The organism is Mycobacterium sp. 012931 (assembly GCF_000419295.1).
Taxonomy (GTDB): domain Bacteria; phylum Actinomycetota; class Actinomycetes; order Mycobacteriales; family Mycobacteriaceae; genus Mycobacterium; species Mycobacterium marinum.
Genome location: NZ_AOPX01000001.1, coordinates 3,458,912 through 3,920,284, shown reverse-complemented (window position 1 = coordinate 3,920,284; position 461,373 = coordinate 3,458,912). Strand labels below are relative to the sequence as shown.

At 65.0% G+C, this 461,373-nt stretch carries 353 protein-coding genes, 1 tRNA gene, 45 pseudogenes and 4 riboswitches (2 of these 403 only partly in view); of the genes and pseudogenes, 241 read left to right on the top strand and 158 right to left on the bottom strand.

Annotated features, from left to right (window positions below; translation table 11 throughout):
• Window positions 1-416, bottom strand: partial view of an alpha/beta hydrolase family protein gene (locus tag MMSP_RS17200; RefSeq protein WP_020787666.1) — the beginning only. Its footprint begins 1,030 nt before the window's first position; 416 of the gene's 1,446 nt are visible here — the first part of the coding sequence; it begins with the start codon at window positions 414-416; the stop codon falls past the left edge of the window.
• Between the two features lie 43 nt (window positions 417-459).
• Window positions 460-3,777 carry a bifunctional lysylphosphatidylglycerol synthetase/lysine--tRNA ligase LysX gene (lysX, locus tag MMSP_RS17195; protein WP_020787665.1) on the bottom strand — a complete coding sequence of 1,106 codons (3,318 nt, stop codon included), beginning with the start codon at window positions 3,775-3,777 and terminating at the stop codon, window positions 460-462.
• A gap of 428 nt (window positions 3,778-4,205) precedes the next feature.
• Here lysX and infC point away from each other — a divergent pair, with 428 nt between their 5' ends.
• The 4 genes from infC to MMSP_RS17175 all read left to right on the top strand — a co-directional run bounded on the left by infC (window position 4,206) and on the right by MMSP_RS17175 (window position 6,383).
• Window positions 4,206-4,793, top strand: a complete 588-nt coding sequence (gene infC, locus MMSP_RS17190; protein WP_084472603.1) for a translation initiation factor IF-3 — start codon at window positions 4,206-4,208, stop codon at window positions 4,791-4,793.
• A 30-nt stretch (window positions 4,794-4,823) separates the two neighbouring features.
• Window positions 4,824-5,018: a 50S ribosomal protein L35 gene (gene rpmI / locus MMSP_RS17185; RefSeq protein WP_011739748.1), complete on the top strand. Its 195-nt coding sequence runs from the start codon at window positions 4,824-4,826 to the stop codon at window positions 5,016-5,018.
• Window positions 5,019-5,088: 70 nt separating this feature from the next.
• Entirely contained in the window at window positions 5,089-5,478 is a 390-nt protein-coding gene (gene rplT / locus MMSP_RS17180; protein WP_012394192.1) for a 50S ribosomal protein L20, read from the top strand.
• A 119-nt stretch (window positions 5,479-5,597) separates the two neighbouring features.
• A complete protein-coding gene (locus tag MMSP_RS17175; RefSeq protein ID WP_036427376.1) occupies window positions 5,598-6,383 on the top strand; it encodes an RNA methyltransferase in 786 nt (261 codons plus the stop codon).
• Between the two features lie 3 nt (window positions 6,384-6,386).
• Here MMSP_RS17175 and MMSP_RS17170 read toward each other — a convergent pair whose 3' ends face one another.
• Window positions 6,387-7,427, bottom strand: coding sequence for an oxygenase MpaB family protein (locus MMSP_RS17170; protein ID WP_020787663.1), 1,041 nt, complete (start codon window positions 7,425-7,427; stop codon window positions 6,387-6,389).
• A gap of 353 nt (window positions 7,428-7,780) precedes the next feature.
• Between MMSP_RS17170 and MMSP_RS17165 the strand changes: the two genes are divergently transcribed.
• The 23 genes and pseudogenes from MMSP_RS17165 (at window position 7,781) to MMSP_RS17045 (ending at window position 51,210) form a co-directional block, all read left to right on the top strand.
• Window positions 7,781-8,722, top strand: coding sequence for a PE family protein (locus MMSP_RS17165; RefSeq protein ID WP_020787662.1), 942 nt, complete (start codon window positions 7,781-7,783; stop codon window positions 8,720-8,722).
• A gap of 110 nt (window positions 8,723-8,832) precedes the next feature.
• On the top strand, window positions 8,833-9,744 hold the full coding sequence (locus MMSP_RS17160; RefSeq protein WP_197716255.1) for an adenylate/guanylate cyclase domain-containing protein: 912 nt from the start codon (window positions 8,833-8,835) through the stop codon (window positions 9,742-9,744).
• 9 nt (window positions 9,745-9,753) lie between these two features.
• Window positions 9,754-10,536 carry a rhomboid-like protein gene (locus MMSP_RS17155; RefSeq protein ID WP_015355968.1) on the top strand — a complete coding sequence of 261 codons (783 nt, stop codon included), beginning with the start codon at window positions 9,754-9,756 and terminating at the stop codon, window positions 10,534-10,536.
• A 257-nt stretch (window positions 10,537-10,793) separates the two neighbouring features.
• On the top strand, window positions 10,794-11,837 hold the full coding sequence (pheS, locus tag MMSP_RS17150) for a phenylalanine--tRNA ligase subunit alpha (protein WP_020787660.1): 1,044 nt from the start codon (window positions 10,794-10,796) through the stop codon (window positions 11,835-11,837).
• A complete protein-coding gene (pheT, locus tag MMSP_RS17145) occupies window positions 11,837-14,326 on the top strand; it encodes a phenylalanine--tRNA ligase subunit beta (protein WP_020787659.1) in 2,490 nt (829 codons plus the stop codon). The genes pheS and pheT overlap by 1 nt, the downstream gene beginning before the upstream one ends.
• A 235-nt stretch (window positions 14,327-14,561) precedes the next feature.
• A complete protein-coding gene (locus tag MMSP_RS17140; protein ID WP_020787658.1) occupies window positions 14,562-16,475 on the top strand; it encodes a PE family protein in 1,914 nt (637 codons plus the stop codon).
• 293 nt (window positions 16,476-16,768) lie between these two features.
• Entirely contained in the window at window positions 16,769-18,439 is a 1,671-nt protein-coding gene (locus tag MMSP_RS17135) for a PE family protein (protein WP_020787657.1), read from the top strand.
• 286 nt (window positions 18,440-18,725) lie between these two features.
• On the top strand, window positions 18,726-20,570 hold the full coding sequence (locus MMSP_RS17130; protein WP_020787656.1) for a PE family protein: 1,845 nt from the start codon (window positions 18,726-18,728) through the stop codon (window positions 20,568-20,570).
• Window positions 20,571-21,515: 945 nt separating this feature from the next.
• A complete protein-coding gene (locus tag MMSP_RS17120) occupies window positions 21,516-22,436 on the top strand; it encodes a PE family protein (RefSeq protein WP_106407436.1) in 921 nt (306 codons plus the stop codon).
• Between the two features lie 12 nt (window positions 22,437-22,448).
• Window positions 22,449-24,203: a hypothetical protein gene (locus MMSP_RS28730; protein ID WP_020787654.1), complete on the top strand. Its 1,755-nt coding sequence runs from the start codon at window positions 22,449-22,451 to the stop codon at window positions 24,201-24,203.
• Between the two features lie 91 nt (window positions 24,204-24,294).
• Window positions 24,295-25,347: an N-acetyl-gamma-glutamyl-phosphate reductase gene (gene argC, locus MMSP_RS17110; RefSeq protein ID WP_020787653.1), complete on the top strand. Its 1,053-nt coding sequence runs from the start codon at window positions 24,295-24,297 to the stop codon at window positions 25,345-25,347.
• Between the two features lie 72 nt (window positions 25,348-25,419).
• Window positions 25,420-26,634 carry a bifunctional glutamate N-acetyltransferase/amino-acid acetyltransferase ArgJ gene (gene argJ, locus MMSP_RS17105; protein WP_015355962.1) on the top strand — a complete coding sequence of 405 codons (1,215 nt, stop codon included), beginning with the start codon at window positions 25,420-25,422 and terminating at the stop codon, window positions 26,632-26,634.
• Complete coding sequence (argB, locus tag MMSP_RS17100) at window positions 26,631-27,512, top strand: acetylglutamate kinase (RefSeq protein WP_020787652.1); 882 nt, start codon at window positions 26,631-26,633, stop codon at window positions 27,510-27,512. The genes argJ and argB overlap by 4 nt, the downstream gene beginning before the upstream one ends.
• Window positions 27,509-28,699, top strand: coding sequence for an acetylornithine transaminase (locus MMSP_RS17095; RefSeq protein ID WP_020787651.1), 1,191 nt, complete (start codon window positions 27,509-27,511; stop codon window positions 28,697-28,699). The genes argB and MMSP_RS17095 overlap by 4 nt, the downstream gene beginning before the upstream one ends.
• A complete protein-coding gene (argF, locus tag MMSP_RS17090) occupies window positions 28,696-29,622 on the top strand; it encodes an ornithine carbamoyltransferase (protein WP_015355959.1) in 927 nt (308 codons plus the stop codon). The genes MMSP_RS17095 and argF overlap by 4 nt, the downstream gene beginning before the upstream one ends.
• Window positions 29,619-30,119: an arginine repressor gene (locus MMSP_RS17085; protein ID WP_011739767.1), complete on the top strand. Its 501-nt coding sequence runs from the start codon at window positions 29,619-29,621 to the stop codon at window positions 30,117-30,119. Before argF ends, MMSP_RS17085 begins: the two co-directional genes overlap by 4 nt.
• Before the next feature lie 48 nt (window positions 30,120-30,167).
• Entirely contained in the window at window positions 30,168-31,364 is a 1,197-nt protein-coding gene (locus MMSP_RS17080) for an argininosuccinate synthase (RefSeq protein WP_020787650.1), read from the top strand.
• A 94-nt stretch (window positions 31,365-31,458) separates the two neighbouring features.
• A complete protein-coding gene (argH, locus tag MMSP_RS17075) occupies window positions 31,459-32,871 on the top strand; it encodes an argininosuccinate lyase (protein WP_015355957.1) in 1,413 nt (470 codons plus the stop codon).
• A gap of 103 nt (window positions 32,872-32,974) precedes the next feature.
• A pseudogene (locus MMSP_RS17070) lies at window positions 32,975-34,036 on the top strand (type III polyketide synthase).
• 134 nt (window positions 34,037-34,170) lie between these two features.
• Window positions 34,171-40,533: pseudogene (locus MMSP_RS17065) on the top strand (SDR family NAD(P)-dependent oxidoreductase).
• A 20-nt stretch (window positions 40,534-40,553) separates the two neighbouring features.
• Window positions 40,554-46,899 (top strand): annotated as a pseudogene (locus tag MMSP_RS17060) (SDR family NAD(P)-dependent oxidoreductase).
• 5 nt (window positions 46,900-46,904) lie between these two features.
• Window positions 46,905-49,994, top strand: a complete 3,090-nt coding sequence (locus MMSP_RS17050) for a type I polyketide synthase (RefSeq protein ID WP_036427372.1) — start codon at window positions 46,905-46,907, stop codon at window positions 49,992-49,994.
• 154 nt (window positions 49,995-50,148) lie between these two features.
• Complete coding sequence (locus MMSP_RS17045) at window positions 50,149-51,210, top strand: type III polyketide synthase (protein ID WP_015355952.1); 1,062 nt, start codon at window positions 50,149-50,151, stop codon at window positions 51,208-51,210.
• Here MMSP_RS17045 and MMSP_RS17040 read toward each other — a convergent pair.
• Together MMSP_RS17040 and MMSP_RS17035 are read right to left on the bottom strand one after the other, a co-directional pair.
• A complete protein-coding gene (locus MMSP_RS17040; protein WP_086085350.1) occupies window positions 51,193-52,476 on the bottom strand; it encodes a cytochrome P450 in 1,284 nt (427 codons plus the stop codon). The two genes, MMSP_RS17045 and MMSP_RS17040, sit on opposite strands and share 18 nt — an antisense overlap.
• Window positions 52,477-52,490: 14 nt before the next feature.
• Entirely contained in the window at window positions 52,491-54,260 is a 1,770-nt protein-coding gene (locus MMSP_RS17035; RefSeq protein ID WP_020787641.1) for an ABC-F family ATP-binding cassette domain-containing protein, read from the bottom strand.
• 932 nt (window positions 54,261-55,192) lie between these two features.
• Here MMSP_RS17035 and MMSP_RS29895 point away from each other — a divergent pair.
• The 5 genes and pseudogenes from MMSP_RS29895 to MMSP_RS17010 form a co-directional block, all read left to right on the top strand.
• Window positions 55,193-55,549: pseudogene (locus MMSP_RS29895) on the top strand (FAD-dependent oxidoreductase); the annotation flags it as partial.
• 214 nt (window positions 55,550-55,763) lie between these two features.
• Window positions 55,764-56,438 carry an FAD-dependent oxidoreductase gene (locus tag MMSP_RS28720; protein WP_235065788.1) on the top strand — a complete coding sequence of 225 codons (675 nt, stop codon included), beginning with the start codon at window positions 55,764-55,766 and terminating at the stop codon, window positions 56,436-56,438.
• 146 nt (window positions 56,439-56,584) lie between these two features.
• A complete protein-coding gene (locus MMSP_RS17020) occupies window positions 56,585-59,569 on the top strand; it encodes an acyl-CoA synthetase (protein ID WP_086085345.1) in 2,985 nt (994 codons plus the stop codon).
• A complete protein-coding gene (locus MMSP_RS17015) occupies window positions 59,562-59,795 on the top strand; it encodes a Trm112 family protein (RefSeq protein WP_011739775.1) in 234 nt (77 codons plus the stop codon). The genes MMSP_RS17020 and MMSP_RS17015 overlap by 8 nt, the downstream gene beginning before the upstream one ends.
• Before the next feature lie 109 nt (window positions 59,796-59,904).
• A complete protein-coding gene (locus MMSP_RS17010; protein ID WP_015355946.1) occupies window positions 59,905-60,342 on the top strand; it encodes a VOC family protein in 438 nt (145 codons plus the stop codon).
• Between the two features lie 185 nt (window positions 60,343-60,527).
• On the opposite strand, the pseudogene MMSP_RS29370 reads toward MMSP_RS17010, so the two are convergent.
• The 6 genes and pseudogenes from MMSP_RS29370 to MMSP_RS16985 all read right to left on the bottom strand — a co-directional run bounded on the left by MMSP_RS29370 (window position 60,528) and on the right by MMSP_RS16985 (window position 66,144).
• A pseudogene (locus MMSP_RS29370) lies at window positions 60,528-62,634 on the bottom strand (PE family protein).
• A gap of 395 nt (window positions 62,635-63,029) precedes the next feature.
• A complete protein-coding gene (locus MMSP_RS17000; RefSeq protein WP_036426655.1) occupies window positions 63,030-63,653 on the bottom strand; it encodes a TetR/AcrR family transcriptional regulator in 624 nt (207 codons plus the stop codon).
• 1 nt (window position 63,654) lies between these two features.
• Window positions 63,655-63,894: pseudogene (locus tag MMSP_RS16995) on the bottom strand (antibiotic resistance ABC transporter efflux protein); the annotation flags it as partial.
• Window positions 63,895-64,380: 486 nt separating this feature from the next.
• Window positions 64,381-64,623 (bottom strand): annotated as a pseudogene (locus MMSP_RS26220) (TetR/AcrR family transcriptional regulator); the annotation flags it as partial.
• Window position 64,624: 1 nt separating this feature from the next.
• On the bottom strand, window positions 64,625-65,374 hold the full coding sequence (locus MMSP_RS16990; protein ID WP_235065894.1) for an ABC transporter permease: 750 nt from the start codon (window positions 65,372-65,374) through the stop codon (window positions 64,625-64,627).
• Window positions 65,375-65,376: 2 nt separating this feature from the next.
• A complete protein-coding gene (locus tag MMSP_RS16985; RefSeq protein ID WP_020787631.1) occupies window positions 65,377-66,144 on the bottom strand; it encodes an ABC transporter ATP-binding protein in 768 nt (255 codons plus the stop codon).
• Between the two features lie 59 nt (window positions 66,145-66,203).
• Between MMSP_RS16985 and MMSP_RS16980 the strand changes: the two genes are divergently transcribed.
• Both MMSP_RS16980 and tyrS read left to right on the top strand, forming a co-directional pair.
• Window positions 66,204-66,815 (top strand): DNA-3-methyladenine glycosylase, encoded by a 612-nt coding sequence (locus tag MMSP_RS16980; RefSeq protein ID WP_015355943.1) that lies wholly within the window; start codon window positions 66,204-66,206, stop codon window positions 66,813-66,815.
• A gap of 11 nt (window positions 66,816-66,826) precedes the next feature.
• The gene (gene tyrS / locus MMSP_RS16975; RefSeq protein ID WP_020787630.1) at window positions 66,827-68,119 is read left to right on the top strand and encodes a tyrosine--tRNA ligase; all 1,293 of its coding nucleotides are present in this window, start codon (window positions 66,827-66,829) and stop codon (window positions 68,117-68,119) included.
• An 859-nt stretch (window positions 68,120-68,978) separates the two neighbouring features.
• Here the strand turns inward: tyrS and MMSP_RS28705 are convergent.
• Complete coding sequence (locus MMSP_RS28705) at window positions 68,979-70,688, bottom strand: PE family protein (protein ID WP_235065785.1); 1,710 nt, start codon at window positions 70,686-70,688, stop codon at window positions 68,979-68,981.
• A gap of 341 nt (window positions 70,689-71,029) precedes the next feature.
• Complete coding sequence (locus MMSP_RS26930; protein WP_020787629.1) at window positions 71,030-71,206, bottom strand: hypothetical protein; 177 nt, start codon at window positions 71,204-71,206, stop codon at window positions 71,030-71,032.
• Between the two features lie 97 nt (window positions 71,207-71,303).
• Here MMSP_RS26930 and MMSP_RS27585 point away from each other — a divergent pair.
• Together MMSP_RS27585 and MMSP_RS28700 are read left to right on the top strand one after the other, a co-directional pair.
• A pseudogene (locus MMSP_RS27585) lies at window positions 71,304-71,402 on the top strand (transposase); the annotation flags it as partial.
• A 119-nt stretch (window positions 71,403-71,521) separates the two neighbouring features.
• Window positions 71,522-72,193, top strand: coding sequence for a hypothetical protein (locus tag MMSP_RS28700; RefSeq protein WP_235065784.1), 672 nt, complete (start codon window positions 71,522-71,524; stop codon window positions 72,191-72,193).
• 49 nt (window positions 72,194-72,242) lie between these two features.
• Here the strand turns inward: MMSP_RS28700 and MMSP_RS28695 are convergent, their stop codons facing one another.
• The 4 genes from MMSP_RS28695 to MMSP_RS16940 form a co-directional block, all read right to left on the bottom strand.
• On the bottom strand, window positions 72,243-72,974 hold the full coding sequence (locus MMSP_RS28695; RefSeq protein ID WP_235065919.1) for a hypothetical protein: 732 nt from the start codon (window positions 72,972-72,974) through the stop codon (window positions 72,243-72,245).
• Between the two features lie 581 nt (window positions 72,975-73,555).
• Window positions 73,556-75,289 carry a PE family protein gene (locus tag MMSP_RS29600; RefSeq protein ID WP_020787627.1) on the bottom strand — a complete coding sequence of 578 codons (1,734 nt, stop codon included), beginning with the start codon at window positions 75,287-75,289 and terminating at the stop codon, window positions 73,556-73,558.
• 175 nt (window positions 75,290-75,464) lie between these two features.
• Complete coding sequence (locus tag MMSP_RS16945; RefSeq protein WP_020787626.1) at window positions 75,465-76,958, bottom strand: TfuA-like protein; 1,494 nt, start codon at window positions 76,956-76,958, stop codon at window positions 75,465-75,467.
• On the bottom strand, window positions 76,955-78,217 hold the full coding sequence (locus tag MMSP_RS16940) for a YcaO-like family protein (RefSeq protein ID WP_036426653.1): 1,263 nt from the start codon (window positions 78,215-78,217) through the stop codon (window positions 76,955-76,957). Before MMSP_RS16940 ends, MMSP_RS16945 begins: the two co-directional genes overlap by 4 nt.
• Window positions 78,218-78,859: 642 nt before the next feature.
• Here MMSP_RS16940 and MMSP_RS16935 point away from each other — a divergent pair.
• The 12 genes from MMSP_RS16935 (at window position 78,860) to xerD (ending at window position 90,653) form a co-directional block, all read left to right on the top strand.
• On the top strand, window positions 78,860-79,249 hold the full coding sequence (locus MMSP_RS16935; RefSeq protein WP_012394235.1) for a DUF732 domain-containing protein: 390 nt from the start codon (window positions 78,860-78,862) through the stop codon (window positions 79,247-79,249).
• Window positions 79,250-79,309: 60 nt separating this feature from the next.
• Window positions 79,310-80,143: a tetratricopeptide repeat protein gene (locus MMSP_RS16930; RefSeq protein ID WP_200861950.1), complete on the top strand. Its 834-nt coding sequence runs from the start codon at window positions 79,310-79,312 to the stop codon at window positions 80,141-80,143.
• Between the two features lie 2 nt (window positions 80,144-80,145).
• Complete coding sequence (locus MMSP_RS16925) at window positions 80,146-81,156, top strand: HAD-IIA family hydrolase (RefSeq protein ID WP_020787623.1); 1,011 nt, start codon at window positions 80,146-80,148, stop codon at window positions 81,154-81,156.
• Window positions 81,157-81,180: 24 nt separating this feature from the next.
• Window positions 81,181-81,357 (top strand): hypothetical protein, encoded by a 177-nt coding sequence (locus tag MMSP_RS26925; RefSeq protein WP_012394238.1) that lies wholly within the window; start codon window positions 81,181-81,183, stop codon window positions 81,355-81,357.
• Between the two features lie 7 nt (window positions 81,358-81,364).
• Window positions 81,365-82,210: a TlyA family RNA methyltransferase gene (locus MMSP_RS16920; RefSeq protein WP_020787622.1), complete on the top strand. Its 846-nt coding sequence runs from the start codon at window positions 81,365-81,367 to the stop codon at window positions 82,208-82,210.
• Window positions 82,207-83,130 (top strand): NAD kinase, encoded by a 924-nt coding sequence (locus tag MMSP_RS16915; protein ID WP_015355933.1) that lies wholly within the window; start codon window positions 82,207-82,209, stop codon window positions 83,128-83,130. The genes MMSP_RS16920 and MMSP_RS16915 overlap by 4 nt, the downstream gene beginning before the upstream one ends.
• Before the next feature lie 12 nt (window positions 83,131-83,142).
• On the top strand, window positions 83,143-84,888 hold the full coding sequence (gene recN / locus MMSP_RS16910) for a DNA repair protein RecN (protein WP_020787621.1): 1,746 nt from the start codon (window positions 83,143-83,145) through the stop codon (window positions 84,886-84,888).
• 165 nt (window positions 84,889-85,053) lie between these two features.
• On the top strand, window positions 85,054-86,235 hold the full coding sequence (gene steA, locus MMSP_RS16905; protein ID WP_012394242.1) for a putative cytokinetic ring protein SteA: 1,182 nt from the start codon (window positions 85,054-85,056) through the stop codon (window positions 86,233-86,235).
• A 21-nt stretch (window positions 86,236-86,256) separates the two neighbouring features.
• Window positions 86,257-87,210: a copper transporter gene (locus MMSP_RS16900; protein ID WP_020787620.1), complete on the top strand. Its 954-nt coding sequence runs from the start codon at window positions 86,257-86,259 to the stop codon at window positions 87,208-87,210.
• Window positions 87,211-87,347: 137 nt separating this feature from the next.
• Window positions 87,348-89,099, top strand: a complete 1,752-nt coding sequence (locus tag MMSP_RS16895; protein ID WP_015355929.1) for a CTP synthase — start codon at window positions 87,348-87,350, stop codon at window positions 89,097-89,099.
• Window positions 89,092-89,715, top strand: coding sequence for an NUDIX hydrolase (locus tag MMSP_RS16890; protein WP_011739798.1), 624 nt, complete (start codon window positions 89,092-89,094; stop codon window positions 89,713-89,715). Before MMSP_RS16895 ends, MMSP_RS16890 begins: the two co-directional genes overlap by 8 nt.
• Window positions 89,712-90,653 carry a site-specific tyrosine recombinase XerD gene (xerD, locus tag MMSP_RS16885; RefSeq protein WP_020787619.1) on the top strand — a complete coding sequence of 314 codons (942 nt, stop codon included), beginning with the start codon at window positions 89,712-89,714 and terminating at the stop codon, window positions 90,651-90,653. The genes MMSP_RS16890 and xerD overlap by 4 nt, the downstream gene beginning before the upstream one ends.
• Window positions 90,654-90,659: 6 nt before the next feature.
• Here the strand turns inward: xerD and MMSP_RS16880 are convergent, their stop codons facing one another.
• On the bottom strand, window positions 90,660-91,412 hold the full coding sequence (locus tag MMSP_RS16880) for an O-methyltransferase (RefSeq protein ID WP_020787618.1): 753 nt from the start codon (window positions 91,410-91,412) through the stop codon (window positions 90,660-90,662).
• Between the two features lie 159 nt (window positions 91,413-91,571).
• Between MMSP_RS16880 and MMSP_RS16875 the strand changes: the two are divergent.
• The 7 genes and pseudogenes from MMSP_RS16875 to MMSP_RS16845 all read left to right on the top strand — a co-directional run bounded on the left by MMSP_RS16875 (window position 91,572) and on the right by MMSP_RS16845 (window position 99,518).
• Window positions 91,572-92,798: pseudogene (locus MMSP_RS16875) on the top strand (inositol-3-phosphate synthase).
• A gap of 54 nt (window positions 92,799-92,852) precedes the next feature.
• A complete protein-coding gene (locus MMSP_RS16870) occupies window positions 92,853-93,638 on the top strand; it encodes a transferase (RefSeq protein ID WP_235065781.1) in 786 nt (261 codons plus the stop codon).
• A complete protein-coding gene (locus MMSP_RS16865) occupies window positions 93,638-95,059 on the top strand; it encodes an EboA domain-containing protein (protein ID WP_020787614.1) in 1,422 nt (473 codons plus the stop codon). Before MMSP_RS16870 ends, MMSP_RS16865 begins: the two co-directional genes overlap by 1 nt.
• Window positions 95,056-95,907: a TatD family hydrolase gene (locus tag MMSP_RS16860; RefSeq protein ID WP_015355924.1), complete on the top strand. Its 852-nt coding sequence runs from the start codon at window positions 95,056-95,058 to the stop codon at window positions 95,905-95,907. The genes MMSP_RS16865 and MMSP_RS16860 overlap by 4 nt, the downstream gene beginning before the upstream one ends.
• Complete coding sequence (eboE, locus tag MMSP_RS16855) at window positions 95,907-97,025, top strand: metabolite traffic protein EboE (protein WP_020787613.1); 1,119 nt, start codon at window positions 95,907-95,909, stop codon at window positions 97,023-97,025. The genes MMSP_RS16860 and eboE overlap by 1 nt, the downstream gene beginning before the upstream one ends.
• Window positions 97,022-98,401 (top strand): alkaline phosphatase family protein, encoded by a 1,380-nt coding sequence (locus tag MMSP_RS16850; RefSeq protein ID WP_020787612.1) that lies wholly within the window; start codon window positions 97,022-97,024, stop codon window positions 98,399-98,401. The genes eboE and MMSP_RS16850 overlap by 4 nt, the downstream gene beginning before the upstream one ends.
• Window positions 98,402-98,501: 100 nt before the next feature.
• Window positions 98,502-99,518 (top strand): hypothetical protein, encoded by a 1,017-nt coding sequence (locus tag MMSP_RS16845; protein WP_020787611.1) that lies wholly within the window; start codon window positions 98,502-98,504, stop codon window positions 99,516-99,518.
• A 20-nt stretch (window positions 99,519-99,538) separates the two neighbouring features.
• Here the strand turns inward: MMSP_RS16845 and MMSP_RS16840 are convergent, their stop codons facing one another.
• From MMSP_RS16840 to MMSP_RS27580, 7 genes and pseudogenes are all read right to left on the bottom strand, one after another.
• A complete protein-coding gene (locus MMSP_RS16840) occupies window positions 99,539-101,128 on the bottom strand; it encodes a DHA2 family efflux MFS transporter permease subunit (RefSeq protein ID WP_036427359.1) in 1,590 nt (529 codons plus the stop codon).
• 141 nt (window positions 101,129-101,269) lie between these two features.
• Window positions 101,270-102,448 carry a PPE family protein gene (locus MMSP_RS16835; RefSeq protein WP_020787609.1) on the bottom strand — a complete coding sequence of 393 codons (1,179 nt, stop codon included), beginning with the start codon at window positions 102,446-102,448 and terminating at the stop codon, window positions 101,270-101,272.
• 231 nt (window positions 102,449-102,679) lie between these two features.
• A complete protein-coding gene (locus tag MMSP_RS16830; protein ID WP_235065892.1) occupies window positions 102,680-103,807 on the bottom strand; it encodes a PPE family protein in 1,128 nt (375 codons plus the stop codon).
• A 613-nt stretch (window positions 103,808-104,420) separates the two neighbouring features.
• Window positions 104,421-108,156 (bottom strand): annotated as a pseudogene (locus tag MMSP_RS29890) (amino acid adenylation domain-containing protein).
• 48 nt (window positions 108,157-108,204) lie between these two features.
• The gene (locus tag MMSP_RS16815) at window positions 108,205-108,429 is read right to left on the bottom strand and encodes an MbtH family protein (protein ID WP_011739810.1); all 225 of its coding nucleotides are present in this window, start codon (window positions 108,427-108,429) and stop codon (window positions 108,205-108,207) included.
• Between the two features lie 26 nt (window positions 108,430-108,455).
• Window positions 108,456-109,679: an acyl-CoA dehydrogenase family protein gene (locus MMSP_RS16810; RefSeq protein WP_020787605.1), complete on the bottom strand. Its 1,224-nt coding sequence runs from the start codon at window positions 109,677-109,679 to the stop codon at window positions 108,456-108,458.
• 6 nt (window positions 109,680-109,685) lie between these two features.
• The gene (locus MMSP_RS27580) at window positions 109,686-109,859 is read right to left on the bottom strand and encodes a hypothetical protein (RefSeq protein WP_015355915.1); all 174 of its coding nucleotides are present in this window, start codon (window positions 109,857-109,859) and stop codon (window positions 109,686-109,688) included.
• 972 nt (window positions 109,860-110,831) lie between these two features.
• On the opposite strand from MMSP_RS27580, the gene MMSP_RS16805 reads away from it, so the two are divergent.
• The 8 genes from MMSP_RS16805 (at window position 110,832) to MMSP_RS16770 (ending at window position 117,203) form a co-directional block, all read left to right on the top strand.
• A complete protein-coding gene (locus MMSP_RS16805) occupies window positions 110,832-111,476 on the top strand; it encodes a TenA family transcriptional regulator (RefSeq protein ID WP_235065780.1) in 645 nt (214 codons plus the stop codon).
• 173 nt (window positions 111,477-111,649) lie between these two features.
• Window positions 111,650-112,513 (top strand): ParA family protein, encoded by an 864-nt coding sequence (locus MMSP_RS16800; RefSeq protein ID WP_020787602.1) that lies wholly within the window; start codon window positions 111,650-111,652, stop codon window positions 112,511-112,513.
• Window positions 112,510-113,337: a segregation/condensation protein A gene (locus MMSP_RS16795; protein ID WP_020787601.1), complete on the top strand. Its 828-nt coding sequence runs from the start codon at window positions 112,510-112,512 to the stop codon at window positions 113,335-113,337. The genes MMSP_RS16800 and MMSP_RS16795 overlap by 4 nt, the downstream gene beginning before the upstream one ends.
• Complete coding sequence (scpB, locus tag MMSP_RS16790) at window positions 113,337-114,044, top strand: SMC-Scp complex subunit ScpB (protein ID WP_020787600.1); 708 nt, start codon at window positions 113,337-113,339, stop codon at window positions 114,042-114,044. The genes MMSP_RS16795 and scpB overlap by 1 nt, the downstream gene beginning before the upstream one ends.
• Window positions 114,044-114,805: a pseudouridine synthase gene (locus MMSP_RS16785; protein ID WP_011741053.1), complete on the top strand. Its 762-nt coding sequence runs from the start codon at window positions 114,044-114,046 to the stop codon at window positions 114,803-114,805. The genes scpB and MMSP_RS16785 overlap by 1 nt, the downstream gene beginning before the upstream one ends.
• Window positions 114,806-114,875: 70 nt before the next feature.
• Entirely contained in the window at window positions 114,876-115,604 is a 729-nt protein-coding gene (cmk, locus tag MMSP_RS16780; protein ID WP_020787599.1) for a (d)CMP kinase, read from the top strand.
• Window positions 115,601-117,010: a ribosome biogenesis GTPase Der gene (der, locus tag MMSP_RS16775; protein WP_020787598.1), complete on the top strand. Its 1,410-nt coding sequence runs from the start codon at window positions 115,601-115,603 to the stop codon at window positions 117,008-117,010. The genes cmk and der overlap by 4 nt, the downstream gene beginning before the upstream one ends.
• Window positions 117,011-117,126: 116 nt before the next feature.
• Window positions 117,127-117,203 (top strand) — tRNA-Pro (locus tag MMSP_RS16770).
• On the opposite strand, the gene MMSP_RS26200 is transcribed toward MMSP_RS16770, so the two are convergent.
• The gene (locus MMSP_RS26200) at window positions 117,166-118,929 is read right to left on the bottom strand and encodes a recombinase family protein (protein WP_161628245.1); all 1,764 of its coding nucleotides are present in this window, start codon (window positions 118,927-118,929) and stop codon (window positions 117,166-117,168) included. The two genes, MMSP_RS16770 and MMSP_RS26200, sit on opposite strands and share 38 nt — an antisense overlap.
• 2 nt (window positions 118,930-118,931) lie before the next feature.
• Window positions 118,932-119,378, bottom strand: coding sequence for a helix-turn-helix domain-containing protein (locus MMSP_RS26195; protein WP_235065778.1), 447 nt, complete (start codon window positions 119,376-119,378; stop codon window positions 118,932-118,934).
• A gap of 60 nt (window positions 119,379-119,438) precedes the next feature.
• Here MMSP_RS26195 and MMSP_RS16750 point away from each other — a divergent pair, with 60 nt between their 5' ends.
• The 10 genes from MMSP_RS16750 to MMSP_RS16715 all read left to right on the top strand — a co-directional run bounded on the left by MMSP_RS16750 (window position 119,439) and on the right by MMSP_RS16715 (window position 128,253).
• A complete protein-coding gene (locus MMSP_RS16750; RefSeq protein WP_020787596.1) occupies window positions 119,439-119,771 on the top strand; it encodes a hypothetical protein in 333 nt (110 codons plus the stop codon).
• Between the two features lie 461 nt (window positions 119,772-120,232).
• A complete protein-coding gene (locus MMSP_RS28660; RefSeq protein ID WP_369797358.1) occupies window positions 120,233-121,126 on the top strand; it encodes an N-6 DNA methylase in 894 nt (297 codons plus the stop codon).
• A 93-nt stretch (window positions 121,127-121,219) separates the two neighbouring features.
• Window positions 121,220-121,501 carry a hypothetical protein gene (locus MMSP_RS28655; RefSeq protein ID WP_232022833.1) on the top strand — a complete coding sequence of 94 codons (282 nt, stop codon included), beginning with the start codon at window positions 121,220-121,222 and terminating at the stop codon, window positions 121,499-121,501.
• Between the two features lie 90 nt (window positions 121,502-121,591).
• Window positions 121,592-122,167, top strand: a complete 576-nt coding sequence (locus tag MMSP_RS28650) for a hypothetical protein (RefSeq protein WP_235065775.1) — start codon at window positions 121,592-121,594, stop codon at window positions 122,165-122,167.
• The gene (locus MMSP_RS26190; RefSeq protein ID WP_084472591.1) at window positions 122,164-123,333 is read left to right on the top strand and encodes a restriction endonuclease subunit S; all 1,170 of its coding nucleotides are present in this window, start codon (window positions 122,164-122,166) and stop codon (window positions 123,331-123,333) included. Before MMSP_RS28650 ends, MMSP_RS26190 begins: the two co-directional genes overlap by 4 nt.
• Complete coding sequence (locus MMSP_RS16735; protein WP_020787592.1) at window positions 123,254-123,571, top strand: M48 family metallopeptidase; 318 nt, start codon at window positions 123,254-123,256, stop codon at window positions 123,569-123,571. Before MMSP_RS26190 ends, MMSP_RS16735 begins: the two co-directional genes overlap by 80 nt.
• A 74-nt stretch (window positions 123,572-123,645) precedes the next feature.
• The gene (locus MMSP_RS16730; RefSeq protein WP_020787591.1) at window positions 123,646-125,373 is read left to right on the top strand and encodes a P-loop NTPase fold protein; all 1,728 of its coding nucleotides are present in this window, start codon (window positions 123,646-123,648) and stop codon (window positions 125,371-125,373) included.
• The gene (locus tag MMSP_RS16725) at window positions 125,373-126,245 is read left to right on the top strand and encodes a hypothetical protein (protein WP_036426646.1); all 873 of its coding nucleotides are present in this window, start codon (window positions 125,373-125,375) and stop codon (window positions 126,243-126,245) included. Before MMSP_RS16730 ends, MMSP_RS16725 begins: the two co-directional genes overlap by 1 nt.
• A complete protein-coding gene (locus MMSP_RS16720) occupies window positions 126,242-127,504 on the top strand; it encodes a hypothetical protein (protein WP_036426645.1) in 1,263 nt (420 codons plus the stop codon). Before MMSP_RS16725 ends, MMSP_RS16720 begins: the two co-directional genes overlap by 4 nt.
• Window positions 127,504-128,253, top strand: a complete 750-nt coding sequence (locus MMSP_RS16715) for a TatD family hydrolase (RefSeq protein WP_036426643.1) — start codon at window positions 127,504-127,506, stop codon at window positions 128,251-128,253. Before MMSP_RS16720 ends, MMSP_RS16715 begins: the two co-directional genes overlap by 1 nt.
• 199 nt (window positions 128,254-128,452) lie before the next feature.
• Here MMSP_RS16715 and MMSP_RS16710 read toward each other — a convergent pair whose 3' ends face one another.
• Complete coding sequence (locus MMSP_RS16710; RefSeq protein WP_036426641.1) at window positions 128,453-128,938, bottom strand: helix-turn-helix domain-containing protein; 486 nt, start codon at window positions 128,936-128,938, stop codon at window positions 128,453-128,455.
• A 242-nt stretch (window positions 128,939-129,180) separates the two neighbouring features.
• Here MMSP_RS16710 and MMSP_RS28645 point away from each other — a divergent pair, with 242 nt between their 5' ends.
• Complete coding sequence (locus MMSP_RS28645) at window positions 129,181-129,441, top strand: hypothetical protein (protein ID WP_231507272.1); 261 nt, start codon at window positions 129,181-129,183, stop codon at window positions 129,439-129,441.
• A gap of 88 nt (window positions 129,442-129,529) precedes the next feature.
• Complete coding sequence (locus tag MMSP_RS16700; protein WP_036426639.1) at window positions 129,530-131,062, top strand: adenylate/guanylate cyclase domain-containing protein; 1,533 nt, start codon at window positions 129,530-129,532, stop codon at window positions 131,060-131,062.
• Window positions 131,063-131,783: 721 nt separating this feature from the next.
• Here the strand turns inward: MMSP_RS16700 and MMSP_RS16695 are convergent.
• Window positions 131,784-132,320, bottom strand: a complete 537-nt coding sequence (locus MMSP_RS16695) for a hypothetical protein (protein WP_020787585.1) — start codon at window positions 132,318-132,320, stop codon at window positions 131,784-131,786.
• A gap of 590 nt (window positions 132,321-132,910) precedes the next feature.
• On the opposite strand from MMSP_RS16695, the gene MMSP_RS16685 reads away from it, so the two are divergent.
• Entirely contained in the window at window positions 132,911-134,779 is a 1,869-nt protein-coding gene (locus MMSP_RS16685) for a beta-1,3-glucanase family protein (protein WP_036426638.1), read from the top strand.
• An 82-nt stretch (window positions 134,780-134,861) separates the two neighbouring features.
• Here MMSP_RS16685 and MMSP_RS16680 read toward each other — a convergent pair whose 3' ends face one another.
• The 5 genes from MMSP_RS16680 to MMSP_RS26910 form a co-directional block, all read right to left on the bottom strand.
• Window positions 134,862-135,653, bottom strand: coding sequence for a methyltransferase (locus MMSP_RS16680; protein ID WP_020725152.1), 792 nt, complete (start codon window positions 135,651-135,653; stop codon window positions 134,862-134,864).
• Window positions 135,654-135,872: 219 nt separating this feature from the next.
• Window positions 135,873-136,142 (bottom strand): hypothetical protein, encoded by a 270-nt coding sequence (locus MMSP_RS16670; RefSeq protein WP_015355384.1) that lies wholly within the window; start codon window positions 136,140-136,142, stop codon window positions 135,873-135,875.
• Window positions 136,143-136,204: 62 nt separating this feature from the next.
• Complete coding sequence (locus tag MMSP_RS16665; protein ID WP_020787581.1) at window positions 136,205-136,537, bottom strand: heme-binding protein; 333 nt, start codon at window positions 136,535-136,537, stop codon at window positions 136,205-136,207.
• A gap of 188 nt (window positions 136,538-136,725) precedes the next feature.
• Window positions 136,726-137,370, bottom strand: a complete 645-nt coding sequence (locus MMSP_RS16660; RefSeq protein WP_020787580.1) for a hypothetical protein — start codon at window positions 137,368-137,370, stop codon at window positions 136,726-136,728.
• On the bottom strand, window positions 137,367-137,531 hold the full coding sequence (locus tag MMSP_RS26910) for a hypothetical protein (RefSeq protein ID WP_020787579.1): 165 nt from the start codon (window positions 137,529-137,531) through the stop codon (window positions 137,367-137,369). The genes MMSP_RS16660 and MMSP_RS26910 overlap by 4 nt, the downstream gene beginning before the upstream one ends.
• Before the next feature lie 136 nt (window positions 137,532-137,667).
• On the opposite strand from MMSP_RS26910, the gene MMSP_RS16655 reads away from it, so the two are divergent.
• On the top strand, window positions 137,668-138,861 hold the full coding sequence (locus MMSP_RS16655; protein WP_020787578.1) for an aldose epimerase family protein: 1,194 nt from the start codon (window positions 137,668-137,670) through the stop codon (window positions 138,859-138,861).
• On the opposite strand, the gene MMSP_RS16650 is transcribed toward MMSP_RS16655, so the two are convergent.
• From MMSP_RS16650 to MMSP_RS16640, 3 genes are read right to left on the bottom strand one after another with little or no spacing between them, the layout of a single operon-like run.
• Entirely contained in the window at window positions 138,822-139,628 is an 807-nt protein-coding gene (locus MMSP_RS16650; protein ID WP_020787577.1) for a transglutaminase family protein, read from the bottom strand. The genes MMSP_RS16655 and MMSP_RS16650 overlap by 40 nt on opposite strands.
• 60 nt (window positions 139,629-139,688) lie before the next feature.
• Complete coding sequence (locus tag MMSP_RS16645; RefSeq protein WP_020787576.1) at window positions 139,689-140,711, bottom strand: LLM class flavin-dependent oxidoreductase; 1,023 nt, start codon at window positions 140,709-140,711, stop codon at window positions 139,689-139,691.
• Between the two features lie 8 nt (window positions 140,712-140,719).
• Window positions 140,720-141,532 (bottom strand): GntR family transcriptional regulator, encoded by an 813-nt coding sequence (locus MMSP_RS16640; protein WP_015355389.1) that lies wholly within the window; start codon window positions 141,530-141,532, stop codon window positions 140,720-140,722.
• A 175-nt stretch (window positions 141,533-141,707) separates the two neighbouring features.
• Between MMSP_RS16640 and MMSP_RS16635 the strand changes: the two genes are divergently transcribed.
• Entirely contained in the window at window positions 141,708-142,034 is a 327-nt protein-coding gene (locus MMSP_RS16635; RefSeq protein ID WP_036427354.1) for a putative quinol monooxygenase, read from the top strand.
• On the opposite strand, the gene MMSP_RS16630 is transcribed toward MMSP_RS16635, so the two are convergent.
• Together MMSP_RS16630 and MMSP_RS16625 are read right to left on the bottom strand one after the other, a co-directional pair.
• On the bottom strand, window positions 142,024-142,965 hold the full coding sequence (locus MMSP_RS16630) for an antibiotic biosynthesis monooxygenase (protein ID WP_020787574.1): 942 nt from the start codon (window positions 142,963-142,965) through the stop codon (window positions 142,024-142,026). The genes MMSP_RS16635 and MMSP_RS16630 overlap by 11 nt on opposite strands.
• A 54-nt stretch (window positions 142,966-143,019) precedes the next feature.
• A complete protein-coding gene (locus MMSP_RS16625; RefSeq protein WP_020787573.1) occupies window positions 143,020-143,415 on the bottom strand; it encodes a RidA family protein in 396 nt (131 codons plus the stop codon).
• A gap of 544 nt (window positions 143,416-143,959) precedes the next feature.
• On the opposite strand from MMSP_RS16625, the gene idsB reads away from it, so the two are divergent.
• Together idsB and MMSP_RS16615 are read left to right on the top strand one after the other, a co-directional pair.
• Entirely contained in the window at window positions 143,960-144,946 is a 987-nt protein-coding gene (gene idsB, locus MMSP_RS16620) for a geranylgeranyl diphosphate synthase IdsB (protein WP_036426635.1), read from the top strand.
• The gene (locus MMSP_RS16615) at window positions 144,946-146,301 is read left to right on the top strand and encodes a hypothetical protein (protein WP_036426633.1); all 1,356 of its coding nucleotides are present in this window, start codon (window positions 144,946-144,948) and stop codon (window positions 146,299-146,301) included. The genes idsB and MMSP_RS16615 overlap by 1 nt, the downstream gene beginning before the upstream one ends.
• 41 nt (window positions 146,302-146,342) lie before the next feature.
• Here MMSP_RS16615 and MMSP_RS16610 read toward each other — a convergent pair whose 3' ends face one another.
• The gene (locus MMSP_RS16610) at window positions 146,343-147,215 is read right to left on the bottom strand and encodes an alpha/beta fold hydrolase (protein ID WP_020787570.1); all 873 of its coding nucleotides are present in this window, start codon (window positions 147,213-147,215) and stop codon (window positions 146,343-146,345) included.
• A gap of 185 nt (window positions 147,216-147,400) precedes the next feature.
• Between MMSP_RS16610 and MMSP_RS16605 the strand changes: the two genes are divergently transcribed.
• Window positions 147,401-147,709 (top strand): GlsB/YeaQ/YmgE family stress response membrane protein, encoded by a 309-nt coding sequence (locus tag MMSP_RS16605; protein WP_020787568.1) that lies wholly within the window; start codon window positions 147,401-147,403, stop codon window positions 147,707-147,709.
• 204 nt (window positions 147,710-147,913) lie between these two features.
• Here the strand turns inward: MMSP_RS16605 and MMSP_RS16600 are convergent, their stop codons facing one another.
• Together MMSP_RS16600 and MMSP_RS16595 are read right to left on the bottom strand one after the other, a co-directional pair.
• Window positions 147,914-150,358, bottom strand: a complete 2,445-nt coding sequence (locus tag MMSP_RS16600) for a glycogen/starch/alpha-glucan phosphorylase (RefSeq protein WP_152522491.1) — start codon at window positions 150,356-150,358, stop codon at window positions 147,914-147,916.
• Window positions 150,359-150,565: 207 nt separating this feature from the next.
• Complete coding sequence (locus MMSP_RS16595) at window positions 150,566-151,243, bottom strand: hypothetical protein (protein ID WP_020787565.1); 678 nt, start codon at window positions 151,241-151,243, stop codon at window positions 150,566-150,568.
• 252 nt (window positions 151,244-151,495) lie between these two features.
• Here MMSP_RS16595 and MMSP_RS16590 point away from each other — a divergent pair, with 252 nt between their 5' ends.
• Window positions 151,496-152,482, top strand: coding sequence for a linear amide C-N hydrolase (locus MMSP_RS16590; protein WP_036426631.1), 987 nt, complete (start codon window positions 151,496-151,498; stop codon window positions 152,480-152,482).
• A 168-nt stretch (window positions 152,483-152,650) separates the two neighbouring features.
• Window positions 152,651-154,207 (top strand): succinic semialdehyde dehydrogenase, encoded by a 1,557-nt coding sequence (locus MMSP_RS16585; protein ID WP_020787562.1) that lies wholly within the window; start codon window positions 152,651-152,653, stop codon window positions 154,205-154,207.
• Window positions 154,208-154,210: 3 nt separating this feature from the next.
• Here MMSP_RS16585 and MMSP_RS16580 read toward each other — a convergent pair whose 3' ends face one another.
• Window positions 154,211-155,398, bottom strand: coding sequence for a PD40 domain-containing protein (locus tag MMSP_RS16580; protein WP_174524076.1), 1,188 nt, complete (start codon window positions 155,396-155,398; stop codon window positions 154,211-154,213).
• Between the two features lie 301 nt (window positions 155,399-155,699).
• Entirely contained in the window at window positions 155,700-156,560 is an 861-nt protein-coding gene (locus MMSP_RS16575; protein WP_036427352.1) for a hypothetical protein, read from the bottom strand.
• Window positions 156,561-156,822: 262 nt separating this feature from the next.
• Between MMSP_RS16575 and MMSP_RS16570 the strand changes: the two genes are divergently transcribed.
• Both MMSP_RS16570 and MMSP_RS16565 read left to right on the top strand, forming a co-directional pair.
• Window positions 156,823-158,334, top strand: a complete 1,512-nt coding sequence (locus MMSP_RS16570; RefSeq protein WP_020787560.1) for an MFS transporter — start codon at window positions 156,823-156,825, stop codon at window positions 158,332-158,334.
• 130 nt (window positions 158,335-158,464) lie between these two features.
• Window positions 158,465-159,886 carry a PE family protein gene (locus tag MMSP_RS16565; RefSeq protein WP_036427350.1) on the top strand — a complete coding sequence of 474 codons (1,422 nt, stop codon included), beginning with the start codon at window positions 158,465-158,467 and terminating at the stop codon, window positions 159,884-159,886.
• Between the two features lie 51 nt (window positions 159,887-159,937).
• Here the strand turns inward: MMSP_RS16565 and MMSP_RS16560 are convergent.
• Window positions 159,938-163,259 (bottom strand): annotated as a pseudogene (locus MMSP_RS16560) (protein kinase).
• Between the two features lie 100 nt (window positions 163,260-163,359).
• The gene (locus tag MMSP_RS16555; protein ID WP_011741014.1) at window positions 163,360-163,731 is read right to left on the bottom strand and encodes an STAS/SEC14 domain-containing protein; all 372 of its coding nucleotides are present in this window, start codon (window positions 163,729-163,731) and stop codon (window positions 163,360-163,362) included.
• Window positions 163,732-164,075: 344 nt separating this feature from the next.
• Between MMSP_RS16555 and MMSP_RS16550 the strand changes: the two genes are divergently transcribed.
• From MMSP_RS16550 to MMSP_RS16530, 5 genes and pseudogenes are all read left to right on the top strand, one after another.
• Entirely contained in the window at window positions 164,076-166,532 is a 2,457-nt protein-coding gene (locus tag MMSP_RS16550) for a plasma-membrane proton-efflux P-type ATPase (protein ID WP_020787555.1), read from the top strand.
• The gene (locus MMSP_RS16545) at window positions 166,529-167,896 is read left to right on the top strand and encodes an APC family permease (protein ID WP_015355401.1); all 1,368 of its coding nucleotides are present in this window, start codon (window positions 166,529-166,531) and stop codon (window positions 167,894-167,896) included. Before MMSP_RS16550 ends, MMSP_RS16545 begins: the two co-directional genes overlap by 4 nt.
• Before the next feature lie 92 nt (window positions 167,897-167,988).
• Window positions 167,989-168,726: a hypothetical protein gene (locus MMSP_RS16540; protein WP_036427348.1), complete on the top strand. Its 738-nt coding sequence runs from the start codon at window positions 167,989-167,991 to the stop codon at window positions 168,724-168,726.
• 228 nt (window positions 168,727-168,954) lie between these two features.
• Window positions 168,955-170,781, top strand: a complete 1,827-nt coding sequence (locus MMSP_RS16535; RefSeq protein ID WP_020787552.1) for a serine/threonine protein kinase PknE — start codon at window positions 168,955-168,957, stop codon at window positions 170,779-170,781.
• 69 nt (window positions 170,782-170,850) lie between these two features.
• A pseudogene (locus tag MMSP_RS16530) lies at window positions 170,851-172,121 on the top strand (acyltransferase).
• A 9-nt stretch (window positions 172,122-172,130) separates the two neighbouring features.
• Here MMSP_RS16530 and MMSP_RS16525 read toward each other — a convergent pair.
• Window positions 172,131-173,627 carry a potassium/proton antiporter gene (locus MMSP_RS16525; RefSeq protein ID WP_012394310.1) on the bottom strand — a complete coding sequence of 499 codons (1,497 nt, stop codon included), beginning with the start codon at window positions 173,625-173,627 and terminating at the stop codon, window positions 172,131-172,133.
• Between the two features lie 246 nt (window positions 173,628-173,873).
• Between MMSP_RS16525 and MMSP_RS16520 the strand changes: the two genes are divergently transcribed.
• From MMSP_RS16520 to MMSP_RS16510, 3 genes are all read left to right on the top strand, one after another.
• On the top strand, window positions 173,874-174,596 hold the full coding sequence (locus MMSP_RS16520; protein ID WP_015355406.1) for a TrkA family potassium uptake protein: 723 nt from the start codon (window positions 173,874-173,876) through the stop codon (window positions 174,594-174,596).
• A 69-nt stretch (window positions 174,597-174,665) separates the two neighbouring features.
• Window positions 174,666-177,029 carry a Tex family protein gene (locus MMSP_RS16515; protein ID WP_020787548.1) on the top strand — a complete coding sequence of 788 codons (2,364 nt, stop codon included), beginning with the start codon at window positions 174,666-174,668 and terminating at the stop codon, window positions 177,027-177,029.
• 215 nt (window positions 177,030-177,244) lie between these two features.
• Window positions 177,245-178,714 carry a DUF4185 domain-containing protein gene (locus MMSP_RS16510; protein WP_020787547.1) on the top strand — a complete coding sequence of 490 codons (1,470 nt, stop codon included), beginning with the start codon at window positions 177,245-177,247 and terminating at the stop codon, window positions 178,712-178,714.
• 8 nt (window positions 178,715-178,722) lie between these two features.
• On the opposite strand, the gene MMSP_RS16505 is transcribed toward MMSP_RS16510, so the two are convergent.
• The 5 genes and pseudogenes from MMSP_RS16505 to MMSP_RS16490 form a co-directional block, all read right to left on the bottom strand.
• Window positions 178,723-179,847 carry an FAD-dependent oxidoreductase gene (locus MMSP_RS16505; protein WP_020787546.1) on the bottom strand — a complete coding sequence of 375 codons (1,125 nt, stop codon included), beginning with the start codon at window positions 179,845-179,847 and terminating at the stop codon, window positions 178,723-178,725.
• Window positions 179,844-180,596: pseudogene (locus tag MMSP_RS16500) on the bottom strand (DUF1295 domain-containing protein); the annotation flags it as partial. The gene MMSP_RS16505 and the pseudogene MMSP_RS16500, both read right to left, overlap by 4 nt.
• A gap of 98 nt (window positions 180,597-180,694) precedes the next feature.
• Window positions 180,695-180,862, bottom strand: a complete 168-nt coding sequence (locus MMSP_RS27575) for a hypothetical protein (protein ID WP_020787544.1) — start codon at window positions 180,860-180,862, stop codon at window positions 180,695-180,697.
• 263 nt (window positions 180,863-181,125) lie between these two features.
• Window positions 181,126-181,818 (bottom strand): polyprenyl diphosphate synthase, encoded by a 693-nt coding sequence (gene uppS / locus MMSP_RS16495; protein ID WP_235065773.1) that lies wholly within the window; start codon window positions 181,816-181,818, stop codon window positions 181,126-181,128.
• Window positions 181,819-182,300: 482 nt separating this feature from the next.
• The gene (locus tag MMSP_RS16490; protein ID WP_015355411.1) at window positions 182,301-183,167 is read right to left on the bottom strand and encodes an NYN domain-containing protein; all 867 of its coding nucleotides are present in this window, start codon (window positions 183,165-183,167) and stop codon (window positions 182,301-182,303) included.
• A 271-nt stretch (window positions 183,168-183,438) separates the two neighbouring features.
• Here MMSP_RS16490 and MMSP_RS16485 point away from each other — a divergent pair, with 271 nt between their 5' ends.
• On the top strand, window positions 183,439-184,884 hold the full coding sequence (locus MMSP_RS16485; RefSeq protein WP_012394333.1) for a gamma-aminobutyraldehyde dehydrogenase: 1,446 nt from the start codon (window positions 183,439-183,441) through the stop codon (window positions 184,882-184,884).
• A 57-nt stretch (window positions 184,885-184,941) separates the two neighbouring features.
• On the opposite strand, the gene MMSP_RS16480 is transcribed toward MMSP_RS16485, so the two are convergent.
• A complete protein-coding gene (locus tag MMSP_RS16480; RefSeq protein ID WP_020787542.1) occupies window positions 184,942-186,276 on the bottom strand; it encodes a DUF1254 domain-containing protein in 1,335 nt (444 codons plus the stop codon).
• Window positions 186,277-186,416: 140 nt separating this feature from the next.
• On the opposite strand from MMSP_RS16480, the gene MMSP_RS16475 reads away from it, so the two are divergent.
• The gene (locus MMSP_RS16475) at window positions 186,417-189,050 is read left to right on the top strand and encodes an FHA domain-containing protein (protein WP_036426627.1); all 2,634 of its coding nucleotides are present in this window, start codon (window positions 186,417-186,419) and stop codon (window positions 189,048-189,050) included.
• 33 nt (window positions 189,051-189,083) lie between these two features.
• Here MMSP_RS16475 and MMSP_RS16470 read toward each other — a convergent pair whose 3' ends face one another.
• The 3 genes from MMSP_RS16470 to MMSP_RS16460 form a co-directional block, all read right to left on the bottom strand.
• Window positions 189,084-189,599, bottom strand: coding sequence for a hypothetical protein (locus MMSP_RS16470; RefSeq protein WP_011740986.1), 516 nt, complete (start codon window positions 189,597-189,599; stop codon window positions 189,084-189,086).
• 70 nt (window positions 189,600-189,669) lie between these two features.
• Window positions 189,670-190,611, bottom strand: a complete 942-nt coding sequence (locus MMSP_RS16465; RefSeq protein ID WP_015355427.1) for a M48 family metallopeptidase — start codon at window positions 190,609-190,611, stop codon at window positions 189,670-189,672.
• Window positions 190,612-190,755: 144 nt separating this feature from the next.
• Window positions 190,756-191,277 carry a GNAT family N-acetyltransferase gene (locus tag MMSP_RS16460; protein ID WP_020787540.1) on the bottom strand — a complete coding sequence of 174 codons (522 nt, stop codon included), beginning with the start codon at window positions 191,275-191,277 and terminating at the stop codon, window positions 190,756-190,758.
• 231 nt (window positions 191,278-191,508) lie between these two features.
• On the opposite strand from MMSP_RS16460, the gene MMSP_RS16455 reads away from it, so the two are divergent.
• The 3 genes from MMSP_RS16455 to MMSP_RS16445 are packed head-to-tail and all read left to right on the top strand — an operon-like array spanning window position 191,509 to window position 195,231.
• Entirely contained in the window at window positions 191,509-193,155 is a 1,647-nt protein-coding gene (locus tag MMSP_RS16455; protein ID WP_036426624.1) for a class I adenylate-forming enzyme family protein, read from the top strand.
• Window positions 193,142-193,915 (top strand): class II aldolase/adducin family protein, encoded by a 774-nt coding sequence (locus MMSP_RS16450; RefSeq protein ID WP_020787538.1) that lies wholly within the window; start codon window positions 193,142-193,144, stop codon window positions 193,913-193,915. The genes MMSP_RS16455 and MMSP_RS16450 overlap by 14 nt, the downstream gene beginning before the upstream one ends.
• Window positions 193,916-193,962: 47 nt before the next feature.
• Window positions 193,963-195,231: an amidohydrolase family protein gene (locus MMSP_RS16445; protein WP_020787537.1), complete on the top strand. Its 1,269-nt coding sequence runs from the start codon at window positions 193,963-193,965 to the stop codon at window positions 195,229-195,231.
• A gap of 58 nt (window positions 195,232-195,289) precedes the next feature.
• On the opposite strand, the gene MMSP_RS16440 is transcribed toward MMSP_RS16445, so the two are convergent.
• Window positions 195,290-195,706 (bottom strand): CBS domain-containing protein, encoded by a 417-nt coding sequence (locus MMSP_RS16440; RefSeq protein WP_012394342.1) that lies wholly within the window; start codon window positions 195,704-195,706, stop codon window positions 195,290-195,292.
• A 167-nt stretch (window positions 195,707-195,873) separates the two neighbouring features.
• Between MMSP_RS16440 and MMSP_RS16435 the strand changes: the two genes are divergently transcribed.
• Entirely contained in the window at window positions 195,874-196,824 is a 951-nt protein-coding gene (locus MMSP_RS16435; protein WP_020787536.1) for an alpha/beta hydrolase, read from the top strand.
• Here the strand turns inward: MMSP_RS16435 and MMSP_RS16430 are convergent.
• Window positions 196,821-198,794: pseudogene (locus MMSP_RS16430) on the bottom strand (flavin-containing monooxygenase). The gene MMSP_RS16435 and the pseudogene MMSP_RS16430 overlap by 4 nt on opposite strands.
• A 246-nt stretch (window positions 198,795-199,040) precedes the next feature.
• On the opposite strand from MMSP_RS16430, the gene MMSP_RS16425 reads away from it, so the two are divergent.
• Window positions 199,041-199,838 (top strand): SDR family oxidoreductase, encoded by a 798-nt coding sequence (locus MMSP_RS16425; RefSeq protein ID WP_020787533.1) that lies wholly within the window; start codon window positions 199,041-199,043, stop codon window positions 199,836-199,838.
• A gap of 59 nt (window positions 199,839-199,897) precedes the next feature.
• Window positions 199,898-200,575, top strand: coding sequence for a hypothetical protein (locus tag MMSP_RS16420; RefSeq protein WP_020787532.1), 678 nt, complete (start codon window positions 199,898-199,900; stop codon window positions 200,573-200,575).
• 24 nt (window positions 200,576-200,599) lie between these two features.
• Here MMSP_RS16420 and fadD1 read toward each other — a convergent pair.
• Window positions 200,600-202,193 (bottom strand): annotated as a pseudogene (fadD1, locus tag MMSP_RS16415) (fatty-acid--CoA ligase FadD1).
• Window positions 202,194-203,121: 928 nt separating this feature from the next.
• On the opposite strand from fadD1, the gene MMSP_RS16410 reads away from it, so the two are divergent.
• The 4 genes and pseudogenes from MMSP_RS16410 (at window position 203,122) to MMSP_RS26180 (ending at window position 207,570) form a co-directional block, all read left to right on the top strand.
• Window positions 203,122-204,348 carry an alpha/beta hydrolase gene (locus MMSP_RS16410; protein ID WP_232022845.1) on the top strand — a complete coding sequence of 409 codons (1,227 nt, stop codon included), beginning with the start codon at window positions 203,122-203,124 and terminating at the stop codon, window positions 204,346-204,348.
• 444 nt (window positions 204,349-204,792) lie between these two features.
• A pseudogene (locus tag MMSP_RS16405) lies at window positions 204,793-206,022 on the top strand (FAD-dependent oxidoreductase).
• A gap of 44 nt (window positions 206,023-206,066) precedes the next feature.
• Entirely contained in the window at window positions 206,067-207,065 is a 999-nt protein-coding gene (locus tag MMSP_RS16400) for a Gfo/Idh/MocA family protein (RefSeq protein ID WP_020787524.1), read from the top strand.
• 259 nt (window positions 207,066-207,324) lie between these two features.
• Complete coding sequence (locus MMSP_RS26180) at window positions 207,325-207,570, top strand: hypothetical protein (protein WP_015355439.1); 246 nt, start codon at window positions 207,325-207,327, stop codon at window positions 207,568-207,570.
• 111 nt (window positions 207,571-207,681) lie between these two features.
• Here the strand turns inward: MMSP_RS26180 and MMSP_RS16395 are convergent, their stop codons facing one another.
• From MMSP_RS16395 to MMSP_RS26175, 4 genes are all read right to left on the bottom strand, one after another.
• Window positions 207,682-208,833, bottom strand: coding sequence for a glycosyltransferase (locus MMSP_RS16395; protein ID WP_020787523.1), 1,152 nt, complete (start codon window positions 208,831-208,833; stop codon window positions 207,682-207,684).
• 102 nt (window positions 208,834-208,935) lie between these two features.
• Window positions 208,936-209,805, bottom strand: a complete 870-nt coding sequence (locus tag MMSP_RS16390; protein ID WP_012394352.1) for a DUF4344 domain-containing metallopeptidase — start codon at window positions 209,803-209,805, stop codon at window positions 208,936-208,938.
• A gap of 52 nt (window positions 209,806-209,857) precedes the next feature.
• Window positions 209,858-211,030 (bottom strand): cytochrome P450, encoded by a 1,173-nt coding sequence (locus MMSP_RS16385; protein WP_020787522.1) that lies wholly within the window; start codon window positions 211,028-211,030, stop codon window positions 209,858-209,860.
• Between the two features lie 161 nt (window positions 211,031-211,191).
• Window positions 211,192-211,749, bottom strand: a complete 558-nt coding sequence (locus MMSP_RS26175; RefSeq protein WP_085981915.1) for a hypothetical protein — start codon at window positions 211,747-211,749, stop codon at window positions 211,192-211,194.
• Between MMSP_RS26175 and MMSP_RS28635 the strand changes: the two genes are divergently transcribed.
• From MMSP_RS28635 to MMSP_RS16360, 5 genes are all read left to right on the top strand, one after another.
• The gene (locus MMSP_RS28635) at window positions 211,658-211,843 is read left to right on the top strand and encodes a hypothetical protein (protein WP_020787521.1); all 186 of its coding nucleotides are present in this window, start codon (window positions 211,658-211,660) and stop codon (window positions 211,841-211,843) included. The two genes, MMSP_RS26175 and MMSP_RS28635, sit on opposite strands and share 92 nt — an antisense overlap.
• 198 nt (window positions 211,844-212,041) lie before the next feature.
• Window positions 212,042-212,935 carry an SDR family NAD(P)-dependent oxidoreductase gene (locus MMSP_RS16375; protein ID WP_012394355.1) on the top strand — a complete coding sequence of 298 codons (894 nt, stop codon included), beginning with the start codon at window positions 212,042-212,044 and terminating at the stop codon, window positions 212,933-212,935.
• Window positions 212,936-213,261: 326 nt separating this feature from the next.
• Window positions 213,262-214,656, top strand: coding sequence for a wax ester/triacylglycerol synthase family O-acyltransferase (locus MMSP_RS16370; RefSeq protein WP_020787520.1), 1,395 nt, complete (start codon window positions 213,262-213,264; stop codon window positions 214,654-214,656).
• Between the two features lie 145 nt (window positions 214,657-214,801).
• Entirely contained in the window at window positions 214,802-215,587 is a 786-nt protein-coding gene (locus tag MMSP_RS16365; protein ID WP_012394357.1) for a heavy metal-binding domain-containing protein, read from the top strand.
• The gene (locus MMSP_RS16360; RefSeq protein WP_011740961.1) at window positions 215,587-215,970 is read left to right on the top strand and encodes a DUF5073 family protein; all 384 of its coding nucleotides are present in this window, start codon (window positions 215,587-215,589) and stop codon (window positions 215,968-215,970) included. Before MMSP_RS16365 ends, MMSP_RS16360 begins: the two co-directional genes overlap by 1 nt.
• A gap of 39 nt (window positions 215,971-216,009) precedes the next feature.
• Here the strand turns inward: MMSP_RS16360 and MMSP_RS16355 are convergent, their stop codons facing one another.
• Window positions 216,010-216,468 carry a hypothetical protein gene (locus tag MMSP_RS16355; RefSeq protein WP_012394359.1) on the bottom strand — a complete coding sequence of 153 codons (459 nt, stop codon included), beginning with the start codon at window positions 216,466-216,468 and terminating at the stop codon, window positions 216,010-216,012.
• Between the two features lie 298 nt (window positions 216,469-216,766).
• Here MMSP_RS16355 and MMSP_RS16350 point away from each other — a divergent pair, with 298 nt between their 5' ends.
• Window positions 216,767-217,396 (top strand): TetR/AcrR family transcriptional regulator, encoded by a 630-nt coding sequence (locus MMSP_RS16350; protein ID WP_012394360.1) that lies wholly within the window; start codon window positions 216,767-216,769, stop codon window positions 217,394-217,396.
• Window positions 217,397-217,509: 113 nt separating this feature from the next.
• Here the strand turns inward: MMSP_RS16350 and MMSP_RS16345 are convergent, their stop codons facing one another.
• Entirely contained in the window at window positions 217,510-218,115 is a 606-nt protein-coding gene (locus MMSP_RS16345; protein WP_051153695.1) for a TetR/AcrR family transcriptional regulator, read from the bottom strand.
• A 261-nt stretch (window positions 218,116-218,376) separates the two neighbouring features.
• Between MMSP_RS16345 and MMSP_RS16340 the strand changes: the two genes are divergently transcribed.
• Window positions 218,377-218,922, top strand: a complete 546-nt coding sequence (locus MMSP_RS16340) for a bifunctional 2-polyprenyl-6-hydroxyphenol methylase/3-demethylubiquinol 3-O-methyltransferase UbiG (RefSeq protein WP_036427342.1) — start codon at window positions 218,377-218,379, stop codon at window positions 218,920-218,922.
• A 66-nt stretch (window positions 218,923-218,988) separates the two neighbouring features.
• Here MMSP_RS16340 and MMSP_RS16335 read toward each other — a convergent pair whose 3' ends face one another.
• Complete coding sequence (locus tag MMSP_RS16335) at window positions 218,989-219,363, bottom strand: co-chaperone YbbN (RefSeq protein WP_015355447.1); 375 nt, start codon at window positions 219,361-219,363, stop codon at window positions 218,989-218,991.
• A 136-nt stretch (window positions 219,364-219,499) separates the two neighbouring features.
• On the opposite strand from MMSP_RS16335, the gene MMSP_RS16330 reads away from it, so the two are divergent.
• From MMSP_RS16330 to MMSP_RS29880, 11 genes and pseudogenes are all read left to right on the top strand, one after another.
• Complete coding sequence (locus MMSP_RS16330) at window positions 219,500-219,769, top strand: metal-sensitive transcriptional regulator (RefSeq protein WP_011740966.1); 270 nt, start codon at window positions 219,500-219,502, stop codon at window positions 219,767-219,769.
• Between the two features lie 33 nt (window positions 219,770-219,802).
• A complete protein-coding gene (locus tag MMSP_RS16325; protein WP_012394364.1) occupies window positions 219,803-220,228 on the top strand; it encodes a DUF302 domain-containing protein in 426 nt (141 codons plus the stop codon).
• A 54-nt stretch (window positions 220,229-220,282) separates the two neighbouring features.
• On the top strand, window positions 220,283-220,645 hold the full coding sequence (locus MMSP_RS16320; RefSeq protein ID WP_011740968.1) for a carboxymuconolactone decarboxylase family protein: 363 nt from the start codon (window positions 220,283-220,285) through the stop codon (window positions 220,643-220,645).
• A gap of 196 nt (window positions 220,646-220,841) precedes the next feature.
• A pseudogene (locus MMSP_RS16315) lies at window positions 220,842-222,621 on the top strand (PE family protein).
• 158 nt (window positions 222,622-222,779) lie between these two features.
• A complete protein-coding gene (locus MMSP_RS16310) occupies window positions 222,780-224,021 on the top strand; it encodes an amino acid deaminase/aldolase (RefSeq protein WP_020787516.1) in 1,242 nt (413 codons plus the stop codon).
• 67 nt (window positions 224,022-224,088) lie between these two features.
• The gene (locus MMSP_RS16305) at window positions 224,089-225,294 is read left to right on the top strand and encodes a M28 family metallopeptidase (RefSeq protein WP_020787515.1); all 1,206 of its coding nucleotides are present in this window, start codon (window positions 224,089-224,091) and stop codon (window positions 225,292-225,294) included.
• Window positions 225,291-226,577: a D-arabinono-1,4-lactone oxidase gene (locus tag MMSP_RS16300; protein WP_012394368.1), complete on the top strand. Its 1,287-nt coding sequence runs from the start codon at window positions 225,291-225,293 to the stop codon at window positions 226,575-226,577. The genes MMSP_RS16305 and MMSP_RS16300 overlap by 4 nt, the downstream gene beginning before the upstream one ends.
• A gap of 108 nt (window positions 226,578-226,685) precedes the next feature.
• Window positions 226,686-227,216 (top strand): annotated as a pseudogene (locus MMSP_RS26905) (wax ester/triacylglycerol synthase domain-containing protein); the annotation flags it as partial.
• Window positions 227,190-227,609 carry a wax ester/triacylglycerol synthase domain-containing protein gene (locus MMSP_RS29885; protein ID WP_369797357.1) on the top strand — a complete coding sequence of 140 codons (420 nt, stop codon included), beginning with the start codon at window positions 227,190-227,192 and terminating at the stop codon, window positions 227,607-227,609. The pseudogene MMSP_RS26905 and the gene MMSP_RS29885, both read left to right, overlap by 27 nt.
• Before the next feature lie 330 nt (window positions 227,610-227,939).
• Complete coding sequence (locus tag MMSP_RS29365) at window positions 227,940-231,023, top strand: PE family protein (protein ID WP_369797320.1); 3,084 nt, start codon at window positions 227,940-227,942, stop codon at window positions 231,021-231,023.
• Window positions 230,999-231,814, top strand: coding sequence for a hypothetical protein (locus MMSP_RS29880; protein ID WP_020787512.1), 816 nt, complete (start codon window positions 230,999-231,001; stop codon window positions 231,812-231,814). The genes MMSP_RS29365 and MMSP_RS29880 overlap by 25 nt, the downstream gene beginning before the upstream one ends.
• On the opposite strand, the pseudogene MMSP_RS28610 reads toward MMSP_RS29880, so the two are convergent.
• From MMSP_RS28610 to MMSP_RS16275, 3 genes and pseudogenes are all read right to left on the bottom strand, one after another.
• Window positions 231,811-232,484 (bottom strand): annotated as a pseudogene (locus MMSP_RS28610) (cysteine hydrolase family protein). The gene MMSP_RS29880 and the pseudogene MMSP_RS28610 sit on opposite strands and share 4 nt — an antisense overlap.
• Before the next feature lie 92 nt (window positions 232,485-232,576).
• On the bottom strand, window positions 232,577-233,026 hold the full coding sequence (locus MMSP_RS16280) for a hypothetical protein (protein WP_012394376.1): 450 nt from the start codon (window positions 233,024-233,026) through the stop codon (window positions 232,577-232,579).
• 218 nt (window positions 233,027-233,244) lie between these two features.
• A pseudogene (locus MMSP_RS16275) lies at window positions 233,245-235,077 on the bottom strand (DUF4407 domain-containing protein).
• A 225-nt stretch (window positions 235,078-235,302) separates the two neighbouring features.
• Between MMSP_RS16275 and MMSP_RS16265 the strand changes: the two are divergent.
• Both MMSP_RS16265 and MMSP_RS16260 read left to right on the top strand, forming a co-directional pair.
• Complete coding sequence (locus MMSP_RS16265; RefSeq protein ID WP_012394378.1) at window positions 235,303-235,866, top strand: hypothetical protein; 564 nt, start codon at window positions 235,303-235,305, stop codon at window positions 235,864-235,866.
• A 255-nt stretch (window positions 235,867-236,121) separates the two neighbouring features.
• Window positions 236,122-236,463, top strand: a pseudogene (locus MMSP_RS16260) (SRPBCC family protein).
• A 107-nt stretch (window positions 236,464-236,570) separates the two neighbouring features.
• Here the strand turns inward: MMSP_RS16260 and malQ are convergent.
• Entirely contained in the window at window positions 236,571-238,742 is a 2,172-nt protein-coding gene (gene malQ / locus MMSP_RS16255) for a 4-alpha-glucanotransferase (protein ID WP_036427338.1), read from the bottom strand.
• Window positions 238,743-239,066: 324 nt separating this feature from the next.
• Here malQ and eccB point away from each other — a divergent pair, with 324 nt between their 5' ends.
• The gene (gene eccB / locus MMSP_RS16250; RefSeq protein WP_036426618.1) at window positions 239,067-240,590 is read left to right on the top strand and encodes a type VII secretion protein EccB; all 1,524 of its coding nucleotides are present in this window, start codon (window positions 239,067-239,069) and stop codon (window positions 240,588-240,590) included.
• Window positions 240,587-244,753 carry a type VII secretion protein EccC gene (locus MMSP_RS16245; protein WP_020787503.1) on the top strand — a complete coding sequence of 1,389 codons (4,167 nt, stop codon included), beginning with the start codon at window positions 240,587-240,589 and terminating at the stop codon, window positions 244,751-244,753. The genes eccB and MMSP_RS16245 overlap by 4 nt, the downstream gene beginning before the upstream one ends.
• A 31-nt stretch (window positions 244,754-244,784) precedes the next feature.
• On the opposite strand, the gene MMSP_RS16240 is transcribed toward MMSP_RS16245, so the two are convergent.
• A complete protein-coding gene (locus tag MMSP_RS16240) occupies window positions 244,785-245,960 on the bottom strand; it encodes a cytochrome P450 (RefSeq protein WP_020787502.1) in 1,176 nt (391 codons plus the stop codon).
• A gap of 262 nt (window positions 245,961-246,222) precedes the next feature.
• On the opposite strand from MMSP_RS16240, the gene MMSP_RS16235 reads away from it, so the two are divergent.
• The 21 genes and pseudogenes from MMSP_RS16235 to MMSP_RS16140 all read left to right on the top strand — a co-directional run bounded on the left by MMSP_RS16235 (window position 246,223) and on the right by MMSP_RS16140 (window position 270,685).
• The gene (locus tag MMSP_RS16235) at window positions 246,223-246,417 is read left to right on the top strand and encodes a ferredoxin (RefSeq protein WP_011740946.1); all 195 of its coding nucleotides are present in this window, start codon (window positions 246,223-246,225) and stop codon (window positions 246,415-246,417) included.
• 537 nt (window positions 246,418-246,954) lie between these two features.
• A pseudogene (locus MMSP_RS16230) lies at window positions 246,955-247,899 on the top strand (PPE family protein); the annotation flags it as partial.
• Window positions 247,871-248,212 carry a hypothetical protein gene (locus MMSP_RS29875; protein ID WP_369797356.1) on the top strand — a complete coding sequence of 114 codons (342 nt, stop codon included), beginning with the start codon at window positions 247,871-247,873 and terminating at the stop codon, window positions 248,210-248,212. The pseudogene MMSP_RS16230 and the gene MMSP_RS29875, both read left to right, overlap by 29 nt.
• A 198-nt stretch (window positions 248,213-248,410) precedes the next feature.
• A complete protein-coding gene (locus MMSP_RS16225; RefSeq protein WP_012394386.1) occupies window positions 248,411-248,710 on the top strand; it encodes a PE family protein in 300 nt (99 codons plus the stop codon).
• A gap of 17 nt (window positions 248,711-248,727) precedes the next feature.
• A pseudogene (locus MMSP_RS16220) lies at window positions 248,728-249,948 on the top strand (PPE family protein).
• 73 nt (window positions 249,949-250,021) lie between these two features.
• Entirely contained in the window at window positions 250,022-250,375 is a 354-nt protein-coding gene (locus MMSP_RS16215) for a DUF732 domain-containing protein (protein WP_051153694.1), read from the top strand.
• Between the two features lie 571 nt (window positions 250,376-250,946).
• Entirely contained in the window at window positions 250,947-251,246 is a 300-nt protein-coding gene (locus tag MMSP_RS16210) for a type VII secretion system ESX-5 target PE19 (RefSeq protein ID WP_020787496.1), read from the top strand.
• A 343-nt stretch (window positions 251,247-251,589) separates the two neighbouring features.
• Window positions 251,590-251,886, top strand: coding sequence for a WXG100 family type VII secretion target (locus MMSP_RS16205; RefSeq protein WP_012394389.1), 297 nt, complete (start codon window positions 251,590-251,592; stop codon window positions 251,884-251,886).
• Window positions 251,887-251,937: 51 nt separating this feature from the next.
• Window positions 251,938-252,222 carry a WXG100 family type VII secretion target gene (locus MMSP_RS16200; protein ID WP_011740938.1) on the top strand — a complete coding sequence of 95 codons (285 nt, stop codon included), beginning with the start codon at window positions 251,938-251,940 and terminating at the stop codon, window positions 252,220-252,222.
• 88 nt (window positions 252,223-252,310) lie between these two features.
• Window positions 252,311-253,213, top strand: coding sequence for an ESX secretion-associated protein EspG (locus MMSP_RS16195; RefSeq protein WP_012394390.1), 903 nt, complete (start codon window positions 252,311-252,313; stop codon window positions 253,211-253,213).
• A gap of 285 nt (window positions 253,214-253,498) precedes the next feature.
• Entirely contained in the window at window positions 253,499-255,010 is a 1,512-nt protein-coding gene (eccD, locus tag MMSP_RS16190) for a type VII secretion integral membrane protein EccD (protein WP_012394391.1), read from the top strand.
• Window positions 254,988-256,730, top strand: a complete 1,743-nt coding sequence (gene mycP5, locus MMSP_RS16185; RefSeq protein WP_020787495.1) for a type VII secretion system ESX-5 serine protease mycosin MycP5 — start codon at window positions 254,988-254,990, stop codon at window positions 256,728-256,730. Before eccD ends, mycP5 begins: the two co-directional genes overlap by 23 nt.
• Entirely contained in the window at window positions 256,727-257,938 is a 1,212-nt protein-coding gene (gene eccE, locus MMSP_RS16180) for a type VII secretion protein EccE (protein WP_036426615.1), read from the top strand. Before mycP5 ends, eccE begins: the two co-directional genes overlap by 4 nt.
• Window positions 257,935-259,767 (top strand): type VII secretion system ESX-5 AAA family ATPase EccA5, encoded by a 1,833-nt coding sequence (gene eccA5 / locus MMSP_RS16175; RefSeq protein ID WP_020787493.1) that lies wholly within the window; start codon window positions 257,935-257,937, stop codon window positions 259,765-259,767. Before eccE ends, eccA5 begins: the two co-directional genes overlap by 4 nt.
• A 900-nt stretch (window positions 259,768-260,667) precedes the next feature.
• A pseudogene (locus MMSP_RS16170) lies at window positions 260,668-261,935 on the top strand (PPE family protein).
• 95 nt (window positions 261,936-262,030) lie between these two features.
• Window positions 262,031-263,262 (top strand): annotated as a pseudogene (locus MMSP_RS16165) (PPE family protein).
• A gap of 184 nt (window positions 263,263-263,446) precedes the next feature.
• Window positions 263,447-263,622: riboswitch (M-box (ykoK) riboswitch) on the top strand.
• A gap of 480 nt (window positions 263,623-264,102) precedes the next feature.
• Complete coding sequence (locus MMSP_RS16160; RefSeq protein WP_015355477.1) at window positions 264,103-265,263, top strand: PPE family protein; 1,161 nt, start codon at window positions 264,103-264,105, stop codon at window positions 265,261-265,263.
• Window positions 265,264-266,347: 1,084 nt separating this feature from the next.
• Window positions 266,348-267,636, top strand: a pseudogene (locus MMSP_RS16155) (PPE family protein).
• Between the two features lie 86 nt (window positions 267,637-267,722).
• The gene (locus MMSP_RS16150; protein ID WP_020787485.1) at window positions 267,723-269,129 is read left to right on the top strand and encodes a PPE family protein; all 1,407 of its coding nucleotides are present in this window, start codon (window positions 267,723-267,725) and stop codon (window positions 269,127-269,129) included.
• A 300-nt stretch (window positions 269,130-269,429) separates the two neighbouring features.
• Window positions 269,430-269,749 (top strand): annotated as a pseudogene (locus tag MMSP_RS16145) (DUF732 domain-containing protein).
• 207 nt (window positions 269,750-269,956) lie between these two features.
• On the top strand, window positions 269,957-270,685 hold the full coding sequence (locus MMSP_RS16140; protein WP_012394401.1) for an MgtC/SapB family protein: 729 nt from the start codon (window positions 269,957-269,959) through the stop codon (window positions 270,683-270,685).
• Between the two features lies 1 nt (window position 270,686).
• Here the strand turns inward: MMSP_RS16140 and MMSP_RS16135 are convergent, their stop codons facing one another.
• Both MMSP_RS16135 and MMSP_RS16130 read right to left on the bottom strand, forming a co-directional pair.
• Complete coding sequence (locus MMSP_RS16135; RefSeq protein ID WP_020787483.1) at window positions 270,687-271,886, bottom strand: NAD(P)/FAD-dependent oxidoreductase; 1,200 nt, start codon at window positions 271,884-271,886, stop codon at window positions 270,687-270,689.
• Window positions 271,883-272,413 (bottom strand): alpha/beta hydrolase, encoded by a 531-nt coding sequence (locus MMSP_RS16130; RefSeq protein ID WP_020787482.1) that lies wholly within the window; start codon window positions 272,411-272,413, stop codon window positions 271,883-271,885. The genes MMSP_RS16135 and MMSP_RS16130 overlap by 4 nt, the downstream gene beginning before the upstream one ends.
• 263 nt (window positions 272,414-272,676) lie before the next feature.
• Between MMSP_RS16130 and MMSP_RS16125 the strand changes: the two genes are divergently transcribed.
• From MMSP_RS16125 to MMSP_RS16110, 4 genes are all read left to right on the top strand, one after another.
• Window positions 272,677-273,627 carry a sterol desaturase family protein gene (locus tag MMSP_RS16125; RefSeq protein ID WP_036426612.1) on the top strand — a complete coding sequence of 317 codons (951 nt, stop codon included), beginning with the start codon at window positions 272,677-272,679 and terminating at the stop codon, window positions 273,625-273,627.
• 120 nt (window positions 273,628-273,747) lie between these two features.
• A complete protein-coding gene (locus MMSP_RS16120) occupies window positions 273,748-274,416 on the top strand; it encodes a hypothetical protein (RefSeq protein WP_015355483.1) in 669 nt (222 codons plus the stop codon).
• A 191-nt stretch (window positions 274,417-274,607) separates the two neighbouring features.
• Complete coding sequence (locus MMSP_RS16115; protein ID WP_036426610.1) at window positions 274,608-275,108, top strand: VOC family protein; 501 nt, start codon at window positions 274,608-274,610, stop codon at window positions 275,106-275,108.
• Entirely contained in the window at window positions 275,105-276,640 is a 1,536-nt protein-coding gene (locus tag MMSP_RS16110; RefSeq protein WP_051153795.1) for an FAD-binding protein, read from the top strand. Before MMSP_RS16115 ends, MMSP_RS16110 begins: the two co-directional genes overlap by 4 nt.
• Here the strand turns inward: MMSP_RS16110 and MMSP_RS27570 are convergent.
• Together MMSP_RS27570 and MMSP_RS16100 are read right to left on the bottom strand one after the other, a co-directional pair.
• Window positions 276,633-278,717: pseudogene (locus tag MMSP_RS27570) on the bottom strand (PE family protein). The gene MMSP_RS16110 and the pseudogene MMSP_RS27570 overlap by 8 nt on opposite strands.
• A gap of 566 nt (window positions 278,718-279,283) precedes the next feature.
• Window positions 279,284-281,203 carry an ABC transporter ATP-binding protein/permease gene (locus MMSP_RS16100; protein WP_020787477.1) on the bottom strand — a complete coding sequence of 640 codons (1,920 nt, stop codon included), beginning with the start codon at window positions 281,201-281,203 and terminating at the stop codon, window positions 279,284-279,286.
• Between the two features lie 133 nt (window positions 281,204-281,336).
• Between MMSP_RS16100 and MMSP_RS16095 the strand changes: the two genes are divergently transcribed.
• The 12 genes from MMSP_RS16095 (at window position 281,337) to gcvP (ending at window position 295,096) form a co-directional block, all read left to right on the top strand.
• Entirely contained in the window at window positions 281,337-282,989 is a 1,653-nt protein-coding gene (locus MMSP_RS16095; RefSeq protein WP_036426608.1) for an acetolactate synthase, read from the top strand.
• A 114-nt stretch (window positions 282,990-283,103) separates the two neighbouring features.
• Window positions 283,104-285,440, top strand: coding sequence for an accessory Sec system translocase SecA2 (gene secA2, locus MMSP_RS16090; RefSeq protein WP_020787475.1), 2,337 nt, complete (start codon window positions 283,104-283,106; stop codon window positions 285,438-285,440).
• A gap of 121 nt (window positions 285,441-285,561) precedes the next feature.
• Complete coding sequence (locus MMSP_RS16085) at window positions 285,562-286,191, top strand: CDP-alcohol phosphatidyltransferase family protein (RefSeq protein WP_015355490.1); 630 nt, start codon at window positions 285,562-285,564, stop codon at window positions 286,189-286,191.
• Window positions 286,184-287,104: a DUF881 domain-containing protein gene (locus MMSP_RS16080; protein ID WP_020787474.1), complete on the top strand. Its 921-nt coding sequence runs from the start codon at window positions 286,184-286,186 to the stop codon at window positions 287,102-287,104. The genes MMSP_RS16085 and MMSP_RS16080 overlap by 8 nt, the downstream gene beginning before the upstream one ends.
• Before the next feature lie 61 nt (window positions 287,105-287,165).
• Entirely contained in the window at window positions 287,166-287,498 is a 333-nt protein-coding gene (locus tag MMSP_RS16075; RefSeq protein WP_012394415.1) for a small basic family protein, read from the top strand.
• A gap of 24 nt (window positions 287,499-287,522) precedes the next feature.
• Window positions 287,523-288,413, top strand: a complete 891-nt coding sequence (locus MMSP_RS16070) for a DUF881 domain-containing protein (protein WP_020725256.1) — start codon at window positions 287,523-287,525, stop codon at window positions 288,411-288,413.
• Window positions 288,414-288,447: 34 nt separating this feature from the next.
• Window positions 288,448-288,852: a glycine cleavage system protein GcvH gene (gene gcvH / locus MMSP_RS16065; protein WP_020787473.1), complete on the top strand. Its 405-nt coding sequence runs from the start codon at window positions 288,448-288,450 to the stop codon at window positions 288,850-288,852.
• 266 nt (window positions 288,853-289,118) lie between these two features.
• Complete coding sequence (gene garA / locus MMSP_RS16060) at window positions 289,119-289,598, top strand: glycogen accumulation regulator GarA (RefSeq protein WP_223161427.1); 480 nt, start codon at window positions 289,119-289,121, stop codon at window positions 289,596-289,598.
• Complete coding sequence (locus MMSP_RS16055; RefSeq protein WP_012394419.1) at window positions 289,595-290,350, top strand: MerR family transcriptional regulator; 756 nt, start codon at window positions 289,595-289,597, stop codon at window positions 290,348-290,350. Before garA ends, MMSP_RS16055 begins: the two co-directional genes overlap by 4 nt.
• Before the next feature lie 140 nt (window positions 290,351-290,490).
• Window positions 290,491-290,985 carry a bifunctional nuclease family protein gene (locus MMSP_RS16050; protein WP_012394420.1) on the top strand — a complete coding sequence of 165 codons (495 nt, stop codon included), beginning with the start codon at window positions 290,491-290,493 and terminating at the stop codon, window positions 290,983-290,985.
• A 278-nt stretch (window positions 290,986-291,263) separates the two neighbouring features.
• Complete coding sequence (locus MMSP_RS16045) at window positions 291,264-291,896, top strand: MerR family transcriptional regulator (RefSeq protein ID WP_020787471.1); 633 nt, start codon at window positions 291,264-291,266, stop codon at window positions 291,894-291,896.
• A 72-nt stretch (window positions 291,897-291,968) separates the two neighbouring features.
• Window positions 291,969-292,066, top strand: a riboswitch (glycine riboswitch).
• Window positions 292,067-292,192: riboswitch (glycine riboswitch) on the top strand.
• Window positions 292,193-292,258: 66 nt separating this feature from the next.
• Window positions 292,259-295,096, top strand: a complete 2,838-nt coding sequence (gene gcvP, locus MMSP_RS16040) for an aminomethyl-transferring glycine dehydrogenase (protein ID WP_020787470.1) — start codon at window positions 292,259-292,261, stop codon at window positions 295,094-295,096.
• A 29-nt stretch (window positions 295,097-295,125) separates the two neighbouring features.
• Here the strand turns inward: gcvP and MMSP_RS16035 are convergent, their stop codons facing one another.
• Window positions 295,126-296,439, bottom strand: a complete 1,314-nt coding sequence (locus MMSP_RS16035; RefSeq protein ID WP_020787469.1) for a PE family protein — start codon at window positions 296,437-296,439, stop codon at window positions 295,126-295,128.
• Between MMSP_RS16035 and MMSP_RS16030 the strand changes: the two genes are divergently transcribed.
• Complete coding sequence (locus MMSP_RS16030; protein ID WP_086084991.1) at window positions 296,371-297,189, top strand: alpha/beta fold hydrolase; 819 nt, start codon at window positions 296,371-296,373, stop codon at window positions 297,187-297,189. The genes MMSP_RS16035 and MMSP_RS16030 overlap by 69 nt on opposite strands.
• 29 nt (window positions 297,190-297,218) lie before the next feature.
• Here the strand turns inward: MMSP_RS16030 and MMSP_RS16025 are convergent, their stop codons facing one another.
• The 9 genes from MMSP_RS16025 to MMSP_RS15985 all read right to left on the bottom strand — a co-directional run bounded on the left by MMSP_RS16025 (window position 297,219) and on the right by MMSP_RS15985 (window position 310,621).
• Window positions 297,219-299,423, bottom strand: coding sequence for a substrate-binding domain-containing protein (locus tag MMSP_RS16025; protein WP_036426599.1), 2,205 nt, complete (start codon window positions 299,421-299,423; stop codon window positions 297,219-297,221).
• 50 nt (window positions 299,424-299,473) lie between these two features.
• Window positions 299,474-301,669: a malate synthase G gene (locus MMSP_RS16020; RefSeq protein WP_020787467.1), complete on the bottom strand. Its 2,196-nt coding sequence runs from the start codon at window positions 301,667-301,669 to the stop codon at window positions 299,474-299,476.
• Window positions 301,670-301,887: 218 nt separating this feature from the next.
• A complete protein-coding gene (locus MMSP_RS16015) occupies window positions 301,888-303,390 on the bottom strand; it encodes a PE family protein (RefSeq protein WP_020787466.1) in 1,503 nt (500 codons plus the stop codon).
• A gap of 194 nt (window positions 303,391-303,584) precedes the next feature.
• Window positions 303,585-304,637, bottom strand: a complete 1,053-nt coding sequence (locus tag MMSP_RS16010; protein WP_015355500.1) for a hemolysin family protein — start codon at window positions 304,635-304,637, stop codon at window positions 303,585-303,587.
• Complete coding sequence (locus tag MMSP_RS16005; protein WP_020787465.1) at window positions 304,634-306,016, bottom strand: hemolysin family protein; 1,383 nt, start codon at window positions 306,014-306,016, stop codon at window positions 304,634-304,636. Before MMSP_RS16005 ends, MMSP_RS16010 begins: the two co-directional genes overlap by 4 nt.
• 194 nt (window positions 306,017-306,210) lie before the next feature.
• Window positions 306,211-307,647, bottom strand: coding sequence for a GuaB1 family IMP dehydrogenase-related protein (locus MMSP_RS16000; protein ID WP_020787464.1), 1,437 nt, complete (start codon window positions 307,645-307,647; stop codon window positions 306,211-306,213).
• 31 nt (window positions 307,648-307,678) lie between these two features.
• Window positions 307,679-309,130: an NADP-dependent phosphogluconate dehydrogenase gene (gene gndA / locus MMSP_RS15995; RefSeq protein ID WP_020787463.1), complete on the bottom strand. Its 1,452-nt coding sequence runs from the start codon at window positions 309,128-309,130 to the stop codon at window positions 307,679-307,681.
• 109 nt (window positions 309,131-309,239) lie between these two features.
• Window positions 309,240-310,190, bottom strand: coding sequence for a M56 family metallopeptidase (locus MMSP_RS15990; RefSeq protein ID WP_012394432.1), 951 nt, complete (start codon window positions 310,188-310,190; stop codon window positions 309,240-309,242).
• A gap of 14 nt (window positions 310,191-310,204) precedes the next feature.
• Window positions 310,205-310,621 carry a BlaI/MecI/CopY family transcriptional regulator gene (locus MMSP_RS15985; protein WP_012394433.1) on the bottom strand — a complete coding sequence of 139 codons (417 nt, stop codon included), beginning with the start codon at window positions 310,619-310,621 and terminating at the stop codon, window positions 310,205-310,207.
• A 462-nt stretch (window positions 310,622-311,083) separates the two neighbouring features.
• Between MMSP_RS15985 and MMSP_RS15980 the strand changes: the two genes are divergently transcribed.
• From MMSP_RS15980 to MMSP_RS15950, 7 genes are read left to right on the top strand one after another with little or no spacing between them, the layout of a single operon-like run.
• Window positions 311,084-311,488, top strand: a complete 405-nt coding sequence (locus tag MMSP_RS15980) for a PaaI family thioesterase (protein ID WP_369797355.1) — start codon at window positions 311,084-311,086, stop codon at window positions 311,486-311,488.
• A gap of 59 nt (window positions 311,489-311,547) precedes the next feature.
• Window positions 311,548-311,850 carry an urease subunit gamma gene (locus MMSP_RS15975; protein ID WP_015355503.1) on the top strand — a complete coding sequence of 101 codons (303 nt, stop codon included), beginning with the start codon at window positions 311,548-311,550 and terminating at the stop codon, window positions 311,848-311,850.
• Window positions 311,847-312,158, top strand: a complete 312-nt coding sequence (locus tag MMSP_RS15970; protein WP_011740894.1) for an urease subunit beta — start codon at window positions 311,847-311,849, stop codon at window positions 312,156-312,158. The genes MMSP_RS15975 and MMSP_RS15970 overlap by 4 nt, the downstream gene beginning before the upstream one ends.
• On the top strand, window positions 312,158-313,891 hold the full coding sequence (locus tag MMSP_RS15965) for an urease subunit alpha (RefSeq protein WP_020787461.1): 1,734 nt from the start codon (window positions 312,158-312,160) through the stop codon (window positions 313,889-313,891). Before MMSP_RS15970 ends, MMSP_RS15965 begins: the two co-directional genes overlap by 1 nt.
• On the top strand, window positions 313,891-314,526 hold the full coding sequence (locus MMSP_RS15960) for an urease accessory protein UreF (protein WP_012394437.1): 636 nt from the start codon (window positions 313,891-313,893) through the stop codon (window positions 314,524-314,526). The genes MMSP_RS15965 and MMSP_RS15960 overlap by 1 nt, the downstream gene beginning before the upstream one ends.
• A gap of 10 nt (window positions 314,527-314,536) precedes the next feature.
• Entirely contained in the window at window positions 314,537-315,208 is a 672-nt protein-coding gene (gene ureG / locus MMSP_RS15955; protein ID WP_015355505.1) for an urease accessory protein UreG, read from the top strand.
• A complete protein-coding gene (locus tag MMSP_RS15950) occupies window positions 315,208-315,852 on the top strand; it encodes an urease accessory protein UreD (RefSeq protein WP_012394439.1) in 645 nt (214 codons plus the stop codon). The genes ureG and MMSP_RS15950 overlap by 1 nt, the downstream gene beginning before the upstream one ends.
• Window positions 315,853-315,922: 70 nt before the next feature.
• On the opposite strand, the gene MMSP_RS15945 is transcribed toward MMSP_RS15950, so the two are convergent.
• From MMSP_RS15945 to MMSP_RS15935, 3 genes are all read right to left on the bottom strand, one after another.
• Entirely contained in the window at window positions 315,923-317,308 is a 1,386-nt protein-coding gene (locus MMSP_RS15945) for an NAD(P)/FAD-dependent oxidoreductase (protein ID WP_011740889.1), read from the bottom strand.
• A gap of 163 nt (window positions 317,309-317,471) precedes the next feature.
• Complete coding sequence (locus MMSP_RS15940) at window positions 317,472-318,395, bottom strand: LLM class F420-dependent oxidoreductase (RefSeq protein ID WP_012394440.1); 924 nt, start codon at window positions 318,393-318,395, stop codon at window positions 317,472-317,474.
• A gap of 50 nt (window positions 318,396-318,445) precedes the next feature.
• A complete protein-coding gene (locus MMSP_RS15935) occupies window positions 318,446-319,123 on the bottom strand; it encodes an SDR family oxidoreductase (protein WP_012394441.1) in 678 nt (225 codons plus the stop codon).
• 286 nt (window positions 319,124-319,409) lie between these two features.
• On the opposite strand from MMSP_RS15935, the gene modA reads away from it, so the two are divergent.
• Together modA and MMSP_RS15925 are read left to right on the top strand one after the other, a co-directional pair.
• Window positions 319,410-320,174: a molybdate ABC transporter substrate-binding protein gene (modA, locus tag MMSP_RS15930; RefSeq protein ID WP_015355508.1), complete on the top strand. Its 765-nt coding sequence runs from the start codon at window positions 319,410-319,412 to the stop codon at window positions 320,172-320,174.
• Window positions 320,175-320,183: 9 nt separating this feature from the next.
• A complete protein-coding gene (locus tag MMSP_RS15925) occupies window positions 320,184-320,978 on the top strand; it encodes an ABC transporter permease (protein ID WP_020787460.1) in 795 nt (264 codons plus the stop codon).
• Between the two features lie 11 nt (window positions 320,979-320,989).
• Here MMSP_RS15925 and MMSP_RS15920 read toward each other — a convergent pair whose 3' ends face one another.
• Window positions 320,990-321,823: a class I SAM-dependent methyltransferase gene (locus MMSP_RS15920; protein WP_020787459.1), complete on the bottom strand. Its 834-nt coding sequence runs from the start codon at window positions 321,821-321,823 to the stop codon at window positions 320,990-320,992.
• A 189-nt stretch (window positions 321,824-322,012) separates the two neighbouring features.
• Between MMSP_RS15920 and MMSP_RS15915 the strand changes: the two genes are divergently transcribed.
• From MMSP_RS15915 to MMSP_RS15890, 6 genes are all read left to right on the top strand, one after another.
• Entirely contained in the window at window positions 322,013-323,470 is a 1,458-nt protein-coding gene (locus MMSP_RS15915) for an NAD(P)/FAD-dependent oxidoreductase (protein ID WP_020787458.1), read from the top strand.
• An 11-nt stretch (window positions 323,471-323,481) separates the two neighbouring features.
• Window positions 323,482-323,667 (top strand): hypothetical protein, encoded by a 186-nt coding sequence (locus tag MMSP_RS27565; RefSeq protein ID WP_015355512.1) that lies wholly within the window; start codon window positions 323,482-323,484, stop codon window positions 323,665-323,667.
• Between the two features lie 183 nt (window positions 323,668-323,850).
• Window positions 323,851-324,972 (top strand): sulfate/molybdate ABC transporter ATP-binding protein, encoded by a 1,122-nt coding sequence (locus MMSP_RS15905; RefSeq protein WP_011740881.1) that lies wholly within the window; start codon window positions 323,851-323,853, stop codon window positions 324,970-324,972.
• An 86-nt stretch (window positions 324,973-325,058) separates the two neighbouring features.
• Window positions 325,059-326,039 carry an alanine and proline-rich secreted protein Apa gene (locus MMSP_RS15900; RefSeq protein ID WP_020787457.1) on the top strand — a complete coding sequence of 327 codons (981 nt, stop codon included), beginning with the start codon at window positions 325,059-325,061 and terminating at the stop codon, window positions 326,037-326,039.
• A gap of 155 nt (window positions 326,040-326,194) precedes the next feature.
• Complete coding sequence (locus MMSP_RS15895) at window positions 326,195-326,491, top strand: GlsB/YeaQ/YmgE family stress response membrane protein (protein WP_020725276.1); 297 nt, start codon at window positions 326,195-326,197, stop codon at window positions 326,489-326,491.
• Between the two features lie 65 nt (window positions 326,492-326,556).
• The gene (locus tag MMSP_RS15890) at window positions 326,557-327,585 is read left to right on the top strand and encodes a zinc-binding alcohol dehydrogenase family protein (protein WP_036426594.1); all 1,029 of its coding nucleotides are present in this window, start codon (window positions 326,557-326,559) and stop codon (window positions 327,583-327,585) included.
• Between the two features lie 6 nt (window positions 327,586-327,591).
• Here the strand turns inward: MMSP_RS15890 and MMSP_RS15885 are convergent, their stop codons facing one another.
• From MMSP_RS15885 to MMSP_RS15870, 4 genes and pseudogenes are all read right to left on the bottom strand, one after another.
• Window positions 327,592-328,356 (bottom strand): CPBP family intramembrane glutamic endopeptidase, encoded by a 765-nt coding sequence (locus MMSP_RS15885; RefSeq protein WP_036426592.1) that lies wholly within the window; start codon window positions 328,354-328,356, stop codon window positions 327,592-327,594.
• Window positions 328,357-328,653: 297 nt separating this feature from the next.
• A pseudogene (locus tag MMSP_RS15880) lies at window positions 328,654-329,319 on the bottom strand (MOSC domain-containing protein).
• A 172-nt stretch (window positions 329,320-329,491) separates the two neighbouring features.
• The gene (locus MMSP_RS15875) at window positions 329,492-331,894 is read right to left on the bottom strand and encodes a phosphoketolase (RefSeq protein ID WP_015355518.1); all 2,403 of its coding nucleotides are present in this window, start codon (window positions 331,892-331,894) and stop codon (window positions 329,492-329,494) included.
• A gap of 45 nt (window positions 331,895-331,939) precedes the next feature.
• Window positions 331,940-332,797, bottom strand: a complete 858-nt coding sequence (locus tag MMSP_RS15870) for an SDR family oxidoreductase (RefSeq protein ID WP_020787452.1) — start codon at window positions 332,795-332,797, stop codon at window positions 331,940-331,942.
• Window positions 332,798-332,940: 143 nt separating this feature from the next.
• Between MMSP_RS15870 and MMSP_RS15865 the strand changes: the two genes are divergently transcribed.
• From MMSP_RS15865 to MMSP_RS15850, 4 genes and pseudogenes are all read left to right on the top strand, one after another.
• A complete protein-coding gene (locus MMSP_RS15865) occupies window positions 332,941-333,450 on the top strand; it encodes a GNAT family N-acetyltransferase (RefSeq protein ID WP_015355520.1) in 510 nt (169 codons plus the stop codon).
• A 102-nt stretch (window positions 333,451-333,552) separates the two neighbouring features.
• Window positions 333,553-335,998, top strand: a pseudogene (locus MMSP_RS15860) (CaiB/BaiF CoA transferase family protein).
• 85 nt (window positions 335,999-336,083) lie between these two features.
• Entirely contained in the window at window positions 336,084-337,568 is a 1,485-nt protein-coding gene (locus MMSP_RS15855) for an acetyl-CoA acetyltransferase (RefSeq protein ID WP_020787448.1), read from the top strand.
• Between the two features lie 121 nt (window positions 337,569-337,689).
• The gene (locus MMSP_RS15850) at window positions 337,690-339,789 is read left to right on the top strand and encodes an NAD(P)H-binding protein (protein ID WP_020787447.1); all 2,100 of its coding nucleotides are present in this window, start codon (window positions 337,690-337,692) and stop codon (window positions 339,787-339,789) included.
• A 101-nt stretch (window positions 339,790-339,890) separates the two neighbouring features.
• On the opposite strand, the gene MMSP_RS15845 is transcribed toward MMSP_RS15850, so the two are convergent.
• The 8 genes from MMSP_RS15845 to MMSP_RS15810 form a co-directional block, all read right to left on the bottom strand.
• Complete coding sequence (locus tag MMSP_RS15845) at window positions 339,891-340,337, bottom strand: DMT family transporter (protein ID WP_036426590.1); 447 nt, start codon at window positions 340,335-340,337, stop codon at window positions 339,891-339,893.
• Window positions 340,338-340,460: 123 nt separating this feature from the next.
• A complete protein-coding gene (locus MMSP_RS15840; RefSeq protein WP_015355523.1) occupies window positions 340,461-340,793 on the bottom strand; it encodes a TfoX/Sxy family protein in 333 nt (110 codons plus the stop codon).
• Between the two features lie 2 nt (window positions 340,794-340,795).
• Window positions 340,796-341,185 carry a nitroreductase family deazaflavin-dependent oxidoreductase gene (locus MMSP_RS15835; RefSeq protein WP_011740869.1) on the bottom strand — a complete coding sequence of 130 codons (390 nt, stop codon included), beginning with the start codon at window positions 341,183-341,185 and terminating at the stop codon, window positions 340,796-340,798.
• A gap of 104 nt (window positions 341,186-341,289) precedes the next feature.
• A complete protein-coding gene (lon, locus tag MMSP_RS15830) occupies window positions 341,290-343,632 on the bottom strand; it encodes an endopeptidase La (RefSeq protein ID WP_020787445.1) in 2,343 nt (780 codons plus the stop codon).
• 103 nt (window positions 343,633-343,735) lie between these two features.
• Complete coding sequence (locus MMSP_RS15825; protein ID WP_036426588.1) at window positions 343,736-344,980, bottom strand: alpha-hydroxy acid oxidase; 1,245 nt, start codon at window positions 344,978-344,980, stop codon at window positions 343,736-343,738.
• Window positions 344,981-345,140: 160 nt separating this feature from the next.
• Window positions 345,141-346,448, bottom strand: a complete 1,308-nt coding sequence (locus tag MMSP_RS15820; protein ID WP_020787443.1) for an alpha-amylase family protein — start codon at window positions 346,446-346,448, stop codon at window positions 345,141-345,143.
• Window positions 346,449-346,458: 10 nt separating this feature from the next.
• Window positions 346,459-346,995, bottom strand: coding sequence for an alkyl hydroperoxide reductase (locus tag MMSP_RS15815; protein ID WP_012394462.1), 537 nt, complete (start codon window positions 346,993-346,995; stop codon window positions 346,459-346,461).
• Between the two features lie 40 nt (window positions 346,996-347,035).
• A complete protein-coding gene (locus MMSP_RS15810) occupies window positions 347,036-347,623 on the bottom strand; it encodes a peroxiredoxin (RefSeq protein WP_012394463.1) in 588 nt (195 codons plus the stop codon).
• Between the two features lie 121 nt (window positions 347,624-347,744).
• On the opposite strand from MMSP_RS15810, the gene MMSP_RS15805 reads away from it, so the two are divergent.
• From MMSP_RS15805 to MMSP_RS15790, 4 genes are read left to right on the top strand one after another with little or no spacing between them, the layout of a single operon-like run.
• Window positions 347,745-348,680 (top strand): hydrogen peroxide-inducible genes activator, encoded by a 936-nt coding sequence (locus MMSP_RS15805; protein WP_036426586.1) that lies wholly within the window; start codon window positions 347,745-347,747, stop codon window positions 348,678-348,680.
• Between the two features lie 34 nt (window positions 348,681-348,714).
• Window positions 348,715-349,428: an EthD domain-containing protein gene (locus tag MMSP_RS15800; RefSeq protein WP_020787441.1), complete on the top strand. Its 714-nt coding sequence runs from the start codon at window positions 348,715-348,717 to the stop codon at window positions 349,426-349,428.
• Complete coding sequence (locus tag MMSP_RS15795) at window positions 349,425-349,868, top strand: TIGR03618 family F420-dependent PPOX class oxidoreductase (protein WP_011740861.1); 444 nt, start codon at window positions 349,425-349,427, stop codon at window positions 349,866-349,868. The genes MMSP_RS15800 and MMSP_RS15795 overlap by 4 nt, the downstream gene beginning before the upstream one ends.
• Window positions 349,869-349,877: 9 nt before the next feature.
• Window positions 349,878-350,636, top strand: coding sequence for an enoyl-CoA hydratase/isomerase family protein (locus MMSP_RS15790; RefSeq protein ID WP_020725293.1), 759 nt, complete (start codon window positions 349,878-349,880; stop codon window positions 350,634-350,636).
• Window positions 350,637-350,666: 30 nt separating this feature from the next.
• Here the strand turns inward: MMSP_RS15790 and MMSP_RS15785 are convergent, their stop codons facing one another.
• Window positions 350,667-350,843, bottom strand: coding sequence for a bacterioferritin-associated ferredoxin (locus MMSP_RS15785; protein ID WP_012394467.1), 177 nt, complete (start codon window positions 350,841-350,843; stop codon window positions 350,667-350,669).
• A gap of 307 nt (window positions 350,844-351,150) precedes the next feature.
• Between MMSP_RS15785 and bfr the strand changes: the two genes are divergently transcribed.
• From bfr to MMSP_RS28605, 7 genes are all read left to right on the top strand, one after another.
• A complete protein-coding gene (gene bfr, locus MMSP_RS15780) occupies window positions 351,151-351,630 on the top strand; it encodes a bacterioferritin (RefSeq protein WP_012394468.1) in 480 nt (159 codons plus the stop codon).
• A gap of 440 nt (window positions 351,631-352,070) precedes the next feature.
• A complete protein-coding gene (locus MMSP_RS15775; RefSeq protein WP_036426583.1) occupies window positions 352,071-352,565 on the top strand; it encodes a carboxymuconolactone decarboxylase family protein in 495 nt (164 codons plus the stop codon).
• 48 nt (window positions 352,566-352,613) lie between these two features.
• Window positions 352,614-353,966 carry a glutamine synthetase family protein gene (locus tag MMSP_RS15770; RefSeq protein WP_036426581.1) on the top strand — a complete coding sequence of 451 codons (1,353 nt, stop codon included), beginning with the start codon at window positions 352,614-352,616 and terminating at the stop codon, window positions 353,964-353,966.
• Between the two features lie 3 nt (window positions 353,967-353,969).
• Entirely contained in the window at window positions 353,970-355,124 is a 1,155-nt protein-coding gene (locus MMSP_RS15765) for an amidohydrolase family protein (protein ID WP_020787439.1), read from the top strand.
• Complete coding sequence (locus MMSP_RS15760; protein ID WP_020787438.1) at window positions 355,121-356,527, top strand: amidase; 1,407 nt, start codon at window positions 355,121-355,123, stop codon at window positions 356,525-356,527. The genes MMSP_RS15765 and MMSP_RS15760 overlap by 4 nt, the downstream gene beginning before the upstream one ends.
• Window positions 356,528-357,180: 653 nt before the next feature.
• Window positions 357,181-361,158: a non-ribosomal peptide synthetase gene (locus tag MMSP_RS15755; protein WP_235065772.1), complete on the top strand. Its 3,978-nt coding sequence runs from the start codon at window positions 357,181-357,183 to the stop codon at window positions 361,156-361,158.
• A complete protein-coding gene (locus MMSP_RS28605) occupies window positions 361,052-361,696 on the top strand; it encodes a condensation domain-containing protein (RefSeq protein ID WP_235065770.1) in 645 nt (214 codons plus the stop codon). The genes MMSP_RS15755 and MMSP_RS28605 overlap by 107 nt, the downstream gene beginning before the upstream one ends.
• Before the next feature lie 23 nt (window positions 361,697-361,719).
• Here MMSP_RS28605 and MMSP_RS15750 read toward each other — a convergent pair whose 3' ends face one another.
• The 9 genes and pseudogenes from MMSP_RS15750 to MMSP_RS15710 all read right to left on the bottom strand — a co-directional run bounded on the left by MMSP_RS15750 (window position 361,720) and on the right by MMSP_RS15710 (window position 367,848).
• Complete coding sequence (locus MMSP_RS15750) at window positions 361,720-362,163, bottom strand: nuclear transport factor 2 family protein (protein ID WP_036427328.1); 444 nt, start codon at window positions 362,161-362,163, stop codon at window positions 361,720-361,722.
• A 118-nt stretch (window positions 362,164-362,281) separates the two neighbouring features.
• A pseudogene (locus MMSP_RS15745) lies at window positions 362,282-363,598 on the bottom strand (cytochrome P450).
• Between the two features lie 110 nt (window positions 363,599-363,708).
• On the bottom strand, window positions 363,709-364,131 hold the full coding sequence (locus MMSP_RS15740; RefSeq protein WP_015355536.1) for a lipoprotein LpqH: 423 nt from the start codon (window positions 364,129-364,131) through the stop codon (window positions 363,709-363,711).
• A 41-nt stretch (window positions 364,132-364,172) separates the two neighbouring features.
• Window positions 364,173-365,006, bottom strand: coding sequence for an SDR family oxidoreductase (locus MMSP_RS15735; RefSeq protein WP_020787431.1), 834 nt, complete (start codon window positions 365,004-365,006; stop codon window positions 364,173-364,175).
• 14 nt (window positions 365,007-365,020) lie between these two features.
• On the bottom strand, window positions 365,021-365,479 hold the full coding sequence (locus MMSP_RS15730; protein WP_015355538.1) for an SRPBCC family protein: 459 nt from the start codon (window positions 365,477-365,479) through the stop codon (window positions 365,021-365,023).
• A 55-nt stretch (window positions 365,480-365,534) separates the two neighbouring features.
• On the bottom strand, window positions 365,535-365,948 hold the full coding sequence (locus MMSP_RS15725) for a transglycosylase family protein (protein ID WP_020787430.1): 414 nt from the start codon (window positions 365,946-365,948) through the stop codon (window positions 365,535-365,537).
• Between the two features lie 118 nt (window positions 365,949-366,066).
• Window positions 366,067-366,675 (bottom strand): chorismate mutase, encoded by a 609-nt coding sequence (locus tag MMSP_RS15720; protein WP_011740846.1) that lies wholly within the window; start codon window positions 366,673-366,675, stop codon window positions 366,067-366,069.
• 16 nt (window positions 366,676-366,691) lie between these two features.
• A pseudogene (locus MMSP_RS15715) lies at window positions 366,692-367,538 on the bottom strand (alpha/beta fold hydrolase).
• 79 nt (window positions 367,539-367,617) lie between these two features.
• Window positions 367,618-367,848, bottom strand: coding sequence for a hypothetical protein (locus tag MMSP_RS15710; protein WP_235065766.1), 231 nt, complete (start codon window positions 367,846-367,848; stop codon window positions 367,618-367,620).
• A gap of 76 nt (window positions 367,849-367,924) precedes the next feature.
• Here MMSP_RS15710 and MMSP_RS15705 point away from each other — a divergent pair, with 76 nt between their 5' ends.
• Window positions 367,925-368,413 carry a hypothetical protein gene (locus tag MMSP_RS15705; RefSeq protein ID WP_020787427.1) on the top strand — a complete coding sequence of 163 codons (489 nt, stop codon included), beginning with the start codon at window positions 367,925-367,927 and terminating at the stop codon, window positions 368,411-368,413.
• An 83-nt stretch (window positions 368,414-368,496) separates the two neighbouring features.
• On the opposite strand, the gene ag85B is transcribed toward MMSP_RS15705, so the two are convergent.
• Window positions 368,497-369,474 carry a diacylglycerol acyltransferase/mycolyltransferase Ag85B gene (gene ag85B / locus MMSP_RS15700; RefSeq protein WP_036426578.1) on the bottom strand — a complete coding sequence of 326 codons (978 nt, stop codon included), beginning with the start codon at window positions 369,472-369,474 and terminating at the stop codon, window positions 368,497-368,499.
• A gap of 701 nt (window positions 369,475-370,175) precedes the next feature.
• On the opposite strand from ag85B, the gene MMSP_RS15695 reads away from it, so the two are divergent.
• Window positions 370,176-371,318, top strand: a complete 1,143-nt coding sequence (locus MMSP_RS15695) for a hypothetical protein (protein WP_015355546.1) — start codon at window positions 370,176-370,178, stop codon at window positions 371,316-371,318.
• On the opposite strand, the pseudogene MMSP_RS15690 reads toward MMSP_RS15695, so the two are convergent.
• From MMSP_RS15690 to MMSP_RS15675, 4 genes and pseudogenes are all read right to left on the bottom strand, one after another.
• A pseudogene (locus MMSP_RS15690) lies at window positions 371,282-372,009 on the bottom strand (DUF4389 domain-containing protein). The gene MMSP_RS15695 and the pseudogene MMSP_RS15690 overlap by 37 nt on opposite strands.
• Before the next feature lie 204 nt (window positions 372,010-372,213).
• The gene (locus tag MMSP_RS15685) at window positions 372,214-372,765 is read right to left on the bottom strand and encodes a YceI family protein (RefSeq protein ID WP_051153690.1); all 552 of its coding nucleotides are present in this window, start codon (window positions 372,763-372,765) and stop codon (window positions 372,214-372,216) included.
• 29 nt (window positions 372,766-372,794) lie between these two features.
• The gene (locus tag MMSP_RS15680) at window positions 372,795-373,808 is read right to left on the bottom strand and encodes an alcohol dehydrogenase catalytic domain-containing protein (RefSeq protein WP_020787423.1); all 1,014 of its coding nucleotides are present in this window, start codon (window positions 373,806-373,808) and stop codon (window positions 372,795-372,797) included.
• Window positions 373,809-373,832: 24 nt separating this feature from the next.
• The gene (locus MMSP_RS15675) at window positions 373,833-375,119 is read right to left on the bottom strand and encodes a cytochrome P450 (RefSeq protein WP_020787422.1); all 1,287 of its coding nucleotides are present in this window, start codon (window positions 375,117-375,119) and stop codon (window positions 373,833-373,835) included.
• A gap of 453 nt (window positions 375,120-375,572) precedes the next feature.
• On the opposite strand from MMSP_RS15675, the pseudogene MMSP_RS15670 reads away from it, so the two are divergent.
• The 3 genes and pseudogenes from MMSP_RS15670 to MMSP_RS15660 all read left to right on the top strand — a co-directional run bounded on the left by MMSP_RS15670 (window position 375,573) and on the right by MMSP_RS15660 (window position 376,611).
• Window positions 375,573-375,978 (top strand): annotated as a pseudogene (locus MMSP_RS15670) (hypothetical protein).
• A gap of 17 nt (window positions 375,979-375,995) precedes the next feature.
• Window positions 375,996-376,319 carry a hypothetical protein gene (locus tag MMSP_RS15665; protein ID WP_036426576.1) on the top strand — a complete coding sequence of 108 codons (324 nt, stop codon included), beginning with the start codon at window positions 375,996-375,998 and terminating at the stop codon, window positions 376,317-376,319.
• Window positions 376,320-376,392: 73 nt separating this feature from the next.
• On the top strand, window positions 376,393-376,611 hold the full coding sequence (locus MMSP_RS15660) for a hypothetical protein (RefSeq protein WP_011739344.1): 219 nt from the start codon (window positions 376,393-376,395) through the stop codon (window positions 376,609-376,611).
• Between the two features lie 50 nt (window positions 376,612-376,661).
• Here MMSP_RS15660 and MMSP_RS15655 read toward each other — a convergent pair whose 3' ends face one another.
• Together MMSP_RS15655 and MMSP_RS15650 are read right to left on the bottom strand one after the other, a co-directional pair.
• The gene (locus MMSP_RS15655) at window positions 376,662-377,789 is read right to left on the bottom strand and encodes a nitronate monooxygenase (protein ID WP_020725315.1); all 1,128 of its coding nucleotides are present in this window, start codon (window positions 377,787-377,789) and stop codon (window positions 376,662-376,664) included.
• 149 nt (window positions 377,790-377,938) lie between these two features.
• On the bottom strand, window positions 377,939-378,400 hold the full coding sequence (locus MMSP_RS15650) for a hypothetical protein (RefSeq protein WP_020787419.1): 462 nt from the start codon (window positions 378,398-378,400) through the stop codon (window positions 377,939-377,941).
• A 264-nt stretch (window positions 378,401-378,664) separates the two neighbouring features.
• On the opposite strand from MMSP_RS15650, the pseudogene MMSP_RS29590 reads away from it, so the two are divergent.
• The 3 pseudogenes from MMSP_RS29590 to MMSP_RS15630 all read left to right on the top strand — a co-directional run.
• Window positions 378,665-380,912 (top strand): annotated as a pseudogene (locus MMSP_RS29590) (PE family protein).
• A 164-nt stretch (window positions 380,913-381,076) separates the two neighbouring features.
• Window positions 381,077-383,048: pseudogene (locus MMSP_RS15635) on the top strand (flavin-containing monooxygenase).
• A 10-nt stretch (window positions 383,049-383,058) separates the two neighbouring features.
• Window positions 383,059-384,199 (top strand): annotated as a pseudogene (locus MMSP_RS15630) (alcohol dehydrogenase catalytic domain-containing protein); the annotation flags it as partial.
• Here the strand turns inward: MMSP_RS15630 and MMSP_RS15625 are convergent.
• Both MMSP_RS15625 and dtd read right to left on the bottom strand, forming a co-directional pair.
• Window positions 384,080-384,985, bottom strand: a pseudogene (locus tag MMSP_RS15625) (class I SAM-dependent methyltransferase); the annotation flags it as partial. The pseudogenes MMSP_RS15630 and MMSP_RS15625 overlap by 120 nt on opposite strands.
• A gap of 41 nt (window positions 384,986-385,026) precedes the next feature.
• The gene (gene dtd, locus MMSP_RS15620; RefSeq protein WP_011740834.1) at window positions 385,027-385,458 is read right to left on the bottom strand and encodes a D-aminoacyl-tRNA deacylase; all 432 of its coding nucleotides are present in this window, start codon (window positions 385,456-385,458) and stop codon (window positions 385,027-385,029) included.
• Window positions 385,459-385,754: 296 nt separating this feature from the next.
• On the opposite strand from dtd, the gene MMSP_RS15610 reads away from it, so the two are divergent.
• The gene (locus MMSP_RS15610) at window positions 385,755-386,081 is read left to right on the top strand and encodes an MTH1187 family thiamine-binding protein (RefSeq protein ID WP_012394498.1); all 327 of its coding nucleotides are present in this window, start codon (window positions 385,755-385,757) and stop codon (window positions 386,079-386,081) included.
• Here MMSP_RS15610 and MMSP_RS15605 read toward each other — a convergent pair.
• Together MMSP_RS15605 and MMSP_RS27230 are read right to left on the bottom strand one after the other, a co-directional pair.
• Window positions 386,078-386,572 (bottom strand): macro domain-containing protein, encoded by a 495-nt coding sequence (locus MMSP_RS15605; RefSeq protein WP_020787411.1) that lies wholly within the window; start codon window positions 386,570-386,572, stop codon window positions 386,078-386,080. The genes MMSP_RS15610 and MMSP_RS15605 overlap by 4 nt on opposite strands.
• Window positions 386,573-386,771: 199 nt before the next feature.
• Entirely contained in the window at window positions 386,772-387,077 is a 306-nt protein-coding gene (locus MMSP_RS27230) for a hypothetical protein (protein WP_020787410.1), read from the bottom strand.
• Window positions 387,078-387,202: 125 nt separating this feature from the next.
• On the opposite strand from MMSP_RS27230, the gene MMSP_RS15595 reads away from it, so the two are divergent.
• Complete coding sequence (locus tag MMSP_RS15595; RefSeq protein WP_020787409.1) at window positions 387,203-388,474, top strand: competence/damage-inducible protein A; 1,272 nt, start codon at window positions 387,203-387,205, stop codon at window positions 388,472-388,474.
• 95 nt (window positions 388,475-388,569) lie between these two features.
• On the opposite strand, the gene MMSP_RS15590 is transcribed toward MMSP_RS15595, so the two are convergent.
• On the bottom strand, window positions 388,570-389,838 hold the full coding sequence (locus tag MMSP_RS15590; RefSeq protein WP_036427321.1) for a sialate:H+ symport family MFS transporter: 1,269 nt from the start codon (window positions 389,836-389,838) through the stop codon (window positions 388,570-388,572).
• Window positions 389,839-389,904: 66 nt separating this feature from the next.
• Between MMSP_RS15590 and MMSP_RS15585 the strand changes: the two genes are divergently transcribed.
• From MMSP_RS15585 to MMSP_RS15575, 3 genes are all read left to right on the top strand, one after another.
• Window positions 389,905-390,972, top strand: coding sequence for an amidohydrolase family protein (locus MMSP_RS15585; RefSeq protein WP_020787407.1), 1,068 nt, complete (start codon window positions 389,905-389,907; stop codon window positions 390,970-390,972).
• 16 nt (window positions 390,973-390,988) lie between these two features.
• Window positions 390,989-391,390 (top strand): phage holin family protein, encoded by a 402-nt coding sequence (locus tag MMSP_RS15580; protein WP_015355564.1) that lies wholly within the window; start codon window positions 390,989-390,991, stop codon window positions 391,388-391,390.
• 237 nt (window positions 391,391-391,627) lie between these two features.
• Entirely contained in the window at window positions 391,628-392,059 is a 432-nt protein-coding gene (locus MMSP_RS15575) for an anti-sigma factor antagonist (protein WP_011740808.1), read from the top strand.
• A gap of 14 nt (window positions 392,060-392,073) precedes the next feature.
• Here MMSP_RS15575 and MMSP_RS15570 read toward each other — a convergent pair.
• The 5 genes and pseudogenes from MMSP_RS15570 to MMSP_RS28590 form a co-directional block, all read right to left on the bottom strand.
• Window positions 392,074-393,058: pseudogene (locus MMSP_RS15570) on the bottom strand (FAD-dependent oxidoreductase).
• Between the two features lie 12 nt (window positions 393,059-393,070).
• Window positions 393,071-393,541 (bottom strand): hypothetical protein, encoded by a 471-nt coding sequence (locus tag MMSP_RS15565; protein WP_015355567.1) that lies wholly within the window; start codon window positions 393,539-393,541, stop codon window positions 393,071-393,073.
• A 48-nt stretch (window positions 393,542-393,589) separates the two neighbouring features.
• Window positions 393,590-394,015: a hypothetical protein gene (locus MMSP_RS15560; RefSeq protein WP_015355568.1), complete on the bottom strand. Its 426-nt coding sequence runs from the start codon at window positions 394,013-394,015 to the stop codon at window positions 393,590-393,592.
• Complete coding sequence (locus tag MMSP_RS15555; protein WP_020787403.1) at window positions 394,003-394,728, bottom strand: hypothetical protein; 726 nt, start codon at window positions 394,726-394,728, stop codon at window positions 394,003-394,005. Before MMSP_RS15555 ends, MMSP_RS15560 begins: the two co-directional genes overlap by 13 nt.
• A gap of 756 nt (window positions 394,729-395,484) precedes the next feature.
• Window positions 395,485-395,694 (bottom strand): hypothetical protein, encoded by a 210-nt coding sequence (locus MMSP_RS28590; RefSeq protein ID WP_232022514.1) that lies wholly within the window; start codon window positions 395,692-395,694, stop codon window positions 395,485-395,487.
• A 417-nt stretch (window positions 395,695-396,111) separates the two neighbouring features.
• Here MMSP_RS28590 and MMSP_RS28585 point away from each other — a divergent pair, with 417 nt between their 5' ends.
• Window positions 396,112-396,261: a hypothetical protein gene (locus tag MMSP_RS28585; RefSeq protein WP_232022515.1), complete on the top strand. Its 150-nt coding sequence runs from the start codon at window positions 396,112-396,114 to the stop codon at window positions 396,259-396,261.
• Window positions 396,262-396,296: 35 nt separating this feature from the next.
• Here the strand turns inward: MMSP_RS28585 and MMSP_RS28580 are convergent.
• Together MMSP_RS28580 and MMSP_RS15545 are read right to left on the bottom strand one after the other, a co-directional pair.
• Window positions 396,297-396,707, bottom strand: a pseudogene (locus tag MMSP_RS28580) (PPE family protein); the annotation flags it as partial.
• A 352-nt stretch (window positions 396,708-397,059) separates the two neighbouring features.
• Window positions 397,060-397,659 carry a TetR/AcrR family transcriptional regulator gene (locus MMSP_RS15545; RefSeq protein WP_020787399.1) on the bottom strand — a complete coding sequence of 200 codons (600 nt, stop codon included), beginning with the start codon at window positions 397,657-397,659 and terminating at the stop codon, window positions 397,060-397,062.
• A gap of 114 nt (window positions 397,660-397,773) precedes the next feature.
• On the opposite strand from MMSP_RS15545, the gene MMSP_RS15540 reads away from it, so the two are divergent.
• Window positions 397,774-399,354 carry an NAD(P)/FAD-dependent oxidoreductase gene (locus tag MMSP_RS15540; RefSeq protein ID WP_020787398.1) on the top strand — a complete coding sequence of 527 codons (1,581 nt, stop codon included), beginning with the start codon at window positions 397,774-397,776 and terminating at the stop codon, window positions 399,352-399,354.
• Window positions 399,355-399,404: 50 nt separating this feature from the next.
• Here the strand turns inward: MMSP_RS15540 and MMSP_RS15535 are convergent, their stop codons facing one another.
• From MMSP_RS15535 to MMSP_RS15520, 4 genes are read right to left on the bottom strand one after another with little or no spacing between them, the layout of a single operon-like run.
• On the bottom strand, window positions 399,405-400,409 hold the full coding sequence (locus MMSP_RS15535) for a zinc-binding dehydrogenase (protein ID WP_020787397.1): 1,005 nt from the start codon (window positions 400,407-400,409) through the stop codon (window positions 399,405-399,407).
• 42 nt (window positions 400,410-400,451) lie between these two features.
• Window positions 400,452-400,880, bottom strand: a complete 429-nt coding sequence (locus MMSP_RS15530) for an SRPBCC domain-containing protein (RefSeq protein WP_011740819.1) — start codon at window positions 400,878-400,880, stop codon at window positions 400,452-400,454.
• The gene (locus MMSP_RS15525; protein WP_036426574.1) at window positions 400,877-401,203 is read right to left on the bottom strand and encodes a helix-turn-helix transcriptional regulator; all 327 of its coding nucleotides are present in this window, start codon (window positions 401,201-401,203) and stop codon (window positions 400,877-400,879) included. Before MMSP_RS15525 ends, MMSP_RS15530 begins: the two co-directional genes overlap by 4 nt.
• Before the next feature lie 58 nt (window positions 401,204-401,261).
• The gene (locus MMSP_RS15520; protein WP_235065765.1) at window positions 401,262-402,320 is read right to left on the bottom strand and encodes a hypothetical protein; all 1,059 of its coding nucleotides are present in this window, start codon (window positions 402,318-402,320) and stop codon (window positions 401,262-401,264) included.
• A gap of 115 nt (window positions 402,321-402,435) precedes the next feature.
• Between MMSP_RS15520 and MMSP_RS15515 the strand changes: the two genes are divergently transcribed.
• Window positions 402,436-403,158 (top strand): MBL fold metallo-hydrolase, encoded by a 723-nt coding sequence (locus MMSP_RS15515; RefSeq protein ID WP_020787394.1) that lies wholly within the window; start codon window positions 402,436-402,438, stop codon window positions 403,156-403,158.
• A gap of 6 nt (window positions 403,159-403,164) precedes the next feature.
• Here MMSP_RS15515 and MMSP_RS15510 read toward each other — a convergent pair whose 3' ends face one another.
• Window positions 403,165-403,533, bottom strand: coding sequence for a hypothetical protein (locus MMSP_RS15510; RefSeq protein ID WP_011740823.1), 369 nt, complete (start codon window positions 403,531-403,533; stop codon window positions 403,165-403,167).
• A gap of 134 nt (window positions 403,534-403,667) precedes the next feature.
• Here MMSP_RS15510 and aceA point away from each other — a divergent pair, with 134 nt between their 5' ends.
• Window positions 403,668-405,956 (top strand): isocitrate lyase ICL2, encoded by a 2,289-nt coding sequence (aceA, locus tag MMSP_RS15505; protein ID WP_020787393.1) that lies wholly within the window; start codon window positions 403,668-403,670, stop codon window positions 405,954-405,956.
• 95 nt (window positions 405,957-406,051) lie between these two features.
• Here aceA and MMSP_RS15500 read toward each other — a convergent pair.
• A pseudogene (locus MMSP_RS15500) lies at window positions 406,052-407,941 on the bottom strand (hypothetical protein); the annotation flags it as partial.
• A gap of 694 nt (window positions 407,942-408,635) precedes the next feature.
• Here MMSP_RS15500 and MMSP_RS27560 point away from each other — a divergent pair.
• Both MMSP_RS27560 and MMSP_RS15485 read left to right on the top strand, forming a co-directional pair.
• Window positions 408,636-409,046 (top strand): hypothetical protein, encoded by a 411-nt coding sequence (locus MMSP_RS27560; RefSeq protein ID WP_036426568.1) that lies wholly within the window; start codon window positions 408,636-408,638, stop codon window positions 409,044-409,046.
• 144 nt (window positions 409,047-409,190) lie between these two features.
• Complete coding sequence (locus tag MMSP_RS15485) at window positions 409,191-410,354, top strand: LLM class flavin-dependent oxidoreductase (protein ID WP_020725345.1); 1,164 nt, start codon at window positions 409,191-409,193, stop codon at window positions 410,352-410,354.
• Between the two features lie 58 nt (window positions 410,355-410,412).
• Here MMSP_RS15485 and MMSP_RS15480 read toward each other — a convergent pair whose 3' ends face one another.
• On the bottom strand, window positions 410,413-410,880 hold the full coding sequence (locus MMSP_RS15480; RefSeq protein WP_011740825.1) for an SRPBCC family protein: 468 nt from the start codon (window positions 410,878-410,880) through the stop codon (window positions 410,413-410,415).
• 137 nt (window positions 410,881-411,017) lie between these two features.
• Between MMSP_RS15480 and MMSP_RS15475 the strand changes: the two are divergent.
• The 3 genes and pseudogenes from MMSP_RS15475 (at window position 411,018) to lipD (ending at window position 414,704) form a co-directional block, all read left to right on the top strand.
• Window positions 411,018-411,841: pseudogene (locus MMSP_RS15475) on the top strand (lysophospholipid acyltransferase family protein).
• Window positions 411,842-412,107: 266 nt separating this feature from the next.
• Window positions 412,108-413,301, top strand: a complete 1,194-nt coding sequence (locus MMSP_RS15470; RefSeq protein WP_020787388.1) for a serine hydrolase — start codon at window positions 412,108-412,110, stop codon at window positions 413,299-413,301.
• Between the two features lie 119 nt (window positions 413,302-413,420).
• Entirely contained in the window at window positions 413,421-414,704 is a 1,284-nt protein-coding gene (gene lipD, locus MMSP_RS15465) for a lipase LipD (protein WP_020787387.1), read from the top strand.
• Between the two features lie 20 nt (window positions 414,705-414,724).
• Here lipD and MMSP_RS15460 read toward each other — a convergent pair whose 3' ends face one another.
• From MMSP_RS15460 to MMSP_RS15450, 3 genes are all read right to left on the bottom strand, one after another.
• Entirely contained in the window at window positions 414,725-415,474 is a 750-nt protein-coding gene (locus MMSP_RS15460; protein WP_174524135.1) for a maleylpyruvate isomerase family mycothiol-dependent enzyme, read from the bottom strand.
• A gap of 215 nt (window positions 415,475-415,689) precedes the next feature.
• Complete coding sequence (locus MMSP_RS26135) at window positions 415,690-418,308, bottom strand: TetR family transcriptional regulator (RefSeq protein ID WP_020787385.1); 2,619 nt, start codon at window positions 418,306-418,308, stop codon at window positions 415,690-415,692.
• Window positions 418,309-418,914: 606 nt separating this feature from the next.
• Window positions 418,915-419,295: a hypothetical protein gene (locus MMSP_RS15450; protein WP_015355582.1), complete on the bottom strand. Its 381-nt coding sequence runs from the start codon at window positions 419,293-419,295 to the stop codon at window positions 418,915-418,917.
• 154 nt (window positions 419,296-419,449) lie between these two features.
• Between MMSP_RS15450 and MMSP_RS15445 the strand changes: the two genes are divergently transcribed.
• On the top strand, window positions 419,450-421,324 hold the full coding sequence (locus MMSP_RS15445) for a fatty acyl-AMP ligase (RefSeq protein ID WP_020787383.1): 1,875 nt from the start codon (window positions 419,450-419,452) through the stop codon (window positions 421,322-421,324).
• Window positions 421,325-421,327: 3 nt separating this feature from the next.
• On the opposite strand, the pseudogene MMSP_RS28575 reads toward MMSP_RS15445, so the two are convergent.
• The 5 genes and pseudogenes from MMSP_RS28575 to MMSP_RS15415 form a co-directional block, all read right to left on the bottom strand.
• Window positions 421,328-422,631 (bottom strand): annotated as a pseudogene (locus MMSP_RS28575) (GNAT family N-acetyltransferase).
• A gap of 171 nt (window positions 422,632-422,802) precedes the next feature.
• Window positions 422,803-423,189: pseudogene (locus tag MMSP_RS29870) on the bottom strand (GNAT family N-acetyltransferase); the annotation flags it as partial.
• Between the two features lie 81 nt (window positions 423,190-423,270).
• Window positions 423,271-423,876, bottom strand: coding sequence for a hypothetical protein (locus tag MMSP_RS15425; protein ID WP_036426566.1), 606 nt, complete (start codon window positions 423,874-423,876; stop codon window positions 423,271-423,273).
• Between the two features lie 90 nt (window positions 423,877-423,966).
• Window positions 423,967-424,491 carry a hypothetical protein gene (locus MMSP_RS15420; protein ID WP_235065764.1) on the bottom strand — a complete coding sequence of 175 codons (525 nt, stop codon included), beginning with the start codon at window positions 424,489-424,491 and terminating at the stop codon, window positions 423,967-423,969.
• Window positions 424,492-424,588: 97 nt separating this feature from the next.
• Window positions 424,589-425,068: an MPT63 family protein gene (locus MMSP_RS15415; protein WP_012394541.1), complete on the bottom strand. Its 480-nt coding sequence runs from the start codon at window positions 425,066-425,068 to the stop codon at window positions 424,589-424,591.
• 230 nt (window positions 425,069-425,298) lie between these two features.
• Between MMSP_RS15415 and MMSP_RS15410 the strand changes: the two genes are divergently transcribed.
• The 3 genes from MMSP_RS15410 to MMSP_RS15405 all read left to right on the top strand — a co-directional run bounded on the left by MMSP_RS15410 (window position 425,299) and on the right by MMSP_RS15405 (window position 427,994).
• Complete coding sequence (locus tag MMSP_RS15410; protein ID WP_020787378.1) at window positions 425,299-427,410, top strand: arylsulfatase; 2,112 nt, start codon at window positions 425,299-425,301, stop codon at window positions 427,408-427,410.
• Between the two features lie 25 nt (window positions 427,411-427,435).
• Window positions 427,436-427,615, top strand: coding sequence for a hypothetical protein (locus MMSP_RS28565; RefSeq protein ID WP_020787377.1), 180 nt, complete (start codon window positions 427,436-427,438; stop codon window positions 427,613-427,615).
• 94 nt (window positions 427,616-427,709) lie between these two features.
• Window positions 427,710-427,994 (top strand): GAP family protein, encoded by a 285-nt coding sequence (locus MMSP_RS15405; RefSeq protein WP_235065762.1) that lies wholly within the window; start codon window positions 427,710-427,712, stop codon window positions 427,992-427,994.
• A 36-nt stretch (window positions 427,995-428,030) separates the two neighbouring features.
• On the opposite strand, the gene MMSP_RS15400 is transcribed toward MMSP_RS15405, so the two are convergent.
• Both MMSP_RS15400 and MMSP_RS15395 read right to left on the bottom strand, forming a co-directional pair.
• Entirely contained in the window at window positions 428,031-428,882 is an 852-nt protein-coding gene (locus MMSP_RS15400) for a bile acid:sodium symporter family protein (protein WP_223161554.1), read from the bottom strand.
• 75 nt (window positions 428,883-428,957) lie between these two features.
• On the bottom strand, window positions 428,958-429,956 hold the full coding sequence (locus MMSP_RS15395; RefSeq protein ID WP_020787374.1) for an antibiotic biosynthesis monooxygenase: 999 nt from the start codon (window positions 429,954-429,956) through the stop codon (window positions 428,958-428,960).
• A gap of 389 nt (window positions 429,957-430,345) precedes the next feature.
• Here MMSP_RS15395 and MMSP_RS15390 point away from each other — a divergent pair, with 389 nt between their 5' ends.
• The gene (locus tag MMSP_RS15390) at window positions 430,346-431,695 is read left to right on the top strand and encodes an 8-oxoguanine deaminase (protein WP_020725360.1); all 1,350 of its coding nucleotides are present in this window, start codon (window positions 430,346-430,348) and stop codon (window positions 431,693-431,695) included.
• Between the two features lie 419 nt (window positions 431,696-432,114).
• Here the strand turns inward: MMSP_RS15390 and MMSP_RS15385 are convergent, their stop codons facing one another.
• Window positions 432,115-432,846, bottom strand: coding sequence for a peroxiredoxin (locus MMSP_RS15385; protein WP_020787373.1), 732 nt, complete (start codon window positions 432,844-432,846; stop codon window positions 432,115-432,117).
• Window positions 432,847-433,023: 177 nt separating this feature from the next.
• Between MMSP_RS15385 and MMSP_RS15380 the strand changes: the two genes are divergently transcribed.
• The 3 genes from MMSP_RS15380 to MMSP_RS15370 all read left to right on the top strand — a co-directional run bounded on the left by MMSP_RS15380 (window position 433,024) and on the right by MMSP_RS15370 (window position 435,847).
• Complete coding sequence (locus MMSP_RS15380) at window positions 433,024-434,493, top strand: alpha-L-fucosidase (RefSeq protein ID WP_020787372.1); 1,470 nt, start codon at window positions 433,024-433,026, stop codon at window positions 434,491-434,493.
• A 115-nt stretch (window positions 434,494-434,608) separates the two neighbouring features.
• Window positions 434,609-434,977 (top strand): STAS/SEC14 domain-containing protein, encoded by a 369-nt coding sequence (locus tag MMSP_RS15375; protein ID WP_015355594.1) that lies wholly within the window; start codon window positions 434,609-434,611, stop codon window positions 434,975-434,977.
• A 96-nt stretch (window positions 434,978-435,073) separates the two neighbouring features.
• A complete protein-coding gene (locus tag MMSP_RS15370) occupies window positions 435,074-435,847 on the top strand; it encodes a YqjF family protein (protein ID WP_086085746.1) in 774 nt (257 codons plus the stop codon).
• 47 nt (window positions 435,848-435,894) lie between these two features.
• Here the strand turns inward: MMSP_RS15370 and MMSP_RS15365 are convergent, their stop codons facing one another.
• Window positions 435,895-436,662: an SDR family oxidoreductase gene (locus tag MMSP_RS15365; RefSeq protein ID WP_020787370.1), complete on the bottom strand. Its 768-nt coding sequence runs from the start codon at window positions 436,660-436,662 to the stop codon at window positions 435,895-435,897.
• Between the two features lie 56 nt (window positions 436,663-436,718).
• Here MMSP_RS15365 and MMSP_RS15360 point away from each other — a divergent pair, with 56 nt between their 5' ends.
• Together MMSP_RS15360 and MMSP_RS15355 are read left to right on the top strand one after the other, a co-directional pair.
• Complete coding sequence (locus MMSP_RS15360; RefSeq protein ID WP_020787369.1) at window positions 436,719-437,195, top strand: nuclear transport factor 2 family protein; 477 nt, start codon at window positions 436,719-436,721, stop codon at window positions 437,193-437,195.
• Between the two features lie 31 nt (window positions 437,196-437,226).
• Window positions 437,227-438,081 (top strand): alpha/beta fold hydrolase, encoded by an 855-nt coding sequence (locus MMSP_RS15355; protein ID WP_020725363.1) that lies wholly within the window; start codon window positions 437,227-437,229, stop codon window positions 438,079-438,081.
• A gap of 14 nt (window positions 438,082-438,095) precedes the next feature.
• Here MMSP_RS15355 and MMSP_RS15350 read toward each other — a convergent pair whose 3' ends face one another.
• Complete coding sequence (locus tag MMSP_RS15350; protein ID WP_020787368.1) at window positions 438,096-438,671, bottom strand: dihydrofolate reductase family protein; 576 nt, start codon at window positions 438,669-438,671, stop codon at window positions 438,096-438,098.
• A gap of 151 nt (window positions 438,672-438,822) precedes the next feature.
• On the opposite strand from MMSP_RS15350, the gene MMSP_RS15345 reads away from it, so the two are divergent.
• Window positions 438,823-439,233: a hypothetical protein gene (locus MMSP_RS15345; protein ID WP_020787367.1), complete on the top strand. Its 411-nt coding sequence runs from the start codon at window positions 438,823-438,825 to the stop codon at window positions 439,231-439,233.
• A gap of 56 nt (window positions 439,234-439,289) precedes the next feature.
• On the opposite strand, the gene MMSP_RS15340 is transcribed toward MMSP_RS15345, so the two are convergent.
• The 3 genes from MMSP_RS15340 to MMSP_RS15330 form a co-directional block, all read right to left on the bottom strand.
• Window positions 439,290-440,033: a DJ-1/PfpI family protein gene (locus MMSP_RS15340; RefSeq protein WP_012394556.1), complete on the bottom strand. Its 744-nt coding sequence runs from the start codon at window positions 440,031-440,033 to the stop codon at window positions 439,290-439,292.
• 18 nt (window positions 440,034-440,051) lie between these two features.
• Window positions 440,052-441,002, bottom strand: a complete 951-nt coding sequence (locus tag MMSP_RS15335) for a GlxA family transcriptional regulator (protein WP_020787366.1) — start codon at window positions 441,000-441,002, stop codon at window positions 440,052-440,054.
• A gap of 161 nt (window positions 441,003-441,163) precedes the next feature.
• Entirely contained in the window at window positions 441,164-442,585 is a 1,422-nt protein-coding gene (locus MMSP_RS15330; RefSeq protein ID WP_036427306.1) for a TIGR00366 family protein, read from the bottom strand.
• Window positions 442,586-443,066: 481 nt separating this feature from the next.
• Between MMSP_RS15330 and MMSP_RS15325 the strand changes: the two genes are divergently transcribed.
• The 3 genes from MMSP_RS15325 (at window position 443,067) to tpx (ending at window position 445,346) form a co-directional block, all read left to right on the top strand.
• Entirely contained in the window at window positions 443,067-443,462 is a 396-nt protein-coding gene (locus tag MMSP_RS15325; protein ID WP_020787364.1) for a hypothetical protein, read from the top strand.
• Between the two features lie 216 nt (window positions 443,463-443,678).
• Window positions 443,679-444,761, top strand: coding sequence for a radical SAM protein (locus tag MMSP_RS15320; RefSeq protein ID WP_020787363.1), 1,083 nt, complete (start codon window positions 443,679-443,681; stop codon window positions 444,759-444,761).
• A gap of 87 nt (window positions 444,762-444,848) precedes the next feature.
• Complete coding sequence (gene tpx / locus MMSP_RS15315) at window positions 444,849-445,346, top strand: thiol peroxidase (RefSeq protein ID WP_011740785.1); 498 nt, start codon at window positions 444,849-444,851, stop codon at window positions 445,344-445,346.
• Window positions 445,347-445,367: 21 nt separating this feature from the next.
• Here tpx and MMSP_RS15310 read toward each other — a convergent pair whose 3' ends face one another.
• From MMSP_RS15310 to MMSP_RS15300, 3 genes are read right to left on the bottom strand one after another with little or no spacing between them, the layout of a single operon-like run.
• Window positions 445,368-446,456 (bottom strand): acyl-CoA dehydrogenase family protein, encoded by a 1,089-nt coding sequence (locus MMSP_RS15310; RefSeq protein WP_012394562.1) that lies wholly within the window; start codon window positions 446,454-446,456, stop codon window positions 445,368-445,370.
• Window position 446,457: 1 nt separating this feature from the next.
• Entirely contained in the window at window positions 446,458-447,687 is a 1,230-nt protein-coding gene (locus MMSP_RS15305; RefSeq protein WP_015355606.1) for an acyl-CoA dehydrogenase, read from the bottom strand.
• Window positions 447,688-447,704: 17 nt separating this feature from the next.
• Window positions 447,705-448,655 (bottom strand): enoyl-CoA hydratase, encoded by a 951-nt coding sequence (locus tag MMSP_RS15300; RefSeq protein ID WP_020787362.1) that lies wholly within the window; start codon window positions 448,653-448,655, stop codon window positions 447,705-447,707.
• Between the two features lie 235 nt (window positions 448,656-448,890).
• Here MMSP_RS15300 and MMSP_RS15295 point away from each other — a divergent pair, with 235 nt between their 5' ends.
• The 6 genes and pseudogenes from MMSP_RS15295 (at window position 448,891) to MMSP_RS15270 (ending at window position 456,042) form a co-directional block, all read left to right on the top strand.
• On the top strand, window positions 448,891-450,027 hold the full coding sequence (locus MMSP_RS15295) for an LLM class flavin-dependent oxidoreductase (RefSeq protein WP_020787361.1): 1,137 nt from the start codon (window positions 448,891-448,893) through the stop codon (window positions 450,025-450,027).
• Between the two features lie 27 nt (window positions 450,028-450,054).
• Window positions 450,055-452,574, top strand: a complete 2,520-nt coding sequence (locus tag MMSP_RS15290; protein ID WP_020787360.1) for an FAD-binding oxidoreductase — start codon at window positions 450,055-450,057, stop codon at window positions 452,572-452,574.
• Window positions 452,575-452,585: 11 nt separating this feature from the next.
• A pseudogene (locus MMSP_RS15285) lies at window positions 452,586-453,644 on the top strand (alpha/beta fold hydrolase).
• Window positions 453,641-454,174 (top strand): flavin reductase family protein, encoded by a 534-nt coding sequence (locus tag MMSP_RS15280; RefSeq protein WP_020787358.1) that lies wholly within the window; start codon window positions 453,641-453,643, stop codon window positions 454,172-454,174. Before MMSP_RS15285 ends, MMSP_RS15280 begins: the two are co-directional and overlap by 4 nt.
• A complete protein-coding gene (locus MMSP_RS15275; RefSeq protein ID WP_020787357.1) occupies window positions 454,171-455,268 on the top strand; it encodes a 3,4-dihydroxy-2-butanone-4-phosphate synthase in 1,098 nt (365 codons plus the stop codon). Before MMSP_RS15280 ends, MMSP_RS15275 begins: the two co-directional genes overlap by 4 nt.
• A gap of 3 nt (window positions 455,269-455,271) precedes the next feature.
• Window positions 455,272-456,042 carry an SDR family oxidoreductase gene (locus MMSP_RS15270; protein WP_020787356.1) on the top strand — a complete coding sequence of 257 codons (771 nt, stop codon included), beginning with the start codon at window positions 455,272-455,274 and terminating at the stop codon, window positions 456,040-456,042.
• Window positions 456,043-456,060: 18 nt separating this feature from the next.
• Here MMSP_RS15270 and MMSP_RS15265 read toward each other — a convergent pair whose 3' ends face one another.
• Window positions 456,061-456,870: a YoaK family protein gene (locus MMSP_RS15265; RefSeq protein ID WP_012394571.1), complete on the bottom strand. Its 810-nt coding sequence runs from the start codon at window positions 456,868-456,870 to the stop codon at window positions 456,061-456,063.
• 248 nt (window positions 456,871-457,118) lie between these two features.
• On the opposite strand from MMSP_RS15265, the gene MMSP_RS15260 reads away from it, so the two are divergent.
• Window positions 457,119-457,469, top strand: coding sequence for a winged helix-turn-helix domain-containing protein (locus MMSP_RS15260; RefSeq protein ID WP_012394572.1), 351 nt, complete (start codon window positions 457,119-457,121; stop codon window positions 457,467-457,469).
• Between the two features lie 533 nt (window positions 457,470-458,002).
• A riboswitch (guanidine-III (ykkC-III) riboswitch) is annotated at window positions 458,003-458,068 on the top strand.
• A complete protein-coding gene (locus MMSP_RS15255; protein WP_051153686.1) occupies window positions 458,031-458,393 on the top strand; it encodes a multidrug efflux SMR transporter in 363 nt (120 codons plus the stop codon). (Overlaps the previous riboswitch by 38 nt.)
• A gap of 326 nt (window positions 458,394-458,719) precedes the next feature.
• On the opposite strand, the gene MMSP_RS15250 is transcribed toward MMSP_RS15255, so the two are convergent.
• Window positions 458,720-459,922, bottom strand: a complete 1,203-nt coding sequence (locus MMSP_RS15250) for a TetR/AcrR family transcriptional regulator (RefSeq protein ID WP_020787353.1) — start codon at window positions 459,920-459,922, stop codon at window positions 458,720-458,722.
• Between the two features lie 482 nt (window positions 459,923-460,404).
• On the opposite strand from MMSP_RS15250, the gene MMSP_RS15245 reads away from it, so the two are divergent.
• The gene (locus MMSP_RS15245) at window positions 460,405-460,824 is read left to right on the top strand and encodes an SCP2 sterol-binding domain-containing protein (protein WP_011740773.1); all 420 of its coding nucleotides are present in this window, start codon (window positions 460,405-460,407) and stop codon (window positions 460,822-460,824) included.
• Window positions 460,821-461,373 carry the start of an aldehyde dehydrogenase gene (locus MMSP_RS15240; protein WP_020787352.1) on the top strand. 971 nt of this gene lie beyond the right edge of the window, so only the first 553 of its 1,524 coding nucleotides appear in the window; the start codon lies at window positions 460,821-460,823; the stop codon falls past the right edge of the window. The genes MMSP_RS15245 and MMSP_RS15240 overlap by 4 nt, the downstream gene beginning before the upstream one ends.

Sequence of the window (461,373 nt, the reverse complement as noted above, 5' to 3'; positions counted from 1 at the left end):
TGCACGGTCGGGAAGTAGCCGACCCAGATGTTGAGCCCCAGCGCCGCGCAAAGCGCACAGAGTGGAACTGCGACCAGGGAGGCGGTGCGGCGTCGCCAGCGGGCCCCGCGCCAGCCCACGACCAGCATCGCCGCGGCCACCGCGGTCAACCCGACCCACACCCACAACGCCGCCGGGACGGGCTCATTGGCCAGTGTGCCCAGGTACCAACGGGTTGCCCAGGCCGCTATGGCGCCAAAAATCACGGCCGCGGGTAGTCGCCGCCGAGATCGCCAACCGATGGCAAGCAGCAGCACGATCGCGGTCACGACCTGCACGGTGTCCGGCACCCAACCATGCATCAAAGAGGTGTGAGTACTGGCCAACACGCGCGCCAGGGCAGGCGGCGACGTTGTCACGGTCTCATTGTCAAACATCACCGGCCCCCAACCGCGGGGAATAGCTGTGAGCTGGCTGGGATTAGTGCGGCTTGGCCAGCGGGAACGGGAGCGTTTCACGGATGCTGCGCCCGGTGATCAGCATGACGACCCGGTCGACGCCCATGCCGAGGCCCCCGGTGGGCGGCATCGCGTATTCCATGGCCTGCAGGAAGTCTTCGTCGAGCTGCATCGCTTCGGGATCCCCGCCGGCGGCGAGCAAAGACTGCTCCTCCAAGCGGAGCCGCTGTTCGACGGGGTCGGTGAGCTCGCTGTAGGCGGTACCAAGCTCGACGCCCCAGGCCGCCAGGTCCCAACGTTCGGCGATTCTGGGCTTGCTGCGATGCGGCCGGGTCAGCGGGGACACCGAGGTCGGGAAGTCGAGGTAGAACGTCGGCTGCTCGGTGCGGCTCTCCACCAGGTGTTCGTAGAGCTCCAGCACCACCGCGCCGGCATCCCACTGCGCCCGATAGGGGATGCGTGCGGCGTCGGCCAGCCTGCGCAGGGTGGCCAAGTCGGTATCGGCGTCGATCTGCTCACCGAGGGCCTCTGACACCGCGTCGTGCACGGTCTTGACCGCCCAGACCCCCGAGATGTCCACCGGTTCGAGGCGGCCGCCGCCGGCCGGGCGCATCGCGACGGGTGCACCGTTGGCGGCCTGGGCGGCGTTTTGGATCAGCTCGCGGCAGCTGTCGATCCATACCCGGTAGTCGGCGTGCGCTTGATAGGCCTCCAACAGGGTGAACTCCGGGTTGTGGCTGAAGTCGACGCCCTCATTCCGAAAGGCCCGGCCGAGTTCGAAGACCCGTTCCACCCCGCCGACGCACAGCCGCTTGAGATACAGCTCCGGCGCGATGCGCAAGAACAGGTCCATGGAGTAGGTGTTGATGTGGGTGATGAACGGGCGGGCCGTTGCGCCGCCGTGTACCTGTTGCAGGATGGGTGTCTCGACCTCGATGAACCCCTTGGCGGACAGGGTTTCTCGGACGGAGCGCAGCACCGCGCTGCGGGCCGTGATGAGGGCGCGCGACTCGGCGTTGACAGCGAGGTCTACGTAGCGGGTCCGCACTCGGGCTTCGGGATCGGTCAACCCCTTCCACTTGTTGGGCAAGGGGCGCAGGCACTTACCGATCAGACGCCAGCGGTGCACGATCAGTGATCGCGTTCCGGTCTTGCTCGAACCCATCTGCCCGGTCATCTCGACCAGGTCACCAAGGTCTATGGCCGCGTTGAAATCCGCGGCGCGGCCCTGCTCGAGTCGCGAGTTGTCCAGCAGCACCTGAATCTCGCCGCTCCAGTCGCGCAAGTGCGCGAACAGCACTCCACCGTAGTTGCGTACCCGCAAGATCCGCCCGGATACCGACACGCTCGCCTGGTCGTCGGCGTCCATCGCTTGCGCGACTGTATGAGTGGGCGGTTCGCCCACCGGATAGGCGTCAATGCCGCTGCTGCGCAATTTCTTCAACTTGTTCAGCCGCACCCGGACTTGCTCGGGCAGCCGACGTTGGGGGTCGTAGCCGTCGGCAATTGCCGATTGCCGCAGCCCGCTGACGTCGGGCGCCGATCCGTCATGGTGCAACAAACCGGTGGCCGCCAGCCGTTCGGGGACCGCGGGATGGTGACCGGTGTGCACCTTGTTGCGCCGGCTGAATGGCAATACCAGGAACCCCTCGGCGATCACGGAGGCGACACCCACCTTGGGGATCACCCGCGCGTCCTCATAGCAGGCGTAGCGGGGCACCCATTGCGGCTGATACTTCTGGTTGGATCGGTACAGCGTCTCGATTTGCCACCACTGGGAAAAGAAGACCAGCAGCCAACGCCACAAGCGGGCCACCGGCCCGGCGCCCAATTGGGCGCCTTGCTCGAAAGCCGACCGGAACATCGCGAAGTTCAGCGAGATGCGGCTAATGCCGAGGCCTTCGGCGCGCAGCGCCAGTTCGCTGACCATCAGCTCGATGGTGCCGTTGGGCGATTGCGGAGAACGTCTCATCAGGTCCAGGGAGACCCCGCTGGTACCCCAAGGCACCAGCGACAACATCGCCACTACCAGGTCGTCGGGGTCAAGCGCCTCGACCAACAAGCAGTCGGTGTCGGCCGGGTCGCCGAGGCGGCCGAGCGCCATCGAGAAGCCGCGCTCGGATTCGGTGTCGCGCCAGCCGTCGGCGCGATCGATCGTCTGTTCCATTTCGGCGTCGGAGATATCCCGGTGACGCCGGATGCGCACCGTCAGACCGGCGCGACGTGCCCTGGTCACGGCTTGGCGCACGCCGCGCATGTCGGGGCCGGACAGCGTGAAATCGGCGGGCACCAAGATCGCCTCGTCGCCGAGTTCAAGCGCGTTCAAACCCGCCTCGCGATATGCCTTGGCCCCTTGTGAACTGGCCCCCATCACACCGGGCGACCAACCATAGGTCTGGCACAGCCGTAGCCATGCGTCGATCGCTTGCGGCCACGACCGCGGGTCGCCTACCGGATCGCCACTGGCCAGGCAGACACCGATTTCGACCCGATAGGTGATGGCGGCACGGCCGCTGGAGGCGAATATCACCGACTTGTCGCGACGGGTCGCGAAGTAGCCCAGCGAGTCGCTGTTGCCGTACAGCTCGAGCAACCCCCGGATGGCCGACTCGTCCTCGCCGGTCAACGCGTTGTCGGCACGCTGGGACTGAAACAGCACGATGGTGGCCGCAATTAGGGCGAGAGCGCCGAACAAGCCGAACATGGCGTTGAGGAAGACGTGCGGCCGGCCGGTGAACAGGTCGGGATCGGCCAGGGCGAAGCCGATCACCCGGTTGGCCACGTAGGGCAAACGGTCGTGCGGCGCGAGGGATCCCGGAAACAGCTCGACCAGGCCCCAGGACACCAGGATTCCGATCGCACCACCGGCCACCAGCACCGCGGCCGCCTTGAACAGTGCACCCCTGCGGACCTTGGCCCAGAACTGCCGATATCCCAGCACCAGCACGACGATCGCCACCACGTGTACTGCGAACCCGAGGTTTTCGCCGAAGTTCTGGGCCGCGGTGTTGCCGCCCGCGGCGATGTCGGCGGCGTTGAGGAAAGCCGCCAAGACGACGTTGGTCAGCAGCAGTAGCCAGGCGATCCGTTTACGCGCGGCCAGGGCCGCCGCCAGCAGTGCCAGCACAAAAGACCAGGCGAAGCTGGTGTCGGGAAAATTGAACAGATAACTGTTGATGAATTCTCGGGGAACCTTGATGATCCACCGAACCAGCGGCGAAATGCTGGCCAGCAGTGACAGGGTCGCGATGACCCCGACGGCCCAGCCAGCGGCGGCCGGAACCCAGTCATACCGAGAGATGTGCCTACCCTGCACCGAGCGAGGCTTTGTGACGGTCACAGACCGCGAGGATATTCCTTATGAACCGGAAAATCCCGGCGAAGTGGCAGCCGAGTCCTACCGCCCTGGTGCGCGCGGGTCGGCGGCTGGGTGAGCACATTGTCCGGGTAGAGCGTCGTGGCTGCTAGACTGACGGTCGCGACCATCCCGGCGAAGGCCAGGGACAGTTAAGTGGAGTCCCACTCCCACCGCTAGCCACGAGAACTTTCTCGGTTTTCAAGGTTGTGTGGTCCGGTCACAGGCATCACGAAATTGCCTGTTCTGCGTGTGACGCAGGCGGCTGCAGTAGTCACTACTGGGCCCGCGATCGGTCGGCATTGGGCCCTGCTAGCGCAGGGCTTTTTGCTGATGGCTTGGCATTCCACCGCGTTGATTCCCGCCCGTCCGGGCTCTGACCGCCGTGGAATAAGACCAACCAGGGAGGCCCCATCAGCACTGAGACCCGCGTCAACGAGCGCATTCGCGTACCTGAAGTCCGATTGATCGGCCCAGGAGGGGAGCAGGTAGGCATAGTGCGTATCGAAGACGCACTCCGCGTCGCCGCGGATGCCGACCTCGACCTTGTCGAAGTTGCCCCGAACGCCAGACCACCGGTCTGCAAGATCATGGACTACGGCAAGTACAAGTACGAGGCGGCGCAAAAGGCGCGTGAATCCCGCCGCAACCAGCAGCAGACCGTTGTCAAAGAACAGAAGCTGCGGCCGAAGATCGACGACCATGATTACGAGACCAAAAAGGGCCACGTGATCCGCTTCCTGGAGGCGGGATCGAAGGTCAAGGTCACCATCATGTTCCGCGGGCGCGAGCAGTCCAGGCCGGAGTTGGGCTACCGACTGCTGCAGCGGCTGGGCGCCGATGTCGCCGAGTACGGGTTCGTCGAAACCTCCGCCAAGCAGGACGGGCGCAACATGACGATGGTGCTGGCACCGCACCGCGGCGCAAAGACACGTGCCAGGGCCCGGCATCCTGACGACCCCGTGGCCCATTCGGCCGACGGTGACAACCAACCGAACTAACTCGTTAGCGAATACCAGAACTGAGGAAAAATGCCCAAGGCTAAGACCCACAGCGGGGCCTCGAAGCGCTTCCGGCGTACCGGTACCGGAAAGATTGTCCGGCAGAAGGCCAACCGTCGGCACCTGCTCGAGCACAAGTCGAGCAAGCGAACCCGGCGCCTGGATGGCCGCACCACGGTGGCCGCCAACGACACCAAGCGAGTCAAATCGCTGCTGAATGGCTAACCCGCCGTCTCAAAGACCGGCCGGCGCCAGCACCTGACCAACCACGTCCGAATGAGAGTAGGAACAACCCATGGCACGCGTTAAGCGGGCAGTTAATGCCCACAAGAAGCGGCGCTCAGTCCTAAAAGCCTCGAAAGGCTATCGCGGCCAGCGGTCGCGGCTCTACCGCAAAGCCAAAGAGCAGCAGCTGCATTCACTGAACTACGCCTACCGTGACCGTCGCGCGCGCAAGGGCGAGTTCCGGAAATTGTGGATCTCGCGCATCAATGCGGCCGCGCGTGCCAACGACATCACCTACAACCGGCTGATTCAGGGGCTCAAGGCCGCTGGCGTCGAGGTGGACCGCAAGAACCTGGCTGACATCGCGATCACCGATCCGGCGGCGTTCACCGCGCTGGTCGATGTTGCCCGCGCTGCGTTGCCGGAGGATGTCAACGCCCCCTCCGGAGAGGCTGCTTAACCTGGCGACGATGCGGGCTGTGCCCGGCCCGACGAGGAGCCGGGCACTTTCGTCGCTATCCGGCGACCGCGTATGCCGTGCACGAATCTGAGCGGAGCCGGCCCACCGGCCCCGCTCAGATTCTCACCGAGCGCTCGGCCAGGGTTTCGGCAGCGGCAAAATTGCAGCGCCACGTGGGGCGTCGCCGCACGAGCCGCTTTCTCGCCGAAGGGCCTAACCTCGTCGAGGCCGCGGCGGCGCGCGGGCTGATCCGCGAGCTGTATGTCACCGAGGCCGCCGAGCAACGGCACGAGCCGCTGCTAGCCCGGCAGGATGCGCCGGTCTATGTGGTGACAGAGCGTGCCGCAAAGGCTTTGTCCGACACCGTTACCCCAAGCGGCCTCGTTGCCGTCTGCGAAATGCCGACGACCGGATTGGCGGAGGTACTCAGCGGTGCGCCGCGGCTGGTTGCGGTGGCCGTCGAGATCGGCGAGCCGGGCAACGCGGGCACACTCATCCGCATTGCCGATGCCATGGGGGCCAACGCGGTGGTTCTGGCCGGCAACAGTGTCGATCCCTATAACGGGAAGTGTTTGCGCGCATCGGCCGGCAGCATCTTTGCGATTCCCGTCATCGTCGCGCCTGACACCAGCGCAGCGCTTGGTGCGTTACGTGGGGCCGGTCTACAGGTGCTGGCCAGCGTGCTAGACGGTGAGAAGTCCCTCGACGACATCGACCAACTGCTCGAAGCTCCCACCGCGTGGCTGTTCGGCCCGGAAGCACACGGATTGTCGGCCGAGGTCGCTGCTGCGGCGCATCACCGCGTCCGCATTCCGATGTCTGGGGGAGCGGAGAGCCTCAACGTGGCCGCGGCCGCGGCCATTTGTCTGTATCAGAGCGCCCGGGCATTGAGCAGCGATCGCTGATTCCTAGGCCGCGGTCGTGGTGCGACTCCGACCGCGAGCGGGCCGCAGCCCGGCGATCGAGAGGGTGCTGTGGACCAGCGATCCCGCCCGTTCGAGCAATACCTTGGCCGGGTGGGCGCGTGGCGGGAAGTAATGCATGGGCAGGCCACGGCGATCCGATGGAGGCGCCATGAAACTGGGCGCCTCGACCAGTGGAGCGTCACGTTTGACTCGTCCCTCAGCCCGTCGGTAGGCGGCCAGCGCCCGGGGGTGTAGCCGGATCTCATCGGGCACCGCCAGAAACGCCAGCTCGACGGCCTTGCCGAACAATCGCAACAACACCTCGTCGCCCTGGGTCCAGTGCATGCCCGCCTTCTCACGGACGGCCGGCTCGAACAGGCCGGCGGCAATCCAGCGCTGACCGGCCACCAGCGGTCGGAACAGCTGGTCCCAGATGCCTGTGGGCATGAGTACGAACTTCGGCTTGGGGATGCGCATATTGAAAATGTCGAGGGTGGCCTGATTGATCTCGAGTTCGTCGCGGCCCACCCGCTCCCAGAAATCCTGAAAGTCTTCCCACGTCTCGGGTACCGGGCGCATGCTCATCCCATACATCCGGTACCACTGCACGTGCTCGTCGAACAACTTGCGCTTCTCGGCCTCGGTCAAGCCACCGCAGAAGTATTCGGCCACCTTGACCACCAGCATGAAGAACGTGGCATGTGCCCAGTAGAAGGTTTCCGGATCGAGTGCGTGGTAGCGACGTCCATCGGCGTCCACGCCCTTGATGGTTCGGTGATAACCCTTGATCTGCTGTCCGGTCTGAGCGGCGCGGTCGCCGTCGTAGACCACACCCATGATGGGGTAGACCGACCGGGCCACCCGCTGCAGTGGCTCGCGGAGCAGGATCGAGTGTTCCGTGACGCCAGCGCCCAGCTCGGGATACATGTTTTGGATCGCGCCGATCCACACGCCCATCATCCCGGTGCGCAGGTCGCCGAAGTACTTCCAGGTCAGCGAGTCTGGCCCGAGCGGGTTGGCCGCTGGCGGAGAGGTGGCTGTCATCACGGCCTCCATGCGTTCAATTTGCGCTCACGATAGGCGGTGACAACGCACGTTGTCTACGGTTTCGGCGGATATCCGGCGATGGTGTTACCGAGTGTCCACAGTGGTGTAGCAACGGCGTGATCAGCCTGTTTGTTGTCCAGAAATTCGGTCCCGGCCGCTCCCGTGAGGGCCGCTGACTGGCGGCTGGGGCGGCACCTGAACCGTGGCTGGCCGACATCGCGGGTAGCGGAAATCCGGCCTCGGGGAGAGCTCCCAAGAAATTGTTATAAACAGGACGTTTGCTCGGCTGTACACTAACTTTCGCGGTGTTTAGCTGGTGAATCTTTTGGTCAATCAAGGGAGACAGAGCTATGTCGTTTCTGAACGTGGCGCCCGAAATGGTGGCCGCAGCGGCCGACAATGTGGAAAGCATTGGCTCGGCCCTAACTGCGGCCCAGGCTGCTGCCGCGGCACCGACGATCGAGCTTGTCGCACCCGCGGCCGATGGAGTTTCGATAGCCGTCACCGCTGCATTTGGGTCGGCCGCCGAGGAGTTCCAGGAGCTGGGCGCCCAGGCAGCCGCGTTTCATGAGCAGATCGTCGCCCTGTTGAACACCGCCGCAGCCGCGTATGCCGGCGCCGAAGTCACTGCCAAGCAGGCGTTACTCGGTGTGGTCAATGGGCCAGCCCAGGCGCTACTGGGGCACTCATTGGTTGGGCCGACCGCAGGCGGCTACACCGCCGCCGCGGCCGACGGGACCAGCGGTGGCGTTGTCGGCGCGTTGCTCGGTGACTCACTGTTGGGCGTGCCGTTCAGCGCTCCCTACAGCTTCGATACTCCATTCGGTCCGGTGGCCCGGACGCTGAACGGGACAGCCTCGCCACTGGGAGAAGTCGTCATCGACTCGGGATCGCTCAACGTCCCCCTCCCGCTCCGGCTCGGGGTGAACGCGCTCGGCCCGGCGATCACCACGGCGGCTGCGCTGCAGGCCAGCGGCACGGCATTTTCGGGCGCGGTGCAAAGTGGGGACCTGCTAGGGGCGGCCGGTGCCCTGCTGACAGCTCCCGGCAGCGCGGTGAACGGCTTCCTGTTCGGCCAAACCGCAATATCGCAGATGGTTCCCGCGCCGGACGGGTCTGGATACACGTCGGTGGATGTCAGTGTCCCGGTTGGGGGTCTGCTGGCTCCCACCAGCGTCGCTACGCTCACGTTGACACCGACTAGTGGTGCGCCGACCGCCATTCTCTTGGACGGAAGCAAGTTTGGTGGCCTGATCACGGGCCTCTTGGATGACTTCGTGCCCGGTTTCTAGACGTGTCCAACGCCTCAGATCCACGGTGATCTGGGCGTTTGTTCGGAGGGTGTGACACACCCGCTTGGCCGTCGTTGCCTGGGTCAGCCACCACCACCTACCCTTGCGAGGTGGAAGTCGGCGCTGACAACGGGGATCCCGGCGTGCCCGATGAGACGGCGATCACGCTGGCTGCGACTGCCCCGCGTCGACGCTCTCCGGTCGAGTGGCTGAGATCCACGAACCACAGTCCTGGTGTGGTGGCTTTCGTCCGACGAGCGCGGCGATTATTGCCCGGCGATCCTGAGTTCGGTGATCCGCTATCCACCGCCGGTGACGGCGGTCCCCGTGCCGCGGCGCGGGCCGCCGACCGGCTGCTGGGGGATCGCGATGCCGCATCGCGGGAGGTCAGCCTGAGTGTGCTTCAGGTGTGGCAGGCGTTCACCGAGGCGGTTTCGCGCCGGCCGGCGAATGCGGAGGTGACGCTGGTCTTCACCGATTTGGTGGGTTTCTCGACGTGGTCGCTGCAAGCCGGCGACGACGCGGCCCTGAAATTGCTGCGGCAGGTGGCGCGGGCCGTCGAGCCGCCGTTATTGGATGCCGGTGGACATATCGTCAAGCGCTTGGGTGACGGGATCATGGCGGTGTTCCGCAACCCCACCGTCGCGGTGCGTGCCGTCCTGATTGCTCAAGATGCCGTGAAAGCTGTTGAAGTGGAGGGCTATACGCCGCGAATGCGAGTCGGTATCCACACCGGCCGACCGCAGCGGCTGGCGGCTGACTGGCTCGGAGTCGACGTCAACATCGCAGCTCGGGTGATGGAACGCGCTACCAAGGGCGGCGTCATGATCTCGAGCCCCACCCTGGACTTGATCCCACAAAGCGAGTTGGATGCCATGCGCGTCGTCGCCAAGCGGGCACGCAGGCCGATGTTTGCCGGCAAGCTAACCGGGATTCCGCCGGACTTGGCGATTTATCGCCTCACCACTCGTAAAGACCTGGCAACTATTGGTGACACCGCGGACACAGATTTGCAGGCATAGTAGAAGGCAATGACTTACGCGATTCAGTGGATTTTCGCCATCGTGTGCCGGCTCGCGCGGGTCCGCTTCACGGTCAGCTACCTAGCGGCGCTCGCCTCGGTGAGCATCGCAATGCTGATGCTTGGTCCGCAGGCTCACGAGCGAGTGATTCGCCATGCCAGCACCAACCTGCACAATCTGGCGCATGGCCGCTTGGCAACCCTGTGGAACAGCGCCTTCGTCATCGACGAGGGTCCGCTCTACTTCTGGCTCCCGTGCCTGGCCTGTCTGCTCGCCCTTGCCGAGCTCCACTTGCGCACCGCGCGGCTTACCGTCGCGTTTTTCGTCGGCCATCTAGGGGCGACGCTACTAGTAGCGGCGACGCTTGCCGGTGCGGTCGAGTTCGGTTGGTTGCCCGTTTCGATCGCCCACGTCAGCGACGTCGGTATGAGCTACGGCGCGCTGGCGGTGTTGGGGGCGCTTACCGCGGCAATTTCGCGACGGTGGCGGCCGGCGTGGATTGGCTGGTGGGTTGCCCTGGGCTTGGCGGCTGCGGTCGCCGGCGGCGATTTCACCGACTCGGGTCATGCCGTTTCGTTGTTGCTGGGCATGCTGGTGACCGCGCGCTTCAGGCACCCGATTCGCTGGACTCCCGCGCGCTACGCGTTACTGATGGTCTCGTCGGGGTTCGGTTTCCTGCTATTGGCACATACCCGCTGGACATCGGCGAGTGGGGTGGCGCTGGGGGCGGTGGGTGCGTTGGTCGCATACGGCTTGGCGCGCTGGACAACGATGCGGGTCGCGTCGGCTTAGGCGCAGCGCCGACCGGTAGTGAATGTCTGGGTACAGTGGGGTTCGCTGAAGCGAACCGATCATGACTTATGATCGGCATCTGCGTCGTACCCGTGCCGTGACCCCACCCCGCGATGACGTGGGTCCTTTGAGGACCCACTTGTTGGACGGGGGACGGACTGAGGTGGGTGGCCCCCTGCGGGGTACAAGCACCACTCCCGTGCGGGGGGAAGCCAGGCAGCTATACCCAACCTCGTCAGCAAGGAGAGTGTCGCCGCGTGGGTGATCAACCCGTCGACCTTTCGCCGCAAGGATTGACGAACGTAGTCAAACTTGCCCATCAGGCCTTTGCTTCGGCCGACAACCTGGAGGCATTGGCACGCGCCAAGACCGAGCACCTCGGCGACCGCTCGCCGCTGGCGCTGGCCCGCCAATCCTTGGGCACGCTTCCCAAAGAACAGCGCGCGGACGCCGGTAAGGCGGTGAACCTCGCTCGCGGTGACGCGCAGTGCAGCTATGACGAACGGTTGGCGGTCCTGCGGGCCGAACGTGACGCGGCCGTGTTGGTGGCCGAGCGCATTGACGTCACATTGCCGTCGACCCGGCAGCCGACCGGCGCGCGGCACCCGATCACGATATTGGCCGAGCACATCGCCGACACCTTCATCGCGATGGGATGGGAGCTGGCGGAAGGGCCGGAGGTCGAGACCGAGCAGTTCAACTTCGATGCTCTGAACTTTCCGCCTGATCACCCCGCGCGCAGCGAACAAGACACCTTCTACATCGCGCCGGAGGATTCTCGGCAGTTGCTGCGGACCCATACCTCGCCGATGCAGGTACGGACCTTGCTGGAGCGCGAGTTGCCGGTCTACATCATTTCAATCGGCCGGACATTCCGAACCGACGAGCTCGATGCCACCCACACGCCGGTGTTCCATCAGGTAGAGGGTCTTGCCGTGGACCGTGGGCTGACCATGGCGCACCTACGCGGAACGCTGGATGCCTTTGCCCGCTCGGAATTCGGGCCACTGGCGCGCACCCGAATTCGGCCGCACTTTTTCCCATTCACCGAACCCTCCGCCGAGGTCGATGTATGGTTTGCCAACAAGAAGGGCGGAGCTGACTGGGTGGAATGGGGCGGCTGCGGAATGGTGCATCCAAACGTGTTGCGGGCCGCGGGAATTGATCCAGAAGTGTATTCAGGATTTGCATTCGGTATGGGTCTTGAGCGAACGCTGCAGTTCCGCAATGGAATTCCAGACATGAGGGACATGGTTGAAGGCGACGTCCGGTTCTCGTTGCCGTTCGGGGTTGGTGCCTGATGCGTGTCCCTTATAGCTGGCTGCGTGAGGTTGTTGCGGCCGGTGCGCCGGGGTGGGATGTCTCGCCGGAGGAGCTCGAGCAGGCGCTGGTGCGCATCGGCCACGAAGTCGAAGCGGTGACTCCGGTGGGACCTGTGACCGGGCCGTTGACCGTTGGCCGCGTGATCGAGATTGAAGAGCTCTCCGGGTTCAAGAAGCCGATCCGTGCCTGTAGTGTCGACTTCGGTGAGGGCGAGGGCCGCGAGATTGTTTGTGGCGCAACCAACTTTGCGGTTGGTGACCTGGTCGTAGGGGCCCTGCCCGGCACCATCTTGCCCAGTGGATTCGAGATCGTCGTCCGCAAGACCTATGGCCGCAAATCAAAGGGGATGATGTGCTCGGCGGCCGAACTCGGTCTGGGGGCTGAGCATTCCGGGATCCTGGTGTTGCCGCCCGGAACCGCCCAGCCTGGGGCAGCGGCCGCCGACATCCTGGGTTTTGATGACGTGGTCTTCCATCTGGCCATCACCCCCGACCGTGGTTATTGCATGTCGATCCGCGGTTTGGCCCGTGAGATCGCGTGCGCATTCGACCTGGACTTTGTCGATCCCGCCGATGTCGCACCGTTACCGGCCGAGGGCGAAGCATGGCCGTTGAACGTGCACCCCGAGACCGGCGTGCGCCGGTTTGCGCTGCGTCCCGTCACCGGCATCGACCCGGGCGCTGTGTCGCCATGGTGGCTGCAACGCCGGCTGTTGATGTGCGGTATGCGCGTGACCTCGCCGGCAGTGGATGTGACCAACTACGTGATGCTGGAACTGGGTCACCCGATGCATGCGCACGACCGCAACCGGATCAGCGGGGCGTTCAGTGTGCGCTTTGCCTGGCCCGGGGAAACCGTGGTCACTCTCGACGATGTGGAACGCCGGCTCGATCCCACCGACGTGCTGATCGTCGACGAGGTCGCGACCACCGCGATCGGGGGCGTCATGGGCGCGGCCAGCACCGAGGTGCGCGGCGATTCCACCGATGTGCTGCTCGAGGCGGCGATATGGGACGCCGCCGCGGTATCACGCACGCAGCGGCGACTGCACTTGCCCAGTGAGGCGGCGCGCCGGTACGAACGGTCGGTTGACCCCGCAGTTTCGGTGGCCGCTCTGGATCGCTGTGCGGCGCTGCTCGCCGACATCGCCGGGGGAGCGGTGTCGCCGACGCTGACTGACTGGCGGGGTGACCCGCCGCGCGGTGACTGGTCGCCACCACCGATCCGGATCGACGCTGACCTGCCGGATCGGTTTGCGGGAGTGGTCTACGGCCCGGGCACAACAGCCCGGCGGCTGGCCCAGATCGGTGCTGAGGTGCTTGTCGATGACCAGGCGGCGTTGACCGTGACACCGCCAAGTTGGCGACCGGACCTTCAGCAGCCCGCTGACCTCGTTGAGGAAGTGATGCGGTTGGAGGGGCTCGAGGCTATTCCCTCGGTGCTGCCCTCCGCGCCAGCGGGTCGCGGGCTGACCGCTGGCCAGCGGCGCCGCCGCGCGATCGGAAAGTCGCTGGCACTGTCCGGATTCACCGAGATCCTGCCGACGCCTTTTCTGCCCGCCGGCGTATTTGACCTGTGGGGGCTGGCCGCCGACGATCCGCGACGGGCGACGACAAATGTTGTCAATCCATTGGAAGCCGACCGTCCCCAGCTGGCCACGACATTGCTTCCCGCGCTGCTTGAGGCACTGGGGCGCAACGTCTCCCGGGGTCTGGCAGATGTCGCGCTCTACGCCGTGGCGCAGGTGGTCCAGCCAACTGATCAGACTCGCGGCATCGAGCTAATTCCCGTGCACCGCCGGCCCACCGACGGGGAGATTGCCGCGCTGGATGCGTCCCTGCCCCGCCAACCACAGCACGTCGCTGCGGTGCTGACTGGCCTACGTGAACCGCGGGGACCGTGGGGCCCGGGTCGCGCCGTCGAGGCCGCCGACGCCTTCGAAGCGGTGCGTATCATCGCGCGCGCCAGCGCCGTCGACGTGATGCTGCGGGCCACTCAACACCTGCCGTGGCATCCGGGGCGATGCGCGGAGGTGCTCGTCGGTGAAGCCGTCGTCGGTCACGCCGGCCAGCTGCATCCCGCGGTGATCGAACGGGCCGGCCTGCCGAAGGGCACCTGCGCGCTCGAGCTAAATCTCGACGCGATACCCATTGTCGAAACGCTGCCAGCACTGCGGGTTTCACCCTTTCCCGCGGTGTTCCAGGATCTCAGCCTGGTGGTGGCCGCCGACGTCTCGGCACAGATGGTCGCCGATGCCGTCCGAGACGGTGCCGGAGATCTGCTGGAGGATCTGCAGCTGTTCGACGTCTTTACCGGCCCGCAAATCGGGGACGACCGAAAATCGTTGACCTTCGCGCTGCGGTTCCGCGCACCGGATCGCACGCTGACCGAAGACGACGCGAGCGCGGCACGCGACGCCGCGGTGCAATGCGCTGCCCAGCGAGTCGGCGCCGTGTTGCGCAGCTGAACGATTGACCAGGCGTCGGGTGACCCGGCCACATCCACCCGAGCCGGGGGCACTTTCGTGCCGATTCGCCACGGCCCCCGCACCGGTGCCTTCTGATTCCGCACGCTCCTGTCCGGTTCCGTAGTGAATGCTGTCAGTTCGCTTCGACTTTCGCGCACGTCGCCGTTGCCGCACTAGTTTTGTTCCTGCTTGGTGACCAGCGGTCATCGTCGCAGCGGAGCGAGAGGCAAGCGATATGTCGTTTGTGAATGTGGTGCCAAACACGGTGGCGGCCGCGGCGGGCGATTTGGCGAGCATTCGCTCGGCGCTCAGTGAGGCCACTGCGGCGGCGGGGCCGACGACTGACGTGCTGGCTGCCGGCGGCGACGAGGTATCGACGGCGATCTCGCAGCTATTTGGCGCCCACGGCCAGGAATTCCAGGTCGTGAGCGCCCAACTGAGGGGATTTCACGACCAGCTGGTGAGGTTGATGCGGGCTGGTGCGGCTGCCTATGCCAGCGTCGAGGCCACCGCGCAACAAGACTTGTCCATGGCCGAGCAGGGGCTGGTGAACGCGGTCAACGCGCCTGCCCAGGCGCTGTTGGGGCACCCGATAATCGGCACCGGCGGATCCGGCAGTCAGTCCGCGACCACGGGAACATCGACCTCGGGCGTGACGAGCGGTTCGGTCGCGTCCGGCTCGGCGGCCGGTTCTGTTTCGTCCGGTGCGACCGCTGGCACTGTCTCGGCCGGTGCGACGACCGGTTCGGTTGCCTCCGGTGCGACCGCTGGCACTGTCTCGGCCGGTGCGACGGATGGTGCGGTTACCTCCGGCACTACCGCCTCGTCGTCCGACGGGACGACTGTGTCCGCGGGTGGCGTCGCTGCAACTGACCCCGGCTCCGATGGTGGTGTCGCGGTGAGTGACCCCGGCTCGGATGGCGGTGTCGCGGTGAGTGGGTCTGGTTCCGGCAGCGGCGTTGCGGTGGGCGGCACAGACACGCCAGGGACATCCGCGCCGGCTCCTGTCACCCCAAACACATTCGGCGACGTCGTCGCCGCGCCGTATCAGACGCTGATCTCCAATACGGTCACCAACCTGCAAAGTCTCGACGGCGCCTGGGCGGCCAATCCGGCGCCGTTCCTACATCAGCTGATCGCCAACCAGATGGGCTACGCGCAGACTGCCGCGACTGCGCTGCAAAGCTCAGTCAGCAATTTGCCCGCGGCGTTGGCGCACTTGCCGGCCGATATCCAGCTCGGTACCCACTCCCTAATGGCCGCTGACCCGGGCGCGTTCCTACACTCGCTGGTCACCAATCAGCTCGGCTACGCCCAGACGATCAGCACGGCACTGCAAAGCGCTGCCCATGACTTTGGTACCGGAGCGGCGGCATTGCCGGCGGCTTATCAGGCGGCCTTCCAAGACTTCATGGCCGGCAACGTCAGTGGCGCGGCCGACCATCTCGAATCGGGTTTGGCAAACCTGTTCATCACGGGTCTTGACGTGACTGCCGGTTCGGATGCCGTCCTGAGCATCACTCCGACGGGGACAGTTGGAGACCTCTTGCCGATCTTGGGCATTCCTGGGCAGATGGCGCAGAACTTCACCAACCTGCTGCCAGCCGGATCGGTACCGGAACTGGTATCGCAGAACTTCACCAACATCGTCAACGCCGCCACAAACACGGCCGTTACCTCAACGCTGACCCTCGTCGTAGATCCGAGCAGCCCCACCGGTATCGGGGTGGCCATCGACGCCACTATGGGTTTGCCGTTGGCGTTAGGAGTTGAAGCCCTCGGCGGACCTGTCGATGCGATTGATGCGTTTGGTACCAGCGCGACAGCGTTCGTCACTGCGGCGCAAAGCGGAAACGTCTTGGCGGCGACCGCCGCAGTGCTGGATGCTCCTGCTGTCGTTGCGAATGGCTTGCTCAACGGTCAGTCCACATTCCCGTTGACGATCGACGCATTGGGCATCCCAACGACGCTGAATCTGCCGATGGACGGAATTCTTGTGCCGGCCGGCCCCTACACCGCGACCATTCCGGATCTTGGCGTCACGGCCACCGTCAATGGCACACCGCTTGGCGGCGTTGCACCGGGGCTCCTGACCTTGCTGCCCGAACAGCTTGCCGAGGCGATCGGCGCAAGCCCAGTCACTGACTGAGCTTGCCGCGACGCCCGATCATCGGCGGTGCCGCCAATCTGTCCTTCGTCCTCGCGGGCGCGCCGACCAGCCGTTGAGGTGTTCGCCGTTTGCTTTGACGTGAGTGGGTTCACCTCGCCCCATTTCGTGGGTATCGGACTCCCACAGGATCTGGCCCGGAGCGGAGGGGTCATATCTTAGGGCGCGAGAACAAATTCATCAGTTTTCCAGCGGGTTAATACAGTGCCCTATTAGTCTCGACCTGCCTTGGTGATTATCGGGAGGTCGCCACGGCGGGGCGAGAGGAGCCAAGGATGTCGTTTCTACTTGTGCAGCCGGAGATGGTCAGCGCGGCCACGGAAAGCCTTACGGCAATCCGCTCCGCGTTAGGCGAAGTCAGTGCGGCAGTCGCGGGTCCCACGACCGCGGTGGTGGCCGCCGCCGGTGACGAGGTGTCGGCGGCGATCTCTCAAGTGTTCGGTGCCTATGGGCAGGAATTTCAAGCGCTCAATGCCCAAGCGGCGGCGTTTCAAGCCGAGTTCGAGGGTTTGCTGAATGGCGGCGCTGCGGCATATGTCAGCGCCGAGGCGTTGAACTCTTCGGTCTTCGGGCCGCCGATGCAGGAATTGCTCAAGGTGGTCAATGCGCCGACGCAAATGATGCTGGGACGGTCGCTGATCGCCGACGGGGCCAACGCGACGGTGGCCGGCGGCGATGGCAGGCCCGGTGGAATCTTGATGGGCAAGGGCGGCGACGGGGCGCCCGGCGGCCCCGGTCAGCCCGGCGGTAACGGCGGGGCCGCTGGCTTGATCGGTACCGGCGGTGCCGGAGGCAAGGGAGCGCCGTCTATGCCCGGCGGGCTCGGGGGCCGCGGCGGGTTGCTGTGGGGCGACGGTGGCAAGGGCGGCGATGGCGGTGCTCCGGTGTATGATGCCTGGGGCTATTTGCTTGCTGAAGCCGGTACTGGCGGCGCGGGCGGCTTGCCGGGAATATTCGGTGGGCTGCCGGGAGTTGCGGGCGCCTGGGGCGGTGAGGTGCCTACCGCGCTAGCGGCCCCGATGGTTCTGTCGGCGGCGGCGAGCAGCCCCGCTGCAGTCGGCGGTGCCTACCAGACCCTATTCGACAACACGTGGACCAACCTGCAAGCCATCGGCGCCACCTGGAATGCCGATCCGGCGCCCTTCCTGAGTCAATTCATCGCCAACCAACAGACCTACGCCAATACGGTGTTTACGTCCTTGTCGAACTCGGTCCAAGACTTCGGGGCGGGATTGGTGGCGTTGCCGGCGGCCTACCAGGGGGCCTTCCAAGCACTCATGACCGGCAATGTCAGTGGAGCGGTCGAGATCCTGGGGAAGGGCTACCTCGGTTTGGTCTTTAACGGCTTCGATTACACCAATGTGCCAGTTGTTACCGTGCAGGGCGCCTTGGGTGATCTCCTGCCCATGACCACCATCCCCGGTCAGATTTCGCAGAACATGACCAACGTGCTGCAGACGGTTACCGACACATCGATCATGGCCAACATCTCCTTGTTGAACCCATCGTTCACCACTGGTTTTCCTCTGACGCTTGCTCTTGATGCGCTGGGGGCGCCGATCGTCACCGGTCAGGCAGCTTTGCAAAGTGCGACGACCTTTATTGATGCGGTCCAGGCTGGCGATGTCGCGGGGGCATTCGGTGCCATTGTTGATGCGCCTGCCGTCATCGCCAACGGGTTCCTCAATGGCGAAGGGACGATAACGCTGGATCTGCCGACCTACCTGTCGCCCATTTCTGGAACAGAGTCGTTGACGTCAGCGATCCCGATTGGTGGGATTTTGACTCCGCTGCAGCCTGTGGAGTCGACCATAGTGTTCCGGGTGCTCCCGCATACGCCGCCGGTCACTCAACATATAACCCTCGGTGGTACGGAGTTTGGAGGCCTCATCCCTGGCCTGCAGAGCGCGTCCGCGCAGCTAGCGGATGCGATCAAGCTCAGCTAGTAGATGACGCGAACCTGTCCGTGTGGGCCTCGATGCACGGTCAGGCGCGACGTGGTGGTCGGCTCCGGCGGTGACGGTGTCGCGTTGACTGAGAGCCGCAACCACGGCCATCCGGTTGTCTTGGCATGCCTCGAACAGATTCGTGGCTCCAATCTCCTGCGGCCAATTCTTCGCCTAACAGGTTTGGGGCTGACACCCTCTGGGTACCCGCGCCCTGCGCCGTGCGTCACGCGTTGGGCAACGAGGCAGGGAACGCCGGAGCCCTGGGCAACGAGGGGAGCTGACTATGTCGTTCGTGATCGCTGATCCGGAGATGGTGACGGCAGCGGCGGCAGATTTGGCGGGCATCCGCTCGACGCTCGGGGCGGCCGCAGAGGCGGCCGCAGGGCCAACAACCGGCGTGGCGGCTGCGGCCGCCGATGAGGTATCGGCGGCCATCGCGCACCTCTTCGGTGCGTATGGGCAGGAATTTCAGGCTCTCAACGGCCGAGCGGCAGCGTTTCATGCCGAGCTCGTGCGCTTGTTGAACGGTGGCGCTGCAAGCTATCTGAGTGCCGAGGTCGTCAACGTCGAAGCATTGCTCGGCCAATCGCTGAACGGCGGTGCGGCCGCTGCCGCCGATCCTCTCAGCGGGCTTCTGGGATCGATCCTCGGCACTAGCTCAGGAGGTAGCGGAAGCGTTGGCGGGATCCTCGGTGGTAGCGGGGGGCTGTTGGACCCGATCCTGTTCGGGGGCACTGGTGGGCTCCTTGGCCCGCTGGTGGGGGGCAATGGCGTGCTGACTTCGCTCGTCGGCTCCGGACCTTTGGGCCCGTTCTTCAACGGTGTCGGAGGGGAGATCGGCGTCGTCACATCCGCTCTGATCGGCGGCGACGGCGCCGTGTTGCTGTCTGATCAGATCGGCGGCATCACGGGCGCCCTCACTAGTCTGCCCGGATTGAGCGGCCTGCAGACATTGCTACCGGGTCTGTTCCCGTCCTCCGGGGACACAACCACAACACCTGCGCCTGGCGGTGCCTGGCAGCAACTCTTTGAGAACACCAGCTCGAACCTGAATGCCCTCGGCACAGCATGGTCTGAAGACCCATTCCCGTTGCTGCGTCAGGTGATCGCCAATCAGCAGGGCTATGCGTACACGCTCGGGCAGGATCTCAGCCTCGCGATCCAGAACCTACCCACTGAGCTGGCACACCTGCCGGAAAACATCGAGACCGGGATCCAGGGATTTCTAGCTTTCAACCCCGGCCTCTACGCTCAGCAGTTCGTCGCCGGCACGATGAACGACTTCCACACGATCGGCACGTCGCTCTCGGAAGCGGGTCAGGACCTTCAGATCGGGCTGGCCGGCTTCCCGGCCGACATGCAGCCAGCCTACGAGGCGTTCGCGGCCGGCAACTACAACCTGGCGGTCAACGACGCGACGAAGGCCTTGCTCAATGTCTTCATCACCGGATTCGATACCAGCAACTTGAACGACATCAGATTGCTGGGGCCGGTAGCGGACCTGTTCCCGATCCTGGCCCTCCCCGGGCAGGATGTTCAGGGCTTCAGCAACCTGTTGCCTGCCGGCTCGATTCCCGCGCAGATGACTCACAACCTCGCCAACGTGCTCAATGCGCTTACCGATACCAGCATTTCGACGACGATCTCCGGAACCTTGGATCCGCCCGCACTTGTACTCGACGCCAACTTCGGTCTGCCGTTGTCGATCCTCTTCGGTGTCGCGGGCGCGCCGGTTGCGGGTCTCGACGGACTGGCCACCGCCGGGACAACGATTGGCACTGGCGTAGCAACCGGGAACCCGTTCATGGTGGTCGGTGGCCTAATCGACGCGCCGGCGGTCGTCTTGGACGGCTTCCTCAATGGCGAAACGATTGTCGACATGTCGTTGCCGGTGACCTTCGATGTGCCAGTCCTCGGGCCGCTAAACATACCGGTCGTCATTCACCTTCCCTTCCAAGGGCTTTTGGTTCCGCCGCATCCGTTTACAGCGACGGTGCCGCTGGAGATTCTTGGGGTCGACATCCCAATCAACCTGACGCTCGGTGGCACCCAATTCGGGGGGCTGGTGCCCACGCTGGTGAACTACACGTCCCGGCACCTGGCCAACGCAATAACGCCCGCCGCGTAGTGCCCCCGGCGCCGTCGAAACCTGCAGGTGCTTGCCGGTGATCGTCACTGGCGCGTAAGTCGCTCGGAGCAAATGATTCTGCTCATTCCAATCTCACAGGGTGTGCAGTCGTGGGTCACTTGGCAATGGCTTGATGTGTCCCAGCGAACCTGGGTGACCTGCCTGCTTTGCGCGCAATTGTGGGATAGCGGCCGATCATTTGGGGCCACAGAAATCGTGGGTCGTTTTGGCGTGTCCCGCGCCGCTGCAAGCCGGGAAAAGATGCATAATGTTCGCCGCCGATTCATCGGGTTGCCGAAGGGCTGGCTAGCGGATTGATGCCCGCCTTCGTCATGTGTGGAATAACGGCCTTGCGGTGCAAATCCGAAGGAGGATTGGGGAGCTTGCGGAAAGGGTATTCCCCATAGACTTTTCGACCTTCGGGGTGATCTTCCGTGGCAACGGCCAAGGCCTCGTGACGGCCGCTTGTTGGTACGAGGGCTCCGTTGGGGCGCCCAAAAATGTTCCGCTGCAACGGTAGAACATCTGACATGGGCGTGGTCGGGAGCCCTGGGCGGCGGGGTAGGCGTCCGGGTGGGCGGCTTACGAACTCATCGCCTGGTCGCCCGGTGAAGGCTTTGTCGGGTGAAGTCGGTGTCGCTGAACATTCGCGAAATTTACTCTGCTGCAATTAATTAGCGGCGGCCAAACTATGTGTTGGGGCTGCGGCATCCAGATCTTGATAAAACTCCTGACGGCAGGCAACAGAAGTCGATACCCGGCTTCCGGTGAAATCTGGCCCGGGGTGAAGTCGTTTCGTCAATCAGATTGCCTGGGGTTGGATTCGGACAGGTGAAAACGATGGTTTTCTTGTGTAGTTCTGCCACAGCGGATTACGTTTCTTCTGCCGATGAGATCGGGCCTCTTCGGATCACAGACCGTTCATTCTGCGTGGGGATGATGAACATGTCTTTTGTGACCGCTGTGCCCGAGCTCGTCGAGTCGGCAGCCCAGGACTTGGCAGGAATCCGTTCAGCACTGGTGGAGGCCGCTCAGGCAGTAGCAGTGCCGACCACCGCACTGGCGGCCGCGGGAGAAGATGAGGTATCCGCTGCAATAGCAGCGCTATTCGGCACTTTTGGCCAGGAATATCAAGCAGTCAGTGCACAAGCGGCGTCGTTCCACGAGTCTTTCGTCAGGGTGTTGAGCGGTGCTGCGGCCTCGTACGTGGAAGCTGAGGTAGCCAACGGTGCTGCCCTGCTCGCGGGCGAAAGTGCCGCCGCTGCAGTCAGCGGCGGATTTAGTGGTGGGCTGACGGCCGGACTTAGCGCGGAGTTGGCTCTTCAAGCGGCGAACTCCCTCGCGACAGCTTTCGGCTCCGGAGTTTCCGGTCTTGCGCTGCAGACCGGTGGTGCGCTTGTGTCCGGTCTTGGGACCGGTCTGGTTCAAACCGGCGAGGTCATCGTGTCGGCTGGCCAGGCCTTGCAGAACCTCGGTTCGTTCATGGCGGGCGCTGGTGCTGGGTTGAGCGCTCAAGCCAGTGCGGCCCTCACCCAGGCAATGAATTTGGGTGGCTCACTGAGTGCACAGCTTGGGGCTTCCCTGTCGGGCAACTTCAACCTCGCTCTGCCGGAACTGATCGCGGGATTCAATAATGGGCTGACTGGGCTGATTCAAACCGGCCAGACCATCACGACCAGCCTGATCGGTAGCGCCGGCAGCGGCCTTGGTGCGCTTTTCCAAACCGGCGGAACCGTGCTTACCAACTTCGGGAGCGCCTTGCCCGAATTCGCCGCTCAGCTAAGCGGTGCGATCTCGGCGACCGTTGGCAGCAGCCTGCCCGGCCTCGTCGGTGCGTTCGATAGCGGATTCACCGGCCTGGTCTAGGCGGGCCAGTCCTTGGCGACAAACCTGGCCGGCAGTGTGGGCGGCGGTCTGGATGCGCTCATCCAGACCGGAGAGACCCTGGCAGGCGGCTTGACGGCCAGCCTTAGCGCTCCCGTATTGGCGGCCCAGTTGTCGGCGGCGTTGCAGGCTAGCTTCGGTACGTCGCTGCCAGAGTTGGTTGCTGTATTTACCGGTGGATTGAACGGGCTGGTGCAGGCGGGTCAAACGTTGGCCGCGAATATGGCGGGCAACTTTGGTGGCGGCCTGAGTGGGTTGTTGGAGGCCGGGCAGGTGTTGATGGCCAACCTGGCAGGTGGGTTTAGTCTGCCGGCGTTGGCGGCCCAGATTAGTGCGGCGTTGCAGGCTAGCTTCGGTGCGTCGTTGCCGGAGGCGGTGGCGGCGTTCACGGGTGGGTTGAACGGGTTGGTGCAGGCGGGGCAAACGTTGGCGGCCAACTTGGTTGGCGGGTTTAGCTTGCCGACGCTGGCCGCTGAGTTGTCGGCGGCGTTGCAGGCGAGCTTCGGTGCGTCGTTGCCGGAGGTGGTGGCGGCGTTTACCGGTGGGTTGAACGGGCTGGTGCAGGCGGGACAAAGCCTGGCGGCCAACCTGGCGGGCAGCCTTGGTGGCGGGTTTAACGCGTTGATTGAAGTTGGTCAGGCGTTGGCCGCCAACCTGGTTGGCGGGTTTAGTTTGCCGGCGTTGGCGGCTCAGATTAGTGCGGCGTTGCAGGCCAGCTTCGGTGCCTCGTTCCCGGAGGCGGTGGCCGCATTCACCGGTGGGCTGAACGGGCTGGTGCAGGCGGGCCAAACGTTAGCGGCCAACCTGGCGGGCAGCCTTGGTGGCGGGTTTAACGCGTTGATTGAAGTGGGTCAGGCGTTGGCTGCCAACCTGGTTGGCGGTTTCAGCTTGCCGACGCTGGCGGCCCAGATCAGCGCGGCGTTGCAGGCCAGTCTTGGCACCTCATTCCCCGAGCTGATGGCCGGATTCACCGGTGGCTTCACCGGCTTGCTCCAAACTGGACAATCTCTGGCGGGAAACCTCGTGGATAGCTTTGGCGGCGGACTGGATGCGCTAATCCAGACAGGTCAGAACGTCGCGGCCAATCTTGTCGGCGCCTTCAACGCACCGGCACTGCTAGCCGGATTGAATAGCGGGTTGAACGGACTAGTCCAGACCGGCGCGTCGCTGGCTGGGAACCTGGCGGGAGCCTTTGGTGCAGGCCTGCCGGAGCTTGCTACCCAGCTGTCGGCTGCGTTGTCGGCCAGCCTAAGCGGTGACCTGTCGGCGGAGTTGAGCGCCGCGCTGACGGCGAGCCTTGCCAACACGGCGTCGGGGCTGTTGTCAGGCCTGGCGCAGACCGGTGCAAACCTGGCAGGGGGGATCGGGGGAGGACTGTTAGGTCTGATTGGCACCGGCGAAACCTTGGCGCGCAGCCTCGCAGGAGGTGTTTCCGGCTTGCTGGGCACGGGCGAATCGCTGCTGATGATCTGGCAAAACGCTACGGCAGAGGTGACCGGTGCGCTCAGCGATGCTGTGGTTGCCAGCATCGGTGTTGGTCTGCCCGGGCTGTCACAGGCCGCGGTCACCCTGTCGACAGGCATCGCCAACGCCAGCGTTGGCCTGACCCAGACCGGAGGCGTCATCGTGAGTGCCCTGGATAACGCAGCTCTTGGAATCACCGGAGACATCAGTGCTGCATTGGCCAATCTTCAACTCGCCATCCAGGCGGCGTTGAACGCGAGTTTCGGAGTTCAGGTCGCTGCCTAGCTGGTGCTGACTACCCTTGAGCTAAGTCGTGGTCGCGACACAGGCCAGAATGGATTTGCGAAATATTGCATAACCATGCAAAATCCTCGAAATGGCCCACGCGACCGATGCAATCAGGGTGGCCGTAGCGGGTGCCAGCGGCTATGCAGGCGGTGAGGTCCTTCGCCTTCTGCTGGGGCATCCCGCCTACACCTCGGGACGGCTGACGATCGGGGCGGTGACCGCAGCGGCCAGCGCGGGAAGCGTCCTCGCGGAGCACCATCCGCATCTGTTGCCGCTGGCCCAGCGGATCCTCGAGCCCACCGAGCTCGAGGTGCTCCGCGGACATGACGTGGTATTCCTCGCTTTGCCGCACGGGCATTCGGCGGCGCTGGCCGATCAACTCGGCCCAGAAACTCTGATCATCGACTGTGGGGCCGATTTTCGGCTCACCGATGCGGCGGCTTGGGAGCGGTTCTATGGGTCAGCGCATTCCGGCAGCTGGCCCTACGGACTACCCGAATTGCCGGGTGCTCGGGAGCGGTTGCGTGACACCCGCCGCATAGCGGTTCCGGGTTGCTACCCGACCGCGGCGCTGCTCGCACTGCTGCCCGCGGTGGCCGAGGGCCTCATCGATCCGGCCGTGACGGTGGTCGCCGTTAGCGGTACCTCGGGGGCTGGCCGGGCCGCCAAGACCGACCTGCTCGGCTCGGAAGTCATCGGGTCGGCCCGGGCCTACAACATCGCGGGTGCGCACCGGCATACTCCCGAGATCGCACAAGGCTTGCGCGCGGTCACCGACCGAGACGTCACCGTTTCGTTTACACCGGTTCTTATCCCGACCTCACGTGGCATTCTGGCAACCTGTACCGCGCGTACCCGCTCGCCGATCGCTCGGTTACGGTCAGCCTACGAAAAAGCCTATGAGGCAGAACCTTTTATCTATTTGATGCCGGAGGGTCAGTTGCCCCGCACTGGTGCCGTGATTGGCAGCAACGCGGCGCACATAGCGGTCGCTGTGGATGAAGAAGCCGAGACCTTTGTTGCGATTGCCGCAATCGACAACCTGGTCAAGGGCACTGCCGGGGCCGCCGTGCAGTCGATGAACCTGGCGCTGGGCTGGCCGGAGACAGAAGGGCTCTCAGTGGTCGGGGTGGCGCCATGAACGGCTTCGACGACCAGTTGCCGAGTGACCGGGAGCAAGGACTACCGCCTGGCAGCGGGGAGAGTGACACACATGACTGAAGTTGTCAGCGCCGGGCGGCTGTTGCGTAGTCAAGGCATTACTGCCCCGGCGGGTTTCCGGGCTGCAGGCATCGCGGCTGGGATCAAGGCGTCGGGTGCTCGTGACCTCGCGCTGGTATTCAATGAAGGCCCCGACTACTCAGCCGCCGGCGTGTTCACCCGGAACCAGGTCAAGGCCGCACCGGTGTTATGGACGCAGCAGGCGCTAACGACTGGGCAGCTACGTGCGGTGATCCTCAATTCCGGTGGTGCAAACGCCTGTACTGGCCCCGGCGGCTTCCAGGACACGCACGCCACGGCAGAGGCCGTCGCGGCCGCGTTGTCGGACTGGGGAACAGAGACCGGCGCAGTTGAGGTCGCGGTCTGCTCGACCGGGCTGATCGGCGACCGCCTGCCGATGGACAAGGTGCTTGCCGGTGTCGAACACATCGTGCATGAGCTGCATGGCGGCCTGCACGGCGGCGACGACGCTGCCCACGCCATCATGACCACTGACACCGTCGCCAAACAAGTTGCGCTACATCATCAGAGCAAATGGACTGTCGGTGGGATGGTCAAAGGAGCGGGCATGCTGGCCCCCTCGCTTGCGACCATGCTTTGTGTGCTCACCACCGACGCGGTCGCGAGTTCGGCGGCACTCGAGCAGGCGCTGCGTAGGGCAACCGCGCGTACGTTCGACCGGCTCGACATCGACGGCAGCTGCTCGACCAATGACACGGTGCTCTTGCTGGCATCGGGTGCCAGCGAAATAGCGCCGTCGCAAGCAGATCTCGATGAGGCGGTACTACGAGTTTGCGATGACCTCTGTGCTCAACTGCAGGCTGATGCCGAAGGCGTCACCAAGCGCGTCACCGTCACCGTGAAGGGCGCCGCCACAGAAGAGGACGCACTGATCGCCGCGCGGGTGATCGCTCGTGACAGCTTGGTCAAGACCGCGCTGTTCGGATCCGACCCGAACTGGGGGAGAGTTCTGGCAGCGGTCGGGATGGCCCCCATCACCCTCGACCCCAATCGAATCAGCTTGCTATTCAATGGCTCTGCCGTCTGCATCGACGGCGTTGGTGCCCCGGGCGCGCGTGAGGTGGACCTCTCGGCCACCGATACCTATGTCACCGTCGAACTTGGCGTCGGCGATGCTCACGCGGCAATCCGAACCACCGATCTGTCCCACGCCTACGTCGAAGAGAATTCGGCATACAGCTCATGACGATTGAAACGTTGTCCAACCAGGCCAAGGCCCAAGTGCTGGCCGAAGCGTTGCCCTGGCTCAAGCAGTTGCACGGCAGGGTTGTCGTTATCAAGTACGGCGGCAACGCGATGACCGACGACACATTGCGGCAAGCATTCGCTGCCGACATGGCTTTCCTGCGAAACTGCGGAATTCATCCGGTGGTGGTGCACGGTGGTGGGCCACAGATCACCGCCATGCTTGGCAAGCTCGGCATCGAGGGTGACTTCAAAGGCGGATTCCGGGTCACCACACCGGAAGTCCTCGACGTGGCGCGGATGGTGTTGTTCGGACAGGTCGGTCGCGAATTGGTCAACTTGATCAACGCGCACGGGCCCTATGCGGTGGGGGTCACCGGTGAAGACGCACAGCTGTTCACCGCAGTGCGGCGCAGTGTGAACGTCGACGGTGTCGCTACCGACATCGGCCTGGTCGGTGACGTCGACCATGTCAATGCCGCGGCGCTGATGGATCTCATCGCCGCACATAGGATTCCGGTCATTTCAACACTGGCTCCGGACGCCGAAGGCGTGGTGCACAACATCAACGCGGACACCGCCGCCGCGGCCCTCGCGGAAGCCCTTGGAGCCGAGAAACTTCTGATGCTTACCGATGTGGAAGGCCTCTATACCAGCTGGCCCGAACGGGATTCATTGATCAGAGAAATCGACACGGCGGCTTTGGAACAGTTATTGCCCAGGCTGGAGGCGGGCATGATCCCCAAGGTCGAAGCATGCCTGCGGGCGGTCACCGGTGGGGTGCCCAGCGCGCACGTCATCGACGGGCGTGTTGAACATTGCGTGCTGGTCGAGCTGTTCACCAATGCGGGGACCGGCACCAAGGTGGTGTCCGCATGACGCATACCGAAGACACGCGGGCCCGATGGGAAGCCGTGATGATGAACAACTACGGCACCCCGCCCGTGGCATTGGCCAGTGGCGAAGGCGCGGTAGTTACCGACGTCGACGGTAAGAACTACGTCGACCTGCTGGGCGGCATCGCGGTCAACATACTCGGCCATCGCCACCCCGCCGTCATTGAGGCGGTGACTCAGCAGATGTCGACGTTGGGCCACACCTCCAACTTGTATGCCACCGAGCCCACCATCGCGCTCGCCGAAGAATTGGTCACGCTGCTGGGCGCTGAAGCGCCGGCGCGGGTGTTCTTCTGCAACTCTGGGACCGAGGCCAACGAGGCTGCGTTCAAGCTGTCTCGGCTTACCGGTCGTACGAAACTTGTTGCTGCGCAAGAGGGTTTTCACGGCAGGACGATGGGATCGTTGGCGCTCACCGGACAGCCGGCCAAGCAAGCGCCGTTCGAGCCGTTGCCCGGCTACGTTACTCACGTCCCCTATGGGGATATCGACGCGTTGGCCGCCGCCGTCGACGACGAGACTGCCGCCGTGTTCCTCGAGCCCATCATGGGGGAGAGTGGTGTCGTCGTGCCGCCGGAGGGCTACCTGCTGGCGGCTCGCGAGATCACCGCACGCCACGGCGCGCTGTTGGTGCTCGACGAGGTGCAGACCGGAATCGGCCGCACCGGAGCCTTCTACGCGCACCAGCATGACGGCATTACTCCCGATGTCGTGACACTGGCCAAGGGGCTAGGGGGAGGATTGCCCATTGGGGCGTGTCTGGCCATTGGCCCAGCGGCGGAGTTGCTGACACCGGGGTTGCACGGCAGTACGTTCGGCGGCAACCCGGTTTGTGCCGCGGCGGCGTTGGCGGTGCTGCGGGTAGTGGCCTCCGAAGGTCTGGTGCGCCGCGCCGAAACGCTAGGCAAAACATTCAAACAGGGCGTCGAGTCGTTGAGCCATCCGTTGATCGACCATGTGCGCGGGCGCGGATTGCTCTTGGGCATTGTGCTGGCAGGCCCGCACGCCAAGGCGGCGGACTGGGCCGCGCGCGAAGTCGGCTACCTGGTAAATGGCGCTGCGCCCAACGTTGTCCGGCTCGCGCCACCATTGGTCATTACCGAACCCCAGCTCGAAGGCTTTGTCGCCGCGCTGCCGGGAATCTTGGACAACGCGGGAGCATCAGCATGATCCGACACTTTCTGCGTGATGACGACTTGTCGCCTGCCGAGCAGGCCGAAGTTCTGCAGCTGGCGGCCGAATTGAAGCGGGAACCGTTCAGCCGCCGTCCCCTGGACGGGCCGCGGGGAGTGGCGGTGATCTTCGACAAGAATTCCACCCGCACCCGCTTCTCCTTTGAGATGGGTATCGCCCAGTTGGGTGGGCATGCAGTGGTTGTCGACGGTCGCAGCACCCAGCTGGGCCGCGAGGAGACCCTGCCAGACACCGCAAAAGTGTTGTCTCGCTTTGTTGATGCCATTGTTTGGCGCACCTTCGGCCAGGATCGCCTGCAGGCCATGGCTTCCACTGCGACGGTGCCCGTGGTCAATGCGCTGTCCGACGAGTTCCACCCCTGCCAGGTGCTGGCCGATTTGCAGACCATCACGGAACGTCGGGGCTCCTTGAAAGGCTTGCGGTTGTCCTACTTTGGTGACGGCGCCAACAACATGGCGCATTCACTGATGTTGGGCGGGGTCACCGCGGGCATGCATGTGACAGTTGCCGCTCCCGACGGATTTCACCCCGACCCGTCGGTCGTTGGCGCCGCGGAGCAGCGTGCCGAGACGACCGGTGCCTCGGTGCGGCTCACCGCTGACGCCCACGTGGCCGCGGCCGGCGCCGATGTCCTGGTCACCGATACCTGGACGTCGATGGGCCAGGAAGACGACGGGCTCGACCGCGTCAAGCCCTTCCGTCCATTCCAGGTGAACGAGCAGCTGCTGGCGGCGGCCGATTCCGAAGTCGTTGTGCTGCACTGTCTTCCGGCGCATCGAGGCGACGAGATCACCGACCAGGTGATGGACGGTCCGGCCAGCGCGGTGTGGGACGAGGCGGAGAATCGGCTGCATGCGCAGAAGGCGCTGCTGGTGTGGTTGTTGGAGCGGGGGCGATGAACGGCGCCAAACAAGCACCCGAGATCAGTGTCAATCGCGCTGGTCGGCAGGCCCGAATCGTGGCGATTTTGTCCACGGAGTCGGTGAGCAGTCAAAGTGAATTGGCCGCGTTGCTAGCGGTCCAGGGGATCGAGGCGACCCAGGCTACGTTGTCTCGTGATCTCGAAGAGCTCGGCGCGGTGAAGCTGCGCGGCGCCGATGGTGGGGTGGGTGTCTACGTGGTGCCAGAAGACGGTAGCCCGGTGCGCGGGGTGACTGGGGGCACCGGACGGCTGGCGCGGCTGCTGGGTGAGCTGCTGGTGTCCTCCGATGCCAGCGCCAACCTCGCGGTGCTGCGCACCCCGCCCGGCGGGGCGCACTACTTGGCCAGCGCAATCGATCGTGCGGCGCTACCGTACGTGGTCGGCACCATTGCCGGCGATGACACTGTGTTCGTGGCTGCTCGTGAGCCGATGACCGGGGCCGAGTTGGCAATCGCCTTGGAAAAATTGAAGTAGGACCTGAAATACACTGCTGCCGGTTCTGCGAAATGAAGGAGTTAGTTCATGTCAGAACGCGTCATCCTGGCGTATTCCGGCGGTCTGGACACCTCGGTCGCCATCAGCTGGATAGGCAAGGAGACCGGCCGTGAGGTCGTGGCTGTTGCGATTGACCTCGGCCAGGGTGGCGAGGACATGGAGGTCGTGCGTCAGCGAGCGCTCGATTGCGGTGCCGTCGAGGCGGTCGTGGTCGATGCTCGCGACGAGTTCGCGGAGGGCTACTGCCTGCCCACCATCTTGAACAATGCCCTCTACATGGACCGCTATCCGCTGGTGTCGGCCATCAGCCGGCCGCTGATCGTCAAGCATCTGGTGGAGGCGGCACGCGAGCACGGCGGTGGGATCGTCGCGCACGGGTGCACGGGCAAGGGCAATGACCAGGTGCGATTTGAGGTCGGGTTCGCGTCGCTGGCTCCCGATCTAGAGGTGTTGGCACCGGTTCGCGACTACGCCTGGACCCGGGAGAAGGCGATCGCATTCGCCGAAGAGAACGCGATCCCGATCAACGTCACCAAGCGCTCGCCGTTCTCGATCGACCAAAACGTGTGGGGCCGAGCTGTCGAAACCGGCCTCCTCGAGCACCTGTGGAACGCGCCCACCAAGGACGTCTACTCCTACACCGAAGATCCGACCGTCAACTGGAACACCCCCGATGAGGTGATCGTCGGCTTCGAACGCGGCATGCCGGTGTCGATCGACGGCAACGCGGTCACGATGCTGCAGGCCATCGAGGAGCTCAACCGCCGGGCCGGGGCCCAGGGTGTCGGGCGCCTCGATGTCGTCGAGGACCGCTTGGTGGGCATCAAGAGCCGGGAGATCTACGAGGCGCCCGGGGCCATGGTGCTCATCACGGCCCACGCCGAGCTCGAGCACGTCACCCTCGAGCGTGAGCTGGCCCGATTCAAGCGGCACACCGATCAGCGCTGGGCCGAGCTGGTGTACGACGGACTGTGGTATTCGCCGTTGAAGACCGCGCTGGAGAGCTTTGTCGCCAAGACCCAGGAGCACGTGTCTGGTGAGATCCGGCTGGTGTTGCACGGCGGTCACATCGCCGTCAACGGCCGGCGCAGCGCGGAGTCGCTTTACGACTTCAACCTGGCCACCTACGACGAGGGCGACACCTTCGACCAGTCGGCTGCCAAGGGGTTCGTCTACGTGCACGGCTTGTCGTCCAAACTCTCCGCCCGCCGGGATCTGCAGTGAGCCGCTACTGCCGAGCAGACGCGAAATCGCAGATGCACCGGCGCGTTGGTGCGATTCTGTGTCTGCTCGCGGAGGAAAAGCTCGCGGAGGAAAAGTGAGTACCAATCAGGGATCGCTGTGGGGTGGGCGGTTCGCCGGCGGGCCTTCCGACGCGCTGGCGGCGCTGAGCAAATCCACCCATTTCGACTGGGCCCTGGCCCCCTACGACGTCACCGCATCGCGGGCCCACGCTGTGGTGCTCTTCCGCGCTGGGCTGCTCACCGAGGAGCAGCGCGACGGTCTATTGGCTGGCCTGGACAGCCTGGCCAGCGACGTCGCCGACGGCAGCTTCGGCCCCCTGGTCTCCGATGAGGACGTGCATGCCGCGCTGGAACGCGGATTGATCGAGCGGGTCGGCCCGGACCTCGGCGGCCGCCTGCGGGCCGGCCGATCCCGCAACGATCAAGTCGCCACCCTGTTCCGGATGTGGCTGCGCGACGCGGTGCGCCGGGTGGCCACGGGTGTACTCGAGGTGGTGGCGGCGCTCGGCGATCAGGCGGCCGCGCACCCGACGGCCATCATGCCCGGCAAGACGCACCTGCAGTCCGCCCAACCCATCTTGCTGGCGCACCATCTGCTCGCCCACGCCCATCCGCTGCTGCGCGACGTGGAGCGGATCGTGGACTTCGACAAACGAGCGGCGGTTTCCCCATACGGCTCGGGTGCGCTGGCCGGATCCTCGCTCGGCTTGGACCCCGATGCGATCGCGGCGGATCTGGGTTTCACCACCGCCGCCGACAACTCCGTCGATGCGACCGCCTCGCGCGATTTCGCGGCCGAGGCGGCGTTCGTATTCGCCATGATCGCCGTCGACCTGTCCCGGCTGGCCGAGGACATCATCATCTGGAGCTCGACCGAGTTCGGCTATGTCACCTTGCACGACTCGTGGTCCACCGGCAGCTCGATCATGCCGCAGAAGAAAAACCCGGATATCGCGGAGCTGGCCCGCGGCAAGTCCGGGCGGCTGATTGGCAACCTCACCGGGTTGCTGGCGACCCTGAAAGCCCAGCCCCTGGCCTACAACCGCGACCTGCAGGAAGACAAGGAGCCGGTGTTTGACTCGGTGGTTCAGCTCGAGCTGCTGCTGCCGGCGATGGCGGGCCTGGTGGGGAGCCTGACCTTCGATGTCGAGCGGATGGCCGCGCTGGCGCCTGCGGGCTACACGTTGGCCACCGATGTCGCAGAGTGGTTGGTACGACAAGGCGTCCCCTTTAGGTCCGCGCATGAGGCCGCCGGTGCCGCCGTGCGCACCGCCGAGGAACGCAGCGTCGGCCTCGAGGAGTTGACCGACGACGAACTTGCCGCCATCAGCCCGGAGCTGACACCGCAGGTACGCGACGTATTGACGATTGAGGGATCGGTGTCCGCACGTGATTCCCGCGGAGGCACGGCGCCTAAGCGGGTCGCCGAGCAGCTTCAAATTGTGCGGGAAATCACTGCTCGGCTGGGCCATGAGCTGATGCGCTGAGCGGATTTTGCCGCTGCGGCCCTCGATCGCGAACTAAACTTCGTGTCCTAGGGAATGCATTGAACGTTTCGGCGTTGATGTTCGTGTTGAAGGGGTGGGACCGATGAGCGTCATCGCAGGTGTGTTTGGTGCGTTGCCCCCGCATCGCTACAGTCAGCGCGAACTCACCGAGACGTTCGTCAACATCCCGGACTTTGAGGGCTACGAAGAACTCGTCCGGCAGATACACGCAAACGCAAAGGTCAACAGCCGCCATTTGGCGCTGCCGCTGGAGACGTACCCCAAGCTGAATGACTTCGGTGAGGCCAATGGGATTTTCATCGACAAGGCCGTGGACCTCGGCGTCGAAGCCTTGATGGGGGCACTCGACGAGGCCGGCCTGCAGCCCGAAGACCTCGATGTCCTCATCACCACCACGGTCACCGGCCTGGCGGTGCCATCGTTGGATGCCCGCATCGCCGGACGCGTTGGACTGCGGCTGGACGTGCGACGGGTACCGCTGTTCGGGCTGGGATGTGTGGCCGGTGCCGCCGGTGTGGCCCGTCTCCACGACTATCTGCGCGGTGCTCCCAACGGCATCGCCGCCTTGATCTCCGTCGAGCTGTGTTCACTGACTTTCCCGGGATACAAGCCTTCGGCTGCGGGTCTGGTCGGCAGTGCACTGTTTGCAGACGGTGCCGCCGCGGTGGTGGCGGTCGGAGACGGACGGGCCGAAGAGGTTGGCGCCAGCGGACCCGACATCCTGGATTCGTGCAGCCACCTGTATCCCGATTCGTTGCGCACCATGGGCTACGACGTGGGCTCCGCCGGGTTCGAGCTGGTGCTGTCCAAGGACATCGCGGATGTGGTCGAGGAATATGTGGCCGAGGACGTCACCACCTTCCTGGCCGGCCACGGCCTCAGCGTCACCGACATCGGCGCCTGGGTCACCCATCCCGGTGGCCCCAAGATCATCAACGCGATCACCGAGAGCCTCAACCTGCCTCCGGAGGCGCTGGAGCTGACCTGACGTTCGCTCGGCGAGATCGGCAATCTTTCGTCGGCATCGGTGTTGCATGTGCTGCGGGACACCATTGCCAAACCGCCGCCCAGCGGGAGTCCCGGCCTGATGATGGCGATGGGCCCTGGGTTCTGTTCCGAACTAGTACTGCTGCGTTGGCACTGAACAAACGTGAATTTCTGCTCGATCGGGGATCTAGGACGGGGCTACCGGTGCTTGGCCAGGAGCCGGAAAGGAACAACGCCAGCCGCCGCGCGCCCCTCGCGCCGATTCGCTGAGTAGCTGGAAAGGCGCGTTGTATGGACAGCACCCCAGACGAACTCATCACGGCACTGCGCAAGACACTCAAAGAGAACGAGCGGCTCAAGCGGGAAAACCGTGACCACCTTGCCCAAGCCACAGAGCCCGTCGCGGTGGTCGGGATGGGATGTCGTTACCCGGGTGGCATCGCGACTCCCGAGGGCTTGTGGGAGATGGTGGCCGCCGGACGTGACGTGGTGTCGGATTTCCCGACGGATCGCGGCTGGGATGGGGCGAGTCTGTTCGACCCCGATCCGGACGCGGTGGGTAAGTCATACACCCGCAGCGGTGGATTCCTGACCGACGTCGCTGGTTTTGACGCCGAATTCTTCGGGATAGCGCCCAGCGAAGTGATGGCGATGGATCCCCAGCAGCGACTGTTGCTGGAAGTGTCCTGGGAGGCGTTGGAGCGCACCGGAATCGACCCGACCACGTTGCGCGGATCGCCGACCGGTGTGTTCGTCGGGGTCTTCCACGGCTCGTATGGGGGACAGGGCCGGGTGCCCGGCGACCTCGAGAGATATGGGCTGCGCGGGTCGACGTTGAGTGTGGCGTCGGGCCGAGTGGCCTATGTGCTGGGGTTGGAGGGCCCGGCGGTGTCGGTGGATACCGCGTGTTCGTCCTCACTGGTCGCCTTGCACCTGGCGGTGCAGTCACTGCGGTCGCGTGAGTGCGATTTGGCCCTGGTGGGTGGGGTAACCGTGATGGCCACCCCGGCGATGTTCATCGAATTCAGCCGGCAACGGGCGCTATCGGCCGACGGGCGGTGCAAGGCGTACGCGGGTGCCGCCGACGGGACCGCGTTCTCCGAGGGCGCCGGGGCGCTGGTGCTGGAGCGGCTGACCGATGCACAGCGGTTGGGACATCCGGTGTTGGCCGTGGTGCGGGGTTCGGCGGTCAACCAGGATGGTGCCTCCAACGGGCTCGCGACCCCGAATGGGCCCTCACAGCAGCGAGTGATTCGCGCGGCGCTGGCCAGTGCCCGGCTGGGCGTGGCCGATGTGGATGTGGTCGAAGGCCACGGCACCGGGACCACCTTGGGCGATCCCATTGAGGCCCAGGCGATTTTGGCCACCTATGGGCAGGACCGTACCGGGCCCGGCAAAGAGCCCCTGTGGCTGGGCTCGATCAAATCGAACATGGGGCATACCTCTGCCGCGGCCGGGGTAGCCGGAGTCATCAAGATGACGCTGGCGATGCAGCATGGGGTGCTGCCCCAGACGCTGCATGTGGATGTGCCGACGCCGCATGTGGAATGGTCAGCGGGGTTAGTGTCGTTGCTGACCGAGGCGCGTCCGTGGCCGGAAACCGGGCGTGCGCGTAGGGCAGGGATATCTTCGTTCGGGATCAGCGGCACCAACGCTCACGTCATTCTCGAGCAGGCGCCGGCAGCAGAAGAGGTTGCCGCACAGCACAGAACCGATCTCACCCCGTGGATACTGGCTGCGCGGTCAGCTCCGGCGTTAGTCAACCAGGCACGGCGCCTGGCGCAGTGGGTGAGTGATCGCCCGGATCTCGATGTAGCCGATGTGGGCTGGTCGTTGGCTACCACCAGGTCGGTGTTCGAACATCGGGCGGTGGTGGTGGGCGCCGACCGGACGCAGCTGATTCAGGGGCTCGCGGGCTTTGTCGACGGTGAGCCAGGCGCCGGTGTTGTCGTGGGTCGTGCCCGGCCAGTAGGCAAGACGGTGTTCGTGTTTCCCGGCCAGGGGTCGCAGTGGGTCGGGATGGGCGTCGATCTGCTGGACACCTCGACGGTGTTCGCCGATCAGATGCATCCGTGCGAGAAGGCTCTTGCCGAGTACGTGTCCTGGTCGCTGCTCGATGTCGTGCGGGCGGTGCCGGGTGCTCCGGGGCTGAATCGGGTGGACGTCGTGCAGCCGGTGTTGTGGGCGATCATGGTGTCGCTCGCCGAATTATGGCGTTCCGCAGGGGTGCTTCCCGACGCGGTGATTGGCCATTCGCAAGGCGAGATTGCGGCCGCCTACGTGGCGGGGGCGCTGTCCCTCGAGGATGCGGTGCGGGTGGTCGCGCGGCGCAGCCAGCTGCTGGTGCAGCTCTCCGGTGCCGGCGGGATGGTGTCGCTCGCGTGCGGACTGGAACGCGCCCGCCAGCTAGTGGCGTCGTGGAGCGACCGCTTGAGTATTGCTGCGGTAAACGGCGTTTCAGCGATCGTGGTGTCCGGCGAGGTGGATGCTCTCGATGCCCTGATTGGGCGCTGTGAGGCGGACGATATTCGGGCCCGCAGAATCGACGTCGACTACGCGTCCCATTCCGCTCAGGTGGAGGCGATCCGTGCCGAGTTGGCCGAGGCGCTGGACGGTATCGCGCCCCAATCGACATCGACGGCCTTCATCTCCACGGTCACCGGCGAATTCACCGATACCGCGGGCTTGGACGCCGACTACTGGTATCGCAGCATCCGCCAGACGGTGCAGTTCGAACGGGCTATCCGTACCGCCTTCAACAGCGGGTGCCAAGTCTTCATCGAGTCCAGCCCGCACCCGGTTTTGATGGCCGGCATCGAAGAAACCCTGGCTGGCCAGCAAGACTCCGGCGAAGCGATCGTCATTCCATCGCTGGGGCGCGACGACGGCGGGCTGCAAAGATTCTGGCTATCGGTCGCTCAAGCCCATGTCGCGGGGGTGCGGGTGGACTGGGCCTCGATCATCGGCGCCGGCCGCCGGGTGGCCCTGCCCACCTACGGGTTCCAGCATCGCCGCTTCTGGCTGGGGCAGCTCGATGCCGGTCGTACCGACGTGGGCGGTCTGGGGCAGGCCGGTGCCGCGCATGGCCTACTGGGCGCGGTGGTGGAGCGACCCGATTCGGGTGGGGTGGTCTTGACTGGTCAGCTATCGGTGGCATTGCAGCCATGGCTGGCGGGTCATGCGGTGGCCGGCACGGTGTTGTTCCCGGGTGCGGGCTTTGTCGAGTTGGCGATCCGCGCCGGCGATGAGGTCGGATGCGCGGCAGTGGAAGAACTGACCCTGTCAGCGCCGTTGGTTCTGCCGACCGTCGGCGGAGTGCAACTACAGGTGGTGGTGGGCCCCGCCGACCAGTCGGATCGCCGGACAGTAGAAGTGTATTCCCGCGGCGACCAGTCACTTTCGGAATGGTCATTACATGCCGAAGGCGTACTGGCGCCGGCGGCGGTTGCTTCAGTGGGGCAGTTGACGGCATGGCCACCGGAGGGCGCGACGGCGCTGGACCTCGGCGGTGTGTACGACCGGCTGGCAGCCCGGGGCTACGAATACGGTCCGGCGTTTCGCGGTCTGCAGGCCGTGTGGGAGTCGGGGGACGAAATCTTCGCTGAGGTGGCCCTCCCCGAAGATGCCGGCGCGCAGATCGGCGGTTTCGGCATCCACCCAGCGCTTCTCGATGCGGCACTGCATGCGTTGGTGCTGACCGCGGAGCAGAACCAAACGGTGTTGCCGTTCGCGTGGCAAGGGGTGTCGTTGCACGCTGCCGGAGCCTCGCGCTGTCGAGTCCGGATAGCGCAATCTCGGTCCGGCTCGGTGGCCATGGAACTCGCCGACTCGGTAGGTCTGCCGGTTTTGACGGTGCGGGACCTAGCGTTTCGTCCGGTGTCCGACCAGACGTCATCGGCGGGCACGGCCGGTGGCGGTGGCTTGCTAGAGGTCGCGTGGTCACCGCTGGGCAGGCCCGGCGACGACACCGCCGATATACCGGTGACGTTGTGGGACTTGGCCTCCCAGGTCGAGCTGTCCGCGGGTGCGGTGGAGTCGACATATGTGGCCACCGATGGCGCGTTGGGCGCATTGCAGTCGTGGCTGGCCAGCGACCAACCCGGGGTCTTGGCGGTGGTGACGCACGGCGCGGTAGGACTGGCGGACGAAGACGTGACCGATCTGGCGGGTTCGGCGGTGTGGGGGCTGGTGAGTTCGGCGCAGGCCGAGCATCCTGGTCGCGTCGTACTGGTCGATACCGATGGTTCGGTCGAACTGGGCGCGGTGCTGAATTCCGGTGAGCCGCAGCTGGTGGTGCGTGCGGGCGTGGCCTACCAGGCGCGGTTGAAGCCGGCCGAGTCACTGCTGCGGTTGCCGCCACCGGGCGAGAATTGGCGATTGGTCACCGGCGGCGGTGGCACGTTGGATGACGTGAAGGTGGGCGGCTGTGCGCCGTCGGGGCTGATGACCGGACAGCTGCGGGTCGCAGTGGCCGCCGTGGGCGTCAATTTCCGGGATGTGCTGGTGGCGTTGGGTATGTATCCCGGTGGAGGCGAGCTAGGGGTTGAGGGCGCCGGGATTGTCACCGAGGTCGGGCCCGGCGTTTCCGGGGTGGCCGTCGGCGATGCGGTCATGGGGCTGCTCGGCGTGGTGGGGCCCGAGGCGGTGGTGGATCACCGCTTGGTGACCGCAGTTCCGCCGGGCTGGTCGCTGCAGACGGCCGCCAGTGTCCCGGTGGTGTTCTTGACGGCGTTCTACGGCTTGCGTGTCCTGGCCGAGGTGCGGTCTGGGCAGAAGCTGTTGGTGCACGCGGCCACCGGCGGGGTGGGCATGGCCGCGGTGCAGCTGGCTCAGCTTTGGGGCCTGGAAGTGTTCGCAACGGCCAGCCCAGGAAAATGGGATACGTTGCGGGCAATGGGTTTTGATGATGACCACATCGCCAACTCGCGCACTCTGGAGTTCGAAGAGAAGTTCCGTGCCGGCACCGGTGGAGCCGGAGTGGACGCGGTGCTCAACTCGCTGGCCGGCGAATTTGTCGACGCATCGCTTCGGCTGTTGGTCCCCGGCGGTCGCTTCATCGAGATGGGTAAGACCGATCTTCGTGACCCACAGACGATGGCCGAACAGCATCGCGGCGTTGGGTATCGGGCATTTGATCTCATCGAGGCCGGCCCGGACCTGATCGCGCGGATGCTGGCCGAGCTGAGCCGACTGCTTTGCGCCGAAACCCTGACACCGTTGCCGATCAAGACTTTCGACGTGCGGCTGGCTCGGCAGGCGTATCGCTTTGTCAGCCAGGCTCGTCACATCGGCAAGGTGGTGTTGACACTTCCCGACGAAACCGGTGCGGTACCCGCTGGTGCCCTGGCCGGAGGCACGGTGATCATCACCGGCGGGACGGGCATGGCCGGGACGGCCTTGGCCCGCCATGTTGTGTCCCGTCATCGGGTGGCCAACGTCATCCTGGTCAGTCGGTCCGGCGCGCAGGCCGAAGGGGCCAGCGAGCTGCTCGGCCAATTGCAGGATGCCGGAGCAGAGGCGGCGGTGGTGGCTTGCGATGTCTCCGATCGGGACGCGGTCGCGGAGCTACTAGCGCAAGTGCCGGCACGCTATCCGCTGCGGGGCGTGATTCACGCGGCGGGAGTGCTCGACGACGGGTTGATCGCTTCACTGACCCCGCAGCGGGTCGATACGGTGCTGCGGGCCAAGATCGACGGCGCCTGGAATCTGCATGAGCTGACCCGCGGCCTCAACTTGTCGGCCTTTGTGCTGTTCTCCTCGATGGCCGGGATCATCGGCACCGCCGGACAAGGTAACTATGCGGCGGCCAACAGCTTCCTGGACGGGCTGGCCGTTCACCGGCGCGCGCTCGGCCTGCCGGGTGTGTCGGTGGCTTGGGGCCTTTGGGAACAAGCCAGCGCGATGACTCGCCATCTTGGTGAGCGCGACAAAGCGCGCATGAGCCGGGTGGGGCTGGCAACGTTGTCAACCGAACATGCCCTCGAGCTTTTCGACGCCGCGGTGGTGGCCGACCGAGCCGTTGTGGTGGCCACCCGGCTGGACGCCAACGCGCTCAAGTCCAACAGCGCTGCACTACCGCCGCTGTTGGGCGAGTTGGCCGCTCGCCCCAAGAGACGAGTGATCAGCGACGCCGATGCCGGCGATAACATCGCGGCGGCAACGGGCCTGGTGGCCAGACTGCACGGGCTCAGTGCCGAGCAGCGTCAACGCGAACTCGTCGATGTCGTGTGCAGCAACGCCGCTACCGTGCTGGGGCGCTCCAGCACCGCCGACATCAACGCCCACCGCGCCTTCCAGGAGTTGGGTTTTGACTCACTGACGGCCGTCTAGCTGCGCAACCGGCTCAAAACCGCGACCGGGCTGGCTCTTTCGCCCACGCTGATCTTCGACTACCCAAGCCCCGCAGCCCTGGCCGAACATCTCGGCATCCGTTTGGCCACCGCCACGGCGCAACCCGATCTGATGCGCCGATTCGACGACCTCGCCCGCGAACTCGACAAGCTGATCAACCGACCCGACTGGACCCACGAGGACAAGGGCAAGTTGTCCGGCCGCCTACACGACATCCTGGCCGACCTGTCCGCCGATGACGACATCACCACTGCCAGCGAAAGCCAGCTCTTCGCCATTCTCGACGAAGAACTCGGCTCCTGAAGCCTCTACGAGGAGCAATCTTGACGGAAACCACCAAGCATGTTGATTACCTCAAACGCCTGACCGCGGATCTGCGGCGCACCCGCCGGCGGGTCGCGGAGTTGGAGGACAAGCTCTCCGAGCCGGTGGCGCTGGTTGGCATGGGCTGCCGGTATCCCGGGGGAGCGGATTCTCCGGAATCGTTGTGGGAGATGCTGACCCAAGGCCGCGATGCCGTCTCGGAGTTTCCCTCCGATCGGGGCTGGGATATCGACGCAATGTTCGATCCGGACCCGGACGCGCGTGGCAAGACCTACACACGGCGGGGCGGATTCCTGGCGGATGCCGGAGACTTCGACGCCGGCTTTTTCGGCGTTGGTCCCAACGAGGCCTTGGCGATGGATCCGCAGCAGCGGCTGATGCTGGAAGTCTCGTGGGAGGCTTTGGAGCGCAGCGGGATTGATCCGACCACGTTGCGTGGCTCCGCGACCGGGGTATTCGTGGGAGTGATTCACGCCGGTTATGGCGGCGAAGTCAAAGGTGAGCTGGAAGGATACGGGCTCACCGGTTCGACATTGAGTGTCGCCTCGGGCCGGGTGGCGTATGTGCTGGGGTTGGAGGGGCTGGCGGTGTCGGTGGATACCGCGTGTTCCTCGTCCTTGGTGGCGCTGCATCTGGCGGCGCAGTCATTGCGTTCGCGAGAGTGCGATCTCGCGCTGGTCGGCGGGGTGACAGTGATGGCGACCCCCGCGGCATTTGTGGAGTTCAGCCGGCAGCGAGCGCTGGCCGCCGACGGGTTGTGTAAGGCGTATGCGGGTGCCGCTGACGGCACCACCTGGTCGGAGGGGGCCGGGGTGCTGGTGGTGGAGCGACTGGCCGACGCACAGCGGTTGGGTCACCCGGTGCTGGCAGTCGTGCGGGGCTCGGCGGTCAATCAGGACGGCGCCTCCAACGGTTTGACAGCACCGAATGGGCCGTCACAGCAACGGGTGATTAGGGCGGCGCTGGCCAGCGCTCGGCTGGGGGTGGCCGACGTGGACGTGGTCGAAGGCCACGGCACCGGAACCGTTCTGGGGGATCCGATTGAGGCCGAGGCGATTTTGGCCACCTATGGACAGGACCGCACAGAGCCCCTGTGGCTGGGCTCGATCAAATCCAATATCGGGCACACCTCCGCGGCGGCGGGCGTGGCCGGGCTGATCAAGATGGTGTTGGCGATGCAGCATGGTGTGCTGCCCCAGACGCTGCACGTGGATGTGCCGACGCCGCAGGTGGATTGGTCGGCGGGGGCGGTTTCACTGCTGACCGAGTCACGGCCGTGGCCGGATCTGGGGCGCCCCAGGCGCGCGGGGGTTTCCTCCTTCGGGATCAGCGGAACCAATGCGCATGTGATCCTCGAACAAGCCCCCACCGCCGAACACGATCTCGCCGAGCCTGATCGCGGCGCCCCAACCGTGCCGTGGGTGTTGTCGGCGCGTTCAGCACCGGCGTTGGCGAACCAAGCGCAACGGTTGCTGTCCTGGGCCGAAGAGCATCCAGATCTCGACCCGGTGGATGTGGGCTGGTCGCTGGCCGCAACCCGCTCGCTGTTCGAGCATCGGGCGGTGGTGGTGGGCACCGACCGCACGCAGTTGATGGACGGGCTTGCCGGTGTGGTCGCCGGCGAGCACGGCGCGGGCGCCGTGGTGGGCCGCGCGCGATCGACCGGCAAGACGGTGTTCGTGTTCCCCGGCCAAGGCGCCCAATACCTGGGCATGGGACGCGTTCTGTATGAGCGGTTTTCGGCGTTCCGCACGGCATTCGACGCGGTCGCGGCGGAGTTGGATGCGCACTTGCGGCTACCTCTACGGCAGGTCATGTGGGGCACCGATGAGGGGTTGCTGGAAAGTACAGAGTTCGCGCAGCCTGCGCTGTTCGCGGTGGAGGTCGCGCTCGCTGCCTTGCTGTCACAGCTGGGAGTCGTGCCCGATCTAGTGCTCGGGCATTCGGTTGGCGAGATCTCGGCGGCCCATGTTGCGGGTGTCCTGTCCCTACCCGATGCGGCACGGGTGGTGGCGGCCAGGGGCCGGCTGATGGCTGGGCTAGCGGCGGGTGGGGCAATGGTCGCGGTTGCCGCGTCCGAACAGGAGGTGACGCCGCTGCTGGGGTCCGGGGTTGCGGCGGCGGCGGTCAATGGGCCTGACTCGGTGGTGATTTCAGGCCCGGAAGGCGCCGTCGGCGAGGTGGTGGATCGGATTGCGGCACTGGGACGACGGACGCATCGGCTGGCCGTCTCGCACGCGTTTCACTCGGAGTTGATGGACCCGATGCTGCCGGACTTCGCCGAGGTGTTGAAGGGTGTCTCGGCGAGCCAGCCGCGGATCAGCCTGGTATCCAACGTTACAGGCCAGCTGGCCGAGGCAGGCTACGGATCGGCAGCGTACTGGGTAGAGCATGTACGCAAGCCGGTGCGCTTCGCAGACAGTGTGGCGTTGGCCGAGTCATTGGGAGCCGCCGCCTTCGTCGAGGTGGGGCCTAGCGGCGGCTTGACGGCGTTGGTCGAGCAGTCGTTGACTCGTGAGACGCCAGCGGTCCCGCTGCTGATCAAGGACCGCCCCGAGAACGACGCGCTGCTCCTCGGGCTAGGTCAATTGTTCGCCGATGGTCGAGCTTTGGACTGGCGTGAGGTGTTTGCGGGCTTGGGCGCACAGCGCACGGACCTACCCACCTATGGCTTTGTGCGGCGTCGCTACTGGCTCAAGGAGCTGGGCGTTGACCAGACCAAGCTCACCGGCGCTGGTCTGACAGGTGTCGGTCACCCGCTACTGGGGGCGGTGGTGGAGCGTCCCGATGTGGGGGGACTGGTGCTGACTGGCGTGTTGTCACCAGAACTGCACCCGTGGCTACGCGATCACACGGTGGACGGGGTGGTGCTGTTTCCGGGCGCCGGATTCGTGGAGCTGGCGCTGCGGGCGGGCGATGAGGTCGGCTGCCCGCTGGTACAGGAGTTGACCTTGCTGGCACCGCTGGCGCTGCCGCAGACCGGCACGGTGCGGATGCAGTTGGTCGTCGGCGGCGCCGATGAATCGGGCCGGCGGACCGTGTCGGTGTTTTCGTCGACTGCGGATGGCGATTCGTGGGTGCTGCATGCCGAAGGCGTGCTGCGCGCCAGCGGCGTCGGCCATGGTGTCGACCTGTCGGTGTGGCCGCCGGTGGGCGCATCCGCTGTGGATGTGAGTGACGTCTACGACCGATTCGCTGCCCGTGGTTATGGCTACGGACCGGCATTTCGCGGGTTGCGCTCGGTGTGGCGGCGGGGGCGCGAAATCTATGCGGAGGTGGTCGCTCCCGAGGATGCGACGTTGCAGGGCTTCGGGATCCATCCGGCGGTCCTGGATGCCGCCCTGCATGCCTGGGGGTTCGCCACCGCGACCGATCAATTGATGCTGCCGTTCTCCTGGCAGGGGGTGTCGCTGCATGCGGCGGGGGCGGCGCGGCTGCGGGTACGCATCACCCCGGCGGATGCGGGGTTGGTGTCGGTGGAGCTGGCCGACCCGCGCGGACTGCCGGTGCTATCGGTCAAACAGTTGGTAGTTCGCGCCGTTTCTGGTGAGGCGTTGTCGGCGGCCGTGATTGCGGCCGGAGGCACCATCAGCGGCCGGCTGCTCGAGGTTGCGTGGTCTCCGACATCACCGGAACTCAGCGCGAGCGACTCGGCTCGGGATGTGGTGTTGTGGGAGTCCGGCTCTGCCGACGGTGACGTCGCGGTCGGCCAGCGGGTGAACGAGGCGCTGGCGAAGCTGCAGTCGTGGTTGGCAGGCGATGATCCCGGTGTTCTGGTTGTGCTGACCCGGGGCGCGGTGGGCCTGGCCGGCGAAGGTGTTACCGATTTGGCGGGCGCGGCGGTGTGGGGTCTGACGCGCTCGGCGCAGGCGGAGCATCCGGGGCGCGTGGTACTGGTGGACACCGATGATTCGGTGGACATTGCCGATGCCGTCGCTTGTGGGGATCCGCAATTGGTGGTGCGCTCCGGTGTCGTACATGGGGGCCCGGTTGAGATTCATCGATTCCGGATCAGGGCTGGAACTGCCGGAAGGGCCGTGGCGGTTGGCCGTTGGCGGTGGGGGAACGCTCGAGGATGTGCTGGTGCAGCCGTGTCCTCGAGTGGACCTGGCCGCCGGCCAGGTGCGGGTCGCGGTCGGTGCGGCCGGGGTGAATTTCCGGGACGTGCTGGTGGCGTTGGGGATGTATCCCGGCGGTGGGGCGTTGGGTGCCGAGGGCGCCGGCATGGTCGTCGAGGTTGGCCCCGGAGTGGAGGGCCTGGCCGTTGGCGATGCGGTGATGGGTTTGGTGGGTGTCGTGGGCTCTGAAGCGGTGGTGGATGAGCGGTTGGTGACGACGGTTCCTGCTGGATGGTCGTTGGCCCAGGCCGCAGGTGTACCGGTGGTGTTCCTCACAGCGTTCTACGGGTTGTCGGTGTTGGCCGGTCTCAAAGCCGGCGAGCGGGTACTGATACACGCAGGCGCCGGCGGAGTCGGTGTGGCCGCGGTGGCGCTGGCAAAGTATTGGGGCGCCGAGATTTTCGTGACTGCTAGCCGTGGCAAATGGGATACGTTGCGGGCAATGGGCTTTGATGACGAACACATTGGTGATTCACGCTCGCTGGAGTTCGAGGAGAAGTTCCGCAAGACCAGCGGCGGCGCCGGGGTGGATGTGGTGCTCAACTCGCTGGCCGGTGAGTTCACCGACGCGTCACTGCGATTGTTGGTTTCCGGCGGGCGATTCATCGAGATGGGCAAGACCGACCTGCGCGACCCACAAGCCGTTGCCGACGAGTACCCGGGGGTGAGCTACCGGGCGTTCGACCTGATGGAGGCGGGTCCGGACGCGATCGCGCGGATGCTTTCCGAGGTCGTCGGACTGCTTCAGGAAGGAATTCTAAAAGCACCGCCGCTCAAGCTGTTTGATGTTCGGTCGGCACAGCAGGCCTACCGCTACGTCAGTCAGGCCCGCCACATCGGAAAGGTGGTCTTGACCCTGCCGCAGGGACCGGCCGCGCAATCGGTGTTGTCCGGAGGGACCGTGTTGATCACCGGCGGCACCGGGATGGCCGGGGCAGCAGTGGCCCGGCATCTGGTGCAGCGCTATGGCGTGGGCCACGTCGTGCTGGTCAGCCGGGCTGGAACGCAGGCGCCGGGAATCGCGGATCTGGTTGCCGAACTGCAGCAGGGCGGCGCCCAGGTGTCGGTGACCGCCTGCGATGTGGCTGACCGCGATGCGGTCGCGGCGCTGCTGGCGCAGCTGCCGGACCGCTACCCGCTCAAGGGGATATTCCATGCGGCGGGTGTGCTCGACGACGCGGTGCTCGCCTCCTTGACACCGGATCGGGTGGAGCCGGTGCTGCGGGCCAAGGCAGCCGGAGCCTGGAATCTGCATGAACTGACCCACGGCATGGATCTGGTGGCATTTGTCATGTTCTCGTCGCTGGCCGGCATCGCAGGGGCCCCGGGTCAGGGCAACTACGCCGCCGCCAACGCGTTCTTGGACGGTCTCGCCGCCTACCGGCGCGGCCAGGACCTACCCGCTGTCTCGATCGCTTGGGGACTGTGGGAACAACCCAGCACCATGACGCAACACCTGGGGGATCGGGACCTGGCCCGGATGAGGCAGGTCGGACTCGATCCGCTGAGCACCGAACATGCCTTGCACCTGCTGGATGCCGCGCTGCTCGGCGAGCGCCCCGGCGTGGTGGCTGCCCAGCTCAATGTCGCTGCGCTGAGCGCCAACCCGGAGGTTCCCCCGATCTGGCGTGACTTGGGCACTCGCTCGGTGCGCCGCGTCGTCGACGCCAACGACAACAGTGCCTCGATGACGGCTCTGATCAGCCGCCTGCACACCCTGAGCCCCGAACAACGTAGCCGCGAACTTGTCGACATGATCTGCACCAACGCCGCCACCGTTCTCGGGAACGCCAGCGTCGATATCGATGCCAACAAGCCGTTCCAGGACCTTGGCTTCGACTCGCTGACTGCCGTGGAGCTACGGAACCGCCTCAAAAGCTCGACCGGACTGACACTTTCGCCCACGTTGATCTTCGACTACCCAACCCCGGCGGCACTGGCCGAACACCTCAGCACCCAACTCAGCTCGCTGTCACCCGCTGCCGCCGATGAACAGCCGAACCGGCTGGCTCGGTTCGATGCGGTGGCCCGCGAACTCGACAGCATGATCAACGAGCCCGACTGGACTGCCGAAGACAGGGAACGGGTGTCGAATCGGCTCCACGGCCTGCTGGCCGACTTGACATCCCCGCAGTCGAGGGGGGAAGACCACAGCCACGATGATGACATCAGCTCCGCCAGCGAAAGCGAACTCTTTGCCATCCTGGACGAGGAACTAGGACCGTAGGCGTGATGTCGCGGGCGACGAGTCTGCGCCGGCAGCATGGCGACGGCGATCAAGAGTTCGCATCGGCTGTGGCGATCATCGGAGTGGCATGCAGGTTTCCCGGTGCGGCCAACCCCGGTGAGTTCTGGGAACTGGTGTCTGAGGGGCACGAAGTCGCCAAACCCATTGACCATGTCGGCGACTTCGATGCCGAATTTTTCAATGTGTCACCGCGCGAGGCGGCGGCGATGGACCCACGGCAGCGACTCGCCCTGGAACTGGCATGGGAACTATTCGAAGACGCCCGCATCGTTGCGGAATCCGTGCGCGGCGAGCCCATCGCCGTCTACCTCGGGGCAATGAACGACGACTATGCGTTGCTGACGCTGGACCAGGCCCCGGACAAGCTCGATCACTACTCGTTCGCCGGGGCCAGTCGGGGGCTGATCGCCAACCGGGTTTCCTACGGTTTCGCCCTGCACGGTCCCAGCATGACCGTCGATTGTGGCCAATCGTCCTCGCTGGTCGCGGTGCACCTGGCCCGCGAATACCTGCGCGGCGCAGGTGATGCCACGATGGCGATCGCGGGCGGCATTCACCTCAACTTGGCGAGCGAAACCGGCCGGCTGGAAACAGAGTTCGGAGCTGTGTCGGCCTCTGGCCGCACCTACGCATTCGACGCACGAGCCGACGGCTACGTGCGCAGCGAGGGTGGCGGCCTGGTGCTGCTCAAGCCATTGCGCGCCGCGCTCGAGGACGGAAACAGTATCCGCGCAGTAATTCTGGGCGCCGCCGTGGGCAGCGCTGGGCACACGGCGGGTGGACTGGCAGCTCCCTCGGCCGCCGCGGAAGCCGACGTAATGCGGCGGGCGATGGCCAGCGCCGGCGTCGATCCCAACCAGATCGACTACATCGAGGCACATGGAACCGGCACGCGAATCGGCGACACCACAGAGGCCCAGGCGCTGAGCGAGGTCTTTGCCACACGCGAGACCCCGGTGTGGCTGGGTTCGGTGAAGTCCAATATCGGCCACACCGGCGCTGCCGCCGGAGCCGCGGGCCTGATCAAGACGGTGCTCTCGCTAGAGAATGGCGCAATACCGGCCAGTCTCAACTACGTTGGCGACAGCGCCGGGACAGACATGGAAAGCCATGGCCTGCATGTCAGTACCACACTCACACCTTGGCCGCGCGGAGCCGGGCCCCGCCGGGCCGGGGTGTCGTCGTTCGGCATGGGCGGCACCAATGCGCATGTGATCGTGCAACAGGCTCCGATCCCGCAAGAGGCCGTGGCGGACCCCGACGGTACGGAAGCGACCGTGCCGTGGCTGGTTTCGGCGCGTTCTCGGGCGGCGTTGGCGGGGCAGGCGCAGCGGTTGGCTGCGTGGGTGGCCGAGCTGCCCTCGATCGATGTGGCCGATGTCGGCTGGTCGCTGCTGTCGACGCGGTCCGTGTTCGAGCATCGGGCGGTGCTGGTGGGCGGTGATCGCGGTGGGTTCATGGCGGGGTTAGCGGCCTTAGCCTCAGGCGAACCGGGGGTCAACCTGGTTGCCGGACGTGCCGGCTCGGGGGGCAAGACCGTTCTGGTCTTCCCGGGACAGGGGGCGCAGTGGTTGGGCATGGGACGGGATCTCTATGGCCGGTTCCCCGCGTTCGCCAAGGCTTTTGACACGGTGGCTGACGCGTTGGACGAACACCTTCGCCTTCCGTGGCGAGAAGTGATCTGGGGTGCGGATGCGTCGCTGCTCGAGGGCACCGAATTCGCTCAACCCGCGCTATTCGCCCTGGAAGTCGCGTTGGCTGCGTTGTTGCAGGCCTGCCGCGTGGTCGCCGATCTCGTCATGGGCCATTTGGTCGGAGAGATCTCGGCGGCTCACGTGGCCGGGGTGCTATCGCTGACGGACGCGGCGCGACTGGTGTCGGCGCGGGGTCGGTTGATGGCGCAGCTGCCGCCCGGCGGGGTGATGGTGGCGGTAGCGGCCAGCGCGGCACAGGTGGCGCCGATGCTGGAGGAAGGCGTCAGCATCGCCGCGGTCAACGGGCCGGATTCGGTGGTGATTTCGGGCCCGGAGGCCGCGACAGCCGTGGTAGCGGATCGGCTGACGGGCCAGGGTTGTCGGGCGCACCGGTTGGCGGTCTCACATGCATTCCATTCGGCATTGATGGAGCCGATGATGGCGCAGTTCGGCGCCACGATCAGCGGTATCGTCGCCCACGAGCCGCGGATTGCCCTGGTGTCCAACATGACTGGGCAGCTGGCTGCGGCGGGATACGGAACCGCCAGCTACTGGGTCGAGCATGTGCGCAAACCCGTCCGGTTCGCCGACGGCGTGGCCTTGGCCGAATCATTGGGCGCCGCGACATTCCTCGAAACCGGGCCGAGCGCCGGCCTGGGCACATCAGTTGCGTTGCTGGCCAAGGGTCGTCCGGAAGTCGAATCACTACTCACCGCGATGGGCCAGTTGTACGTCGACGGTGCGGACCTGGACTGGCGGGCGGCGTTCGCCGGTCTGCGCGCCCGGACGGTTACTCTGCCCACATATAGCTTCGCGCGGCAGCGGTTTTGGCTAGGTGAAGGCGCTGGCAGGAAGGCCGATAGCAGCGACGAGTCAGGGCTGCGGCCGCGTTTGGACAGCGTGGATTCCAAGGAGCGCTTTCGTCAACTGGTTGATCTGGTGTGCCTACACGCGGCGATCGCCACCGGCCACTCGAACAGCCACCAGATCGACGCGGAACGTGCCTTCCAAGATCTTGGGTTTGAGTCGATGACCGGGGTGGAACTGCGCAATCGGTTGCGTGCCGTAACCGGCTTAGCGCTGTCGCGAACCATCATTTTTGACTATCCGACGCCAATGGCGCTGGCCCGGCACCTTGATGAACAGCTGTCCGGTGGCAATCACGAAGAATCAGACGACGACAAGATCTGGTCGGTCCTGGGAACCATTCCCGTTCGTGAGCTCAGGCGAAGCGGAATGCTGGACAAGTTATTGCTGTTGGCCGGCCAGGACGAAAGCCCGGCACCCGATGCAGCTGTCAGCGACGATGTCATCGACTCGCTGAGTCCTGAGGCGCTTGTTGCGATGGCGCTCGACTCCGAAGACGACGACCCTGACTGACGAATTTGCGCTGCACAGCACAGATTACGCCGGCATTACTGGTCGCATATGTGACATGTGTTGAATACGTGCGACTTTGCGAGACCCCGAAGATCCGCCTAAACTTCAGTATCGCTACGGGTGGGCTGGCCGATAAGTAATTGAGGGCAGAGCAATGAGCGTTATCGCAGGTGTGTTTGGTGCGTTACCACCGCATCGTTATAGCCAAAGTGAGATCACCGAGTCGTTTCTCGAGTTCCCCGGTCTGCAGGAACATGAAGAGATTGTTCGGCGCATGCATGCCGCGGCGAAGGTCAACAGCCGCCAATTTGTTTTGCCGATCGAGCAATACCCGGCGCTGACCGACTTCGGCGATGCAAACGAGATCTTCATCGAAAAAGCCGTGGATCTTGGCATTGAGGCCCTGATGGGCGCGCTTGACGAGGCGGGATTGACGCCTCAGGACATCGACCTGATCATCACCACGACGGTCACCGGAGTCGCGGTCCCGTCGCTGGATGCCCGGATTGCCGGCCGCCTCGGACTTCGCCCCGACGTACGCCGGATGCCGCTTTTCGGCCTGGGGTGTGTGGCGGGTGCGGCCGGGGTGGCGCGCCTGCATGACTACCTGCGGGGTGCGCCCGACGGCGTCGCGGTGTTGATCGCTGTCGAGTTGTGCTCGCTCACTTATCCGGCCGTCAAACCCACCGTATCGGGCATCGTGGGGACGGCGTTGTTTGGCGACGGCGCAGCGGCCGTGGTCGCCGTCGGCGACCGGCGTGCGGAACAGATTCGTGCCGGCGGCCCTGACATCCTCGACTCGCGCAGCCGCCTGTACCCGGAGTCGCTGGACATCATGGGCTGGGATGTTGGGTCTCACGGGCTGCAGCTGAGGCTGGCTCCGGAATTGACGAATCTGATCGAGGAATACCTGCCAGACGACGTTGATGCCTTCTTGGCCATGCACGATCTGACCAAGAACGACATCGGTGCATGGGTGAGTCACCCGGGCGGTCCCAAGGTCCTCGACGCGATCGCCAACAGCCTCGGGTTGCCCTCGGATGCCCTCGAGCTGACGTGGCGCTCATTGGGCGAAATCGGCAACCTTTCCTCGGCGTCGGTGTTGCACATTCTGCGCGACACCATCGCCAAAGTTCCGCCCAGCGGCAGCCCGGGTCTGATGCTGGCCATGGGCCCCGGATTCTGCGCGGAGCTGGTGTTACTGCGCTGGCACTGAGTCGACGAATTCGACTCTCAAGCCCGGTTTGGGGGCCAGCGCCGCAAAATTGGCCGCGCGGATGCGTTGAGCGGGCAACCTAAGCCTGGTGCGCGCGACTAGCCGGGCGAGCAGCACCACCAGCTCGGTGGTGGCCATCACCGCCCCGATACAGCGGTGCAGTCCGCCGCTGAACGGGATGAACTCATGAGGTGCGGGCTTGCGGTAGTCCGGTGCGGCGGGATCCCAGCGCTGCGGGAGAAACTGTGTGGGATTCGGCCATACTTCGGGGATTCGATGGGTTACGTATGCGCTGAAGATCAGCAGCCGTCCCGAGTTGATCCGGTGCCCGTCGAACCAGAGGTCGCGGATCAGCCGGCGCGCCGAGACCACTCCCGGTGAGTAGAGCCGAAGCGTTTCGTGCACAACGCCATTGAGGTAGGTGAGAGCGCCGAGGGTCTCGGCGCTGGGCGCGGTGCCGCCGAGCACCCGGGCAACCTCGCGGGCCGCCGTCTCCCAGGCGCCGGGCAACGTGAGCAAGGTGTAGGTGGCCCACGCCAGCGCTCCGCTGGTGGTCTCGTAGCCGGCCGCGATGAGCGAAACGATGGAGTCGCGAATCTCGTTGTCGCTCAACGCGCAGCCTTCTTCGGAACGGCCGTTGATCAGTGCGGTCAGCATGCGGTCGTCGGGGCTGGGCTCCGCGCGAGCGTTGGCGATTTCGGCATCGATCAGTTCGTCGATGCGGGTGCGCGCGGCCATCGCGCGCCGCCAACCCGGTGAGTTGAGCCGCTGCTGTAGTTGCATCACCTGGGGCAACCGGTGGGTCAGGTCGATCAGAGGCTGCAGTTGTCGGCCCAGATAGTCCGAATGGGAGGCCAGCCGTGGGCCGAACAGGCTCTCGGTCGTGCTGCGGCGCACCGCGCAACGAAACTCCTGGTAAATGTCCAGTGGTTGCCCTGGCCGCCAGCTGTCGATGACGTTGTCGATGGTGGACACCATGGTGGCGACATAGTCCTGCACGCTTCGGTGCCGCAGTCCGGGCGCCACGATGCTGCGGCGACGGCGGTGATCCTCGCCGTCGCTGACGATCAGTGCGGTCGGTCCATCGACGGGCACCAGGCTCTCGAACGTCTCGCGCCAGCTGAACGCGTCGGCATTGGCGAACACGAACCTGTTCGCCTCGGGGCCCAGCAGATAGACGAAACCGTGGCGCCCGACTCCCGCGTCGATGAATGCGCCACGGCGCCGATATAGCGCCAACAGTGCCTCCCCGGGACGGTAAGGCACCGTCCGGTAGGTGCTCATTCAAGTGTCTCGGAGAGTTTGAGCCAACGCTCCTCGGTCGCGACAACCTCGTCTTCGAGCGCCCGCAACTGCTGGGTCAGCTCGGTGATCCCGACGTGATCGGACTGGTCGTATTCGGCGAGCTCGGTGTGCTTTGCCGCGATGCGTTCGGCCAGACGGGCGAGTTGGCGGTCGAGTGCGGTCAACTCTTTCTCGGCGGCCCGGCGCTGAGCGCCCGACATCGCCTGTGCTGGCGCGGCCGGTTCCTGGCTGGCCTTGGCCGCCGGACGTGCCGCGAGTTGCAGGTATTCGTCGATGCCGCCCGGCAGATGGCGCAGCTGGCCGTCCAGGATCGCGTACTGCTGATCGGTGACTCGTTCGAGCAGATAGCGGTCGTGCGAGACGACGATCATGGTGCCGGCCCAGGAGTCGAGTAGGTCCTCGGCGGCGGTCAGCATGTCGGTGTCGACGTCGTTGGTCGGCTCGTCGAGAAGTAGCACGTTGGGTTCCGACAGCAGGGTGAGCATCAGCTGCAACCGCCGCCGCTGCCCGCCGGAGAGTTCGCTGACTCGCGCGGACAGTTGCCCCTTGGCGAAGCCCAGGCGCTCCAGCAACTGTGTCGGGGTGACTTCGCGCCCGTCGACCTGGTAGTCGGCGCGCAGCCGGCCCAACACATCGGCGATCCGGTCTTCGGCGGCCGAGGCCAGCGCGTCGCCCTGCTGATCAAGCACGGCGAGCCGGACGGTCTTGCCGCGCTTGACGCGACCCGAGTCGGGTTGGATGGTCCCGGCGATCAGCCCCAGCAGGGTGGATTTTCCGGCGCCGTTGGCGCCGACGATGCCGGTGCGCTCACCCGGGCCGATCCGCCACTCGACCTCACGCAGCACCGGGCGGTCACCGTAGGATACCGACACGTCGAGTAGATCGATGACGTCCTTGCCCAGCCTGGCGGTGGCGAGCTTGGCCAGTTCGACGGTGTTGCGCAGCGGCGGCACGTCGGCGATCAGTTGATTTGCGGCCTCGATCCGGAACTTCGGTTTAGAGGTTCGCGCTGGCGGGCCGCGCCGCAACCAGGCCAACTCTTTGCGCATCAGGTTCTGCCGCTTGGCTTCGGCCGTGGCCGCCAGCCGGTCGCGTTCCACTCGCTGCAGCACGTAGGCCGCGTAACTGCCTTCAAAGGGCTCCACGATTCCGTCGTGAACTTCCCAGGTGGTGGTGGCGATCTCGTCGAGAAACCAGCGGTCGTGGGTGACCAGTAGCAGTCCGCCGGTGTTGCGCGCCCAGCGTTGTTGGAGGTGGCTGGCCAGCCAGGTGATTCCTTCGATGTCGAGGTGGTTGGTGGGCTCGTCCAGGGCGATCACATCCCAGTCGCCGATCAGGAGGCGGGCCAGCTGCACACGCCGGCGCTGGCCGCCGCTGAGCGTGCCAACCTTGGCGTGCCAGCCAATGTCGGATACCAGGCCGCTGACCACCTCGCGGATGCGCGCATTGCCGGCCCACTGGTGTTCGGGCTGGTCCCCGACAAGTGTCCAACCGACGGTATGGCTCGGGTCCAGGGTGTCGCTTTGGCTGACCGCGCCGATACGCAAGCCACTGCGGCGGGTCACCCGGCCGGAGTCCGGTTGCAGCTCTCCAGTGAGCAGCCCCAGCAGACTGGACTTGCCGTCCCCATTTCGACCGACGATCCCGATGCGTGCGCCATCGTTGACGCCCAATGTCACCGAGTCGAATATCACCTGAGTCGGATATGCCAGGTGTACGCACTCGGCCCCGAGTAGGTGTGCCACCGGCCCAAAACTACCGGCGAGGATGCCGGTGGCGTGCGTTCGGTCGCCGACCCAACATCGGTCTCCCCGCCGACCGGGGGATGTGCTCGCCGAGAAGGCGGTCGTCGGAGATTTGCTGGGTGGGTCTTGCGCGACACGCCGACCGATGGGTGTGGGTGGGGGAGTGAACGTCGCTTCTTCGCCGAGACGGCGACGTGTTGCGTCGGGGTGGTTGGGTGACTAGGTCGAAGGGATGCTCGGCGGTGGCGACGGGGGAGCGGCCGCCTTCCCGTTATACCCAGTACGGGTACTTGGTATAGCCGAGTTGTGGCGCCGCGCCGTGGCGCCTCCGGTGTTCGCTCGAAAGAACCACGTCAACAGCTCGTATTCGGGGCATGCTGCCGCGCTAGTCCGGGCTGGCCGATTTCGTGCTGGGATATACCCCCTAGGGGTGCTAGTCTGATCGCTGCCATGTGCTTTGAGAGGACTCTCCTGAAACCGTGGCCGCGTTACCTGATCGCCGCGGTCGCCGTCGTTTGGTTGCTCGGGAGCCTCATTGCGCGCCACGGGCGACAGGCCGAGAGTGCCGCTGGTCGGGCACTGCCAAACCTGATCGCCGCGTCCGGTCAACTGTTTGCTGGATCGCCCGGTGTGCGGGCCGCCCGCGATTGCCACTGCGTGCGGCAGGCGCAAGCTTGCCCCGACGCGATACAGCACGGCTGGATAACCGGCGCGGTTGGACCGGGCGTCCTGGTGACCGAGGTCGCGCTGGTCGCTTGGCTGGCTGTAACGGTGTTCTCGGCCACCCGAGGGCCGCCGGGATCGCCTGGGTCCATTCGCCTTGTCATGACCGTTACGGGCCGGAGCATCCTGGCCCGGAACTGCATCTCTCGCCGCTGACCGGTCAGCGTTCGCCGCTGTCCAGGTCCGACGCCGCGTGTTCGCGGCACTTGATGCAGGAAAGAGAATGTCGTGAATCGTGTTGTGGACCGAAGGTGCCACCAGACAAATGCCGGCCCCACTGGGTCGGTGCGTTGTGCCAACGCGAAGCGGGTGTGGTCATGACGCCCGGGGACCGGCCACGGGTCGTGGTCATCGGGGCCGGTGTGAGCGGATGGACCACCGCGATGGTGCTGGCCAAGCGGGGTTGGCAGGTCGTCGTCGCGGCCGACGGGTTCGGCATTGACGCGGTGTCCTCGGCGTCCGGGGCGATGTGGGAGTGGCCGCCGTCGCGGTGCGGCCGCTACCACGACCAGGCGGTATTGGCTCGATACGCGGGTTGGGCGATGCGTTCCTACCTGCGCTTCACCCAGCTCGCCTCGGATCCGGGTACCGGGGTGGGCCTGAGGCCGGCGGTGTACTACTTCGGCCGCCGCATCGAGGACGACCCGATCGAGTTCGCGAAGATGTCCGAGGTGAAGCGATTTGTCCCCGGGTTCGTCCACGACCCGGCGCTGATCGATAGGCACGGCGTCAACCGGGACTCCGGTGTGATCGACGTCTATTCCTACCTGGCACCCACCATTGATACCGACTGGTATCTGGCCTGGCCTGGCCTGGCCTGGCCTGGCCTGGCTTGCTCGCGAGGCCAAGAATGCGGGCGTCTGCGTCGACCGCCGACGGATCTTCGGCCCGCTGATCAATCAGGAAAATCGGCTGCTGACCGAATATCGTGCCGAATTGATCATCAACTGCGCGGGACTGGGCGCGCGAGAGCTGGCCGAGGACACGACCGTGGTTCCGCACCGCGGCGCGCTGCTGCGGGTGCTGCAGGAACGTACCGCGACCTCGCGGGTAACCGCAGCTCACGTGGTGGCAAACGATGCCGCTACCGACCAGCAGAACCTGATCTCGATCGCGCCTCGCGGATCGGATCAGCTGGTGCTGGGCGGGCTCGTCGAGCCGGACCGATACCACACCGAATTGAACCTGGCTGACTATCCGCCGTTGCGCATGATGTTCGATCGCTGCGTCGAGTTCTTGCCGGCATTGCGCAGCGCTGCACCAGACGTGATTCATCCGGTACGGGTCGGGTTGCGCCCCTTCCGCCGCGACGGAGTGCGGCTGGAAGCCCAGCGCGGCACTCGGATCGTGCACAACTACGGTCATGGTGGCGCCGGCATCAGCCTCTCCTGGGGATGTGCCCAGGAGGTTGCCGATCTGGCCTACCGAATATTCGCCAGACAGGGCGTTGCCTGACCCGGATCCGCGCACGTGTGTCCGGCACCGCCGGGACGGGGTCTGCGGGGTCTTTCGGCCGACAAACAGCGTGACCAAAACCGCGCAGCGCGCGTATGTGCCATGATGGCCACGCCTAAGGCCTATGCAGGGAGCACTCAGGAGCAGTGGTGGATCTCAATTTGTCGATGGTCACACGTCCGGTCGAGCGTCTGGTGGCCACCGCCCAGAATGGTTTGGAAGTGCTACGGCTGGGAGGCCTGGAAACGGGCAGCGTCCCATCGCCTTCGCAGATCGTCGAGAGCGTACCCATGTACAAGCTGCGACGATACTTTCCGCCGGACAACCGGCCGGGTCAGCCGCCGGTCGGACCGCCGGTGTTGATGGTGCACCCGATGATGATGTCGGCCGACATGTGGGACGTCACCCGAGAAGAAGGCGCCGTCGGAATCTTGCATGCCCGGGGACTGGACCCCTGGGTCATCGACTTCGGCTCACCCGACAAAGTCGAGGGCGGCATGCGCCGCAACCTCGCCGACCATATCGTGGCGCTCAGTGAAGTCATCGACACGGTCAAGGACACCACCGGCAGCGACGTGCACATCGTCGGGTATTCGCAAGGGGGCATGTTCTGCTATCAGGCCGCCGCGTATCGGCGTTCCAAGAACATCGCCAGCATCGTGGCGTTCGGCTCCCCGGTGGACACCTTGGCGGCTCTGCCGATGGGCATTCCGGCCAACTATGGGGCCGCCATCGCAGACTTCATGGCCGATCACGTCTTCAACCGGCTGGATATCCCAAGTTGGATGGCGCGCGCCGGTTTTCAGATGATGGACCCGCTCAAGACCGCCAAGGCCCGGGTGGATTTCGTGCGTCAGCTGCACGACCGTGAAGCGCTGCTGCCGCGCGAGCAGCAGCGCAAATTCCTCGAGCGCGAGGGGTGGATCGCCTGGTCGGGTCCGGCGATCTCGGAGCTGCTCAAGCAGTTCATTGCGCACAACCGAATGATGACCGGTGGTTTCGCCATCAACGGGCAGATGGTGACACTCACCGATATCACCTGCCCGGTACTGGCGTTCGTCGGCGAAGTCGACGACATCGGGCAGCCGGCGTCGGTGCGCGGTATCCGGCGCGCGGCACCCAACACCGATGTCTACGAATGCCTGATCCGGACGGGCCATTTCGGCCTCGTCGTGGGATCCAGGGCTGCCCAGCAGAGCTGGCCGACCGTCGCTGACTGGGTGAATTGGCTGTCTCGCGACGCAGACAAGCCGGCCAACATCAGCCTGATGGTCGAGCAGCCGGCCGAACACACCGACAGCGGTGTCGCGTTCAGCTCCCGCGTCGCGCACGGCCTCGGGGAGGTCTCGGAGGCGGCGCTGGCCGTGGCTCGCGGTGCGGCTGAGGCGGTCTTTGCGGCCAATAGATCGGTACGCACCCTGGCCGTCGAAACGGTCCGCACGCTGCCGCGCCTGGCTCGACTGGGCCAACTCAATGACCACACCCGAATTTCGCTGGGCCGCATCATCGATGAGCAAGCACGTGACGCACGGCAGGGCGAATTCCTGTTGTTCGACGATCGCGTGCACACCTACGAGGCCGTGAACCGGCGCATCAACAACGTCGTTCGGGGTCTGATCGAAGTCGGTGTGCGACAAGGTGACCGGGTGGGCGTGCTGATGGAGACACGGCCCAGCGCCCTGGTCGCGATCGCGGCGCTGTCCCGGTTGGGGGCGGTGGCGGTGCTGATGCGCCAGGACGTCGACCTGGCCGCCCAGGTTCGGCTCGGGGGAGCGACCGAGATCTTGGCTGACCCAACCAATCTCGCTGCTGCGCGGCAACTGCCGGGGCAGATATTGGTGCTGGGCGGTGGCGAGGCGCGCGATCTGGACCTGCCCGAGGACACCGACGTCATCGACATGGAACAGATCGACCCGGACGCCGTCGAACTGCCCGCCTGGTATCGGCAGAACCCTGGTCTAGCAAGGGATCTGGCCTTTATCGCGTTCAGCGGAATCGGCGGTGAGCTGGTGGCGAAGCAGATCACCAACTATCGCTGGGCGGTGTCGGCTTTTGGAACCGCTTCCACGGCCTCGCTGGACCGCAAGGACACGGTCTATGCGTTGACGCCGCTGCACCACGAGTCCGCGCTGCTGGTCAGCTTGGGCGGTGCGGTTGTTGGAGGCGCCCGCATTGCACTGTCCCGCGGATTGCGGCCCGATCGGTTCCTCAACGAAGTGCGGCGATACGGCGTGACGGTGGTGTCCTACACCTGGGCGATGCTGCGTGACGTGGTCGACAATCCCGAGTTTGCGTTGCACGGTAACCATCCGGTGCGGCTGTTCATCGGCTCTGGGATGCCGACCGGACTCTGGGAGCGCGTCGTCGAGACGTTCGCACCCGCTCACGTCGTCGAATTCTTTGCTACTACCGACGGACAGGCGGTGCTGGCCAACGTGTCCGGCGCCAAGATCGGCAGCAAAGGTCGGCCGTTGCCCGGGGCCGGACGTGTTGAGCTCGGTGCCTACGATGCCGAACACGACCTGATTCTGGAGAACGAGCGTGGCTTCGTGCAGATCGCCGAGGCAAACCAGGTCGGGGTGCTGCTGGCCCAATCCAGAGGGCCCATCGATCCGACGGCCTCGGTCAAACGCGGGGTTTTTGCCCCCGCCGACACCTGGATATCCACCGAATACCTGTTCCGCCGCGACGAGGACGGAGACTTCTGGCTGGTGGGCCGGCGCGGCTCGGTGGCGCGCACCGCGCGCGGGATGATCTATGCCGAACCCGTCACCGACGCGCTCGGCCTCATCGACGCCGTCGACCTTGCGGTCACCTACGAAGTCTCGGTCGGCGAGCATCAGCTCGCGGTATTGGCAGTGACACTGCGCCCGGGCGCGACCATCACGGGAGCCGATCTGACCGATGCCGTGGCCGGCATGCCGATCGGCCTGGGCCCCGACCTCGTGCACGTGGTGCCGACGCTCTCGCTCAGCGCGACTTACCGTCCAACGGTCAGCGCCCTGCGGGCGGCCGGGCTTCCCAAGCCGGGACGCCAGGCGTGGTATTTCGATGCCGACACCAGCGAGTTCCGGCGGTTGACGCCGGCGGTACGTGCCGAACTCAGCGGCGAGGCGCCCGCCGATGCTTGACGAGAAGCTGCTCAAGATCCTGGTATGCCCGGCCGACCGGGGTCCGCTGCTGCTCGTCGAGGACGGCGAACGGGGCCGGCTGCTCTACAACCCGCGGCTACGGCGCGCATATCGGATCGACGACGACATTCCGGTCTTGCTGATCGATCAGGCCCGCGACGTCACCGACGATGAGCACGCTCGCTTCACGGCAGCGGGCTTACCGACAGATTCGCCGGCGGGCTGACGTCGCAACCCGACAATGCGGCGGGGCGTGACTATCGGAGAACGTCCCTACGGCCACAACGAACGCGACGAGGATTCGTGGCTGGGTCCGGCCCGGTAGCGTGCCACGCATGGCCATCAAACTCGAGAATGTCGGCATCGCCGTTCGCGACCTCGAAGCAACGATCTCCTTCTTCACCGACCTCGGTCTCACGGTCGTCGGTCGTGACACGGTCAGTGGTGAATGGGCCGACACTGCCGTCGGCCTTGATGGCAACCACGCCAACATTGCGATGCTCCAGACGCCAGACGGGCACGGTCGTCTCGAGCTCTTCGAGTACATCCACCCACCGGTGATCGAGTCGAAGCCCATGCTGCCCAACGAGATTGGAATGCATCGGGTTGCCTTCTCGGTCGACGATATCGACCAGGCTCTCGAGATTGCCGCGAGGCACGGATGCCGTCCACTACGCGGCGTGGCGACCTATCAGGACATCTATAAGCTCACTTACTTACGCGGTCCCAGCGGCATCATTGTGATGCTCGCCGAGGAGCTGACGGCGCGCTGACATCCGAAATCGGCCCACTTTGGCTGTGCCGCTTACCCATTCGGGGCTCTGAGTTCGTCCAGTAGGGGATCGACTGTCGCGCCGTTGCCGGCCGCACCGCACCGATCGTCTGGCAGCCGGGAGTGTCAGACGCGCACTAGGCGTCGGCGACAACGCTGCGACCTATCGTCGGCCTATCCAGTCGGCTACCCATCCTGACCGGCGGTGCCGGGTGCGCCCTGGTTACCGTCGGCACCGTCGCTGCCATTCACGCCAAAGGTTCCCGCCGCGACACCACCGTCGCCGCCGGCACCGGCGCTACCGCCGTTGCCGGCCGCGCCCCCGGCACCGCCAACACCGGAGCCACCAGCGCTGCCGAGAAAACCTCCCTGGCCCCCCGCGCCGCCGGCAGCGCCCGCGGCCCCGCCATCGCCGCCGTCGCCGCCGTCGCCTCCGACAGCGCCGATATTGCCGCTGACGCTGGGGGTTCCGCCGGCACCTCCAGCCCCGCCGGCACCTCCGGCCCCGCCGGCACCTCCGGCCCCGCCGGCACCTCCGGCCCCGCCGGCACCTCCGGCGCCACCGGTACCGGCGGCGCCACCGTTGCCGCCGAATCCGAATACCGAGCTGGCATTACCGCCGTTGCCGCCGACGCCACCGGTGCCGCCATTGACGCCGACGGTAGTGGTATCGCCGCCGTCGCCGCCGAGCCTACCCTCGGCAGCGATGCCCAAATTGGTCGCAGTGCCGATGCCGCCCCCGCCGCCGCCACCTCCGATGCCGCCCGGTGCGCCGGCTCCGCCGGACCCTCCCGTGCCACCGATACCGCCGGCACCCCCGTTGCCGATCAGCAGCCCACCGTGGCCGCCGGTACCGCCCGCACCGCCGTTGCCGCCATCACCGCCGCCGTTGGAGGCCGAGTTTCCGTTGCCGCCGATACCACCATTGCCGCCGTGGCCCACACCGTCGGCGGACGTGCCGTTGCCGCCGGCCCCGCCAGTGCCACCGGCGCCGCCACCGATGTGGCCATCATGACCGGCGCCTCCATTACCGCCTGTCGCGGAGGGGCCGGTCACGGTGGAGTAGTCGTTTAGCGCATCGCCCCCGCGCCCACCGTCGCCCCCGTTGCCACCGATGGCCGGTCACGGTGGAGTAGTCGTTTAGCGCATTGCCCCCGCGCCCACCGTCGCCCCCGTTGCCACCGATGGCGAAGAGGCCGGCGGCACCCCCGTCACCCCCGTTGCCGCCGATTGCGTTCTGGGTGTTGTGCACCGTCGCGCTCCCGCCGGCACCGCCGGTGCCGCCGTTGAGACTGTCGAGGCTGCCGCCACCGCCCGGACCTCCCGCACCGCCATAGATCTCGGTCGGGGGCGGCGCGGTCGAATGTTCCACATTGGTTCCGGCAGCGCCGGTGGATGCCGTCCCCGAGCCGTGGGAACTGACGCCGTCGATCCCGGCCAGACCGGTACCGCCTTGCCCGCCTGCGCCTCCGGAGCCCAATAGCCCAACCGCGTTGCCGCCGCTACCACCGTGGCCGGCGGAGCCCCCGTTTATGCCCGTTATTCCGGTGCCGCCTTGCCCGCCTGCGCCGCCGTTGCCCCACAGCAGGGCACCATCGCCGCCGGTACCGCCGGTACCGCCGGCCGCGCCGGCACCGCCGAATCCGCCGGTGCCTCCGCTGCCGAATCCCACCCCACCGGCGCCGCCGGAACCGCCGGCGCCACCGGTCCCACCGATGCCCCCGTCCCCGAATAGCCACCCGCCGGCGCCGCCGGTGCCACCGGCCGCGCCGGTGCCGCCCGCCCCTCCGGTGCCACCGGTGCCGATCAGCCCGGCCGCTCCGCCGGAACCGCCGACCTGCCCGGTCGCGCCGGACCCGCCGTTGCCGCCGTTGCCCCACAGCAGCCCGCCATCTCCGCCGTTCGCTCCGGTACCGGCAGCTCCGTCGGTACCGTTGCCGATCAGGTCGCGTCCGAACAGCGTTTGGGCGGGTGCATTCACGGCGTCCAGCAGGAACTCCAACGGTGATGCATTGGCGGCCTCGGCGGTCGCATAGGAGAAGCCGCCGGCGGCAAGGGAGCGAACGAGTTGCTCATGGAACGTCGCCGCTTGCACGCTGAATGCCTGATACTGCTTGGCGTGCGCGCTGAACAGGCCAGCGATCGCTAGCGAGACCTAGTCGGCGGCGGCCGCCAGCACCGAGGTCGTGGGGGCGGCCGCTATGGCATCGGCGGCGCTGATCGTCGACCCTATCGTCGCGATGTCCGCTGCCGCCGCCGTAAGCATCTCGGGTGCTGCGATCAAAAATGACATTGGTTGGCTCCTCTACGCTCGCGAGCGGCGGCCACCCAGTGGTACTCGTCCTGGCCATCGGCAGCCACATCTGCATACCAAATAGTATAGGAATGCATACCGAAAGGTATGAAAGTAGCGGCAACGGGTAAGCACCGCGCCGAGAAGCGGCGCGGCGTTCGGTCTCGAGTCCAGCCTCGGCCCGGCACACCGAGCGCCCAGAAGAAGTGCTGAGAGTCTTGGTGTGCCGGGCTGGCCGGTGTCGGCTGTCGCATCTGGGTGGCGGTAGGTTTTGCCTGGCCGCCCATGGCTAAGCGGTGCCTACTGCAGCGCGGGCGAGGGCCCGGTGTTGTTGGTCGAGCGGTCCCACAGCCTCATCGCTGTCGTCGGCGTCATCGGTGACGAGTGCGCTCGTTTCATGACGCAATCTCCTCTGGCAGCTCACCGGTGAGGTGGCGCTGCAGGGTGGGAGCGATGGCCTGTGCGACCTGGTCGGCCGGCAGTGAGGCGAAGGGCTCGATCTTGACGATGTGGCGAGCCATCACCACTCCCAGCAGCTGAGAGGCCACGAACTGGGCGCGGATCCTGCCGGTTCCGGTGGGGGAGTCGACTCGCGAACCTACTTCGCTTGTCACCACCTCCTGCAGGAAAGAACGCGCCAGATTCGACTCGGTGCCTGCCATCAACGCCCGCAGGGTCGAGACGAGCCCGGTGCCCAGCTCCGAATCCCACAGTGGCAGTAACACGGACGGCAGCTTGAGCCCGAGTTCGTCAACGGGGGTTTCGACAATCTGCTCGAGCACCGCAGTCGGATCGATGGGGATTTGGATGGCGGCAGCGAACAGCTGTTGTTTGGTGCCGTAGTAGTGATGCACAAGAGCGGCATCCACGCCGGCGGCCGCAGCCACCGACCGGACCGAGGTTCGGTCAAGACCATTGAGCGCAAAGAGTTCTCGCGCACAGGTCAGGATGTGTTCCCTGGTGTTTGACGTGCCGATGGGGCGTCCAGGTCGCCGGCGTCCGGTGTTTGTCGTTTCCACGCTAGGGCGTCCGTCGGCGTAGGGCTGCGGCGGCCAGGCAAAGGGATGCGACCGCGAAAACCACCACGACGACGATGTCGCGAAGAGCGATGTAGGTGAGCTCGGGATGAGCTCCCACCTGCTGCAAGGCTTCCAGAGCATAGCTTGCGGGCATGGCGTTGCAAACCCGCTCGAGCAAGGTCGGCACGACTGCAGCAGCGACGATGCTGCCGGCCAGCAGCAATTGCGGCAAACCGGCCAGCATGTCCAGCCGCCGCAGCGGCGTGGTCAGTGCCGGCAGGACCATTGCAACGCTGCGGTGATCGGCATGGAGAGATACGCCTCCTTCAACGACATGCATCCAGTGTCCTTCCGTACTTGGTTCGGGGTGGTGTGCGCCACTAGGCGGCCAGCACGCATCGGCGCAGTGCTCGGCTTCATCCAGGGGATGGCTGGAAATCCGCAATTCGGCAGCCATATCTACCTACCAGATGGTATAGGCGAAGAATACTATTTAGTATAGTGACGTCGGTAACAGCGTCCGGCAGTTCTGGAATTCGTTGCGGTCGACGGCCGATGTCGTGAGCCGGCCGCCCGGGGTGTGCCGTTCCCCAGGTCGGGTGTCCGCATTCGGTGACATCGACTGTCAAAAAGTCGCGGCAAAGGTAAACGCCGCAACGGTTCTCGGCGCGGCATGGGTTCCTGGTCCAGCCTTGGCCCGGCACGCCGAGCGCCCAGAAGAAGTGCTGAGAGTTACGGTCGGATCGATGGGGATTTGGATGGCGGCAGCGAACAGCTGTTGTTTGGTGCCGTAGTAGTGATGCACAAGAGCGGCATCCACGCCGGCGGCCGCAGCCACCGACCGGACCGAGGTTCGGTCAAGACCATTGAGCGCAAAGAGTTCTCGCGCACAGGTCAGGATGTGTTCCCTGGTGTTTGAGGTGCCGGTGGGGCGTCCAGGTCGCCGGCGTCCGGTGTTTGTCGTTTCCACGCTAGGGTGTCCGTCGGCGTAGGGTTGCGGCGGCCAGGCAAAGGGATGCGACCGCGAAAACCACCACGACGACGATGTCGCGAAGAGCGATGTAGGTGAGCTCGGGATGAGCTCCCACCTGCTGCAAGGCTTCCAGAGCATAGCTTGCGGGCATGGCGTTGCTGACCCACTCGAGCCAGGTAGGCATGACCGCACGAGGGACGATGATGCCGGCCAGCAGCAACTGCGGCACCATCACCAAGGGGATGAACTGCACGGCCTGAAACTCCGTGCGGGCGAAGGCACTGAACAACAATCCCAAACCGACTCCCAGAATGGCGTTGACGACTGCGATTACGAAGACCCACACGGGACTGCCCGCGGTGTCGAACCCGAGCAGCCAAAACGAGACGATGCAAGCCACCGTGGCCTGTGCCGCGGCCGCGAGCGAAAATGCTGTGCCGTAACCGGCCAGCATGTCCAGCCGCCGCAGCGGCGTGGTCAGTACCCGCTCCAACGTCCCGGATGCCCGCTCTCGCCGCATCGTGATCGAGGTGATGATGAACATCACGAATAGCGGGAACAGGCCCAACAGGATCAAACACGCGTTGTTGAACGGCGTTTGCGCGCCGGGGCGGTGCGGGGCATTTTCGAACATGAAATACATCAGCGTGATCACCAGCACCGGCACCAGCAGGATCATCGCAACGCTGCGGTGATCGGCGGCGAGCTGACGCAGGATTCGCGTGGTGGTAGCGGTGTAGGCGCGCAGGCCTATTGGGCCTGGTGCGTGGTGGTGTGGCGGCGGATCATGGAGAGAAACGCCTCCTCCAGCGACATGCATCCGGTGTCCTTCCGTAGTTGGGTCGGGGTGGTCTGCGCCACTAGGCGGCCGGCACGCATCAGCAGCAGATCGCCGCAGTGCTCGGCTTCATTCATGACATGACTGGAAATCAGCAATGTCGTTCGGGCGCGGGCTAGCTCGGCAAACTGCTGCCAAAGATCTACGCGCAAAACGGGATCCAGGCCCACCGTAGGTTCGTCGAGGACAAGCAAGGTGGGGTGGCACACCAGCGCGCACGCCAGCGACACCCGGGTTCGCTGTCCGCCGGACAGGTTGGCGCAGTAGTCGGTGCGGTGATCGGTCAGGCCCACTCGCGCGATCGCATCATCGGCGGCTTGCCTGTTGTAGCCGTAGAGGGCGGCGAAGTAACGGACGTTGTCAATGATTCGCAGGTCGTGGTAGATCGCTGGATCTTGTGGCAGATATCCGACCTGGCGGCGCAGCACGGCAGAACCGGCCGGATGACCCAGCACGGTGACGGTTCCCGACGTCACGATCTGGGTGCCGACGATGCTGCGCATCAGGGTGGTCTTACCGCACCCGGATGGCCCGAGCAGGCCGGTGATGGTGCCGCGCGCAATGTCGACCGAGAAGTCGTGCAGCGCGGAGTGTTTGCCGCGGATGACCCGTAGGTGCTTGATGCTGACAGCCGGCTGTGACCCACCTGTTAGCGATTCAACGCGTGTTGAAGTCACCATGCGATGAATAGTCGACCTAGAAGTGGGGGTTTGTCAAGAGGAAGGGCACAATCGCTGCGATGAGCGCTGAGCAACTGCTGGTCGACCCGGTACCTGCCGCACATCGACTGCTCGGGGCGACCATCGCCGCGCGGGGGGTGTGCGGCGTCATCGTCGAGGTCGAGGCCTACGGCGGGGTTCCCGACGGCCCGTGGCCCGACGCGGCGGCCCATTCCTATCGCGGACCCAGTGCGCGCAACCGCGTCATGTTCGGTCCACCCGGTCGGCTCTACACTTACCGCAGCCACGGAATCCACGTATGCGCCAACGTCGCGTGTGGTCCCGACGGTACGGCCGCGGCGGTGCTGCTCAGGGCGTGCGCCATTGGTCGCGGTACCGATGTCGCCCGGTCCCGCCGGGGTGGGCTGGTTGCCACCGCCGCGCTCGGGCGTGGTCCGGGAAACCTGTGTTCGGCGCTAGGGATCACCATGGATGACAACGGGATTGATTTGTTTGACCCGGCCAGTCCGGTGACGCTTCAGCTGCACGAACCGATCGCGGCGGTCTCGGGGCCGCGGGTGGGAGTCAGCCGCGCCGCCGACAGGCCCTGGCGGTTGTGGTCGGCCGACCGTCCGGAGGTGTCGGCGTATCGACGAAGTCCACGAGCACCCGCCCTCGGGGCCAGCGACTAGAGTCTTGCGCGATGTCTTCAAACTCTTCTGGGTCAGCTGGGATCCTCGACGAGCTGGGCTGGCGCGGCTTGATCGCCCAGTCCACCGACCTTGACGCGCTGGCCGCCGACGCACAGCGCCCGCCGCTGACGGTTTATGCCGGTTTCGACCCCACCGCGGCAAGCCTTCACGCCGGACACCTGGTGCCGCTATTGGCGTTGCGGCGATTTCAGCGAGCGGGCCATCGTCCCATCGTGTTGGCGGGTGGGGCCACCGGGATGATCGGCGACCCTCGCGACATCGGTGAGCGCAGTCTCAACGACGCCGATACCGTGGCCAACTGGACCGAGCGGATCCGCGGCCAGCTGGAACGCTTCGTCGACTTCGACGGATCTCCCACCGGCGCGATCGTCGAGAACAACCTCGAATGGACCGCCGCCATGTCGACCGTCGAGTTTCTGCGTGACGTCGGCAAACACTTCTCGGTGAACGTGATGCTGGATCGGGACACGATCCGGCGGCGGCTGGAGGGCGAGGGGATCTCCTACACCGAGTTCAGCTACATGCTGCTGCAGGCCAACGACTACGTCGAACTGCACCGGCGCCACGGCTGCACGCTGCAGATCGGCGGATCGGATCAGTGGGGCAACATCATCGCCGGAGTCCGCCTGGTGCGCCAAAAGTCGGGTGCGGCGGTGCACGTCCTCACGGTCCCGCTGGTGACCGCCGCCGATGGCACCAAGTTCGGCAAATCGACCGGCGGCGGCAGCCTTTGGCTGGACCCCGAGATGACCAGCCCGTACGCCTGGTACCAGTACTTCGTAAACACCGCCGACGCGGATGTGATCCGCTACCTGCGGTGGTTCACGTTCCTGGTTGCCGAGGAACTGACCGAGCTGGAGCAGGCCACCGCCGAGCGGCCCCACCAGCGCGCCGCCCAACGCCGGCTGGCGGCCGAACTCACCACCCTGGTGCATGGGGAGGCGGCCACCGAGGCCGTCGAGCACGCCAGCCGAGCGCTTTTCGGCCATGGCGAGTTGAGCCGGCTCGACGAGGCGACTCTGGGGGCGGCACTGCGCGAGACGAGCATCGCCGAACTCGAACCGGGCACCCCGGACGGCATCGTGGATTTGCTGGTGGCCACCGGGCTTTCGGCCAGCAAGGGCGCGGCGCGGCGCACCATCGGCGAAGGTGGGGTGTCGGTCAACAACATTCGGGTCGAGACCGATGAGTGGGTACCGCAGACATCGGACTTCCTGCACGGCCGCTGGCTGGTGCTGCGCCGTGGCAAGCGGAACATCGCCGGAGTGGAACGCGTCGGCTGAGCCGCTCTTTCCCGGTGAATGAAATGCATAGTCCAGCATTTCTCAAAGCACTGGGCGCTGCGGCTCGGCTATTCGCGGCTTACCGTGAATGCAAACTGGAATTGATTGGAGAGCGGCTTGGTGGGGGACCAGGGAACGCCGGAGCCCTGGGTGGGGGACCAAGCCGGGGGCGCCCAGCGCGGTGGACACCCGATAATTGACTGATAACCGCGCGGCGCGCCTCGTGGTAATTCGAAGCCCGGCTGTCGCGTCGGTGCCGCGCAACGGCGCCGGTGTGTCCAGCGGATAGAACTTCGTTGCCGCCCGCCCGGGTCCGTACTCCATGGCACGCGGCAATGATGTTGGCTGGCAGGCATTTCCGAGGGGTGGCGGGCCGTGCCTTGGTGGGGATCAATACCCCTCGATCAACCGATCCCCACCGTGACAGCGCGTCTCGAGCGATCAGCTCACTCAACGACCTCGTCGGCGCTCAGGCCGGCATAGAAGGCCGAGTAGGTGGTCTCGGTCTCGCGGAAAAGCAGTTCAATGGCCACGTCAAAATTCCCAATCTTCGGTGTGAATTGCCTAAAACAGAATGGTATTTTAGTATTCTGTTCCAGATATCTTTATGGACGCGGATAGTTTAAAACAATATTTGTGATATATGAAATCAATCCGCCGGTTGTGGGAAGTCGTTGTCCCCCAATTGTGGGACGTGATTCGGTGGCCTTATCAATGGGTTTCCACTGATTTTGACTAGCCATGCACGCCTCGGCCGTCTACCGTGAAGGCGCAGGGGCCCAATGGATTTGGCCGTCAAGGAAGTGTCCGATGAGTAGCCGGTAACTGCGCAGCAGTCGTCGGAGCCCGGAAAGCCGGACTAGGGCGGGCCGGCAGGGCCGCCAGCCGCACCGATCAAACCACCGCGACCGCCCGCACCGGCAACCGCGCCGGCCGCGCCGCCATTACCGCCGTCGCCGCCGTCGCCGCCGTGACCACCCTCGCCGGCAACGGATGCCGTCGAGGACGATGAGGTGTTGCCGCCAATCCCGCCAATCCCGCCGGCGCCGCCGGCACCGCCGGTGCCGCCGACCCCGCCGGTGCCCGAGACTCCACCCGCGCCACCGGAACCGATCAACCACCCGCCGTTTCCGCCGTTACCGCCAGTGCCGCCGGCCCCGCCCGTTCCGCCGACCGCGGTCGAGTCTGCTCCATAGCCGCCATCGCCGCCTTGTTGTCCGGTGGCGGTGCCATCGCTACCGCCGATGGCGAATCCGGCGTTACCCCCATCGCCTCCGGTTCCGCCGGCGGCGCCGGCGCCACCCATGCCTCCGGTGCCCCCGACGCCTCCGGTACCACCGTTGCCGAACAGTAGGCCGCCATTGCCGCCCTGGCCGCCGGTCCCTCCCGTGCCGCCGGCGCCGCCGGCGGCACTGCTGGCGAATCCGGCGCCGCCGCGCCCGCCGACCCCACCGACGGCGTCACTCTGGTTGGCATGTCCGTCGCCACCCCAGCCGCCCGCGCCGCCGGCACCACCGGCAACCTGGGCATCGCCCCCGTTGCCGCCATTTCCGCCGGTGGCCGACGGCTGCGGCGCATCGGTCTGACCGGAGGTGTCCCCGCTGCCGCCGTTGCCGCCCATGCCGCCATTGGCGCCGTCGCCGCCCTTGCCGCCCTCTCCGCCCAAGGCGCTGTTCTGGTTGGTGGAGGTTGCGCCGCCACCCTGCCCGCCAACGCCGCCGTTTTGGATGGTGCTGCCCGCGGCGCCTTCCGACCCGTTGCCCCCGGTGAGGGGGTTGGCGGCGGGATCGTCGGTGGTGGTCACATCTTGGCCGGCTGCGCCGGAGTTTGCGGTGTCGAAGACCAGGGGGTTGGAGCCGTTCGTTCCGGCCACACCGGTGCCGCCTTGTCCGCCGGCGCCGCCGCTGCCGAACAGCAAGGCGCTACCACCGTTGCCTCCAGCTCCGGCCATGCCGCCGTTGAAGCCGAGTGTGGCGGTGCCGCCCATTCCGCCGTTGCCGCCGTTGCCGAACAGCAGCCCGCCGGTGCCGCCATTGCCCCCGGCCGAACCGGCGCCGCCGGTTCCACCGTTACCGCCATCGCCGAATAGCCCCGCGGACCCACCGCCGCCGCCGGCTTGGCCGAAATCGCCGGCCGCGCCGTTGCCGCCGTTGCCGATCAAGAGTCCGCCGTCTCGGCCGTCTTGTCCGGGGTAGGTGCCGTTGGAGCCGTTGCCGATCAGCGGACGCCCAAGGATGGCCTGGGTGGGCGCATTGATGAGGTCGAGCAGTGGTTGCAGTGGCGAGGCATTGGTGGCTTCGGCCGTCGCGTACAGGTTTGAACCGCTGGCCAGAATCCGCACGAAGTCGTCGTGAAATGCGGCCATCTGGGAACCCAGCGATTGGCATTGCTGGGCGTGTGCCCCGAACAACGTGGCCACGGCGGTCGACACTTCGTCGGCGGCCGCGGCGGCGACCGCGGTGGTCGACGCCGACGCCGCCGCATTGGCGGCGCTGATCGTCGAACCGATCCCGGCCAGATCGGTTGCTGCCGCCGAAATCAGCTCCGGCGCTGTGATGACAAACGACACAGTGCGCTCCCATCGGTTCATGACGCCCCAGGAAAAAAATTGCCGACGGCGCCCTCGAGAATGGCCACGACAGCCGACTGCAACACGATATAAAGATACGCGCTCTATTGCTGCGATTTCAGCGCAATGGTCAATTTAGACCAACCGGGCGGGCCTCTCGAATTCACCCTATGATGAATTGCTCACGGCCTTTTCTTGTGTTCATGTGCACACATTTTCTAAAACCACCATCGGATGAATTTGTTTTTTTGGTTATCGCGCGCACATCGCGGCGTGTTTCCGGGCATGGCCGGTCATTGGCACTGCGTCGCACTTCGACAGTCTGGGTTGCCTTCGCGCGTTCAGAGCATGGAGTCAATCATCATCTGGGCCGCACCCACATAGCTGGCGCTCACGTCGCTGGTCTCCCGGTAGTCGATGAACGCCGACTGATGGTTCGAGGTGTTCAACAACTCCATGAACACTCCGATGAGGTGGGTAATGCCCAGCTGTGCCGAGAAATCCGCGGTGTAGTTCATCGACGCTGCCTGCTGGAATTTCTCACTCTGCAGGGTCTTGGTCGTGGGTGCCCCAGGGCTCCGGCGTTGTTGATTAGCAGGCTTGTGAGCTGGGTTGATGATCTTTGGTGCCGCGCTATTGGGGCCGGAGTGTAGGCACGGGCTATCTGGAGAACGATCGAGTTGGTTACTGTTCGTCGTTGGTCTGGAGTTGCCCCCCTGGTGGGTGCCCCCATCACGTTCACGTTGGTCAAACCGGTCGAGGGCGCGCTGATCAACTGATTGACATCGCCCTGCAATACCGCGGCGGCATCGGTGCCGTCGGCTGGTTTGACCGTGACGTGTATCGCCGCCGTGTTGTTGGGGTCGAACAGTGTCACCCAGTTCGGACCCCGGTCGGTCAGCGTCCAGCCCGGCGCGGGTGTGATGGAGATGCCGTCCGCGATGGCGATCGCATTCGCCGAGGTCAGCGTGAGTCGTGCACCCCGCACCGCAGGCGGGAGAGCCGTTGGCGGGTTGACGGGTTGGGAGAGGCCGGACCCCGCCGGCGCTGTCGCCTCAGCATGGCCACCGGGCAGCATCGGCGGCAGTTTGGTCCGGCCGGTGGTGCCGCTCAAGACGATCAATGCGGTCACCGCCGCGGCGATCAGGACGATCACCACGATGACCGCGGCGACCGTGACCGGTCGCAGCCGGTGCCCTACCTGCACTCCGTTGCCGGGGAACTGCAGCGGCGGGGGAGTGCGCGGCGGGGTCGCGGGCATCACGGCTGCTGGTTCGGCAGCGGTTGTTGCCCCCACATCGACAGTGGTGTTGCCATCGTCGGGGGCGGGGTGGCGGGCCAGCGCGGCCGTGGCTGTCCCGCAGACCTGGCAGAAGGCGGCCTCGGCCTCGATCATTGCGCCGCAGTGGGCACAGACCTGGCGGGTGCCAGGGGCACGCGCCAACGTGGCGGCACCAGTGAGGGCCGCTTGGGCTTCGGCCAACAGCGAGACATGCAGCGCGTAACGCACGCCGAGCAGTCCGGCCGCGCCCAGCACCAGCGCTGCCAAGGTGGTCAGCACGATGCCACGGGTGCCGTAGGGGGCCAGCAGGACGGTGGCCAAACCGTAAAGCACCAGCAGCGCCAAACCTTTGGCCAGTCCCGAGACGGTATTGACGCCGACCCCGCGCAGCGGCACCAGCGCCATCGCGGCGGCGGTAGCGAAGATGATCGGCTGCAAAAGCCGAGTGTCAGGGCGATGAACGCGACGTGAGCTGGATCCCCGGCGGTAGCCCCGAGGTGGGAGAAGGCGCCGCGTTGTATGGCCACGCTCAGGCCTAGAGAGAACGCGGCCCCGCTTAGCGAGCAGATGGCTACGGCATCGACAGAGTGCCGGAAGGCGCTGCGGGCGGTCACCAGCACAGGCGGAATCAGCACCGCGACAAAGGTCACCGCCGGGACGAGGATGCCCAGTTCCAGGACCTGGGCCATGGTCGGCATCCGATGTCGCGGCGCGGCCAGCAGCACCGGCTTGGTGAGGTGGTGTTCGAGCATCCCGACCCCGACACCGAGTGCCAGAGACGTCAGCAGGGCCAAGCCGAGAACGCTGATCGGCTCGCCACGCCATAAGTCGTGGTCGTGCATATAGGTCAGTACCGCCGCGGGCAGCGCAATGGCGGCCAGTATCAGTGCGACTGAGAGCATTCCGAATGCGGCGGCGATCAACGCCGCCACCAGCGCCAGCCCGATAGCGCCCCGGTAGATGTGGTGGCGTCCCCCGGCCAGGTGCGGCATCAGGGTGCTCACCACCGCCAGCGAACGCACCGGTTCTTCGGGGTGGGCAGCGAAGTGCCGGGACCTCTGAATGGCGGGATGCAAAGGGGTGCCGCAACGAGAGCAGAAGCGTGCCGCCTCAGGGTGTGGTGTCGAGCAATTCGGGCAGTCCATGTCTCTCCTCCCGGCCATCCAGCGACTGGTTGGGTCGAGGCGGCGCTGGCGTCAGCTGACCCGGTCCCCGCCGCGCAGAGAGCAGCGAAGGTGCGCACGGGGGCTCACTGTTTTGCGGCGACTCGAGAAGATCCGTTGCGTCAACTTTGACCGCCGAGTTGGGTGGCCACCGCGGCCTACCGGGGGGCGCGGCATCCATCCTGATGCCGTGATCAAGCCCGATTGCTGGACCCACCTCAACCATCGAACCAGTTAGCCGAGGTAACGGATAGGGGCGGAAGCCCCTAGCGGCGGGCGGCCGCGCGCTACCCGCTGGTTCTCGGCGATCTTGGTCGCGCCGGGCGCGGTGTCGTGCAGTGACGCGCCGATCCGGTTCTAGCTGCGATCCCGCACGTCCGAGATGGCGGCCCCCGGTGGTAGTCGCAGCTGGACCGTTAGGTCTAGCCGTGTTGGCCGGCGTTGCCGGAGGTGCCTGCCACACCGTTGAGCCCAGCGTCACCGTCGACGTGGATCAGACCCTCGGCGATGCCACCGGTGCCGCCGGCCCCGAGGGCGCCACCGGCCCCACCGGCACCGGCTCGGCCGCCGATTCCGGCCGCGCCGTCCACTCCCGAAACCCCGATCAACCCGCCCTGGCCGCCATTTCCGCCGCTGAGCCCGGCAGCACCACCATCGCCGCCGTCCGCGCCGTTGCCGCCGCCGCCGCCGTTGCCGCCGTTGCCGCCGATTCCCGTCGAGTCGGCGCCGGAGCCGCCGTCCCCACCCTCTTGTCCCTGGGCGGCGGTACCGGTGGGGTCGAAGTTTCCAGTCGCGGTGCCGCCGTCTCCGCCAGCGCCTCCGGCGCCGCCCGCGGCACCCGTGCCGCCGGAGCCGCCAACACCCCCGGTTCCCCCTGCGCCGCCATTGCCGACGAGCAGCCCGGCGTTCCCGCCGTTGCCACCGGCGCCGGCCGCGCCGCCATTGCCGCCGGATAGGTCGCTGGCGGCGCCGTTGCCGCCATGGCCGCCCTTGCCGCCGGTGGCCGCTCCGCCCGCTGTCGAGGCGCCCCCGTCCCCGCCAGCGCCACCCGCGCCGCCGGGGCCACTGCCGTTGGCTCCGTTGCCGCCGTTGCCGCCTTGGTTGTTGTCGAAGCCAAATGTGTCCGTCGCCGCTCCGCCGACCCCACCATCGCCGCCGTTGGCGCCTCCGGAGCCCGCGGCACCGCCGTTACCCCCGGTGCCGCCGATTCCCCCGGCGCCGGTCGCTTCGCCGCCGGTTCCTCCGGTGCCGCCGTTCTCACCTGGTGCGCCGTTATCGCCCGTGTGGCCGGAACCGGCGTGACCGTCTCCGGAGAAAGGAGTACCCGAGGCCCCGGTTCCCGCGGTCCCGGTCGGGGTGGGGTTGGTCCCGTCGGTTCCGGCCATGCCGGTGCCGCCCTGCCCGCCGGCGCCGCCATTGCCCAACAGCACCGCGTGGCCGCCGCTGCCGCCCTGCCCCGCGACACCGCCGTTGACGCCAGCCATCCCCACGCCGCCCATCCCGCCGGCACCACCATCGCCCAATAGCAGGCCGCCGGTGCCGCCGCTGCCTCCGGCGGCGCCCGCTCCGCCCACGCCACCCACGCCACCGCCGCCGAACAGCCCGGCGGCGCCTCCCATGCCACCCGCCGCGCCGATGCCGCCGGCGCCACCGTTGCCGGCGGTGCCGATGAGACCGGCGACACCACCGTCGCCGCCGGTTTGACCGGCGGCTCCCGAGCCGCCGTTGCCGCCGTTGCCCCACAGCAATCCGCCGGCCCCGCCGTCGGCGCCGGTTCCGGGAGCACCATCGGTGCCGTTGCCGATCAATGGGCGGCCCAGGAGTGCCTGGGTGGGGGCGTTGACCGCGTTGAGTAGTTCCTGCAGCGGTGATGCGTTCGCGGCCTCGGCGCCGGTATACGCGAGCGCGCCGGTTTTGAGGGTCTGGACGAACTGGTCGTGAAATGCCGCCATGTGGGCACCGAAGGTTTGGTATTCCTGCGCGTAGGTGTCAAATACGTGTGCGACGGCGGTGGATACTTCGTCTGCGGCCGCCGCCGCCACCGAGGTAGTCAGGGCGGACGCGGCGGCATTGGCGGTATTGATAGTCGAGCCGATGCTGGCAAGATCGGTTGCCGCCGCTGCCACCATGTCCGGGGCCGCGATCAAAAATGACACGCTTTACTCCCATCAATTCACTACTCGGTGAATATTTCGCGCCGATTTTCACGCAATCCGAATTATCGGAAGTGAATGATTGTATAGCGAGACTCCGTTGGATATCTGGATTTTTCGAATACGGATCGGCGTCCCGCTGGACGCCAATTCGGTAGCAGATTCCGCCCGAGAGTCGCTAGTGGGCCGGAGGTGACTGGCGTGACTGAACGGGCCCCAGACAGCCGACCTCGATGGCTGGCAACTGGCCGTCGGCAGCGGCTACCGCGTAGACAGTGGCGGCGGTGTAGAAGGCGTCCTCGGTCATCAAGCCACGTTGGGCCAACTCGACCCGATCCACCGGGGTGCCCCATATCGTGCCGAACAGCTGCTTGAGCAGTGCGGGATCCGGGCGACGCAGGTTCAAATGTGGTTTTTGACGAGCCAGCTCATCGCGGCGGGCCACCGCGCGTGCGGCCATGAGGCGCCATTCCGGCAGCCGGGGGTCGCCGCGCAGCAGGTCCAGGAAATGCGCGACGGCAGGCAGGGATCGGGCGAAAAACAAGGTGCGGGTAGTCAGCCGCGCAGACACCGCAACCGCGTCGTCGCCAAGGGCGGAATTTTCTTCGGCGGTCAGCCAATGCGCCCTGACGTGCTCGGGAAAACCTGCGTCGTCGATGATGCCGGTTGCCAATGCGTAGTGGTGGGCGACCGTCTCCAGCGAGAGTTGATAACTGTCGCAGGGGACTTCGGCGGCAGCTAGCGCGGCCCGGTCACCGACGTTGCCGCTGGCGTCGGGGTGGTTCAAACTCCAGTGCCAGGCGGCCACCTGCTCCAATGCGGGCAGGTAGGCCCACCGATCGCTGGCGCACAAGCTCAGCAGCGAAAGTACGTCGATATCGGCAACGTCAATGGCGTCGATCGCGGGCTCGGCGCTCTCCGCGGCGTCCAAAGCCACCGGCGTCGGCGGTGACCAGCGTTGCCGCCAGCGCTCCGACCACACGGTCGGGGGTGGGCCGGGCCGCACGGCGGTACTGGCTTGACCGCGGAGCACTTCTTGAAGCGCGAGCACCGCATCGGCGTGTTTGATGTCCACTCGCAGAGACCTCAACTGCTTTGCCAGATTCTGGCTCTCGCCGGCGCCAACGGTGTCCAGCAGGCGATTCCAGGTCCGCTGGGTAAACGGTGTACTGCGGGCCGTGTCGATCAGCTGATCCGCTAAAGCTGCTGGTAGCAAACCGGATTCGACGGCGTGCGCCAAGGTTTGCCGAATGTTGACCAGCGCATCGACGAAGATGGGATAACCGTCTTCGGGATCGCCGTGCACCATCCCCACCTCGTCGTCTGCTTCCAGCAGCCCGTCCCGATATCCTTCGAAAACCCAGCCGTAACCCTCCATACCGAACGGGTGCAGCTCGGCGGCTCGCAATGCTCCCATGCTGGACGAACCGACGACCCGAATGCCGTCGGAGATCAGGGTCAGCAGTTCCTTGTGACGCACCGATGCCTGCTGGAAGAACAAGCCGTCGACAATGAGCAGCGCATCGCCGGGCCGCAGCCCGTAACCAAGAGCGTGGCCGAACGCGATCGGCGGCACCACCTCAGCGTGGGGCACCACGGCGTGCACGTCGTCGTCGCTGATCGTGGGCCCGGCCGTGACGACGATCCGTCCGCCGGTTGTCGTGAATGTCACTGGTGCTCCTGCAGCGGGGTTCGCATCGGCGAGGCTATCGAAGCGGACAAACCGGGGGCTATCACCTTCACCACCGGAACGCAGGCGTCGGCGAATTCGCAGACGACCGCGAGCGGCTCGGTGCCAGAACGTTTGGTCACCGCGGTCGCTGCGGTGGCCAGCAGCTCGCCCAGCGAGTTGGTGTAGTCGATGTGCCACGCGGTGGGTTCGGCGTCGGGCATCGATTGCATGGATCGGTGCACCGCCGCATAACTGTGAACCCGGGCGAACCGGTGGTAGATCGCTGAGGGCAGGTCCTCGCGGGCTCCGCTGATGGCGGTCAAGCGCGATTGTGCGGCTTCGGTGATCGCCCTGGACAGGGCGACATTGGGGTCATGGTGAAGTCCGCTGCCGCTGAACGGAACTTCCAACATCGGCGACGTCAGCTCGGCGGCGAAGCAATAGAAGCCGTCCCACGTGTCGATGCGAGCGACCTGCACTTCGCTTCCAGCTTGGTGGATCATTTCGACCAATTCGGCGCAGTCGGAGCGGGCGACGTCCTCGAGGGGGACATGGAAAAGGGTCGATCCGGGCTCGGCGGTGGCCATGCCGTGGCGCTCCATAATCTCGTAGAGCGCGTGCACTGTCGCTTCGTGGTAGCTGTTGCCCGAAGCCAATCCGGTGGTGTCCATGCCGAACATCGGAGGTCCCCAGGAATCGTTGACAGCGACATTCACCACGGTGTACAGCCACGGCACGAGGGTCCGTCGGCCGCTCAACAAAGTTGTCGCAACCATCCAGTCGAGCTTGGCCGAAGGGTGATACAGACTGCCTGCCGGCCGGTTGAGGTCGGCTGGGTCGTAGGTCAGCTCCGCCGTGAGATCCCTTGCCGGCGTTGCCAACATGGTGGGCGTGACGTTTTCAGCGTGCCAGTTTTCCAGGGACTCCATCACGGCCGACACCTGAGCGGCCCGGTAAGTGGTGGCTTTTCCCTGGCTCACCGACAAGGTCAGGGAGGCGGGGCGCACCGCCTGCACGGTGGGAATCCCGAGATCGTCGAGCCAGGTCAGGTCGGCGACTCGGGTGATTCCGGCTTGCGCCAGCAGCGGTTGGACCGCCTGCCAGGTTTGATCGGGAGAAATGGTCCGGTGAGTACCGGCTCGATGCCCGATCGTGGTGGGGTCGGCGTGCCCGAGGACTCGAACCGGCCAGTGCGACCAATCCGGACCGTTCGGCTTTTGGGGCAACTGCCGCGTACCAAGCCGGGGAGGTTTGGGCATTGCTTCACGCTACTCAGTTGGAGCCGGCACAGGGGCCATGAAAAGTCGCTGAAAAAGATCCAGCGGGATCTCATCGCGGGGGGGAGGGGGCGGCGATGAGACCCCGCTGGCAGTCGGGGATCAGATGAGCGCTGAGCTCTCTCTGTCTGCTGTGCGAAGTGGTGTTCGGCGGGGATCTCAGTACTTGGGGGGGCGTATGAGATCCCCGCCGATGGTCTATGTAGTTGCTGCCCTTCGGGTGAAGGGGGGGTTCGGCGGGGGCCTCAATACTTGGGGGGGATGGGGGCGAAAGAGGCCCCCGCCGATTGGTCTACTTAGTTGCGGTGCTGGTAGCGGGTTCGTTCTCTTGTTTCGTTCCCGCGCTGAAAACCATTCTGCGGGGGGCGCGACGCCGCTGCTATCCCACAACCAGCTGATTGGAAGGGGAAATTCGGCTCCCCCAACCGCCCGATACTCCTTGTCCCCCGATTGGGGGACAAGGAGCGGCTGTCCTAGCGCCTGGCCCCCTCACCACCTGCGGCAAAACGCGTTAGTGTGCAAACCTTTACCCCACCGAGGCGTGAATGTGACTGTCGTTGAGCACTGTTGTCACACGGTGATTTGTGCGTCCGGAGCTCCACGACTGACAGGTGAAAACGGGTGATGACACAGCAGTCAGACGGTGCACCACGGACCTGCCGCGCGGGCGGACCGGCGCTGGCCCTTCGATTCCTGGCGTTGACCGCCGGGGTGTTCGGGGTGTCGGCGGCCGTGGCGGCTCCGATACACGCAGACATGATGGGCAATGCCTTCCTGACGGCTCTGAACAACGCCGGCATCTCCTACAGTCAGCCCGCCGCAGCCATGGCAATGGGCAGGTCGGTGTGCCCGATGGCGGTGGAGCCAAACGGGACGTTCGAGTCCGTGGTGGCCAGGATGGTCGACAAGAACGGGATGCCCCGCGAGACCGCGGCCGCGTTCACCGTGGTCGCGATAGCGACCTATTGCCCAGCGGTGATCTACCCCCTGCTGCCCAACCGGCTGCAGGCCTGACCCACTGGGCCCATCCGGGCTGATTGTGAGCCTGCCCGGCGTGCCCGTAACCTCTAGCGAGTGGTCGACGACAGGCACGGTCGCGGTGGGCAGCGACGACTGCGATCGGCGTCGGGCGATGCACCACGGCGCGGTCCACGGCGGGATCGTGACGGTTCGTGGTCGGGCCCGGGCCGAGCGCGTCCGGCTCAGCCGCAAAACGCATCCGGTGACGGGACCCGCGCGCGGCCGGAAGGTCCGGCGGCGCCGCCCGGCGTGGACGCCAAGCAACTGGCACCCGAGATCCGGCGTGAATTGAGCACCCTGGATCGGGCGACCGCTGATGCAGTCGCCCGCCACCTGGTGGCAGCCGGAGAGCTGCTCGATGAGGACCCGCAGGCTGCGTTGGCGCACGCGCGTGCGGCTCGGGCGCGCTCCAGCAGGATCGCCGTGGTTCGTGAAGCCGTCGGCATCGCGGCCTATCACTGCGGTGATTGGGGTCAGGCCCTGGCCGAGTTGCGAGCGGCGCGCAGGATGGGCAGCAAGTCCGCGTTGCTGGCGCTGATGGCTGACTGCGAGCGTGGCCTCGGGCGCCCGCAACGGGCCATCGATCTGGCCCGCGGTCCCGAAGCGACGCAGCTCAGCGGTGACGACGCCGACGAGTTGCGGATTGTCGCCGCGGGGGCCCGGGCAGATCTTGGACAGCTGGAGCAGGCGCTGACCCTGTTGTCCACACCGCAGCTGGATCCGGACCGGACCGGCTCGACCGCGGCTCGGCTTTTCTATGCCTACGCCGACACGTTGCTGGCGCTCGGCCGTCGCGACGAGGCGTTGCATTGGTTTCTGCGTTCGGCGGCCGCCGATAGCGAAGGCGTCACCGACGCCGAGGACCGAGTCGACGAACTGTCCGAGTAGCGGTGAAAAACATTGCGCAGGAATATGACTGCCTGCTGATCGACCTGGACGGGACGGTGTTCCGCGGCAGCCAGCCCACCGAAGGCGCGGTTGAGTCGCTGGATGAGGTCACGGCGCGCAAGCTGTTCGTCACCAACAATGCGTCGCGCAGCGCCGGCGAGGTCGCGGTGCACTTGCGCGAGCTCGGCTTCACGGCCACCAGCGAAGACGTTGTCACCAGCGCTCAGAGTGCCGCTCATCTGCTGGCCGCCGCCCTGCCACCGGGTTCGAAGGTACTGGTCGTGGGCGCCGACGCGTTGGCCGACGAAATCAGCGCGGCCGGTCTGCGTCCGGTGCGCCGTTTCGAGGACCAACCCGATGCGGTCGTCCAGGGGCTTTCCCTGACCATCGGGTGGCCCGAGCTTGCCGAGGCGGCGCTGGCCATCCGGGCCGGCGCGTTGTGGGTGGCCGCCAATGTCGACAAAACGCTGCCCACCGAGCGCGGTCTGCTGCCGGGCAACGGATCGTTGGTGGCCGCGCTGCGAACCGCCACCGGCGCACAGCCCCAGGTGGCGGGCAAGCCCGGGCCACAACTGATGAAAGACGCCGTGGGGCGTGGCGACTTCCGTGCTCCGCTGGTGATCGGCGACCGGCTGGACACCGATAGCGAGGGGGCCAACGCCGCCGGGTTGCCCAGTCTCATGGTTCTCACCGGGGTCAGCAGCGCACGGGATGCGGTGCATGCCGATCCCGTTTGCCGGCCCACATATATCGGCCATGACCTGCGCTCGCTGCGCCAGGACCGCGCCACGTTGGCGGTAGCACCGCAGGCCGGCTGGCGAGTGCAGGTCGACGGCGCGGCGGTGACGGTCAGTGCCAACGGCGAGCAGGCGGGCGACGATCTGTCGATCGTCCGTGCCGTCGCGTGCGCGGTGTGGGATGCCCAGTTCGACGGCCGGCCGTTCACCGTGAACGGCGGTGACGACCACGCGTGGGAGGGCCTGCACCGCTGGTCCCTGGTGCACAGCGAGTAGCGGCCAACTAGCGTAGGGAGTCCGATGACTATTGATCCTGACCAAATTCGCACAGAAATCGAATCGCTACTCGCTCAATTGCCCGAGGTCGCGGATGGTGCAAACGGGCCGTCTCTGGCTGAGCTGGAAGACATTGCCCGTCGCCTTTCAGAGGCACACGACGTGTTGTTGCAGGCCTTGGAGTCGGCGGAGAAAGGTTGAGTGCGGCGTGGCACGGCGTACCCGCGTTGACGCCGAGCTGGTGCGCAGGGGACTCGCACGTTCCCGCCAGCAGGCCGCGGAATTGATCAGCGCCGGCAAAGTGCGTATCGATGGCCTGCCGGCGGTGAAGCCGGCCACCGCCGTGGCGGCTACGGCCGCGCTGACGGTTGCTGCCGACAGCGAACGCGGCTGGGTATCACGCGGAGCCCACAAGCTGATCGGTGCCTTGGACGCTTTCGGCATTGACGTGCACGGCCGTCGCTGTCTTGATGCGGGCGCGTCGACCGGGGGGTTCACAGAGGTGCTGTTGGACCGCGGCGCCGCCGAGGTGGTCGCCGCCGACGTCGGGTACGGCCAGCTTGCGTGGTCACTGCGAACGGATCCGCGGGTGATTGTCATCGAGCGGACCAACGTTCGCGATCTTTCCCCGGCGGCCATAGGCGGGCAGGTCGACCTGGTGGTGGCCGATTTGTCGTTCATCTCGCTGACCACGGTGTTGCCCGCGCTGGCTGCGTGTGCTTTGCCGCACGCCGATATCGTTCCGATGGTGAAGCCACAGTTTGAGGTCGGCAAGGGCCAGGTCGATGCTGGCGGAGTGGTGCAAGATCCCGCCCTGCGCGCCGGGGCGGTGCTGTCGGTCGCGCGGCGCGCCGGGGAGCTGGGCTGGCACACCGTCGGTGTCACGGCAAGCCCCCTGCCCGGTCCGTCGGGAAACGTCGAATACTTCCTGTGGCTGCGCGCCCAGACCGATCGGCCGTTGTCCGATGACACGCTCTCGGATGCGATCCAAACTGCCGTGGCCGAAGGTCCGGGCCGAGAACCGGCCGGGCACGCGGAACGAGGCCCGCAGTGACCGCCACCCGTACCGTCCTGCTGGTGGTCCACACCGGGCGCGACGAAGCCACTGAAACCGCACGACGGGTTGAGAAGGTCCTGGGTGACAACGGTATTGCCCTTCGGGTGCTCTCGGCGGAGGCGGTAGACCGGGGGTCGCTGCATCTGGCGCCCGACGACATGCGGGCCTTGGGCATCGATATCGAAGTGGTTGACGCGGATCCGCGCGCCGCCGACGGCTGCGAGTTGGTCTTGGTGCTCGGCGGCGACGGCACCTTCCTGCGGGCCGCTGAGCTGGCCCGCAACGCGCAGATTCCGGTGCTCGGCGTCAACCTGGGGCGGATCGGCTTCCTGGCCGAAGCCGAGGCCGAGGCCATCGACCGGGTGCTCGACCATGTGGTGGCGCGCGACTACCGGGTAGAGGAACGCCTGACGCTGGACGTCGTCGTGCGCAAGGCCGGCTGCGACCTCGAAAAGGGATGGGCGCTCAACGAGGTCAGCCTGGAAAAGGGGCCCCGGCTGGGAGTGCTGGGGGTGGTCGTCGAAATAGATGGGCGATCCGTGTCGGCGTTCGGATGTGACGGGGTGTTGGTGTCGACTCCGACCGGATCCACCGCCTATGCCTTCTCGGCGGGTGGTCCGGTGCTCTGGCCGGATCTGGAAGCGATTCTGGTGGTGCCCAACAACGCCCACGCCCTGTTCGGGAGGCCGATGGTGACCAGCCCCGAAGCCACGATCGCCGTCGAGATCGAGCCGGACGGGCACGACGCCATGGTGTTCTGCGACGGTCGCCGCGAGATGTTGATGCCGGCCGGCAGCCGGCTGGAGGTGACCCGTTGCGATACCCCGGTGAAGTGGGCCCGCCTGGACAGCGCGCCGTTCACCGATCGCCTGGTTCACAAGTTCCGCCTGCCGGTAACCGGCTGGCGCGGGAAATAGCGGCTCGCACCTGTGCTGACCGAGATACGAATTGAATCGCTTGGCGCCATCAGCGCCGCGACCGCGGAGTTCGATCGTGGCCTGACCGTGCTGACCGGCGAGACAGGCACCGGCAAGACGATGGTGGTCACCGGACTGCACCTGCTCGGCGGTGCCCGCGCCGACGCCAACCGGGTTCGCTCGGGTGCTGACCGCGCGATCGTCGAGGGCCGTTTCACCACCGTCGATCTCGACCAGAGCGCGACCGCACACCTGGATCACATGCTCGACGCGTCGGGGGCAGATCGTGACGAGGACGGCAGCGTGATCGCGCTGCGGTCGGTCAGCAGCTCCGGTCCCTCGCGGGCGTATCTGGGCGGGCGCAGCGTGCCGGCCAAGTCGTTAAGCAATTTCACCAACGAACTCCTCGCCCTGCATGGGCAGAACGACCAGCTGCGGCTGATGAGGCCCGAGGAACAGCGCGGGGCGTTGGACCGCTTTGCGACCAGCGCCAGCGCACTACAGCGCTACCGCAAGCTGCGTGACACCTGGCTGTCGGCACGACGCGATCTGCTGGACCGCCGCAACCGGGCCCGAGAGCTGGCCCAGGAGGCGGATCGGCTGCAGTTTGCGCTCGACGAGATCGACACCGTCGACCCGCAGCCCGGGGAAGACGACGCGTTGGTGGCCGACATCGCGCGGCTCTCCGAGCTGGACACCCTGCGCGAGGCCGCGTCGGCGGCGCGCGCCGCGTTGTCGGGCGCATCGGAAGAAGCATTCGGGACCGGTGCCGCCGAGTGTCTGGGCCGGGCCCGAGCGGCCCTGGAATCCAGCGACGACGCCACCCTGCAGGCCCTGGCCAAGCAGGTCAGCGACGCGCTGGCGGTGGTCTCCGATGCGGCCGGGGAACTCGGCTCCTATGTGGATGCCCTACCGGCCGACGCCAGCGCTTTGGACACCAAGCTGGCTCGCCAAGCGCAATTGCGCACGCTGACCCGCAAGTATGCCGCCGACATCGACGGGGTCTTGGCGTGGGCGCAGGACTCACGCGCCCGGCTGGCCGCACTCGACGTGTCCGAGGAAGGTCTGGCAGCGCTGCAACGCCGTGCCGGCGAGCTGGAGCATGAAGTCGCGCAGGCGGCGGCCGAGCTCAGCAAGACGCGGGCCAAGGCGGCCAAGCGGCTGGCCAAGGAGGTCACCGCCGAGCTGTCCGCTTTGGCGATGGCCGATGCCGAATTCACCATCGCCGTCGGCGTCGAGGTGGCTGACGAGGACGATGCCGCCGCGTTGACCTTGCCGACCGGTGAGCGGGTGCGCGCCGGTGGTGACGGCGTCGACCTGGTCGAATTCGGCTTCGCGGCGCACCGTGGAATGACGGTGCTGCCGCTGGCCAAGAGCGCGTCCGGCGGCGAGCTGTCCCGGGTGATGCTGGCGCTCGAGGTCGTGCTGGCGGCATCGGCGGCCGGCGCCACGATGGTTTTCGACGAGGTCGACGCCGGCGTCGGCGGCTGGGCGGCAGTCCAGATCGGGCGCCGCCTGGCGCGGCTGGCGCGCACTCATCAGGTCATCGTCGTCACGCACCTGCCGCAGGTCGCCGCGTACGCCGACGTGCATCTGATGGTGCACTGCACCAAGGGCGGTGCCAGCGAGGTGCGGCGGCTCTCCGACGATGAGCGCGTCGGCGAGCTGGCCCGGATGCTGGCCGGGCTCGGGGAGTCCGACAGCGGTCGTGCGCATGCCCGTGAGCTGCTCGATACCGCGCGGAACGACAAGGATTAGCCGGCGATTAGTTAGCGCGCGTCGCTGTCTTGTTGAAGTACGGCAACAATTCGGCGAACAACCCCGCAATGGGGTTGTGACAGGTGTGACGACATATAACTTATGGGGCTGATGTTACGGCGCGCCTCCCCGCCTAGGCCGCGCTTCACCGACAGAATCGCCCCCATGAAGATGTCTGCGCTTCTGTCCCGTAACACCGCTCGGCCCGGCTTGATCGGCACCGCCCGGGTTGATCGGAATATCGACCGACTGCTGCGCAGGGTGTGTCCCGGTGACATCGTGGTCCTCGATGCGCTGGACCTGGACCGCATTACCGCAGACGCGCTGGTGGAATCCGGTGTGGCCGCCGTCGTCAACGCTTCGTCGTCGGTCTCGGGCCGCTATCCCAACCTGGGCCCCGAGGTGTTGGTCAACAACGGCGTCACCCTCATCGACGAGACCGGGCCGGAGATCTTCAAGAAGGTCAAGGACGGGTCCAAGGTCCGCCTCTACGAGGGCGGCGTGTACTCGGGTGACCGGCGGCTGATCCGCGGCACCGAGCGCACCGATCATGACATTGCCGATCTGATGCGGGAGGCCAAGAGCGGACTGGCTGCCCACCTGGAGGCGTTCGCCGGCAACACAATTGAGTTCATCCGCAGCGAAAGCCCGTTGTTGATCGACGGAATCGGCATTCCCGATATCGACGTCGACATGCGCCGCCGGCACGTGGTGATCGTCGCCGAAGAGCCGAGCGCCGCCGATGATCTGAAGTCTTTGAAGCCGTTCATCAAGGAGTACCAGCCTGTTCTGGTCGGTGTCGGCACCGGCGCTGACGTGTTGCGCAAGGCGGGCTACCGGCCGCAGCTCATCGTCGGCGACCCCGACCAGATCAGCACCGAGGTGCTCAAGTGCGGTGCCCAGGTGGTGTTGCCCGCCGATGCGGACGGCCACGCCCCGGGGCTCGAGCGGATCCAGGATCTCGGGGTCGGTGCGATGACATTTCCCGCCGCCGGCTCGGCCACCGATCTGGCGCTGCTGCTAGCCGATCACCACGGCGCGGCGCTGCTGGTCACCGCCGGTCACAACGCCAACATCGAGACGTTCTTCGACCGCACCCGGGTGCAGAGCAACCCGTCGACCTTCCTGACCCGGCTGCGGGTGGGGGAGAAGCTGGTTGACGCCAAAGCCGTCGCAACGCTGTACCGCAACCACATTTCGGCCGGGGCGATTGCGTTGTTGGCCCTGACGATGCTGATCGCCATCATCGTTGTCTTGTGGGTGTCACGCACCGATGGGGTGGTGGTGCACTGGATCGTCGACTACTGGAACCGCTTCTCCCTTTGGGTGCAGCACCTGGTCACCTAACTTTTCGAGGACGGTGCTTCTATGATCTCGTTACGCCAACACGCGATCTCGCTGGCGGCTGTCTTTCTGGCACTGGCGATCGGGGTGGTGCTGGGTTCGGGCTTCTTCTCGGACACCTTGCTGTCGAGTCTGCGTAACGAGAAGCGCGATCTCTATACGCATATCGGCACTCTCAATGATCAGTGCAACGCTCTCAACGAGAAACTTAGCGCAGCAAACGATTTCGATAATCAGATGCTGGGCCGCATCGTCCATGACGCTCTTGCCGGGAAATCGGTGATCATCTTCCGGACTCCGGATGCCAGTGACGACGACGTCGCCGCGGTGACAAAGATCGTCGCGCAGGCCGGGGGCTCGGTGCCCGGAACCGTGTCGCTGACCCAGGAGTTCGTCGAAGCCAACTCCGCGGAGAAGCTGCGCTCGGTGGTGGACTCGACCGTCCTGCCGCCCGGCACGCAACTGAGCACCAAGCTCGTCGACCAGGGATCGCAGGCCGGGGACTTGCTCGGGATCGCCCTGCTGACCAGTGCCAAACCGGACCCGGCGGCGGGCCCGGGAGTGGACGACGCCCAGCGCGACACCGTGCTGGGCGCCCTGCGGGAAACCGGCTTCATCACCTATCAGCCCAGCGATCACATCGGCGCAGCAAACGCCGCCATCGTGATCACCGGCGGCGCGCTGCCCGCCGATGCCGGCAACCAGGGCGCCAGCGTGGCGCGATTCGCCGCGGCGCTGGCGCCGCACGGGTCCGGCACCGTGCTCGCCGGTCGGGACGGCTCCTCGACCGGCGCCGCGGCCGTCGCGGTGGCCCGGGCCGATGCCGGGATGGCGGCCACCATCAGCACGGTCGACGATGTAGACGCTGCCCCCGGGCGGATCACCACGATCCTTGCCCTGCACGATCTCATCAACGGCGGTCATCCGGGGCAGTACGGCACCGGCCACGGTGCGACGTCGGTCACGGTCGCTCAGTAACTCCACTCGGGCGTGTTATCCGCGGGCTGGCGCTGCGGATGTTAGGGTGGGTTTCCGTGGGTCGGCAGGCCTAGCTGGTTGCGGCTAGGAATGTCCGAAGAATTCAAACCCTGCCCGTCTTCACGGAGGTCGCTCACTTGCGTAGGCATCCGCAAACCGCTACTAAGCACCTCTTCGTCAGCGGTGGTGTCGCTTCTTCACTCGGCAAAGGACTGACGGCAAGCAGCCTCGGTCAGTTGCTGACCGCCCGCGGTCTGCGGGTGACCATGCAGAAGCTCGACCCGTATCTCAATGTCGATCCGGGCACCATGAACCCGTTCCAGCACGGTGAAGTCTTCGTCACCGAAGACGGCGCCGAAACCGACCTCGACGTCGGCCACTATGAGCGATTCCTGGATCGAGACCTGTCCGGGTCGGCGAATGTCACCACCGGGCAGGTCTATTCGACGGTGATCGCCAAGGAGCGCCGTGGCGAGTACCTCGGCGACACGGTTCAGGTGATCCCGCACATCACCGACGAGATCAAGCGGCGCATCATGGCGATGGCCGAGCCCAACGCGGACGGCCGCCGCCCCGATGTCGTCATCACCGAAATCGGCGGCACGGTAGGCGATATCGAATCTCAGCCATTCCTCGAGGCCGCCCGCCAGGTGCGCCACGACCTGGGGCGCGAGAACGTCTTCTTTCTCCATGTGTCGTTGGTCCCGTACCTGGCCCCCTCGGGGGAGCTCAAGACCAAGCCGACCCAGCACTCGGTGGCCGCACTGCGCAGCATCGGTATCACTCCGGACGCACTCATCCTGCGCTGTGACCGTGATGTTCCCGAAGCGCTTAAGAACAAGATCGCCCTGATGTGCGACGTGGACATCGACGGCATCATCTCCACCCCGGACGCGCCCTCGATCTACGACATCCCCAAGGTGTTGCATCGCGAGGAACTCGACGCGTTCGTGGTGCGCCGGCTCAACCTGCCCTTCCGCGACGTCGACTGGACCGAGTGGGACGACTTGCTGCGCCGGGTGCACGAACCAAAGGAAACGGTTCGAATTGCTCTGGTGGGTAAATACGTTGAGCTTTCCGACGCTTACCTGTCGGTCATCGAGGCAATACGGGCCGGCGGATTCAAACATCGGGCCAAGGTCGAAATCAGCTGGGTGGGCTCCGACGACTGCCAGACCGACGGCGGCGTCGCCAGCGCCTTGGGCGACGTCCACGGGGTACTGATTCCCGGCGGGTTCGGTATCCGGGGCATCGAGGGCAAGATCAGCGCCATCAGCTACGCGCGGTCGCGCGGTTTGCCGGTGTTCGGGCTCTGCCTGGGGCTGCAGTGCATTGTGATCGAAGCCGCCCGTTCGGTGGGGCTGACCGAGGCCAATTCGGCCGAGTTCGAACCCGGTACACCCGACCCGGTGATCTCCACGATGGCCGATCAGGAACACATCGTGTCCGGCCAGGCCGATCTGGGCGGCACCATGCGGCTCGGTGCCTATCCCGCCGTATTGGAATCGGGTTCCATTGTGGCCGAGGCATATCAATCGACCAAGGTGTCCGAACGGCACCGGCACCGCTACGAGGTCAACAATGCCTACCGGGAGCGGATTGCCGAAAGTGGGCTGCGCTTCTCGGGGACCTCACCTGACGGCCACTTGGTGGAGTTCGTCGAATATCCGCCCGAGCAACACCCGTTCGTGGTGGGCACCCAGGCTCACCCCGAGCTGAAGAGCCGGCCTACCCGGCCGCATCCGCTGTTCGCCGCGTTCGTCAAGGCGGCTATCGACTACAAAGAGGGCGAGCTGCTGCCGGTGGAGATGCCCGAGCGGGTTTCCAACGGCGCTGAGGGGCGCGATCAGGTCGGGCAGTCGATACCTGAGCCCGCAAACCGTGGCTGAGCACGACTTCGAGACGATCTCGTCCGAAACCTTATATACGGGGGCCATTTTCGCGCTGCGTCGAGATCGGGTGCGGATGCCCGGTGACACCACTGCCGTGCGTGAAGTCATCGAGCATTACGGAGCGGTTGCCATCGTCGCGATGGATGACAACGGCAATATCCCGATGGTCTACCAGTACCGCCACGCGTTCGGGCGGCGGCTGCTGGAACTTCCCGCCGGGCTGCGCGATGCCGCGGGAGAACCCTCCCATGTCACCGCGGCGCGAGAACTGCATGAGGAGGCGGGTCTGCAGGCCGAGCACTGGCAGGTGCTCATCGACCTGGACTCCGCGCCCGGATTCAGCGACGAGTCGGTGCGGGTCTATCTGGCCACCGGGCTCAGCGAAGTCGAGCAGCCCGAGGGGCATCACGAAGAAGCCGATATGACGGTGCGGTGGTTTCCCCTCACCGAGGCGGTGAGCAAGGTGTTCACCGGCGAGATCGTCAACGCCATCGCGGTGGCCGGCGTCTTGGCCGCCCACTCCATCTCCACCGGGCTGGCCCAGCCGCGCCCGCTGGACAGTCCCTGGATCGACAGACCGACGGCGTTCATGGCGCGGAAGAACTCGCGGTGAGCACCCTGACCCTGGACACGCAGTTGCAGGGTTATCTCGACCATTTAGCGATCGAACGTGGCGTTGCCGCCAACACGTTGAGCTCCTACCGGCGGGACCTGCGCCGCTACTCCAAGCACCTCGAAGATCGGGGGATCACCGATTTAGCCAAGGTGGGCGAGGACGATGTGAGCGAGTTCCTGGTCGCCCTGCGACGGGGAGATCCCGAATCCGGAGTGCTCGGGCTGTCGGCGGTGTCGGCGGCCCGAGCGCTGATTGCGGTGCGCGGGTTGCATCGGTTCGCGGCCGCGGAGGGACTGGCCGCGCTGGATGTGGCGCGCGCCGTGCGTCCGCCCACACCGGGCCGAAGGCTGCCCAAGAGTCTGACCATCGATGAGGTGCTGGCCCTGCTCGAAGGTGCCGGTGGCGACAATCCGGCGGACGGCCCGCTGACGCTGCGCAACCGGGCATTGCTGGAGCTGTTGTATTCCACCGGGTCTCGGATCTCCGAGGCGGTCGGACTCGATGTCGACGATATCGATACGCAGGCCAGGACGGTGTTGTTACAGGGCAAGGGCGGTAAGCAGCGGCTGGTGCCGGTGGGGCGTCCCGCGGTACAAGCCTTGGACGCCTATCTGGTGCGCGGACGTCCGGAGCTCGCCCGCCGTGGCCGCGGCACCCCGGCGATTTTCCTCAACGCGCGCGGCGGTCGCCTGTCGCGCCAAAGCGCTTGGAAGGTGTTGCAGGATGCGGCCGAACGTGCCGGCATCACCTCGGGGGTATCGCCGCACATGCTGCGCCATTCGTTTGCGACTCATCTGCTGGAAGGCGGCGCGGATGTCCGGGTGGTGCAGGAGCTTCTGGATCATGCCTCGGTGACAACGACGCAGATCTACACGCTGGTCACCGTGCACGCGCTGCGCGAAGTGTGGGCGGGCGCGCACCCCCGGGCCACCTAGCGCCAGTCACCCCAAGTAGTCGGATTCGAGCACCAGATCCGATACCAGGGTCTGGTACTCGAGGTGGGTCTTGTGCTCGGTGGTGTCCCATAGCGTGCCCTGATGGTGCCGCATGTATTCGTGGTACTCGGGAGCGCCGGGCACCTTGACGTTGTCGGCCACCACGATCGAGCCCCGATGCAGCCACTCCCGGTCCAGGATGCTTTGCAGGTCGTCGAGGTAGGCCTTCTTGTCGTGATCGACAAAGACGAAATCGAGCGCACCGGGGGCGAATCCGTGCTCGGTCGCGAGTGCGTCCAGGGTGCGTCCGCCGTCGCCAATGGTGCCCACGACACATGTCACGCGATCGGCAACGCCGGCATGAGCCCAGATCTGCCGGGCGTTGGCGGCGTTGGCTTCGGCGAGTTCGACGGAGTACACCTTGGCCTGCGGTGCGGCCCGCGCGATCCGCAGCGCGCCATACCCGCAGTAGGTACCCAGCTCCAGCGCCAGTGCCGGATCGGCGCGCCGCACCGCGGCATCGAGTAGTAGTCCCTTCTCGTCGCCGACGTTGACCAGGATGGACTTTTCGTAGGCGAACTTGTCGATGGTGGCCAGCACGTCGTCGATATCGCCGGCGCGGGCATGCGCGAGCACATAGTCGACAGCCGCGGCCTCGCGGCCGTCGCCGACCTGGCCCGTTCTGAGCAGGGTGCGAAATGCCAGCGCCAGGCGCAATACCGACCACCGCAACGGAGCGAAGCGTGCGTTGAGCCTCATCGAGTCCACGCTACCGCTTTCGTGGGCCAGTTGATTTCGTCACATCGCGCGCCATTTGACCAGGCACGTTCGACCTGCGCGGTGTTAGCATCAATTGTTTGGAAAAGCTAGTTTGACACGCCAAATTTTCAAGAAATTGTCGAACAAGTGAGCACGGCTATGAATCGCGATCGCGCCAGATCCGAGGCAACCGCAGGCCAGCGCTGCGGTCTGTGGCTCAGCGGCGCCCGGGGGTCGGTGGCAACTACGTCGATCGTCGGTTTGTATGCGCTGAGCGCGGGTCTGGTATCTGAAACCGGTTGTGTGACTTCGAATGCCGACTTTGCCGACGTGCCGCTGCCGAACTACTCCGATTTTGTGGTGGGCGGACGAGACCTGTCCACCACCTCGTTGGTCAAACGCGCGGAAACCCTGGTTGAAGCCGGACTTCTGCCGCACCAGGTGGTGGCCACACTCTCCGATCGGTTGGCAGCCGCCGACGACGAGATCGTGGGTCCTTCTTGTGTGGCCACGCCGGATCCCTGCAGTGCGGGTGCGAGCACCCAAGCCGAACTGATCGACCGGCTCTGCGATGCGATGGCCTCGTTCGTTTCGCGTCATGGTTTGGATGGTTTGGTTGTCATCGATGTCGCGTCGACCCAGCCGCCGGTTGCCGATCTACCGGAGTATCGCGACCCGCAACTGTTGCGTCTGGCGCTGGGCGAGAAGAACCGAGCGCTGCTGCCGGCGAGTGCGCTGACGGCGCTGGCCGCGATACGTACCGGTGCCGCCTATGCCTGTTTCACGCCGTCGCCGTCTTTGGGTATCCCCGCGCTGCGCCAACTCGCTGCCGAGGCTGACATCAGCTACGCGGGTCAGGATGCCAAGACAGGCCAGACCTTGCTGCGCACGGTGTTGGCGCCGATGTTTGCCAGCCGCGCGATGAACGTTCACTCATGGGCCGGGTCGAACTTGCTGGGGGGCGGTGACGGCGCCACCTTGGCCGACCCGGTCGCGGTGCAGTCCAAGCTCGCCAGCAAGCAGCGCGGCATCCAGCAGATGCTCGGCGGCCATGTCACCGCTCCGCTGCACATCGACTACGTGCCCGATCTGGGGGAAACCAAGGTTGCGTGGGACTTCATCCATGCAACGGGATTTCTGGGCGGCCAGATCACGCTGTAAACTACCTGGTCTGCACCGGATTCCGCGTTGGCTGCGCCGCTGGTTCTCGACGTGGCACGACTTCTGTCGATGGCCCGAATGCGAGGCGCGCAGGGCGTGGTGGGGGAGCTCGGCTTCTTTTTCAAGGAGCCGTGGGGATCCTCGACGCACTCCCTGGCGGCGCAGTACGAAGCACTGCACCAGTGGGCCAACTCCTTCTCGACACCGGATTCAGCTGAGCTGTGAAACCCAAGGCGTACCTCGACCTGATGAGGGCGCCTGCTGCACTTACCGTTCTCGGTGACAGCGTCGTTGGCGCGATGTGGTCAGGACGCCCGTTGGGAGGACGGCGCCTGGCGCTACCGCTGGCATCCGCCCTGTTGTATTGGAGCGGGATGGCGCAAGCGTGACGCCGTTGAGCGTCCCGAGCGTCCGATTCCCTCCGGCGACGTGTCACCCGCGGCGGCGCTGTCGGCGGCCACCATCTTGGCCGCCGCCGGAGTCGCCGCGGCGGCGGCGGCGGGAGGCCGCCGGGGCCTGGCCGCCGCGGGCCGCATCACGCTGTGTGTGGTGGCCTACGACGTGGCTGCCAAGGACACCGCGGCCGGGCCCCTGGTGATGTCGGGCTGCCGGTTCTTCGATGTCATGCTTGGCGCCGCCCCACATTATCGCCGCGCCCTGATTCCCGCCTCGGTCATCGGCCTACACACCACCGCGATCACGGTGCTATCCCGCAGCGAGGTAACGGGATCCGACCGCCGCATGCCGGCTCTGGTAGGAGGTGCCGCTGCGGCGGTGGCGACATCGGCCGTTGCCGCCACAGCCGATGGGCCAGCTGGATACCGCGTGGCGCTGCCGGTTGCGGTCTACTCCTGGGCATTCGGGCCCGGGTTGTGGAACGCGTGGCAGCAACCCACCGCTGAGGCGATTCGCAGCGCGGTACGTAGCGGAATCGCCTCGATGATCGCGGTACAGGCCATGCTGGCCGCGCGCTCACCGCGGTCGCGCACCATGCTTGCGCTGTGCGGTCTTGCTATTGGCCTGCGGCTGAAAGTTTCTGCGCCGAAACCCACCGAGGTGACCTGATGCACGTTGGCTACAACACCAATAGCTTGGCTGATCATCCGATTGCTGAAGCGCTTGCTTTGATCGCCGAAGAGGGTTACAGCGCCGTCGCCTTGACCGTTGGCTATCCGCACGTGCGGCCTATGGACTCCGATCTCGGCGCGCAACTCGATGCACTGGGTTGCCTGCTGGACACATACGGATTGACGGTGGCAATCGAGACGGGCGCCCGCTATCTGCTGGATCCGCACAACAAACACAAACCGTCACTGGTCGATGTCGCCGCGCAGCCGCGCATCGAGTTCTTACAGCGGGCAATCGATATCGCTGCCGAACTGGGGGCAACCTGCGTATCGCTATGGTCAGGATATTCGGTCAGCTACAGTGACGCCGCCACCACGCGTGACCTCTTGCTCAGCAGGCTCTCTCGCCTGGTGGAGTACGCAGACCGCAAGTCGGTCATGCTGGGCTTCGAGCCCGAACCGGGCATGTTTGTGGAAACCGCCCAACAGGCGCTGGGGCTGTGCAGCGAGTTGGGTGATCCTGCGCGACTTGGCATCACGCTCGACGTCGGACACTGCGTGATGACCGAGCCCGCCGGGGCCGAGGCGGCAATCGCGGAACTGGGGGACAAGCTGGTCAACGTCCACCTGGACGACATGACACCGCTCAAACATGAACACCTCGAATTCGGTTACGGCGCACTGGATCTAGGTGCGGTGATGGACGCTCTGCAGGTCGCGGGCTTCGCCGGGGTGGCTTCCGTCGAGCTGCCCCGACACGCCCATGACGCACCCAAGGTGGCGCGCCGCAGCATGAATTCGATCAAGCTTGCCCAGCTGCCCCTGCAGGTTTGCACGTGGATCGCGGAGGCCGCCGCGGTGCTACGGCGGGACCCCGAGAAGGTTCTGGAGCTCTTCTCCGGCGCGCAGTGCCAGATGCCGGCCTCCTCGGATGAGGCTACTGTCTTGGCGCGCGGGCGACTGGTTGCCACTCTGGTGGCCGAAACCCCGGACGTCACCGCGGGCCCGCTGATCGACAAGTTATACCGGTGGGGCGATAGCGACGAGCGCCTCGGCGTCTTCTGCGGTCTCGAGACTGCGGCATCGGAGGAGACGCTGGGGCCCGACGCGACCAGGGTCGGTGTGGGCCTCGCCGAAGATGCCCTGCGGTGCAACGATCCGCGCCTGGTCGCCGCGGCGCTCGGCGGGTTCGGCGCCCGATTCCTGGCCCAGCACAGGTGGCGTGACGGAGTGATGAAGTTGGTCTTCATGGGTGTCCCACTGCGCGGCGTATCGGGCTTGCGCAGTCGCGCTGACACCGAGTTGGGTCGCATGGCTACGGATTACGCAAGTGAACGCGCTGCGGCCGGCCGAATGATCCCGGCCGATGCCCAGCTGCTGCAACGATTGTGTGCTACCGAAGCGGAGGCTTTGAAGTGAGGATCTTCGACCCGCACATCCACATGACATCACGCACCACAGACGACTATGAAGCGATGCATCGAGCGGGTGTGCGCGCGGTCGTCGAACCGGCCTTCTGGCTGGGGCAACCTCGCACCGGCCCGTCCTCATTCATCGACTATTTCGACAGCCTCATCGGCTGGGAACGCTACCGGGCATCACAGTTCGGGATTGCCCACAACTGCACCATCGCGCTCAATCCCAAGGAAGCCAACGACAGTCGATGTCGGGAGGTGCTTGATCAGATCCCGCGGTACCTGTCGAAGAGTGGGGTTGTTGCCGTCGGTGAGATCGGCTACGACTCGATGACCCCGGAGGAAACGGCGGTATTCGAGACACAGTTGGAGATGGCGGCCGAACGTGGTCTTCCTGCGCTCGTTCACACTCCTCACCGCGACAAGCTCGGCGGCACTTTGGCCAGCATCGAAGTGGCCGATCGGGTAGGGATCGACCCTGGCCTGGTACTGCTGGACCACCTCAATGAGGTGACCATTGAACCCGCGCGCGACAGCGGTTGTTGGATGGGCTTCTCCATCTATCCGGATACCAAGATGGACGAAGCACGGATGGTCGTGCTGATGCAGCGGTTTGGACTGGACCGGATGATCGTCAACTCAGCCGCGGATTGGGGGCGATCCGATCCGCTCAAGACGGCCAAGACCGCGCAGGCGATGCTGACCGCGGGCTTCACCGACGACGACGTCGACCGGGTGCTGTGGCGCAATCCCGTCGAGTTCTACAGCCAGAGCGGACAGCTTCGCTTGCTCAGTGATGAGCAGGAGGCGGCGTTTGCCGGCAACACCATCAATCGTGGGGAAAAGCCGTGATGTTGTCCTACTGCAGCAATGTTGTTGCAGCGGAGAACATATCAGCACTAGAACAGCGGCTGGCAACGGTGTTTGCGCCGGCACGCGAACTCGCCGGCGTCGAAACGCTGGGCGTGGGGCTATGGTTACCCGCCCGCACCATGGCCGGCCTGGCCGATGACCCCGCCGCGCGCCGTCGGCTGGCGGCGATTCTGGCGCACCATGGGCTCGCTGTGGTGACCATGAATGCCTTTCCCTATGGCTCCTTCCACGGAACCTCGGTGAAGCACGCCGTGTATCGGCCGGATTGGACGACGCCAGAACGCATTGCCTACACGCGCTGCTGTGCCGAGGTGCTCAGCGAGCTACTCGGCGACACGGACCATGGCACCATTTCGACGCTGCCGTTGGGCTGGGCTGAGCAGTGGAGCGATGAGTCCGAAGCGGCGGCGCTGCGCAACTTGTCGGCGCTCGGCGATGAGCTGCGGCAAATCGAAGAGCACACCGGGCGCCGGATCCGGTTGGCTATCGAACCAGAGCCGGGCTGCGTCATCGGATCTTGTCGGGACGCAATCGAGTGGTTTGGCCGGGCCAACCTGGACCCCCGATACCTGGGTCTGTGCTTGGACACCTGCCACCTGGCCGTGATGCACGAGACCCCGGGCGAGGTAGTGAGCGGGCTGGCCGGAATCGGAGTCGAGGTGGTAAAGATCCAGGCATCCAACGCAATCCAGATTGATGACCTCGCAGACGAGCGTGTGGGGCAAGCCTTTGCCGAGTTGTCGGGGTCGCCGTACCTGCACCAGGTCAACGGTGTCACCGGTGATGGGCAACCGTGGTTTCGTGATGACCTTTCGTTCGCGGACCCGTCGATACCAAGATCGGGTAGTGCCAGGGTGCACTACCACGTTCCGCTTCATCTCGACCCGCCCGCGCCGCTGCGCACCACCTCACACATCCTGGCCGAGGTGATGACCATGTTCAGTAACGGGACGCTGTCAGGGAGGGCCGACGTGGAGGTCGAGACCTATACCTGGGAGGTGCTTCCGGCGTCGCTTCGCAAAGCCAGCCTGGCCGAAGACATCGCCGGCGAGATCGGCTGGCTTGACCAGCTTTTGCGGGTAGGGGATCCGGCGTGACTCAACGGGTACTGCTGATCAACGTGGTGGGGCTCACCGAGCCGCTGCTGCCGAACATGCCCAATCTCGCCGCGTTGGCGGCTCGGGGTGCGATGCGCCATCTGGACCCGGTGTTTCCGGCGGTCACCTGTTCGGTGCAGTCGTCGATGGTCACCGGCTTGATGCCCAATCAGCATGGAATTGTCGGCAACGGCTGGTACTTCCGTGAACTGGGCGAAGTTCTGCTGTGGCGCCAGAGCAATAAGCTGGTTGCGGGGGAGAAGATTTGGGAGACCGCGGCCAGTCGTTTCACTGGATACACTTCGGCGAACGTCGGGTGGTGGTATGCGATGAATGCCAGCAACGATGTGATCGTGACGCCGCGGCCGGTGTATCACCAGGATGGACGCAAGTCCCCGGATTGCTATGTCGTCCCGTCGGACCTGCACGACATCTTGACCGACAAGCTGGGGATGTTTCCGCTGTTCCAGTATTGGGGTCCGACCGCCAACATCACGTCGTCACGCTGGCTGGTGGATGCGTCGATAGAGATTCTGCAGCGCTATTCACCCACCTTGCTCACCGCCTATATTCCGCATCTGGACTACGACTTTCAACGCTACGGCCCGCACTCGGCCGCCGCGAGCACAGCGGCAGCCGATGTCGACACGGCGTTGGGGCCATTGCTGGGCTACGCCGCGGAGCATGACCTGACGACCATCGTCGTCTCCGAGTACGGGATCTCTGCGGCGCAGCGGCCGGTGGACATCAATCGGATGCTCAGGACCGAGGGGTATCTGAGGGTCTACACCCAGCAGGGCCGCGAGTACCTGGATTCTTGGACCTCGCGAGCTTTTGCGGTGGCCGACCATCAAGCGGCGCACGTGTATGTGCGCGATGAGTCCGATATCGCCACAGTGGCCAGCCTGATCAAACGGCTGGACGGGGTGGACGACGTGCTGGATCGAAGCAAGCAGCAGGCGTGGTCGATTGATCACCCCCGGGCCGGAGAGTTGGTGGCTGTCGCCGAACCTGCGGCGTGGTTTACCTACTACTACTGGCTCGATGATGATCGGGCCCCGGAGTTCGCGCCCTGCGTGGACATTCACCGCAAGCCTGGCTATGACCCCGCCGAGCTGTTGATGAACCCCGATGATCGGGCCGCCAAGGCCAAGGCTGCCGCCGCACTCGCCAAGAAGTGGCTGGGGCTTCGCTACACCATGAACGTCATCGCCCTCAACGGTGCCGCGGTGGGAGGCACCCACGGAAGACTTCCCGACTCTGATGAGGAACGGCCCGTGATCATCACGTCTGCCCCGGAACTGTTGGCGGCCACGTCGGGGTGGCTGCCGGTAACCGCCATCCGCGACCTCGTTCTCAACGCCCATGATTCGTAGATACTCGGCCGTGCCAAACGCGTATTTGACGCCACCTTCGCGCGGGTGGCCGATATGAACTCCAGCGGCTGAAGGTGCCATTAATGGGTATGATTATGCGATGACTTCTCGAAAGGGTCTGTCTGGCGGCGCCGCAATAAGCCCGTTGGGTTTGCCGCAAAAGCACGACCTGGAAACGGGCATTCATGCAATGGTGACCGTCGCCAAGTCTGATGGCCTCTCGGAGATGGACGAGAGCCTCCTGGAGGCGGCAAGTAGGTATCTCGCCGATTCCGAATTCGATTGGAAGAAAGTCGCCGATCATCCGGCCGGCCGGAAATTGCTGCCGCTGGGATCCGAGGTGGCTAGACGCTGCGCATTGTTTTTGATGACCGCCGCGATCTTCGCGAAGGGAAAGGTTCAGCTACCTAGGGTCGAGGCGACCCTGAGCATCGCGACAGCGCTGGGCTGCCATGACGGCTTCCTGGACGATCTGCACTACATTGCCCGTGGCCGCGAGTTCATCGGCGGCATCCGAATCAAGGCAAAGCTCATGGGCAGCCATGGCACGTCGCCTATCCAGGTTGCGAAGGGCTTCTGGGACAACATGTCCGGTTATCTCGGGATTTCGACCGACCCCGTGCTGGCTGCGTCCTATCAGAAACTGGGCCTGCTCGAATCCAAGTCGCTCGGACGCGAGCTGTGGGCACACTATGTGCGCAATGGTCTGAGATTTCCGGGGGAGAAGGGAACGACGGGAGAATTCATCGTTCCCCATGACGTCGCACACGTGCTGTCGGCCTATTCGACCGAGCCGCCCGGTGAGATCCTTGCCGGAGCGTTCTCGGCGGGATACAAAGCCCGAAACCCCTTTGCGCCGCTGCTTCTGGTTCTCCTGCAGTTTCAGGCCGGAATAAAGATTGACTTCCGCTCGGAAGTGACGATTTCACAACTCGATCCTGCTGGCTATATGGATGCTTTTCGCCGTGGTCTGGAATGCAATACCGATCTCACATTCGGTAGTTGGGATTGGCGACTCTATTCCGAGGAAGCGGTGGCAGAGATTCGCGAGAAGTTGACGATTCCGCCGCAGGCGGCACCCGCCGTGCAAGGCGGCACCTATACCGAAGTGTTGTGAAGGCCGCTGGGCCAGCCGCGCTACCGATTGACTTCGGTGTCGGAGTGCTCTGCTGGTTGTGGCGGCGGATTCCTCCGGACGGCCGGCGGCTTTTTCGGCAGGAATGCCACCGGGACGAACATCAGCGCGACTAGTCCGACGGCCACCACGAACACCACCGCGTAAGCGTGCGAAAGCTCGTGCATCAGGACGAGGGGGAAGTCTGGGGTGCTGGCTCGTTCGGGCATCAGCGACTGGTCGACCGGGACGCCGCTGCGGGCAGCGTCGGCGCGCAGGCTGTCGATCCGGTGCGCCGCGGAGATGTTTGCGCTGCGGTTGAACTGGCTGGTGAGGATCACCGACATGAGGGCCGTTCCAATGGATGCGGCCACTTGCTGATTGACGTTGATCAGGGTTGAACCCCGAGCGATCTGATGCGGTGTCAGCGTCTGCACCGCCACCGCCGATAGGGGCATCATCGTGGCGCCCATGCCCAGGCCCATGATCGTCAGCCCGGTGACCAGGGTCGGCAGATAGGCGGCATTGAGGGAGACCCCGATGGCGAAGAGGCCCATCCCCGCCGCGATCAGCCCCACGCCGACCATCAGGATCTTTCCGGCCCAACGCTTGTCCATCAATGCGCCGGCGATCGGCATCGTCACCATCGCCCCCAGTCCGCGCGGGACCATGCTCATTCCGGCCTGCATCGGCGTCTGGCCCAGCAGCTCCTGGAAGTAGCTCGGGAATAGCAGCCCCGCCCCGAAGAACGACGCCGCGAACAGAAACATCGCCACGTTGGCGAGCGTGACCACGCGATTGTCGAACAGGCGTAGATCGATCAGCGGATGGTCGGCCCGGTAGAGGGCATGCAACACGAATCCACCGGTGAGCACCAGGCCGACGGCTGCGGGGAGCCAGACATGGCGATCGGCAATGGTGCCGCTTGCGGGCAGGGCCGAGACACCATAGAGGAAGGTCGCCAACCCCGGTGATAGCAGCAGCATCCCGATGACATCGAAAGATTCCGAAGGTTCAGGGCGGTCCTTGGGAAAGACGACGGCGGCAAGACCCACCGTGATCAGCCCGATCGGGAGGTTGATCCAGAAGATCCACTCCCAGCCGAAACGATCGATCAGCCAGCCGCCCAGCACCGGACCGAAGACCGGTCCCAGCAACATGGGAATTCCGAGCACGGCCAATACCCGGCCGAGCCGCGCCGGACCGGCTTCCCGGGTCAGCATGGTCAAAACCAGCGGCATCAGCATCCCGCCGCCGAGACCCTGTATCACTCGAAAAGCGATGAGAGCGGAGATGTTTGGGGCCAACGCACACAGCAGGGACCCGGCGCTGAATGCCAGCAGCGAGGCGATGAAGGGGCGCTTGGTGCCGAACCGATCGGCTACCCAGCCGGCCAGTGGGATCACCGCGGCCAGCGCCAGCGTGTAGCCGGTCATCGTCCAGGCGACGATGGCCTGCGGGGAGTCGAAGGTGGAGACGAAAGTGCGCTGCGCGACGGTGACGACCGTGGTGTCTACGATCGCCATCATCGAGCCAAGGACACAGACTCCGGCGATCTTCAGCAGCCTGGCGTCGAGCTGGTCGGAACTGCCCTGCTGGCCGGTGTCTGGCACGGTTGTGGCTCCTAGCAACTCGCCATCGGCGGACAAGGCCCGTCGCCTCGATGCCGCCTCGAACTCACGGTCATCGGTGGGCGCCGGCCAACGCCGCCGAAGCGACGACGAGCTGGTACCGATGACATGGCGCGGAAAGTGTCAGCCCGCGAACGGTGGCCGTGCCATCACGGTGACCCGGAACCCGTAGCGGGGACCGGCTCCGGCCGCGGCACCGCCGGGGCCGCGGGCCGGCGGCATTCCGCCCAGCAGGCTTCCGGGTGCGGAGGCCTCTGGCGGGTTGACGATGTCGCTGGCCAGGGGGCCGCCCGCACTCACGCTTGGGGGCACGTCGAGGCCCGATCCCGGCCAGGAAGGCGGCACCGACAACTTGCCCAGGGCGGACGCGTTGCCCAGCCCGGCACCGATTGGCCCCGCGCCGCCCAAGGCTGCGGGTGCGGCGCCGGCGGCGGCCTCCGCTGCGCCGGCACCGGCGGCGGCGGCTTCGGCTTCGGGGCCGATCAACCCGAGCGCCCGCTCGGAGGTGATGAGGTAGCTACCGATACCAATCGCGAAGTACGGCAGGCCCACCGTGTTGTAGAACAGCTGGGAAATCGGTAGATACCAGTTGACCAACCAGTCGATCCACGTCGCCGGTGAGGCGGCCGACGTCAGCGCCGAGGCGATCGGCGACGTCAGGCTCGTCAGTGCGTTCGGCAGCTGCGAAATGACTCCGGCCAGCGTGCTCTGCGCCGCGCCCGCCGCGGTGGCCGCGGCGGTGGAGGTGGCATTGGACTGCAGCGCCGAGGCGGCGGGATTGGCGGTTTCCGGCGGCGGGGTGAACGCGGTGATCTTTGTGGCGCTCGCGGAGGACCCCGCGTAGGTGTACATCGCCCTGGCGTCCTGCGCCCACATCTCGGCGTACTGCGCTTCCAGGGAAGCGATCTCGGCGGTGTACTGCCCGTAGATGTTCCGCGCCATCAGGGTCATCAGCTGCATGCGATTGGACGCGATCAGGGGCGGGGGCACCACGCCGGTGAACGCGGCCTCAAACGCGGCGACCGCGGCTTCTGCCTGCTTGGCCGCCTGTTCGGCTTGCACCGCGGTGGAGCGCATCCACGTCACATAGGGCGTGATCGCTTCCAGCATCATCGCGGAGGCCGGTCCGAACCACTCTTCGCCGGATAGCGCCTTGATCACTCGCTCGTAGCCGTCGGCGGTGAACGAGAGCTCGGAAGCCAACCGGTTCCAGGCGGAGGCGGCGGAGACCATCGGCGTCGAGCCCGGCCCGGTGTACATGCGCCCGGAGTTCACCTCCGGTGGCAAAGCCCCAAAATCCATCGCTACGAACTCCTTGCCTTGTCGCGGCCCGCCGTCGAGGCGCTCATGTCCGAACTGATATCGCGCCAATAAATCAGGGATGCCGATCGCAACTCTGATTCACCTATTATTGTCGCCATATCACTTCCTCTTTGCTGCTTTCAAAAATCTTTCGACCGCTATTTGAATTACCTGGCAGTCAAGCCTGAGTCGTTTTTCAATTGTGTGTGCGCGCTCTGTGCACTCTGTGTGCTATCCGGCGTTCGGGGGGCGGCACATCACCCGGAGCCGGGCCCCGTAGCGGCGGCCGAAATTGCGACCCGCCTGACCTTGGTTGCGCGGTGGTACGCCGGTGATCAGGCCCAATAGCCCGATCGTGTCGACCTCCGAATTGGCAGCCGAAAACGCCGTCGACGCTGCCGACGAACCGGGCCAGGTCGGCGGCACCGACATCGGCCCGACCTTGGAGGCCAAAGCGGAGGTGGCAATCGGCGGGGCCCCGCCAAATTGGGCCAACCCGCCCGAGAAGGCGGCAAATCCACCCATGCCGGCGGCACCGGCTACGCCCTCGGCCGCGGCTTCTCCGCTCTTCCACGCCAACGATCCGAATATCGACAGGGCAATCAGAGTGAAGCCGCCGCTGTCGTAGACGAACCCCTCGGCGGTGGTGAACGAGCTCATCAGTTCGATCCAGAGTTCCTGCCACGTCGGCGTCGTCGTCGCTGCGGCACTGGAAGCCTGTTGCCCGAGTCGCGCGGCCGCGCTGGACCTGCCCGCCAGGCTGGCGCTGGACCTCGACACCGTCGTTCCGGAGTTGTTTGCTGTTGCTGCGGCCTGCCTGGCCAACCCGCTTGGATCGCTGGTCTGCGGCGGCAGCGAGAACGGCGCCAAAAGCGAGGCGGTCGCGGAGTTACCTGCGTATTCGTACATCGCCCCGGCGTCTTGCGCCCACATCTCGGCGTAGTGAAGTTCGGTGGCGGCGATCGCCGCCGAATTTTGCCCGAACCAGTTCGTCGCGATCAGTGCGGCCAGCAATGCCCGGTTGCTCGCGATCACCGGCGGCGGCACCGTCAGCGCAAAGGCCATCTCATAGGCCGCGGCCGCGGCGCGGGCTTGAATCCCCGCCTGCTCGGCCACCGATGCGGTCGCACTGAGCCAGCTGGCGAACGGCAGGACGGCGGCCACCATCGACTCCGCGGCCGGACCAAACCACCAGATGCCGGTCAGCTCCGAGATCGCCGAATCGTAGCCGGCCGCGGTGACGTGCAACTCGGCGGCGAGGCTGTCCCATGCGCACGCGGCGGCCAGCAACGACCCGGCTCCCGGGCCGGCATACATGCGACCTGAATTGACCTCGGGAGGCAGTGCGCCATAGTCCAGCACGACTGGTGGGGCGATGTCGCCGACAACACCGGCGGTGGCGGGCGCCGTAGCCAACTCCCGTAGCTCCGCGACCTCGATCGCCCGGTCGGCGGCGAGAAGCAACTCGTCGGCGCCGGTCTCGATCTGCGGCAGCGCAGCGCTACCCCATAGGGCGTTTAACCCAATGGAGAGGTCTAGGGTCATCCAAAACCGCCTAGCGCTTGGGCCGGGTGCTCAGACGCGACATCGTCGTCGCTAAGCAGTTAACGAGTAAAACTATGCCCTACTGCAACTAATATGCCGGGCGGCGTGTTACTAAAGAATCTCGGCCATGTAACAAGTATGTTAATTAGGCTCAAAAATAAGCGCTTTGTCCACCGAATGTTCATGTCGTGTCCACCGGATAGCGAGGACGTGTCCCCCGAACGGGGGACACGTAGATGTCGGTGATGTTAACGACGGTCGGTCTGGCTCAGGATCGGGAGCTGCGGGCAGTCCCGTGTCGCGCCCGGAATTCTAGAATGCGATTCGCTTTTTGTTGTGGATTGGCGCCCGCGTGGCGCCCGGAGAGTCCGTCGATGAGGGCGTCGCCGTTCAACGAAAATGGCTGGCTCGATCGATCGGTAGACCTTCACGGCTGGTCCAGGGCCGCTCGGATCAGGTCACCGAACGTTTTGAGGGCGGCGGGGTTGAGCAGTTCTTCGTGTGTGCAGTTGACGGGGTATTCGGTGACTTCGCCGGCAACATATTGCCGCCAGCATTGCTGAAGGTCGGCGCCGCTGCGGACCGGTTGTGCCGAGAACAGGACCATGCGGCCGGCGAAGATGCCGGGCTGGTGTTGGGCATTGAGTTGTAGGTTGGTGTTCGCGTTGGCAACCATGATCTGCACAAGTCGGCGCGACGGCAGCGCGAATTCCGCGTCTACCTCCTGCTGAATCAACGTCTGTGCTTGGGAGTACGTCAGCGGGCGGCAGTACTGTTCGGCAGCCACTCCGACCGCTTGCAGGATTGCCTCCAAGACGTCGGATTCGCTGACCACCGTGGCGGTGGATGCATCCCGGATGAGGATCGGGTCGAGCGCTATCAGGCGCACCACAACGGCGCCGCGCTGTTGCAGCTCAACGGCAACCTGGTGGGCAGTGACCCCGCCGAACGACCAGCCGAGAAGCTGATAGGGGCCTTCGGGATCGTGAGTTTGGATGGCGTCGGCGTAGGCACTCGCGAGTTCACGAACCGATTCCGGGCCGTCGTGGATCTGCTGCAGACCGACGATCGGGCAATCCAGGTAAGGGCTGAGGTTCCGGTAAGCCCAGCTGATGCCGCCGCCGGGAGGCAAGCAGAAAAGCGGCAGACCGCAACCGTCTTGGAGCACCTCCACGGGCACGATCTCAACCGAACTCTCGGGTGCCCTTAGCTTTTGGGCCAGGGCGCAGACGGTGGGTGCGTCAAATAAGACTCGCACCGCCACATCGGTGTTCAGCGTGGTGTTGATCGCCGAGACCACTCGCATGGCGGATAGGGAGTCGCCGCCGAGGTCGAAGAAGGAGTCGTCGACGCTTACCCGGTCGAGTCCTAGGACCTGGGCATATATTGCGGCCAGGGTTTGTTCGGCGGGGGTGTCGGGGGCTCGGTAGCGTTGGGTGTGGCCGTATTGGACGGCGGGTAGGGCGCGTGTGTCGAGTTTGCCGTTGACGGTCAGTGGCAGTTCGGCGATGGGGATCAGGGCTGTGGGCACCATGTAGTGGGGCAGTTGGGTGGCTAGTGCGGCGCGTAGTTCGGTGGGGTCGGCGTTGCCGGTGAAGTAGCCGACCAGGCGGGGGTCTCCGGGGTGGTCGTGGCGGGCGATGACCACGACTTGGTCGACTCCGGCCATTCGGCTCAGGGCCGCGCCGACTTCGCCGGGCTCGATGCGGAATCCGCGGATTTTGACTTGGTTGTCGGCGCGACCGAGGTAGCGCAGTTGTCCGTCGGTGCCCCACCACACCAGGTCTCCGGTGCGATACATCCGGGTGCCCGGTGTCTGGCCGAATGGGCAGGCGACAAATCGTGTGCCGGTCAGATCTGCCCGACGCCAATACCCAAGGCCGACACCGCCACCGGCGACATACAACTCGCCGACCACCCCGACGGGCACCGGCCGCAACCACCCATCCAAGACGAATAGCGAGGCGCCGGCTACCGGCGAGCCGATCGGTGTGGCTCCAGACCCCGGCACCAGCGGTGAGCTCATCGCCGCGTAGATCGTGGCTTCGGTGGGGCCGTAGGCATTGATCATCGTCCGCCCGGGCGCCCACTGGTCCACCAGGCCCGCCGGGCATGCCTCACCACCGACCACCAGCGTGACCGACTCCAATCCCTGCGGCGACAACGCCGCCGCCGCCGAGGGAGTCTGGGTCAACACTTCGACATGCTCGGCTACCAGCAGGGCGTGCAGTTCGTCGGGGGATTTTGCGGTGTGTTCGGGTACGACGACCAGTCGTGCGCCGGATAGCAGTGCTCCCCAGATTTCCCAGACCGAGACGTCGAAGGAGTAGGAGTGCCATTGGGTCCATACTCGGTTGGGGGAGAACAGGATTGCGGTTGATTGGGGGTCGAAGGAGTTCAGTAGTTGGGTGACGTTGTGGTGGGTGATGCCGACGCCTTTGGGGGTGCCGGTGCTGCCGGAGGTGTAGATGATGTAGGCGAGGTCGTGGGGTGTCGGGGTGCATCGGGTCGATGGGTAGGTAGCCGGCTCCGGTTTTGAGGACGGCCAGGATGGCGATGATCCCGCGGTGTGTTCGTGGTAGTAGCAGTGCGATCAGTTCGCCGGGGCGTGCTCCGAGTGCGGTTAACGCCTGTGCCAGTTGGGTGCTTTGGGCGTCGAGTTGGGCATAGGTTAGGGATACGTCGCCGTCGGTTATGGCGGTTGCCTCTGGTGTGCGTGCGACTTGGGCGGCAAACAACGCCGGCAGTGATCCCGGGGTCGGGACCGCCTTGGTGAGGGCGGCCCGGTTGCCCCAGTCATCAAGACGTTCGTGCTCGTTGGGATCGAGCAGATCAATCAACGACAACCGCCGCCCCGGCTCGGCAGCCATCACCGTCAACACGGCCTGCAACCGGGCAGCGAGGTCTGAGACGTCAAGATCAGCAAATGGCCCGCCGCTTCCCACGGTATGCAGGAAGAGCCGGCCACCATCTTTGGTGAAGACCATGCCGAACTGCTCGCCCTGGGCAAAGCTGAGGATCGTTACTGTGCTGGCAGCGCCGCCGAACGGCGCCAGGGTTACCGACGGCATGAAATTGACACTGACCGCACCGGCCGAATTCTCATTAAACTGCTGGTAGGCGCCGCTTTCCAGGATGTGCATGGGGAAGCGTTGATGCCGCACGGCTTGCTTGATCTGGGACTCCACATGCTGGCAGAAGGCGTTGACCTCGGCATCGGGTGGCACCGTCAACACCAACGGCACAGTGCCGGAAAGCATCCCCGGAATCGTCATCAGTTGTGGGCTTGTCCGCCTGCTGACCGGGAAATCGAGGACTACCTTTGGGCCGCCTTGCCTTTGACGCACCATCAGTGCACATGCCGCGGTGATCACCGACGATCGACGAACACCGGCCAGCTGGGCAAGCTGCTCGGCTCGGTCCACGACCGCAGGGTCAATCTCGACCGACACCGAGGTCGCCGAGGGGCCGCGGTCACCGTCGGCGTGAGCCAGGCTGTGATCCGTTACGCCATCCAGAGTCTCTTTCCAGTAGGCCAGGTCCGCTCGGTAGTCATCGGACTGTTCGTATTCCGCCTCGGCGGCAACCAGGGTCTGCAACGACCCGAAGAACGTTGGTGAAACCGGTGCGCCAGAACTCAACTCGGAATAGACCAGGGCGATCCGATTGACAAGGAGGGCATAGCCGAATCCGTCGACGACCACATGGTGGATGGACACGAAAAGATAGAACTCTTCGGAGGCCACCTGAAAAAGCGCGAACTTGAACAGCGGACCGTTCCACGGCATCGGCTCTCGATGCATCGCCAACCCGCGCCGATTGGCTTCCGCAACGGGATCGGCACAGCTTCTCAGGTCGTGGAATGGAACCTCCAGATTCGGGTAGTCGACCACCTTCTGAACGACATGCCCGTCAGCCTCGATGATGGCGGCCCTTAGCGGTTCGGCCTCACCCACCACCTGCCGAATCGCCTGGCTCAGCAGATCGGGCGTCACCGATCCGGCAATGACTGCGAATCCGCTGTTGTACCACTCCTGCGGCGAACGGCCGATCTCCTGGGAAAACCAGATATCAAGCTGTCCCCGCGTCAGCGCAAACCCCGACTCGGCCGGCTCGAGAGCGCGCCCCGAATCGCGAAGTATTTGGTGGTGATCCACGGTCATCTCTACGTCGTGCCTACCGAAGACCTGTCCGGATCGAAATGTCCGCCATTACGCCGGCTGGTCCCGGGCCAGTCTGTCCCGCAAGCTCTTTGGTCGGATGTCGGGCCAGTTCTGCTCGATGTAGTCCAGACACTCGGCACGCGTGCCCTCGCCATGGACCACCCGCCAGCCTGCTGGCACATCAGCGAAGGTCGGCCACAAGCTGTGCTGCTCTTCGTGGTTGACCAAAACCAAGAAGGTCCCAGCCTCATCGTCGAACGGATTGATACTCACCGGCATTCCCTCTCATGGATTTGACGCTAGGCCCCTACGCCGCGGACCCGTTCCCACTGCCGCAGGGATGCGACATTGCTTGATCCCTCGTCGGCGCGGCTCTCCTGCAACGGTTTCGACGATCGCTCGTGATGGCTCTTGGCTAGTTCACGCGCAATCACGAGCCGCATCGCCTCCTCGGTACCGCCCGCCACGGAGCCGCAGAGAAAGTCGAGCGCACATTGGTAAAGGCGTGCTTCTTCCTGAAGCCCGTAACTGCCGCACAACTCCATCGCGTCAATGCAGCCGTCAAAGCCCGCCTGCATCCCGTACAGCTTGAGCGCCGCGGACTCGAGATCGATGGATTCGTCGCGCAGGTAGCGGTCAAGAGTCGAATGAGCCAACGCGATGGTCATCTGCCTGCTCACCGCCACATCGGAGATACGGCGCTGGATGTGCTGGTGGGTCGCTATCGGCTTGCCGCGAACCTGACGGTTGATCGAGAAGGCGAGCATCTGGTCGAGTACCTGGTCCAAGATGCCGATCGTGCCGAAACCGCTGAGCAGCCGTTCGGGGCCGATGACCCCATGAAGAATTTCGTTACCACGGCCAGCGCCGAGCACATGAATCTTGGGTATCGCGACGCTATCGAATCTGATCGAACCTACCGGCGAGGTGCGCATGCCGGCGGGGGCCAGCGGAGGCGAGCAGTTCACACCGGGCCACGACGATTCCACCAGCACCGCGGACATACCGCCCGTGGCCTCGTCAGCGCACCAGACGAGGATTACGTCGGCGATCGGTGCGTTGGTGATGTGCCATTTGGCGCCGTCGAGGTAGAGGCCGCCAGGACCTCGGCGCAGGCGAGTCTCGGGATGAAAGGCGTCGCTACCGCCGTGGGGCTCCGTTGTCGCGAATGCCAGGATGATCTTCCCTGAAACCGCGGGCGCCAAGTATGCCTCCCGCACCTCCTGGCTGGCGTATTGATCGAGGATGGGAATCGTCAAGATCGCTTGGACGCCCGTGGAGATGTTGAACCCCAGGTGGCACGATCCGCTCGTCAGGCCATGTGTCGCCGCGGCGTAGGTCAATACCTGCCGCTTCATCTGTCCGCCGAGCGCGGCGCGGAACAAGCCGGCGTCAGCAACATCGCACCATAGATCGTGCGGGAATTGCCGCTGTGCCCAGCGTTCTGCCAGCGCGGCACGATGTCGCACCCCGATGGCGTGATACTGATCTCTGATTTGTTCGTACTCGGCCAGCCACTCCACTTGACTTCAACCTCCTTGGTTTTCGCCCGCACGCGGGGGCGCGTCATGGGTACTGCATTCACGCTTCTCATCGACTGAACGCTCGAACACACCGGCGTCGATGAGGGGGAACGCGTGAGCTGTGGTGCTGGTCAGGGTGCCGTGGTCGCTTGCCGTGGGCACCGTGACTTCGGAACTCATGGGTGCCGGCGCCGCATGATGCGCAGCGAGCTGCTTGCCGCCGCCGGCATGTCTTGAAGGCGCAGGGCTCCGGCGTTCCCTGGGGCTCGCCCGAAGCCGCAAATGGTCGCCGCTAATTTTGTGGACCATCAGAAGCTACCTACTATCGCACCGATTGGCGGGTACTGCGTTCGTCGATGATCACCGTATCCGAGGCGCCGGGGCAATGGTGGAGTTTTATTGAAAAACCACATATGTGATTCGGATTTAGCTACGAGAACAGGTCGGCGCGCTGGGGCGGCGACTAATTCAGAACTCGATGAATTATTTGCATCGGGATAATTCGTGACTTGGTGAATTCTAACGCCAATCGCGATGGCTGGTGATTGCCTTCCGAATTATCCCGATCTTGATGCGCCGGGGGGATCATCGCCATCTGTCGCACCTTGGGGTCGACGCGGCGGCGTCTCATCGATCGTTGCAGTCTGGCTGGTTGAGGCGCACCTGGGTCGCCCCCTGGACGGTGTGTCTCACTGCGTAGATGTCTCCTGAGTTGCCGTGCTGTAATAGCAGGTAAAGGCGATTTATGCGCCGCGTTGGGCACGCTGGCGCGACGCTTCACGACCGCGATCGGGCGCGTTGGTCGCGGCGCTGATGCCCGGGGCCAGTTGGGCATGGCCGTCGATTTTCGGGGATGAGAACCGGCCGCTGATTGCCGCCGCCGTTGGGCAAGTCGATCCGCCGGCTCGTCAAGCCGTGTTGGTAATTGGCACATGCCTACTGGCGCTAAGCACATTCCGGCCGGGCAAGAGGGGTGCACCTGGAATTCTTGAAGAGTTAACACGAGACCTTGTCCAGTTATCGACGGACGTGGTTGAATCAGACGCCGTGACGCGGGTTGTCTTTGTAACCGCTATTGGCGAGTTCTAGACGATCTCCTTTGATGTCCGGCGAGCGCCCCGAGGGGAGAAAACAATGAGTAGGTTCGATCGGTTGGTTGCGAGCACCACGGAGATTTATGACAAGCGGATCGATAATCATCCGGGACTGGCGCTGGTGCTGGAGGGGCGAATGAAGCGGGAGCATTACATTCGTTACCTTCGCGAAATGTATCATGTCGTTTGCCATACAACCCGAATTTATTCGCTCGCCGGCGCCCGGCTCGGAAACGAAGATCGGAAACTCCGGGATTGGTTCTTTGATGAATCGCACGAAGAGAACAACCACGACCTGATGGCCGTCAACGATCTGCGGGCCTATGGCGAGGATCCCGAGTGCGTTCTAGCGGAGCCTCCGATGGCTGGGGCGTGGGGCATCATCTCGCAGGGCTACTACCTGGCCACATATGGCAACCCCTTGGGGATACTCGGTGTCGCCAGCGTCACCGAGGCGGTAGGCGCGACCCTCACCGGAGTCGTGGCGCGGGAACTGGTCGAGCAATATGGATTCGAACCGAAACAGACGACGTTTCTGCGGGCGCATTCGGGATTCGACGTCAAACACATCGAAGATGTGAAAAAGGCGGTGAACAACCTGGTCCGAGATTCCGGCTTCGACTCAATCGTCCAGGGTCGTCGCATGACCATCCATTTCTACTCGCAGATGTTCGACGACATCCTGGAGGCGTCGACGGTCTAGCCGCTTTGCCGGTGATCGCGGCCTGACAAGGCATCGCTGACGGCTCCCACCGCCGGGCGAGCGCGATCGGGCATTGATGGTTGCCTGCGGGTCTCCCGGCGCAGGCGGACGCAGCCGTTAGACTTTCCTGCGATGTCCACCCTGACGTGCTTCACAACGCATCGCGATCGGGCATGAACGATCACCCAGACAGCGGTGTCTCGGTCGGCTTGACCGGTAGGCCACCGCGGGCTATCCCAGACCCCAAGCCGCTGAGCTCACACGGGCCCGCCAAGGTCGTTGCGATGTGCAACCAGAAGGGCGGGGTGGGCAAGACCACGTCGACCATCAACCTGGGCGCCGCGCTGGCCGAGTACGACCGACGAGTGCTGCTGGTGGACATGGATCCCCAGGGTGCGCTGTCGGCGGGCCTGGGAGTGGCCCACTACGAGCTGGAAAAGACCATCCACAACGTGCTGGTGGAGCCCCGGGTGTCCGTCGATGACGTGCTCATCCATACCCGGGTGAAGAACCTGGACCTGGTGCCCAGCAACATCGACCTGTCGGCCGCCGAGATTCAGCTGGTCAACGAGGTGGGCCGGGAACAGACGCTGGGGCGGGCGCTCTACCCGGTGCTGGATCGCTACGACTACGTGCTGATCGACTGCCAGCCCTCCCTGGGGCTGCTTACCGTCAATGGGCTGGCCTGCGCCGACGGTGTCGTCATCCCGACCGAATGCGAGTACTTCTCGCTGCGTGGCCTGGCGCTGCTGACCGACACCGTGGAGAAGGTGCGCGACCGGCTGAACCCCAGGCTGGACATCAGCGGCATCCTGCTCACCCGCTATGACCCGCGCACGGTCAACTCCCGGGAGGTCATGGCCCGCGTCGTCGAACGATTCGGTGACCTAGTGTTCGATACCGTGATCACCCGCACGGTTCGTTTCCCGGAGACCAGCGTCGCCGGCGAACCCATTACGACGTGGGCCCCCAAGTCCGCTGGCGCCTTGGCCTATCGCGCGTTGGCCCGTGAGTTCATCGACCGATTCGGCGTGTGAACGGCACCGAGAGCTCAGCGGCGGAACCTCAGAACGGCTACCCGGACAGTTTCCGAGTACGGCTGACCAACTTTGAGGGGCCGTTCGACCTGCTGCTACAGCTGATCTTTGCGCACCGACTCGACGTCACCGAGGTGGCGTTGCACCAGGTCACCGACGACTTCATCGCCTACACCAAAGCCATCGGCGCCCAGCTGGACCTGGAGGAGACCACCGCGTTCTTGGTGGTGGCCGCGACCTTGCTGGACCTCAAGGCGGCGCGGCTACTGCCGGCCGGCCGGATGGACGATGAAGAGGACCTCGCCCTGCTCGAGGTTCGTGACCTGCTCTTTGCCCGGTTGCTGCAGTACCGCGCGTTCAAGCACGTCGCCGAGATGTTCGCCGAGCTGGAGGCCACCGCGCTGCGCAGCTACCCGCGGGGTGTGTCGCTCGAGGATCGCTACGCCACGCTACTTCCCGAGGTGATGCTCGGCGTTGACGCCGAGCGCTTCGCCCAGATCGCCGCGGTCGCGCTGACTCCGCGGCCGGTGCCCACGGTGGCCATCGGGCACCTGCATGAACAGACGGTGTCGGTTCCCGAGCAGGCCAAGCACCTGCTGACCATGCTGGAGTCGCGCGGCACCGGCCAGTGGGCATCGTTTTCGGAGCTGGTGGCCGACTGCACGGCGCCAATGGAGATCGTCGGCCGCTTCCTGGCGCTGCTCGAACTGTATCGGAGCAGGGCGGTAGCATTCGACCAGTCAGAGCCCCTTGGCGTGCTCCAGGTTTCGTGGACCGGGGAACGACCGACCAGCGAAGCCTTGGTAGAAGTGCGAGATCAATAATGACCGAACAAGTACCCGATCCCGAGCTGGGCTCGGAACTGTCCTCGGGCATTCCCGACATCGCCGAGCCCGCCGAGATGGAACCCGAAGAACTCGGCTCGGTGCTGGAGGCGCTGCTGCTGGTGATCGACACCCCAGTGACCGCCGAGACGCTGGCGACGGTGATCGACCAACCGGTGTACCGGGTGGCGGCCAAGCTGCGGCTGATGGCCGACGAACTCATCGAACGCGACAGCGGCATCGACCTGCGGCACAACAGCGAGGGCTGGCGGTTGTACACCTGCTCCCGATTCGCGCCCTATGTGGAGAAGCTGTTGCTCGATGGCGCCCGAACCAAGCTCACCAGGGCGGCTTTGGAGACGCTGGCGGTGGTGGCCTACCGTCAGCCGGTCACGCGGGCGCGGGTGAGCGCGGTGCGCGGGGTCAACGTGGATGCCGTGATGCGAACCCTGCTGGCGCGCGGCCTGATCACCGAGGTGGGCAACGATGAGGACAGCGGTGCGGTGACGTTTGCGACCACCGAGTTGTTCCTGGAGCGGTTGGGGTTGACGTCGCTGACCGAACTGCCCGATATCGCGCCGCTGCTGCCCGACATCGACAGCATCGAGGACCTGAGCGCCTCGCTGGACACCGACCCGCGATTCATGAAACTCGCCGGCACCCAGCCCTCCGATCAGTCGGTGACCTTCGATGTGGACCGAGACTGATGACAGACACCGAGGATTTCGAACAGGAACGCGGCATCCGCCTGCAAAAGGTGTTGTCCCAGGCGGGGATTGCCTCGCGGCGGGCCGCGGAGAAGCTGATCATCGACGGGCGCGTCGAGGTGGATGGCCAGGTGGTCACCGAGCTGGGGACCCGGGTCGACCCGGACACCTCGCTGATCCGGGTCGACGGAGTCCGGGTCATTCTCGATGATTCGCTGGTCTACCTGGCCCTCAACAAGCCGCGCGGCATGCACTCGACCATGTCCGACGACCGCGGCCGGCCGTGTATCGGTGACCTGATCGAGCGCAAGGTCCGGGGCAACAAGAACCTCTTTCACGTCGGGCGGTTGGACGCCGACACCGAAGGGCTGATCCTGCTGACCAACGACGGTGAGCTGGCACACCGGCTGATGCATCCCTCCCACGAGGTGCCCAAGACGTATCTGGCCACCGTCGCCGGGACGGTACCGCGGGGTCTGGGTAAAAAGCTCAGGGCGGGAATCGAATTGGAGGACGGGCCGGTCCGCGTCGACGGATTCGCCGTGGTGGATGCGATACCCGGCAAGACATTGGTACGGGTGACACTGCACGAGGGCCGGAATCGAATCGTGCGCCGGATGCTGGCCGCGGTGGGATTTCCGGTGCAGGCGCTGGTGCGCATCGATATCGGTGGGGTGTCGCTGGGCGAACAGCGCCCGGGCAGTGTCCGGGCGTTACGCCGCGACGAAATCGGCCAGCTGTACAAGGCGGTTGGGCTGTGAGCGGCATGAGCGTATTGAGTGAAACGAGCGGACGAGCGTAGTGAGTGTTGGAACGAGCGGAACGAGCGTAGTGAGTGCCGGAACGAGCGGAACGAGCGGAACGAATGAGCCCGCGCCGGTCGGGTTAGTCGTCGCGATCGACGGCCCGGCCGGCACCGGAAAATCCTCGGTGTCAAGGGGATTGGCTCGCGGTCTGGGATCACGGTTCCTGGACACCGGGGCGATGTACCGGATGGTCACCCTGGCCGTGCTGCGCGCCGGAATCGACCCGGCCGACGAGCAGGCGGTGGCCGATTGCGCGGCGAGCGCGCAATTGTCGGTGGGATACGACCCGGACGCCAGCAAGTTTTTCCTTTCGGGAGAAGACGTTTCCGCCGAGATCCGCGGTGACGACGTGACGCGGGCGGTCTCGGCGGTGTCGGCGGTGTCGTCGGTGCGCCAGCGGCTGGTCAATCTGCAGCGCGCGATGGCCGAGGGGACGGACAGCATCGTCGTGGAGGGCCGCGACATCGGCACCGTGGTGTTCCCCGATGCGCGGGTGAAGATCTTCCTGACCGCGTCGGCCGAGACGCGGGCACGGCGGCGCAACGACCAAAACGTCGCGTCCGGCCTGGCCGACAATTACGAGGCGGTGCTGGCCGATGTGCGTCGGCGCGACCACCTCGACTCGACCCGGGCGGTGTCGCCGTTGCGCGCGGCGGCGGATGCGATCGTCGTCGATACCAGCGAGATGACCGAGGCCGAGGTGATCGCTCATCTGACCGAGTTGGTGACGCAGCGAAGCGGTGCGGCGCGGTGACGCAAGACGGCACCTGGTCCGACGAAAGCGATTGGGAGCTCGACGACGCCGATCTGGCCGACCTGGCCGAGGCCGCGCCTGCCCCGGTGTTGGCGATCGTGGGCCGGCCCAACGTCGGAAAGTCAACCCTGGTCAACAGGATCCTGGGCCGGCGCGAAGCCGTGGTGCAGGACATCCCGGGCGTGACGCGTGACCGCGTCTCCTACGACGCCTTGTGGAATGGACGCCGGTTCGTCGTCCAAGACACCGGGGGATGGGAGCCCGACGCCAAGGGGCTACAGCAGCTGGTGGCCGAGCAGGCGTCGGTGGCGATGCGCACCGCCGACGCGGTGGTCCTGGTGGTCGATGCCACCGTCGGGGCCACCACCGCCGACGAGGCGGCAGCCCGCATCCTGCTGCGCTCGGGCAAACCGGTGTTCCTGGCGGCCAACAAGGTCGACAGCGACAAGGCCGAAGCCGACGCGGCGACCTTGTGGTCGATGGGCCTCGGCGAGCCCCACGCCATCAGCGCCATGCACGGCCGCGGCGTGGCAGATCTGCTCGACACGGTGTTGAAAAAGCTGCCCGAGGTGGCCGAGTCGGTCTCCGCGGGCGGGGGACCGCGGCGGGTGGCGCTGGTCGGCAAGCCCAACGTGGGTAAGAGCTCGCTGCTGAACATGCTGGCCGGCGACGAGCGCTCGGTGGTGCACGACGTCGCGGGCACAACCGTCGATCCGGTGGACTCGCTGATCGAACTGGGCGGCAAGGTGTGGCGGTTCGTCGACACCGCGGGCTTGCGCCGCAAGGTCGGCCAGGCCAGCGGACACGAGTTCTATGCCTCGGTGCGCACGCGCGGGGCCATCGACGCCGCCGAGGTGGTGGTGCTGCTGATCGACGCCTCCCAACCGCTCACCGAACAGGACCTGCGGGTGCTGTCGATGGTGATCGAAGCGGGCCGGGCCGTGGTGCTGGCCTACAACAAGTGGGATCTGGTCGACGAGGACCGGCGCGACCTGCTCGACCGCGAGATCGATCGCGAGCTGGTGCAGATCCGCTGGGCGCAACGGGTCAACATCTCCGCCAAGACCGGACGCGCCGTGCAGAAACTGGTGCCGGCGATGGAGACCGCACTGGCATCCTGGGACACCAGGATCCCGACCGGCCCGTTGAACAGCTGGATCAAAGAGGTGGTGGCGGCCACCCCGCCGCCGGTGCGCGGCGGCAAGCAGCCGCGGATCCTGTTCGCCACCCAGGCCACCGCCCGCCCGCCGACGTTCGTGCTGTTCACCACCGGCTTCCTGGAAGCCGGCTACCGGCGGTTCTTGGAGCGGCGGCTGCGCGAGACGTTCGGGTTCGAGGGCAGCCCCATCCGGATCAATGTTCGGGTCCGCGAAAAGCGGGGGGCCAAGCGCCCCGGCAGGCGCTAGGCCCGCGGACCTGGGCTCGGGCCCAGGTGTCGCGCAGGTCACTCGGGCCTTGCGCGGAGGCGTGGTTGGACTGAGGTAGGCTTTCGACCTGCTGCCGATGCAGACATCGGCGGCAACGGGCTGTGGCGCAGTTTGGTAGCGCACTTGACTGGGGGTCAAGTGGTCGCAGGTTCAAATCCTGTCAGCCCGACCAGAACGTTCTTACTCAAACCAGTGACCGAAAAGATACTGGCCAAGGTGAGCGACTCCGTTCCGGTAGATCTAGGAGCCCCTGCTTGACGGGGGTTTTCTTCATTCATAGCGGCTACTGCGTCGCTCTGAGTCGGGACAGAGTTGCCCTTCGCCCTATGCTGTGCAAACACGTGCGCTGCCTCCTCTAGCTCAGCGAACAGCGGCGTCCTTTGATCGTTGGCAACTTCCGTGTCATCGATGTAGAAGCGCTCATAGAAGGTTTGATTTAGGTGACGACGGACTTCGTTGGGTACGTTCGCGTATAGCGATTGCGGATCTTCGACCAGGTGCAATGCATCGCGGAGCACCGATGCTCCGATTGCCAGCTCTTTACTCGTGCTCGCGAGGCTGGCTTCGATGTTTGCTCGCTCCATCTTCAGCGCGTTGAGCTTGGAGCGAATCTTGTCCCGTGGCATCTCGCCGTCAGCCGCGAGGTCGATGAGCCGTGATTCCCTCACATCGATCTGCTTCAACCGGCGCGTCATGCTGGCGTGCAACTCCCGCGTGTTTGCCTGAGAGTCGCTGACTGTATCCGCCAGGAGCCTCCTCACATCCTGAATGAAATCGTCAGGGAGCCGCAGCGTGGTGTAGTGCTCAGCGATTGCCTTTTCGATGAGTTCGACGCGCAGGTGCGGCAGGTCGCATAATCCCTCTTGATGTCCTCGGCATGCGTAGTACGCGTACTTTCCGCCGTTGCCTGTGACTTCTGTGTAGATCATTCGCGAAGTCCGTCCCGCGTGGTGGCAGCGTTGGCAGAACAGCGCTCCCTTGAGGTAGTGCTGGTGGACGCGATCGCGTTGTCCTCGGGCGCTGCGAGCATGGAGCACGTCTTGGGCGCGGTCGAAGAGAGCTTGACTGACGATTGGTTCGTGGCGACCGGGGTACATATCGCCCTTATAGGTGACAAAGCCTACGTAGTAGGGATCGCTAAGCATTCGGTGCAGTTTCGAGGCTGAGACTGGGGTCCCCTTGGGGGAGCGCCTGTTTGGTCGGGCTGTCAAGCCTAGGTCTGCCATTGTCGCTTCTAGCCGTTCGACGGAGTACTCGCCTGTCGCGTACAGCTCCCAGGCTTTTCGTACGAGCGGTGCTCGTTCCGGGTCTAGGGCGATGGTGTTGATCTGGCGGCCTTCGTAGTCGACACGTACGTTTTTGTAGCCCAATTTGGCGAGTGAGACGGTGCCGCCTGCCTTGGCCTTATTGCGCATTTTCGTCTGGACGTCCAGACCCTGCAGAGTGTTCTGCAGGCCGTTCATGATGTCGAGCATCCCTTCCATGGCCACGGCGGTCGGGCCTTCGCCGAAGTCCTCTTTGGCCGAGACCAGTCGGACGCCGAGCTTCTTGAGTTGTGTCTGGACGATCGCTGCGTCGAAGTGATTGCGGAAAGCGCGCGAGCGCATATAGACGATGACGTACTTGATACCTCGGCGCTGATGGACATACGCCAGTAGTTCTTTGAACACCGGGCGCTCGTCAAGCGTCTTGGCTGAATGCCCGGGCTCTATAAACTCTCGATCGATCTTCACCCCCATGCTGTCTGCCTTGGTACCGGTGACCTCGCGTTGGGTAGTGATGGAATTGCCGTCCGGGTCGATGTCGATCGCCGTGTAGAGCTGCTTCTTGGTGGAGACCCGCAGATATGTCACTGCTAGGTCGAGACTAGGGACGCTGGCGTCATTACGGTCAGTCACGTTCAAGCTCCTTGTGCGAGATCAAAGCTGGGGTCGTACTCGTGGACAACTGCGTCAAAGTGAGTCTCGATCTCCCGCAGCACGTCCTCGGGCAATTTGGGGTATCTCGCACGGAGATACGGCCCGATCGAGGGCAACTCGCCAGCCGCAATCCATCCAACAATCGTGAACAAGTCGATGGCCGGTATACCGAGGACACCTCCGATCGCCCTGAGGCTCTCCGCCTTCGGGGTAGGGATCATGCCTTGCTCGATACGCCATACCGTTCCGCCGTCAACGCCAGCTCGGCTGCCTACTTCAGCTACGCTTAAGCCGGATGCTTTACGCTTATTTTTGAGCAGGTTTATCAGCTGCACTGTTTGTTCTGGTGTCATAATCAGAATTGTCTCCTTTTGTACCCTCCATTGTGCAATGAATTGTTGAATTAATTCAATGGTAGACAATTCCACAACACGTAAAATTAGTGCAGGCTGTCCTGATCGTCGCGCTGCTAACGAGGGGCAATAGATATGAACATCATCGGTTGGGCGGTAATAATCGCCGTCGCGTTGTATGTCATTTATAAGGTGGCTCAGTGGTTTGAGGACGCCTGTTATAGGTGGGGTGAGGAAGAGCGCGAAGAACGTCATAGGCAATGGGATCAGGACGACTTCGAGGACGCGATGGAAGAAGTCGCCTGGCGCGACGAACTGAAGCGCAAGGCAGCCAAGAAGCGCTTCGACGAAGCGCAGCGGGCTATGGCTGAAAATGTCTACGAGCGTCAGGCGTATGAGATAAACAAACGCTTCAACGAACGTCGCGCTGCCGAACGCGATATCGACCTGTTCGGTGATTTCAAGTAAGGAGAAGAAACGATGTGCGAATGTACACCATCACGCGCTGAACTGCTACAGATGCGGTTTAACCACCTTGTAGCCGTCGTGGAGCGTGTACACTCGGCATCCGCTGAAGTACTGCGGAATGCCGTACAGCAGCGGCAGCACGTCCAAGCCGCTGTCGAGTACCGACGCCGTCAGCAGGCAATCAATCCGCCGCAGCCGAACTTTAACGAATTGTTCGGACTGGTGACACCGCGGAAGGTGCGCGAGTATGCGCCTGTAAGGACCCGTATGCGCTGACCCCGAGCGAGAATCGGCTTCATTTAACTAAACAGCGTTATGTTTAGCCTGTAACACATTAAGGGCACCCTTGAATGCGGTGCCCATTTTTTTTGCCTCAGCACGGGCGTCACGCCGGAAAGCCAAATGCCGCATGTAAGGCACGGCTTTCCGGCTCTTTCGTATAGAAGCAGCCCTGGTCGCGAATCCTGGCCAAAGTGGTGGGCATCAACGCCAAGACTCGTCAAGATCAGACCGTTTACGACCCGACGTGTGGCTCTGGCTCGCTGCTGCTCAAGGTGGCCGCCGAAGCCCCGCGTGGTATCACGATCTACGGCCAGGAGAAGGACAACGCTACGTGGGCGTTGTCCAAGATGAATATGTGGCTGCACGGCAACGAGGACGCCGAGATCGCCAAGGGTGACACCATCACTAGTCCGCAGTTCACCAAGGGCGCCGCACTTCGCACCTTTGACTTCGCTGTCGCTAATCCGCCGTTTTCCGTCAAGTCGTGGAACCACGGCCTCGAGAACGACTACGGCCGTTTTGAGTACGGCACGCCACCGGACAAGAACGGTGATTACGCCTTCCTGTTACACGTGTTGAAGTCGCTCAAGAGCACCGGCAAGGCGGCGATCATCCTGCCGCATGGCGTGCTGTTCCGTGGCCATGCCGAGGCTACGATCAGCCGGCGACTGCTCGAACATGGCTTTATCAAAGGGATCATCGGCCTACCTCCAAACCTGTTCTACGGCACCGGCATTCCAGCTTGCATTGTGATACTTGATAAGGAGAATGCGACCGGGCGCACGGGCGTGTTCATGATCGACGCCTCCACGGGTTTCATGAAAGACGGGCCGAAGAACCGCCTGCGCAGCCAGGATATCCACAAGATTGTCGATACGTTCAACAAGCAGGTCGAGATTGAGCGCTACTCGCGCTTGGTGCCGCTCAAGGAGATCGCCGATGCCAAAAACGACTACAACCTGAACATCCCCCGCTACATCGATTCGTCTGCACCCGAGGACATTCAGGACTTACACGCTCATCTGCACGGTGGCATCCCCGATCGTGATCTCGATGCGCTCGATGATTATTAGCAGGCCTTTCCGGGCCTCCGCAGCGTGTTGTTTACCGAGAACCGTCCGGGTTACAGCGATCTCGCAATTGACATCGCAAATGTCCATCAGACGGTGCTTGAGTCTGCCAAGTTCAAGAAATTCGCGCACAAAGTCGATGAAGTGGTCGATGAGTGGTTCGCGGCACGCCGATCGCACTTGGCGAAGATCGACGAGAACACCAAGCCCGCGGAGTTGATCGGTGAGATCAGCGACGACTTGCTGGCACGGTTCAAGTCGATACCACTGCTGGACGAATACGACGTCTACGAGCAGCTGATGACCTACTGGAATGAAACTACGATGCACGACGACGTGTTCATGATCATGAACGACGGCTGGCTCGGTGCGGCTTAGCCCCGCAAGACAATTGAGGACAAAGACCGCAAGCTATCCGAGACACCTGATCTCGTCATGGGCTCCGGTCGCAGCGCCATTAAGTACAAGATGGACTTGGTTCCGCCCGCGCTGATGGTGTCCACCTACTACTACGACACCCAGGCTCAGATCGATGAACTGACCGCAAGGGCCGAGGTCGCAACCCAGGCCGTCGAGGAATACGTCGAGGAGCACGCCGTCGAGGATGGATTGCTGGCGGCGGCGATGGACGAGGACAAGATCACCAAAGCGCTCGCCGCGGCGCGGCTACGCGTCGTTAAGCGCGAGAAATCTGACCCCGATGAGATCAAGGCGCTCGAGCACCTGATCAAGCTCTACGACGCCGACGCAGCGGCCAAGAAAGCAGTCAAGGACGTCCAGGCAAAACTCGATGCCGCCGTGTTGAAGGAGTACGGCAATCTCACCGAAGACGACGATGTGAACTCCCTCGTGCTGGACGAGAAGTGGCATGCGACAGTCAGGAGCCGGATTGCCGGCGAGGTTACGTCACTCGCCCACAACCTGGTGGCGCGTATCCAGCAGCTCGGGGAGCGCTACGCCCAGACGGTCAGCGCGCTCGACTCGGAGCTTGCCGACGTCCAGGCGAAGGTCGCCCAGCACCTTTTAGCGATGGGGGTCAAATGACGACTGGGCTGACACAAGATGACTGGTACCGGGTCACTCTTTCTGACGCGACACGACCGGATGCGCCTATCGGCTACGGCATCGTTCAACCAGGGCCGAATACGCAGGGCGGAGTGCCTGTCGTAGCAATTCGAGATCTTCCAAGGCCCTCGATGGCAAAGTTGCATCGCAGCGCTCCAGCTATCGAAGCTGCCTATCGTAGAAGCCGGGTTGCAGGTGACGATCTACTGGTTTCTGTCAAGGGAACAACCGGACGTATAGGCCTCGTTCCCAAAGGATTTCGTGGAAACATCAGTCGCGATGTCGCGCGGATACGGCTCCGCGCCGAGCATGACCCGGAGTTTTGGTTTCAGCTGCTTCAATCATCTGAAGCTCGGCAGACTTTGAAGAAGGCTGCAGTTGGTTCGACGCGGCAAGAACTATCTATCTTGACTCTCCGCAGTCTTCTGTTCGCAGTCCCTGGCCGTGTTGAGCAACAGGCGATTGCGGCGCGCCTCATGGACACTGATTCGCTGATCTCGACCTTCGAACGCCTCATTGCAAAGAAGCAGGCGATCAAGGAGGGGATGATGCAGCAGCTCCTGACCGGCCGAACAAGGCTGCCCGGGTACGCGAAGCCCTGGCGAGATCTGCACGCCGGGGATGTTGGCTACTTCAAGGGCGGGAGCGGCTTTCCAGTGAGCCATCAGGGAGCAGCGTCTGGCAAGTTTCCGTTCTTCAAGGTCTCTGACATGAACAAGGCGGGAAACCAGCTGTTCATGACTTGGGCGAACAACTACATCTCAGAATCACAGCGCAAACAGATCGGTACGATCGTCATGCCCACCGGCGCAATCGTCTTCGCGAAGGTTGGCGCTGCTGTTTTCCTCGAGCGAAAATGGATCCTTGCTCAGCCAAGTTGTATCGACAACAATATGGCTGCGTTCATGCCGGACACGTCTTCCGCAGATGTTCGCTTCGTTTACTACGTCCTTACAAACTTTCCTATGGCCTCGCTCGTTGCAACGGGCGCACTACCGTCACTCAATGGTCGGCAACTACGGTCCATTCCACTCTCGATGCCCACTCAGGGCTCCGGCGTTCCCTGTGCCGGCACTGATCTCGAAATGGGAGCAAAAGCTCGATCTCAAGGTGCCACGATGGAGCATCCGCCGCATGAAGACTAAGTGGGGATCGTGCAACCGCGAGACCCGACATATCTGGATCAACGTCGAACTCGCCAAGAAGCACCCAGACTGCTTGGAGTACATCCTCGTCCACGAGATGACCCACTACCTTGAACGCAACCACGGCGAGCGCTTTACAACACTCATGGACGGTTTCATGCCCGACTGGCGCAGTCGGCGTGACCAGCTGAACGACGCTCCGCTGGCGGAGGAGGATTGGGAACAGCGCCGTGCTTGAATCAATGAGTGACCATCGGGAGCGCACGCGGCGGTTGGTCCACGTAAACAACTTTCGGGGAGAGCTGCTGCCGCATGACTGACAACGTATTACGCACACCGCTCTGGGACGACAACCCCTCGGAAGTCGATCTGCTGGGCTTCGACGCTGTCGTTGCTCCCATCGTAGATGCCATCGTGGCGGAGGAACTCGATCCACTGACGATTGGGGTTCATGCGAAGTGGGGCGGCGGCAAATCGACCGTGCTGAACCTTATTGACGACGCGCTCTTCGACGTCGACGGTGTCCGCGTAGTCAGTACAAACCCGTGGGAGTTCGATGATCACGAGGATGTCAAGGGCACCATTATCGCGGAAGTGCTCGACGGTTTGCGCGAGCACTTTGATCAAGATGCCGGCCTAACCGAGAAGATCGGAGAGCTGCTCGGGCGGATCAGCTGGTCACGGGTTGGCACAGTCGTGGCGAAAGGAGTTCTCACCCAAACGTTGGACTTCGCGGGCTTGGCGGAGGCCTTGAAGCCGAAGTCGCGCAACTCACCTGAATCGATGGCTGGCTTCAAGACAGAATTTGGCAAGCTGATCGATTCATTGCCGGATACACGACGCATTGTCGTTTTGGTTGATGACCTGGATCGCTGTATGCCCTCCGCGACGGTCGCCACCTTGGAGGCAATCAAGCTCTTTCTCTCCGTGTCTGGCATGGTTTTCGTCATCGCAGCCGATCAGGACATGGTTCGTGATGCCATCGCGATGAACCTCGGGGGGTCGCCGGAGTCCAGCCGATATGCCCAGCGCTACCTCGACAAGATTGTCCAGCTGCCGGCTTCTTTGCCGTTCCTGCCTGCGCATGAGGCAGACGCGTACCTCGGGCTTCTGCTTGCGAAGGCCGGATTGGATGACGACGCATTCACGGCCCTCGTCGCCCACGCGAGCGACCGTCGCAAGGCGAACAAGGTTCCGCTGCTGTCTGAAATGGACGGCCTTGCGGCCAAGCCCGATGACGACACACTCAGACTCGCAAGTCAGCTCGTCCACGGCCTGCGAAGCGACAAGGTCGTCAATCCGCGTGAGATCAAGCGTTTTCTCAACGCTTTTCAAGTCCGAAACCGAATCGCGCAGGCACGCGGCGTAAGCGTTCGTGCGGATGTTCTCGCGAAGCTGCTCTTGCTCGAAGATCGCTTCAGGGTAGATTTCGAGAAGCTGGTCAACACGCCTGATCTGGAGCGAAAAACACTGCTGGACACCTGGCAGAAGTGGGCTTCGGGAGAGGGCAGCGCCAAGCCCGAGGGCGTTTCTGAGGATAGTAGAGAATGGGCTGCGGCTGAGCCCGACCTGTCGTCGGAGAAAATCGGCCCATACCTGACTCTTGCCGCGTCGCTTGCTATTACACGCCAGAGCGGCACGCCGCTTGACGCGGAGCTTGCTGCCCTATTGGCCGAATTGACCGGTGACTCAGAGACTCTGCGACGCACGGCGGTCGACAAACTCGTCGAGCGGTCGGAAGATGATCAGCGCATTGCGATTGAGGCGCTGTTCGCCCAGGCGCGCCGACAAGATGAGGGCGGGTCGACCATCAGCTCGCTTATCGACATCGCGGGAACGGCTCCCGCTCTCGCTCAAGACGTTGCCGCTGGACTGAAAGAGAGCTGCTGGAAGCAGATTGACGTGGGCAATGCCGTCGAGATGGCGAGTTCAAAGGTCCCCGAAATTGCGACCGTGGCGCGACAACTGGCTGAAGACGAGGTGATCGATGCAGAGGTGAGGCAGGCGGCCCTTAACGTGCTCGATGGAGGTACTAATTAATGGGCACTTCAGGCTCGTATGGCGGGAGTGCCAAGCAGGTTTGGAAGGACGCTCGGCAGCAGATTCTTGACCTCCCGCCGGGCGCTGGCAGTGGTGATTCGGGAGGCGGCGAGCAGCCAAGCGAGAAACCTCTGGAAGATCTTTGGGGATCGATCGGTGATGCGCTTGATTCCGACGATCCCTCGCCTCACCGGCCGATAGTCGACGAATCGAAGATCGCGTTACCCGCGCTGATCCCATGGCTCGGCCGCCCCGGCAGAGGGTCCAGCGGCTCTGATGGCGGTAGCGACGGTGGAGGCAACGGACGGGTCCGCTCGGGAGCGGGACGCCAAGGCTCTGGTTCTCGCCGGCAGGTGACTCGGAGTGCTGTACGTGGCGGCGCCGCGCTCGGTGCCGCATACGCCGTTCGTAGGGGCGACGCCGACTACTTGAAGGAGCTTGGGCTCGACCTCACTCGTTTGCAGGGCCTTAGCCCGATACGGCAGTGTGCCGAGATTCTTGACGCGGTGCTCGGAGAAGGCGCTCATCCGGACGAAATGGCACTACGCAAGGCGTCACTTGAGGCTCTCAAAGATGTTCTGACGAAGGGTGAACCACCGGATGAGATGGTGTCGCTGCGGGCTTTCGTTGTGAGCTATGTCTTTGAGGTATCTCTGGTGGAGCTACAGCGACAGGTAAACGAGGGTGCTCTTTCACCTGATGGCGTGGCGAAGAAAGAGCGCACGATCCGTGTCTATCTCGAAAAGCGGGTCCAGAATCTACCTATTCCTGGCGGAGGAGTCATCCAGCCGCGTGATCTGCGAACGCGTGCGGCCGAGCTGACAAAGGAAGTGATTAAGCTGGTGCGAGCACGCGGCGGAGGCACGCCGTGAACCTAGAGGTCCGCCCGGTCCAGTCGCAGCCGATCCACCACGACTTCACGCAAGTTGGGTGGGGAGAGCCAGGGGAGTCCGATTCGGACGTCGACGCGTCGCTGAACGCGTGGCTGTCACAACTCGGTGATGTCAGTGACCGGGTCATCGATCTTGTTCGACTTGCAGGCGCGGCGTACATTGCCGACCGGCTTCGACCCCGTGGCGCCGGCTTCTCCCGAACGATGCGTGTCCATGTCCATCTCACCGATGTCGCAGCGTGGACGCCGCTACTCGCGCAGTTTGAACGATTGCTGGATTGGGTGTCGGGGGATGCGTGGGAACTGAGCGCATCCGATGCCACCGCGCCGCGACCAGTCCTGGGCCAGCAGCCGTTCATCCCGCCCGATGATGTGCCCGACGCCGTCTCACTTCTCAGCGGCGGGCTCGACTCGTTCAGCGGTGCTGTGCTGAAGGGCGCGCCCGGACTGTTCCTCTCGCACACCGACAATCCAACGGTGACTGGCGCCCAGAGGCGCACATGGAATTGGTTGACTAGCAACGGGGTCGAGGGCGAGTGTGTCCGACTCTCGCTGAATGAAGCCAGTCGCAAGCGTGAGAACACAACACGTACTCGTGCACTCCTCTTCTATGCCCTGGCTGTGGCTCTCGCTGATGCTCGTGGCATAGATCGCGTCGAAGTGCCTGAGAACGGGTTTACAGGGCTCAATCTTTCGCTTGGTAACGACAGAGGGGGCGTGTTGTCAACCCGATCCACGCATCCGTGGACCATGCACCTGATGCAAAGACTGCTCGATGACGCTGGGATCGATATTGAACTCGTGAACCCTTACGAATGGCAGACAAAGGGTGAACTGGTGCGGGCAGCGGCGGATGTCTGCCCGGCATTCGCTGAAGGGTTGGTGACAACACTGTCGTGCGCGAAGCTCGACGGGCGGACGTACAAGGGCGGGAATCCTAACTTGAACTGCGGTCTCTGCGTCGCTTGCCTTACACGTAGGGCTTCGATTCGTGCGGCGGGTCTTGAGGACAAGACTCCTTACCTTGCAACGATATTGACCGGCACGTCACTTGACCAGCTTCGCTCCCGACGTGGACTCGATGTCAGGGCAGTTATGAGCCGGGTGGAGGCCGAGATCGACGAATTCACGCTTCTGGAGAATGGTCCGTACCCTGATGACTTTGACCTCTCGGCAGCCGCTGAGCTCTGCCGTCGCGGATTTGCGGAGCTTGCGGTAGTGCTTGCGGAGCTGACGTAGTGGGCCTGCCTAGCTTGGATTGTCACGCGCATGTATCGCCTAGCGTCACGAACCGTCAGATCGCTCAGCTTGGTACGGCAATCGTCTTTGCCATGACCCGGGAGCCCGCGGAGGCAGTCGAGGCCGCGCAACGCCGCGACCACAACATCCTCTGGGGCTGCGGAGCACACCCCTCATACGTCGCGCGTGGCGGAGCTGTCGACCTCGACGAGTTCGCCCGTTGTGCAACGGGCTTTGCCATCGTCGGAGAGATCGGCATGGACCGTCGAAGCGGTAACCTGCATCATCAGGCGGAAGTGTTCGATGCACTACTCGATCGACTCAAGGACGAGCCAGTGCTCTTGTCAGTACACAGCGCAGGCTGCACGGCGGAGGTCGCCAAGATCGTCCGCCTACGCCGGACTCAAGGTGTAATCATGCACTGGTTTTCCGGCCGGCCCGAAGAGGTCGACGAGCTGCTATCGCTTGGGTGCTATTTCTCAGTGAACACAGCCATGCGCCGTGAAATCCTCACCGCTCTGCCGCTAGACCGGCTTCTACCGGAGACCGACTTCCCAGTTGCTCGAAGGCGTACTGGGAGCAAGCCTGGTGACACTGACCAGCTTGAGAAGCTTCTCGCCGAGATCCACGACTCTGATCCAATGCACGTGCGGCGTCAGTTCTACCGAAACCTCAGACGGATGTCTGTCGGCACAGGGGCGATCGATCGAATGCCGATGCACGTAGCGGACTTGCTGCTCGCCGCATAAAGTCGTGCTTCCGATCGGACGTGGCTGGAACCAATTCGCTCATGCGTCGGGGTTAACGATTGCGCCATCGACAGCCGCTACAACGACAAGCGTCCAACTCGGCGCGCCTAAGCTACCAATATGGAGTGAGATCTGCTGCTGGCTGGTCTCGATCTACAGGTATTCCAAGTGCCAAGCGGGAGATTAATCCGAAAGTCGATCAGTGAGCCGCGCGCATCATAATGCCGCGCTCGTGAAGTGCCTTCCAGACGCTGCCCTTACTCTTGCCAAGCTGGTGCGCGATGGCGCGAATGGATAGGCCTTCTTCGACGTAGAGTGTGATAGCTCGGTCGATCTCCCGTTCCGTCATTGGTTGGTAGCGCATGGCGATGCCATGGTCGGCCAAAATCTTGAGCACTCCGCCCTTCGAAACGCCGTAGCGTCGGCAGAGTTCGTTGGTGGAGGTGCCGGAGCGATAGGTGGCAACTAGATCCGTGATGGCGTCGGGAGAGAGTCGCCGGTCAAGCCGATGTGGCCGTGCTGGCGGGTTTGTGCCGGTCAGAGGGCGTTTTGGTGTTGTATCGATCAGTGCAGCCAGTCGACGAAGACCTACTACGTCATGGTTTGAATAGTTTTGCAACAGGCCGACACAAGTCAGCGTGCATTTTTGGCCGTCTGACCGTCCGTTTCCGGTCGTTTGACCCACATGTTTGACCCAAACCAGCTCTGGAAGGCACCCCTAAACCCGTTTGCTGTGCGGCGGACAATCGACCCATGACGTGCGACGGATCTACCGGGGAGCCTCCCGAACCGGTGCAGGCTCGCGGCATCGTTGACCGGGCGACCGGGATTGAGAAAGCCCGCGCCTCTTGTCAGTGGCTCTTTGACGACGCGAAGGAGGTTCTTGGTCGCACGAACGACATGATTTGCGACGGGCACCTTCTTGTGATGGGTCTGGCGAGTCGCGCGGCCGGGTTACACGACGGCGCGGTCCATGCCCTCGGCGCCGACAACCCGTTGGTCGCCTACACACTGTTGCGCTCGTACGTGGAGAACGCTGCCGCGGTGCTTTACGCCAAGGACCACCCGGCCCAGCTTCATAGGATTCTCGGATTTGGTCGTTCACGGCCGGTCAAGGTGGGCACCATCACGAACTACGCGGAGCAAGGCACCGACCGACTCGAATGCCTTGCCGAGCAACCAATTTGACTTTTGTCGGCTCTATTAGCCCAAGGTGACCACTTCGTATAGCTGGAAGTATCCGCAGGTCAAGGCGCTCGGCGTTTAGTCTACCGGCATGGACCGCATCTGGCAGTGGGCGTGGGATCGGTACGGTGCGAGGTACTCGTGGGCGATCTTTACAATCAGTAACCTTACGCTGCTCCCGGTCTGGCTCGTGGCGTCGATGATCATTACCGCTTACGAGCACTCCAATCATTACTTCGAGACGGCTGCTCTCACCGTTGTGGCCGTGCCAGTGCTGGTGTACGCCATCGTTCTTCCTGGCCTAGGCCGACTCCGCTCCGTTGAGCGGTGGGCGGCGGCCCAGCAGGTCGATCGGGCGACAGCTCTGGCGGACACCTACAGGTACGTTCGGGAAACGTTCTTCCGAGCCATGGTCGTCACCGCCGTTTGGGCCACTATCCTTGCGGTCGTTGTCGGTGCGATCGCCGGAGCGACCTGGTGGCGGGTCGTCCAGTACGGCGTATGGGGTGCCGTCCTCGGAGCCACCACCCAGCTGGCCGCGAGCCACAGCTTCTCGGAAGTATCCCTACGGCCAGCGCGGGCCGCGTTAGCCGGTGATACGGGGATCGGTGATTCCCTGCCGCGCTCTCGCCCGACTTTTGCCGCCTGGGCCAACATGTTCATGCTGGGCGTCGCTTTCGTCTTCGCCCTGGCGGGCGCGATGCTGGCGGCTGTGTTCCATCGGGTCGGTGAGGTTCCCCTGCTCGCTGTCGTCATCGCCTTTAGCTTGGCGTTTGGCATGGGGCTGCGGATCACCGTCGGCGCCGGGTTTTCGCCTTCCCTCCAACCGATTCGCGACCTTGCCGAAGGCACCAAACGTGTTGCGGTCGGTGACTACAGCCAACGCTTGCCCGTGGTTCAAGACGATGACCTCGGTGTGCTGGCCGCCTCGTTCAACCGCATGCAGGCCGGTTTGGCCGAGCGGCGACGACTTCACGCCGCGTTCGGCACTTACGTTGATCCAGCTCTGGCGGCCCGACTGCTCGAGCAGGGTGACGATGTGTTCACCGGTGAACGCCGCGAAGTCACCGTGATGTTCATCGACATCCGCGACTTCACCCCATTTGCCGAAGCCAACACCGCCGAGGACACGGTCGCCCGCCTCAACGCGCTGTTCGAGATCGTGGTGCCCGGCGTCGTCGACGTCGGTGGGCACGTGAACAAGTTCCTGGGCGACGGCGCACTGGCTGTTTTCGGGGCACCAAATGACCTTCAGGATCACGCTGACGCCGCACTACGCGCCGCCGTGAAGATTCACCGTCTTGTTGCTGAGCGATTCGGCCAGGAGCTTCGCATCGGCGTTGGGATCAACACCGGCGTGATCATCGCAGGAACCATCGGCGGCGGGGGCAAGCTGGAGTTCACCCTGATTGGTGATGCCGTCAACGTGGCCGCCCGCGTCGAGCAACTCACCAAGACCACCGGTGACACGATCCTGCTCACCCAACAGTGCGTTGATGCTTTGGTGTCGCAACCCCCTGGACTCATCGACCGGGGATTCCATGTGCTGAAAGGGAAAACAGCCGCTGTCCAGGTCTTCGGCCTAGACCAGAAGACCGAGGCGCGAGTCGAACTGGCCCGCTGAGGGAAGAACTTTGGCTGCGGCTTTCGAGACGCTCACGACGAAAGAAATGCGACAGTCGGCCGGCCGGTTAGGTGCGGCGTTGCTGGCGACGGGCCAACACCATCAACGACGGGCCAACACCGTCAATGGGTCAGGTTGTCGTCCTCCGGTGGGTTCATGAAGCTGTTTCGTAGTTGCCCAATGGAGTTGCGAGACCTGTCCAGACGATCGAACGAGTTCCAACACCTGGTCGCCATGCTGACTGCGCTTTCTTCCGACGGGGGCCGTCATCGATGAGTCGGTCGAGTTGATGGAGTGCTGCGGGGGTTGCACGGGTGGTGAAGGCGGTCAGGAAGGTGTCGACGAGGTCTGGGCCGGTGATGGTGGGGCAGGCGATGGTAGCGATCGCTAGGCGGGAATGGTCGTCGATGATGTTGAGGATTTCTGCGCCGCTGTGATCGGCGAAATGCCAGTGTGTGACGTCGGGTTGCCAGCGTCGGAGCGGGTCTTGTTTTTCGGGGGAGGGATCAGTCGGGGACCGAGTTGCCGAACAACGTCAGCCGAACACCGACGCGCCTGCCGCTCTGACTCCGTCGGCCTTGGCGTCGGCGGAGGCCTGACGGTCGCCGCCGCATTCCGGGCCAGTAGACCGTCGCGCGCCGCGCGCCGTCGAGGTCGGCCCGTAACCGCGCAAGATCTAATGCTTGGCCCGTCATGGCCCGACATCACAGGACCTCAGGGATTATTCGGGATCCAGAACGAGGGGGCCTCCTTGGCGGCGACGCGCGACACGGTCTCCGTCAGCGACGGATTCGTTGAGGGCGCGCAGCCGATTCAAGCTGATGTGTGCTTGCCCGTTGGACCCGACGGGTCCCGCAGCGGCGGCAGCGATTTCGAACGGACCGTTGTAGACGACCTCAGGGTGTTCGTCGGACTTGCGCGACAAGCGGAGCACAATCAGGGCCGAGGCATGGTCGTGGGAAGTAGGCCTGATGGCGATGCCGCTGGTGCCGTAGGTGCCCTTGATCTCGACTGCGCGGTGGTCCTCGCTGATCGCATCATGTCCCGGTGTCGACGGCGGCATGAGCGTGATATCGAAGAGCGTCTCGGCCGCAGCTTCTGCCAACGACCCAACGAGGTGTCCGTCGAGGGGAAATTTCCGACCCGGATGCAATAGCTCGAGTTCCTCGACGATCGCGTGCAGGCGGTCGACCAGTGCCGCCGTCCGCTGCATCCGCTCTTCGCGATCCCGCCACTTGCCGCTGGTGGGTGCTGGCATGAGCAGTGTCCTAACTCCAAGGTGTAGTTCGGCCAACACTGCAAACCCTACTGATTTGCCGGTCACCTGAATTGCCCAAGCCTCAGGTTAAAACGACGGGGCGTCCGTCGACCACCACGGCCGTGATGACCAGCTGCGCCATCGACCTGGCTGACCTAGCGAAACGGAGAGATGCTGACGATGTCGCGCGACAGCTGCCAACGATGTCGCGGAATGCGACACGGTCGGCCCGACGAATGAGCGTTTTCGTTTAATGCGTCGCGCTTGAGGTCTGGCCGGTGCGTCGCGGTTGTCTGGCCGACCGCACCGAAAACGCGCCCGGCCGCGACGCCACGATTTCCCCACGCCCAATCGTCACCGGACGCCATTGAACTGCCTTTTCCTCTCGGCAGCGCAGTGCGATCGATTCTTACCGCTGAGATCCGTCTTCCCCGATTCCAGCTTGTCGTCACTGCTCTGGCGTCTGCGTGAGACGAACCCGCGGCGCAGAGCAAAAACGGGCTATCTCAACTTGTGCAACATCGTTGACCTGTGGCCTATCTCTGCAATTGTGGCGGGCAAGCGCACGCGGTTGGTCGGAGGGCACGAGAATGTCATTTGCGATGGTGAGGCCGGAGTGGGTGACCGCGGCAGCATCGGATCTGGCGGGTATCGGGTCATCGGTCGGTGCGGCAAACGCGGCCGCGGCGGGCTCGACCACGGCCGTGCTGGCCGCTGGCGCCGATGAGGTATCGGCGGTGATTGCGGGGTTCTTCGGCACCCACGCACAGGAGTATCAGGCGATCAGTGCGCGGGTGGCGACCTATCACCAGCAGTTTGTGCAAAGCCTCAACGGCTCCGCCGGCGCCTATGCGGCCGCGGAGGCGGCCAGTGCCTCGTCCTTGCAGACCCTCATGCGCGACGCTCTGAACCTCATCAATGCACCCACCAACGCATTGTTGGGACGCCCGCTGATCGGCAACGGCGCCAACGGTGCCCCGGGGACCGGTCAAGCCGGAGGGCCCGGCGGGATCTTGTGGGGTAGCGGCGGTGCTGGCGGGTCCGGGGCGCCCGGGCAGACCGGCGGTGTCGGCGGGGCGGCGGGCTTGTTCGGCAATGGCGGAACCGGTGGCGCGGGCGGAACTGGAGTTACCGGCACGCCTGGCGCCGCGGGCGAGAGCGGCGGTACCGGAGGCACGGGCGGCGTCGGGGGCCAAGTCAACGCCGAAGGCGTGGTCGGTGCCGGCGGTCCGGGCGGCACTGGCGGCGTCGCGGGCGCGGGCGGCGCGGCCGGACTGTTTGGGAGCCCCGGTCACGCGGGCATCGGCGGGCAGACCGGCACCAATGGCGCTGCCGGCGGCGGCGGTTTCGGATTCCGCGAGGACTTCATCAACAACACCGGTCTGCCCGACAACCAGATCTACGTGACCGAAATCGGCCAGACGACACCCGGCCACTGGGCTTGGATCGACCAGAACGGGGTTGCCCACCCCATCGACCACAACGCCGCCGATGCCCCGGGCCACCTGACGAAGGACGGCGTGAACTACGCCAACATGTCGTTCACTCTCGACCAAGCGGGCAACCTGACGACGCCGTCGGAATTTCAGGGCGGCCGGGTATTCATCTCGATGAAGCAGCCGCTCTACATCGCCATCAGCCCCGACAACATGGGCTGGGCGGGTCCCGACCCGGCCAACCCGGCCGATCCGAACTACAGCACCGTCTATGACTGGTATGAGATGACCTTCAACAACGGCGCAATCCCGTTCGGCGGCAACACAACACAGGTGGACCAGTTCGGGTTCCCGTTCTCGGTGACGGTGACCCAGGACTCCAGCGGCTTTGCGGGCACCAGCGGCCTGACGCTGTCGCGGGCTCAGGTGTTCCAGCAGTTTGCGACCACGGTCCCCACGGAGTTCCAGTCACTTGTCGTCCACGATGCCACCGGGGACCCGGTGCGGATCCTGTCCCCGCGGACCGCCCAGCCGGGAGGCCTGTCCACCTGGCTTGATCCATCGATCAATGACTTCTGGACGACCTACCAGACCAACCAGTTCAACTACGACGGGCCCGGGTACACGGTGCAGGGCAGCGTCAACGCCAGCGACCAGTTCGTCTACAGCGTGACCCCCACCGGGGGCAGCTCCACGACCTACACGATGGTCAAGCCGACGACGGCGGAAGTCTTCGCCGCCAATGGCCCGTTCGTGGGCACCGCCCAACAGGGGGCGTTCCTCGCCGAACTCGATGCGGCGTTCAACCGGGGTGTCGCGATCTCGCCCGACCAATGGTCCAACGTCGCCGACTACTACCCGACAGGCGGGCGGTGGAACAACTGGGCGGAGTTCTTCCATTCCGACAGCATCAACAACCTGGCCTACGGCTTCCCTTTCGACGACGTGAACAGCCAGAGTTCGGTGCTGATCCTCGACAACTCTCGGCCGCCGACCGAGCTGTCGTTCAACCTTGGGGGCTGATGCCTCCCAAGGCCGGTGCCAATGGGGCCGGGGCATCGGGGGTCTGTGCTGAGACGAAGCCGCGGAACCGAGCCCCGACTGCTCAGATCACCCCGGGTATCAAGGCTTTTCGCTCGGCGGGGTAGTCGGGGAACTTCTCGCGGTACCACTTCTGCGTGGCGAACGCTCGTGGAACCAGATTGCCTGCCGTGATCGCAAAGATGGCAACCCCGGCCAGCGACCAGGTCAGCAGGGCGAACCCGGCCCAGGCGATCAGCTCGCCCAAGTACGCGGGACTGGTGACGAACCGGAACCCGCCGCCGTAGGGGATCTGGTACTCGGTGGCACCCGGGTTTTTCTTGTCCCGCAGATTGCGCACGATCGACTCCGACCAGACCAGCAGGACGAATCCGGCCAGATACACGAGCGTCCCGAGCAGAAACCGCGGATCGGTCAGCCACTTGGTGCCGTACTGATGCCGGTAGTCGTGGCTGAAGAACGCCCCGTTGAGATATCCGTGCATCGAGGTGATCACCATTCCGGCCGCGAGCACCGAGATGTTGAAGCTGCTGCGCTTTCCCGGCACCTGCCTGATCGACAGGGGGAAGAACCAGCCCCGGTTGCCGTAGTGCAGCAGCCAGATGGCCGCAAGCACCAGCGGCGCGGCATCGAATCGCTGTGGGCCGGTGAGATAGAAGATGGCGAACACCACGGTTGCCGGGATCTCCATCAGCCACCAGCCCAGCTTCGGGTTCAGATTCACCCCGCCCGCGGTGGCGCCGAAGCGACCATAGGGACTCTGCATAAACAAGCCGCCGATGATGACCAACGCTGCGACGGCCAGGGCGATCGTCAAGACGGTGTCATAGGTCGTGTTGCCGGTGTACCAGTTCAATCGAGCTCCTTCCGAGAGCGCCTGGCGCTGCTGAGGACCAACAAGAACACCTTGTACCTCACCGCATCGGCACGGCGCGTGGGGGCCCAGACCCCGCCAGAGGCGCGGGCCTTTGACGGCGCACTCGAGGGTCCATGCCGCACCGGCGCCATCAGGGCGGCCATCAATACCACGGCGTTCGATACCGGTGCGGGCAGCCGCTCGCGAAAAGCTGCGGCGTTACCGTCCGCGCCCCGGCGCACCGACGTGCCCCGGGTTCACCTTGACCTTGGGCAGGTTGATGTTCGGCACCGGGACGTAGGGGATGTTCTCCACCGCGTTGATATTGGGTACGCCAATGTCGACGCTGGTGCAGGCGGACACCCCAACCACGTCGACACAGCGCTCCACGCCGGGGGCGGCGCTGGCGCTGGCGGCGCCCAGCATCGCCGCCGCGGCGGCGGGGGCGGTCGCGAGAATCGCAGCGAGGCTCATCCGTCCGATTCGCATGGCAGTCATCCTTCCGACGGGCCGAGCGGGATCAAAGACCCAACCGCTCGGCGCAGGGGTTATTAGCAGCGACCCTTGAAATCAACCAGCGGCTGACGGATGCCCTGCAGGTCGGCTTTCACCGACGGGTTGGCGTCGAGATAATTCTGCGTGTTCGCGCTCATCGCATCGCGATCCTGGCCCCTGAGACCGGTGAAGAAATCGTTCACGTCGGGATGGTTGAACAGGTAGTCCGCCGTGGCGTTGGAAACACCGGATGCGGTGCGGGCGAGGTCAGCGGCCGTGCAGTTCGCCGGCGGATCCGCAACGGCGATAGCCGCGCTACCGAACAGCAGGGCGGCGCTGAATGCGCCGACTGCGATCCCACGGTGCACCGCTGGGGCTGAGAGTGACATGGCAACCTCCTTCTGAGGTGTGGCTACGCCAACGACACTTCAGTCGGAAACTGCTGGGCACAAAGCGTCGTCGGTTTGTGTCTCGGGCAAGTCCAACACGGCAACCGTGCAGCTCGGGAGTGCCGAAAGTCCCGTACTGCGACGAAATCCGGGTGGAAGAAGTAGTCACTACCGGTGGATTGCCTCGGTCAGGCCAGTCGGAATAGGTAGGCGAACGCGGTCCGGGTGTAGGCGATCTCTCGCCCCTTGCGGCGAATCGCGTCGGGGTCGGCCGCCGTCGGCGTCTTCGGGGTCAGGTAGCTGTCGAGTGCGTCGGTGTCGAAGCGGTAGTGCTCACCGCGGTGGTGAACGGCGGCCACGAGCTCGAGTCGGGGGTCGAGCGCAGCGAGGCTGGCGTCACCGTGGCTGGTGTTGGCCAGGAAGAGGCCTCGGGGTTTGAGGTAGCGCTGGCAGTGGTCCCACAGTGGGCCTGCGTAGAGCGAGATTAGCAGGTCGAAGTGGGCCTGCGCCAGGCCGAGTGCGGTGGTGTAGTCGGCGTGCAGGAAATTCACATCGGGCTCGACGCCGGGGCGGGTGCGATCCCGCAATTCGGCGACGGCGAATTCGTGACTGGCGAAGTAGCGTGCGGCGCGGCGGTCGGTGTCGACGTAGGTAACCGAGGGGATCGCCGTCGAGGGCGAGATGTCGAGATAGCAGCCCGGATACAGTGCCTTCGCCGGCGCCCAGGCCGCTGCGAGGGTTGCGAACAGCCCGGATCTGTCTCCGATGCTCTGCCGGTAGGTCGCCCACGAGGGACCCGCCAGCGAGCGCTTTCCTTGAGGCGGCGGGTTCATGCGATCTCGTCGGGGCGTTCGACGAGTTCGCCGTTGCCGAACTTTGCCCCAGCGCGGACCAGCGCAACCAGATGCGGTGCGTTGACCGCGCGCCAGCGCGACCGGGTGGCCCCGATCAGCCTGTCGTCCCGGTCGCCGGAATCAGAGATTGCGCTGAGCACCCGACGTGCCTTCCCGACCAGCGTTGGCGCGCCGGTCTAGCTTGGAATCATCAAATCGGTCATCCGGGAAGGTACGCGCCTTCCCCCGGCGATCGACAGGTTTCAAGCATTGCTCGTACGAGTGCGAGGAGCGCCCATGCGCGGCAGACGAGGACTTCAACTGATCGCCATCGCCGGGGTGGCGGGCTTGGCGGCGTGCAGCAACACGGCAACCAACCCGCCCACGGGCCGCGGCAATGCATCGACACCGGCAGGGCCGCCGTCGATCACCAGCGAGCCGTTCGGTGAGGTCGATGCGACCCCGGTGAGCCGCTACACGCTCAACAGCGGGCGCGGAATGCGGGTGCGAATCCTGACTTACGGCGGCATCATCCAGTCGATCGAAGTCCCCGATCGCACCGGACGTATCGGCAATGTGGTGCTGGGCTTTCCGACCCTGGCCGGCTACCTGAACAACACCGGATCCGCCAAGACCTATTTCGGCGCGATCATCGGCCGCTACGGCAACCGGATCGCCGGGGGAGTCTTCGCGCTCGACGGCCACGAGTATCACCTGCCCATCAACGACGGCGGTAACAGCCTGCACGGCGGCACCGCCGGATTCGATACCAAGGTGTGGCAGGCCAGTGTGGAAAAAGGCGGTGACAGCGTGGGCTTGAAGCTCCACTATGTCAGTCCCGCAGGAGAAATGGGCTTTCCCGGGGCACTGAGTACAACGGTCACCTACACCCTGGATCAGAACAATCAACTGCGCATCAACTACCACGCCAGCATCGACGCGCCGACCGTGATCAACCTGACCAATCACAGCTACTTCAACCTGGCCGGTGAGGACGCACTTGACGTCTACGGCCACAAGGTCACCATCCATGCCGACAACTACACGCCAATCGACTCCACCCTGATCCCGACCGGGCAGATCACCGCGGTGCGGGGCACGCCGTTCGATTTCACCTCACCGACCGCGATCGGCGCGCACATCACCGACAATGACCCGCAACTGTTGCTGGCCCACGGCTATGACCACAACTGGGTGATCAACCGCGCCGACAACACCGAATTGATCGAGGCGGCCCGGGTGCAGGATCCACAAACGGGGCGCACCCTGACCGTCTCCACCACCGAGCCCGGCGTGCAGTTCTACACATCCAACTTCATCAACGCGACGTTCACCGGCACCAGCGGGCATATCTACCGCCAAGGCGCGGGATTCACGATGGAGACCCAGCACTACCCGGATTCGCCGAATCACCCCGGCTTCCCGAGCACCGAGCTCACCCCGGGTCAGACCTACGACTCGACAACGGTTTTCGGCTTCGGCGCCGAATAGCCAACCCATCGCGGTGGGGCACCGCCGGCGACGCCCCCGGGAACCGCGAAACGCATCACCTGCGCACGCTTGGGGCCCGACCAAAGATCGTCGTCTTCGGCAATCACCTGACGATCTTCGGGTGAGTTCAGCGCCGTGACGACCGCGCGAGCGAGGCGCTCATACCAGTCTGCGACTTCTCGCGGATAGTCGGCGTAGCTGCCATTTTCGCGCAGGATCGGGCCTTCGACGGTATGGATGTCGGTGATCCCGTCGAATTCCTGCGGGTAGGGCTTGCCCAGCCGCGCGGCCGTCGGCGCGTCGATGGTTGCATCCAGCTTGATCCAGCGGCCGTTGAGCAAGGCTTCCCCCAGTGAGTGCCAGGCCAATGGCCGGCCCGGTTTGCCGCCCCACAGCGGGCGAACGCGCGGTGCGAGGAATTCCTTTTCGGGGGAGTCCAGCGTCTGGAAGGCGACGCGCGCGGGCACGCCCGCCGCCCGGGACAACGCCACGAACGAGCTGGCCTTGCCCATACAGAAGGCGACTCCGTGGGTGAGGACGGCGCTGGCGGTGCGCTCTCCGGCCGCCAGATAGCGGAAAGACTCGGCAATGGCGTAGGGGAGATCACGGACATACAAGTAGATCGCCCGGATCCGCTCCACATCGGAGCCTGCCCCGCGGGTGAGTCTCGCGGCGAGCTCGGCCACTACCGGATGGTCGGCGTCGAGATACTCGGTCGATTCCAGATAGGGGCCGGCACCAGTGTTGCGGCCGCTCTTGGCGTGCATGACAGAACCCATCCTTGCCTACTCGGTGAACCGAAAACTGTTGCCAGGCCGGGTAGCGGCTTAGTCGAACGCCGGAAGAACCTCTTGGCCAACGGTATGAATCAAGTCCGACCGTGCGACATCTGGAATGGTGAACAAGAAGGTGTCCACCCCGGACTCGTAGTATTCGTTGATTCGCTCGATGCACCTATCCGCGGGGCCGACGATGAGACCGTCGTAGGGAACCGCCGAGAATTCTGTCCTGATCTGGGCTTCCTGCTCGGCGGAGTCGGTCGGCGCGAGCAGGGCGGTCACCGAGAACCGCAACGTGGTGGGGTCGCGTTGCGCGGTGGCGCAGGCCTGGGCCAGAAAGTCTTTGCGCTGCTTGACTTTCTGCGGCGACCACCACCGCACGTTGATTCCCTGCGCAGAGCGGGCGGCGATGCGGTGAACCCGGTCGCCTTCACCCCCGGCCCACAGCGGTGGATGCGGTGTCTGCACCGGCGGTGGGTCACAGATCGCGCCGTCGAGGGTGTAGAACCGCCCGGAGTACACCGGATCGGGCTGCGTCCAGATCGCTGTGATGACCTCTAGCGCCTCGCCCAGACCGGTGACGCGGTCCCCGACGGGTAAGAACGGGATTCCGTAGGCGGTGAATTCGCGCTCGAACCAGCCGGCGCCCAGGCCGAGGTCCAGGCGCCCCTCGGAGATGATGTCGAGCGTGGCGGCCATCTTGGCCAGCACCGCCGGATGGCGGTAGGAGTTGCACAGCACGCTGGTCCCCAGGCGGATGTAGGTGGTATCGCGGGCCAGTGCGCTAAGCGCTGTCCATGCTTCGAGCAGCGGCATCGTCGCGGGCCGGTCTCGCCCGTCGCGGCGCTCGTGCTCGCCGCTGATGCCGGCCTGCGTGACGTAGTCGTCGGGACTCAGGGTCAAAAAGTGATCGCAGAGCCAAACGGAATCGAAGCCGTAGCTTTCGGCGAGGGTGGATACCCGGACCATGTCGGGATAGTCGCTGATCGCCAGTCCCTGGGTCATCAGCGCCAGGATCAACCCGAACTGGGGGCCGCCGTGTTGTGGCGGGTTGCTGGTGTTTTCGTGCATGGCACCGTCTACCTTTCGGTCATCCCGGCTCGCTGTCCCGGCATCGTCCGAGGCAGGGTGACGCAGAATTCGTATCGCTCGGGGCGATGGTGGAATAGCACCACCTCCAGCGGCTTGTCCCCGTCGGTGTAACTCGTGCGCCGCAGCACCAGAACGGGCGCGCCTTCCGACAAGCCCAGTGCCGCTGCGATTTCCGGGGAGGCTCCGGCCGCCTGAATCTCATGGGTGGCCGAGCTGATGCGCACGCCGAGTCGTTGTTCCCACATCGTGTAGGTGGTCGCGGTCACCGATGTGGCTGAGAGCAGCGGTTCGACGGCGTCGTGGGGCAAATCCGCCGGTAGGTAGCAGGTCACGATCGCCAGCGGTTGATCGGATTCGCTATAGCGGCGCTGAATCCGCAGCACTTCCGAACGCCCCAGGGCGGCACCCACCGACTGGGGCGCCGCGACGACCGCATGGGCCAACACCTCGACGCGGGGCGTCACCCCCCGGCTCAGCAGTACCTCGGTGATCGTCCGGACACCGGACTCCAAGTCCTGTTTCACCGGCTCGGCGACGAACGTCCCCAACCCCTGACGGCGGACCAACCAGCCCTCGTCCTCGAGAATTCCAACCGCGGCGCGCACGGTCGACCTGCTAACACCCGAACGTGCGATCAACTCTTGCTCGGTCGGCAGCCGGCTGCCGGGGGACAGCGCCCGCTCCAGGATCTGCGTCCTCAACAACTCCGCAAGCTGGACACTCGCCGGCACGCTGCCACGGGTGACCCGCAGGTCGGCATCGGCGAGATCGTGTCGGGGGGAATCCTCATCGGACGTCATAAAACGTATTACATCGCACTCGCTCGGGATTCGGGATATGCGCTGGTCATCGGCCATCTCCGCCGCAGCGCCACGGCTGGGCCCTGCAGCTGGAGGCGCAGTCATCATGTAACGTTTATAAACGTTTAGTGACAACGGTGTCAAAGTGACCTCAGCCACCCAACAGGAGGTACCCGTGTCCGCCCCAGTAAGCGTTATCGCGCGATTCGCCCCACTACCGGAAAGGCGTGCTGATCTGCGGGTGCTGCTCGCGGGCATGGTCGGTCCCACTCGATCCGAGGAGGGCTGTCGACGCTACGGCCTCTACGAGGCGCCGCCGGACGGCGAGCTGGTGTTGATCGAGCGCTATGACGATCAGGCCGCCCTGGAACACCACCGCACGACCGAGCATTACCTCAACTACCGTGCCCAACTGAGCGCGTTGTTGGCCAGTCCGATCACCGTCAGCGTGCTCGCGCCCCTCGACGAGGCAGAGGCGAGCAGGCATCGGCTCAGAGAGTGACCAGCGCCCAAAAGCCAAGCAACACCGCATAGAGCACGATGACGAGGATCGTTCCTCGAATCGTGATCCGTGTTGGCACACCCGGATTCAGCCAGAAACTCAGGGCACGGGTGGCAAGCGGCATCAACAGGAAACCGAGAGTGATGGTGCTCAAGATGTTGGAAGTGAAGGTCCGCAAGAAGAACGGGACGCCCTTGTCCTGCAGGTAGGTCATGAGGTAGCTGATGCACATGATCGTGGGGTAGAGCATCAGCAACACGGTCATCGACTGTTTCCAGTTCGGCGTGTTCGCCCCATCGACCTCGTTGAAACTGAACCAACTGCCGAAGGCACTGGGCACCTTGCGCACGACGTTTCGCTCGATGTGTTGGTTGAGTTCAGCCAACAGCTTGGCGCGTGTGTGCGACGTGAGCCATTCGTCGGCGTAGCGCGGCTCGGTGAAGCGATACAAACTGGTCCACGCGCCCCCGTCGTGAGCGGGTTCGAGCAGTTCGTAGCCGGTGAATCCGTCGAAGCACCGCGCCGCCGTTTCGAGGGCCTTTTCCGCGGCGAGAAACTCGGTTTCCCGGCCCGGCCGCGGGGTTGTGCTGGCCACCACCGTGACCACGTGGGCGGCCGGCCGGCCGCCGACCATGGTGTGTTCCTCGGCGGGGGTCTCCAGCAGCCGATCGCCGCGTTCGAGCAACTCGCGGCGCCGTTCGGACTGCATCCAATACGACAGATTTTCCTTGGAATCGAACCGGAAGATGATGACCCAGTCATCATGGATACCGGGCACCGGGGGAATGGTCTCGGTTCCGATGAACCCGGGACTGCTGCTGGTGGCGGCGTCAATCTCGGATTGCCAAGCGCGGTAGGCCTCGACGTGTTCGGGGCGTACCTTGCGAGCCACCACGGCGGTCGCAACGACGCCGCCACCGTAAGGGCTCATCTGCCCGCCTTGAGCCCGTGCCGAACGGGGCGTAACCCGGTGTCGGGCACCGCGCTACGGCCTGCGGGCGACGAAGTCGACCTCGACCAAGGCGTCCAGCGCGAGTGCGGTGACACCAATACAGTTGCGGGCGGGCAGCTTTCCCGGTTCAAAGTAGGACTTATAGACGCCGTTGAACGACTCGTAGTCGCGTTTGAACTCGGTGAGGAAGGCGCGTGTCTGCACCACGTTGCCGAAACCGATGCCCAGCTCGCCGAGCACAATCTCGAGGTTGTGCATCACATTGCGGGTCTGGGCCTCGATCCCGTCCGGTAGCGGCTTCGCGTGGTCGTCGGGATAGTTGGGCATCTGCCCGGTGATCCATAACCAGCCGTCGCTTTCGACAACATGGCTATACGGTGCACACGCGTCAGGCGCCGCGTCGAACATCATGAATGTAGGAATACCCATAGCCTTGCCTCCGCTGCGAATTGTTTGAAAGGCGCGCAATTTGTGGTGGGCTTTTCCGAGCGTAACAGGCCGCCGGTACCGGATGGTATGCGTCGATGACGCAATTGCCGACACCGGAAGGCGCCGCGTCGGGTATCTCGCAACCGGTCCGACGTGGTGCTGGGCGGATCGACCACGCGATCTTGTGTTGCAGGCGTGAGACGGATTGCTGGGGCATTCGGCCTGTTCGCCCAGGTTGGACCGAAGTCGTGAGACACGGCAGGGCGGCCGCCGCCCGGAACCCATGTCAGGTTTGCTGATTGGTCGCGGGGATGGGCTGATATCGATTTAAAATGCTTGGTGAAGGCGCCATTAAAGCCGCCGCAACCCGCCGTCGAGAACCAAGGAATTAATTGAGACGTGTTGTGCACCAATCGGATAATTTTGGCAGGATCCGATGTGGTGATCGAGAGTCGAAAGCCGGTTCGCGGCAAACCGACACACTGGTTGTGAGTTTGCTGGCAACGCTGGGATCTGGACGTTCCCGTGGCGTTGGGGAGGCACGTTGACCGCGGACGGGACTTGTGAGAGCGATGTGCCCGCCGAGGTTGTGCAGCTGTTTTTGAGCAGCGCTCGAGCCGCGTGTGATCCGGTGTTGCGCAGGGCCGTCGAGTCGATGCCGGAACCGTTGGCGACGATGGCCGGCTACCACCTTGGCTGGTGGGATATCGATAGATCCGCCCTAGCAGGATCGTCGGGCACGTTCGTTCGCGCCGCTCTGGTCTGGGCGGCCGCCGCGGCCTGCGGCGGTGATGCCGGCAACGCGGCGCCGATTGCGGCGGCGGTGGAGTTGGTGCACAGCGGCACGTTGCTCCATGACGACGTGATGGCTGGGGAGGTGACCCGCGGCGGCAGGCGCGCGGTGTGGAGTATCTGGGGCATCGACAACGCGATCCTGTTGGGAGATGCGTTGCAGACTGCGGCTATTCGGACCCTGACCGACCTGCCTGACTCGGGCGTGGCGGTCCGGGCGGTCATGCGGTTGGAGACGTCGTGCCTGGACTTGTGTATCGGCTGGTTCGAGGATTGCGCATTCGAATGCGGTCAAGCCGGCCCGGTCGACAGTTACGAGCGGATGGCCGCAGGCAAGACTGCGGCCTTGATCGGTTGTTGTTGCGGTCTAGGCGCTTTGGCCGCCGATGCCGGCGATGCCACGATTGCGGCGTTGGAACGGTTCGGCCGTGAATTGGGTCTGGCGTTCCAATGCGTCAACGACCTTGGCCGCCGTAACGCGACACTGACGGTGGCGGCCGCACTGAACTCACGATCCGAAGCGGCCATCGAACCGGCGGCGCTCTGCCACTCCGGCAGTTTCATGGCAACCGGTGACATCGATCGCGCCGCAACCCTTGTCGACGTTGCCGCGGGACGCCACGCCGTGCAGCGATGCGCCGATCAACGCATTCAAGCGACTGTCGCGGCACTGCCCGATGCCGTGCGATCCCGCGATCTGATCGCGTTGTCGCAACTGATCTGCTGCCGGGAGCGCTGATGGCCGGGGAAAACGCCGTGGACATCGCCAGTTTTCGGCGCAACTCCCACGACGAGGTGCTGGACAACCTCACCAAAGGCATTGCTGGCGTGTTGCAGGATGCATTTGCCGACTCGCCGTGCCGCGACTTCTTCCTGTGGTGCTCGTCGCCGCAGAGTCCGGCGCAGCCCGAATGGCTGCGTCTCAGCGGCAGCGGAGCCACGCATGCGATGACGGAAAAGGTACTTCTGTACTCAATGGAGGACGCCCACGCCGAGCACCTGCTGGGACAAAGCCCCGCCCTAAACACGTACCTGGCTTTCGACGCTGTCGCCAACGATCTGGGCATCGGGCTCGGCATGGATCCTCGCCTCGACGGCCCCCACGAACGGCTGCGGCGCAAACTTGCGACCGATGTCAATCACGCGGCCATCCGTGCGCTATCGAGGCCAAGGCCCGCAGCGCCGATGTTGCTCGCCGATAGCCGCGCGAGCGCTCGTCGCATCGACTTCTTGATTCAGACGCCGAGTGGAGCTGCCTATTCACAGCTGGTCAAGGCCTTCAACGCACAATGCGGCCGGAATGTGCGAGCTGACGTGCGCGCCGCGCTGTGGCCGCTGCTCGTCGGCAACATCATCGCCGCTCGCGGGGTGCTGCGCGCCATCAGGGGACTGCGCTACGCCGAACCGGTGCGGCGCTATCTGCTCGGGCGCTACACCGGCGTCAATCGGATGATCGGCACGGGACTCAGGGGCGGAATCGGCCAGCGGCTGGAAAGCAGCGCCGATGCGATCTTGGCCTCCACCACCCTGGGGTACTACATCGCCTTCCTGCTGGACACACCCGAGTACCGCGACGTGCCGATGGAAGAGATCGATCTGCTCTTGTTCCGCGCACTTTCAGCGTGCAATCGTCTCGTCTGCCTGCTGAGCGACATCGGGCCCGAGTTGTTGAAGAATCAGTCCGGCCGTGAGGATCTGGCGAATCGGATCACCGATGCCACAGCGGCAACGGATTCCAGGTTCGATGAGGTGTTGGCCCGCGTGTGCGCCGACGACCCGATGACCACACGCTTGGAGAAGGACCTCACGCGCCGCCAAACCAATCTGGCTCTCGACTCGCTACATGCCTTGCCGGTGGCCAAGGCGGCGCCGGCCTTCGTCAAGCGATTGAACTATTTTGCCCATGCCTATGGCACGGCGGAGCGGTCGCTGATCGACGCATGTCAGGGTCTGCACCACCTCACCGGGCGTTCCGAGATTTCCAAGCTCGTCCTCAACTTCTTCAGCTTTCACGACTCGGACTACGCGAATTCATACAACTTGGTCGCCGGCGGATACAGCGGGGTTTCGCTGCGCATGGTCCCACCGGCCTAGATCACCGTACCCGCGAAGCGCTTGCCAGAGGCCGGCCGGTCTCAGCCGGGCCGGTGGGCGCAAAGATGCTGCGACACCACGTCGTTGAAGGTCTGCGGGTTTTCCAGGAATGGGAAGTGCGTGCCACCCCGCCGTCCCGGGACCCGGGCAAATTGCGCGCCGGGGATCTGCCGCCACATCCATCGTTGGGAAGCGATCGGCACATTGACCGAGTCGCCGGCCAGCACCAGCGTTGGCAAGCCGATGTGCGCCATCAGCCCGCGCCAGTCATGGGTTGCCACGTCAAAGATCAGGTCGGCGGCGCAGCGGCGGTCCAACGTCTGGCCTTGCTCCACGAGCCAGGCCAATTCATCTGCTCCGATGCCTTCGGAGACAACCTCGGTGACGAAGTCCGGACGCGGGTCATCGCCATCGGCGCGCAGCCGATCAGTGAACGCGAACAGTCCGGTGGGGTCCATCGTCGCTCCGGCCTCGAGAGCCTGGGCACCGGTCCACGCGGGATTTCTTAGCGCGCAGGGCATCTGGTCGACCAGCAGCAGCGAGGCGAGCCGATCGGTACCGAATAGCTCGAGGTAGGACCAGATCACCGCGCACCCCATCGAATGTCCGAGCAGATGGACCTGATCGAGTTGGTGCGTCTGCAATACGGTTCGCAGGTCGGCGGCAAGGCGGTGGATGTGATAGCCGAGCTGGGGGGTTGACGAACGACCGTGCCCGCGATGATCGATCGCCAGCACCCGCCATGTGTGCGACAAACCAGCCAGCTGATGGCGGAAGATCTGTGCGGTGAGCGACCAGCCGGGCAACAACACCAAGGCCGGGCCCTCGCCGGCCGCCGTGTGGCCGATCACGGTGCCGTCGTTGCAGACGGTTTCTCCCACTTCGATCCGGTGGGGCTGCGCAGCGGATTCCATAGGCTTCGACCCTAGGGCCGAGATTCGTTCAACCGGGTGAATTTCTTGCGACCGACGTTTACCGCACATCCGGGCCAGTGCCGGCCGATTCGGATAGCGGTGGGCGGTGTGTACATCGCGCCGACGTTTATGTGGCCGGCGCCGGGGGTATTTCAACTGCACCTGCAAACCCCCTTGGAGGACAGATGACTATCACCGGCGTTATCACTGCAATTCTCATCGGCACGGTAATCGGCGTGCTCGGCCGACTCGTCGTGCCAGGCCGACAATCCATCGGAGTGCTCGTCACCATCCTGGTCGGCGTCGTCTCCGCGTTCATCGGGACCGCGATCGCAAAGGCTGTCGGAATCCCGACCGCGACCAGTGGCGTCGACTGGCTCGAACTGCTGGTCCAGGTCATCGTGGCCGCTGTTGGCGTGGCCGCGGTTGCCTCGCTGATGGGCAGGCGGCACTCCGGCATCACCGGCGGTCGCCGTTCCGGACTGCTGCACTGACAGCCAGCCGACCCGTAATCCCGGCTGATCGTCTACGGCCGGGATTACGGCAGTCCTGCACCGGCTCCGACGGCACCGCGGCGGTCAATAGTCGCTAATGGTGATGCCGCCCAAGGTTATTCAAGGGGGTACCTTGGGCGGCATCCAGTGCGGACGGGAGTGCTCGCCGCGCAGGTGTCGGCCACTCGCCGGCGAGCCGGGCAGTCAGTCCGGGCGGAACCCAATGGTCACCGCGGCGATGTTCCAGATATCGTCGCAATATTCGGCGATCGCCCGATCTGAGGAAAACTTCCCGCTGTAGGCGGAGTTGAGAATCGACTTGCGAGTCCAGCTTTCGGTGTCTTGCCAGGTGTTGCTGACTTCCTGCTGGGCGCGCAGGTAGTCGGCGTAGTCGGCATTGACCAAGAACGGATCCCGCTCGCTCAGGTTGGCGATCAGCGGCGCAAACACCTCGGGGTCACCGCCGGAGAACGCTCCCGAACCAATCAACCCCAGAGCCGCCGAGAGTTCCGCGTTTTCGCGGATGTAGTCCCGGGGACGATAGCCCGCGGCCAAAACCCGCTGCACGTCCTGGACGGTCAGGCCGAACAGGAAGAAATTCTGCGCGCCCACCTGCTCGCGGATCTCGACGTTGGCCCCATCGAGGGTGCCGATGGTCAGTGCACCATTCATCATGAACTTCATGTTGCCCGTGCCGGATGCTTCCTTGCCGGCCGTGGAGATCTGCTCGGAGAGATCGGCCGCCGGATAGATCATCTGGCCGCTTTGCACATTGAAGTTCGGGATGAACGCGACCTTCATCCGGTCGTTGACGTCGGGATCGGAGTTGACGATTTCCGCGACGGAGTTGATCAGTTTGATGATGAGTTTGGCCATGATGTAGCCGGGTGCCGCCTTGCCGCCGAAAATGTATGCGCGCGGAGCGGTTTCCAGATCCGGATTGAGCTTGAGCCGGTGGTAGGCGGTGATGATGTGCAGCACGTTGAGATGCTGGCGCTTGTATTCGTGGATGCGCTTGACCTGGATGTCGAAAAGCCAGTCCGGGTCGAGCTCGATACCGGTGCAGGACCGCACATAATCCGATAGCCGGGCCTTGTTGGTTCGTTTGACGGCCCGCCACCGCTGCTGAAACGCCGGATCACCGGCCAACGGCGCCAGCTCGCTCAAGCGGTCCAGGTTGCGCAACCACCCAGGGCCGAGTGTTTCATCGAGCAGTTTGCGCAGGCCGGGATTGGCCAGGGCAACGAATCGGCGCGGGGTCACCCCGTTGGTCTTGTTGCTGAATCGCTGCGGCCACATCTCGTAGAAGTCTTTGAGCACAGTGGTTTTCAACAGCTCGGAGTGCAGCGCCGCGACACCGTTGACCGCGTGGCTGCCCACGGTCGCCAGATGCGCCATGCGGATGCTGCGGTCGCCGTCCTCGCCGATCAGCGACATCCGCCGGACCCGGTTCTCATCGCCGGGAAACCGTGCCCGTACCTCGTCGAGGAAACGCCGGTTGATCTCGTAGATGATCTCCAGATGTCGCGGCAGGAACCGTTCAAACATCGACAGGGGCCAGGTTTCGAGAGCTTCCCGCAACAGGGTGTGATTGGTGTAGGCCAGCGACGCCACGGTGATCCGCCAGGCCTCCTCCCAATTCAGGTCACGTTCATCGACCAGCAGCCGCATCAGCTCGGCCACGGCGATCGAGGGGTGGGTGTCGTTGAGTTGAATCGCCACGCGGTTGGGCAGCTCCTGCACGGGCAAGCCGGCGAAGTCCTCGAGCAGGTGCAGGATGTCCTGCAGCGAACAGGACACAAAGAAGTACTGCTGGGCCAGCCGCAGTTGTTTGCCGACTTCCGGCTCATCGTTGGGGTAGAGCACCTTGGTGACGGTTTCGGACACCACCTGGTCATCGACCGCCCGGTAGTAGTCGCCGGCGTTGAACGCATCCAGCGCCAGTGACTGGATGGCCCGGGCGCTCCACAGCGTGAGGGTGTTGCAGGTGTTGACTCCGTAGCCCTGAATGGGCGTGCCGTAGTAGACGCCCTTGACCGCGCGCTGGGGAATCCAGCGCACCCGGTATCTGTCCCGCTCATCGATGTAGGACTCGGTGAGGCCGCCCCAGCCGACCCGGTAGTTCAGTTCGGGTTTGACGATCTCCCAGGGATTGCCGTCGGCCAGCCAGTTGTCGGTCTTCTCCACCTGCCAGCCGTCGCGGATCTCCTGGTCGAAGATGCCGAACTCGTAGCGGATCCCGTAGCCGACCGCCGGGCGCTGCAGGGTGGCCAGCGAGTCCAGATAGCAGGCCGCGAGCCGGCCCAACCCTCCATTGCCCAGGCCGGGCTCCTCCTCGCAGGCCAGTACCTCGTCAAAATCTTGCCCCAGCGCGGTCAGCGCGGCGCGCGCCTCCTCCTCGATCTGCAGGTTGAGCAAGTTGTTGCCCAGGTGCGGGCCGAGCAGAAACTCCGCCGACAGGTAACAGGCCACTTTGCGGGAGAGATCCAGATAGGTCTGGGTGGTCTCGATCCAGCGCTGCTGCATCCGATCGCGCACAGCCAGCGCGAGCGCGCGGTAGTAATGCTTGGGCTCCAGCAGGGCCGCGGGACGCCCGAGCGAATAGCGCAGGTGGTCTTCAATCGCCTGACGCAGGGCATCGGAACTCATTCCGGTGCGCACATCGCCGACATTCGTGGCTGCGGTGGCCGCCTGGGCCGCGGGCAGAATGACATCACTCATGGTCGCGCTTCCCCCATTGGTTTCCAGCCGTCCTGATGCCTGCGAGTATCGCACCGGAGCGTGAATCGCTTCATGAATATCTGACGCCGCGACACCGCCGCGGCAGCACGGCGATGGCGGGCAGCGCCGAATCGATCATTCCCGCGGCGTCGGCTTCATCGACCCGATGAAGTAGGTCTCCTGGCCGGTCGGGTATCCGCCGCCGTCGGTGGCGATATGCACGTGGTCGTAGTGGTTGAGCGTTTCGGAGCCGTAGTCCGCCGTCCAGGTCGGCGCTCCGATGCCCGGGTAGATCTTCTGCCTCCAGATCACGTGAAGCACACCCCAGCGCTTGGCGTTGGCCAACGCGTAGCCGGCGATCTGGTTGCCCAGCTCGATTCCCTCGGGGCTGGCGTGGTCGGGGATCATCACGTCGATGGCCAACCCGTTGGGATGCCACTTCAACGGATCCTGCCGGAACCCGCCGATGGTGGTGATCTGGGGAAACAAGACGCTGATGGCGCGGGCCGCCCAGATGGTCTTGACCTGCAACCCACTTTCCGGCGCGACACCGGAGGGCAGGGAGAACTGGAATTCCTGAGCTGTCACAGGCACGTTCGCCGCCAGCGACTGGGCCTCCACCGGACTGGCGGTGTGCGGCGCGCTGACCGGTGCGGGTGCCGGGGATGCGGGGGACACCGGAGCGGCCGCCGGCGGCTCGACGCAACAGGGAGGCTTGGCGTTCTGGGCGTAGATCATGGCGGCCGACAAGGCCAGCGAGGCCGTGAATGCCAACCACCGGCCCCGGCCATTGCCGAAGACGTTAATGCCCACGAAACAGCACTCTAGTGTCGGGTGGGACGGGTGGGACAGTGTTTTGGTCGTTGGTTTTCTGGCTTTGTGCGCCGGCGGATGCTCGACCGGATCGGGCCGGTGCCGCCCGCGGTCTGGTCAGAACTGCGACGGTCCATAATCGGCTTCGACGCCAAAGCATCGGCACCGGTTGGTCGATGACGGCGGTTTGTTCGGGATCAGCTTGACCCAGAACCGGTTTCGGGGTCAGTCGCTTCAGGAACGGGGAGTCGCATGTGTACACGCATTCTCTACAGGACCGGCACGGGGACCTGCGTCACCGGACGCGGCATGGACTGGAACGACCTGGACATGCAAACGGACTGCTGGGTGTTTCCCCGCGGCATGCGCCGCGACGGCGGGGTGGGGGCGGGGTCGATCACGTGGACCTCGAAGTACGGCTCGGTGATCCTGAGCATCTACGACCTGGCGACCTCCGACGGCGTCAACGAAGCGGGGATGGTGGGCAACCTGCTCTACCTGACCGAGTCCGATTACGGCGACCAGGGCGCGCGGTCCAAGCCGACGATCTCGGTGGGGGCCTGGCTGCAGTACCTGCTCGACAATTTCGGCACGGTCGCTGAGGCGGTCGAGGCGATGAGCGCCGATCCGATGACGGTGGTCTCGGCCGACGCGCCGAACGGACGTGCCGCCTCGGTGCATGTCGCGTTGTCCGACGCCGGTGGCGATTCGGCGATCTTCGAGTACCTCGACGCCAAGCTGGTGATCCACCACAGTCGTGACCACACGGTGTTGACGAATTCGCCGGTATTCGAGCAGCAGCTCGCCATCAACACCTACTGGGATCTGATCGGCGGGCACAACATGCTGCCCGGAACCATCACCTCCGCGGACCGCTTTGTGCGCGCCAGCTACGCCCTGAAGGCGTCACCGCAATTCAGTGATCGGCGCCAGGCGGTGGCGGCGGTGTTCTCGCAGATGCGCTCGATCGGAGTACCGCTGGGCATGAGTGACCCCGACAAGCCCAACATCGCGTCCACGTTATGGCGATCGGTGGTCGACCACGACGCTCGGCGCTATTACTTCGACTCGGTGATCAACCCGTCGGTGATCTGGGTCGATCTCGACAAGGTCGATCTGACGCCCGCCGCGCAACCGATGAAGCTCACCGTCGGTGTCCCCGACGATCAGGGCGGCGATGTGTCGCAGAAGTTCGAGCCGGCCGCGCCGTTCCACTTCCTGGCACCGAGTCCGCGCTGAGCGCTGCGCCGCCTCGCGGCCCGACTCGGCGGCGGTGCCCGGCCGGATTCGGGCTACTCGTCGCCATTGGGTTGAGCAAATTCATCGGCGGCTAGTCTGTTGTTATAACTGGCTTACATTTGCCCTATAAATGTCCAACGAATCTGTGCGTCTTCGAGAGGTAGCGATATGCCTGTTCCGTCATCCGCGGTCTTCGAGCGTCTACTGAGCCTTGCCGCGATCAAGGACGTCGATGCTCGTCCGACCCGGACCATCGACGAGGTCTTTACTGGCAAACCGTTGACCACCATCCCGGTCGGCACCGCCGAAGACGTCGAGGCAGCGTTTGCCGAAGCTCGCGCGGCACAGGCCAACTGGGCGAAGCGTCCGGTCAGCGAACGCGCGGAGGTCATCCGCCGCTACCGCGATCTGGTCATCGAGAACCGCGAGTTTCTGATGGACCTGCTGCAGGCCGAGGCGGGCAAGGCGCGCTGGGCGGCGCAGGAGGAAGTCGTCGACCTGGTGGCCAACGCCAACTACTACGCACGCGTGTCCGCGGGCCTGCTAAAGCCCCGCACGGTACAGGCGCTGCTGCCCGGGATCGGCAAGACCACGGTCGGCTACCAGCCCAAAGGCGTGGTCGGGGTGATTTCGCCATGGAATTACCCCATGACGCTCACGGCGTCGGACTCGGTTCCCGCGCTGATCGCGGGTAACGCGGTGGTGCTCAAGCCGGACAGCCAGACGCCGTACTGCGCACTGGCGTGCGCCGAGCTGCTGTACCGGGCCGGCCTGCCGCGCGCGCTGTATGCGATCGTGCCGGGCCCGGGCTCGGTGGTGGGTACCGCGATCGCCGATAACTGCGACTACCTGATGTTCACCGGTTCGTCGGCGACGGGCAGCCGGCTCGCCGAGCACGCCGGCCGTCGGCTCATCGGTTTCTCGGCCGAACTGGGCGGCAAGAACGCGATGATCGTGACGTGCGGCGTCAACCTCGACAAGGTGGCCAAGGCGGCCACCCGCGCCTGCTTCTCCAACGCGGGCCAATTGTGCATCTCGATCGAGCGGATCTACGTCGAGAAAGACATCGCCGACGAGTTCACCCGCAAGTTCGGCGATGCGGTGCGAAGCATGAAGCTCGGTACCGCCTACGACTTCTCGGTCGACATGGGCAGCCTGATCTCCGAGGGACAGCTCAAGACCGTGTCCGGCCACGTGGATGACGCAACGGCCAAGGGCGCCAAGGTGATTGCGGGTGGCAAGGCTCGACCCGATGTCGGGCCGCTGTTCTACGAGCCGACCGTGCTGACCGATGTCACCCACGAAATGGAATGCGCGGACAACGAAACGTTTGGGCCGCTCGTCTCGATCTACCCGGTTGCCGACGTCGAGGAAGCCGTTGAGAAGGCCAACGACACCGAATACGGGCTCAACGCCAGCGTATGGGCGGGCTCGACCGCCGAGGGGGAGAAGATCGCCGCCCGGTTGCGGTCGGGAACGGTGAACGTCAACGAGGGCTATGCCTTCGCCTGGGGAAGCCTGAGCGCACCGATGGGCGGCATGGGAATCTCCGGGGTCGGCCGCAGGCACGGCCCCGAGGGGCTGCTCAAGTACACCGAATCGCAGACGATCGCCACCGCGCGGGTATTCAACCTCGATCCGCCGATGGGCGTCCCGCCCACCCTCTGGCAGAAGTCGCTCTTGCCGATCGTGCGCACGGTGATGAAGCTGCCCGGGCGGAAGTGACCGCTAGCCGCCGCTGGTTGCCGTCGCGGCTTGGGGTGGCCAGGCGAACGCATCCACCCCAGTGTCGATCTGTTGGCGGGTGCGCTTGTCCAGATCGGTGATGACCAGCGGCTTGCCCGGTGAGCTCTCCAGGTAGGCGACCACGTCGCCGGCTCCCCACCGGGGCCCCTGGACCTCGGCGGCGACGTTGGCGGCAATCGTTTGCGGCGCGCCGCCCGAGACATCGAGAAGCTGCAGGTTTTTCGACGATTCGCCTTCGCCGCTTCGGGTTTCGGTGAAAGCCAGCTCGCCGGAGGACAGCGCCGCGAGATCGGAGTAGTAGGAGCCGGCTCTGGCGAACACCGTCCTGGGAGCTCCGGCCGGATCGGTGCCGGTGCCGCCGGGTGCGGCGGCGGAATAGATGCCACCGTCGCGAAGCGCAAACGGGATCTCGGTGAAGTTCGGACCGGAGGCATCGCCGTTGGTGAACAGGATCGACCGACCGTCGCTGCCGTAGGCCACCGAATACGCGTTGGTGTCCATCGCGACCGGAGCCGAGGCCGCGCCGACCTCGAGGGCATTGACGTCGATGGGGGACACGTCGCTGCGCGCGTTCGCCCACGCGATGTGGTTGCCGTCCGGCGCCCACGCATATTGGTCGGCCGCGGCCGGGCGCTGCGGCGGCGACAGCACCGAGCCGGTGTCGGCGGCCGCGACGATCAGCAGGCCGCCGGCCATGGTGCCGTTGCTGTCGTTCTGCAGGAACGCGATCTGCTTGCCGGTTGGTGACCAGCGCGGGTTGACGATCTGCCCGAGTCGATGCCCGGGGGGCGGCGGGAGGGCGGCGGGGTCCACGAGTCGGTGGGGCGCCCCCGCCGGCGCATCCTCAGCCAGGTCGAGCACCCACAGCTCACCGCCGTAGTCCGAGGCGCTGTTCTTGTGGACATAGGCCACCCGCGTGCCGTCGGGGGACGGCGCCGGCTGCGTGTCGGCCGGTCCGTCGGTGAGCTTGCGTCCGGGGGTTCCGGCGGGATCGCTCACATACAGCGAACCCGCCTTGGCATAGAACAGCGCCGGCATCGAGGTTCCAGTGTTGGCGGTGGAGCGCTTGCTTGACGACGGTGACCCCGAATCGGCCGCTGGACTGCAGGCCGGCGCCATCAGTACCACAAGGTATGCCACTATCGGGGCGGCTGAGCGACGCCAGGCCATGCATCCCACCTTATCGGTTCCCGGAGGCTGCGCATGCGGTGAACAGCGGCGCGGGCGTCATCGGTGGGTGCTTCGGCCGTACCGCCGTTGCGCGCGTCGGTGTTTGGAACTAGCGTTGACGGGCGAGCCGAAATCATCTGCTGTACAACGGAGTTCCGTCGCGGGAACGGATGCCCGACGAGGCCGCGTGGCAGCGGGTTTCGGCATCGGGCGCGAAAGTTCAACGAGGACAGGGGCCTTGTCGCGGTCCGCTGTTTCGCCCGCGCGAGGTCACCTCGCGACCATACGATCCGAGCAGTGGCTAAAAGTCGCGCCGTATACTCATCGGCGTCACCGAGGGCAGGTCACCCGCGGAAATCACGGTCTTTGCGACCTGTGTCAATGCCTGGAACAACGCGTCCAGCTCGGCGTCGTCGAGACCGTCAAAGGCGCGCAGCGCCAGCGCATCGGTGGTGTTCTCCAGGTGCTCATGCAATTCGCGCCCGGCGGGCGCCAACGATCCTTCTTCGGTGAGCAGGCCGCGGCCGACCAGGCTGTTGACACAGGCTTGCCACTCGGCGTCGTCGTAGTGGCGGGTTAGTTTCATGTAGTCGTTGGGGACTCCGTCGGCCGCGCAGTGGAACACATTTGACTCGCGTCCGGAGACGCCGGCGGCCACCAGCACCGCTACGTGGCTGTCCCCGCGATGCTCGCGCAGCAGGGTCGTTGCGTGCCACAGCGCCGCGACCGGATCCTCTGGCCACGGCAGGGCGCGATTGGCGGCAAACAATGCGCGCCCCTCCAGCGAAGCCCGGCTGGCGGCGCTGCCGGCCAGCCGGCCAGCGCTGCGCACGTTGTCGTCGTCGGTGAGCCCGTAACGCCGTAGGGCAGCCACCGCCGAATCTTGGCGAGCCTGCAGCGCCAGCCGCGGCTCGGCGATGTCCCAGGCCGCGGGCAGGGCCTTGGCCACCCGTGCGGGTGCGAAGTTGTAGAAGGCGGCTGTCACGACCTCCGGCGCCACCTGGCCCAGCGGGGCCGATCGGGCGGCGAAATAGCCCATCCAGAATCCGCGGTACCCAAGGTTGGCCAGGGCTGCCCGGGCCTCCGGAGCAAAATATGTGACGGCGTGGATGGGTTCGAAGCGATCGTATAAACGCCGGGCCAACTCGGGTGTGCGTTGCATTCCCGAAGCTAACCACTTGGTGGCGCCCCGCGGGAGCGCACCCGCCCCGACGGGTCCCGCGGCGGCCGCCAGCACCGTGATCGCCCGGACTCGGGTCGGAAGGTCGCCTACGAGTTTTGCCGATTGATTGGCTAATGTCGCTGGACGGCGCCTTTGGTTCCGGTGAGCCCGCGGTATGTCCCGGCACCGAAGACGTCGCGCTCGAGGCCTGTCGATACGCGCCGGTGCGTACCCGACTGCCCACCCAGAAACGGAGTCAGCGATGAGCGCACGCGCGCAAACCGGGACCATCTCGACGCACGTACCTGCACGGCTGGACCGGTTGCCGTGGGGACGATTCCACTGGCGCGTCGTGATCGGGCTTGGCGGCGTGTGGGTCCTCGACGGGCTCGAAGTCACCATGGTCGGCAACGTGTCGGCGCGGCTGACCGAGCATGGCAGCGGGATCAACCTGACGCCCGCGCAGATCGGCGTGGCGGCGTCGTTCTACATCGCCGGGGCCTGCCTGGGGGCACTGTTCTTCGGCCACCTCACCGACCGCTTCGGGCGGCGCAACCTGTTTCTGTTGACCCTCGCGGTGTACCTGACGGCCACCGTGGCCACCGCATTCGCCTTCGCACCTTGGTATTTCTTCATCGCGCGTTTCTTCACCGGCTCCGGCATCGGGGGAGAGTACGCCGCGATCAACTCGGCGATCGACGAACTGATACCCGCCCGCGTGCGCGGCCGCGTTGACCTGATCATCAACGGCACCTATTGGCTGGGTTCGGCCGCTGGAGCGGCCGGGGCGCTGGTCCTGTTGGACACCTCGAATTTCGCGCCCAACATGGGGTGGCGGCTTGCCTTCGGCTTGGGTGCCATCTTCGGCATCTTTGTGCTGCTGGTCCGGCGCAACGTCCCGGAAAGCCCACGCTGGCTGTTCATTCATGGGCGTGAGCAGGAAGCCGAGCAGATCGTTCGGGAGATCGAGGAGGAAGTAGAACGCGACACCGGCCAGCGGTTACCTGACCCGCCGGGGCGGCCGCTCAAGATACGTCAGCGTCAAAGGATTTCCTTGTGGGAGATCGCCCGGGTCGCGTTTACCCGCTATCCGCGGCGGGCCTTTCTTGGGCTGGCGCTGTTCATCGGTCAAGCGTTCCTCTACAACGGGGTCACGTTCAATCTCGGCACGTTGCTAAGCGGCTTCTACGGTGTCGAATCCGGACACGTGCCGCTGTTTTTCATCGTGTGGGCGCTGAGCAACTTTGTCGGGCCCCTGGTGCTGGGGCGGCTCTTCGATACCGTCGGCCGCAAGCCCATGATCACGATGTCCTACATCGGATCCGCGGTGATAGCCGTGGTGCTCGCGGTGATATTTGTGAACCAGACCGGCGGTGTCTGGACGTTCATCATCGTGTTGGCGGCGGCGTTCTTCCTGGCATCGGCGGGCGCGAGCGCGGCCTACCTGACGGTCAGCGAGATCTTCCCGATGGAGACCCGAGCCCTGGCCATCGCCTTCTTCTACGCGGTGGGCACCGCGATCGGCGGCATCAGCGGCCCGCTGCTGTTCGGTCAGCTGATCGAGTCCGGGCAGCGTAGCCAGGTGTTCTGGTCGTTCATCATCGGTGCCGCGGTGATGGCCGTGGCCGGCCTGGTCGAACTCTGGCTCGGCATCGCCGTCGAACAGCGCCCACTGGAAGAGTTGGCGCTGCCGCTGACGGTGGCCGACGCCGAGGACGACGACGAACCGGCCGATGGGGCGGGCGCGCGGGGCGCGCAGCACCCCGGGAGCTGAGGCGGCGCCGCCGAAAAGCCGCGGGTGGCCGGCCGTGGGACGTTACGATCGGCGTCTGATCTGCCTTCAGCATCAAGGGCGCTTTCCGGGTGCGAAGCCAGGCCTTGACCGGGCCGACGAGAGGCGCGTGATGTCGTACGTGAGCGCGGTGCCCGAGGCGGTGTCGGCTGCGGCCACCGATCTGGCCGGCATCGGTTCAACGATCGCGGCGGCCAATGCCCTCGCCGCCGTCCCGACAACCGATCTGCTGGCCGCGGCTGCCGATGAGGTGTCGACGGCCATCGCGTCGCTGTTGGGCACGCATGCCCAGACCTATCAGACCCTCAGCGCCCAGGTGGCGGCGTTTCACCGCCAGCTGGTGGCGGGCTTGCACTCGGGCGCGGCCGCCTACACCGCCGCCGAGGCCGTCAACGCCGCGGCCGCGCAGAACCTGGATCTGGCCGTGTCGTTCAGCGGGGTGCAGCTGCTGCAGCGGGGCAGTGCCAATGCCACCACCGCGGGTTTTGGCTCGCTGGCGGTCGCCGTCGGCGAGAACAGCACCGCCCGGGTCGGCGGCGGCGTATTCAACGGTGCCTGCGCCATGGGGGCCGACAGTTTCGCGGCGGTCAACGACGTCACCGGGGGCGCTGCCGCCTCCGGCGGCTTCAACATGGCCGGAGCCTTCGGCGCCAGTGTCGCGTCGGTGAACACCGCGGGCTCCGACAACGGGGCCACCGCGAGCGCGGACGGCAGCTTCAACAACGCCTGGGCCTTCGACGGCAGCGCCGCCGAAGTCAACACCGCCCGCGCGGACGGTATGGACGCCGTCGCGGGGGCCACCGGCAGCTTCAACACGGTCGGAGCCTTCGGCGGCGGCGCCGCGCTGGTCAACGATGTGACCGCCCAGACGTTCACCGGCGCTGCCAACGCCGACGCCACCGGCAGCTTCAACCGGGCCTGGGCCTTTGACCAGTACAGCGACGCCGAGGTCAACCAAGCCATCGCCAACGCCAACCTGAACGGCACCGCCACCGCCAGCATCGTGGGCGACTTCAATGTGGCCGGGGCGGTCGGCAACAGCCTGGGCGCCGTCAACTTCGCCGATTCCGCCGCCACCGGCGACACCACCAGCGGCGTAGTGACCGGCAATTTCAACTCGGCCTGGGCCATCAGCGACATCCAGAACGCCGACGTGGCCACCGCCAACCCCGCGCTGGCGATGGACGGCGGCACCGCCGTCTCCCACGGCGACTTCAACGCCGTATTCGGCGTCGGTGGTGGCAGCGCTATTGCCAATGGCGCCACGGCGGTGACCGCGGGCACTGCCGCCGTCAGCGGCGGCGTTTTCAACACGGCCGCGGCGATCGGCTCGTCGACCTTAGCCGAAGTCAACCCCGCCAACGGCGGTGTGGCCATCGGTGCCGGAAACAATGCCTGGGCACTGGTCACCGATGCCCAGGCCAGCGCCGGTGCCGGGAACTTCAATCTCGCGCTCGCTCGCGCGTACAAGGCGGTGGCCGACGCGACCGGCGGCAACGGCATCGTCGATATCCAACCGCCGTTTTTCTGGTGAGCAGCAACCTGGACGGTGCCGGAAACCAGGTCCCGAAACTAGGTCCCGAAACTAGGTAAGGCCGGCTTCGACGGCCAGGCGCACCAGCCCCAGCTCGTTGCAGCGTTGTGCGAGGCCGGCCGACTCCGGATCGGGCTGCAGTCCCGCTGCGCGCAGCGTTTCGGCCAGCAATAGCTGAGCGCGCAACGCCGCCCACGGTCGTAGCGTGGCATCAATACCGGTCAACAGATCGCGAGCGCGTCGGTGGGCGTCAGCGCGGTCCTGCTCCGAACCGCCGGCCGACAGCAACCGAATAGCGGAGGCTTCATCGAGTTCGTAGGTGAGCGTGACCATTCCGTCGTCACTCGAGTTGTGGCGGGTATCGCGCAGCCGGGCAGAAACCGGCGGCGAGAGGCCGATGCCCAGCCTGACCCGCTCGTGGTTGATCGCCGCTGACAGTCGCGGTAGGTGCAGCTGGTCGGCGACCGCCATCCCAGCCTCCAGCCGCTCCGCCGCTGCGGCGCAATCCCCGTGCGCCGCATTGACTCTGGCGCCGGCCACAAACCGCGCCACCAGGTAGTCCACTCCGCCGCCCTCCGGGCTCAGCCGATAGCTCTCGTCGAGCAGGAGCTTGGCTTCGGTCAATTCGCCGACATCGTGCAGCATCTCACCGAGGAAGGCGCCGGCGATCCGCGTCGCGTTGGAGTTCGTTCCGCAACTCTGTGCGATCTCCACGGCTCGCCGGAACTCGGCGACCGCGGTCGCAATATCGAGCGCAAACTTGGCGGCCAAGCCCAGATAGCACCGCGCGTAGACGCTGACGAACGGGCCCATCATCTCTCGGTAGGGTGTTGCCCACGCCAAGAGGCGGCGCACTTGGTCGAACTGGAACCGGTAGAGCGCGGCGAACGCCGATACGTTTCCGGCGACCGCGGGCACCCGCGGATGAAACGTTTGCGGCCTCGAGAGTGCCTCGGCGACAAGCGTGTCCACCCGGTCGATGCGGTCGGCGAACGTGTCCGCGACCGCCTGTAGCACATCGGCTTCCACCCGCAGGTCGGCTTGGGTGGCCGGGTCCGCGTGATCGAGCGCCTTCGTGAACAGATTGAGCGCGGCGGGCACCTTGCGTTGCAGCAGGATGTTCGCCCAAGCGATGGCCAGTTGCAGCCGCTCCCGGGAGACGATCAGCCGTGGCGGCAGCTTCTTGACGATCTCGAGCAAGGTCGTCATCTTGGACTGTTCGAGCAGGTTGGTTTCGTCATCCTCGACGAAGTCGACGGCAAGAGCGGGATCGCCGGCCGCCAACGCGTGCTTGACGGCATCGTGGAGCCGGTCGTGTTCTTTGAGCCACAGCGCCGCGGTGCGATGCAGCTGCGCGACCCGCTGCGGATCGTCGCGCTCGAGCCGGCGGCGCAGAAACTCGGCGAACATCTGGTGGTAGTGAAACCAGCCCGGTTCCCCGTCGACCGGCTGCAGAAACAGGCCACGCTGGGCGACCTGCTCCAGCAACGCTTGGCCCCGGGGCACCTGCGCCAGGGCCGAAGCCAGATCCGCGCATATTCGCTCGGGAATCGAGGTGGCCAGGACGAAATCGACGATCTCGGGTTCCAGTGAGGCCAAGACATTCTCGGCGAGGAACTCACCGATCACCTCGCTGGTGCCGCAGAGCTTGCCGACCAGCGTCGACGCGTCGGCGCCGCCTCGCACGGACAGCCCGGCCAGTTGCAGCCCGGCGGCCCAGCCATCGGTTGACTCGGTCAGGGCGGCCACATCGTTGCCGGTCAGCGATAACCCACCGAGGCTGTCGAAGAATGACGTCGCCTCGCCGGAGTCGAAACGCAAAGCCGCCGAGTCGATCTCGACCAGCTCATCGGCCAGTCGCAGTCTGCTCAACGGCAGTCCCGTCCGGGACCAGCTGGTGACGATGATCTGCAGGTGATGGCACCCGTGTTCGAGCAGAAAACTCAGGGCGGCGATGGTTTGGCTGTCGGACACGCGCTGCCAATCGTCGACGATCAGGGTGGTCGGCTCGTCGGCGTCGTGCAGGGCGTCGATGATCGACGTCAGTAGGTAGCGGCTCCCGTCGTCGCCGTGCTCCTCGAGTACGTGGTCCAGTGACTCGGCCACCCCCGGATGCACCCGCCGGATCGACTCCAGCAGATGCGCCAGAAACCAGACGGGGTTGTTGTCGCCATCGTCGATCGTCAGCCACGCGACCGCGACGCCCGCGCGCACCAGTTCCTCGCGCCACTGGGCGGCCAGCGTGCTCTTGCCGTACCCCGAGGGCGCGTAGATCAGAATGAGCCGGCGCCGGCCGGCCGCGCTGAGCGCGTCGGTCAGCCGCCGGCGGCTGACCCGCGACCGGGCGGGAACCTGGGGACGATACTTGGTCGCGGGGGTGGGCGGTGCCGGGGTGCATGGGTGTCGTGTCCGTACGTCGACCGGGCGGTGGCCAGATCGCTGCGGGGCGCCCCCAACTCGACCGGGTGCGCCATCTCGTCGACGGCGACGCCATGTTCACGCTGAACTTGGCGAAGTTGCTCACCAAAAGCGGCGGCACTGTCGGGACGATCCGCGGGATCGCGCGCCATCGCCTTTTCGATCACCGAGGCCACGTCGGCCGGCAGGCCTTCCCCACGCAGATTCGGGATCGGTTGCGAGGTGATCCGCAGAAACTGGGCCACCACCTTTTCACCGCGGCGGCGCTCGAAGGCGGCATGACCGGTGATGGCGGAAAACAGTGTCGCACCAAGTGAATACACATCCGACTGCGGCGTCGGCGGTGCACCCTCGAGCACCTCGGGGGCGGTGAAGGCCGGGGAACCCGTGATCGCCCCCGTCGAGGTCTGGAAACCTCCGGCGATCCTGGCGATGCCGAAGTCGGTGAGTTGCGGCTCGCCGTAATCGGAGATCAGGATGTTTCCCGGTTTGACGTCACGATGCAGCGTGCCTACCCGGTGCGCGGCCTCCAGGCGCCGGCCACCTTGACCCCGAGCCGCACCACCTCGCCTCAGTCCAGCGGCCCGTTGCGCCGGACCAGCGCTTCTAGCGAGTCGTTCTGGTGATACTGCATCACCAGGAACGGACGGCCGGTCGCGGTGGTACCGACTTCGAGGATGGTGACGATGTGCGGGTGCCCGGACAATCGGCCCATCGCGCGTTGTTCACGCAGGAACCGATCGAGGTTGTCTGGATCGAGGTCAGCCGTCAAGACCTTGACCGCGACGGTGCGATCCAGGGACGGCTGGAAGGCGCGATAGACGATGCCGAAGCCACCGCGTCCGACTTCGGCGACGTTCTCGAATCCGGCATCGATGAGCTCGCCGGGGATACCCGAAATGCCACCCCGCTGGGCAGGGTGTGCCTGCGTTGTGTACGGAGCATCCTCAGCCATCGATGGTCACCATCCCTCGCTGAAACACCACCGTAACGCCCAGTGGCTCGGGTGCACAGGCCCTTTGCTCCAGCGCGCCCGAACGGCGTTGAGCGTGGGTCTAGCCGGATTCTGCGCTGACCCAGGCGCGGGCTTCCTCGGCTTGCGTCGGGGTGAAGGTGCGCAGCTCGCCGGGCATCAGGAACCCGACGAATTTCACTGTCTGCTTGATCCATTCGATGTTGGTGACCACGGCAAACCGCTCCCACCGGAGGAAGTGGCTGAATCCCAGCTTGGTGTCCTCCCACATGGCGCCAGGGTCAAAGCCGCCGAAATCCGAACCGATTTCGTAGTAGATGCGCACCTTGTCGTGGTTGAGCAGCCGCTTCTCGATATCGGGGATGACCACCGTCTCGTAGTCGTCCTTGGTGACATGCCCGTGACACACGAATGCCGCTACCTCGTCAGGAAAATCCGTCAATACCTCAATCATGCTGTCCTCCTCGTCGAGTGACTCGCACCCGTCCGGCCGGGCGCGCCGGTGGATGCAACCTCGACGCTATCCGGTGCGCGGTAGCCGAGTCAGGAGCAAATAGTCCCGACTTGACGAGGCTTTCTTCCTCCAGGCCGACTTCGAATCCCGCCAAACCGGCACGACGGTCGGCTGTTTGGTGTGTCGAAGCCCAGGCGGGCGCGGCTCGGCGTGACGGATGGCCGACATCGGTGTGGAATGGAGTCATTCGGCCCTGTTGCGGCGCGCAACGGCGATGCGAACGTGGGTTCAACAGATTGTGCGGTCGTGGGGCGGTGTGAAAACCGAGGTGGGAGGTGCGAGGGGTGACGGAGGCCACCGACGAACTGACGACACTGTCATTGGGACAGCTGCTCGATGAATTGGACAGCTCTGCACAAGGTTTGACCGCGACCGAGGCGTCGCAGCGATTGCAGCGATACGGCGCCAACGAGATAGCCGAACAGCGGCGCAACCCGGTGCTGGTTTTCCTCGGATATTTCTGGGCCCCGATCCCATGGATGATCGAGGCGGCGCTGGTGCTGTCGCTGGCGGCCCGGCACTGGACCGATGCCGCGATCATCGCGGGGCTGCTGATGATGAACGGCGGGGTGGCCTTCGTCGAAGAACATCAGGCGGCCAACGCAATCGCCGCGCTCAAGCAACGACTCGCCGCTTCGGCTCGGGTGCTGCGGGACCGCGCGTGGGTGACCGTTGCGTTGCGGGAGCTGGTACCGGGCGACGTGGTGCGGGTCCGGCTTGGCGATGTGGTGCCCGCCGACGTGCGGGTACTCGATGACGTGACGCTCGAGGTGGACCAATCGGCCCTGACCGGTGAATCGCTCGCCGTGTCGCGCGGGCAGGGGCAGGTCTTGTATTCGGGCTCGGTACTGGTGCGCGGCGAAGCCGACGCGGTGGTCTATGCGACCGGCGCCGCCTCATATTTCGGGCGCACCACCGCGCTGGTCGGTGAGGCGGGTACGGTCAGCCACTTTCAGCGCGCGGTGCTGCGTATCGGCAACTATCTGATCGTGCTGGCCGCGGCGCTGGTGGCGTTGACGGTGGCGGTCTCGCTGATCCGCGGCAACGCGGTGCTCGAGACACTGGAGTTCGCGCTCGTGGTGACCATCGCCTCGGTGCCGGTGGCATTGCCGGCGGTGCTGTTGGTGACCATGGCGGTCGGTGCCCGCAAGCTGGCCCGGCACCAGGCGGTGGTCAGCCATCTGCCCGCGGTCGAGGAACTCGGCGGTGTCGACCTGCTGTGCTCGGACAAGACCGGCACTCTTACCCAGAACCGGCTGGCGTTGACGGCCCAGTGGACGGCACCAGGTGTCGACAACCACGATCTACTCGGGGTTGCCGCCATGGCTTCGCGCTCCGAGAACAACGACGCCATCGATCTGGCCGTGCTGGCCGCCGCGGGTGCGCCGCCCGAAGTGCACGTGCAGGGGTTCACCCCGTTCGACCCGGTGAGCAAGCGCACCGAAGCCGCCATCGAGGACTCCGACGGGCGGCGATTCCGGGTGAGCAAAGGAGCACCGCAGATCATCGCCGCGTTGTGCGGGCAAGACGGGGTCAGCAGCCAGGTCAGCGATGTGGTTGACGGATTCGCCAGCCGCGGGTACCGCTCTCTTGGCGTGGCCCGCGCCGATGGCGACCAGACCTGGCGGCTGCTGGGAGTGCTGGCGCTGGCCGACCCCCAGCGTGCTGACTCCGCCGAGACCATCGCTGCGGCAAGGGAACTGGGTGTCGAGGTCAAAATGGTCACCGGTGATCAGGTGGCGATCGGCCGCGAAATCGCCGGTCAGGTGGGCCTGGGGGAGCAGATCCTGGACGCGGGCACGCTCGACAGCGCCGTTGACGACGACGAGTTGACGGTTCGGGTGGAAGCCTCCGACGGGTTCGCCCAGGTGTTTCCCGAACACAAGTACCGCATCGTCCGTCTGCTTCAGTGGCGCGGGCACATTGTGGGCATGACCGGTGACGGTGTCAACGACGCCCCCGCGCTCAAACAGGCCGACGCCGGCATCGCCGTTGCCGGGGCCACCGACGCCGCCCGCGCCGCCGCCGACGTCGTGTTGCTGGCCGAAGGGCTGTCGGTGATCGTGCACGCGATCCGCCAAGCCCGCGAGATCTTCGCCCGGATGACCAACTACGCCACCTACCGCATCGCCGAGACGATCCGGGTGCTGCTGTTGATCACTCTGGCGATCGTCTTCATGAACTTCTTCCCGGTCACCGCGGTCATGATCGTGTTCCTGGCGCTGCTCAACGACGGCGCGATCTTGGCCATCGCCTACGACCACGTCCGGGGCGCGAATCGGCCCACCGCCTGGGACATGCGCAGCGTGCTCACCATCGCTACCGCGCTGGGCATCATGGGGGTCGCCGAAACCTTCCTGCTCCTGGCGCTGGCCAAGCAGGTCTTTGGGCTGGATCAGGACCTGATCCGCACGCTGATCTTCCTTAAGCTGTCGGTATCGGGCCATCTGACCGTGTTCGTCACCCGTACCCGGCATGCGTTCTGGTCCAAGCCCGCGCCGGCACCCATACTGTTGGTCGCGGTCATCGGCACTCAGACCGTCGCCACCCTGATCGCCGTCTACGGTGCGCTCATGACACCGCTGGGCTGGCGTTGGGCCGCACTGGTGTGGGCATATGCGCTGTTCTGGTTCCTCATCGAAGACCGGGTCAAGCTGGCCACCCGCTACTGGCTCGACCGCCACGTGCGTCCCGACCGAACCCCCGGGCGCCCGAATCTTGTTCGAAACGCTGACAAGTGACGGCGCCGGCGTCGCCCCCGGCCAAGGGCAGCAGAGATTCCCCGGCGGGGCGCCAACGCGCGGGTGGACAGCCCGAGGGGGGTGAGCTTGGGGTCAGCGCGCTGGTGTCGATCGGTATCGGCGGCATGGTCGGTGGCGGGATCTTCTCGGTTCTGGGGTTGACCGTGCAGATCGCCGACGCGGGCGCCTACCTGTCGTTTGTTGCCGGCGGCGTGATCGCGGCTCTGACCGGGCGGTCCTATTCGTTGTTGTCGGTGCGGATTCGCAGCCGCGGTGGCACCGCGTTCTTTCTGGACAAGTGCTTCGGCACCGCGATCGGTGGGCCACTGAACGTGCTGCTGTGGCTGAGCTATTTCGTCATGTTGGGGCTGTACGCGGTGGCCTTCGGCAGCTACGGGGCGGTGTTGCTGGGAGCAGACCCGGACGGGCCCTGGCGCCGCGTCCTGGCCAGCGCAGTGGTGGTGGCGTTCGCCGCGTTGAACCTGGCCGGCGCGCAGATAGTGGGCCGGGCCGAGTCGTTTCTGGTGTACGGCAAGCTCGCGATCCTGCTGCTGTTCTGTGTGGCGGGGCTGGCCTTCGTCGACGGCAGCCGTGTCTCGCCCGCCCACTATCCTTCTTTCGGGGTGATCGTCTACGCCGGTGCATTGATCTTCTTGGGGTACGAGGGTTTTGAGCTGATCGCAAACGCCGCCGAGGACGCCCGGAATCCACGTCGCAGTCTGCCGTTGGCATACCTCATCTCGATCGGCGTGGTGATCGTTCTGTACGTGCTCGTGGCGTTCGTCGCGGTCGGCAATCTCGATGTCGCGCAAATCGATCACGACCGCGACTACGCGCTGGCCGTCGCGGCACGCCCGTTCCTGGGCTCGGCCGGCTTCGAACTGATCGGGATCGCCGCGGTGATTTCCACGGCCAGCGCCATCAACGCAACCCTCTACGGCACAGGAAAATTCACCTACCTGATGGCCCGCAATGGAGAACTGCCGGCCGCCCTGGGAAAGCCGGTGTGGGATCGGCCCATCGGCGGTCTGCTGGCCACGACCGCCGGCACCCTGGTCGTGGTGAATGCCGTTGACATCGAAGGCATTAGCCTGATGGGATCGGCCGGATTTCTGCTCATCTTCGCGGCCGTCAACCTGGCGGTGCTGCGACTGCGCATCACGCGCCTGACCCGCGTGCTGGCCGTCACGGGTGCGGTGGCCTGCGTCGCGTCTTTCGCGGCAATGACGGTCTATGCGGCCGCGACGACGCCCGCTCACCTTTGCGTGCTGGGCGGGTTCTTGGTCGGTGCGATTGTCGTGGAAGGCCTGGTTCGATTGCGCGGGCGGCATGTGAGTCATCCGCCGATGCGGCCCGAGCACTGATCGTCTTTTGCTGACCCGATCCGTGGCCGCCGGAAATGGTGTTCGATTACACCGATGAGCATCGACCAGGCCCCGGCACGGAGTCGCGTGCGATGAGCGCCCTGTTGGATGAGGTGCTAGACGCGCATGGGGGTCTTACCCGGTGGCGCAACGCCGCAACCATCCACGCTCGGGTGCGCACGGGAGGCCTGCTGCTGCGGACCCGTGTCCCCGGAAATCGGCTAGCCGATTACCGCATCACGGTCACCGTTGCGCGGCAGCGGGTGGTCTTGGACCCATTCCCGCGCGCCGGGCAACGCGGTGTCTTCGAGCGCCTGCAGGTGTGGATCGAAAGCGACGACGGGCAGGTCCTGAGTTCACGAACGAACGCGCGCGCGGCCTTCTTCGGTCGCTCGGGCCTGCGGCGGAATATCCGTTGGGATCCGCTGGATTCGGTCTACTTCGCCGGCTACGCCATGTGGAACTACCTCACCACCCCTTACCTTTTGACGCGCGAAGGTGTCGAGGTCAGCGAGGCGCAACCGTGGCAGCAAGGGGGCCAGACGTGGCGCCGGCTCAGGGCCAGCTTCCCGGCCACCATCGACACCCACTCACCGCGGCAGACCTTCTACTTCGATGGTGACGGTCTGCTTCGCCGCCATGACTATGTACCCGAGGCGATCGGACACTGGGCACGGGCCGCCCACTATTGCGTCGAACCGATCGAGGCCGACGGGCTGGTGTTCCCGACGCGTCGGTGGGTCCACCCGATCGGCCCCCGAAATCGCTCGCTGCCCTTCCCGACGCTGGTCTCGATCCAATTGGCTGATGTGCACGTCGACACCGAGTAGTTCGGGCGTCGGGCACCGCGGTTAGCGCGCAGACGTGTGGGTGCGGGTGCCGGGGGCCATCGCAGGGGTCGGTCTTCTCGCCATTCACCGCGCCCCGGCAATCCCGAAACGATTAGCCTTATGCCTACACACCACCGCGTACTCGTATCCGGCGCGGTCAATGCCCAGGGGCGAGAGGACGCTTCGAATCGGTTTGCGGCGTGCGGAAGGCGGGGTGAGGAGTCGGCGATGAGTGACGCGACCGCGGATTCGCGGGAGGGTTCGCAATTCGGTCCGTATCGGTTGCGGCGGATAGTCGGCCGCGGTGCCATGGGCGACGTCTACGAGGCCGACGACACCGTGCGCGAGCGGGTTGTGGCGCTCAAACTCATGTCGCAGACGCTGTCGAACGACCCGGTATTCCGTACCCGTATGCAGCGCGAGGCTCGTACCGCGGGGCGGCTGCAGGAACCGCACGTGGTGCCGATCCACGACTACGGCGAGATCGATGGCCAGCTGTACGTGGACATGCGACTGATCGACGGCAAGGACCTGGCGGCCATGCTGAAGCGGTACGGCCCGCTGCCCCCGCCGCGGGCGGTGGCCATCACGCGCCAGATCGGTTCCGCCCTCGACGCCGCGCACGCCGCCGGGGTGACCCACCGTGACGTCAAGCCGGAAAACATCCTGGTCAGCCACGACGATTTCGCCTATCTCGTGGATTTCGGCATCGCCAGCGCTACCTCGGACGAGAAGCTCACCCAACTGGGCAGCACCGTGGGAACGCTCTACTACATGGCCCCCGAACGATTCAGCAGCGGGGACGTGACCTACCGGGCCGACATCTATGCGCTGGCGTGTGTGCTGTACGAGTGTTTGACGGGCTCTCCGCCCTATCGAGGTGACCAGCTCAGCGTGATGGGCGCGCACCTCAGCCAGCCGATTCCGCGGCCGAGCGCCGCGCGACCGGGTATTCCGGCGGGTTTCGACAACGTGATCGCCCGTGGCATGGCCAAGGACCCGGCGGACCGGTATGCCACTTGCGGGGACCTGTCCGCGGCCGCCTACTCGGCGCTGGCCACACCCGACCAGGATCGGGCCACCGACATCTTGCAGCGCAGCCAGGTGGCACAGCTGCCGGCCGGATTCGCGAGTACCCCGCCCGGCGGTTTTGCGCCCAGCTCGCCGGCGGTGCCGGTTCCCGGGTCCGCGCCAAGCACCGGATGGCCGGCGCCGTCGGTTCCCGGCGCGCCGGTTGCGCCCAGCGCACCCGTGCCGACGCCGTGGGCCGGCGTCCCAGGCTGGGGCGTGGGACACACCGGAACCACCGGGGCGCCGCCCTGGGGGCAACCGCCGCCGCAGCCCACCGTCGCGGCCAAGACCTGGCCCTGGATCGCCGCGGCCGTCGCCGTGGTGGTGGTCATCGCGGGTGTGCTGAGTGTGGTCATCGCGCACCCTTGGCGCTCGCCGGGTCCGCCGACGGCAAGCGCCCCGCCTCCGCCGCCGCCCGACGCGGTGCAGCTTCGGGTGCTCAATGACGGCGTGTTCATCGGCAGCTCCGCCGCGACAACCACCATCGACATCTTCAATGAGCCCATCTGCCCGCCCTGCGGTGCGTTCATCAGGTCATACGCCAGCGACATCGACGCCGCGGTGGCCAACAAGAAGCTGGCGGTGCGCTATCACCTGCTCAACTTCCTCGACGAACAGTCGCACACCAAGACGTACTCGACTCGGGCGGTGGCGGCCAGCTACTGCGTCGCGGCTCAGGACGATCCCAAGGTCTACACCGACTTTTATGCCGCCCTGTTCGCCAGCGACTTTCAGCCCCAGGAGGCCGCCGCATCAGATCGCACCGACGCCGAACTGGCCCATCTGGCGCAAACCGTCGGCGCCAACGGCACCGCGACCAGCTGCATCAAGGCGGGAAACGACATGGGTACCGCCCGTACCAAGGCGGCGGCCGCTGACGCGACGCTGTCCGAACTGAACGCCAGCGGCACGCCCTTCGTGTGGGACGGGAGCAAGTCCATCGACCTGCAGAATCCGAGCTGGCTGACCAAGCTGATCGGATAGTTCCAGCACCCCGGGAAACGCGTAGTCTTACTCATTCGCGCCGGCCCACGGCTACGCATGCTTGGTTGCATGCGAAAAACGTCGCTTACCCCTGACCCCGCCGCACTCGCCAGATCCACCCCGCCCGGGCGGGACCGCGCTGTCGACGTCGCACGCCTGTGGGCCCTGGTGGTGGTGATGTTCGGGCACCGCGCCCTGCTGCTGGCCACCATCGACTCGCACGGGGTGCGCATCGGCAACCTGCTCGGCGAACTTCCAGCGTTGACCCCGTTGTGCCCTGGGGCGCCTGGCTATTGACTCGGGCGCAGCGGCTGTGCCGGCCGGTGTTCTGGTATCTCGCGGCGTGGACGGGTGCCCTGGTTGTCGTGCGCGCGACGCTGGGTGCGCAGTCCGCGGCCGGACTCGGGCGAGAATGCGTCGCGCTGTTGTGGTTCCTCGGTGTCTATCTGGTGGTCCTTGCCTTCGTGCCCGCCTTGACGCGACTGCGGACGGGGTATGGGATCGCCACCGTCTCGGTGACCCTGCTGGTGCTGGCCGCCGCGGTAGATCAGATTCGTCTCGCGGTGGGCACCGCCGAATCGGGGGCCGCAAATTTCTTGATCGTGTGGCTGATCCCCGTGGCGCTCGGTGTGGGCTACGCGCGCCGGCTGATCGGCCCGCGCGCAGCCCTGGTCGCCGCCGTCGCCGCGTTCGCCGCACAGCTGCGCCTGGCAGGCACCGGCGTCTACGACGTGTCGCTGGTCGTGACCGGAGCCGACCGGATGTCGAACGTGGCGCCACCGACACTGCTGCTCGCGCTGCACTGCACCTGGATGTCCTGCGCGTTTGTTGCGGCCGCGGCAGTCATCCGGCGCTGGGCGGCACGGCCGCGGGTCTGGCAGCTGGTCGCGATGGGCAATGGGGGAGCCATGACGCTGTACTTGTGGCATATCCCGGCCATCGCTGTCGCCGCCTTTGTGTTGCATGCGGTCGGGCTGGACGCTTTCGACGTGCACACACCCTGGTTCTGGTGCCTGCTGGCGCTGCGTGCCGTGGTGTTCACCCTCGTCATGGCGGCGACGTTTTGGCTGCTGTCTCCGCTCGAACATCGTCGGCTGCCTTGGTGGGACGAACCGGTGCCTGTCGTCGGTACCCGTGCCAGCGCCGCCGGTTTGCTGGTGTGTGGCGCCGGTGTCGCCCTGCTGTTGGTGGCCAAGAACGGGCTCAGCGGCGCGCCCGGGTGGGTATCGCTGGGGTGTTTCCTGGTGGCGTTGGTGGCGGCGCGGGCCATGACGGGCCCGCCGTCCGGGGCGGGCGAGGCTCAGCGTGCACCGGCGGCGGTGCGGCAGCGGGTCGGCTAGGGCGCGCGGTCAGTCCGGCTCGCCGTATTCGTCGAACCAGTAGGCGAGCTTGCCCCGCCGGCTCACGGCACGAAGCCGGGATTCGGCGGCGGCACGGGTGGTGCTGGTCGTCACGATGAGCAGTTCGTCGCCACGCTGGATCCGGGTGTCGGGCATCGGGACGAACGTGTGTCCTTTGCGGATGATCAGCGTGATCACGGCTGGATCGGGGAGCCGCAGTTCGAGCACGGTGACGTTGTGCAGCCGCGACGGCGGCTGCACGGTCATGGTGACCAGCTCCGCGTCGAGCACGTCCAACGGCGCCGCTTCGACCTGGATCTCCCGGGTGGCTTCGCGCGATATCAGCCCTAGCAGATGAGCGATCGGGCGCAGGCTCGGACCCTGTACCAGGGTGAACACCACGACCAGCATGAACACGATGTTGAGCAGGCGGTAGCTGTCAGGAACGCCCGCGACGATCGGAAAGGTGGCCAACACGATCGGAACCGCGCCACGCAGCCCGGCCCAGGATAAAAAGACCTGGTCGCGCCACGGGATGCGAAAGCCGGACAGTGAGAGCACGACCGAAAGTGGCCTGGCGACCAGCAATAACAGCAGACCGACCACGATCGCCGCGATCAGGTCGTGTATCACCTCGATCGGTTCGACCAGCAGTCCGAGCAGCACAAACAGACCGATCTGCGCCAGCCAGCCCACTCCTTCGGCGAACGACCGGGTAGCCGCGCGGTGCGGCAGTCCGGTGTTGGCCAGCACCACCGCGGCCAGATAGGCGGCGATGAATCCGCTGGCATGGCTCTCACCGGCGGCCGCGAACGCGACCAGCCCCAGCCCAAACGTGGCAATCGGGTACAGGCCCGAGGCGGGCAGCGCGATGCGCCGCAGCGTGAACGCGCCGAGATATCCGATCGCCAGTCCGATCGCGGCGCCGACGAGTAGTTCGAAGACCAGGGCCTCGAGTGCGGCCGCTGGCCGGAACGCGAAGGGCACCTCACTGAACATGAGCACCAAAATCACCGCGGGTGCGTCGTTGAAGCCGGATTCGGCCTCGAGCAGGCCGGCCACCCGCCGGGGCAGGGGCAGGACCCGCAGGACCGAGAACACCGCCGCGGCGTCGGTCGAGGAAACGATGGCCCCCAACAACAGCGCGGCCTGCCAGCTGACGCCCAGTACCAGGTGCACCCCGACCGCGGTCACGACCATGCTGACCATCACCCCGACGGTGGCCAGCGTGGCCGCGGGTGCCAGGACTTTGCGGATATCGCTGAATCGGGTGGTCAAACCGCCCTCGACCAGGATCACCGCCAGCGCAGCCGTGCCCATGTTCCGGGCGAGTTCCACATCGTCGAACCGCAGCCCGAACCCATCCTCGCCCACGATGACGCCGACCAGCAGGAACAGCAGCATGCTGGGAAAACCCACCCGCGTCGCCAGCCGGGTACCGACGATGCTGGCCAGCAGCACGAAGCCGCCGATCAGCATGGCCAGGTACAGCTGCTGCAAGCTCATTGGTTCCCGTCCCGATGTGGTCTCGGCGGCGTGTTGGTTCTGCGTCGGTGTCGTCGTTTTTGCATGGTTATGCGTCGCTGAGCGCACTACGCCCGATGGGGTTGCGAGCAGGCGGCGACCTGGCTGCGACGCAGGTGTGGTGCCAGTACATAGATACCAGCTAGTCGAAGCCGCAGGCCGCTCGGTGTGTACCGGGTGAAGGTCTCGGCCCGGATACGACAAGATGGCTAGGTGCCGGTTGTAAGGATGCGGGTCGGGATCGCGGGTGCGGGAAAAGTCGGCCGTTCGGTTGCCCAGGAGCTGCTCGACGGCGGCCACAAGGTGCTGTTGATAGAACGCGAACGCGACGACTTCGAGCCGAATTCGGTTCCCGCGGCGGATTGGCTCCACGGCGATGCGTGTGAGTTGTCGACCTTGCAGGAGGCGGGCGCGCAGACCTGCGACGTGGTGATCGCCGCCACCGGAGACGACAAGGCAAATCTGGTGGTGGGTTTGCTGGCCAAGACCGAATTCGGAGTGCCCAGAGTGGTGGCGCGGATCAACGACCTCCGCAACGAGTGGTTGTTCGGCCAGTCCTGGGGCATCGACGTGGCGGTGTCGACCCCGGGTGCCATGGTTGCGGGCATCGAGGGTGCCATCGATGTGGGCCACCTGGTTCGCATGATGGGGCTGCGTGAGGGCCGGGCGGCGCTGACCAAACTGACCCTGCCCAGCGACAATCCGCTGGTCGGCAAGCGGGTATCGGAGTTGGAACTGCCCAGCAATACGGCGCTGGTCAGCGTGCTGCGCGGTGATGCGGTGCGGGTGCCGCAGCCCGATGACACGCTCGAACCCGGCGATGAGCTGCTATTCATTGCCGACAGCTTTCTGGAGCGCTCGGTCTGGGCCGCCGTGTACAGCACGATGCCATCGCGCGCGCCGCTCGGGCTGGCGGGGCGACCGTCTGGCCTGCGCAATCGGCACGGTTGAGGGCCGGCGCGCGGCGCGCCATGCCCGGTTGCCGGGCGGTGTCGCACGGCTTCGGTAGGGTCCATCCGCGTGAATCCAAGCGTCGCCACCAAGTCTGTAAACGCCCGTCTCGCTGAGGAACTGGCCATCGCGGAGGCCCAGGTGGTCGCCGTCGTCCGGTTGCTCGACGAAGGCGCAACCGTCCCGTTCATCGCCCGCTATCGCAAGGAGGCGACCGGCAGCCTCGATGATGGGCAACTGCGCACCCTCGAGGAGCGCCTGCGCTACCTGCGGGAGCTTGACGAGCGCCGCGCCGCGGTGCTGGCCTCCATCGAGGAACAAGGCAAGCTGACCGACGAGCTGCGGGCCACCCTGATGGCCGCCGACACCAAGGCGCGGGTCGAGGACATCTACCTGCCCTACAAGCCCAAGCGCCGGACCAAGGCCCAGATCGCTCGGGAGGCCGGTCTGGAGCCCCTGGCGGACCGGCTGCTGTCGGACCCGACGCTGGCCCCGGAGTCCGCGGCCGCGGAGTTCATCAGCGACGACGTCGCCGACGCCGCGGCGGCACTGGAGGGGGCGCGGCACATTCTGGTCGAGCGGGCCGCCGAGGACGCCGAGCTGGTCGGAGCGATTCGCGAGAAGTTTTGGTCGGACGCGTCGCTACAGACGGCTCCCTGGTCCGCCGACGTCGTCACGACCGCTGCGGCCCAGAAATTTCGGGATTACTTCGAGTTTTCCGAGCCGCTACACACCATGCCGTCACACCGGGTGCTCGCGGTGCTACGCGGCGAAAAGGAAAAGGTCCTTTCCCTCAATTTCGACTGTGGCGAGGACAGCCCGTATGAGGCGATGGTCGCGGCAACCCTGGACATCGACCTATCCGCAAAGGCCGCGGCGACCCCGTGGCTGGCCGCCACGGTGAGTTTCGCGTGGCGCATCCGGCTGATCTCGTCGGCAACCATCGACGCGCGGGTCCGACTGCGACAGCGCGCCGAGGTGGACGCCGTCTCGGTCTTCGCGAAGAACCTCAAGGACCTGCTGCTCGCTGCCCCGGCTGGCGCACGAACGACCCTCGGCCTTGATCCCGGCTTCCGGACGGGCGTGAAAGTGGCCGTCGTCGACGGGACCGGCAAAGTGGTGGACACCTGTGCCATTTATCCGCACCAGCCGCAGCGGCAGTGGGACACGGCCAAGGCGACCCTGGCCGCGCTGATCGCCCGGCACCGGGTCGACCTGATCGCCATCGGCAACGGCACCGCCTCGCGCGAGACCGATGCCCTGGCGACCGAACTGATCAGCGACATCCGTGGTGCCGGGGCGACACCACCGGCCAAGGCCGTGGTGAGTGAGGCCGGGGCGTCGGTGTATTCGGCGTCGGCCTATGCGGCTCACGAGCTACCCGAACTGGATGTCACCCTGCGGGGTGCGGTGTCGATCGCCCGGCGGCTGCAGGACCCGCTGGCCGAATTGGTGAAGATCGAGCCGAAGTCGATCGGGGTGGGCCAGTATCAGCACGACGTGACGCCGGGGATTCTCGCGCGCAGCCTTGACGCCGTGGTCGAGGACGCGGTCAATGCGGTGGGCGTCGACCTCAACACGGCGTCGGTGCCGCTGCTGGCGCGGGTGTCCGGTGTCTCCGAATCCTTGGCCGAGGCCATCGTGGCCTACCGCGACAACACCGGTCCGTTCCATAACCGCCGCGCGCTGCTGGATGTTCCGCGGCTGGGCCCGAAAGCCTTCGAGCAATGCGCCGGCTTTCTTCGGATCCGCGACGGCGAAGATCCCCTCGACGCTTCCGGGGTTCACCCCGAGGCTTACCCCGTCGTCCGGCGCATTCTGGACCGCACCGGGGTTGCGCTGGCCGAGATCATCGGCGACGAACGGTCGTTGCGATCACTGCGGCCCGCGGATTTCGCCGATGACCGATTTGGCGTCCCGACCGTGACCGACATCCTCGCCGAACTCGAAAAGCCGGGGCGCGATCCGCGACCGGCCTTCATCACCGCCACATTTGCCGCCGGTGTCGAGAAGGTGGCCGATCTTAAGGTGGGCATGGTTCTCGAGGGTGTGGTGACCAACGTCGCCGCGTTCGGGGCTTTTGTAGACGTCGGTGTGCACCAGGATGGCTTGGTGCATGTCTCGGCGATGGCTGAGCGCTTCGTGTCCGATCCGCACGAGGTCGTGCGGATCGGACAGGTGGTGCGGGTCAAGGTCGTCGACGTGGACGTGGAGCGCCAGCGCATCGGGCTGAGCCTGCGGCTGAACGACGAGCCCCAGCGTGACCGGGCCAACCGCGCCGACCGCGCCCCGAAGCCCCGTGGCGGCGCTGACAGCAAACTCCGGCGCGACCAGCGAAATCCGCACCATGCCAAGGGTGCTGGTCGCCGGGATAGCAGCTCATCCGGAAGCTCCATGGCCCAGGCATTGCGCGACGCCGGCTTCGGGAAGTAGCCGCGACGCCGGCGCCACCGCGACCAGATGGGCCGGGCCGGCCGTGATCGCATCCGACCAGGGCCGGCGCCGGGGAGTGGAGCAAATGCGTTGCGACACGGTCACAGACGGGTACCTATCGGGGGATCGATGATCACAAAAGCCCCATCGATCACTATCGTCACATCAGCCTACTGCGGACGTCAACGTGATGTTCGGGCGCTGGAAGGTGTTACATGTCGACGATTCATCGACTCGTGTCGTTATTGGTGGCGTCGGCGGCCGCATTCGGGTTCATCGGTGCGGTGGGTCTCGCGCCCATGGCTTCCGCCGTGCCCTGCAGTGGCGATGCAGCGAATGCTCCGCCACCGGCGAACGCGGTGGTGACCGCGCCGTCATCGAAGACCCTCGGCCCGATGACGCGAGGGCTGCGGCCGCGGGGCGCCAACGAGCGTGCGCCCCTGCCCAAGCTGGGCCCCTTGTCACGACTGCTCAATCCGGGTGCGCGGCGCTCCGCACCGGTGCAACAGCAGGCTGCGGTACCGGCGCCGGCGCCGCCCAACCCGGCCAACCAGGCTCCCAACGCCACCCAGATCGCTCCCGATGCGGCGCCCATCCCCGCCCCGGCCCCGCCGCCACCTCCGGATGGGTCGGATGCCGGTGGGGCACTTGGCGGTGCGACGACGTCGCTGGCGGAATGGGTGACCGGACCGGACAGCCCCAACAAGACCCTCGAGCGATTCGGCATCTCCGGCACCGACCTGGGCATCCTGTGGGATAACGGCGATCCCGCCAACCATCAGGTGCTGATGGCCTTCGGTGACACGTTTGGCTATTGCGCTGTCCGCGAGCATCAATGGCGATACAACACGCTGTTCCGCAGTCAGGACCGTAACCTGGCCGACGGACTGCACGTGACCCCCGGCGATCCAGTCAACCGGTACTCCGGTTCGCCGATCAGCCAGCCGGGCTTTTCCAAGCAGATCATCAGCAGCATCAAGTGGGCGCCAGACGAGACGGGAATCATTCCGACGTCAGGCATTGCCGTGGGCAAGACCCAGTACGTCAGCTTCATGTCCATCCGGGACTGGGGCCGCGACGGTGAGTGGACGACGAACTACTCGGGCATCGCGGTTTCCAAAGACAACGGCCAGAACTGGGGAGTTTTCCCGGGGACCATCCGCGCGTCCGGGCCCGATAGCGGACGAGTGCGGTTCGTCCCGGGCAATGAGAACTTCCAGATGGGGGCATTCGTCAAGGCCAACGATGGCTACCTCTACTCGTTTGGCACCCCACCGGGGCGTGGCGGTTCGGCCTACCTGGCGCGCGTCCCGCAGCGTTTCGTGCCCGATCTCACCAAATACCAATATTGGAACGGTGATTCGAACTCATGGGTGGCAGGAAAGCCGGGTGCGGCCACGCCGGTGATCCCGGGGCCGGTGGGTGAAATGTCGGCTCAATACAACACCTACCTCAAGCAGTACCTGGTGATGTACACCAACGGTGGCAACGACGTGGTGGCTCGCACCGCCCCGACTCCGCAAGGACCCTGGAGCCCGGAGCAGATGCTGGTCTCGTCGTGGCAGATGCCCGGCGGCATCTACGCACCGATGATGCACCCGTGGTCCACCGGCAAGGATGTGTACTTCAACCTGTCGTTGTGGTCGGCATACAACGTGATGTTGATGCACACGGAACTGGCATAGCAGGGGGATCAGGTCAACGGGTGGTTCTTGCGCACTCCCCGGTACATGCCCCAACGGACCACCACCGGCATCACCACCCGGTGCACCGACCAGGACGGAAGGCGCAGCGAATGGCCGGTGGGCAGAAAGACTTCCAGCCCGTCGGGCTGGATGCCCAATAGCGAACCCCAGCGCCGCCGCGGCGCCCGATACGAGCGCAGCGGTTTTCCGGTGAACTCGGCGCGAATGTTGTTCGCCACCAAGGCATCGCCACGATTTCGTGCCGAGCTGCGCAGCGGATCGCTGGCAGCCACGTCGCCGACCGCGAATACGTCGCGCCGGCCGGGGACCCGCAACTGCGGGGTCACGCGGACGAAACCATGATCATCGAGTAGCTGCTCGGGCAGCCAGCCGGTGTTGGGTCGTACCTTCCCGATCGCCCACAGCACGGCATCGGCGTGGGCCGCGGGTTGTCCGGTGGTCCACCGCACCGGTGCATTGGTGATCTCATCGCCGGTGAACGCGTCGGGGGTCACCGCGCGGTGGCCGGGATGAAGGCCCACTCCCAGTCCGGTCAGCCGGCCGCGGATGCGCTGCCAGGCCCGGGGATGATAGGCCGTCAACGGGCGTTCTCCCGGGAAATAGAGGTCAATCTGCTTGTCTGGCCAGGTGGTTGCCATGTTGACGGCGCTGCTCACCGCCGCGGCGCCGCCGCCGATGACGATCACCGATGCGGCGGCGGCCAACCTGTGGTGTGCGGCCTGCAGCTCGGCGCCGATGTCGGCGGGCGACTGCAATGTCGGCCGACGCCAGAAGCCGTTGCTGACCCCGGTCGAGATCACCAGGGCGTCATAGGCTTCGGCGAATGTCGTGCCATCATCGCAGCGGACGAATACGGATCTGGCGGCAAGGTCGACGCCGGTCAGTTCGGCCTGGATCGTGTGTACCCGGTCCAGACGCCGGAACTTGTCGAACGCAATCCAGTAGTCGCGGGCCCAGTCATGCGGGCGGGTGAGCCGCACACCGAGCTCCTGGCCGCTCACCAGGGCGGGTTTGGCCGAGATCCCCACCACGTCACAATGGCGGGACAGCCGGATGGCGATCAGCACTCCCACATCACCCAGCCCGGCGACGACAACGCGCTTGCGGTTCATGTCATCGATCGCCGGGGCGGTCTGGGCACAAAGCGCGGCACTCGGTCGACTACCTCGCGATACTGCGGGCGCCGTTGCAGATTGCGCGTTTCCATCATCGGAATGCTGGCGCCCAGGAACATGGCAAGCATCGCGCCCGCACCGGCGAACAACCACCACGCGTCCGATGGGGAAGCGGACACGCCGAACAAGGCCAAGGCAAACCAAAAGCCGAATTCCCCGAAGTAGTTGGGATGCCTCGACCAACTCCACAACCCATGGTCCATGACCGCACCGGGTCGCCGGTCGCGGACGAATGCGTGCAGTTGACGGTCCGCCAGGAATTCGAAGGCCACCGCTGCCAGACCCACCCCGAAGGCGACGATTGTCAGCCAGCGAACGCCGGGGCCGGCGCGGGTGATGCCGACATAGGCGGGCAACATGCCCGCGAACACTTGCCCGGTGGGTATGAGGTGTATCGCCACCAGATCGACGGCGAATTCCCAGCGGCCAGCACGCTCCCGCAGCAGGGGGTAGCGCCAGTCCTCGTGGTGTAGCCCCGCAAATCCGCGGACCCAGTTCGCCGTCAGGCGCACCGTCCACACCCAGATCACGATGGTGATCAGCCAGCAGCGCAATCGATCAGCCGACGATCCAGCGTGAGCCCACCAATACAGCGCCAGCAGCGGTGGGACGACACTCCAGTACGCGTCATAGAAGCTCGAGTTGTGGTAGGCGCGGCTGAAGGCGAAAACCACCAGGGTGGCGAGCCAGGGCTCCGGCGTTCCGAAGCCTGCCGGATCACCGCTTTGACCGCCAACCGCCGCCTAGACCTCCTCAATCCACAATCCCCCAGCTCACAAGCCTGCTAATCAACAACGCCGGAGCCCTGGGTGGCGAGCACGTCGGCCGCCAACGTGTCCAGCCATAGCCGTCCGGTGGTCGGCCCCCACGCCAGCCAGGCGGCGCCCACCCCGACAGCGACGACGTAGGCGCCGCCGATGATCGTCAATGATCGTCGTTTGGTGGTGGTCATTGGCGGGCGAAGCCGTTGGCGCGCATCACCGCGCGCCTGCATGATGGGCAATTCACTTCGGCTGCTCCACTTTTCACCGACCGCCTGCCGGCGTGTGACGGACTGCGCCGGCCAACCGGCGTCGCGTCACCACTGGGCGAACTGTAACACGTTCTATTGATGCCCCGGTGAGTCGCACTCGGTGGAACAGCAATCGGCGTCGGGGCGCTTTCCGCCCGCGCGGCCGTGGCGTACGCCTTGATGCGGCGGAAGGCGGCAGGCGGCTACGGGCTCTGCTCGCGGTGTGAGGTTCCTAGGGTGCGGACGCGCTGTCCGAACTCGATGAGCGCGTTCTCGAGGTGCTCGCGAGTGAAGTCCGGCCACAGTTCATCGAGGAACAACAGTTCGGAGTAGGCCGATTCCCAGAGAAAGCCGTTGGACAGGCGCCGGTCGCCCCCGGTACGGATGACGAGGTCCGGATCTTGCATCTCGGGCGCGTAGAGCAGCCGGTGGAACGCCTCCGGGCCACCGCCGGTGTAGCGCTCCGCGGCATCTAGCACCTCCTGGCGGCCGCCATAGTTGAGCGCGACGAACAGTGTCATGCGGCCGTTGTGGGCTGTTGCGGCCTCGGCGCGATCGATCGCGTCAAGCACGTTGTGCGGTAGGCCGACGCGCGCGCCTACGACCTTTAGCCGGATGCCGAGAGGTTCCAGTGCCTGGATGCCACGATCGAACAGGGTGCTGAAGATGTCCATCAGTCCGGAAACCTCGGCGGAGGCACGGCCCCAGTTCTCGGTAGAGAAACCGTAGAGCGAGAACTGCGTGAGACCCAGTTCGCAGGCATCGCGGACGCGGTTGAACGCCACCTCGCCTCCGGCTAGGTGGCCTTCCATCGCAGAAAGACCGCGCTGGGCCGCCCAACGCCCGTTGCCGTCGGGACACACAGCCACATTGAGCGGAAATCGTCTAGCTGTCACATCCGAGCGGTCCTTGGTATCTGCATGAATGCCGGTCCGCGGATCCGACAATTGCATGCGAAGCAAGCGATCGATTGTGGCCGATAATATCTGACACAGCAGCCGACATCGAGCCGGTATCCGGTCCTATTTCCAACATGCGGTCAGGGGTGTATCGCTCGAGATTGAGCGCACTGAAGTTCGGTCCGCGCGGGCAATCGTCGGTCCAGATCTACGGGCGTCCAAGCCTCGCCGGGTCCCCGTCTACCTGGTGCTATTCGGGTCGTCGTGGCGATGACGGAATCCGTCGCGATCAACGCATTGATCCCATTCACCTCGGTGTGCGCAGCGATTTGACGCACGCGTGGGATTGCTGTCGTTGGCAACTTCGGCCCTTCTTCGCCGGCATGATTGCCCCGCGACTTGTCCCGGCCACAACATGCCCGGCGCCGGAGCGGTCTTGCACCCGGAACCCCGCGCGAGGCGTACGCGCTGGGCACCCGTTAGGAATCGGCCTCGGTATGGAGTCGAACCAGTCGGGTGGTGCTGCTTTCATCGAGGTCCACCAGGTCGCTGCGGGAGCGCAGGAAGTCACTGAATGACTTGAAGCCGAGGGACTTTTCGCTGAACGATGGATCCATTCGCTTCATCTGGGCCTTGACCGCGGAGTTGTGCAGCCATTCGGCGTCGTCCTTCTCCTGCCCGATGCGCAGGGCGCGCTCGAGCAACCCGGTGGCGGCGGTTTGCGCGTCCGGTGGCGTCGGCTCGTCGCGATCGCCGGCGGTCGAGCGCCGGCTGCGCTTCTTGGCCGCGGGCGGGGGCAGGGTCGGTATCCCGGGCAGGGCGTCATAGGTGACGAACTCGTCGCAGGCGGCGGCCAACGACCCGCTGCTGGCACCCGCCACGCCGATCCCCACGACGTAACGTCCTAAGCGCTTGCAGCGCTGGGCAAGAGCGATGTAATCGGAGTCGCCGCCGACGATCACCACGTGCGTCAGATCGGGTAGCCGAAACATGTCCTCGACCGCATCGACGGCTAGTCGAATATCGGCCCCGTTCTTGCCATAGGAGGCGGCTGGGAACAATTGGACCAGGTCAACCGCGCGGCCCACCAACTGGCCGTGGTAGCCAGCATTGACGTCGGCGGACCAGTCCGCATAGGCGCGGGTGAGTACCAGTGTGCCGAACGAGGAGGCGAAGTCGATGATCGCACCCAGATCGACGGTCGCCAGCTGCAATCGTTCTTGTTCCAGACCCTTGGATTTGTCCCGGTGGAACGTGTTTCGGCCGTGGACTTGCTCGTAGCGCGAGATGACGATGTTGTCGAAGTCGAAGTAGACCGCCACCCGGGAGGTGCTGGAGTCGGTCATGTAGCGGGTGTCGTCTGTGACTCGGGCAAGTCAGCTGCTGGGAGAAATGCGACCATCCGGTTATCGTGCCCCTCGAAGTGCGACGCCATCAAGCCGGCTGCCGCCGGATCGCGGCCCCAACGCCCCAGACCGGCATGGTCCAGGACGTTTGAGAGAGATATTGGCGGCACAAATTCCCACCAGGGCCCCGGGAGGGCCTCTGACCCAGGGCTCCGGCGTTCCCTGCGGTCCGGACCAACATCATTGAGCGCTACTCGTAGAACGGGACACCATGGTGGAAAAGAAGGTTTTTCACAACATCATTGGCGGAGAAATTCAGGCAACGCCGGACGGAAACACGATGGATATCGTCAACCCGTCGACGGGCGAAGTCTATGCATCGGCGCCGAATTCCTCTGGCAAAGATGTCGATGACGCGTTTACCGCGGCGGCCAAGGCGTTCGAGTCGTGGCGTTGGTCCACCCCCAGCGAACGGCAGCGTGCGCTGCTGCGGCTCGCCGACCTCATCGAGGACAACGCCGAGGAACTTGTCGCGCTCGAGTGCGAGAACACGGGCAAGCCAATCTCGTTGACCATGTCGGAGGAAATTCCGCCGATGGTTGATCAGATCCGGTTCTTCGCCGGCGCGGCGCGGGTTCTGGAAGGCCGCTCACAGGGCGAATACATGCGTGGGCACACGTCGTCGATTCGACGGGAGCCGGTGGGCCCGGTTGCCCAGGTAGCGCCCTGGAATTACCCGATGATGATGGCGGTGTGGAAGTTTGCCCCGGCGCTGGCCGCCGGCTGCACCGTGGTACTCAAGCCTTCGGACACCACGCCCGCGTCGTCCTACTGGATGGTCGAGAAGATGCAGGAGATCTTCCCGCCCGGGGTGTGCAACCTGGTGTGCGGCGACCGCGACACCGGTGCGGCACTGGTGGCGCACCCGGTGCCACAGCTGGTGTCGATCACCGGCTCCACCAGGGCAGGTATGGCGGTGGCGGCCAGCGCGGCCAACGACCTCAAACGTGCGCATCTCGAGCTGGGCGGCAAGGCGCCGGTAGTCATCTTCAATGACGCCGACATCGCGGCGGCGGTGGAGGGACTTACCGCGGCAGGCTATTTCAACGCGGGCCAGGATTGCACCGCCGCCACTCGGCTGATCATCCAGGACGGCATCTACGACGAGTTCCTGTCGGCGATGGCCGAGTCGGTGGCCGGCACCAGGACGGGCTATGACCCCGCGGATGAGGACATCTTGTTTGGTCCCATCAACAACAGCAACCAGATGCGCCACATCGATGGCCTGGTGTCCCGTGCGCCGGCGCACGCTCGAATTCTTGCCGGCGGCAAGCAGAAAGACTGCGCGGGCTTCTTCTACGAGCCCACGTTGATTGTCGACCTGCAACAGGACGACGAATTGATTCAGACCGAGATCTTCGGCCCGGTCGTCACCGCGCAGCGTTTCAGCGACGAGCAGCAGGCCCTGTCTTTCGCCAACGGCACCGAATACGGTCTCGCATCCTCGGTGTGGACCAAGGACGTCGACACCGCCGCACGCATGGGAGCACGGCTGGACTTCGGGTGTGTGTGGATCAACACCCATATTCCGCTGGTTGCCGAGATGCCGCACGGCGGTTTCAAGCACTCCGGCTACGGCAAGGACCTGTCCATGTACGGGTTCGAGGACTACACCCGGATCAAGCACGTGATGCACTATCACGGATTCGAGGGCTAGACACCGCCGCAGCCGCGGCGGCACCTCCGGGCGCCAAGGCCACGGCCGATGTTTGAGTCAGGCCTTGCGCACCGGGGGTGGCGACCATTCGTCGGCGACCACCTCGGGCCTCGGCGCGTACAGCCGCATGGTCACGCCCAGCGGGCCCAACGGGGCCGGGAGCCAGTTCGACTGGCGCTCGGGACCGGGGTCGGTGTGCGCGAGATAGAGGTCCAATGAGCCGTCGTCGTTGTAGCGCAGCTCGTCACGGTCGCCGATGGCGAATCGGTTCAGCTCGTTGGCCACTTGAAAGCCTTCGGCGTCATACATCGTGACCGACCAGAATGCGTCCACCGGGGGCAGCTTGTCCGCGTCGAAGTGGATGACGTAGTCGTGTTCGCCGGCCAGCGGATCTCCGTGCTCGTCGGTGGCGAGGAACGGATATACGGCGTCCTCGGCGGGGTTGGCTCCCAGACCGATGAGGGCCACCACCGCGCGCCGTAGGTAGTTGTTGCCGTAGACGCCCATGCTCTCGGTCAGGCTGATCCAGCCGTCGACGTTGGCCCCAAGCTTGGTGGCGCTCTTGAGGATGTCGTTGAGCGCATCGCTTCTGCCGCGCTCGAGCTCTGCCACTTGGTCCGCGTCGAACCGGCTCGCATCGAACGGGCTTCCCGCTTCGATGCCGAGGTTGGCCAGCCGGGCCAGCACGGAGTAGTCGGTCGGGTGTGGTGGATTGACGCACAGCAGATCGGCCGCATAGGAGAGGTAGTCCAGCGCGGCCATGCCGTTGACGATTCTGGGCGGCTCGGTAGTCAGGTCAAAGTCTGGTCGCTTGTCTCCCGCACTGGCCTGCGCACCGCTGCCGAGCTCAGTGAGGGAGTAGCCGTCCTGTACCCGGTGAACGGCCGGGTAGTCGGCCGGCCCGTTGGTCTGGGTGCGGCCGATGATCCAGACAAACGGTGTCGGCGCGGCCACGACCGTGGTTGGGCGCGGTTGTTCGCCGCTTTCGCCGCTTTCGCCCTGGTAGCCAGGGCCGGCGATCACGAGATCAAGTGGACCCGTCCCGCTGGTGCGCTTGCCGGGATTGGCGAAAACGTCTGTCCACATGTCCAGCATCGGCAGCATGTAGTAGCGATCGTCGGTGTCCGCCGACTGCAGGCGGACCGGACCGTTGCGCAGGTCCAGCCAGGCCGAGGAGTACAGCGTGTCGAAGTTGGGCCGCACCACCGCGCGGAAGTCGGCCGACGGGAACGCCCGCATGTGCGAGAAGTGATTGGGCGGGCCGGCGCCGGGGCCGGTGCCGGGTGCCGCGTTGAGGGCCTGCAGTCGCGTCACATCCATCATGACCAACGGATAGAAGTAGATGAATGCTTCGTAGCTGAGCGTTCGCAGGCCACTGGACAAGGTGCTCACGATCTTTCCTCCGGGAGGCTCCGTAGACCGACCATATGACGTGCCGTGTGAAATGTCATTGGCCGCGGCGGATCGGCGCGGCTAACACATATCCGCGCCCTGTTCTGCCCGGAGCGCCGGTGCCAGTACAGTTGGTCCCGATGACCCAAACAGCCGCCCCGCCGGTGCTGACCGTGCGGTACAACGGAGCTGAGCGCACCTTCGCCGCAGGCCACGACGTAGTCATTGGCCGTGATTTGCGGGCAGACGTCCGCGTCGCGGACCCGCTGATCTCACGGGTGCATCTGCTGCTGCGCTTCGATCAAGGCCGATGGATCGCCATTGACAATGGCAGTCTCAACGGGCTCTACATCAACAACCGGCGAGTACCGGTTGTCGACATCCAAGATGGCCAGCGGGTCAACATCGGCAACCCGGATGGTCCGGCGCTGGACTTCGGAGTCGGCCGCCGTCAGCAAGGTTCGGTCGGGCGCCCACCGCCAACCGCGGTCATGCAGGTGCCCCCGCCCATGCCCAGCGGGGCATGGCCCAGCCAGGCACCCCCGCAAACCGGCTCGCACCGGCCCGTTCCGCCGCAGCCGGCCCCGCCGACCACGCGGATGCCGGCTCAACCTCCCAGCGGACCGCAGCACGTGCAGCCGTCGGCCCAGCAACCGCAATACCCCAGCGGCCCGCAGACGTCGCGGTCGCAAACCGGCGCTCAGCCGGCCCCGCAGATATACCGGCCGCCGGCCGCGAGCCCGGCGCCCCCGGCCCCCCTCGTGGTCGGGCGCGCGCCCGGCGAAACCGGCAACATCGCCACCTCGATGATGAAGATTCTGCGTCCGGGCAGGGCGGCGGGCGAATTACCGCCGGGCGCGGTGACGATCGGCCGCGCCGACGACAACGACATCGTCATTCCCGAGGTGCTGGCGTCGCGTCACCACGCCACCCTGATCCCGACACCGCAGGGCACCGAGATCCGGGACAACCGCAGCATCAACGGCACATTCGTCAACGGTGCCAGGGTCGAGGCGGCACTGCTGCACGACGGCGACGTCGTCACGATCGGCAACATCGACCTCATTTTCGCCAATGGTGCGCTGGCCCGCCGCGAAGAGAGCCTGCTCGAGACGCGCACCGGGGGCCTTGACGTGCACGGGGTGACGTGGACGATCGAGGGCAACAAGACACTGCTGGACAACATCTCGTTGGCGGCACGCCCGGGGATGCTCACCGCGGTCATCGGCCCGTCCGGTGCTGGCAAATCAACTTTCGCCAGGCTGGTCGCCGGGTACACGCACCCGACCAACGGCACGGTGACTTTTGAAGGCCACAACATTCATGCCGAATACGCCTCCCTGCGCAGCAGGATCGGCATGGTGCCGCAAGACGACGTGGTCCACGGTCAACTGACGGTCCGGCAGGCGTTGATGTATGCGGCCGAACTGCGGCTGCCGCCGGACACCACCAAGGAGGACCGCGAACAGGTGGTCGCCCGGGTCCTCGAAGAGCTGGAGATGTCCAAGCACCTCGAGACGCGGGTCGACAAACTGTCGGGAGGTCAGCGCAAACGTGCATCGGTGGCCCTCGAACTGCTGACGGGACCGTCGCTGCTGATCCTGGATGAGCCCACATCCGGTCTGGATCCGGCGTTGGACCGGCAGGTCATGACCATGCTGCGGCAGTTGGCCGACGCCGGTCGTGTGGTGCTGGTTGTCACTCACTCACTGACCTACCTCGATGTCTGCGATCAGGTTCTGTTGCTGGCACCGGGCGGCAAGACAGCGTTCTGCGGGCCGCCCAGCCAGATCGGTCCGGCCATGGGGACGACCAACTGGGCCGACATCTTCAGCACGGTCGCCGACGACCCAGAGGGGGCCCAGGCGCGCTACTTGGCGCAAACGGGGCCACCCCCGCCAGCGCCGCCGGTGGAGCGTCCAGGGGAGCTGGGTGGCGACCCGTCGCACACCAGCCTGTTCCGCCAGTTCTCCACCATCGCCAGACGCCAGATGCGGCTGATCATCTCGGACCGGGGCTATTTCATCTTCCTGGCGATATTGCCGTTCGTCATGGGCTCGCTGTCGATGTCGGTACCCGGGGACGTCGGCTTCGGCATGCCCAATCCGATGGGGAACGCACCCAACGAGCCGGGCCAGATTCTGGTGTTGCTCAATGTCGGTGCGGTCTTCATGGGGACCGCGCTGACAATCCGAGATCTCATCGGCGAGCGGGCCATCTTCCGGCGCGAACAGGCAGTCGGCCTGTCCACCACCGCGTACCTGCTGGCGAAGATCTGCGTCTACACGGTGTTTGCGGTCGTTCAATCGGCGATTGTCACCATCATCGTGCTGATCGGCAAGGGCGGTCCCACCCAGGGCGCCGTGGCGCTGGGCAAACCTGGGCTCGAACTGTTCGCCGACGTCGCCGCCACCTGCGTCGCTTCAGCGATGCTCGGACTGGCGCTATCGGCGGTGGCCAAGTCGAACGAACAGATCATGCCGCTGCTGGTGGTCGCGGTGATGTCGCAGCTGGTGTTCTCCGGCGGCATGATTCCCGTCACCGACCGCCTGGGGTTGGACCAGATGTCCTGGGCCACACCGGCACGATGGGGATTTGCCACCTCGGCCTCGACCGTCGACCTGATCAAACTCGTGCCCGGTCCGCTGACTCCGAAGGATTCGCACTGGCATCACACGGCTGGTGCCTGGTGGTTTGACATGGCCATGCTCGCGTTCATCAGCTTGTGCTACGTCAGCTTCGTGCGGTGGAAGATTCGCCTCAAGGGCGGGTGATCGGCCGCGGGGTCGGGTTCCTGGCGAACCCGCCTAGCGTGGATCCAGTGGTTGGTGGCGCTTGCACAACGCCGTGTAATGCAAGACCAGCGCGGTGACCACGCCATATCCGAGGTGCGGGACCAGATCACTGATCCAGCCGACGAGGCCCCAGGTCCTGGGGTCGGTCACCCCGAGCAGGGTCATCGGTCCGTTGGTACCCACCAGGGCGAGGGCTGTTGCGACCAGCATGGCCACCAGCAACCGCGGCCGCCAACCCAGGCCGTAGGCAAGCCCAAGAACCAGGCCCATCCCAATCCCGGCCGCGTAGCCGGTCAGCGCGCCGAGACCGGCGACGCGGTTGGCCAGCACGTCCCCAGTACCCGGAACCGTCAGGTGCAGCAATCGCGCCATGGCATTGACGGTGTCTTCCGGGGTCGTACTGGTGGAGCGGCCCCGCACCGCGATGTCCAGGTAGGCGATCACATTGAGCGCGGTGGTGCCGGCGGCGCCGGCGATCGCTCCGCTGGCCAGTCCCGCCCCCACCTGGCCCATCGATATGGATCGCACTGCCGCTGCCTACTGCGTCGCCGGACCGGATGATTCCCGTGCCCAGGCTATTGAACGCGAGGCTGGGGGACTACCTGGCCCATCCGCCGTCGCCGGGGACCGCCCAGGCCGTCGGCGGCACCGGGGCCGGCTGTTTGGGCCGGAAGAACAGCGAACCCGCAACCATGCGGTTGCGCAGCGCGGCTGCGCGCCAGGTGTTCACCGGATGCGAGGACACCATGTTGGCCAGCCAGACGAAGAACCCGGTCTCGGACCCGGCCCGGTCGGCCATGCCGTCGAAATCCACCGACCGGAGCAGATACTTTCCGGCACTGAGCACACCGATGGCCTTGCGGGCACCTGCGGGACGGAACGCGTAGCCGTAGTTGTCGGCGGTGTACTCCATCGACCGTGACAGCGTCGGCCCCAACAGCGGAACGCGCATCGCAAGTTGCATCAGCTGGCGCCAGTACGAGGCATGCCCGGCCGCGAGATGGCCGACCTCATGGCCGATGATGAAGGCGAGCGCCTCGGGGTCGCGGGCTTGACCGCCGATTTCGAACAGGTCGCTGTACACCACGACGTAGCGGCGAAAGCCGTGCCCGCTGGAGAAGGCGTTGATCAGCCCGTTGCCCAGCACCACGTAGGCGTCGGGAACCTCGCTGAGCCCGAACCGGCGGGCCGCCTCGACGACGAGCCAGTAGCCTTCGGCGAACTGGGTCGGTGACATCTTGACGCCGTTGGCGCGCTGCTTGCCGTAGGTCAGCCCGCGCAGCGCGAACAGCACGATCGGCGTGGCCACGATGGAAATCCAGAGCAGGCTGGACTTGCCCGACAGCACCACGGCGGCCGCGACCAGGTAGAGCAGCACGCTGGACACGATGACCAGCACCAGTAGCCCGATTTCCCACGGGTGGCGTCTGGGGTGCTCCAGGTACCCGGTGGGACCCGGGGGCGATCCCGATGGGGTGCCGTAGAACGAGGCGGGCAAGTGCGGGTAGGGGTGGCCTGGCGGCGATTCCACAATGGCCATGGGTGGTCTCGGGCTCCACGCTGTGGTCGATCGGTTCTGGTCGACTGCACCTTGCCGCTCGGTCCTTGGAGGATTCTTGGTAACTCCTTGGCGACACGAAACCGCAGATCAGCCACCGGGCGACCGCCACGGTGAGGTCAGGATTCAGCTCTGGGATCTCGAGCGGTGCAGCGTGAAGCCAATCTGCGGTATGACCAGGACCCCGGGTACCAGCGTCCAGGCGAATGAACGGCCATCGAGCTGGAAGCCGTTCTTCTGATAGAACCGTCGCGCTCGATAGTTCTTCTCGGCACACCACAAGACCGCGTCATGTGACGGCGCCGAGTTGAGCGCATTGGCAAGCAGCAGGCCGCCGATGCCCCGGCGATCATTGCCGGCGGCGACGTAGAGCGAGTCGATCTCCAGCTGATCCGGATTGTCGGGCTCCGGCCCGAAAATGCTCATCCCGACGATCTGGCCGCCCGACTCGGCTAGCCACATGGACCAGCCGGCTCTGGCGAGCCTGCGCGGGTACTCCTCGTCGATCCACTCCTGCCAATCGAACAGATCGAGGGTTTCGGGCGTCATGATGCCGCGGTAGGAAAGCCGCCAGCTCGGATAGTGCATCTGCGCGACGTTGTGGTAGTCCGCCGGCTCAGCTTGCCGGATCGAGATACCGTCGGGCATCTCCGTCACGCTTGCTCCCATGGTTTGTCTGAGCCACGGACAATACTGCCCGCTACCGTCTTCGACCCGACTTTCGCGCGCAGTTGCACGATTACGGGTTTGGGGGAGAGTAGCGCAGCGTCCGAGGGACACCTGGCGAACGGGGTATCTCGATTGTCTCCTGGGTGCGGGGCCGACACCAACCGTCGCGGGTCGGTGTGGAGCGGCACGTTATTTTCCTATCATTTGGTTATGGCTGTCGGTCGGCGCGATATGGCGGGATCTCCGGCATTCAGCACCCAGGAGGCGATCCGCTACCACGCCGCAGGCTGGTGGTCCGACTCGACGCTATCGGACGCGGTAAGACGAAACGCCGAAGGCTCGCCGCATCATGCCGCCTATATCGACTACCCGGCGTCACTGCTAACGTGGAGTGAATTCGACTGTGCGGCAACAAGTCTAGCCGAACAGCTGGCCGGAGCTGGCGTGCTGCCCGGCGGCCGGGTGGCGGTATGGCACGGCGACTGCGCCGCGCTACATGCGTTGTTCATCGCCATCGAGCGCTGTGGCGCCGTGGTGGTGGGCATCGGTGCACGCGCCGGTGTCCGGGAAGCCACCCAGATATTGCGCGCCGCGCAGGTCAAGCTCCTGGTCAGCGACGCCCCGCGCAGCGCCGCCGCGACCGAGGTGAGCGCACAGCTTCCGGTGCCCTCGGGTGTCTTGGTGCGCGAGGGTAAAACGCTGCGCTTCGACGGTAAGCCGGTGCCGGTGGCGCCCGAAAATGGGCTCGAAAGCGAGCTCGGAAACGAGCGACGCCTCGGTCCCGATGATGTGTTCCTGATCAACTCCACCTCGGGCACCACGGGGGCACCCAAATGTGTGGTGCATACCCAGAACCGTTGGCACTACTTTCATCAGCACGCGGTCGCCAATGGCATGTTGACGCCGCAGGACGTAGTCCTGCCGGTGATTCCCATGCCCTTCGGATTCGGCATCTGGACCAGCCACACCACACCCATTTACCTGGGGGCCAGCGCGGTGATTCTGGATCGGTTCACGACGCTGGCCGCATGTGAGGCAATCGCTCGGCACCGGGTCACGGTGTTGTGCTGTGTCAGTACTCAATTGACGATGCTCATGGCCGACCACTGGTGCCGGGCCTATGATCTGAGTTCGCTGCGGGTCGTCTTCGCCGGCGGCGAGGCGTTGCCGTACCGGCGCGCCACTGAGTTCGAGGATCTCACCGGCGCAGCCATTCTGCAGTTCTATGGCTCCAACGAGACCGGATTGCTCAGTGCGACCACCTTGCGCGACTCGCGGGAGCGTCGCCTCAGGACGGGTGGGCGGGTTGTTCCGGAAATGTCGGTGCGGCTTTTCGACGGGGACCGTGACGTCACCGCGTCGGGCCGGGGCCAGCCTGGGTGCCGCGGACCGGCGACCAGCCTCGGCTATCTGGGCGGAACCGATCACGAGAAGTTGTTCACCCGGGACGGGTGGATGCGCATGGGTGATATCTGCGAGATCGATCCGGACGGCTATCTGACCGTCACCGGCCGGACCTCGGACTTCATCTTGCGCGGCGGAAAGAACATCAGCGCCGGTCAGGTCGAGGATGCGGCGCTGACCCACCCGGCCGTCGCGATCGTTGCGGCGGTGTCGATGCCCGATCCGGTTTTCGGGGAGAAGGTCTGCCTCTACGTCGAGCTCGCCGACTCGCAGCGCCTCGATCGAACCGAACTCGTCGAGCACCTCTTGGCGCTGGGGTATTCCAAAGAACTACTGCCCGAACGACTCGTCGTGGTCGACGAACTGCCTCGATCCTCCGGCGGCAAGATTGCCAAAGGGCAGCTTCGCGACGATATTCGAGCCAGGATGGAGGCCGAGCATGAACGTTCCTGACGCACGCCAAGGTGGCCTGCAGGTATGGGCGCCATCGGTGATTCCGCCGATCGGTGTGGAGCTATCCGATGCGCAGGCGCTCGCCGTTGCCTTCCGCCACCTCGCGGGCATCGGGTTCGCAGAGAACATGGCCGATCACATCACCTGGCAGCCCGACGGCCAAACCGACATGCTGGTCAATCCATGGGGGCTGTGGTGGCAGGAACTCACCGCCTCGGATATCTGCACGGTGGACGCCGACGCGCGGGTGGTCAAGGGCCGGTGGGACGTCACCCCCGCGATCCATATCCACACTCAGTTGCACCGAGTTCGCGACGATGCTCGCGTGGTCATCCACAACCACCCGTACTACGTGTGCGTCCTGGCGGCCCTGGGCCGGCTGCCGGACCTGGTGCACCAGACCGGATCGCTCTTCCTCGACGACATGTGCCTGGTCGAAAGCTATGACGGCGAAATCGACAGCGCCGCACGTGCGGCCGACCTCGCGGCACATATCGGAAGCGCGAACCTGACGATTCTGGCCAACCACGGCGTCATCGCCACCGGCCGCAATCTCGCCCAAGCCGTCTATCGCGCCGCGTCGATCGAACGAGTATGCAAGCTGGCCTACGACGTGATGCTCACCGGTGCAGAACCCACACAGATGAAATGGTCCGATATGGCCGGCATGCGTTCATCGCTGATCGAACGGGCTGCCGACGTCTATTGGGCGGGGGCGGCACGGATGACCATCAAGGCCGACCCGGCCGTACTGAGCTGAGCCCCGATGACCGCGAATCACCCAGCACTGCAGAGAGATTGCCGACGATGAAATCGATCGACGAACTGGCCAGCGACCTCAGCTTCACCACGGCGAAGACCGGCGCAGATCGCAGCGTCACTTTCTTGACGGATCCGCCCAGGGCGCGGCGCCGCTACACGGTGATTTCGGTGGACGATCACATCGTCGAACCGCCCGACACCTTCACCGGACGTCTGCCGCAGAGGTTCGCCGACCGCGCACCGCGAGTCGTCGAGACCGACGACGGCGGACAGGTGTGGGTCTACGACGGACAGGTACTGCCCATCGTCGGGTTCAACGCGGTGGTAGGGCGACCCGTCTCGGAATATGGCTTCGAGCCGGTGCGCTTTGACGAAATGCGAAGGGGTGCGTGGGATATTCATGAGCGCATCAAGGACATGGATCTCAATGGTGTCTACGCATCGCTGAACTTCCCGTCGTTTCTGCCGGGGTTTGCCGGCCAGCGGCTGCAGCAGGTGACCAAGGATCCCGAACTCGCCTGGGCCGCGGTGCGGGCCTGGAATGACTGGCACCTGGAAGCTTGGGCTGGACCATATCCGGAGCGGATCATTCCCTGCCAGCTGCCCTGGCTGCTGGATCCCAGTGCGGGCGCGCAGCTGATCCATGAGAACGCCGAGCGCGGATTTCGCGCCGTCAGCTTCAGCGAGAACCCCGCGATGCTCGGACTGCCGAGCATTCACTCGGGCCACTGGGACCCGATGATGGCGGCGTGCGCCGAGACCGGCACGGTGGTGAACCTACATATCGGATCGTCGGGTTCGTCCCCGTCGACCACCGATGACGCACCTGCGGATGTCCCGGGCGTGCTGTTCTTCGCCTACGCCATCTCCGGCGCCGTGGACTGGCTGTATTCCGGCCTGCCCAGCAGATTTCCGGATCTCAAGATCTGCCTGTCCGAGGGGGGAATCGGTTGGGTTGCCGGACTGCTCGATCGTCTCGACCACATGCTGAGCTATCACGAGATGTATGGCACTTGGCGGGCCATGGGCGAAAGCTTGACGCCGGCAGAGGTTTTCACGCGAAACTTCTGGTTCTGCGCGGTGGAGGACAAGTCCTCGTTCGTGCAGCATCATCGAATCGGTACGGAAAACATCATGGTGGAATCCGACTATCCGCACTGCGATTCGACCTGGCCGCACACCCAGCAGACCATGCATGAACAACTCGACGGACTGCCCGCCGACGTGATTCGCAAGATCACTTGGGAGAATGCGGCGCGGCTCTACCAGCACCCGGTACCGGTCGCCATCGCGCAGAATCCAGAGGCATTCTGAGGATTGTCACGGCCGATCCGGGCCGGCCGAGAACGACGCAGAGCCGCCGCGCACCGCCCTAGTCCGAGTCCAAAACGGCATCGGAGCAGTAGACGCCGAGCAGGTCACGAGCCGAGACGATCCCCGCCGGTATGCCATCGTGTTCCACCAGAACGTGGCGAATGTAGTGTTCCATCATCTGGTTCGCTACCTGATCGACGGTGGCGTCGGAGTCGCACCACACCAGTTTGGTGCTGGCAACGTCGAGGGCGGGCACCGTATTCGGATCCTTGCCGGTCGCTACTACGCGAACCACATCGCGTTCGCTCACCAGGGCGGCAGGCCGGTCGTCGTCCCCGATCACGATCGCTCCGACGTTGTCGGCGATCATCGCGTTGGCGACGTCGGCGACCGTGGCGTCAGCGACAACTCGCGCGACGGGGTCGCCGGTAACGGTGGAGATCGACAGCGATCCGGCACTAGGAAGGGTAGTCACCCACCTATGCTCACCTAGCCTCGTATGCACACTCAAGTGACTTGAGTCATTAATTCAGATGGCCTTGGGTAGCGGGCATGTCCGCCGATGGCCGCTAGGGTCGCCCGGGCCGCCGCCGGTACCGGTGTAGGCCCATGCGGACACCTCGATGTGCAATCGTATGGTGCATGCAAGCCCGTTCCGATGGTCCGCCGGCCTTCACCAAGCCCGACGCAATCGACCCCGCCTTGCGGGCGATCTCCCGGATCCTGCCGCGAGGCTATGGGTTGCATCGCGGCCTCAAGCTGCCACGTGCGCTGATGAAGCTGGCTGGGATTACTGGACGTCTGCGCGATGTGCCGGTGGTGGCCGTCAACGACGCGGTCAGCGTGCGATTGCACCGGCCAGCCGGATTGCCGGATCCGGGCCCGGCCCTGCTCTGGATCCACGGCGGCGGAACGGTCATGGGCAGCGCCGCTCAGGAGGATCAGTACTGCCGCAAGTTGTCTCATCTGGCGGGCGTCGCGGTGGCCGCGGTGGACTACCGGTTGGCGCCCGAGCACCCCTATCCGACCCCCGTCGAGGGCTGTTATGCGGCGTTGCTGTGGCTGCGCCAGCAGCAGTGGGTCGATCCGTCGCGGATCGCGGTGGCCGGTGCCAGTGCCGGCGATCTTTTCGCGGCCACGCTGGTTCAGCTGGCCTGCGACCGTGGTGATGTGGAACCGGTGCTGCAGATGTTGGTGTACCCCATGCTCGACGACCGCACCGGCTCCGGTCCGAACGGCCACAAGCGCATCATGTGGAGCGAGCGGGACAACCAACAGGCGTGGCAGTTGTATCTGGCCGGGGCAGACCCCAGCACGGCCGCACCGGCGCGACGTGCCGACCTGTCGAATCTGCCGCCGGCCTGGATCGGCGTCGGAACGCTGGACCTGTTTCATCAGGAATGCCTCGACTATGCCGCGCGCCTGCGCGACGCGGGTGTCGAGGTCCATGAGCAGATCGCCGACGGTGCCTTCCACGCATTCGATCTGTTGGCGCCGAATGCGCAGGTGTCATTGGGGTTCTTCGCCAGTCAGTGCCAGTTCCTGCGAACGCACCTGCACGCCGCCGTCAGCGACCAGCCTCAGGCCCCCTAGCGCCGAAACTCGTAGTGGTTGCGGTCGGGGCGGTTGGTCCAGTTCCAATAGTCCAGGATGCGCCAGGCGAACAGGGTGGGCACATCACCCGCCGCGTTCTTGTAGTAGCTGCTGCACACCGCAGGGCGGGTATAGACCATGGTCTCGAGCTGCCGCTGGCTGCGCTGGTTGTAGTCACTACACACCCCGTCTCGCAGCATCGCGTAGCGAGCCCCCTCGGACAGCACCATGTCGATACAGCCCAGGATGTAGCGCATTTGGCACTCGGAGTTGTAGATGATGCTGGCGCCGTTGACGGCGTTGGTACCCGGGCCGTACATGCAATGGAAGTTGGGGAAGCCGGGCACGCTGATGCCGAGATAGGCGTAGGCGGCGTCGCCCCACAGGTCGTTGAGCTCAACGCCGTCCAAGCCCCGAACGCGGATGGGCCCCAGTTGATGGTTGACGTCGAATCCGGTGGCCCAGATCAAGACGTCGGCCGGCCGGTACACACCGTCGCGGGTGATCACCCCGTGGGCGGTGATCTCGGCAACGCCCTCGCGGATGAGTTCGACATCGTCACGCTGCAGGGTTTTGAGCCATGCTCCGTTGTCCTGCAGGGTGCGTTTGCCCATCGGCGGATAGTTCGGCGTGACCTTCGCCAGCAGCTGTTCATCATCGGTGAAGGCCCGCATCCAGGCGATAAACAGCTCGCGGACTTGGTGATTGGCGGCACTGACCGACAAGCCGCCGTTCTCCCAGTCCGGGTCGATAACCGTCAGGTGGGCTGCACCGTCGGCGATCGGCCACCAGGTCACGAATCGCAGCCACCTGCCGTAGTAGGGGAGATGGCGCACCGCCCATTTGGCCGGATCGCTGACGGCCGCGTGGTAGTTGATGTTGGGCGCCATCCATTGCGCGGTGCGCTGGTAGACGTCGACCCGTTCGGTCATGTCGGCGATGGCGGGCACCAGCTGAAAACCGCTGGCGCCGGCTCCGATCACCGCGACCCGCTTGCCGGCGAGCTCAACGCGCTCGTCCCAATCGGCGGTGTGGAACGACGGACCGGCGAAATCCTTGCCGCCCTTGATGTCCGGGATCACCGGATTGCTGAACTGGCCGACCGCGCAGATGACCGCGCGTGCGCTGAGCACCTCGGCGCTGCCGTCGTGGCCGCGGATCCGCACCGCCCAGCTATCCGATTCGTCTTGCTAAGCGGCGCCGACAACTTCGGTGTTGAATCTGACATGCGGGGTGATCTCGTAGCGCTGGGCCACGTCATTGAGGTAGTTCAGGATCTCGGGCTGCTCGGAGTAGGAATGCGACCAATGGTCGTTGGGCTCGAACGAGTACGCGTAGTAATGGTTCGCGATGTCCACGCGGCAGCCCGGATATCGGTTGGCCCGCCACGTGCCCCCGACCCCAGCCTGCTTCTCGATGATCACAAACGGCAGACCGGCTTGCTTGAGTTTAATTCCGGCCAGTAGCCCCGCTTCGCCACAACCGATGACCAAGACTGGGAAACCACTGCGTTGACTTGGAGTGGATCGCAGCGGCGGGCCATCCTGGTCCGCGTCTGAGATCCGTAGATCCGCGGCAATGTAGTCGATGAACTCGTCGGTAACCTGACCGGCCGACGCCACGTCGAGCATGGTCTGCAGCTGGACCCGGTTCGGGAGGAACGGCGCCGGGCAGCCACGGTCGCGGTAGTCGCGCACCACCTCGAAGGCACGCTCGCGGACGGTCTGTTTGTCCTCTTCGCTCATGCCGCCCTGGATGTCCATGGCGATCAGCATCGACGGGCCCGGAAGTTCGTCGAGCAAGCCCAAATTGCCGGTCATGTGCACCATCGACATCAGCAGCGCCGGAGCGCTGGCCTCGGCGAGGGCGGCCCGAATGACATCGTCGGAATCGTGGAACGGCATGCCGGTCAACCGCGCGGGCCCCGCGGGTACGGCGGACGGTGCGTGGCCACAATCGGAGAAGGCCATTGACATCAAGATACGTACGGCCAGTCATCCATGGCCAGCCCCGGGCGGGGGTGCGGTCCAATGCCCGATCGGTGAGTGCGCGCGCCGGCGCCCCCGCGCGCCCCAAACCTACTCCCGCAGTGTGGTTCTCGGCTGGTCTCAAAGCGTCGGTCGATGCCCCGGTGCGCGGTGGCTGACCTCGGGCACCGGTGCGGCGGTGTCACGTCGGATCGAAGGCAACGGGCAGCGTCGGCTACCGTCGTCCCCATGGAACTATCCGGCAAGACTGTTCTGGTTACCGGCGCCACGGGCGGTCTCGGACGGGCGATCGCCTCGTCACTGGCCGACCGCGGTGCGGAGCTGATCCTGAGCTCGCGCAAGCCCGCGGAGCTCGACCAGCTCGCGGCATCGCTTCCGGGACGCAACCATCGCTCGATCGTCAGCGACCTCGCCGAACCGGGTGCCGCGCTGGCCCTGCTCGCCGAGGCGGGGGAGATCGACGTTTTGGTCGCCAACGCAGCCCTGCCAGCATGCGGGAAACTGGAAACCTTCACCGCCGAGCAGGTGGATCGCGCGTTGCGGGTCAACCTCGAGATACCGGTCCAGATGACCCGCGAACTGATCCCGGCGTTCACTCAACGAGGGTCCGGGCATTTCGTCTTCGTGTCGTCCATTTCCGGCAAGACGGCCACCGCGCGTGCGTCGCTGTACGCGGCGACGAAATTCGGCATCCGCGGTTTCGCGCTGTGCCTGCGTGACGATCTGCGCCCGGCTGGGGTCGGCGTCTCGGTGGTGAGTCCCGGGGCGATCAGTGGCGCGGGCATGTTCGCGGACTCCGGTGCGACCGCTCCGCCGCTGATCGGTACCGGCAGGCCCGATCAGGTCGGTGCCGCCGTGGTCACCGCGATCGAGCGCAATCGCGGCGAGGTCACCGTGGCGCCGCTACGCCAGCGGGCGCTGGCGCGATTTGCCGCCAATGCCCCCGAGATCGCCTCGCGGCTGGGTGGGGGGATCGCGGCCAAGGCGGCCGACGAGATCGCCGCCGGCCAGCTGCACAAGCGCTAGCCCGAAGGGGGCGCGCGGCGGCGCTGACTATCCCCGCCGGTGATGGCATCCTGGCTTGGGTGGGGCTGCTGTTTCGGTTGGTCGAGTTGCTGGTGCTGATTGCGCCCATCGTTGGGCTGATCTATGCGGGCATCCGGGCGATCTCGTCGCTCAACAGGAGGTCGGGGGATGGAGCGGTCGACCACGCCCCGCAGGATCGCGCGGCTGGCCAGCCCGACGACGCCCTGCCCGGCAGCAAACCGGCCCAATGGCGGGCGATACGACGCGCGATCGACGCCCACGACGAAACGAACACGCGCTGGTTGGACTATGAACTCGACGTGGCCAAGCTCCTTGATTTCCCGGTGATGGCCGACATGCGGGACCCGATCACGACCCGTTTTCACAAGGCGAAGTTGGCGGCGGACTTTCACCGTCCTATGCGGGCCGAAGATCTGCTGGACGACCGCGATGCGGCCAAAGAGTATTTCGATGCGGTGCAGAACTACGTCACCGCGTTCAACGCCGCCGAAGCCGAGGCGATGCGCCGGCGTAGAAGTGATTTCTCCCGAGAAGGTCAACAGCGGCTGGCTCGTGCCCAGAGCCTGCTGCGGGTGGCCGCGGATAGCTCCGCCACCGCCCAAGAACGCTCGCGGGCATACGACTTGGCCTGCAATGAACTCGACGGTCTCATGGTCTTGGCTGGCACTACCAGAGCCAGCATCGAACGCGGCATCGCCGGGGAGATAGATGGCTAGCTACCGGCCGGCCCGGGCGCCGCGCTAGCGGCTCTCGTCGGAGGCTATTCGGTACCGGGTGCCGCGCTGCTCCCGCACCCACAGCGCCTCGTCCGGGCCGATGGCTGTCCCTTCGGCGACCAGCTGTCGCTTGAGCACCTTGTGGGTGGCGGTGCTGGGCAGATCTGCGGCGATCCGGACGTATCGCGGCCAGGCTTTGGCGGACAGGTCGGGTTGCGCGCGCAGAAACGCTTCAAGCGATTCGGGAGTGAACCGCTGGTCCCGGTGCGGCACGACGGCGGCCATCACCTGATCGCCAACCCGGGCATCTGGGACCGCATATACCGCGACTCGGTTTACCGAATTGTCCCGCAACAGAATTCGTTCGATCGGGGCTGCCGCAAGGTTTTCGCCGTCTACCCGCATCCAGTCGGCGGTGCGGCCGGCGAGATAGATCCAGCCCTGTGAGTCTCGGTAGGCGAGGTCTCCGGACCAGTACATGCCATGGCGCATACGCTCGGCGTTGGCGCCGGGGTCGTTGTAATAACCGGTGAAAAAGCCCGATCCCATGGTGTTGACCAATTCGCCCACCGCTTCGTCGGCGTTGGCCAGCGCTCCGTGCTCATCGAAGCGTGCCACGGCGCACTCGGTGACGGAGTCGCTGTTGTACACGGCGACACCGTCGACACCCTTGCCGATCGAGCCCGGCGGCGTGCCCGGTTCACGGATCACGATGACGGCATTCTCGGTCGAGCCGAAGCCGTCCTCGACCTGGACTGCGAAACGTCGCGAGAACTCTTCGATATCTTTCTCATTGGCCTCGTTGCCAAAAGCCACGCGCAGCGGATTCTCGGCGTCGTCGTCGCGTTCGGGCGTGGCAAGGATGTAGGCCAGTGGCTTGCCGACGTAGTTCATATAGGTGGCCTGATAGCGGCGAATGTCGTCCAGGAACCCGGTCGCTGAGAACTTCGCCGGGGCGATCGCCGCGCCCGAGACCACCGCGGGTGCCCATCCAGCGACCACCGCATTGGAATGAAAAAGGGGCATGGACACATAGCAGGTGTCGTGAGCCGACAGCCCCGAACCGTTCGGTCAGGCTGCGGCCGGCGAATGTGGGCATCAGGCGTGAAACCTGTACCGCCTTAGGGTTGCCGCTGGTACCCGACGTGAAGATCATCATGAACGGATCCATCATTTCGACTTTGCGATGGGGGACCAGCGAACCGGCACCGCCAACCAGCTCTGCCCACCGAGGTGTCGAGGTATCGAAGATCTCTACATCCGCGAGGTCCAAACCATCCAACAGCGAGCGATTCTCGGCATCGGTCACGATGATCTGGCATTCGGCGCGCCTGATGTCCGCGGCCAGCGCCTCGCCGCGCCTGGTGGTGTTCAGGCCGCAGAGCACATAGCCACCCAGCCCGGCCGCGGCCATCTGGGCCAGCATTTCGGGCGTGTTGCCCAGCAAGGACCCGATATGTAGCGGGCGGTCCGGGTCGGCGGCGGCGATCAATCCGGCCGCGCGCGCGGCGGCCTCCGCCAGATACTCGCGCCAAGTCCATTGCAGATCATGATATTTCACGGCAATGCTGGAGTCGGACATGCGCTGTTGCAGCAGGGCCTGAATCGTCTCTGTCATTGATCAGGATCCGTATTCGTTGTGGGTTGGGGCAACTGGCGGGCGTGTCGCTTACCGACGATCAGCTGGGCTGCAATCATCCCGCGCAGGGGCGGTCAGCAGGTGTTCGCGATCCCACTGCTGTGAATCGAACGGATCTGCAGCGGGCACAGACGCTTCTTCTCCATCGCCAGGATGGTCCCGGTAGATTTCCCAGGGCGCACCTATTCAGGCAACGCACGACACTTCGCTTCGTGGTGACCAGTCGAACCGAGACCAGCTTGCCACATGGTCGCGACCGCGGACAGGCGCCCTGACGTTGGAGTACCGAGGTGCCGGCGGCCAATCGAGCAAGCCCTGACCTGTTGGTCGGCAACGGCGTCTTGGATGCCGGACACGCGTGGACCGAGGCCTATATTGTGGCAACGGCGGTCGCACAGCTCAAGCGATGTCGTCCGAGGCTCGGTGCGGCGACCGTGATCAGGGTGTGGCCGGCGGGTGCGGCTCGACTGTGCAGAGCACCGCAGGGACCTACGCAATTGCTGCCACCGGCGGCGGTAACAACAACGATGGAGGGCGCGGTGCGGGGGGCGCGTCGATCGCGATGAGCGGCGGCATCGAAGGCGCTGGCATCGATTGGGCTCGCGAGCAGGGCACCGGCCAGCCGCAAGCCGCGGGGACGGCAGTCCCTGGCAGTTCCCGGCCGCGATGGGTTTTCCGCCGCCTCCGAGCTGGCCCACGCAGAACAACTTGGCGCCGCTGGTTTGGTGTGGCTGCGACGGTTCTGTCTGTTGCCGCGGGCACCTGCTGGGCCGCCGCTTGGGCGGGCGGATCTGACCAGTCGGCCGCACTGTCGGAATGGTCTCCATGCGCCGCTGCCAACGGCGCTGCCGGAATGCAATGCGCCATCCTCAACGTGCCGCTGGATTGGAACCTAGCTGAATCTGCCATGGCACAGGTGGCCGTGGCTCGGCTGCCCGCAACCGGAGCGCACAAGCTGGGTGTAATCGTCACCAACCCGGGCGGTCCCGGCATATCGGGCATCGATGATATGGCTTACAGCGGCAATTTTTGGGACCGGCTACGACAAGATTTCGACATCGTCACCTTCGATCCGCGCGGGGTAGGCGCGAGCCGGCCGGCCATCGCGTTGGCCGGCGATGAGCTTGTCGCCGCTGTCCGCAATCAACCCAGCATTCCGCGCACCGAGGCTCAGCGCCGGAGTCGTCTGGAGGGGACAACTCGGCTGGTGGATGCCGCGCAGCGAGGAGGCGTTCTGGGTTTAGTTGGGACGCAAGAGGTTGCACGCGACCTTGAGGCGCTGCGCGTCGCGATGAACGTGGAGAGCATCGACTACTTCGGATTTTCCTACGGTACCTACCTGGGGGTGGTGTATGCCGACATGTTCCCCGGCCGCACTCACCGCATCGTGCTCGATTCGGCCATGAATCCCGCCAACGACTACGCCACACTGCGCCACGATCAGGCTGTTGCTTTTGACCGCGCTATCCGGGCTCAGTTCGACGCCCCAGAAATCCAACGCATCCAGGCGTTGATCGAGAGACTGGATGAAAGCCCCATCGTGGGCGAAGACGGACGTGTGCTGTCGGGTTTGCGGTTGCTCAACTACGTCGAATCAGCAGCCTACGAACCGGAGACGTCGGTGCTGGTACTGCGAGAAGTACTCGCCGAGGCCAGTCGGGGGAACTGGGCTCCGGTCATCGACGCCGTGCACGGACCGGCACTTCTGGTTAACCCCGCTGACCTGCCCTATCTCTCGGTAGCGTGTCATGACCTGTCCACGCCCACCCAGGTCGGTGACGTTGCGGCGTTAGCCCGCGCCTGGACACGTGAAGCCCCATTGACCGGGGCCAGCCGCGCGTGGTCCGTACTGCCCTGCACCGTCTGGCCCACGCGGGCCGCCGCGCCGCCGCACCGGATGACGGCTGCGGGCTCCGGGCCGACGCTGGTGATCGGTGTCGCTGGTGACCCAGCGACACCGCCGCACTGGGGCCGCGAGCTGGCTGCGACGCTCGTACACGGCCAATATCTGCAATGGGCTGGCGCCGGCCACGTCGCCTACGGCCGCGCCGGCGAGCCACTAGGCGCAATCGTCAACGATTTCTTCGTCTCGGGCAGGTTGCCGCCTGCCGGCCTCGAGCTACCCGCCGACTAGGACTTCATCTGCGGCGAACCTGGGGCCTGGTCACGTGCGTGCTCCCCAGCGCCGGCCCAGCACCGGAATTGGGTGCAGGTTCTGTTGGTGATCGTGGGCGCCGACCTCTCCTTGCGGGGCTGTGAGCGGGTCTGTTGGGGTTGGCTTGTGGGGCAGGTATGTTCGAGCTCGGCGGTGATCAGCTTGACGGTGTCGCCGGGGTGGCGGGCGTTCCCAGCGTGTCGTCCTTTTGTGGCCCAGCGGCCAGATCGCATGCCGCCAAGACGATTTCGCGTTAGGCAGTATCGAGGATGTCGCCGCTGCGGGCGGCCGTCGGGTACCAGACAGGGCCGCCGTCGCGGGCGTGCACGGTGTCTTGGACTCGAGCATTGGCTCGACCGTAGTGCGCCGATGAACTCCGCCCGGTCCGGCGTGCCATTGGACGCCCCTTATGCTTGTCCGCAAATGGGTGAGAAAACCACGTGCGCGATAATCGGCGGCGGCCCAGCCGGGATGGTTCTCGGGCTTCTGCTGGCCCGGGCGGGTGTAGAAGTCACGTTGCTGGAAAAGCACGGCGACTTTCTGCGCGACTTTCGCGGTGACACAGTGCATCCGACCACGATGCGGCTGCTCGACGAGTTGGGCTTGTGGGAACGCTTTGCTGAGCTGCCCTTCAGCGAAGTTCGCAAAGCGACGCTGGATACGAACGGGCGTTCGGTCACCTATATCGACTTCGGGCGGCTGAACCAACCGCACCCCTACGTCGCGATGGTGCCGCAGTGGGACCTGTTGAACCTGCTGGCCGAGGCCGCCCAAGTCGAGCCGAGCTTCACACTTCGGATGAATACCGAGGTGACCGGTTTGCTGCAGGAAGGCGGCCGCGTCACCGGAGTGCGCTATCAGGGCGCCGAGGGACCCGGTGAATTGCGGGCGGAGCTGACCGTGGCGTGCGATGGGCGGTGGTCCATTGCCCGCCAGGCGGCCGGGCTCAAGGCGCGCGACTACCCGGTGAACTTCGACGTGTGGTGGTTCAAGCTGCCGCGCGAAGGTGATGCGGACTTTTCGTTCCTGCCGCGTTTCGGGCCGGGCAAGGGGCTGGGCGTTATCCCACGTGAGGGCTATTTCCAGATCGCCTACATCGGGCCCAAGGGGACAGACGCCAAGCTGCGTGAGCGCGGGATCGAGGAATTCCGGCACGACATCGGCGCACTGCTACCCGAAGCGGCCGAGTCCGTGGCCGGGCTGGCCTCCATGGACGATGTCAAGCATCTCAACGTGAAGGTGAACAGGCTGCGACGCTGGCACATCGATGGGCTGCTGTGTATCGGTGATGCCGCGCATGCGATGTCGCCGCTGGGTGGGGTGGGTATCAATCTTGCCGTTCAGGACGCGGTCGCGGCAGCGACCATCTTGGCCTAACCACTGCTAGGACACCGAGTCACCGGTCGGGACCTGGCGGCAGTGCGCCGCCGTCGCGTCATCCCGACCGTGATAACCCAGGCCGTGCAACGGTTACTGCACCGGCGGCTGCTGGGACCGCTGCTGCGCGGTCAGGACGCGACCCCGCCGGCGGCTCTGCTCGGCTTGGTCGAGCGGGTGCCGTGGCTGTCGGTGATCCCGGCCTACTTTGTCGGGGTCGGGGTCCGGCCCGAGCATGCACCCGCCTTTGCTCGCCGGGGCGGCCGCACCGACTGATCACGCGTCACCGGCGGTGCCGGCGCAAGTGCTAGCGTCGGTCCGTGACAGGACACGGGAGCCCACTGCGGATCGGCATCCTGGGCGCGGCGCGGATAGCGCCGCAGGCGCTCGTCAAACCAGCTCAGGGCAACGTCGAAGCCGTGGTGGCCGCGGTCGCCGCACGCGATGGCGCACGCGCACAGGCCTTTGCCGCCAAACACGGCATCAGCCGGGTGCACAGCAGCTACGAGGCGCTCATCGCCGATCCAACCCTCGATGCCGTCTACATCCCCCTGCCCAACGGCCTGCATGGCAGGTGGACCCAAGCCGCGCTGACCGCCGGCAAGCATGTGCTGTGTGAGAAGCCGTTCACCGCCAATGCCGCCGAGGCCGACGAGATCGCCCAGTTGGCCGCGACCACCGATCGCGTGGTGATGGAGGCTTTCCACTACCGCTACCATCCGCTGACTCTGCGGATCGAGCAGATCATCGCCTCCGGGGAGCTGGGCACGCTGCAGCGGGTGGAGACGTCGATGTGTTTTCCGCTGCCAAAGTTCTCCGACATCCGTTACAACTACGCCCTGGCCGGAGGCGCGACGATGGACGCCGGCTGCTACGCGGTGCACATGGCTCGTACCTTCGGCGGCGGCACTCCGGAAGTGGTTTCAGCGCAAGCAAAACGGCGTGACTCGGAAGTGGACCGTGCGATGACAGCCGAGTTGCGTTTTCCGGCAGGACATTCCGGTCGAATCGAGTGCTCGATGTGGTCGTCGCACCTGTTGAACATGAGCGCGCGGGTGGTTGGTGACCGCGGCGAACTCCGGGTGCTGAACCCCGTTGTGCCCCAGCTCTTCCATCGGCTCACCGTCCAGTCGGCCATTGGCAGGAGGGTGGAACGCTTTCCCCGCCGGGCCTCGTATGCGTATCAACTCGACGCCTTTACCGGGGCAATACTGCGCGGCGAAGCGGTCAAGACGACACCGCAGGACGCGGTGCAGAACATGACTGTCATCGATGCCATCTACCGCGCCGCAGGCCTTCCGCTGCGCAATCCGAGCTGAACCTGGAGCGCGGTCGCAGCACGGATCTTGCGCCCGGTCATGTGGTATCTGCGGTTGCTGGGACTGCTGTGGTTTGTGACTGAGCCCACAAACCCCGGTCCCGGTGAAACGGTGAGGTTTGAGCCCCAAAACCGCGGGTATATTCATACTTGCGCAGGTTCTGAGGCCGGATCCAATCGACACGCAGCCGCTGGATACCAGACGCGTGAGTGAATCGATCGGATGATTCACGACAGTCCGGCCGGAAGGAGGCTATGAAATGAACGTGAAGAAGTTTGCTGGAACAGTTGCTCTTGCGGGTGCGCTCGGCGCCACCACGCTCGGGTTCGGCGCGGGTATGGCCTCGGCCAACCCGGGACCGCGGATACCGGGCCCGCCGGGACCGCACGTTGACGACTGGGCGAACTGGCACCAGGTACCGCCCGGCCAGATCAAGAAGGTGTGCCCGTGGCAGTCACCTCCTGGCCACTGGGTTGGGGGACCGCACGGCATTCCCTGCACCTGATCAACCAACGCTCCAATTTTCGCAAATGGGCGCCTAGCAATGGGCTAGGCGCCCATTTGCTGTCTGCGATGTGCGTCTGTTTGATTTCGGCACAGCCACGGGCGGCGGGCATCAGCACGCGCGGTTGGCAGCGTCCCCGCCGCCACAGCACCCTGGTGCGTCGGCGTCCAGGGCGGTTAGCATCCCGGCGGCGGCCACCTGCCAAGTGAACATCTCGGCGCGGCGCCTGGCGGAGCTGCGGCGTTGCCGCTCAGGCCAACCGACGATGGTGCGAACCGCGGCTGCGATCGCCGCGGGGTCGTTGTCCGCCGATGCCCCGCTGTCGGTGGTGATGATCTCGCTGAGGGCCGAGGTGCGCGACACCACGGCCGGTGTGCCACAAGCCAAGGACTCGAGTGCGGCAAGCCCGAATGTTTCGTGCGGGCCGGGCGCCAACGCGATATCGGCGGAGGCCAGGAGCTGGGCGACGGTGTCGCGGTGGGTGACAAATCCGGTGAAGTCGACGGGCAGCCCTGCCGCCTGGCGCTGCAGCCTGGCCCGAAGCGGGCCCTCTCCAACGATGACCAACCGTGCATCGACGCCCGCATCACACAGCGCGGCCAGTGCCCCGATGCTGCGATCGACGTGCTTTTCCACTGACAACCGGCCGCAATGGATCAACAGCAGCTGCCGGGGTGTGGCGAAACGCTGGCGCACCAGCGGGCAGCGCCGACGCGGGTGAAAGGTCTGCAGGTCCACGCCCAGGAGCACGGTGAGGGTGTTGGTCGCGCCGATGCGATCGAATTCTTCGCGGGCGAACGCCGTGGTGCACACCACGGTGTCGTAGTTGGCGGCGGTACGCCGGTTTGCGAAGTCGGCGAGCCGTTGTGCGGCGCGGTGCGGAAGCGCCTGACCCACCAACCGATCTAGGCGCTCATGGGAAATCATGACCGTCGTGATCCCACGCTCGCGACCCCAGCATCCCAGCGATCGCAGCGTGAGCCGGTCGGAGACCTCCACGGCGTCGGGATCAAGCGCGCCCAACAGCTCCCGCACCCGTCCCGGCATCACCGCGCGGTAGCCGCCAGTAAGCGGAATTAGCTTGGCGGGCAAGCTGATTCGTACGACACCGGTGCCCAAGCGGCGTTGCCCGGTGTGCGCCCCCGGCACGATGAGAAACACCTCGTGCCCGCTGGCGCAGTATTCGGCGCCCAACCGATCGACCGCCGTTCGCAGGCCACCCGAACGTGGTCCGTAGAAGTTGGCGACCTGAACCACACGCATACCCGTGAGAAAAACCGGCCCTTGTGTGCGATCAACGATGCGGAGCCGACGGCCATCTGAATTGTCCGTGAAATCTACTCGGGTCGTGCCGGGGACTACGGATCAGCTGGGCTTCTTCAGGTGCGGGCCCAGCATCTGATGCCACGCTTTCGACATGTTCTGGAACTCGTCCTCGCAATTGCCGGCGCGGTCTTCCGGCAAATCGCCGGAAGTGACGATGCCGGCATTGGCTGTCGTATCCGAGCCGTAGATCCAGCACTCCCAGTTGTACATCCGCGTGATGTCCATCGAATGCCCATCCCAGAACGGGAGATCGTTGGCATCGCCGTCCTCTTTTGCGCTCAGCCGCCAATCCTGCGCCGTGTTGGTCGCGATGCGGACGCCATTGGGATAGGGCGTTCCGTCTGCCCCGGGGGCCAGCAACATGAAAGCCGAGAGCTGGTCGGCGACATCCTCCTCACGACCGGTGAATGCCAGCTCGTAGATGGAGAGCGTGGCGTGGCCCAGCTCGTGATAGAAACCCGAAGTCGTCGCGTCCACCGCGGCGGTCGTCGAGTCCGGGTTGCCGCTTCCGGCGAACCGCTGCTCGCTTTGCTGGATGTCTTCGTAGCAGAGTTGTATCTCATTGACACTGGGATCCCAATAGTCGTTGGGTTCACCGCATTGCTTGCCGACCACGGTGATGTCGTAGGGCAGGTTCAAGGTGTCGTTGACCTGTGCCGCCACCGCTTCCAAGAGCTTTGCGTCCATCATGAGCCCTCGACCTTGCTCCGCATCCGGTGTCTGGGCGTCGTCATAGCGGGTATTGACCTTGCCCGCTGCGGCGGCTTCGGTGGAACTGGCCGGCGTCGCGGCCTGGCTCTCGGACCCGGTCGAGGCTGCATCGTCAGCCGATGGCGAGTTGGATCCGCCGCAGCCGGCCGACAGGAGCAGGGCCGCGATTGCAGCCATGACAGTGAGCGGCCTACTCATCGATGCTCTCCTTCTTCGACACCACCCGCTGGGTCGACATCGGCGGATTCAGCTATGAGGTGAACTGCAGCGGCAGCGTCGACAGGCCGAGAGTTGCCGATGGCCAATCGATCTCGGGCGTGTACCCGCACGTCAATTCAAACTGGGGTATCCGGCGCAGCCATTCACTTATCACCAGGCTCAGCTCCATCCGCGCCAGGTGCGAGCCCAGACAGCGGTGGGTGCCGCCACCGAAGCCCCAGTGCTTGTGCACCTTGCCGTCCATGACGACATCATTGACCGAGGTGGCGTCGCTGCCATCGCGATTGATCGCACCCAGGCACAACCACACCCTCGAACCCGCTGGAATCTTCGCGCCGGCGATGTTGACTTCTCGGGTCGTGACGCGCGGAACAACCGGCGCGGGAGGTTCGAGTCGGACGATCTCATCAACGAAAACTGCTATTTGACCGTGGTTTTCGCGAAGTAGCTGGCGCAATTGCGGGCGCCGAGCCAGCTCGAGCAGCGCTGCCCCGATCGCGGAGGTCACGGTGTCCAGGCCGGCAAGGACGAAGACGTAACTGAGCCCGAGTGCCTCGCTGTCATCGAGTGGGTCATCGCCGAGGAGCACCTGAGACAGAATGTCGGTACCCGGATGCCGGCGGTGGGCGGCAATGGCGTCGACAAGGTAGCTCGTGAGCTCGAGTGCGGGAGTCAGGTCAGCGTCGTCCAGGCTGGCGAGCAGGCCCAGGGCGATGATGGCGTCTTTCCAGCGGATCAAGCGGTCCCGGTCTGCCAGCGAAAGGCCGAACAACGTCAGGAACACCTGTGATGGATACGGGATCGCCAGCTCCGTGATCACCTCGCACTGGCTTCCGGCGGCGATTGCGTCGATGATCTCGATCGCCTGCGCTTGCAGTGACGGCAGCATGGCGGCCAGTGCATGTGGACTGAAGAACGGTTGCAGGGCTTTCCGGAATCGAGTGTGCTCGGGTGGATCGAACGCAAGTGGTACCAGCGGCAATGGACTGCCCAATATGTCGAAGGCACGCTTGGACGAGAAGACCTCGGGATGGCGCAGCGCATCGAGCACATCGTCGCGTCCGGCCAGGTAATAGAAGCCATCGCCGATCACCACCGGGCCGGCGTCGCGCAAGGTCGCCCATCCGCGTCCCCGGTCGGTAGCCATCGGCAGCTCCGCGTAGACAAAGTGAGGGATGTCCCGTTCGTCGCGCGGTGCGCTCATAGGGATATCTTCACCCCGGGATGGCCGCCTTGATAGTGCAATTCACGATTTTCGGGCCGACGCCGAAAGCGCGCCATCGGGAGCGGGGGAGCACGGCGGCGGTGTTGGTGGGCGCGCTCGTTGGTCCGTGTCCGCCCCGCGCTGAGCGGTATTGGGACCGCTCAGCCGGTGAGGCCCTTCTTGATCGCCGCATCTTGCTTGCGGCCCACGTCGGTGACGAACTCGGGTGGCGCCGGGATTTCGGCCGGCCCATCGAATTCCAGCTCGGCCAACGCCCGACCTTGGGTGAACAGCAGCACCGTCACCCCCTTTGTCCCGTCCGGTGAGAGCCCGGTGATTGCGATCCCGCCAACGCCGACGTCGAACGGATCGGGGGTTCCTGTGACGATGCCGTCCAGGGCGTTCTTGCGCTGATCGAGCGCACTGGTCGCGGCGGCAGGATCCGGCAGGACCCAGATGGTGTCATTGATGACGTGGCTACGGTCGTCGTTGCTGAAGCTCGTGGAGACGCCGGGTCGCCCATCCGGGTTTCGCACGGGCGGGCTAGCGGTGAATGCCTCGGGCGCGTCGATCTCTGAAGCCTGGATCAGCAGCCGGGCATAATCGGCCGGATCCGTCGGCGCGGCGGTGGCCGCCGAACTTGCGCTGCTCGCATTCGAGGGGCTCGACTGGCTCGACGATGACGGCGATGACTCCGTATTGCTGCTACAGCCGACCAGCGCGGCTGCGGCCAGCGTCACCGTCGCAGTCAAGGTGGCGGCCAACGTGCAGGTGTTCTTCAAGGCAAGCTCCGTTCGCCAGGCTCAGGTGTGAGACGACGGCAGCGTGCCGCGCCGGTCCCAAGCTAGCCCGGGCAAGGCGCTTCCGTCGGGCTCTTAGTATTCCTGCTACGTGGCCGAGAACCGTCGTTGCCGGTTCAGCGCGAGTCACGACGCGAAGCAGGCGACCCCTCGAGTCGTCATCTCGAGGATGGACAGCCCGGCGCTGGACTGAGCGGATTGCGGGGAACCGATGACCGACCGAGACCTCCTGGCCGGACGGGGCGTTGTCGTGGTCGGCGGCAGCCGCGGCATCGGACGCGCCGTCGCCGAACTGCTGGCCCGACTCGGTGCCGGCGTGGTGATCAGTGGACGCGAGCCGGACGCGGTACGTGACGCAACCGAGGCGGTTATCTCCGCGGGCGGTCGCGCCGCCGGCATCGCCGGCGCGGCGGACCACGAAGACACGGCAAATGCACTGGTCGATCGGTGCATGACCAGCTTCGGACGACTAGACGCCTTGATCAACTGTGCGGGCATCGCCGAGCCGCCCGGCTCCTCGATCCTCAACATCAGTCCGGCTCAATTCGATGGTCTGCTTCGAGCCCATCTGGGCACCGTATTCCACACCTGCCGGGTCGCCGCGCCGGTGCTGGCCGCTCAGGGACACGGATCGATCATCAACACGGGTTCGGTTGCGTTCCTCGGCGACTACGGGGGCAGCGGATATCCCGCGGGCAAAGCGGCCGTCAACGGGCTGACCCTGGCAATATCGGCAGAACTGAAAGCGCGCGGTGTACGTGCCAACGTCATCTGCCCCGGGGCGCGTACGCGGCTGTCCAGCGGCCCGGACTATGAAGCGCATATCAACGAACTCCATCGCCGTGGACTGCTCGACGAGATGACTAGGCAGGCCTCCCTCGATGCGCCGCCGGCCGATTTCGTCGCGCCGCTGTATGCTTATTTGGCCAGCGATCTGGCCAGCGGGATCACGGGTCAGATCTTCGTTGCTTCAGGAGGATTCGTTGGCACCTTCGACCGTCCGACGCCACGGGTCCTGGGCTGGCGCGATCATCGGGCCGATCCGCCGTGGCCGGTCGAGGACCTGCACACCATGATCAACGCCCGGCTGCTCGACACGGACTAGCGGGCGTTGTCCGCGCGGGAGCGGCCACCGGCGAAGGTTGCCCCCACCGAGCCTCGCCGGTGGTTTCGGCCAAAGACCCAAAGACGATGTTTATTACGCGCTCAGTGTGGGAAAGACCAATGAGCGGGCATGAGCGGGATGGGTGGGCGCCACCGCAAGATCGTCATGTCGTGCTCACCAAACGGGGCGCGCAGTGTGGCGCGCACCGATACGAGATCAACTCCAAATGTCTTGTACGGGAGCGTAGTTGCACGCTTCCCAGCGTCTGCGCGTACGAGCATTTCCGGGGCGGAAGATGTGAATCACTCTAGTCGGGCGGGGCGGCCATGGAACGATTGAGCGGACTTGATGCGTTTTTCCTTTATCTGGAGACTCCAGCGCAACCAATGAACGTGTGTTGCGTGCTGGAGCTGGACACTTCGACCATGCCGGGCGGCTACCGGTACAAGCGGTTTCATGCCGCCCTGGCCAGACACCTACAAGCGGTGCCGGAGTTTCGGATGAAGCTCGCCGATACCCAGCTCAACCTCGATCACCCGGTATGGGTGGACGACGAAGGCTTTCAGCTGCGCCGCCATGTACACAGGGTCGGGCTGCCAGCGCCCGGAGGCCGTCGCGAACTAGCCGAGATGTGTGGCCATATCGCGGGACTTGCGCTGGACCGGGATCGTCCCCTGTGGGAGATGTGGGTGATCGAAGGCGGAGCCCGGAATGACTCGGTGACGGTGATGCTCAAGGTTCACCACGCGGTAGTCGATGGGGTTGCCGGAGCCAACCTGCTGGCCCACTTGTGCAGCTTTCAGGCCGACGGGCCGGTACCCCTGCCGGCCCGCGGTGCCGGCCCTGGGCATCCGTTGCAGATCGCCACGAGCGGACTGATGGGGTTTGCGCTGCGCCCGCTACGGCTGGCCACGGTGGTGCCGGCAACGATCCGGACGCTGGCTCAGACGGTGCTACGCGCTCGCGAAGGCCGCACCATGGCCGCACCGTTCTCGGCCCCACCGACGCCGTTCAACGGCAACGTCACTCGGCATCGCAACGTCGCGTTCACCCAGCTCGACATGCGCGACGTGAAGCGGGTAAAGCAGCGTTTCGGGGTGACCGTCAACGACGTGGTGGTGGCGCTGTGTGCGGGGGTCTTGCGCCGGTTCCTGCTGGAGCGCGGTGAACTGCCCGATACGCCGCTGGTCGCGACCGTGCCGGTATCGGTGCACGAGAAGTCCGACCGGCCCGGACGTAACCAAACCACGTGGATGTTCTGCCGGGTGGCAAGCCAGATTAGCGATCCTGCGGAACGCATTCGTGCCATCGCCAAAGGGAACGCCGCCGCCAAAGATCACACCGCAGCGGTGGGCCCCACCCTCCTGCACGATTGGACTCAGTTCGGCGGCCCGACCATGTTCTCGATCCTGCCTCGCATTCCGATATCCCGCAGTCCCGCCTACAACTTGATCCTGTCGAATGTGCCAGGCCCGCAGAGTCAGTTGTACTTCTTGGGTTGCCGGGTCGACGCGATGTGTCCGCTCGGCCCGATCCTGGGGGGTGCTGGACTCAACATCACCGTCATGTCGCTCAACGGTGAACTGGGCATTGGCCTCATCTCCTGCCCGGACCTGGTCCCTGACCTGTGGGGTCTTGCCGACGGATTCCCGGATGCGTTGAAAGAACTGCTCGAATGTCGCGACGTCCGGTGCGCAGATATCGACCTTGTCGACGTCTGATCGGTCGCCGATTCGATAGCTGACCGGCCTGCATCCGGCCGGTGGCGACAAGCACTCACCGACACCCTCGTCCAAGTCGCAGATAACGCGTCTGCGATGCGCCGCTGCGGCTACGCTGTCCGGGACCGCAGGAGGGTATTTGACCATGCAACCCAACCAGCTCGACCCAGTCGCCAAGGAGCGGCTGTCCCACGCTGCAAAGGTCTTCACCTCTGACTTGTCGATCAACGAGTTCGCCCTCCTGCACGGGGCGGGGTTTGAACCGATCGAACTCGTGATGGGGGTTTCGGTCTACCACGTTGGCTACCAGTTCACCGGCATCAGACAGCAATCGGAGCTGCCGGTGCTGACCGACGCGACCTATCGCGCCCGCTGGAACGCAATGTCGCGGATGCAGGCCGAAGCCGATGCGTTGGGCGCGGACGGAATTGTCGGGGTCCGACTGGACTGGCGCCATCAGGGTGAAGGACAACATCTCGAATTCATCGCCGTCGGCACCGCTGTCCGCTACACCGCCAAGCCCGGGGCCTTTCGGCGCCCCAACGGACAAGCGTTTACCAGCCACCTGTCCGGCCAGGACCTGACGACCCTGCTGCGTTCGGGATTCGCGCCCGTGGCATTCGTGATGGGCAATTGCGTGTTCCACATTGCGGTCCAAGGATTCTTGAAGACGCTGAGCCAGGTTGGGCGCAACGTCGAGATGCCGCAATGGACTCAGGGCAGCTACCAGGCCCGCGAACTTGCGATGTCTCGGATGCAGGCCGAGGCGGAACGGGACGGCGCCTCCGGAGTCGTGGGTGTGCACTTCGCCATCTCCAACTATGCGTGGGGACATCACACGGTGGAGTTCTATGTGGCCGGAACGGCAGTGCGTCGCAGCGGCGAACCGCAGAGCATCACGCCGTCATTCGTTCTGCCGATGAGTGGTTGATGACCGGGTACGACCAGCAACGGGTCAGCGATGCCGTGGGGGCAGCGTTGGCCGGCCCGGGGGGAGTCGGGATGGTGGTCAAGGTCTTTTGCGCAGTTCCGGGGGTCGTTCTCACCCCGGCCCGGCGCGGATTCTTTCGATCGGAACCGGAACGAATCCTGATCGGCGACTGGCGCTACGAGGTCACCTCAGATGGCCGGCTAAGCGCTTCTCATCTGGTCAACGGCATCGTGTTGGCCGAGCAGGTGCTGGCCGCGGGGGCGGTCGGTCCGCACATCGCCCGCGCGCTCGCACAACTGGTCAGCCACTACGGGCCGACGATCCAGCCCGGGATCGACGCGGCGCTCGAGATGCTGGAAACCTTTGGCGGCCGCGGGTACTGAAGGCTCCATCGCGGTGACCGGTGGCGATGCGCCCGCTCGTCAGGCTTGGTCTTGCCCACGTGCCAGCAGCGAGGTTATGGCCCGAAGCACACCGCGTCCCGCGTAGACGGCCGCTACACAGGAAAGCACGATCAGCGCGATGAATGTCGGCAGCCAATTGGCTCGACTATGACTAACGCCCCACCAGACGAAGGTGAAGAGCACCACACACAGCAGGAGCACCAGATCTCGCCAATTGCCCTGGTAGGACGCGGCAGCCTGACGCAGCGCGCGGTTGCGCTGGGATATGTTCACCAGGTCATCGATGCGTGAATCGATCGTGCGCTGCAGATCCGCGCGCCGCTCGGTGGCATCCGGTGGAAGCCGATCCAGCAGGTCCATGTCTTGCTTGATTATTGCCCGGTAGTCGGGGCGCTTGAATTGACCGGCCGAAACGGCAAGCAGTGCGCCACCGAATATGGGCGCCGTGTTCAGCGCAATCTCCGCCAGACCCACCATAGCGACTCCTCATCAGCGTGGTGCTCAACCTCAGCTCGTAGAGGATCTCCGAACTCGGCCGATCGATCAAACCGCGAGCGCAAATAAGCCGGGTTCGTGCTGGTAGTGCCCGGATACGGCTACGCACGGTTTGGTGGGGAATTTCGTCGTAATCATTGGCAAACCGGTGTTCGGCGAATTTCGGGTATCCGTGCGGATCCTGGCACACGAAGGTCGCTGAGCGAATCTGTTGGCTGGATTTCGTGGCTGCTGTGTGGCGCCCGCGTGGCGGCAGAATGCGAGCACTAGCATGCCGGGAATGACAGATCTGGGCGTGCAGGGACGGCGTACAAACCGACGCGGACATGCGACGCGCGAGAGCATGTTGGAGGCGGCGCTACGCTCGCTGGCCTCTGGTGACCCGGGCGCGGCTTCGGCGAATCGCATCGCCAAGGAATGCGGAGCCACGTGGGGCGCGGTGAAGTACCAGTTTGGCGACATCGACGGGTTCTGGGCAGCGGTGCTGCATCGCACGGCCGAGCGGCGTGGGGAGTTGCCGTCGAATGCCGTCTCCGGCGGCCCACTACCGGAGCGAGTCGCCGCCATCATCGACACCTTGTACGAGGGGCTGACGTCCACTCACTCCCGGGCCATCGAGACATTGCGCAGGGCACTGCCCAACAATCGTGACGAACTCGAACGAAACTATCCGCGCACGGCCGCCGAACTGTCGTCGTGGCAGCGCAGCTGGGCCTTGGCCTGCCAGAAGGCATTCGCCGGCTTGGAGGTCGACCCCAATCGGGTACGAGAAGTGGCCGCCTTCATCCCGGGTGCGATGCGTGGGATCACCTCCGAGAAGCAGCTGGGGACATACTCAGACCTCGATGAGGCGCGCCGCGGGCTGACCAACGCCATTGTCGCCTACCTAGAGAACTCCGGCGCCCGCTGAGGTTTTCATTCTCGCCCGCGGAGGCCGGGTTTCGAATGCCCGTCGACGGCACGATCCGCTGCCACATCTGTGATCGGAAGCCACGATCGGATTGCGCTGCGCCCGAGTAATTTTCAGGCAATGGCCGCGCCGAGGATGAGGTTCACCGCCTCGTCAAGTTGTCCGGCTATCTCCTCGTAACTGAGGAATCTCGCGGTCATCAGGGCGCCGGAAAACGTCATCTGCAGGGTCGACTTGACCGAGCGTGGCCAACCCGGTCCCAGCGCGGCGCCGATCCGCCTCGCTACTTCCTCGCCGATCTGCGCGCGCAGCGGTTGCACTGCCGGATCGTCGGCCATCAACGCGGTGCCGCAGGCGGCGGTCAGTTCGGGTTCGTCGGCCACCACCATCGCCATATCCCGCATGGTCGCGCTCACCCGGGTCTTGGTGGTGTCGTTGACATCCGTATGCAGTGGCAGGTCGCGCAGCAGCCGGAGGTAGACCGCCGCCACCAGAGCGCTCTTCGAAGGAAAGTAGGTGTAGGCACTGGCCGGCGACACCCCGGCGCGAGCCGCAACCGCGCGCATCGTCAGGTTGGCGAATGATGTTGCGCGGAGTTCGTCCAATCCGGCTTCAAGCACCTTGCGGATGGTCTGCGCCGGCCGCCGATCCGATCGGCGCCCCGCCGGCACGGGTGCGCCGGTGCCGGCATCGGGTGGATCGGCGTTATCGCTAGACACGAGTCCAGTGTAGGAATATCCGGGCTCGCCCGACAATGTCACCCCGAAACTTGAGCGGATCGGCTATTCAGGCTATTGCCAAGTGATTAATTGGACGTGCCGGTCCTGATCCGTGGCGACAGGGGCGTCAACGCCCAGTCCATAAGTAGACATATGTCCAGAACTGCGGAGCGGGCGGACCGCCTGAGCATTCGTTACCCGGGGTGTTCGGCCACCGCTCAGGTTCACCGGTGTTGTCGCGGTCGTCGTATGGTGGCGCGTGTGGCCGAGTCCGACCGCCGTCGCTGGGACCGGCGCTACGCGAGCCTAGGGCCCGCAGCGGTGAGCGCGGTGCGTCCGCCGGCCCTGCTACAGGCTCACCTGAAGTTGGTTCCCGCCGCGGGCAGGGCTCTCGATCTGGGGTGTGGACAAGGGCTCGGGGCGGTCTGGTTGCCCCGCCGGGGTCTGGATGTCTTGGGGCTCGACATTTCCCCTGTGGCAATCGCCCAGGCGCGAGACTTGGCTGAGCGCAGTGGGGTTAGCGTGCGATGCCGCTTCGACGTTGTCGACCTCGACGACGGCCTGCCGGATGGACCGCCTGTCGACCTGATCGTGTGTCACAACTTTCGTGACCGCCGCCTCGACGCGGCCATTATCGAGCGTCTGGCCCCGGGCGGGCTGGTCGCCCTGGTCGCTTTGAGCGAGGTTGGCGCCGCTGCGGGGACGTACCGGGCCGCCCCCGGTGAGTTGTCCACCGCGTTTGCCGAACTCGACCCGATCGCCGCGGGTGAAGGTGACGGGCGGGCTTGGCTGCTGGCGCGCGCGTAACGCGTGCCGACCGGCAAGCCCGCGACCGCCCCGGGCGTACATGGTCTATGGTCGCGGCCGAATCGGCTACCCCGCCGTGGCGGCTTTGCGGGCGGCGATCGTGGCGTGCACCTTGTCCATGTCCAGTGACTTCATCTGGCCGATCAGGTCTTCGAGGACGGCCGAGGGCATGGCACCGGGCTGGTTATAGACCAGCACGCCGTCCCGAAACGCCATTACCGTCGGAATTGAGCGCACACCCGCCGCGGCCGCCAGCGCTGGCTCCGCTTGTGTATCAACCTTGGCGTGTACGACGTCGGGGTGAGTCTGCGCCGATCGTTCATAGGTTGGCGCGAAAGCGTGGCAGGGGCGGCAGTAGGAGGCCCAAAAGTCAACCAGAACAAGAGAATTATCGGTGACGGTCGACTCGAAGGTGTCGTGGTTGAGGCTGACGGTAGGCATTGTGTGTCCTTTCTTTCGGGGATACCCACTCGGACAACTGATACCCATAGGGGTATTATTCCCCGCATCGAGCCACTGGCTGTTTTATACCCCCCAGGGTACTATGGCGGTAACGCTCAACGAGAGAGGACTCATCGTGATTGGTGATCAGGACAGCATGGCTGCCGTGCTGAACAGGTTGCGCCGTGCCCAGGGGCAGCTTGCCGGAGTGATCTCAATGATCGAACAGGGCCGCGACTGCAAAGACGTGGTTACCCAGCTTGCCGCGGTATCACGCGCCCTGGACCGCGCCGGGTTCAAGATCGTCGCGACCGGGCTGCGGGAATGCGCGCTGGGCGCCACGGCCGACGGCGCACCGCCACTGACTGAAGCCGAATTGGAAAAGCTGTTTCTGGCGCTGGCCTGAACAGCGTTAACGAAGGATAGGGAGGCACTGGTAATGAATCTTGCGTTGTCGACCACGCTGCACACGAGCTTTGACGAGGCAGTCAAACTCACCCGCGGGGCGCTGGCCGGGCAAGGCTTTGGCGTTCTGACCGAGATCAATGTGAAGGAAACGCTGAAAGCCAAACTTGGCGAAGACATGGAGGACTACCTGATCCTCGGCGCCTGCAACCCACCCCTGGCCCACCGCGCTATCGGGGTCAATCGTCAGATCGGCACGCTGTTGCCGTGCAACGTCGTGGTGCGGGCCGACCCCGAGCGGGACGGAACCATCATCATCGAGGCGATGAATCCCCAGATGATGGCGGACGTGACCGGCGAACCGATGCTGGTGCCGATCGCCGAAGAGGTTTCGGGCAAGCTGAAGGCGGTCATCGGCGAATTGGAGAATTCCAGCGTCGCTAATCCGTCGCAAGTGTGACCGTCGATCCGAGTCCACCCATTCCGCCTAACACCCAAGGGGGGTAATACAGCTATGTCAGACCAGCACCATCACGAGGTTCTCGAGGAATTGCGGCCCCAACACCGGGCGCTACGTCAGCAGATCCCGGAGGTCTACAAGGGATTCGCGGCGCTCAGTGGTGCCGCCTTCGCCGACGGCTCCCTCAGCCGCAAGGTCAAGGAGCTCATGGCGATGGCGATCGGTGTAGTGGAAGGGTGTGACGGCTGCATTGCCTCCCACGCGCAGGCTGCCGCACGCGCCGGGGCCACTCCGGAGGAAGCCGCTGAGGCCATCGGCGTCACCATCTTGATGCACGGCGGACCGGCCACGATTTACGGCGCGCGGGCCTACACCGCGTTTTGCGAATTCGCGGAGGCCCAAACCAACGCCACCTGATGGTCTCAGCTGCTGCGCAGCGTTCCCGGAAGCGTCGGAAGTGCGGCCGGCTGAAACGTTCCGGCGCCATCGAGCGAAACGCTTGATAGGTCACCCGCAAATGCGGGGTGTGCTGACTTGATAGCGATACCCTTGCCGAGGGTTCGATGGCGACCGGGCGGCTGCCGGGTCTGTGTGACGTGGTGGGAGGTCACTGATGTCGTATCTCATCGCAGCGCCAGAGATGGTGGCTGCGGCGGCTACCGATCTGGCGAGCGTTGGCTCATCGATAAGCGCGGCCAATGCCGCCGCCGCTGCCCCAACGATGTCGGTGCGCGCCGCTGGCGCTGACGAGGTATCGGCTGTGGTCGCGGCGTTGTTCGACGCACATGCCCAGGCCTATCAGTCCCTGAGTGCGCAGGCCGCGCTGTTTCATGAGCAGTTCGTGCAGGCGCTCAATGCGGGAGCGGGTTCCTACGCTCTGGCCGAGGCGGCCAGCGTCTCACCCCTGCAGGACGCGCTGAACCTGATCAATGCACCGACCCAGGCGCTGTTCGGCCGGCCGCTGATCGGCAATGGCGCCGACGGGGCGCCGGGAACCGGGCAAAGCGGTGGTAATGGCGGGTTTCTGTACGGCAACGGCGGCAACGGCGGGTCCGGCGCCAACAATCAGGGTGGGGGCAACGGCGGGAGTGCCGGGCTCTGGGGCAACGGCGGTGCCGGCGGAGCCGGGGGAGACTCCACCGTCGCGGGTGTCAACGGATTCAACGGGGGGGCCGGCGGCAGCGGCGGGCTGCTGTGGGGCAACGGCGGTGCCGGCGGGGCCGGCGGCAACGGCGGCGGCGCTCCGCTAGCCGGGTTTGTGGGTACCAGCGGCGGAAACGGCGGCAACGGTGGAGGGGCAGGCCTGCTCTACGGCTACGGAGGTGCCGGTGGCGCCGGCGGAACCGGCGGGGTGGCGCCGCCCACCGGCGTCGGGCAGACCATTCTGTCGGCGGGCGGCGTTGGCGGGACCGGGGGTGCCGGCGGCGGTGGTGCGGCTCTGATCGGCTTCGGTGGTGCCGGTGGCACCGGTGGGCTTAGCGACACGACGACCGAGACCATCGGCGGATATGGCGGCATGGGCGGGCTCCGGTGGACATGGCGGCTCCGGCGGCGATGCCGGCGCAATTGGTTTGTTCGGCAACGGAGCGGCCGGCGGCGACGGCGGTATCGGGGGCGATGGCGCCAGCGGTGGCAATGACGGGGGCAACGGCGGGGTGGGTGGCCTCGGTGGCGTAGGCGGCCCGGGAGGCTGGATCTTCGGCACGGGCGGGGCCGGCGGTAACGGTGGCCTCGGTGGTTCCGGAGGCACGGGCGTCGTCGCCAACGGTTTTGCCGGCTCAGGGGGCTTTGGTGGGGCCGGCGGTGACGCCCAGTTCCTTGGTTTCGGCGGCACCGGCGGCAGCGGTGGTGGTATCGGTGCCGGTGAAACCGCAGCGGTGCCGTTGACAACCCAGCCGGTGGGCGGGACTGGCGGCAATGGTGGGCGAGCCGGGCTGTTCTTCGGGGTCGGCGGGACCGGGGGCAACGGTGGGGCCACCAGCACCAACGGGGCGCTGTATGCCACCGGCGGCAACGGCGGTGACGGCGGCCTGATCTTCGGCAACGGCGGTACCGGCGGAAACGGTGGCGCGGGCGGGGGCACCAGCGTCGGCGCGGGCGGCCAGGGTGGCGCGGCCTCGGCGTTCTTCGGCAATGGCGGAGCCGGCGGCGATGGCGGCGCGGGCGGCCAGGGAGCGGGCGGTGCCGGCGGCTCGGGTGCGCTGTTCTTCGGCAACGGCGGTGCCGGGGGCAACGGTGCGCCAGGGGGCACGGGCTTCGGTGGTACCGGCGGCAGTGCGGTGCTCATCGGCAACGGGGGCGACGGCGGCGACGGCACCGGAGGCGCGGCCGGTGGCGCCGGCGGTAGCGGCGGTTTCATCTTCGGCCAGAACGGGTCGAACGGACTTCCCTAGCGCGCACGGACGCCGCCGGCAGCAATTCAAGGGAAATTTGCACATGGCTGCGCAAATTCGCAGGCGATCCGCACACAATGTGGCATATCCGGTGATCCCTGGGCGCAACATGGCCGATCCTCTGTCCCTGCGTGGGCCACGTTCAGTAGGGTGGCGGCGTGCACGAGGTGGGTCGCGAGCAACGCTCGGACGAGATGGCCAGGCTAGATGAGCAGAATCGGTTGCAGCGGTACGAGGAAGCGTTTGCCGACCAAGATGCGCCGTTTGCGTTCGTCGACCTCGACGCGATGTGGAGCAATGCCGGCCAAATGCTTTCGCGCGCGGGCGACAAGCCCATCAGGGCAGCGTCCAAGTCATTGCGATGCAGGCCGCTGCAGCGCGAAATCCTGGACTCGAACCCACGATTCGAAGGTCTGATGACCTTCACGCTGGCCGAGACCCTCTGGCTGGCCGGACAGGGCTTCGACAACCTGTTGCTTGCCTATCCGACAACCGATCGCACCGGGCTGCGTGAGCTGGGCGAGCTAACCGCCGAAAACCCCGCGCGGGCGCCGATCGTCATGGTCGATAGCGTCGAACACCTCGACCTGATCGACCGAGCAACCGACAGGCCGGTTCGGCTGTGCCTGGACCTCGACGCCGGCTATTGGCGAGCGGGAGGACGGGTCAAGGTCGGCCCGAAGCGCTCCCCGTTGCACACCCCCGAACAAGCACGCGAGCTTGCGCTGGAGATCGCCCGGCGGCCACGGCTGCGACTGGTCGCACTCATGTCCTACGAAGGCCACATCGCCGGGTTCGGGGACCAGGTGGCAGGCAAATTCGCCCAAAACGCGATCGTGCGCTGGATGCAGCGCGAATCCTTCGCAGAGCTGCGCGAACGCCGCGTTCGCGCCGTTGAACTGGTCAGCGAGGTCGCTGAACTCGAGATCGTCAATGCCGGCGGCACCGGAGACCTTCAACTGGTCGCCCACGAGTCCGCGGTCACCGAAGCGACCGCCGGCTCCGGGTTCTACGCGCCGACATTGTTTGACTCCTACTCGGCGTTCTCCCTGCAGCCAGCGGCGATGTTTGCGTTGCCGATATGCCGCCGACCCGGAGCCAAGACCGTCACCGCGCTCGGCGGCGGCTACCTGGCCAGCGGAGTCGGAGCAAAAGACCGGATGCCCAGCCCCTATCTGCCCAGCGGGTTGAAGCTCGACCCGATGGAGGGCACCGGCGAGGTGCAGACACCGCTGTCGGGCCGCGCGGCGCGACGGCTCAAGGTTGGCGACAAGGTCTACTTCCGCCACACCAAGGCCGGCGAACTCTGTGAGCGATTCGATCGCTTGTATCTGGTTCGTGGCGCGCAGGTCGTCGACGTCGTCCCGACCTACCGGGGTGAGGGACGCACATTTCTCTAAAGAGCCAATAGCCTTCGGCGCCGGAAAAGGTTTGCCTCGCTTACGAATTGCGCGATAAGGAGCTGCAATGAGTCCGATCACGGTACTGCCTAACGAGCTTGCCACGATGCGCACGATCATCGAGACGCTGGCACCGATCGAGCGAGCGGCCGGTGACCCGGGTGAGCACGAGGCGGCACTGCGCATCGTGGACTGGCTTGATGCGGCTGGGGCCCAACATGCACGGATCGAAGAGGAGCAGTTCTACGACGGCTATCCGCAGCTACACGCCAGATTGTCGGCGGTTGGGGTCGGCGCGGCCGCCGCCGGGCTGATCAGTCGGCGGCTGCGCGGCATTGCCGCGCTGGCTGGCGTGGGAGCCGGACTGGCGATCGCCGATGACTGCTCGAACGGGGTGCGCATCGCACGCAAGTCGCTCCAACAGCGGCGAACGACTTGGAATGTTGTGGCCGAGGCCGGAGACCTAGACGGGCAGGAGACGGTTGTGGTGTGCGCCCACCATGACGCCGCCCACAGCGGAAAGTTCTTTGAGCCGGGCTATCAACGCTTCTTTGTCGAGCGGTTCCCGGGGATCGTCGAGCGCATCGACACCTCGCTACCGAACTGGTGGCCGTCAATCTTGGCGCCGATCGTCGCCGGTGTCGGTGCTTGGCGCGGTAGCCGGAAAACGATGATCGCGGGCGCAGCCATGAGCGCGATCGGAGTAGCGGCGTTCACCGACATCGCTCGCAGTCCAATCGTGCCCGGGGCCAACGACAACCTCTCGGCCGTCGCGTTGCTTGTTGCCCTCGCCGAGCGGCTACGCGAGCGACCGGTGCCGGGCGTGCGGGTGCTACTGGTGTCGCTGGGCGCCGAAGAACAACTGCAGGGTGGCGTTTACGGATTTGTCGCCCGCCACAAGCCCGAACTGGACCGGGACCACACGTATTTCCTCAATTTCGACACCATCGGCTCGCCCGAACTCATCATGCTCGAAGGTGAAGGCACCACGGTTATGGAGGATTACTACCACCGGCCATTCCGTGACCTGGTGGCGCGTGCCGCCGACCGGGCCGAGGCGCCGCTGCGGCGCGGCATGCGCTCTCGCAACAGCACCGACGCCGTGATCATGAGCCGGGCGGGTTACCCGACGGCGTGCTTCTCGTCGATCGACCGCCACAAAGCGCTGTCGAATTACCATCAGATGTCCGATACGCCGGACAACGTCAATTATGAGACGGTGGCACACGCGGTCACCGTGGCCGAGTCGGTAGTGAGGGAGTTGGCGCGGTGAAAACTGTGTGGAGAAATTGGGCCGGCGAGCAGTACTGTGCGCCGTCGGAGATTGTCCGGCCAGCTTCGGAAGCCGAATTGGCAGAGCTTGTCGCAAAAGCCGGCCAGCGCGGCGAGCGAGTGCGCGCGGTCGGCAGCGGGCACTCGTTCACCGACTGCGCATGCACTGACGGCGTGATGGTCGACATGGCCGGGATGCAGCGGATCGTCAACGTGGATCCCGAGGCCGGTCTGGCCACTGTCGAGGGCGGGGCCAAACTGCGTCCACTCTTTTCGCAGCTCGCAGAGCACGGTCTGGCGCTGGAAAACCAGGGCGACATCGACAAGCAGTCCATCACCGGTGCGACCGCGACCGCGACGCATGGGACCGGAGCCCGCTTCGCCAACGTGTCAGCGCAAATCGTTGCGCTACGACTGGTCACCGCCAGCGGTGAGGTGCTAGAGCTATCCGAGGGTGATGACTATCTGGCAGCACGGGTGTCTATCGGCGCTCTCGGGGTGATTTCGCAGCTCACCCTCAAGGTAGTGCCGCTGTTCACGTTGCATCGTGACGACGAGCTCAAGCCCCTCGCTGAAACGCTCGAGCGGCTCGATGAGCATGTCGACAACAACGACCACTTCGAGTTTTTCGTGTTTCCCTATGCCGAGACGGCGCTGACACGGACCACGCGCCGCAGCGAAGAGCCCCCCATGCCCGTACCCGAGTGGAGGCGTCGGGTGGGGGACCAATTCGAAAACGTTGGATTAGGCCTTGTCTGCCGGACCGGTCGGCAGTTCCCCAGCACAGCACCGAAACTGAATCGTTTGTTGACGAGTTTGATGTCGCCCTCGAGCGTGCAAGATCGTGGTTGGAAGGTCTACCCGAGTCCGCGCAACGTCAAATTCACCGAGATGGAGTACGCGATTCCGCGTGAGAATGCGCGGGAGGCGGTTCGCCGCGTCATCGAGGTCGTGCGCCGTCGCGACTTGCCGATCATGTACCCCCTCGAGGTCCGCTTCAGCGCTCCCGACGATGCGTTTCTGTCCACCGCCTACGAGCGGGACACCTGCTACATCGCGGTGCATCAGTACACCGGGATGGAATTCGAGACCTACTTCCGGGCGGTCGAAGCGATCATGGATGAGTACGGCGGCCGGCCACACTGGGGCAAGCGTCACTATCAACGGGCTGCCAGCCTGCGGGAGCGCTATCCGGCCTGGGACCGCTTCACCGCGGTCCGCGACCGGCTGGATCCCAACCGCGTCTTTCTCAATGACTACACCCGGCGGGTGCTGGGCGCCTGACCCGGGGGTCGACTAACGGCCCCAATTCATGGGGGCCAAAGTCATTGGCGGCCAACACGCTAGTGACCCCGGTCACGGACTGGCGTACGTTTTGTGCGTGGAGTCAACATGACCGAATTCATGCGCAAAAGCGACGCGTTTACCTGGTCGATGGAAAGCGATCCGCGCCTTCGATCCACCGTCGTCACGGTCTTGTTGCTGGATCGATCTCCGGATTGGGATGAGGTTCGCCAGCGGTTCGACCTGATCAGCCGTGAGATGCCGATGTTTCGGCAGCGGGTGGTGGAATCCCCGCCACCCGCTCCGCCTCGATGGGAGCCGGACGCCGACTTCGAGTTGGACTACCACATGCGGCGGGTGACGGTGTCCGGAGCCGGGACGTTCGAGGATGTGCTCGAGATGGCCCGGTTGGCCGAGATGCAAGACTTCGACCGGGCCAGGGCGCTGTGGGAGACGACGCTGATCGAGGGCCTCCAAGATGGTGGTGCCGCCGTGATCTGCAAGTTCCACCACGCGCTCACCGATGGTGTCGGTGGCGTCCAGATCGCCATGCACCTGTTTGACCTGTCCGCAGAGGTGGGTGCACACCCGTCGCTGCCGGCGGTTGCGGAACTGCCCCGGCATTCCCTCCAAGATGGTGGTGCCGCCGTGATCTGCAAGTTCCACCACGCGCTCACCGATGGTGTCGGTGGCGTCCAGATCGCCATGCACCTGTTTGACCTGTCCGCAGAGGTGGGTGCACACCCGTCGCTGCCGGCGGTTGCGGAACTGCCCCGGCATTCGTGGCTCGACGGGTACCGTCGCTTGCGATCAACTCGGCGGCTGCGTCGTAGATCAGTTCGGCGGCGACGGCGCTGCGGTCTCCGACAATCCAATTCTTACCAGCCATTTGAGTGGGCCGTCCTTTCTGTCGAACCGCCGGTTTTTCGGTTTGTTCTCGTCGTGAGAAGGCATCCGCGACTCAGCCCTTTCATCAGTGCGGGTAGCTTTCTCGCAATTGATGGGTGCGGGCGAGACGTGTCAGCAGGGTGAGGTGCCGGTTCCGGCCATGGCGGGACCACTGCCCGGTTTGAAACAGAACCATATTCGGCTTTTGTCAGCTCTTCTCGCGTTTCTCGGACTTGAGACGGCCGCGGGAAAAAATCTCCGGGTAACCGCAGGTGGTGGTCCAGCATTGAGACGGCACCGCCGACGGTGGCTGCCGGGCGTCTTTCAAGTTTCGTGCGATGCATCTGACCTGCAGATATTGCCCCAGGATGGCCCTATCGTGAGGGCCACTTCTTTCAAACCTGGGGGTGAGAATGTCGCTTGTCACTGTGTCCCCGGAGCTGGTTGCCGGAGCCGCGTCGGACTTGGTGCGGATTGGGTCTTCGATCAGGGTCTTCGATCGGGGCGGCCAATGCCGCGGCAGCCGGACCGACCACGACGGTGCTGTCCGCTGCGGCCGATGAGGTGTCGGTGGCGATTGCGACGTTGTTCGGTACTCACGCGGCCGAATATCAATCGCTCAGCACCCGGATGGCGGCGTTTCACGAACAATTTGTGCAGACGCTGACTTCGGGCGCCGGAATTTATGTCAGCACGGAGACGGCTAATGCATCGCTCATATCGGCCTTGCAACTCGCGGAACAGAATGCGCTGAACGCGATTAATGCGCCCACACAGTCGTGGTTGGGACGTCCGTTGATCGGCAATGGCGTGGATGCAACGCCAGGGTCCGGCCAGGCTGGTGGGGCCGGGGGCTTGCTGTGGGGGAACGGTGGTGCCGGCGGCTCGGGAGCGGCTGGTCAGTCCGGTGGTGCCGGCGGGTCGGCCGGGTTGTTTGGCAATGGCGGCGCCGGCGGAGCGGGTGGAATCAACGCGGCGGGCAACGGCGGTAGTGGCGGTGTCGGCGGGCGTGGCGGGTTGGTGTACGGCAACGGCGGCGTCGGCGGTGCTGGCGGACAGGGTGCGTTGAGTGGCGGTGCCGGCGGTGCCGGCGGAGGGGCCTGGTTGTGGGGTGCCGGCGGAGCCGGTGGATCCGGTGGCGGGGGCCTCGCTAGTGCTGGTGGTGGCGGTGGTGCCGGTGGAAATGCGGGTCTGATCGGCACCGGCGGTCTGGGTGGCGCTGGCGGTGTTGGCGGCCAAGACGGCGGGGCCGGCGGCGACGGCGGCTCCGGTGGCGCTGCCGCCGGGTTGTGGGGTGCCGGTGGCAGTGGGGGTGCCGGCGGAAACGGCGCCGACGAGATATCGGGCGGGATTGGTGAGTCCGGCGGCGACGGCGGCAGCGCCGGCAACGGTGGTGCCGGCGGGCGGGGTGGCTGGTTGATCGGTGCCGGCGGCGCGGGAGGCTTGGGCGGCGTCGGGGGGCTTGGCGGAGCGGGCGGTGCAGGTGCCAACGGGATTGTCGCGGGTAGTGCTGGCGACGGTGGTGGAAGCGGTGGCAGCGGTGGAGTCGGTGGGGTTGGCGGAGATGGCGGCAAGGGCGGCCTGATCAGGTTCTTGGGCGGTCGGGGTGCCGGCGGGTCTGGTGGTGCTGGCGGGGCCGCGGGTGATGGCGGTGATGGGGCCGCGGGTTCATTCCTGACTGGAAGTGGCGCCGGTGGTGCCGGCGGGCAGGGCGGTGACCCGGGTGTGGGTGGTGCTGGTGGAGCCGGCGGTCGCGGCTCGGTCGTGGGTGACCACGGCGTCCCCGGGCAGAGCCCGACCACTGGCGGCGACGGCGGTGACGGTGGGGATGGGGCCAATGCCAGCACCGTGGGTGCCAGCGGTGGTGCTGGTGGGGCTGGTGGTGATGGTGGCCGGTACGGCAACGGTGGTGTTGGTGGTGCTGGTGGAGACGGTGGTACCGGGGGTATTGGTGGCGACGGTGGCCGTGGTGCTGACGGTACCGAGCTGAGCCTGTACGGCACCGCTGGTGGCAGTGGCGGTATGGGTGGTGTTGGTGGGGCCGGTGGAGGCGCCGGTGATGGTGGCGATGGCGCGAACGCGGCCGCCGGCTCGGGGCTAGCTGGGGGCAATGGTGGCCACGGTGGCGATAGCGGCGACGGCGGGGATGGAGGGGCTGGTGGAACCGGCTCGGTTACCGGCGCCCACGGCGCGGATGGGCTGACCCAGACCACTGGCGGCGACGGCGGTGACGGCGGTAACGGCGGCAGCGGTACGACGGGTCCCACCGGCAGCACCGGGGGCGCTGGCGGTGCGGGCGGCGACGGCGGGCGCTACGGCAATGGCGGCAATGGCGGCACCGGAGGTACCGGATCGATCGGCACGGCCGGGTCGAGCGATGTGGTGGGTGCCAACGGCGGTGCCGGTGGTTCCGGTTGGGCAGGTGGCGACGGAGGCGCCGGAGGCGTGGGTGGCACCCTGGCCGGTCACGGTGGCGATGGCGGTGACGGTGGCAGTGGCGGCACTGGCGGAACCGGCGGCCGAGGCGGCAACGGGTTCAACGGCTCGTCTAAGGCCGGCCTTAACGGTGGCGACGCGGGTGACGGGGGCGCTGGCGGCGTCGGTGGGGCCGGCGGCAACGGCGGTGCGGGTGGTTTGTCACAGGCCGCGGGATTCTCCGACGGCATCCAGGGGGGCGGTGGAGCCGGTGGTGATGGTGGGGCCGGCGGAGAGGGCGGCACCGGCGGCAGCGGAGCAAACGCGGCCGCCGGCTCGGGTGCCGTCGGCGGCAAGGGCGGCGACGGTGGCGATCCGGGCCTGGGCGGGGGCGGTGGGGCTGGTGGAGCCGGCGCCACCACCGGCGCTCATGGCGCAGACGGGCTCAGCCTCACCACCGGCGGCAACGGCGGCAACGGCGGCAAAGGCGGCAACGGCGGCAGCGGTGCAATCGGTGTCGCCGGCGGGGCGGGAGGTGCCGGCGGTGACGGCGGGCTCTACGGCGACGGGGGCGACGGCGGTACCGGCGGCAATGGTGGCGCGGGCAAGGCTGGGGCCGCAGGTGTCTCAGCTGGTAGCAACGGTGAAGCCGGCGGACAGGCCGGCGACGGCGGCGTGGGTGGAGCAGGTGGCAAGGGCGGGGCCAATGCCGGCAATGGTGGCACCGGTGGCAGTGGCGGCGACGGCGGTGTCGGCGGAACTGGCGGGGCCGGCCAGGTCGGTACCACGGGCCCGGCAGGTGGCGCGGGCGGTGAGGGCGGTGACGGCGGCAACGGGCACAACGGCAACAACGGCAGCGTTCCGAGCGGCGGGACCGACCGAGACGGCGGCGACGGCCAGGGTGGTGGCGATGGCGGGGCTGGCGGCAACGGCGGCGCCGCGGGCGCTGGCCGAGCGGCGGGACCGACCGAGACGGCAGCGACGGCCAGGGTGGTGGCGATGGCGGGGCTGGCGGCAACGGCGGCGCCGCGGGCGCTGGTGGCGGTGGCACCCGAGGAGCCGGTGGTGACGGTGGAGACGGCGGCAACGGCGGATTCGCCGGCACCGGCGGTCTTGGGATGGACGGACTCGACGCCACCTTGACGAATCGCGCAGGCAACGGCGGGGACGGTGGTAGGGGCGGCGAGGCCTTTGCCGGCGGGGCCGGCGGCGCTGGCGGGACTGGGTCCACTCAGGGCAGCACCGGCACCACCGGCGCCTGGAGAGCCGGCGGTAACGGCGGCTCGGGTGGCGACGGCGGCGACGGCTTCGGTCTCTGGAACCCAGGGGAGGGCGGTCGAGGCGGTTCCGGCGGAGACGGGGGCACCGGTGGGGACGGTGGTGACGGCGGCAACGGTCTCGCCGAAATCTGGGGAGGCAGAGGTGGTAATGGGGGCGACGGTGCGATCGGGCCTGGCGGGGATGGCGGGGACGGCGGAGACGCCCCGAACCAGCAACCCGTAAGTTACAGTTCGGCTGCCTACGAGGGCGCTGATGGCGGTGACGGTGGCAACGGCACCATCGGCGGGAACGGCGGGAACGGCGGCAGGGGCGGCCCCGGATACGATGCGAGCGTTGGCATCGAGGCAAAGGTGGGTGGCACTGGCGGTGACGGCGGCAACGGCTTCAACGGCGCCGGCGGGGCCGGTGGTGACGGCGGCACCGGTGGCGCCGGCGGTACTGGGGCGCCCGCACCGTTCGGCAGCGGGGGTGCCTACGGAGGTACCGGCGGCCACGGCGGCACGGGTGGCAGCGGCGTCATCGGTGGTATCGGGGAAGGCGGCAAACTCGGCGACGCTGGCTCAGGGGGCAATCCGCCCAACGGCGACACCGGGTCCGGCGGGTCCGGTGGCGCCGGCGGCTCCGGTGGTGCCGGCGGCGATCCCTCCAACTAGCGTCTTGCCAGGACCGCTCGCGGGGTGTCGGCGTGGGTGCCGCCCAGTTCCGCGTGGGCCTGCCTGTCGCGGATTTTGTCGAACGCCTCGAGGAGCGCCGCGCCGGTGGCATGGGCGCCGAACACACCGCCCTGCATGGTGATCATCTTCAGGGCGGCAAGGTGATTGGCGTAGTCGGTCGCGCCGGTGCAGTCAGAGAGCAGTAGGCACTCGTACCCTCGGTCGTTGGCTTCGCGCATCGTGGTGTGGACACAGACATCAGTGGCGATGCCGGTGAAGATCAGATGGGTGATACGGCGGGTGGTGAGGATCAACTCCAGATCGGTGGCGTAGAAGCTTCCCTTGCCAAGTTTGTCCACGACCATTTCTCCTGGCAACGGCGCCATCTCCGGGATGATCTCCCATCCCGGCTCACCTCGGGTGAGGCCTCGCGGGTGTGCACAATCAGCAGGCCCAGCTTCCGCGCGGTTTCGAGCACGGTCTGCGCCGGGCCCAGGGGAACACGTACCAAAGACAGGTCGTAGCCCATGGTGTCGACATAGCCGCCTTGACCGGCGAAGTCGACTTGTCAGTCGATGTTGACTAGCGCTGTCCGCCCGATGGCAATGTCGCCATCGAAAGGCCAGATGTACGGGTCGGCATCGACGGTGACTTGATCCTCAGTGCCCATTGAACCGCTCTCCTGCTGCAATCGATATCACGCCGTCCGGTGCAACGCCACCACGAAAGTGTCTTCCGCGGTGGGCATTCCGGCGCAAGCCATCACTCCGAAGGCGCCGGTGGAACACCGGGGCCGGTCACCACGAACGACTCGACCGCCGTGGCTCTGGCATAGCCTTCGACCTCCACTCGCCACTCATATATGCCCGGTTCCAGCGGAATGCCGGCAGGAATGTTGAGGGTGAGCGGCATCCGAACCGACGTACCGTGGATAGCGCCGGGCGGTCGCCCTGCCTCGGCGGAGGCTTCGAAGAGCACACGCTGCGGTCCGTTCGGCCCCGGCACCACGACCAAGTCACCATCGGTAGTCAACAGCTGGCACTTCAGCTTGTGCTGCTTGTTGGTCTCATTCCAGTCAATGTCTACGAAAAGCACTAAAGCAAAAGGGGGCGTGGGTGTTTGGCACTGTCGCCAACCCAGGCCGAGGGTGTGGATCTTTCCGGACTGAACGTCGGCATGGGCGGCATCGGCAAGAAAGACGCTGACCTTCATGCGCGGACCCGCATCCCGATCGCTCGTGCGGGGAACTCCTTTGGGCTGGACCCTGCGTTTACCGCCGTGATGAGATCCACGAGATTCTGTCCTGCTCCCAATCCGTATGAAATCCGGCCAGATACAACGGTGGGTGTCACTGCTGTCGGCACCGATTCCACGCGTCGGCAGGATAATACGCCGCCGCTGTGGTGCGACCGCTGTCGCAAGCCGCACGACTATTTGCCGGGCGGGAGCTGGCGCGGACCGTCGGGCGACCGCAGCTCGCGTGGGCCCTCCCGTTCGGCCAATTCGCGCCGGCCGTGCTGCTTTGTCGTCCCGACCGGCAGTCCCACCACATCTGCGGCAGGCACCTGCCCCAGCGAGGGCCGCCCCTGGTGGGTTTCCAGTCCTTCGCCGTCTTCGGCCCAACTGCCCGATTCGGCGTCTCCGCGCGACGAAGCGATGCGATTGACGGGGGCTGGAGCATCGGCACCGGCGGATTGGGGTGCGGGCTGCTCGCGATGGTCGTCGGAACTCTCGGTGTTCACCGTTACCTTGCGCGTGCGCTTGAACGAAAAAGCGATCTCCTCAACTTCTTCGAACACCTGACGCGCGCTGCGGATCGGCTGGGTGGTGTTGTCGATGACACGCGCGACGAACGGGGGCACCAACGGGCGAATCCAGCGCGCCGCGGCTTTTGTGGCGTCAGGAATCGACGGGATCAGCGGCGCCGCGCGGTCCTGCTCGTGCCGCTCTACCGTCGGGCTCGACTCGACCTGCGCCGGAAGGTGATGGGTCGTGTCAGTATCGGCTTTCGCTGCCCCGGCCGGCAATTCTGCGACTGCCCGGCTGGCGGCGGCTTCTGCTTCGGCTGCGATCGGCAGATACATGTCTTCCTCCACTGGCTCGTCGGTACGTTGCGACGAAGCGTGCATCGGAAGCTCCAGTGCTTCGATGACGCGGCGGCGTTGTTGCGCACGGTCGATTTCGGCCTGGGCCTCGATGGCCATGCGGGTCTGATTGAGTTGGTGCTCGGCCCACATGATTTCGGCGGCCTGGCGCACTTCGGCCCGTTTGACCGCGATAGCGGTGTCCGCGTCGAGCTCGGCACGCTCGCGCTGCGCGCGCGCCGCCGCATGGCGGTCGTGAGTCGTCTCGCCCCGCCAGAGCCACAGGATCAGCGGCAACAAGTACACAAGCGCAAAGAACGCGATCGTCAGCAGCCGCAACGCCAACGCGCCCTTGCTGGCGAATGTCAGCGCGTTCATCGCCACCCAGCGCGTGCCCAGCCCGCCACCAGCGTTGGCGACCACCGCGCGTTGGGCTTCGGCCAGCGCTTGCTCATCACGAGCCACCTTGGCGTCCAGGTTGGATGCTTGGCGAGCCCGGGCCGCCAGCGCGTTGTCCAACTCGCGTTGCGAGTCCGCGAGAAGCTGATTCGCCGTTCGTGTTTCGGGTCCGCGACCGGAAACGCCGGTGATCCTGGTCTGTGGGCAGTCTGCCGTGGGGTGGTACTCGCACCGGGCAACCACCAGGGCGCTATCCAGATGGACGCGAGCTTCTTCGACCGCGTTGTCCAGCGAGCGGCGCGCCGTGCGCGATTGCCGTAGCGACTCCGAAGCCGCTGCCACGGCCGGGGCTGTCTGCGCGTTGCGCAGGGCATGTTCGTCGAGGTATCGGTCAATCGAACCGGAGAATGCGACAAGCGCGGCGAGCTCGCCCACCACCACGCCGACGGCGACCGCGACCGCGGCGCGTCACACGATGCTGGGCCAGCGTCGAGTGAGAGCACTAGCGGTGCCGCGGGTAACCGCTCCAATCAGCAAGCCGAACACCAGTGTCACGCCAACCACGGCCCAGCCGGGCCAGCTCACCGATTCGCTCACCGCCAGCCCGGCGACGAGCCAGGCCAACACGGCTCCGAAGGCCACAACAGCGCCCGCGACGGCGTGCGTGGACCTCTCATGGCGCTCACCGAGTTCACGCCAGTGCCCGCCACCAAGCCAGGTGAGCAGCCCCTCGATCCGCGAGGTGGTCGAGCGCTGCTCAGGATATTTCTGGGCGCACATCAGACTCCAAACACCTCCAATTAGTTCAAGGGTGGCAGGCCGGCGCCCGACACACCGAATCGAGGCGGCCGCATGTGGGGTTGTTCACAAGTCACCAGCTCATGTTGCAGATCACACAGGTCGATACCCCACCGGCACTCGCTGTCCTGCGCCCAGGTGGCATATTTGTGCGACGCGAGCGGATCAGTGTCCATTTCAGCAGGTGACATGAGACGGTATAAACCTATGCAAAATCACGACTACGTCTCCTACGAGGACTTCGGCCGCAGGTTTTTTGAGGTTGCCGTCACCCCGGACCGCGTCGCGGCGGCGTTCGCCGACATCGCGGGCAGCGAGTTCGCGATGGAACCGATCGCTCAGGGCCCCGGAGGCATCGCCAAAGTCAGTGCGAAAGTCAAAATCCAGGATCCGCGGGTGACCCGAAAGCTGGGTGATCTGATCACCTTCGTCATCCACATTCCCTTGTCGATCGATCTTCTGTTGGATCTGCGCCTCGACAAGCAGCGATTCTCGGTGACCGGTGACATCGCGTTGCGCGCGACCGCGCGCGCCGCCGAGCCGCTACTGCTGATAGTCGACGTATCGAAACCGCGTCCGTCGGACATCACGGTCAATGTGTCCTCGAAATCCATCAGGGGAGAGGTCCTGCGCATTCTTGCGGGCGTTGACGGTGAGATTCGGCGTTTCATCGCCCAGTACGTCGCGGACGAGATCGACGCACCGCATTCACAAGCCGCGCAGATCATCGATGTGGCGACCCAGTTGGACGACGCCTGGACCGGAATCTAGCCAGATCCCCTTGGTCCGGCTAGCCGATCGTCATCAATCCCGTTGTCCGACAGTGCGATCAATAGCTATCGCCGGGGCTGCTGGCCTGATGGGGCAACCGCTGACAACTGCTTAGGGCGCCGCCCCGCTGGGGTCGTTTCTCGTTTAGCTGCCGGCCGGGGCTGGGTATGCGAACCCGAACGACGCCCCCGGTCCTGTTTGGGGACGAGCCGGTGTCGCCGGCAAGAGGGGCAACAGGGGGAGTGGGGCTGGCTCATGGCTCGCGTGGAGGTTTCGACGTCATCGGATCTCGAGCCCGCTACCGCCTGGACGGTCGCTTCGGATCTAGACCGGTTCGATGAGCTTCCGCAACGTCATCGGCTGGACGGTTACCGAATACGACCAGCCGAAGTACATAGAGCTGCGGGGGCGTGGGCGGGGCGGAGTGCGGCTCGCGGTGGCGATGACCGTCGCGGCGGGTCACCCGGGATCGGTATTTCACCTGACCGCCGATATGACCGGGGGGGTCCGCTAGGTGGGCCGATTGGGCGGCTGGTAGCCAGAATCCTCCGATCCGAGGTGCACACCTCGGTGCGCAACCTGGCGCAGTTGCGGTAGCCCAGAGCGATGGCCTGGCTTGAATCTGCAGTCACGCAACGGTTTTAGCGAGACAGCTGGCAGCGGCCAACTTGGCGCCACGCCCGTCGCCGCCGAAGCCGACCGGACTACCGGATACTTTCTGGCGTCGTCTGATCGCGAACGGCGTTGGCCAGCCTGGCGGCCCTGGCATTGCTGAAGATGTCTTCCAGCAGCACCTGGCGGCCGTCGGGGCCGGCCAGCGGAACTCGCCAGTTCGGATACTCGTCTGTGGTTCCCGGCTGATTTTGGGTCTGCCGATCGCCAACCGCGTCGGTCAGTGCCACCCCCAGCAGCCGTGACGGTGTCCGCCCCAGGTAGCGATACAACGCGAGCACGACCTGTTCGGGGTCGTCTTCCGGCCCGGCTGTTACGCCGGCTCCGGCCGCTTCGTCGAGTAGGCCAACGCGGCGCAATTCCGCTAGCCAGGCGGCTCGCTCCGCCCGGTATGCCTCCAATTCGACCTCCACCGGTCGGGTCAACAGCCCCAGCGTTTCGCGCAATCGCACGTGGTCGCCGGCCAGGTACCCGGCTGTCGGCGGAAGATCGTGCGTGGTTACCGACGACAAGCAGTACTCCCGCCAGCGTTCGGCCGGAAGCGGGTCACCGTTTCCGTCCCGGTCGAGCTCAAACCACAAGATCGAGGTGCCCAGCAAGCCGTGCAGGAGTAAGTAGTCACGCACCCAAGGTTCGACGGTGCCGAGATCCTCGCCGACGACCACAGCTCCGGCGCGATGCGCTTCCAGCGCGACGATGCCGATCATGGCCTCGTGGTCATAGCGCACATAAGTACCCTCGGTTGGGGCGGCTCCCTCGGGAATCCACCAGAGCCGGAACAGCCCGATGATGTGGTCGATCCGGACCCCGCCTGAGTGCCGCAGCACAGCCTGGATGAGCGCGCGAAACGGCTGGTACTCCTGCTGCTCGAGTCGGTCCGGCCGCCATGGCGGTTGCGACCAGTCCTGCCCGAGCTGATTGAACTCATCCGGGGGTGCGCCCGCGGTGACGCCCAAGGCCAGCACGTCCTGTAGGGCCCACGCGTCGGCCCCGTTGGGGTGAACGCCCACGGCGAGGTCATGCATGATCCCCAGCGACATGCCGGCACCGGTCGCTTCCGACTGCGCCGCGGCTAGCTGCTCGTCGAGTTGCCACTGCAACCACCGGTGGAAGTCGATGGCATCCGCGTGCTTGGTCGCGAAAGCCGCGATGCCAGAGGCATCGGGATGCTGCAGCGGCTTCGGCCAACGGTGCCAGTCATCGCCGTACCGCTCGGCCAGCGCGCACCAGGTGGCGAAGTCATCCAAAGCTCGGCCCTGCCGGTCGCAGAACGCGGTATAGGCCAGCTCACGCCCCGCCGAGCGGGGTACCCGGTGGACCAGGGTGAGGGCTGCGCGCTTGGCCGCCCATATCCCGTCGCGGTCGATGACGGCGACCTGGTCCGCCCCCCTTTGCACGTTCTCACGCAGTTGGCGTACCCGCCCTCGCTTGGGTAGATCGGCGTATTCCGGAATCGCCTCGACACGAAGGTAGATCGGATTGAAGAATCGCCGGGATGTCGGCAGGTAGGGCGAGGGCTCCATGGGCGCGGTCGGTGCCGCCGCATGCAGCGGGTTGACCAATACATAGTCGGCGCCATGGCGGTAGGCCGACCAGAGCGCCAAATCAGTCAGGTCCGTCAGGTCTCCGATACCCCAGGACCGCCGCGATCGAACGCTATAGAGCTGCGTGGCCAGGCCCCAGGCTCGACGGTTTCCGAGCTTTTCCGACAGCCCCAGCCAATCCGGGGTGATGATGAGGGCCGTGCTGGTCTCGTAGTCGTGGGATCGCAGATACACCCGGTGGTAGCCGATCGGCAGATCGGTAGGCAGCACGAAGCTGGCTTCGCCGATCCAGCGACCGTCCAGCTCGAACGGCGCAGCGAAGTTGTCGATCTGCGCCACCTCGCCACGCAGCGTGCCATCCTCGAGCTGCAGCCAGACGTCGGCCGGAGCGCCGTGAGTGACATGCGCCCAAAAACGCGTTTGCGCGCCAGCACGCGAGACGATGGTCGCCGGCAACGAGCGCGTCCAATACGACCGCAGGTTCTCGGTCAGGGCGGCGTTGCGCCGCTGTTCGGTGTCCGCCCGAACGCCGAGGGCAGCCAGCACGGCCACCAAAGTGTCCTGAGAGACGGGTATGCACTGGCCGCTCCAGTCCTGGAACTCGGTGGCGATGCCGTACCGGCGGGCGAGTTCGACCAGCGAGGGCGCAAGCTCCGTCATGTCGCCCATCTTGCGTCCAACCCTGAGGACGCGTCGCGCGCAGGGCGACCTTGACGGGGCCCACCCACCCGACATCGACCGCATCGTCGCACTGCGCCGCAGGTCAGCGACCTGCGGCCGGGTGTTTGCCACTTGGCGCGCCACGCCGGCGATTCGCCGCTAACATGCACAGGAGACACAGCGAATCCTTGGGGGGTCCAGCACGGTCAGCGTCGCATGGCGACTTCTGGCCCGGTGCCCTACGGTTGTCAACGTGATCAGCGTTACGCCGGGTATCCAGGCCAGCATCCAGGCGTTCTGAAACAGAGCGAAAGGTGATCTAACGTGGCTGAACAAGGCCGCGGACAGCGGGGGTCAGGCTACGGCCTCGGGTTGTCGACGCGGACGCAGGTAACGGGTTATCAGTTCCTGGCCCGTCGAACCGCGATGGCATTAACCCGCTGGCGCGTGCGGATGGAAATCGAGCCGGGCCGTCGTCAGACGCTTGCCGTCGTTGCATCGGTGTCGGCGGCGTTGGTGATCTGCCTGGGATCGCTGCTTTGGTCGTTCATCAGCCCCTCTGGCCAGATCAACGATTCCCCGATCATCGCCGACCGCGATTCCGGCGCTCTCTATGTTCGGGTAGGGGACCGGTTGTACCCAGCGCTCAACCTGGCGTCGGCACGACTGATCACCGGGCGGGCTTCCAACCCGCATCTGGTTCGGGGAAGCCAGATCGACTCGATGCCGCATGGGCCGCTGGTGGGTATCCCTGGCGCGCCGTCGGACTTCAATCCAGCAAGTCCTGCCACGTCGTCCTGGCTAGTGTGCGACACCGTAGCGGGTCCGTCGACCATGCCGCAGTCGCCGCACGGCGTAACGGTGACCGTTATCGACGGCACACCCGACCTAACTGGTCACCGGCGGGTGCTGAAGGGCTCCGACGCGGTGGTCTTGCGCTACGGGGGTGATGCCTGGGTGATCCGCGAAGGACGTCGCTCCCGCATCGACGCCACAGACCGGTCGGTACTGCTGCCGTTGGGGCTGACGCCCGAACAAGTCACTCAGGCACGTCCGATGAGCCATGCGCTCTATGACGCGCTGCCGGTTGGACCGGAGTTGGTAGTTCCGGAGGTGCCCGATGACGGTGCGGCGGCGACGTTCCCGGGTGCTCCCGGGCCCGTCGGGACGGTGATCGTCACGCCTCAGATCAGTGGACCGCAGCAGTATTCGCTGGTCTTGACCGACGGTGTGCAGACTCTCCCGCCACTGGTGGCCCAGATCCTGCAAAACGCGGGACGCCCGGGCAACACCAAGCCGGTCACGGTGCAGCCCTCCTCGCTGGCCAAGATGCCGGTGGTCAACAGGCTGGATCTGTCCGCCTACCCCGACGACCCGCTGAATGTGATGGACATTCGGGACAATCCCTCAACCTGCTGGTGGTGGGAACGGACCGCCGGTGAGAACCGGTCCCGGGTTCAGGTGATTTCCGGACCCAACATTCCAGTCGCGCCACACGAGATGAACAAGGTGGTCGACTTGGCGAAGGCGGACATGTCCGGCCGCGAGGCTGACCAGGTCTATTTCGGCCCCAACTTTGCGAACTTCGTCGCCGTTACCGGAAACAACCCGGCCGCCCAGACAACTGAATCGCTGTGGTGGCTTACCGAAGCCGGTGCGCGATTCGGGGTTGAGGACACCAAAGAAGCGCGTGAAGCGTTGGGATTGGGGTTGACGCCCAGCCCGGCACCCTGGGTGGTGCTGCGGCTATTGCCACAAGGCCCGACGTTGTCACGTGCGGATGCGTTGGTGGAGCACGACACGCTACCGATGGATATGAGCCCAGCAGAGTTGGTGGTACCGAAGTGAAACGTGGATTCGCCCGGCCGACGCCCGAGAAGGCGCCGGTAATCAAGCCCGAAAACATCGTTCTGCCAACACCGTTGAGCATCCCCCCGCCAGAGGGGAAGCCCTGGTGGTTGATTGTCGTTGGCGTCGTCGTGGTCGGCCTGCTTGGCGGCATGGTGGCCATGGTGTTTGCCAGCGGTTCGCACGTTTTCGGCGGCGTCGGCTCGATTTTCCCCATCTTCATGATGGTCGGAATCATGATGATGATGTTCCGCAGCGTCGGCGCGGGCGGACAGCAGCAGATGAGCCGCCCCAAGCTCGATGCGATGCGGGCCCAGTTCATGCTGATGCTGGACATGCTGCGCGAGACGGCTCAGGAGTCTGCGGACAGCATGGACTCCAACTATCGCTGGTTCCATCCGGCGCCTAGCATCCTGGCAGCGGCTGTCGGTTCGCCGCGAATGTGGGAACGCAAACCCGACGGCAAAGACCTCAACTTCGGGGTCGTGCGCGTCGGTGTCGGCATGACCCGCCCCGAGGTGACCTGGGGTGAGCCGCAGAACATGCCGACCGACATCGAACTCGAGCCGGTGACCGGTAAGGCGTTGCAGGAATTCGGGCGCTATCAAAGCGTCGTCTACAACCTGCCCAAGATGATTTCGCTGCTTGTCGAACCCTGGTATGCCCTGGTCGGAGAGCGCGAGCAGGCGTTGGGACTGATGCGTGCAATCATCTGCCAGCTCACCTTTTCGCACGGGCCTGACCACGTGCAGTTCATCGTCGTCAGTTCCGATCTGGCCGAGTGGGAATGGGTGAAGTGGCTTCCGCACTTCGGTGACTCACGGCGCTACGACGCGGCGGGTAACGCGCGGATGGTTTACAGCTCGGTGCGTGAGTTCGCCGCCGAGCAAGGCGAGCTGTTCGCCGGACGAGGGTCCTTCACGCCACGGCACGCCAGTTCCTCGGCGCAGACGCCGACACCGCACACCGTGATCATCTGTGATGTCGATGACCCGCAGTGGGAGTACGTGATCAGCGCAGAGGGCGTCGACGGGGTGACGTTCTTCGACCTGACCGGTTCCCCGATGTGGACGAACGTCCCGGAGCGGAAGTTGGAGTTCGACAAGACTGGTGTGATCGAGGCGCTGCCCCGCGACCGCGACACCTGGATGGTGATCGACGACAACGCCTGGTTCTTCGCCCTGACCGACCACGTGAGCATCGCGGAGGCGGAGGAGTTCGGTCAGAAGTTGGCCCAGTGGCGGCTGGCCGAGGCATACGAAGAGATCGGTCAGCGGGTTGCCCACATTGGCGCTCGGGACATCTTGGCCTACTACGGCATCGACGACCCGGGCAACATCGACTTCGACTATTTGTGGGGGAGCCGCACTGACAGCATGGGCCGGTCGCGGTTGCGGGCGCCGTTCGGCAACCGATCCGACAACGGTGAGCTGCTGTTCTTGGACATGAAGTCCCTCGACGAAGGTGGTGACGGCCCGCACGGGGTCATGTCGGGTACCACGGGTTCCGGTAAGTCGACGCTGGTGCGGACCGTGATCGAATCGCTGATGCTCGGACATCCGCCCGAGGAGCTGCAGTTCGTGCTGGCCGACCTCAAGGGTGGTTCCGCGGTGAAGCCGTTCGCCGGCGTGCCACACGTCTCGCGAATCATCACCGACCTGGAAGAAGACCAGGCGCTGATGGAACGCTTCCTGGACGCCTTGTGGGGCGAGATCGCCCGGCGCAAGGCGATCTGTGACAGCGCGGGTGTGGACGACGCCAAGGAGTACAACTCGGTTCGCGGCAGGATGCGCGCACGCGGCCAGGACATGGCGCCGCTGCCGATGCTCGTGGTGGTCATCGACGAGTTCTACGAGTGGTTCCGCATCATGCCGACGGCGGTCGACGTGCTCGACTCGATCGGCCGGCAGGGTCGTGCCTATTGGATCCACTTGATGATGGCCTCGCAGACCATTGAGAGCCGTGCCGAAAAGCTCATGGAGAACATGGGTTACCGCCTGGTGCTGAAGGCACGTACTGCCGGGGCCGCCCAGGCGGCGGGTGTGCCCAACGCGGTGAATCTGCCGGCGCAGGCAGGTCTGGGCTACTTCCGGAAGAGCCTCGAAGACATCATCCGGTTCCAGGCCGAATTCCTCTGGCGGGACTACTTCCAGCCCGGCATCACCGTCGACGGCGAGGAAGCGCCGGTGTTGGTGCACAGCATCGACTACATTCGCCCGCAGTTGTTCACCAACTCATTCACCCCACTCGAGGTAACGGTGGGCGGACCCGAGATCGACAAGGTGGTCGCGCACGCCAACGGCGAAGTGGTCGAGGAGGCCGAGGCCGAGGCCGAGGAAGAAGGCATCCGAGTGCCCAAGGTGGGTACCGTGATCATCGATCAGTTGCGCAGGATCAACTTCGAGCCCTACCGGCTGTGGCAACCGCCGCTGACCCAGCCCGTCGCGATCGACGACCTGGTCAACCGGTTCCTCGGGCACCCGTGGCAGAAGGAGTATGGGTCCGCTCGGAACCTGGTGTTCCCGATCGGTGTCATTGACCGCCCGTTCAAGCATGACCAGCCGCCGTGGACCGTGGACACCTCTGGTCCCGGGTCCAACGTGCTGATCTTGGGCGCGGGTGGATCGGGCAAGACGACCGCGCTGCAGACACTGATTTCCTCGGCGGCGCTGACTCACACGCCCGATCAAGTTCAGTTCTACTGCCTGGCGTACAGCAGCACCGCGTTGACCACGGTTTCCAAGCTGCCTCACGTGGGTGAGGTGGCTGGCCCGACGGACCCGTATGGCGTGCGTCGGACGGTGGCCGAGCTGCTGGCCTTGGTGCGTGAGCGCAAGCGCAGCTTCCTGGAATACGGAATTGCCTCGATGGAGATGTTCCGTCGGCGCAAATTCGGTGGGGAAGCCGGTCCGGTGCCCAACGATGGCTTCGGCGATGTGTACCTGGTGATCGACAACTACCGCGCTCTCGCCGAGGAAAACGAGGTGCTGATCGAGCAGGTGAACCTGATCATCAACCAGGGACCCTCGTTCGGCGTGCACGTGGTGGTCACTGCCGATCGTGAATCTGAGCTGCGGCCCCCGGTGCGCAGCGGGTTCGGTTCCCGCGTTGAACTGCGCTTGGCGGCGGTGGAGGACGCCAAGCTGGTGCGTTCTCGGTTCGCCAAAGATGTCCCGGTCAAGCCCGGCCGCGGCATGGTCGCGGTCAACTACGTCCGGCTGGACAGCGATCCCCAGGCGGGCCTGCACACATTGGTGGCGAGGCCGGCGATGGGCAGCACCCCCACCAACGTCTTCGAGTGTGACAGTGTCGTTGCGGCGGTCAGTCGGCTCACGACCTCCCAGGCGCCGCCGGTGCGTCGCCTGCCGGCGAGTTTCGGTGTGGATCAGGTGCGCCAGCTCGCCGCCCGGGATACCCGTCAAGGTGTTGGTGTCGGCGGAATTGCCTGGGCGATATCGGAATTGGATCTGCAGCCGGTGTACCTCAACTTCGCCGAGAACTCGCACTTGATGGTGACGGGCCGGCGCGAATGTGGGCGTACCACAACGTTGGCCACGATCATGTCCGAGATCGGGCGGTTGTATGCACCGGGCGCCACCAGCGTTCCCGCTCCGCCACCTGGGCAACCTTCGGCGCAGGTTTGGCTGATCGACCCGCGCCGTCAGCTGCTGACCGCGCTGGGCTCCAACTATGTGGAGCGGTTCGCCTACAACCTCGATGGCGTCCAGGCGAAGATGGGCGAGTTGGCCGCCGTGTTGGCCGGCCGGGAGCCACCACCTGGGCTGTCAGCCGAGGAGCTGCTGTCCCGGTCGTGGTGGAGTGGTCCGGAGATCTTCCTGATCGTCGACGACATCCAGCAGCTGCCACCGGGCTTCGATTCGCCGCTGCACAAGGCCGCTCCCTGGGTCAACCGGGCCGCTGACGTCGGTTTGCACGTCATCGTGACGAGGTCCTTCGGTGGTTGGTCGTCGGCAGGTAGCGACCCGATGTTGCGGGCGTTGCATCAGGCGAATGCGCCGTTGCTGGTGATGGATGCCGATCCTGACGAGGGCTTCATTCGCGGCAAGATGAAGGGTGGCCCGCTGCCTCGCGGCCGAGGCCTGCTGATGGCCGAGGACACCGGCGTATTCGTTCAGGTTGCCCTGACCGAGGTGCGAAAGTAAGACCGGGCCCGCTGCGCTGGGCCTGACCGTGTCAGGCCCAGCGCAGCGGCAATGACTTGAGTGCGAACGTCTTTGACGGGAAAGCGATCTCGGGACTGTAGTCGGGCGCCAGTTCGAAGTCGGGCAGTTGCTTGAGCCATTCGGCAACGATCACGGTCAGTTCTATCCGCGCCAAGTGTGAGCCCAGGCAACGGTGTGGTCCACCTCCGAATCCCCAGTGCCGGTGCACCTTTCCGTCCATGACCAGTTCATTGGTGGACATGGCGTCGCTACCGTCGCGGTTGACGGCGGCCATGCACAGCCGCATTTGTGAGCCTGGTGGTAGCGTCATGCCGCCCACGTTGACAAAATCCGTGGTGATTCGTGGAGCAACCGGCGCTGACGGCTCCAGCCGAACGATCTCCTCGATGAAAACCCTTATTTCCTTCGGGTTATCGCGAAGCTGGGTGCGTAGCTGCGGCCGGCGTGCCAACTCGAGCAACGAGAATCCGATCGCGGCGGTCACGGTATCCAGACCAGCAAGGATCAACAGGTGGCTCATGCCCAGAAGTTCGAGATCAGTGAACTCGCCGGGGCCGGTCATCACCTGTGACAACATGTCTGAGCCGGGGTTCTGGCGACGTTGTTGGATCGCGTTGTTGAGGTACTCGAGCAGCTCTAGTTGGCCGACTTCGAGCTCTTCGCGGGTGAGATAGAGCTTGTCGCCGATAATTGCGTCTTTCCACGCGATCACTCGGTCGCGATCCTGCAGCGGCAGGCCATAGAGGTCCAGGAATACCTGGAATGGGTACAGCCGTGCGAACTCTGCCATCGCATCGCATTCACCGCGCCCGGCGAAGCCCGCGATCATCTCTGCCGCGTGGCGCTCCAGTACCGGCCGCGACTTGCCCAGGGCATGCGGGCTGAAGTAAGGCTGCAGCGCCTTGCGGTAGCGGGTGTGCTCGGGCGGGTCGAACGCCAGGGGCACTACGGGCAGCGGATTGCCCGGTGGCTGCAGGATCCGCGACGAGAAGATCTTGGGATTTCGCAGCGCCGCGAGCACGTCCTCGCGCTGGGTCAGGTAGTAGTGGCCATTCATGAAGACCACGGGCCCGGCGTCCCGCAGCGTATTCCACCCGACCGCGCGGTCGGCGGCTAGCGGCAATGTCGAATATTCAAGGCGCGGTAGATAAAACGAGCTGGCCGAACCTTCGCCGGGGGTACTCATTCGCTCAAGTCTTCCGTTTTCCGTTCTAGTCGGAGGTCATCGGGGCCGCCAAACTCTTGATGACACGGTCAATATCGCACGGTCGGCAAACACCCAACAATCCGACATCGATCACATCCGAGTTCATATCTGACGGATTGGCCGCGGAGCCGAGGCCACGAGGGACTCGTGACCATCAATCGACAAGCTAATCTACCTATTGATCGGTGTGGTCCGAGCTGACCTGCTCCAAGCTGGGTTGAGACTCGAGAGAGGAAGTCCGGTGAAGATTCGCCTCGAAAGCTCCAAGTGTGTCGGCCACGCCCAGTGCTACGCGGTGGATCCAGACCTGTTTCCGATCGACGAATCCGGCTACTCGATTCTCGAAGAGCACGAGGTGCGACCCGAGGACGAGCAAGTGGCCCGCGATGGTGTGGCTAGCTGCCCCGAAATGGCGCTCATCCTCGACGAGGAGTGACAAAAGTGGCCGCCTGACGGACCTCGGGCGGCCGCTGTCTTTCTAAACTAAACGTTAACGGATAGTTGTATTTAGGTTAACAGCAGTTTAACTATGGTTTACGGGGAATGAATAGTTGGCGTCTTCGGCGCCGGAGGCCGGTCGGGTCATCTAATGTGTTCCATATGCAATAGTTCTGCAACGTGGCAGCTGTTGCATGATGGTGCTAAGATGCGGTCTTCTCGAGGCTGAAAGCTCATGCGCTGATGACCACAAGTTGGCCGTGACGGTAGCTGCAGATGCTCTCGACAACGCCTCGCCCGAAAAATTCCTGGCGCGCATCTTTCGCACCGCGACGTGTCTCGAAGACCATGCCGGATCAACGAGTAACGCCCGTTCGCAGTGCTGAGGCCGTTTGGCGAGACGGCTTCAACCAGCTGGGCCGGGGGGCAGAAGGTGGTGATTACACGAACGGTCGCGGCCTCGCTGGCCGATGCTGGGGTGGCATTGCTGTGTCCGGATCGCGATTGCGATCGTGGGCGGCTTTAGGAGGGGTGGGTGTTTGATTTCGGGGCGTTGCCTCCCGAGATAAATTCAGGCCGAATGTATACCGACCCTGGATCGGGGCCAATCATGGCTGCTGCGTCGGCCTGGGATGCTCTGGCGGCCGAATTGAGCTCTGCGGCATCTGGTTACAGTTCGGTGATTGCAGAGCTGACTAGCTCACCATGGCTCGGCCCGGCATCGCGCTCGATGATGTCGGCCGTTGCTCCTTATGTGACTTGGCTCAGCGCGGCGGCCGCCCAGACCGAGACCGCGGCCAGCCAGGCCCGCGCGGCGGCGGCGGCCTACGAGACCGCATTTGTGATGACGGCGCCGCCGCCTGTGATTGCGGCCAACCGGGTCTTGTTGATGACATTGGTGGCGACCAATGTCTTTGGCCAGAACACCCCGGCTATCGCGGCCACAGAAGCTCAATACATGGAGATGTGGGCGCAAGACGCCGCCGCCATGTACAGCTACGCCGGCTCGTCGGCGCTGGCCACGGAGTTGCCGCGGTTCGCGCCACCACCGGATACCACCTCGGTGAACGCGGCCGGAGGTCAGTCCGCTGTCGTTGCCCAAGCCGCTGCCACGCCGGCTGGAGACTCCGCGCAGACCATCACGGCCACCATCCCGCAGCTGCTGTCGTCCGCCGGAGTGCCCGGACTGCAGCAGCTTTCATTGTCTTCAGTGTCGTCGATGTCGCCGTCGGCGGCGTCATCGCCAACCGTGTGGCAGATCATTCAGACGCAAGTACAGAACTTCCTGACCTACGGGCTGCCGACGCCGGACAACAACTATGCCGGCCTCTATCCCGGCATGTACAACGCGCTGAGGCAAACACTGCAGGCCTACTTCGGTGTGGGAATAGGCAACTCCGGCTGGTCGATAGCCCAGCAGTTGACCTTCGGCCCCGGGGGAACCACGGCCGGTGCCGGTGGTGCCTGGTACCCGACACCCGAATTCGCCGCCTTGGGCGCTGATACCTGGCATTGGCACCCGATGGCGAGCTTTGCGTCGTCCAGCAAGGTCGGCGGCCTATCGGTTCCGGCCAGCTGGGGCACCACTCCCGGTGCGGTGGAACAAGCATCCACGAAGCCTCGTGAGCACCAATTTCACTACCTCACCGGGCGAAGCGAACCCTGCGAACGGATTGAACGCCGCGCTGCGCGGATTCCCGGTTGGATCGCGCGGCGCCCAGCGCACCGGCAACCTGGGCGTGCGCTACGGATTCCGCTACCCCGTCCTGACCAGACCGCCGTCGGCAGGTTGATGTCATGGCCTCAACAACCACTGCGTGTGACCGTCATCGGATTCAAAGGTTGCCAGTAAATGAAGAGCGGATGAAGAGTGACTGTTCGACGATGAGTATTTCGCAGCGAAGGGGCGCCGCGAAGCCGGTTCCAATTAGCGTTGATAGCAATCAAATCCCGACGGTCTTCGGGCCCGCGGGTGATGAGGAGGAACTCCTATGTCATACGTGACCACACAGCCGGAGGCCCTGGCGGCGGCAGCCAGCACCTTGCAGGGCATCGGCTCGACGCTGAGCTCCCAGAATGCCGCCGCGGCAGCACCCACTACGGGTGTGGTGCCCGCGGCAGCCGATGAGGTTTCGGCGCTGACCGCGGCTCAGTTCGCCGCACATGCCCAGATGTATCAAGCCGTGAGCGCTCAAGCCTCGGCGATTCACGAAATGTTCGTCAATACCCTGGGCATCAGCTCAGGGTCGTACGCGGCGACCGAAGCGGCCAACGCGGCCGCGGCCGGCTAGGGGGTCCGGAAATGGCGATGGATTATGGGATGCTTCCGCCCGAGGTCACCTCGGCGCTGATGTATGCGGGGCCGGGATCATCATCGATGGTTGCGGCGGCCTCAGCCTGGAACGCGCTGGCCGCCGAACTGAATTCGACAGCCCAGGGCTACCTCACGGTGATCACCCAGCTGTCCAGCGAAGAGTGAATGGGGCCTGCCTCCGCAACGATGGCACAGGCCGTCGAGCCCTACATGACCTGGATGTCGGTCACCGCCGGCCAGGCCGAGCACGCGGCCACGCAGGCTCAGTCGGCCGCGGCGGCCTTCGAGACGGCGTTCGCCGCCGTGGTGCCTCCGCCGTTGATCGCCACCAACCGTGCCGAACTGACTCAGGCGCTGCAGACCAACATGTTCGGCTTGAACAACGGTGTGATCGCCCAATTGGAAGCCCAGTATGCGGAAATGTGGGCTCAAGATGCGTCGGCGATGTACAACTATGCCGCCTCATCTGCACTTGCCACGAAGATCGAGTCGTTTACCGAGGCTCCGACGATAGCCAATCCGGCGGCCAGTACCACTCAGGGTGCCGCGGTCAGTGCGGCGCAAGCGACGTCGGCGGCCTCCACCCAAAGCACGGTCCAGAGTTTCCTCAGCCAGATCACCAGCCAGCTTGGACAGCTCGCCTCGCCGAGCGGAACGCAGAGCTTCGTGTCGCAGCTGGGGGCGAGTAATCCGATCCTGACCGAGATTTGGTTCCTGTTGACCGGGCAGACCGTGCTGCCCAACAACCTGGGAACGTTCATGCAGGGCTACTCCAACTACGCCAGCTTCTTCTACAACACCGAAGGTCTTCCGTACTTCAGCGTCGGTATGGGCAACTTCGGTGTTCAGATGGCCAAGACGCTGGGGTTGATAACTCAGCCGGCTGCCGCCGCGGCAGCAGCCCTGCCGAAGGTCCCGGGGCTGGGTGGCGCGCTCGGTGCGATCGGCAGTGCAGGCAGCCAGGTGGCGGCCGGATTGGGCAGCGGCGCCCACGTCGGACACTTGGCGGTCCCGGCATCCTGGCCGGGTGCATCGGTTGCAGAGGCCGTGCGCCCAACGGTCCAGGCGGTCAGTGAGCCAATCACCTCGCCCGAGGCGGCGAACGTGGTCGACGGCATGCCCGTGGGCGCCACGGGTGCCGGACGTGGGGTCGGTTCAGGTCCCCGATACGGGTTCAAACCGACGGTCATGGCGCGCCCACTTCTCGCTGGCTAGCCAGGCAACGCAGATCGCCCCCTGCCGGACCACATCGTCAGCAAGGAGCCTCAGCTCAAAGGGAGCACCGAAAATGTTAAAACGCCTTCTAGTTGTCGCAATCGCGTTACTTGGACCATTGGGAACTGTGGCAACCGCTCACGCGGACAATAATGACGACAGATTTCTCTCGGAATTGCAGTCCGAGGGCATCACAGACCACATTTCGCCCTCGCACGCGATCTTGGCCGCCCACATTGTGTGCCAGAAGCTTGACAGCGGCATGACGCCAACAGAGGTCGCTTACGACGTGCTCAACAGCAGTTCCATGCCCGGATATCACTCCGGCTACTTTGTCGGCGCGGCTATTGACGCGTATTGCCCGCAGTATCGGCCCGAGGAGGGATCGCTCTACGGCCACGGCGCACCCGCCGGATGGCGACCCTAGTAATAGGGCGGCGGGACTGATTGGATATGCCAGGCAGGGCTCCGGCGTTAACGCCGGAGCCCTGATATGCCAGGGGAGGAGGGGGGAAGTGAGTATGACGACAACGTCTTCGTTTGGGGCTGTCCGGGCCCCGAGCGCCCATGACCGACCGTGGTCGCGAGTTTCGGACTCAGAGTCGTTAACTAGTTGCGCGAATCCGCGGTGGATCAAGACGGCCGGCGCTCATCGAGCCGGCCCACCGAAACTGCCCCACCGTATTGCTGTAGCACCGTCACGGCAGCGCCGAACGAGCCTCGCGGCCGACCGGATGGCTGTCGCGCTGGCAGCTAGACGCCGCAAAATGCCCCGTCGCGCGCTCTTCGGCCAGCAGCCGCACATCCTTGACTGTGAGTTTGCTGAGTGGGATGCTAGGTGCATCGAGCGCTGTTACTGTGTCGTTACTACAGGTGAATTCACGGTGCTATCGCGTGAACAAATGCAAACAGGCCCCGTAGAAGGCAACCTGGCGTCACACAGTCATCTAGTCTCTGCACTAGATGGGCGCCGGGGATAATCTAGGGAGGAATACAGCATGTCGTTTGTGACCACACAGCCGGAGGCGCTGGCTGCTGCAGCCGTAAACCTGCAGGGTATAGGCACCACGATGAGCGCGCAGAACGCGGCAGCGGCGGCGCCGACGACCGGAGTGGTACCCGCGGCCGCCGACGAGGTGTCAGCGCTGACCGCCGCTCAGTTCGCCGCCCACGCGCAGATGTACCAAGCCGTTAGCGCCCAAGCCGCGGCCATTCACGAAATGTTCGTTAACACGCTTGCAACAAGCTCCGGTTCGTATGCGGCCACCGAAGCCGCCAACGCGGCCGCTGCCGGCTGACCGCACTGTCGGTCTCAGACCGGGGGAGGGATCAGGCGCTGCGGTGAGCGCAACACAAACCTCCCATCGGTGGGTGAATTCTGGCTCTGATCGCTCGGCTGCGACGACGCTCCCGGCAGTTGTGAAGTGCTTCGTCGAATCGGACATCGAGGTTCGGGGGCGATGTATGTCGCACCGCGCTGAAATGCTCGGTGACCGCTGGCTGACCGAAAGGAGGGGGGGCATCCGTAACTTTTGGGCCGGCGGTTGCGTGAGCGCGTAGCTGATCGGCCATCGCGCTCACCACAACCGAATACACGATCTAACTGACAACCAACCAGCCAATACACAAGGAGAAATTCAGGTGACTGCACGCTTTATGACCGACCCGCACGCTATGCGGGACATGGCGGGCCGTTTCGAAATGCACGCCCAGACGGTTGAGGACGAGGCCCGCAAGATGTGGGCGTCCTCGCAGAACATCGCCGGCGCGGGCTGGAGCGGTATGGCCTCGGCCACCTCGCTGGACACCATGGGCCAGATGAACACCGCTTTCCGCAACATCGTCAACATGCTGCACAGCGTGCGCGACGGTCTCGTTCGCGACGCGAACAACTACGAGCAGCAAGAGCAGGCTTCCCAGCAGGTCCTCCGCGGCTAGCGCGCAAAGCCACGGCTGCGTACGCTTTTCTCAGGTTAGGAGAACACCAATATGACCATCAATTACCAGTTCGGGGATGTTGACGCCCACGGCGCCCTCATCCGCGCGCAGGCCGCCTCGTTGGAGGCCGAGCACCAGGCCATCGTTCGCGATGTGCTGGCTGCCGGTGACTTCTGGGGTGGCGCCGGTTCGGTGGCTTGCCAGGAGTTCATCACCCAGTTGGGTCGCAACTTCCAGGTGATCTACGAGCAGGCCAACTCGCACGGCCAGAAGGTTCAGGCTGCCGGCAACAACATGGCGCAGACCGACAGCGCCGTCGGCTCTAGCTGGGCCTAAAACCTAACTTCAGGCGCGGCAGCACACCAACCAACCGGTGTGCTGCCGTGTCCTGCAGTCAACAGCCACGTCGATATCTGAGGTAGGGATGGATCAACAAAGTACGCGCACCGATATCACCGTCAACGTGGACGGCTTCTGGATGCTTCAGGCGTTGCTGGATATCCGGCACGTTGCGCCTGAACTACGGTGCCGGCCGTACGTATCCACCGACTCGAACGACTGGCTCAATGAACACCCGGGCATGGCGGTCATGCGCGAGCAGGGCATCGTCGTCGGGGACACGGTGAACGAACAGGTAGCCGCCCGGATGAGGGTGCTAGCCGCACCTGACCTCGAAGTTGTCGCCCTGCTTTCGCGGGGCAAACTGCTGTATGGAGTCGTCGACAACGAGGACCAGCCGCCCGGTTCGCGCGACATTCCCGACAACGAATTTCGGGTGGTGTTGGCCCGTCGTGGCCAGCACTGGGTGTCGGCCGTTCGCGTTGGCAATGACATCACCGTCGACGACGTATCCGTTTCCGACAGCGCGTCGATCGCCGCGTTGGTGATTGACGGCCTGGAGTCTATCCACCACGCGGACCCGGCCGCGATCAACGCGGTCAACGTGCCGCTGGAGGAAATGCTGGAAGCCACCAAATCCTGGCAGGAGTCCGGCTTCAACGTCTTTTCCGGGGGGGATCTGCGCCGGATGGGCATCAGCGCGTCCACGGTTGCGGCATTGGGGCAAGCGCTATCGGACCCCGCAGCCGAAGTGGCGGTCTACGCGCGGCAGTACCGGGATGACGCCAAAGGCCCGAGTGCCTCGGTGCTGTCTCTCAAAGACGGATCCGGTGGGCGTATCGCGCTGTATCAGCAAGCGCGGACCGCCGGTTCCGGTGAGGCCTGGTTGGCTATCTGTCCCGCCACCCCTCAGCTGGTGCAAGTCGGCGTGAAGACGGTGCTCGACACGCTGCCATACGGCGAGTGGAAAACGCATAGCAGAGTTTGATAGGAAGCGACGAAATTGCGCGTGCAGCAAGCTTTTTAAGCATAAAATGCGATTGAGACGGCAACACGGCATACTGCTCTAGAATCCGCAGTAAAACTGAAAAACAACGGCAACTACAACTATTAGTCGCAAGGCGAGGCAAATGAAATTGGAGTTAGTCGAGCCGCAAATGAAAGCGGGCTACGGCGCTTCGGTGTATGTACCGACGGTGTATGTACCGACAGAGCCCCGGGCGCGGCTGAAGTCACGGAGTAACACGTTCGCCACAGCAGGGGGTACAGAACGATGACCGCAGTAGCTGATGCTCCACAGGCCGAACTTGAGGGCGTATCTTCGCCGCGGGCGGTCGTAGTTGGCATCATGGCTGGCGAGGGCGTCCAGATCGGGGTTCTGCTCGACGCCAATGCTCCCGTTTCGGTGATGACCGACCCGTTGCTGAAGGTGGTCAACAGTCGGCTGCGGGAGCTCGGCGAGTCGACGTTGGAGGCCGCTGGGCGCGGTAGATGGGCGTTGTGCCTGATCGACGGCTCGCCGTTGCGTGCTACCCAGTCGCTGACCGAACAAGACGTCTATGACGGCGACCGGCTGTGGATCCGGTTCATCCCGGACACCGAACACCGGTCGCAGGTCATCGAGCACATCTCCACTGCGGTTGCGTCGAATCTCAGCAAGCGATTCGCCTCGATCGACCCAGTTGTCGCGGTGCAGGTCGGCGCGGGGATGGTGGGGACCGGTGTGATCCTTGCCTCGGGCGTCTTGGGCTGGTGGCGCTGGCACCACAACACGTGGCTGACCACAATCTTCGCCTCGGTGATTGCCGTGCTTGTGCTGATGGTCGCCATGATGCTGCTGATGCGTGCCACCACTGATGCGGATCGGCGCGTTGCAGACATCATGCTGGTCAGCGGTCTTGCGCCGCTGACCGTGGCGGCGGCTTCGGCACCGCCTGGTTCCGTCGGTTCTCCGCAGGCCGTGCTCGGCTTCGGGGTCCTGTCCATCGCCGCGGCGCTGGCCCTGCGATTCACTGGTCGACGACTGGCGATCTATACCGCCATCGTCACGATCTGTGGCCTGACGACATTGGCGAGCTTGTCGCGGATGGTCGCCGCGACCAGCGCGGTGACGCTGTTCGCGACCATGTTGTTGATCTGCGTCGTGATGTACCACGCCTCGCCCGCGCTGTCGCGGAGACTGTCGGGTATCCGGCTGCCGGTCTTCCCGTCCGCAACCAGCCGATGGGTATTTGAGGCACGTCCCGATCTGCCCACCACCGTGGCGGTCGCCGCTGGCGGCCCCCCCGTGTTGGAGGGCCCCGCCTCGGTGCGCGACGTGGTGTTGCAGGCCGAACGGGCCCGGTCCTTCCTGAGCGGTCTGCTGGTCGGGTTGGGCGTGCTGATGGTGGTGTCGCTGACCTCGCTGTGCAATCCGCACACCTCGGAGCGTTGGCTGCCACTGATGCTCGCCGGATTCACCTCGGGCTTCCTGATGCTGCGCGGGCGCTCCTACGTCGACCGCTGGCAGTCGATCACCCTGGCCGTCACCGCCGTGATCGTGGTTGCTGCGGTGTCGGTCCGATACGCGCTGGTCTTGTCTTCGCCGTTGTCGGTGTCGATCGTGGCGTCGCTGTTGGTGTTGCTGCCCGCAGCCGGAATGACGGCCGCGGCCGTTGTCCCCAACACCATCTACAGTCCGTTGTTCCGCAAGTTCGTGGAATGGACGGAGTACCTCTGCCTGATGCCAATCTTCCCGCTGGCATTCTGGTTGATGAATGTCTATGCAGCGATTCGGTACCGTTAGCGGCAGGTTGCGGCCTGGTCGCGGATCAACCGCGACCATCGCCGCACTTCTGCTTGCCTCGGGTGCGTTGGCCGGCCTGCCACCGGCGTACGCAATCAATCCTCCGACCATTGATCTGGGAGCTTTGCCGCCCGACGGTACGCCGGGACCGCCGGCCCCGATGAAACAGAACTCCTACTGCACTGAGGTTGGGGTGCTGCCTGGCGCCGACTTCAAGTTGCAGCCGAAGTACATGGAGATGCTGAACATCAACGAGGCATGGCAATTCGGCCGTGGCGCCGGGGTAAAGGTCGCTGTCATCGACACCGGTGTGACACCGCACCCGCGGTTTCCCCACTTGATCCCGGGCGGGGACTACGTGATGGGCGGTGACGGGCTGCAGGATTGCGACGCCCACGGCACCATCGTGGCGTCGATGATCGGTGCGGCGCCGGCCAACGGGGCGCTACCGCCTCCGGCCGTCCCACGCCGGCCGGTCACTATCCCCACCACCGAGAAGCCGCCACCGCCGCAGACCGTGACGTTGTCACCTGTGCCTCCTCAAACGGTGACAGTGATTCCGGGGCTGCCGCCGGAGGAAGGGGCTCCCCAGGGTGAGCCCGGACCCGGGCCGGTGCCCCCGCCAGCTCCCGGCCAACCGCCGGCAAGCAACCATGGTGGCGGAACGGTGACGATCCCCAGCTACTCAGGTGGTGCGCGGGTGACGGGGGTCGACCACGCGGGCGGCCCGCGTCCGCTCGACCCGCCGCCGCCGGCACCGGATGCATTCAGCGGGATTGCGCCGGAGGTCGAGCTGATCTCGATCCGCCAATCGAGCCAGGCGTTCGGCCTCAAGGACCCCTACACCGGGGATGAGGATCCGCAGACGCAACAGAAGATCGACGACGTTGAGACAATGGCGCGAGCGATCGTCCATGCCGCCAACATGGGAGCGTCGGTGATCAACATCTCCGATGTGACCTGCATGAGCGCCCGCAACGTCATCGATCAGAACGCGCTGGGGGCCGCAGTCCACTACGCGGCCGTCGACAAGAACGTGGTCATAGTGGCCGCGGCCGGCGACGGCAGCAAGAAGGACTGCAAGCAGAACCCGATCTTTGATCCGTTGCAGCCAGACGACCCACGTGACTGGAACGCGGTCACCACGGTGGTGACGCCCTCTTGGTTCAGTGACTATGTCTTGACGGTTGGCGCAGTCGACACCAACGGTCAGCCGATGACAAAGATGAGCATCGCCGGACCATGGGTGTCGATCGCGGCGCCCGGGACCGATGTCATCGGACTCTCGCCCCGTGACGACGGCTTGATCAACGCGATCGACGGTCCGGACAACTCGTTGCTGGTTCCGGCTGGCACGAGTTTTGCGACGGCGATCGTGTCTGGCGTGGTTGCCCTGGTCCGGGCGAAGTATCCGGAGCTGTCGGCGTACCAAATCAGCAATCGGCTCATTCACACCGCCCGCCCGCCCGCTCGTGGAGTGGACAACCAGGTCGGCTACGGTGTGGTGGATCCGGTGGCTGCCCTCACCTGGGACGTGCCCGAAGGGCCGGTCAAGCCGCCTAAGCAGCTATCGGCACCGCTGGAGCTGCCGAAGCCGCCCGCAGAGCGCAATATGGTGCCAGTATGGGTGGCTGCCGGCGGATTGACCGGTGCATTACTGATAGGCGGTGCGGTGTTCGGTACGGCGACGTTAATGCGGCGATCACGGAAGCGGCGATGAAGGCTCAGCGCAGGTTCGGTTTAGCTTTGTCGTGGGCGCGGTTGACGACAGTGTTCGTGATCGACCTGCTCATTCTGATCGTGGCCAGCCATTGCCCAGACTCGTGGCAGGGCGAGAACCGCATCGCGTGGTGGGTTGGCGTCGGCATTGCCGTGCTGGTCACCTTGTTGTCGGTCGTCACCTATCGCGGGATCACGGTCACCTCGGGTATCACTGCCTGGCTTTGGGATTGGTCCGCTGACCCGGGCACGGCACTGGGTGCCGGCTGCACACCGGCCGTGGATCACCAGCGTCGTTTCGGGTGCGACACCGTCGGAGTGCGCGAGCATCATGGCCGATTGGTCACCGTGATCACCGTCGACGATGGCGAGGGAGATGCCGCGGGTCGGCATCGGCATCGCACCACGCAGTCGGCGGTGGTACCGGTGGCGACCGTAGCCGAGAACTTGCGACAGTTCGATGTTCAGCTCGATGGCGTCGACATCGTGACCGTTGAGGTCCGCGGTGGTGCCGAGGCGGCCCGGGCGTCGGCTTCATTGGATGAGTGGGGCCCGGAAGAGTGGGGAATGGTGGGGGAGAGTCCCGCCGCGAACCGTCGCCGTACGTGGTTGATCTTGCGGATGAATCCCCAGCGCAACGTTGCCGCGATAGCGAGTCGTGATTCGCTGGCCTCGACGTTGGTGACAGCCACCGAGCGGCTTGCCCAGGTGCTCGATGGCCAGAGTTGTGCCGCGCGCCCATTGGCGGCCGACGAGCTGGCCGAGGTTGACAGCGCGATATTGGCCGAGCTGGAGCCGACCTGGAGCCGTCCGGGCTGGCGTCATCTCAAGCACTTCAACGGCTATGCGACCAGTTTTTGGGTAACGCCGGCCGACATCAACGCCGAGACCCTCGATGAGGTCTGGCTCTCGGACGCCCCCGAGGTAGGCGCCACGGTGCTCACGCTTCGTCTGGTGATGCGCGCGGGAGAACCTCGGTTGTCGGCGTGGGTCCGCTACCACAGCGATGAACGCCTGCCCAAGGAGCTATCGGTGGGCCTCAACCGGTTGACCGGCCGCCAACTGGCGGCAGTGCGAGCGAGCCTGCCGGTGCCGTCCACCCGGGCTCAGCTGGTTGTTTCCAGTCGCGAGTTGCTAGACCACGACGAGCTGGAACTGCCTGTGGGGCAAACACAGGAGCACGCGACAAGCGCGACCACAGGGCAATGACCCGCGCACAATCAGCTGCAGACGATGCCCGCAACGCCATGGTCGCCGGTCTTCTGGCGTCGGGCATCTCGGTCAACGGGCTACAGCCAAGCCATAACCCGCAGGTTGCGGCTAAGATGTTCACCACCGCAACCAAGCTCGATCCAGCGATGTGTGACGCCTGGCTGGCACGGTTGCTCGCCGGCGACCAGACCATGGACGTTCTCGCCGGCGCATGGGCGGCGGTAAGAACCTTCGGTTGGGAAACCCGCCGTCTCGGCGTTACCGACTTGCAGTTCCGCCCCGAGGTGTCCGACGGGCTGTTCCTGCGGCTGGCTGTTACCAGTGTCGATTCGTTGGCCTGCGCCTACGCTGCCGTTCTGGCCGAGAACAAGCGTTACCAGGAGGTCTCGGACCTGCTCGACACCACCGACCCCAAGCATCCCTTCGATGCCGAGTTGGTGAGCTATGTGCGAGGTGTCTTGTACTTTCGCACCAAGCGCTGGCCCGACGTGCTGGCCCAGTTCCCCGAGGCAACGCCCTGGCGGCACCCGGAGCTGAAGGCGGCCGGTGCGGCGATGGCGACAACGGCCTTGGCATCACTGGGGGTCTTCGAGGAGGCCTTCCGGCGTGCGCAGGAGGCCATCGAAGGGGACCGGGTTCCCGGCGCGGCCAATATCGCCCTCTACACCCAGGGCATGTGCCTGCGCCACGTGGGGCGCGAGGAGGAAGCCGTCGAGCTGTTGCGTCGCGTGTATTCGCGCGACGCAAAGTTCAGCCCAGCCCGCGAAGCCTTGGATAACCCCAACTACCGACTGGTATTGACCGACCCCGAAACGATTGAGGCGCGCAAGGATCCATGGGATCCGGACAGTGCGCCTACCCGTGCCCAAACCGAAGCCGCCCGGCATGCGGAGATGGCTGCCAAGTATCTCGCCGAGGGGGACGCCGAGCTCAATGCGATGCTCGGCATGGAGCAGGCCAAGAAAGAAATCAAGCTCATCAAGTCGACCACCAAGGTGAATCTGGCGCGCGCCAAGATGGGGCTTCCCGTTCCGGTGACCTCACGCCACACCCTGTTATTCGGTCCTCCTGGTACTGGAAAGACCTCGGTGGCAAGGGCATTCACCAAACAGCTGTGCGGGTTGACGGTGCTGCGCAAGCCGCTGGTGGTAGAGACCAGCCGCACCAAGCTGTTGGGTCGCTACATGGCCGACGCGGAGAAGAACACCGAGGAGATGCTCGAGGGTTCACTGGGCGGCGCAGTCTTCTTCGACGAGATGCATACCCTTCATGAGAAGGGCTACTCCCAGGGCGACCCCTACGGCAACGCGATCATCAACACCCTGCTGCTGTACATGGAGAACCACCGCGACGAGTTGGTCGTATTCGGTGCAGGCTATGCCAACGCCATGGAAAAGATGCTCGAGGTGAACCAGGGTCTGCGACGGCGCTTTTCGACCGTGATCGAGTTTTTCAGCTACACGCCCGAAGAGCTGATTGCGCTCACCAAACTGATGGGCCAGGAGAACGAAGACGTCATCACTGAGGAAGAAGCTCAGGTGTTGTTGCCGTCGTACACCAGGTTCTACAACGACCAGAACTACTCCGAGGACGGCGACCTGATTCGCGGCATCGACATGCTCGGCAACGCCGGCTTCGTGCGCAATGTCGTGGAGAAGGCCCGTGACCACCGCAGTTTCCGCCTCGACGATGAAGATCTCGATGCGGTGCTCAACAGTGATCTGACGGAATTCAGCGAGCTGCAGATGCGTAGGTTCAGAGAGCTGACCAAAGAAGACCTGGCCGAAGGTCTCAGTGCCGCGGTGGCAGAGAAGAAGACGAACTAGGCCTCGGCGCGGCAAGCACCAAGCCCAGCTAACCCGCAGTCGCCCGGGAGGACGAACCTACACGGGCCCAGACGCGGGGCGCCGTATTCGCCCGGCGCAACCACCGCGAGTCGCGTTGACGCTGGGTTGACCCCGGTGACACCATGACGCTGGTTCTGCCTCACCAGCCGAAGTCTTTGCACGAAAACGGGGCCTCGAAATCGGAATTGGCATCAGTGGTCGGGGGATGCTCCGGGGCGCGCTGGTTCGCCCCGTGGATGGATTGAGATCAACTCGGCTCATCGCGCACCGTTGGGCGGATACGCTATGTCATGCCAAAGCTTGCGCAACACCGGCCGCCCGGTCCAGCAAACACTGCTGGCGGCTTGAACCCGAGTTGCGCAACCACCGCGCACTCCCGTGGGCGCCGGATTGCGACGGGAGGTGGGCGGGACTGAACCAGTTGACAGTGGTTGTGCGAAGTTGGTGACCGTTTCCATCCGATCCGGTCCGGGCAGAAATTCCGCCGTCTGAATCGACTGGCGCCGAGTGCCCGAAGGCACGCGCGAACTGATTGTGCACGTGCCATCGGCAACATCCCGACACCACCACAGCGGCCGAGCCAATAGCCGGGTCGGGCTATCCCAAAGAGGAGAAAGTCCGATGTCTCTTGTCATGACGAGACCGCCAGTCCCGGCACTGCCGGCCGGCAGGCTAGCCAACCAAGGCCCTGCCCCTGTCCGGGGCGAATTGTTTTTGGCTGCAATAGAAGTAGCTCTTCCCGCCCCGGGTTTTGGAAGCGCGCGGCGGCAGCCTGAACCTGATCATCGACGGCGTACCGACACCCTCTCGGCGCGCGGGCTTGGATCGCTTGCGCCGATGATGGCCGCGTCGAGTGCGGCCGGGTAGGGGGCGTTGGAGATGGATTTCGCAGCACTGCCACCAGAGATCAATTCGATACGCATGTATTCGGGGCCGGGCTCAGCTCCGATGCTCGCTGCGGTAACAGCCTGGGATGGGCTCGCTGCCGAGTTGCGCTCGACGGCCGCCGCATACGAGACGGTGATCGCCGTGCTAACCGGTGACGGCTGGCTGGGGCCGGCCTCGGAGTCGATGGAAGCCGCCGTGTTTCCGTACCTGGCGTGGATGAACATCACCGGAATGCAGGCTGAGCAAACCGCCCGCCAAGCGGCAGCGGCGGCGGGCGCGTTTGAGGCCGCGTTCGCGATGACGGTGCCCCCGGCGCAGGTGGCCGCCAACCGCACTCAGTTGCAGACGCTGGTTGCCACCAATCTTCTGGGGCAGAACACGCCCGCCATCGCCGCTACCGAAGCCGCGTACGGCGAGATGTGGGCTCAGGACGCGGCGGCGATGTATGGCTACGCGGTCGGCTCTGCAGCCGCATCGACGCTGACACAGTTCACCCAGCCGGCGCAGACCACCGATCCAAGCGGGCTGGCCAGTCAGTCGGCGGCGGTCACTCAGGCAGTAGGCAGCACAGTTGGCAACCTCACTCAGACGGAGCTGCCACAACTGATGTCCGCGGTGCCGGCGAGCCTGCAGGGGCTGGCCTCACCAGCGGCCGCATCGCCGATAGACGCCATTCCCGGATCCGGGCTGCTTGCCGCACTGCTGAACTTCCTGGATGGCAACGACGGGAACCCGTACGGGGTCTTTTTGAACTCGTCATTGGTGAACGGGTTCGTCTCAGCCGGATACGTCAGCCCTGCCGTCGTCGGACCCGCAATCTGGGCCGCAATGGCCGATATCAATGCAGTGGCACTGGGTGCCCAGGAATCGGCCGCGGTACCGCCCATGGGGTCCGGCGAAGGAAATCCGTCGTGGATACCCGCGGCATCACCGGCAAGCCCGGAAAGTTTGCCGGTTCTGGGTGAGGAGACGGCAGCCACGCTGGGGACTGGAGGAATCTCGGCGGGTATGAACCAGGCTGAGCTGGTCGGGCGAATGTCTGTTCCCCAAAGCTGGGCGTGGCAACAGCGGTGGCCAATCACGCCGGTGCGGCAGCCCCGGGCGGCGGCTGGACCAGTACGGCCGTTGTCCCCGAAGCGGCAGTCGGGATGCCCGGCATTCCAGGTATGCCCGCGGGCATTTACGGGCACAGCCTCGGCAATGCCCCCCGGTACGGATTCCGCCCAACGATCATGGGGCGCCCGCCAGCTGCTGGATGACGAGACGGAAGTCACCGTGACATCGACGATCGGTTCCGGGACTGCCGCGGCTACCGAATCTGCCAGCATGACTCCCTCGCGTTGAGGCTCGGGTAATGGTCTTGCCGGCAATGGATTTCGGGGCCCTGCCACCGGAAGTCAACTCCCTGCGCATGTATTCGGGCCCAGGGTCAGCGCCCATGCTCGCCGCTATGGCGGCGTGGGATGACGTTTCCGCGGAAATGCTTTTGACGGCAGCGGCATACGAGTCGGTGCTCTCGGCTTTGCTCAGCGACGGCTGGCTGGGGCCAGCTTCGGCGGCTATGGCGGCAGCGGCGGCCCCGTATGTGACGTGGCTGAGCGCCACCGGGCTACAGGCCGCGCAGACGGCCGGTCAGGCGGCGGCGGCCGCGGCGGCGTTCGAGGCCGCGTTCGCCATGACGGTGCCGCCGAGTGTGGTTGCGGCGAACCGGGTGCAGTTGCTGACGCTGGTGGCTACCAATTTTCTGGGCATCAACACACCGGCGATCGCGGCTACCGAGGCCGAATACGCCGAGATGTGGGCGCAGGATGCGACAGCCATGTACGGGTATGCGGCCGGTTCCGCGGTGGCATCCACGTTGGAACCATTTTCGGAACCAGCACACACCGCCAGCCGCTCCGGGCTGGCGGGTCAGACCGCGGCGGTTGCCCAGGCGGCGAGTACCGCTATGGGCGGCCTCACGCAGACCGAACTGCCCCAACTCATGTCCGCGGTACCGGCAAGTCTGCAAGGACTCGCCGCACCGGCGGCGGCACCGCTGGACACCATTGCAGGGTCGGGTCTGCTTGCTGACATCCTGAACTTTCTGGACGGCAACGATGGAAACGCCTTCGGGACCTTCTTGAACTCCTCATTGGCAAATGGAGTCATCTCGGCCGGATACACGGCTCCGGGGATCGTCGTGCCCGCCGTGACATCGGCAATGGCCGACGTCAATGCGTTGGCCCTAGACGGCTTACCAGGGATTGCGTTGCCAATTACGGGATCCGATTCCGGCGATGCCGTTTGGACAAGAATGACAGTTCCGCAATCGGGCCTGGGGGGGGAGTCGCCGCGGGAACCAACCAGGCGACCATGGTGGGTCGACTGTCGGTCCCGCCGAGCTGGGCGGGGACCACGGAAGTGACAGATCATGTCGCCACCGCGCTCCCGGGCGCTGGCACCGCTACCGCCCCGGAGGCGAGTGCGGCGATGCCTGGCGTACCCGGGGTACCTGCTCCGGGCGCCTACGCGCGCAGCTACGGCACCGGACCCCGGTACGGATTCCGGCTGACGATAATGCCGCGCCCGCTCTCGGGCGGCTGAACAACGCGCTTGCACCGAAGCCGGCGGAGTTGCGCCGCTCCGCGTGTGTGACCTGAAGACAGCGAAAAGCGCTGCGATGAAACAAAACCCGGCACACGATGGCGCATCGCCTTACCGGCATGATCGGGCAGCCACGGGCGCGTTGGGTTGACGGTCACCGCTTCGAGTGAAACTATGACCTTTGCAAGCACTTCGCTAGGTGAGGCGTCTGCACGGATACAGGCCACTGACCTCGAACGTCGAAAGACGCCCCGGGTCAGGACAGCTCTTCCCGGCTTAAGGGTTGAGCCCAAGTGACTTCCGGCTTGAAAGCGTCGGATACGCCGTGTGGTGCCAAAGCTCTGACGAGAGGGGTGCCGCGCTCAGTCGTCGTGCTGGGCACTCGCCTCTATGTGCTGTGTGACTGGCACCCCCGCGTGCCCCGGCCCCGAGGAGGTGAGTGCGAAGTGAGTCCCGGTGATAGACCGTATTCGAGACCAACGGCCATTTCGTTTCGATCCGATCCCGGCGCCCTTTTCGTTATCTGACACGGTTTCATCCACGTTTGTTTGATCGGCACGCCTTAGCCTGTGCTGCGGACGTGTAGCTGAAGCGCGCGAAGTTGCGGTATCGGCGCTGTGTCGTTGTGCGTCAGGAGAAGCCCGATGCCATGTGGCCCCTGGACCGATATAAAGCTGGGCCACAACATAATTCGGTGGATAGCGCCCATGTATAGGGCACCGAGCGTGCACCGGAGCGCAATCGGGCGCTAGGGCTACGCAACCCGATGCCCGCCCCGCGTCCCACTCGGCCGTAACGGCCGCCAATGCCATCACGGCCAGGTAGAGAAAGAAGCCAGCGATGACCGCCAGTCTGGATTTCGCCACACTGCCACCCGAAATCAATTCCGCACGTATGTATTCGGGGCCAGGCTCCGCCCCGATGCTTGCCGCAGCCTCAGCCTGGAAGGGCCTGGCTGCGGAGCTTCGCGTCACCGTGTTGTCCTACGACTCAGTGCTCAGGGCGTTGACCGGCGAGGAATGGTACGGCCCGGCGTCGGCCTCGATGGCGGCTGCGGCAGCGCCGTACGTGGCATGGATGAGCACCACCGCCGCGCAGGCTGAGGAGAGTGCGGTACAGGCGGCAGCCGCTGCGGCAGCCTACGAAGCTGCCTTCTCGGCCACCGTGGCGCCCACGGTGATTACAGCTAATCGGGCTCAATTGATGGTGCTGGTCGCGACCAATGTGCTGGGGCAGAATACTCCGGCAATCGCAGCCGTAGAGGCCCAATACTGCGAGATGTGGGCCCAGGACGCCATGGCCATGTACGGCTATGCCGGCTCGTCGGCCGCCGCCACGCGGCTAAGCGAGTTCCTCGAGCCGCAGCACAACACCAATCCGGCTGGGCTGCTGGCACAGCAGTCAACGCTGGCCCAGCTGATGTCGGCAGTTCCCAACGTGTTGCAGGGACTGGCGTCTTCCAACACTTCGGCATCCGCGCCGTCCGGGCTGCTGAGCACGTTGCTGTCCGGCAATGGCCAGTCCTGGCTAGCCACGCTGTGGTCGGAGTTCGGGCCCAACGCCAATATCTGGAACACCATCGCCTCGACCGGCTTTCTGCTGCCGAGCAATATGGTCACCCCCTTTCTCGGCATGCTGGGCACCGCAGCGGTGGCGGATGCGGCCGAGGACGCGCTCGGAACCACGGGTTCTGGCGCGCTCGGCGGTGCGCTTTCCGCGCCGCTCGGGTCCGTCGGTGGCCAGGCCGGGCTGGCGGCCGCGGGCAACGCCGCCATCGTCGGCAAGTTGTCGGTGCCGCCGAGTTGGACGGGGGCAGCTCCACTGGCCAGCCCGCTGGGTTCAGCCCTGGGCGGCACACCGATGGTCGCGCCTCCGCCGACGGCGGCGGCCGGCATGCCCGGCATGCCGTTCGGGAATATGGCTGGGCAGCCGTTTGGGCGGGCTTTGCCCCAATACGGCTTCCGCCCCATCTTTGTCGCCCGCCCTCCCGCGGCGGGATAGCTGCGGGGAAATCTGCGGCCGAGGCGAAGTCGGATCACGCAAAGGACATCGTCGACCACGTCCGGTAGTCATGTTGCTCCGTGGGCTGCGGTATTTGCAGCGCACAAGCTTCACGCCCGGCCGCGGGACCGTCATGACACGCCGGGCGATGGCCTGCCAGCAAACCTACAGCAACCAGCCAGCCGAGTAACAGCCGATTGTGAACCTGGTTGCCCGCGAGGTGCGTAACCTTCCTCCGACGCAAGGAGAACGCCCCATGACGAGCAGCCGTCAGTTCGGTGAAGTCGATGCTTACCCGGTCGTCTGGAGCCCCGGCTCCGGCTGATCCGGTACTGCGCCGGTAACTGCCTGCGCCACGGGAGTGGACATCGTTCCCCCTGGCCGTTGGCGACGTTCGCACCCACGTGTTCAGCAATCAAACTCCTCGCCATCACGCATCAAATCCGGGAGGCCATGCGGCAGCCTTATCCGTTGGTAGCGTCGCACCGTCGGTCATTACGGTGGGTAGCGTGAAATTACTACATGAATTCATATTAGTGAAACTGTAATGCTGTTCTTAGTGGGACATTTCCGCTCGTTCGAGAATGGCGCCGTGCGATTTCGCCTGCAAAATGCAAATATGGACTTGTGTGTCAATAATCGCCCATCGATCGTGTTTGTCCTCTGCGTTGATGGTGAACGCGGCTCCGCCTGGGCGGTGGTTTGCCTTGAGTTGGGTTATAATTGTGTCTAGGTGCATAGATAGTGGCGGCAGTGCATCGCTGAGCGGAAGCTTCACACGCGCCGCTGGGGTGGTGAGATCGATTTTTAACATCGAGATCACGCGGCGGGAACGCGGTGCAAATATGCCTCATCCAAGATCAACGTCGTATGCGGCCATGGGGGCGCGAATAGTGGCTAGCCAAAGGACGATTTGGGATTTTTTTCCGCGGGGATATGAGATAGTTTTTGTTGTGGCTCGGTGGATCAATCATTGGAGAGTTCAGGGGGTGGTTAATGAGTTCGATAAGAGCCGAGGCCAGCATCGTGCGGGACTACAGCTTCGTGATTACCCTGGCGTTCAGCTAAGAACCGGAGGTAGCAGATGATTGACTTTGGGGCGCTTCCGCCGGAGATCAACTCGGGGCGGATGTATGTGGGGCCAGGCGCGGCGCCGCTGGTAGCTGCGGCCGCGGCGTGGGACGAGCTGGCCGCCGAGCTGCAATCCATGGCAGCTTCGTATGGCTCAACGGTCCAAGGCTTGACCGTGGCACCGTGGCACCGTGGACCGGTGCGTCGTCGATCACGATGGCGGCAGCGGCCGCACCCTACGTGACCTGGATCAATACCACGGGCGTTCAAGCCGGGCAGGCCGCCACCCAGGCGAAGCTGGCCGCCGGCGCGTATGAGACGGCATTTGCGGCCGCGGTGCCACCGCCGGTGATCGCGGCCAATCGCGCGTTACTGATGGCGCTGATCGCGACCAACATCTTCGGACAAAACACTCCCGCTATCGCGGCCGCCGAAGCCCAATACCTGGAGATGTGGGCCCAAGACGCGGCGGCAATGTACGCCTATGCCGGCACTGCGGCCGCGGCCTCGGCGCTGACGCCATTTACCGAGCCGCCGCAAACCACGAATCCGGTGGCGGGGGCCGCTCAATCCGCCGCCGTGGCCCAGGCCAGCAGTACCGCCGCCAGCTCAGACGTAGTGTCCCAGCTGGCCGGACTGATCACCTCGGTACCGAATGCGCTGCAAACCCTCGCGACAACGAGCGCCGCACCGACCGCGGCGTCCATCCTGCCCGAGGTGTCCCTGCCTCCATGGCTCGCCACCAACCTGGCGAACTGGAATACCATCATGGCAACCTTGACCGGGCCATTCTCACTGCAGGGGATCAGTTCGATACCGGGTGGCCCGTTCCTGTCTTTCGGGCAGGTCTACGCCTACGTGCAAAACGCTCAGGGGCTCAACGCCTTCTACAGTCCGAAAGCGATCACCGGGACGCTGGCGCCGCTGGTTCCGGAGATCAGTCCCGGCGGCGTCGGATTGACTTCGGCGTCGGTATCGAACTCGGTATCGGGGACGATGGGGCGCGCCGCCCTGGTGGGCAGCATGTCGGTGCCGCAAGGCTGGACTCAGGCCGCACCCTCGATGCGACTGGTCTCATCGGTGCTATCCACCAACCTGGCGGCCGCGCCGACCGCTGGGCTACCGGGCGAGGCGGGGGTCTTCGGCCAGATGGCGCTGTCCAGCCTCGCCGGACGTGCCATGGGGGCCAGCACGTTTGGTTCGTCCAGTGGGGGTGCCGTGGCGAACTCGCTCGGCGGGGTTGTTGCCGAGGCCGACCCAGCCGCCGCCACCATCATCGTGATCCCGGCGCTCGACGAATAGGACGCCGACTGCCATGAATCACGAGAACTCCTACAGCAGCCCGGCCCGGGCGATCCAGGCACAGAAGTCCAGGTAAGGGGTACCGCATGTTCTATGCAGCGTTTCCGCCGGAGATCAACTCGGGCCGGATGTACACCGGTCCTGGATCGGGGCCGTTGCTGGCCGCCGCGGCAGCCTGGGACGCGGTTGCCGCGGAATTGCAGTCCACGGCCGCCGCGTTTTCCTCGGTGATCGCAAGCCTGACCAGCGGGCCATGGATAGGTCCGTCCTCGCTGGCGATGGCGGCCGCGGTCGCACCCTACGTGACGTGGATGGGCGCCACCGCCGCACAAGCCGCGCAGGCGGCGACACAGGTCACCGCCGCGGCGACCGCCTACGAGACCGCGTTTGCCGCACACGTGCCACCGGTCGAGATCGCGGCCAATCGCGCGCAATTGGCAATGCTGGTGGCCACCAACCTATTCGGCCAGAACACTGCGGCCATCGCCGCGGCCGAGTCGCAATACGCTGAAATGTGGGCACAAGACGCCACCGCGATGGACGGCTACGCCAGCTCGTCGGCGGCCGCCAGCGAAGTCACGCCATTTGCCGAACCACCGCAAGTCGTCAATGCTGCCGGGTTGGCCAGTCAAGCCGCAGTGGTGGGCCAAGCTGCCGCTGCCTCCCCGGCCGCCACCGTGCAGGACCTGCTGGCAACTGGCCCCATCTCCTGGTTACTGCAGTTGGGTGCCGACCTCAGCACCGGCTATACCGCAGCGGTCACCGCGCTGCTGAACGGCCTTTTCGGGCCATCCGGCGCGACGACCTATTTAACGCTGTACAACGCCATCAAGACTCCGCTGAACTTCACCACCGGGTTTAACGACATCGGCCTGCTGATCAACTTCCCCGCCTCGCAGTTCCTCAAGTTCGCCCCGCACCCCGGGCTCGGCCCGCTTCCCAAGGACGCGTTGGGAGGCGGCCTCGGGCTGGCTCCGCACTGGAACCAGGGCACGCTGTTCAGCGCGATACAGCCGGAGGCGATGACGCCGCACTGGGGGCGCGGCACCCTGGTCGGAAAATTGACGGTTCCACCGAGCTGGGCCGCGGCCACGCCGACCATCAGGACCGTAGCCGCCGCGCTGTCGGCCGCCGGACCCGAGGCCGTCCCGGCAGCGGCACTCGGCGAGGGAGGGCTGCTCAGCTCCATGGCAGTGGCGGGCATGCTCGGAAGTGCCTTTGGTGCCGGGGCCCCGGACGCGTACAAACGCGCCGGCGTCCGCAGTCGCCTCACTCCGCTCAAAGACCTCAAAGACGCCACTTCTCCGGAAAAGTTGAAACGTCTGGTCGCGCAAATATCGGAGAAGCCCGAAAGTGTCCAGCACCATACTGTCGATCAGGAAGGTCTTGACAGTCTCTTGGAGCAGCTGGCGAAGAAACCCGGTATCCATGCTGTGCACCTGTCCAAAGGCGACAAAGCCAAAGTCGTGCCCACCGATGCGCAGCCAGGCTAGTGGGGAAGTGCAGTTCGACGTTGGAGCTGCCCAATGATGGGCCCCGATGCCGGGATCTCGAAGCGTCTTACCCGCGCTGCGCTGCCACAATCGCGTCACTAGAGCGCCAAATAACCGGCGCGCCAAGAAGATTGGAACAGCATTCGGGGAATTTCGACTCGCAACGGTGGGCATCATCGATGCCAGTGCCGCATTCCGCTGCGGCAGTGGCTAGACCACACACATTTAACAGCTATGCCCCAGCTCGAGCTGGAATAATTGGCAATAGGCAACTGCTGTGGGATCGGAGAATGGCTAACAATGAAAACGCTATTTGCTCTCCTCGGGCTCTCTGCCATGATTTGGCTGGCCGCGCCCGCGCACGCACACCCTGACGAAGGCGGGGGGACGACGTCGGCTTTCTTGCCGCACTGCAAAATGCCGGTATCACTTATTCCAACCCGGACCAAGCCATCGGATCGGCCAAGGCGGTGTGCTGGTGTCTGGACGGCGGCGAATCCGGCCTGGAACTGGTTCATGATATGAAGACCCACAATCCCGGATTCAATATGGAGGCGGCATCGCAGTTCGCTGTGCTGGCGGCGACCTACTACTGTCCGCATCACCTCAGCCACGCCTGATCTAGCAGGTCGCGGCTTTCGGCTCAACCATGCGGCCGAAAACGAAATTGCCCAAATCGCACCGAATGGATCGCCCCTGAGCCGCCGGTAGGTCGTCGCTGAGTACCACTACGATGCGGCCGGTTCGCCTTGACTCCACCTGTCGTTAACCCAGGCGTGCTTAGCTGCCGTCGCCATCGTGCCGGTCAGGAAGGGAGTGCGACGCCAGTGCAGAACCTGAGCGTTGCTGAGTTCACACTTCGACTGGCGGTCGGACTCGGCTGTGGCGCCCTCATCGGCATCGAGCGGCAATGGCGCGCGCGCATGGCCGGGTTGCGCACCAATGCCCTGGTGGCCACCGGAGCCACGCTATTCGTCTTGTACGCCGTCGCGACCGAGGACAGCAGCCCCACCAGGGTCGCGTCCTACGTCGTGTCCGGTATCGGGTTTCTCGGCGGTGGAGTAATCCTGCGGGAGGGATTCAACGTCCGCGGCCTCAACACCGCCGCCACCCTGTGGTGCTCGGCAGCGGTGGGCGTGCTGGCGGCCTCCGGACACTTGATCTTTGCGCTGATCGCTACCGGCACCATCGTCAGCGTTCACTTGCTGGGACGCCCACTGGGCCGACTGATCGACCACGACAACGGGGTCGAAGAGGATGAAGGCCTGCAGCCCTATCGCCTACAGGTTCTCTGCCGCCCCAAGACGGCGAAGTACGCGCGCGCCCAGATCGTCCAACACATCGCCAGAAACGACATCATTCTCCGTGGCATTCACACTGGCCAGGCCAACGACGACAACATCGCGTTGACCGCCCACATCCTTTTGGACGGTCACACGCCCGCCAAGCTAGAGCGGCTGGTGGCCGAGCTGTCCCTACAACCAGGCATCTACGCAGTGCATTGGTACGCAGGTGAGCAGTCCAATCCCGTGCTGCCCGGCACCGAGCCGGACTGACCTACGGCCGGTCCTGTAGGTCCGGAGCGGCGGCTGCCAACAGGTCCGCGCGATCTCGGGTCAGCGGCGGGTAGATCCGCTCAGTGTTGATGGTCTGCTTGGTGGCCTTGGCCTTCGCGCCACGCGACACCACCATCCGGTCCCACCCCTCGGTGTAGACCGCGCCGGCCGGTCCCAGATCGAGAACCGTTACATACCAGGGAATCGGCAGGGCCAGCAGTGGCTCGCCGAACAGGTCGCTGATCACGTTGTAGCCCGCATACCGTCCCATCGGCCGCCCGTGCTGACACGACATCACCGACACGTGGTCGTCGTCCATCTGGGCGGCGGCCACATCGCCCGCGGCGAATATCTCGGGAACCCCAACCACCCGCAGGTAGTCGTCCACCTCGACACGCCCCAGCCGATCACGGTGTACCGGCAGTTGTTCGGCCAGCGAATTTGCGCGCATGCCGGCGCACCACACCACGGTGGCCGCCTCGAGCAGCTCACCCGATGACAGCGCCACGCCAGCCTCGGTGACCGCGGTAACACCGACCGCGGTCCTGGTCTCAACACCGACCTCGGACAACGCTTCCTCGATCACCGGCCGCGCTGACGCACCCATATCCGAGCCGACCACGGGGTTGTGGTCCACCAGTACCACTCGGGGGACGACGGCACTGTGGGCGAACAACTTTGCGAGCCGAGCGGGCAGCTCGCAAGCGGTTTCGATCCCGGTCAACCCGGCTCCCACCACCACGACCGTGGCCGCGGCGGCCGCTGGCGGCCGATCGGCCAGTTGTTGCAGGTGACATTGCAGCCGGACGGCACCCTCATAGGTGTCCACATCGAATCCGAACTCCTGCAGGCCAGGAAGGTCGGGCTTGGCCACCTGACTACCCGAGGCGAGCACCAAGCGGTCGTATTCGTACGTCTGGCCGTCGGCGGTGCGCACTCGGCGTGCCGCGGCGTCGATCCCAACCACCACCGCGGGAATATGTGAGACCCCGGCTGGATCGAGGAGGTCGGCGAGCGGGATCCGACAGGTACTCAGATCGGTTTCGTAGTTGCGAACCCGGATATCGTGAAACGGTTTGGCGCTCAACACCGTAATGTCGACGGACCCGGGCGGTACGGCGAGCTCCTCGACTCGCCGCGCGGCGCCCAGGGCCGCCCACAGTCCCGCGAAACCAGAACCAATCACCAGTACCCGGCTCAACCGCTCAGCCCCTCGCTCATCCGGGCCAGCGCCGCGGCCGCATCGTGGCCCGGCATCAGCATCCACACGTGTAAACCTCTGTCGCGTTCATACCATCCGATGTCGAGCCCCTCGTCAGCGGCGCGCTCCCGCAACGCGCGCGCATCGGGATTGAGCACGTCATGAGTCCCAGTGAATATCGTCAGCCGGGGCAAGCCGATCAGCGGGCCGACGCTCGGGCTCGGCAGGGGAGTGCCCAGCGGATCTCCGCCCGCGTACCGCAGTCCCGCGTACCGCAGTCCCGCGTCGCGCAGCGCATGGCACAGCGCGAACGCCATCCCGCCCCTGGCCGGATCACTTCTGAACGCAACCGAATTCGGGTCACTGGTCTGCAAAATCCGGTGATAGAGCCGCAAGAGGAACGGGAACACCTTGCGGTAGGTGAGTTCGGGGGCGATGGGGTAGATCGGCACCGTCATGGTGCGGCGCAGGGTGTTGGCGAATCTTGCAATCGCGGGCCAGTGGAAATGAGGCAACAGATCCGGCACGTACCCGCCGCCGTGCAGACATAGCAGGTGAGGTTCGATCCCGCGTCCCCGGACAGTCGCGGGCTGACCTCATAGACCGTGGGTGGGCGGCCCAGCGGTCCAGCTCGGCAACCGGAAACAGTCGGCAGCGCCGACCGGAGGCGCGTAACAGAGCCGGTAGGGCATGCTGGGCTTGCGCGGCGGGCCGTCCATGGCGCTACCTCCACGATTGCCGGGCCTTTTGGCCCTGGGACGGCAAACCGGATATCAGTAGTCTGTCTAACGTGAGTGCTCTACCAGGCTTCCTCGCCGTCTTGCCCGGCGAAATGCGCGATCCGGTGTTGTTCGCCATCCCATTTTTTCTGTTCCTGTTGACGGTCGAATGGGCGGCCGCTCGCAAGCTGGAAAAACTCGAGGCAGGCGCCACCGAAACACCGCGGCCGGTATCGGGCTCCTACCACACCCGCGATTCCGTCGCGAGCATCTCGATGGGCCTGGTATCACTGGTCACCATCGCTTTCTGGAAGACGCTGGCCTTGCTGGGTTACGCGGCCATCTACACCTATGTCGCCCCGTGGCATCTTTCGCCGGGGCGCTGGTACACCTGGGTCATTGCGATCGTGGGCGTCGGCCTGCTGTATTACACCTATCACCGCATCGCTCACCGAGTCCGGTTGATCTGGGCCACTCACCAGGCACATCACTCCAGCGAATATTTCAACTTTGCCACCGCGTTGCGGCAGAAATGGAACAACAGCGGCGAGGTGCTCATGTGGGTTCCGTTGCCGCTGTTGGGGTTACCGCCCTGGATGGTGTTCTTCGGGTTTTCGGTGAGCTTGATCTACCAGTTCTGGGTGCACACCGAGCGAATCAACAAGCTGCCACGCTGGTTCGAGTTCATTTTCAACACTCCGTCGCATCACCGGGTGCACCATGGGATGGACCAGATGTACCTGGACAAGAACTACGGGGGCATCCTGATCATCTGGGACCGGCTGTTCCGCAGCTTCCAGGCGGAGACCGCTCGGCCGCACTACGGACTGACCAAACCGGTCGACACGTTCAACATCTGGAAGCTGCAGACGCGTGAATATGTGGCGATTGCTCGCGATTGGCGATCGGCGACAAGGCTGCGTGACCGGCTAGGCTACGCGTTTGGGCCGCCGGGGTGGCAACCGTCGACGACGGCAACACCTCGGGCCGAGGATGCAGCCACTGTGACCACGTCTGGCTAGCGTCCGACTTAGCCGATGTAACGGCCGGGGGGCCGTTTACGAAAAGTTATTCGTCAAGTCGAGATACGCCGTAACGTCTAACTGTGGTCGGCATTGCGCCGGCCCCGAAGGGTAGATTCTATGGTTCGCCGCCTGGCATTGCGTGCTTTCGCCGTATCAGCCACGACCGCGGCCCTCGCGTTCGCGTGGGCGCCGGCCGCACGTGCCGAACCGCCGCTGGTGTTCCCCGGCATGGAGATCCACCAGGACAACCACGTCTGCACCCTGGCCTGGGTCGATCCCGCGATGCACATGGCCTTTACCGCGGGGCACTGCCGAGGCGACGGACCAGTCACCGACCGGGGCAACGCCATCATCGGGCAGCTGCGGGCCTTCCGCGACAACACACCCAGCGGTACCACGGTGGCCACCGATCAGACGATCGAAGACTACGAAGCGATCATGCTGGTTGATGGGGTGCGGATCAGCAACATCATGCCGGGGGGACGCCCCTTGACCTCAAACCCGGGTCTCGCGCTGCAACCTGGCCAAGCGGTCTGCCATTTCGGCATCACCACCGGGGAAACGTGCGGGACCGTCGAGAGCGTCAACAATGGGTGGTTCACCATGACCGGTGGCGTCGAAAGTCAGCGGGGTGACTCCGGCGGACCCGTCTACCTTGCCGGCGCAGGGCCAGGGCAGCTGGTGGGGATCTTTAACAGCATCTGGGGCGATTTTCCCGCCGCGGTCTCCTGGCAGCGCACCTCTGACGAGATGCGCCAGGATCTCGGAGTGCCGTTTGCCGGCTAAAACGCCCGCGGTCGCGATTCGGCCGGAATCCCGGAGTCGCTGACACCGCTGCGTCCGACCGACCACCTACCCGCGCCGCTCGCCGAATTAGAACGTGTTCACCTGGGCCCGGCGTTACCGCCACTAGTGACGATGGCAAAGTTCCTCTGCGCTCTTTCTGGGCTCAGCGGGCTGAGCTATCCTGCGAGACGATGAACCTTTCTGTCCGGTCGCCGACACAGATTGCGTGGGTCACCCCGGATCTGGATGCTACAGAAGCAGCGCTCACAGGCTTATTGGGCGCTCGCAAGTGGGTGCGGATACCCGATGTGCACTTTGCTCCGGACAGCTGCAGCTATCGCGGCAAGCCCGCCGACTTTGTCGCGAGTATCTCCCTGAGCTATCTCGGCGACATGCAGCTGGAGCTGATCTCTCCGGTCCGCGGAGAGAATATCTATAGTGACTTTCTGCGCGATTGCGGGCCGGGCCTGCATCACATCTGTCTGGAGGTCGAGGGCCCCGAGCAGCTTGAGATCGCACTGGCCGAGGCCGCTGACCACGGCGCCAGCGTGGTCCAGCGCGGCTCGATGCCGGGGGGAATTCAGTTCGCCTACGTCGCGGCACCACAGGCGGGGGTGCCGTTTGTGGAAATTGCGTACTTCTCGCCGGAAATCAAGGCGTTTTATGACTACATCAAACGGGAGCAGTGTTGAACACCGAGATACCAGCGACGGTTAGCTCAGACACGGTGACCTCATGGACGGATGACGTCGATGTGGTGGTAATCGGCTTCGGTATCGCCGGGGGATGCGCAGCAGTCGCGGCGGCCGCCGCCGGCGCCCGGGTGCTGGTGCTCGAACGTGCCGCCGCGGCGGGCGGAACCACATCGCTGGCCGGAGGGCATTTCTATCTGGGCGGCGGAACGGCGGTCCAGCAGGCGACCGGTCACTCGGACACACCCGATGAGATGTACAAGTACTTGGCTGCGGTGTCGCGCCAGCCCGATCACGCCAAGATTCGCGCTTACTGCGACGGTAGCGTCGAGCACTTCAACTGGCTCGAAGACCTCGGCTTTCAGTTCGAGCGTAGTTACTTTCCCGGGAAGGCGGTGATCCAGCCCAACACCGAGGGATTGATGTTCACCGGCAATGAGAAGGTTTGGCCCTTCTTCGAAAAGGCGGTGCCGGCGCCACGCGGCCACAAGGTGCCGGTTCCGGGTGACACCGGCGGCGCGTCGATGGTGATCGACCTGCTGCTCAAACGAGCCGCGAGCCTGGGGGTGCAGATCCGCTACGAGACGGGCGCCACCGAACTCATCGTGGCCGGCTCGGGAACGGCGGCCCGGGTAGCCGGAGTGATGTGGAAGCGGTTCACCGAAACCGGCGCGATCAAGGCGAAGTCGGTGATTATTGCTGCCGGGGGATTTGTGATGAACCCCGAGATGGTCGCCAAGTACACCCCGAAACTGGCCGAGAAGCCGTTCGTGCTCGGCAACACCTACGACGACGGGCTGGGCATTCGGATGGGGGTGTCGGCCGGCGGCGCCACCGAACACATGGATCAGATCTTCGTTACCGCTCCGCCGTACCCGCCATCGATCCTGCTGACCGGCGTCATCGTCAACAAGCTCGGACGGCGTTTCGTCGCCGAGGACTCATATCATTCCCGCACGGCGGGGTTCATCATGGATCAACCCGTCAGCGCGGCCTATCTGATCGTCGACGAGGCACACCTGCAGCATCCCAAGATGCCGCTGGTTCTGTTGATCGACGGGTGGGAGAGCGTCGCCGAAATGGAAGCCGCACTTGGCATTCCGGACTGCAATTTGGTTGCGGCGCTGGATCGCTACAACACCTATGCCGCGCGCGGCGAGGATCCCGACTTTCACAAACAGCCGGAATTCCTTGCCCCCCAGGACAAGGGGCCATGGGGAGCATTCGACATGTCGCTGGGCAAGGCGATGTATGCCGGCTTCACCCTCGGTGGACTGGCCACATCGGTCGACGGCGAGGTGCTGCGAAGCGACGGGTCGGTGGTGGCGGGCCTATATGCGGCCGGCGCGTGCGCCTCCAACATCGCCCAGGATGGCAAGGGCTACGCGAGCGGTACGCAGCTGGGGGAGGGATCATTCTTCGGGCGCCGTGCCGGAGCCCATGCCGCGGCGCACGCGGGCGCCCGCGTGGCCCCCCTAAGTCATCACGGCACATCGTGTCGATCGCCGCGGCCGTCCGGCACCGCTAGCTAGCCGCCGCCGGGAAATCCCCGCCGAGCAACACGATGTGCGTCATCGGAGGGGCGGCTTCGCCGTTGATGCCGTCTTCGCCGAGCAGCAATCCACGGCTGCCCCCGTCGCCGCCGATACCCGCGAGCACTCCGGAAGCGCCGTTGCCGCCGTTGCCGCCGGTGCCGATCAACACGGCGTCGCCGCCCTGGCCGCCGTCTCCGCCGCTGCCGCCGGCCGCAAGAAGGTCGCCTTGCCCGCCGGCGCCGCCCGCGCCGCCATCACCGACTATTTGTCCGCCGGAGCCACCGGTTCCGCCGGCGCCACCATCGCCGTTGGAACCGCCGCCGGCGCCACCGGACCCGCACGACCCGAGCCACCCGGCATTCCCACCGGTGCCGCCGGTTCCGCCGCCGGTGCCGCCGAACCCGCCGACCCCGGCGTCGGAGAACAGCAAACCGGCATTGCCGCCGCGTCCGCCGGCACCACCAATACCCGTGCTGGTGCCGACTCCGCCCACCCCGCCGAACCCGCCGGTCCCGCCGCTGCCGTACAAGAACCCGCCGTTGCCGCCGGCACCGCCCGCGCCTCCGTCGGCGTTGAATCCCAGTTTCGCAATCCCGTCGCCGCCGCTGCCGCCCGATCCGCCCGGGCCGCCCAGCAGGCCGGCATTCCCGCCGTCACCGCCAGCCCCGCCCACACCGCCGCCGGCGCCGGCCCCGGCCCCACCGGCTCCACCAGCCCCGCCGTCGCCAAGCAGGAATCCACCGGAATCCGGGGTTGCTGATCCCCGTATTCGCGCCGGCACCGCCCGCACCGCCGGCACCCACCAGCCCGGCCGCACCGCCGGCACCGCCGGCGGCTCCCGGGGTCGCAGCGGCAGACCCCCCAGCTCCGCCGTCGCCGAGCAGCCAACCGCCCGGCGCGCCAGCCGCCCCGCTACCCGCGGAACCGGGCAGGCCGTTGCCGATCAGCGGGCGCCCGGTCAGCTCCTGCACGGGTGCGTTGATTGCAGCCAGCGCCTGCTGTTGCAGGCCGTGCACGGGGGAACTACCCGCCGGGGCGTTGAATCCGTCTGCGCCCAGCAGTAGCCCGCTGATTCCGCCGCCGCCATCACCACCCGGCGTTTCTCCTACTCCGCCGACTCCGCCGTTGCCGCCATTGCCGATCAGGACGCCATTGCCCCCGAGGCCACCGGCGCCACCATCATTGCCGCCCTGCCCGCCGGCGCCGCCTGCTCCGCCGTTACCCAATAGCTGTCCACCGCCGCCGCCCCGGCCGCCGGCCCGTTGCCCCCGGCCCCTCCGGCGCCCCCGGTGCCGTCAAAGGCGTGACCGCCTGCCCCACCGGCGCCCCCGGTGCCGAAAAGCAGGCCTGCGTCCCCGCCGGCGCCGCGGTCACCACCCGAGTGACCGCCGGTTGCGCCCATGCCGCCGGCACCACCCGCGCCGCCAAACAGGCCGGCCCTTCCGCCGTTGCCACCATCTCCGCCGGCCGCGCCGAGCCCGCCGCTGCCACCATCACCACCGCCGGCACCGACCAGACCCGCCAATAGCCCACCGGCCCCGCCGGTGCCGCCGTTCCCGCCGTTTGCGGTATTGCGTAACGGCGAGTTTCCGCCGGCTCCGCCAGCGCCCCCAGCGCCAATCAGCCCGCCCGCACCACCGTTGCCGAGTAACCAGCCGCCGGCCGCCCCGTTTGCGCCGGTCCCGGGCACACCGTTGGCGCCGTTGCCAACCAACGGCCGCCCGGTCAAGTCCTGCACTGGTGTGTTGATGGCGTTGAGCGCAGTTTGCAGCGGGTCTTGCAGGAACGATGCGTTGGCCGCTTCGGCGCCGGAATAGGCTTGCGCACCGGCGGCGAAGACCCGCTCGAACTGGGCGTGAAACTCCGCGACTCGAGCGCTGATCTGTTGATACGCCTGACCGTGGCCGGAAAACAACGCCGCGATCGCCGCCGAAACCTCATCCTCAGCGGCAGCCACGATCCCCGTCGTCGACCCGGCCGCGGCCGTATTCGCGGCATCGATCACCGACCCGACACCAGCCAGATCGGCCGCAGCCTCCGCCACCATGTCCGGCACCGCCAGCACAAACGCCATCACGTTCTCCTCCCAGAACCAAATACCAATGAATCTCGGCGGATCGGCCAGAAAAACCTGCCGCTAACGAGGTTGGGTCGGGACATTACGCGACGGCATGCCAAAAATGTCCTAATTGGAAACCATTTTAATTCCGGGTTCGATGAATTGTTGAGACACGAATAACTTTCAGCGATATAGCGCAATAGGCGGATCGATCGAGGCAAGTTGATGCCCGAATATTCATCACACTCGGAATATCGCCCGGGTCAGTGTCGGTGCGCCATGCGCCCGGCCGCGGGTGGTCCAGTCAGGCTGCGGGAGAGTGGGTTCCAGTAGTATCGCGGCGGCCTGCCATGGTGGGCGATGACGAGAAGATAAACAATTCCTGACCGGTTGAATTAGCACCCCGAAGATGCCGATTGATTCACCGGATGGTGAGCCGTAGATTTATTGCCGGATGGTATCCGCAATTGACGCCGAGGTCGGTGGCGGGCCATGAATTCGCCATGTAATAGCTCTGATGAATGGGACCGCTCGTCGGCTCTGGCGAAAAGGCTGCCGCTTCCGCCGGGAGCGGGGCGTCGTTAGGCCGGTGCCGGCTCCTGGTTCACCGGACCCAGCCGCCAAGGGCCGCCGCCGAGCAGTTCGAGCCGCTGGTTATGCAGTCGCTCCAGCGCGGGTCGATGGCTGACGCTGACCACAATGCAGTCCGGTAGCTCGTTGCGCAGTAACTCGTAGAGCGCGAACTCGAGACCGGTGTCCAGCGCCGACGTGCTTTCGTCAAGGAAGACGGCTTTGGGTTTGGTCAGCAGAATCCGGGCAAACGCCGCCCGCTGTTGCTCACCGGGAGAGAGGACTTTCGCCCAGTCGCGTTCTTCGTCGAGGCGGTCGCACAGCGGAGCCAGGGCGACCTTGGTCAGCGTGTCGCGCACCGCCTCGTCCGGGATGTCGTAAGGGGAATTCGGGTAGCACACCACGACTCGCAGCGAGCCCAACGGCACATAGGGCAGCTGCGACAAGAACATCGTGTCGTTGGCACCGTCTGGGCGGCTCAGAGTTCCCGAGGCGAACGGCCACAGCTCGGCCAGGCTGCGCAGCAACGTCGTTTTGCCAGAGCCCGACCGGCCGGTGATCACCAGTGAGTCGCCGCGGTCGAGCCGGACATCCAACGGGTCGATCAATCGATCTCCAGCGGGGGTGCGAACCTCAACATCGGTGAGTTCGACGGACTCGTCGCTGCTTGGCTTGGTCAATACCGCAGGCAGTGCGCGCCCCTTCTCGTTGGCATCGACCAAGCCGTGCAGACGGATGATCGCCGCCCGGAAAGAGGCAAATGCGTCATAGTTGTTACGGAAGAACGACAGCGAGTCGTGAATGTTGCCGAAGGCCGTGGCCGTCTGGCCGACGTCGCCGAAGTCGATCTGCCCCGCAAACAATCGCGGCGCCTGGATCACCCAGGGCAACGGCACGATGGTCTGGCTCACGGACAAGTTCCAGCCGTTGAACGCGATGCTGCGGCGGACATATCGGCGATAGTTGCGGATGACCGGTAGAAAGCGGCGCTCCAACTGTGCGCCTTCCACCCGCTCGCCGCGGTAGAAGCCCACGGCCTCGGCCGCATCCCGCAATCGCACCAGCGCGTAACGGAAAGCGGCATTGAGCTTTTCGTTACGGAAGCTGAGCCAGATCAGCGGCCGCCCGATGACGAACGAGATGATCGTTGCCACCAAGACGTAAATCAGCACGGTCCAGAACATCGCCCGCGGGAATGACAAGCCGAAAATATTCAGCGTGCCGGACAGGTTCCACAGAATCGCGGTAAAGGAAATCACCGAGATGATCGACTGCACGGCCCCGAACAGCAGCGTGCTGGCGGTCCCATTGGACGGCTGATTAGGTGTTCCCCCGGCGCCCGCGGTGAAGACGTCAATGTCTTGCTGAATACGCTGGTCGGGGTTGTCGATCGTTTCGTCGATGAACAGATCCCGGTAGTAAGCCCGACCTTTGAGCCAGTCCTTGGTGAGATGGTCGGTGAGCCACACCCGCCACGCGATGATGAAGCGCTGGGTCAGGTATATGTCGGCCATGACGCGGGCCACGTGTATTACTGCCATGACGCTGAAGACCCCGATGGACATCCAGAATCCTCGCACGCCTGAGCGTTTCACCGCTTCGTCACTGGCGGCGGTGCCCTGGAAGGCCTTCTGCAATGCGGTGTACATGTCATTGCCCTGGTAGCTGAACAGCACATTCAGTCGCACCGCCAGCACTACCGAAAACAACAGCACACCGAGCATCAACCACACGCGAATGCTTTTGGGGCCGATGAAGTACTCGGAGGTGATTCGCCAGAACTGCCGGCCCCACGGCGTGAAGAACTTGAAGAGGGCCAACGCGGCGATCACGCAGACGGCGCTGATCGCCCACGCTTTAGCCACCCAAAACACCGAATCTACGAATGCACTGGACCAGTCGATGGAGGGCGTAAACGGCTTCGGGCCCAAGATCGGTACTCCTCACGGTCGAGGTGTTGAGGTGATTGCTCAATACAAATCCTTCGGCGAAGGTACCCCAGGGAACGCCGGAGCCCTGGAAGGTACCCGAAGGAGGTGGCTAGGCTTCCCAAATATGACGGACATGAGCACCGACGCCGCCCCAGTCCAAACCGTTCATGCCGGCCGGCTTGTCGCCCGTAGGCTGCGCGCCAGCGGTGTCGACACCGTGTTCACCCTATCGGGCGGCCATCTGTTTTCGCTCTATGACGGCTGCCGCGACGAGGGCGTCCGGTTGGTCGATACCCGCCACGAACAGACCGCGGCGTTCGCCGCCGAAGGCTGGTCGAAGGTCACCAGGGTGCCGGGCGTGGCGGCGCTGACGGCCGGCCCCGGGGTCACCAATGGCATGAGCGCAATGGCCGCCGCCCAACAGAACCAGTCGCCACTGGTGGTCCTGGGGGGCCGGGCACCGGCAGGGCGATGGGGGATGGGCTCGCTGCAGGAAATCGACCACGTGCCGTTTGTGGCGCCGTTGACCCGCTTTGCCGCCACCGCCCAGTCCGCCGAGGATGCCGGTCTCCTGGTCGACCAAGCGCTGCGGGCCGCGGTGGGCTCCCACTCCGGGGTCGCCTTCGTCGATTTCCCGATGGACCACGTGTTTTCCATGGCACAAGATGACGGTCGGCCGGGCGTTCTGACCGAGCAACCGGCAGCCGCACAACACCCGGCCCCGAACGGCCGGGAAATCGATCGGGCCGCCGAGTTGCTCTCGCGGGCCCAGCGCCCGGTCATCATGGCCGGAACGAATGTCTGGTGGGGCCACGAGGAGCGCGCGCTGCTGCGCCTTGCCGAAGAACGGCAGATTCCGGTGCTGATGAACGGGATGGCGCGTGGCGTCGTGCCCGCCGACCATCCACTTGCCTTTTCGCGGGCCCGATCAAAGGCGCTGGGCGAGGCCGACGTCGCGCTGATTGTCGGCGTGCCGATGGACTTTCGTCTGGGCTTCGGCGGAGTCTTCGGGCCGCAGACCCAGCTCATCGTGGTGGACCGCGCCGAGCCCGAACGCCAGCATCCACGACCCATTGCCGCCGGCCTCTACGGGGACTTGAGTCAGATCCTGGCGGCGCTGACCGGACCTGATGCTGGTGACCATCAGAGCTGGATCCGCGAACTGCGCGACACCGAGACCGAGGCACGCGAACGGGAGAAGACCGAACTCGCTGAAGATCGGATCCCGCTGCACCCCATGCGGGTGTACGCGGAATTGGCGCCGCTGCTGGATCGCGATGCGATCGTGGTCATCGACGCGGGCGATTTCGGGTCCTATGCCGGGCGTGTCATCGACAGCTACCAGCCGGGCTGCTGGCTCGACAGCGGCCCGTTCGGCTGCCTGGGATCGGGGCCCGGCTACGCCCTGGCCGCCAAGCTGGCCCGGCCGGAGCGTCAGGTGGTGCTGCTGCAAGGCGACGGCGCATTCGGGTTCAGCGGAATGGAATGGGACACGTTGGTCCGCCACAACGTGCCGGTCGTGTCGGTGGTCGGCAACAACGGCATCTGGGGTCTGGAGAAGCACCCGATGGAAGCGCTCTATGGCTATTCGGTGGTGGCCGAGCTGCGCCCGGGAACCCGCTACGACGAAGTGGTACGCGCCCTGGGCGGCCACGGAGAGCTGGTGGCCGCGCCCGCTGAACTTCGTCCCGCGCTGGAACGCGCCTTCGCCAGCGGGCTTCCGGCCGTCGTCAACGTTCTCACCGACCCGAGCGTCGCCTACCCGCGCCGATCAAACCTGGCCTAGGCGGCTCGCCGCGCGTCGCGGGCAGCGAGCGTGCGCAGTTGTACAGCGGCGCCCGGCGTGTCGCGCACAAACACGCACGCTCGCCGCGGTTTGGGCGTCGCGTACCGTTGGGCTGTGTCCAAGACCACGCGCGCCCAGTCGGGCCGCCTGAGCAGCCGATTCTGGCGGTTGCTCGGCGCCACAACGGAAAAGAATCAAAACCGGTCGCTCGCCCAGGTGACCGCTTCAGCTGAGTTCGACAAAGAAGCCGCCGACCTCAACGACGAAAAGCTGCGCAAGGCGGCCGGGCTGCTCAATCTGGAAGACCTCGCCGACTCCGCCGACATTCCCCAGTTCCTCGCGATCGCGCGGGAAGCGGGCGAGCGGGCGACCGGGCTGCGACCGTTCGACGTGCAGTTGCTTGGCGCCCTGCGCATGCTCGCCGGCGACGTGATTGAGATGGCTACCGGTGAGGGCAAGACTTTGGCCGGCGCGATCGCGGCCGCTGGCTACGCGTTGGGCGGTCGCCATGTCCACGTCGTGACCATCAACGACTACCTGGCCCGCCGCGACGCGGAGTGGATGGCGCCACTGCTGGAAGCGATGGACCTGACGGTCGGCTGGATCACCGCCGAATCAACCGGAGCAGACCGCAGAGCCGCATACGAATGCGACGTGACATATGCCTCGGTCAACGAGATCGGCTTCGATGTGTTGCGCGACCAGTTGGTGACCGATGTCGCCGACCTGGTCTCACCCAATCCGGATGTTGCGCTCATTGACGAGGCCGACTCGGTGCTGGTCGACGAGGCACTGGTCCCGCTGGTGCTGGCCGGGACGACTCACCGCGAGACACCGCGGCTGGAGATCATCAAGCTGGTGGGCCAACTCGTCAAAGACAAGGACGCCGACGAGTACTTCGCCACCGACGCCGACAGCCGCAACGTCCACCTGACCGAGGCCGGAGCGAGCAAGGTCGAAAAGGCGCTGGGCGGCATCGATCTGTACTCCGAAGAGCATGTCGGGACCACGCTGACCGAAGTCAATGTGGCCCTGCACGCCCATGTGCTGCTGCAGCGCGACGTGCACTACATCGTGCGAGACGACGCGGTTCACCTGATCAACGCGTCGCGCGGTCGCATCGCACAACTGCAGCGCTGGCCCGACGGGCTGCAGGCGGCGGTGGAGGCGAAGGAAGGTATCGAAACCACCGAGACCGGAGAGGTGCTCGGCACCATCACGGTGCAGGCACTGATCAATCGGTACGTGACCGTGTGCGGCATGACCGGAACCGCGTTGGCGGCCGGTGAGCAGCTGCGCCAGTTCTACAAGTTGGGCGTGTCGCCGATACCGCCGAACACCCCCAACATTCGTGAGGACGAATCCGACCGGGTGTACATCACCGCTGCGGCCAAGAACGACGCGATCGTTGAACACATCGCCGAGGTACATGACACGGGACAGCCGGTCCTGGTCGGCACCCGCGACGTTGCCGAGTCCGAAGATCTGCACGAGCGGCTGTTGCGCCGCGACATTCCCGCGGTGGTGCTCAACGCCAAAAACGATGCCGAAGAGGCTGCGGTCATCGCCGAGGCCGGCACTCTGAGCAGGGTCACCGTCTCGACCCAGATGGCCGGGCGTGGCACCGATATCCGGTTGGGCGGATCCGATGAAGCCGACCACGACCAGGTCGCCGAACTGGGCGGGCTGCGCGTGGTGGGCACCGGCCGCCACCACACCCAACGGCTGGACAACCAGCTGCGCGGCCGCGCCGGGCGCCAGGGCGATCCCGGATCATCGGTGTTCTTCTCGAGCTGGGAAGACGACGTTGTCGCGGCCAACCTGGACGGCAACAAGCTTCCGATGGAAACCGACGAAGACGGCCAGATCGTCAGCGCCAAAGCGGCCGGGCTGCTCGACCACGCCCAGCGAGTTGCCGAGGGCCGCATGCTCGACGTGCACGCAAACACCTGGCGCTACAACCAACTGATCGCCCAGCAGCGCGCCATCATCGTCGACCGGCGCAACACGTTGCTGCGCACCGCAACCGCACGCGAGGAACTCGCGGACTTGGCGCCCAAGCGGTACAAGGAGCTATCCGAGACAGTGTCCGAGGACCGCCTCGAGAAGATCTGTCGGATGATCATGCTCTATCACCTCGACCGGGGCTGGGCAGATAACCTGGCATACCTGGCCGACATCCGGGAAAGCATTCACCTGCGGGCGCTCGGTCGGCAGAATCCGCTTGACGAGTTTCACCGGATGGCGGTGGACGCGTTTGCCTCGCTGGCCGCGGACGCGATCGAGGCGGCACAGCAGACCTTCGAAACCGCCAACGTTCTCGAAGACGAGCCCGGGCTGGATCTGTCCAAATTGGCCAGGCCCACGTCGACATGGACCTACATGGTCAACGACAACCCACTGTCCGACGACACTCTCTCTACGCTGAGCCTGCCCGGCGTTTTCCGGTGAGCCGGGGCGGCAACCGTGCAGCCGGATTCATGTTCGTGCCCTACCGTGGGGCCAGGTTCCCGTTCGGGCGTTCGACGCCCGTGATGCGGGCTCCCTCGTCACCCAGCTAAGGTCACCGCTCATGAAGCCAGTGCTCGCACAGAATCGGGTGCTGACGGTACCGAACTTGCTGAGCGCCATCCGCCTGGCCCTGATCCCAGTGTTCGTCTACGTAATGCTGATCGCGCCCGCCCATGGCTGGGCGGTGGCGATTCTGATGTTCAGCGGGGCCTCGGATTGGGCCGACGGCAAGATCGCCCGGCTCCTCAACCAGTCGTCCCGGCTGGGCGTGCTGCTGGACCCCGCCGTTGATCGGCTCTACATGATCACGGTGCCCATCGTGCTGGGGCTGAGCGGGATCGTGCCGTGGTGGTTCATCGCGGCACTGCTGGCCCGCGACGCGGCGCTGGCCCTGACTCTGCCGGCGCTGTGGGGCCGGGGGGTGTCGGCGCTGCCGGTCACCTACGTCGGCAAGGCCGCCACGTTTGCTTTGATGGCCGGGTTTCCGGTGCTGTTGCTGGGCCAGTGGGATGCGTTGTGGAGCCGAGCGCTCAAGGCATGCGGCTGGGCGTTTCTGATCTGGGGTCTGTATGCATACCTCTGGGCATTTGTGCTCTACATCGTGCAGATGACGATGGTGGTGCGCCGGATTCCCAAGATCAAGCACCGGACTTTCCAGCCGGTCGGCCGAAATGCGGGCGGGGATGGCTGAGGCGGGCCGGCTGCTCGGTGGCTATGACCCCAACGCCGGCTACAGTGCCCACGCCGCGCGGCCTAAACGGAACCCGGTGCCGTCGCTGCTTCGTGCCCTGCTTTCCGACCACCTCGATCCCGGTTACGCCGCGGCAGCCGCCAAACGCGAGAGTTCCGGCGCCCAGCGAACTGTTCGAGCCCGCGCTTTCGGCTGGCTGTGGCAGGCCCTGGCGGCCACGTTGGTCGCCGCGGTTTTCGCTGCCGCGGTCGCGCAAGCGCGCCTGGTTGCCCCCGGCGTGCACGCGGCACAGCAGCTGCTGGTGACCAGTGTGCGTTCCACTCAGGCCGCTGCCGCCGAACTGGCCCAGCGGCGCAGCGCACTCTCGGCGAAGGTCGACGACGTGCAGCGGCTGGCGTTGGCCGACGACGTCGAAGGACAACGGCTGCTGACCCAGCTCGACGCCCTCAATCTGGCGGCTGCCAGCACACCGGTCATCGGCCCTGGCTTGACGGTGACGGTGACCGACCCCGGTGTCGGGCCCAATCTTTCCGACGCATCCAAGCAGCGCGTCAGCGGCAGCCAGCAAATCATCTTGGACCGCGATCTGCAGCTCGTGCTCAACTCGCTGTGGGCAAGTGGGGTCGAGGCTGTCTCGGTCGACGGTGTCCGGATCGGACCGAATGTCACCATCCGTCAGGCCGGTGGAGCGATTCTGGTCGACAACAATCCCACCAGTAGCCCGTACACCATCCTCGCTGTCGGACCGCCTCACGCGATGCGAGACGCCTTCGACCGAAGTCCCGGCATGCGCCGTCTTAAGCTGCTGGAGATCTCCTACGGTGTCGGCGTTAGCGTCAACGTCGGCGACGGTCTGGCACTGCCCGCCGGATCCATTCGAGATGTCAAGTTCGTCAAGCAGATTGGGCCCTAGTGAGAGAAGCTCTGGTATTAGTGGTGTGCGGGGGAGAGAAGCCGACGGGAAATCAGCCAGCATGATCGGAATTGCGGCACTTGCCGTGGGCATCGTGCTGGGCCTGGTTTTCCACCCCAGCGTGCCCGAGGCCATCCAGCCGTATCTGCCGATCGCGGTGGTGGCCGCGCTCGACGCGGTGTTCGGCGGACTTCGCGCCTATCTCGAGCGAATCTTCGACCCAAAGGTCTTCGTGGTGTCGTTCGTGTTCAACGTCTTGGTAGCCGCCCTGATCGTCTATGTGGGCGACCAATTGGGCGTTGGGACGCAGTTGTCCACCGCGATCATCGTCGTGCTGGGAATTCGCATCTTCGGCAACGCGGCGGCGCTGCGGCGCCGGCTGTTCGGAGCATGACGGAGATACGGAGATGAGGTCACTGTGAGTCAGGATCGTTGCGCCGCCGGCGGCGACGAAAGCCGTGACGAAAACCGTGGCACGGCAACCCAACACGGTCACTCCAAGACGACCCCGAAAAGTCACGCAACCGCCAAGCACGGTCGTCACGAGATGCCTGCCGACCGTTCCCGGCCCGACCGTGGACCGCGCGAGACTCAAGACTCCACCGGCGCGCGCCGCGGCCGTTCCCGGTTGTTGTTTGGGGCGCTGGCGATCCTGTTGTGCCTGGTTTTGGGGGTGGCCATCGTGACCCAGGTGCGCCAGACGGAGTCCGGCGACTCGCTGGAAACGGCCCGGCCCGCGGACCTGTTGGTGTTGCTGGACTCGCTGCGGCAACGCGAGGGAACGCTCAATGCCGAAGTGACCGACCTGCAGAACACTCTCAACGCGCTGGAGGCTTCCGGCAACAACGACCAGACCGCGATCGAGAGCGCTCAGGCCAGGCTGGCCGCGTTGTCCATCCTGGTCGGTGCGGTGGGCGCCACCGGGCCCGGGGTCACGGTGCGAATCGACGATCCGGGGCCGGGGGTGGCGCCGGAAGCGATGCTCGATGTGATCAACGAATTGCGTGCCGCCGGAGCCGAGGCGATCCAAGTCAGTGACGCTCAGCAGTCGGTTCGGGTCGGTGTGGATACCTGGGTCGTTGGTGCTCCCGGTGCGTTGACAATCGACAACAAGAACCTCTCACCGCCGTATTCGATTCTGGCGATTGGTGATCCACCTACACTGGCCGCGGCGATGAACATTCCGGGTGGCGCAGAGGACAGCATCAAACGTGTCGGCGGGCGGATGTCGGTACAGCAGTCCGACCGCGTAGACGTGACCGCCTTGCGGCAACCAAAACCTCACCAATACGCTCAGCCCGTCAAATGAACTAACACCGAAAACCGACCAGAACAGGATTACCGTGAGCGATATCCCCGCCGACCTGCACTACACCGCCGAGCACGAGTGGATTCGCCGGACCGCGGAGGACACCGTGCGGGTCGGGATCACCGACTTCGCGCAGTCTGCGCTCGGTGATGTGGTCTTCGTGCAGCTGCCCGACGTGGGTGCCGAAGTGACCGCCGGGGAGACCTTCGGCGAGGTCGAATCGACCAAGTCGGTGTCTAATCTGTTTGCCCCGATCTCGGGCAAGGTGGCCGCGGTGAACGCTGATCTGGAAGCGACGCCACAGCTGGTGAACACCGATCCGTATGGCGCCGGCTGGTTGCTGGACGTCCAGGTCGAGGGTTCCGACGTCGCCGCGCTGGAATCGGCGTTGGCGGCTTTGCTTGACGTCCAGACCTACCGCGACACGGTGACCGAATGATCGGTTGCTAAGGTCCCTGCCAGCGTTGGGGGTGCGTTGGACCCGTGACTGACCTATGAGGAACCAGCCTTTCGGGCATACGATCCGCAGTGGCGGGCACGTCGCCGCCGCGGGGCGGACCCTCGCGCGGTACGGTCGATAGATCAGCGTTGGAAGCGTTTGAAGGCAGTAAAAGGTAGTTCAAGCGGTATATCCGAGGGAGAAGCCGGTGGACCGGCTCGGCGGTCAAGGCGATAGCGGCCAGTGAGGAGCAGCGGGTGACGGACATGGACGCAGCAAGAGATAGGGACCAGACTTCTGACGAAGTTACCGTGGAGACGACATCGGTCTTCCGCGCTGACTTCCTCAACGAACTGGACGCCCCCACCCAGTCGGGCACCGAAAGCTCAGTTTCAGGGGTAGAGGGACTGCCGTCCGGCTCGGCGTTGCTGGTCGTGAAGCGGGGGCCCAACGCCGGGTCGCGCTTCCTGCTCGATCAACCCATCACCTCGGCTGGTCGGCATCCCGACAGCGACATCTTCCTCGATGACGTAACGGTGAGCCGTCGTCACGCCGAATTCCGCTTGGAAGGCAACGAGTTCAGCGTCGTGGACGTCGGGAGCCTCAACGGCACCTACGTCAACCGGGAGCCGGTTGATTCGGCCGTGTTGGCAAACGACGACGAGGTTCAAATCGGCAAGTTCCGCCTGGTCTTCCTGACCGGCCCCAAGCAAGGTGACGACGACGGGGGCACCGGAGGCCAGTGAGCGCGCCCGATAGCCCCGCGCTCGCCGGGATGTCCATCGGGGCGGTGTTGGAACTGCTCCGACCGGACTTCCCAGATGTCACCATCTCCAAGATCCGTTTCCTGGAGGCCGAAGGGCTGGTGACGCCGCAGCGCGCGGCATCGGGGTATCGGAGGTTCACCGCGTACGACTGTGCGCGGCTGCGCTTCATACTCACCGCTCAGCGTGATCATTACCTACCGCTCAAAGTAATCAGGTCGGAGCTGGACGCCCAGCCCGACGGCCAGTTGCCGGCGATTGGATCCCCTTACGGGGTACCGAAATTGGTGTCGGTGGCGGGTAACAGTGCCGGCACCGCCGGACCTGATGGGGGATCTGACACCGGGGCGGTCGCGCCGGCGCGAGTTCGGCTCAGTCGCGAAGACCTGATCGAGCGCTCGGGCGTCGACGACGAACTGCTCAGTGCGGTGTTGAAGGCTGGCGTGATCACAACCGGGCCGGGTGGGTTTTTCGACGAACACGCCGTGGTAATCCTGCAGTGCGCCCGCGCGCTGTCGGAATACGGCGTGGAGCCACGGCACCTGCGCGCTTTCCGCTCGGCGGCCGACCGGCAGTCGGACCTGATCGCACAGATCGCCGGGCCGTTGGTCAAGGCCGACAAGGCCGGCGCGCGCGACCGTGCCGACGACTTGGCGCGTGAGGTGGCCGCACTGGCGATCACCTTGCACACCTCGTTAATCAAATCCGCTGTACGCGACGTTCTGCACCGCTGAGGATTAGACTTTCCTCGACAGCTCGGTGTTCGGCGACAAAGGCCCGACAATGGCAGACAGTGGCAATGGGATGGGTGCTCACCGCGTCGTCACGCTGAGCAATGGTCGGTCACGGCGGGATGTGTGGAGGGCAGACACAGATGGGTGAAGTTCGTGTTGTCGGCATTCGCGTCGAGCAACCGCAGAACCAGCCGGTGCTGTTGCTGCGCGAAGCCGACGGTGACCGGTACCTACCGATTTGGATCGGCCAGTCCGAGGCCGCTGCCATCGCGCTTGAGCAACAAGGCGTGGAGCCGCCCCGGCCGTTGACGCACGACTTGATCAGGGATCTCATTGCCGCGCTCGGGCATTCCCTCAAGGAAGTGCGCATCGTCGATCTGCAAGAGGGCACGTTCTATGCGGATTTGATCTTCGACCGCAACATCACGGTCTCGGCTCGCCCCTCCGACTCGGTGGCGATTGCGCTGCGCGTCGGTGTTCCGATTTATGTCGAGGAGGCGGTGCTGGCCCAGGCCGGCCTGTTGATACCCGACGAGGGTGACGAGGAGGCCGGAAGCGCCGTTCGAGAGGACGAGGTCGAGAAATTCAAAGAGTTTCTCGACAGCGTTTCGCCCGACGACTTCAAGGCCACCTGACCCAACAAAGGTGCAGGAAAAAAGCAATCGTGAGGGAGGATCAACAACGTCACGGATCCGTCTCATCTCGCAACATGCCATCTCGACACGCCTAGGGGATGGCGCTCACGGGCCCGCGCAGCGTCCATACTTTGAAGGCGACTTGATGATGCAACCCGCGGACCGCAACGGTCCAACAGCGTATGCTCTTCAGCACTCGGCCCTGAGCAAACGCGGTTGCCGAGGCAGCCAGTGACGCAGCTAGTGACACAACAGCGCGATCGGCGAGAGGAAACACCGTGAGCGACCAGCCACGTCAAGAACAGCTGGATCTTGCAGCCAACCCAACCGCTGGGACCAACGGTTCTTACGATGGCTCTGCAGCAGGCGAACCCGTGCAGCAGGGACTGTTCCCCGACGATTCGGTACCCGACGAGCTGGTCGGCTACCGCGGACCAAGCGCTTGTCAGATTGCGGGTATCACCTACCGCCAACTCGACTACTGGGCACGCACCTCGTTGGTTGTGCCCTCGATCCGCGGCGCGGCAGGATCGGGCAGTCAGCGCCTGTACTCCTTCAAAGACATTCTGGTGCTCAAGATCGTCAAGCGATTGCTCGACACCGGCATCTCGCTGCACAACATCCGGGTTGCGGTCGATCACCTGCGTCAGCGCGGGGTCCAGGATCTGGCCAACATCACCCTGTTCTCCGACGGGACAACCGTCTATGATTGCACGTCGGCCGAGGAGGTCGTAGACCTGCTGCAAGGCGGCCAGGGTGTGTTCGGCATCGCGGTTTCGGGCGCGATGCGGGAGCTGACCGGAGTCATCGCCGACTTCCACGGCGAGCGGGCCGACGGCGGAGAATCCATTGCCGCCCCTGAAGACGAGTTGGCGTCGCGCCGCAAGCATCGAGACCGCAAGATCGGCTGACCGCCTTCGGCACCACGCATCGGCGTGCAGCGCGCCGTCGCTGCGGCTGTCCGAGTAAACTGGGCGACGCATCGTTCTCGTGCGGGAGAGTTCTGTGGCCGCCAGCTACGGACGCCGAAGGAGCAACACCTCTCCGTCAATCTCTCAGGCCCCCGGACCGCGCTGGATGACGATGCCTCTGGAAAGCGGTGGTGACCCGTAGCGGTCCTCGCCCGCCGATGGGGAAAGACGCCCGCTTGGGCTGGGCGCTGAATCTCTCAGGCGCCTGGTGCACGGGTGAAGACAGAGGGAGAGGGCCCGCTAGTCCTCTGCCCGCACGTGGCCTTGGGTAAGGCCCGTCCGCTGCCCAGTCAGGAGTCACCGTGTCCGACCACTCCATGTTCGAGTCGACCTTCGCAGACCGCCACATCGGGCTGGACAACCAGGCCATCGCGACCATGCTCGCGGTGATCGGCGTCGACTCGCTCGACGACTTGGCCGCCAAGGCGGTGCCGACGCGGATTTTCGATACGCCCACCGACAGCGGCCTCGCGCCGGGCCTAGATCAGCTGCCGCCGGCCGCCAGCGAGGCCGAGGCCCTGGCCGAGCTACGTGCGCTGGCTGACACCAACACCACGGCCGTGTCGATGATCGGACAGGGCTACTACGACACATTCACGCCGCAGGTTCTGTTACGCAACATCATGGAGAACCCGGCCTGGTACACCGCCTACACGCCGTACCAGCCCGAGATCAGCCAGGGGCGGCTCGAGGCGTTGCTCAACTTTCAGACGATGGTCACCGATCTCACCGGCCTCGAGATCGCGAATGCTTCGATGCTCGACGAGGGCACCGCGGCGGCGGAAGCCATGACGCTCATGCACCGTGCAACGCGCAGTTCCACCAAGCATCTCGCGGTGGACGCCGACCTGTTCACCCAAACCGCCGCAGTGCTGGCCACGCGCGCCAAGCCGTTGGGTATCGAGATCGTCACCACCGACCTGCGCGACGGGTTGCCTGACGGCGAATTCTTCGGGGTGATCGCCCAGCTGCCCGGGGCGAGTGGGCGCATCACCGACTGGACCGCCCTGATCCAGCAGGCCCATGACCGCGGCGCGCTGGTGTCCATCGGCGCCGATCTGTTGGCGCTGACACTTCTCACGCCGCCCGGCGAGATCGGTGCTGACATCGCGTTCGGCACCACCCAACGTTTCGGGGTTCCAATGGGATTCGGCGGCCCGCACGCCGGATATCTGTCGGTGCACGCCAAGCACGCCCGGCAGTTGCCCGGCCGGTTGGTCGGCGTATCGGTCGACAGTGACGGCAACCCGGCCTATCGTCTCGCGCTGCAGACCCGCGAGCAGCACATTCGCCGCGACAAGGCGACCAGCAATATCTGTACCGCTCAGGTGCTGCTGGCGGTGATGGCCGCAATGTATGCGAGCTATCACGGCGCCGATGGGCTGACCGGCATCGCCCGGCGGGTGCACGGGCATGCCGAGACCATCGCCGGTGCGCTGGGCGACGCGCTGGTGCACGACACGTTCTTCGACACCGTGCTGGCGCGGGTACCCGACCGTGCCGATGAGGTGGTGGCCGCGGCCAAGGCGAGCGGAGTCAACCTATGGCGCGTCGACGCTGACCACGTGTCGGTGGCCTGCGACGAAGTAACCACCGCCGCGCACGTGACCGCGGTCCTGGACGCGTTCGGGGTGTCGGCCGCCAAGGCAGCACGCGCCGAGATCGCGACGCGCACCTCAGAGTTCTTGACCCATCCCGCATTCACCAATTACCGCACCGAGACTTCGATGATGCGCTACCTGCGCGAACTCGCGGACAAAGATATTGCGCTGGACCGCAGCATGATTCCGCTCGGCTCATGCACGATGAAGCTCAATGCCGCAACCGAGATGGAGTCGATTACCTGGCCTGAGCTCGGACGTCAGCATCCGTTTGCCCCGGCCTCGGATACCCCGGGCCTGCGTCGGCTCATCACTGAGCTGCAGGGCTGGTTGGCGGCCATCACCGGCTACGACGAGGTTTCCTTGCAGCCCAACGCGGGCTCACAGGGGGAGTACTCCGGCCTATTGGCCATCCACGAATACCACGCCAGCCGGGGGGAGCCGCACCGCGATATCTGCCTGATCCCGTCCAGCGCACACGGCACCAATGCGGCTTCGGCCGCCCTGGCCGGGATGCGGGTTGTCGTGGTGGGTTGCCACGACAACGGCGATGTCGACCTCGACGATCTGCGTGCCAAGGTCGGCGAGCACGCCGACCGGTTGGCGGCGCTGATGATCACCTACCCCTCCACGCACGGCGTTTACGAGCACGACATTGCCGACATCTGTGCGGCGGTGCACGACGCCGGCGGCCAGGTGTACGTCGACGGCGCCAACCTCAACGCGCTGGTGGGCCTGGCCCGACCGGGCAAATTCGGCGGCGATGTCAGCCACCTGAACCTGCACAAGACCTTCTGCATCCCGCACGGGGGCGGTGGTCCGGGAGTGGGCCCGGTGGCGGTGCGGTCGCATCTGGCTCCGTTTCTGCCGGGCCATCCGTTCGCGCCGGGACTACCCCAAGGGGATCCGGTGTCGGCGGCGCCCTACGGGTCTGCCTCGATCCTGCCCATCACCTGGGCCTACATCCGCATGATGGGCGCCGACGGTCTGCGCGCGGCGTCGCTGACCGCGATCGCCTCGGCCAACTACATCGCGCGGCGTCTGGACGAGTATTTCCCGGTGCTCTACACCGGCGAGAACGGCATGGTCGCCCACGAGTGCATCCTGGACCTGCGCGGCATCACCAAGGCAACCGGAGTGACTGTCGACGATGTCGCAAAGCGGTTGGCAGACTATGGATTTCACGCACCTACCATGAGCTTCCCGGTGGCCGGCACGCTGATGGTGGAGCCGACCGAAAGCGAGAGCCTGGCCGAGGTCGACGCGTTCTGCGACGCGATGATCAGCATCCGCGCCGAGATCGACCGGGTCGGGTCCGGACAGTGGCCCGTTGACGACAATCCGCTACGGGGCGCGCCACACACGGCGCAGTGTTTGCTGGTGGGCGAGTGGGACCACCCGTACACCCGCGAGGAAGCAGCCTACCCGCTCGGCACCGCGTTTCGGCCGAAAGTCTGGCCGGCGGCGCGCCGTATCGACGGCGCCTATGGCGACCGCAACCTGGTCTGCTCCTGCCCGCCGGTGGAGGCTTTCGCCTAGGGCCGACCCGGTCGGCCGCGGGTTTCCGGCTAGGGCCCGTCGGTCCCGTTTGCCCCGGCCACCGTCCCGCCGTTGCCGCCGGTGCCCCCGGTTCCATTGACACCGCCGCGCCCGCCGTTGCCGCCGTTGCCGATCAACTGTGCATCGCCGCCGTTGCCGCCGTCCCCGAAGTTGCGACTGCTCCCGGACGTGCCCGCGTCACCACCAGCACCACCGTTGCCGATGAGCGCGGCCTCGCCGCCGTTTCCACCGTTGCCGCCGTTGCCGAGTCCGCCCCCGGCCGCTCCGCCGGCCCCGCCGGCGCCGCCGTTGCCCAGCAGTTTGGCGCCATGGCCGCCATCCCCGCCAGTCCCACCGGTGCCGCCAGCCAGGGCGGCCCCACCGATGCCACCGGCCCCGCCGCTGCCGATCAGGCCGACCGCATCACCGCCGTCCCCGGCGTCTGACATCGTCGCGCCGCCGCCCGCACCGCCGTTACCGATCAGCGTCCCGCCGGTGCCCCCGTCGCCGCCGTGGGCGAGACCGAGAGCGGTGTCGCCGTCGCCACCGTTGCCGACCATTCCGGCATTACCGCCGGCACCACCGGCCCCGCCCAACCCGCCCAGGGCCGCCGTGGGCACCACAGGGCCGCCGGCGCCGCCCGCCCCGCCATCGCCGAACCACCCGACAGCGGATCCACCGGCGCCGCCGGCGCCGCCGTTGAGTCCTTCGGCGCCCCCGCCGGCCCCGCCGATGCCCCCGTTTCCGAACAGCCCGACGGCCGCCCCGCCGGCACCCCCGGACCCGCCGTTACCGACGGCCGCCGAGCCGATCCCACCGACGCCGCCGCTGCCGCCGGCCAATCCGTTCGACCCCGCACCGCCGGCGCCGCCATTGCCGCCGTTACCGATCAGGCCGGCGGCCCCACCGACCCCACCCGCCTGGCCGGCCAGCCCGCTGCCGCCGTTGCCGAACAACAAGCCACCGTCCGCACCGGCCTGGCCCGGTGCCCCGTCGGCTCCATTGCCGATCAGCGGGCGCCCCAACATCGCCATCGTCTCCCCGTTGGCCGCGTCAAGCAGCGATTGCAGCGGCGAGACGTTGGCGGCTTCGGCGCCCGAGTAGGCCCCCGCGGCCGAGGTCATCGCCGCAACGAACTGGTCATGAAATTGGACCGCCTGAGCGCTCAAGGTTTGGTAGGCCTGGCCGTGCGCGGCGAACAAGGCGGCGATGACCGCGGACACCTCATCCGCACCGGCCGCTAACACCGCAGTGGTGGGCGCGGTTGCCGCCACATTCGCCATGTTGATCGTCGAGCCGTGCGATCTGGTGAGGGCATTGCGCCCACGGTCCTGCTCCTGCACGGATTCCCATCCAGTTCGTTCGACTTCCGGTCGGTGATTCCGTACCTGGCGGGTCAGGCCTGGCTGACCATGGACTTTCTTGGTTTCGGTCTGTCGGACAAGCCCCGTCCGCACCGCTACAGCCTGCTGGAACAGGCCGATTTGGTGCAAAACGTAGTAGCCCAGAACGTCACCGGACCGGTGGTGGTGCTGGCTCATGACATGGGTACCTCGGTGACGACCGAGTTGCTTGCCCGCGACCTCGAGGGCCGGCTCCCATTCGAGCTGCAACGCGTGGTCCTCAGCAACGGCAGCGTGATCCTCGAACGCGCCAGCCTACGTCCCATTCAGAAGGTGTTGCGTGGTCCGCTGGGGCCGATCGCGGCTCGTTTGGTCAACCGGGGCGGGTTCACGCGGGGTTTCGGCAAACTGTTTTCGGCGCAGCACCCGTTGTCGGCCCAAGAAGCTGAGGCGCAGTGGGAACTGTTGACCCACAACAACGGTCATCGCATCGCGCATCTTCTGATCAGCTACCTCGAAGAGCGGGAGCGGTACGCGCAGCGCTGGCACAACGCGGTACGGGACTGGCCCAAGCCGCTGGGGTTCGTCTGGGGCCTCGATGACCCGGTGGCCACAACGAACGTGCTCAATGGGTTGCGTGAACTGCGCCCGAACGCCGGGGTCATCGAATTACCCGGTTTGGGCCACTACCCGCAGGTGGAGGATCCCAAAGCGTATACGCAAGCCGCACTCGATCTGCTGGTCGGCTAGGCCCGTATCGATCCGCGCGGGTAGCCGGGTCAGCTCAAGAAGGTGTCGACCGCGGCGGCCAGGTTCGGGCCCGTCGAGGTCGCCAGGTTCTGGTAGCTACCACCGCTGAGCTGAGCAACGGCTTCCCACGTCTTGCGGTCCGGATCGGCACCAAAGTCGATGACGTTGACCGCGATTGGCTTGGCCGGGTCCGCGCTGGTCCGGATGAAATTCTCCAGGCCAGGGCCATCGAGGCTTTGGTCGGTATGGGGTCCCCCGGTGATCACCAAGATCGAGTTGGCCTGGTCGGCACGGAAATGCGCCTGCACGTCCTCATAGATCATCCGCAGCGTGGTGAACGACACCGCGCCACCGTTTGACGAATATTGCTTGTCCAGCGCGGCGTTGAGCGCCGCCGAGCGGGGCTGCCCGTTTACCGGGTCGGCGAGTGGCCCGGTGGGCACCTCGGTTCGGCCCTCGCGCCCGTCAAACGTCCACAACCCAACAGCCGAGGTGGGCGGCAGCGTCTTGATTCGGTTCTGCAGCGCCGCAACGATATTGGTTAGGCGAGTCTTGCCGCCGTCGTCGGTGGACAACGACTGGTCAAGCATGATGGTCGCGGCAACTCCCATCGACGGTGCGGCCACGGCATCGGCCAGTGTGGCGCGAATTCCCTCGTCACCAACGGAAAGGGGAGCGGGCAAGGCCGGAAAACTCGTGACAGGGCTGCTGGGCGGCTTGACATCGTCGACCCGGAATCCCGCTTTCGCCAACTTCGCGAGTTGTTCCGGCTTGTGCACGTACCGGGCAAAGGCGCTGGCCGCCGTGGTCTGCTCCTGCGACAACCATGACCCATTGAGCAGGACCGCCGGGTAGTCGGCGACCGCGACCGGGCCGGGCGGCAACCATGAACTCAACTTCTTCTTCGCGTCGGACAACGATTGTGCTCGCAAGAACAGCTGTTGCTCGGTGGTGATCACCGCGTGCACCGGCGCCGCGGCCACGTCGTCGGCCTTGAGCAGGGCGTCCATCGCTTCGCTGAGCGACCCGTCCGCCAACTTGGGCTGGGTGGCCATCAGCGTGCGCACCGCACCGATGCCGGCGGTCGGCGGCGCATCAGCGGGGGCCGACGCCGCCACGGCTTCACCGGCCAGGAAGGTGGCGTCCCCGTTACCCCCGACCGGCAGCGCCAGGCGCAGCGAACCCCAAGACGGCAATTTCAGGCCGGCCATCGAATTGGGATCCGACTGCAGACCGGGCAACGCGGCCCAGTTCTGGTTGCCAAGCGCCTGCTGCAGCTCGGGCCGGATCGCCAACAACACCGGCGAGGTCACCAACGACCGACTGTCGCTGATGGCTTCCTTACCTGCGGCTTGGACCAGCCGCGCCGCCGAGACGGAGCTGCCGGGAATCCACAATCCGGGCTGAGCACCCAGCTCGGATGGCCACTTGCCAATGAAGCCGGTGATGACGGCGTCGGCGTCGGCGGCCTTAACAGCCACCGACACGCACCGGTCACCAATGGGTCCCGACGATGCGTTGTAGCTGTCGGCAAAATCGTTGACCTGATCGGCGATCGACGGGTCGGCGATGACGGCGACGGTATCGTTTCCACCCACACAACGAGCCGCGGCGGTCTGCGAGCGGTTGGACAACACGTCACCGAAGAAGCGCCACCCGATCACTCCGACGACCACCACCACGACGGCCACCAAGGCCACGATCACGCCGACGCTGACTCCGCGCCGCCCGTCGGCGCTGCGGTGGCCGCCCTGCCAGCCGCGCAATCCACGATGGCCGGCAACACGAAATAGCGGCGGCGGGGGAGTTGCCGCCGGTTTGGGGTCACTGGGCTCCGGGCCATCCGGGTGCGTCCCGAAGTCCGGGTATTCCTCGGCCCCCAGCTCCGGATGCCGATCGTCGGCGCCGTAGGGATCCTGTTCGAGGTACTGGCTCTCGTCGAAGACCTGTTCGTCGGCCCAGTAGCCGTCCTCGTCTGCGGAGTCTTCGTCAGCCTCCTGATCACCGAAATGCCCAACGGTGTCACCCGGCTGCTCCCACCCGGGGTAGGGATAGCCGCCGGCCGAATCGGCAGTCTGGGGGTGCGCGAAGGCCCCCGGATCAGCGGCCGCCGAATCCGCACCCCCACCAGGCTGCCCGGTTAGCTCATCGTCCCAATCCTGATTCTCCGCATCGTGATCATCGGACGGTTCGTCGGCGGAGTCCTCGGGGTCGGGCAAACTGTGCCTACCCATACCGGTATCAGCGTCCTCTCCGTCGAAGATTGACCGATGGCCAGCGAGAATCAGGCACCAGCGCGTGCCTTCAATTCACGACGACGGCGGTGCAGGATCGGCTCCGTGTATCCGTTGGGCTGTTGTGCCCCCGACAAGATCAGATCCTGGGCCGCCAGGAATGCGATGCTGTCGTCGAAATTGGGTGCCATCGCGTGGTATTCGGGATCTCCGGCGTTCTGCTTGTCCACCAGCGGTGCCATGCGCTCGAGGCTAGCCCGCACATCCTCGCTGGTGATCACGCCATGCCGTAGCCAGTTGGCCAGCAACTGGCTGGAAATCCGCAGGGTGGCGCGGTCCTCCATGAGGGCCACGTTGTGGATGTCGGGAACCTTCGAACAGCCGACGCCCTGGTCGATCCAACGCACCACGTAACCGAGGATGGACTGGCAGTTGTTGTCGACCTCTTCGCGGATCTCCTCGGGCGCCCAGGCCAGTTCCTTGGCCAACGGAATGGTCAGCAATTCGTCAACGCTGGTGCGGGTCTTGCCCTGCAGCTCCTTCTGCACGGCAAAGACATCCACCTTGTGATAGTGCATCGCGTGCAGGGTGGCCGCGGTGGGTGATGGCACCCACGCGGTGGTCGCGCCGGCCTTCGGCTGGGCAATCTTCTGCTCCACCATGTCGGCCATCAGTTCGGTCATCGCCCACATGCCCTTGCCGATCTGCGCCTTACCGGAGAAGCCGGCGGCGAGCCCGGTGTCGACGTTGGCGTCCTCGTAGGCCTTGATCCACGCCGTGTTCTTCATCGCGCCCTTGCGGATCATCGGGCCGGCTTCCATCGAGGTGTGGATCTCATCACCGGTGCGGTCCAGGAAGCCGGTGTTGATAAACACCACCCGGTCGGCGGCCGCCTTGATGCATGCCTTCAAGTTGAGCGTGGTACGTCGCTCTTCGTCCATGATGCCGACCTTCATGGTCCCCTGCGGCAACCCCAGCACGTCCTCGACGCGGCTGAACAATTCACAGGTGAACGCCACCTCGGCGGGACCGTGCATCTTGGGCTTGACGATGTAGATGGAGCCCGTGCGGCTGTTGGTCAACAGCCCGTTGGCATCGGTGCTTCGCAGACCGTGGATGGCGATCAGGCCGGTGAACAGCGCATCCATGATGCCCTCGAACACCGGGGCGCCCTCGGCGCCTTCCGCGTCCGAAACGATGCCGTCGTTGGTCATCAGGTGGCCCACGTTGCGGACGAACAACAGGCTGCGGCCGGGCAAGGTCAGCTCACCACCGTGCGGGGCGGTGTAGGTGCGGTCGGTGTTGAGCACCCGGGTGAAGGTCTTGTCGTCCTTGGTGACGTCCTCGGACAGATCGCCCCGGTTCAGTCCGAGCCAGTTCCGATAGCCCAGCGCCTTGTCGTCAGCGTCGACCGCGGCCACCGAGTCCTCGAAGTCCATGATCGTGGTGATGGCGGACTCCAGGATCACGTCCTTGACGCCGGCGCCGTCGGTGGCACCGATCTGCGACTCGGGGTCGATCAGGATCTCGATGTGCAGCCCGTGATTGGCCAGCAGGATCGACTTAGGGTTCTCGGCGGTGCCGGTGTAGCCGGCGAACTGGCCGGGATCGGCCAGCGCTGCGGACGTGTCCGCCAGCGACACCACCAGCTGTCCGTCTTCCACCTTGAAGCCTGTGGCATCGGTGTAGGAGGCCCCCGCCAGCGGCACGCTGCCGTCGAGGAACTGGCGCGCGTAGGCGATTACCTTGTCACCACGGACCTTGTTGTAGCCCCGGCCCTTTTCGGCGCCGTCGCTTTCGGAGATGACGTCGGTGCCGTACAAGGCGTCGTAGAGCGAGCCCCAGCGGGCGTTGGCAGCGTTGAGGGCGAACCGCGCGTTGAGGATCGGCACCACCAGCTGCGGGCCGGCGGTCGTGGTGATCTCGTCGTCAACCCCGGAGGTGGTGATGGTGAAGTCCTCGGGTGCCGGCAGCAGGTACCCGATCTCGGTGAGGAACTCGCGGTAGGCCTGCGGGTCCAACGGCTCGATCACCCGGTGGCGATGCCACTTGTCGATCTGGGCCTGCAGATCATCGCGAGTCTTCAGCAAATCCTGGTTCTGCGGGGTGAGGTCGGTGACCACCTTGTCCACGCCCGCCCAGAAGCTGTCCTGGTCGATGTCGGTGCCGGGCAGGGCCTCGTTGTTTACGAAGTCGTAGAGCACCCGAGCGACGCGCAAATTCCCCGCCGACACGCGATCCGTCATTGCTTCCTCCCTTACTGGCAATTAGGTCAGACTACCGGCCGACAGCGCGACTGCCGCATCCGGCGGCGCGCAGCACCAGGTCACAATGGCCTAGCCAAGTTGCCCACCGCGGCGCATGGCGCTGCACGATCGCGCTCTGGCAACTCGTTGAGCTCAATTGGCGATCCGTGCGTGTTGCCGTAGCCGCTGAGATCATACGGGCCGGGCCGCGCTTCCGACTAAGCCCCGTTGGATCCGTCCTGCCCGAATAGCGACCCACCCATACCGCCGGCGCCGCCCGGGGCGCCGCGCCCGCCGTCGCCGCCGTCGCCGATCAACCTGGCGTCACCGCCGTTTCCACCTGGTCCCGCCATACCGGCAAAGCTGACGCCGGCGTCCCCGCCGGCACCGCCGTTGCCGATCAGAGCGGCCGTGCCGCCGTTGCCTCCGGCGCCGCTGGCAGCGGTATCGCTGGATCCACCCGAACCGCCCGCCCCACCATCACCGAACAGCCAGGCGGCGTTGCCGCCGCTCCCGCCGCTGCCCCCGGCATTGGCATTGCGGCCCACCCCGCCGACGCCGCCGTCACCACCGTCGCCGAACAGCTTCCCGCCTGCGCCGCCGGCACCGCCGACGCCCTGGTACCCGTTGAAGCCGCCGTTGCCGCCGCTGCCGAACAGTCCGGCATCACCACCGGCCCCGGCGATACTGCCGGCGCCGCCGAATGCGACGGCGCCGCCGTGACCGCCGTTGCCGAACAGCAGCCCACCATTGCCGCCGGCGCCGCCGTTGCCGTCAATGTGTTCCAAGCCGCCGTGACCGCCGTTGCCAATCAGCCCGGCGTTGCCTCCGGCCCCGGCAGCGCTTCCGGCGCCACCACCGTCAGCGGCACCGTTGCCGCCATTGCCCAGCAACCACCCGCCATTGCCGCCATCGCCGCCGGTAGTTCCGGGGCCACCGGCTTCGACGCCGCCGTCCCCGCCATTGCCGATCAGCAGCCCACCGGTGCCGCCGGCGCCGCCAGGCCCGCCGGTCCCGGAATTGCCAAACCCACCTGCCCCACCGGTGCCACCGCTGCCGAACAGCCCGGCGGCGGCGCCGCCCTGACCTCCGGAGCCTCCCGCGCCGCCGACGCCAGTCCCAGCCCCGCCGATGCCGCCGTTGCCACCGTCACCCAACAGCCATCCGCCGGCCCCACCGGCGCCACCGGGCAGACCGGTGGAATCGGGCCCGCCGATGCCGCCGCTACCGCCGTTACCGATCAAACCCGCGTCCCCGCCGGCCCCGCCGGCTTGGCCGATCCCACCGTTGCCGCCGCTACCACCGTTGCCGTAAAGCAATCCGCCGGCGCCGCCGGGCTGCCCCGGGGCTCCATCGGCACCGTCGCCGATCAGGGGGCGTCCCAATAGCGCCTGGGCGGGCGCATTCACCGCGTCGAGCGCGGCCTGCAGCGGCGAAGCATTCGCGGCCTCCGCGGTGGCGTAGGACGCCGCACCCGCAGCCATGGCCCGCACAAACCGCTCATGAAATTCCGCCGCCTGCGCACCGATCAGCTGATAGGCCTGGGCGTGTCCGTCGAACAATGCCGCAACCGCCGCCGACACCTCATCAGCGGCCGCGGCCAGCGCCCCCGTCGTGGGCGTCGCGGCCGCCGCGTTGGCCACGTTGATCGCCGAGCCGATGCTGGCCAAGTCCTGCACCGCCGCGGTCACCGCGTCCGGGGCCGCCACCACAAACGACATCACGTGCTCCTCACACCACCGCTAACGACCCACTTCTCCCGGACGACCCAATATGCGCGCCACACCAATCGCGAAAAAGCGACAAAGTCCTCGCAGCCACAACGTATCGTCATCCGACTGCGGCTTGCGCCGTTTGGCCAACTGGTTCAGAAATGGTGATCAGGGGCGGCCGCAGCCATAGGGCGTCCCGCCCGTCAGTTCCGGTGTTTCCCATCGCTGAGGGTGCCGACCAGGTCTTCCACTAGGTCCTCTAGCGCGACCATGCCGGCCACAGCGCCGTCGTCGGAGGTGACCAGTGCCAGATGGCTGTTGCTGCGACGCATCCGGGATAGCGCATCGGGTAGCGGCAGTGACTTCGCCAGCTGGGGCAGCGGGCGGACCAAGGCCAGGTCGATAACCGTTGCTGGGTCGTCACCAAGTGCCAACACGTCCTTGATGTGCAGGTACCCAATGAAATGGTGGTCGAGACCGAGCACCGGGAAGCGCGAATACCCGGTCTCGGCCAAGGCTTGCTCCACCGCACCGATCGTGGGTCCGGACCCTGCGGCAGCAACGGGCACCGCTCGAATATTGGGCAAGGGGACCGCGACATCGTCCACCACCCGGGTACGAATCCGTAGTGCCCGCGTCAATCGGGTGTGTTCCTCAGGATCGAGCAGACCCTCCGATACCGATTCGGCGATCATCTCGGAGAGCTCCACCGTGGAGACGGTGATGTCGAGTTCATCTTTGGGCTGCACCCCAAAGATGCGCAGGATCGCGTTGGCGCACTTGTTGTACAAGAAGATGATTGGGCGGGCGGCGCGCACATACGGCAGGTATGCCGGGACCAGCAGCATCGCGGTGCGTTCCGGACCAGCAAGTGCGATGTTCTTCGGCACCATCTCGCCGAGCAGCACGTGCAGCGTCACCACGATGGCCAGCGCGACCACGAACGACAAGGTGTGCAGCAACCTCGGATCCAAACCGGCCAAGCCGAACCATCTCTGCAGGGTCTGGGCCGCTGCCGGCTCCGCGATCCGTCCGAGAAGGATCGAAGACACCGTGACCCCAAACTGCGCCCCCGCCAACATCGACGGAAGTTGCTCGGCCGCCCGGATCACGGTGACCGCACTGGTCCTGCCCTGTTCGGCCAGTGCTTCGAGGCGATCGCGCCGGGCCGAGATCAGGGCGAACTCCGCGCCGACGAAGAACGCGTTGGCCGCAATCAGCAACACCGCAAGGGCCACAGCCAGCACCGGGTTCATCGGCCGCCCCGCTCCGGGTCGGAATCATCCTGGCCGTCCTCGGCACCGGCCAGCTCGGTGAGCTCCAGCAGGTCGATCCGGCGACCATCCATCTGTACGACGGTGGCGCGCCAGCGTACCGATTGATCGGGCACCCGGTCTTCGTCCAGCGCCGGAAGTTCGACCGTTTCGCCGGCCACCGGGATATGTCCGAGCTGGCGCAACACCAAGCCGCCGATCGTTTCGTAGGGTCCCTCCGGGGCCTGATAGCCGATGGCGATGGCCACCTCGTCGATGCGAAGCAGCCCCGATACCCGCCATCCGTTGCCGGCCGCCACCACGTCCGGCGTCGCGTCATCGTGTTCATCTCGGACATCGCCCACGATCTCTTCGACCAGGTCCTCGACGGTGACCATGCCCGCGGTGCCACCGTATTCATCCACCACCATGGCGGTCTGCAGCGAATTGGCCCTGATCTGGGCCATCAGCGCGTCGCCGTCCAACGTCGAGGGCACCACCGGAACCGGCTTGGCGATGCTGCTCAGCAACGTGTGCGCGCGCTTGGCGGCCGGAACCTGGAACACCTGCTTGACATGGACGATGCCGAAGGTCTCGTCCAGATCCCCCTGGACAACCGGGAATCGCGAGTATCCCGACGCAGCCACCGCGGCGACCAGGTCGGCGATGGTGTCATCGGTCTGCAACGCCACGACTTTTGAGCGCGGCGTCATCAGCTCCTCGGCGGTCAGGGTCCCGAACTGCAGCGACCTGCGCATCAGCGACGCGGTGACATCATCGAGTGACCCGCTTCGGGCGGAGCTGCGCACCAACGACACCAGCTCCTGCGGGGTACGGGCGGAGCGCAGCTCCTCGGCCGGCTCGATGTCGAGCTGGCGCACGATCCAGTTCGCGGCGCCGTTGGTCAGTCGGATCGCCGGGGTGAGCAGCACCGAAAACAGCCACTGGGGAAGGACCACCGCTCGAGCGGTCGGCAGGGGACGGGCCACCGCAAGATATTTGGGGACCAGCTCGCCAAACACCATCGATACCGACGTCACGACCACCAGCGCCAAGAACACCGTGATGGCGTCCGACATTTGGTCGGATATTCCGATTGCGGTCAGCGCCGGATGCGGCAACGCGTCGACCAGGGGTTCGGTCAGATACCCAGTGGCCAGGGTGGTGATGGAGATGCCCAGTTGCGCACCCGAGAGGTGGAACGACAGCCGGTGCTGGGCGCGCCGGATGAAGCGGTCACGGCTGTCTCCGCCGCGGGCGTTGGCTTCGACGGTGCTGCGGTCCAGCGCGGTCAGCGAGAATTCGGCGCCGACGAAAACCGCGGTGCCTAGGGTGAGCACCAGGATGGCCACGATGCTCACGGTGGTGGCGGTGAACATCATGTGCGGCTCAGTGGCGCGGCCGCAGCGCCCGGCGCGGATGCGGGGGACCGCCCGCCCTGGAAGCCAGCGGCCTCGGCGGGTGCCTGCGGCACGTCATCCCTTTCGCTAGATCCCGCGGTAGGGCATCGCAGGATTGAAGTCCATATGGTAACGAAACCATCCCGCACAGATCAGCCCTCGCCGTGTGGCGCTGCTCACCAGCCGGCGGGTAGGGGATGCCCCTCGGCAAAGCCGGCCGCTGACTGCACGCCGATGACCACCTGTTCATGAAGTTCGGCCAGATTCGACGCGCCGACGTAGGTGCAAGTGCTGCGCACGCCGGATGTGATGTGGTCGATCAAGTCCTCCACTCCGCCGCGATCGGGGTCGAGCCCCATCCGCGACGTCGAAATGCCTTCCTCGAACAGCGACTTTCGGGCCCGATCGAACGCGCTGTCGGTGGTGGTCCGAGCGACTACCGCACGCTTGGAAGCCATGCCGTAGCTCTCCTTGTAGGGCTGGTCTTCGCGGTCGCGCATCAGATCGCCGGGGGACTCATAGGTGCCCGCGAACCAGGATCCGATCATCACGTTGGACGCGCCTGCTGCCAGCGCCAGTGCGACATCGCGAGGATGACGGATCCCGCCGTCGGCCCATACGTGCCCGCCAAGCTCCCTTGCCGCAGCGGAGCATTCGAGCACGGCGGAAAACTGCGGCCGCCCGACACCGGTCATCATCCGGGTCGTGCACATGGCGCCGGGACCAACGCCCACCTTGACGATGTCGGCACCGGCGCCCAGAAGGTCCCGCGTGCCCTCGGCAGACACCACGTTGCCCGCCGCCAACGGAAGGCCCAGATCCAGCGATGCGACCGCACTGATCGCATCCAGTGTCTTGACCCGGTGCCCGTGGGCGGTGTCGATGACCAGCAGGTCCACCCCTGACTCGGCCAGGGCGCCCGCTTTGGCGGCCACGTCGCCATTGATACCGACGGCCGCCGCGATGCGCAGCCGGCCGGCCGCGTCGGTGGCCGGCGTGTAGATCCCGGCGCGGATCGCCCCGGTCCGGCTCAGCACGCCGGCGAGCGTGCCATCGGGCCGGGTCAGCACCGCAACCTCGATGGGCGAGTGCTCGAGCAGATCGAAGACCTTTCGCGGCTCGGTGCCCACGGGAGCGCTGACAAAGTCCAGGGCGGCGATATCGCGCACCCGGGCGAAGCGGTCCACGCCCACGCAGGACGCTTCGGTCACCAAGCCGATTGCGCGGCCCTCGGAGACCACAACGGCGACCCCATGGGCACGTTTGTGGATCAACGCGATCGCATCGGATACCGAATCCTCGGGGGCCAGCGTCACCGGCGTGTCTAGCACCAGGTCGCGGCTCTTGATGAACTCCACGGTTTGGTGCACCGCCGGGATGGGCAGATCCTGCGGCAGAACCACGATGCCACCGCGGCGGGCCACGGTCTCGGCCATCCGCCGCCCGGCCACCGCGGTCATGTTGGCCACCACCACGGGAATGGTGGTACCCGAACCGTCGGCGGTCGACAGATCCACGTCGAACCGGGACGCCACCAGGGAGCGATTCGGCATGATGAATACGTCGTTGTACGTCAGGTCGTACCCGGGCCGATGCCCGTCCAAGAACCTCATGGTTGCCCTTCGCTGAGCCGTTCTCGCCGGGCTAGGCCGGCACCTCGCTGCGATCTGCGCTCCACAGCGTGTGAAACTTGCCCGCCGCGTCGATCCGCCCGTAGGTGTGCGCGCCGAAGAAATCGCGCTGGGCCTGGGTGAGTGCGGCGGGTAACCGTTCGGTGCGCAGCGCGTCATAGTAGGCGAGGGCCGACGAGAACCCGGGGGTCGGTATACCCAATTGAGCCGCCGTGGACACCACGCGGCGCCAGCTGTCGACGGCCGATTCGATGGCGCTGCGGAAATAGGGCGCGACCAGCAAGCTGGCCAGGGCCGGCTCCGCGTCGAACGCCTCTTTGATCCGGTTGAGGAACTTGGCCCGAATGATGCAGCCGCCACGCCAAATAGTGGCCAAGTCGCCCGGAGTGATGTCCCAGCCAAATTCGGCACTGCCGGCCTGGATCTGGTTGAACCCCTGCGCGTAGGCCACGATCTTCGAGGCATGCAGGGCCCGCCGGACGTTCTCGGTGAAGGTGTCCGGATCGGCGGGCTTGTCGCCCAGCCGCCCCGAAGGCAGCCCAACCGCGGCCGCGCGCTGCTGCACCGACCCCGACAGCGCTCGCGCGAAGACGGCTTCGGCGATGCCGGTCACCGGCACCCCGAGGTCGAGGGCGGATTTCACGGTCCAGCGACCGGTGCCCTTCTGCTCGGCCTGGTCCAGAATGACGTCGACGAGGGGTTTTCCGGTCTTCGCATCGGTTTGGCGCAGCACCTCGGCAGTGATTTCCACCAGATAGCTGTCCAGATCGCCCTTGTTCCACTCGCTGAACACGTCGGCGATCTGCGGGGCGCTCATCCCCAGCCCGTCACGAAGCAGCTGGTAGGCCTCGCCGATGAGCTGCATGTCGGAGTACTCGATGCCGTTGTGCACCATCTTCACGAAATGCCCGGACCCGTCCGGCCCGATGTGAGTGCAGCACGGAACGCCGTCGACGTGTGCCGAGATCTCCTCTAGCAGCGGGCCCAGCGAGGTGTAGGACTCGGCGGGGCCGCCGGGCATGATCGATGGCCCGTTGAGCGCGCCCTCCTCGCCGCCGGAGATCCCCGCGCCGACGAAATGCAGTCCGCGCTCACGCACCGCCTTCTCACGGCGAATGGTGTCGGTGTAGAGCGCATTCCCGCCATCGATGATGATGTCGCCGGGCTCCATGGCATCTGCGAGTTCGTTGATCACGGCATCGGTGGGCTCGCCCGCCTTGACCATGATCAGCACCCGGCGCGGCGTCTCGAGCGCGGCGAGGAACTCGCTGATCGTCTCGCTTCGGACGAACTTGCCTTCAGCTCCATGCTCTTTGAGCAACGCGTCGGTCTTGGCGATCGAGCGGTTGTGCAAGGCCACCGTGTAGCCATGTCGGGCAAAGTTGCGGGCGATGTTCGAACCCATCACGGCCAGGCCGGTAACACCGATCTGCGCGGTAGCGGTGCTCGATTCCGACGAACTCATATCTTGCCTTTCGGTGAGGCCACTCAGATTAGAGAACTCATGCCAAAGCTCTTCCGAACGCTAGTCCGACCCACTGTGGCATAGAAACTCCGAGGCGTGTCGCGGCGCGTCAGAGGTCGAACAACCGCTGCAATTCCGTGAGCCACGGTACGGCCAGCGCCACGGTGGGCACCACCAGCACCACCGCAGCGGCCGCGTAGGCGGCCGCGGCCAGCGCCAGGCTGTTGCCTCGCCCCGACAACCGCTGCACCCGCACCAGCGTGCTGGGACCGCCCGCGGCTAGGGCGCCCAACGGTGCCCGCCCGGACGCGCAGGCGACCAGGGCCCGGGCCAGTGGGGTTCGCCCCGCGGCGCGCACTGCCGCGTCGTCGGCCAACAGTTCAACCAGTAGCTGCGCCGCGCGCAATGCGTTGGCGCTGCGAACCAGCCGCGGAAAGGCCTCGTGGAAGGCGGTAAACGCCTCCAGCACAAGGTCATGGCGGGCCCGTAGATGGGCCCGTTCGTGGGTAAGTATTGCCGCGACTTCTTCGTCGCTGAGCGTGGTGAGCGCCCCCTCGCTGACCACCACCCGGCTACGTACCCCGGGCAGGCAGTAGGCGAGTGGTTGCGCGACGTGTAACACGCGCAGATCGCGAGTCCGCGCGCAAGGCTGGGCCAAGGTCGCTTCGTGCCCCACTCCGACCAGGTCGACGACCATGCGGTGACGGGCCCGCCGTCGCCGGGTGGCGATGGCAACACGCACCACCGCGACCACCAGCCGTACCCCCACGAGGACGGTGAGCGCGAAGACGGAAACGTAGGCCGCCCACAGCGGCCAACCGAGCCGGCCTTCGGCGTCGATGATGCCGGCCGTGGGCCGCCCGTCGGGACCGGGCATGAGCAATCGGGTCGCAATCGCGATTCCGGCACTGAAGGCGGAAAGTACGGCGGCCAGGGAGATCGCTTGCCAGAGCACCATTGCGGCGCGAGGTGCGCGCAACGGCCACGTGGCGCGTGCCAGCAAGGCCGGTGTCGGGCCGGCCAGCAGCACCGCGAGGATGGTGAAGGCCAGCGCGGACACGCTGCTAGTCTCCCTCAGCTGTCCACCGGAGCGCCAGCAGATGGCGGAATGCGATGACTTGCTTCCAATTCGGCGAGCGCTCGGCGAAGCGCGTCCGCCTCGTCGGCTCCGACACGCTCGACGAAGTGCACCAGCGCGGCCTGCCGGCCACCCGAGTCCTCGGCTTGGGCCAGCGCATCCACCATCAGCCCGGCGACCAGCTCGTCACGGCCGTGCACCGGTGCATACCGGTGCGCCCGGTCGTCGCGGATCTGAGAAACCAGGTTCTTTTTAGCCAACCGCTGCAGCACCGTCATCACGGTTGTGTAGGCGAGGTCTCGCCGCGCCGAGAGCGCTTGGTGGACCTGTCGAACTGTCTGGGGTTCGGGGGTGGACCACAGGTGATCCATGACCGCGCGTTCCAGATCCCCCAGGCGCGTCAGCTTGGCCATAGTTCGTTTAGCTCCATCGGCTCCATCAGCTTTGAATCCAGAGTACTCCGGCTTACTACCGGCTGTCGTAACCAACCGCGATTAGTTCCAGGCAAATCCGGAGACATCCGCGGTCCGAGCAATCGGGAGACAGCCGACCCAGGACAGGTACCCGGGATGCGTAGGGACGACACGTCGACAATGTTACGCAGTCGATGCTTGCGAAATTAGGGCAGCCTTGCCTATTGTAGTTCTGGTCGAGCAACAATGACCGTGCCGGAGTCCTGAGGGCTGCAGTGACCCCCGGTCTACTCGATCGGCGAGCCCCGTGCCTAGTGCACGGGGCTCGCCCGTTTTTGCGGCCGGAATAGCTGCGCCCGGAGCGGTCCGCAGGCGTCTGGTAGATCCGCAACGCTGGTCAGACGCCGATGGTGTAGACACAAGAACGTGCGATCGTCGCCGGAGGCGGACCCCGCCGTAGCCATCCCGCCCACAGTTTCTCCACCTTTCGATGTTGAACTGGGCCTGGAGTTCACCGAACTCACCGCCGATGGCGCCCGTGCGCAGCTCGAGGTCAAGTCCAAGCACCTGCAGCCAATGGGCCTAATCCACGGGGGTGTCTACTGCTCGATGGTCGAAAGCATGGCCAGCATGGCCGCGTTCACCTGGCTGAGCACCCGCGGCGGCGGCGGTGTGGTGGGCGTCAACAACAGCACCGACTTTCTGCGCGCGATCAGCTCGGGGACCGTCTACGGCACCGCCGAGCCACTACACCGCGGCCGACGCCAGCAGCTGTGGCTGGTCGTGATCACCGACGACGCCGATCATGTGATCGCTCGCGGGCAGGTGCGGCTGCAGAATCTCGAGGCGCCGCCCAGCGACGGGTGACCTCAGTCACTCTCGCCTCGAAAGGCCAGAACCGTCACGGCGTGGCAGGATCCCAAAGCATGCGCTTGACGCCGCACGAACAGGAGCGATTGCTGCTGTCTTACGCCGCCGAGGTGGCCCGCCGCCGACAGGCTCGCGGCTTGCGTCTCAATCACCCCGAGGCCGTAGCGCTCATCACCGACCACGTCCTTGAAGGTGCACGCGACGGCCGCACGGTGGCCGAGCTGATGGCCAGCGGTTGTGAGGTCCTGGGTCAAGACGATGTGATGGAAGGAGTGCCCGAGATGATCGCGGACGTGCAGGTTGAGGCGACCTTCCCGGACGGCACCAAATTGGTCACCGTCCATCATCCGATCCGATGATCCCCGGTGAAATCCACTACGGCAGAGGCGATATCGAAATCAACACGACTGCCCAGCGCATCGAGATGAATGTCGTCAACACCGGCGACCGCCCGGTACAGGTCGGAAGTCACGTCCATTTTCCGCAGGCCAATGCGGCGCTGTCGTTCGACCGCGCTGCCGCCCACGGCTACCGTCTCGACATTCCGGCCGCCACCGCGGTCCGCTTCGAGCCGGGCGTTGCCCACACCGTCAGCCTGGTGCCGCTAGAGGGCAGACGCGCGGTGTACGGGCTGACGCTGAATCCACCTGGAAGATTGGACGACTGATGGCGCGGCTGTCCAGGGAGCGCTACGCACAGCTCTACGGTCAGACCACTGGCGATAGGATCCGGCTCGCAGATACCGATCTGCTGGTCGAAATCACCGAAGACCGTTGCGGGGGGCCCGGACTGGCGGGGGACGAGGCGGTGTTCGGCGGCGGCAAGGTGCTGCGCGAGTCCATGGGCCAGGGGCGTGTCACGCGGGCCGAGGGCGCGCCCGACACCGTGATCACCGGCGCGGTAATCATTGACTACTGGGGAATCATCAAGGCGGATATCGGCATTCGTGACGGGCGCATCGTCGCAATCGGCAAGGCCGGCAACCCCAACATCATGTCGGGTATTCATCCCGACTTAGTGGTCGGACCGTCCACCGAGATCATTGGCGGAAACGGGCGCATCGTCACCGCGGGTGCCATCGACTGCCATGTGCACTTGATCTGTCCTCAGGTCATCGCCGAGGCCCTCGGTTCGGGTATCACCACCATCATCGGCGGCGGCACCGGCCCAGCGGAAGGCAGCAAGTCCACCACCGTCACGCCCGGGGGATGGCATCTGGCCAGGATGCTGGAAGCCCTCGATTCCTGGCCGGTCAACATCGCGCTGCTGGGCAAGGGCAACACCGTCAATCCCGACGCGTTGTGGGAGCAATTGCGTGGTGGGGCATCAGGTTTCAAACTTCACGAAGACTGGGGTTCGTCACCGGCGGCGATCGATGCGTGCCTGACCGTCGCCGATGCCGCCGGTGTTCAAGTCGCGTTACACTCCGACACTCTCAACGAGATGGGCTTCGTCGAGGACACGCTGGCCGCGATCGCCGGGCGATCCATTCACACCTACCACACCGAGGGAGCCGGAGGCGGGCACGCCCCCGACATCATCACCGTTGCGGCACATCCCAACGTGCTGCCCAGCTCCACCAATCCGACTCGCCCGCACACCGTCAACACCCTCGACGAGCACCTCGACATGTTGATGGTGTGCCATCACCTCAACCCACGGATTCCTGAAGATCTGGCATTTGCGGAGAGTCGGATTCGGCCATCCACCATCGCCGCCGAAGACCTGCTGCACGACATCGGAGCGATCTCGATGATCGGCAGTGACTCCCAGGCGATGGGCCGGGTCGGCGAGGTGGTGATGCGGACCTGGCAGACCGCGCACGTCATGAAGCAGCGCCGCGGCGCCTTGGAGGGCGACCCGTCGGGCCGCTATTCGGCCGATAACAATCGAGCACGGCGCTATGTCGCCAAATACACCATCTGCCCGGCCGTCGCGCACGGTCTCGACCACGAGGTCGGCTCGGTGGAGGTGGGAAAGCTCGCCGATCTGGTGTTGTGGGAGCCGGCCTTTTTCGGGGTACGCCCGCACGCGGTGGTCAAGGGTGGCGCCATCGCCTGGGCCGCGATGGGCGATGCGAACGCCTCGATACCCACGCCTCAGCCGGTGCTTCCGCGCCCGATGTTCGGCGCGTCGCCGGCCGTGGCAGCGGCGACCTCCGTGCATTTCGTCGCAGCACAGTCCATCGAGGCCGGTCTGGCAGATCAGATCGCCGTCGACCGCCGACTAGTTCCGGTGGCCGATGTCCGGGCCGTCGGTAAGGCCGACATGCCACTCAACGACGCACAGCCGCGCATCGAGGTCGACCCCGATACGTTCACCGTGCGTATCGATGGCGAGGTATGGGAGCAGCAGCCGGCCACCGAACTCCCTATGGCGCAACGGTATTTCTTGTTCTAGTGACCACGCTCGCGATGCTCCTGACCCTGGCCGATTCTCGGCTACCCACCGGTGCCCACGTGCACTCCGGCGGCGTCGAGGAGGCCATCACCGCCGGCTTGGTGACCAACCTATCAAGCCTGGAGGCGTTTCTCAAGCGACGCATCCGCAGCCACGGCCTGGTTACCGCGTCCATCGCTGCCGCTGTGCAGCGAGGCGATCTGGCCCCCGATGGCGCAGATCGGGAAACCGACGCCCGCACACCTTCGCCCGCGGCGCGGGATGCCTCACGTAGCCAGGGACGAGGGCTGGTGCGGCTGGCTCGGGCGATCTGGCCGGAAGCGGACTGGGACGCCCTCGGCGCAAAACCCCATCTGGCGGTGGCTGCAGGCCGAGTGGGAGCGCTGGCGGGGCTAACCCCCGAACACCTTGCCCTGCAACTTGTCTACACCACGATGACCGGCTCGGCTACCGCTGCCCAGCGGCTGCTCGCGCTGGATCCCACCGACGTGGCCGTGCTCACGTTCCAGCTCTCTGAGCTGTGCACGACTACCGCCGCTGAAGCGGCAATCGGACTGGCCGATTTGTCCGACCCACTGCTCGATACGCTGGCGCAACATCACGCCGAACGCGAGCGGCCCTTGTTCGCCTCATGAAAGGTATTGCATGGCCAAGCATTCCCATGATCACACCCACGACCATCACGACCGGCCACGGCGGGTTCGAAAGCCGGGGGAGCCGTTGCGGATCGGGGTCGGGGGCCCAGTTGGATCCGGCAAGACCGCACTGGTGGCGGCGATATGTCGGCAGTTGCGAGACGAGCTGTCGCTCTCGGTGCTGACCAATGACATCTACACCACCGAGGACGCCGACTTTCTGCGCAAGCATGCGGTATTGCCAGACAGCCGGATAACCGCGGTGCAAACCGGTGGCTGTCCGCACACCGCGATCCGCGACGACATCACCGCCAACCTGGATGCGATCGACGACTTGATCGCCGCACACGACGCGCTGGACTTGATCTTGGTCGAATCCGGTGGTGACAACCTCACCGCCACCTTCTCGTCGGGCCTGGTGGATGTGCAGATCTTCGTCATCGATGTAGCCGGCGGCGACAAGGTTCCCCGCAAGGGCGGACCCGGTGTGACCTTTTCAGACTTGTTGGTGGTCAACAAGACCGATCTGGCCCCGTTGGTGGGCGCCGATCTGAAGGTGATGGCTCGCGACGCCGAAGCGGTACGCGACGGACGTCCGACCGTGTTGCAGTCGTTGACCGAGGACCCCGCCGCGACGAAGGTACTGGACTGGGTGCGCAGTCAGTTGGCCGCCGCAGGCTGATGCACTCCGAGGTTCTGCTGGTCGCGTCGCGAAACCGGCTGCCGCGCATCCGATGCCGGGGCGGCATTGCGGCCCGTTGCACCGCAGCCGACACCGTTTTTCTGGTGTCGGCTGCGGCAACGCCGCTAGGGGGCGACAGCTTCGACCTCCAGATCATCGTTGAGGAGGGGGCGTCGCTGCGATTGCGAAGTGCGGCCGCGGCCGTGGTGTTGCCCGGCGCACAGACCATGACTTCCCGAGCCCGCTGGAAAATCGAGGTTGCCGGGGAGCTGGATGTGGACCTCGAGCCGACAATCGTCGCCGCTGCCGCCCGGCATCTGTCGTCTGTCACGGTGCAGTTGGATGGCGCTAGCCGGGTCCGTCTGCGCGAGCGCATCCAGATCGGCAGATGTGGTGAGCGGGAAGGATTCTGGTCGGGATCGCTGCATGCGGACCTGGACGGTCGTCCGATGCTGCGACACCGGATGGAACTGGGCGCTGGATCACTGGCCGATGACGTGATTTGCGCTCCCCGCGCGACGGTCAGCGAATTACGCTACCCCACAGGGGAGTTCACTGATGCAATCGAGGCCGGTTCGACAGTGCTGCAGCTCGCCGAGGGCGGAACTCTTAGTACGTGGCAAGCGGAACGGTTGATCGGCTAGAGGTCATTGCGGTCACCGGGCGCCGCGGAGTCGGATAGTCACGCTGCGAGTCGGCCGCGACCACACCGGCCTAGCTGGCTTGTCGCGCCTCGGTGCTCTGCGCCTCGGAAGCCAACTCGGCCAGCTGCTCCAGCCGCGTCCGGGCGAAAGCCTGCTGTTCGGTGATGGTCAGTTGACCACGCCGGGTGCTCAGGAAGGTCACCGTCCACGACAACAGCGTGCTGACCTTGGTCTTGAACCCGACCAGGTACACCAGGTGCAGGACCAGCCAGGCCAGCCAAGCGATGAAGCCGCTGATCTCCACTGGACCGATCTTGGCCACCGCGGAAAAACGCGACACCGTGGCCATGGAGCCCTTGTCGAAGTACTGGAACGGCTCGCGTTCCGCAGCGTTGGCACCGGCCAGCTCGGACTTGATCGTGGTGGCGACGTACTTCGCGCCCTGGATGGCGCCCTGGGCTACCCCGGGCACGCCCTCGACCGCAGCCATGTCGCCGATGACGAACACGTTGGGGTGTCCCGGGACCGACAAGTCGGGCAGCACCTGGACCCGGCCGGCTCGATCGAGCTCAACCTCGGACTGCTCGGCAAGGTCCCGGCCCAACCGGCTGGCCTGGACACCGGCGGACCACACTTTGCACGCGGATTCGATGCGCCGGATGGTGCCGTCGGAATCCTTCACGGTAATGCCGTTGCGGTCGACGTCGGTGACCATCGCGCCGAGCTGGATTTCCACCCCCAGCTTCTGCAGCCGTGCCGCCGCCCGCTCACCCAACTTGTCGCCAAACGGCGGCAGCACCGCCGGAGCGGCATCGAGCAGAATAACCCGCGCCCGGGTGGAGTCGATGTGGCGGAACGCGCCCTTCAACGTGTGCTCGGCCAATTCGGCTATCTGCCCGGCCATTTCGACACCGGTGGGTCCGGCCCCGACGACTGTGAACGTCAGCAGTTTGGCCCGTCGTTCCGCATCACGCGACCGTTCGGCCTGTTCGAAGGCGCTCAGGATCCGTCCGCGTAGTTCCAGCGCGTCATCGATCGACTTCATGCCAGGTGCGAACTCGGCGAAGTGGTCGTTGCCGAAGTAGGACTGGCCCGCGCCCGCGGCGACGATCAGGGTGTCGTATGGGGTTTCGTAGGTGTGACCGAGCAAGTCCGACACGACGGATTGCTTGGCCAGGTCGATGTGGGTCACGTTGCCCAGCAGCACCTGCGCGTTGCGTTGCCGGCGCAGGACCACGCGTGTCGGCGGCGCGATGTCACCTTCGGAGATGATTCCGGTAGCCACTTGGTAGAGCAGCGGCTGGAACAGGTGGTGGGTGGTGCGAGCAATCAGCTTGATATCGACGTCGGCACGCTTGAGCTTCTTTGCCGCGTTGAGTCCGCCGAAGCCAGATCCGATGATGACAACACGATGGCGCGGACGTGCTTGTGCTGTGGTTTCTGGCTGGGGGCTCATGTGACGCTGCTCCTGACGGATCTCCTGACGGGCGCATTGCAGTTAGCTACACGCTAGTCAAACCAGGCCCGCAAGCCCAACTCGTGAGCATGTGTAATTAGCCACACCGGCGCAACCGGATCCGCCCTCCCACCGGCGGCTCATCGCACAAACCCTGAGCGGCCTACCCGGTCAACAGCGGGCGCAGTGCCTCGGCAACGGTGGTGATCAGGCCGGGGGAGTGGCCGTGCGCGGAGAGGTTCATGATCACGCCGTCAATGCCGGTGTCGAGCACTTTGGTTTGCACCTGATCGGCGATCTGTGCCGGGCTGCCGGTCACCATGCGCCTGCTCGTCTCTGCGGGAAGGCGCTCCACCTTGGCCTTCTCGTCGACCACCACCGTGAGCATCACACTGGTTTCCAGTGTTGATGGATCCCGCCCCGCTTCCTCGCATCGGGCGGCGACGGCATCCATCTTGCGAGGCAATTCATCCAGCGCCGCGACGATGTTGAGATGATCGGCCCAGTGGGCGGCGATGCGGAAGGTCTTCTTCTCACCCCCGCCGCCGATCAAGATCGGGATGCGGTCACGGTAACGGGGTTCGGCCATCGCCGATTCGGCTTGGTACCAACTCCCGGAGAAGGTCGGACGCTCACCCTTGATCATCGGATCAAGAATCTGCAACGCCTCCTCGAGCCGATTGAATCGGTCGGTGAAGGTGCCGAACTCGTAGCCGAGCTGGCGGTGTTCGAGTTCAAACCATCCAGCGCCGATGCCGAGGACCGCACGTCCGGCACTGACCACATCCAGCGTCGTGATGATCTTTGCCAACAACGCGGGGTTACGGTACGTATTGCCGGTCACCAGAGTGCCCAGTTGCAGCCGCTCGGTAGCGGTGGCCAGCGCGCCCAGGGCGGTGTAGGCCTCCAGCATGGGCTGGTCCGGTGTCCCCAACATCGGCAGTTGATAGAAATGGTCCATCAAGAAAAGCGAGTCGAAGCCGGCCGCCTCGGCCTCGCGCGCCTGCGCGATGACTGACGGAAAAAGCTTGTCGACGCCGGTACCGTAGGAGAAACTCGGGATCTGGAAACCAAGCCGGATAGCCACGGGCTCTACCGTAGCGATCGGCTCCGAAAAGCCAAGAGAACCGAATTGCCTCAGGCGAAGTGAGCGAGCGCGCCGTGGCTCACATGAAGCGTCTGGCCGGTGATGTGCCGAGCCGCCGGGGTGGTGAGAAACAGCGCCAGCCGGGCGATCTCCGCGGCCACCGGAGCCGGCGTGCGCGACAACCCTTCATAACCCGCCTGCACACTGCGTCCGCAAGCCACGGCGTTGACCGTGATGCCGCGGGTGCCGTAGATCTCGGCTTGCCCGGCGACCCAATTCGACAGGGCACCCTTGATCGCCGCGTCGACGCTGCCCGCTGGTGGGTTCTCCGCCACCACGCTGATGATCGAACCGCCAGATCGCAGATGGTCGCCGACACACTGCACGGTCAACACCGCCGAGAGCACGGTGGTGTCCAGTGCATTGCGCCACGCCGTGGCGGTGTCCGCCAGCGAGTAGGTGCGCGGATCGCCGGCATCCCAGGTCGGCGCCGGCACGTTGACGATGGTGTCCAGATGGTGGGGGAACAACCCGCGCACCTCTGCCAGGCTGGCCGGATTGGTGATGTCGCAGGCGATCGCGTCTGCGTCGAGTTCCTTGGCGACCACCTCGAGATCGTCGCGCCGGGCGCCGACAAGAGTCACTTTGTGACCGTCGTCGCGAAAGCCCTCGGCTACTGTGCGTCCCAGATCGGTGTCGCCGCCGGTGACCAGCACCTCCACTGCCATGACCTCCTCGTGTTCACCGTTGAACCCAGACCCTGGCACTTCACCAGCGTTTATGTTTCCACTCGGCGCGTTGAAAACATCGTCCCGATGGTCACACACCACAGGATTGTTGCCTGGGATCTCAGCATGTTATGGCATCAATCCGCACCCATGTTACTGGACAGTAGCAATTTGACGAAACTCCGCGCGGTCGCGCCGAGCAGATGATTTGGGTAACGATTCGTCAGCAACGGACCCGCCCGTTCTCGCTGGCAGAAGCCTCCGAGGTCGCTGCTAGGTTTGACCGGTGACTCGGGTCGGGATGCTGGCCGGCATGGTGTCGGCGCTGCTGGTCTGGGTGGTGGGCTGCGGTTCGCCGTCACGGCCGGCCGAAGGTGCTCGCTCGATCACGATCTTTGCCGCGGCATCGCTGAAGACCGCCTTCACCCAGATAGGTGAACGGTTCAAGACCGCCAACCCGGGCGTCGGTGTCGAGCTCGATTTCGCCGGTTCCTCCGAGTTGGCCACCCAACTCACCCAGGGCGCCACCGCGGACGTCTTCGCCTCAGCGGACACCGCTCAGATGGACACGGTCGCCAAAGCCGGTCTGCTCGCCGCAGATCCGACGAACTTCGCCTCCAACACACTGGTCATCGTCACCGCGCCGGGCAATCCGAAGCACGTCGGATCGTTCGCCGACCTCTCTCGATCGGATCTAACCGTTGTGGTCTGCCAGCAGCAGGTGCCCTGTGGCGCGGCCACGCAGCGCATCGAAGACGGCACCGGGGTCCACCTCAACCCGGTTAGTGAAGAACTCAGCGTTACCGATGTCCTCAACAAGGTCACGACCGGACAAGCCGACGCCGCGCTGGTCTACCTCACCGATGCGATGAGCGCGGGAAGCACCGTGAGCACTATCAAGTTTCCCCAGGCCGCACCCGCGGTGAACGTCTATCCCATCGCGGTGCTCAGCAACGCCCCCCAACCGGGGCTGGCGCGTAAATTCGTCGACATGGTCACGGCCGAGACAGGACGCCGCATCCTGGATCAGTCTGGTTTCGCCAAGCCCTGACGAGCCGATATGCACGGACCACCGGAGCTGCCCCGCTGGGTTTACCTACCCGCTACCGCGGGGATGGGTTTGGTGATTCTGCCGCTGGTCGCGATGGCGGCCAAGGTCGATTGGCCGAATTTCTGGTCCCTGATCACCAGCACGTCGTCTCGGACGGCACTCGTGCTGAGCTTGAAGACCGCCTCGGCGAGCACCGCGATATGCGTACTCCTGGGCGTGCCGATGGCGCTGGTCCTGGCCCGTAGCCGGGCGCGGCTCATGCGGCTGATGCGGCCGCTGATCCTGCTGCCGCTGGTGCTGCCACCGGTAGTGGGGGGTATCGCGCTGCTCTACGCATTCGGCCGACTTGGCCTGATCGGGCGTTACCTAGAGGCGGGCGGTATCACGATCGCGTTCAGCACGACGGCCGTGGTGCTGGCGCAGACGTTCGTCTCGCTGCCATTCCTGGTGGTATCGCTCGAGGGAGCGGCGCGCACCGCGGGCGCGGACTATGAAGTTGTCGCGGCGACGCTGGGAGCGCGGCCCAGCGCGGTCTGGTGGAAGGTCACGCTGCCGCTACTGATGCCGGGTCTGGTGTCCGGTGCTGTACTCGCCTTCGCCCGGTCGCTGGGGGAGTTCGGCGCAACCTTGACTTTCGCCGGATCCCGCCAAGGTGTCACCCGCACGCTGCCGCTCGAGATCTACCTGCAGCGGGTGAATGATCCCGACGCGGCGATCGCATTGTCACTGCTGCTGGTCGCGGTGGCCGCGCTGGTGGTTCTGAGCCTGGGGGCGCGCCGATTGACCGGCGGCCAGGCGGGGTAGCTTCGGGTGGGTCAGTCGAACTCGAGCAGGACGTAGGCGCCGCGGAATGGCTTGATCGGCGGGAAACGCCACAGGGCGGGGTAGAGGGTCCTGAAGAACAGCCCGCGGCCTTCGGGCATCGGCACATCGTGCACCGCGCGGATTCCGGGCACGGTGTCGACCAGCCTCGCGAGCTGGTTCACCGACAGGCTGAATGGCATCGGCGGAACGCGGTAGCGCCTGGAGGCACGCATACCCTTGGGGGCAACCCGCTTGACGATGGTGGGTGGCAGGTCGAAGAACATCTGTCCACCGGCAAAGCGCTTGGCGCACTGACTGATCAGCTCCATTGCCTGATTGGGCTGCAGGTACATCAGTAGACCTTCGGCGGTGATGAAGACGCCGGCGCGCGAGTCGACCTTGTCCATCCACGTGTAGTCCAAGGCGGACTGTGCGAGGTTGGTGACGCGCGCAGAATCCGGCAGCAGGCGCCGCCGCAGTTCCATTACGGGCTCCAGATCGAGCGATACCCAACGAAATTGCGTATCTGGTAGCGCATTGCTCACCCGCCAGAACCCGGTCTGAAAGCCCTCCGCGAGCGCCACCACGGTAGCCCCCGGATGCTTGGTGAGGTATGCGATCTCACACCGATCAACGGCCAGCGATCGCAACGCCATCTCTTGGCCGCGGCGTCCAAACTTCTCGAAGTCGAAATCGATGGATTCAACAAGTTTGATCGCCATCGGGTCATCGATGATCGGGTTCGGCTTGGCGGCTTGGTGAGCCCTGCCGTTGAGGGTCAGCAATGCGGTTTCAGAGACACCGCCCAGCATTCCGGCGTTCACGTTGTTATCTGAATGACCCACCTACACAACTTATCCAAGCCGCGCCGGAGGACTCCATGCCGCGCGCGCAATGCGGGTAGCCCCAGATTGCGTCGGTGGCCGCACTGGACATCCGATCGTCGATACCACTTAACAAAATACCCTAGGGGGTATAGAATGATGAACGGCTAGCTACCTCAGCTGTAGTTGAGTTCAATCAAGGAGCGACCAATGGCACGAGTCGTTATCCTCGGCGCCGGCATCGCGGGCCATACCGCCGCGCTGCACCTGCGCCGATGGCTTCCCCGCGCACACGAGATCGTCGTTATCTCTCCGAACGCCGACTGGAACTGGATTCCATCCAATATCTGGGTCGGCGTGGGGCGGATGGAACCGACGAAGGTGTTGATTCCCCTCAAACCGATCTACCAGCGCAAAGGCATCGTCTTTCACCAGGCGTTGGCAACCGCTATCCGGCCCGAGGGCACCGGTGAACAGCAGACACCGTCGGTGGACTTCACGTACACCGAGGAAGGGCGACGCGGCGAGACCGGCAGCCTTAGCTACGACTATTTGATCAATGCGACCGGCCCTCAGCTGAATTTCGCGGCGACGCCGGGCCTCGGTCCCGAGGGGCACTCGTATTCGGTGTGTACTGCCGACCACGCCACCGAGGCCGCCAAGGCGCTCGACGGGGTCATCGCCAAGTTGCGGGCCGGCCAGCGGCAGCGCCTCGTTATCGGTGTCGGGCATGGCACCTGCACCTGCGAAGGGGCAGCGTTCGAGTACACCTTCAACGTCGAACATCGACTGCGCGCCGCCGGTGTGCGCGACTTGGCCGAGGTCATCTATCTGACCAATGAGTACGAGCTGGGTGATTTCGGGGTCGACGGCATGAGATTCGTCGACAAGGGATTCATGCAGTCCAGCCGGCTGTGGACCGAATCGCTATTCCGCGAACGTGGCGTCAAGGCGATCACGCAGGCCCACGTGCACGAGGTGATGGACGGCAAGCTGCGCTACGAACAGCTCGACGGCAAAGAACACGATCTGGACTTTGACTTTGCGATGCTGCTGCCACCATTTAGGGGCGCCAGCCTGGCCGCCTACGACCGGGACGGCAACGACATCACGTCCACGTTGTTCGCGCCATCGGGCTTCCTCAAGGTCGACGCCGACTATTCGGGCAAGCCCTACGACGAGTGGACCGCCGAGGACTGGCCACACAGCTACGAATCCGTGGCCTATCCGAACATCTTCGCGCCCGGCATCGCGTTCGCGCCGCCGCACCCAATCTCCAAACCGCGCAAGAGCGTTACCGGGACGGTGATCACCCCCAGCCCACCCCGAACCGGCATGCCGTCGGGCATCATGGCCAAGACCGTGGCCGAGACCATTCGCGATCGCATCACCAACAACGCCGCGAGTCCGGCCCACCAAGCCTCGATGGCGACCATGGGCGCCGCATGCATCGCCTCGGCCGGAACCGGCCTGCGTGAGGGTTCGGCGGCCGCGATGACCATGTTTCCGGTCGTGCCCGACCCGGTGCGCTACCCGCAGACCGGCCGCGACATCAGCGGCACCTCCGGTGAGCTTGGCCTGGCGGGGCACTGGATCAAGGTGCTGCTGCACTACCTGTTCATCTACAAGGCCAAGGCCAGGCCGTTCTGGTGGCTGATCCCTGAATGAAAGGCGCTTCCATGGACCTTACAGACGCGGACAAAAGCGGCTCAGACGTGGATGTCCGGACCGCCGAACGCATTGCCGACGCCCCACTACCCACCGGAGCCAAACTGCGCATGCGGCAGAATCTTCCGGTGCAGATGTGGCGATTCGTCCGCATCAATCTGAAGATGATGCGAATCATCTTCAGCGGACACCACTAGCCGCTCGCGGCGACCGGCCATCGGTCATGCTCGCCGTCACTTAGGGTGTGAGCATGCGTCGTAGTGGTGGGCAAATCGGGTGCCCAGTGCCGACAGTATGGCGCGGATTTCGCGGGTCGTGACGTCAGGCGCAATTCGCAGAATTCAGGCGTGCACGGTGCCGCCGACACGGGACGGCGCGGTGTGAGCGCGCTAGAGCTTCGCGCGGTCGTTGCGGACCGTCGTCTAGACGTCGAGTTCTCGGTGGCGGCGGGCGAGGTGCTGGCGATCCTGGGGCCCAACGGCGCCGGAAAGTCTTCCGTCTTACACGTCATCGCCGGGCTGGTTCGCCCTGACAACGGAGTGGTTCGTCTAGGCGAGCGGGTACTGACCGATACCGCCGCGGGCATCGACGTGGCAACCCACGACCGCAAAGTCGGTTTGCTGCTGCAGGACCCGCTGCTGTTCCCGCACATGAGCGTGGGCGCCAACGTGGCGTTCGGTCCACATCACCGTCGCGGCACGTTGCGCTCCGGTCGCCGCCAGCAACGCGAATCGGCACTGCGGTGGCTAGCCAAGGTGGGCGCCGAGCAGTTGGTAGATCGCCGGCCGCGACAGCTGTCCGGCGGCCAAGTCCAGCGCGTCGCCATCGCCCGGGCGCTGGCGGCCGAACCAGATGTGCTGCTGCTCGATGAGCCGCTGACCGGACTCGATGTCGCCGCGGCCGCGGCCATCCGGGCGGTGCTGCGCGCCATGGTGGTCGACAGCGGATGCGCCGTAATTTTGATATCTCATGACCTGCTCGATGTATGCACACTGGCCGATCGGGTGCTGATTCTCGAGGCCGGTCGGATCTCCGAAATCGGCGCGGCCGCCGACGTACTGGCCGCGCCGCGCAGCAATTTCGGAGCTCGCATCGCGGGGGTCAACCTGGTCAGCGGCACCATCGGCCGTGACGGGTCCCTGCACACCCGCTTCGGTAGCCAATGGAGGGGAACACCGGCCCGAGACCTCGATGAAGCGCTCGATTTTGGGCAAGACGCCATCGCCGTGTTCCCGCCGACCGCGGTGGCAGTGCACCTCGAACCGCCGCACGGCAGCCCACGCAATACGGCCGAGGTGACCGTGGCAGATCTACAGACTCGTGGGCCGGCCGTGTTGGTGCGCAGTGAGGACCAGCCCGACGGCTTGCCCGGCCTGGCCGCGAGCATCACCGTCGACGCTGCCGCCGAGTTGAAGCTGACGCCCGGGGCGCGAGTGTGGTTCAGCGTCAAGGCTCATGAGGTGGCGTTACATCAAGCATTGCGCCGCCAGGTAGCCCGCTAGGGGATTGCCACCGGGTCCGTCACGATCAGCGAAGACATGGGCAGGCCATCCTTGCTTCGCGGCCATAACACGGTAGGTTCGTCGCCATGCGTGAGGTGGACCCCAACAAGCGACGTCGCCACGGACTCTGGACAACGCTAGCGCTCGCAGCGGTGAGCAGTGCCAGCGTTGTCTCCATTGCCCTTCCGGCGACCGCCAGCGCCGACCCGGCGCCTGCGCCGGCACCGTCGACCACCGCGGCGCCACCGGCGGATCCCAATGCCGCACCGCCACCAGCTGACCCCAACGCCCCACCGCCACCACCAGCTGACCCCAACGCCCCACCACCACCACCAGCTGACCCCAACGCCCCACCGCCACCGGTGGTTGACCCGAATGCACCGGAGCCCGGGCGGGTCAACAATGCGGTCGGTGGTTTCAGCTTCGTCGTTCCGGCGGGCTGGGTCGAGTCCGACGCTTCGCACCTCGACTACGAGTCGGCGCTGCTGAGCAAGATGACGGGCGAGCCACCCATGCCAGGACAGGCCCCGCCGATTGCCAACGACACGCGAGTCGTGTTGGGGCGGTTGGACCAGAAGCTCTACGCCAGCGCGGAGGCCACCAATCCCAAGGCCGCCGTCCGGCTGGGATCGGATATGGGTGAGTTCTTCATGCCTTATCCCGGCACCCGGATCAATCAGGAAACCATTCCGCTCAACGCCAACGGGACAACCGGAAGCGCGTCGTACTACGAAGTGAAGTTCAGCGATGAGTCCAAGCCCAACGGACAGATCTGGACCGGCGTAGTCGGCACTCCCGCGGGCAGCACGCCCAACGAAGGACCGCCGCAGCGCTGGTTTGTGGTCTGGCTGGGAACCTCGAATGACCCCGTCGACAAGGGTGCGGCGAAGGTACTGGCGGAGTCGATCCGGCCGTGGATGCCACCACCGGCACCGGCACCGGCGCCTGCGCCGGGTGAGCCCGCGCCGCAACCGGGCGCGCCGGAACCCGTCCCCGCACCGGCTCCCGCGCCGGCCGCTGGGGTGGCTCCGACCGTCGCCCCAGCACCGCGAACACAACCGACCTAAGGCCGTACTGCCCCTGACAAGATAGTCCCCGCCAACTAGGCGGGGATATTCTTGGCTTCGCAGAATCGCATCCCCATCGTTACCCGAACGGGGTATACCGAAGTCACGGTCCGACACCGCAGTTGGACCTTGCCAGTGATTGCAAGGAGATCCCGATGGACGTCATGGCAGCTACCGAATTCCTGGCTCGCTCCAGCACCTTGACCAGTGTCGGCTGGCTCGGCTACATTATCATCGGAGCGCTCGCCGGGTGGATTGCCGGCAAGATCGTCAAAGGCGCCGGATCCGGCATTCTGATGAATATCGTGATCGGCGTCGTCGGCGCGCTGATCGGTGGCTTCTTGCTGAGCTTCTTTGTCGACACCGCCGCCGGCGGCTGGTGGTTCACCTTGTTCACCGCGATCCTGGGCTCGGTGATCCTGCTCTGGATCGCGGGCAAGGCCCGCCACTAGCGCGTTGGATCCCTGCTGACCGTGGCGGGTCGAGCCGTCCCTGGCGATAGCGTCATCATGGACTGATGGCCGCACCCGCGAGTACCCCGACGATGAGCGCATGGCAGGTGCGCCGGCCCGGTCCCATCGACACCGGCCCGCTGGAGCGGGTGAACGTCGAAGTACCAAGACCGGCGCCCTCCGAACTGCTCGTGGCGGTGCGAGCATGCGGCGTGTGCCGCACCGACCTCCACGTCACCGAGGGCGATCTGGCGGTGCACCGGGAGCGGGTGACGCCGGGACATGAGGTGGTCGGAGAGGTCGTAGAAGTAGGGGCCGAGGCCGGCGACGAGTTCGCCGTCGGCGACCGGGTGGGCATCGCCTGGCTGCGCCACACCTGCGGGGTGTGCAAGTACTGCCGCCGTGGCGATGAGAACCTGTGCCCGAAGTCCCTCTACACCGGATGGGACGCTGACGGGGGATACGCAGAATTCACCACCGTTCCCGCGGCGTTTGCCCACCATCTGCCCAGCGGCTACAGCGATAGCGAGCTGGCCCCACTGCTGTGCGCCGGCATCATCGGTTACCGCTCCCTGCTGCGGGCCGAACTACCACCCGGCGGCAGGTTGGGCTTGTATGGGTTCGGCGGCAGCGCGCACATCACCGCACAGGTCGCGTTGGCCCAGGGAGCCGAGGTGCATGTGATGACCCGTGGAGCCGAGGCGCGTGAGTTGGCACTCGAGCTTGGCGCCGCATCGGCTCAGGGGGCCGCCGACCCACCACCGGTACGGTTGGATGCCGCGATCCTGTTCGCCCCGGTAGGGGAGCTGGTGTTGCCGGCTCTGGCGGGCCTCGACCGTGGTGGCACCCTGGCGGTCGCCGGGATTCATCTCAGCGACATCCCGCCGCTGAACTATCAGCGTCACTTGTTCCAGGAACGTCAGATCAGGTCGGTGACGTCCAACACCCGCGGTGATGCCCGGGCTTTCCTCAACTTTGCGGGCCAGCATCATATCGAGGTCACCACGCCCGAATACCCGCTCGGGCAGGCTGACCGCGCGCTCAGCGACCTCAGCGCGGGCCGCATCGCCGGCGCCGCGGTGTTGATCGTGTAACGAGGTTCAGCTCGACAGGTGCCAGACCACAGCGGCCGCCAGGGCACCCACGCCGTTCAGCGACCAATGCAGGGCGATCGGCGCGATCAAGCTTCCGCTGCGGCGGCGCAACCAGCTGAAGACGAAGCCGGCGGCCCCGGTGGCCAGGACCGCCAAGACGACGCCGGCGACCATCCCGACTATCCCGCCACCGAACAACCGGGTGAAACCGACGTTGCTACTGGTCAGTCCCAGCGACGTCGCGACGTGCCAAAGTCCGAACAACAATGATCCCGCCAGCGCCACCCCGCGAAATCCCCAAGCCCGATTCAGCGCCCCATGCAGCACCCCGCGGAAGGCGAGCTCCTCGGGGATGACCGTTTGCAGCGGGATGATGACCATAGAGGCAATCACGGCGCCAGAAACCGTCGCGTAGTGGTTGTTCATGAACATCGGCCGAGTCATCGGCAACAGCACACCTACCGAGATCACCAGGACCACCAGGCCAACCGCGGCCAGCGCGTAGAACATCCCAGATCTCCAGTGCTCCCGCCCCAACCCCAACTCGGCCCAGCCCAGACCCCTGCTACGCACCAGGATGACCAGCCCGACCGCGGCCGCCGGGACGGTCGCGATGCTCGCCCACGGCGTGGTGAAGTGCGCAATAAGATTTGTCAGCACCAACACCACCACAACAACCGCGACATCAAGGTGGATACGCAACCTGTGCAGCGCGGAAAGCTGCGTCACTAGCGCATCCGGGTGAGGGGCCGTCGTCGCATGGTCACGCATGCCGACCGATTCTACCTGCGGGGCGGTCGTCCACCTCCGTTTTTCGTCGGCGCCAGCGGTACCGGCCAACTGCAGGCAAGGGCAACCGGGGCGGCCGCGAGATGCGGCCGCCCGCTCGTCTCCTCGGCCCGCATCACCGAAAGGGCAGACAACCCTTACAAACTCGGCGGGGCCAACAGCAGCTCGAAAGGATCGGGCCGCCCCGCGGCGCCGTGCTCACCGGTGATTCCTTGCTGTCGTATGCGCACCGACGCACGTCGAGTGTCTACTTGCTCACAGTCGCCGAGGCCGACGCGCTCAGCCAGTGTTGGACGCAAGCCGACGGCGCACATCCGCCTTGATTTCCGCCGGCAGCGCATCTGCCGCCAGCAGCTTGGGAAGCAGGTCGGGTTCAGCCATCCGAGCACGAAATACCAGCCCAATGGTCACGTCGTGATCAGGCCGGTGGTCGACGGTGATCGTGTCGCCGGCGCGCACCGTTCCCGGCGAGATCACCCGTAAGTAGGCGCCGGGCTTGCCGGCCTGGGTGAAGGTCTTGATCCATTGCTTCAGATTCAAGAACGCCGCGAACGTGCGGCACGGGACCCGCGGCGCGGAGACTTCCAGCACCAAGCCGTCGGCGCCGATACGCCAGTGTTCCCCGATCCGCGCGCCAGTGACGTCGAGGCCCGAGGTCGTCAGATTTTCGCCGAAGATTCCGTTGGTGAGGGTGCGCTGCAGTTGCGCCTCCCACGCGTCAAGGTCTTCTCACGAGTAAGCGTACACCGCCTGATCGTCACCCCCATGGAAGTTGTGATTGCCGATGGTGTCCCCGACCAGACCGCTCCCCAGGCCCCCTTGCATGGGCCCGGGGGCACGGACCATTACCGCCTCATCCGCCGCCACTTTGTCGATACCCGTCAATTCCGACGTCGAACGCACGTCGGGATTCGCCCGGGTACGAGCCAAGTTGACCGTCAACACATGCGCCACCTACACAGGCTAGCGCCGAAGCATGGGTCGCCTCGCTCCCATCACTCGCCAAGCTCGCTCTGCTCGCTCGGCTCCCAAACCCAACAGGTCGCCTCGCTCCCATCACTCGCCAAGCTCGCTCTGCTCGCTCGGCTCCCAAACCCAACAGGTCGCCTCGCTCCCATCACTCGCCAAGCTCGCTCTGCTCGCTCGGCTCCCAGGCCCAATCCGCAATTCGCGGGTCGTCCTCACCATGCTCACGCGTGTACTGGCGCGCTGCCAGGCGCGCATCGGCCATCCGCTGCCGCAGCACCGCAGCCCGGCTGGACAGGCCCACCACCCGGTCGATGACGTCGATCACCAGGTGGAAGCGATCCAGGTCATTGAGCATCACCATGTCGAACGGCGTAGTCGTGGTGCCTCGCTCCTTGAACCCGCGCACATGGATGCGGGCATGGTTGGCACGACGGTAAGCAAGGCGGTGGATCAGCCATGGATAGCCGTGGTAGGCGAAAATGACCGGCTTGTCGCGGGTGAACAGCGCATCGAACTCGCGGTCCGGCAAGCCGTGGGGGTGCTCGGACTCCGGCTGCAAACGCATGATGTCGACGACGTTGACCACCCGGACACCCAGGTCGGGCAGTTCGCGACGCAGGATATCGGCGGCCGCCAGTGTCTCCAACGTCGGAATGTCTCCCGCGCAGGCCAGCACCACGTCGGGCTCGCCGCTGGCCGTACTCGCCCACTGCCAGATGCCCAGTCCCCGGGTGCAGTGCGCGATGGCCTCGTCCATATCCAGATAAGCCAGCGCGGGCTGCTTGCCGGCGACGATGACGTTGACGTAGTTGCGGCTACGCAGGCAGTGGTCGGCAACCGAAAGCAAGGTGTTCCCGTCCGGCGGCAAGTAGACGCGGACCACCTCCGGACGCTTGTTGGCGACCAGGTCGATGAACCCGGGATCCTGATGGGAAGCGCCGTTGTGGTCCTGCCGCCACACGTGGGAACTCAGCAGGTAGTTCAGCGATGCGATCGGCCGCCGCCACGGCAGCTCCCGGCTGGTGGAAAGCCATTTCGTGTGCTGATTGAACATCGAGTCGACGATATGCACGAAGGCCTCGTAGCAATCGAACATGCCGTGGCGGCCGGTCAGTAGATAACCTTCCAGCCAGCCCTGACACAGATGTTCTGACAGCACCTCCATCACGCGGCCTTCGGCCGAAAGGTGGTCGTCATCGGCCGTGGTCTCCGACAGCCAGGTTCGGCCGGTTGCCTCGAATACGGCGCTGAGCCGATTCGACGCCGTCTCATCCGGACCCATCAGACGGAATCGATCCGGGTTTCGCCTGATCACATCGCGCAGAAATGTCCCGAGTACCCGAGTGGCTTCGTGGATTTCGGTGCCCGGGCTGTTGACCTGCACCGCGTAGTCGCGGAAGTCGGGCAGATCGAGGTCACGCAACAAGAGCCCGCCGTTGGCGTGCGGGTTGGCGCTCATCCGTCGATTGCCGCTGGGAGCCATCGCCCGCAGCTGCGCTCGCAGCTTGCCGTGATCGTCGAACAGCTCGTGGGGCCGGTAGCTGCGCAGCCATTCTTCAAGCTGGTCACGGTGCTGCGCGTTGTCGTGGGTGTCAGCTAGCGGAACCTGATGGGATCGCCAGGTGCCCTCGACCTTCTTGCCGTCGACGACTTTTGGCCCCGTCCAGCCCTTGGGGGTGCGTAGCACGATCATTGGCCATACCGGCCGCTTGATATCGCCGCCGGTGCGGGCGGCGAGCTGAATCGCGGCGATCTCGTCGAACGCCTCGTCGAGCGCGCCGGCCAGCTGCTGGTGCACACGGGGCGGATCATCGCCGGCCACCGTGATGGGCCGGTAGCCGTAGCCGCGCAACAGCGATTCGAGCTCGTCATGCGGAATGCGGGCCAGCACGGTCGGATTGGCGATCTTGTAGCCGTTGAGATGCAAGATCGGCAGCACCGCCCCGTCGATGGCGGGGTTGAGGAACTTGTTCGAATGCCAGCTTGTCGCCAGTGGACCGGTCTCGGCTTCACCGTCACCGACCACGCAGGCGACCACCAGGTCGGGGTTGTCGAAGGCCGCGCCGTAAGCATGCACCAGCGCGTAGCCGAGCTCGCCGCCCTCATGAATGGACCCGGGCGTCTGCGCCGCGACATGGCTGGGAATCCCGCCCGGAAAGGAAAACTGGCGAAACAGCCGCCGCATTCCGTCGGTGTTCTCCGCGATGGCGCTGTACACCTCGCTGTAGGTGCCTTCCAAGTACGCATTGGCCACCAGTCCGGGCCCCCCGTGGCCGGGCCCGGTGACGTAGATGACGTTGGCGTCGCGCTCGCGAATTATCCGGTTCAGGTGCGCGTAGATCAGATTGAGGCCGGGGGTGGTGCCCCAGTGACCCAGCAGCCGGGGTTTGACGTGCGTGGGCACCAGCGGTTCGGCCAACAGTGGATTGTCCAGCAGATAGATCTGACCGACCGACAGGTAGTTGGCGGCGCGCCAATAGGCGTCAATGAGGGCCAGGTCGTCGTCGGACAGGGGAGCGGGTTCGCTGGTGGCACGATTTTCTGGGCTCATCTCATCGATTGTGCGTGCCGTCGATGAACAACCCGTTGACGGCGCTCAGCTTTCTCCGGTTTCGCCGCGGGCGCGGGCCTCGTAGGCCTCGCGCTTGGCGGCGTCGACGTCGTCGGTGAAGACATGCTCACCCCCGAGGAGTCGGTTGAGGCCTTCGGACAGCCAGCGGGGGAGGTACTTCTGCGAGGCGATCATGGCGCCGGCCGCTTTGGTGACCCGCACGCGAGGCTTGGGATTGGCCACCAGCGCGACGATTGCGTCGGCGATGTCAGAGGGCTCAGCGTTCTTGAACCCTTTCATCCCCGGCGTCCCCGACGCGAGTTCGGTGTTGGCGAAGGTCGGCAACACCATGGAGAACTTCACCCCGGTGGTGCGGTATTCGATCCTGGCGGCATCGGTGAATGCGATCACCGCGTGCTTGCTTGCGCAATAGGTGGCCAGGCCCACCACGTAGATCTCGCCGGCCAGCGATGCGACGTTGATGACGTGGCCCCGCCCGCGGGGAACCATTCGCTGAGCCGCCAGCTTGCTGCCCACCATGACGCCGTAGACATTGATGTCCAGAATGCGCCGGGTCACCGAATCCGGCTCGTCGACAATCCGCCCGACAGGCATGATGCCGGCATTGTTCACCAGCACGTCGAGCGGGCCGAGTTGGCGCTCGACTTGATCGAGGAAGTCCGAGAAGGAATTTGGGTCGGTGACATCGAGTTTGCCGTACACCTCGAGGCCGAGGTCGGCGCCGGCCTCCTTCACAGCGGGTTCGTCAACGTCGCTGATCGCGACTTTGGCACCCAGCTTGTGCAGCGCGGTCGCGGTTGCCAGCCCGATTCCCCGTGCACCGCCGGTGATCACGATGACTTTGTCCCGGACCCTGACGCCGATGGTTGTCGAATCTGCCATTTCGCCCTCCCCGACTTTGACGGGTGTCAACTAGTCGACCCGCCAAGCACAGCACTGACGGCTCCGCTGCGCAAATGGCCCTGGTGATGGGCGCGCACGCCGATTGAATGGCCATAGCGGCAGACAGTCTCGATACTGCAACCATGATCGAGGTCCGCGCAGCCACCCCGGAGGATGCCTATGACGTGGCCCGGGTGCATGTGCGTTCGTGGCAGTGGGCATTCCGGGGACTGATTTCCCAGGATTACCTCGACAATCTCAGCCCGCAAGACTGGGTCGACCGCTACACCGTTGGCCGGATGGGGTTGCGACTACCCTCCATCCAGGTGGCGGTCGACGGTTCGGCGATCCGCGGCCTGGCCACCACCGGTCTATCCCGCGACACGGAGCTGTCGAACTTCGGTGAGCTCCGGGCGATCTATGTCGATCCCGAGCATGTCTGCACCGGCGTCGGACGGTTGCTCATGACTGCCGCCCGGGAACGGCTGCGGCGGGTTGGCGTCACCGCAGCCGTGTTATGGGTCCTGGATGGCAATGCCCGCGCTCGGCGCTTCTATGAACGCGATGGATGGAATTTCGACGGCACGCGTCGCACCGAGATCATCGGCGACACCCCGGTCGACCAAATGCGCTACCGCTGCTCACTGACCTAGCCGCCCGGCGCGGAATCATCGACTGGCCGAGGCCGCACCGATGCGCTTGGCCGGTCGGCGGTCCGTTTGATGCGGAGCCCGCTGCCACCCGGCGGCTACGGTATGCAAATGGCCGACCAGCTGCTCGCCGCGGTGCGCGTCCTGGACTTGTCCGGCGGTACCGCCGACACGGTCGCGCGCTTGCTCGCCGACCTCGGCGCCGACGTCCTCAAGGTGGAGCCGCCCGGCGGGAGCCCCGGACGTAACCAAGCGCCCACGCTGGCGGGCGCCAGCATTCCGTTCGCCGTGCACAACGCCAACAAGCGCAGCGTGGTGCTGGACCCCAACGACGCAGCCGACCGGGCACGGCTGCTCGAGCTGGCCGCCGGCGCCGACATCCTCGTCGACAGCGGTCTGCCGGGGCAGGCCAGCAGCTACGGGACATCGTGTGTGGAGCTAGCCGATCGCTGCCCCCACCTGGTGGTGCTGTCGTTCACCGACTTCGGTGCATCGGGTCCGCGATCGTCGTGGCGGGCAACCGACGCGGTGCTCTACGCGATGTCGGGATCGCTATCACGGTCAGGGCCCACCACCGGCACCCCGGTATTGCCGCCAGATGGCATCGCTTCGGCGACAGCCGCGGTCCAGGCGACCTGGTCGGTGCTGGCCGCCTACTACAACAAATTGCGTTGCGGTACCGGCGATTACATCGACTTCTCGCGCTTCGATGCGGTGGTGATGGCTCTTGATCCCGCATTCGGGGCACACGGGCAGGTCGCGGCCGGCATCCGAAGCAGTGCGCGGTGGCGGGGACGCCCGAAAAACCAGGACGCCTACCCGATCTACCCGTGCCAGGACGGGTACGTGCGATTGTGCGTGATGGCGCCGCGCCAGTGGCGCGGCCTACGCCGCTGGCTGGGGGAACCACCAGACTTTCAGGATCCCAAGTACGACGTGATCGGTGCTCGTTTCGCGGCCTGGCCGCAGATCAGTGAGTTAGTTGCGGCGCTGTTTGCCCCCCAGACGATGAAGGAGCTGGTGGCTGCCGGCCAAGCCCACGGGGTCCCGATTGCGGCCGTCCTCACACCGTCGCGGATTCTGGCCTCCGAACACTTCCAGGCGGTGGGAGCCATCACCGAGGCCGAACTGGTCCCCGGGGTGCATAACAAGGTCCCCACCGGATACTTCGTGGTCAACGAGCAGCGGGCGGGGTTTCACACTCCCGCACCCGCCGTGGGCCAAGACCAGCCGCGCTGGCTGGCCGACCCGGCTCCGGAGCTTGCGAGCACGGCCAGCGTGGGGGGCTACCCGCTCGAAGGGCTGCGGATTCTCGATCTGGGCATCATCGTCGCGGGGGGGCGAGCTGAGCCGGCTGTTCGGCGACCTGGGCGCCGAGGTCATCAAGGTCGAAAGCGCCGACTACCCCGACGGGCTACGACAGGCCCGTGCCGGTGACGCGATGAGTGAGTCGTTTGCCTGGACGCACCGTAATCATCGTGCGCTCGGCCTCGACCTGCGCAGCCCCGAGGGCAAGCAAATTTTCGGTCGCCTGGTCGCCGCGGCCGACGCCGTGTTCGCCAACTTCAAGCCGGGCACCCTGACCTCGCTGGGCTTCAATTACGCCAACCTCCATGCCCTCAACCCGCACATCGTGCTCGCCGGCAGCAGCGCGTTCGGTAATCGCGGCCCCTGGAGTACCCGGCTGGGATACGGCCCGCTGGTGCGAGCCACCACCGGCGTGACCCGGGTGTGGACATCCGAAGACGCCGCTACCGACGGTTCCCGGCATGCCTTCTAGGACGCCACGACAATTTTCCCCGACCACGTTGTCGGGCGAATCGTTGCCGTCCTGGCGCTGGCCGCGCTGATCCACCGTCACCGCACCGGTACCGGAGCCCACGTACACATCTCGCAAGCCGAAGTTGTGGTCAATCAGCTCGACACCCTGTTCGTCACCGAGGCCGCACTGGCCGCCGGCATCGCCGAAGTCCGCAATGACCTCAGTGTGCACGCGGTATGCCCCTGCGCCGGTGACGACGAGTGGTGCGTCGTCACCATCTGCTCGGACAACGAATGGCGCTGTGCGGCGAAACTGATCGACCAACCCGAACTGGCCGATGACCCGCGCTTCGCCTCGGCCGAGTCGCGCATGGCCAATCGCGCCGAATTGGTCGCAGTCGTGTCGGCCTGGACCGCCGACCACACCCCATTCGAGGCGGCCCAGGCGCTGCAAGCGGCAGGGATTGCAGCGGGCCCGATGAACCGCCCGCCGGACCTTCTGGAGGACCCGCAACTAATCGCGCGAAACCTGTTCCGCGACATGACCCATCCGCTCATCGCACGCCCGCTGCCCGCGGAGACCGGCCCGGCGCCGTTTCGCCATATCCCGCAGTCACCACAACGACCCGCGCCGCAGCCGGGTCAGGACACCCGAGAGATCTGCGCTGAGCTGCTGGACATGAGCCCGGAAGAAATCGAGTTCCTGATCACCGAAGGCGTGCTGTTCGCCCCGTCGGCTAACTCCGAGCAGCTGGCCACCGAACAGCAGGGCTCCGGGGAAAGCCGGTGACGCCTTCGCTCGCTCGATTGCGCCGCCGGCCCGAGGTCGAGCGCGACGTGCGGTGGCCGGCGAGGGGCGGCGCTAGGTTCGATTCATGGCCGTAGACCCCCGCACGCCGGTGCTGATCGGCTACGGCCAGGTCAACTACCGCGATGAAATCGACCCCACCATGCCGTCGGTCGAGCCTGTCGATCTGATGCTCGCCGCGGCGCAGCAGGCGGCCGATTCCCGGGTGCTCGCGGCCGTTGACTCCATTCGCGTGGTCCGCGTGCTCTCGGCGCACTACCGCAATCCCGGCCAGTTGCTCGGCGAGCGGCTGCAGGCCAGTGGTTTCACCACCAGCTACAGCAGCGTCGGCGGCAACACACCGCAGTCTCTGGTCAGCCAGGCGTGCCTGGACGTACAGCGGGGTCGAGCCGGGGTGGTGTTGATCGCTGGCGCCGAGACGTGGCGGACCAGGACCGGTCTGAAGTCCAAGGGCGCCCGACTGACCTGGACGCTTCAGGACGAATCCGTTCCGCTGCCGCGGGTCGCCGGCCAGGATGTGCCGATGGCCGGCGAGAGCGAAATCAGAATCAAGCTGGATCGGCCCGCCTACGTCTATCCGATGTTCGAGCAGGCGCTACGCATCGCCAACGGCGAGTCAATCGAGGACCACCGCAGCAGAGTCGGCCGACTGTGGGCGGGGTTCAACGCGGTCGCGGTGGATAACCCGCACGCCTGGATCCGCACCCCGATGACTGCCGAACAGATTTGTCGGCCCGGCCCGCAGAACCGGATGATCAGCTGGCCCTACACCAAGCTGATGAACTCCAACAACATGGTTGACCAGGGCGCCGCCCTGATCCTCACGTCGGTCGAGCAGGCGACACGGCTGCGGGTGCCCACCGAACGCTGGGTCTACCCGCAGACTGGGACCGAGGCGCACGACACCTTCTCGATTGCCGAGCGCGCCGAACTGCACCAGTCGCCGGCCATCCGAATTGCCGGGGCACGCGCGTTGGAACTCGCCGGTCTGGGCATCAACGATGCCGACTACGTCGACCTGTACTCGTGTTTCCCGTCCGCGATGCAGGTTGCCGCACACGAACTCGGGCTGCCTGTCGACGATGCCGACCGGCCGTTGACCGTCACCGGCGGACTGACCTTTGCCGGGGGCCCGTGGAACAACTACGTCACACATTCGATTGCCACCATGGCCGAGTTATTGGCGGCCAACCCCGGCCGGCGCGGGCTGATCACCGCCAACGGCGGCTACCTGACCAAGCACAGCATCGGCGTGTACGGCACCGAGCCACCCGCGGAGTTCCGCTGGGAAGACGTGCAACCGCTGGTGGACCGCGAGCCCACCCGGGCCGCCCTGGTCGGATGGGACGGCGTCGGCGCCGTCGAGGCCTGGACAACGCCCTTCACCAGAGACGGGCAACCCGAGAAGGCCTTCGTCGCCGTGCGCACGCCCACCGGGGCGCGTACCTTAGGCGTGATCACCGATCCCGCATCGGCCAATGCCACCGTGCATGAGGACATCGCCGGGGCAAAGGTTGCCATCGCTGCCGATGGCAACGCGACATTGCGGTAACCGGCCGCACCGGTAATAGCGGGCGCATCCAGCACCGAAGTGTCACGGTCGAGACTCAAGTGTCGCGCAAATGGGGCCAACATGCCTATTGTGATGGAAAGCGTTGGGGGAGGTGAGTAAGGTGCACGTCCTGGTTACCGACGCCGCGGGAGCGATCGGGCGGCTGGTCACACGTCAGCTGATCGCTGCGGGACACACCGTAAGCGGTATATCTTCCCACCCACACGACTACCTGGATCCCAACGTCGATTTTGTTTGCGCATCGCTGCGCAACCCAGTGCTATTGGAGTTAGCCAGCGAAGCGGACGCGGTGATTCACCTCGCCCCTGTCGAGAAGGGCGCGCCGGGTGCCGCGGGCATCACCGGCTTGGCACACGTGAGCAACGCTGCGGCCCGCGCCGGCGCCCGGTTGCTGTTCGTGTCCCAGGCCGCGGGCTCACCGGAGCTTTATCAACAAGCCGAGACACTGGTGTCGACCGGTTGGGCACCGAGTTTGGTCATCCGCATTGCACCGCCGGTCGGCCGCCAGCTCGACTGGATGGTGTGTCGCACGGTCGCGACCCTGATGCGCTCCAAGGTCTCCGCCCGGCCGATGCGGGTACTGCACCTCGACGATCTGGTCCGGTTCCTGGTTCTGGCGCTGGACACCGACCGCAATGGTGTCGTCGACCTGGCCACGCCCGACACCACAAACGTGGTCACCGCGTGGCGGCTGCTCGGATCAGTCGACCCGCGGTTGCGGCCGCACCGGGTTCAAGGCTGGTCACAGTTCATCCCTGAGATGGATATCGCTGCAGCACAGGAAGATTGGAACTTTCAGTACGGGTGGCAGGCCACCGATGCGATCGTCGATACCGGCCGTGGCCTGGTCGGGCGCAGACTAGATCCCGCCGGTGCAACCATCGGTTCGGCCCAGTTGGCGCTACCGGTGGAGCCGACACCGCGACTGACGCCCGCCGACGGGACCGCCCTGGATTCCGCGGCACCAGACGGGCTGGAGGGCGAGTTCGACGACCGGATCGACCCGCGGTTCCCAGTCTTCAGCGCGGCCAGTCTCGCCGAGGCGCTGCCCGGGCCGCTGACCCCGATGACCCTGGACGTCCAGATGAGCGGGTTGCGCGCGGCGGGGCGAGCGATGGGCCAAGTGCTCGCCGTTGGCGACGTGGTCGCCGAGGAGTGGGGGAGCCGGGCTATCGCGGTGTTCGGTCATCGCCCCTATGTTGGGGTGTCGGCCAATCTCGTCGCCGCGACCCAATTGCCCGGCTGGAATGAGCGAGCAGTCACCCAGCAAGCATTGGGGGGTAACACCCAGGTCACCGAGCTGCTGCCGTTCGGCCGGCCCCAGCTGACCGGTGGACCCCTGCGGTCGGCGGCCAAGGTGCTGGTGACGGCGCGGTCGCTTTCCCTGTTACGTCATATCCGTGCTGATACGCAGGCTTACGTGACCGCGGCGGCTGACGAACACGTTGGCGCCGAGCAGCTCTCTACGCTGCCCGACGCCAGCCTGGAAGTTCGGATTCGATTGTTACGGGACCGGATTCACCAAGGCTGGATCCTCACGGCGCTATGGGTCATCGATACAGGTGTTACCGCCGCAACGCTCGAGCACACCCGGGCCGGAACCAGCGTCTCCGGTGTCGGCGTGATCATGGAAAGCGGCCGTATCGCCGCGGAGACCGCGGCGCTGACCGAAATCCTGCGCGCCGATGCTCCGTTGTGTGCGCTGGCCCGCGACGGCAACGTCGACAGCATCCGAGCCCTATCGGCATCAGCGGCCGCCGCACTTGACGCTACGGTTGCCCGGCTCGCGCATCGGGGTTGCGGCGAAGCGGAGCTGGCCAACCCGTCTTTCGGTGACGATCCGGCGCTGCTGCTGACAGCGGCGGCCAAAGCCGCAGCAGCACCCGCGACACCGGCGGCGGCGCCGACCTTGTCCCAGCGCTTGGCCGCCAGTGCCCGCGGTTCGCGCGAACTCGCCCATGACACCACCATCCGGTTCACCCACGACCTCCGGATGACTTTGCGCGAACTGGCATCTCGTCGGGTAACGGCCGATCTGATGGACACCATCGATGATGTCTACTACTTGACCGCCGACGAGTTGGTAACCATGCCGGCCGATGCGCGGCTACGAATCAAGCGCCGACGCACCGAACGGGAACGGTTACAGGCTCAGCACCCACCCGAAGTGATTGACGGCAACTGGAATCCCGCGCTTTGACATCGTCGCGGACATTCCAGACACCGCCCGGGTGATCCATCAATCCGGCGATCGCAACGGTGGGCCCTTGGCGCGCCCACGGCCACCAGGACGGTCGCCCGCTAGAACTTGGCAACCAATACCACCCCGCAAACCAGGAACGCACCGCCGAGGGCCCGCCACAGGGTGAGCGGATGAGCGTCCACCCGGAGCCAGCCGAAATGATCGATCAGTAACGACATGATGAGTGCTGCTGTGACCGTGACCCCAATGAACGTGCCCGCGCCCACCTTGTTGACCAATGTCAGGCCCGCATAGACCTGCACCGCTCCGACGAGGCCGCCGACCACGGCCCACCACGGCATCGAGGCGATGTCCTTGGTGGTGGGTAGCAGGTTGGGCATGATGAGGAATGCGCCCACGAAAAATATCGTGATCAGCGCAAACGAAATCGCTGATGCCAGCCATGGGTTGATCATGTGTTTGTACAGTTGCCCATTCATCGCAGCTCCACATGTCTGTAGAGCTCCGCCCAGGATGATGAACGGGATAATCCAGCCTGCACTCATAACTCTCCTAACCACTGCACTACTCGGCTGCCCTCGGTCGTATGATTCCTCACGGCAACACTAGGGGCTCACCGCCGGCGGCGCTTCGCGGCAACGGAGGCCAGGGCGTGGGTTCCGCGCTCGTTACTTGGGCGGCATCGTGCGCACGTAGGCCACGGCGCGGTCCACCCAACTCTGAAGCTGACGTTTGGTTTTGACGCCTTGGCTGGCCACTTGCAGCCAGCGGCGGGTTTCGCGTCCGGCCATGACCATGGGGCTGACGTGATCACGCTCGAGCAGCTTGTCGGCGTCTTCCGGCGGCACTCTGACCAATAGTCCGCCCTGCCCGCTGACGGCAACGGCCATGTGCCCGCCGATGAGAAATGCAAGCCCGCCGAACATGCGCATTTCATCCACGCCGGGCTGTCGAGCCAGCAACTCACGGATCCGGTCGGCCAGGCCGGTGTCATAGGCCATGGTCAGTCCAAATCCACCCGGATGCTCAGCAACTCGCTACCGATCGCCCGAACGACCGCGCTGTTGAGCCGGGGCAGGTTGCCCAGCCGCTGTAGCGGGTCGTCGTCGGGCAATAGGTGAGCGGTTCCGCTTCGCCACTCGCCGTCAAGGCGCACCCGAACCGCTGGGTTAGCCTTGATATTGCGAACGTAATCCGAATGCTCGCCGTGTTCGGAGACCATCCAGAACTGGTTGTCCACCAACTTGCCGCCCACCGCGGTGTGGCGGGGTTGTCCGCTCTTGCGACCGATGGTTTCCAGCATGGTCACCGGCAATTGTCTGCCGATCGGATTGACCACAAGTTTTTGCATGCGATGGACTACTCGGCGTTTGAGATCCCGAAGCTCGGCCATGTCCCTGATTGTGCAGCAGACCGCACGGCACCGCTAGCACCGAGCGCCGCGCTGGGGTGACGCTCAGTGTCGACGGTCACCCCAGCGTGGCATTGGCGACGGTGTCAGGCGGCGACCCCAGCGGCCTCAGCCGCCGGTTCCAGCGCTTGCGCAACGATCTCGGCGACATCGGTCATCGGTTTGACCACTAGTGCGCCCAGCACCTCGGCAGGAACGTCGTCGAGGTCGGGTTCATTGCGAGCCGGAATGAAAACCGTTGACAGCCCGGCACGTTGCGCTGCGAGCAGCTTCTGTTTGACGCCGCCGATCGGCAGCACTCGGCCGTTGAGCGTGACTTCCCCGGTCATGCCGACATCGGCGCGGACCTGACGCCCGGTGGCCATCGAGACCAGCGCGGTCACCATGGTGACACCGGCGGACGGGCCGTCTTTGGGTACCGCGCCTGCGGGCACATGCACGTGGATGCTGCGATCCAGCGTCGTGGGATCCACACCGAACTGCCCAGCGTGAGAGCGCACGTAGGACAGAGCGATCTGCGCCGACTCCTTCATCACATCACCCAACTGCCCGGTCAGTTGCAGCGAACCTTCGCCCGGCCGTGGCGGTCCAGCGGCACCGGCCTCGATGTAGAGCACGTCACCGCCCAGGCCCGTAACGGCCAGTCCGGTGGCCACACCCGGCACCGCGGTGCGTTCAGCGGCCTCGGGGGTAAACCGCGGGCGGCCCAGGTAGCCAACCAGATCGGGCTCGTCGATCGTCGCGGGTCCGGGATCTGCGGCCAACTTTGTGGTCACCTTGCGCAGCACTTTGGCCAGCAGCCTTTCGAACTGCCGCACGCCCGGTTCACGGGTGTAGTCGGCAGCGATCTTGCGCAACGCGGCCTCGGTGATCATGACCTCGTCGTCGCTCAGCGCTGCCCGGTCTCGCTGCCGGGGCAGCAGGTAGTCGCGGGCGATGGCAACCTTGTCGTCCTCGGTGTAGCCGTCGATCTCGACCAGCTCCATCCGGTCCAGCAGGGCCGAGGGAATGTTCTCGATCACGTTGGCCGTAGCCAGAAACACCACATCGGACAGGTCCAAGTCCAGATCCAGGTAGTGATCGCGGAAGGTGTGGTTCTGGGCAGGGTCAAGCACCTCCAGCAGGGCAGCGCTTGGGTCGCCCCGATAGTCGGAACCGACCTTGTCGATTTCATCCAGCAGCACAACGGGATTCATCGATCCCGCCTCGCTGATCGCACGGACGATCCGGCCTGGCAGCGCGCCCACATAGGTACGCCGGTGGCCGCGGATCTCGGCCTCGTCGCGGACACCACCCAGGGCGACGCGCACGAAGCGGCGCCCCAGGGCTCGGGCCACGCTTTCGCCCAAGGACGTCTTGCCGACCCCGGGAGGACCGGCGAGCACCATCACCGCGCCCGAACCACGCCCGCCGACGACCTGCAGTCCACGCTGCGCGCGTCGGGCACGCACCGCCAGATACTCGATGATGCGGTCTTTGACATCGTCGAGGCCGTGGTGATCGGCATCGAGGGTCTCGCGGGCCGCGCTCAAGTCGACCGAGTCCTCGGTCGTGATATTCCACGGCAGCTCGAGCACGGTGTCCAGCCAGGTGCGAATCCAGCCGCTGTCCGGGCTTTGGTCGCTGGCCCGTTCCAGCTTGCTAACCTCACGCAGCGCCGCTTCGCGCACCTTGTCGGGCAGTTCAGCGGCCTCGATACGGGCCCGGTAGTCCTCTGGATCTCCGGCGCCGTCGGGATCACCCTCACCCAGTTCCTTACGAATCGCAGCCAGCTGTTGGCGCAGCAGGAACTCCTTCTGCGTCTTTTCCATGCCCGCCCGCACATCGTCGGCGATCTTGTCGTTGACCTCGACTTCGGCGAGATGGTCGCCGGTCCAATCGATCAGCAACCGCAGACGCTGGGAAACGTCGGCCGTCTCGAGCAACTGGCGCTTCTGCATATCCGCCAGATACGACGCGTACCCGGCGGTGTCCGCGAGCGCAGACGGATCGGTGAGGCTATTGACGTGGTCGATGATCTGCCAGGCCTCGCGTCGTTGCAGCATGGCCACTAACAGCTTCTTGCACTCGGCGGCAAGCGTCTTGGCTTCCTCGGTCGCCTCCGGCTCCGGGACTTCTGTCACCTCGACCCACAGCGCCGCGCCTGGCCCGCTGGCTCCAGCACCGATCTGGGCCCTGCGCTCACCTCGCACGACAGCGGCGGCGCCACCGCCAGCGATCCGCCCAACCTGCAGAATCTTTGCCAAGACGCCGTAGGTGGGGTATCGGTCATCGAGCCGAGGAGCGATCAGCAACTGCCCAGACTCGCTGGCCCGCGCGGCGTCGATCGCCGCTTGTGCGGCATCGTCGAGCGTGATCGGCACGACCATTCCGGGTAGCACGATGGTGTCACTGACGAACAGCACCGGCACTGATATGGCTTGGGGCATCAATCCTCCAATAGCTAGGTCTACTGCGCTTAACCCAGCTGTCGCGCGTTTTGTTCCCCGGCGCAGGCCGATGGCTGATTCCGCCGAACTCGAGCGCGCAGCCTCACGTCGGCAGAGGTATGGGACCCAGTCGCTGCAACTGCGTCACATGCTTGGCCGAGAGTTCTTCCAGGCAGGTCACCCCCAGCAGCCGCATGGTCCGGGAGACGCCGGCGGACAGGATCTCGATCGCGCGTTTGACCCCCGCTTCGCCACCAGCCATCAGCCCATACAGGTACGCCCGCCCAATCAGCGTGCACCGCGCACCGAGCGCGATCGCGGCGACGATATCGGCACCGGACATGATGCCGGTGTCCACCACGATCTCGGTGTCCTTGCCCAGCTCGCGGGCAACCAGGGGCAACAGGTGGAACGGCACCGGCGCACGATCGAGTTGGCGACCGCCATGATTGGACAACACGATGCCGTCGGCCCCGCGTTCCACCACCGCGCGGGCATCGTCGAGGGTCTGGATCCCCTTGACGACCAGCTTGCCTGGCCATTGGGCCTTCATCCACTCCAGGTCGTCGAAGGTGACGCTGGGATCGAACATGGTGTTCAGATACTCGCCGACGGTGCCCGACCAGCGATCCAGTGATGCGAAGGCCAGCGGCTCGGTGGTCAGCAGGTCGAACCACCAATGTGGGTGCGGCAGTGCGTCAAGCACCGTTCGTAGCGTCAAGGCCGGCGGTATCGACATGCCGTTGCGGACATCGCGTAGCCGCGCACCCGCGACCGGAACGTCCACGGTGACCAGCATGGTGTCGAATCCCGCGTCCGCTGCGCGTTTGACCAACGCCATCGAACGGTCCCGGTCCCGCCACATGTAGAGCTGAAACCATTTGCGGCCCTGGGGAACAGCCGCCTGCAGATCCTCTATTGCGCAGGTGGCCAGAGTCGACATGGAAAACGGGATCCCGGCCTCGGCGGCCGCCCTCGCACCGGCGATCTCGCCCTCGGTGTGCATCAATCGAGTGAACCCGGTCGGCGCGATACCGAAGGGCAACGCGACCGGCTTGCCAAAGACGTCCCAGCCGGTACGCACACTCGTGACATCGCGCAGGATCGTCGGGTGAAATTCGATATCGCGGAAGGCCTGCCGGGCACGCTCGATCGACAGTTCGTCCTCGACTGCACCGTCGGTGTAGTCGAACGCCGCTCTGGGGGTACGCCGTTTCGCGACACGGCGCAGGTCCTCGATGGTTAGGGCGGTTTCCAGACGGCGCTTGGTGCGGTTGAACTGGGGCCTCTTGAACTGCATCAGGGGTGCCAGGTCACCCACCCTCGGAAGCCTGCGATCGACAGCCATCAGCGCCTGCGCTCATCCGTGCTCATTCGCGTCATCTAACCAGTGTATCAACGTGGTCGCATGGACTCGACAAGACATCCCTTTGACCTGAAGCGATTCGTCGAGGCACCCGCTGCTACGCCCGCCGGCTCGACCCGCTGACGCTCGCGCAGCTGAATCGCTAGGCGGGTTGCAGGATCCGCCAGCCGTGCCCCTCGACGAGCACCTCGTCGGTGACCTCCTGGGGCGGCGCGGCAGATCCGGCAAGCACCTCGGCGCGAGGGATGCCAAGATCCGGCAGACTCATCCGAAGCGGCTCATCGTCTGCGTTGAGTATGACCACTAGTGCGTTGTCGGCGCTGCCGGTCTGGTAGACGTACTGACGGTTGCGCAATCGTAGTGCGCTGGTGGAGGCCGTGTGTAGCCATGGATAGCGGCGGCGTAGCCCGACCAGGTACTGGTGCAACGCCCAGACCGACGCCTGGTCGTGAGTCAATTCGAATGGGGGAGAGCCGAATTCCGGGCGTATCGCGTCGTCACCGCCGTAGCGCTCTTCCTTGACGGCACGCCAGCCGAATTCGTCACCGGCGTAGATGCTCGGAATTCCACCGACAGTCATCAGAATCACCAGCGCATGGGCTAGGTGCTCGGGACGTTCGAGGCGGCTGGCGATCCGGGTGACGTCGTGATTGCCGATGAAGGTCAGCGGGGCAAAGCTGGCGACAAACTCGTTGTGCCGCTGTAGCGCCCAGTCCAGCTCGAAGAAGTTGCCGTCGTTGAGACCGCTCCAGATCGCCTTCCAAAGTTCGTACTGAGTCACCGAGTCGAAACCGGCGCCCTGCACCGCGGCGGCATAGTCGCCGTGAATTATCTCGCCGACAAACCAGGCCTGCGGATATCGGTCCCGCACTCGGGGCAGGACCTTCGCCCAGAACTGTTGTGGCACCGCGTAGGCCGCATCCAGGCGCCAGCCATCGGCACCGCGTTGCAGCCAGTGCGCCATGACATCGACGACGTAGTCGGCCACCTCCGGGTTGGCATGGTTGAGTGTGATGAGCCCCGAATGTCCTTCGAAGGTACGGAAATTGCCTGCTCGGCCACAAAACCAGCCTGCGGAGGACGGGTCGTCAGCGGCGTGGCGATAGCTGTGGAAATCCACACCGACGTGGTTGAAAACGCCGTCGAGCAGCACCCGCAGTCCACGCCGATGCGCCTCGGCGACGAGGTGGTCGAAATCACCCTCGTCGCCGAGGCGAGGATCGATGCGGAAATGGTCGGTGGTGTCGTAACCATGGGTACGCGAGTCGAAAATCGGGCCCAGGGCAACCCCGGATGCGCCCAACTCGACGGCGTGATCAAACCAGCCAACGAGGCGCCGTAGTCGGTGCTCTCCCGGATCGGGTGGCTGATTGGCGGGAAAAGCACCGACGAAGCCCAGGGGATAGACCTGCCACCAGATCGCGTGCTGCACCCAGGTGGGCTTACTCACGGCGCAACGATCAGCCGACGGCCGCCAGCGTCTGTGCAGCGGTGAGCGCTTGTGCCACACCGCAGACGATAGCCGCCGCCTTCAGCGCCTCCAACACCGCCTCGCGGCCCACACCCGCCTCACGCAGCGTGTGCTCGTGGGCCACGACACAATGGGAGCACCCATTGACCGACGACACGGCAAAGGACCAGAGCTCGAAATTCGCCTTGTCCACGCCCGGGTTGGCGATGATGTTCATCCGCAATCCGGCACGCAGATCGTCGTACTGGCCCTCGAGGAAGCCGCGCCCCCGATAGAACACGTTGTTCATGCCCATGATCGACACGGCTCCCAGCGCCGCCTGGTACGCCTGCGCAGACAGATTGTCAGCCGCCTCCGCACCGATCTCGGCCAGCACCTGCGCATTGCGAGTCGCTGCGGCGCTCGCCAAAAGCGTGCCCCAGAGCTGCTCTTCGTCCAGCACCGTAGTGCGGCTGATCGAGCCCAGGTTCAGCTTGAGATCTTTGGCGTACTCAGGCAACGCTGCCTTGAGGTTTTCGATACTCATGTCTTCTCCGTCCGGTCCTCAGTCTCTGACCAAGCCCCGACTACGCCGAAGCCTTCAGCAGCTCGCCGGCGTCCAGCGTCGGGTCACCCTTGCGCCAGTTGCAGGCACACAGCTCGTCGGACTGCAGGGCGTCGAGCACACGGAGCACCTCGTCGACGTTGCGGCCGACAGATCCAGCGGTGGCCGAGACGAACTGAATCTCGTTGTTGGGGTCGACGATGAAGGTCACCCGGTCCGCGACACCATCGGCGTTGAGCACACCGGTCGCCGCCACCAGCTCCCGCTTGATGTCGGCAAGCATCGGGAAGGGCAGGTTCTTGAGGTCGTCGTGCTGCGCACGCCACTGGAAGTGCACGAACTCGCTGTCGATCGAGACACCCAGGACCTGCGCGTCGCGGTCCTCGAACTCGTCGTTGAGCTTGCCGAAGGCGGCAATCTCGGTCGGGCACACGAAGGTGAAGTCCTTGGGCCAGAAGAACACGACCCGCCACTTGCCCGCGTGGTCGTCACTGGTCACGGTCTTGAAGTAGTCACCGGGCTGCTTGGCGTCGACCTTGGACAGATCGCCACCGATCAACGCAGTCAGGCTGTAGGCGGGAAACTGTTGGCCGATGGTCAGCAGGGACATAACTCTCCTCATTTTCGATTTTTCGCTTTTCGGTATTCCGCACATGGCTTTTGGAGCCCACACCATGTTGCCTGCAGAAGACTGTTAGGTAAAGGTGATGCTTGCCACTATATTGATCGGTATGACCGATAAGAGCTATCGGCCCACCTTGGCCGGGTTGCGCGCGTTCGTCGCGGTAGCGGAAAAGCAGCATTTCGGCAGCGCGGCAAATGCTCTCGGCGTCAGTCAGTCGACGTTGTCGCAGGCGTTGGCGGCACTGGAGGCCGGACTCGACCTTCACCTCGTCGAACGATCGACCAGGCGGGTTTTCTTGACGACCGAGGGCAGATCGCTGCTACCTCACGCCCAGGCCGCGGTGGAAGCCGTGGAAGCCTTCACCACAGCCGCTGCGGGAGAGGCGGATCCGCTCAACGGCAGCATCCGGTTCGGCATCATCCCCACCGTTGCTCCGTATGTGCTGCCCACGGTACTAGCCGGGCTGACCCGGCGTCTGCCCACCCTGACGGTACGAGTGATTGAAGACCAGACCGAGCGTCTGCTGACCGCCCTGCGCGAAGGTTCACTCGATACGGCCCTGATCGCGCTGCCCGCCGACTATGGCGGTCTCACGGAAATACCGATCTATGAAGAGGATTTCGTGCTGGCGCTACCGCCTGGGCATCCGATGGCGGACCGGCACGGAGTCCCTGTCGCGGCACTGTCCGAGCTGCCGCTGCTGTTGCTCGATGAGGGGCACTGCCTGCGCGACCAGGCTCTGGATGTCTGCCAGAACGCCGGCGTCCGGGCTGAGCTTGCCGATACCCGGGCAGCTTCGCTGGCGACCGCCGTCCAATGCGTAAACGGCGGCCTGGGCGTAACACTGATCCCACAGAGCGCGGTGTCCGTCGAGGCTGCGCGTAGCCGCGTCGGCCTCGCGCACTTTGCCGCGCCCACTCCGGGGCGACGCATCGGTCTGGTCTACCGCGCGTCCAGCGGTCGCGACGAGGCCTATCGGCAGCTTGCGGCAATCATGGGCGAATCGATCAGCAACGAACAGCAGGTGCGCCTGGTCAACTGAGCCTGCGGGGGTAGGTTCGGCCTATGGAGGACCTATGGAGAAGATAATCGCCATCCTCATGCACACGGACCCCAGCGAGCAGTGGTGCGCTCGCCAACGCGGTCCCGTTGCCGAGTCGTTGTTGGCGCTGGGCCTGCCCGGACTGTCGGTCAATGTCCGCGACGGCGCGGTATGCGAGTCGCTGATGACTCTGGCCACACTGGACCCACCGGTCGCCGCGGTAGTGAGCGTGTGGACCCAGCAGTGCTACGGCGACCAGGTAGCCGAAGCGCTGCGATTGCTCGGTGCCGAATGCCAATCGCTGGGTGCCTACCTGGTGACCGAGTCGGTGCCACTGGTCGCGCCGAGAGTCCAACCCGGCAGTCGCACACCTGGATTAGCCAACATCGCGTTGCTGCGTCGGCCCGCCGCGCTAGATGAACCAACCTGGCTGGCCCGCTGGCAGCATGACCACACGCCGGTGGCGATTGAGACCCAGTCGACCTTTGGCTACACGCAGAACTGGGTGGTACGGACCCTCACCCCAGGGGCACCAGAGGTCGCGGCCATCGTCGAGGAACTGTTCCCGATGGCGGCAATCACCGATCTGAAGGCATTCTTCGGCGCCAGCGATGACGGCGACCTGCAGCACCGGCTCGGCAGGATGGTGGCCAGCACGGCCGCATTCGGCGCCAACGAGAATATCGACACCGTTCCCACCAGCCGCTATGTGTTCAAGACACCGTTTACATGCGAGGAGCGTCAATGACAACACTCAACGACGCAGTCGGCCTGGCGACCGCGGATCGCGGCCTCGCCGTTGTCTCCACCGTTCGCGCTGACGGCACCGTTCAGGCTTCGTTGGTCAATGTCGGCCTGCTGATGCACCCCGACCACGGCAGACCGGCCCTGGGCTTTGCCACCTACGGCAAGGTCAAACTCGCCAACCTGCGGGCTCGACCTCAATTGGCCGTCACATTTCGCAACGGATGGCGGTGGGCGACGGTGGAGGGCGGCGCGGAGCTGGCCGGTCCGGACGACTCCCAGCCATGGCTGGCCGACCGCGAACAGCTGCGACTGCTGCTTCGCGATGTCTTCATTTCGGCCGGTGGCACCCACGACAACTGGGACGAATACGACCGGGTGATGGCCGAGGAACGACGAACCGTGGTGCTCATCGAGCCGACCCGCATTTACGGCAACGGCTAGGCTGCAGCCGTGACGCTGCAGATCGATGATGACAACCGCGTACGCACGCTCACGCTGAACCGTCCCGAGGCGCTCAACGCATTTAACGAAGCCCTCTACGACGCGACCGCCCAGGCCCTCTTGGACGCGGCCGACGATCCGCAGGTTGCCGTGGTCTTGCTGACCGGCTCGGGTCGCGGCTTCAGCGCTGGCACCGATCTTGCCGAAATGCAGGCTCGCATCAACGATCCAAATTTCTCCGAGGGGAAATTTGGCTTCCGTGGTCTCATCGAAGCACTCGCCGGGTTCCCAAAGCCCCTGATTTGCGCCGTCAACGGGCTTGGCGTCGGGATCGGCGCCACCATTCTGGGCTATGCCGATCTGGCTTTCATGTCCTCGACAGCGCGCCTGAAGTGCCCCTTCACCAGCCTCGGCGTGGCTCCCGAAGCGGCCTCGTCCTATCTTCTGCCGCAACTGGTGGGCCGCCAGAACGCGGCTTGGTTGCTGATGTCCTCGGAATGGATTGACGCCGAAGAGGCACTGCGGATGGGCCTGGTCTGGCGAATCTGCAGTCCTGAGGAACTGCTACCAGAGGCGCGTCGTCATGCCGAAATACTTGCTGCCAAGCCGATTTCCAGCTTGATGGCGGTCAAGCACACGATGGTCGAACCCAACCGTGCCCAGATCGCGGCGGCCAGCGCACGAGAGAACGCGCACTTCGCGGAGCTGATGGGCGCTCAAGCCAACGCCGCTGCCCTTGCCGATTTCACCGATCGCCGGCGACCGTAAACCGACGAAAAACCCACTATCGGGGCACGCTCAGACTGCCGCGGGTTGGGCTGCGGCCGCGATAATGGCCCGCAGCGTGCGGCGGCAACGCCCGCAGTCGCTGCCGGCACCGCATGCGGCGGCGATCTCCTTGGAGGTTGCCGCACCGCGGGCGACGGCATCACAGACGGTCTGATTGGTGGCGCCGACGCAAAGGCACACGTACATCAGCAAGCCCCCATCAGATGCTCGCTCACGCCACCGAATGACGTGTCTTCACAAACTGCCGGACGAACGCACCGCATATTAGTGGAGTCTAACCTAACTAGGTTAGTTGAGTCTAACCTAAGAATCCTGAAGCTCAAGGCAGACGACGCGCCGATCGCGTCCAAAAAATCCGCTGCTAGCCTCGCCTGCTGAACTAGATTTGAGTTTGGCACCCGAAAGGCACAGCCAGAACACAGCATGGTGACGCTCCAGCCCAGCCCACCTGCTGCGGTAAGACATGACAGCCTGCTACCCCCTAGGAGTGATCATGCAAGGTGATCCCGATGTTTTGCGCCTGCTCAATGAGCAATTGACCAGCGAGCTCACCGCTATCAACCAGTACTTCTTGCACTCGAAGATGCAGGAGAACTGGGGGTTTACCGAGTTGGCGGCCCACACCCGCGACGAGTCCTTCGACGAGATGCGCCACGCCGAGGCGATCACCGATCGAATCTTGTTGCTGGACGGATTGCCCAACTACCAGCGCATCGGCTCCTTGCGAGTCGGCCAAACGCTGCGCGAGCAGTTCGAGGCCGATCTCGCGATTGAATACGAAGTGGTGAACCGGCTCAAGCCCGGAATCATCATGTGCCGCGAAAAGCAGGACAGCACCAGCGCGGTGCTTTTCGAGAGCATCGTGGCCGACGAGGAAAAGCACATCGACTACCTGGAGACCCAGCTGGAGCTGATGAACAAGCTCGGCGAGGAGCTGTACTCCGCACAGTGCGTCTCGCGCCCGCCGAGTTGATCCCGGCCGTGGTCCGTCCCCAGGCGCAGCGCGGGGCTAGTCGAACATCCATCCGATGATATGCCCGTGCGGCTGGCTGACCTCTCGGCCAGCTTGACCGCCTCGTCTGCCGGAACCGGGTCGCGGCGATGCGCCTGTTCATCGCCCCGTACCGGTGCGCCCGGCCACCGCCCGACGTGAATGCGAAAGCCCTTTGGCCGAGGCGATTTCGTCGCAGCCGCAGTCGGGCGCTGCCGCGCCGGGATACTGCGCGCACCGCCGATGGCATCCCGGTGGGTAATACGTCTGAACGGGGAGGCCACCGGCGTACGTGGGGCTTGTCGAGTTCTGGATCAGCGCGTTTAGGCAACCGCTGCGCCATCGACGGCCATCTCGAAAGACGGGACCCTGAGCCCGGAACGCACTGACCAAACCGGCCAGCGCGGGCGTAGCATCGCGCCATCAGCCGCATCGGAACATTCGCCGACGATGACGTCGCCGGCTGGATTCAGAAATCACCCGAGCTCGGTGGTGCGCTTGCTGCCTTCAGCCGCGCCGTGTACACCAGCAACCGATTGCCACTGCGAACTCGGGAACTCGCGCGTGCTGTGATTGCCGACAACAACGAATGCGTCGTATGCGCCAATACCCGCGATGCCGACGGCCCGGCGGCCGGAGTCGACGAGGAACTCTATGATCATGTCGCCGAATGGCGTACCTGGCCCGGCTACAGCGAACAAGAGCGGCTGGCAGCCGAATTCGCTTACCGGTTTGCCACCGAGCACACGGTATTGCGCGATGACGAAGACTTCTGGCGCCGCGCCACCGAACACTTCTCCGAAGACCTGCTTGCCGACCCGGCCTTGTCGTGTGCGCTGTGGGTGGGCATGGGGCGGGTCCTACGCACCTTGGACATCGGCCAAGCGTGCATGCTCACCCTGCCCAGCCGCGCCTAGCCGCGCGTCCACGCGGTCCGGGCGGCAAGGCGCTACACAATGACTTCCATGACAGCAACACCGCTTGCCGCCGCGGCGATCGCTCAGCTGGAGGCCGAGGGCGTCGACACGGTCATCGGCACCGTGATCAACCCCGCCGGCCTCGCGCTGGCCAAGACCGTGCCGGTGCGCCGGACCAACACATTCGCCTATCCCGGCCTCGGTGCCAGTCCGACGTGGCACGGCTTCGCCGTGGACCAAAGCGGTATCGCGTTCAGTGATGAAGTGGGCGTCATCGGCGACCAACGCCTGCGTATCGACCTGTCCGCCCTACGGGCAATAGGAGACGGATTAGCGTGGGCGCCTGCCGCTTTCTTCGAGCAAGATGGCGCCCCCGTTGCCGCGTGCACCCGCGGCACGCTCGCACGGATCGAGGCCGCGCTCGAGGAAGCGGGCATCGAGGCGATGGTGGGCCACGAAATCGAATTCCTCGTGGTCAACCCGGACGGTACTCAGCGGCCGTCGACAATGTGGGCGCAGTACGGTCTTGCCGGGGTGCTCGAGTATGAGCATTTCGTGCGGGACGTCAACGCTTCGGCAACCGCCGCCGGTGTCGGGATCGAGCAGTTTCACCCGGAGTATTACGCCAACCAATTCGAAATCTCCCTAACACCGCATTCCCCGGTCACCGCCGCCGACCAGCTGGTGTTGGCGCGGATCATCATCGGCCGCGCCGCCCGTCGGCACGGACTACGCGTCAGCCTGTCCCCAACACCCTTTGCCGACAATGTTGGTTGCGGCGCGCACCAGCACTTTTCGTTAAGCACCGCCGAGGGCCCGATGTTCTCAGAGGGCGCCGGCGCGGCCGGGATGACAACGGCGGGCGAAAGCGCGGTCGCCGGTGTACTGCGCGGTCTGCCGGAGGCCCAGGGGATTCTGTGCGGATCGATCGTCTCCGGCTTACGCATGCGCCCCGGTAACTGGGCTGGCGCCTATGCCTGCTGGGGTACCGAAAACCGGGAGGCGGCAGTTCGATTCGTCAAGCACGTCCCCGGCGCCGCCTATGGCGGCAACGTTGAAGTGAAAATCGTTGACCCCTCTGCCAACCCGTACCTTGCATCGGCCGCGATTCTTGGGCTGGCACTCGACGGCATCCAGCGGAAAGTCAGCCTTCCGCAGGAGACGGTGATTGACCCGGCAAAACTCTCCAATGCCGATCGCGACCGCGCCGGCATCTTGCGGCTGCCCGACGATCCGCGCGAGGTTATTACCGCGCTGGACAATTCGCAGACGATGCGGCGCGTGCTCGGGGATGCCTCAATCGACGCCGTCGTTGCGGTCCGCAAACTGATGCAGGAACGCTACACCGACCTGAACCCCGAACAGCTGGCCAACAAGTTCCGCATGGCCTGGAGCCTGTGACAAGTGACGGAGTCCGCTACTTCGGAGCTGGCCCGACATATCCGCGATGTGGCGTTGATTGATCAACATGTGCACGGCTGCTGGTTGACCGCGGGGGAGAGATCGCGGTTCGAAAACGCCCTCAACGAGGCGAACACACAACCGCTTGCCGACTTTGACTCGGCGTTCGACTCGCAGCTGGGGTTTGCGCTGCGCAAGCACTGTGGCCCCATCCTGGGCCTGCCTGAACACGTTGACCCGAAAACATATTGGGAACATCGCAGCCAGCTCGGGGAAACCGAACTGGCTGAGCGGTTCTTGGCGGCCGCCGGGGTAACCGACTGGCTGGTAGATACCGGCATCGACAGCGATGTAGCTGGTCCGGCGGAGTTGAGTGCGCTGTCAGGGGGCCGTGCTCACGAGGTGGTCCGACTCGAGCAGGTGGCCGAACAGGCCGCGCAGGCGCCGGGCGACTATGCCTTGGCATTCCAGGAACTCCTACACCAACGTATGGCAACGGCCATCGGCACCAAGTCAATCCTGGCGTATCGGGGCGGATTCGACGGCGACTTGACCGAGCCCTCACCGGCCCAGGTTGCCCAAGCCGCAAAGCGGTGGCGGGACTGCGGTGGAACCCGGTTGAGTGACCGCGTTCTGTTGCGATTCGGGCTCCATCAGGCGCTGCGACTGGGAAAGCCGCTACAGCTGCACATCGGCTTCGGCGACCGGGACTGCGACCTACACAAGACCAATCCGCTGTATCTGCTTGATTTCCTGCGCCAGTCCGGCGAAACCCCGATTGTGCTGCCGCATTGCTATCCTTACGAACGCGAAGCCGGATATCTTGCACAGGCTTTCAACAACGTCTTCGTCGATGGCGGCCTGACCGTCAACTACCTTGGGGCGCGAGCGCCGGAATTCATCGGCCGGCTATTGGAATTGGCGCCCTTGCGAAAAATCGTGTATTCCTCGGACGGTTTCGGCCCCGCAGAGCTCCACTACCTGGGAGCGGCTTTGTGGCGCAGAGGCATTCACCGCGTTCTACACGGCTTCGTACAAAGCGGCGACTGGGCCGAAGCCGACGCGATCCGCGTCGTCGACCTCATTGGGCACGACAATGCAGCCCGCATATACCAATTGGAGCAGAAGGGCGATCAATCGATGAGCAAGAATTCATGACCGAGTTGTGCCACCTGGGCGCCCACGAGTTGGTCGCCCTGATGAGCGCCGGCTCGGTATCGTGCCGAGAAGTCATCCAGCAGCATCTGGTTCGGATTCGGTCCGTCAATCCCGCGCTCAACGCGCTGGTTGAGGCCGAAGATCCGGAGCGCTGCTTGCGGCAAGCCGACCACGCCGACGAGTGCGTCGCGCGAGGCGCCCCGCTGGGCGCGGCGCACGGTCTGCCGGTGGTGATCAAGGACGTCATGCAAGTGGCCGGGCTGGCGTGCTCCGGTGGCAGTCCAGGCTTGCGCGCCGTGGCGGACACCGACGCTACCGTGGTGTCGCGGCTGCGGGCCCAAGGGGCGATCGTGTTGGGGATGACCAACGTCCCGGAGATGAGCCGCGGCGGAGAGTCGAACAACAACCTGTATGGGCGGACCAACAATCCCTACGACCTCACCAGGACTCCCGGCGGCAGCAGCGGAGGTTCGGCCGCGCTCGTCGCCGCCGGCGGGGCCGCGTTGAGCGTGGGGTCCGACGGCGGTGTCAGCATCCGGCAACCATGCCACAACACCGGCATAGCCGGCCTGAAGCCCACGCGCGGCCGGATCCCACGCACCGGGAGCGTATTCGGCGATGCTCTAGGAGTTTTCAGCCCGTTCGTGTGCTACGGGCCGCTGGCCCGATCGGTTAGAGATCTGTTTCTGGGCCTGTCGATCATGAATGGCCCAGATCTCGCGGACCCGTATACGGCGCCGGCTCCGCTGGGCAGCCCGGACGATGTGGAACTGGGCACTCTGCGAGTGGCCGCCTATCTCGATGACGGCATTTCGCCACCCTCCGAAGAGGTTACGGCGGTCGTCACGGCGGCGGTCGAAGCGTTACGGGAGGTGGTCGCCGTCATCGATCACGCCGTGCCGCCCTGCCTGAATCGCACCACAGACCTGTTGTGGACGTCGATCTTCCTAGGTGGTGACCGGGGCCGGGGATTTGAAGAGGACCTGGGGGCCATCGGCACCACGGCGCCGTCCGAAGAGCTGGCCGAGTTCACGGCGCAGGCCCGCCAAGTGGACTTCTCGCTCACCGAAGCCCGACGCCGCCTGGTCGATATCGACCACTACCGCATCCAGATGCTGGCATTTATGGCCGACTACGACGTAATCGTCGGCCCGGCCATGCCCACCCCGGCCAAGCCGCACCACCACGGCCTGGTCGAGATCAGCGATTTTTCGCATTTGATGGTGCATAACCTCACCGGATGGCCCGCTGCGGTGGTCCGGTGCGGAACATCGCCAGGTGGCTTGCCCATCGGCGTTCAAATCGCGGCCCGGCCATGGCACGACGGCACGGCGCTGGCGGTAGCGAGCCACCTCGAGGCGATATTCGGCGGATGGCAAGCCCCAGGGCTGGTGGTGACCTGACGGTCGCCTAGTTCACCACACGATAGTGATTGGCGACGCGACCGAGAGTCTTAGTCGGTGATGCCCTCGACGTGGAAAGCAGGAGCCCTGTGAGCAACCTCAACCTCGCAGAACAGAATTTCGTGCGCCATTCGACTGGCCTCCTCTGGTGGATACAGACGAATCGCCGGATGCGCTCGCCAACTTTGATGCAGAGCTTTCCGGTTTTTGGGTAGCACAACATCCCCCGAACGGGTGTCAATTGCACCGGAATGCTCGCCCCCTGTACGGGGGGAAGTCGTGTCCCCAGATCGGGGGACACGACCAGCGGCGCGACTACGGCCGCGCCGTTCCGGCGCCAAAACGACATCGCCCCCTGCAAATCCCGCGCGCCAGCGGATACTGATGAAGTGGTTGCGCGTGTAAACTTCTACCACGGCGTATTGACGACTTCAGTGCACAGCCAGTGTTGTATCCGAAATGTGCAGCAAACTCGGACATTGGTTGCGATGACCTAGGTGAAAAATGGCACCACGCTCCGTCACCACCGTGGCGACTTGCCGAAAGACTAGGCGGCCCGTTTCGGTCTGTGCCCAGGGAACGCCGGAGCCCTGGGTCTGTGCCGGTGACCTCGGGAATCGCCACCGCGCGCTTCGGGTCCGTACCGGCACCTGATGTCTGCTCCCACCGACCCGCACGGCGCAGTGCCGGCAAATGGGAAGTTCCTCGCACTCACGCGCGGGCAGCTCGACATATGGCCCTCCCAAGAGCGCAACGGCTCGGGAATACCCTGGCAAACAAGCTTTTTCGCAGTGATCAGCGGCCCGGTCGATCCGGTCCTCATCGAGCGTGCCGTCCGGCGGGCGGTGGCCGAATTCGAGCCGTTGCGGGTCGGAATATTCGAGGTCGACGCACAGGTCTGCCAGAAACCGCGGGACTATCCGGCCGTTACTGTCCCGCTCGTTGACGTGAGCGGCTCGCGACATCCGGTTCGGGAAGCGCACCAACTGGCCGCGTCGATGCAGCGCCAGCCCATGGCATGGGCGGGGCCGTTGTTCCGATTTGCGTTATTCCGGACGAGTCCAAACCAATTCTTCTTGTTTTTCTGTCTACATCACATCGTGGTCGACGGATTTAGTTCCGTGCTGTTCGTCAGTCGAATCGCCGTTATCTACTCGGCGCTCGCCTCTGCCACGCCAGTCCCGGCAGCATCCTTTGGTTCGCTGCACGATCTGGTCGGCGCCGAACTGGAGTACGAGGTGTCCTGCAAGTATCGAGAAGACCTGCAGTTTTGGCGGGAGAATCTGCCCCCGGACCGCCCAGCGCTCCAATACCAGTCCGCGGAGACCGGGAATGAGAACGATCGCTACGGCGCGTCGGCGCCGGTGGTGCTGGATGCCGCCGCCGCGCAGAGCATTGATGTTCTGGCCACAGTGTTAGGCGTCAGGCGATCCTCGATCATCACCGCAGCGTGTGGGCTACTGGTACACGGTTGGGATGGTGGCGGTCCGGAGGTGGTACTGGATTTTGCGGTGAGCCGGCGCGGCACCGACAAGTTGAAGACGATTCCGGGGATGGTTGCCGGGGTGGTTCCGCTGGCGTTGCCGACATCACCCACTTCCTCAGTTGCTGAGCTGTGTACGCAGGCGGATTCGCGGGTCCGCGATGTCCTACGACATCAACGGTTTCCGGTACACACGTTGTGCGGGCCCCTCAGCGGAATCGCGCTGAACCTGCTCCCGCCGACGGCGATCCCACATTTCGGTGATGCGCCGGCCTCGCTGGTGCATACCAATTTTGGCCGCGGCAATCGATTTGGAATGTTCGTCATGATTGAGGGGCAGCGGCTGCTTTTGAGCACGGCAGGTGCTGGCGCGCCATCATCAGATTTCGAGGGCCCAGCCTTGGCGCAACGACTGACTGGGCTCTTGATGGTGTTGGCCGCGGATCCGGCGCGGCGGTTGTCATCAATCGACCTGCTCGATCAGCTCGAGCGCCGCCGGATCCATACGTGGGGTAACCACGCCGCGCTGACCTGCCCCGCTGCTCCTACCCAGTCGATTCCGGAGCTGTTCGCCGCCCACGTCGCCCAGAGACCGGACGCTGTCGCGGTGACAGCCGCGGACGTCGTGCTGAGCTACCGCCAACTCGACGCCGCCAGCAACCGGCTCGCGTCCTTGTTGGCCTCTCACGAGATAGGCCGTGGCGACGTCGTAGCGTTGCTGCTTCCACGCAGCGGACGAGCCATCATCGCGATCCTGGCAGTGCTGAAGGTGGGAGCGGCCTACCTGCCCATCGACCCGGACCACCCCCGCGCCCGCGTTGCCTTCCTGCTCGACGACACCAAGCCGGTGGCTGTCCTGACCATCCGCGACTTGACCGGCGGTCTGGACGGCCACGCCCTGGCGGTCATCGACGTCGACGATCCCGCCGTTGCCGCCCGACCCAGTACGGGGCTGCCCGCGCCAGCCGCCTACGACGTCGCATACGTGCTGTATACATCCGGCACCACCGGCGTGCCCAAAGGCGTGGCGATCACCCATCACAACATTGCCCAACTCGTGGCCGCACCCACCCCACTGAACGCCCAGAACAGTCTGGCCGTAACCCATTGCCACTCCTACGCATTCGACTTCTCGGTGTGGGAAATCTGGAGCGCGTTACTGCACGGCGGGCGACTTGTCGTGGTAGGCGAAGACGCAACTCGTTCCCTCACCGATTTCCACGACTTGCTGCTGGAACAGCGAGTCAACGCGCTGACCCAAACCCCCTCGGCGGTTGCCGTATTGTCAACCGATGCTCTGGAAGCCACTACACTCGTGGTCGGCGGTGAACCCTGCACCGCCGAGGTGGTGGATCGTTGGGCGCCCGGGCGAGTGATGGTGAATGCCTACGGCCCAACCGAATCCACTGTCTGCGTCAGCATCAGCGCACCGCTGGTTGCCGGTTCCGGGACCGCTCCCATCGGCCTACCACTGCCGGGTACTGCTCTATTTGTATTGGACTCGTGGTTGCGCCAGCTGCCCCCCGGGGTGGTGGGGGAGCTGTATGTGGCGGGAAGCCAAGTTGGGCTTGGATATTGGCACCGCTCCGGGTTGACGGCATCGCGTTTTGTGGCCTGCCCGTTCGGGGGAACCGCGGGCAGCCGTATGTACCGGACCGGCGATCTGGCCTGCTGGGGTGCTGACGGTCAACTGCACTACAAGGGTCGGGTGGACGACCAAGTCAAGATTCGCGGCTATCGCATCGAACCCGCCGAAATCACCACAGCGCTAATGCGGTCGCCCAGCGTGAACAGTGCGGTCGTCATCGTCCGCGAAGACCGCCCTGGCGACAAGCGTCTGGTGGGCTACATCACCGGCCAAGCCGACCCCGAAGCTGTTCGTGCCGGTCTCAAAGACCAACTGCCCCACTACATGGTTCCGGCGGCCATCATGTCGCTCGAGCGGTTGCCGTTGACGGTCAACGGGAAACTTGACGTTGCCGCGCTGCCCGTTCCGGACTACATCACCGGTTACCGAGCCCCGACCACGCCGGTGGAGGAAATCGTGGCCGGAATTTTTGCGCGGGTCCTCGGGCTGGAACGGGTCGGCGCCGACCAGTCGTTCTTCGATTTGGGCGGCGACTCGTTGCTGGCGATGCGCGTGGTCGCGGCGGCCAACACCGCTTTGGCCGCAGACCTGTCCGTGCGGGTGTTGTTCGATGCACCCAGCGTCGCCGAGCTGGTGCCGCACATCAACAAGGGATCGGCCGCCTCGATACCCCTGGCACCGGTCCAGCGGCCCGAGCGGGTGCCGCTATCGCCGGCCCAGCACCGGATGTGGAGTGTCGTTCAGCTGCAGGGCCCCTCCGCTGTGTTCAACATCCCCTGGGTGCTGCAGTTGCGTGGCATCCTGCACACCGAGGCACTGCGCCAGGCCCTAGTCGATGTTGTTTGTCGTCACGAACCGTTGCGCACCGTTTATCCCGCCGTGGACGGTGAACCGCACCAAGTCGTCTTGGCGCCCGAAGCGGTGGACCTGTGCTGGGAGGTCATTGACGCCACCACCTGGACGCCGGGTCAGCTGCGTGACGTCGTTTCGACCCAAGCCCGCCACAGCTTCGACCTGGCCAGCCGGCTGCCGCTACTGGTCCAGCTCTATCGCCGGGCCGACGATCAATACCTGCTGGTTCTCGTGCTGCACCATATTGCCGCTGACGGCTGGTCACTGGCCCCACTGGCGGCCGATCTCGACGTGGCCTACCGCAGCCGATGCGACGGGCAGGCCCCCGGCTGGGAGCCGTTGCCCATCCAATACATCGACTACGCCTTATGGCAACGCGCGTACCTGGGGGACCCGGCGGATCCCGACAGCATGATCGCCGCGGAACTTCGGTACTGGCAGAAGACGCTTGCGGACATGCCCACGCATCTCGAGCTATCACCCGGGCAACCCGATGCCACCTCGTACGACACTCGCGGCGACACGCTGGCCGTGCGCTGGCCCGGCGGCATTGCACCGCCAGATAACCGAGCTGGCGTGCGCACAGCACGCCACCAGCTTCATGGTCGTCCAGGCGGGCTTTACCGCGCTGCTCTCACAACTGGCCGCCAGCAACGACATCGTGGTGGCAGTAGCGGTCGCCGGTCGCCGTCACCCCTCGCTCGATGAGTTGGTCGGCGTGTTCGTCAACACGGTGCTATTGCGCATTGCGGTGGCCCCCGACCTGGATTTCGCACACCTGCTCGACCAGGTGCGTACCCGCAGTCTGCAAGCACTCGACCATCAAGACATGCCCTATGGCGTTCTGGTAGAACAGATCAACGCCGCCCGCTCGTCACCCGCTAGCCCCTTGGCCCAAGTCATGCTGGCCTGGCAAAACAACAAACCGGCCGAGCTGGCACTGGGCGAGCTGGAAATCACCGAAGCCCCGGTGCACACCGGGGCGGCACGGATGAACTTCTTGTTGTCCCTGACCGAGCAGTTCACCGAGAGCGGTGAGCCCGCCGGGATCAGCGGAGTCGTCGAATACCGCACCGCCATGTTCACTCCTACGGTGATCGAAGCTATTACCGACCGGTTGGAGAGGCTCCTAACGGTGGTGACCGCCAACCCGCGGCGGCAGTTGTCGCCGCTGTCTGACCTCGACCGGCTGCCCTGGTCCTATGGCGGCTGTGCTGGTGGTCGGCGCGTTAGACCCCACCGGTAGTCACCGGCGACATCAACCGGTTGCTAGACCAGGCTGCTCGCGTCGAATATCCAGCCCTGATCTGCCGAGCCAAGGTTCTCAAAATGCTGCGGCGGCGCAAAGGCCACCAGGCTGTTGAAGTCCCAATAGTCTTTCCACACGGTGATTTTCCCGTCGACGACTTGATGGACGGTAACGAACCTCAGCAGCCCCTGCTCACCGGTCGCGAACGTCCAGGTCTCGGAGTGCTCATACATGACATCGGAACCGCTGGACAGCAGCAGTCCGTCGTGGTTCACGTAGCCGGCCAGGGGTTCCAACCCGAGCTTCAGCCGCGTGACGATGTCGTCCGGACCGCGCGCCGACAGCGCGGGAACCGGCATGTCCACATACAGGCAGTCCGGCGACAAAAACGTCTTGACGCCATCCCAGTCCCTCCGAGACAGCGCGTGCCACATCCCACGCACCGTATCGCCAACCGAAATCAAAGAAAGTTCTGCCATAACGGCCAATAACACTTGGTCCCTCTTGGGCTGTCAACCACCACGCTGCGCCGATGCCAATTGGCGCCCTCAACGCGACCGGCGGACACGCCCTCGCGGTCCGCTAGGAGGCGGCCAGCGCGCGGGCCGGTCCGAGCGTGACCGGCAACGTCGACCAGCCCCGCAACACGCGGGTGTCGCGGCGACTTCCCGCGCCGGCGGCCCGAACGTCGGGGAAGCGCTCGAAGAACGTCCGCAACCCAACCTCTCCCTCGGCCCGGGCCAGAGCCGCACCAAGACAGAAATGACGACCCGTGGAGAATGCGAGATGCCTTCCGGCATTAGCGCGTTCGACGTCGAAACGGTGCGGGTTCGGGAATACCGCCGGGTCGCGGTTGGCTCCGGCCAGCTAGGCCACCACCATTTCGCCGCGATTTATTGGCCAGCTCGCTATCTCGACATCGGTGCGGGCCACCCGGGCGGTGAGCTGGACTGGTGAATCCAGCCGCAGGATCTCTTCGACCGCGTTCGGCCATAGTTCCGGACGCTGACGCAGTGTCTCCAGTTGCTCGGGGGCATCCAGCAGCATCCGAATTCCGTTGCCCAACAGGTTGACTGTGGTCTCGAAGCCCGCAACCAACACCAGCCCAGCAATCGCGCGCAGTTCGGATTCATCGAGATATGTCCCAGCATCACCACTTTCAGCGACCCGGATCAATTGACTCATCAGGTCGTCGCCGGGGTTTCGACGCAACTGCTCGAGGTGTGCCGTCAGCCACGAGTTGAATCCCGTTATGTCCTGCTGTATGCGCCGGTACTGCCGGTAGGGGACCCCGATATCCAGGCTAGGCGCTGCCAATTCGCCGTATTCCAGCACTCGGCCGCGGTCTTGTTCTGGAACACCGAGGATTTCGCTGATCACCATGATCGGGAGCTGGGAACAGTACTGGCCCACCACGTCGACAACACCGGGCCGCTGCGCGAGTTGATCCAACAGACTGTTCGCCGTCTGCTCGACCCGATCGCGTAGCGCGGCAACCGCTCGGGAGGTGAAAACCGCCGACACCGTCTTGCGGTATCGGGTGTGATCGGGCGGCTCAACGGCCAACAGCGACGGCGGCCGCAGCGGATGCAGCTGCTCGTCGCGGGTGCGGCGCTCCAGCCAGCGCAGTGGTCCCGGCAGGTTCTCACCGAACGAGATGGTGTGGAAGTCGTCGGAGCGCAGCACATCGTGCGCGAGCTGATAGTCAACGGTGAGGTAGTTGACGCGGGTCCGCACCATACGCCCGTGGCGGCGCAACTCGTCATGGAACGGTCCCGGGTTGGCCGCAACTGCCGGGTCGGCGATCAGCCGAGCCTCCAATTCACCTCGTCGAAGACCGATATTGGCCATGCCCCGGATTACCCCGTGCATCGCGAACCAGTGCAGTTTGTCCTTCACCGCGCCTCCATCGATCGACTTCGCCATTGCGCTTGTGACCAGACTAAGCTCGTCGAGGTCGCCGACGCAGGGCTAATCGAGGCTCGCGCCCCGAGGCAGAGCCCAACGGGTCAGCACTCGGCGACGATCTTGAAGTCGGTTGTCACCACCTTGTTCGGGTTGTCGCTGCCGATGCCGTAGGCGCTGCCGGTGATCGTGTATGTCCCGTGGGAAAAGTCCACCTGAGCCTCTCCCACCCCGCCTTGCCAATAGCTGCCGTTGAACCCGTCAACATTGCGGATCTTCACCCACTGCGGAATCACTCGCTCGCCGCTGATCAGCACCACCGCCTGGACATGGCCGTCCCGGTCGCCGATGTCGATGGTCCGGTAGGACTGCTCCTGACTGCACGCGGCGGGGCGTGCCGTGTGGGTGGAGCCGTCGATGGTCACGTGCGCGGCTTGGCGGGGCACCGTCATCGCGCTCCCGCACCCGGAGACGGCAGCGACCACGCTCATTGCAAGCCCTGTGACAGTGACCAACCGAATCTGCACGAGCCACCTCCATTGTGGACACCAGCGCTGTGCCCGAGACTCTACTGCTGTCCTGTTCCAAACGTGGGTAGGGATTTGAGAATGCGGCTACGAACGAATTCCGGACTGACGCCCTTGAGCCGATCGATCCAGCGAATGCTTGGCGGCACGTACCAATGCAGCCGCGTCGGGTGCTGGTAGGCGTGCCAGGCCGCCTCGGCGACGCTGGATGCCGGCAGTAGACGAAACATCCCCTTCTTGGGCGCGGCGGCGCGGATCTGCTCGCTGGACAGGGTCGGGGCGGAGGCGTCGGAGTGCTGCCGAGTTGAGGTGAGAATCGCGGTGTCGATCAACCCGGGCAGCACGTCGGCAACTCGCACACCATGGCGCCACCATTCGGCGCTCAACGCTTCGGTGAGTCCCTTGACGGCGTGCTTGGTTGCCGAATAGACCGCCAGCCGTGGCATGCCGTAGGTGGCCGACGACGACGATGTGGAAAACATCAGACTTCCCGGCGCCTTTCTCAGATAGGGGAGGGCGCCGTAAGCCCCGGTCAGCACCGCCTTGAAGTTCACGTCGACGACGCGCATCGCGGCGTCGTAGGGTACGTCCTCGAACCATCCGCCTTCGCCGATGCCGGCGTTGTTCCACATCATGTCGAGTCCGCCGTGGCTGGTACCGGCGCAGAAATCGGCCAGGGCGCGATCCAACGCATCCCGGTCGGTCACGTCAACAACGCGGGTCCACAGCCGCTCGGTGCCAAGTTCGGCGCCCAGCGCGTCAAGGCCGGCGCCGTCGCGGTCCACCGCGGCGACCCGCCAGCCTTTGGCGTGAAACAGCTTCGCCCCCTCGCGGCCCATTCCGCTGCCGGCGCCGGTGATGAATACCGATTTCATGGAGCGCCGCCGACCTAGGCCGCCTCGACCACGTCTTTGATCCGGTTCAGCGTCTTGGTCATGTCCCGAATGTTGCGGCGCTTGCGCAGCCAGCCACCGAACATCCAGTAGTACACGGTGCTCAGCGGAGACTCCGCGAGCCGAAATGACTCGGTCACATCGGTCCCGCCCCCCGAGGGCGCCAGGCGATAGTGCCAGTTGTTGACCGGTCTGTCGCCCATCATCACAGCAAACCCGAACTCGCGACTTGGCTCGCAGGCCGTCACCTCGCAAACCGTCCAGTAAACCGGTCCGATCTCGTTACGCCGAACATGCCCCCGGAACCTGGCACCCAGCGCAGGGCCGGTCGCGCCGTCGAGCCATTCGGCCTCGAAGGTTTCCGGCGAGAATCGTCCGGTATTGCGGATGTCGGCGATCAAATCCCAGATCTTGTCCGCCGGGGCTGCCATGTGAACTGTCGCTGAACCCTCCATGACACGATCCAAACACGCTCGCTGTAACACATGGAACCGAACCAGCGATATTCCCCTAACGGGGCGTGAATATCGAGATGATCTGAGTCACCGTCTGCTCGAGCTGACGTACCGGTTTGGGCAACACCACGGGCACCGGCGGCAATCCACCGGCGGACGAACATTTGGGCCAGGCGGCCGGTCCCTGTCCTGCCAGAACCCGGTTGGCGATTGCGATTTGTTGCCGCTTAGAGGCACTTGCGGGGTTTCCCACCCCACCGTATTCCTCCCAGGTGGCTTGCTTGAACTGCAGACCGCCGTAGGCGCCGTTGCCGGTATTGGCCGACCAGTTTCCGCCAGACTCGCACTGCGCGACGGCTTCCCAGTTCATCAGATCGGCCTGTGCGACACCGGTGGACAGTGACATCGACGCAACGACGAATCCACCGGCGAGCGCGGACTTGGTGAGGGGTTTCGCGATGTGTGTCATGTCCGACTTTTCGGCGGACGTAGTCAAAGCGTTACCGATTAGAGAATCTTGTGAGATTGGAAATCTATCGCACCGAAATTCACCGAGTAGGGAGGCAAACCGCCCGCGGGCCGCTACCTCAGGCTTGGCCCCCGGCCGGGCAGTACGACCTCGTTGCGGTCAACAGAGCACGTTGATAGAGGCTGTCCAGCTGACGAGCCCGTATCGTGTCCGCCCTCGCGAGGTCGAGTTGGGCCGCGCAGGACGCCGACTCCAGCAAACTGCGATTAAGTGTTATCTGAGATAAAATCTTATCGTTTAGCGCATCGATCTCGGCGCGCGATGCGGACAGGTCGGGGGGTGCCGCGGGGACGTCGGCCGAGCCGAACTTCCAGTCCGCGAAGCGGCTGTACTCGATCGCCTCGGTCGCGCTGATCTGGTCGCCAAACAACCGGGTGACGTAGTTGGGGTCGACCTGTGCGGCGCGGGCCGCATCGCCCAGCTTGGCGAGTTGTTGCTGGACGCGGTCCGGGTCCTCAATGGCCACGCGAGCATGCCACTTGAAGGCCGCCACCGGGTCTGCCACGGCCAACCGCTGCGCCGCCGCGTCGACCAAGGTGATCAGCGGGCTGGCACTGTCGGCCCGCACCTGCCCGGGCGCGCCCAGCGCCACCGCAAGCAGGGCGGCCGCCCCGCCGAGCCCGACACCCAACCGATGCCGAGTCGATCGGCGCGCTGGAAAAACCACGCCTCATCACAGCATGTCAGCCGTGGTGTGCGCCAACAGTGCTGATCGCGTTGATCACCGCCGCCGGCTCATTGAGAGCGACAAAGGTTTTCGAACCCGGTACCTCGATGATCGACGCGTCCGGGAAGAGCTGGGCCATGCGGCGAGCCAGCGTCGGCTTGAAGCACCGGTCTCCCATGCCCCAGACCAGCGTCACCGGCTTGGTGAACTGGGCAAACCGCGTCGACACCTCGGTCAGATCGGTGGCGGCGACATGTCGAAGCAGCGTGGCCAGGTCATCGCAGATGCGAGCGTCTGTGCGGCAGGGCTGCAACCACGACGCCGTCAGCGCGGCGTCTGGCTTGTTCAACAGCAGGCCGAACCCGAGCGGGGAGTGCCGCAACGGCCGCAACCCCATCGCCGCAAACAGCGTCTTGATCGATCTTGGCCCCCGAAGCAGCGTGAATACGGCAGGAAACGGAAACGGTGGAAAAGTCTCGAAGGCATCGCAGTTGGTGAGCACCAACCGACCGACCAGATCCGGGTGGGCATCGATCGCCAGCTGACACAGGCCGCCACCGGTGTCGTTGCCCACCAAGGTCACGTCGGCGAGATCAAGGGCGACCATGAACTCGTGAATCATCTCCGCGATCCCGGCGGGGGAGAGGTCAGCGCCTTCGTTAGCCGGGATCGTGTGGGAACCCAGCGGCCAGGTGGGCAGGATGCACCGAAACCCCATCGCGGCAAGCCCTTCGGCTACGGCGGACCACAGGCGCTCATCGACGAGAATGCCGTGGACGAATAGCACCCGGGGGATGTGGGGAGTTTTCGGGTCCGAGCACTCGGTAGGCGATTGTCGCCTGACTCAGCGTGACCTGTGCCATCGGTGCCACCCCTTCGCGGATACTTACGTGCTGCCAGTACGTAAATTACGTGCAGCCCGCATGAAAGTCAATGGTGGCGCTAGTTCAGGTCACCAAGCACGGTGATGACCGGGGCGAAGGCCGCCACATGGGGCTGGGGGATGGTGTAGTGAGTGAAGCCGTATCGTTCCCGATTCGCGCGCAGCTGCCGCGCTATCTGCTCAACTGTACCGATGAGAAGCGTTGGGGATTGCAGGATTTCGTTGGCGGTTAGCAGGTTGCCATACTTGGCGGCGAGCATGCCGGCGACTTCCCTACGGTCATCGGTCAACACGACCTCTTGAATCAACGTGTGTAACTCCGGGTGTCTGGCAACCCTGGCTACCTGCTTACTCCTCGGCGCAGCCGTGCTGCTGGTGGACAGCCGTAAGTCGTCGTCTGCCGGCGCCATCGACCATCCCGGCATCCCACTTTCCGACGCTGCGACCGAAGCCCACGTCGTTGAATCGGCCAGAGGACTCGTCGCCGTCGCCGGGCTACGGCCGATCGCCGCGGGTTACCTCTTGATGTCCTGCAAGAACCGCGAGGATCCGCCCTATCAGGGCGCGATCTATCTGACCTTCACCTTGCCCGTCGACGCCCACGCAGATACCTACTTTCGCGCGGTGGCGGGCAGGCTGGTCCAGCACGGATGGACCGAGGGACGACCACCCGCTGAGCACGTGTTCGGCAGGACCTTGACCAGGGACGACACGACAGCCGTTCTGTATCGGCACCGCGATGACCCCACCATGGGAGTCCTACGGCTCTACGGTCCGTGCCGCAACACCACAGATCACCGCCGCGACACGATGGGATGGACCGATATCAGCGACCAGTTCGGCCCGCTCCGGTAGGACAACGCCAGAAACGACCGCTGGGCTCGACGGGCCCGGAAAACCGGGGCCGTCAAGCCCAGCAGTTTCGATCTGATTGGCGATCAGGCGGCGCCGAGGCTGGCCTGCAAGTCGCCCTTCATAGCGTTGAGCTGTGCGCCCCAGTACTCCCAGCTGTGCGTTCCGTTGTCGTTGAAGTTGAACACCGCGTTGTGGCCACCGGCCGCGTTGTAGGCGTCCTGGAACTTCAGGTTGCTGCTGCGCACGAAGTTCTCCAGGAACTCGGCGGGCAGGTTCGCGCCGCCCAGTTCGGAGGGGGTGCCGTTGCCGCAGTGAACCCACAGGCGGGTGTTGTTGGAGACCAAGGCAGGGATCTGGATCGTCGGGTCGTTGCGCTGCCAGGCGGGATCGCTGGACGGCCCCCACATGTCGCCGGCCTTGTAGCCTCCGGCGTCACCCATTGCCAAGCCGATCAAGGACGGTCCCATCCCTTGGGACGGATCCAGCAGCGCCGACAGCGAACCGGCGTACACGAACTGCTGGGGGTGGTACACCGCCAAGATCATCGCCGAAGAGCCGGACATCGAGATGCCGATCGCGGCGCTACCGGTGGGCTTGACGCTGCGATTGGCCGACAGCCATTCGGGGAGTTCGCTGGTTAGGAACGTCTCCCACTTGTAGGTCGAGCAGCCGGACTTACCGCAGGCGGGCTGGTACCAGTTCGCATAGAAGCTGGACTGGCCGCCTACCGGCATGATGACGGACAGGCCTGACTGGTAGTACCACTCGAACGCCGGGGTGTTGATGTCCCAGCCGTTGTAGTCGTCTTGGGCGCGCAGGCCATCGAGCAGGTAGACCGCAGGCGAGTTGTCCCCGCCGCTTTGGAACTGGACCTTGATGCTGCGCCCCATCGCCGCGGATGGCACCTGCAGGTACTCGACGGGCAAGCCCGGACGCGAAAAAGCTTTCGCAGCCGGCGCGCCGCCGGCGAGTCCGACCAGGCCAGGAAGGGTTATCGCAGCAGCCGCGCCGATTAGCAGCCGCCGTCCCCAGGTTCGGATTTTCCCGCTCACGTCTGTCATACCTGTGCCCCTTGTACGTGTGTAGTCGTGTGCTCCCGGCAGAACTTACCGCGTGAGTACGGAAAATGTCGATCGGGACGCGAACTCATTTCATTTGGATATCGGCCACCGCCACGGACACAGCACCTGTGCTACGCGAGCCGCCACGATCCCGACTTCTCGGTAATAACCTCCCGCCGGCCCTGATAAACCAGCCCCAGCAGCCGTGATGCAGCTGTGACCAGGACAGTTGGCGGCTAGTCGGCACCCGATCGCCCGCGCGCGGTGGCGCTCCGCGAGCGGGGCGATATGCAACCAATCAGGCGGCGCCCGCGTGCCGCATGGGGTCGCATCGGTCGGTATGGGGAGAAAGCGCTTGCGGATTCAATTGACGAATCAGACGAATCAAATGACGAAGCGGCGGAAAAGTCGGCCGGAATATCGGGGAGGCGGCCAGCGGGAGCAATCCACGCATTCCGCGCTCCGTTGGCGCCGTAGCCGACGCCAGCGGCAATGCCCACTTCTTGTGAGTCACCTGCGGGTTTGCCTACCGAGGCGGCCGAATTTGCATCGACCGCGTACTCTCTGTCAAGACAAGCCGATGGAGACCACACTATTCTGGTCATTTCCGGCGCTGCCCACACCAGCACACCAGGGCCCCTTGGTGCGCGCTGGCGGTGGCTGAGGGCGTCGGGCTCCGGAAACGATTGAGGTGCGAAGTTTTGGATACAATACTTGGGCTATCAGTAACGCCGACCACCGTCGGGTGGGTCCTCGCTGAAGGACACGGTGCCGATGGCGCCATCCTCGATCACCACGAGTCGCAGTTGCACGGTTCTCGCGGCATGCGCATCGTGCACACCGCCGAGCAGGTCGCCGATGAGGTTTGGCACGCGAAAGAGGTTGCCAGCGGTGCGGGCCATCGCCTGCGCATGATCGGCGTGACCTGGAGCGACGAGGCATCCGCGCAGGCCGCGCTGCTGCTCGAGGCACTCACCGACGCGGGTTTCGACAACGTTGTGCCGGTTCGGCTGCTTGACGCGGTGGAGACGCTGGCCGAAGCGATCGCACCGGTTATCGGCTATGACCAGACCGCGGTCTGCATCCTCGAGCACGACTGGGCAACCGTTGTGATGGTTGATACCCAAGACGGGAAGACTCAAACCGCCGTCAAGCACGTTCGAGGCGGATTCGACGGCCTGAATTCCTGGCTGACCGGAATGTTCGACCGCGGTGCGTGGCGCCCCGCCGCCGTCGTGGTCGTCGGTTCGGACACCGACGTTGAAGAATTCTCTTGGCAGCTCGAAAAGGCTCTGCCAGTGCCGGTTTTCGCACAGACGATGGCCCAGGTGACAATTGCGCGCGGCGCAGCGCTGGCGGCCGCCCAGAGCACCGATTTCACCGACGCCCGGCTGATCGCAGACGTCAGCGAACCCGCCCCGGCACCCAAGCGGTCGCTGCACTACGCCGGAGCGGCAACCACCCTGGCGGCCGCCGCGGTGACCTTCGTTGGGTCGCTATCACTGGCGATCGGTCTGCAGCTCACCCCGGAAAGGCATCACACAGCCACCGGTCACGCGGGACACAAGCCAACGCCTGAGATCGTAGAAGCGGTCGCCCCCGTTGTGCCGATGCCCGCGCAACCAGAGCCGTCCGCTCCTCATCAGGCACCGGCCCCCGGTGCGGGGCAGGAGCCCATTCGTCTTACCGCCGGTGAGCAGATCACCGACGCCGCGCCGGTCGAACAACCTGGCGGGGAGGCACCGCAGTCCGAGCCCGCGGATGGATCACCGATGTTGACCCGAGTGCTTACGCACATCCCCGGCAGCTACGGCGAAGAAGAGGGCTCTCGCCCACCTGAGTAGTCCGCCACCTTGGTCAGGCTCACTCGAAGGGCTCGCGTGGACCCATGTCGAGCCGAAACGGCGGGTACTCGTCGCGCATCAACCCGGCATAGGCGTGCACCCGCAGGCTCCAACGGTTGACCCCGATCAACAGGTTGTACAAGCCATCGGGGTAGCGCCCGGTGAACAACAGCGCTATCGCGGCGCTAACCACCACAATCACCACCAGCGACGGCAGCATTACACCGCCTAATTCATGCCGGCCAAGCATGACCACGCGCCAGCCGCCGGAAAAGAAGGCGGCCAATATCAGGTAGTGGGGAATGGCCAGCAGCCACCACTTGATCAACACCAGACCGCGATGTAGGCGCTGCGGATACTCAACGTCCAGATCGGCAGGGTACTGCGGGTTCTCCCGCAGACTGAATGGCGGATAGCGGTCGGTGCCCAACACCGTCAGCGCGTAAAACGCGACCCGCCACCGCCACCGCATGACGCCGACGTTGAAATCAAACAGCGGCCGTGGATATCTGCCGGTGAGCAGGATCGCGAAAAAGGCAATCACGGTGGCCACGAAGGCGCCCAGATACAGGAAAACCAGGACGATGTAGTGCGGAATCGCCAAGATCCACTTGATCAGCCATTGCCAACGTGACAATGCGGGATCGATATCCCCCCTTACCCGGACCAGATAGGCAGTTGGTTGCGTCATCGACGGCTCCTTCGACTACACGTACTGGTCATCACGCTCTTGCACACCACGAAGCAGGGCTCCGGCGTTCCCTGCACCACGAAGGCTACTGCCGAGCAAGCCACCAAGCACCAGAAGCCTTTCAGCGCGGGCGGCCGTACGGCGGCCACCGGAGCGGTAACACATTGTCTTCCAGCGGTTTATCGGCGGCCGGCAAACCGTTCATCAACCATTCTTGGCCCGCACGGCGCTGAATGAGATCGTCACCTCATCGGCAACCTGCAGCGATCCCATCAGCAGTGAGTAAGGCTTGACACCGTAGTCGGACTGGCGAACCACCGTTTCGGTGGACATGCGCCATGAATCGCCCAGATCATCTGTGTGCAAGTCGATTACGTGCTGATGCGACGTTCCGTGAATATGCAATGCCCCACTGAGCCGGTAACCATCCGCGGTCTTCTCGATGGCATCGGCGGAGAATTCGATGCGCGGAAACCGATCGGCGCGCAACGATTTCAGTGCATTGGACCGCACCAGGACCTTCTCCGGCCCGGAAAGCCCCTTGACTCCGCCCTCGCCGCGTAGCACCTCTAGCGAATCCACCTCGACAATGAGCTCTGCGGCGCTGGGCTCGTCAGCTACCCAATTCACCGTCGCTTGCCAGCGGGTCATCGCAATGGTCAGTCGATGGCCCATTTTCGCTGCCCGTCCCGCGACACCAGTGCCGATGAGTAGCTCGCCGTCGGAAGCGTCCAGGGTCCACACAGCCTCGCTCACAACACGACTGTATTCGCTTGGCCTGGCCCTTACATGGCCAGGACCGTGCGATAGCGCGTCCGGCCTTGCTCCATCGCCTCATAGCCATCGGCGGCCTGCGCGAGCGGTCGCTCTTCGATCCAGGCCCGCACACCGGACAAGACCGCGAAATGCATGGTGTCCTCCACGTCTTTAGCGGTACCGGATGGGTGACCCGTGACGCTGAGGCCGGGGTTGATCAGCTGGACCGGGCTGATCGGTAGCGGATCAGCCGTCACGCCGATGACGACCAGCTCGCCGCGGGGAAGAAGTCCGCCCACCGTTTCAGCCATAGCTGCCGAATTGCCAGCGGTCGCCAACACGACCGCGGCACCGCCGATCCGTCGCAATCCTTCCGCTACGTGACCCGTGGTGGAATCGATGTAATGGTGGGCTCCCAGCTGGCGTGCATCCTCGGCCTTGGCACTACCGCGAGCGATCGCCACAGTCTCAAAACCCATGGCACGACAGAACTGTAGCCCCAGATGGCCCAGACCTCCGACACCGAGCACCGCCACCCGATCGCCCGGCCGTGCCCGGGTGTGACGCAACGCGTTGTACGTCGTGACGCCGGCGCAACCCATTGGAGCCGCCTCGGCGTCGGAGAGCTCTGCCGGAATGCGAGCCAGCGCGGTGGCCGGCACCGTCACCGATTCCGCATAGCCACCGGGATACTGCCAGCCTGGAACCTTCATCTTGGAGCAGTGGATGAACATTCCCTTGCGGCAGGGATCGCAGTGGTTACAGTTTCCGCCGAACCAACCGACAGCGACGCGGTCGCCAACTGCGAAATCCTCAACCCCATTCCCGATTTCGGCTATTCTTCCGGCGATCTCGTGTCCAGGCGTCAGCGGCCAGCCCAGGCCTGGAAAGGCCCCGTGCACAAATGCCCGGTCGGTGCCGCAAATACCACACGCAGAAACTGATATACGCACCTCGCCATCAGCCGGCGGAGCAGTATCGACATCAACCAGCTGTAGGGGCCCGCCCGCCACACCAATTTGGACAGCTTTGTGGGTTGCCATCAGCTCGCCTCTACTATTCGTTTGTCAGTGCGCGACAGGACATTTCCCGGATGAATCGCTGTGGTAGTCGACCTGCCAGTGTTTGATTCCATTCAGCCAGCCCGACCGTAGCCGCTCTGGCCGGCTGATCGATTCCAGATCCGGCATCACATCGGCGATCGTATTGAACATCAGGTCGATCGTCATCCGGGCCAGATTAGCCCCGATGCAATAGTGCGCGCCGGTACCGCCAAAACCCACGTGTGGGTTGGGGTCGCGCAGGATGTTAAACGTATACGGGTCATCGAATACGTCTTCATCGAAATTGGCGGAGCGGTAGAACATCACCACCCGCTGGCCCTTTTTGATCCGCACCCCCGACAGTTCATAGTCTTCCAGGGCGGTGCGCTGGAACGAGGTCACCGGAGTCGCCCAGCGCACGATCTCGTCGGCGGTGGTGACAGGACGCTCCCGTTTGTACAGCTCCCACTGATCGGGGAAGTCGGTGAAGGCCATCATGCCCTGGGTGATGGAGTTGCGGGTGGTTTCGTTGCCGGCCACCGCCAGCAGGATGACGAAGAAGCCGAACTCGTCGTCGGAGAGCTTGTGGCCGTCAATGTCGGCCTCGACCAGCTTGGTGACCAGATCCTGGCCCGGATTCTTCGCCCGGTCGGCCGCCATCTGCATGCCGTACATGATGAGTTCGACGGAAGCGGTCAGAGCATCGTTGGTAGCGAACTCTGGATCTTGGTCTCCGACCATCTCGTTGGACCAGTGAAAAAGCTTCTTGCGGTCTTCCTGCGGTACGCCCATCAAGCCAGCGATGGCTTGCAGCGGCAGTTCGCAAGACACCTGCTCCACAAAGTCCCCCCGCCCCTCGGCCGCGGCTGCCTCGACGATGCGCCGAGCGCGCTCTCTGAGGTCGTCGCGCAGCCGCTCGACCGCCCTTGGGGTGAATGCGCGCGAGACGATCTTGCGCAGCCGGGTGTGTTGCGGTGCGTCCATATTGAGCAGCACGAACTTGCCGCGTTCGATCTGCTCATCAACCGTGCCGTCTTTATAGCGGGGGAGCGCGGTCTTTTGCAGGCTGGAAAAGACATCGCTGCGCAGCGAGATCTCCTTGACGTCCTTGTGCTTTGTCACCACCCAAAAACCGCCGTCGTCGAACCCACCGCAGCCCGTCGGCTGTTCGTTCCACCAGATGGGCGCGGATCGACGCATCTCGGCGAGTTCGGCTTCCGGTAACCGCTCCGCGTAGATGTCGGGGTCGGTGAAATCGAATCCGGGAGGCAGATTGGGGACCGACGTGGCGGTTGGCTCGGCAGCTGGCATAAGGCCACTCCTCGATGCGAATTCTGTTAGTCGTCGTCTATTGCCCATAATCCATTGCTCCACCGCGGTTGGGAAGAACTCCGACCAGATCCGCGAAGAGAAATTGCAACGCGTTCAGCCGCCAGGATTTCCTGACACGTCCGAGACCGAAACGAGTTCACGAGTCCCGACCGGCGTCGAAGAGACACCGCGCGAACCCCCCACGGCGACGAGCGCGCTTGCCCACCGCGGCCAGCGCCGACCGGCCCGACACGGCGGATATCGGCGCCGCAGTACACCGAAGGCACTGGTCAAATCCGTCTGGCAGGCCACCCGAGCCCCCGGCCTCGCCGCCGGTGACGGCGGATGGTCGCCGCCTTGTCCCACACCGTCGGCTTTGCTATCCAATCTTGTGGGCCAGGCCACAATCGTTATGCTTTGGGAAAGCTTGCCGGTGCCACGAAGGGGTGGAAGATGATTCGGGAACTGCTCGCCGCCGCGGCAATCATCGGGTGCCGCGATCGGTGTAGCACCTGTCGCCATGGCCGACCAGCCGCATTACGAGGGTGACGTGCCAGGGATGAACTACGACGCCTCATTGGGTGCGCCCTGCGACAACTACGAACGCTTTATCTTCGGACGCGGCACCAGCGGCCAAGCCGAGGCGTGCCATTTCCCGCCGCCCAACCAGTTCCCGGCCGCCACCACCGGCTACTGGGTAATCTCCTATCCTCTGTACGGGGTCCAGCAGACCGGAGCGTCGTGCCCGGGTCCGAATTCCGCCGCCCAGACCGAAGACGGCTTGCCGATGCTCTGTCGGGGTGCCCAGGGATGGCAGGCCGGATGGTTTACCGGAGCGGGCTTCTTTCCCCCCGAGTGATCCAGTGACCTGATCCGATGACGCCCGAGGCGCAGCAAGCCGAATCGCCGATCCCGCGGTGGTTACGGTTTGTCCTCGCGTCGGATCGGGCGGGCTCGGCGTGGTACATCGGGGCCGGATTCTTTTTCGCGCCAGTGTTGGTTTTGTTGTCAGGGCTCCGGCGTTCCCTGGTTTTGTTGTCCCCGTGGCCGGCGGCTACCGCGGTCCTGTGGTGGATCATCGGGCTCGCCGGGCTGTGGCTGGGTCTGCTTGGAATAGCGATGGCGGTTGGGCTGGCCCGGGTGTTGCGGTCCGGTGACGAGATCCCGGAACAATACTGGCGCACCCTGGTCGACTACTGACTCTGGCATGTTCGAGGCGAATTCGCCGGGACTACAGTCGTATCAAGCATCCACCAACGAAAAGGAGCCTCCGATGGCCATCAATCCCAAAGATGCAGTCAACGCGGCCAGGGACATCGCGACCAATGCCGTCGAGAAGGCCTCCGACATTGTCGAGAACGCCAGTGACATCATCCGCGGCGACGTCTCCGGGGGAGCCAGCGGCATTGTGCAGAACTCGATCGACATCGCGACCCACGCGGTCGACAAGGTCAAAGAGGTGCTCATCGGCAAGGACGACGACCTGGACTAGTCCCGGCTGGCAGTTACCGACACCAGGCTCGGCGGGCCGCGCGACTGCCGTCAGACGGCGGCGGCGTTGAGTTCGTCGAGCCTGTTGGTTGCCTCGAGATATTCCTGCACCCATCTCTCGATGACGGTGGCAGCCTTCTCGACCTTGGTGAACTGTCCGACCACCTGACCAACCGGATTGAACGCGACGTCCACGGTTTCGTTCGGGTACTTGTTGGTGGCCCGCACCGCCATGCCGGAGACCATGTACTGCAGTGGCATGCCTAGCGGCTTCGGGTTGTCCGCTTGCTCCCACGCCTCGGTCCAATCGTTGCGCAGCATCCGGGCCGGTTTTCCGGTGAACGAGCGGCTACGGACCGTGTCGCGGCTGGATGCCTTGGCGTATGCCGCTTGTTGCACTGGGGTGTTGGAGGCCTCCTCGACCATCAGCCACTGCGAACCCGTCCATGCCCCTTGGCATCCCAGCGCAAGGGCCGCGGCGATCTGCTGGCCACTGCCGATACCGCCGGCAGCCAGGACGGGGACCGGTGCCACTTCCTTGACGACTTGCGGCCACAAGACAATCGAGCCCACCTCACCGCAGTGCCCGCCGGCCTCGCCACCCTGGGCGATGATGATGTCGACGCCCGCGTTCGCGTGCTTGCGGGCCTGCGAGGGCGAGCCGCACAAGGCGGCAACCTTGCGGCCTCGCTCATGAATATGCGCGATCATCTCCGCCGGAGGGGTGCCGAGCGCATTGGCGATCATCGTCACCTTCGAGTGCTTGAGTGCCACTTCCACCTGGGGAGTGGCCGTCGCCTCGGTCCAGCCGAGCAACTGCAGACTGTCCTCGTCGGCGTCCTCAATTGGGACACCGTGATCAGCGAGGATCTTGCGGGCAAAGTCCAGATGCTGTTGCGGAACCATTGACCGCAACGTGTTGGCCAGTTCCTCCGCCGACAGGTGCGAGTCCATGCCCTCGTACTTGTTGGGGATGACGATGTCAACGCCGTAGGGGTGATCGCCGATGTGCTCGTCGATCCAGTTGAGCTCGATCTCTAGCTGTTCGGGGGTAAATCCAACCGCCCCCAGGACGCCGAAGCCCCCGGCCTTGCTGACCGCGACGACAACATCGCGGCAGTGCGTGAACGCGAAGATTGGAAACTCAATGCCAAGTTCGTCGCATATGGCGGTGTGCATGCCTGCTCCCCGGAAACTAACGGACGATGACGGAATTGGAACGTGTTCTAGTTTAGTACGCCCACCGGCGGCCTGACCAGCGGCCCAGGTTCAGGCCGGATTCGGGCCGGCAAACCGGCGCTGAGCACCGATGACCCGACCCGATTCGGCTACGACATGTCGTTGACCACCCACAGAATGAGGAACGCCAACATGCAGCCAAAGCAAAACAGGTGATCCCGCAGGATCGACCGTGCAACACGTGCCTGCGCGGACGGCGGGCCCGATCGCCTTCCGAGCCGAACCGCGTTGGGCAAGGTACGGGTGAGCGCCAAGACGATCGGGCCACCGGCAAGCGCCGCCGATAGCACCAGCAGCCAGCCGGCGTCGTGCCCCAGAGCCGCACGAAATCCTAAGGTGCCCAACAGGATCAACATCACCAGAGCAATCAGATGCCCCATCGGCCGCGATGTGGTGGTCGCGCGCCAGTAATAGCTCGAGATCGATTCCAGCACCGACTCGGGAAGTCGATCGGGGGAATTTCGCCGGAACACAACCTGACTGTCGAATATCAGGTCCATCCACAAGATCGCGAGCAGAAAGCCGCTACAAGCGGTGAGTACCGTCGCCACGATAGTTACCCGCCAGGCACACAATGCCGCCCATCATCGATCTGTCGCGCATCCCAATGTGCAGGCTACGCGGGCCGTCGGGTGCGCGCTAGAACTCATCGCGATCACCGCCGACCCACCCCGCAGTCATCCAATTATTAGTGTCGGCAGGACAACTGGACATACCGTCCTATATGGTATTGTCAGTTTCGGAGTTGGCTGCAGGGCGCACCGCGCTCCACCGCTTCCGGTCTGGTCGAAGGCAATCGGTGCGAGGAGAACGTGATGTCGTTTGTGGTGGCCTCCCCTGAATACGTGGCAGCGGCGGCGTCGGACTTGGCCGGCATCGGTTCTGCGCTCAGCACAGCCAATGCGGCGGCGGCGGCCCCGACGATCGAGGTCCTGGCCGCCGGCGCTGATGAGGTATCGGCTGCAATCGCGGCATTCTTTGGTGCGCACGCGCAGGCCTATCAGGCGTTGAGTGAGCAAGCCAGCGCGTTTCACCTGCAGTTTGTGCAGGCAATGACCGCCGGCGCGGGGGCTTATGCCGGCGCCGAGGCCGTAAATGCTTCGCCCCTGCAGGCGGCGCTCGACGTGCTGAATGCGCCTGCCCAGGCACTGTTCGGACGCCCGCTGATCGGCGACGGCGCTGGCGGGGCGCCCGGGCAATCCGGCGGCGACGGCGGACTCCTGTACGGAAACGGCGGCAACGGGGGCAACGGCGGAGTGGGCCAGGCCGGCGGCGCTGGCGGGGCCGCGGGGTTGATCGGTAACGGCGGTAGCGGTGGTATCGGCGGGCCTGGGACCACCGGTTTGGCTGGCGGGGCCGGCGGGTCCGGTGGGTGGCTGTTCGGAAACGGCGGCACCGGCGGGCGGGCTGTTGTTCGGCAACGGCGGGGCCGGGGGCGGTGCCCCGTGGGGCGGCGCGAACGGCGGGGCCGGGGGTGATGCTCGGCTGATCGGCAACGGCGGAGGCGGCGGCTACGAGGGCAGCCTGGGTGTCCTGAGCGGGGGGACTGCTGGCGCCGGCGGTAGCGGCGGTTGGTTCGTCGGCACTGGCGGTGACGGCGGCTCCGGGGGGACCGTGATCGGAAACGGCGGCGATGGTGGCGCCAGCGGGGCAACGATTGGCTTTACTCCCGGCGCTGGCCCGGGAGGTGACGGCGGCAACGCTGTCGGGCTGATCGGCAACGGCGGCGCCGGCGGTGCCGGCGCGGCCGGCCTCTCTGGCGTAACGGGCGGGATCGGCGGCAACGGCGGCAGCGGCGGCCTGGGCGACTCGGGCGGGTCCGCCGGCGCGGCTGGTGCGGGCGGGTTGATCGGCAATCCGCTTGACGTGGTCAATGCTCCTACCGAGACGCTGCTGGGTCGCCCATTGATCGGGGACGGCGCCGACGGAGCGCCGGGTGAATCCGGTCAGGACGGCGGGCTGTTGTATGGCAACGGGGGCAACGGTCTATCCGGTCAGGCCGGGGGCGCCGGTGGCGCCGCGGGGCTGATTGGCAACGGTGGCAATGGCGGGATCGGCGGGCCCGGTACCACCGGAATGTCCGGCGGCGCGGGCGGTGCTGGCGGGTGGCTGATCGGCAATGGCGGCCATGGTGGGATCGGCGGGCTCGGCATCGGCATCGGGGATTCGGGCGGCGCCGCGATTGGATTGTTCGGCAACGGCGGTACCGGTGGAACCGGGGGTTACAACCAAGCCTTCGGCGCGGTCAGCGGGGTTGGCGGCGCCGGGGGCGCTGGCGGCCAGTGGTACGGCAACGGCGGCGATGGTGGCACCTCCTGGGGCGGAGCCGCTGCCGGAGCCGGCGGTGACGCTGGCCTGATCGGCAACGGCGGCGACGGCGACTCCGCGGGTGTTCTTCGGCAGAACGGCATAGGCGGCCATGGCGGCGCCGGGGGATCGCTGTTCGGCGATGGCGGCGACGGCGGGTCCGCCGGCTTTCAAAGCACCGCCGGCGACGGCGGTAACGCCGGGCTGGTCGGCAACGGCGGCAATGGTGGCTGGGCGATCTACAACAGCTTCGCCGGCGATGGTGGTTCGGGGGGGACAGCCATCGGCAACGGTGGCGACGGCGGCGCCAACATTGTCAGCAGCGGGTTCATCCTCGGTGCGGGCGGTGGCGGCAACGGTGGCAATGCGGTGGGGCTGATCGGCAACGGCGGAGCCGGCGGCACCGGGGCGGACGGCTTTAGCACTGCCCTAGGAAGTGACGGCGGCAATGGCGGGACCGGGGCCTGGCTGCTCGGCAACGGCGGAGCAGGTGGGTCCGGTGGTTCCACCGCGGGTGTTCATCCTGCCGGCGACGGCGGCAATGGCGGAATGTCAGCGCTGATCGGCAATGGCGGCGCCGGCGGCAGCGCCGGGGTCAGCCCCACCGGTGTCTTCCCCAGCAACGGCGGCAGCGGCGGCAACGCCCAGTTGATCGGCGACGGCGGCGACGGCGGCCGGGGGGATTCCGGCGGAACCGGTGGCGCCGGCGGCACAGGTGGATCTCTGGCCGGCCACGATGGGTCCGACGGAGACTGAGATGCCTGCCGCTTATTGATAGCGGTTGCCACCATCTGGATGACGCGCCTCGGTGCGCAAGAAATGGCGACTCTTGCTCAGGTACCGCAAGCAACGGTAGCGTTGTGCTGCTAATTACGACACGTCGAGTAGCGTAATTGCGGTCCGCCGAGAGAAAGGCCGAAATGCGAAGTCGTTACGCCGGCCTGCCGTTCGCCACGACCACAGCAGAGATCGCCGCCGCGCTCGAGGACGTAAGCATCCCGACGCTGTTGCTCTCCCTGGTGCACATCACCGGCGATGCCCGTTTCATCCGTGACTTCAAGCCCATGGGTCTATTTCTCAACGAAGTGCAGGGATTCATGTCGGAGGACGACAAGGCCCGAGCACGCACTGAGGCTCTGGCGGTGATCAGCGAGTATCGCGACCAGGGCTGCCCCGAGCCCAAGCCCCTGAGCGGTGAGCTCATCCGGGAAATGCTGGACTGGGCCGCGTGCGAGCACGTCCCCGATGACTACTTGCCTCTGCTCGCTGAAGAGATGGACCTCGAGGGGCTGGACCCACGCCGGCCAGTAGCCCTGCCTTCGGAGAGCGCGGCGGAGTTGCCGGTCATCGTGATCGGCTGCGGCGAATCGGGGATCCTGGCCGGAATTCGCCTCGAGCAAGCCAACATTGCGTTCACGATTGTGGAGAAGAACGCCGGACCGGGCGGAACGTGGTGGGAAAACCGCCAGGGGCCAATCAACAACGCCGGAGCCCTGGGAAAACCGCTATCCCGGCGCGCGTGTTGATGTAGCCAACCATTTCTACTGCTACAGCTTTGAACCCAACAACGATTGGACGCATTTCTTCGCCGAACAGTGGGAGCTGCAGGACTATTTCGCAAAGGCGATCGACACGCACGATCTGGGTCGGCATATCCAGTGGAATACCGAAGCCCTGGGGGCCGAGTGGAACGATGACGACGGAGTCTGGACCGTTCGGCTGCGGTCGGCCGACGGCACCACGCGCACCCTCTCCGCGCGGGCGCTCATCACCGCCGTGGGTCAGCTGAACCGTCCCTATGTCCCGGAATTCGACGGTGCCGACACCTTTGCCGGGCCATCGTTTCACTCCGCAGCCTGGGACCGGTCGGTGGACCTGACCGGTAAGCGGGTCGCCCTGGTCGGCGCCGGCGCCAGCGGTTTCCAGATCGCACCGGCGATCGCCGAGGATGTGGCGCAGCTGTCCGTGTTTCAGCGCACGGCCCAATGGATGTTTCCCAACACCATGTATCACGACGAAGTCGGAGACGGCGTGCGCTGGGCGATGCGCCACCTGCCGTTCTACGGCAGGTGGTACCGATTCCTGCTGCTCTGGCCGGGAGCCGACAAGGGCCTCGACGCCGCCCGTACCGATCCGAACTACGCCGACCAGGACTATGCGGTCAGCGATATCAACGCCGCGGCGCGGATGATGTTCAGCCAGTGGATCAGCAGCCAAGTCGCCGACGGCGACGCGCTATTGAGCAAGGTGCTGCCCGACTATCCGGCTACCGGCAAGCGGACCCTGCAGGACAACGGTAGCTGGCTGGCCACGCTGCAGCGCGACAACGTGGACTTGGTGCGCACTCCGATTCGACGCATCACACCCACCGGCATCGTTACCGAAGACGGCGTGACGCACAGCGTTGACGTGATTGTCTACGCTACCGGCTTTCGGCACACCGATGTGCTGTGGCCGCTGCAGGTCATCGGCCGCAATGGAATCGACCTGCACCGCGTGTGGGGGAGACGGCCCTACGCCTACCTGGGGATCACGGTTCCGGGATTTCCCAATCTCTTTCTCATCTACGGGCCCGGCACGCATCTCGCTCACGGCGGCAGCCTGATCTTTCAATCGGAACTTCAAATGCGCTATATCAACCTGTGCCTGGAACGCTTGGTGGCCGATAGCATTGGTTCACTGGAACCGACTGACGAAGCGGCCGCGGGCTGGCACGAGCGGACGCAAGCCGAGATCAAGAAGATGGTGTGGTCGCACCCGGCCGTCAAGCATTCCTACTTCAAGAACGCCGACGGGGAAATTCATACGGTCAGCCCGTGGCGGCTCAACGAGTATTGGGCCGCGGTACGTCAGCCCGATTGGTCTAAGTTCGTTCTCCGACAAAGAAAGTGAGCACGCCGACATGCGCACCGTAGTCATCGACGGGCCGGGCAGTATCCGCGTCGACAACCGTCCCGACCCGGCACTGCCCGGATCTGACGGAGTCATAGTCGTCGTGAGCGCCGCGGGTATCTGCGGCTCCGACCTGCATTTCTACGAGGGCGAATACCCCCTGGCCGAGCCGGTGGCCCTGGGTCATGAGGCGGTTGGCACGGTGGTGGAGAAAGGACCCGACGTCCACACCGTCGAAGTGGGTGACCAGGTCATGGTGTCCTCGGTGGCCGGATGCGGCGCCTGCGCGGGTTGCGCCACCCGCGATCCGGCGATGTGTGTTTCCGGGCCACAGATCTTCGGATCCGGCGCGCTGGGCGGCGCGCAGGCCGACCTGCTCGCGGTCCCGGCCGCGGACTTCCAGGTGCTCAAGATTCCCGCTGCAATCACCACCGAGCAGGCGTTGCTGCTCACCGACAACCTCGCAACCGGCTGAGCGGCCGCACGCCGGGCCGATATCCCCTTTGGCGCAACGGTGGCAGTCATCGGCCTGGGCGCGGTGGGGCTGTGCGCGGTGCGCAGTGTCCTCGCCCAAGGCGCTGCGACCGTGTTCGCGGTGGATCGAGTGCAGGGGCGCTTGCAGCGGGCCGCCGAATGGGGAGCGACCGCCGTCGCTTCTCCGGCGGCCGAGGCCATTGTCGCAGCGACGAGTGGGCGCGGCGCCGATTCGGTGATTGATGCCGTGGGCACCGACGCATCAATGACCGAATCGCTCAACGCCGTTCGGGCCGGCGGCACCGTGTCCGTTGTCGGCGTTCACGATCTGCAGCCGTTTCCGCTTCCCGCCCTGACCTGCCTGCTGCGCGGCATCACATTGCGACTGACCATCGCACCCGTGCAGCGCACCTGGTCAGAATTGATTCCGTTGCTCGAGTCGGGACGCCTTGATGTGGACGGGATCTTCACCACTTCATTGCCACTGGACGAAGCTGCCAAGGGGTACTCGATTGCCGGTTCCCGGTCCGGCAATGACGTGAAGGTGCTGCTCAAGGTTTAGTAGCGACGATGTACTCGGAGTGCATGATGGCGTCGAGGCGCACATCCACCGCGGGGGGCGTCATTCCATAGCCGGCTTCCAACTCGAGCGTGTTGCGAACAGGTTCGACGACCCACCCGCGCGCCGCCAGCCATTGGGCCGGATTGGTCTTGTCGTCATACGTCAAGGCAGAGAAGTTCACGTCGCCAGACAGATTGACCCCGGGGTGCGTCTGCTCCAGGGCGACGAGCTGATCGTGATCCAACCGCGACCCCAGGGCCCCCGTGGCGATTCGGCTGCCCGGCGCACAAAGGTCATCGATCCGCGCGAATAGGGCATCTTGCGCGTCAGCGGTCAGATATGGCAACAGTCCTTCCACCGACCAGGCGCTGGGCTGACCCGGCTCGAACCCCGCTGCGTGCAGCGTCGCCGGCCAGTCGGTGCGCAGATCCGCCGCTACCTCGTTTCGTCGCGCTTTGGGCTCGACACCATGGCGCTGCAGCACCCGTGCTTTGAACTCGAGAACTTGTGGCAGGTCGATTTCGAATACCGTTGTTCCGGATGGCCATTCGAGCCGATAGGCCCGCGAGTCAAGACCGGCGGCGACGATCACCGCCTGTTTGGTTCCCGCGGCGGCGGCGGAGCGGAAAAAGTCATCGAAAAACCGGGTCTGGACTCCGTAGAGGCGGGGGAACGCGGTTTCGTCCACGGAGGTTGGCGGATGGGCGAGTTGGTCGTTCAAATACGCATCCCCGGACGCCGCGATGAAGTACTTCGCATACTCGTCGGGAGCCAGCGGTTGCGACCCGACCGTGTCCAGCGCGCGCCATCCCGCCACCAGCAATGCGGTGTAACCGACGCCGCTGACGATGTCCCACTGGTCATCGTCGGAACGACGAGATCCATATTCGGATGTAGTCATCGATACCTCCCGCTACGGCGCCAACCTACCGCCGCACGCGATCACAGTTCCAGCATGACGGTCACCGGACCGTCGTTGATGAGCTCAACCTGCATGTGGGCCCCGAAGACACCGGCTTCCACGTGGGCGCCCAGCGCCCGCAAGGCCTCAGCGAACGCGGCCACCAGCGGCTCGGCCACCGCCCTCGGCGCCGCAGCGTTCCACGATGGCCGCCGTCCCTTGACGGTATCGGCGTAGAGCGTGAACTGACTGACCACCAGAATCGGCGCGCCAAGGTCAGAAGCCGATTTCTCGTCGGTGAGAATACGCAAATACCAGAGCTTTTCGGCAAGCCGCCGGGCCTTGTCGCCGTCGTCACCGTGAGTCACACCGACGAAGGCCAGCAGTCCCTGGCCGGGCGGCCGGACGGCGCCGACCACGTCACCGTCGACCGTCACCGCTGCCGAGCACACCCGTTGCACCAGAACCCGTATGGGCCTCGATGCTGCCAGGTCGGGTCGCAGCGCCAAGGGGCCGGTCTGGGTAGGCGCATGTCGCTGTGAGCGTGCGGGTGCCACGTGTTGCGGTGGCGGAAATCCGATCGCTTGGTCTGGCGGTAGCGGCGGCACTGGTGGAAGCAACCGATCTCGCCAATTGCGGACGGCTGTTCTCCCACTGCGGGGCGTATCGTGCTGAGGGCCGGATTCTTGCTGCCGTGGCTGCGGTCCTGGCCGTCGCGGTGCCGAGTACGGCCGTGCCGACCGACAGCGGCTTGACATAGGAGAAAAGCGTGTCTGTGCTTGTCGCGTTTTCCGTTACCCCGATGGGCGTTGGTGAAGGCGTTGGCGAGATCGTGGCCGAAGCGGTTCGGGTGGTTCGCGATTCCGGGTTGCCCAACCAGACGGACTCGATGTTCACCGTGATCGAAGGCGATACCTGGGAAGAGGTCATGGCGGTGGTACAGCGCGCGGTGGAGGCCGTCGCGGCCCGCGCGCCGCGAGTCAGCACCGTGATCAAGGCGGACTGGCGCCGGGAAGCCAGTGACGCAATGACCGGCAAAGTCGCGTCGGTAGAGCGTTACCTAGCTCAGCCCGGCAGCGATCAGCCAGCACCTTAGGCCTGCACTGCAGCGACAAATGCTTTCTCGGCCGCATTTCCGTGCACGGCAAAAACCACCCGCTTTAGCGAACCCGGGTGGTGTCGCCGCACCGCTTCGACCATCAGCCGTGCCGCCCGTTCGAGCGGGAAGCCGCCGACGCCGATGCCAAATGCCACCAAGGCCAGCGAGCGGCAACCGAGCTCATCGGCCTTGCGCAAGGCAGAGCTGGTGGCCCGAGAGATGAGCTCGGACGAGGTAGGACCGCCCAGCTCCATTGTCGCCGCGTGGATCACGTAGCGCGCCGGCATCTCGCCGGCCGTGGTTTCGACCGCTTCTCCGAGCCCGATCGGCGCCTTTTCATTCGATTCACGCTGGATATCCGGCCCACCGGCGCGGGAGATGGCCGCTGCGACGCCACCGGCATGGCGAAGTTGGGTATTGGCGGCGTTGGTGATCGCGTCGAGTTCGAGCTTCGTGACGTCAGCCTGGACTACCTCTAGCTCGATCATGGGCCCATTGTCCGTCGCGCACCGCCGGAAACGCCATCAACCGGCCGGCTTCGGCCAGCCAGCCGCGACGACGCGGACCAAAGCGGAGGGACTGCCACGGCACGGCCTGGAGTCTGATGCCGGTCGAGGCGGCCGCTGAGATAACGTGACAGAACCGAGGAAGTTTGGCTGGCCCACCAGGAGGCACACCGATGGCTCGTCACTGCACACCCCTACCGGCGCGAATCGCATGAGTAGCGATACCGGTGAGCCCGGCGGCCAAGACGGCCAAGGCGGGGCGGGTGGCCGCGGTGGTGCCGGCGGCAGGGGCGGTGCCGGCGGTCCTGGAGGTCAAGGCGGCCGGGGCGGCGACGGCGGACCGGGCGGTGCACCTGGCATAGGTGGTCGGCCCGGCGAGGGTGGTCCGGGCGGCGCCGGCGGCGAACCGGGCCCCGGCGGAACCCCCGGTCAGCCCGGCCAGCCTGGTCAGCCGGGCCAACCGGGTCAACCTGGCGCCCCGGGCCACTAGATCACCTGCAGGCGCTGAGCGCCGAATGTGCGGCCCCGGCCGTCGCACCCCAGCTGGGCATTAATCGACTTGCCAAGAAGGCACTTTCGTCGCCGGATCGGCCGGTGCGTAGGCTGAGGCCGGTGAGCGCACGTGCGGGCATCGTGGTCACCGGAACTGAGGTTCTCACCGGCCGTGTCCAAGATCGCAACGGCCCGTGGATCGCCGACCAGCTGCTCGAGCTGGGTGTCGAGCTGGCCCACATCACCATCTGCGGCGACCGCCCTGCCGACATCGAAGCGCAGCTGCGATTCATGGCAGACCAGGACCTCGACCTGATCATCACCAGCGGTGGCCTAGGACCTACGGCCGATGACATGACCGTCGAGGTGGTCGCCCGTTTCTGTGGACGCGAGCTGATACTGGACGCGGAACTGGAAGACACGATCGCCAACATCCTCAAGAGGCTGATGGCGCGCAACCCGGGTTTCGACCCCGGCAACTTCGACTCGGTACTGGCCGCCAATCAGAAGCAAGCGATGATCCCGGTTGGTGCGCAAGTGATCAATCCGGTGGGTACCGCGCCTGGTCTGGTGGTGCCGGGAAAGCCGGCGGTCATGGTGCTTCCAGGACCCCCGCGCGAGCTTCAGCCCATGTGGCACAGTGCCATTCAGATGCCCGGGGCGCAGGAGGCGATCGCCGGCCGAACGACCTACCGGCAAGAGACAATACGGATGTTCGGACTGCCGGAGTCCGGGTTGGCCGAGACCTTGCGCAGTGCCGAGACGACCATCCCCGATTTTGGCGCGCTAGAGATCACGACATGCCTGCGGCGCGGAGAAATCGAGATGGTCACGCGGTACGAACCGGGCGCGGCAGACACCTATGCGCAAGTAGCGCGACTGCTGCGCGATCGCCATGGCGATCAAATCTACTCCGAAGACGGCTCGCAGGTGGACGATCTGGTGGCACGATTGCTTGCCGACCGGCGCATCGCGACCGCGGAATCGTGCACCGCTGGAGTCCTGGCCGCTCGGCTCACCGACCGCCCTGGCTCTTCGGCCTATGTCATGGGCGGTGTGGTGAGTTACTCCAATGAGGCCAAGGCCGAGTTGCTCGGCGTCGACCCAGCACTGATCGAGATGCACGGGGCAGTTTCAGAACCGGTGGCGCAGGCCATGGCGGCGGGGGCATTGCAGCGCTTCGGCGCCGACACCGCGGTCGCGATTACCGGAATCGCCGGTCCCGGTGGGGGAACCGAGCAAAAGCCGGTCGGGACAGTCTGTTTTTGCGTGTTGGTCGGCGACGGTCGCAACGTCACTCGAACGCTGCGGCTGCCCGGAAATCGGTCCGACATCCGCGAACGCTCAACGACCGTTGCCATGCACCTGTTGCGGCGTGCGTTGAGCGAATAACTCGGCCGACGATTCGCCGCCGGTCGATCGTGCGGCGACCGCTCCCGAGTCGGGCTAGCCGGAGCGCGCATTTCGCGATCCCGACGCTGTCTGCGTCATGTCTTCCCTGGTAAAAAGGCGGTCTCGGCAGTGCCGAAGTGGACACCGGTCGCGTCCTTGCCGATCAGCGCCAGCACCGCGACCACGGTCAACACCGGCACGATTGTCACGGCCAAGGCAAACGGATACCCGTGGGTTTCGGCCAGATGTTCCTGAATGGGCAGGTTCATCGCCGCCAGCAGGTTGCCGAGCTGATAGGTGACCCCGGGGTAGAGGCCGCGAATGGCGTCCGGCGACATCTCGGTCAAGTGCGCCGGGATCACGCCCCAGGCCCCCTGCACGCATAGCTGCATCAAGAAGGAACCCAGGCACAGCATCGCGGCGGTACGCGAATAAGCGAATATCGGCACGATCGGCAACGCCAATACCGCGCAGAACGCAATCGTGTATCGCCGGCCGAAGCGCTGTGAAAGGGTGCCGAACATCAGCCCGCCGATGATGGCGCCCGCGTTGTAGACGACCACGATCCAGCGGGCGGTAGCCGACGACAATCCGGCACCGTGGTCGGTGGTGGCGGTGAGGAAACTCGGGTAGACGTCCTGGGTACCGTGGCTCATCCAGTTGAAGGCGGTCATCAGCAACACCAGGTAGACGAACCGCCGGATGATCGCCGCGTTGCGCAGCACGTCTCGGACTCGGGTCTTGGTGAGCCTCATCCGGTCCTGCGCGGCCTCCCACACCTCGGATTCCTTCACCCGGTACCGAATGATCAGGCTGATCAACGCGGGGATGATGGACAACCCGAACAGCCAGCGCCAGGACAGACCCAGCCAGTTCATCACCACCAGGCTCGACACCGTGGCCAGCAGATAGCCGAACGCATAGCCCTCTTGCAGCAGCCCCGAGAAAAATCCGCGCCGACCGACGGGAACCTTCTCCATGGCAAGCGCCGCACCCAATCCCCACTCACCACCCATGCCGATGCCATAGAGCAGGCGCAAGATCACCAGCACCGTGAAGTTGGGGGCAAAGGCGCACAAGAACCCGACCACCGAGTACAAGGCCACGTCGACCATGAGCGGAACGCGCCTGCCGACCCGATCTGCCCACAGCCCGAAGATCAACGCACCCACCGGCCGCATGGCCAGCGTCGCGGTGGTCACGAACGCGACTTCGGTCTTGGTGTGATGAAAGGTTTTGGCGATGTCGGCGTAGACCAGCACCACGATGAAGTAGTCAAACGCGTCCATCGTCCAGCCCAAGAACGCCGCGATAAACGAATTCCGCTGGTCGACGTTCAGCCACGGTGTTTTCACGTTCTGCATCGTGGCGTACCGCACGCCGGACCGCGCACCTGGGGTGGCGGCCACTCGCGAGTAGCTTGGGCGTATATGCGAATCATCGATGCCGATGGACATGTCGCCGAAAACGCGTCGCTGACCGGCGAAGCGCTGCGTCGTTGGCCGGACCGGGTGCGACTCACTACGCGCGGTCGACCGCATCTGATGATCGAGGGCCGGCACTACCCGCAGGACAACGGTCCCGGGGCCGGGTGTCCGCCCCAACACGGCATCAGCAAAGCTCCCGGAATCAACTGTGCGACAGCCGATGGGGTACTCGCCGACGCCGATCGCGATCACCTGGACACGATGGTGCTCTATCCCAGCGTCGGGCTCTGCGTTCCCAGCCTGGAAGACCCGGCGTTCGCCGCCGGTTTCGCGCGCCTCTACAACGAGTGGATCGCGGACTTCTGTGCCCCGACAAACGGGCGACTACGCGGTGTCGGTGTCACTCCCATCGAACACGGGCAAGTGGCCATCGACATCATGAAAGAGGCCAACGAGCTGGGGCTGGTCGCAACGTTGGTCCCACCCGCGCTCAAGTCCCGCAACCTTGACCATGCCGACCTGGATCCGTTCTACGCCGCCGCCGTCGAGCAGGGGATGCCGCTGGGAATTCACGGCGCCCCCGGTATGCACCTGCCCAAAATCGGCGTGGACCGCTTCACCAACTACATCCAGGTGCACTGCATCAGCTTCCCTTTCGACCAGATGACGGCGATGACCGCGCTGGTCTCGGGCGGTGTCTTTGACCGTCATCCCCGATTGCGAGTTGCCTTTCTGGAGGCGGGCGTCGGCTGGGTCCCCTTCTTTGTCGACCGCCTGCACGAGCACTACGAGAAGCGCGGTGACTGGATCGACGGAGGCTGGCGCCGCGACCCGCACGACTACCTGCGCGCCGGCAACGTCTGGGTGACCTGCGAGCCCGACGAGCCAATCCTGCCTGGCGTGATTGACGTGCTGGGCGATGACTTCATCATGTTCGCCAGCGACTACCCGCATTGGGACGGCGAGTGGCCCGAGAGCACGAAGCAGCTGCGCACCAGGACCGACATCGGTGAACAGTCTCGGAACAAGATCGCTGGACTCAACGCCCAGCGCTTCTACGAGCTGAATTGAATGGCAGGATCGGCGCATGGGACCTTTTCTGCTACGCGCCGCCGTCACAGGATTTGCATTGTGGGTGGTCACGCTCTGCATCTCGGGGATCCGATTTGTCGGTGGCGACACGACGTTGGAGAAGATCGGGATCATCTTCGTTGTCGCGGTGATCTTCGGCCTCGTCAACGCCATCATCAAGCCCATCGTGCAATTTCTGTCAATCCCGCTCTACATCCTGACGCTGGGCCTCATTCACGTCGTCATCAACGCGTTCATGTTGTGGATCACCGCCCGGATCACCGAAGACACCACCAGGTGGGGCCTGCAGATCGACCACTTCTGGTGGACCGCCGTCTGGGCCGCCATCCTCTTGTCGATCGTGAGCTGGCTTCTGTCGTTGCTGACTCGTGATTTGCGCCGCGTAGCGCGCGGCTAGCCATTATTAGTTGGCCTTCGATTAGGTTGCTGAGGGCAGGTAGAACACGACCATAAATTAAATTACCGCACGCGACACCCTATGTTGTCAGCCACAGTTGCACATATGCTTACGAACACAGCTCGCTAACGCGCTCGGAGACAGTAGCTCTGCTGCGATTGCGAGGACCGATGGTTTGTCCTCGCGGATCCAGGTCGGCGCTACCTAACGGCACACTAGGACGGGATAGTGCGAAGAGTGAACACCGTCGCGATGGGGTCATCGCCTAGTTCATCGAGCACCCGGCTGAGTTCACCCGCCGGGGATCCGCATACCGGTCTACGGGCGGTCACCGAGTGCACCGGCTCGGCAGTGGTTGTTCACGTCGGAGGAGACGTTGACGCCAGCAATGAGGTGGTCTGGCAGCGGTTGGTGAATCGCAGCGCTGCCATCGCCATCGCGCCGGGTCCGTTCGTGATCGATATTCGTGACCTGGATTTCATTGGCTCATGTGCCTATGCGGTTTTGGCCCAAGAGTCGGTGCGGTGCCGTCGGCGCGGCGTGAATCTGCGATTGGTGAGCAACCAGCCCATCGTTGCCCGCACCATTGCCGCGTGTGGACTGCGCCGTCTGCTGCCGATGTATTCGTCGGTCGAAGCCGCGTTGTCGCCCGTTCCCAACGGGCACTGAGCGGGCCCTGCCCTTCAGCAATCGAGGCCGGCCAGCCGCGCAACATCAAGCGCGCAACCCCACGACAAAGTCACACCATCGCCCCCGTGACCGTAGTTGTGAATACACCGCGTCGCCCCAATCTGTTCGACTTCCACACGCACCGACGGCCGATCGGGCCGCAATCCGGTAATTGTTTCGATGACCGGCGCGTCGGCCAATCTGGGTTCGATCCGCCGGCAGTCTCGCAGGATACGGTCGGTCACCTGGGGATCCGCAGTGGTGTCCCAGCGATCAAGAATGCTGATGCCGCCGCACACCACCCGGTGCGGGTGAGGGAAGTAGCAGATCCATTCCGGGCCATCACCTAGCTGCATGAACAGTTGGTCCAAGCCGGGGTTGGCCAGCACAACATGCTGGCCAAATCGCGGCCGAAGGGTGTCATCGCCGGCCAACTCCCTGGCACCCAGACCAGAACAGTTGATCACGATCGGCGCGCTCTGAGCGGCTTCGGTCAGCGACCGCACCCGGGTGTATCTCAATTTCACAACCCGCCGCGGCAAGCCGCGTCGTCAAGTAATCAAGGTAGCGGGGCATATCGATCATCGGCAGGGTCGCTGCAGTGGCCGCGGGAAAGCCGTCCGGAACGTCGGTATCGGCGACCGGACGCAGGCCGGGAATCATGTCCTCCCCAGACGCCGTCACGTCCACCTCGGCTATCTCCCCAACACTGATAGCGGGCATCAGCTGCACACCGCTGGTCGGATCGTCGGCCAGCTCGCGAAACCGATGCAGTGACTGCTCGGCCCACTTTCGGGTCTTGACGACGGGTTCCACAAATCGCGGTCGCCACACCGCACCCGCCACCGCGGAGGTGGTTTGCCGTGGCAGCAGATCGGTCCACACCCGCACCGGCCAACCCGCTTCGGCCAGGCACAGGGCCGACGTCAGCCCGCTGACGCCGGCACCGATGACGACGACTTGTTGCGCATCACTTGCCGCGGTGCGACCGCTGCCCAAGATCGACCTCAATTAGGACGGGGGTACTTGCTGACCATTCGGAGCGAGCAGCCCGTTGAGTATCCCCAGATTCATCTGCAGCTGGCCCCCGGCGGCCGGGCCGGGAAGCTCGGCGGGCACATCGGCGTCAGGGGTGCTCTGCCAGGGTTGGCAGCCGCTCGTCTTGAACGCCTTGTCGGTCGGCTCGATTTGCACTACCTGAGGCTTCTTGGTCATCGCGTTGTCGATGAGGGCGCCATCGGGGTTGCTCATGCGCTTCCAATAACAGGTCCCGTCGCCGACCGGCCCCGCCGACGTATAGGTACCGGGAACGATGTCGGTGCCCACGGCATACGTGCCGTCGTGATCCATCGTCGTCTTCGGCGCGGGCGGCGCTGGTTGGGGATCGGCCGCGGCAACGCCCATCGACCCCGCCCAGCCCGCAAGCAGCAATCCCGCAGCGCCAAGGCGCGCCGCGTGGGATGCCATTACCTTCGAGCCCATAGCACTGCAGCCTACCGGGGTGAGCAGCGCATTTCGAACTGCTGGTATCTACGCCGCCAGACTCGGGTGCCCGCGTCCGCGGCGCGCGAGCATCCCGCACGCATATAGATAGCAGAATGCGGTGCCGACCATCAGTGACGGCGCGATCGTGGTGGCAACGTGCGGCGTACCTACCAGGACGTGCCCCGTCACCAATGCGGTCGCGGCCAGCATCGACGACCCCAGCCACGACAGCCAAAAGCCGCGTCTGGGAGTGCGCCCCAAGCGAAATAGCCGCTCCAGCACCAGCTCCAACATCAGGGTCGCGGCCATACTCAACAGCATCTGTGTCAAAGCCGCGCGCAGCGCCACCGCGGCGCCGCCCGCCTGATTGGCAAACGCCGCCCAGCTGCCATACAACACACCGGCACCTACCGCGAGTAGCACCTGGCGGGCGCCCTCGCGTGTCCAGCCGTTGCGAACTACTGCGACCATCGGAAGACGCGCAGCCTTACCTGGCGATACAACCCGCCGAAGATGTTGGCGGCATTGAGCGGTATCCAGACCAACAGAGCATCACCCTCGCAGAATCGCGGATTGATTCGGCTGTAGAACCTCACGTCCGGGTGATCGTCGAGCTTGCTCATGCGAGACGCGTCGCGCGGAATCCCGTCCGAGCGCACCACCCAGGAATCCGCGTTGGTCCGAACGTAGTGTCGGCCCTCGCCAATGCTCCGCACCAAGTTGTCGACCTCAGCCGGCGTCGCGCAGGTGCGACACGGATATACCCGCGGCATGGTCCGGGTGAACAGGCAGTAGGCAACCGGTGAGGAGGTGCGAGCGAGGTACCCCAAAGCGGTGCCCGGCTGGCGGAGTTTGAAGCGCAGCGCCTGACGCAGTCCGAAAAACATGGCGACCACGCCGCATCCGTTATACCCGGGCCGGAAGAAGCCACCGCCGGAAAACGCCGCCATCCGACTTTTCCCATGAGTGACGCATTGAACACCGTTAATGGCGAACCCGGCCAACTCGCCAAAAGTGCCGTAATAAAGCGCAAACGTGAGCTCGCCAGCGCTGAACAGGTGCTCTTCGAATTGTTCGCGCGTGTGCCCGTACATGGTCTCGCTGTAGACAGAATAAAGACGGTCCAGCAGCGCCGAACGTTGGTCGTAAGACAGCGATCTCGACGGAACTCGTTCACATCTCACGATCCGATGATTTCCGGCTTCGGCAGACTGCGGTAAAGACGGCGGCGGCGGCGGTGCAGGCGCCGATTCCGGTCGAAGTAGGGGAGACGTCGCCGCGGCGGACACCCGCGCAGACCCCTTGGAGCGAGTTGCTTTTAGCGTGAAAATGATGGCTCCTCTCTGGTCCTGCGTTCGGCGTGGCCTCGCGCAGCTGGCCACGTAGGCAATCCTGACATCGACCAGAGAAATGTGAGCACAAAATGGCGGAATTTTCGCACACGTTTAACAAATGAAGCTCATTTTGAATTCAAAACTACATTCTAGAATCTACATTTCATGATGCGATGAATTTTTGCTGCGGGGAGTTCGCATAAGCGCCGAACACGCATTCGCCCATATAGCACGTTAGCCTGCGGTGATGTAGCACGATATGGAGAGACGGAATTACCTCGCTGTAACCAGCAATCGCAGCGGCGAGTCATGGCACGCCCGCCCGAATAGCGCTAATAATTCACTTGACAGCACGTCAATTTTGTGATGTTTGACAGCCTCGGGGTCGACGAAGACATACGCCGCATAGCCGTCGACGAGTCGATGCTCACCGAGCAGGGTTTGCGATCTCATATCTGATAGTGGCCGAGGACGGCGGCATACCCCGAAGCGCATCGGATCCCGGTCGGCGGCCACGAACGGGAAGCCATGGCCCCCGCGCTGGCCGGCGGGAAGGGCTGCCAGCTGTTGCGCTCTGGGTCGTCGGTAGTTGTCGGTGGTGTGCTCTCACAGGGCCGGCGGCGAGACCCCGCTACCGCTAGTGGAGCCGACAACCTGCAGCGGCCAGGTAGCCGGCAAGACGGGCACGCCGGCACCACTGCCGAATTCACCACCACCGGTCGCCGACAAACCCGCGGGCCGCACCTTGGTGCCGGTGGCGGAGACCCCCGCGAAGCCCACCGTTCCTGCACCACGGCCGCCTGCCAGCTCCGACACCGGCCTCCCATCGGACGCTGCCTGCACCACGGAGGCCGATCCCACTCCGGGACGCACCGAACCTGACGCCCCGACTGGGCTGTGCCCCCGCGAGAATCACTGACGAGTATTTCGTGGGGTGCGTCCACCACAGCGCGATCGGAGTTGTCTCGTGCTGCCATCATCTGAAGGTCGCCAACGTGACGGGTGACCCCCAACGGCGTGCTGGTCGCCAACGGCACCCCAGCGCAGATGTGGCCGGTGGGAGCTAACGCCGCTCCCGAAAGCGGCGAGCCCGGTGCTGCGGTCACATCCATAGCTGCGCCGAATCCCTGAGTCGTGGAGACGCTGACCAACTGGCAACCGTCAAGATCAAGGCCGTCGAACGGGTCAAACTCGCATAGCTCCCCCGCAACGTCCAGCCCAAGAACGCCGTCGTTGAAGGAAGAGACGGAGAATTCGTCGCTGTCGGCGAAGCCGGACCAACTGGTGGCATTGCCAACCCCCTCGACGCCGGGATTGACCAACACCGGGGATGGGCAGGTCGGCGGCACCTCGAGTAGCGCCGCACTCGTGCAGGATTCATAAACGCCCATCACGCCGGCGGCCTGGATCCACATCCGCACATAGTCCGCCTCGTTCACAGCTATGGGAACCCCGTTTAGGCCAAAGAAATTCGTCGCGACCAGCACCCCGTGTACAGCATGATTTTCCTGCAATTCCGCCATCGTGGGCATCTCGGCTAAGGCATCGCCATATGCCGCCACCATCATCTGGAGCGCAGCACCAGCCCGCTGACAGACGATTGCGGCGTGGTCGAGCCACACCACGTAAGGGGTGTGCGCTGCTACATAATCATCGGCAGCACGGCCCTGCCAGAGGCGTATCGCTTCGCAAATTTGATGATCGACCTCTGCCGCTGTTGCCTCGAAAAGCGCACCCAGCGATAGCCACCCGGCGGCGGCCACCAGGATTCCTCCGGGCCCCGGTCCAGTGCTCGGCAACGACGAATGCACCTCAGGCGGCGAAGCCATCCAGAGCGGCGATGTCATGCCCGACTACCTCCGCAACAGCCAGGCTCACCGATCCGACCCAACCCCGCGACACCGTAATCGGCCAGCGCGGTAGCGGCCGTACCGGCGCTCGCCACCCCTGCACGAACCCGCAGGCTCACAACAATGCGCCTCCAATGCATCACGCACATCAAGGGCAGCCCCGCCATGGCCGATCCCTGGCGTAACACTCACACTTCAGAAATACTGGACTTGTCCTGCCCGCCTACGAATTTCGGTTGCCCTGGCCTGCCATGCCCCAAGGCGCCGTAGACCAGAAGCCGCGACTGGCGCAACGCAGCGCCGTTGACAATACCGGACACCTTCACCGCCGCTAGGACAGCGGCGCCAAACCGGACCGCACCAGATCCAGGCTCGCGGCCACCAGTTCGCCGAGGTCTTCGGCACACCCGTAGCGGCCCCAATTTTCCACCGCCACCACAAGAGCCGCTGCAATCGTCGCGCCGGCGACCTCCGCAACAAGGTCGACATTGGCCACATCCGCATACCGGTCTCTGACGAACGCGGTCAGCACCTGCGCGAACGACGACTGCACCACCCGCAGATGGTTAGCGATCCGATCCGCGCTGGTCAACTCGCTTCGAGCGGTTGCGGCCTGGCGCACCACTTCCAGATCATGCGGAAAGGCGGCGACACTGGCCAAGACCGCATCAAAGAGCGGCTCGGACACCGGGCGTTGGGCAAGCGCCCGCGCGAGCCACTCCAGCTGGTTCTCATAGTCCTGGAACAGCACCGCTTCTTTGGTCGGAAAATGCCGGAAGAACGTCCGTTCGGTAACACCGGCCTCTCGTGCCAGCTCGGTCACCGTCACCTGAGCAAATCCCTTACGCGCAAAGCTCTTTAATGCAGCCCGCCGCAGCGCTTCGTGGGTGGATCGTCGACGCAGTTCGTGACGGTTGGTGGGCACGGTCATCTCGCGCCGATGCTATCTCAGCGGCGCAAAAGATGTCAGGGCTGACATCTTCAAAATATGTCAGTACTGACATAACCTGGGACGTGCGCATTGCCTACTCGGGAGGAAATAGCCGTGACGGACTATGACGCGATCGTGGTGGGAGCTGGGCACAACGGGTTGACCGCCGCCGCGGTTCTGCAACGCGCGGGACTTCGCACCCTATGCATGGAAGCCAACACATACGCCGGAGGAATGGCCGCAACGGTTGAACTGATCGACGGCTTCCACTTCGAGATCGCAGGATCGGTGCAATTTCCGACGGCCAGCCAAATCAGCAAAGAGCTTGGGCTGGACACCTTGCCCACCGTGGCACCCGAGGTGATGTCGACCAACATCGGCGAATCCGGCGAAGAGGCGATGATCTTCTATCGCGATCCGCTGCAACTGATCTCACACCTAGGCGAAAAGCACGGCTCGGCGACTGTCACCGGCATGGCCGAGCTGATCGGCTGGAGTCAGGGGCCGGCCCGGGCACTCGGCCGCTTCGAGGTGCGCACGCCGCCCCGGACCCTCGACGAGATGTATGCCTGCGCCACCAACCAGGCCGAGCGCAGGGCTATTCACGAAATGCTATTCGGCTCCGCTATGGACGTGATTGACCGATTCCTGCCGGACAAGGAAAAACATGCGGTGATGCGCGGAATGTTGGCGCTTCTGGCCGTCAATTCCACCTACCGTGGACCATTTACTCCTGGCAGTGCCGCCTGCCTGGCGTTTGCCCTTGCAGTGCCCGACGACAGCACCGCGATGATGACCAAGCTCAGGGGCGGCATCGGTGCCCTGACCGATCATCTGCGGGAGCGTTTCGCATCGGCCGGCGGCGAGATCCGATTCCGCTCGAAAGTAGTGGAGATCGTCGTTGACCGTGGGGCGGTGTCTGGTGTGCGACTGCCCGACGGCTCGGTGATCGGCACGCCGGTCGTGGTGTCCAACCTGGCACCGGACGTGACCCTAGCCAAGCTCGTCAGGCCGGAACACGTCCCGGCAGATCTGCTGGCACGGTTGGCCGGGCGCGACCATCGGGCCTCCTTCGTACAGATCCACTTCGCCCTCGACGCGCTACCCGAATTCGCACCACCCTATGAGCTGTTGAATGAGCCGGGAATGCAGCAGTCGGTCGGCATCTTCGGAACGCCCGAGGAACAGCAACAGCAATGGGAAACCTGCCGGCGAGGCATCGTGCCGGAGAATCCCTCGATGGGGATGCAGATTCCCTCGGTCCACGACAGCGGCCTCGCACCGCCGGGCAAGCACGCCGCCAGCGCTTATGCGTACGCGTTTCCGGTGGAGGTCGACCGCGACCAACATGGTCATCTGAAACGCATTATGGCCCAACGCGTTATCGACAAGATCACCCGATTCGCCCCCAACTTCAAAGACATTGTGATCCGCTACATCACGTTCGCGCCGTATCACATGCAAACAATGTTCGGGGCCCCCTCGGGTGACTTCTGCCACGGGTTGTTGCATCCGGATCTGATGGGGCCTAACCGCCCCGGCCCCAGGGGATTTCTCGACTTTCCGATTCCCATCGACGGCCTCTACCTCGGCGGCGCTGGATGCCATGGCGGCCCGGGCATCACCTTCATACCGGGCTACAACGCTGCCTATCAGGTGCTCGAGGATGTGGCCACACGGCAAACATCGGGATAGCGCAACAGCATTGGCGACTGGCTATACGTGTACCGATGCGCGCCGAACGCTCATGGCACCAGCACAACCTTGCCGATGTTCTCCCGGGCCGCCAGAATGCGGTGCGCTTCAGGCGCTTCGGCGAACGGTATCGCCGCGTGAACGATCGGCGCAGCGGTACCTTGACCGAGCGCCTCACTCAGGGGCGCGATCCAAGGCTCGAGCGTGCCACGGTCGTCCCACAATCGCAGCATGTTGAGACCGATCACGGTTTTGGACTCCTCGAGCTGCTTCATCAGGTTGAAGCCGCGCAGCATCGATAGCGCATGTGGGGCCACCCGGCGCAGCGAGCGCTTCTCGCCCTCCTGCATGTTGGAAACCCCGTAGCCGACCAGCCTGCCTCCCGGCCGCAGCAGCTCATACGATCGGCGCAGGGAGGTGCCCCCGAGCGCGTCGAGCACGAGGTCATAGGAGTCCAGGCCCTTCCACCAGCCGTCCCGGCGGTAGTCGATGGCCCGATCGACTCCCAATTCGGCAAGCCGCTGATGCTTCCCAGGAGATGCGGTTCCGTGCACCTGAGCACCCGCCGCCTTGGCGAATTGAACAGCCGCGATGCCAACACCACCGGCCGCGGCGTGCACCAGCACACGCTCTCCGGCCCGCAACGACCCGTACCCGTGCAGAGCCGCCCACGCGGTTGCGTAGTTCACCGGGACCGCGGCCCCCTGTTCAAAGCTCAATCCTTCGGGGAGCACCACCGAGTCGGTCGCCGTGACGTTCACTATCTCGGAATAGCCGCCGAACCGTGTCCCAGCCAAAACTCTTTCGCCGATCCGGCTTTCGTCGACGCCGGCGCCCACCGCCTCGACAGTCCCGGCGACTTCGTAGCCAACCACCGCCGGAAGCTTCGGTGCATCCGGGTAGAGACCCACGCGGGCGAGGTGGTCAGCGAAGTTCACCCCCGCCGCGCGAACCGCGATCCGCAGCTGACCCGGGCCGGGCGGCGGCGGGTCGGGCCACTGCTGCACCTGCAGGACCGACGGGTCACCATGTTTCGTGATTACGACAGCACGCATTGTTCCTCCATATCAGGACTCATCGAACCGCAGCTTGCGGAATTACTCGCCGATGGCTGCTTTCTCGGCCCCATCGGCAGTCGCCGTGACGGCCGCCGCCAGGCGGGGGAGAACCACATCGCGCCAGCCAGGCCCCATGCGCAGGAACGCATCGGCCATACGCTTATCGTTGCGATCAAAGCCACTGTGCTCCAAGAACACCCGGGTGCCAGCGCCTTCGGGCTCCAAGGTCCAGGCGAGCGTCCAGGCGGCGGTGAAGGTGTAGACGAAGCGGCGCGGCGGGTCCACCTCGAGCACTTTGCACGGTTGCTTTCCAAAACCCGGCATGTCGAGTTCGAACTGGTGCCCAACCACCGCGGCCACCTCGCCCTCGGCCCACCAGCGCCGCAGCAGATCGGGTTCGGTCAGCAGCCGCCACACTTTCTCCGGGGGCGCAGCCACGAACTGGTCCACGCAAATCGTCGGGCTCACTGCTGCTCCTCGGCCGCTTCGGCAAGTGCGTACAACTTTTCTCGCCAGAGCTTCTCGAATGGATGCAGCCACTCACCCAGCTCGGCCAGCGGTTCGGCGGTCAGCCGGTAGATGCGCCGGCGCCCCTGCGCCTCGTCACTGACCAGCCCGGCTTCGCGCAGCACCTTGAGGTGTTCTGCGATGGCAGGGCGACTCAGCTCGAACCGGTCGCTGAGTTCACCTGCCGATAGCGGCTGCCCGGTCAGAATCTCAAGTAGCTTGCGCCGCACCGGACTAGCCAGCGCGACGAAGATGCGGTCGCAAATGCGTTCCGGGGTACACACCCGACGAATATATGTCGGAGATTTCCGACATGTCAACTTTTTCCGACATAATGCTCGGCTAGTTCGCGTAGGGGTCCGCCTTATCCGCCACGATGACCCCGTCACCCGCCGCGGCGTCGGCCGGCAGCAACGGAGCAATGGCGTACCTGACTCGTAGTTCGTCGAGTTCGGCATCCACGACCGACCAGAAGTCCCAATTCGGCGCCAGCACATCGGCGGTCATCGAATCCCCGCGCTGCCAGCTGACCAAGAACTTGACCGGGTCCAGCGCTCCTCGGCGCGCGCCGATACCGTTGACCTCGTGGCCCACGTGCCACTCGAAGATCACCGGCAAGATATGCGCGCGCAGCGCATCGCGGCGGTGCATTGCACCGGTGAAGGTACTCACCAGCAGTTCACCCTGAATCGAGGTGCTGTAACCGGACAGCACATGTAGACCGTCATGAGGAACAGCAAACAATCCCGTGAACGCTTCCGTTTCACCGGGAAATCCGAAACCGTGCCGCCGGAAGTGAGCCCAAAACTGGTGCCCGAAAGTTCCTTTGGGCAATCCTTCCAAGGCCAGGAACCGAGCGGCCAGCCTCTTGTCCTCATCGGTCTGCGCCCGGTAGGGCATCATCTCGGTGAGCGTGTCGTCTGGGCTTGCCCAGCCGGGGAAGGTCGACCTGTTGCGTCGCGTCATGTCCGCCATCGCCCAGGCGAGATGCCCACGAGCCACCTGGAGCACGTCTCGCACCCAGCCCGCCCGAACATGCGTCGCGTGGGCGTACTCGACCACCTTGCGCAGCCGCCCAGGATCGATCCGGCCATCGGAGAGCGAGGCGCAGGCGATCAGCGCCGCGGCGTGTTCGGCCAGATCACGATCCGGCCCCACCGCGCGAGCCAGTTCCTGCGGCTCGATGCGCCCCAATCCACTCGGCTCTATCTCCACGGCGGGGCGAAACAACAACCGGCCCGCGGCGACGACGACTCCCTCGCCGCGGCCGGAGCGGGGATCGGCGGGATCGATGGTCTGCTGGGTGACACAATGCGCGGCCGCCAGGATCGCCCGGGCCTGCTCGGCACTCGCGTCCTCGAACACTTTTCCGTCATAACACAGCCGTACTCCGCCGCGCATCGCCCGTAGTAAGTTGGCGCCCGGCGCTGCAATCGTCGACTCCCAGCCAGACCGACCGGCAAGACGCATGCCGCAATCGGCCCGCGCACGCCCGCGACGGCCTACGTTGCTAGCTGTGAACTACGACTGGGAACAGCTGCCCGGCAGCGTCTATCGCTGTCGGCTGCCGTTCTGCGACGTCACAGTCGGTTTGGTGATCGGCCGCGACGACGCACTGCTCGTCGACTCCGGTTCAACGCTGCGCGAAGCGGCCGCAATTCAGGCCGACATCCGGCAACTCACCGACCGCCGTGTGGCACACATCGCGTTGACACACAAGCATTTCGACCACGTGCTGGGCTCCTCGGCTTTTGTCGGCGCCGAAATATGCTGCGCGCCCGAAGTCGCCGAATACCTCTCCTCGGCTGGCCACCAGCTGCGCGAGGACGCGCTGCACCACGGCGCCGATGCTGGGGAGATCGATACCGCAATCGCAGCCTTGCGACCGCCTCGGCACCCGATCTTGGACGCCGACCTCCACCTCGGCGACCGCCGCGTGCGGATCACCCATCTCGGCCGTGGCCACACCAGCTCAGACCTGGTGGTCGTGGCGACCGCGCCGGCTGCTCAGACCGGACCGGTCGTCGTCTTCACCGGTGACCTTGTCGAGGAGTCCGCCGACCCCGCCATCGACGCCGATTCTGACGTCGCGGCATGGCCCGCAACACTCGAGCGTCTACTGGCGATCGGCGGACCCGACGCCATTTACGTCCCCGGTCACGGCAGCGTCGTTGACGCCGACTTCATCCGCGGGCAGCGAGATTGGCTGAAGCAGCGGGCGCACCCCGGCCTGCGCTGAGCGCAGCTAGGGAGTAGCGCATGCGGCAATGAGCGCATCCGGATCGGTGACACTGATCCACAAGGAGCGCACCCGCACCGACATGAACACCGCCTTGGCTTGCGCCGGCGGCTCGATCGTCAGTGCCACCAGGCCCTTTCCGGACCCGTTGACCAACCACCGGCCGCCAGAATAGTGGACCCCCGCCGCGAACACCCTGGCATTGGTGAGCGCGGCACTCTTGATCGACGTTACGGGAATGTCGGCGGCGAACGCCCAACCCATCCGCACGTGCAGGTTGCCTGCCTCGACCCGAACCGCGCAGTTTTTGGGTCCCAGGCCCAGCGGCACCGAAAGGGGCAGGAACCACCGTTCGAACCGCAATTGCGTTTTCACAGAAAAACGATACCGGCGCCGCCCGCCCGGCTGCGAGCGATTTCAGAGACTCGCTTAGCCGATGATTTTGTCGCGTGCTACGGAGATACACTCGGTCCGTTGAGGTAACCGGGCGCACAAAGGAGCGCAAGCCCATGGCTATCGCCGAAACGGACACTGAGGTCCGCACACCGTTCGAGCAAGAAGTCGCCGACACACAGCGATACTTCGACAGTTCCCGTTTTGCCGGGATTGTTCGCCTCTATACGGCGCGACAAGTCGTAGAGCAGCGCGGCACGATTCCGAACGACTACACCGTCGCACGAACCGCCGCGGGCGCCTTCTACCAGCGCCTACGCGAGCTCTACGCCGAGAAGAAGAGCGTAACCACCTTCGGCCCGTACTCGCCGGGCCAGGCCGTGAGCATGAAGCGCATGGGCATCGAGGCGATCTACCTAGGCGGATGGGCGACCTCGGCCAAGGGTTCCACGACCGAGGATCCCGGACCCGACCTGGCCAGCTACCCGCTGAGTCAGGTGCCCGACGATGCGGCGGTACTGGTACGCGCCCTGCTTACCGCCGACCGTAATCAGGAGTACCTGCGCCTGCAGATGACCGACCAGCAGCGCGTCACCACCACGGCCTACGATTTTCGGCCCTTCATCATCGCCGACGCCGACACCGGCCACGGCGGTGATCCACACGTGCGCAACCTCATCCGCCGCTTCGTCGAGGTTGGAGTGCCTGGCTACCACATCGAGGACCAGCGCCCGGGCACCAAGAAGTGCGGCCACCAAGGCGGCAAGGTTCTGGTGCCGTCCGACGAACAGATCAAGCGTCTCAACGCCGCTCGTTTCCAGCTCGACGTGATGCGAGTCCCGGGCATCATCGTCGCGCGCACCGATGCCGAAGCAGCCAATCTGATCGACAGCCGCGCCGACGAACGCGACCAGCCTTTCCTGCTGGGCGCCACCAAACTCGATATCCCCTCCTACAAGTCCTGCTTCCTGGCCATGCTCCGGCGCTTCTACGAACTGGACGTCAAGGAACTCAACGGTCACCTGCTCTACGCTCTCGCCGATGCCGAGTACGCCGCCGCCAACGGCTGGCTCGAGCGTTCCGGCATCATGGGCCTGATCTCCGACGCCGTTAACTCCTGGCGCGAAGACGGGATGCAGACCATCGACGACCTTTTCGACCAAGTCGAATCCCGGTTCGTGGCCGCGTGGGAGGACGACGCCGGCCTGATGACCTATGCAGAGGCCGTGGCCGAGGTGCTCGCGTTCGGTCAAAGCGAAGGCGATCCGGTGCCGATGAGCCCCGAAGAATGGCGGACTTTCGCCGCGCGCGCATCGCTTTATGCGGCTCGGCAAAAGGCGAAGGAAATGGGCGTCGACCCCGGCTGGGACTGCGAGTTGGCAAAAACGCCAGAAGGCTACTACCAAATCCGGGGCGGCATACCGTATGCAATCGCCAAGTCGCTTGCGGCGGCACCATTTGCCGACATCCTCTGGATGGAGACCAAGACGGCCGACCTCGCCGACGCGCGGCAGTTCGCCGAGGCGATCCATGCCGAGTTCCCGGACCAGATGTTGGCCTACAACCTCTCGCCGTCGTTCAACTGGGATACCACCGGCATGACCGACGAGGAGATGAAGCGCTTCCCCGAAGAGCTGGGCAAGATGGGCTTCGTCTTCAACTTCATCACCTACGGTGGGCATCAGATCGATGGTGTTGCCTCCGAAGAATTCGCAACGGCGTTGCGACAGGACGGCATGCTGGCGCTGGCTCGGCTGCAGCGCAAGATGCGCCTCGTCGAGTCCCCTTATCGCACACCACAGACCCTGGTCGGCGGCCCGCGCAGCGATGCTGCGCTGCAAGCCTCGTCCGGACGCACGGCGACTACCAAGGCGATGGGCAAGGGCTCCACACAGCACCAACATCTCGTGCAGACCGAGGTGCCCAAGAAGCTGCTGGAGGAGTGGCTGGCGCTGTGGAGCGATCACTACCAGCTGGGCGAAAAGCTGCGCGTTCAGCTGCGGCCTCGCCGCGCCGGCTCCGACGTGCTGGAACTGGGAATCTACGGCAACGACGACGAACAGTTGGCCAACGTCGTGTTCGATCCCATCAAGGACCGCCACGGCCGCAGCATTCTCACCGTGCGTGACCAGAACACGTTCGCTCACAAGCTTCGCCAGAAGCGGCTGATGACCTTGATCCACCTCTGGCTGGTCCACCGGTTCAAGGCTGACGCGGTCTACTACGTCACGCCTACCGAAGACAACCAGTATCAGACCTCAAAGATGAAGTCGCATGGGATCTTCAGCGAGGTCAACCAGGACGTGGGCGAGATCATTGTCGCGGAGGTCAACCGCCCGCGCATCGAGGAGTTGCTGACGGCGGACCGGGTGGCGCTGCGACAGTTGATCACCAAGGGCGACTAGGCGTACATCTGCCGCTCGGGAGTTCACCCAGCGAGGTTCCAGTCAACCGGATGGCACGATGGATTGACCGTGCCATCCGGCAGGAGCTACGACGGCTACGGGGTGACGCTCTGGAAGAACAAGCCCGACAGGCTGCCGCCGACATTGGCGAAGCCCGACACCAGACTGGTCATCGCTAACGGCAACGTGCCGGTGTTGGCGAAGCCCGAAACACCGGTGCCCAGGTTGGAGAAGCCCGAGAACACGCTGCCGTAGTTTTGGTAGCCCGAGCCACCAATCAGTCCGGTGGCGTTTGTGTTGAACCAGCCCGACAGCCCTGATCCGTTGTTGCCAAACCCAGAACTGCCGCCCGCTCCGGCATTGAAGAAGCCCGATGACGGCGCAGTGCTCGAGTTGAGGAAACCTGAACCGGCGGGGATCGAAACTTGCGCCAACGTACCGGCCGGCACGTGAATGCTCGGGATGGTGAGCGCAGGCGTGGTGAAAGACGCCAGGCCTATCGGCGGGATGGTGAGTTCCCCTGTTGTCGTGGGCGGAATGTTGATCTGCGGGAGGGTGAACCCACCAACCGCAATCGGATCGATCTGCGGAAGCGTGAAGCCATCAAGCGCAATGGGATCGATGCTCAACGGGGGAGTCGTGAACTCGGGAGTGGTAATCGCCGGCAATGTGAAATCGGCGAGGTGAATGGGCGGAACGTTGATACCCGGGATGGTGAAGTTGGGCAGGCTGAAGCCGGAGATAGAGATTGGACTGATGGTGAATCCGCTGAGGCCAATGGGCCCGAGTGTAAGCGTTCCGGTCTCGAGATAGACCCCCTCCATCCCATAAAAATTACCAATGGCCGGATACTGGCCCGCGATACCTGTTTGCAAAGCAATTATGTTGTTGGGAATGAGCGCTTTGAAATCGAGATGGAAGCCCGGAATTGTGACAACGGGCCCAGCTATTGTGGGCGTTACTATCGTAGGCGTGGTAAACGAACCCGTAGTGATGTTGTTGACGAATATCGACTGAGTGGTGATCCCCGGCAGATCAAAACTACCAATTGCGGTACCCGCAGGTATCGATATCGATGGAATTGTCAACGATGGGATCGCCAATCCCGGCAAGTTAAACGCACCCACCGTAATATTCGCCGGCGTCGTCGCCGCCGGAATCGTCAACGGCGGCAGCGTCAACCCCGGCAGATCAAACGCACCCACCGTGATATTCGCCGGCGTCGTAATGGCAGGTAGCGACATCGAGGGCAGTGTTAGGGCAGGCAGATTGAAGCCCGGAACCGTGATCCCCGGAACGTCAAGAGGCGGCAACGTTAGCTCGGGCAGTCCGATTCCGAAGTACAGGCGGCCCTGACCGACGCCGCGGAAAAAGATGCCGTTATTCATGTCTCCCGTGTTGAACAGGCCGTTGTTCATGTCTCCCGAGTTGAGAATTCCGGTGTTGATGCTGCCGGAATTCAACCAACCAGTGTTCGCGCCCCCGATGTTAAATGAACCCGTGTTGGACGAGCCTGGATTGAAACCCCCCATGTTGTAGCTGCCGGTGTTCAAGATTCCCGTATTTCCATCACCCGCGTTCAGGACACCGGTGTTAAATGAACCGGCATTGAAGAGGCTGGTACTGCCATTGCCCGAGTTGAATATTCCCGTGCCGAAGTTACCGGTATTGCCAATCCCAAAATTGCCGCTACCAGAATTGAAGAAACCGATGTTTCCATCGCCCGAGTTGAACAGACCGACGTTGCCGGTGCCGGAATTCAGTAGGCCGATGCCGACCTGATTATTTTCGTTGAGCCCGATACCGATGTTGTTGTTGCCATTATTGCCAAACCCGAAATTTCCACTTCCAATATTGGAGAATCCATTATTGAAGTTTCCCAGATTTCCGAATCCAAAATTATTGCTCCCGAGGTTCGAGGCTCCGATATTTGAACTACCAAAGTTTCCCGATCCAAAGTTGCCGCTCAGGGCTCCGGCGTTCCCTGACCTCGTAGCGGACAAACTACGCGCATAACCGGTAGAGACTTTGACATATTTATCATAACGAGATCATGCTGTTATCTGATCGTGATTCCATATCCGGGCTATTGCCAAATTTCTTTACACGGGCCGTTCAGGACAGATCCAGCGGTCTCGATGTCAAGCCCGAATCAGGCGTTGACCTCCCGAAGTGGGGGGAGGTGCAAGGGAATTCGGTAGCGGATCCAAGCCGCTTTCGCGCGGAACTTCCTCGCCGAGTATGCGTTAAATTCAGCTGCCGCAAATCCGCAATTTGCGCCATCAGCGTCCGGAAAATCTCAACAATGCAGAACAATGCAGCTAGGCTCGTCCGGCGACAGCGCAACTAACGGCGAATCACCCCATGGTCGCCATGGCAGCAAACCGCGGACCCGGTCCACAGACGTGATTGCAGGCGTCTCGGTGCTCAGACCCAGTGCGGCCACAGCCCCCAGCGACGCCGCGCAGACTTCTACGATGGCGCCGATAACGGGCAACTGCGGCGGCGGGAGGCGGTATGACGGAAGCTGGCTTGGTGCCAACGGGCATGCGACGACCGCAGCGACCGTCAGGATGCTTCGTTTCCATCCACAGCCGATCGGGTATGGGAACGAATGGTTGCAGCAAGGCCCGACCAAACAAGGCCCGACCAACAGTGGCGACGAGAGCGGAGAGTGACATGAGATCCCAAGCCAGGACGACATTCGCAGTTTTTGGCGGCGGCGCCATGCTTGTTCTGGCGGTGGCCTGCGGTGGCGGCGAAAACAAGGCGCCAAGTAGCACAACGCCGACCACGACACCCACAACAACAGTCCCATCCAGCCCATCCAACTCACCTACGACAGAGTCGTCACCGGCGCCGGGCGGTCCGTCCGGCACTGGAGGCCCAGAGGGCGGGGGCGGCGGCGTGCCCGGTGGTCCCACCGGCAGCGGCGGTCCGGGTGGGGGAGGCGGCAGCATCCCGGGTGGGCCCACCGGCGGCGGTGGACCAGGCGGTGGCGGCGGCACCATTCCCGGCGTGGGTGGGGGCGGCGGCGGGCCGGGCGGTGGCGGCGGCTGCATCGGCAACATCTGCGGCAGCTACCCGTGATCGCGAGACGTCACTGAGACTTTCTTGAACTTTGCGGCGACGTTCGCCCCGGCCATGGTGGCCCAGGCGCGTTAGTTGATGCGTTCCGGCGACGGTCGGTCCGCGTTATGGTTCGGTCAAGGCCGATCGCAAGGGAGCCTCGACATGGCCAAGCTCAGGTTCGGATATTTCATCGCCCCGTTCCACCGTGCCGGCACCAATCCAACGCTGGCCCTGCAACGCGATCTGGAGTTCGTCGAACATCTGGATGCCCTCGGGTTTGATGAGGCCTGGATCGGGGAACATCACTCGGCCGGCAGCGAGATCATCAGTTCACCGGAGGTCTTCATCGCCGCCGCCGCCGAACGGACCAAGCGGATCCGCCTTGGCACGGGGGTCATATCGCTGGCCTATCACAACCCGCTCTGGGTCGCTGACCGGCTGATGCTGCTCGATCATCTCACTCACGGTCGGGTGATCGGAGGCATGGGACCAGGTTCACTGCCCACCGATTCAGCGATGATCGGGCTTACCCCCACCGACACCCGCGAGCTGCTGGAAACCAACCTCGACATCGTCGTCCGGCTGTTGGCTGGGCAAACCGTGACCGCCAAGACCGCAACACATCAACTGTTCGACGCGAGATTACAGCTTGCGCCCTTCTCGGAAGGGGGGATCCCACTGGCGGTCGCCGCCGTCGCGTCGCCGACCGGTGCGCGGCTGGCCGGCAGGCATGGCATCGGCCTGCTGTCGATCGGAGCGACGCTGACGATCGAGGGCTTCGATGCGCTGGCCTATCACTGGGGCATCGTCGAAGAGCGCGCCGCGGCGTTCGGCACCCACGCCGACCGCAAGAACTGGACCCTGGTCGGGCCGTTTCACATCGCCGAGACCGATGCGCAAGCCCGTGCCGACGTGAAATTCGGCATCGAGCCTTGGTTCCGATATTTCCAAAAAGTTGCCGCGTTCCCCCAGATGACCATGCCTGGAGAACAACTTGACGAGATGATCGACATCATCAACGAGAACGGCGCCGGTGTGATCGGTACCCCGGAGCGGGCGCGGGCACAGGTCCAGCGACTGTGGGATCAATCTGGCGGATTCGGCTGCATGCTGCAGATGGGCCACGAATGGGCAAATCCCGCGGCGACCAGACGTTCCGCCGAGCTGTTCGCCGCCGAAGTGATGCCGCACTTTCAGGGACAAGCCCAGCCCACCCTCGACGCTGCCGTGCGTGCCGGCGAAGTGCGGGAAGGTCTGGCCCAGACGCAGCTGCAGGCCATCGACCACATGACCAAGAAATATCAGCAAGAACTCGACGGCAAGTAGCCGCTGGGGCCGAAAGCCGTTGCAGCTGAAGCTCAGCACTCACCGATTAGGGCAAGCGCTAGCCGGTGCTGGAGGCCTCCCGCTCGGCCGCCTTGACGAGTCGACCTGCAAAGAACTTGACCGCGTTGCCCAACGCCGCACGCATCACCGGCCCCGTTCCGCGAACTCCCTCGGAAAAAGAGCCGCTCCAGCGGATGTCGGTGCCGCCGGATGCGTTCGGGGTGAAGACCACTTCGCCGTGATAGTCCTTGGCCGGAGTCGAAGACCCAACCATCTTGTAAACGTGGCGGCGGTCCTGCTCGTACTCGACGGTCTCCTCCTGCACGAGCATGGGCCACATGCCTACCTTGCGAATCGCCCCGACACCGCCCGGTGCCGGGTCACCTTGCCGCGCCCAGCTCGACTGCATGACGATTGGCTTGGCCCAGTTAGCCCAGTTGGCGCCGTCCGTCGCGAGCCGGAACAGCGTCGCGGCAGGCGCGCTACTGGTCTTGGTGACTTCGAAGGAGAACTTGCGACCCGACATACCCACTCCCGATCTCACGAATGCCTGCAACGGTGCTGCCGCGTACCCTACCGGCACGCCCGACGCTGATCCGTCCGGCCCAACGCCGACCAGGCAAAATGGCCCCCTTGCCCAAATCTCGAGGGCATACTCAGCTTGTGTCGAACGTCGAAGCCCCCGCTGTTCCGCCCCCGCCGTCACAAGCCGACGTCGACGCGGCGTTGCGGATCATCAAGCCGCTGCGAAAACTGATCAAGCCCAAGGTATATGGCATCGAGAATGTGCCAACCGAGCATGCGTTGCTCGTCGGCAACCACAACACACTCGGCATGGTCGATGCCCCGTTGCTCGCCGCGGAGCTGTGGGAGCGGGGCCGGCTGGTCCGCTCCCTCGGAGATCACGCGACTTCAGAATTCCGGGGTGGCGCGAGACCCTGATGCGGATGGGCGTCGTCGAAGGAACCAGAGAGATCACCTCGGAGCTGATGCAGCGCGGCGAGCTGATCATGGTGTTCCCCGGTGGCGGCCGGGAGGTCAACAAGCGCAAGAACGAGCGCTACAAGTTGGCGTGGAAGAACCGACTGGGGTTCGCACGCTTAGCGATCCAACACGCATATCCCATCGTGCCGTTCGCTTCGGTCGGGGCTGAGCACGGCATCGACATCGTGCTCGATACAGATTCACCGCTGATGGCACCGACCCAGTTCCTGGCCGACAAGCTGCTCGGCATGCGCGAAGGGCCGCCTCTGGTCCGCGGCGTCGGGCTGACTCCGGTGCCCCGGCCCGAGCGGCAGTACTACTGGTTCGGCGAGCCGATCGACACCACGGAGTTCGCCGGCCGGGAAGCCGACGATAGCGCCGCGCGCAAGGTGCGCGAGCGTGCGGCGGCTGCGATCGAGGAGGGTATCGAGCTGATGCTCGCCGAACGCGAACGCGATCCGAATCGCTCGGTGGTCCGCCGATTGTTGCGGTCGGACGCCTGATAAATACGCGAGTCGCACCCGAAAATTCGGCGCTGTGATTGAACCCGCGAGCCGGCCGCTGGCCGCCTGGCCGTCCGTCGATGACGCTGGCTGAGTCGTGGCGCCGCCGACCTCCACTCGCTAGCGCATTCAATCGCTGGCGCAGCCGGGGGAGAGATTCCTGGTTGTGCGACTCGCTTATCCGCTGGACCGTCCGATCCGACGAGGTTTACGGGCAGCACGCGGGCGTGTGCGAGTCTTTATGTGGTGAAGGGGATTCGACAACGGTGATCGCGCGTGATGAGGCTGAGGCTCAGGCGTCGTCTGCACCCGACCAGGTGGGCTTGGTTCGGTGGAATCCGGTTTCCTCGACGCATCGGCGCGGATGGCGAAGCAAGTGGGCACCACTTCTGGTGATTGCGGTGATGCTCGGCGCCTGCGGCGGCCCGCCCCCCGCCGTCACCCCGCCGCCTACTACGGACAATTCCGATCTCAAGACCCGCAGCCAGCGGGTGCTCGACGGCGCCGTCAATCCCGATGAACCGGGCTGCTCGGCCGCAGTAGGCGTTGAGGGCGTTGTCATGTGGACCGGTGTCCTCGGGATTGCGGACCTGGCTACCAACAAGAAGGTCACCAAGGACACCGTGTTCGACATCGGCTCGGTTTCCAAGCAGTTCACCGCCACCGCGGTGCTGCTCCTGGTCAACGAGGGCAGGCTGACGCTCGATGACCCGTTGGCCCACTATGTTCCCGACCTTCCGGACTGGTCGTCCGCCGTCACCGTCGCGCAACTGATGCACCACACCAGCGGCATCCCCGACTACACCGGCTTGCTCGAGGCCCAGGGGTACCAAATGAGTGACCGGACAACCCAAGCTCAAGCCTTGGCCGCGATACAAGGGGCACCTGAGCTGGAATTCAAGCCCGGTACCCGCTTCGGGTACTCGAACTCCAACTATCTGCTGCTCGCCGAGATCGTGCGGCTGGTCTCCGGCAAATCGCTACCTGACTTCCTGAGCATCGAGATATTCCGCCCGCTGGATCTGGCCATGGTCGTGGATCCGATCTCGGCAGATCCCGATGAGGCGGTCTCCTACGGCGAGGGCGACACCGGCAACCCACCGCAGTTCCCGGTGCTCCACTCAGGTTGGGAGCAGGTCGGCGATGGCGCTATCCAGACCACGCCCAGCCAACTCGTGCTCTGGGCCGACAACTACCGAACCGGCAAAGTGGGCGGCCAGAAGCTGCTTGACGAGCAACTTGCCGGTGCCGTGGAAACCGAACCCGGCAGCGGCGACCGGTATGGCGCCGGCATCTTCTCCCGTGCCAACGGCACCCTCGACCACGACGGCAGCTGGGCCGGATTTGTCACTGAATTCCGGATCAGCAGCGACCGGCGTACTTCGGTGGCCGTCAGCTGCAACACGGAAGGACAAGATCCCGAAAGCCTGGCCGATGCAATCGGACGCCTGTGGATGTAGCCGCAGGCACCCCAGGTTGACGGCCGCTCGAGCACCGGATTCGGGTGTCAAACCCGGCCAACGACGACCAAAACGTCATTCCGATGTAACAGAGCCAGAGCGGGCTGCAATCATTCACGATGGCGCAACCTTCTGTCCTCACCACCGATGATGGCCTACCGTCCGGCGTAGCGGGTGCCTGCAACTCCCGGTTCTCCGGGGTTGTGCGTGCCTTCGCGGGGTTGTACCCGGGACGCAAGTTCGGCGGCGGGGCGCTATCGGTTTACATCGAGGGCCGTCAAGTGGTCGACGTCTGGACGGGCTGGGCCGACCGCAACGGCGAAGTCCCTTGGACTGCTGACACCGGAGCAATGGTGTTCTCGGCCACCAAGGGCCTGGCCGCCACCGTGATTCACCGCCTGGTGGATCGCGGGCTGCTGGATTACGACGCCCCCGTGGCCGACTACTGGCCGGAGTTCGGTGTCAAGGGCAAGTCGGCAATCACCGTCAGCGACCTGCTGCGGCATCGATCCGGGCTATCGCACCTCAAAGGTGTCGGTAAGAAGGAAATACTGGATCACCTCCGGATGGAGGAGAAGCTGGCGGCGGCACCGCTGGATCGCACGCACGGCAAGATGGCGTACCACGCAGTGACCTACGGTTGGCTGCTGTCCGGTCTGGCCCGCGCGGTGACCGGCAAAGGTATGCGTGACCTGTTCCGTGAAGAACTCGCCCGCCCGCTCGACACGGATGGTCTCCATCTAGGCCGCCCGCCGGCCGATGCGCCGACCACCGCGGCACAGACGCTGCTACCACAATCCAAGATCCCCACGCCACTACTGGACTTCATCGCGCCAAAAGTCGCCGGACTGTCCTTTTCTGGTCTACTTGGCGCCGTCTACTTCCCGGGAATTCTGTCGATGTTGCAGGACGACATGCCATTTCTGGACGGCGAGATCCCAGCGGTCAACGGCGTGGTGACGGCGCGCGCCCTGGCCAAGACGTATGCGGCGCTGGCCAATGACGGTGTCATCGACGGCATGCAACTATTGTCGTCGGACGCGGTAAGCGGACTGACCGGCAAGGCCGAGCTGTGGCCAGATCTCAATCTTGGTCTTCCCTTTACCTACCACCAGGGCTACCAATCCTCTCCCGTCCCAGGACTGCTGGGGGGATACGGCCACATCGGTCTGGGCGGAACCATCGGATGGGCAGACCCCGAGAGCGGCAGCGCCTTCGGCTACGTACACAACCGGCTGCTGACCTTGCTGCTCTTTGACATCGGTTCGTTCGCCGGGCTGGCGCCGCTGTTGAGCAGTGCTGTCTCGACCGCCCGGCGGGAGGGCCCGCTAGAGGTACCGCACTTCGGTGCTTCCTACCGCGAGACTGGTCAGCAACCGCTGGCGGCCGGAGAAACCAGCTGAAACCAGCCGGTCGGTGTGGCTCAGAAGGTCGCCCGGGCCAAGAATCGTCTCAGTGCCTCGGCCGAGCCGTCGACATCAACCCGATCTGGGCGACGACGCCCCCACAGCAGCAGAACCAGATCCGACGCGGTGGCACTGACCGTGGCATCGGCCACGGTCTCGATCGGCGTGGCATGGCAATGCCCATCCCCGACTCGGACCGTCCATTGGGTATCGGTATCGCAGGCGCGTAACGAGATTGTCTGAAACGGCCCGGCCAAATCCTTCGACATCGCCGGCAACACATCATCGATGAACTCTGACACGCCATCGGCGGCTAAGTTTGATTCGATCGGTTCCTCGGGCGCTACCGCAGTTACGGCGTCCCAACAGTGCACCGCGGTTTCGTGCGCAACTCGGCGCCGGATAAATCCCACGTCTTGTCGACGTCCCCAAGTCCATGCCGGTACGGCGGGATCGATACCTGCGAACGTGTCACTGGTCTCGGCCACACCGTCGCGAAACCAGTCCACCAGGTTCGGCGGCCGCGCAGGCTCCTGGTAGGTCTCCGGTCCAGTAATGGCTCCGACAGCCACCTGCCGCCAAAACGTGTGCACGACACCGACATGCCAGATCAGGTCTGCGATGGTCCATCCGGCGCAGCTCGGCACCGGACGATCCAGGCCCGCCTCCGACACGGCGACAATCCGATCGCCGTCGCGCCGCAGCGCGGCCAGGTAGTCGACCCCCATGCCTGGCGATGGTACCGCCAGCCCTCGCCACGGCAGCACCGGGAAGCCCGCTCCCAGAATCAGGCCGCAGCCGCTAGCTCCGTGTTGGGGATGGACATATCCGATCACGGTCTACTGACATGACAAACAGTGCATCGCGCTCTTGCGCGGGTCGATTGGCCGCGGTCACCGGGGTTGGCACCGGGCCCCGGCGGACTTGCTAGGCGATGGCTGATTCGTGTTGCTGTGCACCCGGCCAGTTACACCGCCCGGCCTCACCCGCCATACCCTCGATCGGGCAGCACCTCCATACCCAGAACGAGGGCGGCGGCCTCGTCCAGGGATAGGCGTCTGCCCTCGTTGGTGGCGGTGCGATAGTCGGCTTCGGAAAGTTGCTTGCGGACTTGGCGTTCGCATTGTTCGTGGAATGGCCCCACGTGTGCCGAGACGGCGCCGCCGGCGCCGGCAGCGCGGCTCACGGCGGCTGCGGCGGCCATCAAAACCGCGGCGCGCCGCGGATCGTTTCTGGCCGCGGCAATCCAGGAACCCGTCTCCAGAAATGTCGCGCAGGTGAAGGTGTCGTTGATCGTCCGCGACAGTTGCAGGCCTTCCCGGTTAGCGTGCTCAGCCAGGTCCAGTTGCCCCAGCGCCAGGCGACTAGCCGCCAGGCCCGCCAAGAGGTAGGTCCGCAAGACGATGTCCTGGCCGTGGGCTTTGGACAGGGCGAGGCCCTGCTCGGCGTGGGCCACCGCGGTGTGGGCGTCATTGGCGGCGGCCGACGTCCATATCATCACTATGAGGGCATAGATTTGCACCCGGAATTCGTCGGCGCTGGCCAGCGACTGCTCGGCCAAGCTCCGCGCCAGGTCTAGCTCGCCGCGCAGCAGGGCGAGCGCTCCTTCGTTGGCGTTGAAGTAGGCGAGGGAGTTGTGGTCGGTCACGGTGGTGAGCAGTTCACGAGCTTCTGCCTGTCGAGCGGCCATGGTGGGCATATCGACCTGCAAAAAGGCTAGTTCGGCCGCTGCGACGATCGCCTGCAGTCGCGCCGCGTTGGGTTCGGCGGGGGCGGCGTCGAGGGCCTTTTCGATCCATCGGCGCCCTTGCTGGAGCATCCCGATAGCGGTCCAGGGATCGCGTAGGTTGGTGGCCATTTCCACGGCATCGGCGGGTGCAACGGTCAGCGCAACCTGCAGCGCTTCTTGCAGGTTGGGCATCTCCCGTCGCAGGCGGTGAAGCCAGTCGAGTTGATGTTCGCCAAACCATTCCTCGCAGGCTTTCTCGGCGAGCTGGCGGTACCAATCAAGGTGGCTGCGGTGCAGCTCGGCTTGCTCTTGCACGCTGAGCTTGGCGTATCCAAATTCACGCAGCGTTGCCAGCTGCCGAAAACGCAGCACGTCTTGGGCCGCGGTGCGGATGAGGATCGATTTGTCCTCGAGGGCACACAACGCCTCGAGTAGCTCATCGTCGGACATCTCTGGCGCGCAGATCCGTTGAACGGCGTTTGGCTCAAAGCCACCGGCGAACACCGACAACCGTGCCCACAGTTGTTGCTCGGCCGGGGTACAACGCTCATAACTCCAACTGATGCACCAGTTCAACGTGCGCTGGCGAGCCGGCGCCCCGCGCTTGCCATGGGTCAAGAGCCCCGCCCGGTCCGAAACCCGCGCGGCGATCTGTTCGACGGCCATCGTCCGCAACAACGGAGCGGCCAGTTCGATGGCCAATGGCAGCCCGTCAAGCTGAGCACAGATGTGCGCGACGGCCGCAGCATTGCGCTCGGTGAGCTTGAAACTGCGCTGGCTGGCACGGGCATGTTTGACAAACAACGCCACGGCATCGCAGCGGGCCAAATCCTGCAGACCAGGCAGGTGACTGGTATCGGGAACCGACAGCGGAGGAACCGGCAGCACCACTTCGGTATCGATGTCAAAGAACTCTCGGCTGGTCGCCAGAATCTTCAGCCTCGGGCAGCGTGCCAGCAGTGTCTGGATGAACGGGACCGCCGCGTCAATGATGTGTTCACAGTTGTCGAGCACCAGCAGTGCCTCACGGTCAGCCAGAGTTTCGACCATCACCTCCAACAGCGGCCTGGCGGTCTGATCGCGAATGCCCAGCGCCGCGGCCGCCGCCGCAACCAACAGCTCACCATTGCTCAGGTCGCCCAGCTCGATCAACCACACGCCATCGCGAAATTCCCCGACACATTCGTGGGCGGCCCACACCGACAAGGTCGACTTACCGATTCCACCGATCCCGGTCAACGTCACCAATCGCGAATTCAAGATCAACTCTTTGAGTTCGGCAAGTTCGGCCTCACGACCGACAAACCCAACAAGCGGTGGCGGCAGATTCCCCTGTGCCGGCGCTCTGACTCCGTCAAGCAACAAAGCGGTAATCATGTGGGTGAATTCGCGACGAGCGACCCGCCCAAGCTGGACAGACCACCCTGCGCCAGAGACGAGGCTGAAAAACGCTTCGGTCAGCCAGTCTGCGGTCACGTCGGTGCGGAACTCTCCGGCGCGTTGGCCGCGCAGAAAAATCTCCTCGATCTCGGAGTTGATTTCACGCCACTCGGCAACCGACTTCCGGGTCTCAAAGCTTTGACCTTGCACGTAGCGCAGCGTCAGGTAGCCCGCCACCGGCTCGCAAGCCGCAACCAGTATCCGCAGCGCATCAGTAGGTGAATATTCCTGCCAGTGAGAGGTTTTCAGCGCATCACGCATCTGCTCGATGGCCGCGTGATCCAGCGCCTCGAGCAATGCGGTACGTCCGTCGAAGTGGCGGTACAGCGTTGAGTGGCTGACCCCCGCGGCAGCGCCGATCTCATCCAGGGTGGCGTTGGGCCGCGTGCTGAGAAAGTCAGCTGCGGCGCGCAGCAGACGCTCGGTTTCCATTCAGACTCTCACTTGGTCTCTACTTCGTCTATGGCATTCGGTGCTACTGGTCATACAGAGCACCCTTCCGCGCCTGCTCACCGGTTGCCACCCGGCCTGGACCACGCGCGGGAGTGAAACCGTGTATCCGCCTGGTAAGGCGGGTGCTTTTTGAAGACCTCAGTCTAGATTCCAGGCTTGCCTCTCGCGGCGAGTCTGGGTGACTTCGCCGCGCCGCGCGCGTGCACAGCCACCTACACAGGTCCAACACGCACCGTCTGAATCCGCTCCCACCAGCTAAACTGGGCCAGACCATGTCGGTGCCAGCTCTGCCATCTCCAGTTGCTGCTCAGCCCAGCCGGGCCCGCAGGCGCAACTGGCCGCGCGTGCTACTTGCCGCACCAGCGCTGATGGCGGCAACCGCATGGCTCCCACCCACCCCCGACGTCACGGCCGGTCCAACCGCGACCAACTCCGCCAAGGTCGACACACAAACCAACCCCACTGAGCCACAACACAGTTGGACTTCCCAGGCCGCGCAAGAAGAACGAGGATGCAGCAGCGGGCGCGGCGTATGGTGGCGCTGCGGGCGAGATTGAGCCCCGCACCAACCACCATCGCCCGACGCTAGAACTCAACAATCAGTACCCACACCAGGGCGGCTGCCACCAACAACAGCGCCGTCAGAATCGCCGCGCGCACAATCGCGGACTGCCGGTGGAACCAGTCACGCAGCTGGGCGAACCGCCAATCGGTCCAGGCATACGCGCGCGCGGCCCAATCGGACTCGATCGCCAGGACACGGAACGCGACCAGGACCGCGGGAATGCCCAGCTCCGGCAGCAGCACCATGAGAGGTACGGATGCGATCAGCAGCGCCGCACCGAAGACGGCGAGCAGTACGCGAAGCACCATCGGCTTGGCCCGCGCTCGGTCTCGGTAGGCGAGCACGCGCGCGAATGCCGCATCGCGAGTCGTGGCCGCGGGGTTGCAGTCGCCTGAGTCCACAGATACCCCTGCCTCGAGCCGATCGACGGGCCCGCTAGGCACGGACTTTAGTGGACCGATAGGCCAGCCAAGGGGTGATCGGTGCGTCGCCGGGATGGCCGAGGCCACAAGGTGCTTGCGGTGCCAGACCTGCGCGGTTGCTTAGACTGCGGTTATGAATGACGGTTCCCGGCAGGACTCCGCGGCTCCAAAAGGCCTGCTAGAGATCGAGGACTGCCTGGATGCCGGCGGCAACATCGAGCTGCCGCCGGGCACCACGCTGATCTCTCTCATTGAACGCAACATTGCCAATGTCGGCGACTCGGTGGCGTATCGCTACCTGGACCACAATCGGACGGCGCAGGGGCACGCCCTGGAGGTCACCTGGTCAGAATTCGGCGTCCGGTTGCAGGCCATCGGTGCCCATGTGCAGAAGTTCGCCGGCGACGGTGATCGGGTTGCGATTCTCGCGCCGCAGGGCATTGACTACGTCGCCGGGTTCTATGCGGCGATCAAGGCGGGCACGATCGCGGTACCGCTGTTCGCACCCGAACTCCCCGGCCACGCTGAACGTCTCGATACCGCGCTGCGCGACTCGGAACCGACGGTCGTGCTCACCACCGGCGCGGCAAAGCCTGCCATCGAGGAGTTTCTGGCGAACCTTTCCCACCTACGCAGGCCGCACATCATCACCATCGATGATGTGCCGGATTCGGCGGGGGAGTCTTTCGTTCCGGTCGAGCTCGACATCGATGCCGTTTCGCACCTGCAGTACACGTCCGGATCGACACGTCCACCGGTCGGTGTGGAGATCACCCACCGTGCCGTGGGCACCAACCTGGTGCAGATGATCCTGTCCATCGATCTGCTGAACCGCAACACGCATGGCGTCAGCTGGTTGCCGCTGTACCACGACATGGGTTTGTCCATGATTGGCTTTCCCGCGGTGTACGGCGGGCACTCCACGCTCATGTCGCCAACCGCGTTTGTCCGCAGACCGCAACGATGGATCCATGCCTTGTCGGCTGGATCGCGCACCGGACGCGTGGTCACCGCGGCGCCAAACTTCGCCTACGAATGGGCGGCCCAGCGTGGTCTACTCACACCCGGCGACGACGTCGATCTGAGCAATGTCGTACTGATCATCGGTTCGGAGCCGGTCAGCATCGATGCCGTCACGACGTTCAACAAGGCGTTCGCGCCCTACGGGCTACCGCGCATAGCGTTCAAACCCTCCTACGGGATCGCAGAGGCGACGCTGCTGGTGGCAACCATCGACCATGCCGCTGAGCCCACGGTCGTCTACCTCGACCGCGAACAGCTGGGCGCCGGTCACGCCGTACGCGTGGCCGCCGAGGCACCCAACGCGGTGCTTCAGGTGTCCTGCGGCCGCGTCGCCCGCAGCTTGTGGGCCGTGATCGTCGATCCCGATACCGGCACCGAATTGCGTGACGGCGAAGTCGGCGAAATCTGGCTGCAAGGCAACAACGTCGGTCGCGGTTACTGGGGACGGCCCGAAGACACCGAGCGGGTGTTTGGCGCCAAGCTGCATTCGCAGCTCGACGAAGCTAGCCACGCCGCCGGCGCCGCGCTCGACGGCGCCTGGCTAAGAACCGGTGACCTGGGCGTCTACCTCGACGGCGAACTGTATGTCACCGGCCGAATCGCCGATCTGATCGTCATCGATGGACACAACCACTATCCCCAGGACATCGAGGCCACCGTTGCCGAGGCCTCACCCATGGTCCGGCGGGGATATGTGACAGCGTTCGCGGCACCCGCCAACGAATTGCCTACGGCCCAAGATTCGGATAGCCACAACACCAGCCCACAGCTGGTCGTCATCGCCGAACGGGCGGCCGGAACCAGCCGCGACGATCCACAGCCCGCGATCCAAGCCATCCGCGCCGCGGTGGCAAACCGCCATGGATTGGCGGTGGCCGAAGTGCGTTTCCTTCCCGCCGGCGCCATTCCGCGCACGACCAGCGGCAAGTTGGCTCGGCGGGCATGCCGCGGCCAATACCTCGGCGGGGTATTGGGAGTGCACTAGCACTCACCACGAGCCAAGCGAGCCGCTGCGCCGCTGATCGGCGAGGATTTCGCTGATGACATGGCGGGCACTGCCGGCCAGCTGAGGGTTGGTGGTCTGGTAGTAGGGAAGGGCAACGAGGGCGATCGACAAAGCCCGACCGCAACCGCGTGCCCAGGTTTCCGCGTCTACCCGCAGCATGGTGCGGAACTGCTCGCGCGCCGGCGCGGACAGCAGATTCCACGCGGGGATGAGGTCGACACTGGGGTCGCCCACGCCCATCAAGCCGAAATCGATCACCCCCGCCAACCGGCCGTCGACGGTCAGGATGTTGAACGGGGACAGGTCGCCGTGGAACCACGTCGGCGGCCCCGCGTACCCGGGGATGCGCAGCGCTCGTTCCCACGCGACGGTAACGGCATGGACGTCGAGGCGTCCGTCCAGCATCGCCAACGCGCCGCGGACCTGCTCATCCTGCTCGGCCAAGGGCTTTCCCCGCGCCGCGTCCGGCCCGCCTGCGGGGTCGATGCGGCGCAGGGCGCCGATGAAGTCGGCCAGGTCCCGAGCAAGTCCGATGGGTTCGACAAGCTGGCCGACCTTCGGATTCTCACCGATGACCCAACGGCAGATCGACCACGGCCAAGCGAACCCCTGCACCGCGGCACCCAGCCCCACTGGGACCGGGCTGGCAACGGGCAGCTGCGGGGCGATTCGACCGAGCCAGCGCTGCTCGGTTCGCAGGCTCGCCACCGCCCAGTGGATCCGCGGAAGCCGAACCGCCATGTCGGTTCCGAGCCGGTACATGGCGTTGTCTGTGCCGGCCGAGTCGATCGGTGTCAGTGGCAGGTCCGGCCAGTGCGGGAATTGGGTGGACACCAGCCGCCGGACCAGCGATGCGTCGATGCCCCCTCGTCGGCGTGCATCTTGGCGGCGGGAGCTCTCAGCCGCTTCTCGAACCTGATACTGCCGTCGGGTAGATCCCCGGCCGCGCTCCAGCCCAGTTTGCGGTAAAAGCCGGCGGCACGACTCGAGCCGTCGGTAGTCAGCCAGATCGCCGCGTGCCGTTCAAACAGCGTTGCTTCCACGCGCCGCATCAACGCGCTTCCCACACCGCGACCCTGAAACTGCGGTCGAACAAAGCAGGCGAACACGCTGCCGGCGGTCGCATCGGCCATCGTGAAACCCGCGGTGACCCCGTCGACATCTGCGACCCACAGGCACGGCGAGGCGCGCATGGCCTCTCGCACCGATTCTTTGGTGATGCCGAGTTCGGCGAGTTGCTCGAGCGACAGATGGTTCTCGGTGACACTGGTGCGGATCTCGAACACCGCGTCGATATCGGCCTCGCCGGCGATCCTGGCCCAACCCCCCCTGCTGAGGGTGCGCCCGTAGCGGTCGAAGACGTTTCCGTCCGGTTCGCGGATCCGGCTGGTGCGGCCAAAGCCAGCCCGCAGCGCGACCCGCGCCGAAGCCGAGTTCTCCGGCTCCACCTTGACCACCGCAACGGTGGCATCCAGCTGTGCCGCATAGCGGCACACCAGGTCGACCGCGCGGGTGGCCAGGCCGCGCCCGCGCCAGGCCGGGTAGAGGCCGTAGGCGACGTTGACCTCGCCGAAGGCCAGTCCCTCACCGGCAAATCGCAGTTCGACCGTCCCCGCCGGAACCTGCTGCGGCCCCACTCGGATCGCGAAGGCCCGCAGTGGTCCGCCGGTAGCCCATTGGTCACGGCAGTGTTCGAAGTACGCCGCCGCGCTGTGCTGGGTCACCACCCCGCCGCTGAGCCAGCGCGCTGTCAGCTCGTCTTGGCCGGCGACGTGCGCACTCACCTCATCGGGACGAAACGGCGAGAGCGTGACCGTGCCATCCGATAGCGGTGGGTCGACCATTCAGCGATTGTTGCCACCGACGTGTGCCGGGGCAACCGAATATTCCGGGGGGCCGCAACGCATCTCGCACCAGCAGCGATATCACGGCCGAATGTCCGTGTACTGCAGGGTGTAGCCGTCGCTGGAAAACGTGAAGCCTTGTGCGCTCGTTTCACTTGCACAGGAGACACCGACGGATTCCTGAAAGTTGCACCGGAAACCGGCCGCATCGAGGACTTCGTTGAAGGGCAGAACCTTCGCCGGCTCAACAGCCGCAAAGGATTGTGCCTTGCTCAGCACGGCGAAGTGCGCCTCACCGGTCTCCCCGACCACGATCGCATTCGGCGCGTCGGTAGTCCCATCGGAGTTGGTCACCGTGTCTGGCGCACCGTGGATCCCGATCGCCGAACCACTGGCAGACTGACAACCGGCCTGGACATGGGGCAGGATCGCGCAACGCCAGCGACCGCTGGGCGACTCGAAGTAGTAGCCCGCGCGAGCGCTGCCGGTGTCCAAGAAGTAGTCGGCCGCGTTCGCCAGCTGCAGATTATTACTGGGAGTCGGCAGTGTGGACGTAGAAATCGTGGTGCCGGTTGGCGCCGGAGAGCTCTCTCCGGTGGTAACGCCCGGCCCATCGCCACACCCCGCCGTGCTCGCCAACAACAGAATTGCTGCCCATCTCCCGACGCCGGTACCGCTGATTCGCATACGGCCATGGTGGCATTACCGCGCCCAAGGCGGCCCCGGCTGGTCGAGCCGACGGTGCTGAACTTCGCACCGGCATGCGGTCGTGCGCTTTCACAGACTCGTCACCTGCCCCATGATCAGCGGCGGTGGCGCCCCGGCGTGCGGATCGGCGCTGGCCTTGTAGAACGCCGGCAATGCGCCGGCCGCGGCGACGTATTCGGCATCAAGTTTCACCCGATACCACTGGATACCCATCGATGCAGAGATCTGCGGGTCGGCGCTTCCGACGTTGACGATCTCGGTGACCCGCACGCACCCCACACGTTGGTCCATGCGTAATGAGAACTGCGCCAGCCCGTCTCGGTCGTGATCCGGCGATGTTGCGCCATAGATCGCACGCATCGGCCGGCCCAGGTACCCCCAAGCCGCGCCGTAGTCGCGGTCGTTGACCGCGTTGAAGTAGTCCACGATCACCCGCTCGCCTTCATCAACGGGCCTGGTGACAGGCCTGCCGCCGGCGCATCCGACCTCTGCCGATGGCCGCCCGCACAGCGGGTAGCCGGCTCCGAACAGTGCCGTCACCGCGACCAATGCCGCACCGGCCGCGAGCCTGCCTCGCTTCCGTGAAGGGCCCACGGCAACCACGATAGGGCCGTGGTGCGAGCGGGCAGGCCCCAGGGCTCCGGCGTTCCCTGGGGCAGGCCCGCACCGTGCCGGTCAAACAGCAACCGTTCTAGGGACCCCAAATCATGAGATCTTCCATTCCATTGTTCATCGCAACAATGGTCGGAGCCGGACCGGTGACATCGAAGTAGATCTTCCCGGTCGATGATGCACCCTGTGGGATGGTGGCCCCGCTAATGGTGTTCGGGCCCGACGCTTGCCACAGGACTCGGTAGTTGACCCCGTCCGCGGTGCGAGCGTTGAACTGAGAAATCGCCGGAGTGACCGGGCCGCTGATTGCATTAACGGTGGCAGTGGCTTCCCAGACCTGGCCGGCTACCGGGTAGCCGGGGATCACGTCTGAGCTGGATTTGAGATCGCTGACTGTCCAGCCGAGCACAACTTGACCAACGGAGTCGGTCATCTTCAACTCACTGCCGAATTTGCCGGTGATCGGATATGCGGCGAATGCGATTGGTGCAGTGATGGTCGCGATGGTCGCAATTGCCACGACGGCCACCGCCGTCTTTATCATCGTGGTGAGCTTCATTGGTCCTCCTCCACTATTTTTTGGAGCGATCACGCCGTTCAAACTTCCCGGCATGACTAACTCTAGGTCTTAAATGGCGTATTGCTCCCCACAATTTGGGAGCAAACACCACAGCCCACCTGGCCCAAGTACCTCGCCGATACGGCGGACAGACGCCGAAGAATCTGTAATGTGGCCGTCGAGAAGACCTCTGGCAGACAACAATCCGGGCACGGGAATCAGGAGCACGAATGGTCGACTTGCCGCGCAACGAGCAACCGTTCGGCGGAGTTATCAACCCGGTGGGGGCCGACTCCACCCCGGTCACCCCGTCGATCGACTATCCACCCGACGGGGCTCCCAACGTCGTTGTGGTGTTGCTCGACGACGTTGGGTTCGGCGCCCCTCCGACCTTCGGCGGACCAGTGCCTACCCCAACCCTGGACCGCATCGCCCAAGCCGGCTTGCGCTACAACCAATTCCACACCACCGCACTTTGCTCGCCCACCCGCGCCGCGTTGCTGACCGGCCGCAATCACCACAGCGCGCATATGGGGACGATCTGCGAGATCGCCTACGGGTTCCCCGGCTACGACAGTGTGCTGCCGCAGAGCACCGCCACCATCGCACAGATCCTGCGCATGAACGGATACAACACCGCACTGTTCGGCAAAGCGCATTTCACTCCCACCTGGGAGATTGGCCCGGCGGGCCCCTTCGACCGGTGGCCCACTGGCCTGGGATTCGAACGCTTCTACGGTTTCCTGGGCGGCGACACGTCACAGTACGAGCCCGCGTTATTTGACCAAACCACGCCGGTTGAGCCATACGTCGGGCGCGACGACTACCACCTCACCGAGGATCTTGCCGACAAGGCGATCGAGTGGATTCAGCGGCAACAGACATCCGCGCCGGACAAGCCGTTCCTGCTCTACTTGGCACCCGGCGCAACGCACAGTCCCCACCACGTCTGGCCAGAATGGTCGGACCGGTTCGCCGGACAGTTCGACGAGGGCTGGGACGCGCTGCGCGAGCAGACGTATGCCCGCCAGCTCGAGAGGGGAATCATTCCCCCCGGGACCCAACTAACACCACGACCCGAACAAATTCCGGCCTGGGCGGACTACGACGATCGGTACAAGCCGGTGGCGCGTCGCCTGATGGAGGTTTATGCCGGTTTTCTGGCCCATACCGATGCCCAGATAGGCCGTGTCGTCGATGCGATCGACGACCTGGGGCAGTGGGAAAACACCTTGTTCATCTACATCTGCGGCGACAACGGCGCCTCGGCCGAAGGAACGGTGCACGGCGCCTGGAGCTCTCCTTCGTTTCAAAACGGGTTGCCCGAGGACCCCGAATGGCTGCTGGCCCACTTGGCCGATTTCGGCACGGTGCGCTGCGAGAACCACTACAACGTCGGCTGGGCCTGGGCGCTGGACTCACCGTTTCAGTGGATGAAACAGGTGGCATCCCATTTCGGCGGAACTCGCAACGGGATGGCCGTCTCCTGGCCCCGCGGGATTACCTGCGCGGGGGAGCAGCGCAGCCAGTTTCACCACGTCATCGACGTCGTTCCGACGATCTTGGAGGCCGCCGGAATCGAGATGCCCGAGCGCGTCAACGGTATCGAGCAGAAGCCGATCGAAGGTGTGAGCATGCGCTACTCCTTCGACGAGGCCGATGCCCACAGCCGACGCCGGACCCAGTATTTCGAGATCTTCGGCAATCGCGCCATCTATCACGAAGGTTGGATCGCGTCCTGTTTCCATGGCCGGCTGCCGTGGGTCCGCACCCAGCGAACCAACCCCTTCGGCGACTCCGAGCGCTGGGAGCTCTATCACCTCGCCGACGACTTCAGCCAGGGGGTAGATCTCGCCGAGCAATACCCGGACAAGCTCGCCGAGCTGCAGGCCGTGTTCGACACCGAAGCGCGCAAGTACGACGTCTACCCGCTCAGCGACGCGAGGCTGGCCCGCGCGCTGCCCGCTAACCGGCCGAACCTGCACCTCGGCTACTTATTACCCCAGCCATGTGCGGATCCCCGAGACCTCGACGCTGCCCTACACCAGCACCTCATTCGAACTGCGGGCGCAGCTGCAGATCCCACGCGGCGGCGCCCAGGGGGTGGTCATCTGCATCGGTGGGTCAATGGGCGGGTGGAGCCTGTATCTGCAAGACGGCATCCCCACGTTCGCCTACAACTACTTGGGCCACGAACTCACCACGGTCGCCGCCACCGATCCGCTTCCCGAGGGCCAGATAACCCTGGCGCTTTCGTTCGACTACGACGGCGGGGGACTGGGGAAGGGCGCGTTGGTCACCTTGCTCGTCGACGGCACCACGGTGGCCAGCGGACGCGTTGAGCAGACGGTTCCGTTCCGATTTTCAATGAGCGGAGAAACCCTCGATGTTGGACTCGACACCGGCTCACCCTTCGCGCCCTACGAGCACAGTTTCCCGTTCACCGGCCGTATCCACCGGATCGATGCCAGTGTGAGCCCGCGTCCGGCCGACCTTGCCGCCGCCCTTTCCGACATCGAGATGCGCGCGGCACTGGGCTCCCAATAGATCGCGCTGGTCGGTGGCCTACACCGCACCCGTCGGTGATCAGCGGCAACGCACCCACCGCGTTGCCGTGCTGCCTGAAGCGCTCGCATCGTTAGTGGCTCAAGTTTCACAACCGAACCTGGACACCGGCGCCAGGTTTGGCCCCATCGGCGCGCGAGTCGGCAACATGGCTTCCTACGTGCTTTTCGTGTTGCTTGCCCTGAGTACAAATCTGCTCGTGGTAGCCATGGCCGCACTGTTCCCTGATCAGTCGCGCGCCCTGCTGGACCGGATCCAGCGCTGGCTGCAGGACAACGACAGACCGATCATGATCGTGGTGGGATTGGGGTTTGGGATCTGGTTCGGATTCAAGGCCCTGCACGGCCTCGGGGTGATCTAGATCCCGCAGCCCAGCGATGCGCCAACGGACGGCCAGTCACGATGGTGAGGTGACCGCGCGTCGGCGCGTCCACAACGTATAGAGCATCCCCAACACCGCGGTGAGCAAACCGTAGAGCGCCACGGCGGCGTGCTCGTCAGCGTTGGGAAAATTGGCCGACGCGATCGCCAACGCGGTCGCGGGATGGCGGCAGCTGCTGGCGAACGCCAACACCGTCGACGATTCCCGGTCGGGGCCGCCCAAGAGATGACCAATGGCGAAGGTGCCAGCGATGAATGCCAACATGGCCACCAAGGTCGATTCACCGATGAGCTTCCACATCTCGGGCGCAGCTGAGATCAGCAGCGCAATCATTGCGATCGGCAGCACCCACTTCTGCGCGCGCTGGATGGGCGGCGCGATGCGGGTTGCCGCATCCGGCCAGCGCGCTCTGATCGCCATCCCGGCGCCCAGCGGGACCAGCACAGATATGGCCATCAGCTCTCCGATGGCCCCGGGTCTGGAGACGAGTTGGCGCCCGAAGATGTCATCGAGCAACATCGCGGCCACGGTTAGCACGGGAACGACGAGGACGGCGAGGATGATGACCAGACCCAGGGCGTACTGAACGTGCCCGCCCGCTTTTTCTCCGCGACGCGGCAACAACGGGGGCAGCGGTGACAACGACAGTGTGACAAGCGCAATCGCAATTTGTGGACGCAGCTCCAGCAAGCGAACGAGCAGTATTGCTAGCACGGGTGCAACGATCAGCACGGCCAACACCGAACGGGCCAGCAGACCCGGGCGTCTCAGCACACAAAGCACGTCGGAAAAGTGTGCTGTCAACCCGTAGCCGAGGATCACCACGAACAGGCTCAACTGAAAGGCGATCTTCGCCGCTTCGACCATCGTCACCGCGCCAGCTTGCCACGACCGGCAGATCGGTGAGACCTGAATGCGTTGCCGGCTAAAGCAATAGCGAGCCTATGGGTGCCAAAGCCGGACCGTAACCAGGTAGAACACCACGGCCCAGGCCCCGTTGACCAGCACCACCAACAGCATTCCGCCGACGTTGGTACGCGGCTGACGAGCGCTGGCCTTCGGCCTGAGCCACCACCCGATGATCGGCATGCTGTAGTAGGGCATGGTGATGTAGCTCATCACAAAGCTCGACAACAGGTTGCCCACCAGCATCCCCAACCACAGTGGCATGCGCAGCGGACTGAGCAGCATCGTCAACAACACCACGGTGGGGTAGAGCCCTAACCACACCGCCACCGAAGTCTTGAAATCCGAAGGTGGCGGGGCTGTCTCGTCACCGAGTACGAACCAGCTGCCGAATGACTGATCGATCTTGCGCATCTTGTAGTCCCGGAAGTGCGGGTGGTGCATGAGCTGCTTGCGCGCCTCCGACGTCAGCCAGGCATCCAGATGCTCGGCGGTGTCGAATCGATAGCAGATTGTCCACTCGTCTTGGATGCCAGCGACCGGGCGGAACATCTCGGCACCGCGAAAGCCCGCGAACTTGCTTTCGGCTGCCACGATGTCCTTCTGCCAAGCCAGGAACTCATCCACCCGTTCTTCGGGAACCCGGTGCGACACAACGACGGTCATCAGCGAGTCATCAGCCTCGGTACTGCGTGCGATCACCTGACAGCTGGCTGGTCCCGCAAAAATCCCCGCCGCCTCACTGACCATGGGCTGGCGGCTGGAACTGTCCAACCAACTTTTCGCGTTTGGAGCCGAATCGAAGCGATAGACGGCAATCCACTCGGACTGCGCCCCGCCGGGTGGCCGCAGCTCGGAGCCGAGGTAGCCCGGATAGTGCGAAAGCCCCTTGTGAAGCTTCTGCTGCCAAGCGACGTAGTCGTCTTCGCGACCGGAATGTATTGCCTGACCGATCATCACGGTCACCGCGTTGTCACGTGGCTCGACCGCACGGTAGGACCCCGACCGGTCGCCGCCGGGCGCCTTCTGTCCCATCAACAGCTGCCTTCGTTCGCGCTACGGCCCCGGACATCGCCTGGGGTTGAGTCGGAATATCGCAACTCGTGGTTGTGCCCGCCTGCCCGGCCGGCGCCAACCGATACACCGCCCAGCCGAATCGCCATGGCCACGGACCGCTCAGGTGTCATCGTTTGTTCCCGTCAACAACTGTTCCCACCAACAACAATCGGTTCAGGCCGGTGAACTTCGGCTCAACCCTAGCGCGATGGCGCCACGCCGACCGGAAAACAATCCGAAATTGGAATCCAAATTGGTACGGCCGAACCAATTGTGCACCGCTGGAGCATGTTCGAGCTGGTCGTGTCAACTTTACGTAGACCCCTCCCATGTCAATCATTCTGCTCACGCTGATGTTAGAGTGTCGCGTGCCCAAACTCGTGATCGACCGCGTATCTATAGCAACCGTTGACCCCAAGGCCGCCGAGTTCTCCGAAGGCCACATCATCGTCGAGGACGATCTGATCGTCGCGGTTGGCGATGGACCCGCGCCCGAGGTCCCCGGCGCAACTGTCATCGATGGACGCGGTTGCCTGGCAACTCCCGGATTGGTCAACACCCACGAGCACCTCTATCAGTGGATCACCCGTGGTTACACCCAGAAGGGGACCTTGTTTCAGTGGCTGACCGAGATGTATCCGGTGTGGGGACGCCTGGACGCTGAGCTGGAGTTCGCTGCCGCCAGCGCGGGGCTGGCCGGGCTCGCCCTGACCGGTTGCACCACGACCATGGATCATCACTATGTCTTCCCGCATGCCGGGGGAGACATGCTGGGCGCGGAGATCGCCGCAGCAAAGCGCATCGGCGTCCGCTTTCATCCGACCCGCGGCTCGATGGACCTCGGCGTCGCATCGGGGGGACTCCCGCCGGAGCACACCGTCGAAGACATCGACACGATCCTGACCACCTGCCAAGACGCCGTACGCGAGCACCACGACCCCACGAAGGGCTCGATGGTGCAGATCTCCCTTGCTCCCTGCTCACCGTTTTCGGTCACCGGTGAATTGATGAAGCAGTCCGCGCTGCTGGCCCGCGACCTTGGGGTGCGGCTGCACACTCATCTTTCGGAGACCGTCGAAGAAGACGAGTTTTGTCTCGCCCAATTCGGTTCCCGGCCAGTTGATTACGTGGAATCGCTGGGCTGGCTGGGAAGTGACGTCTGGATGGCGCACTGCGTGCACCTGTCCAAGGGCGACATCGCCAAGCTCGCCGCTACCGGAACCGGGGTAGCCCACTGCCCGACCTCCAATGGCCGCTTTGGCGCGGGGATCGCCCCGATCCCCGAACTGCTGGCCGCCGATGTCGCGGTCGGATTGGGCGTGGACGGCGCCGGCGCCGAACACCGTGGGCTGGCCAACGAAATGCGCCAGGCCGCGCTGGCGGCCAGATTCCGACTGGGCCCGCAGGCGCTCGACGCGCGCGAGGCCTTGTGGATGGCGACCGTTGGCGGCGCCCGGTGCCTGGGCCGCGACCAAGACCTCGGGTCCCTCGAGGTCGGCAAGCTGGCCGACATCGCACTCTGGCAGCTGGACGGGCTCGGCCATTCCGATGTCGAAGACCCGGTATGGGCGCTGATCTATGGTCCGCCTGCGCCGTTGCGGCTACTCCTGGTGGGTGGAAACACCGTCGTCGAAGACGGCGAGTTGCGCACCGCCGACACCGAGACCTTGGCAACAGACGCCAAGAACGCCGCGGTGACTCTGCGGGAACGCGGCTAGGCCTGGCCGGCGCCGGCCACTGAGCCCCTCGGCGGACCTGCCAGTAGCCCTCAGATCCCTTTTGACGCAAATCCATTGGGAGCTGTGGGATCCGGGGGATCCGGCTAGCCGCAGCCCGTGCCCGTCGCCGAATGAGGAACGCCGCCAATGCCGAGTTAGGGCCGCTTGGTGCTCAGTCGGCGACGGACGGCGCAGGACCCAGCTCGGCAGCGGGTTGGCACCCCAAGTCATAGGGGTCATCGTCGGGTACTTCCCGACATGTTGGCCGACTCGGCGGGGGGGCGTGTTCGTTGCGTTCGCGGGGGCCGCAGCGCTCCCGCTCCGGCGCGGGCCGGCTGGCTCTCGGCATTTCGCTGACTCGTCCATGGTCGTCTCACCCATCTGGCCCGCGGCTTTTTCGGAACCGATGCCGGCGCCCGTCACGGTTGGGCACCGGCTGTGATCGCCGACTCGACGGTCTCAGCACTGAGTTCCTTGGTGCAGAAGAACCAGTCTTCGCATTCAACGCCGTCGACCTGACCTTCCATGCGCTCTTTCGCCGTGCCGCACGAGCCCGCGGGGGGCACGATCACCGGGTCACCCGGGCGCCAGTCCGCCGGTGTCGCGACGTCGTAGTGATCGGCAGTCTGCAGGGCCTTGATCACGCGAAGGAGCTCGTCGAAATTGCGGCCGAGGCTGAGCGGGTAGTAGATGATGGCCCGGATCGTGCCGGTGGGATCGATGACAAACACCGCTCGTACGGCCTTGGTCGAGTCCTCACCAGGCATGATCATCCCGTACTTGCCGGCGATCTCCATCGAGACGTCCTCGATGAGCGGGAAGTTGACCTGCACATCGTGCATGTCGCGAAAACTGATCTTGTCCTTGATCGTTCGCAGCCATGCGATGTGGCTATAGAGCCCGTCCACGGACAGTCCGACCAACTCGGTGTTGTAGGACGCGAACTGCTGCTGCATCGACGCGAACGTGATGAACTCGCTTGTGCATACGGGGGTGAAGTCGGCCGGATGAGAGAAGAAGATGACCCACTTGCCCGCATAGTCGGCCGGAAAATTGATGGGCCCCTGTGTGGTGACAGCGGTGAACTCCGGAGCCGGATCGCCGATTCGTGGCATGACTGCGGCTGGGGCCGGGGTGTCGGGGATGGTCATCGTGATGATCCTTTCGCGTATCTCAGCCCGTTCAACAAATACCCATAGGGGTATATTCCGGGCCGTCCGAGTTTCCACACATCGGGGTTGTTGATGGCCGGCGCCGCAGCGCGGGGTGACCGCCGACAACCACGATGGGACCAGGCACGATGCCGATAGTGCTAGTAGGGTGCGGGAGTGCCCGAATACCAGCCGACCAAAGACTCGGTCGCCACCCATCGTGTGCCCGACTGGTTTGAGAACGCGAAGTTTGGCATCTTCATCCACTGGGGTCTTTATTCGGTGCCGGGGTGGGCCCCACTCGAGGCCGACACCCAAGAGTTGATGGCCACCAGGGGGCCGGCGTACTGGCTCAAGCACAACCCCTATGCCGAGTGGTACCAGAACACCATCGGAATCCCCGGCAGCCCGTCGCAGCAGTACCACCTCAAGACCTACGGCTCCAACTTCACCTACGACGACTTCAAGCCGATGTTCAACAAGGCGGTCAAGCAGTTCGATCCCGACTCCTGGGCCGATTTCTTTGTCCGGGCCAACGCCCGCTACGTGGTGCTCACCACCAAGCACCACGGCGGATTCACCATGTGGCCCAGCCGGCATCCCTACCCGCACAAGGACTCCTGGCATGCCGGCCGCGATCTGGTCGGAGACCTGACCAGCGCGGTCCACGACCGGGGCATGAAGATGGGCCTTTATTACTCGGGTGGCTACGACTGGACGTTCAACCCGACCGTCATCACCGACCTACCGGGGATGGCATCCTCGCTCGTACAGACCGACGAGTATGCGCAGTACGCCGACAATCACATCCGCGAGCTCATCAACCGGTACCAGCCGTCTGTGCTGTGGAACGACATCGGCTACCCACCCAAGTCGAACCTGGCCGAGTTGTTCGCGCATTACTACAACCAGGTGCCCGACGGTGTCATCAACGACCGGTGGGCGCAGTTGCAGCTCCCCAGGGTCCCCGGAATGGAGCCACTGGTCATGGGCGGGCTCGGTCTGGCCAACGCATTGTGGCGGTTGCTGCCCGACCGGGTTCGGGTCTTGGACTTCCCGATCAACTTCCACTACGACTTCCGCACCCCGGAGTACGCCCAGTACGACGAGATCAAACCGTACAAGTGGGAATCGACCCGCGGTGTGGGCAACTCGTTCGGAAACAACCGCCAAGAGGGTCCCGACCAGATGTTGACCCTCACCGACCTCGCCCGCGGCTTCGCCGACCTGGTGAGCAAGAACGGAAACCTGCTCCTGGGTATCGGGCCCTACCCGGACGGCACCATCCCCGAGTTGCAGGCCAAGCTGCTCGCCGATTTCGGCGCGTGGCTCGACGTGACCGGCGACGCCTACTTCAACACCCGCCCGTGGGCAACCGCGCAAGCCACCGCTACAGATGGAACCCCGCTGCGCTTCACCCAAAAAGAGGACGCCGTGTATGTGACGTTCCTGCAGGCCCCCGGCGAACCCCGGGTCGGGTTGCGTGGACTCACCGGCACTTCGGATACCAAGGTCGAGCTACTCGGCGGTGGCACCCTCGAACATGAATGTGCCGACGACCGGATCAACGTGACGTTCCCCGACCGATTGGACGTCTGGCCTGCCTACGCCCTCAAGATCACTCCGAAACCCCATCTGCAAGCTTGATCCCGGCTTCGCCCAATCCGGTGACTTTGGCCTCTAACCAGCCAGCACCGGGGTAGCCGATCATGACGGCATGACAGTTCGCGGCCGACTGTCGCCTAGGAGCCTAGGAGCCCTCATGATCGATTTCTCTTTGGACACCGAACATTCCATTCTCCACGTACGGCCCGAAACGGCGCTGGACAAGGAAGATTTCGTCAAGCTCGCTGAAGTGGTGGATCCTCATATCGAAGCGACCGGCGATCTTGCCGGGCTGATTCTCAACGCCCCGTCCTTCCCCGGCTGGGACAGTTTCGGAGCGATGGTCAATCACTTCCGCTTCATTCGGGACCATCAGAAGCACGTGAAGAAAATCGCCGTCGTTACCGACTCCCACCTCGGGGATGTCGCCGAGCATCTGACATCGCATTTCGTGTCGGCTGAGGTGCGCCACTTTCCCGCCGGCCAAGTCGAACAAGCACAACAGTGGATCCTGGGTGGATCCTAGACGGATTGATGCTCGTAATACCCTGCGCTGCAACGTTGATCGCCGCGTTGCGGGTTCGGGGTCGCTGGATGGGACCGACCCTGCCACGATGGTGAAATGACTGTCGTACCGGGCCCCCCAGAATCGGATTCCAGCCACTGCGACCCCCTTGCCGGATACCCGGTGACGCCACCGCCATTGCCGCGCCCCGTCACCTTCGACCAGCGCTGGAGTGACCTGACCTTCGTCCACTGGCCCGTGCTGCCGGACAGCGTCGCGCACATGTACCCGCCCGGCACTCGTCCCGACATCTTCGCCGACGGTCTGACATATCTGGGCTTTGTTCCGTTCGCGATGACCAGCACCAAGATCGGCACCGCGCTCCCGCTCCCATATTTCGGCAGGTTTCTGGAGACCAACATCCGGCTCTACTCGATCGATGACTCCGGGCGCCACGGCGTGTTGTTCCGTTCCTTGGAAACGGCCCGGCTGGCCGTTGTGCCCGTCACCCGGATTGGGATGGGCATTCCTTACACCTGGGCGAAAATGCAGATGACATGGTCGGGCCAGCGCCTGAGCTATGCAAGCGTGCGGCGCTGGCCCCACCGCGGCCTGCGCAGCCTGCTGACGATCCGCGTGGGCGACGCGGTTGAACCGACTCCGCTGGAGACTTGGCTCACCGCGCGCTGGGGAGCGCACACCCGCCATGGGGGACGGACGTGGTGGATGCCCAACGAGCACGGATCGTGGCCGTTGCACTCGGCCCAGATCCTCGAACTCGACGATGAGCTCACCGCGGCCAGCGGGGTGCGGCCGGCCGGCAAACACCTGCGTGCCCTGTTCTCTCCCGGAGTACGAACCTTATTCGGGCGCCCGTGCGTGGTTCGTTGAATGCGTGGTTCATTGCAAAGCGAGCCGAGCGGCATCCGGATTCGGGGTCAGGGGCAGGTGTACCCACCGTCGATCACGATGTCCGAGCCGGTCATATAGCTGGAAGCCGCACTGGCTAGGTAGAGGTAGAGGCCGGTGAGTTCTTCGGGCCGGCCCATTCGTCCCAGCGGAATCTTTGGCTCCCATAGGTCGTGGTAGTCCGCCAATGGCTCAACGAGCTCGGTGCGGATGTAGCCCGGGCTGACGCTGTTCACCCGGATCTGGTGCGGAGCCAACTCCACGGCCATGGCTTTGGTCAGATGAACAACCGCCGCCTTGGACGTGCAGTAGTGGCTGACCTGCTGAGGAATGTTGATGATGTGTCCGGACATCGACGCGGTCGTGATGATCGTTCCGCCAAGGCCCTGATCGACCATCGCCCGGGCTGCCGCTTGTGCGGTGAGAAAGACACCGGTCACGTTCGTATCCTGAATGCGCTGGAACTCTTCGAGTGGCATGTCCAGCATCGCCTGCACCGAGACGATGCCGGCGTTGCAGACGGCGATGTCGATCCCACCCAGCTCGCCGGTCATCTGGTCGAGCATGCCCCTGACCTGGTCAGGCTGGGTGACATCACAGCGGATAGGCAGCGCCTTGCCGCCGACCCCAGCTATCTCGTCGGCAACCACCTGCAGCGCATCGGAATGCCTTGCCGCAACGGCGACTTGGGCCCCGGCCTCGGCATAGGCCAGCGCCACCTTCTTTCCGATGCCGGTGGACGCCCCGGTGATCAGGGCGCGCTTGCCGCTCAAGTCGAACAGATCCAACACGCTCATTCGCCAGTCCCTTCAGACGGTGACCTCCAACCGAAACACGTTCTAGTGTGTCCGGTATGGGCAGGTTCACCAAGGCCGAGATAGAACAAGCCGTCAGGCACTACACCACCGTCGTCGAGGGGTGCTCAGCCTCCGGCGACTGGCGACCGTTCGCAGACTTGTTCACCGAGGATGTCGTCTACACCGAACACCACTATGGGGTCTTCCATGGCCGCGAGGCGGTGCGCGAGTGGATCGTTGCGGTCATGGCGCCTTTCCCGCATATGCGCTTTCCCTCGGATTGGACCGCCTACGACCAAGACAACGATGCTGTTGTCCTGATGATCAAGAACAGCCTTGACTACCCGACCGATCCAAACGGTGAGCCGTTCTGGTTCCCGAACTGGACTCGACTCGTCTACGCCGGCGACGGCCTGTTCTGCAGCGAGGAAGACATCTATAACCCCGACCGGGATGCGCCACGGGTGATAGCTGCCTGGCTGCTGGCCGGCGGCCAGCTCGCCTCCGACCAGATCCTGCAGCCCGGGCCCTAGGTTGCCGCAACCCGGCTGGGCCGACGCGCACATGCACCACGTCCAGTGGACCCGATCCGGGGTACGCCTGATTCGCCGGATCGCTCGCGCCGGTGACCTCAATTGGCTATTTCTGCCCGGTGGCCCGGGAATCGGCTCCGAGAGCCTGCACGAACTGGTCGACACGGTCGATGTCCCCGGCACCTGCTGGCTGGTCGATCTTCCCGGCGATGGCTCCAACGTCAATGCGCCGGGTGCCTCCGAGGATCCCTATCGTCTGTGGCCGCGGGTTGTCGCGGAAGCGGCCCGACAAGTCCCGCATCCCGTGTTTGTCGGGCATTCCACCGGGGGCGAGTACCTGCTGTCGACGCCCGCGCTGGATGCAGTGCTCGAGGGGCTGGTATTGATCAGCACCGCTCCTGATGCCTCGTGGATGCCGGCCTTCGAGGAGATGACCCGCAACAATTGGCTGCCGGGCGTCGAGCAGGCGATGGCCCGCTACCAATCCGATCAAACACCGGAGAATCTTCGCGCCGTTACCGTCGAGTCGGCGCCCTGGAACTTCGCTGAACATAGCGTCGCCAGGGGCGCGCGGATGCTGGCCCGGCTGCCTTACAACACGGGTGCGACGCAATGGTCGGACGCGAACTTCGATCGCAGCTACCGGTTGGCCTGGTGGCCGACCAGACTACCGACGCTCATCGTCAGCGGCGCGGCCGATCGCATCGTTACGCAGTCGCTGTGGCAAACCGAGCGCTTCCAGGCACACAACGTGATCCGGCGCGTCATCGCCGAGGCCGGGCACTTCCCCTGGATCGAACAGCCGGTCGCGGTGCGCGATGCGTTCACCGAGGTCGCAGAGCGGATCATCGGCGCGCGAGCGACGGGGTCGGACCGTCGGGACTGACCTGCCCGGGGACTTCATGGCAGTAGGGGGTCACTCTGGTGAGGTGACGGTGTAGACAAGACGGGCGAACTGCCCATGAGCAGCGGCGGAAACCAGGCGGAGCCGATGGCCCCGATGCATCGCGGGAGTAGCGGCGCTCCGCCGGCCAAGGCTACGGGCGCAACGGACAACCTGATCTCATCCAGGGCGCCGGCATCGAGAAACTGGCCGGCAAGGTCTCCGCCACCGACCACCCAGATGTCTCCGGCGCCCGCGGCCTCTTCTATCGTCGGCAGCACATCGAGGACTGAGCCGGATACGAACCGCACATCTGCGCCGGCGGGGACGGGCAGCTCACGTGTAGTGAAGACGAATGTTGGTTTGTCGCCATAGAACTGCTGCCACTTCTCGGGGTGGTCGAGAATGCTCTCCGTCTCAATGACCCACTGGTAGGTTGTCGAGCCCTCCACCATGACTGTCGCTTCGGTCGGAACCAGTCCGCTTTCGGGCAGTCCGCCTTGGTCGACCGCGAACAGCCAAGCCAGCGAATTGTTTTCGTCGGCGATCCAGCCGTTGAGAGTCGTCGCGGTGTCGAACACAATCTGTCCCATAGACCAGACCATACGGCCGCACCCCAACATCGGTGCGGGGCCGCTGTCCGTGGTGGATTCATCCACACCCAAGGGTGACCCGCCTACCATTCGGAGCATGACAACCAGGCCCGCCGGGCCTGACCATACCGGTCGACACGATGCCCCATCGTTGTCGATCCCGCTGCGCGAGCGACGATATCACTGGTTCTTCGTCGTCGCATTCACAACGTTCGCATGTACATCGTTGGTGATCGATACCGCCAACATGGTTGGCCGCCCGAATCCGCATTCGCACAACCCGGCAGCACGGCTCCTCTACGCTCAGATAGGCGGTGCCGATCCGCTGATGATGGCCAACCCTCGTTTTGTGCAACTGTCCGTCGGGTTTGTTTCGGCGCTGCTGTTCGGCGGGTTCTACCTCGTGCTCAGCTATACATTCATACGGGGCCGCGAATGGATCCGGCTGCCAGCAATTTTCGGCGCCGGCATGGTCGTCAGGGCAACCGGGCTGTACCTTACCGTCTTACTCCTCGGTGATGCACCGCTGTTTTGTCCCAGCTATCCCCAGCCGGAGGCGTGAAGGTGGAAATGGCGTCGCTGGAGCAATGGCGACCGCGCGAAGACGGGCCGGGTCCGCTACGGCGTCGAGTCAACCGGCTGGCGCTTGCGCCGTCGCGCCCGAGCCGCCGCCAGCGCCTGCTGCCACGCCAACATGGTGGCGGCCTTCAAGTTGACCGGCGTGGCGCTATCTTTCGACAACAGCGCCGTCGCGGCAACCTTCGTGCTCGCCGATGCCTTCGACATGTGACCGGAATCGAACGGCGGCTGAGGATCGTATTCGAGGGCCAGCTGGATCGCTTTCGCCCGGCTCTCGCCACCGATTTGCCCGGCCAGCCACAGCCCCAAGTCCAGTCCCGCGGACACGCCAGCACTCGTAATGATGTTGTCCTGCTGAACGATTCGCTTGTCAGCGACCGGAATCGCGCCAAACGCCTTCAGCGCCGGGATGGTCAGCCAGTGTGAAGTCGCGCGCCGGTCTTTGAGCAAGCCGGCCGCGGCCAGGATTACCGAGCCCGAACACACCGAAGTAGTCCAGCTGGCGCTCCGATGGGCTTGGCGCAGCCAGTCGAGTAGCTTCTCATCGCGCGCATGCACGGGAGTAGCCGGGCCACCCGGAACCACGACCACATCAGGCGCAGGAGTTTCAGCCAGCGAATGCGTGGCGCCGAGCACCAGCACCCCCGAGTCGGCGGTGATCGGTCCGGGATCATGCCAGACAAAACGCACCTCGGCGTGGGGGAGATTGCGCAATACCTCGTACGGGCCAATCATGTCCAGAGCGGTAAAACCCGGGTAAGCAACGAAAGCGAACTGGGGCATCGGTATTCTCCCTTCCGGTCAGGCGAAGGCCTTGCGGTATTGGTCTGGTGAGATGCCAACCCTGCGAATGAAGTTGCGCCGCATCGTCTCAGCGGTACCGAACCCGCAGCGGGCCGCGATTGCCACGACGGTGTCCTCGGTCTCTTCCAACTGTCGTCGCGCGGCCTCCGTGCGGACGCGTTCGACATACTGGCCCGGCGCCTCGCCAACTTCACCAGTGAATACCCGCGTGAAATGGCGGGGACTCATCGCCGCCCGATGGGCCAGCTCTTCAATGCTGTGCGGGCCACCCGGTTGGGCCTCGATCGCCTCCTGCACGTCCCGGATCGAAGGCCGCTTGGCCCGTGGCATCCACACCGGTGCCGCGAACTGCGTCTGGCCGCCGGGGCGACGCAGATACAACACCAGCCAGCGGGCAACCGTCTGGGCGATCTCGGTGCCGTGATCGCCCTCGACCAAGGCGAGCGCGAGGTCAATACCCGCCGTCACTCCCGCGGCAGTCCACACCTTCGGGGAGCTGCGGATGAAGATCGGGTCAGGATCGACGTCGACGGCGGGAAACTCACGAGCCAGTCGGTCGGCCAAGGCCCAATGTGTGGTGGCCCGACAACCGTCGAGCAGCCCCGCTTCGGCGGCCAAAAATGTGCCGGTACACACGGTGACAACGCGCCGTGCAGTACCCGCAGCGGCTTTGACCCAGTCCATCAGCGCCACGTTGTCGCGTGCGGCATCGACGCCACCGCCACCGGGGAGCACAACGGTGTCTACCGGCGCACTCGGGTTTGGCAGCCGCGTGGTCATGAATTCCAAGCCGATTCCGGTGGCCACCGGACGCTCGTCGATCGATGCGAGCGCCACGTCGTAACCGCCCTCGCTCAGCAGGGATGAACCCGCAAACACCTCGAACGGTCCCACCACGTCGAGCGGTTGGACCCCGGGGAAACCGACGATAACCACCTTGCGGGCCATGGGCTCAATGCTGCTCAGGTTCCGCTATGTCGTCTAGGTCGGGTACCCCACAAATTAGGCCAGGCCGTCAGCTGCCGGCGTGTCCCCGCCGCACCGGCAGCCGAGTAATGAGTCCAGGGGAGCACATGTCAGTGCATTGGTAGGCGCCGGAGTTGATCGATTCATAGGATGTGCAGCGCGATGAGGACGGCGGCGCTGGAGACCACCGAACCGATCAGGAAGGCGATGATGGTGAATCCCATTACCTGACGGACATTGAGTTTCGCGATTGCCAGCAGTGGTAGCAGCCAGAACGGCTGAATCATGTTGGCAACCGCCTCGCCGATTGCCACCGACATTGAGATCAGTCCGAGGTAGGCCGGCGAATGTTGGCCCAGCACGAGCGCCGAGTCGACCGCGACTGGCCCCTGCACCGCCCAGTGTCCACCGCCGGAGGGCACAAACAGCGAGATGATGATCGAGCCGACGAAGGTCAGGAAAGGGAGGGTGTACTGGTTCGCGCCGCTGACCAGCACCTCGGCGAGCACCGTCTGCAGCGGCTTGCCCGAACCCGCGGGTGCTTGCGAGGGCAGATAACCCAGAAGCCCGATGATCCCACCGTACAGCGGATACTGCAGCAGCAGCGGGCCCGACACTCTGGCCGCGCCGGAAAACGCCCGGATGAAGCGAATTGGCGTGCGATGTAGCAACGCTCCCGTCACGGTGAACAGCATGATCATCGACGAGATGTTAAGCGCAAAACCACTTAGCCAGAAGTATGTTAGTCCCGCGACAAAGACGATCACGTTGAGAATCCACAGGTTTTCCAACCAGTCAGCAAACGTCCGGTGGCCTGTGGCGGGGCCCGATGGCGTTTCCTCGTCCGCGAAGACCGCGGGGTCCGGCTCGAGGCGACGCGCCGGCTCCATGCGCCGGATCGCGATGGCCAGCAGCACCAGTACCGCCGCCGCGGCCACCCAGCTGTAGGGCTGGAAGATCGTCAGCCGCAGCGGCACGTTGATTCCGGTCATCTTGTGAATCACATTGATTGGGCTCTTGGAGTCGGTGTTCGCCAGCGCGATCGACGACGACAGGCCCTGGGGCCAGACGATAAAGCCCATGAATGAGGCTGCGATGAGGTAGCCGAAATGCACGCCCTCGAGTCGCTTCGCCACCTGGCGAGCGACCAGGGCGCCCGCCACCAGACCGAGCCCCCAATTCAGCAGCGACAATGCGGCACTCAGGCTAAAACACAGCAGAGCGCCTTGAATCTGGTTCGTTAGCTTACTGGCGACGAATACGATCGCCCGCTTCAGCGGTGGCGCTTCGGCGAGCGTGTAACCAGTCACCAGGATCAGCACCATCTGGAACGCGAAGGTAAAGATGTTCTGCGATCCCCAGACACCGTCGTACCAGGCGTTGAGGACGCCGCTCGGCGTTGCGCCCCGGACCAGTAGCGCGACCAACGCAACCACGATGACGGTAAGCAGGACCGCGAACAGGTACGGATCTGGCATGAAGCGTTCGACGTAGCGCACGCACAGCGCCGTGAGGTGCTGCATCAAGCTGCGCCGCTTGGCCTTTCGATCCTGCCGTGTCGTCATTGGCCCGCCTTCGCTAAGTCGACCCGCCGCATCAATCCGCGCTTGTTGATTGTGCTGGCCCGACCCCGAAACCGTAAACAGGATCTCGGCGGCCGCTACATCTCGACCGCGGCGCAAGCTCGGCAGCGAGAAGGCCGAGCGGCGCGCGACCGGCGTGATGCCGGCACCGCCAGCCGGAATCCCTCGTTCCAACGCCATTACTTGCTAAGGGTGAACCCCAGGGCTCCGGCGTTAACGCCGGAGCCCTGGGGTGAACCCGATACCAGAATGGCAAATTAGAATTGCGCTCGAATTTGCGGCCGCATTTCGCCAATGCAGACATCATGATGAATATCGTGTATGGTTTGCATACCACATTGTGTTGCGTCGTTGGCGAAGGGCGGCTGTCACTCAGCCGCATAGGCCGAATAGGTCACATATGCCACATTGACCACATCGAGCAAGCGATAGCAGTACAGCCACTTAACGTAAGGAGTACAACGTGACGATATTGCAGGAAACCGCCCAATCAGCCGTCAGCAAGGTGATCATCGAGGCGTTGGAGTCGGCGACCGCTACGTCGGTCATTTCGGCCCTCGCCGAAGGACGAAACACGGCTTCCAAGAACACTTTCCGCCCGAGCATCATCACACTTGAGACCATCGACGGACAAGAGATCCGAGTCAGCACGCTGACCAGCAAGTCCGCTACAGCGGCAGAGTTGGTCTCGGCGGGCACGACCATCGATGTCACACCCACCGGCACCTACGTCCTGGCCTGCGGCAAGACATTGGTGATTGAAAATGGCCGCCTGGTAGGTGGTACCGCCGCGGCTGGAGATATCCCCGATTGGGCCGTGTTCTACCTCCTGCCGGTTGATCGGCAGCGATGCCAATAGGGGAAGAAGTGTCAGTCTTCGGACTGGGAGTGCCGCTATGCAATGGGTAATTAAGACCAGCAAGCTCTGCAATCTAAGTTGCAAATACTGTTACGAGTGGGAGCACCTATCCAGGGCTCCGGCGTTCCCTGAGCACCTATCGGACCCGACTCCCCAGCTCACAAGCCTGCTAATCAACAACGCCGGAGCCCTGAGCACCTATCGGACCCGACAAGGATGTCGGAGTCGGTCTGGCGGGACGCTTTAGTCGCCATCCGGGACTACGCCGATCTGACGACCCGGCGCTGCGGCTACGACATCCCCGTGGACATCATTTGGCACGGGGGCGAGCCCACACTGTTGCCGCGTGAATACTTTGAACGAGTGTTCGCATTGCAGAGAGAGGTTTTCCCCAGCGACTGGCTACAAAGCCGCCGGGTCAGAAATGTCCTGCAAACGAACCTGTATTCCGTTCGCGACGAGCACCTCGACGTCTTCGAAGAACATGACGTTGAACTGGGTATCTCGGTAGATTTCGCCGAAGGCGTGCGGTTGACGGCGGGAGGCAAGCGGACAGAGGCGGCGGTACGTTCGAACATCCGCCGTCTGCAGGACCGGGGCTTACCCTTCAGCATCATCACGGTGTTGGCTGGGCACACCGTCAGCCAGATTCAGCGCGTATTCGAGGAGATCAGCCAGCTCCAGAAGCCGACACGACTGCTCCCACTGTTCAGCGGTCCCGCGGCGCGTCCGATGAACGGCGTCACCGTCGACAAGTCCGACATCCTCGACGCGTTGATGGTGTTCTTCGACCTGCGGGTCTCGGCCGGTATGACCCCGCGGGTCGATCCTCTTGATCAGTATCTGCGCACCGTGATCCTCAAGCGCATGGGCTTGGAGCGCCCGAGCCAAGACCGTGCGCTGTTGGGTAACGACGTCCTCGTCATCGACCGTGACGGCAGACTCAGCTGCGATGCCTACCGTGAGCATGGGGACCTCGGCAATATCACCGAGACGACCATCGAGGACATCGTGGATGGCGCCACCTACGGCTACCTTGTCGCGGAAGAGACAGCACTGAAGGATTCGGTCTGCACGCAGTGCCCGTTCCTCGGCGCCTGCGACACCAGCCCGATCGCACGCAATTTCGACAGCCACATCCTGCAAGACTGCCCGATCGATCGATATATCTTGCCGCGCATCGAGGCCCACCTCGAGGATCGGGGCTTCTTCGACGAACAGTTCAGCGCCATGGTCCATGAGGTCACAGCGACCCATGTGGTCGAGGCGTTCGGAGCGCGGGTTTCGTATTCATGCTGAAGGTGTCCTTTGGGCACCAACAGCGGCGGGTCAGCCCGGTCTGGACCTGATCGTGGGTCGCTTTGACGGTCTTGGCAGACTGTGCCCATGGCACAGATAACCCTGCGTGGAAATGCGATCAACACTGTCGGCGAACTGCCCGCCGTCGGATCTCCTGCCCCGGCATTCGCCCTTACCGGTGATGACCTGGGAACGGTGAGCAGCGACCAGTTCCGCGGCAAGGCCGTCGTGCTGAATATCTTCCCGTCCATCGATACACCGGTGTGCGCAACCAGTGTTCGGACCTTCAACGAGCGTGCCGCCGCCAGCGGAGTGAACGTGCTCTGCGTGTCGAAAGACCTGCCGTTTGCGCAGAAGCGATTCTGTGGGGCGGAGGGGATCGAGAACGTGACAAACGCCTCGGCGTTCCGCGACGGCTTCGGTGAGGCCTACGGCGTCACCATCACCGACGGCCCGATGGCCGGACTCCTTGCCCGGGCCATCGTGGTCATCGGCGCCGACGGCAAAGTTTCCTACACCGAACTGGTGCCGGAAATCGCGCAAGAGCCCGACTACGAAGCGGCGCTGGCAGCAGTCGGCACCTAGATCGGCACCGTCGCTCACCGGCTAGAGGCCGACACGATCGGCCAACAGCGACCGGTGATGCGCACTGCTGCCGAACAAGGCTTCGGTCGTCTTGGCCCGGCGGAAATACAGATGCAGGTCGTGTTCCCAGGTGAAGGCGATCCCGCCGTGAACCTGGATAGCCGAGCCCGCACACAATACGTAGGTGTCCGCGGCCTGCGCCTTCGCCAGCGGGGCGGTGGCGTGCAGTTCGTCCCCGCCTGCCGCGCACAGCTGCGCAAACATCACCGCAGCGCGGGTGGCATCAATCTCGATCATCATGTCGGCGCAGCGGTGCTTGACGGCCTGAAACGAGCCGATCGGCCGATCGAATTGCTTGCGACTGCAGGCGTATTCGATCGCCAGATCCAGGCATGCCTCGGCACCACCGAGCATCTCAGCGGCCAGCAGCACCCGGGCCACGTCCAGTAGTCGGGCTACCTCGTCGGCTGAGCTCGCGGCCAAGGCTTCCGCCGGGGCCCGAACCAGTCGCAGCTTGGCGACCGGACGGGTGATGTCGAACGAGGGGAGTCCGACGACGGCGACCCCTGGGGCAGCGGCGTCCACCACGTAGAGGATCACCGCACCGTCGGATTCGGCCGGGACGACGAACAGGTCCGCGACATGGCCATGCAACACCGGGGCGCACTCGCCGGTGAGTACCGGGCGACCGTCGCGCCGGCCGGCTCGCACCGAGGTCACGGATAGGTCGGGTCCGGCCGCCGCCAGCGCCCCGATCCGATCGCCGGAGAGCAGACCGCTGAGCAGGCCCTTGCGCTGCTCGCTATCACCCATGCGCAGTATCGCCTCGATCGCGAGGATCGTTGCGGCGAAGGGAACCGGGGTCAGTGCCCGGCCGAGTTCACCGAATGCGATCGCGGTCTCCACCAGCGTGCCGCCCGCTCCGCCGTACTCCGGCGGGGCGTGTAGCGCGGGCAGTTCCAGTTCGGCGCAAAGCCGGTGCCACAGTTTTTTGTCATGGCCACCCACGGCGGCAACCTGACGTACCCGCGCCGGTGGGGCCTGATCGCGAAGAAAGCCCCGCAACGACTCGCGGAAGTCGTCCTGCTCGGTGCTATAGCGGAAATCCATGTCAGTGCACGGCTTCTCGGCGTGGTTCCTTGGGGAGCCCGAGCAATTGCTCGCCGATCACATTGCGCTGGATCTGCGAACTGCCGGCATAGATCGTCGCGGCGCGCGCGTATAACAACTCGTCCATCCAGCAGGCAGGGGAGTTGGCGGTACCGGCCTGCGGAACAACGCGCGCCTCACCATTGCCCGGGCCGCTGGGGCAGAGCGCGTCCAACCCGAGGATTTCCACGGCAAGCTCGGTATAGCGCTGGAAGTATTCACTCCAGATGACCTTGCTGATCGCCGCTTCAGCGCCTGGCAACACCCCGTTCAGTGCCCAGGTAAGGCTGCGGTAGCCGCGGTAGCGCATGATCTGGGTGCGGGAATAACACCACGCCAGCCGGTCTCGGATGCGCGGGTCGCTGTCCAGGCCCCGCGCTCGGGCCAGATCGCACAACCGCGACAGGTCACGGGCGAAGTCGATCGCCCCCGTGGTCGCCTGCGCGCCGCGTTCGAAACCCAGCAGGCTCATGGCGGCCGTCCAGCCGCTGCCGACTTCGCCCACTACATTGGCAACGCCGGTTCGGGCGTCGGCGAAGAAGACCTCATTGAACAGGGAATGTCCGGCGGCATTGACGATCGGCCGAACTACCACGGCGGGCTGGTCCATCGGCACCAACAACAACGACAGCCCCTGGTGCTTGGGCGCAACGGGATCCGTTCGCGCCAAGACAAAGATCCAATTGGCGGTGGATCCGGCCGATGTCCAGATTTTCTGACCGTTGATCACCCACTGGTCACCATCGAGTACGGCTCGGGTCCGCACGGAGGCCAGATCCGAGCCGGCCTCGGGCTCAGAGAAACCCTGACACCAGCGATCGTCGCCGGTGAGGATGCGCGGCAGGAAATGCCGCTTCTGCGCTTCGGTTCCCAGGGCGATCAACGTGTTGCCCAGCAGATCGACCCCGAACAGATCGTTCTCCTCGCGCTCGGGTGCTCCCGCGCGGGCGAACTCTTCGGCGAGCACCACCTGCTCGACGGGGGAGTAACCGCCCCCGCCGTACTCCTTGGGCCAGGACACCGCAATCAACCCGGCCGCCACCAGGAGTTGGCGCCACCTCGCAGCGAAGGCCTTGCGGTCCTGCACCGCCAGAGCGCCAGGCCCCGACCAGCCGCACGGCAGGTGCTCGTCCAAGAACGCGCGGACCCGCTCGCGAAACTCTTCCGCCTCGGGCGGGTAAGCGACGTCCACGTGCGGCGCTCCCTTGCTCAGGGCCGCCGCTTGGTCGCGGGCAGAATCTCCAGAGCGGCCCGCCAGTCGTCGAGTCCATACTCGACGGTGCCGTAGCACAGCTTTCCGCCGGTGACCTCGGCCCAGTGGGCATGATTGAGCTGATGGATCTTGAAGCACCCGTCCAGCGCCGTGGTGAAACCCATGGCGTCCACGGTCTGGTTCACCGATTCCTTGATGAGCAGCGCAGCCATCGTCGGTAGCTTGGCGATGCGGCGCGCAAATTCGATCGCGCTATCGGCTAGATCCTCGCCCGGAAATACCTTGCTCACCATGCCCAACGCGTGGGCTTCGTCCGCGCCGATCGAGTCGCCGGTAAGCAAGAACTCCTTGCCCTTGCGCGGGCCGAACTCCCACGGGTGGCCGAAGTACTCGACTCCACACATGCCGAGACGGGTGCCCACGATATCGGCGAATACGGTGTCATCGGCAGCGACGATCAAGTCACAGCACCAGGCCAACATCAAACCCGCCGACAGCACCGTCCCGTGCACCTGGGCGACGGTGATCTTGCGCAGATTGCGCCACCTCTTCGTGTTCTCGAAGTAGTAGTGCCACTCCTGGCGGTTGCGTGACTCCACCCCGCCATAGGTGCCGCCATTGCACTGATAGGTGGGGTGCTGGTCGGGCCCCGGGGCGCGTTCCCGGACATCATCGGCCGAGCCCAGGTCGTGCCCGGCGGAAAAGGCGGGCCCCTCGCCGCGCAGGATGACCACCCGGACGGTGTCGTCAGCTTCGGCAAGTTCGAAGGCGGCACCCAACTCCACCAGCATTCCGCGCGTTTGCGCGTTGCGCTGTTTCGGACGATTCAGGGTGATCGTCGCGATACGGCCGTCGTCGATCGTTTCGTACCGGACGTATGTGAAGTCCGGCGCCGCACGCTTCCCGTTGGACCAGCGATCGACTGGACTGACACCGGCGACGTTCATGGCGGCTCCTTACTGCTCACTGGGCGCTGAACGGGTGATCTGTGCGAGGTTACGCGGCTACGGACCAGTATGTCCATAGCTAATACGGCCTATCAGGGGATCCATGACACATAAACTCGCATGCAAATTGGGTCTTGTGCGCAGTCAAGTATCTTGCTAGTACTGTGGTATACCTACAGAAGACGCGATCACGGCGCCACACATCAGGGCCGGGGACAGACCAGAAGGGTTAATGATGGAGATCGGAATATTCCTCATGCCGGCCCATCCGCCGGAACGCACTCTCTACGACGCCACCCAGTGGGACCTCGACATCATCGAACTGGCCGACCAACTCGGCTACGTCGAAGCCTGGGTCGGCGAACACTTCACCGTGCCGCGGGAGCCGATCTGCGCCCCGGATCTACTGTTGGCCCAGGCGCTGCTGCGTACCAAGCAGATCAAGCTCGCACCCGGCGCGCACCTGCTGCCCTATCATCACCCGGTCGAACTTGCCCATCGCGTAGCGTATTTCGATCACCTGGCACAGGGCCGCTTCATGCTGGGCGTCGGAGCCAGCGGTATCCCAGGAGACTGGGCACTCTATGACGTGGACGGCAAGAATGGCGAGCATCGCGAGATGACCCGCGAAGCCCTCGAAATCATGTTGCGGATCTGGACCGAAGACCAACCCTGGGAACATCGCGGAAAGTACTGGAACGCCAACGGTATTGCGCCGATGTTCGAAGGTCTGATGAGGCGCCACATCAAGCCCTACCAAAAACCCCACCCACCGATCGGAGTAACCGGGTTCAGCGCCGGCTCGGAAACCCTCAAACTGGCCGGCGAGCGGGGCCACCTTCCGATGAGCCTGGACCTGAACACCGAGTATGTCGCGACCCACTGGGATGCGGTCCTCGAAGGCGCCGCCCGCAGCGGCCGGACGTCCGACCGCCGCGACTGGCGACTCGTGCGTGAGGTGTTGGTGGCGGAGACCGATGAGCAAGCATTCCGGTACGCCGTCGACGGGACCATGGGGCGAGCCATGCGCGAGTACGTCCTGCCGACCTTCCGAATGTTCGGCATGACCAAGTTCTACAAGCACAACCCCTCGGTGCCCGACGACGACGTGACCCCGGAGTACCTCGCCGAAAACACCTTCGTGGTCGGCTCGGTGGACACCGTGGTCGACAAACTCGAAGCCACCTACGACCAGGTCGGCGGATTCGGTCACCTGTTGGTTCTCGGATTCGACTACCGGGAGAACCCGGGGCCATGGAAAGAGTCACTACGGCTGCTCGCCGAGGAAGTCATGCCCCGGCTCGATGCTCGCATCGCCAAGAAGCCGGGGGGACCCCACAAACCTCCAAAGCCCGAAGCCGCGATCGTCTAGCGAACCAAAGGCGAGAAGGGCACCGCCATGACAGTTCGGCACGTTACCGTCGGCTACTCGGACGGAACGCACAAGACCATGCCGGTGCGGCCCGACCAGTCGATACTGGAGGCCGCCGAAGAACACGGTGTCGCCATCGTCAACGAATGCCAAAGCGGAATCTGCGGCACCTGCGTGGCCACCTGCACCGCCGGCCGGTACGACATGGGACGTACCGAGGGCCTCTCCGATGTGGAGCGAGCGGCCCGAAAGATCCTCACCTGCCAGACCTTTGCCGAGTCCGATTGCGAGATCGAACTGCAGTACCCCGTCGACGACAACGCGGCGTTGCTGGTAAGCGGCGACGGCGTGGTGACCGGTGTTGACATGGTGTCACCGGGCACCGCCGTCCTGCGTGTCGATGTCTCGGCCATGGCCGGCACGATCGGATATCGAGCGGGCCAGTTCGCCCAGCTGCAGGTTCCCGGTAGCGACCAGTGGCGCAACTACTCTTATGCGCATCCGGCCGACGGAGGTGGTGAGCTCGAGTTCATTATCCGATTGTTGCCCGACGGCGCGATGTCGAACTATCTGCGGGACCACGCCAAACAGGGTGATCGAATTGCGTTGCGGGGCAGCAAGGGAAACTTCTATCTTCGCCCGATTGTACGGCCGGTGGTGCTGGTCGCCGGCGGTACCGGCCTGTCAGCAATCCTGGCCATGGCCCAGAGTCTGCCGGCCGATCCCGGCCAACCGGTAAGTCTGCTCTATGGAGTGACCTCGGCCGAAGATCTGTGCAAGCTCGACGAACTCGAACAGCTCGAGCACCGTGTTGCGGGCTTGCAGGTGCACGTCACCGTGGCGCGCCGCGACGACGACTGGTCCGGGCGCACCGGGCTGGTCACCGACTTGCTCGACGAGGCGATGCTGGCCGGCGGCGACGCCGACGTGTACCTGTGCGGCCCCGCTGCGATGGTCGAGGCTACCCGCACCTGGTTGTCGGCCAATGGCTTTCACCGAGCTGGGCTCTACCACGAAAAGTTCGTGGCCAGCGGGGCGGCGCGCCGCCGCACGCCGGCGCGCCTGGACTACTCGGCCCTGGATCTCGCCGCGGTGCGGCGCAGCGGTCGCGGTATCGCTGTGGTCATCGGCGGCAGCATCGCGGGCATCACCGCGGCCAAGGTCTGCAGCGACACCTTTGACCGCGTCATCGTGCTCGAGAAGGACGGCCCCCACCGCCGCCGCGAGGGCAGACCGGGCGCTGCGCAGGGCTGGCACCTGCACCACCTCCTCACCGCCGGGCAGATCGAACTCGAACGTTTCTTCCCCGGCATCGTCGACGACATGGTGCGCGAGGGCGCATTCAAGGTCGACATGGCAGCCCAGTACCGGATTCGGCTGGGCGGAACCTGGAAGAAACCCGGTACGAGCGACATCGAGATCGTGTGCGCCGGGCGGCCGCTGCTGGAATGGTGCGTGCGCCGTCGACTCGACGACGAACCGCGCATCGACTTCCGCTACGAGTCAGAGGTCACCGACCTGGTGTTCGATCGCGCCACCAACGCCGTCATCGGGGTTGCCGTCCCGGGTGACGGCGGCGAACCGGAGGTGATTCCCGCGGAGTTCGTCCTGGATGCCTCGGGAAAGAACACCCACGTGCCGGAGTTCTTGGAGCGCATCGGCATTGGAGCCCCCGAGGTCGAGCAGGACATCATCAACTGCTTCTACTCCACCATGCAACACCAGGTGCCGCCGGAGCGGCAGTGGCAAGACAAGGTGATGGTGATCTGTTATGCGTACCGGCCCTACGAAGACACCTACGCCGCGCAGTACTACACCGACAGCTCCCGGACCATCCTGCCCACCTCACTGGTGGCCTACAACTGCTACTCGCCGCCACGCACCGTCCGAGAATTTCGCGAGTTCGCCGATCTGATGCCGTCACCGGTCATCGGAGAGAACATCGACGGACTTCAGCCGGCCTCGCCGATCTACAACTTCCGATATCCCAACATGCTGCGGCTGCACTACGAAAAGAAGCGCAACCTGCCGCGCGCTCTGTTGGCGGTGGGCGACGCCTACACCAGTGCGGACCCCGTTTCCGGGCTGGGCATGAGTCTGGCGCTCAAGGAAGTTCGGGAGATGCAGTTGCTGCTGTCCAAATACGGTCCCACGCACCGGGAGCTACCGCGCAAGTACTACCGAACGATCGCCAAGATGGCCGACACCGCCTGGTTCGTGATCCGCGAGCAGAACCTGCGCTTCAACTGGCTCAAGGACGTCGACAAGAAACGCCCGTTCTATTTCGGTGCGCTCACCTGGTACATGGATCGGCTGTTGGAGCTGGTGCACGACGACCTCGACGCCTACCGCGAGTTTCTGGCCGTCGTCCACCTGGTCAAACCGCCGCTGGCGCTCATGAAGCCCGGAATCGCCAGCCGCGTCATCGGTAAATGGGCGCGAACCAGGCTGTCCGGCCAGAAGACGTTGATCGCCCGCAACTACGAAAACCACACCGCACCTGCCGAACCCGCGGACCAGCTGGTGACCGTGGGTGATCTGAGATAAGGAAGGCGACCATGGCGCAGGCTCATCGGATCTTGAACTGCCGGGGCACCCGCATCCATGCCGTCGAAGACGGCGAAGGACCGCTGGTGATACTGCTGCACGGGTTTCCAGAGTCCTAGTACTCGTGGCGCCATCAGATTCCGGCGCTGGCCGCCGCGGGTTACCGGGTGGTGGCCGTCGATCAGCGTGGCTATGGCAGATCGTCGAAGTACCGGGTGCAAAAGGCCTACCGCATCAAAGAATTAGTCGGTGACGTGCTTGGTGTCGTCGATGCCTATGGTGCGGACAAGGCATTCGTTATCGGTCACGACTGGGGCGCGCCGGTCGCTTGGACCTTCGCCTGGTTATATCCGCAAAGATGCGCCGGGGTGGTGGGGATCAGCGTTCCATTCGCCGGGCGTGGTGTGATCGGCTTGCCGGGCAGCCCCTTTGGCGAGCATCGGCCCAATGACTACCACCTCGAGCTGGCGGGCGAAGGCCGGGTTTGGTATCAGGACTACTTCTCCGCTCAGGATGGCATCATCGCCGAGATCGAGGAAGATGTGCGGACCTGGCTACTCGGGCTGACCTACACGGTGTCCGGCGACGGCATGATCGCGGCCACCAAGGCGGCCGCCGATGCGGGTGTCGATCTGGCATCCATGGATCCGATCGACGTTATCCGGGCCGGCCCCTTGTGCATGGCCGATGGGGCGCGGCTCAAGGACGCGTTCGTCTACCCGGAGACGATGCCCGCTTGGTTCACCGATGCCGATCTTGACTTCTACACTGGCGAGTTCGAACGCTCCGGCTTCGGTGGACCGCTGAGTTTCTATCACAACATCGACAACGACTGGCACGACCTCGCCGACCAGGAAGGCAAGCCGCTGTCTGCGCCCGCGCTGTTCATCGGTGGTCAATACGATGTCGGCACCACCTGGGGAGCCGAGGCCATAGCGCGGGCACACGAGGTCATGTCCGACTACCGCGGCACCCACATGGTGGCCGACGTCGGGCACTGGATTCAGCAGGAAGCGCCCGATGAGACCAACCGGCTGCTACTCGAATTCCTTGGGGGGCTGCGGCAGTGAGTTGCACCTTCGACATGATTCCGCAGACCGTCGACCCTCTCGACGGCGCCGCGTTGCGCTACGCCTTCGGCTGCTTCCCCTCCGGTGTGATTGCTGTCTGTGCGATGGTCGGCGATGCCCCGGTCGGGATGGCGGCGAGCTCGTTCACTTCCGTTTCGATCGACCCGCCGCTGGTGTCGATCTGCGTGCAGAACACTTCCACGACGTGGCCGAAGTTGCGCAACCGTCCGCGCCTCGGCGTCAGCGTTCTTGCCGAGGGCCACGACGAGGCATGTATCAGCCTCTCGCGCAAGGAAGGTGACCGATTCGCCGGGGTGTTCCACAGCGAGCTGCCCGGCGGGGGCGCGGTCGTTCTCGGAGCCAGCGCCTGGCTGGAGTGCCGGCTGCACTCCGAGGTCCCGGCGGGGGATCACACCATCGCATTGCTCGAAATCTGCTCGCTGGGAGCCGATCCCGAGACACCGCCACTGGTTTTTCATGGCAGCCGGTTCCGCCGGTTGGCCGCTCACCCTGCAACGGAGCCTGGATGAAAACCACCGATGTCCGGGTGCGCCGGGCGATCACCGCGATAGCGGCGGGACGCCCCGTCGTTGTCACCCACGATCACGCCGCCCAGGGATATCTGGTCTTCGCGGCCGAGGCCGCGACCTCGTCTCTGGCCGCTTTCACCGTCCGGCACACGGCGGGATATGTCCGCGTCGCGCTGCCGGGCGCCGAGTGTGCGCGGTTGAACCTACCGCCGATGTGCCATCACAACCCGACACATCGGGTATCGGTCGATGTGCGAGCAACCGGCACCGGCATCTCGGCGCGCGACCGTGCCCGCACCATCGCGGCTCTCGCGTCGGCGGGCTCGCAAGCTGCGGATTTTCTCCGGCCCGGGCACGTGGCCCCACTACTGGCCGAGCCGCACGGGGTGCTCACCAAGTGCGAGCCCGCCGAAGCCGCCGTAGACCTTGCCCTCCTAGCCGGACACCGGCCGGCCGCCGCATTGTGTGAGATTGTCTCTCGCCGTAATCCCACTCTGATGGCGCACGGCGCCGAGTTGGTCGAATTCGCCGTGGAACACGGATTGGCCGTCGTGTCCATCGCCGAACTCCTGGCTTATCGCCAACGGACCGAACCGCAGGTCATCCGGCTGACCGAGACGACCCTACCCACGTGGGCCGGCAATTCCCGCGTCATCGGTTTTCGTGATCTGGGGCCAGCCAACCCCGGAGGCGAGCATTTGGCGGTGATCATCGGTGCCCCCGACTCCGGCGTGCCCGTGGCACTGCACGTCCACATCGAGTGTCTGACCGGCGACGTCTTCGGGTCGACCGGGTGCCGATGCGGCGGGGAACTCAACGGCGCACTCAGCGCAATGTCAGCCCAGGGCAGCGGCGTGGTCCTATACCTGCGGCCCCCGGGACCGCCGCGCGCATGCGGCCTGTTCGCCTCTGACGAGGAGACCCCCGCTGACTTCATGTCCGAGACCGTGACCTGGATGCTGCGCGATCTTGGGGTGTATGCGATCAAACTCTCCGACGACATGCCAGGATTTGGCCTTGTGATGTTCGGAGCCATTCGCGAGGCTGGTGCGGCCGCCGGGCCTGCAGACACGCCACTCGCGGCCGCGGGCTAGCCCGTGAGGTACCCGGACCTGGCCGGCAAAGCCACGATCGTGACCGGGGCCGGGGCCGGGATCGGCCTCGCGATCGCCGAGCGGCTGGCCGCCGAAGGCGCCGCGGTACTCTGCGCGGACATCGACGGCGCTTCGGCCGAGCAAGCAGCGGCAAAAATCGGCTCCGGCGCAGTCGGGTATCAGGTCGATGTCAGTGCCGAGGAACAGGTCGCCGGCATGGTCGAAGCCTGCGTCACATCGTTCGGCGGGCTCGACAAGCTCGTCGCCAATGCCGGAGTCGTTCATCTGGCCCCGATCCTCGACACCGCGGTCGAGGACTTTGATCGGGTCATCGGCATCAACCTGCGTGGAGCCTGGTTGTGCACCAAGCATGCGGCACCCAAGATGGTCGAGCGCGGCGGGGGAGCGATCGTCAACATGTCGTCACTGGCGGGCCATATCGGGGTGGGCGGAACCGCGGCGTACGGCATGTCGAAGGCCGGGATCAGCCACCTCAGCCGAGTCACTGCCGCCGAACTGCGCTCGGCCAATGTGCGCTCCAATGCGTTGTTGCCCGCGTTCGTGGATACCCCCATGCAACAGAGTGCGATGGCGATGTTCGACGAGGTCCTAGGAACGGGGGGCGCGAACACCATGATTGCCAGGCTGCAGGGCCGCATGGCCAGACCCGAGGAGATGGCTAGCATCGTGGCGTTCCTGCTGTCCGACGATTCGTCGATGATTACCGGAACAACCCAGATCGCGGACGGCGGAACCATCGCCGCACTGTGGTGAGCGTCGCTCGCCCAGCACTCACACGGTCACTGTTGCGGTTTCGCCGACGTCTCGCGCTGGGTTCTCGGCCGTTGTCGCCGTGGCCACTTTGGTCTTCCGGCTACGCAGCAAATACGTCGCCGCAAAGACCGCACACGCCGCCGCCGGAAGAAGCAGCGCATATCCGCCAAGCCAGGTTCCGATCAGCAGGCCGGCGGCGCCACCCACCAAGAAGAGCACCAAGGTCAGCGCAAGGACTGCGGCCTTCCAGCTCTCGATTCCTTCCCGACGGGCGCGGCCAAGCATCAAGCCGAGATCGGTCACCGTGCCGGTGAAGTGGGTGGTGCGAACCGCCATCCCGCGGAAGCTTGACGTCAGGCCGTTCTGCATTCCAAGGGCCGCCGCGATAAACAGGGCCTGCACGACGGGTTCCTCGACGCCCAGCGCCTGAATGCCCGCCTTGACCTGAGTTTCCTCCACACCGAGCGAGGCGAGCATCAGCAATATCGCCTCCACGGTCAGCACGATGGCGTGGTGCGACCCCCGGGGATGCTGGTTATTGCCGAGAATCGCTCCGGCCGTGATCGCGCCAATCCAAAACCCCATCAAGATCGCGGCCAGGATGTGACCCTCATACAGCCAGGGATTGGCTGTGTTCATGCCAAGCTGGGTTGTCACTCCCGTGAGGTTGCCGACCGGGAAGGCCAGCAGCAGCAGGCCAACCGCATTGACAAAGCCTGCGATGAAGGCCAGTGAGCCACTGTAGCTGAGCAGGACCCTCTTGGAGGAGAGGTGGCCGTCGTGTCCCGTGGCCAACGACTGCGGTCGTGTGCCGGGGTGGGGTTTCATGAGGCTTCGCTTTCCGGGCTGGAGCATCATCGGACTACTACGAAGGTAATATGACGAAATCATCTTCGCCAATAGTTCTTCGTATGAGTTTGGCCAGAGCGCCCACACCGATGACGCGCCGCCAACCCGGGATCGCCGACTTCAGCCTTGGCGCCGAGCGGGCCGCGAGACGGCGCGGGCGCGCCAGGGTGATCGTGACAGCAAAGTCGCGCAATCTTTCGTCTATTTGAATTAGCGAAGTAATTTACATGAAAGCTCGGTGTAGCAACATCGAAATTGTGAGCGCTGCCAGGGCCGGGAAGCAAAGCCGACCGCGCAATAGCGACTCCGAACGCGGATGGACATTCCTGACCAACCACGGACATGTACTGCTGTGCGTATCAGTCAGTGAACATTTGACCGCTCGTGAACTCTCGATGCGAATCGGCATCACCGAGCGGTCAGTACAGACGATCCTGGCGGACTTGACCGATGAGGGTTACCTGATCAAGTCCAAGGACGGCAGACGCAATGTCTACACCCTCAATCCCAAGGGCAGACTGCGCCACCCCCTGGAAGCCAGCCACACCGTGGGCGAGCTCATAGAAGCGTTGTCATAGTTCGTTTGCACCTCCACCGCTCGGCCAGGGCTCACCAGGACTCCAGCGGTCGAACACCTCTGGAACCGACGACACACGCAATACTGAAACGGTAGGCACGGGCAACTCCAGACCAACGACGAACAGTAACCAACTCGATCGTTCTCCAGATAGCCCGTGCCTACACTTCGGCCCCAATAGCGCGGCACCAAAGATCATCAACCCAGCTCACAAGCCTGCTAATCAACAACGCCGGAGCCCTGACCGCTCGGCCAACGTTACCGCCGCGCGCCTACAGGTCACTGTAATTCCTTGTGCCACTGTGGCTTCAGAGGTCACAACAAGGCAGTTCTCGGTGTGAGTCTGGAGCGCCTGTGCGAGTTGACTTTTGGCGTGTTCACCACCTCACGGTCGAGTGGCTGGCCCCCAAGCAACCAGCGCGGGATGTCCTGTCAATACCCGAAACGGTGCCTGATTCCGGTTGACAGGTTCCGCGGGCCGCTGTGGTGACTGGGCTAACATTGCCACCCGACCGCGGGTGTGAGAAGTTCGTGACAGAGCCTTGATCAAGGCTTCCGGACGATGGGTGCCGTACCCGGTGTGCGACAAGACGGCCCGGGGAGAAACGCCGCGTCGTGGATCGTGCTGGTCATGTCTGGTGTTCTAGAAGCTGTGTGGGCAACGGCCCTTGGCAGGTCCGAAGGGTTCAGCAAGCCCGCGCCGAGCGTGGTGTTTCTGGTGGCCTTCATCGTCAGCATGGCCGGGTTGGCCTACGCCATGCGGGACCTGTCGGTCGGGACCGCATACGCCGTCTGGGTGGGCATTGGGGCAGTTCTCACCGTGGTCTACGCGATGGCCACCGGGGATGAGCCGGCGTCGCTTCTCAAGGTGGCGTTCTTGGCAATGATCATTGGAAGCGTGATCGGCCTCAAGCTCGCACACTGATTCCGTTCGAGCCTGACCGGGGTCTGCTCGCCATTCACCCAACGCGACGTCTGGCCCCGGCGGGCGGCTCCCTCTGGAATCATCTGGCCCGTTCGTGTTCTCGTTGCTACCGCGCGGCCAGGGCGATCGGCAGGCACGAAATGCACCAGGGCACCGAGCTGTACCCGCCGACCGAATTGTTCGTGAGACCGTGTGGATCCCACCTGTGCACTTGGATCGCGAAGGACCCCAACCCAATCCAAAACATCACCCGAAGAGAATCCGATCCGATGAGGGTCGCGACACTCCCGTTCCACCGCGCAAACAGTGCGCTACCAAGTTCGAAGTCAGGACCGGCTGGTCAGGATTGATAGTGCGATCTCGGTGATTTCGTCTGCCACCGCGGCGTAGCGCGTGAGATGCCAGGTACGCGCCACATCCTCGATAAAGCTGATGGCCGCCGCGACCAAAAGTCGCGCTTCGACCGAACTGGTCTGTGGAACCAGCTCGCCGATGAGATCAATCCAGAGGGTGTCACGGTCGGCTTGATTCCGAAGATATCCGTCCCGCACGTCGCCGGAGGCGTGGTTCAGCTCGGTCACGCACACCGCAACCAGATCCGGTGCGTCCAAGCTGATCCGGACGTGTCCCTCGATCAGCCCGCGTAGCCGCTGCGCCGCTTGCCGATTCGCGCGTAAGGCGCGGATGCACTCCAGGCTTCGCCACTCATCAAGGCGGCGGATGAGCGCGTCCAGGATCGCCTGCTTGGACGAGAACGAGCGATACAACCCGGGTCCCGCGATTCCGGCGCCCTTGCCGATTTCACTGGTGCTAACGGCCGGATAGCCCTGCGCACGGAATAGCCGTGCACCCGTGGCCAACAGGGTTTCATAGCGGGAGAACAGCACGTCCTGCCCGTCGCGCCCGCCAGCGGCCGTTCCAAGTGGCTCCAGCTCGCACACCGGGGGCGTCCTGGCAGCGGCCATACACGCCTGGTACAGGCGCTCTTTGAGCTCCTCGGCGGGAAGCGTCAGACTATGTCTACCGAGGCTGGTCAGCGTGCTGGACACCGCCCATGCCCGCAACTCCGAGTGCGCCGGGCTCAGACCGGGCACCTCCAGCAAGACGCTTTCGCGCATGCCGGCGACGATCGCGTTGATGCGGCGCCGGACCTCGATACGGTCGGCGTCATTAAGATAGCGCGCCTCGCGCTGCGACAGCACCGTCAAGGACCGCGACGCAACAGCCGCGGCGATCAGGTCCGGAAGATCAACACTCAACGGGCGAGGTGTCGGCTCTTGCTCGCCCTCGGTGAGTCGGCGCGCACTTTGGTACTGATCCTGACCGGTCCGGATGGCTTCGGCGAGCAACGCTTGCTTGTTGTCGTAGTGGCGATAGAGCGCACGCGCGGTGACTCCCGCCGCCTCGGCGATGTCCTCCAACTTGACCGAATGAAAGCCACGGTCGATGAAGAGCCCAACGGCCTGCTCCAGAATTTGCTGCTTTCGATCCTTCGGCCGGCGCCTAACGGGCGCGACGACGGAGTCCATCGACTCGAACTCCCTTCTTGCGCATCGGGGTTACAAATCCTGCCAGAAGCACCGCCTAGGGCTTCGTCCCGCGCCGGGTCAGGACAAACTTGTTGTCAGCTCGCCTGGCATCGATCATGTGGATAGCTCCTCCGGTCGTGGCCGCAGCACCCCGGTCGCGACAGATAACATCGGATTATCAAGATACATCATCCGATACTAAAACGACATTACATGGATGTTTAACGTCCACGCCTTGGCTAATATTGCGTATCGGTTATAGACATGCCGGCTATCCATGGGACTGCGCGGCCCACTTGCACCGGTGTCGGCCAAGAGCTGCCAATCCGCGCTTTCCCCCCTTCGGGGCACCAAGACTTCTCCTTTGGGGGCTGACCACGGCCTCGACCCGGTGATTGCATTGCGTGAGCACCATCCACGCACCATCCAGGCAGCATCCGGTGCCATCGAGCACCGCACATCGCGCAGGAGCAGGACCAATCATGGGCTTCTTCAAGGATTGCAGCGAGATCGACAAGTACATCGGCGGGGTCTTTCGTGATGCCGGCGACCACCCACAGTCGGGGCCGAAATTCCGCGCCGCCAACATCGTCATGCGGGTGGTCTACACAAATCCCGACTGCGAACTCACCGTCGCACTGCGCGACGATTTCCGAGTCGTCTGCGGCCCGAGCAATCTCACACCCGACGTCACGATGACCATGCCCGCCGATGTCGCCGACCAATTCTGGCGCGGTAACTACAATCTCACCATTGGCCTGGCCAAGGGCCAGGTCAAGGCCAAGGGGCCGATCGGAAAGATCCTGCGGCTGATCCCGTTGACCAAACCGCTGTTCGGCAGCTACCGCGAAAAGATCGCCGAGAAAGATCGCGAACAGTCCCGAGGTGGCCTGACCCGATGACGACGGTGGCTGTTCCGCATCATGCGATGTTGATCGGCGGCGAGTCGGTGGACTCCGATCGGCGGCTGTCGCTGGTCGACCCCGGCGACGAGAGCCCGGTCGCCACGGTGGCCTGCGGTGATGCATCGCACGTCGATGCCGCCGTGGCGGCCGCAAAAGCCAGCTTCGAGGACGGTAGCTGGTCGCGGGCCACGCCACAGGAGCGCGCCGCCGTGATGCGCCGCATCGTCGCCGCGGCCGACCAGGTCACCGATGAGCTGATCGAGCTGGAGATGGCGTGCAACGGCGCGACCATCCGGCTGGCCACTGGATTCCATATCGGTCACGCACTAAGTCATTTCAGCTATTTTGCAGACCTTGCCGAGAGCTACGCCTACCAGCGTCCGGCACCGATCGAGACCTTCCCGGTGCTCAGTCAAAGTGTCGTGCACCGCGAGCCGATCGGGGTGGTCGGCGCGATCACGCCATGGAACTTTCCGCTACTACTGACCCTGTGGAAGGTCGGACCTGCGATTGTGGCCGGAAACAGCGTGGTGGTCAAACCCGACG

Excerpts from the sequence above, each read along its gene's own strand:
- MMSP_RS16865 (WP_020787614.1), top strand. The coding sequence starts at position 93,638 with ATGCACGTTGGCTACAACACCAATAGCTTGGCTGATCATCCGATTGCT.
- MMSP_RS15845 (WP_036426590.1), bottom strand. The coding sequence starts at position 340,337 with ATGAGTGCAGGCTGGATTATCCCGTTCATCATCCTGGGCGGAGCTCTA.
- MMSP_RS17155 (WP_015355968.1), top strand. The coding sequence starts at position 9,754 with ATGACTTACGCGATTCAGTGGATTTTCGCCATCGTGTGCCGGCTCGCG.
- MMSP_RS17135 (WP_020787657.1), top strand. The coding sequence starts at position 16,769 with ATGTCGTTTCTACTTGTGCAGCCGGAGATGGTCAGCGCGGCCACGGAA.
- MMSP_RS15770 (WP_036426581.1), top strand. The coding sequence starts at position 352,614 with ATGACAGCAACACCGCTTGCCGCCGCGGCGATCGCTCAGCTGGAGGCC.
- eccA5 (WP_020787493.1), top strand. The coding sequence starts at position 257,935 with ATGACCCGCGCACAATCAGCTGCAGACGATGCCCGCAACGCCATGGTC.
- MMSP_RS16370 (WP_020787520.1), top strand. The coding sequence starts at position 213,262 with ATGGAACGATTGAGCGGACTTGATGCGTTTTTCCTTTATCTGGAGACT.
- MMSP_RS16325 (WP_012394364.1), top strand. The coding sequence starts at position 219,803 with ATGAATCTTGCGTTGTCGACCACGCTGCACACGAGCTTTGACGAGGCA.
- MMSP_RS16505 (WP_020787546.1), bottom strand. The coding sequence starts at position 179,847 with ATGAACCGCAAGCGCGTTGTCGTCGCCGGGCTGGGTGATGTGGGAGTG.
- ag85B (WP_036426578.1), bottom strand. The coding sequence starts at position 369,474 with ATGACAGACGTGAGCGGGAAAATCCGAACCTGGGGACGGCGGCTGCTA.
- MMSP_RS16565 (WP_036427350.1), top strand. The coding sequence starts at position 158,465 with ATGTCGTACGTGAGCGCGGTGCCCGAGGCGGTGTCGGCTGCGGCCACC.
- MMSP_RS15680 (WP_020787423.1), bottom strand. The coding sequence starts at position 373,808 with ATGGCAACCCACAAAGCTGTCCAAATTGGTGTGGCGGGCGGGCCCCTA.
- MMSP_RS16010 (WP_015355500.1), bottom strand. The coding sequence starts at position 304,637 with ATGAACCCGGTGCTGGCTGTGGCCCTTGCGGTGTTGCTGATTGCGGCC.
- MMSP_RS16750 (WP_020787596.1), top strand. The coding sequence starts at position 119,439 with ATGAACATCATCGGTTGGGCGGTAATAATCGCCGTCGCGTTGTATGTC.
- MMSP_RS15970 (WP_011740894.1), top strand. The coding sequence starts at position 311,847 with ATGATCCCCGGTGAAATCCACTACGGCAGAGGCGATATCGAAATCAAC.
- MMSP_RS16730 (WP_020787591.1), top strand. The coding sequence starts at position 123,646 with ATGACTGACAACGTATTACGCACACCGCTCTGGGACGACAACCCCTCG.
- MMSP_RS15290 (WP_020787360.1), top strand. The coding sequence starts at position 450,055 with ATGACAGTTCGGCACGTTACCGTCGGCTACTCGGACGGAACGCACAAG.
- MMSP_RS16935 (WP_012394235.1), top strand. The coding sequence starts at position 78,860 with ATGACACAGCAGTCAGACGGTGCACCACGGACCTGCCGCGCGGGCGGA.
- MMSP_RS15885 (WP_036426592.1), bottom strand. The coding sequence starts at position 328,356 with ATGCGTGACCATGCGACGACGGCCCCTCACCCGGATGCGCTAGTGACG.
- MMSP_RS16610 (WP_020787570.1), bottom strand. The coding sequence starts at position 147,215 with ATGGAATCCGCTGCGCAGCCCCACCGGATCGAAGTGGGAGAAACCGTC.
- MMSP_RS17120 (WP_106407436.1), top strand. The coding sequence starts at position 21,516 with ATGTCTTTTGTGACCGCTGTGCCCGAGCTCGTCGAGTCGGCAGCCCAG.
- MMSP_RS15755 (WP_235065772.1), top strand. The coding sequence starts at position 357,181 with ATGTCTGCTCCCACCGACCCGCACGGCGCAGTGCCGGCAAATGGGAAG.
- MMSP_RS17165 (WP_020787662.1), top strand. The coding sequence starts at position 7,781 with ATGTCGTTTCTGAACGTGGCGCCCGAAATGGTGGCCGCAGCGGCCGAC.
- MMSP_RS15805 (WP_036426586.1), top strand. The coding sequence starts at position 347,745 with ATGACCGATAAGAGCTATCGGCCCACCTTGGCCGGGTTGCGCGCGTTC.
- MMSP_RS28565 (WP_020787377.1), top strand. The coding sequence starts at position 427,436 with ATGAGCGGAGAAACCCTCGATGTTGGACTCGACACCGGCTCACCCTTC.
- MMSP_RS16590 (WP_036426631.1), top strand. The coding sequence starts at position 151,496 with ATGTGTACACGCATTCTCTACAGGACCGGCACGGGGACCTGCGTCACC.
- MMSP_RS15425 (WP_036426566.1), bottom strand. The coding sequence starts at position 423,876 with ATGCGAATCAGCGGTACCGGCGTCGGGAGATGGGCAGCAATTCTGTTG.
- MMSP_RS16660 (WP_020787580.1), bottom strand. The coding sequence starts at position 137,370 with ATGAACCCGCCGCCTCAAGGAAAGCGCTCGCTGGCGGGTCCCTCGTGG.
- MMSP_RS16535 (WP_020787552.1), top strand. The coding sequence starts at position 168,955 with ATGAGTGACGCGACCGCGGATTCGCGGGAGGGTTCGCAATTCGGTCCG.
- MMSP_RS16485 (WP_012394333.1), top strand. The coding sequence starts at position 183,439 with ATGGTGGAAAAGAAGGTTTTTCACAACATCATTGGCGGAGAAATTCAG.
- MMSP_RS16585 (WP_020787562.1), top strand. The coding sequence starts at position 152,651 with ATGCCTGTTCCGTCATCCGCGGTCTTCGAGCGTCTACTGAGCCTTGCC.
- MMSP_RS15660 (WP_011739344.1), top strand. The coding sequence starts at position 376,393 with ATGGCCATCAATCCCAAAGATGCAGTCAACGCGGCCAGGGACATCGCG.
- tyrS (WP_020787630.1), top strand. The coding sequence starts at position 66,827 with ATGTCTTCAAACTCTTCTGGGTCAGCTGGGATCCTCGACGAGCTGGGC.
- MMSP_RS16900 (WP_020787620.1), top strand. The coding sequence starts at position 86,257 with ATGATCTCGTTACGCCAACACGCGATCTCGCTGGCGGCTGTCTTTCTG.
- MMSP_RS16375 (WP_012394355.1), top strand. The coding sequence starts at position 212,042 with ATGACCGACCGAGACCTCCTGGCCGGACGGGGCGTTGTCGTGGTCGGC.
- MMSP_RS15925 (WP_020787460.1), top strand. The coding sequence starts at position 320,184 with ATGCACGGACCACCGGAGCTGCCCCGCTGGGTTTACCTACCCGCTACC.
- MMSP_RS15665 (WP_036426576.1), top strand. The coding sequence starts at position 375,996 with ATGACGCCCGAGGCGCAGCAAGCCGAATCGCCGATCCCGCGGTGGTTA.
- MMSP_RS16980 (WP_015355943.1), top strand. The coding sequence starts at position 66,204 with ATGAGCGCTGAGCAACTGCTGGTCGACCCGGTACCTGCCGCACATCGA.
- MMSP_RS26925 (WP_012394238.1), top strand. The coding sequence starts at position 81,181 with ATGACTATTGATCCTGACCAAATTCGCACAGAAATCGAATCGCTACTC.
- MMSP_RS16570 (WP_020787560.1), top strand. The coding sequence starts at position 156,823 with ATGAGCGCACGCGCGCAAACCGGGACCATCTCGACGCACGTACCTGCA.
- MMSP_RS15545 (WP_020787399.1), bottom strand. The coding sequence starts at position 397,659 with ATGACCGTGCCCACCAACCGTCACGAACTGCGTCGACGATCCACCCAC.
- MMSP_RS16210 (WP_020787496.1), top strand. The coding sequence starts at position 250,947 with ATGTCGTTTGTGACCACACAGCCGGAGGCGCTGGCTGCTGCAGCCGTA.
- malQ (WP_036427338.1), bottom strand. The coding sequence starts at position 238,742 with ATGACGGAGCTTGCGCCCTCGCTGGTCGAACTCGCCCGCCGGTACGGC.
- MMSP_RS16435 (WP_020787536.1), top strand. The coding sequence starts at position 195,874 with ATGCAAGCCCGTTCCGATGGTCCGCCGGCCTTCACCAAGCCCGACGCA.
- MMSP_RS15400 (WP_223161554.1), bottom strand. The coding sequence starts at position 428,882 with ATGGTCGAAGCGGCGAAGATCGCCTTTCAGTTGAGCCTGTTCGTGGTG.
- MMSP_RS15795 (WP_011740861.1), top strand. The coding sequence starts at position 349,425 with ATGACAACACTCAACGACGCAGTCGGCCTGGCGACCGCGGATCGCGGC.
- MMSP_RS16390 (WP_012394352.1), bottom strand. The coding sequence starts at position 209,805 with ATGAGTAGGCCGCTCACTGTCATGGCTGCAATCGCGGCCCTGCTCCTG.
- MMSP_RS16395 (WP_020787523.1), bottom strand. The coding sequence starts at position 208,833 with ATGCGTGTGGTTCAGGTCGCCAACTTCTACGGACCACGTTCGGGTGGC.
- MMSP_RS16410 (WP_232022845.1), top strand. The coding sequence starts at position 203,122 with ATGGCACAGGTGGCCGTGGCTCGGCTGCCCGCAACCGGAGCGCACAAG.
- MMSP_RS16640 (WP_015355389.1), bottom strand. The coding sequence starts at position 141,532 with ATGACGTCCGATGAGGATTCCCCCCGACACGATCTCGCCGATGCCGAC.
- MMSP_RS16695 (WP_020787585.1), bottom strand. The coding sequence starts at position 132,320 with ATGCCAGCACCCACCAGCGGCAAGTGGCGGGATCGCGAAGAGCGGATG.
- MMSP_RS17140 (WP_020787658.1), top strand. The coding sequence starts at position 14,562 with ATGTCGTTTGTGAATGTGGTGCCAAACACGGTGGCGGCCGCGGCGGGC.
- MMSP_RS15965 (WP_020787461.1), top strand. The coding sequence starts at position 312,158 with ATGGCGCGGCTGTCCAGGGAGCGCTACGCACAGCTCTACGGTCAGACC.
- MMSP_RS15245 (WP_011740773.1), top strand. The coding sequence starts at position 460,405 with ATGGGCTTCTTCAAGGATTGCAGCGAGATCGACAAGTACATCGGCGGG.
- MMSP_RS16605 (WP_020787568.1), top strand. The coding sequence starts at position 147,401 with ATGACTATCACCGGCGTTATCACTGCAATTCTCATCGGCACGGTAATC.
- MMSP_RS15810 (WP_012394463.1), bottom strand. The coding sequence starts at position 347,623 with ATGTCCCTGCTGACCATCGGCCAACAGTTTCCCGCCTACAGCCTGACT.
- MMSP_RS15935 (WP_012394441.1), bottom strand. The coding sequence starts at position 319,123 with ATGGCAGTGGAGGTGCTGGTCACCGGCGGCGACACCGATCTGGGACGC.
- MMSP_RS15250 (WP_020787353.1), bottom strand. The coding sequence starts at position 459,922 with ATGGACTCCGTCGTCGCGCCCGTTAGGCGCCGGCCGAAGGATCGAAAG.
- MMSP_RS15870 (WP_020787452.1), bottom strand. The coding sequence starts at position 332,797 with ATGGCAGATTCGACAACCATCGGCGTCAGGGTCCGGGACAAAGTCATC.
- MMSP_RS16240 (WP_020787502.1), bottom strand. The coding sequence starts at position 245,960 with ATGAGTACCCCCGGCGAAGGTTCGGCCAGCTCGTTTTATCTACCGCGC.
- MMSP_RS15900 (WP_020787457.1), top strand. The coding sequence starts at position 325,059 with ATGCGTGAGGTGGACCCCAACAAGCGACGTCGCCACGGACTCTGGACA.
- MMSP_RS15310 (WP_012394562.1), bottom strand. The coding sequence starts at position 446,456 with ATGGATTTCCGCTATAGCACCGAGCAGGACGACTTCCGCGAGTCGTTG.
- MMSP_RS15585 (WP_020787407.1), top strand. The coding sequence starts at position 389,905 with ATGCGAATCATCGATGCCGATGGACATGTCGCCGAAAACGCGTCGCTG.
- MMSP_RS16015 (WP_020787466.1), bottom strand. The coding sequence starts at position 303,390 with ATGTCGTTTGTGGTGGCGGCCCCGGACGCGGTGACCGCGGCGGTGCAG.
- MMSP_RS16085 (WP_015355490.1), top strand. The coding sequence starts at position 285,562 with ATGAAGCCAGTGCTCGCACAGAATCGGGTGCTGACGGTACCGAACTTG.
- MMSP_RS15395 (WP_020787374.1), bottom strand. The coding sequence starts at position 429,956 with ATGGGACAGAAGGCGCCCGGCGGCGACCGGTCGGGGTCCTACCGTGCG.
- MMSP_RS15350 (WP_020787368.1), bottom strand. The coding sequence starts at position 438,671 with ATGGGACAGATTGTGTTCGACACCGCGACGACTCTCAACGGCTGGATC.
- MMSP_RS15300 (WP_020787362.1), bottom strand. The coding sequence starts at position 448,655 with ATGAACGTCGCCGGTGTCAGTCCAGTCGATCGCTGGTCCAACGGGAAG.
- MMSP_RS15330 (WP_036427306.1), bottom strand. The coding sequence starts at position 442,585 with ATGACGACACGGCAGGATCGAAAGGCCAAGCGGCGCAGCTTGATGCAG.
- pheT (WP_020787659.1), top strand. The coding sequence starts at position 11,837 with ATGCGTGTCCCTTATAGCTGGCTGCGTGAGGTTGTTGCGGCCGGTGCG.
- MMSP_RS15725 (WP_020787430.1), bottom strand. The coding sequence starts at position 365,948 with ATGACACACATCGCGAAACCCCTCACCAAGTCCGCGCTCGCCGGTGGA.
- MMSP_RS15945 (WP_011740889.1), bottom strand. The coding sequence starts at position 317,308 with ATGAGCCCCCAGCCAGAAACCACAGCACAAGCACGTCCGCGCCATCGT.
- MMSP_RS15415 (WP_012394541.1), bottom strand. The coding sequence starts at position 425,068 with ATGAAGCTCACCACGATGATAAAGACGGCGGTGGCCGTCGTGGCAATT.
- mycP5 (WP_020787495.1), top strand. The coding sequence starts at position 254,988 with ATGCAGCGATTCGGTACCGTTAGCGGCAGGTTGCGGCCTGGTCGCGGA.
- MMSP_RS15365 (WP_020787370.1), bottom strand. The coding sequence starts at position 436,662 with ATGAGCGTGTTGGATCTGTTCGACTTGAGCGGCAAGCGCGCCCTGATC.
- MMSP_RS16490 (WP_015355411.1), bottom strand. The coding sequence starts at position 183,167 with ATGACCGACTCCAGCACCTCCCGGGTGGCGGTCTACTTCGACTTCGAC.
- MMSP_RS15605 (WP_020787411.1), bottom strand. The coding sequence starts at position 386,572 with ATGATCGAGCTAGAGGTAGTCCAGGCTGACGTCACGAAGCTCGAACTC.
- MMSP_RS15535 (WP_020787397.1), bottom strand. The coding sequence starts at position 400,409 with ATGCGTGCTGTCGTAATCACGAAACATGGTGACCCGTCGGTCCTGCAG.
- MMSP_RS16700 (WP_036426639.1), top strand. The coding sequence starts at position 129,530 with ATGGACCGCATCTGGCAGTGGGCGTGGGATCGGTACGGTGCGAGGTAC.
- MMSP_RS15975 (WP_015355503.1), top strand. The coding sequence starts at position 311,548 with ATGCGCTTGACGCCGCACGAACAGGAGCGATTGCTGCTGTCTTACGCC.
- MMSP_RS16575 (WP_036427352.1), bottom strand. The coding sequence starts at position 156,560 with ATGCAACGCACACCCGAGTTGGCCCGGCGTTTATACGATCGCTTCGAA.
- MMSP_RS15800 (WP_020787441.1), top strand. The coding sequence starts at position 348,715 with ATGGAGAAGATAATCGCCATCCTCATGCACACGGACCCCAGCGAGCAG.
- MMSP_RS16510 (WP_020787547.1), top strand. The coding sequence starts at position 177,245 with ATGTCGACGATTCATCGACTCGTGTCGTTATTGGTGGCGTCGGCGGCC.
- MMSP_RS15560 (WP_015355568.1), bottom strand. The coding sequence starts at position 394,015 with ATGGTCGCAGTAGTTCGCAACGGCTGGACACGCGAGGGCGCCCGCCAG.
- MMSP_RS16670 (WP_015355384.1), bottom strand. The coding sequence starts at position 136,142 with ATGCGAATCGGACGGATGAGCCTCGCTGCGATTCTCGCGACCGCCCCC.
- MMSP_RS28650 (WP_235065775.1), top strand. The coding sequence starts at position 121,592 with ATGGACTTGGTTCCGCCCGCGCTGATGGTGTCCACCTACTACTACGAC.
- MMSP_RS15675 (WP_020787422.1), bottom strand. The coding sequence starts at position 375,119 with ATGCCAGCTGCCGAGCCAACCGCCACGTCGGTCCCCAATCTGCCTCCC.
- MMSP_RS16630 (WP_020787574.1), bottom strand. The coding sequence starts at position 142,965 with ATGAGCCCTTACGGTGGCGGCGTCGTTGCGACCGCCGTGGTGGCTCGC.
- MMSP_RS16600 (WP_152522491.1), bottom strand. The coding sequence starts at position 150,358 with ATGAGTTCCGATGCCCTGCGTCAGGCGATTGAAGACCACCTGCGCTAT.
- eboE (WP_020787613.1), top strand. The coding sequence starts at position 95,907 with ATGTTGTCCTACTGCAGCAATGTTGTTGCAGCGGAGAACATATCAGCA.
- MMSP_RS16520 (WP_015355406.1), top strand. The coding sequence starts at position 173,874 with ATGCGGGTCGGGATCGCGGGTGCGGGAAAAGTCGGCCGTTCGGTTGCC.
- MMSP_RS16365 (WP_012394357.1), top strand. The coding sequence starts at position 214,802 with ATGCAACCCAACCAGCTCGACCCAGTCGCCAAGGAGCGGCTGTCCCAC.
- MMSP_RS16095 (WP_036426608.1), top strand. The coding sequence starts at position 281,337 with ATGAGCACCGACGCCGCCCCAGTCCAAACCGTTCATGCCGGCCGGCTT.
- MMSP_RS15255 (WP_051153686.1), top strand. The coding sequence starts at position 458,031 with ATGGGTGCCGTACCCGGTGTGCGACAAGACGGCCCGGGGAGAAACGCC.
- MMSP_RS17015 (WP_011739775.1), top strand. The coding sequence starts at position 59,562 with ATGCTTGACGAGAAGCTGCTCAAGATCCTGGTATGCCCGGCCGACCGG.
- MMSP_RS17130 (WP_020787656.1), top strand. The coding sequence starts at position 18,726 with ATGTCGTTCGTGATCGCTGATCCGGAGATGGTGACGGCAGCGGCGGCA.
- MMSP_RS15855 (WP_020787448.1), top strand. The coding sequence starts at position 336,084 with ATGGCCGTAGACCCCCGCACGCCGGTGCTGATCGGCTACGGCCAGGTC.
- MMSP_RS15295 (WP_020787361.1), top strand. The coding sequence starts at position 448,891 with ATGGAGATCGGAATATTCCTCATGCCGGCCCATCCGCCGGAACGCACT.
- MMSP_RS16540 (WP_036427348.1), top strand. The coding sequence starts at position 167,989 with ATGAGCGCCCTGTTGGATGAGGTGCTAGACGCGCATGGGGGTCTTACC.
- MMSP_RS16725 (WP_036426646.1), top strand. The coding sequence starts at position 125,373 with ATGGGCACTTCAGGCTCGTATGGCGGGAGTGCCAAGCAGGTTTGGAAG.
- rplT (WP_012394192.1), top strand. The coding sequence starts at position 5,089 with ATGGCACGCGTTAAGCGGGCAGTTAATGCCCACAAGAAGCGGCGCTCA.
- MMSP_RS16350 (WP_012394360.1), top strand. The coding sequence starts at position 216,767 with ATGACAGATCTGGGCGTGCAGGGACGGCGTACAAACCGACGCGGACAT.
- steA (WP_012394242.1), top strand. The coding sequence starts at position 85,054 with ATGAAGATGTCTGCGCTTCTGTCCCGTAACACCGCTCGGCCCGGCTTG.
- MMSP_RS15385 (WP_020787373.1), bottom strand. The coding sequence starts at position 432,846 with ATGACCATCCCCGACACCCCGGCCCCAGCCGCAGTCATGCCACGAATC.
- MMSP_RS16050 (WP_012394420.1), top strand. The coding sequence starts at position 290,491 with ATGGGTGAAGTTCGTGTTGTCGGCATTCGCGTCGAGCAACCGCAGAAC.
- MMSP_RS16115 (WP_036426610.1), top strand. The coding sequence starts at position 274,608 with ATGAACCTTTCTGTCCGGTCGCCGACACAGATTGCGTGGGTCACCCCG.
- argB (WP_020787652.1), top strand. The coding sequence starts at position 26,631 with ATGACGATTGAAACGTTGTCCAACCAGGCCAAGGCCCAAGTGCTGGCC.
- MMSP_RS16475 (WP_036426627.1), top strand. The coding sequence starts at position 186,417 with ATGACCCAAACAGCCGCCCCGCCGGTGCTGACCGTGCGGTACAACGGA.
- MMSP_RS27575 (WP_020787544.1), bottom strand. The coding sequence starts at position 180,862 with ATGACCACCACCAAACGACGATCATTGACGATCATCGGCGGCGCCTAC.
- MMSP_RS15485 (WP_020725345.1), top strand. The coding sequence starts at position 409,191 with ATGGCCAAGCTCAGGTTCGGATATTTCATCGCCCCGTTCCACCGTGCC.
- MMSP_RS16385 (WP_020787522.1), bottom strand. The coding sequence starts at position 211,030 with ATGAGCGCACCGCGCGACGAACGGGACATCCCTCACTTTGTCTACGCG.
- MMSP_RS15565 (WP_015355567.1), bottom strand. The coding sequence starts at position 393,541 with ATGGGCTCGAAGGTAATGGCATCCCACGCGGCGCGCCTTGGCGCTGCG.
- lon (WP_020787445.1), bottom strand. The coding sequence starts at position 343,632 with ATGCCCCAAGCCATATCAGTGCCGGTGCTGTTCGTCAGTGACACCATC.
- MMSP_RS28605 (WP_235065770.1), top strand. The coding sequence starts at position 361,052 with ATGGTCGTCCAGGCGGGCTTTACCGCGCTGCTCTCACAACTGGCCGCC.
- MMSP_RS16445 (WP_020787537.1), top strand. The coding sequence starts at position 193,963 with ATGAAATCGATCGACGAACTGGCCAGCGACCTCAGCTTCACCACGGCG.
- MMSP_RS15895 (WP_020725276.1), top strand. The coding sequence starts at position 326,195 with ATGGACGTCATGGCAGCTACCGAATTCCTGGCTCGCTCCAGCACCTTG.
- MMSP_RS15360 (WP_020787369.1), top strand. The coding sequence starts at position 436,719 with ATGGGCAGGTTCACCAAGGCCGAGATAGAACAAGCCGTCAGGCACTAC.
- MMSP_RS16685 (WP_036426638.1), top strand. The coding sequence starts at position 132,911 with ATGTCATTTGCGATGGTGAGGCCGGAGTGGGTGACCGCGGCAGCATCG.
- MMSP_RS17010 (WP_015355946.1), top strand. The coding sequence starts at position 59,905 with ATGGCCATCAAACTCGAGAATGTCGGCATCGCCGTTCGCGACCTCGAA.
- MMSP_RS16650 (WP_020787577.1), bottom strand. The coding sequence starts at position 139,628 with ATGCACGCCAAGAGCGGCCGCAACACTGGTGCCGGCCCCTATCTGGAA.
- MMSP_RS16525 (WP_012394310.1), bottom strand. The coding sequence starts at position 173,627 with ATGAGCTTGCAGCAGCTGTACCTGGCCATGCTGATCGGCGGCTTCGTG.
- MMSP_RS15520 (WP_235065765.1), bottom strand. The coding sequence starts at position 402,320 with ATGCGCGGCGGAGTACGGCTGTGTTATGACGGAAAAGTGTTCGAGGAC.
- MMSP_RS16615 (WP_036426633.1), top strand. The coding sequence starts at position 144,946 with ATGGCCGGGGAAAACGCCGTGGACATCGCCAGTTTTCGGCGCAACTCC.
- MMSP_RS15835 (WP_011740869.1), bottom strand. The coding sequence starts at position 341,185 with ATGGCCGAGCTTCGGGATCTCAAACGCCGAGTAGTCCATCGCATGCAA.
- MMSP_RS16265 (WP_012394378.1), top strand. The coding sequence starts at position 235,303 with ATGCAAAATCACGACTACGTCTCCTACGAGGACTTCGGCCGCAGGTTT.
- argJ (WP_015355962.1), top strand. The coding sequence starts at position 25,420 with ATGACTGAAGTTGTCAGCGCCGGGCGGCTGTTGCGTAGTCAAGGCATT.
- MMSP_RS16465 (WP_015355427.1), bottom strand. The coding sequence starts at position 190,611 with ATGGCCATTGTGGAATCGCCGCCAGGCCACCCCTACCCGCACTTGCCC.
- MMSP_RS16120 (WP_015355483.1), top strand. The coding sequence starts at position 273,748 with ATGGTTCGCCGCCTGGCATTGCGTGCTTTCGCCGTATCAGCCACGACC.
- aceA (WP_020787393.1), top strand. The coding sequence starts at position 403,668 with ATGGCTATCGCCGAAACGGACACTGAGGTCCGCACACCGTTCGAGCAA.
- MMSP_RS15410 (WP_020787378.1), top strand. The coding sequence starts at position 425,299 with ATGGTCGACTTGCCGCGCAACGAGCAACCGTTCGGCGGAGTTATCAAC.
- MMSP_RS15275 (WP_020787357.1), top strand. The coding sequence starts at position 454,171 with ATGAAAACCACCGATGTCCGGGTGCGCCGGGCGATCACCGCGATAGCG.
- MMSP_RS16455 (WP_036426624.1), top strand. The coding sequence starts at position 191,509 with ATGGCTGTCGGTCGGCGCGATATGGCGGGATCTCCGGCATTCAGCACC.
- scpB (WP_020787600.1), top strand. The coding sequence starts at position 113,337 with ATGACCGAACAAGTACCCGATCCCGAGCTGGGCTCGGAACTGTCCTCG.
- MMSP_RS16555 (WP_011741014.1), bottom strand. The coding sequence starts at position 163,731 with ATGATTGAGGTATTGACGGATTTTCCTGACGAGGTAGCGGCATTCGTG.
- gndA (WP_020787463.1), bottom strand. The coding sequence starts at position 309,130 with ATGAGTTCGTCGGAATCGAGCACCGCTACCGCGCAGATCGGTGTTACC.
- MMSP_RS15865 (WP_015355520.1), top strand. The coding sequence starts at position 332,941 with ATGATCGAGGTCCGCGCAGCCACCCCGGAGGATGCCTATGACGTGGCC.
- MMSP_RS17095 (WP_020787651.1), top strand. The coding sequence starts at position 27,509 with ATGACGCATACCGAAGACACGCGGGCCCGATGGGAAGCCGTGATGATG.
- MMSP_RS15375 (WP_015355594.1), top strand. The coding sequence starts at position 434,609 with ATGATCGATTTCTCTTTGGACACCGAACATTCCATTCTCCACGTACGG.
- MMSP_RS26190 (WP_084472591.1), top strand. The coding sequence starts at position 122,164 with ATGACGACTGGGCTGACACAAGATGACTGGTACCGGGTCACTCTTTCT.
- MMSP_RS15260 (WP_012394572.1), top strand. The coding sequence starts at position 457,119 with ATGAAAGCTCGGTGTAGCAACATCGAAATTGTGAGCGCTGCCAGGGCC.
- MMSP_RS16835 (WP_020787609.1), bottom strand. The coding sequence starts at position 102,448 with ATGGATTTTGGGGCTTTGCCACCGGAGGTGAACTCCGGGCGCATGTAC.
- rpmI (WP_011739748.1), top strand. The coding sequence starts at position 4,824 with ATGCCCAAGGCTAAGACCCACAGCGGGGCCTCGAAGCGCTTCCGGCGT.
- MMSP_RS17080 (WP_020787650.1), top strand. The coding sequence starts at position 30,168 with ATGTCAGAACGCGTCATCCTGGCGTATTCCGGCGGTCTGGACACCTCG.
- MMSP_RS15875 (WP_015355518.1), bottom strand. The coding sequence starts at position 331,894 with ATGAGCCCAGAAAATCGTGCCACCAGCGAACCCGCTCCCCTGTCCGAC.
- MMSP_RS16150 (WP_020787485.1), top strand. The coding sequence starts at position 267,723 with ATGTTCTATGCAGCGTTTCCGCCGGAGATCAACTCGGGCCGGATGTAC.
- MMSP_RS16880 (WP_020787618.1), bottom strand. The coding sequence starts at position 91,412 with ATGAGGCTCAACGCACGCTTCGCTCCGTTGCGGTGGTCGGTATTGCGC.
- MMSP_RS17050 (WP_036427372.1), top strand. The coding sequence starts at position 46,905 with ATGTCGCGGGCGACGAGTCTGCGCCGGCAGCATGGCGACGGCGATCAA.
- MMSP_RS15335 (WP_020787366.1), bottom strand. The coding sequence starts at position 441,002 with ATGGCCCGCAAGGTGGTTATCGTCGGTTTCCCCGGGGTCCAACCGCTC.
- MMSP_RS15445 (WP_020787383.1), top strand. The coding sequence starts at position 419,450 with ATGAATGACGGTTCCCGGCAGGACTCCGCGGCTCCAAAAGGCCTGCTA.
- argF (WP_015355959.1), top strand. The coding sequence starts at position 28,696 with ATGATCCGACACTTTCTGCGTGATGACGACTTGTCGCCTGCCGAGCAG.
- MMSP_RS16625 (WP_020787573.1), bottom strand. The coding sequence starts at position 143,415 with ATGGGTATTCCTACATTCATGATGTTCGACGCGGCGCCTGACGCGTGT.
- MMSP_RS16005 (WP_020787465.1), bottom strand. The coding sequence starts at position 306,016 with ATGATGTTCACCGCCACCACCGTGAGCATCGTGGCCATCCTGGTGCTC.
- MMSP_RS15735 (WP_020787431.1), bottom strand. The coding sequence starts at position 365,006 with ATGAAATCGGTATTCATCACCGGCGCCGGCAGCGGAATGGGCCGCGAG.
- MMSP_RS15580 (WP_015355564.1), top strand. The coding sequence starts at position 390,989 with ATGGGACCTTTTCTGCTACGCGCCGCCGTCACAGGATTTGCATTGTGG.
- MMSP_RS27565 (WP_015355512.1), top strand. The coding sequence starts at position 323,482 with ATGGACCTTACAGACGCGGACAAAAGCGGCTCAGACGTGGATGTCCGG.
- MMSP_RS16075 (WP_012394415.1), top strand. The coding sequence starts at position 287,166 with ATGATCGGAATTGCGGCACTTGCCGTGGGCATCGTGCTGGGCCTGGTT.
- MMSP_RS16580 (WP_174524076.1), bottom strand. The coding sequence starts at position 155,398 with ATGGCCTGGCGTCGCTCAGCCGCCCCGATAGTGGCATACCTTGTGGTA.
- eccE (WP_036426615.1), top strand. The coding sequence starts at position 256,727 with ATGAAGGCTCAGCGCAGGTTCGGTTTAGCTTTGTCGTGGGCGCGGTTG.
- MMSP_RS15915 (WP_020787458.1), top strand. The coding sequence starts at position 322,013 with ATGGCACGAGTCGTTATCCTCGGCGCCGGCATCGCGGGCCATACCGCC.
- MMSP_RS15840 (WP_015355523.1), bottom strand. The coding sequence starts at position 340,793 with ATGGCCTATGACACCGGCCTGGCCGACCGGATCCGTGAGTTGCTGGCT.
- MMSP_RS26930 (WP_020787629.1), bottom strand. The coding sequence starts at position 71,206 with ATGAACTACACCGCGGATTTCTCGGCACAGCTGGGCATTACCCACCTC.
- MMSP_RS29880 (WP_020787512.1), top strand. The coding sequence starts at position 230,999 with ATGGACGGACTCGACGCCACCTTGACGAATCGCGCAGGCAACGGCGGG.
- MMSP_RS15655 (WP_020725315.1), bottom strand. The coding sequence starts at position 377,789 with ATGCACACCGCCATATGCGACGAACTTGGCATTGAGTTTCCAATCTTC.
- MMSP_RS17085 (WP_011739767.1), top strand. The coding sequence starts at position 29,619 with ATGAACGGCGCCAAACAAGCACCCGAGATCAGTGTCAATCGCGCTGGT.
- ureG (WP_015355505.1), top strand. The coding sequence starts at position 314,537 with ATGGCCAAGCATTCCCATGATCACACCCACGACCATCACGACCGGCCA.
- MMSP_RS16225 (WP_012394386.1), top strand. The coding sequence starts at position 248,411 with ATGTCATACGTGACCACACAGCCGGAGGCCCTGGCGGCGGCAGCCAGC.
- MMSP_RS16025 (WP_036426599.1), bottom strand. The coding sequence starts at position 299,423 with ATGGGTAGGCACAGTTTGCCCGACCCCGAGGACTCCGCCGACGAACCG.
- MMSP_RS28645 (WP_231507272.1), top strand. The coding sequence starts at position 129,181 with ATGGGTCTGGCGAGTCGCGCGGCCGGGTTACACGACGGCGCGGTCCAT.
- MMSP_RS15785 (WP_012394467.1), bottom strand. The coding sequence starts at position 350,843 with ATGTACGTGTGCCTTTGCGTCGGCGCCACCAATCAGACCGTCTGTGAT.
- MMSP_RS16160 (WP_015355477.1), top strand. The coding sequence starts at position 264,103 with ATGACCGCCAGTCTGGATTTCGCCACACTGCCACCCGAAATCAATTCC.
- MMSP_RS15890 (WP_036426594.1), top strand. The coding sequence starts at position 326,557 with ATGGCCGCACCCGCGAGTACCCCGACGATGAGCGCATGGCAGGTGCGC.
- MMSP_RS16000 (WP_020787464.1), bottom strand. The coding sequence starts at position 307,647 with ATGAGGTTCTTGGACGGGCATCGGCCCGGGTACGACCTGACGTACAAC.
- MMSP_RS16080 (WP_020787474.1), top strand. The coding sequence starts at position 286,184 with ATGGCTGAGGCGGGCCGGCTGCTCGGTGGCTATGACCCCAACGCCGGC.
- MMSP_RS27580 (WP_015355915.1), bottom strand. The coding sequence starts at position 109,859 with ATGAGTTCCGAAGTCACGGTGCCCACGGCAAGCGACCACGGCACCCTG.
- tpx (WP_011740785.1), top strand. The coding sequence starts at position 444,849 with ATGGCACAGATAACCCTGCGTGGAAATGCGATCAACACTGTCGGCGAA.
- MMSP_RS15265 (WP_012394571.1), bottom strand. The coding sequence starts at position 456,870 with ATGAAACCCCACCCCGGCACACGACCGCAGTCGTTGGCCACGGGACAC.
- MMSP_RS15370 (WP_086085746.1), top strand. The coding sequence starts at position 435,074 with ATGACTGTCGTACCGGGCCCCCCAGAATCGGATTCCAGCCACTGCGAC.
- MMSP_RS16655 (WP_020787578.1), top strand. The coding sequence starts at position 137,668 with ATGCGCGGCAGACGAGGACTTCAACTGATCGCCATCGCCGGGGTGGCG.
- MMSP_RS15320 (WP_020787363.1), top strand. The coding sequence starts at position 443,679 with ATGTCGGAGTCGGTCTGGCGGGACGCTTTAGTCGCCATCCGGGACTAC.
- MMSP_RS16460 (WP_020787540.1), bottom strand. The coding sequence starts at position 191,277 with ATGCCCGACGGTATCTCGATCCGGCAAGCTGAGCCGGCGGACTACCAC.
- MMSP_RS16360 (WP_011740961.1), top strand. The coding sequence starts at position 215,587 with ATGACCGGGTACGACCAGCAACGGGTCAGCGATGCCGTGGGGGCAGCG.
- MMSP_RS15950 (WP_012394439.1), top strand. The coding sequence starts at position 315,208 with ATGCACTCCGAGGTTCTGCTGGTCGCGTCGCGAAACCGGCTGCCGCGC.
- MMSP_RS15480 (WP_011740825.1), bottom strand. The coding sequence starts at position 410,880 with ATGTCGGGTCGCAAGTTCTCCTTCGAAGTCACCAAGACCAGTAGCGCG.
- MMSP_RS16665 (WP_020787581.1), bottom strand. The coding sequence starts at position 136,537 with ATGTCACTCTCAGCCCCAGCGGTGCACCGTGGGATCGCAGTCGGCGCA.
- MMSP_RS26180 (WP_015355439.1), top strand. The coding sequence starts at position 207,325 with ATGAACGTGAAGAAGTTTGCTGGAACAGTTGCTCTTGCGGGTGCGCTC.
- MMSP_RS27560 (WP_036426568.1), top strand. The coding sequence starts at position 408,636 with ATGAGATCCCAAGCCAGGACGACATTCGCAGTTTTTGGCGGCGGCGCC.
- MMSP_RS16020 (WP_020787467.1), bottom strand. The coding sequence starts at position 301,669 with ATGACGGATCGCGTGTCGGCGGGGAATTTGCGCGTCGCTCGGGTGCTC.
- MMSP_RS15340 (WP_012394556.1), bottom strand. The coding sequence starts at position 440,033 with ATGCCCCAGTTCGCTTTCGTTGCTTACCCGGGTTTTACCGCTCTGGAC.
- MMSP_RS15590 (WP_036427321.1), bottom strand. The coding sequence starts at position 389,838 with ATGCAGAACGTGAAAACACCGTGGCTGAACGTCGACCAGCGGAATTCG.
- MMSP_RS16305 (WP_020787515.1), top strand. The coding sequence starts at position 224,089 with ATGAGTCCGATCACGGTACTGCCTAACGAGCTTGCCACGATGCGCACG.
- MMSP_RS16200 (WP_011740938.1), top strand. The coding sequence starts at position 251,938 with ATGACCATCAATTACCAGTTCGGGGATGTTGACGCCCACGGCGCCCTC.
- bfr (WP_012394468.1), top strand. The coding sequence starts at position 351,151 with ATGCAAGGTGATCCCGATGTTTTGCGCCTGCTCAATGAGCAATTGACC.
- MMSP_RS16645 (WP_020787576.1), bottom strand. The coding sequence starts at position 140,711 with ATGCACGAAAACACCAGCAACCCGCCACAACACGGCGGCCCCCAGTTC.
- MMSP_RS16355 (WP_012394359.1), bottom strand. The coding sequence starts at position 216,468 with ATGGTGGGTCTGGCGGAGATTGCGCTGAACACGGCGCCCATATTCGGT.
- eccD (WP_012394391.1), top strand. The coding sequence starts at position 253,499 with ATGACCGCAGTAGCTGATGCTCCACAGGCCGAACTTGAGGGCGTATCT.
- MMSP_RS16215 (WP_051153694.1), top strand. The coding sequence starts at position 250,022 with ATGTTAAAACGCCTTCTAGTTGTCGCAATCGCGTTACTTGGACCATTG.
- MMSP_RS15825 (WP_036426588.1), bottom strand. The coding sequence starts at position 344,980 with ATGGCTGTCGATCGCAGGCTTCCGAGGGTGGGTGACCTGGCACCCCTG.
- MMSP_RS15985 (WP_012394433.1), bottom strand. The coding sequence starts at position 310,621 with ATGGCCAAGCTGACGCGCCTGGGGGATCTGGAACGCGCGGTCATGGAT.
- MMSP_RS16280 (WP_012394376.1), bottom strand. The coding sequence starts at position 233,026 with ATGAAGGTCAGCGTCTTTCTTGCCGATGCCGCCCATGCCGACGTTCAG.
- argC (WP_020787653.1), top strand. The coding sequence starts at position 24,295 with ATGGCCCACGCGACCGATGCAATCAGGGTGGCCGTAGCGGGTGCCAGC.
- MMSP_RS17045 (WP_015355952.1), top strand. The coding sequence starts at position 50,149 with ATGAGCGTTATCGCAGGTGTGTTTGGTGCGTTACCACCGCATCGTTAT.
- MMSP_RS16800 (WP_020787602.1), top strand. The coding sequence starts at position 111,650 with ATGAACGATCACCCAGACAGCGGTGTCTCGGTCGGCTTGACCGGTAGG.
- garA (WP_223161427.1), top strand. The coding sequence starts at position 289,119 with ATGGACGCAGCAAGAGATAGGGACCAGACTTCTGACGAAGTTACCGTG.
- MMSP_RS16195 (WP_012394390.1), top strand. The coding sequence starts at position 252,311 with ATGGATCAACAAAGTACGCGCACCGATATCACCGTCAACGTGGACGGC.
- lipD (WP_020787387.1), top strand. The coding sequence starts at position 413,421 with ATGGCGCAACCTTCTGTCCTCACCACCGATGATGGCCTACCGTCCGGC.
- MMSP_RS16985 (WP_020787631.1), bottom strand. The coding sequence starts at position 66,144 with ATGGTGACTTCAACACGCGTTGAATCGCTAACAGGTGGGTCACAGCCG.
- MMSP_RS16845 (WP_020787611.1), top strand. The coding sequence starts at position 98,502 with ATGACTTCTCGAAAGGGTCTGTCTGGCGGCGCCGCAATAAGCCCGTTG.
- MMSP_RS15355 (WP_020725363.1), top strand. The coding sequence starts at position 437,227 with ATGCACCACGTCCAGTGGACCCGATCCGGGGTACGCCTGATTCGCCGG.
- MMSP_RS16425 (WP_020787533.1), top strand. The coding sequence starts at position 199,041 with ATGGAACTATCCGGCAAGACTGTTCTGGTTACCGGCGCCACGGGCGGT.
- MMSP_RS15730 (WP_015355538.1), bottom strand. The coding sequence starts at position 365,479 with ATGGAGGGTTCAGCGACAGTTCACATGGCAGCCCCGGCGGACAAGATC.
- MMSP_RS16785 (WP_011741053.1), top strand. The coding sequence starts at position 114,044 with ATGACAGACACCGAGGATTTCGAACAGGAACGCGGCATCCGCCTGCAA.
- MMSP_RS26135 (WP_020787385.1), bottom strand. The coding sequence starts at position 418,308 with ATGGAAACCGAGCGTCTGCTGCGCGCCGCAGCTGACTTTCTCAGCACG.
- MMSP_RS16335 (WP_015355447.1), bottom strand. The coding sequence starts at position 219,363 with ATGCCTACCGTCAGCCTCAACCACGACACCTTCGAGTCGACCGTCACC.
- MMSP_RS15760 (WP_020787438.1), top strand. The coding sequence starts at position 355,121 with ATGACCGAGTTGTGCCACCTGGGCGCCCACGAGTTGGTCGCCCTGATG.
- MMSP_RS15815 (WP_012394462.1), bottom strand. The coding sequence starts at position 346,995 with ATGAGTATCGAAAACCTCAAGGCAGCGTTGCCTGAGTACGCCAAAGAT.
- MMSP_RS17170 (WP_020787663.1), bottom strand. The coding sequence starts at position 7,427 with ATGACAGCCACCTCTCCGCCAGCGGCCAACCCGCTCGGGCCAGACTCG.
- MMSP_RS16320 (WP_011740968.1), top strand. The coding sequence starts at position 220,283 with ATGTCAGACCAGCACCATCACGAGGTTCTCGAGGAATTGCGGCCCCAA.
- MMSP_RS16940 (WP_036426653.1), bottom strand. The coding sequence starts at position 78,217 with ATGCCCAAACCTCCCCGGCTTGGTACGCGGCAGTTGCCCCAAAAGCCG.
- MMSP_RS16450 (WP_020787538.1), top strand. The coding sequence starts at position 193,142 with ATGAACGTTCCTGACGCACGCCAAGGTGGCCTGCAGGTATGGGCGCCA.